The sequence below is a fragment of the Ammoniphilus sp. CFH 90114 genome (genome assembly GCF_004123195.1).
Lineage (GTDB): Bacteria > Bacillota > Bacilli > Aneurinibacillales > RAOX-1 > YIM-78166.
Map to the genome: position 1 here is coordinate 57,672 of NZ_SDLI01000001.1, position 461,373 is coordinate 519,044.

A 461,373-nucleotide genomic window follows, 5' to 3' on the forward strand; every position below is an offset into this window, starting at 1 on the left:
TTTATTAATAGGCACTTTGTATTACAATAAGGTAGTCAAAAATATTCGTATTTTAGAGGATAATGTAACTTGCTGTCGAAAGATTAAGAATACCATAGGATTGATGTCATAGATAGAGGTGGTTTTTTGGGAGATTATATAACTTTATTCCTAGGCGTTCTCATTCTAATTCCTATTTTATATGTTCTACCGGTGAGAATAAATAAAAAAATAAGGATGCAATTAGCTATAGCTTCTTTATTGCTTGCCGCCTTAGGAGTATTTATGCAGTCCTTGTTTATGTGGTGGCAGACAAGTTTAATTCTCTTATTGTTGGCTGGACTATTTGCGTATTTTATTGGGAAGAGAAATCGTGAAGGACAAGAAGAATTTATCCTTGCTAGCAATGAAGGGAGCGGGGGCGGTTTTTATGATGAACAAGGTGAAACCATTAGGGTAGATCAGGACCCGATGGGATTACAATTAGGTAGCGACTCTTCCGAGATGACTGCACAAAGCAAATTGGAGGAAACTTTGGAATTTGATGAGTTCCTCCCTGAGGAAAAACAAATTGATGTACCGGAAGTGACTCAGGTAGCAATGAAGGAAGAGGGAACCCAGACCAAGGATATCCCATCAAATCCATTCGTTGAAAACGAGGCTCAATACATTGAAGAACTCATGAATGAAAATTCTACTCGTTCGAGTCTACTGATCCTGGAAACTGAAGAAGAGCCTTTTGAACAGCCATTGAACACGAAAGAAAGGCTAGAGGCATTCGAAGTCTTGGAGGAGTGGAATAAGATAGATTTGGATGATGACGAAGGTGTAGAGGTAGAAGGAGAAAAGATCTCTGAAGTTCAAGGGGAAGAGGAGCTTGAGGATGGTGAATTAGAACTGGGAGTAGAAGCTGAAGTTTCTTTGGTATTATCGGAGGAGCACGATCCTATTGAAAGTATAGAAAATAATAAGGATACGGAAGAAGCTACTCCGGTCAAGGAGATACCTGGTGATCCTCGTCTTAGAAGCCAGATTCTGAACAGCATGCTGGAACAACTAACTAAGGCTGAAGAGATGATGGAAGAGGAAGCGTTTGAAGCTTTTGCTAAGGCTCATCTTGTTTCATCCCTTCCGGACTTAGATTATTATGTGTTTGCTTCCGTTCTGCGCAACTTTTACATCCAAACGAAGAACTACCGTAAATTGCATTTGTTACTGATTAGTTTACAAGAGCGTTATCAAGGGTATGAAGCGTTGAATCAAGAGATCGAGTACTTTTTAGAAGAGATAAATAACAAATATTGATAACTGAACTTTTATTGTTATTGTTTTTATTCACTAGTAAAATAGATGGAAACTAACAAATTTCCAGGGAAATGAACAGATATCGACAAAATTAATCGAGTTGGGTGTGGTGAATTTATAATGAAGAAGAGCAGTGAAATCGTATCTCTTCCAGTGATTAGTATTGTGGATGGGAATGAAGTGGGAACCGTTAAATCTTTAATTGTTAACCCTGGTCAGAAATCCATTGACTTCCTTACGCTTCAACATGAGGATTGGCAAATTAATGCTAAGGCTATTCCTTTTAAGAAGGTAATTGGAATTGGGGAATTTGCCGTTACGGTTGAAAGTGCTGGAGATATTATTGACCTTACACATATCCCGGTAACGAGCGAACTCGTTACTAAGCAGATTAAAATTATTGGGACAAAGGTCATGACTCGTAAAGGGCAATTGCTTGGAGAGGTTATAGAGTTTAATGTAGATGAGGAAACCGGCCAGATTGCAAGTGTAGTAGTCCATATGCAAGGCGAGGATAAGGCATTGCCTGCACAGTATGTCATCACATTAGGAAAAGAACTCATGGTTGTACATGAAGATGTCATGAGCAAATTATCTGATGCAATTGAGGGGGACAAAGAGGCTAATGATCTGTACTCGGAGAATTCCGAAAAAGAAGAACGACCTACGATTGACCCGCTAAAAATGAAGCAAATCGAAATTCTTGAAGGAAAAGAAGTAATCAAGGACATTTATGATGCCCAAGGTTCATTGCTCATTCCGGAGAATACGGTGTTGACGATAGACCAAATAGAGAAGGCTCAGCAATCAGGGCCGTCTGTACTTGTAGAATTATCTATGAATGTGCGATAAGGTGAGGATGTTATGCAACCTGTATCTGACAGAGCCATTCATCAATCCAAGCTGTTTGTGACTCTTGTGCTGGCGACTCTTTTTCTTTTTAGTTTTCAATCGATTGCTATGAAGGTGTACGATCATTTCTTAGGTGAACCCAAATTCGCTGCAGGTGCTGCTATTGGTCCGGTGCCTGTAGAAGGGTTAACCCGCGAAATGGCGGTTGAAAAGCTTGGTTTAGCCGTGGAAACTTGGAGAAGCCAGGACACGATTCGAGTGAGGCTGGAAAAGAAGGAGAAAGTCCTAAGTTCCACTGCTTTTAGCATTGATGTCCTTTCAAGTGTTCAGTCAGCCCAGCTGAATGGGGTTTCCCCTTTAATTGTGTCTTTAGAACAAGAAGATATTAATTTTATGCTAAGTAGTCTAGCAGATGCTTCTTTTATTCAAGAAGTAGACCGGAATGAACTTGATAACGTACTCTTAGGTTACGCTACGAAATTAGAAACACAAAATATTTTACTTGATCTCAAGGATTTTCATACAAGAAAGTCCGCTCCTGTCGTTGAGACTATTGCCGAACTTACAGTGCAAACGCAAAGGGAAGATTCCCAACTCATTCAATGGATTCCGAAACTGACTCAAATAACGATTCCAGCAGAAAGTACAGTTTCACTATTAACCATTTTGCAGGAACATCATATTGATCCGCTTCCTTCCGTTGCCCTTGATACCATTGCTAGCGCTATCTATCAAGCGATATTGCCTACTAATTTTGAGGTGCTGGAGCGAAACATCAGTAGGGAGCTGCCACCCTATATTAAACTAGGATACGAAGCGAAAGTGATACCAGGAAAGTATGATCTAGTATTTCATAACCCTAATCCTTCTGATTATAAGTTTGGATTAACCTATCGTTCTGGGGAGCTGCGCTTGGTTATTTCCGGATTGCCTCTTCCAAACGACTATACAATTTTGCTTGAAGAAGAACGATCGTTTCAACCAAAGACGGTCATACATTATAATAGCCAGCTTGGAGATACAGAGAAGAATGTAAAGGTTGAGGGTCAGGCTGGAAAATATGTGAAGGTTTACCGCAAACCAGCTTCCACGGATAAGATCTTAGTCGCTGAGGATTTTTACCCGCCTATTCACAGAGTAGAAGAGCGCAATGTATCGGAGCAGCTCTCAGTCCTCCAAGAGGATGGTTTAACCTCAATGGTGGAAAAAGAGAGATCTCTTGAACCGAGCATAGGGAACTCTGAAGAGCCAGACGAGGTAGAAGAGTATAACGATCATCACGTAATTAGATTAAACTCTTATGATAAGGAGTTTTAGCAATGAAGCAGACCCGTAAAAGGCTTGGCGATTTATTAATTGAAGCCGAACTCATAACGGAAGAACAACTTCAAAAAGCCTTGAAGGATAAGAGTCCCACGCAACGATTAGGTGATGCTTTACTACAGCAAGGATTAATTACCGAGCAACAGCTGATAGAGGTCTTAGAGTTTCAGCTTGGAATTCCTCATGTGACCCTTTTTCGATATCCTATCGATGCATCTCTTACACATTTAGTATCAAAGGATTTTGTTAAGAGAAATTTGTTAATGCCTCTTAAAAGAGAGGGCGATAAGTTGTTTGTAGCTATGGCCGATCCTATGGACTACTTTGCTATCGATGATTTAAGGTTAACTACTGGATTTCAGATTGAACCTGCCATTGCTGCTAAGGACGAGATCCTAAAGGCTATTAACAAATACTATCAAATGGATGCTACGATGGAAGAATTCATGGTAGATCTTCCTACAAAGATAGTAGGAGAAGAGCAACGTGTAACGGAAGAAGATTCTCCTATAGTCAAATTGGTCAACCAGATTCTGTTAAGTGCGGTGCAGCACAAAGCCAGTGACATTCATTTTGACCCACATGAAACGAAGCTCGTGATCCGGTTTCGAATGGATGGTGAACTACATACGGAGAGAACCTTGCCGAAGCATATGCAAAGTGTTCTTACTGCAAGAATTAAGATTATGGCTAATCTTAATATTACGGAACAACGGATACCGCAGGATGGTAGAATTAAAATTAACTTGGAATTTCATCCTATAGATCTTCGCGTCTCGACTCTCCCCACGGTTTATGGGGAGAAAATTGTTTTGCGAGTTCTTGACTTAGGAAGCTCTTTAAATGATCTTGATAAACTAGGGTTTAATAAGCTTCACCTGGAGCGTTACCAAGATTTAATCAAACGTCCGAATGGGATCATCCTCATAACAGGCCCTACAGGCTCGGGGAAGTCGGCAACGCTTTATGCCACTCTGAATCGGCTGAATACCGATAGCGTTAATATCATTACGATTGAGGATCCAGTGGAATACCAGTTGGAGGGAGTCAATCAGCTTCAAGTAAATGCAAATGTGGGTATGACCTTTGCTAAGGGGTTGCGGGCTATCCTTCGACAAGATCCAAACATTATTATGGTCGGGGAGATCAGGGATACAGAGACAGCTGAAATTGCTATTCGTGCTGCACTCACAGGGCATTTGGTTTTAAGCACCCTTCATACCAATGATGCGATTGGAACGATTACTCGTCTTGTCGATATGGGAATAGAGCCTTTTCTTGTAGCCTCTTCTGTTTCTGGTATTGTGTCTCAACGATTAATTCGTAAGGTTTGTCGAGATTGTCGGCAGGTTCGTCCTCCTTCAGAGCGTGAAAAAGACATCTTTGCCAAGCGAGGGTTGACGATAGATCGCATTGCCTATGGCAAAGGATGCGGAACATGTAACGATACCGGTTTTAAGGGACGTATTGCTATTCATGAGATCCTCATCTTAGATGATGAGGTTCGAAAGATGATTATGAATGAAAAGCCGATCACGACCATTCGAGATTATGCCATACGAAATGGGATGGTCTTTCTTTTGGATGACGGATTGCTGAAAGTCAAGCAAGGCCTTACCACAACCGAAGAGATTCTTCGTGTTGCAATCCAGGATTAGCAGGTGGTGTGATGAAGGAACAACTTGAGAAACTATTGCAGATGGTCATCCAGCATAAAGCTTCAGACTTGCATTTAACGGTCGGCATGCCACCCGTCCTTCGCCAGCATGGGATACTTAAAGCTTACGGAAAACACTCTTTAAGTCATGATGACACGGAGTCGATGGCTAAAGTAATGATTCCGGATGAACGCTGGGGATATTTTCTGGAAAAGGGTGAAATCGATTTATCCTACAATCTGTTGGATGGCAGCCGTTTTAGGGTCAATATATTTCGCCAGCGATCCGCAGTTAGCTTAGCTATTCGTGCGATTCCGTATTCCATTCCCACGCTAGAAGACTTATGTATGCCTGAAGTCTTGAAGGGGATCGCTGCGAAGCCGCAAGGGTTGGTCCTGGTGACAGGACCAACAGGAAGCGGAAAATCAACTACTCTTGCTTCTGTGTTAGATTTTATCAATCAGAATATGAGAAAGCACATTATTACCCTGGAAGATCCGATTGAATATCTACACCGTCATAAAAACTGCCTGATTGACCAAAGAGAAATTGGCACAGATACCCAGAGTTTTGCCAATGGACTTCGCGCAGCACTAAGACAGGATCCGGATGTCATTCTCGTAGGAGAGATGAGAGATCTTGAGACCATCTCTACTGCTATTACGGCAGCAGAAACAGGCCACTTGGTCTTGGCGACGCTTCATACAACAGATGCACCTTCTACTATTGACCGAATTATAGACGTGTTTCCCGCTGCCCAACAGCCACAAGTGCGCTTTCAGTTAGCTTCCGTGCTGGTATCAATCATATCTCAACGCCTTTTCCCTACTGTGGATCGGCAGGGACGTAGAGTAGCAACCGAAGTATTGATAAACAATTCAGCTGTCGCGAATTTAATTCGAAATGAAAAAATCCACCAGATTCCAAGCATTATGCAGACTAGTAGAGCTCTTGGAATGCATACGCTAGAAATGTCTATTGGGGAGCTATTACATCACCGGATTATATCAAGGGAAGCAGCTGAACCCTATCTTAAGGACGGGAGTCTATAGCTATGACTCAATTTGTCTATGAAGGACGAGACCGCACAGGGAAGCAAAGAAAAGGAAAAATTACCAGTAACAGCCGAAGAGAGGCCATGCTAAAATTAAGGGAGCAAGGGATTGCTGTTCTCAACATGAAGGAACAGGAAGTGAGTTTTCTTCAGCAGGATATTACCATAGGAAGCCCTGTTAAGTTTAAAGACTATGTCATCTTTCTTCGCCAGTACTCAACCCTCTTGCAATCCGGCGTTACCGTAGTGGATGCAACGAAAGTTCTAGCAGAGCAGTCAGAATCCAAAGCTTTAAGATCAGCTCTTCAAGGAATAGAAGAGGATCTGCGCTCGGGTAAACCTTTGTCTGAAGCTGCATCTAAGCATCCCAAAATTTTTCCTCCCATGTTTATTAACATGGTACAGGCTGGAGAGGTAGCGGGGAGTATTGACGAAACATTGGATCGCTTGGCTACATACTTCGAAAAACAACATCGAACGAAGCAAAAAGTGGTCTCGGCACTAACCTATCCCATTGTAGTAGGATTGATTGCTGGGGGAGTGGTCATGTTCCTTCTGACTTCTGTAGTACCAACCTTCGCCAACATGTTTTCTGGCTTCGGAGCAGAGCTTCCTGCTATTACCAAGCTCGTCTTACACCTAAGTGCTCGAATGAAGGAAATCTGGTGGATGGTTATTCTTGGTCTTATTCTTCTTTATGTGACGTTCATGATAATTAAAAGAATGGCTGGGATTAAGTTTTACGTTGATTACTTTTCTCTACGGCTGCCTTTGTTCGGCAAGCTGCTGCAGAAAGCCCTGATTGCCCGCATGGCTCGAACCTTAAGCAGTCTATTTGCAAGCTCAGTTCCTATCCTTCAAGCGATCACGATTGTGGAGAAGGTGTTGGACAATGAAGTCATGACGAAGGTACTAAGCTCTTCCCGCACATCATTGGAGACGGGTAGACCTTTAACAGAGCCGATGAAGCAGCATTGGGTATTTCCGCCATTAGTCACGCAGATGATTGCCATAGGCGAGCAGACGGGATCGTTAGATGTCATGCTGGGGAAAGTGGCAGATTTCTATGAAGCTGAAGTAGAAAGTGCAACAGATCAACTGAAGTCGTTGATTGAACCGCTTATGATCGTTTTACTGGCAGGAATCGTAGGGACTATCGTTTCGGCCATCTTGGTTCCCATGTTCCAGATCTTCAACGAGATTAAATTGTAGTTGACTTGAAGATTGGCAGGTTGAATTGTCACAAAACTTTAGAAAAACTTTACTTTTCTTCTAATGTAGAATATGTAATCATAGGTATTAAGTATTATAAAATAGTCCTTTGGGGGGAGAAACTAATGTTAAAAAAGTTTTTGCGTAATGAGAGGGGTCTAACTCTAATCGAGTTACTAGCGGTTGTAGTAATTCTGGGGATTATTGCTGCGATTGCGGTGCCGAGTATTGGAAGAATTATTGACAATACTAAGAAAGACGCACACATTGCAAATGCTCAACAAATGGTCTCTGCAGTAAAGTTATATATGGCTGCAAGCAATGACAAGGGGCCGGATATAACTTTAACCAAATTAAAAAGTCAGGGATATCTAACTGATATCAAAGATCCAAGTAATTCTGCAGGTTTATATGATGCCGATAGTACTAAGGTAAATGTAACTAAATCAGCCCAAGGAAATTATGATTATAAAGTAACTCTTATATCTAAAACTGGTACTGGTACTGAAGCTATTACTACTACTTATATAAATAACGTAAATATTTCCACTGTGCAACGCTCTGATGTATCACTACCAGGTGAGCCAGCAGCACCAGCAGCACCAGGTGGAAGTTAAACATGATGTAATAGTAATCAGTCTCTTTGCTCTCATTTTATGCGGGCAAAGAGATCTTTTTATAAAAGAAAAAAATTTTACTTAAACAAATTCCTAAAACATTAAGTAGAATGCGAGATTATAACTATCTATGACAAATCTGTGTCTTCGATAGCAATACTCTGTAAACCTCTCCTCTTGTTTTCTCCATATATAATACATTAAGCATTCAGGAACAGTGGGATTTACTGTGTCAAAGTCTAGAAGACACTGCTCTAATTATATAAAGGGATGGGTACATGATGTAATTACATTCGTTTCATTATTTGTGTTATATGTATTTTACCTAGTAGTTTAAGTGGTAATCGATATTTTTTCTTTTCTAAAATAAAGCAATTTTGTTGTGCTTTATTTTCATCCTTGCTTTTCCCTGATAGGAGTGTTCCACTATGCTACCAAAACTCAATCTTCAACTAGGTAACAAAAAAAGAATAAATCTAGTCATCAAAGATCACGTCATCCGATACCTAGACTCACGACACCCAGATCTTAAAGCCGTTCGTGCTTTTGGTGAGCATTACCTCCCAGACGGGTTAATTCGCGAGGGTAAGATAGTAGAAATGCCGGCATTAGTGGACAAGCTCCAAGGGTGTGTGGATGAATGGGGGATTAAGCGAAGAGATGTTCAATTCCTTGTACCTGATTCTTTCATTGTTGTAAGAAAGCTGCAAATTCCGTCGGATATCCAATCAGATGAAGTGAAGGGTTATTTTTTCATGGAGCTTGGCTCGAGTATCCATCTACCTTTTGATAATCCGATTTTTGATACGGTGATTCTTGGAGAGAAAAATGGTAAGAAGGACGTTCTTCTCTTTGCAACTCCTGAAAATATTGTGAAAGACTACTCAGATCTGTTAGAGCAGGTGAAGCTACATCCGGTTGTGGCAGACATTTCCCCTTTAGCTATATATCGTCTTTACTATCAATTGGGTTTGGTCCAACAAGAAGAACACGCATTATGTATCCAATTCGATGTCCAAACCGTTAACATCAGCATCTTTCACGATCACAAGATTTTGTTCATGAGGCATCTTCGCATGGATGTAGATTGGGCTGGCTGGAAGGTGGAGAAAGATGCTTTAGGCGTTGATAACCTGAAGTGGGCAGGTGATATCGATTATATCCATAATGAACTATTGGCGATGATTGCGGAGATCGAGCGTGTGATGAGTTTTTATCGCTTCTCTATGAATCAGGGAAAAAGTCAAATTACCAGGATTCTCTTAAATGGAGACCATCCTTTACTCGAATGGATAGAAGATCAGATACTAGCGCGCATGGATGTACCTACTAGTTCCTTAAAGGATGAGAAAATTACGACCTTAAAAGGTGAGCACATCCTGCCTCAACATCATCTGACTCTTGGGCTCTCCTTAAAAGAGGTGAAGTAATGCTTATCGATATTAATCTACTTCCTCAGAAAGAGAAGAAAAGCTTTTCCTATGTTCTTTCCCTATTAGTGGCTATCCTTATACTCTTGGCTGTGGGAGGTTGGGTCTACTTGCAGCATAGCCAATTGAAGCGGGAGTTGCAAGTGTCTCAACAACAACTGGAACTGGCGAGAAACTTAAGAGTGATTCAGGAGCAGAAGACGTCTCAGGAAGCGGTGCCCTCCTCATCTCTATTACTAGAGGAGAAGGTCAAGTGGTTGGGAGCTATACCGATTTCTACGGTAAATATCCTTAATCATCTCGTGCAGCTTCTTCCAGAGAGAGGATTTTTCTTGCAATATCAGTACTCAGCAGAGGGTGAACTATCCATCACTGTCCAATTTGATACATTACGTGAAGTATCAGGTTATGTTTCTGAGCTGCGCGCCTCTAAGAATTTAGAGAGTGTTGAGATCTCTAACATCGCGACTTCTCCTGTAACTTTACCGTCATACTTAGAAGGTGATCAAGAAGCAAGTAAACAATACATGCCTCGATATATAGCTCAGTTTAGGCTGAAGCTTAACCAAGAAGCTGACCTCACGGAGAAGGGGGAAGATGCTCCATGAGTTTTCGAGAGAGAATGAAACCTTTCTTAAGTATAGTAGGTATTCTTTTAGCTATTCTGTTGGTATTTAGTGGACTGAATATCTACCTGCTCAAACCATTGAAACAAGATGTTTTTAATGTGAAAAATGAATTGTCCAACGAAGAAAAGCTGATTGAAATCCTTTCTGCAAAACAGCAAAAGAGCCACACCCTGGATCAGAAGGATACAGTTGCTTTACAGAAGAAACTGCCTGTTCAACCTTTGGTTGATCAATTCCTGCTTGATCTGGAAAAAGCAGAAGTGTTCTCAGACAGTTTAATTATTAGCTACGGAATTAGTGAAGGTGAAGCGGAGTTTAAGGTTCCAACCTCACCGGAGCTTGAGAATCCCTTAGATCAACCTCAGACACAAGCTTCTCAGCCACAGGAAAACAAAGAATCCGCTTTATCGACGATTACGGGATCGACAGATGATTCCTTGCCGCAAGGCATAAAGAAATTGACTTTTACTCTTACGGTTAGTTCTCCTGACTACGAAAAAATGATCGAGTTTCTGGATAGGATTGAAAAGCAAAGCCGAATAACGGTAATCGACTCGTTAAGCTTCTCAGGGAAACCGGAAAGTCCTACTGTGATTCATGAGTCCAACCAGGAACTGCAGTATTCAGTTCAATTATCTACGTTTTATATCCCTGAATGGATGGAGCTTGCAAAGGACCTTCCTGAGGTTGATTACAAGGATCCACACGGAAAAATGAACCCATTGTATACAGAAGAGGTACCGGATGAATCGAATAGCACTGAGAAAGAATGAGCAAGGGGTTACACTGATTGAGCTTTTAGCAGTTATGGTGATTCTCGGTATTCTAGTTGCGATTGCAGTTCCAGTGATTAGTACAACGATTCAGGAGATGAGAACGAGAGCTTTTATCTCAAATGCGATCCAAATGCGAGAATCAGCGCTGATGGACTTGAAGGTGCGATTAATGGCTCTAAATGAAACGGGGGAGCACAAGGTTACTTATGAACAATTAATTGCAGATGGATATATCGCGGCCTTCCTCGATCCTGATACAGGTCAGTTGTTGCGTGAGGACGAGGTGTTAGAAAAGGACAGATCTTACGTTGTGTTTAAGCGAGAAGAAGGTGGGGATATTTCCGCCTATGTTTATCTTAAGGGATTTGAACGACAAATCGGAACCCCAACAGTTCCCATCGCTGTTAGTTCACTGACCAAAGATCATGTTTTGCCAATTTCTATGTCTACTAACAATTAAGCAGAGTTCTAAGCCCCACTGATATTTAGGTAAGTAACATTATTAATGACTTCTAATGTTGATCCACATATGGGATATTGCTTTTGAAATGTTTCGGACAACTGATGCCTTATTCTTGAATAACCGCTTCTTCTTAATGTCTATCGGACAATGGATCCCTTATTTGGGAGAAGTTGTCCTTTTCTAACTCATTTTTGGCTAAATAACGTACTCCATTTCCGTCAAGACCTCAAATACTAAGCTTTTTAAGGAAATAACGCACCCCACGTCCGTATCACCCCACAACCTCGCAACCTGTCACGACATTCCAATTTCCCCCAACCGCACAGACTCATCCTCACACCTTTATCTTCCTCATATACGCCCACGTAATCAACTGCGCCAAACTTACTGCCAATAACAAGCCGCTAAGCACCAGCGCATCTTCTCTCCATGTCACGAGAGCAATAAACAGCCCTAAGGATAAGAGCCTTCCTATATTAAGCCCGGTCTCGCGGATAATGATATATTCCACTTTCCATTGGGCGGTTTCTTTGCTTCTTCCAATGGAGTCAAATACGATGGATACAGCAGGGATGTAAAACAAAGGGCTAAACAAGCTGATTCCTATCCCCATGATTAGCAGGGTGGTATAGTTTACCTCATAAAATAGAGGGAGCACGGAAACGGACATTAATAAGGTTCCCCAGAACAAAGATGTACTCCGCCATTTAGGCTTAATAAACTTCCCTATTAAATAGAAGGAAAAGAAAGCTACCCCTGACGTGATAAAGGTATAGACGCCAACTTTCCATTCGTTGCTTGTAGCTATGAAGACGAGAATTCCAATGAGAAAGTTAAAGACGGATTCAGTGATTCCTTGTCCAATCATGGCATTTAGGATTCGTTTCCATGTTTTACTCTTCTTATATACTCTATAAGTGTTAGCTAAGGAAAATTCACCGCCAGATTTACGCCTCTTAAAGAAAAAGCTTAGAATAACTCCACATACGTAAATACCTAAAGACACAGCAAAAATCGTATAATAGCCCTTCATTCCGGTCATTTTGGCAATGAGATAGCCTGCTCCAAGAGGAGCGACCATACCAACGAAAGAGCCAAAAACACCTGCTAATCCGTTGAACTTATCCCGATTTACTTTGTTGGTAATCTCAAACAGTACAATATTAAAGGCAAACCAGAAGAAACCGTGCCCAATCCCTTGGACAAAACCAAGCGGAAAGATAAAGGATACGGCTTTTTTTCCAAGTAATAATACCCCGAGGTAAAAGGCAGAGGACACGGCAATCCCTGTCCGTAAACAAGACATTTTATTGTACACCTTAACCCACTTGCCAGACAGCATGAAGGTAATTTGCATTCCGATGAAGAAAGATATGTTATACCATCCAATCAAACTGTAATCGTTTTTTTCTTTCCATAGATACACATTCACAAAGGTGCCAGATAAGGCTTCTGCTAATAGAAAGAGGGTATAGACGAGGAGCAGCAATCTTCCTTGTGAGCCAATTTCACTATCGCCGAGCTTTTTTTCTTCTTCCGTCGCTTCCTTTATGTTCACTCCCCAGTGGTAGAACAACCCGTGCTTGGACTTACCGGTCATACTCATACTTTTCTCCCCTGTCCACCTTGTGTTTAAGTATGATGTCTATTGAGTGTAGGTTGTCCAGGCAAACGGAAAAATATGAGGGACTAAGGACAGGCGGCCCTCCTCTCTTCAAGCTGAAGTCAAGAGGGCCCTCCCGATTATTCCATTGCTTTCTTAGCGAACTCTGTATTTACAATATCATGGTAATCCACTCTTTGCTTGAGCTCACCTGCATTCTCCATAACCGCTTCAAGGTTATTGTATTCTTCTTCATCGAGAATCGGATCTGTGGCCCAAGAACCTTGAGATTTATAGCGTTCTAACACCTTAAGAAGAGTTTCGCGGTTCATCTCAGAGAAATGTGGGGAAATGGCATCAGCGATTTCTTCAATAGAGTGACTCGCTACCCATTGCTGTGCTTTATAAACGGCATTGGTGAATTTCTGAACGACTTCAGGGTTTTCGTCAATAAAGCTTTGTCTAGTGATATAGACCGTATAAGGGAGCTTCCCGCTATCTGCACCGAAGGAGGCAACAACATGGCCTTTTCCTTCTAATTCAAGTGTAGAGGCAATAGGTTCAAATAACTGAACGAAGTCCCCTGTTCCTGAAGCAAAAGCACTTCCGAGATTGGCGAAATCAATGTTTTGGATGATTTCTACATCCTTGAAGGGAGCGACGCCGTTCTGTACTTGCACAAACTCACTGACCATTTGTGGCATTCCGCCTTTACGCTGGCCGATGAGTGTCTTGCCTTTCAGCAAATCCCATGTGAAGTTATTGATGGGATCTCGGGAAACAAGGAAAGAGCCATCGGTTTGCGTCAGCTGAGCGAAGTTGATAGCGGGGTCGGTTGCTCCTTGATTCTTTACGTAAATCGTAGCTTCCGTCCCCATTAAGATGATTTCGGCATTGCCGCTTAACAGGGCTGTCATGGCTTTGTCTCCGCCATTGGCATTCGTTAATTCCACTTCAAGACCTTCCTCTTCAAAAAAACCTTGAGTAAGGGCAACGTATTGAGGTGTGTAAAAGATGGAGTGGGTGACTTCAAACAAGCGAATCTTTTGTGGCTGAGAAGAGCCACCACCGCATGCAGTGAGTGCAGCAAGAGAGAGAATAAGCGTTACAATCGCTAGATAGCGAAGCCAGTGTTTCATTTCTTTCTACCTCCTTGTTATATTGGGCTTCGGTCTATCTTATGAGGAAATTTGTAAAGTGTGAAAAAAATATTGGGCTTGGAATCTCTTAAGAGCTTGACTTTTAATGTTTTATCAACTAAGGTCACAAAGATATCACAAATTGTCAAACCATGTAGAGAGAATTCGTGTTATAATGGTCAGCGTAGAGTAAAAGGGACTTAAATTAGTCTTTCGTGATGAGCATTGTGATCTTTTTCACGTCTAGTTATCCTGATATAGGTTAAACTATAAAATATAATTTATAAAGAGATGGGGTGATTCAAGTGCACATCCTAGTAATCGGACTTAATTATAAGACGGCTCCTGTAGAGATTCGTGAACGCTTCGCATTCAAAGAAGATGAGAAAGATAGAGCGATCAGAATGCTACGGGGAACGAAGGATATTCAGGAATGCGTGATGGTAGGAACCTGTAACCGTACTGAGATTTATGCGGTTGTAGATCAGTTGCATACAGGACGTCACTATGTGAAGGGCTTCCTCTCTGAGTGGTTCGGAATTGCAAGGGAAGATTTCGCTGACTATTTATATATAAAAGAAGACGACGAAGCGGTTCGTCATCTATTCCGTGTGGTTTGCGGCTTGGATTCGATGGTGTTAGGAGAAACTCAAATCTTAGGGCAAGTTCGAACTGCTTTCCTGCAGAGTCAAGAGTGCAAAGCTACAGGTACGGTTTTTAATACTCTATTTAAACAGGCGGTTACGCTAGCGAAGCGCGCTCATTCAGAGACGGATATTGGGAAGAATGCAGTCTCTGTAAGTTATGCAGCGGTGGAGTTAGGCAAGAAGATCTTTGGCTATTTCGAAAAGAAGACGGTAGTTATACTTGGAGCAGGGAAGATGGGCGAATTGACCGGGAAGCATCTTCATGCCAATGGAGTTAATAAAGTAATTGTCGTTAACCGTACGATTGAGCGAGCTAAAGGCCTTGCAGATAAGTTTAACGGAGAGGCCTGTACGTTTAATGAGCTTTCATCCGCTCTTATTCAGGCAGATATTGTGATTAGCTCTACGGGAGCAGAAGGATACGTCGTAACTAAGCGTGATATCCAGGCTATTTCGCGCAAGCGAAATCACCGACCGCTCTTTATGATCGACATCGCAGTTCCAAGAGATTTAGATCCTGCGATTAATGATTTGGATGATGTGTATCTATATGATATCGATGATCTAGAAAGCATCGTCGAGGCTAATCGTCAAGAGCGAGCTCGTGAGGCTGAGAAGATTGGATATATGATTGGAGAAGAAATCGTAGCGTTTAAATCTTGGCTTAATACCCTTGGGACAGTTCCTGTAATTAGCGCACTTCGTGAGAAGTCTCTTAAGATTCAGGAAGAAGCTATGCGTCAAATTGAGAACAAACTGCCTGATCTGACAGAGAAGGAGCTTCGCATCATTCGAAAATATTCCAAGACCATTGTCAATCAGATGCTGCATGATCCTTTGGTAAGAATGAAAGAGATGGCTGCTCAATCTAAGGGCGATGAAGCCTTAGACTTATTTGTTAAGATTTTTGCTCTTGAAGAGGAATTAGAACAGCAGAGTCGAATCAAACAGTTAAGAGCAGAAAAAGAGACAGCAGATGTACGCTTACCGACTCTCCATGTCAGCGAGGCAGTAGTCCGCTCCTAAAGAAGGGAGTCATGATCCTTTGACAATCCAAAGCTGGATGTATGATGTAACCATTTATATCTATGCCCTCAGCGTTTTAATGTATTTTTCAGATTTCATTCAGAGCAACCGGAAGGTCAATCAGAGGGCCTTCTGGTTGCTTGCGATTGTATGGGTATTGCAATCCATCTTCTTTGTTTCACAGATGTTGACGAAGGACTACTTTCCAATCCTTACCCTTTTCGAGACTCTCTTTTTTTATTCCTGGATCATGGTAAGCCTTTCCTTAACGATCAATTATTTTTTCAAGATGGATTTTTTGGTATTCTTTACGAATATTATTGGATTTGCCGTAATGGCTGTAACCTTATTTGCCAACCCGGCGGCTACCCCTGCGCTGTCTAAACAGTTGATCTCTGAGCTCTTATTTATTCATATTAGTTTGGCTTTCTTTAGTTATGGAGCTTTTTCGGTTTCGTTTATCTTATCAATCATGTATCTCGTCCAGAATAAGATGCTAAAGCAGAAGAAATGGACACCCTTGTTTAGAAGGTTGCCAAGTCTGGGCCAATTAGATTTATATGCTTACCGATTAGCTATGGTCGGGGTTCCGACTCTTTTGTTAGCTGTCATACTTGGGGTAATCTGGGCACATGTAGTTGGACAACCGCTCTGGTTTGACCCGAAAGTGCTTATGTCCCTGCTTGTGATAGGGATATACAGCATATATTTGTATCGTAGAATTACATATGACTGGCAAGGCAGGAAACTGGCAATCCTCAATGTGGTAGCATTCTGCATGATTTTAATTAATTATTTTGTTTCTGGTTCCCTCTCTTCCTTTCATCAATGGTTGAGATAGTTCGAGTAGATGGAGGTCTTTAAATGAGAAAAATTATCGTTGGATCTAGACAAAGCGCTTTGGCACTTACCCAGACCAAATGGGTGATTCGACAATTAGAAGCCCTAGGTCTTCCTTTTGAATTTGAAATTAAGAAGATCGTGACCAAGGGAGATCAGATCGTAGACGTAACCCTTTCCAAAGTAGGTGGAAAAGGGTTGTTTGTTAAGGAGATTGAACAGGCGTTATTAGACGGCGATATTGATATGGCCGTACATAGTATGAAAGATATGCCTGCTCTATTACCAGAGGGGTTGACGATTGGAGCTGTTCCGGCGCGAGTCGATGTCCGCGATGTGCTTATCAGTAAAGACGGCAAAACATTGGATGAACTACCTCACGGAGCGACTGTTGGAACGAGTAGCTTGCGTAGAAGTGCTCAACTCTTAGCACACCGTGGGGATTTGAATATTAAATGGATACGCGGGAATATCGATACGAGAATTAGAAAGCTTAACGAAGAAGATTATGATGCCATTGTACTAGCTGCGGCTGGGTTGGAGAGAATGGAATGGAAAGGGAAAGTAACGCAGTTTCTACCCGTAGAGATTAGTCTGCCTGCTGTGGGTCAAGGAGCTTTAAGTATTGAGTGCCGAGAGTCAGATACAGAGTTACTCGAACTCCTTGCGAAGTTTAATCATCATGAGACTGAACAAGCTGTGAGAGCGGAACGAGCCTTCCTGAATACATTAGAAGGAGGCTGCCAGGTGCCTATTGGCGCCTACGCCCAAATAACAGAAGAAGGACAATGTGCTCTTACGGGACTTGTAGCCGATCCGGGTGGAAGAACGGTACTGAAGGACTCTATTAAAGGAGATAATCCGGAAGAAATCGGACGAGCCTTAGGGAAATACCTCATTGAAAAGGGAGCATCTGAGATCTTAGATAAGGTTCGTAAGGAAAATCATATATGATACACAGGGGTAAACCACTTCAAGGAAAAACGGTCCTGGTTACCCGATCAAGGGCACAGGCTAGTGAACTGTCTTTGAAGATTGAGCAGGTTGGAGGAAAGGTAATAGAACTTCCTGTCATTAAGTTTACTCCCCCGGAAGACCCTAGGCCCCTAGAACAGGCCATTAGGAATATGAATCAGTATGATTGGATCCTTCTTACTAGCACCAACGGAGTACAATTCTTCGGTGAAAAGTTAAAGGAATATCATTTACAATACAGCCATATTGAGGCGAAAATTGGCGTAGTGGGTCCCCGAACGGCTGAAGTGTTGAAGGAATGGGGACGCGATCCTGATGTGGTAGCAGAGGATTATAAAGCGGAAGGGCTTATTCTTGCTTTAGAAGAAATCCTTCAACCGGGCGACCATGTATTATTTCCGCGCGCCAATATCGCTCGGCCCCTTATTCCTCAAGAGCTTTCTCGAAGAGGGATAAACGTAACCGAAGTCGATGCTTACGAAACGGTCATGAGTGCGGAAGGGGCACAGGAAGTGATTCACCACTTGAAGGAAAAGCGGATTGACATCATTACCTTCACAAGTTCATCTACAGTCAGGAATTTTTGTGAGGTCCTCCGCCTAGAAGCCAGGGACCCATTGCTGGTAGGGGTGAAATTAGCCTGCATTGGTCCGATTACAGCTAGAACGGCTCAAGAATTAGGTTTAACGGTTGATATTATAGCGCAAGAGTATACCATAGATGGACTAGTTCAAGCACTAACCCACTTGGTTGAGTAGAGGAGGAGGAGTACCCATGTTGTTTGATCGTCACCGTCGTCTTCGCACGAGTGCAGCAATGCGCTCTATGATTCGGGAGACTCATTTGCAGGCCAGTGATTTCATTTATCCTCTTTTTATTGTAGAAGGGGAAGGCAAGAAGGTAGAGATTCCTTCTATGCCTGGAGTATATCATTTTAGTTTAGATTTATTGAAAGAAGAGATTGAGGAGATCGTTTCTCTTGGGATTCAATCGGTTATCCTTTTTGGTGTACCACAACATAAGGACGAAGTAGGAACGGAAGCTTATAATGAGTGCGGTATTGTGCAGCAAGCGATTCGTAAGGTAAAGGAATGGGCACCGGGATTAGTTGTTATTGCGGATACTTGCCTATGCCAATACACGGATCATGGGCATTGCGGTGTGATTCGAGATGGGGTAGTGGATAACGACCCAAGTTTAGAATTACTAGTCAAGACCGCGATCTCCCAAGCTAAGGCAGGAGCGGATATTATTGCCCCATCCAATATGATGGATGGTTTTGTAGCTGCGATACGTGCTGGTCTTGATGAGTCCGGCTTTGCTCACATTCCGATTATGTCATATGCGGTAAAATATTCCTCTTCTTTTTATGGACCATTCCGCGATGCTGCCCACTCTACACCGCAATTTGGGGATCGCAAAACCTATCAGATGGACCCTGCTAATATGCGGGAAGCTATAAGAGAGGCTGCCTCTGATGTACAAGAGGGTGCAGATTTCCTAATGGTTAAACCAGCGATGGCGTATATGGATATTATTCGTGTTGTTCGTGATCACTTTGATCTACCGGTTGTCGCTTATAATGTGAGTGGCGAATATTCCATGGTTAAGGCTGCAGCAGCTAATGGATGGATTGATGAGAAGGCTGTTACTTTAGAGTTATTAATAGGCTTTAAACGAGCAGGGGCAGATCTAATCCTAACCTATTCAGCCAAGGATGCCGTTCGTTGGCTTCGTGAGAACTAACATTATATTATGGAGGAGGGGACTCCCCCTTTCTAATCTGGAGGTGTTATCATGCAAAAGAAACATGATCGGTCTCAAACTCTATTTGAGGAAGCAAAAAAATACATACCAGGTGGTGTAAACAGCCCAGTTAGAGCTTTTCGTTCTGTGGGAATGTCGCCCCTATATATGGACTATGGAAAAGGGTCCAAGGTTTACGATGTAGATGGAAATGAGTACATAGATTATGTGGGTTCTTGGGGACCTCTGATTTTAGGCCATGCCCACCCTGAGGTAGTAGAAGCGATTAAGACCATTACAGAAAAGGGAACGAGTTTCGGAGCTCCTACCCAATTGGAAACCGAAATGGCTAAGCTCGTTTCGGAGATTGTTCCTTCGATTGAAGTCGTTAGAATGGTGAACTCTGGAACAGAAGCCACCATGAGTGCACTCCGCTTGGCTAGGGGATATACGAAGCGGAATAAAATTATGAAGTTTGAAGGCTGTTATCATGGACATGCAGATAGTCTATTAATAAAAGCGGGTTCTGGTGTTGCTACGCTTGCTTTACCTGATAGTCCGGGTGTGCCAAGTGAGGTGGCAGGGCATACCATTACCGTACCATACAATGACTTAGATAGTGTAAAGCTAGCTTTTGAGAAGCATGGAGAGGATCTGGCGGCCGTTATTGTAGAACCAGTTGCTGGAAATATGGGGGTTGTACCGCCGGTTCCAGGTTTCTTGGAAGGACTTCGCGAGATAACGGAGCAATACGGTACCCTCCTCATCTTTGATGAGGTGATGACGGGGTTCCGCGTGGATTACCATTGTGCTCAAGGAAAGTTTGGAATTAAGCCAGATCTTACGACACTTGGTAAGGTCATTGGAGGAGGGCTGCCTGTTGGTGCCTATGGCGGCCGAAGAGAAATCATGGAGCAAATTGCGCCAGCGGGTCCGATCTATCAAGCCGGTACTCTTTCAGGTAATCCATTAGCGATGACAGCCGGTTATACCACGTTGAAGGAGCTCGGTAAGCCAGGTGTGTTTGAGGAATTAGAACGCAAATCAGCTAGACTTGAGGCAGGGATTCGAGCGAATTGCGAGCAACTAGGTATTCCTCATTACATTACACGAGCAGGTTCAATGGTTTGCTTATTCTTTACGGATGAACAGGTTGTGAACTATGATGTGGCAAAGACAAGTGATTTAGAGCGATTTGCAAAATACTTCCGTAATATGGTGGAGGAAGGAGTCTCCATTCCACCTTCCCAATTTGAGGGTATGTTTGTTTCTGCCGCTCATTCGGATGATGATATTGAATTTACGATCGAGGCTAATCGCAAGTCTCTGGAAAGATTATAGTAGCTGCAGATAGTTTGAAAATCCTCTCGAAGGTTTGTTTAGAACCAACGAGGGGATTTTTTTATTTTCTACAAGATGGGAGAACTTTTTCTTCTAGTTCTATCTCTTGCAGAAGGACAATATATTTTAGGAGAGGGTGACATACGGGAAGGGGGAAATATGTGAACATGGAAAGGCATGGACTGGGTTCTTATCAAATTGATATTAAAGAAGTCGTTCAACTCTCACATGAGCAATTGCCAATAGAGGAAATTGAGGAATTGGAGATTGTTCCCCAAATTGTTATAGAAGAAAATGGGAATGAGATTGAAATTACAGGAGCATTAATTCTTTATGGGGACTATAAAGGAAATCAGGAAGCTGGAAAGTTAGACCCAGCGGATGAATTGCCGGAGTCCTATGAGGAATCTGTACAATTTGAACCCTTGTCTGCGGAAAGAGGGCCATTCTCTCCTCTAGCTAGACAAGATCGGTTTGAATATCGCATACCCGTCAAGATCTCTATGCCGCGTAATAAGGTGGATGATGTAGATGATGTATATGCCTACATTAACTCCTTTGATTATGATCTGAAAACTCCTTATCAGATTGAGGTCGCTGCTAGCTTAATGATTAGCGGCTTTTCGGAAAAGGAAGAATTGAACACACCTTTTGAATTCGTACATTCAGCAGGCGATCAATCCGGACAGGGGTTCGAATTTCCTGATTCCTTCGCAGATCGTCTCGAAGCCATTCAGCAGAATCTTCAATCCCTGGAAAATGATGATTATCAATTACCAACGTACTTTGAGGCGGGTCCAGATATGGTGCAGCAGACATCCGGACCTAGTGAAGAAGGGTCCCGAGCTGAGGCCGCGCCAGCCCCCCCACCACAGCCTGCACCACAACCGGCACCGCAGCCTACGCCAGCACCTGAAGCTGTTGCACCCGAGGTAGAGGTCGCACCGCCAGAAGTAGAGGCCGTAATGCCTGAGGTAGAAGCGGTTCCACCAGAAGTAGAGGCCGTTGTCCCTGATGTAGAGGAGGTTGTGCCAAAAGGGAAGAAAGAGGCTGCACCTGAAGTCATAGAACCGGCTCAGAAAGGAAAAGGAGATATCCTGCCAAGGGAAGAACAATCTACAGAGCAAGAATGGGATAATGTCGTTCCCATGCCTAATCTTGCCTCTATTGAACCTGAAATAGAGGAAAAAGAAGAAGATGTGAGGGTAGCCATTACGAATAAGGGAACAAAGAAAGATCAAGAACCGGTTTCTTCCCTGTCTTCTATCTTTGCTAAGATTCCGAGGCGAGAAGATAGAAAAGAAGAGGAGAAGGAAGTAAGACCTTCTGAAGAAGCGAAAGCTGCAGCGGATCAAGAAGGGGATAATGATGCTCTGTATCTAACCAATTTTATGGATAACCAGTCTGAACAGTTTACGAAGCTAAGAATATGCATCCTTCAAAAGAACGAGACAATAGAAGAGATTGCAGAGAGATACGATTTAACCGTTGACTCTATCTTACGTGCCAACTCAGCCTCACGAAACCAAGTGGCAGCTGGGCAATTGTTATACATTCCCGTAAAGGGGTGAATATACGTTGAAGGTCTCCTTGGAACAACTGAAAAGAATGCTTGCCACCTACAAACTGAAGGTACTTCGCGCCCAGCCGATCGATGATGGCTATGTGGTTGAGACGAATAAAGGTAAAAGGGTTGTTTCCGTGTGGCAGAATGCTGAACTTTTAAAATGGTCCAACGGATGGCGGGAACAGCTTTTCACCCAGGGGTATGGCGCAGTTGAGAGATTCTTGTCTAATGGAAACAACAAAAAATATATTCGTTTTCAAGGAAAGTATTTCGTCTTAACTGAAGCCCTAGATGGGCGTGTGCCTGATCCTTTAGAGGAACAAGACTGCCTGAAAACAGGTGAGATTTTTGCTGATTATCACCGAGCGATCGACCGAATTGACCACGGGGCATCGCAAGCTAAATCATCAGCTTTTGATGAAAATTTCTTTAGTGATGGGAGCACGACGATCAAGCAGGTCATGCAGAGGATAGAACAAAAGCATGAACCGTCGCTAGTCGATGAGGTGATCTATTCGAATCTTCCTTTACTGTATAAACGATTTCGTAGGGCATCCCAGCTTTGGGATGGAGTAAAGGAAGCTGTCGCGTATTTCCCCTTGTCACTTGAGAAATTTAAGCTTGATCAAATTATTCATACTGAGAATGGATGGCAAATCCGTGGCGGATATAATCAGGGATTAGCTCCTATTCATGAAGATACGGTGTGTTTAATTAGACATTTATATCAGCGAAGTGACTGGAATCTATCGATGGTTACAAGTTTTTTAGACGGTTATGAACGCAAGAGAGAACTATCGGATAATGAGCTTGTTTATATCTTGGTTCAATTGGCGTTGCCATCGGGTGTTTGGGAGCAATTTAATCATTATCTGACTACCAATGAATTAAATGAAGAGCAGATCCATCAACTAGCTGAAGCCATTCGTATACAAAGGTATTGGGATGAACTTGCACTGCAAGTGGGTCGATACATTGATCAACGACGAAAGGCAACTGCGTAATGAACAAAGAGGATTCTAATGTGAGGGAGATACCGACCTCGCGTAAAGAATCCTCTTTTTTTTCTTTTTCCTAAAACCAATCAAACTCAACGCCGACATACAGAAGGACAATTAAGATTAACAAGATGACATCAAAGGTTGTAGGTAAAAGAAGTGTCCGAACTAATTGGAAGATCCCTAGAGGCAAAGCGAGCTGCCCGATTCCTGCTCGGATCTTCAGATAAGTGGGATTGTATCTTAACCTATTCATGCTATCCATCCTTTCTAGCTCTGCTGTAATTATGTTATGTAGACGATAGTCTATGTGTTCGACAAGACCTCACTTCACAAATCGTTTTCATTGTCATCACAATTTCTCCACATTTCATGAATTGACTGCTCCTTATTTTGTAATAAGATAAGAGTAGATAAAGTTTGTGAAAAAATGCACATTCTAACATTAACACATTATCTATAGTGTTTATGCTTGGAGGGATGAACGAAAAAGAAGGGTTGCAGGGGACGAAAGGTTCAATTAGGGAAAGGTTTAATAGAAATAGGGGAGGTATTAGGATGTTTAGTAACACAGAACATAGTGCAGCTAAAAACTTTTGGTATACAGCGATCTTCTGGCTGCTGATCTCTATGCTGGCTGGTTTAGTCGTGGCCATTAAGCAAATGTCGCCTGACTTTCTAGGGGGTACCAGCTGGTTGACTTATGGTCGGGTTCGTCCTATTCATACAAACGGAGTATTACTAGCTTGGTTGTCGATGGTGAATGTAGGTTGTATGTTCTATATTGTACCGAAGCTTCTTCGCACGAAGCTGTGGAGTGAGAGACTAGGGAATATTACTTGTGTCTTGTGGAATATCGGTATTGTTGCTGCTGTTTTAGCCTTGGCGGCCGGTCACAGTTCAGGAGTGGAATACGCTGAACTTCCACTATGGTTGGATCTTACTGTAGCTTTTGTTGTTATCTTAGTGATGATTAACGTTTATATGACGATTAAAAACCGAAAAGAAAAGCAATTATTCGTTAGTATTTGGTATTTCGTAGGATCTCTCATTTGGCTTCCAGGTGTGTGGATTGTAGGTAATGTTCCTGCTCCATTGGTAGGAGGAGCCATCCAAGCCAATATGAACTGGTTCTATGGACATAACGTATTAGGATTATGGTTTACGACAGTTGGGATCGGTACGATGTATTATTTGTTGCCTAAACTAACTGGTAGACCCTTATATAGTCATAAACTCTCTTTAATTGGGTTTTGGACGATTGGAACTTTTTATGTTTGGAATGGACCACACCACTTAGTAAATAGTCCAATTCCTCTTTGGTTGATGAAAGCAGGGATCATCCCTTCCATTCTATTAATTATTCCAGTTTGGACCGTATTAGCGAATGTATTAGGGACGATGAAGGGACAATGGCACCAAGTACAGGATAATGTAAACTTGAAGTTTTTAATTACAGCCATGATCTTCTATCTAATGGCATGTCTGCAAGGGCCATTCCAGGCGTTGATGTCGGTTAGTGCGGTTGTCAAGTACACTCACTGGGTACCTGGGCATGCTCATATGGCACCATTTGGAGCCTTCTCCTTTATTGGTTTTATCATGATCTATTTTGCAATTCCTCGTATCACAGGTCGAGAAATTTACAGTAAGTCTCTGATGAGCTGGCATTATTATTTGTCGGTTTCCGGTTTCCTCATCTTTGCTTTTAGTATGTGGATTGCTGGAGTAATGCAAGGATTTGCTTGGATGGAAGCTACTCCGTTTATTGAGACTGTAAGAATGTCTGCACCGTTTGTTGCTGTTCGTGCTGTGGGCGGTACTTTGATGATTGTGGCTCAATTCTTCTTTGCTTATAACATTTACATGACGACAAAGGCAGGTAAAGCCTTTAAGACCGATAAATCTGAAGATGTAACCGTAACAGCCTAAAGCAAGCAAAAAGGAGGAAATTGCTGTGGATATGGAAAAAAGCGCCTTAGGGATATTTTTAGCTGCGGTTGTCTTGTTTATGATGGGAACCTTCGCAACGATCATACTTCCCTTCTATGATGACCAAATGATGGCAACATCGAAAAATGCTGAAGCAAGAGCTTATGCTGAAGGTTCACCGGAAGCAAGCGGTCGAGAAATTTATATACGTGAAGGATGTATGACTTGTCATACTCAAGTGGTGCGTCCAGTAAAAGCAGACTTGGCTATGAACATTGGTCCAGTTACCATCCCAGGTGATTATCAGAATGATAAACCACATCTATGGGGATCCAATCGTGTAGGACCGGATTTAATGTGGGTGGGAGCTCGCACAAGCGCAGAGTGGAATTTAGCTCACTTGAAGGATCCTCAAGAAATCGTGCCTGGCTCTATTATGCCGAAGTATGATTACCTAAGCGATCAAGAGTTGAACGACCTAGTTGCCTACTTAATGAGTTTGAAGCCTGCCCAATAAACAAAAGGGTGACCTAAAAAGGAGGAACAAAATGAGCTTAAGTTCAATGCTGTTAATTACGGTTATGGCGACCTTCTCACTATCTGCCATTCTCATGTACTTCGGGGCGAAGAGGATGGGGCAGTTCGAAGATATTGAAGGGATCAAGTATAGAATGCTGGATGACGAATAATAAGGGGAGATACGGGCATGGCTAAAAACCATCATAAAGATGAACACGTAGACGTCGTTAACGGGATGAAGCAAGGGCACGGAAAAATCCCTAAGGTACTCATATTTGTTTATACAGCCCTTGGGGTATGGGCAGTAGTTTATGCGCTATTGGCTGGTCCGCTAGATGAACGGGATACCATGGCGTCTGCTACGGGGGTAAGTGCAGAAGCAGGTAAGGCGCTAGCTGGACAGTGCTTGGCTTGTCACGGCGCGGATCTAACCGGCGGTATCGGTCCTGCATTAGTAGGGGTTATCGATACATTAGGTGAAGATGAGTTTATCCGAGTTATGAAAGAAGGGCGAGGTTCCATGCCAGCTCTTGGGGCTGCTTGGACAGAGGACCAGATGGGATCTATGATTGAATACTTGAAAACGACAAAATAGAAAGAAGGGGACATTAGGAGTCCCCTTTCCCATTTCCTCCTTAGTATTTACACAGGTATCGAAGGCTGTGGGTTTTCGGGATCTGTTTGAAGTACTAAATCAATAGAATGGTGGCGAGTTCATGCTTAGCAAGGTACAGATCATTTATCATATTGTATGGGCCATCGTAGTGATTTGGATTATTTCCATTACTATTTACACGATCAATAGAAAAGATTTGTAGTAGGCGTCTGTCTAGTTTCCTCTATATAAATCTTTATAATCATATCAAACATGCATAGGGGTGAATCCTTTGAATCGGATTTTTTTAATTGCCTGGAAAAACTTAAAGAGAAAAGTATCGAGAACTTTACTCTTAGCGGGAAGTGCAGGTTTAACGGCCTTTATCTTATTTGCTAGTTATTTTTTTGTTCATTCTATGGAACGAAGTATTGAAGCTAGTTCGAGCCGATTAGGAGCGGATTTATTGGTTGTTCCTAAGGGTTACGGCAGCCAAGCGGGAGATCTCATTATCTCAGGAACAGCTACGCCCTTTTATATGGACCAAGAGGTGTTGGGGAAAATTCGGTCCATACCGGAAGTAGAACTTGCCGCAGCCCAAGTGTACCTTCAGACGGTTTCAACGGTTTGTTGTCGAACGGAAGGCGACTTTCCTATTGTCGCGTTTGACCCTGCTAGTGATTTTACGCTGAAGCACTGGATGGCAGACAAAAAGGAATTAGGTCCATATGATATCTTAATTGGCTCTGCTGCAGGTGGAGATAACTTTTTATTTCACTACGATAATGAATATGTAGAAGAGTGGGTTACTCTATTTGGAAAAGATTTTTCAGTCAAAGGGGTCATGTTTCCTACAGGAATGGGTACGGACAACACCATTTTTATGCATATGGAGGCTGCGCGTGAGCTTAATGGAAAGGAAGGATCAGGTTTAGAGTATCCTAAAGATCAGATCTCTATCGTACTTGTGAAGGTGCGTCCCGGGATGGAAAGTCTCGTAAAGAGAGAGATGGAAAAGCTTCAATTAGATGTAGATATTGTGCAAGGAAAAGGGCTGCAAGATATGGTGAATACACAAATCTTCCCTGTGAAATTACTAAGCTATTTGATGATTGTGTTAGTACTAGTTATGAGTTCTTTGCAGGTAGCGACCATGTTTACGGCCTTAATCAGTGAAAGACGAAAGGAAATCGGAATGCTTCGAGCAATGGGAGCAACCCGAGGTGCAACCTATCGATTACTCCTTCTTGAAGCAGGCATGGCCTCTCTTATTGGGGCGAGTATAGGTTCCATCATGTCAGCAGCAGGGCTGTATGATAACCGGATATTAATCATGCAGGTTTTGCAGCTTCCATTGCTGTTCCCAGATTGGGTTTCCGGGTTGATGATTGGTTTAATTACGACGGCCGTGACCGTAGGGATTTCAGTATTAGCCGCTTTTTTCCCTATTCGAAGCACGATAAAAATGGAACCCTATGAAGCGATACGGGAAGGGGAGTAGGACATATGATCCGATTTCATGAGGTCAAAAAAAGCTATCGTCTAGGACGAGATCGATGGGTTCACGCCTTAGAAGACATGAGTATGGAGATTCATAAGGGAGAATTCATATCCATCGTGGGACCGTCTGGAAGCGGGAAATCGACATTCCTAGCCTTAGCAGGCATGATTGACCGTCCTACTGAAGGACAGGTATGGTTTGATCAAATGGAGGTTACTAGCTTGTCTGATGCGAAAAGAGCTTCCATTCGTTCCGGGAAATGTGGTTTTGTTTTTCAATTTCCTAGCTTAATTCCTACCCTGACGTCGTTGGAAAATGTGATGCTTCCAAAAACAATAGCTGGTCGCTACGAGACAACGGATGAGAACAGCGCTTTTTCGTTGCTAGAGAAAGTAGGGCTTACGGACAAAGCGCAACATCTTCCCTACCAATTGAGTGGAGGGGAACAGCGCAGGGTGGCCATGGCTAGAGCCTTAATGAATGAACCCGAGGTGGTCTTGGCTGATGAGCCGACTGGAGCTTTAGATCAAGAAAACGCCCTTATCATACTAGACGTATTCAAGCGCTTGAATGAAGAGGGCAAAACGATCCTTATGGTGACTCATGACCTAGAGCTAGCAGAGCACGGGCATCGCCTCCTTCGATTTGAGAAGGGGAAATTGGTTTAAATCATCTCACTCTTGTCTAAGATGATAGTAATTTGGTAAAATAGGTTCAGTTTTATAAATGAGATTACGTTGATTGGGAAGATTAGGCAGTGAAGCCATCAAGAGAGAGGAATCCTTAGGCTGGGAGATTCCTTTGGATTTGTAGCTGCTGAAGGTAGCCCAGGAGTTTTCCTTCTGAAAGTGGGTTTGCGATTAGGAAGGAACGGAGCCCAACCGTTAGCAGGGTTGAGGGAGCTTTAAGGTCGTCTTTAGAAACAGCCTGAAGCTAACAAAGGTGGTACCGCGAACTTCTTTCGTCCTTTGGATGGGAGAAGTTTTTTTGTTTTTCTTTTTTCTATACAGTTGTTCAGGAGGGATTGCTAGATGTCGGAGAATCAAACGAAGGAAATGCCAACGAAATATGACCCGAAGGAAACGGAGGGGAAATGGTACACGTACTGGCTTGAAGGAGAATATTTTAAAGCGGAGCGCAATGGGGATAAAACACCCTATACCATTGTGATCCCGCCGCCTAATGTTACCGGGAACTTACATATTGGTCACGCCTTAAACAATACCCTTCAAGATATACTCATTCGTACGAAGCGCATGCAGGGATTTGACGCCCTTTGGTTGCCTGGAATGGACCATGCGGGAATCGCTACGCAAGCTCGTGTAGAGGCCATGTTGAAGGAAGAAGGAACTTCTCGTTATGATCTTGGTCGGGAGAAGTTTGTAGAGAAGGTTTGGGAATGGAAAGAGAAGTATGCAGGCGTTATTCGCCAGCAGTGGTCGAAGATGGGACTTTCTCTCGATTATTCCCGTGAGCGTTTTACCTTGGATGCCGGCTTGTCCAATGCGGTTCGTGAGGTGTTCGTTCGGTTATATGAGAAGGGCTTGATCTATCGTGGAGCTTATATTATTAACTGGGACCCACAAACGAGAACGGCCTTATCAGATATTGAGGTAGAATACAAGGAAGTGAAGGGAGCGCTCTATCATCTTCGTTATCCGTTGAAGGATGGTACAGGATCTATTGAAGTCGCAACGACGCGTCCCGAAACGATGCTTGGCGATACAGCGGTAGCTGTTCATCCAGAGGACGAGCGTTATAAGGACTTGATTGGTAAGATCGTTATCTTGCCGATTGTTGGCCGTGAAATTCAAATCGTTGCAGACGAATATGTAGATAAGGAGTTTGGAAGTGGAGCAGTGAAAATTACCCCTGCCCATGATCCTAATGACTTTGAGTTAGGAAATCGCCACGGATTAGAACAAATATTAGTTATGGACGAAACCGGTAAGATGAATGATAATGCCGGTCCCTATGCTGGATTAGATCGATTTGCTTGCCGCAAGAAGATTGTGGCAGATCTTCAGGAGCAAGGGGTTTGCTTTAAGATTGAAGAACACATTCATCAAGTGGGACACAGTGAACGAAGCGGAGCTGTAGTTGAGCCTTATTTATCTACACAATGGTTTGTAAAGATGGGACCACTCGCGGAGGAAGCAATCAAGCGTCAGAAACAAGAGGATGCCGTTGCCTTCGTTCCAGATCGTTTTGAAAAGATTTACTTACACTGGATCGAGAATATTCGCGATTGGTGTATCTCTCGTCAGCTTTGGTGGGGACATCGCATACCCGCTTGGTATTGTGAGGATTGTGGAGAGATGACCGTATCTCGTACCGATATCCATACATGTCCAAAGTGTGAAAGCGAGAAGCTTACTCAAGACAATGATGTATTAGATACCTGGTTCAGCTCGGCGCTCTGGCCGTTCTCTACCCTCGGCTGGCCTGATCAAACAGAGGATATGAAGCACTTCTACCCAACGAACGTATTAGTAACAGGATATGACATTATCTTTTTCTGGGTAGCACGTATGATGTTTACCGCTCATGAATTTACGGATCAGAATCCGTTTAAGAACGTACTGATTACCGGATTAGTTCGGGATGCTGAGGGACGCAAGATGTCTAAGTCTCTAGGAAACGGCGTTGATCCGATGGAGGTTATTGAGCAGTATGGAGCGGATGCGATGCGTTTCATGTTGGCGACGGGGAATACACCTGGTAATGACCAACGCTTCCGTTGGGAACGTGTAGAAGCTGCTCGCAACTTCGCTAATAAGATTTGGAACGCTTCTCGCTTTGCTTTAATGAATTTAGAAGGTATTACAGTGCAAGACATCGATTTATCCGGCCCATTAGGTACGACAGACAAGTGGATTCTGACTCGCTTAAATGAAACCATTGAGGGAGTGACTAGGCTTCTAGAGCAATTTGAATTTGGAGAAGCGGGTCGTACGCTTTATAACTTTATCTGGGACGATTTATGCGACTGGTATATTGAGATGGCTAAACCTCATTTATACGGGGAAGATGCAGCAGCGAAAAGAACGACGCAATCTGTGCTTTCTCATGTGTTAGAGAATACTCTTCGTTTGTTGCACCCGTTCATGCCGTTTATCACAGAGGAGATCTGGCAGCATCTTCCGCATGTTGGAAAGAGTATTACGGTTGCGGAGTGGCCGAAGGTGAATGAGTCGCTTCATTTCCCAGACTCGGTTAAACAAATGGGCTTGTTGATGGATGTCATTCGCAATGTAAGAAATATACGTGCAGAAATGAATGTTCCATTAAGCAAGAAAATCGAATTAATGATCAAGCCTACCAATGAAGAAGCTGGGTCCTTGTTAGTGCAAGGGGAAGAATATATCCGCCGTTTCTGCAATCCTGAAAAGCTAGAAATTTCTTTAAGCCTGACTACACCGGATAAGGTGGTTTCCGCAGTCGTCACAGGTGCAGAAATCTATCTTCCATTAGCTGGTTTAATTGACTTAGATAAGGAAATTGCCCGTCTAGAGAAGGAAGCAGACAATCTGCAGAAAGAAGTAGAAAGAGTAGAAAAGAAACTGAGTAATCAAGGTTTCCTAGCGAAAGCTCCAGAGCAGGTTGTAGAAGAAGAGCGAGCTAAGGGTCGCGACTATCAAGAAAAACTAGAAACGGTGAAGGCTCGTATTGTTGAATTAAAGAGCTAAAGACAAGGACAAGGTGACAGAGAGAAAAGAGTGACTCTCTGTCATCGCTTTTAAATTAGGCACATATAATGAATAGGACTGGGTTTGGAAGTGAGGGAAAGATGATGGGGCAATTTGAAGAGGCGGTTGCCTGGGTCAAAGGTCTGCAAAAGTTCGGAATAAAACCGGGTCTAGAAAGAATGAAGTGGGCAATGGATAAATTGGATCATCCAGAGCAACGCTTGAAATTTGTGCATATTGCCGGAACCAATGGAAAAGGTTCAACGGTACAATATATTTCCCATGTTCTTCAGGAAGCAGGTTACCGTATTGGAACGTTCACGTCACCCGCGATGGGGGATATCAATACACATGTTCGTTCTAATGGGGAGCCCATGGGCATGGACGATTTCGTCATGTTAGTGGATCGATTAAAACCTTTGGTTGACGAAGCATCAAAGAGTGAATGGGGCACCTTGACTGAATTTGAGGTGTTAACCCTATTAGCTATATTATATTTTGCTGCGATGGACTATCCTGATTTCGTCATATGGGAAACTGGACTTGGAGGGCGCTTAGATTCAACGAACGTAGTCACTCCTTTAGTCTCGGTTATAACGAATATAGGGCATGATCATATTCATATTCTGGGCGATAGCCTTGAACAAATTGCCGCGGAGAAAGCGGGAATCATTAAGCATGGGTTCCCCGTTGTGACTACGGAAACGAGTGCAATTCCTTTGCATGTCATTGCCGAAACAGCAAAGGATCGACGATCTCGTTTATATCAATTTGAAAAAGACTTTTTCCTAACTCGCAAGCTTGAACTATCGGAAGGGGAAAAGGAAGTATTCGACTTCCATGGTCCTTTTCGTTCTTATGAAGGATTAACGATCTCCATTCTAGGTGAGCATCAGGTCAAAAATGCGGGCCTTTCTGTCATGGTTCTGGAGATTCTGCGACAATACTATGCGGTATATTTCGAGGAGCAAGACCTTGCTAAAGGTCTTGAAGCTGCGAAGTGGCCCGGAAGATTTGAAATTGTGCATAAAAACCCATATCTCATTCTAGATGGAGCACATAATATAGAGGGAATGAAGGCCCTTCTTGTCACATTAAGGGAGCGATTTCCTAACCAGATGTTTAAGGTGTTTTATGCAGCCCTTCATGATAAAGATATAATAGGAATGATCCGTGAACTCGCGCCCATTTGCAAAGAAGTGACTTTAACAGATATTGATCACCCTAGAGCTGCGACCTCGGCGAATTTAGAAATGTGGTTCCGGGATGCTAATCCAGAGCTTGTCGTAAGACGGATTCCCTCTTTCGAAGAAGCTTTTGATTCATGGTATCGTCTGGATGACACAAGCGAAATCCTGCTTGCAACAGGGTCATTATATTTTATTTCTGATATTCGTAACGCACTGGGCAAAGCGCAAGCTTCCCCCTCCGATCTATAACGAAAAGGCTGGTGAAGAAGATGTCAACAAAAACCGAGCACGTTCATTTCATTGGTATAGGCGGTTATGGAATGAGCGCTATTGCCAGAGTACTAGTTGATATGGGATATAAGGTCAGTGGCTCTGACATGGCAAGGAAAGAATTAACAGATAAACTAGTCTCTCGTGGCGCACAAGTTTTCATTGGACATGAGGCAAAAAATGTAAGTGGAGCACATGTTGTGGTTTATTCTACAGACATCCCGAAGGATAATGTAGAACTTATTGAAGCGGAAACACAAAAGATTCCACTCATTCATCGATCAGAAATGTTGGCTCGAATCCTGAATGAACGTTCCGGGATCGCGGTATCTGGAGCTCATGGCAAGACCACAACCTCCTCTATGATCTCTCTCGTCATGGAAAAAGCGGGGGTTGATCCTACCTATATTATCGGTGGAGAGATTGTCGACATCGGCAGCAATGCTAGAGCGGGGAAGGGGCCCTACGTCGTAGCCGAAGCAGATGAAAGCGACGGTTCGTTTCTTCAATACCACCCTGAGATTGCCGTTGTAACCAACATCGAACCTGACCACTTGGAGAATTATGAGGGTGATTTTGAAAATCTAAAGAAGGCTTACCGTAAATTCTTAGCGAATGTAAAAGAAGAAGGTACGGCTATCGTCTGCCTTGATGATGAATATATTCGTGAGATGCTGCCTGAAGTGTCGTGCCATTATATTACTTACGGATTGGAAAGTCAGGCAGACTATACGGCTACAGATATTATTTATGGCGACCGTACGGTTTCTTTTTCTGTAAACAAAAGGGAAGAGCTTTTAGGTCAGGTGAAACTATCGGTTCCAGGTCGACATAATGTATTAAATGCCCTAGCCACCATTATTGTATGCTTGCAAGCGGGAATTGCCTTCCCGACGATAGCGGAAGCGATCAAGGCTTTCCGTGGAGCGAAGCGTCGTTTCCAAGTGATTGGCGAGGCCAAGGACGTTCTCGTTGTGGATGATTATGCTCACCATCCAACGGAAATTGAAGCGACCATTCAAGCAGCTAAATCTACGAACCGTCGCATTCTGGCTGTATTCCAACCGCAGCGCTATACAAGAACCTTCTTTTTATTGGATGCCTTCAGTCGAGCGTTCGCCGAGGCAGATCAAGTCGTCATTGCTGATATCTATTCCCCAGCGAATGATACGAAGATGGAAGTGACCGCGCAAACGTTAGTTGATTTGATTAAGCAGAACTCGAATGAGCACGTTGTCTATATGCCAACCAAAGATGATGTCTTTGAATATCTCATGCAGGCAGTGAAGCCTGGAGATCTTGTGATTACCATGGGAGCGGGCGATATCTGGAAGGTAGCCGACCGATTGGCGGAGACGTTGGAGAGGGAGTAGGATACTACCGACTATCGATAAAAGAGTCTTCATGTAGGGTTTCCGTATATGAGGGCTCTTTTTCTTATACTCATTATCAGGTATAATGAACCTGAATTGAATACCTATATGTGAGGCTAAGTATCTATGGAAGTAACCTTATCTTTATTTATCATTTCTTTCTTTCTTATTCTCTCTTCCTTTCTTAATGTTGTAGCTATTAGAATACCAAAAGGGGAATCTATTTCCTTTCCGCCTTCACATTGTGTGAAATGTAGTCACAGGCTCAGACCGCTCGATCTTATTCCTATTGCAAGCTATGTTTTGTTGAAGGGTAAGTGTCGTTATTGTAAATCCCCTATTTCCATCATTTATCCTTTAGGTGAGATTTTAACTACATCGCTTTTGCTTTTTACTTATTTTCAAACGGGTCTAAGTAAGGAGTTATACGTCGCCTTACCTTTAGTTGCTTTGTTATGTACGATAACCATTAGTGATTTACTCTACCAAATCATTCCTAATAAAGTGAATCTCTTTTTCTTCCTCTACTTTAGTCTCCTACACTTCTACTATGCGCCTCTTCCCTATACAGACTACCTGCTAGGAATTCTTGCAGGGGGAGGGCTCCTTCTCTTGATTGCCTTAGTTAGCCGTGGCGGGATGGGGGGAGGAGATATTAAATTAATGGCTGTTGTAGGGATGGCGATTGGTTGGAAATTAACGTTGCTATCCTTCTTTATTGCTTCCCTTATTGGAGGAATAGTAGGATTTATTTTATTAGTTACAAAGAAAGTAAAACGTAAAGATCCTATTCCCTTCGGTCCATTCCTGGCATTGGGTACATTAATTGCTTATTTCTGGGGTGTTGAACTCATACAGGCTTACCTTTTCTTTATTCTAGGTTATTAGCACTTACTTTTTCTCCCTACTAGTTCTATTAATCTCTCATCGCCATATACATATAGTATATAAGCTATCCGAAGGAGAGATACGGGATGGAAAAGAACCGGGGAAGAATTACGATTAAGTTAAACCAGCCTAAGGAAGGACAAGCATCAAGAGAAGTGATGGATCCTATACTTCCGCTAAAGGAGGAACGAGAACCTCTGGAGCTTCATGAATCTCAAGAATCTAAACCACAACCTGCCTCGGAAACAGAAAGAGAAGAGGAGGCTTCGAAGGAACTCGAACCCATGCTATCCAGCTCAAGAGAATGGGGTGCCACCGAGGATTCATCCGATAATAAAGAGAAGAAGCCGTTTGGTTCTGATTGGTATCTGCCTGATGATATAGGGTCGAGCATTTCAACGAACAGAAGGAGTTATAAATCTCGCACAAGGAATTCCAGAGAGCATCAAACCAAGAATGTATTAGGAGTAGCCGCTTCTGTTATTGGTGCCGTTGTGCTTGGGCTCATTTTTGGTTTCGTTGTACTCGGATTTTTTAAGTCAGGACTTCTTGATAGCCCAACCGCTCCATCAGGGGCGATGCCGAAGATGCAAGAGGCACCCGTTATTCCAACTCCAGTTCCGACAGAAGAGGTTGATGATTCTGTTGCTGAGGGAGGTAGTGGAGAGGCCGAGGCTAGCACAACCGTATCTATTACATTGCCATCCAATACCTATTATGTTGTTCAAGGGGGAGTGTTCCAGGATCAAGGAAGTGCAGGCCCGATCCTCGATAATATCAAAGCAAAGGGCTGGCCGAGCAGTTTCATGGGAGAAAAGCCACTCTATCTTCTCCTAGGACTCGCAGCGGAGCGCGATGATGCCTTAGCTTTAGCAGCTCCATACAAGGAAATGGATGTGTATATAAAGGAGTGGGTTGAAGAGACGCAAACCGTTTCGGTGCCACTCAAAAAGAATGCAACAACGACTCAAGAAGAATGGGATCAATGGTTCGAGCGCGAGCAAGCGATGGTTCAAGCGCTTGGACAGGCTATTGCTGAAGGGATGACTTCCGGGAAGCTGGAAAGTGAGAGTATGAAGCAGGTCACGGATGCTCATCGGAATGTTCTAGCCGGAGGACGTGAATTGATTAGCAAGCTCCCCCAAGAAAATCAATCAATTGGGAATCGCATGCTAAACGACATCTCAAAAGGTGTATCGGCAATGGAGCGATATCAAAAGCAGCCCACAGAAGGATATCTATGGCAAGCAGAACAAGCCCTCTTAGATGCGTTTTCCAGCAAGCAAGCCTTTTTCTCTTCATTTAAATAAATAAGAAAAGGATTCTTTCAGGTGTAAGACCTGCCAAGGATCCTTTTTTTGTTAGACTACGAACATCAGGTTGGGACAACTATTTTTTTCCTCTTTTCAGCTTGAAGAACACCTTGTTCATCCTAGGGGGTTCTGCTAAACTGATGGTGACATTTGGACAGAGGAGAAGGAAATGAAAGATACCATTGCGTTTATCATTGTTCTGATGGCAGGGCTTATTTTTGGCAGTATCCTGGGCAAGATATTGGGACAATATATTCCTTTCTTGGGAATAGCCGAGGAAATTACTTGGCATCCGAAAGGGGATTTTGTCATCATTAGGTACGATTTTCTCGTTCAGGTTAAACTAAATCTAAGTGCAATTTTAGGTTTGATCGCCAGTTATTGGTTATATAAGAAAATCAAATAGACAAAAAGACGGGAGGGACAATTCGTGGAACAGGCAAATAAACCAGCGATCATTCTGGCATCATCATCTCCTCGCCGCCAAGAGATGCTGCGGAACTTAGGGCTGGAATTTACTATTCATCCAAGCGGTGCAGATGAATCTGTAGAAGACGGACTTAAACCGGCGAAGATTGTCGAATTGTTAGCAGAGCGGAAAGCGGCAGATGTAGCTTCTCTTTACGAATCTGGAATTGTCATAGGTTCGGATACTATTGTCGTGTTAGGAGACAAGGTGTTGGGAAAGCCTAACAATGAAGAGGATGCATTTTCCATGTTATCAGCACTTCAGGGGACGACTCATTCAGTATATAGTGGTTTGGCCCTTATTGATGCGAACAATGGGAATCGCAGGGTTGGGCATGTAGAAACGAAAGTAAGGATGAGACCGGTCTCCAAGGACGAGATTCTTCGTTATATTGCTACTAAGGAACCCATGGACAAGGCCGGCGCCTATGCTATTCAGGGTCTTGGATCTATTTTTGTCGAAGGTATCGTTGGGGACTATTTCTCTGTTGTTGGTCTTCCTGTACAGATGATGGCGAGTTACCTAGAGGAATTTGGCTTTTCCATACTTACTCCATAGAGACATACATATAATGAGAAACCTGTAATACATTGAAGGTGAGGGGAATGTTTCATGGGGGAAAAGTGGCTGTCAGGATTTCCGTTGGTCGAGCTTCCGAGGGAAAGGATGATGAGCAAAGGAATTGATGCCTTGTCCAATGCTGAACTCATTGCAATCTTGTTGAGAACAGGAACAGCAGGGGAATCCGTAATCAACCTAGCTCAGCGTGTATTAAGCCACGTTGGGGGCTTGCGTCAGTTTTTAGATACCTCTTTGGAAGAGCTCGTTGAAGTGAAAGGAATTGGAACGGCTAAAGCTGTCCAGTTACTGGCGGGTATCGAGTTAGGCAGGAGGGTAGCGAAGACCACGCCAGAAGAACGCTGGACTATTCGCTCACCGGAAGATGTGGCCAAGCTTATGATGGAGGAACTACGCTATTTAACTCAGGAACATTTTGTTTGCCTCTTTTTAAATACGAAGAATCAGGTTATTGCTCAGACGACTGTTTTTATCGGAAGTTTAAATTCATCGATTGTACACCCTCGTGAAGTTTTCAAGGAAGCTGTACGTAAGAGTAGTGCTTCCCTTATTTGTCTACATAATCATCCGAGTGGCGATCCTACTCCAAGCAGAGAAGATATTGAGGTTACTAAGCGTCTGATGGCAGCAGGTGAAATTATGGGCATTGATGTATTAGATCATGTTATCATTGGGGATGGTCGATATATTAGCTTGAAGGAGAAAGGCCTCATTTGAATTGTTTAAGCAAAAGATCTATAATAAAATGTCAGTATTCAAACAGGACTTACATAATTGTAATTTAATGTAACCCCTAATAGATGCAGGAGATATGGAAGGAGATAAGTAGCATGTTTGGTGGTTTTTCTCGGGATATGGGTATCGATCTTGGTACGGCCAATACGCTCGTTTATGTAAAAGGGAAAGGTATTATGGCGCGGGAACCCTCGGTGGTCGCTATCCGTACAGATACGGGAACGATTGAAGCGGTTGGAAACGCAGCAAAAAGTATGATTGGGCGTACCCCGGGTAACATCGTAGCTGTTCGGCCGATGAAGGATGGGGTTATTGCCGACTTTGAAACAACAGCAACCATGCTTCGTTATTTCATCCGACAAGCGCAGAAGAGTCGAGGAATTCTTTCCCGTCGGCCTAATGTTATGGTTTGTGTTCCTTCAGGTATAACGGCAGTTGAGAAGCGAGCAGTAGAGGATGCAACGAAGCAGGCTGGGGCTAGGGAAGCTTATACCATTGAAGAGCCGTTTGCTGCTGCAATTGGAGCTGATCTCCCAGTTTGGGAACCAACCGGGAGTATGGTAGTGGATATTGGTGGTGGAACTACGGAAGTCGCGATCATCTCTTTGGGGGGGATTGTAACAAGTCGCTCTATCCGTGTAGCTGGGGATGAAATGGACGAGGCCATCATTCAGTATATTAAGAAAAAGTACAACTTGATGATTGGGGAAAGAACTTCAGAAACGTTAAAAATGGAGATTGGATCCGCTATACCATCGGATGCTAATGAAAAGATGGACATACGTGGAAGAGATTTAATTACGGGATTACCGAAGACCATTGAAGTTTCTTCCCATGAGATCACGGATGCTCTACAAGAAACCGTAACGAGTATTATCGAAGCAGTAAAGGTCACTTTGGAAAAGAGTCCACCTGAATTAGCGGCTGATATTATGGATCGTGGAATTGTGCTTACGGGAGGCGGGGCACTTCTACGCAATCTTGACAAGTTGTTGAGTGATGAAACGGGAATGCCAGTCTTGGTAGCTGAGAATGCACTGGACTGTGTGGCCATCGGGACGGGTCGAGCATTAGAAAACCTTCATCTCTTCAAATCAAAGTCTGGCATTACCGCCCGATCCAAAAGGGGAAGATAGAAAAGCAGGTGTTAATACGTGTCTAACTTTTTTGTGAAGCGAAGACTACTGTTGTTATTGATTAGCCTAATTGTACTTGTAACGACAATGGGAATTACCTTAAAGGACAGACCGGTTCCGACCTGGCCAGAACGATTTGTCCGAGATTCCCTTGCGTTTGTTCAATCCATTGTCTATAAGCCCGCTTTTGCTGTAGCGGGCTTTTTTGAGAGTATTAAAGATGTTTATGTTGTTTATGAGGAAAACAAAGCTTTAAAACAAAACCTTAAGCAATTTGCCCAAATTACGGCAGATCTCAATGAGTTGAAGCTAGAGAACGAACAATTAAGAAAAATGTTGGAGGCTGAACAATCCAAATTATCAGATTATAAATTGAGGATAGCTGAAGTTGTGGCTCGAAGCCCAGATCGTTGGAATCATACTTTAATTATTGATAAGGGAACGAAGGACGGTATAAGTCCAAACATGGCTGTTATTACACCTGAAGGCTATATTGGAAGAATTCAAAGCGTCTCTCATTTCTCATCCCAAGTGGAATTGGTGACAGATATTGAGCGTGGAAATCATATTGGTGCCATTATACAAGGGGATGAGCGAATTTATGGTGTCGTGGAAGGTTATGACCCTAAGAATAATCTGTTGATTATGAGGAAGATCCCCATGCAATCTGTGATTGAGCCTAAACAGATGGTGATTACGTCGGGGCTTGGCGGAACAATACCGAAAGGGCTAGTCTTAGGGGAAATTGTATCCGTTCGTACAGATGAACAATTTCTTACTAAGGATGCTTATATTAGGCCCAGTGCAAACCTGAATCAATTAGAGAAAGTATTTGTTGTCGAACGCTCACTCATCGCACCGACTGAAATTCCTGTGCCGGCCTTGCCGGGGCTACCGGGTTCAAGCGCTCCTTCCACTCCAACCACCGATACGAATGGTTCTGAGGAAGGGAACCAAGGATGAGGTGGGGGATATTATTTGCGGGTCTACTTGGCTTATTTGTTTTAGAGGGAACGGTCTTTCAGGTGTTTCATTTGCAAGCTTATGGGCGAGAAGTGGCAGTTCTCCCCCGGTTTCTTCTCGTTGTACTAATCTTTGTTTCTCTGTATCTGGGAAGACGAAGGGCCTTTTTATTTGGTCTTTTATTCGGCTTGTTCTTTGATATTCAATATTGTGATGTTATTGGCGTTTACGCCTTTACAATGGCATTGATTCCTTATTTGTCTGCCCTGGCTTATCAGTATTTTCAGTTGAATGTTCTCTTGATCATGATTACGGTCTTACTTGGCGTGTTTATGCATGAAAGCGCGGTGTTCCTCTTGTTTGAGTTATTTGGACTTACGGGTTACCCGTACCATTGGCTTGACTATGTGCCCACGGCTTTATTGAATGCAGGCTTCGCCATCCTTGCTTATCGTCCACTGAACCATTGGTTAGAAAAGATGGTCGATAGCAGACAGGATGAAGTCGATCTTTAAGTAAGCTAAAAGAACAGGGGGAAGCAGGAAAAATGGCCTCGACCAGCGAATGCTATATGGTGGGGGGAATAAGAGCATGACACTGACAAAGAATATCGTAACCATAAAAGGAACAAAAGACGGATTAGTTTTTTTATTGGACGATACTTGTTCCTTGCAGGAACTATTCGCTCAATTAAAAGAAAAAGTGGAAAGCAACCATCAGCAAACCCTAGCTGGTCCCCCAATTGAAATCACAATCAAGCTTGGCAACCGGTATCTAACGGAAGAACAGACCCAGGAGTTGCGGGAAATCATTAAGGAGAAGAGCAACTTAAGGATTAGAAGCATCGACTCCTTATTAGTAACAAGGGAACAAGCACTCAAGGATAAACTCTCTTCCATGACCCGAGTGGAAACTCGAACAATACGCTCCGGTCAGGAGTTAAGACATACAGGTGACTTATTGCTGTTAGGAGACATTAATCCGGGCGGTGGAGTCTATTGTACAGGTAGCATATTCGTGATGGGTGCACTACGAGGCTTGGCTCATGCAGGTTGCAATGGTGATGAAACTGCGATTATCGCAGCATCGTTGCTGCGCCCTACACAACTAAGGATTGCCGATGTCATTAGCCGACCGCCAGATGAATGGATGGACGGGAGCAATGAAATGGAGTTTGCTTATCTCGAGGACGGTCAGATGTCCATTGATAAGTTAAACCAACTGCATAAAGTGAGATTGGATTATTGGAGTAATAGATAGAGCATCTTCAGGGGGGATTTGTATGGGAGAAGCGATTGTAGTCACATCGGGGAAGGGCGGCGTAGGGAAAACCACTACATCTGCTAATATCGGTACGGCCCTAGCAACCAACGGAAAAAAGGTGTGCTTGGTCGATGCGGATATCGGTCTTCGCAACCTTGATGTTATGATGGGATTAGAGAATCGAATCATTTACGATCTAGTTGATGTGCTAGATGGACAATGCAGATTACAGCAAGCCTTGATTAAAGATAAGAGATTCGATCATCTCTTTTTGTTGCCGGCTAAACAGACCAAGGACAAGTCAGCCGTTACACCAGAACAGATGGAGAACCTCATTAAAGAGCTGAAGATGGACTTCGATTATGTCATCATTGACTGTCCTGCTGGGATTGAACAAGGCTTTAAGAATGCAGTGGCTGGAGCTGACAAGGCCGTTGTGGTGACGATACCCGAGCCGACAGCTGTTCGTGATGCTGACCGAGTGATTGGCTTGCTTGAGAAAGAAAAGACAGGTTCTCCAAAGCTGATTATTAATCGTATTCGATATGGCATGATGAAGCAGGGAGATATGCTGGACGTTGATGATGTGATTCAACAGCTGGGAATTGAGATTCTAGGTATTGTTCCGGATGATGAGCGTGTGATTAAGGCCTCTAAAGAGGGGGAACCGATTGTCATGAATCATGAAGCGAAAGCAGGTTTAGCTTACCGGAATATTGCTCGCCGTATTCTTGGAGAACAAGTTCCACTCCTTAGTTTAGAGGAAGAACAAGGCGGTTTCATGAAAAAAGTTAGGAAATTATTTGGTATGAGGTAGCAGGAACTTACATATAGTTCCTGCTTTTATTTGGTCTATGCCTGAGGTTATAATAACCTAATGGAGGGCAAGAGGAATGGAATTTGAAGCAAAATACTTTAAGACAATCGATTGGGTCATTATCCTAATCCTTATTGGTTTTGGTATCTTTAGTTACTTGGGGATCTCAGGCGCTTCCCCTCATTTGAGTTTAGAAGGCAAGCAAGTGGTTTGGTATATGATTGGGTTTGTCTTTATGTCCGCCATTCTTTTGTTTGATTACAACATGATTGGCAACTTAAGCTATATTTTTTATTTTATTGGTCTCGTTTTGCTCGTAGGTGTGTTGTTCACGCCGCCAATTAACAATGCTACGAGTTGGTATAACCTAGGGCTGTTTTCTTTTCAACCAGCGGAGCTAATGAAGATTATCACGATCATGACTCTTGCTAAGTATTTAGCCAAACGAGCAGAACAAGAAGATCCCTTTAGTAAGGTCTATGAGTTGATTCCCATCTTTGCTATTATAGGCGTTCCCATGCTACTGATTCTTATTCAGCCAGATCTCGGGAATGCAGTCGTTTTTTCTGGTATTTTAATTAGCATGATGATCGTTGGAGGAGTAAAGGGAAGACACTTTTTCCTTTTTGGCGCCCTTGCAGGAAGCTTTTTTGGTTTCTTGACCTACCTTTATCAATTTAAGCAAGAGATTTTCTTTAAGTTGATAAAACCATATCAATGGAATCGGATCGTCTACTGGCTTAATCCGGAGTTAGATCCCGTTGGGCAAGGGTTTCAGCTTAAGCAATCTCTCATTGCTATAGGGTCTGGACAGCTTCTAGGAAAAGGTATTAATGCGGGAACTCAAGCTAAGTTTGGCTGGGTACCCGTAGGAGAGAGTGATTTTATCTTTACGGTTATCGCTGAAGAGCTAGGGTTCATAGGTGGAAGTCTGCTGATTTTCCTGTTCTTTTTACTGATTTACCGAATGGTACGTATTGCACTGGACGCTAAGGACCCTTTTGGATCCTACCTGGTATCAGGGGTAATTGGGATGTTTGTATTTCAAATTTTTGAAAACATAGGGATGACGATTCAATTAATGCCGATCACGGGGATTACACTACCCTTCATTAGTTACGGAGGAAGCTCCTTAGTGACCAACTTTATGATTATTGGTTTAGTGTTAAATGTAGGAATGCGTAGGAAGAAGCTGATGTTCGACTAATCCTGAAAGCGTCTTTGAGGGGTGCCCTTCGAGGACGCCTCTTTTTCGTGTTCTATCTTGTCTCTCTTTTTCATAAAGTGATTAAAGGACAAGTACTCGGAAGGGTGGTTTGGTTACATGAGTCTAGATTCCATTAAGCGGAGAAGAGAAGAAAGATTGCGGGAGCTAAGAGAACAAATGAGGAGGGGGAGTGAGGGGGGATTTCTAGACGAAGCTATAGAAGTGGAGTCCCCTAAACGATACTCTTCTTCAAGTTATATGGCTACTCGCAGAGAGTACTCCTGGGATCAAGAAGACGACTGGGGGACGAAAGAAGAGCCTGTAGAACCCATCAGCTCAAGGTTCATGATGAAGGCCATCCTGTCATTATTCCTCTTAAGCTTTACTTTTCTTATATATAAAATCGACTCTCCTTTTACAACACCTGCTAAAGGTTTTGTTGATCAAGTGATGACAAGGGAATACAATTTCCAAGGAACAATGGCTCTGTTGGAGAAATATGTGGGGACTCCGTCGATCTTACCCACTATAGATACACCCATGCAAGGAAGTCCACAGCCGGTGTGGAACCAAGTCAGGGCACCAAAGAAGTATGTCGTACCCGTTAGTGGCAAGGTCGCTGCTCCTTTCTATTTGGATGGTAAAGGCATTCAGATTGAAGCGCCAGGTGGAAGTGAGATTAAAGCTGTAGATCAAGGTTGGGTGATCTTTGTTGGAACAAAAGAAGGATTAGGACAAACCGTTATTGTTCGGCATGAGAACCAGCTTCTATCTTCGTACAGCAGTGTAGATGAGATCCAAGTCAAAGAGCAGGACTGGGTACAGCCCGGTCAAGTGATAGGAAAGACGAAAGAGGGGCAAACTGTCTATTTCTCCATGCAGATGAACGAACAGTTTATGGACCCCGTGAGTGTGATTACATTTGACTAGTTGGACAGTTGGCGGGATTCGAATAGCCATCCATCCTTTATTCTGGCTCGTTGCCATAGCCGCTGCTTTAACTGGGCAATTCTTTGAATTAATTACCCTCTTCACTTTGGTTATGATGCATGAATTAGGTCATGTTTTCGCAGCCTTAGCGGTGGGCTGGAGAGTACAGAGCATGGAACTGCTTCCTTTTGGTGGAGTAGCGAAAGTGGATGAATGGGGAACAACCAGAGTCAGGGATGAAGTGCTTGTGGCGCTAGCGGGGCCTTTTGTCAATTTGGTCATGATTCCTGTAGGCTATGTTTTCTATCTTTATGGAATCTGGGGAGAAGAGTGGACTGAGTTTTTTGTCTTTGGGAATGTCTGGATCGCGGGGTTTAATCTGCTGCCCATATGGCCGTTGGACGGGGGGAAGATTTTACAGGCACTTTTAAGTAAGGTATTCCCTTTCTATAAAACGATGTATGTTAGTATTATATGGTCCAGTTTTGCGGCTTGCTGCCTCATCGTTGCTTCCTTCTTTTTACCGTTTCAATGGAATCTAGTCTTGATTAGTTTCTATTTAATATTAGAGAATCGCTTAGCCTACAAACAAGCCCAGTACCAATTTATTCGTTTCCTTCTCAAGAAGGAACAGGAAAATAGGAAGTTACCAAGTCATTCGAAAATGGATACGTACTGTTTGAAGGCAAATGAAAGAATCGGTGAAGTGGTAAAAAGGATTAAAAAAGGCTCCTACCACTGCTTCCAAGTACTGGATACTAGGCAGAATATCGTCGCTTCTATTTCAGAAGATGCCATTATTCGCGCCTTTTTTGAAAAAAAACCAGGCCGAACCATTTCTGAATTGATCTCAATTGGCTAAAATAGAATTAAATACCATTTGTTTTTTTTGAAGAGGAGATCATAAGTTGAAACAGATTATCGTGAATTGTGCCTATTGGGAAACGAGAGTGGCGGTTATGGAAAATCGCAAGCTTATCGAATTGTTTGTCGAGAGACCGGAGGAACAAAGAATTGTAGGTCATATTTATAAGGGGAAAGTAGCCAATGTATTGCCTGGCATGCAGGCTGCTTTTATTGATATCGGATTAGAAAAAAACGCATTCATTTATGTAGACGACTGCTTGCCTTCGGAATGGAAGGACAAGGATGATCGTCCGAAGCCAAGTATTCGAGAAGTGCTGACACAAGGGCAAGAGATTTTAGTGCAAGTAGTGAAAGAACCTCTAGGTACAAAAGGAGCTAGAGTGACAACACAGCTTAGTTTTCCTGGGCGATACTTGGTGTTTATGCCATCAGATCCTTATATCGGCCTTTCTCGGAAAATCTCTCAAGATGGAGAACGGGAAAGGCTTCGTCTCCTGTTAAAGGAGCAATGCAAGGAACAAGAAGGCGTAATTGTAAGAACCGTTGCAGAAGGAGCCAGCGAAGAAGAGCTTATAGCTGATCTTGAGTTTCTGCGTGGGCTATGGCGAAAGACCATAGCTTCGGCAAAAGAGAGTAAGCCTATGCGGGTCGTACATAAGGATCTTGATTTAGTTTCACGCATCACAAGGGATGTCTTTTCGGAAGATGTGGACGAGCTTATTATTGACAGTCAACCTGAGTACCATAAGCTGCTTGAGGACTTGGGGTATTTTATACCAACACTTAAACCAAAGCTTAAACTGTATACAGATAGGACAGGCATCTTTGATTCATTTGAAGTAGAAGCAGAAATTGAGAAAGCTCTAAAAAGAAAGGTTTGGTTAAAAAGTGGCGGATATATAATTATCGATCAAACCGAGGCCTTTACCTCTATTGATGTCAATACAGGTAAATTTACAGGAACCCATCAATTAGAGGAAACCGTATATAAGACCAATTTGGAAGCGACGAAGGAAATCGCTAGACAGTTGAGACTTAGAGATATTGGAGGCATCATCCTTATCGATTTCATCGATATGCGTAAATCCGAACATCGTGATCATGTATGGCATGCTCTCCAAGAACATCTGAAGCGTGACCGGACAAAATCTCACTTGCTTGGGTTTACTCAACTTGGTCTACTTGAGATGACGCGCAAGAAAGTGCGGCAAAACTTGTCTGATGTTATGACAAGACCCTGTCCGTATTGTGAAGGGAAAGGAAAGATCCTCTCTCTAGATACGGTGAGCTCTCGCATCGAAAGAGAAATAAAAGAGTATGCTAGATCCACTCACGTAGAGTCCATACTCATAGAAGTGCATCCCTGTCTAGCCGATAAGTTTGAAGGCGAACGAGGGGAAGAACGAGATCGGATCCAAAGAGAAACAGGGCTAGAAATTCATGTGCACCGAAATGAGAACATGCATGAGCAACATCATCACTTGTTTGTGGGTAGTCAGCAAGAAGTAAGGAGAAAAGTTGCGATGCTTGATGGAAAGGATTTACCTTGACACTGATTCTTGAATTATGTTAATCTGTTTTTTGTTGATATCATGTTTGACACTAGTCATCATGCTGCAACCGCTCAGAACAGGTTTTTTATAAGCCGTTTGGCACCTGGGATGGCGAGTCTTAATAATTATAGGGAGGTGCAGCAAATGTACGCAATTATCGAAACTGGTGGTAAGCAATATAAAGTTGAGCAAGGAGCTGAGCTTTATATCGAGAAGCTTCCTCAAACTGAAGGTGAAACTGTAACTTTTGATCGCGTATTGTTGGTTAGCAAGGATGGAAGTGTTGTTGCTGGAAGTCCAACAGTAGCTGGTGCAACTGTAACTGGTAAAGTTGACAGACACGGACGCGGACAGAAGATTATCGTCTTCAAATACAAAGCGAAGAAAAACTACCACAAGAAGCAAGGTCATCGTCAGCCATACACTAAAGTTGTAATCGAAAGCATCAACGCTTAAGTTTATGATTAAAGTGCATGTCAAACGACGAACATCAGGGGACATTGAGCTGATTACCATTGATGGACATGCCGGTTATGCAGATCCCGGACAAGATATTGTTTGTGCTGCAGTATCAGGGATATCCTTTGGTGCAATTAATGCTGTTGATATGCTCCTTGGGGTGAAGCTTCCTGTCGAGCAAGGAGAGAATGGGTTTCTCCGCTGTACTTTGCCGGTTCAACAACCTGGGGTACAAGAGAAAGTACAATTACTCCTCGACGGCATGGTAGCCTCGCTTCAGTCGGTTGCCATAGAGTACGGAAAGTTTGTTAAAGTATATGATCAATTACCAACCAGGAGGTGGATGTAATGTTAAAGATGAATCTTCAATTTTTCGCTTCTAAGAAAGGGGTAGGTTCTACTAAGAACGGTCGCGACAGTATCGCGAAGCGCCTTGGTGTGAAACGTGGAGACGGTCAATTCGTTAAGGCTGGTAACATTCTTGTTCGTCAGCGTGGAACGAAGATCTACCCTGGACTAAACGTTGGAATCGGCGGAGATGATACTTTGTTTGCTTTGTCTGACGGAGTAGTTCGTTTCAAGCGTTTAGGACGTGACCGCAAGCAAGTGGTTATTGAGCCAGTAGCTCAAGAAGCATAATAACCCTTTATAGAAAAACCCGACACCTAGTCGGGTTTTTCTATTGTACTATGAAGCGGCTCATTGGCGTCAGCCAAGTTTTCTAGTATACTTAAATCATTACGAGTTGGAAGCATGTGGTAGTTAACTACATTGTTTCATACGTTTGATTTGGGATGGGGGTGTTTTGAGTTGGCTCAAGAGTATAAAGGGAGAAGTGGAGAAGCAGATCTTCGAGATGTGGAGTCCGAAATTTTGCAAGTGCAACAGCGGTTCTTAGATAGTCTTCGCTTACAGAGACATGATTGGCTAAATCATTTTCAAGTCATTCTAGGATATATGAAGTTGCAACGATATGACGTATGTGAGGAATACATAAAAAAAGTAACAGACCAAACCAACAACGAAAGCCGCATTGCAGCGCTTGAGCACCAGGCACTAGTTGCTTATTTACTTACCTATAATGCAATATATAAAGAAATGAAGCTCGAAGTATTGGTGCCAGAGCTCATTAATTTAGGCCAGCTTGGGCAAGATGAGAATAAGAGATTTTTTGATCTAGTCAAGGGAATTATTGATACCTATCGAGAGCACTCTATAACCAACAATGGTCTTCCCAATACATTAGTTATTGAGCTTCAGGAGTTAGAAGAATCCATATTTCTTGCAGTGGAATATGAGGGTAACTTAAGAGAACAAGAATGTATCGAGGCTCTCCGTTCCCTTGCTAGTCGTTTAGGGGATGGCGAGGGCTTCTTTGTGGAAGGCTTACATAATGATCAAGAATCCATCATGGAATTTTACTTTCCTGTAAACCAAGAGGTGAAGGAATAGCATGTTTGTAGATGCAGCGAAGATATATGTGAAGGGCGGAGACGGCGGTAATGGCATGGTCGCTTTCCGTCGAGAGAAGTATGTAGATATGGGTGGTCCTGCTGGTGGTGACGGAGGAAGAGGGGCCAATGTGGTCTTCGTCGTAGATGAAGGGTTAAGAACATTGGTTGACTTCAAGTATCAGCGTCACTTTAAGGCACCTAAAGGAGAAAACGGGCGAACTAAGGCTCAGCACGGAGCTGGGGCGGAGGATATGATTGTCAAGGTTCCGCCCGGAACCTCGGTGTATGACGATGATACGGGAGAGCTGATCGTAGATCTTGTCTATCATGGGCAGTCCACCGTGATTGCAAAAGGAGGACGTGGAGGAAAAGGGAATATGCGTTTTGCCACCCCTGTGAATCCAGCTCCTTCCATCGCAGAGAACGGAGAACCAGGCCAAGAGCGTTATGTTCGTTTAGAGCTGAAGGTTCTAGCGGATGTGGGGCTAGTGGGTTATCCAAGCGTAGGAAAATCAACCCTCATCTCCATGGTGTCAGCGGCTAAACCGAAGATCGCCGAGTATCATTTTACAACCTTAACACCGAACTTGGGGGTTGTAGATGCAGGAGAAGGAAGAAGCTTTGTCATGGCCGATTTACCGGGCTTAATTCAGGGCGCTCATTCTGGGGTTGGTCTTGGGCACCAATTCCTGCGACATGTAGAAAGAACTCGAGTCATTTTACATGTAGTGGATATGGCAGGAATTGAAGGACGGGATCCGTATGAGGATTATCTTCAGATTAATGAAGAGCTGAAGCTCTATAATCAAAAGCTTGAATTACGACCACAAATCATAGCTGCGAATAAAATGGACTTGCCGGAAGCGGAAGAGAATTTGAAGCTATTCCGCGAGAAGGTCGGTGATGAGGTTAAGATTTATCCGATCTCTGCTGCCACGAAGCAAGGAATTAAAGAACTGATCTACGCGATAGCGGACTTGCTAGACACAATTCCGGTTACTCCGATCGTAGAAGAACTCGAAGAAACGGCCGAAGAACGTGTGGTCTATAAAGCAGAGAAGGACCCTGAAAAGTTCTTCGTGCGAAGAGAAAATGAAATCTATGTAGTTGAAGGCGAATATATTGAACGACTCATGAAGATGACGAACCTCAATTCTCATGATTCGATTCAACGTTTCGCTCGTACGATGCGTCTCATGGGTGTGGATAAGGCTTTGCGTGATAAGGGAGCTGAAAACGGAGACACGGTAAAAATTGGGGATTTTGAGTTTGAATTTGTGGAATAATACGGTTATGAGGTCTTGCTGTTCACAGCAAGACTTTTATTTTTTTCTTGTCAAAGGATGGTTGTTCCTCTATAATGTCCACTATACGAAAACAAATGTTTTTTATCGGAGGACGAGAATGACAAAGCGCGAGGAGAAGTATTATTTAGTCCGTGAAGAGATCCTTCCTGAAGCCATTCTTAAGACGGTAGAAGCCAAGCAATTACTAGAGTCAGGAGTTGCGGAAACGGTGCATGAGGCCGTGGAGAAGGTTGGACTAAGCCGAAGTGCTTACTATAAATATAAGGACGGTATTTTTCCTTTTAATGCCATGATGCGGGAAATGATCATTACGATCTCTCTACAGCTAGAGCACCGCTCCGGTGTGTTGTCTCGCGTATTATCTTTTGTTGCGGGAAAGGGAGGAAACGTGCTAACCATTAATCAAACGATCCCTTTGCAAGGGATTGCCAATCTAGCGATGTCGATTGATACATCAGTATTGAATCTTTCCACAACTGACTTCGTTGAAGAACTCCAGCAATTAGATGGAGTAAGGAAGGCGACCATAGTAGGACGAGGGTAAAAGATAAAAAATTTAGGAGGTACCTCAATGAAAAATCAAGTAGTTAAAGTGGGGCTAATGGGACTTGGAACGGTAGGAACTGGGGTCGTAAGAATTCTTGAAGGACATAAATTCGACCTTCTAAAACAAACCGGAGTTGAAATTCAAGTTGGAAAAATCCTAGTCAAAAACCCTGCGAAAGAACGCAGTATTTCAATTCATGCGGACCAAATGACAGTTGATCCCTATGAGGTTCTTCGTAACCCAGACATTGATATTGTGATTGAAGTGATGGGGGGCATTCACCCAACTAAGGATTATATCTTAGAAGCATTGGAGCATGGCAAGCATGTTGTAACAGCGAATAAGGATCTTATGGCACTCCATGGAGCGGAAATTCTTGATAAGGCTGCGGAGAAGGGCTGTGATGTTTTTTATGAAGCGAGCGTGGCAGGAGGGATTCCAATCTTGCGTGCGTTGGTTGAAGGTTTCTCATCTGATCGAATATTAAAGATGATGGGTATCGTCAATGGTACAACTAACTATATTCTGACGAAGATGAGTCAAGATGGGGCGGCCTATGAAGACGTGTTAAAAGAAGCCCAAGAATTAGGCTATGCTGAAACCGATCCAACTTCAGATGTTGAAGGACTAGATGCCGCTAGGAAGATGGCTATTTTAAGTACGTTAGGCTTCAGAACAGAATATAGCTTAGAGGATGTCGATGTAAGAGGAATTTCAAATGTGACAGCAGAAGACATCGCCTATGGTAAAAAGCTTGGTTATCAGATTAAACTCTTAGGAATTGCGAAGCGAGATGAGGAATGCATTGAAGTCAGTGTTCAGCCGACCATGATTCATCAGTCCCATCCTTTAGCCTCTGTTAATGGAGTGTTTAATGCTGTATACGTATATGGGGAAGCGGTGGGAGAAACCATGTTTTATGGACCTGGTGCTGGAGAACTCCCAACAGCAACAGCTGTCACCTCGGACTTAGTTACGGTGGTAAAGAATATGAAGCTTGGTGTGAATGGCCGTGGTATGGTTGCGCCTTATAAAGAAAAGATCTTAAAGACGCCGGAGCAAATTGAATCGAAGTTTTTCATTCGTCTAATCGTATCGGATAAACGAGGAGTGTTATCGGAAATTACCACCTTGTTAGCCAACCATGATATCAGTATCGAACAAGTCATTCAGCAGCCTCGCCCAGGGAAGGCAGAAGCTGAAATTATTATGATTACTCACTTAGCATCTAAGAAGAATATGGACCTTTTACTAGAAGGCTTCCGTACGGTAGAATCTGTATTAGAAGTAAAAAGCTATTATCGCGTAGAGGGAAGGGAAGAGAACTAATGCCAGGAATTATAGAGAAATATGCAAAATACCTGCCAGTTACAGATAAGACTCCAAGATTAACGTTACATGAAGGCGAAACGCCGTTAATCTATGCTCCTAAATTGTCTGAAGAATTAGGGGTAGAAATTCACTTTAAATTTGAAGGTGTAAATCCTACAGGCTCTTTTAAAGATCGTGGAATGGTAATGGCAGTGGCCAAAGCTGTGGAAGAAGGAAGTACAACGATCATGTGTGCTTCTACGGGAAATACTTCTGCTGCGGCGGCGGCTTACGCTGCACGCGCGAACCTGAAGTGTATCGTGCTTATACCGAATAACAATATCGCCCTAGGAAAGCTGGCCCAAGCCGCTGCCTATGGAGCTCAAATTATTGCGATTGAAGGAAACTTTGATCAGGCATTACAGATTGTAAGAGATATTACCGAAACACAGCCTATTACCCTTGTAAACTCTGTAAATCCATATCGCTTGGAGGGACAGAAGACAGCCGCATTCGAGATATGTGATGTACTCGGCAAGGCTCCTGATATTCTCGCTATTCCTGTTGGAAATGCTGGAAATATCTCTGCTTATTGGAAAGGGTTTAATGAGTATGCAAAAGAAGGTGTCATTGACCAGCTTCCACGCATGTTTGGCTTCCAGGCAGAAGGGGCTGCTTCCTTAGTCAAGGGAATGGCCATTGAAAACCCTGAGACGGTGGCTACAGCCATTCGTATTGGTAACCCAGCCAGTCGTGACTTAGCCGTGAAGGCTTTAAGTGAATCGGACGGTCATGTAGATTCCGTAACAGATGATGAAATTCTAGCTGCTTATCGCAAATTGGCTCAAACAGAAGGAATCTTCGCAGAACCAGCATCTTGTGCGTCCCTTGCAGGAATTATCAAGATGAAGCAAATCGGTAAATTAGAGAAAGGGAAACAGGTGGTTTGCGTTTTAACTGGGAATGGTTTGAAGGATCCTAACATTGCGCTGAAAACAGTAGGTGTAGAACCTAAGGTGGTAGAAAGTTCCATTGAGTCCGTAATGGAAGTGATACAGGCATGAGATGGAAAGTGCAAGTAAAGGTACCTGCAAGTACGGCAAATCTAGGTCCAGGGTTTGATACCATTGGGATGGCCTTCCAACTCTACACCACCATTAGGATGAGTGTAGTAGATGAGCCACAAGTCATTCTGCATGGAGTGGAGCTAGAAGGCCTCCCGACGGATACGTCAAATCTAGTTTATAAAATGGCCGAATTAATATTTCAAAAAGCTCAAATGGAAATGCCGCCTCTGAAAATTGAGATGAAGAGCGACATTCCATTGACTCGAGGATTAGGAAGCAGTGCGGCAGCTATCATAGGAGGATTGGTTGCGGCTAATTATTTAGCTGGTAACCCTTTTACAGAAGAGGACATCTTCCTTATCGCAACGGAATTGGAAGGCCACCCCGATAATGTAGGGGCCTCCTTGTTTGGAGGAATTGTCATCGCGGTCATGGAAGAAGGAAGAGTTCCTTATATTAAAGTGGACCCACAACCTGATCTGAGAGCGTTGGCCGTGATTCCCGATTTTATGCTGTCAACAGAGAAAGCACGAGGGGTTCTTCCAGACACATACAGCCGCAAGGATGCCGTTCATAGTTTAAGTCACGCTAGTCTGCTAGCTGCAGCTCTCGCCACTGGCAAGTATGAGATGCTTGTTTATGCTATGAAAGACCGTCTGCATCAACCATATCGCATGGGTCTGGTGCCTGGGATGAACACCATGCTTGAACAAGCGGAGAACTATGGAGCACTAGGTACTGCATTAAGCGGCGCGGGACCTACTGTGATCTCTTTGGTACAAGGAGAGACAGCAGAACTTGAAAATTTCTTTCGAGATACCTTATCTCAGCACGGAATAACCTCAAGAACATTGAGTTTGATACCTGATGCTGCTGGAGTACAAATTTCTGAAGATATTGACACTCCCTTTTAAAGCAGGTAGATTTATTCTTAAAACAATCGAGGTGCTTTAAAAAGATGGAGAGAAAGATTGCTTTTTTAGGCCCATACGGCACATTTACAGAAGAAGCCGCACGCTTCTTTTTTGAAGGACAGGATGTATCCTTTGTTCCATTCGCGACGATACCTGATGTATTGGATGCACTTGATCAAGGAAAAACCCAGTTTGCCGTCGTTCCTATCGAGAACTCTATCGAGGGGACGGTCAATCTTACCATGGACTGGTTGATTCATCATATGGATGTCCCCATCCGTGGAGAATTAGCTTATCCGATTTCCCAGCATTTAATGGCAGCACCCGGTACGGAGCTTAAAAATGTAAAAAAGGTATTTTCGCACCCTCAGGCTGTAGCTCAATCTCGGTTATTTTTACGTAAGCATCTTCCTGATGTGGAAGTTGAATATATGAAGAGTACTGCAGACGCCGTGAAATGGGTGGCAGAACATCCGAGTGAACCCTGGGCGGCTATCGGAAATAGACTTTCAAAGGAAATTTATCCTGTCGTGTTTCTGCATGAATCAATACAAGACCACGACAATAACTATACTCGGTTCTTGGTCGTGAGCTCCTCTGCTGTTCAGTTTAAAGAAAGTGAAAAGGAGAAGACCACGATTTTGGTCACCCTGCCATCAGACTTTCCTGGTGCCCTATATCAGGTGTTAGCTGCTTTTGCATGGCGGAAAATTAATTTATCAAGAATTGAATCTCGTCCGACGAAGACTGGTCTAGGAAATTATCATTTTATTATTGATATTGAGCAGAAAATGGACGAAATCTTGCTTCCTGGTGCGTTTGCAGAGCTTGAAGCTTTAGGTTGTCAAATCCGAAAGATGGGGTCTTATCCATGCTTTATGAAGCAAATAAAGGTTAATTCATAAAGTTGTTGACTTTCTTATGAGGTAATTCTACAATTATCATAAATTCAGAAAATTAAAGGTTATTCTCGTTGGTGCGGGGAAGCCTCTAATTTGAGAATTCCTCTTCAAGAGGGTTTTCTTCTGACTATTTATACATGCTTTTCATTTGTTGCAAAATTTTTTGACCCAAATGTGGAGGTGCTCGATTTGGAGCGTTGGATCTATTTAAATGGCGAATATGTAAGAAAAGAGGATGCTGTGATCTCTGTGTTTGATCATGGTTTCTTATACGGAGATGGAATATTTGAAGGGATTCGTGTATATAACGGAAATATCTTCAAGTGCGAAGAGCACATTGATCGTTTGTACGAGTCTGCTAAGTCCATTATGCTAGAGATCGGAATGACCAAAGAAGAAATGACAGAGGCTATGGCCGAAACCATCCGCAGAAATGGAATGAAGGATGCGTATATTCGCCTGGTTGTTTCTCGTGGATATGGCGACTTGGGACTAGACCCTCGTAAATGTCCAAAACCAAGCATTATTATTATTGTGGAGAAGCTAGCCTTATTCCCTAAGGAACACTATGAGACTGGAATTCGTATTATTACCGTTGCGACCCGTCGTAACGTTCCTGATGCGCTAAATCCTAAGATTAAGTCCTTAAACTATTTAAATAACGTTCTAGTGAAGATCGAAGCCAACCAAGCAGGTGTAAGTGAAGCCCTTATGCTTAATGCTCAGGGTTACGTATGTGAAGGTTCAGGCGATAACATTTTTATCATTCGAAAGAATGTAATCTATACGCCACCTAGCTATCTTGGTGCATTAGAAGGTATTACACGTAATGCCATTATTGACCTAGCACTTGAAGCTGGCTATACCGTAAAAGAAGAACCGTTTACTAGACATGATGTCTACATTGCTGACGAAGTCTTCTTAACCGGAACAGCTGCTGAAGTTATTGCTGTTTATGAAGTTGACGGGCGTACGATTGGGGATGGACGTCCAGGTCCAGTAACTAATACCTTATTAGAGAAATTCCGCCGTGTAGTTGAAGTGGACGGTTATCAGGTTTTTAACGAAGAAGCTACACAAAAAGCATAGGATACACATGATGAGAAGAGACCATTTGGGTCTCTTTTTCTTTTTTTCTGGATTTTTATGAGCAATCTGCCTATCTTACGCATATGATGTATTGACTTTTGGAAAGAGGAGGGTCTTAGCGTTGAAAATTCACATCGTTAAAAGAGGAGAAACATTAGAGAAAATCGCTAAGAAATATAACGTCAGTACAGACCAGTTGAAAGAGGCCAATGGCCACATTAAGGATGTAGAAAAAATTGTCGCAGGTAACAAGGTGAAAATTCCTACAGCTAGTGTTCCGCTTAAATCCAAGGAGGCACTTCCAGTTTCTGACCGGATGGAGCTTCAACCGCCAACACCGCCAGTACTTAGTGAGCAAGTTCAGCCGATGCCTGATATGACACCTATGCCTCAGGCACCTGTTATGCCTGCTTATGATCTGCCGCCACAGCAACCACTACCATCCCCAGAGATGGCGCCAACTCCGTATCCAACAGCTATGCCTTATGCCATGCAACCGAGTATGATGCCCATGCCAAATATGATGCCACAGCCAACTATGCCTATGATGCATTCTCCTTGTCCTCCATGTCATGAGAATGCTATGGTTTCACCATACGGAGTAAGTCCTATGATGGCTCCTACTATGCCGTATGGCCATGGAATGCCATATGCAGAACCGAATGCACCCATCGCACCTTATCATCAACCCAATGCGCCGTTAAGTCCAGTGGCAGAAGGGGCGAAAGGTTTACCTGTAGGTGAATCTAGCTCGTTATCTTCAGCTATGGCACCTTGGGCGCAACCGAATATGATGCCGCAGGCTGTATCGCCATATGCCGCACCGAATATGATGCCGCAGGCTGTATTGCCATACGCGCAACCAAATATGATGCCGCAGGCTGTATCGCCATATGCCACACCGAATATGATGCCAGAGGCTGTATCGCCATATGCGACACCGAATATGATGCCGCAGGCTGTATCGCCATATGCGACACCGAATATGATGCCGCAGGCAGTATTGCCATATGCGACACCGAATATGATGCCAGAGGCTGTATCGCCATATGCGACACCGAATATGATGCCGCAGGCAGTATCGCCATATGCTGCACCAAATATGATGCCAGAAGCTGTATCGCCATATGCCGCACCGAATATGATGCCAGAAGCCGTATCGCCATATGCCGCACCAAATATGATGCCAGAAGCTGTGTCTCCTTTTGGGCAGCCACACATGATGCCTCCAACCTATCCGCCGCACATGCAAATGCCTAATATGTATATGCAAGCTCCTGCAGCCCCAGGGATGAGAGGACCATGGGAAGAGGAAGATCAAAATAATCTGCCTAAAGAAGACTAATAAATCATAGGGGCTACCACGAAGGTGGCCCCTTCTTTTCTTTTTATACTTGTGAGCGTATCCTACCAGTACCTAAGGAGCTGGGAATATGGAGTTTGAATGGATTCAATTAGTACAGCAGGAGTGGAGCTGTCAGGTAAGGTCTGTTAAGGGAAAGAGGAAAGCTTATTTACTAGAGACAAACAGGGGGCCAATGTTCGTAAAAAGCTATTCTTCCGTTCAAAAAGCAGAGTGGGTCGTTTCATTGTCCGAGCAATTAATAAGAAAAGGCTTTTCACAAACGCTCGAATACATCTATACTTCAGGTGGATTTCCTTATCTTCCGTATAAAGGAAGGTATTATGTAGCCATTAAACCGATAAAGGGTAGGGATGCACGATACAGCAACCAAAGTGATGTACTAGAAACCGTTCGCTGCCTTGGAGAATTTCATCGTCACGCTAGAAACATCAAGGGTGGCCCCATGGTTCGGAGCACATCTGCGCCTCTCATTGATAAATGGGAGGATCGATACAACCGGTTTGAAAAGATTATTGCTCGCTTGAAAAAAGGACAATATATGGGTGGTTTAGAAAAAAAGATCATCCGATTTTCCCCTTTTATTCTGAGTGAAGCGAAGACCGTTATAGACATTGCCCGCCGCTCCCCTATAGACAAGGAATACCAATTAGCTCTACAAGAACAACGCGTATCTCATCGAGACTTGGCAAGCCATAACTTCATCCTTGGTCAACAGGCTTACTTGATTGACTATGACACCGCTATGTATGATACCCAACTGGTAGATGTAATTCAGATGGTTAATCGAACTTTAGATGAACAGGCATGGGATTTTGATCTGTTTGCAGGGATGATGGATGAGTACCAGAAGGCCGCTCCTATGACTGAGGCTCAAGCTGCTTTAACCTATCTCCTTGTTCGCTATCCTGACAACTTCATGAGGGAAGTTCTTGGGCTCTATGAGGGAAAACTACACCCTGTTCCCAAAAAGATTGAGAGCTATTTAACGATGATTATTCGAAATTGGCAAGAGAGAGCTAGGTTCTTCCAAGGCTTTCGCCATTTTTTCTATGAGGAAGCTTATAGAGATTCAACGATTGTGGTATGATGAGAAAAATATGGGATAGTGGAGGGAAATCATGAGAACGATCGCAGAAAAAATCGAACTAACGGTTCAATGGCTGCGGGAACAAGTAGGAAACGCAAAGGTATCTGGTTTGGTTGTAGGTGTGAGTGGAGGAATTGATAGTGCTGTCGTAGCCGGACTAATCAAGAGAGCCTTTCCTAATCAATCCCTTGGAGTTATCATGCCATGCTCTTCCAATCCTCGGGACCGGGAGGATGCTCTACGGGTAGTTCATGCCTTTGGACTTGAACATATTGAGATCGAATTAACGGAACCTCACGGAATCCTTCTTCATGCTGTGAACGAAGAACTCAAAGCAAGGAACGCCTTCCGAGAAGAAGCCAGCAAGTTAAATGACGGAAACCTTCGAGCTAGGCTAAGAATGAGCACGTTGTATGCTATCGCAGGTCATTACCGTTATTTAGTTGTGGGAACAGACAATGCTGCCGAGGTGTATACGGGATACTTCACGAAGTATGGGGATGGAGGAGTAGACCTGTTACCTATTACCCATCTGAAGAAATCGGAAGTGTATGAATGGGCAAAGGTTTTAGGCGTACCCCAAGAGGTACTAGATCGTCCACCGAGTGCTGGTCTCTGGGAGAATCAGACGGATGAAGAAGAGATGGGGACAACCTACGATATGATTGATGCCCACTTAGACGGTCGCGAAATTCCAGATAAGGACAAGGAAATTATCGAACGGCTCCATCGTATCTCAGAACATAAAAGAAACATGCCACCAACACCACCGAAATTTTGAACGTATAATTTATAGGAAATAAGGTATAGCCCCTTCTTTTGTTGGAAAGGATGGAATAGTAAGAAAAAGCTTTGAAACTAAAGCTGCTTTCCAGTAAAACAAAAGAAGGGGTCTTTATGTGGAATAAAAGGACAAACAGGTCCCAATGGTTCTTTTATGGATTTTTTTGTGCCGCTCTTCTTGCTTTCATCACCGGAGGAGTATGGGTATCAATTAACACGATAGAGCAACAGAAACGTGTATTAAATACAGAGCCGAGCCAAGATATTGAAGCCGTACAGGCTCTTGCGCGACAAGAGGTTGAATTAGTGTTAAAGAAGACTTACCTCTGTGGAACAGAAACGGAAGAAAAGCTTACGAAGTTTGTACCATCCGTCGATCAAGTTCTTTCCGACTATCAAGACTGGGAGCTCGTCTCCAACCAAGGAAATCAATTTGTGTTTAAGAAATTAGTTCAAGACATTGGTCCATCTTGTCAGGAGAATGGTTATTTTGGTCTATCAGAAGAAGGGATCCTAACCTTGTTTGAGGGTCCTCCGCAGGAACAAAAAGTAATTCAAACGTTCTTTCATATTGATACGGAAAAACTAGAATCAAGTCTACCTAGCGATTTGGTTCTCCTAAAGGAAGGTATTCGGATTCATGACCTAGCAGAATACAATAGTATCCTATCCACCTATGGAGAGTACTCAGATCGGTCGAATTATTCTCGTTTAACTGAAATGGAAGAGGAATAAAAAGAGTGTCTATTTTAGGCACTCTTTTTATGTTGAGGAAAGGGTAGAAGTTTTTCTTATATTCCACGAGCGAGGAATATAGTACAATAAAGGGATGAACTTTATGGCTCGGGGGGTAGACGAACATGAGAATTATCGGCATAGATCCCGGCATCGCTATTGTGGGATATGGAATTATTGAGAAACAGGGCAACCGTTTGATTCCGATTCAGTATGGCTGTATCAAAACAGAAGCCCATACAAGAGATGCGCTTCGCCTCAAGCAGATTTATGATGCCATGACGATTTTATTAAAAAAATATCAGCCAGAGGTGCTTGCGGTAGAGAAGCTTTTCTTTAATCGAAACGTGACGACAGCTTTCTCGGTTGGGCAAGCTAGAGGAGTAATTGTTCTTGCGGGAGAAGAGGCAGGGATTCCTCTATATGAATATACTCCCTTGCAAGTGAAGCAATCTGTAGTAGGCTACGGGCAAGCAGAGAAAAAGCAAATCCAAGAGATGGTGAGAATTCTGCTCTCTCTTCAGACAGCGCCAAAACCAGACGATGTAGCAGATGCGTTGGGAGTAGCTATTACACATGCTCATTCCTCACATATCCATAATTTGATTAATGGTGGGAAATAATGATAGATTACATTGAAGGACGCATTGAATATATTGAATCAGATTCCGTTACCATTGGGACAAATCAAGGAGTAGGCTATCGACTTTTTTGTCCTAATCCCTATGAACACAAGGTAAAGCAAGAAAAGCGGATATTCACTCATCATTATGTACGAGAAGATGCGGCACATTTATACGGATTTTCAACACGAGAACAGCGTGACTTATTTCGAAAGCTCCTAGATGTATCAGGAATTGGTCCGAAGGGGGCTTTAGCCATTATCGCTTCCGCTGCACCAGCACAAATCGCGTCTGCTGTCCAGCGAGAGGATGTGAACTTCTTAACGAAGTTCCCTGGCATCGGTAAAAAAACAGCAGGCAGAATGGTACTTGATTTGAAAGATAAGCTTAAGGAGTTTGCGGCGAATGCGAGTTTTGAGGAACTTGCTGGTGGGATGACAGAAGTAGACTTGTTCTCTGCTGGAGTTGAACTTGGGGCAGAAGCGCATGAAGAAGCCGCTGAAGCCTTGAAGGCTCTTGGATATAGTGAGTCTGAAGTACAGAAAGTCATGTCTAAGTTGAAGAAGGAGATCATGACGACAGAAGAATTGATTAAAAAAGCACTTCAGCTATTTATCTCGAAATAGAAGGGGGAGAGGCTTAAATGGAAGACCGTATCATATCTTCACAGATGAAGGAAGAAGATATGGGGATGGACTATAGCCTTCGGCCGCGCTATCTTGATGAATATATCGGACAGTCGCAGGTAAAAGAAAACCTGAAGATTTACATAGAGGCTGCGAAGCTGCGTAAGGAACCACTTGATCATGTGCTTCTTTATGGTCCTCCCGGTTTAGGTAAGACAACCCTCTCAACCATTATTGCAAATGAGTTGGGGGTTAATCTTAGAACTACATCAGGCCCTGCTATTGAGCGTCCTGGAGACCTTGCCGCGATCCTGACGAACTTGCAGCATGGGGATGTCCTGTTTATCGATGAGATTCATCGGCTCAATCGAAGTGTAGAAGAGGTGCTCTATCCTGCTATGGAGGATTTCGCCTTAGACATTATTATTGGAAAGGGACCAAGTGCACGCTCCGTAAGACTCGATCTCCCTCCATTTACCCTGATCGGCGCAACAACAAGGGCAGGTTTATTGTCAGCTCCTCTTCGAGATCGTTTCGGTGTAGTAAGTCGTTTGGAATTTTATAATGTAGCTGAACTAACGTATATTGTTAGGCGGGCAGCGGAAATCCTGAATGCAGGGATTGAGAAAAGTGCTGCTGAAGAAATTGCTCTTCGTTCTCGTGGAACCCCTCGAATTGCCAATAGACTCTTAAAAAGGGTAAGGGATTTTGCTCAAGTAAAGGGAGATGGACAAATCACCCAGGAGTTGGCCAGTGAAGCGTTAACTAGAATCCAGGTTGATCGATTGGGATTAGATCATGTTGACCACAAGCTTATTCTTGGCATTATCGATAAATTCAGGGGAGGACCGGTGGGAGTAGATACGATAGCTGCTACGATCGGTGAAGAATCCCATACGATTGAAGATGTTTATGAACCTTATTTACTCCAGATTGGTTTTTTGCAGCGTACCCCGCGTGGGCGAATTGTTACCCCATTAGCCTATCAGCACTTTAACCGGGAGGTGCCAAAGTAGAACTTATGAATCCAATCGCAAAACTGCTCGTCATGGCCGGTGTGATTCTAATTATTGTCGGCTTGGTATGGCAAGTAGGAGGACGGTTCTTAAACCTAGGCCGATTGCCAGGAGATATCGTGGTAGAGAAAGAAAACTTTCGATTTTACTTTCCTTTAATGACAAGTATTATCGTTAGTGTGGTTTTATCTCTTTTGTTTTATCTGTTTCGATTCTTTAAATCCTAATCTCTCTAGGAGAAAAGGTATGTCTGCAGCCAGATTTTGTAACACTATTTAAAAAAGTGGATTTGAGGATGATAGAAAAGTGGACGTTAATGAATTTGATTTTGAATTGCCGGAAGAGCTTATTGCCCAGAGCCCTCTTAAGGAGCGCAGTGCTTCGAGACTACTTGTTTTAAACAAGGAAACAGGTGAAGTCAAGCATCAGAGCTTTAAAGACCTTATCGATTATCTGTCGCCGGGGGATGTGATCGTTCTTAATGATACCCGAGTGATTCCTGCTCGATTATTCGGGGCCAAAGCGGACACGGGGGCAAAAATCGAGGTATTGCTTCTTAAACAGTTGGATGGAGATCGATGGGAAACCTTAGTAAAGCCTGGTAAGAAAATGAAACCTGGATCCGTCGTCACGTTTGGCGATGGACGGCTTACGGGAATATGTGAAGAAAGCACCGAAGTGGGGGGGCGAATTATTCGTTTCCAATATACTGGTATCTTCAACGAGATTCTAGATGAACTTGGACAGATGCCACTTCCTCCTTATATTAAGGAGCAATTAGAGGACTCCGAAAGATATCAAACCGTCTTCGCGAAAAATCCGGGTTCAGCAGCTGCACCTACGGCAGGTCTTCATTTTACAGAAGAATATCTTCAACAGATACGTGATAAAGGTATACATATTGCTTATATCACTCTCCACGTCGGGTTAGGTACCTTTAGACCTGTACAAGTTGAGAATGTGTTAGAACATAAAATGCATACGGAGTACTTCGAAATTTCTCAGGAAAACGCCGACCGTATCAATGCCGCGAAAGCTAGCGGAAATCGCGTCGTAGCAGTAGGGACCACGGCTACTAGAACATTGGAAACCGTAGGAGGAAAAAACGAAGGGAAAGTGGTAGCAGACTCGGGATGGACAGATATTTTTATTTATCCTGGTTATCATTTTACCGTTGTAGATGGATTGTTGACCAACTTTCATCTTCCTAAATCTACTCTAGTTATGCTGGTTAGCTCTCTAGCAGGGAAGGAACCCATTCTAAATGCTTATCGAGAAGCTGTAGAGCAAAGGTATCGTTTTTTTAGTTTCGGCGATGCGATGTTAATTATTTAAAATTCCACTAAACAACTTGTTTTCCTATGAAAAGGTTTAGTGTATAATGTTTGAGAGTGGAGGAGTTTTACTTTGGCGGTAAAATATGAGTTATTGAAAGTATGTAAACAAACAGGTGCTCGTAGAGGACGCTTACATACCCCTCATGGAACTATTGAGACCCCCATCTTCATGCCAGTGGGAACACTTGCAACTGTGAAGGCGATGAGTCCAGAAGAACTTAAGGACATGAATGCTCAGATTATCCTGAGCAATACATATCATCTGTTTTTGCGTCCAGGTCACGATATCGTAAAGAAAGCAGGCGGCTTGCACCAATTTATGAATTGGGACAGGCCGATTTTAACGGATAGCGGTGGCTTTCAGGTGTTTAGCCTTAGCAACCTGCGCAAGATTGAAGAAGAAGGTGTTCATTTCCGTTCTCACCTAAGCGGAGCTAAGCTGTTTATAGGACCAGAAGTCGCTATGGAGATTCAGAATGCACTGGGAGCGGATATCATTATGGCTTTTGATGAATGCGCACCCTATCCTGCAGATCATGCCTATGTGAAGAGCTCGCTAGAACGCACGACACGCTGGTTGGAGCGCTGTATCAAGGCTCATGAGCGCCCGCAGGATCAAGCTTTATTTGGAATCGTTCAAGGTGGAATGTACCGTGATTTACGGGAGCAGAGCGCGCGCGAGATCGTGCCTTTCGACCTGCCCGGCTATGCCATTGGGGGACTCAGTGTAGGAGAACCGAAAGCACTTATGGATGAAGTACTGGAATATACGGTTCCTCTTCTTCCGGAGAATAAGCCTCGTTATTTAATGGGGGTAGGTTCACCTGACGCTTTAATTGATGGAGCGATTAGGGGAATTGACATGTTCGATTGTGTTCTTCCTACAAGAATTGCCCGTAATGGGACATGCATGACAAGCCAAGGTCGACTCGTCATCCGAAATGCAAAATTTAAAGAAGACTTCACACCATTAGATCCGAATTGTGATTGCTATACATGCCGCAATTATACGAGGGCTTATATTCGCCACCTATTTAATGCAGATGAGATCTTTGGTCTTCGCCTCACATCTTACCATAATCTTCACTTCCTTCTGAGCTTGATGGAGAAGGTAAGAGAAGCCATTATGGAAGATCGTCTTATGGATTTCCGTAATGAATTCTTCGCCCAATACGGGCTTAATGAAGAAAGATCATTTTAATATCAGGAGGGATACACATGCAATGGATTGAACTAGCAGATGCAGGTGCTGCGGGAGGAGGCTTTTTGGGTTCCATATTGCCTTTGGTGCTCATGTTTGCCATTTTTTACTTCTTATTAATTCGTCCCCAACAGAAGAAGCAGAAGCAGCGCAACGCGATGCTTAATGCCTTGAAAAAGGGAGATAAGGTTGTTACGATTGGCGGAGTTCATGGAACCATATCTGAAATGAGAGAAGATACCATTATTGTTAAGATTGCTGAGAATACCAGAGTAACAATGGAAAAAGGTGCAGTCAACCAAGTTGTTTCAAGTGATGCAGAATAACGAAGAAAAAAAGTCTTACTACTACGCGTAGCAAGACTTTTTTTTTACTTGTTGGCTAAATTCACCCCAAAGATACCCCCGACTGCTCCTACTAAGAATGCGATGGCTAGGTACAATAATGCGCTAAGGTGAGGAGTCATATCAAAGGCTAAAAATCCAATTAACACGAGTAAGACAAAATAAACCATTCCTGTAAGTCCTCCAAAATACCAACCTTTGTGTCCCCCTTGTTTACCCGCGATTAAACCACCAATGAGCAAACTAATCCCATTAACCGTGTAAGTGAAATAGGAGAGACTGAATTCACTTAAACTGCTGAAGTGAAGCAAGAGAGATGTGATTAACGATCCAACCAAAACCAAGCCCAGTGTGGTTAAAGTACCAGTAAGAATGGGGGATGAAGACGCTGCAATTGTTTTCATAACCATTACCTCCCGCTGTATCCTTAGTCTTGTACAATGTATGAAGACAGGCGGTAGAATATGACAAGTTATGGAAGTGCCGGAATAAGGTGGTGTACATAGGTTAGCTTGTACAAGTTCAGACTAGGAAGTAACTTCAGAGGTAATTAATAAGGGGGATTCCAATGGACCTGGCAATCCTACTGATACGTACCATCGTGCTTTATTTTTTTCTTATGTTGGCTATCCAATTACTGTTTCGGAGGAAGAAGACCTCTCTTGCGGATTTATTGGTTGCGTTTATGGTGGCCCAGTTTATTGTACTGGCTGTGGATAAACCCGGAAAACCGTTGCTTGCTCTCCTGCTACCCACCTTATTCTTACTTGTACTGCATATGTTGTTCAAGCCCATGTTTACGCGTTACCATAGAAACGAGGATAAGAATCGGATTTCTTCTATTCCATTTAAGCCCCAGACTGCTGATGTGGAAATGGGGGTATTAGATGAAGTCCCAGTATCAAAGCCCATGGGTCCGTTACCACTACCCCTTATCTTAGATGGAAAGGTTCTTGATCATAATTTAGAACAGTTAGGTAAAACCCGATTCTGGTTAAAAAATGAAGTGCAGAGATATGGCGTCCAACGGTTTAAAGAAGTAGCTTATTGCAGTATGGATCGTTATGGTCATATGTTTTTGGATAAAAAGAGAACTTAAATTTAGCGTAAAGGAAATAAAGGAGAAATGAACTTTCCTAAAAAAGGAATGCGTTGTATATCCTGTTTTCCTAGAACCTTCAAGAAGAGTAGGAATATCAAGTAAATGAAAATTGCACCAAGGGAAGCTGAGAAAAGAGCTGCAGATTGAGGCATCCAAACTTGTAGCTTCTCAAAGGATAGGATTCCAAACCAGCCCATTCCAATCATGGAGAGGGCTACTTTTATGAAGTCTCTAAGTTGAATAGAAAGTCCTGTGAGTTTTACTACACTAAAAAAGTGCAGGAGTGTGACAATAACAATCCCAATGCTAATCGCTATCGTAATGCCGTTGGTACCAATATTGGGGTTGGTAGCCAAAATGTAAATGGCAAACGTCTTAAGTATCGCTCCGTATATCGAATTCTTCATGGCTACTTGAGCATAATCCAATCCTTGCAAAGTGGCGGCTAAAGGCCCTTGAAAATAAAGAAAGAGGCAAAATGGGACCATGAGCTTCATGATACTTCCTACTTCTGCAGACCCATAGATCACTTCAGATAGCGGCTCGGCAAAAATATAAAGAATGACAGTGAAGGGGGCCCCAATAACAAGAGCAAGGCGCAGGGACTGATGGATTCGTCGATGGACCATCGCCCAATTTTTTTGAGCATGAGCTTCAGCCACAGCAGGAACAAGGGATACCGCAAGAGAATAAGTAAAGAAAGTAGGGAAGGTAAGCAGAGGAATGGCCATTCCTTGCAGTTGCCCATAGTAGGTGGTTGCTGCAGCGGTTGCCAGACCCGCAATGGCAAGGCTTTGTGCTACAATGATCGGTTCGATCCAGAAGGTTAAGGAACCGATTAACCGTCCAGAAGTCACCGGTAGAGCAATCCGAAGAAGTCCCTTCCAGGTTTCTGCATGACGTTTAATTGCTTGGTTGAGCCTAGAACCGGCCCAGATCTGTCTCATCTTAGTCCCCCTGAAGTGCATGACGAGGGCGATCATTCCTGCAAACTCGCCAATAACGACTCCTACCATAGCCGCAGCGGCCGCATACTCCACACCCATCGGTAGGAAGTAGGACGCAAGTAGGAGAACGGTAAATATTCTTATTACTTGCTCAATAATTTGAGAACTTGCCGTAGGAGTCATGTTTTGTTTTCCTTGGAAGTATCCTCGAATAACAGAGGAGATAGCGACTATTGGTACAATGGGGGCAATCCCAATGAGGGAGTAATAGGCCCTAGTATCAGTTAATAAGTATCGAGAAATCATAGGTGCCCCGAGAATCATGGCTGTTGTAAAGATAACGCTAAGAATCGTTACGAGAAATAGAGAAATCTTAAGAATAGCCTTAACCTTTTTGTGATCATTCTGAGCGGTGGCTTCGGCGACCAATTTAGAGATAGCAATAGGTAAACCGAACTGGGTTAAGGTAATGACAAGATATAAAGTGGGTACAGCCATTTGATATAATCCCATACCCTCTGCTCCGATGATCCGTGACAGGAAGATGCGATTAATGAATCCAAGTAATTTAGTCAATAATCCGGCTGCAACAAGTATGAGAGTCCCTTGTAAAAAGGTTTGCTTTTTCGTGGGCATTACCCTGATTTCCTTTCTGTGGCTTAAATAGCACCAATTTTTTCTGCTTACATAAAATAGATATGCATGTACAAATAGGACATGACTTGAATGTTGAATAAATATATAACTTGTTCTTCTTGTCATAAAAAAAGATCCTTTTAGGGAGAGGTCACGAAAAATGGAGAATTCGTTAACATTAGAAGACTTAAAAAAACAAATGTCGCAAGTATGCAGGAGTAAGGCTGAAGAATTTCAAATGTTAGGTTATGAAAACGTGACACCAGAAGAGATATGGGAGTGCGTATCGAGTGCGTATAAGAAAGAAATTCCTCTCATCCATCGCATTGTTAACGATATCTTGTCCCTGAAAGTGACAAAATTTATGAATTGGATGACGATGAAAGTTTACCGGGGAGAATTTGAGTAAAGGAGGAGCAGCCCTAGGGTTGCTCTTCTTTTTTCTGCCTAATTTGAGATTTAATGACCTGAATTGACATGCATTTGAAGCGATGCGTATAATAGCACTATTGGAGAGAAATAGCTTCAGACAGGACAAGCCTGTGTATTACGCTAACACAGGCAACAAGTTAAAGGAGGAAAACAACGCTCATGATAAAATGGAGCCGGATTATAGCCTTTCTTCTAGTAGTAGGGTTGACCTTCGGCATCATCGGTGCAACCGCAACAGGAGTAGTCAAAGGGGTTACCCTCGGACTTGATCTTCGTGGAGGGTTTGAGATTCTGTATGAGGTAAAGCCGATACAGGAAGGACAAGAATTAAACAAGGATACATTGACGGATACAGTATCCGCTATTATGAAAAGAATTAATATTATTGGAGTATCGGAACCCGAAGTTTCTATTGAAGGGAATGACCGAATCCGTGTTAAGCTTGCAGGAGTGACGAACCAGGAGGACGCTCGTAGACTTCTAGGGACCCCTGCCAAACTTTCTTTTGTAAGTATGACTGGGGAAGAATTAATGACAGGTAATGATCTGGCGGAAGGCGGTGCCTCTGTTCAGTATGATGAAGTGAAACGCCCTTATATTGCCCTTAAATTAAAAGATGCAGAGCAATTTAGACAAATTACAGAAGAACACTTAGGTAAGCCAATCAGTATTGTGTTGGATGAAGATGTTCTTACTAGCCCTGTCGTTCAAAGTGTTATTTCTGGAGGAGTAGCTTCTATCACTGGAAACTATACGGTACAGGAAGCCACTGAACTTTCAGCTATTTTAAACGCTGGAGCCCTTCCTGTTGAGATGAAGGAGCTATATTCCAATAGCGTTGGAGCCAAACTGGGTCAAGAATCTCTGGAAAAAGGAATTTATGCCAGCGGAATTGGTGTGGCGTTAATTTTTGCCTTTATGTTTTTCTACTATCGTTGGCCAGGCGTTATCGCTATTATAACTCTAATCGCATATATGTATCTGTTGCTTCTCGTACAGAACCTATTGAATGCAACATTAACTTTACCAGGTATTGCTGCTTTTATTTTGACAGTAGGTATGGCAGTAGATGCCAATATTATTACCTATGAACGTATTAAAGAAGAACTTCGATCAGGCAAGACGCTTCTTTCTGCCGTTCGTGCGGGTCAGAGACGTTCTCTGTCTACGATCTTAGATGCCAATATTACGACTATGATAGCAGGGGCAGTCATGTTCTATTTCGGGACAAGCGCTGTTCAAGGATTTGCTGTTACTCTTATGATCGGTATCGTTCTTACGATAATTACAGCAGTGTTCGGAACTCGCTTATTGTTGGCCATCTGGGTACGCTCCAATGCCTTACGTAAGCCTTGGTATTATGGGGTTAAGGAGAGTGAAATCGGTGAGCTATAACATAAAGACCTTCGACTATGTGAATAAAAGAAAGACCTTTTTCAGACTTTCCATATTTATAGTAGTCATAGGGATCATCTCTTTATTAGTTCAAGGACTTAATCTTGGAGTAGACTTTAAGAGTGGAACCCGAATGGACATCATGATTGCCAAGCCTTTCACCGAACAGGAAGTTCGTGAAGAGCTAAAAGCACTCGGGCTAGAGCCAGGTAGTGTAGAAACAGCCGGCGATAATCGCGAAAGAGCTGCTGTGCAGTTTGGTGAGCCATTAAGCAAAGAACAGATAGCCAGCGTGAAGGATGCCTTTACAGCAAAATATGGGGAGCAAGTAGATATTCAGGAGAGTACAGTAGATCCTATCGTTAGCCGTGAGTTAGCGAAGAATGCCATGTATGCGGTGGCTATTGCATCAATTGGGATTATTATTTATGTCACGATCCGATTTGAATATCGTTTTGCGATTGCCGGTATAATTGCGTTACTTCATGACGCTTTTGCGGTCATTACTTTCTTCTCCATTTTCCGTTTAGAGGTTGATTTACCCTTTATTGCAGCGATTCTAACCATTGTTGGTTACTCCATTAATGATACAATCGTTACTTTTGATCGTATACGTGAGAACCTACGATTGTATAAAGTTAAAAAGATGGAAGACTTGGAAAAGGTGGTTAATGTCTCTATCCAAGAAACCATCGTACGTTCGATTAATACGGTAATCACTGTGGTATTTGCCGCGGCTGCTTTATTTATCTTTGGTGGTCCTGCTATCCAAAACTTCGCCTTAGCACTTCTAGTGGGGCTACTTTTTGGTATGTATTCCTCCATCTTTATTGCCAGCCAGATCTGGTTAGAGTGGAAAGGTAGAGATTTAGCGAAAAATCGCTTCTCTTCAGCAAATAATGAAGCCTCTTAGAGCGTAAAATAAAATAACAGCTGAAAACCGCGGGGCTTCCCCGCGGTTTTCATATGAGGAGCAAGAGGTGAATTTATGAAGGAAGAAAGATTTAAGAAGGCAGAGTTTGCTGCTTGGATCGGGATCGTCGGCAATATTGTACTGGCGATTGTAAAAGGTTTTATCGGTTATATTGCGAATAGTAAAGCGTTAATAGCTGATGCGGTACACTCAGCTTCCGATGTGGTAGGTTCCTTAGCAGTCTTGATTGGCTTGAGGGCTGCGAGAAAACCGCCGGATGAAGATCACCCCTATGGACACGGTAAAGCCGAGTCCATTGCAGCCATTGTTGTCAGCATTATTATGTTTGTGGTTGGCTTGGAAGTGGCTTCAGCCTCTTTTGAAACGATGAGGGAGCCCCTTGCTGCACCTGGAGTGATAGCGATCTATGCTGCTATTATTTCCATGGTAGTGAAGGAAGCGATGTTTCGATACAAGTACAAACTAGGGAAAAGATTAAACAGCCAAGCGCTTATTGCCAATGCTTGGGACCATCGATCAGATGTTTATTCTTCTTTAGCTGCACTGGTTGGTATTGGAGGAGCGGTATTAGGCGGAAAACTTGGTATTCCCCTTTTACTCTACCTAGATCCATTAGCTGGGATTGTCGTGTCTGTTCTTGTGCTCAAGATGGCTTACAATATTCTAAAGGAATCCGTCCACAATACTTTGGATCATGTTATACATGAAGAAGATGCCAAAGAACTAGTGGACGCGGTGGAGAAAGTCGATGGTGTAATTAGTGTAGACCAACTGTTTGCTCGTGAGCACGGACACTATGTTATTGTTGATGTAAAGGTTGGTGTAAACCCGAATATCTCTGTAGAAAAGGGTCACGCCATTGGTAAAGAAGTTAAGCATACGTTAATGAACCAATTTGAGCATGTTCAGGATGTTATGGTTCACATTAATCCTTACAGTGGTGAATTTGGTAATGACAATCAACCGGAGGTATTTCATTAACAAAAAAGTGTAAGTAGGATTGTCCACACCTTGCAGGTTCAGTATAATGTTCTTTTGGAGGGGTGGAGTCTATATGCTGCCATCGCGAACTCAGTGGGTTACACCAGAAATTGACGAACAAGCGGTTGCCACGCTACAACGTGAAATTGGAATATCGTCCGTATTGGCCAGGTTATTAGTCCATAGACAGCTACATAATCCAGAACAAGCTAGAACATTTCTGCATCCATCGCTTGATCATCTTCACAGCCCCAACGTTATTCCTGGGATAGAGATGAACGTAGCGAGGATACAAAAAAGGATGGAAGAGAAAAAACCTATCGTTGTTGAGTGTGCTCTTTATTTAGACTCAGTTATAGCAGCAAGCTTATTAATAAATTTAATTATCGCTGCAGGCGGGCCTAAAGAACTTGTGCAAGTCTATGCTGCTAAGCAAGAGAGAATTCCTGCAACTGAAGAATTTGTCGTTACTGTAGGGATATTTGAGGAAACGGTCCATAAGGAAAAGATTATTATACATCCGGATATTCTAAAAGGAGAATCCCCTTTTCCTCGACTGTCTTGTTCAGGCATAGCTTATAAATTTGCTCAAGCCCTTCTAGGAGAATCCTCTCAACAGTTTCTTGACCTCGCCGCATTAGGGACACTTGCTGCTCAGTCATCTTTAATTGGGGAGAACCGGATTATGGTTAAATTCGGATTAGATTCTCTGAAGAGGAGTAAGAATATAGGGATTAAGGCATTAGTTAAAGCAATCCGCTTAAACAAACAAGTAGCTCCGCAACTTATGGCTGTTACAATACTGAATAATATATCGGCCCAAATGGAGTTGGTACACTTATTAACGGCTGATCCAGGAGATGATCTGGCATCTATTGTCGAAGCTTTATTTCAAAACAGTAAAGAGAGTGTTCAACATGTGCAAGAAGAGACCGACAGTTTGGCTACACGTGTAGACATTGATGCCGAGAGCCGAGTATCTGATTGGAATTTGGCTACGATTGAAGGACTTGAGTTATTGGCACCATTTGGAAGTGGGAATCTCCCTCCAATGTTTATTATCCGTCAAGCGGAACTAAGGGATATTCGTCAAGTGGGGTTAGGCCAACAGGATTTGAAGTGTACGTTAATTCAAGAAGATGTGGGGATAGAAGCTGTGGGAAGTGACGGTCTAGGTCAGATCGTTCCCCAAGTCTCGAAGAACGCGGTCGCTGATATTGTAGGTGAACCGGCTATCCATGAATGGAACGGCGTAAGAAGACCTCAATTTTTAATACGAGATTTAGCCATTCATCATAGTCAAATTTTCGATTACCGAGGGACTAACCATAAGTTAGATAAGATCAAGAAGTTTGCCGAACCAAACTCCGTCTTTTTATGTTTCCGTAAGGAGAGTCTTGCTGAGCTTAGTGCTCTTGTCGAGGGAAAGAAGAATTATCAGGTTTGTCTGGTACCAGATGAGCAACACTTATATCTCCACGAGTTTATTCCAACTCTTTTTTGGTATGATATGCCTCATTCAATGGATGAACTAAGGAAAGTCTTGAGGGAGTTGCCACAGTATGGAAGGCTTTATTGCCTATTTGGATCAGACCATCGTAACCAACTGGCTAGTATTCCATCTCGAGACCAATTCAAATGGCTGTATGGTTTGCTTAGAACTAGGCAGTCACTAAGAGTGGAATCGATCCCAGCAGTTGCCAAAGCTAGAGGAGTAAGTGAAAATGCCATTGATTTCATGATTCAAGTGTTCCTAGAATTAGGTTTTTTAAAGTACGAAAGATCGCTGATTGAAGTGGTACCAACACCTGAAAAGAAAGATCTAGCGGAATCCCATTCGTATAAGATGAAGCAGCACGAATTAGTAATGGAAACAGAAATCCTTTATTCCAATTTCGAAGTTTTATGTCAAATCATTAATCAGGATAAAATAATACATAACCATACTTAGGAGGAAGCATTGATATGGATTTTAAAGATTATATTCGAGTTATCCCCGATTTCCCGAAAGAAGGAATCCGCTTCAAGGACATCACCACTTTACTGAAAGATGGTGTGGCTTATAAGAAAGCGATCGATGAAATTGCACAATACGCAAAGGACCTCAAGGTTGATATTATTGCCGGTCCAGAGGCTCGTGGATTTGTCGTAGGTGCTCCTCTGGCATACGCTCTAGATGCAGGTTTTGCCCCTGTAAGAAAATCTGGAAAGCTTCCAGGAGAAGTAATCTCGGCGGACTATGATCTTGAGTATGGCAAGGATCAATTAGCTATGCATAAAGATGCGATTCAACCCGGACAACGCGTGTTAATTGCAGATGACTTATTGGCGACGGGTGGAACCATTTCAACGACTGTAAATTTAGTCAGACAACTTGGCGGGGAAATTGTTGGTGCAGCCTTCCTCATTGAGTTAACCTACTTGAATGGAAAAGATAAAATTAAGGATATCGATGTATTCTCTCTTGTAAAATATTAAAATAAAAAGGACAAAGCAATAATCTCCTCTTGAACGATGTCGTTATCGAAAACGGCAGACTCTGGGGCGAATATTGCTTTTTTCAATCAACAAACCTTTACATTTGTATAAATTTCAAAGATAATGGAGAGAAAAATATCCGAACGACTGCGGTGTATCTTAAAATGACGAACACAAGATACACCAAACAGATGAAAGGTGAAAAGAATGAGCGTCGATACTGCCATTGAACATGCCGCTGACAATGCCATAGCCAAGGCTCGTATGTATTTGCCTGACCATGATGTCAAGATGCTGATTCGTGCATGCGAGTTTGCTCGAAGTGCTCATGATGGACAAATTCGAAAATCAGGAGCACCCTATATTATCCATCCTATAGCGGTGGCTGAGATCTTGCTCACGATGCAGATGGACGCTGTCACCGTAGCTGCTGGTTTTTTGCATGATGTTGTTGAAGATACTCCCGTTAGCCTTGACGAGATAAAGAAAGAATTTGGTGAAGACACGGCTAATTTAGTCGATGGTGTTACTAAATTAGGCCGCATTAAGTATAAATCAAAAGAAGAGCAACAGGCGGAGAATCATCGGAAGATGTTTCTGGCTATGGCTCAGGATGTCCGGGTTATTTTAATCAAGCTTGCTGACAGGCTTCACAATATGCGGACATTAAAGCACCTTCCAGAAGAGAAGCAGCGAAGAATCGCTAACGAGACATTAGAAATATTCGCTCCTTTAGCTCACCGATTGGGAATCGCTTCTATCAAGTGGGAGCTGGAGGACGTTGCGCTTCGCTACATTAATCCGCAGCAGTATTACCGTATTGTTAATTTAATGCAGAAAAAACGAACCGAGCGTGAAAAGTATATTGAACAAGTCATTGATGAGATACGCGGGAAACTTAGAGAGTTGCAAATCTCAGCAGATATTTCAGGGAGACCGAAGCACCTGTATAGTATCTACAACAAGATGATAAGACAGAATAAGGAGTTTAATGAAATTTATGATCTTCTTGCCGTTCGTGTCATTGTAGAAGATATCCGCGACTGCTATGCATCACTAGGGATTATTCATACGCTCTGGAAGCCAATGCCAGGAAGGTTTAAGGATTATATCGCCATGCCTAAGGCGAATATGTATCAATCCTTGCATACGACGGTTATTGGACCCAATGGAGAACCGCTTGAGGTCCAGATACGTACTGGTGAGATGCACCGGACAGCTGAATACGGTATCGCAGCTCACTGGGCTTACAAGGAAGGAAAGACACCTACAGAGGATGAGAATCTGGAGAATAAGCTCACCTGGTTCCGCGAAATTCTGGAATGGCAGGATAATGCTAAAGATGCTCAGGAATTTATGGAATCACTTAAGATGGACCTTTTCTCCGATGTCGTTTTTGTATTTACGCCTAAGGGAGATGTTATGGAGCTTCCGAATGGCTCAGTTCCTCTTGATTTTGCCTATCGTATCCACAGCGAGGTTGGAAATCGATGTATTGGAGCAAAGGTAAATAATAAGATTGTTCCATTAGATCATTCTTTGAAGACAGGAGACATTGTAGAAGTATTAACTTCAAAGCATAGTTATGGCCCTAGCCGTGATTGGCTCAAGATAGCGAAGTCCTCCCAAGCCCGTAATAAGATTAAAGCCTGGTTTAAGAAAGAGAAGCGCGAAGAGAATGTCCTCAAAGGAAAAGAAGCTGTTGAGTCAGAGTTGAAGAAACAAGGGTTTGAGCTCAAGGAAGCCCTTACCTCGGAGAACATTGCTGAGGCGACGAACAAGTTCAACTTCAACAATGAAGAGGATATGTATGCAGCCATCGGATATGGGGGATTGACTCCTGCTCAATTGGTTACAAGACTAACGGAAAAGATTAGAAAAGTACGAGAGGAAAAGTCTATCCCTGAATTTAAACAAGACTTTGCTAAGCGTAAGACTCCTGATCAGGGGATCTCCGTTAAAGGGATTGACAATCTCCTTGTACGCTTCTCTAGATGTTGTACTCCAATTCCAGGCGATGAGATTGTTGGTTTCATCACACGAGGAAGAGGAATCTCAGTACACAGAACAAGCTGCCCTAACATCAAGAATGAAGAGGAAAAGGACCGTGTAATTCATATTGATTGGGAAGGCGATCGCATACAGGAATATAATGTCGATATAGAAGTGACAGGACATGATCGCAGCGGACTACTGAACGAAGTACTGAATGCCGTTGCCGACAGCAAAACAAACATTATCGCGGTTACAGGAAAAGCTGATAAGAATAAAGTAGCAAAGATCAGCATGACTATTGCGATTAATAATGTCAGTCATTTACAGAGGGTGGTAGAGCGTCTGAAAAGAATCAAAGACGTCTATACCGTAAGAAGAGTGTTAAACACGTAAAAGGGGTACCGAAATGAGAGTAGTGGTACAGCGATCCAAACAAGCACAAGTTACCGTAGAAGATCGCGTAACAGGCAGCATTGATAAAGGTCTTGTTTTATTGGTAGGAATTACTCATGAGGATACGGAAGATGATGTTCGTTTTGTAGCGGAGAAGGTCGCGAACCTACGGATATTCGAGGATGAGCAAGGCAAGATGAATCATTCTCTTCTTGATGTCAACGGCAAGCTTCTTTCCATTTCTCAGTTTACCCTTTATGGTGATTGCAGAAAGGGCCGAAGACCCAACTTTATGGCAGCTGCCCGTCCCGATTATGCGGAGAAACTGTATGATCTTTTTAACGACAAGCTAAGACAGATGGGTATTCAAGTAGAAACGGGAATATTCGGTGCTATGATGCAAGTGAGTCTGACTAATGATGGGCCCGTAACCCTGATAGTAGAAAGTTAAATGTATAGGGCTATAGCCAAGAGCGAATCCAAGTGCTCTTTGGCTTTAGCCCTATTTTATTGGCCAGTCGGTTATTTTTTATCACTAAAGTACTTCAAGATCCCCTGGAAAACGCCCTCAGCAGCTTGATCATGAAAGTCCTTCGTATTAATAATGACTTCCTCTTGGTAGTTTGTTAGAAATCCAAGCTCACATAAGACGGCGAGTTGTGGGTTCTCCCTCAACACAAAATAATTTCCATAACGGGCCTTGAGGTCAGCTAATCCTGTTCGTTTCACCACTTCTTTTTGAATCGTGTTGGCAAGATCTCGGTCTTCTCCATTGCTGTAAAAGTAGGTGATGACACCATTAATTCGGTAGTTTTCGCTCGTGTTATGATGGACGCTAATAAACGCATCTACTTGCCTCTGAATAGACATGTCCACCCTTTCCTGAAGAGACACTCTGCGATCCTCATCTCGTGACATAATGACGGTAGCCCCTGCTGCTCGAAGCTTACTGCTTAAGAGCTGACTAACCTTAAGATTTACTAGCTTCTCCAATGTTCCTAAATGGGGGCCTATGGCACCACTGTCATTGCCTCCGTGTCCTGGATCGATGAGGATGGTTTTCCCCTTAAGGACAGACTCAATCCCTTTACGTTCAACACCCGCGATGCCATGTGCTGACACAATCCATCCAGCTACATAGCCGACTTCATTACTAGTGATCTGGACTCGGTACCAATCTCCTTCGACCCCAAGTACTTGGTAGGTTTCCCCTACGTCCGCTACCTTTACGACTCCGGAAGAGGTAGAAGGACCAGAACGAAGATTCGTGCCAGGATTTAAGATTTTAATAGTTGGTTCTTCTGATGGATGCTGTGGCTTAGGTTGATTCTGAGGCAAAGAAGATTCGACTTTTACTAACCAATTCGCTACCCATCCCTCTAATTGATCTTTCTTGACACGAAGCCAGTCTCCTTTTTGCTCTAATATCACCAAGGTATCTCCTGCACGTACTTGTCCAGCTACAGAGTAGCTTGTATCAGGGCCGCTTCGAACATTGAGAATGGAGCCATTAACTGTGGCTTTCGAAGAGGGAGGAGAACTTAAGGTTGGCCCCGCTGATGGACTGGAGGAAGAGGCAGAATTGTTATCCTTCATCAGCCAACCAGCCGTCCATCCCTCGGCCCCGTTTTTTAGCCTTATTTTAATCCAGTCCCCTTGGCTTTCTAATCTAACATAACTTTCAGTATTCGTAATCTGTTCAATGACTTGGAAGGATGTACTAGGCCCAGAGCGTACATTAAGCACTTCAAGCATTGGAGTTACATAAGTGGACGATGTGGTTCCAGACTGTTTAACCTCCACATGCCAGGAAGCAATCCATCCTTTTAGATTATCATCTAGGAGGATCTGAATCCAATTGTCTTTGGTTTGAAGCACGGGAAAGGTTTGATTTTCCTTAACTTGAGCGATCACGTTGTGCTTCAAACTCGCTCCATCCCTGACATTAAGACTGCTTACCGTGATGGTCACGGTACCAGATGGTTCGGTATTGGATTGAACGGTCAAAGCTGGTATACAAAAAATCAAAATCACAAGTAAAGCTATAAGTTGAATGCGGATTCGGTCCATCGCGACAATGTGATAATCCTTTCTTGGCTGGTTGTTTTTCGCATGACTTTTATTTTCGCTTTTAAACAGGGGATATCCTCTTTCGAATGAGAAAAATTCATCATTAGTGGTAACAATAGTAATAAAGATATAGCTGAAGGAGGCGCATTATGAGACAAGGACTAAAGGAATTACAGTTGATTCAAACCACTCTAACAGGCGGTAGTGCTGATTTGAAGGATACGAGTGAGCAAAATGATATGTGGGAAAAGGTACAATCAGGATTGATGAACTTCGGAGAGGGGCGGGATCTTGCCAGAAGAATAGGCAGATGATACAGTAGACGGGAAGTTAAGTGGTCTAAAGGAGATAAGAATGAAGATTCGAGTTGTAGGTCTAGAAGAATCTTGGGAATTGTCCATTACCCATATCATAGAGCTGTTTTATGAGGAAGTGCATGTTGTATTTAAGGAAGAGGAATCTGAATGTGATGTTGTTATCGAACTGATATTAGAAGACTCCAATCAGATTCGAGCCGAGGCTACACTACAAGATAGGTTGAGCGGGCAAACCATTGAGAAGTGCTATCATGTTGACAAGGATGAGCATCTTTCTCCATCTGAATGGCGTAAGAAGGCCAAGCGTGCCATTAGCCATGCTCTCCTTTCTGCACTAGAGGAGTATACAGGCATCGTACAACCTTGGGGAATTCTAACTGGTATTCGACCAACGAAGCTGATGCATCAAAAGTTGCAAAAAGGTCAATCTGTTGAGCGAATACATAGTGAACTACAGGAAGAATACCGAGTACATCCTCAAAAAACTCAGCTCATGGAGCAAATTGTTGAACGTCAGTTAATGGCTGTACCAGATCTTCATCAGTTAAAGAGAGAAGTAAGCATCTATATTGGTATTCCTTTCTGCCCGACGAAATGTGCATACTGTACATTCCCAGCTTATGCCATTGGTGGTAGACAAGGATCCGTTGAGTCCTTTTTGGGCGGGCTCCATTACGAGATGAGACAAATTGGAGCTTGGTTAAAGGAGCATGATGTACCCATTACGACGATTTACTTCGGAGGCGGTACCCCAACAAGCATTACGGCGGAAGAGATGGACATGCTTTATGAGGAGATGTATGAATCTTTTCCGTCCATGGAACGTGTAAGAGAGGTTACCGTTGAGGCGGGGCGGCCTGATACCATTACACCTGAGAAGCTTGATGTATTGAAAAAGTGGGGAATCGATCGAATTAGTATTAATCCACAATCGTATATTCAAGAAACATTAAAGGCGATTGGTCGTCATCATACAGTAGAAGAAACAATAGAGAAATTTAAGCTTGCCCGTGAGATGGGAATGAATAATATTAATATGGACCTCATTATTGGTCTGCCGGGGGAAGGCCTCCATGAATTTGAATTTACACTCAGTGAAACACAGAAGTTAAACCCTGAATCCTTAACTGTTCACACCCTCTCCTTTAAACGGGCTTCAGAAATGACCCAAAATCGCGAAAAGTATAAAGTAGCCACTCGCGAGGAGATCACACAAATGATGCAGAGAGCAACGGATTGGACTAAGAAGTTCGGTTATGTCCCATACTATCTGTATCGTCAAAAGAATATTTTGGGTAATCTTGAGAACATTGGCTACGCACACCCGGGAAAAGAAAGTATATATAATATCATGATCATGGAAGAGGTCCAATCGATCATTGGGTTAGGCTGTGGGGCCTCTAGCAAGTGGGTGCATCCGGAAACAGGTAAAATCTCTCGTTTTGCCAACCCAAAGGAACCTAAGGCCTATAATGAAGGGTTTGAGAAGTATACAGAAGCAAAAATTGAAGCACTGAATCAATTATTCTTGACATGAATACTTCTTCTCAGTAATATATTAAACAGTTGAATATATGATCCCTTGAAGGGAAGAGTAACCAGGCTAGTGTTATAGTTCAGAGAGGAAGTGACTCGGCTGCAATCACTTCTCTATATCGGTATGGTGAAGGACGTCCCAGAGGACCACAAGCGAACGGTCTACTTAGTAGCTTGTCGGCGTGAGCAACGTTATGCATAGAGTGAGAATGAATAGGTTCTCAAATAGGGTGGTACCACGGGTGATTAACAAACTCTCGTCCCTGACACAAGTCGGGGGTGGGAGTTTTTTTGTTTTATCTAGGTTTATAAGATTTGGTTGCGAGGAGGAAAAGATCATGGCGATTCACATTCCAAGGGGTACCGCTGATGTGCTCCCTGGTGAAGTGGAGTTATGGCAATTTATTGAGCAGAAAGCAAGAGACATCTGCAAGCGATACAACTATAGAGAGGTTAGGACCCCTATTTTCGAACATACAGAGTTGTTCCACCGCGGAGTTGGAGAAACAACGGATATTGTGGAGAAGGAGATGTACACCTTTACCGATAAGGGAGGAAGAAGCATCACCTTGCGTCCTGAGGGAACAGCGGCTGTTGTTCGCTCTTATGTAGAGAACAAATTGTATGGAGACCCTAATCAACCAAGTAAGCTGTACTATATTGGTCAGATGTTTCGCTACGAGCGCCCGCAAGCAGGGAGAATGCGACAGTTCACACAGTTTGGTATTGAAGCGATTGGTTCCCATGACCCTTCTATTGATGCCGAAACGATTGCATTAGCGATGAGACTCTATGAAGAACTAGGGTTGAAAGGACTAAAGCTGGAATTAAATAGTGTTGGCTGCACGACCTGCCGCCCTGTACATAGGGAACACCTTGTGGCTCACTTGGCCGAGAGACGCGAGGAATTATGTTCAGACTGTCAGTCTCGAATGGAGCGCAATCCGCTCAGAATTCTTGATTGTAAGAATGAAAAGTGTAAGGAGCTTACGAAGCAAGCCCCTAATATCACAGAGCACTTGTGCGATGATTGCTCTCCCCATTTTGAGCAAGTAAAACAGCACCTAGACCGCCTAGGAATAGAGTACACCGTTAATCCGAGGATGGTTCGTGGCTTGGACTATTATACACAAACAGCGTTTGAGATTATGGCTGAAGGGTTCGGAGCGATCACAACCATTTGTGGTGGGGGACGATATAACGGCTTGGTGGAACAGATCGGCGGCAATGACATGCCTGGAATCGGTTTTGCAATGAGTATTGAACGCGTACTCTTGACGCTAAAAGCTCAAAATATTGAACTTCCCATTCAAACCAACTTAGATTGCTTCCTTGTTGCATTAGGAGAACCTGCAGAAAAAGAGGCTGTGAGGCTATTAGATGAGCTGAGAAGTCATGGCTTTGCTGCAGATAAGGATTATCAAGGGCGCAAGATGAAAGCACAGTTAAAAGCTGCTGACCGATATCAAGCTCGTTTCGTATTAATTCTTGGAGAAGATGAATTGAACAAGCAAGTCATCGTGATTAAAAACATGCAGACGGGTGAACAGAATGAAGTCGCATGGAAAGACATGGTGTCCTTTCTTCGTACTTAACTCAAATATAAAAGGAGGAAACGAAAGTGGTAGAAACATTTCGCACGCATCATTGCGGACAAATAGGTAAGGAGCAAGTAGGACAAGTGGTTACAATCAGCGGTTGGGTTCAAAAAAGAAGGGACTTAGGCGGCGTTATCTTCATTGACTTACGTGACCGCAGCGGCTTAGTCCAGATTGTACTAAACCCAGAATTCAATGCCGAGGCTCATGAAAGAGGAGACCGTATTCGTAGTGAATACGTACTAACTGTTCGAGGTAAAGTCGTAGAGAGAAGTCCAGAAACGATTAATCCCAAAATGAAGACAGGTGAAATTGAGGTTTATGTTTCTGAAGTTGAAATTTTAAATGAAGCAAAAACCCCTCCATTCATGATCGAAGATCAAGTAGACGTGGATGAAAACCTTCGTTTGAAATACCGTTATCTTGATTTACGTAGACCTGTCATGCAGCAATCTCTTATGCTGCGCCATCGAGTAGCTAAGTCTTTCAGAGATTTCTTAGATAACGAAGGATTCTTAGAAATTGAAACACCGATGCTTACAAAGAGTACACCCGAAGGAGCTCGCGACTACTTAGTTCCAAGCCGTGTTCATCCAGGAGAATTCTTTGCTTTGCCACAATCACCTCAATTATTTAAGCAGTTGCTGATGGTTTCAGGTTACGAAAAGTATTTCCAAATTGTTCGATGCTTCCGTGATGAGGACTTAAGAGCGGATCGTCAGCCTGAATTCACTCAAGTGGATATTGAGACCTCCTTCTTGTCTATGGAGCAATTGTTGAACATGATGGAACAATTGATGGCGGAAGTTTGTGAAAAAGCAATCGGACTTAAAGTAGAGACGCCTTTCCAACGCTTGACTTATCAAGAAGCAATGGGACGCTATGGTTCAGACAAGCCTGACTTGCGTTTTGGAATGGAATTAGTAGATATATCAGATTTGGTAGCTGAATGCGGATTTAAAGTGTTCAGTGGAGCGATTGAGCGCGGTGGTCAAGTTAAAGGAATCAATGTGAAGGGCTGCGGTCATTTCTCTCGTAAAGACATCGATGATCTAGCTAAGTTTGCTGGACAGTACAAAGCAAAGGGTCTTGCTTGGATCGCCTTCAAGGATGGCGAAATCAAAGGTCCGATTGCAAAATTCTTTAATGAAGAGGAAATTGCCCAGTTTAAAGCACGCTTTGAAGTAGAAGAGGGAGACTTGCTGTTGTTTGTTGCGGATTCTCCTAAAGTAGTGGCAGATTCCCTTGGGGCTCTTCGTTCGAAATTTGGTAAAGACCTAGGATTAATTGATGCTAGTGTGTTTAAGTTCGCGTGGGTAGTTGACTTCCCGTTGGTAGAATACGATGAGGATGCTAAGCGCTATGTAGCTCTGCACCATCCGTTTACGATGCCGCGTGTAGAGGACCTTCATCTGTTTGATTCTGATCCATCTGGGATCCGGGCGCAAGCTTATGACCTTGTGCTTAACGGATTTGAAATTGGTGGAGGAAGTATGCGTATTTATAAGCGTGAGATTCAGGAGAAGATGTTCCAAGCTCTTGGATTCAGTAAGGAAGAAGCCTATGAGAAGTTTGGATTCCTCTTGGATGCGTTTGAATACGGGACTCCACCTCATGGAGGGGTAGCCTTCGGTCTAGATCGATTAGTAATGCTTCTTGCTGGACGTACCAATTTAAGAGAAGTCATTGCGTTCCCGAAGACCGCAAGTGCAAGTGATCCTATGACAGATGCTCCTGGTACGGTTGAATTAAAACAGTTGAATGAATTGCATATCCAATTGAAATTGCCGGAAGAAGTAAAAATATAGGCTTGTAAGGGTATTGCAATCGTTTTCAATTTGAGTTAAAATAAGGTCAACAGAGTCCTAGGATGTACGTAAGACCCATACGTTTTGAGCCCAACAGATATTGATACGGGATTCCGGAGTTTCCTTGGGGAATGGAGCCGGGCACGCGTGCTCGGATGTGAAGCAAGGAATAGGATGCACCCTTCTTAGATTGGGAATAGTTTTGAGCAGGTTCAAAACTTAGGTTAGTTACGGCATGGATGGGACTCTATCCATTAACAAGAATAGAGGATTTCTCAGTGATGAGAAGTCCTCTTTTTGTTTTGTCTAAGGAAGAGTAGGGTAAAACTGAGGTTTAAGGTTGGCCATGTTTCTAGTTTCTATTTGTGTAAGATTGTGCTATATTTACATTTTGAACGATTGAATTGTTAAGTTCACCTATTTGTCAACTGGACTTACTTTCTTATCCGGACAATAAATGTCGACCCACAGGAAGTTTTTTCATAATAAGTGGAAACCATATACTAAAACTTGTTTAATTTTTGAAAGGGGTAAACGGATATATGCTTCATCAGTTCTCAAGGACAGAGTTAGCCATCGGAAAGGAAGGATTAGAGGCGTTAAAAGGAAGTACCGTAGCCGTACTAGGAATTGGAGGAGTGGGTTCCTTTACCGTGGAGGCGTTAGCTCGTACAGGGGTTGGGCGTTTAATTTTACTCGATAAAGATGTTGTGGATATTACGAATGTTAACCGTCAGATTCATGCTCTACTTGATACGGTTGGTCAAGAGAAGACCGAGCTTATGAAGGAGAGAGTCGCTAGAATTAATCCGGAATGTGATGTGCGTGTATTAAATATGTTCTATAATGCTGAAACGTATGATAGCTTCTTCTCAGAAGTTGAAAAGTACGATTACGTGGTAGACGCGATGGATACAGTGTCAAGTAAAATTCATCTCGTCAAGGAATGTCGGATGAGAGAAGTTCCTATCATCTGCAGCATGGGTGCTGCCAATAAGACTGACCCCACTCGTTTTAAGGTAGCGGATTTATTCCAGACTTCTTACGATCCCATTGCCAAGGTTATGCGCCGTGAGCTAAGAAAGGATGGAATAAAGAAGGGCGTGAAAGTGGTTTATTCTACGGAGATTCCTGTTAAACAGAGAGAAGAAGTTCTTGAGGAAGTTGTTCAGAACCCTAATTCTCCAATAAGAAAGGCCAAGCAGCCACCATCTAGCAATGCGTTCGTTCCGTCTGTTGCAGGTTTAATCATGGCTAGTGTCGTTATCAATGACTTATTGGCTAAAGCCCAAGTGAAAATTCAACGCGTCAGTGAATAAAGTTCTCTAGCTTTACAGTTAAGAGAAACTTTCATATAATGACAGGAAAAAATGCAATATCTGTGAAGAGGGAGAATATGGATCTTTTTTCGTTTGGTTTTGAAGAGGCAGGCACTCAGAGCAACCAAGATCATCGTCAACCGTTAGCAGCCAGAATGAGGCCAAGGAATCTTAATGAATTTATTGGGCAGGAACACATCCTCGGTGTAGGAAAGTTATTGCGCCGTGCGATCGAAGCAGATCAGATCTCCTCCCTTATTTTTTATGGTCCTCCAGGAACAGGGAAAACAACCTTAGCTAAAGTGATCTCAGGGGTAACGTTGGCGGCCTTTACCGAACTTAATGCGGTAACAGCAGGTGTCGCTGATATTCGTAAAGTGGTTGAAGAGGCAAAAGAGAGGTCCCATGTTTACCGAAAAAGAACGACCCTATTTGTGGATGAGATTCACCGGTTTAACAAGGCTCAACAAGATGCCCTCCTACCGTATGTGGAGGAAGGAACGATCATTCTGATTGGAGCAACAACCGAGAATCCCTTTTTTGAAGTGAATTCCGCTCTTTTGTCTCGTTCTCAAGTCTTCCAGTTGTACCCACTCGAGCCTCTACATATGGAGAGAATTCTCCATCGTGCATTAACCGATATCACCGTTGGTTATGGGGAGCTGAATATACAGTTAACGGAAGAGGCGAAAGAGCATTTCATTCAATACGCTGAAGGAGATGCTCGGAGGCTATTAAATGCACTAGAGCTGGCTGTTATAACGACCGTACCCAATGAGCAAAACATCATCGTCATTGATTTAGAAGCTGCTGTTGATTCTATCCAACGCCGTGCAGTACGTTATGACAAGTCAGGAGATCGTCACTATGATACCATTTCAGCGTTTATTAAGTCTATACGAGGCTCAGATCCGGACGCGGCCCTTTACTGGCTTGCTCAGATGCTAGATGCAGGGGAGGAGCCCTTGTTTATTGCGAGACGGGTGGTTATTGCTGCATCAGAGGATGTTGGGAATGCGAATCCAGAGGCTCTACAGATCGCTGTTTCCGCGTTTCAAGCCGTTCAGTTCTTAGGGATGCCAGAAGCAAGAATACCTCTAGCTCAAGCCGTTACGTATTGCGCCATTTCACCTAAGAGTAATGCAGCTTATAACGGAATTAATCGAGCATTGGAGTGGGTAAGAACGAAAGGTCATGGCCAAGTTCCTAACCATCTTAAGGATGCATCGTATAAAGGAGCTTCGAAGTTAGGGCATGGTGAAGGTTATTTGTATCCGCACTCTTATCCAGGAAGCTATGTTGAACAGCGATATCTTCCAGACGATATTGATGAGAGATTCTATGTACCAACCGAGAATGGAGAGGAAAAGCGCTTAAATGATTATCTTAAATCCAAGCGTGGAGAAAAGAAGCAGTAGTTCTAGTTTTAGGATGGGTACTCGGGGGTCCCGTGTTCATTGGTACTCTCATCTTTTGTCTGACCATCGGCCCCATCTGTCAATATTTTATCGAACTATGGAAGAGAATATTAGACAAGGCGATAGGGAGAGATGTAGAAAATGAAAATTTCAACCAAAGGTCGTTACGGTTTAACGATCATGATGGAACTAGCTACGCGGTTCGGTGAGGGTCCTATTTCATTGAAAAGTATAGCTCAGAGACACGACTTATCGGAGCATTATCTTGAGCAGTTGGTCGCTCCTTTACGAAACGCTGAACTTGTAAAGAGTGTTCGTGGGGCGTATGGCGGCTATATCTTAACGAAGAAGCCAGAGGAAATAACAGCTGGAGATATTATCCGGGTATTGGAAGGACCCATTAGTCCTGTTGAGTTTGAAGAGGAAGAAGACCCAGCTAAGAGAAACCTTTGGCTTAAGATCCGTGATGCCATATCTGAGGTCCTAGATTCGACTACACTAGAGGATCTTATTAAGTATCAGGATGATGGGCATAAGAGTTCGTATATGTTTTATATTTAGGGGTTGAACAAGATGGAATACATTTACCTGGATCACGCGGCTTCTACCCCTGTGCATCCAGATGTCGTAGAGGCCATGCTGCCATACTTTAGCCAAGCATATGGAAATCCTTCAAGCATTCATCAGTTCGGCAGAATGGTGAAAACCGCATTAGACCGTGCAAGATCTACTATTGCCGCAAGCCTTCATGCTGAACCTGGACAACTTGTCTTTACAAGCGGGGGAACAGAAGCGGATAATATGGCTTTGTTCGGAGTAGCGATGGCTAATCGGGAAAAGGGAAACCATATTATCACTTCGAGCATTGAGCATCATGCCGTGCTTCATACATGTGAACAGCTGGAGAAGCTCGGTTTTGAGATTACTTATCTTCCGGTGGATGAACAAGGTCAAATTCGAATACAAGATCTCCAGCGTGCGATGAAGGAAACAACGATTTTAGTGAGTATCATGTACGGGAATAATGAAGTTGGCTCCCTTCAGCCTATTCACGAGATTGGACAGATTACTCGGGAGGCAGGCGTTTACTTTCATACGGATGCGGTTCAAGCTTTTGGAATTATTCCATTAGATATGCGAGTTCTTCCGGTGGACTTGCTATCTATTTCTGCTCATAAGATTAATGGGCCGAAGGGGATCGGGGCACTCTATTTGGCTCCCAACGTGAAGATTTCTCCTCAGATCTTCGGAGGTGCTCAGGAGAAGAAGAGACGAGCTGGTACAGAAAATGTACCTGCTATAGTAGGGTTCGCGAAGGCAGCAGAAATAGCTGTTGATGCGATGGACGTAAGGCGGGAGAAATATCTGGCATTGCGGGAGTCCATGATTTCTGTTTGGACTCGTGAGGGAGTTCCGTTTGAAGTGAATGGTCATCCAACAGAATTCCTTCCTCATATATTGAATGTGAGCTTCCCAGGAGTCGATACGGAAGTCATGCTGATGAATTTAGATATGGCTGGGGTATCCTGCTCAAGTGGATCCGCTTGTGCTTCTGGATCATTGGAGGTCTCCCATGTATTAAAGGCGATGGCTCTTCAAGATCACTGTCTAGGGTCCGCTATTCGTTTTAGTTTTGGTTTGGACAATACGCAAGAGCAATGTCGACTTGCAGCAGAAAAAGTGTGTGAGATTATTAAGCGATTAACGAACAGATAAGGGTAGTGATGGATATCATGACGAAGGCTAACCATGAGACACGCGTGGTCATAGGGATGTCCGGTGGAGTTGATTCTTCCGTAGCGGCGCTGGAACTAAAACGGCAAGGATATGATGTGATCGGCATCTTCATGAAGAATTGGGACGATACCGATGAATTCGGTCACTGTACAGCTGAAGAAGATTATGAAGACGTTCGACGCGTATGTGATCAGATCGGTATTCCATACTACACCGTCAATTTTGAAAAAGAATATTGGGACAAGGTGTTCACCTACTTCTTAGATGAGTATAAAAAGGGGCGCACACCGAATCCAGATGTAATGTGCAACAAAGAAATTAAGTTTAAAGCTTTCCTTCATCGTGCCCTTCAGCTTGGAGCAGATTACTTGGCAACAGGTCATTATGCTCAGGTAAAGTTTCAAGATGGAGAGTATAAATTATTAAGGGGAGCAGATTCGAACAAGGATCAGACCTACTTCCTGAATACACTCGGACAAGAGCAGCTTTCTAAAGCGATGTTCCCGATCGGACATCTTCCAAAATCAAGGGTTAGGGAGTTGGCTCAAGAAGCAGGCTTGGCAACAGCGAATAAGAAGGATAGTACAGGAATCTGCTTCATTGGAGAGCGTAACTTCAAGGAATTCCTTAGTTCTTTTCTTCCTGCACAGCCTGGAGAGATTCGAACGATGGAGGGCGTTGTGAAGGGGCGCCATGACGGTCTAATGTATTATACTTTGGGTCAGCGTCAAGGACTTGGCATCGGAGGAGCTGGAACAGGTGAGCCTTGGTTTGTTGTATCAAAGGACCTGGAAAATAATATCCTGTATGTTGGCCAAGGTTCCAACCATCCCGCGCTGTATTCCGCGAGTTTACTCGCAACCGATCTACATTGGGTAAGCGATACGGCTCCAGAGACGACACTAACTTGTACGGCTAAATTTCGCTACCGTCAACCGGACCAGGGAGTGACGGTTCACTTGCTCGCTGACAACTGTTGCCATGTTGTGTTTGATCAGCCACAGAAGGCCATCACTCCTGGACAGGCTGTCGTCTTTTATCAAGGAGAAGAATGTCTGGGCGGGGGAATTATTGATAAAGCACTAAAAGGGACGGAGAGACCATGAGTAATCAAACGGCAGAAGAGTTTAATCAGCTAGGGTTAGAAGAACTTACTAAGGGTGAATTAAATCAGGCAATCGTTCACTTTCAAAAAGCTATAGAGCTTGCCCCGAACTTGCCTGATCCCTATGCTAATATTGGCAACATCCTGGCCAGTACCGGTAAAAATGAAGAAGCACTTCCTTGGTTTCAAAAAGCAATCGAGTTGGAACCGCTAGGAGAGTTGTTCCAGTATGGGTTAGGGAATGTATTCTTCAATTTAGGGGACTTCGAGAAAGCGATCGAATATTATCAGAAAGCACAAGGACTAGGTATGGATCACCATGATCTTCATTTTATGCTGGGCATGGCTGCCTTTCATACGGAGCAGTTAGAAGAGGCTGTTGAACGTTTTGACCAATGCTTGGTTCTCGATCCTGAAGACATAGACGCTCTCTTCACTAAAGGATTGGCCTTTGCTCGAATGGGAAATATTGAAGAGGCGAAGACGATTTTTGAACAAGTCATCACAATTCAACCAGAGCACGCTGATGCGTTTTTTAATTTAGGTGTAGCTATGGCATATTTAAATGATCTAGAGGGCTCTAAGGCTTATCTCCAGAAAGCCATTGACTTGAACCCTGAGCATCTTCTAGCCAAGAATGCTTTACAACAATTGCAGAATTTGTAGAACATAGACCCTCCCTCCCTTTCACACACTAAGAAAGCGGAAGGAGGGTCTTGTCCGTGTACAAAGCGAATGATGTGATTGGCTTGCCAGTCCTTGATCTGCAGGCCGGTCAGGAGCTGGGGGTTGTCCGCGACGTTTTGTTCGACGAGGATTGGACATTCCAAGGCCTATTAATAGAAATTAAAGCAATGTTTCGCAGAGGTCGCTTTATCCCCACCGATTCCATTCATGCCATTGGGGACGATTATGTAACGATTTCACATGTTGGAGCCATGCTTCCGCTAGAAGGAACAGAACAATTCAATGGAGTGAAAGCAGGACCCATTCGAATGATTGGAAAGCCTGTGATTACTTCCAATGGTCATCGTTTAGGTGAAGTCGAAGATGTTTATTTTCAAACAGAGATCGGATCAATCATCGGTTATGAGTTATCTGATGGACTGCTGACTGATTTGTTGGAAGGGCGTAAAGCCATTAAACACTTAGAACGAACGAGAGTAGGAGAAGATGCTGTTGTTCTTCCGGTAACAGGCTTGACCGATCAAGAAGGCATCCATTTAACCGAAAGGGAGGAAACAACAAATGAGAAATAATCAATTAATGTCCTGGTTAGTTGGTGCAGGAGCCGTTGTTTTAGCCGTTGCAGGGTGGGTCATTCCAAGAAGAAGAAAAACACCTGCGCAGAGAATGATGAACTGGAGCAGAGGTTCAATGGAATGGCTGGGCAGCATGGCAGTTCCAGCTTCAAGGATGCTTATGAGACGAATGAAGGGTATGGTAAGATAAGGGGATTAGGTGTTAGGGAGATCCGTTAAGGCGGACTCCCTTTTTCCTTTAGCTTAGGCGCATAGGATAAGCAGGCAAACCGAACAATATGAAAAAGGAGGCTTTGCGGCTAGTATGGAACAAAGATTAAGACTCCTCATGTTTGCAGGTGTTTTTGCCTTGTTATCCGGAACGGCAGTGTTACTCGTTCATTTATGGCCTCACGTGGCGTGGGTTTGGTTACTGGTAAAAGCAGTGATTACGCCTTTCATTATCTCTTTGATCATTGCCTACTTATTGAATCCTATCGTTAACCTATTACATGAGCGTAACGTCCCCAGAGGCATGGCGGTTATTATTATCTATTTTACGTTTATCCTCATGCTTGTCGTGTTTCTGATGAACCTGATTCCTGCCTTTATTCAACAATCGCGTGAATTGACGGAGCATATACCTGAACTCATTCAAACTTATCAGCTTTGGCTTACTGAATTTCATAGCCATAAATATCAGTTGCCGGAAGGTGTTCGCATAGGGATTGAACAATCCCTTCAAAATTCAGAGAAAAGAACCGCTGATTTTTTTGCAGGAATACTAGATGGGGCTGGCGGACTAATTCAAAAGACCATTCACTTATTTGTCATTCCGTTCCTCGTGTTCTATATGCTTAAGGATATGTTAATGTTGCAAAGAGGGATTCTTCTTTTAGTTCCAAGGGCTCGGAGAAAGGTATTTTCTAAGTTGTTTCATGAAATTGACGTAGCTTTGGGGAATTATATCTCAGGTCAGCTTATTATCTGCTCTATTGTTGGTTTGCTTGCTTATATTGGTTATTGGCTAATTAAGATGCCGTATGCTTTGATACTGGCCCTCATTATTACCATCACCAATATTATTCCGTACATAGGTCCAATCATAGGGGCAGCCCCTTCGATTCTTGTGGCTTTGACGATCTCCTGGGAGATGACGGTGTTAGTTGTCATTGTGAATCTGGCCGTCCAGATCCTAGAAGGAAACCTCATTTCGCCACTCATTATGGGCAAGCGATTGCACCTACACCCTTTGCTTATTATCTTTGCCTTGTTGTTAGGGGGAGAGGTAGGAGGGCTAATCGGATTGATTTTTGCTGTGCCTATTGTAGCTATTCTACGTGTCATCATCCACCACGTCATTATACATTTAGTCAAACATTGACATTAATATTTTGAAAAATTATAATGGCAAAAGAATATATTGATTGATGAAGGATCAAGTAAACCATGATATTTCTTCTTGCAGAGAGGATGCCCCTTGGGTGTAAGGGCGTCTAGAAGATGCTGGTTGAAAGCTAGTCCGGAGAGCAGGTAAAACTTGCCGTTAGCTTGCGTTAAGGCTCTGAAGGAGGCTTGTGGTCCCATATGGGCAACAAGCAACCAGGGTGGTACCGCGTGAGAACAACTCTCGTCCCTGATTTGGGATGGGAGTTTTTTTGTTTTAAATAAATTATATATACTTCTGACTTGGAGGTTTGTAGTAATGAAGAAACTTAGCTCAAGTGAAATCAGACAGCTGTACCTAGATTTTTTTGCTTCTAAAGGTCATCGAATTGAACCTAGTGCTCCGCTAGTGCCACACGACGATCCATCCTTACTTTGGATTAACTGTGGAATGGCTCCTTTGAAGAAGTACTTTGATGGAACAGTTATACCTGAGAATCCCAAGATTGCAAACTCCCAAAAATCCCTTCGAACAAACGATATCGAAAACGTTGGGAAAACTGCAAGGCATCACACTTTCTTCGAGATGTTGGGCAACTTCTCCATAGGTGACTATTTCAAAGAGCAGTCCATTCTGTGGGCTTGGGAATTCTTAACAGGTCCAGAATGGATGGCTTTTGACCCGGAGAAATTATCTGTTACAATCCATCCAGAAGATGATGAAGCGTTTGAGATGTGGAGTAAACAAGTAGGGGTTCCTGAAGAGCGTATTGTTCGTCTAGAAGGAAACTTCTGGGATATCGGAGAAGGACCTTGCGGTCCTAACAGTGAGATCTTCTATGATCGCGGAGAGAAGTTTGGGAATGACCCGAATGATCCAGAGCTCTTTCCTGGTGGAGAGAATGAACGCTACTTAGAGATTTGGAACTTGGTATTCTCCCAATACAATCATAATGCAGATGGATCTTATACTCCATTACCTAAGAAGAATATTGATACGGGTATGGGACTCGAAAGGATGGCATCTGTTGTTCAAGATGTAGACAATAATTTTGAGACGGACATACTCTTCCCTATTATAGACGCTACAAGCGAGATAAGTGGAGTGAAGTACAAGGCGTCCACAGAAACGGATGTAGCCTTAAAAGTAATTGCGGATCATGCTAGAACAATGGCCTTTGCGATTGGGGATGGAGCCCTGCCTTCCAACGAGGGGCGTGGATATGTTATTCGCCGTTTGCTTCGTCGTGCTGTTCGATACGGGAAGGTTCTAGGAGTAGAGCGTCCTTTCCTTTACCAATTAGTAGCTGTAGTCGGTAATGTAATGGGTGACTACTATCCAGAAGTTGTGGAGAAGCGAGAGTTTATCGAAAAGGTCGTTCGTGGCGAAGAAGAAAGATTCCATGAAACATTGAATGATGGATTGGCTATACTTGCCCAGATGATTGAACAAGCGAAGGCACAAGGACGTCTTGCTTTAACTGGAGAAGAAGCTTTCAGGCTCTATGATACGTATGGGTTCCCTATTGATTTAACAGAGGACTTTGCGACGGAGAATGGATTCTCGATAGACCGTGAGGGCTTTGAACAAGCCATGGATGAGCAACGCGCCCGTGCTCGTGCTGCTCGTCAAGAAGTGGATAGTATGAAGGTTCAAGGAGGAATCCTTGGGGATATAACGGTTAAGAGCGAATTTGTTGGTTATAATGAATTGGTAACAAGTGCTAAAGTTGTAGCTTTGGTCACTGAAAATCAATCTGTAGATTTTGTAACAGAAGGTTCCTCTTGTCAAGTTATACTAGATCGAACTCCATTCTACGCAGAGAGTGGCGGACAAATTGCGGACAAGGGACTTATCGTATGCGGCCCTACTCAGTTAACCGTGGAATATGTAGTGAAGGGGCCAAACGGGCAAAATGTACACCAAGTGATGGTACAACAAGGTACCTTGAAAATAGGGGATACTGTGGAGGCCATTGTGGATCGCTCCTCACGTGTAAGCATTATTAAGAACCATACGGCTACTCACCTGCTTCACCGTGCGCTTAAAGATGTATTAGGGGAGCATGTTAATCAAGCGGGCTCATTGGTAGCTGTAGACCGTCTGCGATTTGACTTCACCCATATCAGCTCCATTAGTCAATCCGAATTAGAAACGATCGAAGGGATTGTAAACCAAAAGATTTGGGAACAAATGGAAGTTTGCACGATGAACAAGGGTATTCAAGAAGCTAAAGCCATGGGCGCAATGGCCTTGTTCGGAGAGAAGTATGGAGACGAAGTACGCGTTGTACAAGTAGGGGATTACAGTCTAGAGCTGTGCGGTGGATGTCATGTAACGAATACAGCAGAAATTGGACTTTTCAAGATTATTAGTGAAGGTGGAATTGGGGCGGGTACTCGACGGATTGAAGCCGTAACAGGTCGTACCGCTTATGAGTACTTAAACGAACAATATCATACTTTACGACGCATGGCGGGAGATCTAAAAGCTACATTAACTGATGTTCCTAAGAGAGTAGAGGGATTGAAGCAGAACATCCGTGAACTGGAGAGAGAGAATGAATCCTTAAAGGCGAAGTTAAGCCATGTAGAAGCCTCATCCCTTACTGACAGGGTAAAAGAAGTGAATGGTGTCCAAGTACTTGCAGCTCAAGTAGATGGAATGGATATGGAAAACCTACGCAACATGGTTGATGATCTAAAGAATAAGTTAGGCAGTGCTATTGTGGTGGTTGGATCCATTCAAGGAGATAAGGTAAACTTAACGGCAGGGATAACAAAGGACTTGCTCGATAAGGGATTCCATGCTGGTAAGTTGATTAAGGAAGTGGCTACTCGTTGTGGCGGCGGCGGCGGTGGCCGTCCGGATATGGCGCAGGCTGGAGGAAAGAACCCAGCGCAGCTTGGAGATGCTCTTAATTTCGTATACTCTTGGGTAGAACAACAATAAATTCTTAAATTTCTGTAAAATAAAGAAGGAAATGCCTCATTGTTAGCGAAACATGTAGAAAGAACTTCTCAAAGGTAAAGAGGTGTTGAAAGATGAGTTCATTGGACAGAACCATGAAGTTCAATCTAAAGCTGGATGACACAGATGTTCAGGTGAAAGATGCTTTTCTCACCGTATACAGTGCTTTGGAGGAGAAGGGCTACAATCCGATTAATCAGATTGTTGGTTACCTCCTCTCTGGTGACCCGGCCTATATTCCAAGACATAACAATGCCAGAAGCATTATTCGCAAATTGGAAAGAGATGAATTGATTGAGGAATTGGTAAGGTCGTATCTATCTCAACACCGAACATAAGATGAAGTCAGGTGAAACGAATGAGAATAATGGGATTAGACCTTGGAGATAAGACTATAGGGGTGGCCATTAGCGATGAGATGGGCTGGACGGCCCAGGGTATTGAGACGATTAAGCGGAGCAATCTAGACGCTGATCTTCGCCGCCTCTCTGAATTAGTCTTAGAGTATACGGTACAGGAAGTCGTAGTTGGTCTTCCGAAAAACATGAACGGAACCATTGGACCGCGTGGAGAAATGTGCCAGAAGTTTTCTAAGGTAGTAGAAGATCGTCTTAAGTTGCCTGTAAGGATGTGGGATGAACGATTGACGACCATGGCCGCAGAAAAGATGTTGGTGGCTGCTGATGTCAGCCGCAAAAAGAGGAAACAGGTCATTGATAAGATGGCTGCAGTTATGATCCTTCAGGGATACCTTGATTTTAGAAAATAGTGTTGTTCAAGGGGGCTTAAAAATTGGAAGAATTAGAAGTAGGCGAAATCGTCACCTTGTCTGATGATGAGACAGGGGAAGAGAAGGATTTTCAGATTATGTATATTTTTGACATTGAAGATCGAACCTACTTATGCCTTGTTCCTGAAGAACAGGAGAATGAGGCAGAGGTAGAAGTGCATTTCCTTCGCTACGATGAAACGGACGGAATGCTTTATCCGATCGAGACAGAAGAAGAGCAGGAAAATGTGATTGCTACCTTCGAAACCTTAGAAGCGGAATTTAACGAATAATAAAAAGTAGAAGGCTATGTCGCTTATGGCATAGCTTTTTCCTTTCCCAAGGATGCTTACCCAAAAACATTGGAAATGGAGTATAATGTAGGATGTTGTCGTTTTATTGACGACCATGCTTACTGGGTATCCTAAGAGGGGGAGGAACATTCATGAGTAAAATACTAAAGGCTTTTATGCTTTTTCTTATAGTGGCAGCAGCTGGCTTCGCTGGCGCTTACTACTATTATCAAGATACATTAAAACCGCCGGAAGCGGGTGCACCGGTTTTGGTGGAGATTCCACAAGGCAGTTCAACACAAAGGATTGCAAGCATCCTCGAAGGCAATAAGCTTATTAGAAATGCGAAATCTTTTGTGTTTTATGTTAGACAAAGTGGAAAAGGGAACCAGTTAAAGGCTGGGAAATATGAATTCACTCCAGGGGAATCGGTTGACGACATTTTAAATAGAATGGTACAAGGCGATGTATACGTCAGCACGTTTCAATTCACAATCCCCGAGGGTTGGTCTGTAGATCAAATTGCAACCTTCTTATCTGAAAAAGGCAGGGTGGATAAAGGAAAATTTCTCCAAGAAGTCAACGAGGGAGAGTTTACTTACGACTTTCTTAGTGGTATACCAGACGACAAGAGGATGGCATATCGACTTGAGGGTTACTTATTTCCGAAGACATACGAAATTAAAGAAGGAGCAACAGAACATGAGATTATTGATCGCATGTTAGCCCAATTCCAGACAGAATGGGACAGCTCCTGGAATGAAGAGCTTGAGAAACGAGGACTGAGCTTGCATGAGGCAGTAACTCTTGCCTCGATTGTGGAGCGAGAGGTTCTTGTGGATAGCGAACGTTCTAAAGTAGCAGGTGTATACTTCAACCGATTAGCCCAGGACATCATGCTGCAGGCTGATGCTACGGTTCAATATGCATTAGGGAAGCAGAAAGATATCGTAACCTATAAGGACCTTCAATTAGATCATCCTTATAACACGTATAAGGTAAAAGGATTGCCGCCTGGACCTATTGCCGTCCCTGGTCGGTTATCTTTAGCATCCGTGATAGAGCCTGAAACCCACTCCTATCTTTTTTATGTTACGAAAAAGGATGGATCAGGGGAACATTACTTTTCAGAGACCTATCAGCAACATTTAAAAAACATTGCACTTAGCAAAAGAGCACAAAAATAGCAAACAAAGAACGACTGTGTTAATATAAATCAAGTCATAAGTCCAAGTAAGACATAGGAGAGAAAGTTATGATTACGGACGATCGTATTAATGAATATATAGAGGCCTTAATACCTGAACGGGACGAGCTGTTAACGGACTTGGAACGCGAGGCAAAGGAAGAGCGTATTCCCATTATTCAGCTTCCAAGTATTCAATTCATTAGAACCGCTTTGTTAGCCTACCAGCCTAAAAAGATCCTGGAGATTGGTACAGCTATTGGATATTCGACGATTTGGCTTTCAAGGGCAGCCCCGCTTGCAAGGATTACGACTTTAGAAATTGACAAGGAGCGCATAACGCGTGCGATCCAGAATTTTGATAAGGCAGGCGTGCGTAATAAGGTTGAGATTATTGAAGGGGATGCAGGTGATGGCCTACCTGAGCATTATAGATTTGACTGTCTGTTTCTTGATGCCGCAAAGGGTCAATATAAGCATTATTTAGATTTATATCTCCCAACACTTGAGCCAGGTGGAATTGTGATTTGCGACAATGTATTGTTCAGAGGCCTTGTAGCGGAGGAGACGATTGACAACAAGCGTCTTGCCCCCATGGTTCAGAAAATACGTGAGTTTAATGCTTATATCATGCAACATCCGGAGTTGGATACGTCTTTAATTCCGATTGGAGATGGATTAACGTTTTCTGTAAAGAAAGGTGAATAAAAAAATGAAGAAACCTGAGCTTCTCATTACAGCGGGGAACTTAAATGAAGTTAAACAGTATCTCGATGCCGGGGCTGATGCTGTAACAATTGGAATCGAAGAGTATGGTTTGCGTCTTCCGGGATCTTTAACATCAGAAGAGATGAAGGAAGCTGTTGCTTATGCTCACGCAAGGAATCGGAAGGTTTACGCAGCAGTGAATGCCCTCCTGCATAACGACAAGCTAGAAGGATTAGCCAAGTATTTAGAAGAGCTTCGGGCTTTAGGTGTAGACGCGATAGAGTATGCGGACCCAGCCGTTCTCATGACGGCGAGGAAGGTCACCCCTGATATGCCTTTGCACTGGAACGCAGAGATCATTGCAACCAGTATAAATACGATTAGCTATTGGGCATCGAAAGGGATTAAGAGGGCTGTAATATCCCGTGAGCTAAATATGGAGGAGATCTTGCAGATTAAGGAAGAATCTGAGGTCGAAATCGAAACTCAGGTGCATGGTATGTCATGCATTTTCCATTCCAAGCGTCCACTAGTCAGTTCTTATTTTCAACATTTAGGTAAGGATGCCGTGATTGAGGGGAAGGGGAGAGAGAGAGGTCTCTACCTTCGTGAAGAAAAACGAGAAGATATTTTCTACCCAATCTATGAAGATCAGAGCGGAACGCATATCATGAGTGCTGAGGATATCTGTATTTTAGAAAATCTTGACGAAATCATGGACCAAGGGTTGGATTCCTTGAGGATTGAGGCGTTGCTTAAGTCTGCTGATTACAATGTGATTGTAATTAAGGCTTATCGTGAAGCTATTGACTTATACAGTGAGGATCCTGATGCCTTTTTTGAGCGACTGGATGATTGGAAAGAACAAATCGAAGCTGTCCAAGACGCCAAGAGACCCCTTAGTACAGGCTTTTACTTTAAAGAGTTGGTATTCTAAAGCGAGGTGAAATAAGATGCAAAATATAATGGAAAAAGCTCCTTCAAAACGAGGGCCTATATTGAAGAAACCAGAAGTTCTCGCACCTGCAGGAAGCTTAGAGAAGCTAAAAATTGCTGTTCACTATGGCGCAGACGCCATTTATATTGGAGGTCAGCAGTTTAGTCTTAGAGCAAATGCGGATAATTATACCTATGAAGAAATGAAAGAAGGCGCCGAATTTGCCCATGCCCATGGAGCAAAGATTTATGTAGCAGCCAACATCATCGCTCATAATGAAGATATGGACGGCTTAGAGGAATTTTTCGCTAAGTTATATGAAGTTGGAATAGATGCGGTCATCGTAGCGGACCCTGCTTTAATTGAAGCTTGCAAAAAAGGAGCGCCTAATCTAGAAATCCACCTAAGTACACAGGCTTCTACTACGAATTGGCAATCCGTTCAGTTTTGGAAAGATGAAGGAATTGCCCGGGTTGTTCTTGCCCGTGAGGTTTCTTTTGAAGAAATTAGAGAGATTAAAAAGCATGTAGATGTGGAGATTGAACAGTTCATCCATGGAGCCATGTGTCCCGCTTATTCAGGGCGATGTGTCCTGTCAAACCATATGACGGCTCGCGACTCTAATCGTGGAGGATGTTGCCATTCCTGTCGATGGAGCTATGATATGTTTGAGAATCCAGAGGAGGCGGATCATGACCAGGCAATCTCTGGTGAGGAAGATCATCCGTTTAGCTTCAGTTCGAAGGATTTAAGTATGATTGAACATATACCAGAGATTGTTGAATCTGGTATCGATTCGTTAAAGATTGAGGGCCGTATGAAAAGTGTTCATTACGTGGCAACTGTAGTTAATGCTTACCGTCAGGCCATTGATGCCTATTGTGCGGATCCAGATAATTATGTGTTAAATCCTCAATGGGTAGAGGACATTTACAAGGCGGCTCACCGATCTACAACAACAGGGTTCTTTTACGATACACCTGGAGTTGAAGATCATCTTTATGGCGAAGCAGAATCACTTGCTGAATATGACTTTGCTGGACTTGTCCTTGATTACGACGCGGATAACGGAATTGCAACGATCCAACAGAGAACTCATTTTAAATTAGGTCAGCAAGTGGAATTCTTCGGCCCCGGCGGACGTTTCTTCCGTCAGACGGTTAAAGAGATGTGGGATGAAGATGGAAAAGAAATTGAGAAAGCTCCCCATCCGCTTATGACTGTAAAAGTAAGAGTTGACCAAGCCGTAAGTGCTTGGGATATCATGAGAAAACAAAAGTAATAATCGAATGAAACACCCCCTATTCAGGCAAGAATGGTGATGAATGGGGGTGTTTTTTGTATTGAAGAAGGATGCAAATGGAAGCAAGAGAAGAATATTTTTCGTTTTATCCTTACTCGTGATCACCTGGTTTGCCTTGCTTGGGCGGTTGATCTGGATTCAGGTCATTGGCGTTCACCAATTCTCCAAGCACCAAGTAAACCTGGTAGCAGAAGCCGTATCCCAGCGCAAGCAGGGCGTTACGTTACATACTGGGCGAGGTGATATCCAAGACCGAGAGGGTCGATCCTTGACCGGAAGCGAGGTTTCTGGACTGGCGATCTTTCCTTTAGCTAGAGGTCGTTTAGATGAGCAGAAGGTAACAGAGCTGGCATCCATCCTCCGTATGCGCGAAGAAAACCTTTATAACTGGATTTCTGAGGTAAAGTCTCCAACTTTTGCACGTAATAGCCAAGGAAAGATTATATCTTTATCTGAAGAACAGTCGCTGGCCATTGACCAGCTTGCCCTCCCAGGAGTCATTTCTCTTCCAGTTACAGAACGGTATCAAGCAGATGCGGTAGCTACCCAACTGATTGGCTATATCAGTCAGAATCCTGACTTGGTGCAAAGAGAGTATGCTGAGGAACTAAAGAAGGGTGAGATTACGAGAAATACCCTAATTGGCGCTTCTGGGCTTGAAAGGAGTTTTGAGAGACTCTTGCAAGGTGTGGGTCCGACGACAGTCTCCTATTTTGTAGATGGAAAGGGAAATCCCCTTAACGGACTAAAAGCACGTTTAGTTGAGCAGGAGAACCAGTTTTATCCTCTCTCTTTAAGAACAACGATTGATAAATCTCTTCAGCAGAAAGTGGAACGCTGGATGAAGGAAGAGGGAATGAATTTAGGCTCCGTTGTCGTGTTAGATGCTAAATCTAGAGAAGTTCTTGCGATGGCGAGCTTGCCAGAATTTCATCCAAGTCGAATCGATATGGAACGTGGGAACTGGGTTAATCGCGCTATAAAACAGACCGTTCCTGGATCAGTGTTTAAAACGGTTGTCGCGGCTGCAGTATTAGAGGAGGAAGTGGTAGACCCAGACGAAACCTTCGTATGTGATGGGCATTACGGAAAATATGGATTTTCTTGCTGGCTAGAGGAAGGGCATGGAGAAGTAACTTTTGCTGAAGCCTTCGCTCATTCTTGTAATATAACGTTTGCAAGAGCAGCTCTGCGATTGCAGCCGGGAGACTTGGAAAAGTACGCTGAAAAATTAGGGTTAACCGGGCAAGTAGGCTGGCAGCAAGCCCCTTTTTTTAAGATGGACAGCTTTCGTCAATTTGATGGCGAAGATCGCGGACAAATCTTTTCTTCTTATACTTCAAGAAACGACGAAGGTGTATTGATCCAGACAGCCATTGGTCAACGAGATGTGCAGATGACTCCATTACAAGCTGCTAACATGGTAGCTACAATTCTTGATGGAGGGAAGAAGGAAGAAGTCCGCGTAGTAAAGGAAATTCGATATAAGACTGGATCACTCTTTCATTCCTTTGACTCGCATGAAATAGAAGGAGAAAGCATAGACCGCTATACTGCCTATCAACTACGCCAGATGATGGAATCCGTTGTCGATGAGGGCACGGGGAAAAGCCTCCAAGACGCAACATGGAATTTAGCAGGGAAGACAGGGACAGCTCAGACGAACAACGGAAAAAACAATCAGTGGTTTGTTGGATATGGTCCTGCAGAAGCTCCTCAATATGTAATTGTAGTCGTCGCCGAACAAGAGCCTAATTCAGGAAGAAATAAGGTCATGCCTATTGTTAAAAAGGTGATGAATGATTTAGCTATGCCGTGATGGTTATTGTAGGCGCTCATGGGTATCTTGGATTACACCTATAGTGGAAATTAATGAAGATAACCGGATTTTCTCCGGTTATTTTTTAGTTTCTTCAATTTTTAGCTTCTTTTTCTCTGCTTACGGGCTGAGTAGATGGTTGGTTTGGATAGGCGTAGGGGAAGGCCAGAACGGGATAGCGATATAAGCATTCAACGTAAATCCTCCTCTTATACCCTTTGTAACCATCTCACTCCAACAGATTATGTCCTGTTACGGCGAAATGTAACCGGAAGATCTGCTCTTTTCTTTGTTCTAGTAAGCAAGGTATAAGCTCGCCCATACAGGTAGACTACACCTAGGCAAAGAAATAAACCGACTATACCAGATAATGCGGTTCCTATCCATTCGTTCTCAACATAGGGAACTTGATAGTCCGGAAATAATTCAAATAGGGGCTTCGCCTCGTTTGCGATAAAACCTAGATCATGGGCTACTCGTTCTAGTCCGTCTGGTAAAGAAGAGGCGATAGGAGCAAGGAATAAAGTGATAGCGACAGTAAAGATAAGGAAATAAGGGGTTTTTTTATTCATCTTTCCACCACTTCTGCCCCTGGTGCAAAGAACGTTTCTTGATTCGACTGTCGCTCCATTACATATCGTAAAACCACGACAGTAATAATCCCCTCAGCGACCCCGATGATGGAGTGCCAAGTCAGCATAGCTTTCAACGCTAGACCGAGCGGAACTATTCCTGAGAAGAACAATTCTATGGCTACTAATGCCGCAGATGCTGTCACAGATAACCAGGCAGCAATAAAAATGGAGATGGGACGTAAGGATTTCCAACGTTCAAAGAGCTTAAAGATGCCGTAACCAATCCAAGGGGCAACTAATGCTATATTAAACAGGTTAGCCCCCAAAGCAGCAATTCCCCCATCCTGGAAGAAAAGGGCTTGAATGATGATAACAGAGGTCATGGCAAGCATGGCCATCCAAGGACCAAGTAGAATAGCAGCTAAAGTTCCCCCCGGCGAGATGACCAGAAGTTACGCCGCCCACAGGGAAGTTTATCATCTGAGCAGCAAAGATAAAGGCGGTTGTCACTCCAATTAGGGGAATTTGAGATTGCTCTTCGTCAAACTTCGTTTTCTTCATAGCGACATAGATACCCGCAGCAGAAATAACAGCCAGAGAGCTACATACGGGTGCGCTCAAAAATCCATCGGGGATATGCATGGCGGTACACCTCACTTCCTTTATTTAAAATTCACACTGTACAATCTAATATGGATTTTACTGAGCAGGGGCCAGTCCTATTCCAAATTTCTAGGATTTTCGCCTGGTTCTTTAAGTTGGGCGTGTGGAACATAGGCAACCAGGGCTCGAGATGAATAGGATAATCGTGTACTTAACCGAAAGGAGAATGAAGGGTCTTGGATATTCAACAAGCTCAGTCCATCTGTAAGAAACATATAAATCGTTATGTTGAGATTCGTATGAAAGACGGGAAAACATACGATGGAATCGTGGAAAGTGTGGATAATGAAAATGTCTACTTGGCCGTACCTAAAGGCGGCGGATCGAGAAGTTCTAACGCTGAACGTCAATTTGGATTTGCATATCCCGGCTTTGGCTACCCCGGTTTCTATGGTTATCCAGGCTATGGCTTTGGCTACCCAGGGTACGGTTTTGGTTACGGAAGATTTGCAAGATTAGCACTCCCCTTAGCCCTCCTCGCTGGTTTAACCCTTCTTCCATACTATTAAGACCCAGTTGATTTTCCTTATAAAGAAAAATCCGTGGTACAGGCACGGACAAATAGGCTTTCACATAAGCTTATAACAGTCCTCAAAATCCATCTGGAGGTGACAGCCTGTGCCAGGTTTGTTTACTGCCATCTCTTTGCTCATAAAAGAGATGGTCCTTTTTATCTCCTATATTAAAAATAACGCTTTCCCTCAACCCCTTTCTGAAGCGGATGAATTAAAATATCTGAAGATGATGGAAAAGGGGAGCGAGCATGCACGGAACATGCTAATTGAACATAATCTTCGATTAGTTGCCCATATCGTGAAGAAATTCGAAAATACGGGAGAAGACAGTGAAGATTTAATTTCAATTGGTACTATTGGGCTGATTAAAGCAATTGAAAGCTACCAGACGAATAAAGGGACGAAGCTTGCAACGTATGCTGCCCGTTGTATAGAGAACGAGATTTTGATGCATTTGAGATCTCTTAAGAAAACGAGAAAAGATGTTTCCTTACATGATCCTATAGGTACCGATAAAGAGGGAAATGAAATCTCGCTTATTGATGTGCTAGGAACGGATATGAATGAAGTAGTGGATAAGGTGCAATTGCAGATCGAGAAGAGCAAGATCTACAAGCATATCCATGTCCTTGATGATCGAGAAAAAGAGGTTATTATCGGGCGCTTCGGTTTAGAAACCCAAGAAGAAAAGACGCAGCGGGAGATAGCAAAGGAATTAGGAATATCAAGGTCTTACGTATCTCGTATTGAGAAGAGAGCCTTGATGAAGCTGTTTAATGAATTTTATCGGAAGCAGTCCACGACCAAAACGAGATGAGATAACCCTGTTGAAAATCTTCAGTGAAAAAGATCACACCATCATTCCTGCAATTAAAGTAAAATAACGTTATCAAATGCAGAGAGGTGAGAACATGCCAACTTGTGAATACTGTAACCGTAATATTAAGGATGGAAGGCAAGTGGAACACTGGATCTGTGAGGATTGCAAAGTTTCGGAACCTGAAGCAGAATAACATATTGACGCCTATAGGGCCCCAAGAGCTCAACCTCCTTGGGGTCTTTTTGTATGAATTGACCTGATCAACTGGGCTTTGTTAAAATGAAAGTTAAGCAATCGGAAGGGGTTATGGGAATGAATGTGGACCAGGCATTGGAAATCCTTAAAAAAGAAGGGTATAAATATACAGGTAAACGAGAAGAAATGATCCGCATCTTTGCGAATCAAAAGAGATATATGTCAGCTAAAGAGCTGTTAGATCTTATGAAGGATGAGTATCCTAATCTAAGCTTTGATACGATCTATCGCAACTTATCTCTTTTCTCAGATCTTAATATTTTAGAAGAAACCGAATTGAGCGGAGAGCGTAAATATAGATTTCAGTGCAGTGACGATCATCATCACCATCATCTTATCTGCTTAGGATGCGGGAAAACAAAACACCTCAGAGCTTGTCCGTTGGATGGGATGCTCGGAGCTCCCGAAGACTTTACCATTACTGGCCATAAGTTCGAAATCTACGGATATTGCAGCAGTTGTGAGGCACAATAGAACTACCTATCATCTGTCCAGGCTTCGCCTGGATTTTTTCTGCAAATGAATTATATACCATTTAATTGTTTAAAAGGTTATAATGAAATTTAGTATTTCTTCATGATAGAAAAGGGATAAATACATTTCCATGAAGATGATGTTCTTGGAAGGAGAAGGAGCATGTCGGAGCAGCATATATTGGAGGCTTCTAGAAAATTATTTGCCATGTATGGATATGATTACGTATCGGTCAGAAAAATTGCTTCAGAAGCAGATGTTAATATTGGATCAATCTCCTATTATTTCCATAATAAAATTGGAATCCTACAGAAAATTGTAGAAGATTTTTACTTGGGACTAGGAGAGATGATTCACCCTATTTTAGATGGACCGATTACAGACAGAAGTGGCGCTATCAAGGCTCTGACCGGGAGAGCCTTGGAATATATGTACAATCATTTTGATTCCTCTAGAGTGGTGTTGAGGGAGATTACCTTAGAAACGGAACGGTTTGAAGAAGTCATAAAGCCTAATTATATGGCTCTTAACAATAAGCTCATCACCTTTTTTGAACGAGTTGGAACGGAGGAACCTCGCAGAGCCCTTATTAAGTTTATGGCTTTGACTCGCTATCCATTCTCTAACGCCAATAGTGTGGAGCTTTATTATCAGCGGCCGTTTGGTCCTGACTTGTTTGATGAATACATTGAAACCGTCCTGTCATCTTTATCAAGCGAACTGTCGGCTTAAAGCCAACAGTTTTTTTGTCCTAAGTATGTGAACTTTAAACGGTTTTCTCAATCTTTGCTGCGGTTGTTTGAATATGGTATAGTAAACTCCGAAAAAATAAGAAAATAAGAACTTGATGGCGAGGTGTCTGCCATGTTACTGAAGAAGCTGCTTCCTGATTTACATGTCTACTCCATATACGATATAGATCTTCAAGCGTTAAAGAAGCGTGGGATTAAAGGGATTGTCACGGATCTTGACAATACACTTATTGAGTGGGATCGACCGAATGCAACTCCGAAGTTGATGGAATGGTTAAACCATTTGAAGGAGGAGGGCTTTCAGGTCATTGTTGTATCCAACAATAATCGCATTCGAGTATCCGCTTTTGCGGATCCTCTGGGAATTCCGTATATTCATGCTGCAAAAAAACCAACTCGAACTCCATTTCAGGATGCCATGAGAAGGTTAGATCTTTCGCCTGAAGAGATTGTCGTGATTGGCGATCAGATGTTTACCGATGTATTGGGAGGTAATCGGTTAGGACTGTATACCATCTTAGTGGTACCAGTCGCCCAAACGGATGGCTTTTTTACCCGATTTAACCGACAATTGGAACGAATTGCTCTTTCTTGGATGAGGAAAAAAGGGCTGATAACTTGGGAGGATTAACAAAATGGAATCGATTGTTGATACAAGACATTGTGCTGGCTGCGGAGTAGTCATCCAAGTGGATGATCCTAAGAGACCGGGATATGTTCCAACAGGCGCATTAGCGAAAGAAAAAATTATATGTCAGCGCTGTTTTCGAATCAAGCACTATAATGAAGTAGCTCAAGTCTCGATGGATGATGATGACTTTGTGCGCATCTTAAACCAAATCGGGAATACCAAGGCACTCGTCGTTAAAGTGGTTGATATTTTTGATTTTAATGGAAGCTGGCTAAAAGGGCTTCATCGGTTTGTGGGAAAAAACCCGATACTATTAGTAGGGAATAAACTTGACTTATTGCCTAAAGCAATTAATGCAAATCGTCTGGTCAATTGGATGAAATATGAGGCTAAACAATTAGGGTTAAAACCTGTGGATGTGGTCCTTTGCAGTGCCCAAAAAGGAACGGGGATCGACCGATTAGTGGAAGCGATGTCTACATACCGAAAACGTCAAGATGTGTTCGTTGTAGGAGCTACCAATGTGGGAAAGTCTAGCTTAATCAACCGTCTTCTTAAGGAGTATGGTGGGGGTGAAGATGAACTGACCACCTCAAGGTTCCCTGGTACTACTCTTGATATGATTGAAATTCCCATCGATGATCAAACCTCCTTATTTGATACTCCGGGAATAATCAATCGTGATCAGATTGTACATATGGTAGATCCAGAGGACTTAAAGCTGATCTCACCTGATAAGGCGATAAATCCTAAGGTGTATCAATTAAACGATAAGCAAACTTTGTTTTTCGGAGGAATGGCGCGTATCGACTTTGTACGGGGAGAAAAGCAATCATTCGTTGTCTATGCCTCCAATAGAATCTCGATTCATCGTACCAAATTAGAAAAGGCTGATGAGCTCTACCAGACGCATTTAGGGACTGACATTCTTTCACCTCCAACAGGTGAAAAAGCCAAAAACTTGCCTCCCTTGCGGAGGGTATCCTTTAAGATTCCTCCAGGGGAAAAGAAAGATATCGTGATCTCTGGACTCGGTTGGATCACTCCTGGACAAACAGGTGCCTGGGTTGATGTGCACGTACCTGTTGGGGTCTCTGTTGTGTTGCGAAATTCTCTCATATAGGATCAAGGGGAGAGGGGGATAACCATGAATAATCAAACCGTTATGACAGGGCTGTTTGGTAATCCAGTTAGCCAATCTATGTCACCGGATATGCATAATGCAGCCTTTAAATACTTAGAGCTTAATTATGCTTATGCTGCTTTTGCTATTTCCAAGGAGAACTTGCCCGAAGCTGTTAGAGGAATAAGGGCGTTAGGGTTTAGAGGAATCAATGTCACCATTCCGCATAAGGTTGAGGTAATGAAATACTTGGATGAAATTGACGATGAGGCAAGGGAAATCGGCGCTGTAAATACCATTGTGAATCAAGACGGAAGGTTGATTGGGTATAATACAGATGGACAAGGTTTTGTGTTGTCCTTACTTGAGGAAACCGGTGTTCAATTGAAAGGGAAACGCGTTCTTATGATTGGGGCTGGTGGTGCTGCCCGAGCTGTTGCTGTCTCTTTGGCTAGGCATGGGGTCCAGCAAATCGTCGTAGCTAATCGCAGTCAAGAAAAGGCCGAAGAGCTGGCTGCTCATCTGAAAAAACATACCGATGCTTCAGCCATCCAGTTGAATGATTTAAATGCCCAACAATTTGCTGAAACAGATCTGTTAATTAACACGACTTCTATCGGAATGTATCCAGAAGTGGATGTCCTACCAATTCCTGGAGAGTATCTCCATAAAGGTTTGTTAGTAAGTGATCTGATCTATAATCCTTTAGAAACCAAGCTGCTTAAGGAAGCCAAAATGATAGGTGCAAAGACTCATAATGGAATGGGAATGTTCATCCAACAGGGGGCATTGGCTTTTGCGTTATGGACCCAATGCGATGCTCCAATAGATGTGATGAAAGAAACCGTCCTGAAAAAGCTTAAGAGCAAGTAAAAGAATATAAGGTAAAAGGAGTGAAAGGGATGCTAACCGGAAAGCAGAAGCGTTTTTTGCGTGCAGAAGCTCACCACTTAACCCCAATTTTTCAAGTGGGAAAAGGTGGAGTAAATGAGAACTTAATTAAACAAATTGAAGAAGCCTTAGAGGTGCGTGAATTAATTAAGGTATCTATTTTAGATACTTGCGGTGAAGATAAGAACGAAGTGGCCGAAAGGTTATCTGAGGGAGCAAATGCTGAACTTGTGCAATTGATTGGCCGAACTGTCGTATTGTACAAAGAATCTCGTGAACATAAATCGATCGTGCTTCCCACTTAAGAGCTTATGAAGATTGGAATCATGGGGGGAACGTTTGACCCTATTCATGTCGTCCATATGATGGTGGCAGATCAAGTTTGTCAACAGCTTAAACTTGACCAGGTTTGGTTTATGCCGGCTCATATTCCTCCTCATAAGGAAGGAAGTACCGTCTCAGATTCACTCCATCGAGTAAAGATGGTCGAATTGGCTATAGAGAAAATTCCTTATTTTGAGCTGAGCTCATTTGAATTGGAACGTCCAGGTCCCTCTTACACGATAGATACGGTACTTCTCCTTAGGAAGGAGTTTCCAGAGTGTGAGTTCTTCTTTATTATTGGAGGAGATATGATCGATTACTTGCCGAACTGGCATCGAATTGATGAATTGGTGCATCTTGTTCAGTTTGTAGGAGTTCATCGCCCTGGGTACCTGCCTAATAATGAGTTCTCTGAACACCACGTTATCATCGTCAGTATGCCGCAGATGGAGTTATCATCAACGTATATCCGCAATCATAGACGAATCGGAGGCTCGATTCGCTTTATGGTGACAGAAGAGGTTGAAAGATATATTGAGGAGAATCGGTTGTATGAATCCTGAATTATTACTTGAACAAGTAAAGACCCAGATGACAGAGCATCGGTTTAATCATACGATAGGGGTTGCCGATACGGCAGTCCTGCTTGCTCAACGGTATGGAGCGGATAAGGAACAAGCCTACTTGGCAGGGATTTTACATGATTATTGCAAATACTGGGACAAAGAAAGAATGAAGGAAATCATGGTTGAGCAGAATGACACGATTCCTGCTGATCTTCTAGAGTTCGATAAAGAATTGTGGCATGCACCAGTAGGGGCGTATGTTGTGCAAAGAGACCTTAAAATCCAGGATCCTATGGTCTTAGATGCCATACGATACCATACTTCAGGCCGCCCTGGGATGAGTTTGTTAGAAAAGATATTATGGCTAGCGGATTATATCGAGCCGGGAAGGCATTTTCCAGGAGTAGACGAAGTACGGGAGTTGGCTGTTCAGGATTTGAATAAAGCCATAGCGAAGGCTATGGGGAATACGATTATCTTTTTGGTTAAACAGCGTAAACGTATCTACCCCTTAACACTTGAAACATATAATGATATTGTCTATCAACTGAACCAGGAAGGAAAGGAGTCGTGAGACATGACGGTACTTGAAATTGCGAAGAAATCTGCCGAGATTGTAGAAGATAAAAAGGCAGGTAATGTACTGATCTTAGATATTCAAGGACTTTCTGTAATTGCGGATTATTTTGTTATCTGTCACGGGAATTCTTCCACCCAAGTCCAAGCTCTTACTTCTGAATTGAAAAAGAGAATGAATGAGCTAGGTATCGAAATTAAAGGAGTGGAGGGGTACGATGATGCCAGATGGGTCCTCGTGGACTTAGGGGATGTAGTCGTCCACATTTTCCATAAAGATGAGCGTGAATATTATAATATAGAACGAATTTGGGGAGATGCAGGTATTGTCGGTGTTCACTAGCTATCAACATTTAGCTCAAGTCTATGATCAATTAATGACAGAAGTTCCGTATGAGTTATGGATTCAGTACGCGGAAAAGATGTGGAAGGAAACATCGCCGAAGAAGATCATCGATTTAGCTTGTGGTACAGGCTCAATTTCTATTCCCTTTGCTGAATTGGGATATGAGGTTACCGGGGTAGACTTATCTGAAGAAATGCTGGCTGTGACCTATAATAAAGCGAAGGAAAAAGGCGTACCGATTCAACTGCTCCACCAGGATATGAGTGAACTAGAGATTCCTATGACAGTGGATGCTGTAGTATGCTTTTGTGATTCCCTAAACTATCTGACGGAGCCGGGTGCTGTTCTAGAAACCTTCCAGAGAGTGCATCATGCCCTTAAGCCGGGCGGTCTATTTTTGTTCGATGTTCATTCTCTCTATAAAATTAATCATGTGTTTGGTGATCATACCTTCACGCTAACGGAAGAGGATATTGCTTACATATGGCAGTGCTATTTAGAAGAGGGATCTTTGGTTACACATGAGTTAACGATTTTTGTGCGAGAGGGCCCATTGTATAAGCGGTTTGAGGAAGTCCATGTTCAAAAGGGATATAGTCATGAGGAAATTGTAAAGTGTCTTAAGACAGCTGGATTTGACTTGCTAAGTTGTACAGCTGACTTTACAGATGAAGCACCGGAAGAACAAAGTGAAAGAATCTTTTATGCTGCAGTAAAAACAAAATAAGAGGGCTGACCTTAAGGTCCAGCCTCTTTTAGTTTTTTAAGGCATATAGAATGGAATCAGATATTACTTGGGCCATCTGCATGACAGTATGAAGACGTGTGTTTTGCAGGACGATAGAATCGAGGAAACCACTGGCATTAACAATTCCCTTGATGTGAAAATCACCGACAGAAGGCAGGACCTTCTTTACACCAAGCCCAGGTCGCAAGGGTCCATCAACCACTTGAACATCACCCACATGCTGGGATAAACCGAGACAAGCATCAACAGCAATAACGAGCGGATTAGGTTGCAGGGCAAGCTTATGAACGGCCTCCTTTAGATTAAGGGCATGTACGGGTTTTTCAAGGGTTCCCCATACTTCAGGATAGATGAGATTTTGTTTTTCTAATAGCATGCCAACTAAAGGTCCAAGGCAATCTCCGGTGCAACGGTCTGTGCCGATACAAAGGATAATCAAATTCTCATATTCCGGACTTTTTTCAAGTCGCTCTTTAATCTTTGATCCTAATAAGGGAACTGCTCGTTGATTCTTATGGGAGAGCTGATATAGCAGGGACATTCGGCAATCACCTGCTATATCCTATTCAAATTAAAATTCTTAAGCGTCCGGGGAGAAGCGGATTTTTCTTTTTGTTAGTCAGCTTCGAATTCTCCGTATACAGCTCCATCCTCATACCCCTTTAAGGTGTTATGATAGGTGATAAGGTTATTTGCTTTTAGAAAAGCATCAAACTCTTGGTCAGAAATCGTAGCATGCATACCTTCCGATTGGGGAGAAAAAGAAGATTTGCCACCCCGAATATCATCAAAGAACATGGATAGCATAGCGTCATTTTTTAACTGTAAACGTATCAAGTCCAGTTCAACTCCTTTTTGATATTAGTATTCCAAAAAAGAGGGAATTAAAAAAGGCTAATCCCAGAAAGTCTTCTTTGACTCTCTGGGATTAGCCTTTATTTGTTTTCGTGATAGAACATATGGGCGACTTCCTCTAGGTCTGTGTGGTACTTGCGATGAGTATTTATAAATACTTGATTAAATACATCCCCTATATTCTCTAAGGCCTGTAAGCCGGCTCCTGTAACCCCTCCAGGAACAACCACTCTTTGTTGGAGGGTCTCTAAATCAAAGGGTCCTTTAGAAATTAAGTCAGCTAATCCCACAATCATGTGACTTGCTAAGAATGTTGCCTGCTCACGGCTGATTCCAGTTTCCTCTACTGCAGCGGAAATAAAGCGCTGTAGCAGATAACTCATAAAGGCAGGGCCACAACTCACAATATCAGAAGAAACTCGTGTGTTGGATTCATCAATCTCCAGGGGAGTACTAATCTTAGAGAAGAGTTCCCGAAGTAATTGTCGTTCTTCCTCACTGCAGCGGCTTCCAAACATCATGAGTGAAGCTCCTGCTTGAACGGAATTGGTGATGCTAGGGATAATTTTCGCTACACTGCAGGGTAACTGCTTTTCTAGGTCCGCGAGCAGAATAGGACTCGTAATGGATATAATCAAGTGATTAGGTTTGACATATGGACCCACTTCATCGAATACCTTTTTAAATTCCAGAGGCTTAACGCATAAGAAAATGACTTCAGCTTCCCTTACAACCTGGATGTTATTGCTAGCTACGCAGAGCCCAGGGTAATTCTCTGCAATTCTTAGAGCTTTTTCCCTTGTGCGATTGCTGCAGATGACTTGATCAGGATGAAGAGCGCCTGTTGACATAAACGATTCAAGCAGGATACTTCCCATACTCCCTGTTCCGATAAAGCCGACACGCATGATAAATTCCTCCCGTATGTCAATATATACCCTATATCTATGACGAACAGGGTTATTCCATACGTTAATTTGCAGAGAGCTTTATGTATAGAGTATTGAATCGTAGGAAGACCTTGCGTTATACTAGTTTTGGCTAACTAGATCTAGGACCATTTGCTTCGTGACCCTTTTACGAGTTGGGAGATGATGCTTAAGAGCAAATTGATTAATTTCCTCTGTTACCTTATTAATAGCCTCTACTGAGTATTCTTCCCCGTTTTTTGCCTTTTCGAGAACCTTGCTGATTTCTTGTTCTCTCTTTCTATCTAAGTTCTTATAAGATTCTACAAGGCTTACGGTTTGATTAACCTTCTTCGAAATTTCATGATGGACACTCATGAATGTCTACCCCCATTCCTCTTTATGCTATTCGATTATAATGAAACCCACCCCATAATACAAGCTAATCCACTTGATTTTACTAGTAAGGAGTCTGATATGTTAAGTTGGACCACCCGTGAAAAGAAGCTTGCTGCTCTAGCTGCCATAGCCGTATTATTACTAGTTAGTTTACTATTTTACGTCTGGCGTATAGGACAAGATGATGAACCTGTTCCTTTTTCTCCCTATTCTGTAGAAGATGAGTCGAAGCAGGCAGGGCAGGAAGAATTAGAACCCATCCCTGATGAAACGATGATCTGGGTGGATGTGAAGGGAGCCGTTGTCCATCCTGGAGTTTATGAACTAACAGAGGATGCGCGAGTTTATTTAGCTATCGAACGAAGCGGGGGATTCAAGCCAGACGCAGAGACCCGTGGCGTAAATCTGGCAAAGCGACTTCAAGATGGAGAACTCGTGTATGTGCCCATGAAGGGAGAACATCCTCCAGTAGAAATAACAGAAGAAAGGATGAGTGGGGCTAAACCCAAAATAAATATTAATGCAGCCACGGTTGAGGAATTAACCACCCTGCCAGGTATCGGAGGCGTAAAGGCTGCGGCGATTGTAGATTACCGGGACAAGCATGGAAAGTTTCAAAAAGAAAGTGATCTTACAAAGGTGACCGGAATTGGAGAAAAGTCATTGGAAAGGGTAAAAGATCTTATTAGCGTAAGGTGATGATGATGAATTCTGATTAGTTGAAAAACATAGTTGACAGATCGGATTTCAAAACGTATGATCAACTTAATTACAGAGATTTTGTCCGAGGAGGAATGGGAGATGACACAAGAGCGTAAATTGGGATTTGAGACAATTGCTTTACATGGGGGACAGAAGCCTGATCCTGCCACGAATTCTAGGGCTGTTCCTATCTATCAAACTTCTTCCTATGTTTTTAACGATACGGATCATGCCGCCAATTTATTCGCGTTGAAGGAATTCGGCAATATCTATACTCGCATTATGAACCCAACACAAGATGTATTCGAACAACGTATCGCCCAGTTAGAAGGTGGAGTGGGTGCATTAGCCACATCTTCAGGACAGGCTGCTATCACGTACTCTATTCTTAACATTGCTCAGGCGGGTGATGAGATTATAGCTTCTAGCAGCTTATACGGTGGTACATATGCTTTATTTGCTCATACTCTTCCTAAGCTAGGGATTAAGGTTCAATTTGCTGACATCGATCAGCCGGAAGATTTTATTGCTAAATTCAATGACAAGACGAAGGCCGTCTTTATTGAAACGATTGGAAACCCACGTATTAATGTTGCTGATATTGAGAAGGTAGCTGCTATTGCACATGATCATGGTGTTCCATTAATTGTGGATAATACGTTTGCATCACCTTACTTGTGCCGACCTATTGAACATGGAGCGGATATTGTAGTTCACTCCGCAACTAAATTTATCGGCGGACATGGTACGTCTATAGGCGGTGTTATTATAGACGCTGGAAAATTTGATTGGACGAATGGCAAGTTTCCACTGCTCACTGAACCGGATGCTAGTTATCATGGGTTAGTCTATACTCAAGCTCTTGGACCTTTAGCTTACATTATTAAGGCAAGAGTAACCCTATTGCGCGATATCGGAGCAGCTGTGGCGCCATTCAATTCTTTCCTCTTCCTTCAAGGTCTAGAGACCCTTCATTTACGTATGGAGAGACATGTAGAGAACGCGAAGAGGGTAGCGGAATTCCTAGAACAACACGAATTGGTTTCATGGGTCAACTATCCAGGACTAGAAACCAACCCGTATTATGCCTTAGCGAAGAAGTATCTGCCAAAAGGAGCAGGTTCGATCTTTACCTTTGGTCTTAAGGGTGGTTTAGAAGAAGGGAAGAAGTTTATCAACAGCTTGCAGCTCTTCTCCCACTTAGCTAACGTAGGAGACGCGAAGTCATTGGTTATTCATCCAGCCAGTACAACACATCAGCAGTTAGACGAAGAGAGCCAGCGTAGAGCTGGGGTTACTCCAGATATGGTTCGCTTGTCTATCGGCTTAGAAACCGTAGATGATCTTTTATTCGACTTAGACCAGGCTCTAAAGCTAAGTCAAAAGTAAGAACATAGGAACAGACTCAGGCCGTGTGCTTGGGTCTTTCTTTTTTCTCGTTAACATGTCAAGCCATGGTGACCTATTTCTCTAGGTGCCAGCATATTTTAGAGTAGGGGGATTTTTAGGTGCTTAAAAGAGGTAAGGGAGGAGATGACTACGAGAAGAATATCTATTGGGCGAAATAGGTGGTTATTCAGACAGCGAATTTAAAACTTGATTTTACAATTCCTAAGGAGGACGACCTGTTGAGAGTGGTAGTACTCGGTGTCGGTGGCGTGGGGCAAGTCTGTGCGGCAGAATTATCAAAGAAACCAAACGTAAAGACACTCATTCTTGGTGATATATCTGTGGATTGCGCTGAGAGGTTTGCAAAGAAACTAAGGTCAGTGACAGGAACAACAATTAAGGTTCATCGGGTAGATGCGAGTAAGATCGAAAGTGTAATGGAGGTAACCAGAGAAGCCGATGTCCTTATTCATGCCGGATTGCCTGATTACAATATTCAAGTTATGAAGGCTTGTCTTGAAACCCGAACCCATTATATCGATATGGCCTCAAATGGCCCCAAGTGGTTGTTGGAGCAGTTGGATTGGGATCCGTTATTTAAAAAGAAAGGCATATTGGGAATCATGGGTATTGGGTGTGATCCTGGATTTTCCAATATTGCCGCAAGGTATGCCGTAGATCAATTAGATACTGTCGAATCCATAATGATACGAGATGGAGATAATTCTGTTGTAGATTATGATGGATTCTGTGCTTACTTCAGTCCGCAAACCGCAATCAAAGAGTGCTTAGCAAAACCTAACTATTGGACCGCAGAGCTTGGGGAACAATTTTTTCCTGATCCGTTTTTTAATAAAGAAGAATTTGAATTTCCAGAACCGATCGGTTGGTTGGATTGCTACAATGTAGAACATGAAGAAGTAACGACATTAGGTGAGACAATAGGAAAATGGAAGGGATGCAAGTATGTTGATTTTAAGTATGCCCTTCACCCTGACTTTGTGAATACTCTCAAGGTTCTGGCTTATCTTGGATTAGACAGTGACGAAGTTATTGAAGTGAACGGAGCGGAAGTGATTCCTCGCGATGTGGTGGTTACGACGATGCCAAAGCCCACAGATTTGGCAGGAAAGATTCATGGATACTCCTGTGTCGGAGCACTGGTTAGAGGAACAAAAGGAGATCGGAGTAAAGAACTTTACGTTTATACCATGGCCAATCATGATGAAGTATTTAAAAAGACCGGATTCCAGGCTACGGTTTGGCAGACAGGGGTCCCTCCTGTGGCAGCCGTAGAGCTTATCGCAAATGAATCGTTAAAGGGGCGATTTGGGTGTATTCCACCTGAACTCATTGATCCACTACCTTTCTTAAATATTGTAAAATCCATGGGAATGGACTGGCAGATTATCGAGAAAACGGGCCCGATTGTCCGTAAAAGCTCGGCTTGAACAGAGGAAATTTCTCAAATTACATTGTGATTTGATTATAATAGATAAGGACAAAAAGGGTGTACCAACAGCTGATGATAGCTTTGGTACACCCTTTTTAAAATTTAACCTACATGATAGGATTCGAGTCGTTTGCGGCGCGTTTCAATATAAGGACTGACATACGGGCCAAACGAATACTTGTCTTCCATATAGATTTGATGCCAGAGCATAAATACAAGCACCGTCCAGATCTTTCGACCATAATCGGCCTTTCCTTCCTTATGCTCATCAAGCATATAGAGGACAAAAGCTTTATTAATAAACTCATCAACATTAGAGTCATAGATTAGTTCTTTAGCCCAATCATAGAAATCATGACGCAACCAGTGTCTTGTCGGTACAGGGAAGCCTAGCTTCTTCCGCGTCTTGATTTGTGGAGGGAGGATGTCCTTCATGGCTTCACGAAGAACATGTTTCGTTGTCCCATTGGCAATCTTATATTGAGTAGGGATGGTTGCCGCAAATTCAAATACCTTCGGATCTACAAAAGGAACACGCAACTCAAGTGAATTGGCCATCGTCATTTTGTCGGCCTTCATCAAGATGTTGCCTCTAAGCCAAGTATGAATATCAAGATATTGCATCTTCGTTACGTCATCGTAAGACTTTGCATTCTTATAGATAGCGGCTGTAATTTCTTGAGCTGAAATATACATCGGATCTGTGGACAAGCTACTCATCGTTACTTTTTCTTTAAGTTCTTCTGAAAAGATCAAAGCATTCCCGAAGAAGCGTTCTTCAACGGACTTAGAGCCACGCATGATGAAACTCTTTCCTTTTGTCCCTTCTGGAAGAAACTCGGCAGCGTGGCGAAGGGTTGATTTCAAGAAACCAGGCATTCTAGAAAAATGACGTAGGGAATGAGGCTCTCGGTAGATATTATACCCACCAAAAAATTCATCTGCGCCTTCACCTGAGAGAACGACGGTGACGTGCTTACTCGCTAGTTCAGCTACAAAGTATAAAGCGATGGCCGAAGGGTCCGCTACGGGTTCATCTTGGTGCCAGATGAGGCGAGGCAGTTCCTCTAAGTAGCGATCAGCACTAATCTTAACTTCATGGTGATTCGTTTTTAAGAATCCGGCTGTTTCCCTGGCGATATCTAATTCGCTATACCCTGGGATGTCAAAACCAACGGTGAAGGTTTTGACTTCTTCGTGCTGTCTGAGCAAGGCCACAATACTGCTTGAGTCAATTCCACTGGATAAGAAGGCTCCGCGTGGGACATCACTGACTCGATGCTTAGCTACCGAATCTTTAAGAATTTCTCTGGTTCCTTCAACAAAGTAAGAGAAAGGCTTCTCTTCCGGACGGAATTCTACTGTCCAATAAGGTTCTATTTTCATCTCGCCATCTTTAATAAGGACGAAATGCCCAGGTGGAAGTTTATGAATCCCGTCAAACATCGTTTCAGGGTCTGGAACATACTGAAAGGTTAAATAGTGATAGAACGAAGTAGGGTTTACTTTTTTCTCTACTCCAGCTACTTGTAATAGACTCTTGATCTCTGAGCCGAATGCGTACGAGTCGTTGGTTTCGGTCCAATAGAATGGCTTAATGCCAAAGTGGTCGCGAGCACCGAAAAGAATATTCTTCTTTCTGTCCCAAATCACAAATCCGAACATGCCTCTTAGATGCTTAGGACAATCAAAACCTACTTCTTCGTAGAGATGGACAATCGTTTCTGTATCTGATTCGGTCTTGAAGTGATGGCCCTTATCTTTCAGCCATTTCTGCAGTTCTTGGTAGTTATAAATTTCACCATTAAAAGCGATCCATATATCTCCATCTTCATTGCAGAGAGGCTGTTTGCCTCCCTCGAGGTCAATAATGCTTAACCGACGAAAGCCAAGGCCAACATGGTTATCAATATGGAAACCTTGGTCGTCTGGACCTCTATGTATGATAAGGTCGGTCATGGACTGAAGATGTTGCGGAGATAAGGGATGATTCTTTTTATTATAAAGAGCGACAAATCCGCACATAACAAAGCTCCTTCTGATCGAGATAGTTCAGAGTAAACTTTAACATGCTTTTACACCATAATCAACGTTTGCCCATGTGGCAAGGAAAATAGAGAATAGACGCAAGTCTGTGATACAATGGCGTTAGCGTGTTTTTAGGGATGTATAAACATAGAATTACAATTGGGAGGAGTATTCCGTTGCGGAAATCTTGGGATGAGTATTTTATGGATATTGCTGATGTGGTGGCCACGCGTTCTACATGCAATAAACTAGCTGTCGGTTGTGTCATTGTATTAGATAAGATGATTGTGTCAACGGGCTATAATGGCTCCATCCATGGACATGAACATTGTAAAGATGTAGGATGCCTTATTAACGATGAAGGAAGATGCATTCGTACGATCCACGCTGAACAGAATGCCATTATCCATGCTAAACGAGATGAGATCATGGGGGCAACCGCCTATGTGACCCATGAGCCTTGTGAGACTTGCTCGAAGCTTTTGAACCAAGCAGGGATTAAACGAATCGTTTTTCGTCATCGATATAAAAATGACAGAAACAAGGTGTTTCTTGAAGGTGTTGAAGTTGTCCAAATTGGCTCTAGTTAAGTAGCTTTCTACACTGAAAAAAAGTATAATAGTTAGGATAATAAAAAATAATGGAGGAACATAACATTGACGGATTCGTTGATTGGAACCATTATGGAAGGTGCAGCTTTACTAATCCGATTGTATTATTTTGCGCTAATCGGGCGCATCTTGCTATCTTGGCTGCCACAATTGCAAGAGAACCGATTTGCCGAATTCTTATATAATATTACGGAACCTTACTTGGCAGTATTTCGCAGGTTTATTCCTCCATTAGGAATGATCGATCTTTCTCCGATTGTAGCCTTCTTTGTTTACAGCTGGATCTCAGACTTCCTGCTTAGAGGTTTACATACTGTCTTAGTGTTCTTGATTGGTTAGCTATATACCATCTATTTTTAACTTGAGAGCCCCACTTTTGCTGTGGGGCTTTTTTCTTTTCTACCTCTAAGGATAAGATGGAGGAAAAAGAGCTTGGAGGGCAACGTCTTTGTATTCTAGACCTATGTATGTAGCATCCTTACTCCTATTAATGGGAATGGTTATGTCTCACTACCTATTGCATGAACAGTATATTTCTCTTACCATATTGTCTGTATTGATTTTAATTTTTGGCCACATGTTTAAATGGGCTCTCTCACGTTCGTACTCCATTCTTTTATTCCTTCTAGTCCTTACAGGAGTGAGTTATTATTACTGGTATGATGCTACGAACCAGACCCTTCTTAAGGAATCGGAATCCGATGAGTTAATTAGAGGAAGAATTGTTTCACAGGTACAGGTAGATGGAGACTTGGCCAAATTTCGCTTGAAAGTGATGGAGGTGCAGGCACTTCTCGTGGATGAAGCGGTGGAGTGCAGGATCTACCTTAAATCGAAAGAAGAGCAAGAGCAGGCGACTAAATTAATCTTTGGCACTTACGTGGAATTCAAAGGACAATTGAAAGCACCCGAGGGTAGTCGGAACCCTGGCTCTTTTGACTATCGGCAGTATCTCTACTATAAGAGAATTCATTGGCTTGTTATTTCCACTTCTCTGGCTGATTTAAAGGCATATCGATCCGCTAATATAAGACCAGATGTTGTGATGAATCGGGTAAGAGACTATCTCGAACGCTCGCTCGAGCGTACCTTCCCAGCAGGCTCATCAGAGATTATGAAGGCCCTGTTGCTTGGAATTAAAGTGGACCTTCCGCAAGACGTAACGGATATCTATGGAAAGCTTGGATTAATTCATGTACTAGCCATTTCAGGGCTTCATATGAGTATTATTGCAGGAGGCATCTTCATCTTAGGAATCCTTCGTTTCATTGGGTTTACAAGAGAAACATCTATTATTTTAACCGTCCTAACGATCCCTATTTATATTGTTTTAGCTGGAGCCGCTCCCTCCATCGTACGTTCTGGAATTATGGCTGTGATTAGTCTGGTTGGCGTCTACCTTCACAGAGGGAGGGATGGTTTGAATTTATGGGGAACAGCGCTATTCCTTATGTTAATATATAACCCATACTATCTATGGGATATTGGTTTTCAGTTATCCTTTCTAGTGACTTGGGGTCTTATTTTATTTGTTCCTTATATGCGCAGCTTCTTTCATTTCCTTCCGGATTCGTTGTCCTCTCTACTAGCTGTAGCGGTAACCGCGCAATGGGTCTCATTTCCCCTTATTGTCTATTATTTTCACCATTATCATCTCCTCTCCCTATTAGCCAATATCCTTTTTGTTCCTTTGTATTCTATCGTTTTTATACCTATGGGTTTTGCTTTGTTTATTCTAGGATTCGTTCATCCTGGGCTTGTACAGCTGTGGGCAGAGGGGTTAGCTTATGGATTTCAGTGGATGAATCGGATGATTGAATGGATAGCAGGTTGGCATGGATTCCAGCGTCATGTGGCGCCTCCTGAAGTTTGGTGGATGGTAATATATTACATTGTTCTTTGCGGTAGTCTATGGATAATGAAAGGAAGAAGGTTATTATGGCTTTTCTTGTTAATGAGTGTGATATTATCCTTAAGCTTTATCCCCTGGCAAGGAGAACAAGTAAAGATTACTTTCGTGGATGTAGGCCAAGGCGATGCCATCGTTATCCAATTGCCTAACAAAAGAGTATATCTCATTGATGGCGGTGGAGTATTAACTTATGATAAAGGAGAATCTTGGCGAAAAAGGAAGAGTTACTTCGATCCCGGGAAGGACATTGTCGTCCCCTTTCTTAAATCCCAGGGGATTAATGAAGTACATACTCTAGTCATTACGCATGGGGATATAGATCATATTGGGGGTCTTTATACTGTTGTTGAGGACATCCCGATCAGACGAGTATTAATCAACGGGACACAACCAAAATCTAAACAAGAAACAGAGCTGTATCAGTTACTGAATCAGAAACAGATCCCGATTTACCAAGGTAGAGCAGGTGACTGGTGGAAAGATGCTGAAGAAATTGAATGGAAAATTCTCCATCCGTCAGCGGTGGAGAACGAATCGGATAACAATTCTTCCCTGGTTCTTTTGCTTAACGCCTATGGATATAAGATCCTGTTTACAGGCGACTTAGAGAGGGAAGGGGAAAATCGATTAATTGAAAGCGGAGACCTAGATAAAATCCATCTGCTGAAGGTGGCACATCATGGAAGTAAAAGCTCAACAACAGAAGCATGGTTAGACCGGTTACAACCTGATTACTCTATTATTTCTGCTGGTAGGCTGAACCGCTATGGGCACCCCCATGAGGAAGTGCTTACTAGGTTACATCAGGTGAACAGCCGTATATTTAGAACAGATAAACAAGGGGCCGTTATGGTTGAATTAAGACCAACAGAGATGAAAGTTTGGACTTACCTGCAACCTTCACAATGACTAAACCGTCAGAAAGTATGACAGAGGGGGGAACTTAAGTGACTGAAGCAGATCTGGTCAGAGCTGCACAAGCGGGCGATCGCGACGCCCTCATTCAACTGTTAAGAATGATAGAAAAATCTGTTTATAAAACAGCTTACTATATATTGAAAAATGAGCAGGAGGCTATGGATGCAGCACAAGAGGCGCTCATTAAGGTGTATAACAAGATTGATACGTACCAGGAGAAAGCGAAATTCTCTACATGGGTACAGAGGATTGTTACGAATATTTGTATAGATCTTTGTCGAAAAAGGAAAGAAACGACGTCCATTGATGAGCATCCACTCCCTCTTCAGGATAAGGCAAATGTAGAAGAAGAAGTTCAGCTAACGTATATGGCTAAGGATATTAGGGAAGCAATTAATCTTTTACCTGAACAGCATAGAACCGTCATCGTGATGCGCTACATCCAGGATTTTTCCTATACGGAGATTGCCGAAGCACTAGAGCTTCCCTTAAACACGGTTAAATCACACTTGTTCAGAGCGAGACAGCAACTGCAAAAGCAACTCCTGGAATATCAGAAAGGTGGTGTTCGGGTATGAGGTGTGAAGAGGTGACCGAATATATGCAGCGGAGTCTAGATAATGATCTGACACCTACTGAAACAGCCGAGATGGAAGAGCACCTTCATTCATGTGAGGAATGCTCTGTTATGTACCAAACTTTAAAGCAATTACACGAGGAACTAGAGAATCTTCCAGATGTAGAACCGCCTATGAGCATTGTCGACTCCATCCTTCCTCAGTTGAGCTTGGCAGGACAGTCACAATTAGTAAATATGCCAACTTCCCTTCCTAAAGTGAAGAAAAATTGGGCTCGGAAGCCGTGGTCCTTCGTGGCTGGCGGGGTGGCAGCGGCCATCTTGTTGGCTTTACTTGCACCACAATTCTTTGGAGAATCGGAAATGAAAATGACGGAGATGTCAGATGGTCCAGCGGAAATGCAACCAACGCAATCTCTGGCGGTGCCGTTAGAAGAAAGCAAAGAAGAACTTTCAACAATGGATGCAGCAAAGGTTGAGGTTCCTTCCGTTGCAAATGACGTAGAAACCTTAACCCAAAAACAGGTGGAAACACCCATGGCTATGGAACCTACAGAACCCGCAGAACCTCAAGGGCAGGATCAAGTTATGTCCCAGCAGGTAGCTAACTCTACGGCTGTGCAGCCTCCTAAAGAGGAACCAACGAGGAACAATGAACCACAGCCAAAACCAGAAGAACCTGTTGCTCCAGCCGAGAGTGAAGTCGCTATGGCACCACCGGTTAATCCACCAGAAGAAGTACATTCGCTTGCAGCCAAAGAACCTGTGGTAGAAGAAAATTTAATGATGTCTATGACTAGTGAACCAGTTCAACCGGATTCTTTCGGTTCACCGGATGGTATGTGGAATGCTCGGGTAGATGGGCAACGAATCGTCATTCTTGATCAAGACGGAGTAGAAGTGTTCCGAAGTCATGAGTGGACGGGAGCTGCTTATGTTTCTGTAGAATGGGTCGATGCTGCGAAGGTTATGTATACCCTTTATCCAGTAAATGCGGGCACGGAAGAGGCAGCGGCTAAGCCCTTGGAAAAATGGTTAATAAACGTAAAACAAGGACAGGAACAAAAACAATAATGCTCGCGTATAGTATAGCAGGTGTTTAAATCCTGCTTTCCGTCTGGTGCCCAACCTTAAATAGATTGGCGCCGGCGTTTACATATACGCGCTTGAAGACAAAAGGGTATCCACAGCTTAAAGGATACCCTTTTTGCGATATACATTTATGAATCTGATATAATAAGGTTGATGCTTGGCGGTGAGGTGGAGTAAATGGAATATCGAAGTATTTTTAAGGAAATACAGCAAGGAATAATAAAGCCTATTTATCTGTTATATGGAACAGAAGCATTTTTAATTGAAGAATGCATCAACTTTATAAAAACTAAAGCGATTGATGAGCAATTTTTAGATTTTAATTTTAGCGTTTTTGACCTGAATGAAATACCGATCCAGCAAGCCGTTATGGATGCAGAGACCCTTCCGTTTATGGGGGATAAGCGAGTGGTGGTGGCTAAGAATGCCCACTTTCTAACCGGGGCGAAAGCAAGTGGGGGGGTCGATCACTCCGTTGATTCTCTTCAGGCTTACCTAGACAATCCTACAGATACCAGCATTTTGATTTTGACTGTCTTCCAAGATAAATTAGATGAACGGAAAAAAGTAGTGAAAGGGTTAAAGTCTGTTGGGGCAGTAGTGCCATTTATGCCATTGAAGGACCAAGAACTATGGGGATGGATTAAAAGGCAAGCGCAAAAGAGAGGTGTCCAAATGGACGATCACTCAGCTCAGACCCTTGATCGAATTGTAGGTAACGATCTCAGGCGTCTACAGCAAGAAATGGACAAGATGGCTTCCTACGTAGGTCAAGGTGGCTTAATAACAGAGGAAGTTGTCTATTCCTTGGGTTCTAGAACATTAGAGCAGGATATCTTTGGTTTAATTGATAAAGCGTCTCGCTTAGATATTGATCAGGCTATGCGTATTTATTATGATCTTTTGAAGAATAAAGAGGAACCGCTAACCATTCTCAGTTTGTTAGCTCGTCAGTTTAGACTTATTCTTCAAGTGAAGATTTTATCTGCCAGAGGGTATTCTGGACAACAGATGGCCTCTATATTAGGTGTCCACCCATATCCCATAAAGCTTGCAGCGGAGAAAGCACAGCGGTTTAAAGAGAAGGCATTGAGACGAATTATTGCTTATTTAGCAGAAGAGGATTATCGAATTAAGACGGGACAGATTGACAAATCTCTTTCCATGGAATTATTTTTTATGAGACTAAGAGATATGCTCGAGTCCTAAATACGAGAAAAGAGGAGTGTTCTTGCTACAAGGCAAGGACACTCCTCTTTAATTCGAAGCTTGTAAGTCTCTTAAGGGATTAAGCAGTTACGCCGTTCACTTTTTGAGCCAAGCGAGACTTTCTGCGGGAAGCCTCATTTTTATGAATAAGACCTTTAGTTACAGCCTTGTCTAGCTTCTTAGCAGCAAGCTTGTAAGCTTCTTGAGCTGCAGCTACATCGTTTGTAGCTACCGCAGCTTCAACACCCTTAAGGGCTGTGCGAAGAGCGGATTTCTGTGAAACACGCTGAAGACGTCTTTTTTCATTCGTCTTTGTACGCTTAATTTGGGACTTAATATTTGGCATCAGATTCACCTCCTTGGTGCATCCATAAGTAACATTCGCTGAAGTTAGCAACAGAAGATATTCTATCATGTCGAAAATAGAAATGCAATAACGGAGTTGTATAAAAGTAAAGCTGTTATAGCATTATAAATATAGAATTTTTGTGAAAAAATGGAATGCAAGGAGTTGGTGACTCATGTCCATGAATGAAGAGCATCATGATCTTGATTTAAGCCGCTTTTCCGTACGGACAGATCTTGCTTTAGAAGCCCATCAGATCGCTGCGGAAAAGACGGGCGTCCCCCACATACAAGGCGTTGAGATGGGCACGCATGAAGAAGACGGAATCCGAATTACTAGAGTTCAAGTGAGAAACGAACACGGTGCCAAAGCCATTGGAAAGATGCCAGGAAACTATCTAACGCTTGAAGCTCCTGGATTACGCAGGAAGGATACGGAACTGCAAAATTTAGTGGCAACTCAATTTGCTCATGCCTTCAGTCAATTTCTCTCTGATTTAGGAATCAGCAAGGAGGCTAAAGCTTTAGTGGTTGGACTAGGGAATTGGAATGTTACCCCCGATGCTCTTGGCCCCATTGTTGTAGAAAATTTGTTAGTGACCCGACATCTGTTTGAATTAATGCCTGAGCATGTAGAAGAGGGCTACCGTGCGGTAAGTGCTCTATCGCCTGGGGTGTTAGGGATAACAGGGATTGAAACCAGTGAGATTGTCTATGGTGTTGTAGAGAGGACCAAACCCGACTTTGTCATCGCTGTAGATGCCTTGGCTTCTCGTTCCATTGAACGTGTAAACAGCACGATTCAAATTTCGGATACAGGAATTAATCCTGGCTCAGGAGTTGGGAATAAGCGTAAGCCGCTTAACAAAGAGACTCTAGGTATTCCAGTTGTTGCGATCGGGGTACCGACCGTTGTAGATGCCGTTTCCATTGCTAGTGACACTATTGACTATGTCTTGTCTCACATGGGGCGGCAGATGAGAGAGGCTGCCAATCCAACACCGGCTAGTCGACTTACTCCGTCGGGCTTCGCGTTACCCGGAACGCCTAAGCCATTGGATAAGGATGAACAACCCTCAGAAGAAGGGAAAAAGGTGATTATGGGGTTAGTTGGTTCTCTCCCGGAGATGGAGAAAAGAGAGCTCATTCGTGAAGTCCTTCAACCGCTTGGTCATAATCTTATCGTTACACCCAAAGAAGTGGATGAGTTTGTTGAAGATATTGCCAATATCATTGCCAACGGGCTTAATGCAGCGTTGCACGACATCATTGATATGGATAACGTTTCAGCTTATACGCATTAATGTGAAGGGATAAGGGAGCGATGATCAGATGAAGTGGAGAATCCAGTTTATACTGCTTGTGATGGTGATGTCTTGTTTGGTTATAGGAGGGATCCACTTGGCGGAAAAAGGGATTCAGCGAGTGGAAGGCACGGAGGATGGTCCTGTCCAATCGTTCAATATTGCCAGAGTGGATCAGGGCAAAATGGAGATGACCGTCCTTGGCAGACAATATTCCATAACGAATCAGCAAGACCTTCCACATGAGGAAATGACTCAGGATTCCTCTGTATCGTCGCCTCCTAGTCAACAACAACATATGGAAAATTGGGCCAGCACCATCGGGAATCGCGTAGGCAGATGGATGACGACTTCTACGCAAAAACTAATGAATTGGCTTTTAGGCTAGTGTGGAAATCAATGATTTAGCATTGCTTCCGTCTACCTCCCCTGATATAATCAAACTTAGTGCATTTTTTCGCCTCAGGGAGGTATTTTCATAATGGACAGACGTGAAAGACAAAAGAAGATTCGTAACTTTTCTATAATCGCTCATATTGATCATGGGAAATCTACATTAGCTGACCGTTTACTCGAATTTACGGGAACGCTAAGCGACCGGGAAAAAGAAGACCAGTTCCTTGATTCGATGGACTTAGAGAGGGAACGTGGAATTACAATCAAGTTAAATGCTGTTCGCTTAAAGTATAAAGCAAAAGACGGCGAGGAATATATTCTTCACCTCATTGATACGCCGGGTCATGTTGATTTTACCTATGAAGTATCACGAAGCTTAGCGGCGTGTGAAGGGGCTTTGCTTGTCGTCGATGCAGCGCAGGGAATTGAAGCCCAGACATTAGCGAATGTCTACTTAGCATTAGACAATAACCTTGAGATTCTTCCGGTGATTAACAAGATCGACTTGCCAAGTGCTGAACCAGAACGTGTTAAGAATGAAGTGGAAGAAGTCATCGGTTTAGATGCTAGTGATGCCGTTTTAGCATCAGCGAAGGCTGGAATTGGGATTGAAGATATCCTTGAACAAGTTGTACAGAAGGTGCCTGCTCCACAGGGAGATCCAGACGCTTCTGTACAGGCCTTGATTTTTGACTCTTATTATGATGCGTACCGTGGAGTTATTGCGAATATACGCGTAGTGAATGGTACTATCCGCAAGGGTATGAAAATCAAGATGATGGCAACAAACAAGGTTTTTGAAGTAACGGAAGTAGGAACTTCTGCCCCTTTCCCCATTGCCGTTGAGGAATTAACGGTTGGCGATGTAGGGTTTGTGGCCGCAAGTATTAAATCGGTTGGCGATACCCGAGTAGGGGATACGATTACGAGTGCAGATAACCCTGCGAAGGAACCATTGCCAGGATACCGTAAGATTAATCCTATGGTGTTCTGTGGTCTATATCCTGTCGACACGGCAGAATATAATGACTTGCGAGAAGCGTTAGAGAAACTGCAATTGAATGATGCCTCTTTACAGTTTGAGCCTGAGACTTCACAAGCTCTTGGCTTCGGCTTCCGATGTGGTTTCCTTGGTCTTCTGCACATGGAAATTATTCAGGAGCGGATTGAAAGAGAGTTCAATATCACATTAATTACGACCGCACCAAGCGTTATCTATAAAGTCACCAAGACGGATGGAGAGCATTTTGATATCGATAATCCGTCCAAGATGCCTGATGCTCAAGTAATCGACTTCGTAGAAGAGCCTTTTGTGAAGGCCTCCATCATGGTTCCTAAGGATTTCGTTGGGGCAATTATGGAATTATGCCAAGGCAAGCGCGGAGAATTCATGGATATGCAGTATATCGATGAGAACCGCGTGCAAATCATTTATGAGATGCCTCTAGCTGAGATTGTTTATGATTTCTTTGATCAGCTGAAGTCAAGCACGAAAGGATATGCGTCTTTCGATTATGAGGTCATAGGCTATCGACAATCGAAGCTGGTGAAGATGGATATCATGCTGAACGCTGAGGTGGTCGATGCTCTGTCGATTATCGTCCACAAAGATTCAGCTTATGCCCGTGGCAAGCTTCTCTGTGAAAAGCTAAAAGAACTTATTCCAAGACAGATGTTTGAAGTACCTATCCAGGCTGCTATCGGTAAGAAAATTGTTGCCCGAGAAACGATTAAAGCGATGCGTAAGAACGTTCTAGCGAAATGTTATGGTGGTGACATTTCTCGTAAGCGTAAGTTGCTTGAGAAGCAGAAGGAAGGGAAAAAGCGTATGAAGCAAGTCGGAAACGTGGAAGTCCCTCAGGAAGCGTTTATGGCTGTTCTGCAAATGGATAAGAAATAATGCAATAGGCTTTGGCGTTAGCCAAGGCCTTTTATCTATTATGTAAGAAGGAGGGGTAAAATGCCCCAATCAGTATATATTCATATTCCGTTCTGCACAAACAAGTGTTATTATTGTGATTTTAATTCTTATGTGACAGAGAATCAGCAACTAATCTGGGACTATTTGTACGCATTAGAGCGGGAGATGGAGGCAACGATTCGTATCAACCCTCCTGACCAGATTAAGACTATTTTTGTTGGTGGCGGAACTCCCACATTCTTATCTTACGAGCAGATGCAGTACTTCTTAACAAGTGTTCAAAAGAAAATCCCAAACCAAGCTCCTGATATAGAATTTACAATGGAAGCGAATCCGGGAACGACTGATTTGGATAAACTATCCATTATGAGGCAGGGCGGTGTTAACCGCCTTAGTTACGGTGTGCAAGCCTTTGATGATGAGTTGCTGAAGAGGATTGGCCGGATCCACGATTCAGCACAGGTCATGACGAGCATTGAGAATGCAAAGTTGGCGGGATTTAATAATATATCGATTGATCTCATTTTCGGACTTCCGGGTCAAACCCCAGAACTCTTTCAGCGTACCTTAGATCAAGCTTTTTCCTTAGATCTACAGCACTTTTCTGCTTACAGTTTGAAGGTAGAGGAGAATACTCGCTTTCACGTTTTATATGAGCGCAATCAGCTCATCCTTCCTTCAGAAGAAGAAGAGGTGTTGATGTATGAACTCGTTCGAAAGGAAATGGCACGTCATAGCTATCTGCAGTACGAAATAAGCAACTTCTCGAAGCCGGGATTCGAGAGTCGTCACAATCAAACGTATTGGAAAAATGAGGAGTATTACGGAATGGGTGCGGGGGCACATGGCTATGTAAAGGGGAGAAGGCATGTCAATGCAGGCCCTGTTCAGCAATATATCCAGCTTGTACAGGAAAAAGAGCTTCCTCGGGTAGAAGAGTTTGCTGTGGCTCCGCAAGAGGCAATGGAAGAGTATATGATTATGGGGTTGCGCTTAATGGCGGGGGTATCAGAAAGTGAGTTTCAAGCGCGGTATGGAACTTCACTAGATTCTGTATTTGGAGAAGAGGTTAAGGAACTAATAAATATTGGTTTATTGGAGAAAACAGAAGGGCGAATATGTTTAACGGAAAAGGGAATTCCCTTAGGAAATGAAGTGTTTATGCGTTTCTTGACCTAGTTGACAAGGGTCTCTTTAATTTGGTATTTTTATCTGAGAAGCTTTTAGCACTCGATGCACTTGAGTGCTAACAATAAGGGAGGGATCAGATTGTTATCCACTAGACAAATCCAAATCCTTCATGCCATCGTAGATAATTATATTCGTCATGCTGAACCTGTCGGGTCCAGGACGATTTCGAAGCGAGAGGATGTAGGCTATAGCTCTGCTACCATTCGTAACGAAATGGCCGATCTAGAGGAGCTGGGTTTTTTAGAGCAGCCCCACACTTCAGCAGGCCGGATCCCTTCGCAGAAAGGATACCGTTTCTACGTCGATCATCTGGTTCAACCTTCCCAGCTTACGCAAGGCGATGTTTTTAACATTCGGCAATTGTTTGCTGAGAAATATTATGCTTTTGAGCAGATTACACAACAGACGGCAGCGATTCTCTCAGGTTTGACTAATTATACATCGATTGTTTTAGGTCATGAGGTAGTCGATGCCCGGTTGAAACATATACAGATTATCCCTTTGAACTCCGATACAGCGGTTGCGATTATTGTAACCAATTCAGGTAAAGTTCAAAATAAAACCATCAATGTTCCGGACGGTGTTCCTATCGGGGAAATTGAAAAGCTCGTCAACTTCCTGAATAGTAAGCTTGTAGGTATTCCACTGCATGACTTGCGAATGCAGATTCAAAGAGAGCTGTCTACCGAACTGCAAAAGTTAATGGATAATTATCAGACTGCCATTAAAATTCTGGAAGACACCTTTATGAATGAGGAGTTAGAGGAGAAGGTTGTACTTAAGGGTACGACCAACATCATGATGCAGCCCGAGTTCCGAGACGTAGAAAAGGTGAAGGAAATCCTGGATTTCCTAGAGCAAAATGAACAACTTCTCAAGCACTTTAGTCCATCAACACCAGGAATCCAAGTGAGAATCGGCACCGAGAACCGAGAGGACGCCATAAGTAATTGTAGTATCATTAGTGCTACCTATCATGTGGATGGGCAGCCCGTCGGTACAATAGGGATATTAGGACCAACAAGGATGGAGTATGGAAAAGTAATTAGTATTGTAGATTTCCTTGCGAAGGACCTCTCGCTAGCGCTCGAAAGATTTTATAAGGGCAAGAAGACATAAGGAGTAGAAGTCAATGAACCGTTCTCTAGAGAGTGGGCAGAAAACGGGAGATGAACGGCTGACGACGTTAATGAATAATGTTAATGCGATTCGCGCTGTTTCATCCGCTGTTGAAGGGACGCTCGGACCGAAGGGCTTAGATACGATGCTGGTGGATGAGCAAGGTGAGGTCATTGTTACCAATGATGGTGTGACCATTCTAGAGCTGATGGAAGTCAAGCATCCTGCTGCACGAATGTTGATTAAGATTGCCACGGCTCAACAAGAAAAAGTGGGGGATGGCACAACGACAGCTACGATTCTAGCTAGCGCCCTGGTTCAGGAAGGGGCAACTCAAGTACATCGAGGGGTTCCGGTGTCACAAGTGATCACTGGGATCAGGAAGGCCGTGCGCTACGCTCTAGCTCGCTTGACCGATCTTTCTAAGCCTATCTCAGAGCTGGGTGATCCTCATCTAGCAAGAGTAGCCTACGTTGCTTCGAGAGAAAATCAGGATATTTCTGACCTTGTGATGGAAGCCTGTCACTTGGTTGGGTATGAACAACTGATTTGCGAAGACTGGAGGCTTTCTGATTTGGTGTTTCCCTGTATAGGGGAAGAGAATGAAGTGTTTGAGGGGGTTCTCTTAAGACGAACGCCTGTCTCTAAACAAATGCCTACTTCTCTATCCGCTCCTGAGATTCTCGTATTGGAGGACGCCTTGGCCCCGGAAGAAATTGATGAGGAAGCATTAGGGACAGAGACAGGTTTTCAGCGTTACCTTGATAATAAAGAAGCGTTTAAATATAATCTTGAAAAGATAGCGGATTTGGGAGTATCTCTTATTGTCTGTCAGCGTTCATGTGATCCTTATGCAGAAGAGTTTTGTATTGATCGCGGTATTACCGTATTGCACAGAGTTGCAAAAGAGGAAATAAGTCGATTAGCAGACCACACAGGCGCTAAACCCATGAAGAGAATGGGTCTTAGTAAGTCTTCAACGGAATTAGCCGAGTTGCTGGGAAAAGCCGACGAATTTAGAGTAGACGACCGTTCAGGCAGAGTCCGAATTGAACGAGGCCGCGGGAAGGCAACCGCAACCATGGTTGTTGGGGCAGCTACGGCAGAGGTCGTAGGAGAACGTGGGCGAATTGCTAGGGATGCGGCGGCCTCTGTTCAAGCAGCCGTGAAGGGCGGAGTGGTAGCTGGGGGTGGATGTGCCGAGATTGCCCTGTACCGTGAGATTGAGAGTTGGCGTACAACTCATATCGAGGGACTTGAAGGTTATGGGGTGGATGCCGTTCTTGCAGCCCTTCAGAAACCGATGTCTCAAATGATGGTAAACGCCGGTTTTAATCCGCTAGAGAAGCTAGAAGAAGTTCGCGCCTCTCAACGGTCTTTCGGATCCTCCTCCATAGGTTTAGATTACACTACGGGTAAGGTGCAAGATTTATTGGAGTCTGGAATCATTGACCCTGCTTTAGTTAAGCATTATGCCTTGAAGGCTGCCGGTGAGGTAGCGGAAAGCATTCTTAGAATACACACGGTGATTCGCATGAAATCCCATGCTGATGAACCTGAATAGGAGTTGAAATCATGGAAGAAAAAAATCAGGCTGAGCAGGAGTTTTTGGAGTCGGAAGTTAAGGGAGAAGTACAAGAGGAGACGGTTGATTCTGCTGAATTGGAACAGAATGATCCGTTAGCGGCTCTAAAGCAAGAGGCGGAAGAAAACTACAATCGCTATCTTCGGGTTCAAGCCGACTTCGATAACTTCCGCAAGAGAACTCGTAAAGAAAAGGAAGAGCTGCAGAAATACGCTTCACTTCCTTTGATTGAAGGTCTTCTGCCCGCTCTTGATAATCTTGAGAGAGCACTTGCTGCAGGACAAAATACGGGGGAACATTCCGATTCCTTGATCAAAGGTGTAGAAATGGTGTTTCGTCAGATTCAGTCCGTGTTAGAGCAAGAAGGTTTGAAGCAGATCGAAGCCCAAGGGAACCCTTTTGATCCCCAGTTTCACCAGGCTGTCATGCAAGAGGAAAGTGCTGAGTATGAAGCAGGTATAGTCATTCAGGAACTACAGAAGGGTTATGTACTAAAAGATCGTGTGATTCGTCCTTCCATGGTGAAGGTTAGTTCTTAATACATTTCTTTAACTTGAATTCAATCCACATAACTACTTTTGTTTTAAAATTAGGAGGGAGTTAAACCATGAGTAAAGTAATCGGTATTGACCTAGGAACCACAAACTCTTGTGTAGCTGTAATGGAGGGCGGAGAACCTGTTGTTATCCCAAATGCAGAAGGAAACCGTACCACGCCATCCGTAGTATCCTTTAAGAGCGGAGAGCGTATTGTAGGAGAAACAGCGAAGCGCCAAGCGATTACGAATCCGAATACGATTATGTCCATTAAAAGATATATGGGGACGAACCACAAAGTAGAAGCAGAAGGAAAAGATTATACTCCACAAGAAATCTCGGCTATTATCCTTCAAAAGCTTAGAGCTGATGCGGAAGCTTATCTTGGCGAAAAAGTTGAAAAAGCGGTTATCACGGTTCCTGCTTACTTCAACGATAGTCAGCGACAAGCTACAAAAGACGCTGGGAAAATTGCGGGTCTAGAAGTATTGCGTATTGTTAACGAACCAACGGCTGCTGCTCTTGCCTATGGATTAGAAAAGTCTGATGACCAAACGATCCTTGTATATGACCTCGGTGGTGGTACGTTTGACGTATCCATTCTTGAGTTGTCTGAAGGCTTTTTTGAAGTAAAAGCAACTTCTGGTGACAATAAGCTAGGTGGAGATGACTTTGACGAAGTCATTATTAATTTCTTAGTAGCTGAGTTTAAGAAGGAAAACGGTATTGACCTATCTCAAGACAAGATGGCTGTACAACGTCTGAAGGATGCAGCAGAAAAAGCAAAGAAGGATCTTTCCGGCGTTTTGACAACCACGATTTCTCTTCCGTTCATTACAGCTGATGCCACTGGACCTAAGCACTTAGAAGTGACTCTATCTCGTGCTAAGTTTGAAGAGTTATCTGCTAGCCTTGTGGAAAGAACGATGGGACCTACTCGCCAAGCTCTTCAAGATGCTGGCTTGCAACCAAGCCAAATTGATAAGGTGCTCTTGGTTGGGGGATCTACTCGTATCCCAGCAGTACAGGAAGCCATTCGCAAGTATACAGGAAAAGAACCGCATAAGGGTGTAAATCCAGACGAGGTTGTAGCCTTGGGTGCAGCCGTTCAAGCAGGCGTATTGACTGGTGATGTCAAAGATGTAGTTCTACTAGACGTCACTCCGTTATCTTTAGGGATCGAGACACTTGGTGGAGTGATGACGAAGTTGATCGATCGTAATACCACCATTCCTACAAGCAAGTCCCAAGTCTTCTCTACTGCTGCAGACAGCCAAACCTCTGTAGAAATTCACGTTCTTCAAGGGGAGCGTTCAATGGCAGCAGACAATAAGACGCTTGGACGTTTCCAACTAACTGATATTCCTCCAGCACCTCGTGGCATCCCACAAATCGAAGTATCCTTTGATCTCGATGCCAATGGTATTGTGAATGTAAAGGCGAAAGACCTTGGAACTGGAAAAGAACAAAAGATTACCATTACATCTTCTTCTGGATTAAGTGACGAAGAAATCGACCGCATGGTAAAAGAGGCAGAAGCCAATGCGGATGCCGATAAACAGCGTAAAGAAGAAGTAGAGGTTCGCAACGAAGCTGACCAACTTGTCTTCAGCACAGAGAAAACACTCAAAGAGCTTGAGGATAAAGTGGATTCAGCAGAAGTAGCTAAAGCAAACGATGCCAAAGAAAAGGTGAAAACAGCTCTTCAAGGTACAGACATTGAAGCGATTAAGGCGGCGAAAGAAGAGCTTTCAGAGATCGTTCAACAGTTGTCCGTAAAGTTATATGAGCAAGCTGCTCAGGCACAAGCTGCGGGTGCGCAAACAGAAGCAGACCCTGGCACTGCTAACAATAAGGAAAATGTAGTAGACGCTGATTATACAGTTGTAGAAGAAGATAAAAAGTAAGGGTTGCAATGAGTCAAAGTCAAGGCTATACTTGGCTTTGACTTTTTCCCTTATCAGAGTGTATTGCGTAACCAGAAGATACGCACGATTTAATAGATGTGCTGTAAGGCAAACCCAAGCGGGAATGAGGAGTGAACGATGAGTAAACGTGATTATTACGAAGTCCTCGGCTTAAGCAAGGGAGCTTCCGAAGACGAGATAAAAAAGGCCTATCGCAAGTTGGCACGTCAGTATCACCCTGACGTAAATAAGGCGCCCGACGCAGAAGAAAAGTTTAAAGAAGTGAAAGAGGCTTATGACATCCTAAGTGATTCTCAAAAGAGAGCGATGTATGACCAGTACGGACATGCGGGTACGGACCCTAATGCTGGCTTTGGCGGCGCTCAGGATTTTGGTGGCGGTTTTGGAGATATTTTTGACATGTTTTTTGGCGGCGGTGGCGGCAGGAGGAACCCGAATGCGCCAAGGCAAGGGGCCGATCTTCAATATACGTTATCCATGCAATTTAAAGAAGCGGTTTTTGGGAAAGAATTGGATATAGAGATTCCTAAAGATATGGAATGCGATACGTGTCATGGTTCGGGTGCAGAGCCTGGAAGTAAAGTGGAGACCTGTACCACTTGCCGAGGAACCGGTCAGCAAGAGCAGGTGGCCAATACCCCATTTGGACGTGTAGTTAACCGGAGAACGTGTACAGCTTGTGGTGGAAGAGGCAAGATGATACAAGTTAAGTGTTCAGATTGTCGTGGAGCAGGTACGGTCAAGAAGCGCAGAAAAATACACTTAAACATTCCTGCAGGTGTCGACGAAGGGGCACAACTTCGTGTACCAGGAGAAGGCGAACCTGGTCTAAACGGAGGACCTCCTGGAGATTTGTACGTCGTCATCCGTGTAAAACAGCATGAATTTTTTGAGCGAGATGGATATGATATCTACTGTAAGGTGCCGATTACCTTTACGCAGGCTGCTTTAGGGGACGAAATTGAAGTGCCGACCCTTGACGGGAAAGTGAAATTGAAGGTTCCTGCTGGAACTCAAACGGATACGTATTTCCGTTTACGTGGAAAGGGAGTTCCACATTTGCGACGTAATGCACAAGGGGATCAGCATGTCCGAGTCGTTGTCGTCACACCTACGAACTTAACGGAAAAACAAAAGGATCTTCTTCGTGAGTTTGGAGAAATTAGCGGAGTGAAGCCATCGGAAGAGGAAGCTTCTTTTTTTGATAAGATGAAACGCGCTTTTCGCGGGGAGTAGCATTGGGTCTCAAGGGATAACAGGAGGGAGCAAAAAATGAGCAATATGAAATGGTCGGAAATCAGTATTCATACAACGCAAGAGGCTGTAGAAGCCGTGTCTAACATCCTTCACGAGGCAGGAGCAAGCGGGGTCGTCATCGAAGATCCAGAAATGTTGCATAGGGAATGGGATGTATCTTATGGTGAAATTTATCAGCTCTCTCCGAATGATTATCCTGAAGAAGGAGTTATTGTCAAAGCATATCTCCCAATCAATGGACACATCGCGGAAACCGTCGAGGAAATTAAGCAGAGAGTACAAAGCCTAGAGGCTTATGATATTCCGATTGGGCGAGCGGAAATAACTTTAGCTGAAGTCCATGAAGAAGAATGGGCTATAGCATGGAAAAAGTATTACAAGCCAGTAAGAATTTCTGAACGAATTACCATAACCCCTACTTGGGAAGATTATACTCCGGCATCGGAGGAAGAACTGATTATTGAGTTGGATCCGGGAATGGCCTTTGGAACAGGTACGCATCCGACAACTGTCTTATGTATCAGAGCTCTAGAGAAATATCTTCAATCAGGGGATGAAGTCATTGATGTCGGATGTGGTTCAGGTATTCTAAGTATTGCCGCAGCCAAACTTGGGGCAAAATCCGTTTTAGCTATGGATTTGGATGAAGTTGCAGTAAAATCCACCTTTCTCAACTCGGAATTAAATCAAGTTGAGGGCAAAATAAACATCAAGCAAAATAATCTTCTTGAAGGCATCTCCACTCCAGTGGACTTGATTGTATCCAATATTTTAGCTGAGATTATTGTGCGCTTTGTGGATGATGCCTACTCCCTGCTCCCATTAGAAGGGATGTTTATCACTTCGGGAATTATAGGTCAGAAGGAACAAGAGGTAAGGGAAGCATTGATTCAAGCGGGCTTTGATGTTATTGAAGTTCAAGAGCTTGAGGATTGGGTTTCCATTGTTGCGAAAAAAAAGTAGATTGAGGGATTAAGCCATGCAGAGGTATTTCGTCGACCAGAAAAATGTAGCCCCAGATAGACAAGAAATCATCATTGTGGGTGATGATGTTGCCCATATTACAAAAGTAATGAGGTCGACTGTCGGAACTAGGTTCATTTGTTGCGATGAACAAGGCTCCTGCTATGTCTGTAAGGTCGAGGGCATGGAGAAAGACAAAGTAATCTGCCGTATGGAAGAACAACTCCTAGAGAGCAGAGAACTTCCTATCAAGATTACGATCGCACAGGGATTGCCCAAAGGAGATAAAATGGAGATGGTGATCCAGAAAGGGACGGAATTAGGAGCCCATGTTTTCGTTCCCTTCACCTCTTCACGAACTGTGGTTCAATTAGATGCTAAGAAAGAACAGAAAAGAGTAGAGCGCTGGTCTAAAATTGCTAAGGAAGCCGCTGAGCAATCCCATCGGCAATTTGTTCCAAGCATACAGCCGCTTCATTCCTGGAAACAGTTGCTGAACCTAGCGAAGGAGTATGACGTTGCCCTTTTGGCCTATGAGAATGAACAAGCAGGGACGCTTCACGAAGCTTTTGGCAGGCTTCAAGCTGGATCGAGAGTTCTACTGGCCATCGGACCAGAAGGTGGCTTCTCCGAGTTAGAGGTAAGGGAAGCTATGGAATATGGTTTTCTGTCGGTATCACTCGGAAAGAGAATATTACGTACAGAAACCGCTGCTCTTTATGGGCTTTCCTGTATCTCGTATTACTATGAACAGTTGGGAGGTAGGTAAATTCATGCCTACTGTTGCCTTTCAAACACTTGGCTGTAAGGTGAATCATTATGAAACAGAAGCCATTTGGCAAATTTTTAAGCAAGGTGGATATGACCAGGTTCCTTATGAAGAGGACTCTGATGTCTATGTCATTAATACTTGTACGGTTACGAATACAGGAGATAAGAAAAGCCGGCAGGTGATTCGTCGTGCAGTTCGGCGAAATCCGGAAGCTATTGTCGTGGTAACGGGATGTTATGCCCAAACCTCTCCTGCTGAAGTGGCTAATATCCCTGGTGTCGACATTGTCCTCGGGACGCAGGGGAGAGAGCAGCTCTTAAGCTTGATTGAGGAATATCGAAGTCACCGAGAGCCAATTAATGCGGTTAAAAATATCATGAAAACTCGCCAATTTGAAGAATTGGAGGTTCCTGATTTTACAGACCGCACTCGGGCGTCTCTTAAAATACAAGAAGGTTGTAACAACTTTTGTACCTTTTGCATCATTCCTTGGGCACGAGGGCTCATGCGAAGCCGTGATCCGGAAAATGTTCTTGAACAAGCCCGGAAACTTGTGGCTGGAGGATATAAAGAAATCGTCCTTACAGGCATTCATACCGGCGGGTATGGGGAAGACCTGGAACACTACAACCTGGCTAAGCTTCTTCGTGATCTGGATCAGGTTGAGGGACTTCAACGAATCCGCATAAGCTCCATTGAAGCAAGTCAAATTACGGACGAAGTTATAGATGTGCTAAGGTCCTCCGATAAGATGTGTCGACATCTTCATATTCCTTTGCAGGCTGGGGATGACCAAGTCTTAAAGCGCATGCGCCGAAAATATACGGTAGAAGAGTACCGGAAAAAGATCGAGCAAATCCGTGAAGCTATGCCGGGAGTAGCGATTACGACGGATGTAATCGTAGGGTTTCCAGGTGAGACGAGAGAGTTGTTCGAGAACGGATATCAATTTATTCAGGACATTCAATTTGCAGAGATGCACGTCTTTCCTTACTCCAAGAGGACGGGAACCCCTGCTGCGAAGTTTGAGCATCAGATCCCTGAGGAAATAAAAAATGAGCGTGTACAAAGACTTATACAGCTGTCTAACCATTTCTCTTTAGAATATTCCAAGCAATTTATTGGTGATGTATTGGATATTATTCCCGAAAGTGCTTATTCAGATGATTCCGGAGAGCAAAATTTATTTTATGGCTACTCTGATAACTACCTGAAGGTTATATTTAAAGGTACCCCAGATTTAATTGGGAAGATGGTAAGGATTCGATTAGATGAACCTGGTGTTGAGTTCTGTAAAGGAACTTTTCTGCGTGAGCTAGACCTTGCCGCGTTAACATCATAATGAAGTAAATGAGGATATCTGGTGAATGAAGCCAGATATCCTTTTTTGATCTTCTAGAAGAAACTTTTTTTCTTTAGGAATAAAGGTTAAAATAAAAGAAATCTTGTAGGATGAACCATCTAACAGATCGGTTTAGAAAAGGGTGATGGATGTTGAAGGAGATATCTGCCGGCGGGGTCGTGTTTCGCAGACGAGGTGAGCAATTAGATTTACTCATTATAGAAGACAGGTATATGAAGATTTCTCTTCCTAAGGGAAAGCAAGAACCTGGGGAGACTATGGAACAAACTGCATTAAGGGAAGTAAAGGAAGAAACAGGAATAGATGGTCGGGTAGTGGAGCCTCTAGAAGTGATCTATTATCAGTATTATCATCCACAGATCGGTCCGATTAATAAAGAAGTTCACTACTATTTGGTTGAAGCGTTGGGTGGTGAATTAACCCCACAAATCGAGGAGATCAACAAGGTTACGTGGATGGAACCAGATAGGGCTTGGGCTGTCCAGATGTCCTCAGGTTATGAAAACAATCATTCCGTTATGGACAAGGCGTTCACCTTATTAAATCTAAAAAAGGGGAATTTATCATGAAACCATTGAATGAGTATATAGATCACACGTTGCTAAAACCTGAAGTAACAAGAGAGCAAATTATCCAGCTCTGCCAAGAAGCGAAGGAGCATAAGTTTGCAGCGGTTTGTGTGAACCCTGTATGGGTGGGTCTGTGCGGGGAACAATTAGCTGGTACAAAAGTTCAAGTGGCAACAGTTGTTGGTTTTCCATTAGGGGCTAATACTTCGGAAGTAAAGGCTTATGAAACAAAGCAAGCAGTAGAACAAGGGGCGACTGAGATCGATATGGTTTTGAATGTAGGTGCCCTTAAATCTCAGGATCTTGAATGGGTGAAGAATGACGTTGCGGCTGTTGTAGATGCGGCAAAGGGTAAAGCGATTGTTAAAGTTATCCTAGAGACCGGCTTACTTACAGAAGAAGAGATTGCTCAAGCCTCGCGTCTATCTGTAGAAGCGGGTGCTCACTTTGTGAAGACGTCGACAGGGTTTGGGCCAGGTGGCGCTACAGTTCCTCATATTAAGCTGATGCGGAGTATTGTGGGGCCTGAAATTGGAGTAAAGGCATCTGGGGGTGTTAGGGATTATGAGACGGCGAAGGCGATGATTGAAGCGGGAGCCACTCGTATTGGTGCTAGTGCCGGGATTGCTATTGTTACAGGGGAAAAAGGGTCAACTGAGGGTTATTAAATACCTATCTAGCAGGCTTAAAAAGGCTTTTGCGCAGTGGAGTCACGTGGCAAAAGCCTTTCTTTTTATGCTTACTTCTTCTCGGGAATAAGGTACTCAATAAATTTTGCAAATAATGAAGCAAATGGTAATACAACAAAGGAACAAACGACATTAAAAATGGTCTGAGCATGGGCAACTTGAGCAGGAGGGTGGGCTGTCAGGGTGGTGCTGATGAGAGCAAGAAACCCAATTAGTGGGATAAATGCAATCACTCCAGCCACATTTAAAATAATATGACTCCATGCTACTCGGATTGAAGCCGTATTCCCGCCTATGGAGGCAATGAGTGCCGTCATACAGGTACCGATATTGCTGCCAAGCACAATGGCAATAGCCATGGTTAAAGGGATGAGATGATCTCCCATGAAGTTCATCGTAATAGCTGTTGTAGCCGAACTGCTCTGGATGGCAGCGGTTATAACAGTTCCAATAAGGATACCAATAACACTGCTTTCTGATCCCCACATGACCATATCGCGAAATATTCCCGTTTCTCGAATGGGGTGAACAATATCCTGCATCGCATCCATCCCTAAAAAAATGCATCCAAATCCTGCTAATGCAAGCCCTGTGCATCGAAGAATGTGATGAGGCAGAAACCAGAAAAAGGCACCTATTAAAAAAATGGGGACAGCATACTCATAGATGTCTAAGGCAATAATTTGGGTTGTAACCGTTGTACCGATATTACTACCCAAGATAATTCCAATGGTCTGTGAAAACGTTAGTAAACGGGCATTGGTGAGTCCGATGGTGATGACGGTTACGGCACTGCTGCTTTGAAGGAGCATTGTAATGATGGTTCCGGTAATAAAGCTATGTACAGGGGTCTTGGTAAAACGGGTTAGAACATCTTTTAATTTGTGGGCTGCAAGGTTATTAAGTCCGAGTTTCATAATCTGCATGCCAAACATAAAGAGGGAGATTCCAACAGCAAATGGGATGATAATCTCTTTCATGGTTCAGCTCCTATTTGGGATAATTCTATAGGGAAATAGTTCATGATAATTATAGGTATGTTGGGATGTAGACAGGCATGACAAGCTTTTCTTGTCTGATCAGGCAAATGAGGATGGAAAGGAACATTACTAATGGCTAAAGTTTATTTGGCAAGCAATAGAAAGAAACGTTTAGAGAAGGGGCATCCTTGGATTTTTCAGTCCGAGGTGGCAACCATTGAAGGGGATTTTAATCCGGGAGATGTCGTGGAGGTCTGCAATCAAAAAGGTCATTTCCTAGCTAAAGGATATATCAATCCACAGTCTCAGATCGTTGTCAGGGTTCTTACATATGACCCAAATGAAGAGATAGACTTATTGTTTTTTCAAGATCGGATCAAATCCGCCGTATCTTATCGACGTCGTTTCCTAGGAGATATTGAGTCCTATCGCGCGATTTATGGTGAGGCGGATTTCCTTCCTGGTTTAGTAGTAGATAAATTTAAAGATATCTTAGTTGTTCAGATTCTGTCTTTAGGAATGGAGCTTAGAAAAGATTGGATAAAACAAGCTCTTCTAGATGTTTTCAAGCCTAAGGGAATTTATCTTCGGAATGACGTGCCTGTCCGAGAGTTAGAAGGGCTCAATCAGGAAAAAGGGTTTTGGCACGGAGAGTTTGAAACGGATGTAGAAATAATTGAAAATGATTTAAAGTATATCATTGATGTGAAGGAAGGGCAGAAAACGGGCTTCTTCTTTGATCAAAGAGAGAATCGGGCAGCGATTGCTCCCCTGATGAAAGGATGGGGAGCACGAAGTGGAATTCATTTAACTCCAGTGGATCAAATCGAAGCTTATGATCCAGATAATCCAAAATTTACGCAATCCATTTCGCAACAAATGGACAACCATGGACAGCCGAAGTGGTTGCCTGTTAATAAAAACGGTAAGGTGGTGGAATACCCTTACTGGGATGGGGCAACAGTACTAGAATGTTTTGCCCATACAGGATCCTTTACTCTTAATGCTTGTAAACATGGAGCTAAGAAGGTGACATGTTTAGATATTTCGGATCATGCTATTCAGACAGCAAGAAAGAATATAGAATTAAATGGCTTTGAGGATCGTGTGGAGTTTGTCGTTGCCAATGCATTTGATTATTTACGGGAGCAAGTCTCTGAAGGTCGAACATGGGATGTTGTGATCTTAGATCCTCCTGCTTTTGCTAAATCTCGTGGAGCTGTTAAATCGGCCTGCAGAGGATATAAAGATATTAATTTACATGGATTAAAGCTCGTCAATGATGGGGGGTTCTTAGTCACAGCATCTTGCTCCTATCACATGTCTCCAGAGTTATTTCGTGAGACCATTGAAGAGGCTGCCTTTGATGCTAAGAAATTTCTTCGGCTTGTTCATTGGTCAGGTGCAGGAAAGGATCATCCAGAAATTTTGGGAGTTAATGAGGGTCATTACTTAAAATTTGCTATCTTTGAAGTTCACTCCAAATAAAGGACGTGTAGACTTTGTATAAGAGCCTCTTCTGGATTCTCGTATTGGTTCTAGCCATGCGGGAAGGATAATAAGGGAGGTGACAACGATGAGTCGAGCGATCACCACAGCGGTCTCGAGTATCATGTTAGCACAGGGTCTTAAGATTCCATTTGAGTACCTTCAAACGGGCAAGTGGAACGTGAAGACGGCCGTAACTCCAGGGGGAATGCCAAGCTCCCATTCTGCAGGAGTCTCGTCGCTGGCTACTTATATTGGGCTAAAAAAAGGTTTTACATCCATTGACTTTTCAATAGCAACACTTTTAGGATTGATTGTGATGTATGATGCCGCTGGCGTGAGGTATCACGCTGGACAAACTGCCATTGCTGTTAATGGATTAAAAGAGTCCGTTGAGAAGCTATCTGAAAGCCATCCCGAAATAGCTCCTTATCACAACAGGGAAAAAGAATTAAAGGAAAGATTAGGTCATTTACCCTCGGAAGTGGCAGCAGGTGCCTTATTTGGTATAGCGATGGGTGCGCTTAGCTTTTTGTTTTCAAAAAGGTAGAATCTTACATGACAAAAAAAGCGCTATTCTGACAACGGCTTATGACACCTTTCTATAGCAGTCCTGTGTTAAGTTTAAGATAGGACAAGCTGGTAGAGAGGTGAAAAGTGATCATGCCTGAACAAGAAACTGCAAAGATTAGCGAAGTGAAGATTGGAAACTATAAGAAAACGTTAATTGATGTTCATCAATGGCAGATTGCTGCAAGATCAAAAAAATCACCTGCGATTCGATTCTTGAGTTGGCTGTTTGGTAATTAGGAAACTTTAAAAATAAAGAAAGGACTTCCGAGGAAGTCCTTTCTTTATTTTTACTTTTAGGTTGTTACCTTTGAACAGCTCGTTCACGGAAGAGTAGGGACAGACAATAGATCCCTGCTAAACCTACAAGAGTGTACACGGTACGGCTAATCCAGCTAGACTCCCCACCAAATAGGGCAGCAACAAGATCCCATTGAAATAAACCAACGAGGAGCCAATTGAGCGCTCCGACAATTACTAATATAAGAGCTAAACGGTCCATTATATCCCTCCATTCATATTTTACGTTTTTAGGTTACCCTACGTATCCCAGGTTTATCCGCAATAACATAGTATAGAAATAAATGGAAGAGGGGGGGAACAGATGCGAATAGGAGTTGATATAGATAACGTTATTCTTAATATAAGTCCTCTTCTTGAGAAGAGGGTACAAGAACAGTTTGGACCAGAATGGAACTTTTGGAACATATACCGAAAATACCGATTAGCGGATTCCATGTGTTTATCTTTTTGGGATGAAGTGAGATTTTGGAAAAAATATGGCTTAGAAATTGCTGTTGATTCTAGTCCCCTTCCGTTTTGCAGGAAATCGTTGAAATGGCTGAAACAGCAAGGGATAAAAATCTATTTAATAACGGCTCGACCTAACATCATGAAGCCGGCAACAATTGCATGGCTAAGGAAACATCGAATTCCCTATGACGATATCTTTTTTGGATCAACCAATAAAGGAAAGTTATGTAAAGAATTAGGTGTTCATGTTATGGTGGAAGATTCAGATAAGAATATTAAGAACCTAGTGAAACATGGGATTTTAACTGTGGCTATGCCTTACCCTTACAATGCAAATCTTAGACATAGGAATTTAGTTCATCTTGGTGACTGGAGATATATCGCTCAGTTCATTTGGCAGTTAAAACAAATTAGGGCAGCTTCAGCATTTGCCCTGGCTTAATAGCATCTTTAACCATCTGATTTATTCTTTTTATTTCGTTAATCTTCGCGACAGGATTTTCATTTGGAAAGTGGGTAACTGCAATTTTCCACAAGGTATCACCATCTTTTACTGTATATAGTCGCATGAATGAAGGGCTATCTGTTTTGGTGGCGGTGGTTTGCCCTGCTCCATTCCCCAATTGAGCAGGGAGATGCTGGACTCTCTTTTTAACAATCCAATGGAAGCAACTAAATATAAGAAAGAGAATAAGTAATAGCTTCAGTAAAGTAAGTAAGTGTTCCCACTCTGGTCCTTGATCTTCTTTATGAACGCTCTTGCCTTTTAGTTTTTTTAAAATAACAGCCATAGTACATCCCTCCTCTAATAAATTCTATGCAGAGAGGAGGGAGAACTTGTCCATAACATAAAGGGGAATTGCCGCTTATGGTAAATCAGAAAGAGATCAGGTATAGTACATATAGTTAACTACATATTAGTAACCAATTGCCTATAGAATTGGTATCATAACATGAGAATAATGATTTATCTAGGGAGGCTTCCTGATGGAACAAAAGATGAAAATTGGTATCATATATGGTGGTAAATCCAGTGAACATGAGGTATCGCTTAGTACGGCGAAAGCGATTATGAATGCTATAGATCGAGCTCAATTCAACATTATTCCATATTATATTCAGCTTAATGGGACCTGGGTTAAGGGACAAGAACCCGAGGGTGAGATTGAGTCTGTGGAACAATTGCGATTAAGTGGAACTCCAGAGCAACAGCCTAACGTCCTTCGTCTAAAGGAAGAGATTGATATCGCCTTCCCTGTCATTCATGGTCCTTACGGAGAAGACGGAACGCTTCAGGGGCTATTGGAGATGGCCGACGTGCCTTACGTGGGGACGGGTGTTCTTGGATCTTCCCTTGGGATGGATAAAGTAGCCATGAAAAATGTATTTGGAGAAATCGGGATTCCTCAGTGTAAGTATTTATCCTTTCTTCGTGCCCAACTAGAACAGGGGATGTTTGAAGTGGTTTCTCAAATTGAAGAGTCCCTTGGTTATCCTTGCTTTGTTAAGCCAGCTAACATGGGTTCAAGTGTCGGGATATCAAAAGCTAAGAACCGTGAATCGTTATTAGAAGCCCTTCAATTGGCAGCACGCTTCGACCGCAAGATTATTGTGGAGGAGTTCGTTTCAGGGAGAGAGTTGGAGATCGGAGTACTAGGAAATGACGAGTTAAAAACATCTGTCATAGGAGAAATTGTTTCTGTGAATGAGTTCTATGACTATGAAGCCAAATATAAAAATACAGGAACCAAGCTTCATATTCCTGCTCATATCCCTGATTATGTGAAGACTCAAATCGAGGAAATGGGAAAGAAGGCGTTTCATGGAGTCGATGCAACAGGTTTGAGTAGAATCGACTTTTTCTGGGATGAGAAAAATGACAAAGTACTTATCAATGAGATCAATACTATGCCCGGTTTTACACCTTTTAGTATGTACCCAATGCTCTTTCAAGCGGCAGGGATATCTTATGGCGAGTTGATTCATACCTTGGTTCAACTAGGCTTCGAACGATATGATGACCGCCATGGGAATGCGGTAGCAGCGGAAAAGCTAAATTAGAAATCAATCCCCTTATTTAATTAATGTGATGCTCCCATAAATAAAGGGTGATCCCAAGACGCGGTGTAATTGACCTGCCTATAGGGACACCCTTCATTTTATTTAAAAGCCATCAAGTCCTGAATGACTTCCTCTAACATCATACCTCTAGATGCTTTAAATAGTAACGCATGTTGTCGGTCCATAAAGGTCATTAAGAATGGAGCTACTTCATCCTTGTTGCTAAAGTGTCTGGTTGGCACTTGGGCACTCTCCCCTATATGGCGAGCCTGATCGCCAACCGTAACCACGTAATCAACTGACTCACGAAGACCTTTTATGAAACTTCCTACTTCCTTATGATAATCCGTGCTTCCTTCCCCTAACTCATACATGTCGCCTAGTACAAGCACTTTTTTATATTGAGGGAGGATCCCACTAAAGGTCTGAATAGAGCTCATCATGGAGGTAGGACTGGCATTATAAGCATCGTTGATAACAAGGGCGTTCTCTACTTCCTGTACAAGCTCAAATCGCATAGGAGAAATGGCTAGAGTGGATAAGGAATCCCGGATCTCCTCAAGTGAGTAGCCGTAACGATAGGCAATGAAAATAGCGGGTAAGGTATTAGCTACGTTATAAGTACCGAACATGGGAATCTCCATCTGTTGGCTTTTACCATCTACATGAACCGTATAGGAAGTTCCTCGATCTGTAGTAATGATTGAAGTAGCATAGATGTCTGACTCTTGTTCAATGCTGTAGAAGTAATTTTTACCTGGATTCAGATAGCTAATGTCCCTAACGTAAGAGTTATCGCCATTCAAGATGGCAAAACCGTGGGGAGAGGTATGCGGGAGAAGTTCCCCTTTTGCTTTCGCAATATTTTCCCTCGAACCTAGGTGCTCTATATGGGCGTCAGTAACATTCACAATAACACTTACTTCTGGCTTGCTGATAGAGGCTAAGTAATCAATCTCCCCTGCGTGATTCATCCCCATTTCTAATACGGCCATCTGGTGGTCAGGTTGAATTTGAAGAAGGGAGAGGGGAACGCCAAGATGATTGTTAAAATTTTTATAGGTTTTATAGATGTTTTTCTTGTAACTCAGGATATGGGCAATCATATCTTTTGTGGTGGTTTTTCCGTTGCTGCCCGTTACCGCGATGATGGGGAGGTTTAAACGCTGACGATAGAACTTTGCAATCTTTCCGAACGCTAATTGAGTATCCTCCACTAGAACATAAACTAACCCGCTATCCATATCCATGTAGGTTTCATCAGATATAAGTGCTGCGACTGCTCCCTTAGATTTAGCTTCGGCCAGGAATAGGTGTCCATCTCTATTTCCGCCTGTGAGGGCAATATACATGCCTCCAGGTCCGACCTGACGAGTATCAAAGTGAAAGGAGTGGACAGGCAACGAGGGTAATCCGATCCATTTGCCTTCTGCGGCCTGACCTATTTCTTGTAGAGTAAGCATAAAACTCCTCCTTCTTAATTGTCCGTTAGATAAGCATACTGATGTAATGCTATCACTAAGACAGGGATCACAGCAACTATTGGATAGGGATCCTTGACTTAAATCTCTAAAAAACGGTACATTGAAAGGAACGAAAATCATGAGGAGGCATCTGAAAAATGGACATGAACTGTTTGTTCTGTAAGATCTTAGACAAGCAAATTCCAGCAAAAATTGAATATGAAGACGATAACGTGATGGTGTTCCACGATATTAACCCTAAAGCACCTGTTCATCTATTGATTATCCCTAAGAAACATATTGCTACTATGATGGATGTTACGGAAGAAGATTTATCTATAATCTCATACATACATAAGATAGCCCAAGAGCAGTATCACAAGTTAGGGTTAAAGGGAATGCGCCTAATCAATAACTGTGGAGAAAAGGGCGGACAAGAAGTTTTCCACCTCCATTACCACCTTTTAGGATGGACAGAATAAGTTAAAATAAAATGTTCATGTTGACCAGGGTGGTACATCTATAATATAATATGCTTTGACAGTCTGAATAAGATTGTTTTTAATGGTTAATGCGGAGGGAGGGAAAAGCAATGTCTGAAGTTCGCGTACGTAAAAACGAATCTCTTGATGCCGCTCTTCGTCGTTTTAAACGTGAAACAGGTAAGGCGGGTATTCTAGCTGAAGTGAAGAAGCGCAGACACTACGAAAAGCCTAGCATTAAGCGTAAGAAGAAGTCTGAAGCTGCTCGTAAGCGCAAGTTCTAAATTTTTGAAATTTAAGTTTAAAGTAGGATAGGGTGACGAAATGAGTCTACTTGATAAACTTAACGATGAACTAAAGCAAGCCATGAAAGATAAGGATAAGCTCAAACTCTCCGTCATCCGCATGGTGAAGTCTTCAATTAAAAATGAAGAAATTAACCAACAAGGTAAAGAGCTTACCGAAGATCAGGTGCTTACTCTAGTGAATCGTGAGTTGAAGCAGAGACGCGATTCCCTCCAAGAATTTGAAAATGCAGGCCGAGAAGATCTGGCTGAGCAAACTCGCGCTGAAATCGAAGTACTACTTACTTATTTGCCGACTCAATTAACGGAAGAAGAGATCCGTCAAATTGTACAAGAGTCTGTAGAGCAAGTTGGAGCTACATCGAAGAAGGACCTTGGAAAGGTTATGGGAGCCATCATGCCTAAGGTTAAAGGCAAAGCTGATGGGAACCTCGTGAACAAAATTGTTCAGGAACTGCTTCCTTAGAACATACAAACACCTTATGCGTTGAGCATAAGGTGTTTTTGTGTTTTTCACTAAAATTTATAGATTTCTTACCCGTTGAAACTTTTTCCAGTTAAGTACCGTATTACTACTAAGTCCAGAGGAACAGGAAGCTTTGGTTCTCTCGCTTGCAATAAAATCATTTGGGTGAGAATCCTTGGTCTCATGGTAGGAGAAAATGAATACAGGAACACATATTATTAAAGGAAGGAGGGAGGTAACAGAAATGGTTTTGTTTAAGAATTTTAGACTGGTAATGTGTGCTTTGACACTTATCCTTGGTATACTTGGAGCATTTTCATCCCTAACAAGTTCTGAGTCTGGCAAGTTAGTCTATGTCATTCCTGTTAAGCAAGGCGTAGAACAAGGGCTTCATAAGTTTCTTGTGAGGGCCTTTGAGGAAGCGAAAACCAATGAGGCAGATGCTATTTTTTTAGAGATTGATACACCAGGTGGTGAAGTTCAAGCTGCAGGAGAAATTGGGAAGCTTATTCGTAATCAAGAAGTGCCAATCTACGCCTTTATAGTCGATGAAGCTTTTTCTGCAGGTACATACATAGCCTTGAATGCCGATAAGATTATTATGACCCCAGGAAGTGCTATGGGTTCTGCAGCTCCTATTGATTTGGCAGGAAATATGGCTGAAGAGAAATTTGTCTCAGCATGGACGAAGAAGATGAGAAGCGCTGCCGAAATGAATGGCAGGGATCCGTTGATCGCAGAAGCAATGGTTAATCCGGAACTTGAGATCGAGGGTGTGACAGAAGCGGGAAAGATCCTATCTCTAGCACCTGCCTTGGCTAAGGAAGTAGGATATGCTGATTACCTAGCGCAGAATCTAGAGGATGCCTTTGTACAGACCGAATTCGAGGGACCAGCCGTTATTCGTCTTGAACCTAATATGGGGGAAAGAGTCGCTAGATGGGTTACAAGCCCCTATATTATCCCTATTTTACTCACTGTCGGGTTAGCAGGAATCGTAATAGAGTTGTTGGTCCCAGGCTTCGGACTCCCAGGGATTCTCGGTCTATCAGCTTTCTCGCTATACTTCTTTGGTCACTATATAGCGGGATTTGCTGACTGGCTCCATATTGTCTTGTTTATTGTAGGAATTATTTTGTTGCTCATTGAAGTGGTTGTTCCGGGCTTTGGTATTTTTGGAGGGCTAGGAATTTTGTCCATTCTTGGGGGGATTGTAATGGCCGCTTATGACCCTATGTTTGGATCCTTCTCTCTCGGGATTGCTTTTATTGTGACCATTGTTATCTCGTTTATTGTCATTAAGTATTTCGGTCATCGTGGAGTTTGGAATAAGTTCATTTTGCGAGAGCAGCAAAAGAATGAGCAAGGCTATATAGCCCCGAAGGATTGGAAACAATTTTTAAACAAAGAAGGAGTCGCTGTAACCACCTTAAGACCGTCTGGAACAGCTGAGATTAATGGGGAAATAATCGATGTCGTTTCTGAAGGCGGCTTTATTGAAAAAGGAAAAACCATCAAGGTAATCCGGGTGGAAGGCACGCGTGTCGTCGTTCGTGAAAACAAAACAAATATGTCCTAAGGAGATGGTCAAATGGATGCTTCAATTTTATCCCTTTTTCTAACGATTGCGTTGGCTGTAATCGTATTATCAGTCTTTTTTACCTTTGTTCCGGTCATGCTCTGGATTTCTGCCTTGGCCTCGGGAGTACCGATCGGAATCATTACTTTAGTGGGAATGAGATTACGTCGAGTCATTCCTTCGCGTATTGTGAATCCCTTAATTAAGGCCAGAAAAGCGGGGTTGGATGTAACCTCTAACCAGCTGGAAAGTCACTTCTTGGCTGGAGGAAATGTTGATAGGGTGATAGATGCTCTTATTGCAGCCGAGAGAGCAAACATTGACCTTATGTTTGAGAGAGCAGCGGCCATTGATCTGGCCGGGCGTGACGTATTAGAAGCCGTTCAGATGAGTGTTAACCCGAAGGTCATTGAAACTCCATTCGTATCTGCTGTGGCAAGGGATGGGATTGAGCTAAAAGTTAAGGCAAGAGTTACGGTTCGTGCTAATATTGATCGTTTAGTCGGTGGTGCTGGAGAAGAGACAATTATCGCACGTGTTGGGGAAGGGATTGTTACTTCCGTCGGTTCGTCCAACAGCCATAAAGAAGTGTTAGAAAACCCTGACCGCATCTCCCGTACTGTCTTAGAGAAGGGTCTTGACGCTGGAACCGCTTTTGAGATCCTTTCCATTGATATTGCGGATGTTGATGTCGGTAGAAACATTGGAGCCAACCTGCAAATTGAACAGGCTGAGGCAGATAAGCAAATCTCTCAAGCGAAAGCGGAAGAGCGTAGAGCGATGGCTGTTGCGCATGAGCAAGAGATGAAGGCCAAAGTACAAGAGATGCAGGCCAAGGTAGTAGAGGCTGAAGCACAGGTTCCTCAAGCTATGGCCGAAGCACTTAAGCATGGAAAACTAGGTGTAATGGATTATCTTAATATGCAGAACATTGATGCGGATACGGAAATGAGACAATCCTTTGGTCAGCAAACAGGAAAAATCAATTCTAAAGATCCTGATTCGAAATAGGTGAAGTCATGATTGGCTGGCTGATTGATCTTATTTTTTCTAACCTTTGGCTCGTCTTTATCCTCTTTTGGGTCTTCCGATCTTTTTCTAGAGGTGTAAAACAGGGAATGGAGGATGAGCCTTCTAAAAGGCAGCCTGCCCCTGTGGATTTCCCTTGGGAGAACGAGCGGGGTCCCATCGTCGTAAAACGCTATCCGCCAGTAGAGCGCCCTATAGAGGTGCGAGAAGAGCGGCAGGCAACGGAAGAAAGGATAGAACCTCCTACTCCGCACAAGGAACGAGTCACAAGAACTGAGCCTAAGAGAGTTCAACAGCAGGAAATGCCGACTCAGTTACCTCCTGCCGTTCAAGGAATGCTCTGGAGTCAGATTTTTGGACCGCCTAGAGCCAAGGCTCCGCATTCTATTAGGAAAAGAATTTAAATTACTTTTATTTGAGGGTACTTAAGAAGCCGCTACTAAGCGACTTATTGAGTATCCTCTTTTTTGTCATGAAAGGAAAGGCAGAATGCGCTTCTTTTGCCCTCATAAATGCTGCATTGTGAGCATACATCTACAGTAGTAGAGTTTGCCTAATCATTTCCCAAATAGAAAAATACATAATTTATGATCCACTTGAGAAAGGGGGAACGGAGGCCGGATGAAAAATCTTTGGGGTAGACAACTTCGAAAATTTGCAGCAAGAATGCTCGACCTGCCTGCCGATGTAACCATGGAGATGCCAAGGATAACCATGATAGGGCAAATCCATATGTACATAGAGAATCATCGCGGAGTTCTTCTTTTTAATGATAAGGAGCTCCGCTTACTTTTAACAAAAGGGCAGTTGCTTGTAAAAGGGGAGAAATTGGTCATTCGTGCGATCCTTTCGGAAGAAGTCCTCATAGAGGGAAAGGTAGATGGAGTTCAATTTATTGAGTAGGGGGATAGGAGATGCAGCATCAATGGTTAAAATGGTTTAATGGATACTTAGTCATTATCCTCAATGGCAGAAGAATCGAACGGCTGATTAATTTAGCCGTCCAAAAAGGCATGCAGGTCTGGAACATAACCCGCTATGATGATCAGCGGGGTAAAATAGCGATACGCTTGGAAGATTTTTTTCGGTTAAAACCATTGCTAAAAGAGACGGGATGCCGCATGAGAATTATGAGTAGGCATGGGTTTCCTTTCTTTTTGACGAGAGTGAAAGACAGATATGCTTTCTTTGGTGGATTCGTTCTCTTTATTACTATGCTGTTTCTTCTATCTCGCATCATCTGGTCCGTTGAGGTCATCGGGAATGAAAAAATTTCAGATTATGAAGTGTTGCAGATTGCGCAAAAAGTGGGGATTGAAGAAGGAAAGTTTAGTTTCATGTTGGACGACCCTGACAAGATTCAGGTTAGACTCATGGAGCAGCTTCCTGAAGCATCCTGGGTCGGGTTTCAAGTTAAGGGAACAAAAGCCCAAATTCGAATCGTTGAAAAGGTCATACCTGACAGCAAGGAAGTCTTAACCCCTAGGCACTTAGTGGCTACGAAATCGGCAGTCATTCATAAGGTTTTTGCTGAACAGGGAAAGCCTCTTGTGCGTCCTGATGATTTTGTCCGAAAAGGAGATATTCTTGTTTCAGGTTTAATAGGTAAAGAGGATAGCCCAACCGCTGTTGCTGCGAAAGGCATAGTAGAGGGAGAGGTATGGTATGAAACAGAGGTCGTTATCCCGCTAAACCAAAAGCAGTCTGTTTATGTAGGTGATAAACACCGAAATATATATTTAGTTTGGGGAGAAAAACAATTGAAGATTTGGGGCTTTAAAGAACTACCTTTTACTGAGTATGAGGTAAAAGAAGAAAAACGAGTCCTCCGACTACGTGAAAAAACATATCCTTTTGGTTGGAAAGTGGAGGATCTCTTTTCTGTAGAAGTCCTGGAGAGTAAATTAAATGAGGCACAAGTACTTGAGATTGCGAAGAAAACAGCAAAGGACGATATTCTTACTAAGATGGGAAATGGTGGGTATATTAAAGAGGAAAAAGTTTTGCACCAGAAGCAAGAGAATGATAAAGTTTATATAAAGATGCACATAGTAGCAATAGAGGACATTGCGATAGAACAACCGATCACATTAGAAGGTGAAGGAGATTGAGATTTTGCCAGTAAAAGAAGAAACCATTAAAGTTCAGTTGAAAGATACAACAACAGCGATTGCTTTATTTGGACCGCAGGATGCCTTTCTCAAGAAAATCGAACAATCATTTCAAACCAAGATCACGGCAAGGAGTGATGAAGTAACGATTGTTGGTCAAGAACAGGAAGTTCAAGTGGTCCAACAGCTGATGCAGGTGTTAGCTCTTTTAATAGATAAAGGGATGCAGCTCTCGGAACGAGATGTTGCCTATGCCATTGATTTGGCCAAGCGTGGCTCGGTTGATGAGCTGCTTGAGCTCTTTGACGAACAGATTGCTCAATCAGCGAAAGGCAAGCCGATCAGAGTTAAGACATTAGGACAGCGACATTATATCGCCTCGATTAGGAAGCATGATATTGTATTTGGAATTGGACCGGCTGGTACAGGTAAGACCTATCTTGCGGTTGTGATGGCTGTCGTTGCTCTTAAGGGAGGATTAGTTAAGAAGATTGTATTAACTCGTCCTGCTGTTGAGGCGGGAGAGAATCTTGGTTTCCTGCCGGGAGATCTACAGGAAAAGGTCGACCCTTATCTCAGACCTCTGTATGATGCCCTTAATGATGTTTTAGGTATGGAAGCTGTTAATCGTTTAATGGAACGTGGGACTATTGAGGTTGCTCCACTGGCTTATATGCGCGGGCGGACTTTAGATGATTCTTTCGTTATTCTAGACGAAGCACAAAATACAACACCCGAGCAAATGAAAATGTTCTTAACCAGATTAGGCTTCGGTTCGAAGATGGTGATTACGGGAGATGTAACCCAAATTGATTTGCCTAGAGGGAAGAAGTCAGGGTTAAGAGAAGCCGAGCGAATACTCTCTAAAGTGCCTGGCATCTCCTTTGTTTATATGAGTGAAGCTGATGTGGTTCGTCACCCCCTTGTTCATAAGATCATTGTTGCCTATGCTGGGACTGAAGGAGACAACCAACCCTCAACATAACCTTTCCCTAAGATGCAGGGAAGAGGACAAAAGGAGCTGCTAAACATGAAAAAAGGGTTACTCCAGGGAACATGGCGTATCCCGGAGACATGGAGAACAAGCCTGATTGTCCGGATGATTCTTTTTTTCTTACTGGCTCTAGGGATTTATTTTTTACTGTTGGAGCACGTCATTCCTAAGACCTATGATTTGAAAGAGAATACCATCAGTAATGTCAAAATTACAGCCCCGATGGAAGTGGAAGACATAGAATCCACCCAAAAGCTGCGCGAAGAGGCCATAATATCGATAAAGCCGATATACGTCCTTGATGAAAGGATCCTTAAGAACCAACTTAAAGTTCTAGATCAAATTTTTCGCAGCGTAGCAGAGGTAAGATTACAGCAAGACAAGATCGAACAGTCCATCAAGAACAGGATGGAAGCAACCGAAGGCCAGAATATAGAACCAAGTCCTTCCCTGGAGTGGGAAGGCGAAGTGCCCACTCTAGAAGATTGGATTGCCCAATTAAAGGACAATATCCCCTATCAGTTATCGGATGAGACCTACCGTATTCTCTTAAGACAATCACCAGAATCCTTGGCTATTATTAAGACGATTTCACGCAATATCGTATCCTCGATCATGCTTGAAGGTGTAAGAATGGCTGGGGAATCCCAGATCCTCGAGAGAGTGGATCAACATCTGGCTACAACGGAATTAGAAAGCAGAGCCTTGCAAGCCGTTAGGGAATTGGTTCTAGCAAGCCTTGTGCCTAATGTTGTATTTGATGAGCAGGCTACAGAGCAAGCCAAGGATAAAGCAGTCAAAGCGGTTAAGCCTATTCTGATTCATAAAGGGGATATATTAGTTGGAGAAGGCGAATACATTACAGAGGAAATATACAGAAAGTTAGGCGTAGCGGGTCTGCTCACGCATAACCCTAATTATTTCCCTTATTTCGGTCTATTGCTTCTCGTTATCCTATGCATGATCTTCTTCTATTTATATATTAGAGAGAGTAAGCTAGATTTAAAAATGGACAATCAACATCTCACGATGTTTGTAACAATTGTCTTGCTTAATCTCATGACGATGAAGATTGTTAGCTTAGGACAAGCTTTAGAGTATACATTTATTGGATTTTTGGCTCCGGTTTCCTTCGGCAGTATGCTGATTACATTGTTTCTTGATCAACGGTTGGCCATGTTTGCAGGGGTCTTGTTCTCGGTTTGTGCAAGTATTATTTTTAACTTTGACAGTACGTATTTGTTTGACTATCGCTACGGTTTTGTTGCTCTAGCTGGATGTCTTGCGGCAGTGTATGCTCTAGGGAAGCCGACAATGAGAAGAAATATCCTTCTAGCAGGTACGGTTGTGATTATTACCAATATTGTATCAATTACATCTGTTTACATGTTGTTTTATTCCGTGAAGTGGTCCGATTTACTGCAGCTTTATGGATTTGCTGTCATTAGCGGGTTACTAGCATCCGTATTAACGATGGGACTGATTCCATTCTTTGAGTCTGCCTTTGGGATTTTGTCTACGATGAAGTTAATCGAACTTTCTAACCCCAACCATCCCTTGCTGCGTAAGCTGCTTATGGAAACTCCAGGTACTTATCATCATAGTATTATGGTGGCGAACCTTTCTGAGGCGGCTTCAGAAGCTATAGGAGCGAATGGACTTCTTGCTAGAGTAGGGGCTTATTATCATGATGTAGGGAAGATGAAGAGACCGCAATTTTTTATCGAGAACCAGATGGGAAGAGAGAACCCCCATGAGAAAATTGCTCCGAGCTTGAGTAGAACTATCATTATTGCTCATCCTTATGACGGAGTGAAGATGCTTCAGGAATACAAGTTGCCTAAGCTTATTCAAGACATTGCAGAACAGCATCATGGAACGACCTTACTAAAGTATTTTTATCATAAGGCTATGCAGGAATCTGAGAATTCTATTCTAGAATCGGAGTACCGTTATCCGGGTCCGAAAGCACAATTTAAGGAATCGGCGATTGTGGGTATTTGTGATAGTGTAGAAGCGGCTGTTCGCTCCTTATCCAAACCTACTCCTGAACGTGTTGAGACCCTAGTGCGAAAGATTGTAAAGGATCGATTAGATGATGGTCAATTTAATGAGTGTGATCTTACCTTTCAAGAGTTGGAGCTCATTACACGCAGTATCTGTGAAACCTTGCAAGGGATTTTCCACAATCGAATTGAATACCCTGATGAATCGGATGTGAAGCGCGCTTGAGACTTAATGTTGAATTCATAAATGAGCAGAATGAGCCCCTTGCTCAAGAGCTGCTGGATATGCTTGTAAGCCTGTTAGAGAAAGCAGCCGAGGTGGAAGCTATTCAAGATAAGGAGCTGGCTATTACATTCGTTGATAATGCTCAGATCCAGGAGTTGAATAAACAGTTTCGTGAAAAGGACAAGCCAACCGATGTACTCTCCTTTCCACTAGAAGAGGAAGATGCACTCGGAGATATCATTATTTCCATTCCAAAAGTTAGAGAGCAGGCTGAAGATTACAATCACTCCTTCGAACGAGAATTAGGATTTCTTACAGTACATGGTTTCCTGCATCTTAATGGCTATGATCACGAAACTGAGGAAGAAGAAAAGGAAATGTTTGAACGCCAGGAGCGCATCTTGAAAGAATTCGGATTAACCCGCTGAGGTAAGGTGAAGAGAGAGATGGGCGAAATGGGACGCTTGGTTCGTAGCTTCGGCTATGCCATAGAAGGTATTATTTATACAATTAAGACACAGCGAAACATGCAGATCCATGTAGGAGTCGCCATTATGGTGCTGTTAGCCAGCTGGCTGCTGAACATCTCATGGGACCATGTTTTGCTGGTCTTTTTTTCTATTTTTTTAGTCCTCATCTTAGAAATGGTAAATACAGCAGTGGAGGCAACAGTCGATCTAGTAACCCCAGAGTACCATCCTCTGGCGAAAGTGGCTAAAGACGTGGCAGCTGGGGCTGTGTTACTCGCGGCCATATTGTCTCTCATTGTCGGATGTTATGTATTTGGGGGTCCGCTGTTACAAGTATTACATATTTAAAGGTAAAGAAAATGGATAATAGATCAAAGAGGAGGAAAAAAATGACAAATGATCAATTATTAATGCAAAAAGCTCGGGAAGCGATGGATTTAGCCTATGTTCCTTATTCTAAGTTTCAAGTTGGGGCTGCCTTGTTATCGGAGGATGGAGAATTGTTCCTTGGAGGAAATATAGAGAATGCTGCCTACAGCCTATGCAATTGTGCAGAAAGAACGGCTTTATTTAAGGCGTTTTCAGAAGGGAAGAGAAAATATAAAAAGATGGCTGTTATAGCCGATACTCCAGGCCCTTGTTCTCCTTGTGGAGCATGTCGCCAGGTCTTAGCAGAATTATGCCCCCCTCATATGGAGGTTATTATGGGCAATCTAAAAGGAGATATTCTAATAAAAACTGTCGCTGAGCTTCTCCCCGGCGCATTTAGTCAGGAGGATTTACATGAATAAAACGGGTTTTAAGTCAGGCTTTGTAGCGATTATTGGAAGGCCAAATGTCGGTAAGTCAACATTGATGAATCAAGTGGTGGGACAAAAGATTGCGATTATGTCTGATAAACCACAGACAACGAGAAATAAAATACGAGCCGTTTATACGGGAGACAAAGGACAAATTATCTTTATGGATACCCCAGGAATTCATAAACCTAAGTCCAAGCTTGGTGAATATATGAATACTTCTGTAGAAGCAGCACTCAAGGAAGTTGATCTTATTCTTTTCCTTGTAGACGCGTCGGAGAAGTTAGGACCAGGCGATCGGTTTATTATCGAAAAACTAAATGAAGTAAAGACACCTGTCTTTCTTATCATTAATAAGATCGATAAGGTCCATCCTGAGACCCTTCTTCCCTTTATTGAAGAGTATCGAAGTCTTTATCCATTTAAAGAGATCATTCCGGTTTCTGCACTCCAGGGGAATAATGTAAACACGTTAATGGAGCAGATGATTGAATTGCTCCCGCAGGGCCCCCAATACTACCCAACGGATCAGGTGACAGATCATCCTGAGCGATTCATCATTGAGGAGCTGATTCGAGAGAAGGTGCTTCATTTAACGCGGGAAGAAGTCCCACATTCTGTTGCTGTCGCTATTGAGCATATGGAGCGTAAGGAAGACAGTAACGCAGTATACATTTATGCTGGAATCTATGCTGAAAAGGAATCGCAAAAAGGGATTCTAGTCGGTAAACAAGGTTCTATGCTTAAAGAGATCGGAAAACGTGCAAGGCATGATATTGAGAGGCTTCTAGGTACCAGAATTTATCTTGAGCTTCGGGTAAAGGTAAAGAAGGATTGGCGCAATCAGGACCGTCTGCTTCGAGACTTTGGCTTTCAAATGGAATAATGGCAAAATTTCCTAGGCATATGATTTGGGAATAGGGTCAATCTAATCTTATAGAGAAAACTAGGTAAACTTATCTTTTCCTAGATGTCTTGTGCCCTGTGATTAAGATTCTTATCAGGACCTGAATCTAAGTCAACTTCTCCCGAAAGGATGATACGGAGCATGCAAAATATTTCTTGGAACTTATTTAGTGCAACAGGAAACATTGATGCTTATCTTCTCTACAAAGATTATCAGCGCGTTCAATTTGATGGAGAGGATGAGACGGAATTATCCATAGCTTCGGAGGAATTAGAAGGGTAGAGGTTAGTTTTGACCCCGAAATGGGGGCATTACGTTGTTAGGGAAGACCGAGGGAATTATACTGCGAACCCATGATTATGGGGAAGGAAATAAAATTTTATCTGTTTTCACACAAGACATGGGCAAGGTGGGAATGATGGCACAAGGCGCGCGAAAAACCAAAAGCAGATTTGCTGCGGTTTCACAGCCATTCACCCATGCCCTTTTCTTATTTCACGTTGGTTCAGGTTTAGCTTCCTTGAACCAAGCTGACTTAATTCAATCTTTTCCCAAGATCAGAGGAGATTTATATCGGACGGCATATACAAGTTATATTCTTGAGTTAACGGACAAACTAACAGAGGAGCGCCAAAAGTATTCGGGCTTGTATAATCTGTTATTAGAATCCCTGAAGCAAATGGAAAGTGGAAAGGATAGCGAGATTATTGCAAGGATTTTTGAGAGCAAGATCCTTACCGTACATGGTTATAAACCTGTATTTGAGAACTGTGCTTCATGTCGTCAAGGGGAGTCTCCCTGGTTCTTCAGTATTACGGAGGGGGGACTGCTGTGCGATATGTGCAGAAGAAAAGATCCCTATTCGTTTCTTTTGATGGAAGGGATTCCACGGTTGCTTTCCTTATTTCAGAGGATCGATATGAGTCAGTTAGGGAAAATTAGCTTAAAAGCAGAAACGAGACAACAACTTAAAAAGGTCATGTATTTATTTATTGATGAATATCTCGGTATTCGTTTGAAGTCAAGGCAATTCTTAGAGCAACTTGATAAGATGGAGCAGGTACTGCCTAGAAAGGAGAACATAGATGGAGAAAACCCTTAGGTCCGACAGACAACAAGAATGGTTAGATGAACTGCTTCCAGATGAAGAGGACGTCTTTAAGGAGAAATCCCATCTTTATGAAGCTAGAGGAAGAGATGTTTGGGAAGTTGTGAAAGAAATTTTAAGAATGGCTAACGTGGTTAGAGTATCCATATGGCATAAAGAAAAGAACCTTGCTTCTATTCCCATCGTTTATGGTGGATTAATGACGGTAATTTTCCCCTATCTATCCGTTTTCTCTATGATATCCTTGCTTGCTCTGGACTGTAAAATTATTGTAGAAAAGAAATAAATAAAAAAATCTCCTCCTTATTCATTATGGCAGGAGATTTTTTTATTTTGCTTAGCGACTCATTTTGAAGTCAAGTATCAGAAAAGCTAAAATTCAACAAAAAATGCCTATTGTAAGCTAGCCAATTGTTCTTTATAGTAGAGATTATACAAGACATCTATGTGTAAAAAGCACCTATATAATTTCGTCATCTAAATGAAAAATTTATTTAATGGAAAACTCAATCAGATTTGCAGATGGTCAAGAAACGTTTTATCTCACCTTAGCCCATAATGTTTTCTATATTATGTAAGGAGAATAGGGATGAAAAAAGAAGTGAAAATTACACTTGCTTCCCATTGCAGTTCAGAATGTTTAGTTCGTTTTGTCCATGAAGCCAATCGATTCAAAAGCTATATTCTTCTTCATCAGGACGAGTTAGAGATCAACGCAAAAGGGTTATTAGGAATTTTGCACCTACTTAACACCTCTGAAGGTGAGGAATTGATCTTGAGTGCAGAGGGAATGGATGCTGAACAGGCAGTGGCCCATCTAAGTAAAATCTTAAGACAGCCACCTGAGTCCATGAAGGAAGGCGGCTAATTAGCCGCCTAAATTTTCTTATCTTCAATGTTGATGTGAGAGAATGAGGAAAAATCGAATAATCCTAAATCCGTAAGTTTAAGATGTGGTATGACAGGAAGAGCTAGGAAGGACAAAGTCAAGAAGGGATTAAAGGCTTGACTTGCCCCGATCGTTCGCAAGGCTTCGTTTATCAAATGGAGACGATCATAGACTTCTGTATAAGGCCGATCTGTCATTAGCCCTGCAATGGGGAGTGGGAGTGAAGCTATGACTTGGCCATCGCTAACAACAGCTAATCCTCCATGTACCTTTTCAAGATATCGTATAGCGGAAAGCATATCTTCATCATTGACACCTGCACATATCAGGTTATGTGAATCATGAGCGACAGTAGATGCGATGGCGCCTTTCTTCAAGCCTAATCCTTTCACAATGCCTAGACCAATGTTACCTGTTCGGTGGTGCCTCTCAAGTACAGCTAGTTTAAGAAGATCTTTTGTAGTAGAAGATTTAAATAGACCGTGATCTACATCCACTTCTTCAATAAGGTGGTTAGTGATTAAACTATTAGGGATAATTTCAATAACATGGCATTGGTTTGAAGTGAGAGGAATGGCTAAGCATTCATCCGTTATGGTATTCAACTTTACACTTCCGGGCAATTTCGTAGTTGCAGGTGGGTCAGGGAAAGCTGAAGAAACGATATGGTTCGTTTGATACACAAGTTGACCACGTTTATATACATGAGAAATGGATAGTGTTTCAAGGTCATCGAGTAGTACCATATCCGCCTGATATCCTGGTGCAATAGCGCCTAATTGAGACAAACCAAAGCATTCAGCGGCATGGAGGGTTGCCATTTGTATAGCGGTTATGGCAGGGATTCCTTGTTTTATAGCAAGGCGGACATTAAAGTCTATACTGCCTTCATACAGGATGTCATCTAAGTGTTTGTCATCAGTGACAAATAAGCATCTCCTAGCATTGGAGGCGGTTACTGCTGGCAACAACGCTTCGAGATCTCTAGCTACAGATCCTTGTCGTATCATAAGATACATCCCAGCGTCCAGCCGTGCCTTGGCCTCGGAGGCGGTGACACACTCATGGTCCGTCTTTATTCCAGCTGCCATATAAATATTTAACGAGTCACTTGGAATACCTGCAGCATGTCCGTCTATCTTTGCTTGATAACGGTTTGCATCAGCTAATTTATTGAGCATTTCTGGAGAGGTCGACGCAACAGACGGGAAATCCATGACTTCTGCTAAACCTAAGACTCTGGGATGATGATAAAGAGGAGCAAGGTCTTCGGCAGATAGAATTGCACCAGCATTCTCGAATGGAGTGGCAGGGACACAGGAAGGAAGCATATAGAATACATCCAATGGAATACCAACACTGGCATTAAGCATAAAATGAATACCATCTAGACCATGGACATTGGCGATCTCATGAGGATCAGCTATAACCGTCGTTACACCATGAGGAATAACCACTTTTGCAAATTCTTTTGGAGTAACCATAGCTGATTCGATATGAACATGTCCATCAATTAAACCTGGTATCAGATGACGACCTTGGGCATCGATCTCAGTTTTTCCTTCATAATTACCGATTCCAGCGATTACACCATTGGCTATAGCGACATCACCTGTCATCTCCTCGCCGGTAAAGACGTTGATAATGTTTGCGTTTTTAATGACTAGATCAGCTGGAATTTGGTGCCCGGCAACTAGGATTCTGTTTGTTAGTTCTTCTTTCCTTTTATCCAATGGTGATGTACTCCCCTTTCAAAATATAATTTTCACATCTTATGACCCCTATGGTAAAATAATACCTTATTGTTAGCTCTAGGATTCACTTTCTCTTGAGGTCTATATAGGTTATAAAAATAAATTTTGCTGAAACTAGGTGAAGAAAGTCTGTCATCAATATGTTTCATACTATATAATGAAAATAGATAATTAGTATGACATAATTGGTGCAAGGATGGTGAGCAACATCGAGCTGACAAAACGCCAGGAGCTAATTTTGGAAATTGTAAGAAATGAAGGACCTATTACAGGTGAGCAAATTGCCGAGAAATTAAGCTTGACGAGAGCTACCTTACGTCCTGATCTTGCCATCCTTACAATGGCAGGATATCTAGATGCAAGACCTAGGGTCGGATATTTTTACTCAGGTAAGAGTGCCCCTCAGTTGCTTGGTGATCTTGCACGGAAGAAGATCGTTAGAGACTATAAAGCCTTACCTGTTGTAATCAAGGAATCTATATCTGTATATGATGCAGTATGTACTTTATTCTTAGAGGATGTTGGGACATTATATGTAGTAAATGATAAAGGATATTTAGCAGGGTTGGTATCCCGTAAGGACTTATTGAGAGCCATGCTTGGTAAACAAAAGATAGAGGATATCCCCGTTAACATCATTATGACCCGTATGCCAAACATCATTACTTGTTTTCCGGAAGATAGCATCTTTGATGTAGCCAAGAAATTGATCAACTATCAGATTGATTCCATTCCTGTGGTTAAGGAAGAACGTGAAGGCGGTAAGCCTGTCTTAGAAGTCATTGGAAGAGTAACGAAAACAACAGTTACTAAGGCTTATGTAGAGCTTGCAAGCGATCAATCCATTTAAGTTGCGAGTGCGAAAGGAGGTATGACTTATTTTTGGTGACGACATAATTACAGACCCTACGGTATTTATTGTATCCGATTCTGTAGGGGAAACGGCTGAAGTGGTCGTTAAGGCTACAGCTAGTCAATTTGATGGTCATGCTATTGATATACGGAAATTTCCCTATGTAGAAGACGAGGGAACGATTAATGAGCTGGTTCTAGCAGCGAAGGAATTAAAAGCGATTATAGCCTTTACCCTTGTCATTCCAGAGCTAAGAACACACCTTAAAAACACGGCAAAAGAACAGGGTGTTACAGCCGTTGATATTATGAGCCCCATGATTGAAGCCATGGAAGGCGTTGTTCGAAAGAAGTCAAAAAATCAACCTGGACTAGTACGGCAGCTAGATGAAGAATATTTCAGGAAAGTGGAAGCCATCGAATTTGCTGTTAAGTACGATGATGGAAGGGATCCTAGAGGACTGTTGAGAGCAGATGTTGTACTGATTGGTGTGTCCCGTACATCCAAGACGCCTCTCTCCATGTACTTAGCTAATAAGAGATATAAAGTCGCTAACGTGCCCCTTGTCCCAGAAGTAGAGCCTCCTGAGGAATTATTTATGATTCCTGTAAAGAAATGTATAGGGCTGACCATAAGTCCAGATCAGTTAAACATGATTCGCAGGGAGCGGCTAAAAGCATTGGGTCTAGCTTCCCAAGCTAACTATGCAAGCTTGGAGAGAATTATGCAGGAATTGGAGTATGCCGAAAAAGTAATGAAGAGAATCGGTTGCCCGGTTATTAACGTTTCAAACAAAGCAGTGGAAGAAACATCGAATCTAATTTTGGAGATTATTAGAAAAAGAAGTCAGGGATGAACAAAAAAGTTCTCGAATGTCGAGAACTTTTTATTTTTTAGGCAGGAAAAAGTAAAAAAATATCGTATATATTATGTAAGAAAGTTAATAAATCTTATTATAACATATTTTTTTAACAGATAGGTAAGCCCTTCCGGAAAAAGATAAAAAATCATTTCGACAAATTTTGCAATTGGTTTTTCCAATTATGAAATTGAGGGAATACACCTGAGTAAAGTCGTGGGGAGAGTCGGTCGGGTTGATCATTTATGTTGATGCAGATGCTTGCCCCACCAAGTCCATCATTGCCGAGGAAGCAAGTGTTTTTAGGTTGAGGGCCATCTTTGTATGTTCGTTTGCCAATCATTTTCTACTACGGGATGAGTGGACGGAAACGGTTGTGGTAGATAAGAGCTATCAATCTGTTGATATGTTTATCACCAATCGTGTTAAACCGGGTGACTTGGTCATCACAGATGATTATGGTTTAGCGTGTATGGTTCTAGGTCGTAAGTGTTTAGCTATTAGCTCAAGAGGTAAAGAATATACTAATGACAATATAGACTACCTTCTTTCTACAAGACATCGCCAACAGAAGGAGCGTAGTGCAGGTAAGAGATCTAAAGGACCAAAACCATTTACTCCGCTCGAGAAAGAAGCTTTTCGCCAAACTCTAAAAAAATGTTTGCAACTCAAAGAAGGAGATTGTTGAATTTTGACGAATATTTTCTTTCAACATTCATTTTCATCGGATGAGGAAGAATAAGTTCTATAATTAAACTTTTCCAAGAAGGTATTAAAGCTTCCTCATAAAGGCGGTCTTGCTCCTTAAGCTACTTGGAAGAAGCTTTTTATAACTCAATAGATCTTCATTTTGGAGCATTCAATCTCTGGAGTCTTTAGTACAACTTGAAAGGATGAAAGGAAACTATACCTAAGTCCATTCTAGCTATTCAATCAGAATCAGAGAATGAGGGTAGGGGAAGATCAATGAGTCCGAGGATACCTGAAGAATTAATCGACCAAATACGGACTTCAATAAATATTGTTGATTTTATCGGACAATATGTACATCTAAGAAAGAGCGGTCGAAGCTATATGGGTTTATGCCCCTTCCACGGGGAGAAGACCCCTTCTTTTTCAGTCCTAGAAGACAAACAAATATTTCATTGCTTTGGCTGTGGGGCTGGAGGTAACGTATTCTCATTCGTTATGAAAATCGAGAATATATTATTTCCCGAGGCTATCCAGCTTCTAGCAGACAGGGCTGGAATTTCGCTGCCCCACGATCATGCTGATGATGCAGATGAAAGTGAGGAACAAAGAGAAAGACGTAAGATGTATGACGCCTATGAACTGGTTTCTAGGTTATACAATCATCTTTTGTTCCAGACACCCCATGGTAATCAAGCCAAGGAGTACTTTGAGAAGCGCAACATTGATCATGCTACAGCAGTCGAATTTCAATTAGGGTTTGCACCAGAAAGTTGGGACTTTGTTACCCAGTTCCTAGTAAAGCGCGGTTACGATTTAGCCCTTATGCAGAAGGCGGGATTATTATCTAGAAGAGAGTATGATAAGAAGCCGTTTGACTTGTTTCGTAATCGATTGATGTTTCCTATAGCTGATTCTCAAGGAAGGATTATCGCATTTGGGGGAAGAATGATAGGTGAAGGGCAGCCTAAGTATCTGAATAGCCCGGAACATCCTTTGTTCAATAAGAGTAACATTTTATTCAATCTACACCGAGCAAGAAATGAAATTCGGAAGAAGCGACAAGCCATTCTGTTTGAAGGATATATGGATGTTATAGCAGCATGGCAGGCAGGAATTAAGAACGGAGTTGCTTCTCTTGGAACATCCTTCACGGAGAGCCAAGCTAAAATAATCAAGCGCAATGCTGATCACGTACTCCTTTGTTATGACTCTGATCACGCTGGTATTGAAGCTGCAATGAAGGCTTCTGAAGTATTACTCCATGCAGAATGCCAAGTACGTATCGTAACATTAGAAGACGGCTTAGACCCAGATGATTATATAAAAAAGTATGGTGCAGAAGCATTTCAGCGACAAGTAATAAATGCAATATCCGTGACAGCATTCAAGATGCAAAACCTGCGCAGACATTATGACCTGTCCGATGAGGTTCAGCGACTACAGTATATTAACACTGTATTAGAGCAAATATCCTCGCTAACCAATGCTGTGGAACGTGATCATTATTTAAGGACTTTAGCCGAAGAATTTGATTACTCGCTTGATGCCCTAAAACAAGAACAGCGTAAGGTCTACTTTCAGCAAAAAAGGGCTGGAGGCAGGGATAAACTCGCAAAGAAATGGAATAATAGTATAAATAATGGAGTTCATTTGCCTGTAAAAAATTTGTTGCCAGCTCATTATAATGCTGAAAAAAAACTTATTGTGCTTATGCTTCATAATGAAACGTGGGCAGAAGAAATCTTAGCTAAGGTTGGCGGGAATTTTAATGTTGAGGAATTTGCCGCTCTTGCAGCCCATTTATACAACTATTATATGATGGGGAATGCTGCGGATCCAAGTAAATTCATTTCGGGACTCGAAGACGAGCGGCTCATCGAAGCAGCATCTAAACTAGCTGTTGAGGAAATTCCCGAGGAGCTAATGTCAAGGGAATTATCTGATTACATACAACAAGTACTCAATTACCCAATCTTATTGCAAATGGAAGAACTCAAGAACGAACAGAGAAGATTGGAGAGAGAAGGAGACAGTTTGAAGGCAGCTCAAATTGGCATCCAAATACTGCAGTTGCGCAAGTCTATCAAGCCGGTTTCCACATGAACCTAAGGAAGGAGGGAATGCCATGGCCAAAAAAACAGAAAACAAGCCAGGTGTTGTCACAGAAGTTGCTCAAGAAACAACGGAACAGAATCTTGAGCAAGTAAAAGATCAATTGGTCGAAATAGGAAAGAAGCGTGGGGTTCTCACCTATAAGGAAGTAATGGAGCGTCTATCCCCTTTTGAACAAGATTCCGATCAGATGGATGAGTTTTATGAATATCTATCTGACCAAGGGGTAGAAATGATAAACGAAGCCGAAGAGGAAGAGGATATCGTTCCCGAGGACGAGATGGATGACGAAGAGGAATTCGATCTGAATGATCTATCGGTTCCACCAGGGATCAAGATTAACGACCCTGTTCGTATGTACCTAAAAGAGATCGGTCGTGTGCCATTGCTTTCTGCAGATGAAGAAATTAATCTGGCACAACGCATTGAAAAAGGGGATGAGGAAGCGAAGCGTAGGTTAGCCGAAGCTAACTTGAGGCTAGTGGTTAGTATTGCTAAGCGCTATGTAGGGCGTGGTATGCTTTTCCTTGACCTAATTCAAGAAGGAAATATGGGACTCATAAAAGCTGTTGAAAAGTTTGATTACAAAAAAGGGTATAAGTTTAGTACTTATGCAACTTGGTGGATTCGCCAGGCAATTACGCGTGCTATCGCGGATCAGGCCAGAACCATTCGAATTCCAGTTCATATGGTTGAAACCATTAATAAGTTAATTCGTGTTTCAAGACAATTACTTCAAGAGTTAGGTCGAGAGCCAACTCCCGAGGAAATTGCAGAAAAGATGGATCTTACACCTGAGAAGGTTAGAGAAATTCTAAAGATTGCTCAAGAGCCGGTTTCACTCGAGACACCAATTGGTGAAGAGGATGACTCCCATTTAGGAGACTTTATTGAGGATCAGGAAGCTCTAGCGCCATCCGATGCAGCTGCTTACGAATTATTGAAGGAGCAGTTAGAAGATGTACTTGATACGTTAACGGACCGGGAAGAAAATGTACTACGTTTGCGTTTTGGCTTGGATGATGGAAGAACGCGCACACTCGAAGAGGTAGGGAAAGTATTCGGTGTTACACGCGAGAGAATTCGTCAGATCGAAGCGAAGGCTTTAAGAAAACTGCGCCATCCTAGTAGAAGCAAGCGACTAAAGGACTTTCTTGAATAAATAAGCTTTTTACTTGATAAAACCTGCATGAGGTTATCCCTTCGTGTAGGTTTTTCTTTTGTCTAACGTTGCAAAGTTTATAAAACTTTCCTGGAGGCTTGACATCCTTTATCTGTGCTAACTGATTGGCTTTCGTCACGATTTAAGTCTTCGAAGGAGTTTTTCTTATTTTAGCGGTTTTGTAGGGACAATGCAAATTTGACATTTGGAAAATAACTACCAATGTAATCGTTGTCAAAATAGGGCTTTGTTTTATATAATTGTGTTAGATCTAAAAAATTTAGAAAAGTACACCGTTTCTGAGTGATCGCTCAATCACGTATAAGAGAGGTGCTATATGCATTTTGATCTGACTCAAGAGCAATTAATGATAAGAAGGGTACTCCGAGATTTCTCTGAAGGAGAAGTAGCCCCAGGGGCAAGTGAAAGGGATAAAACAGGAAAATTTCCTAGTGATATTATGAAGAAGCTAGCAGAGCTTGAACTCATGGGACTTCCATTTCCAGAACAGTATGGAGGGGGTGGAGCCGATTCGATTAGTTTTGCCATTGCTGTAGAGGAGCTAAGTAGAGTATGTGGTTCGACGGGTATAACCTATTCTGCTCATATTTCACTAGGAGGTGCTCCCATTCATTTATTTGGTACAGAAGAGCAGAAGCAAAAGTACTTAGTCCCTCTCTGTCGCGGAGAGTATCTAGGTTCATTTGGCTTAACTGAGCCCAATGCTGGTTCTGACGCTGGCGGAACACAAACAACAGCCGTGTTAGAAGGAGAAGAGTGGATCATTAATGGATCGAAATGTTTTATTACGAACGCTAGCTATGCCAAAAATTTGGCCCTTACAGCTGTAACGGATAAATCGAAGGGAACAAATGGAATTACAGCGTTCATTGTTCCTACTCATGCTCCTGGATTTACTGTAATTAATAATTACGAAAAAATGGGTCTTCATTCTTCGAATACAACAGAATTAGTGATGGAAAATGTACGTATACCTAAGGAGAATCAACTTGGGAAGGCAGGCTATGGATTTAAGCAATTCTTAATTACTCTTGACGGTGGTCGTATTGGGATTGGAGCGATGGCTGTAGGGATTGCTCAAGGGGCTTTTGAACTAGCGTTGGAATATGCAAAAGTGAGGCGTCAATTCGGTCAGAGCTTATCTAAATTTCAAGCCATTCAGTTTAAGTTAGCGGATATGGCTATGCAGATCGAGCTTGCTAGAACGATGGTGTATAAGGCAGCTTGGCTTAAGGATCAAGGGAGAAAGTTTACGAAGGAAGCGGCTATGGCCAAGCTTTTTGCGTCAGAGATGTGCATGAAGGTCTGTGATCAAGCGATCCAGATTCATGGTGGTTACGGTTATATGAAGGAATTTCAGGTAGAGAGATTCTATCGAGATGCAAAACTGCTTGAAATTGGAGAAGGAACATCTGAAGTACAGCGGATGGTCATTTCCAGAGAGATTGGAGCACAGTAGGATTGATTTGATTAAAGGTGTAGAGGTTAGTACTCTACACCTTTTGTTTGTTTTGTCCATTTGAGGTAAAATAGGGAGAGTTGAAAATTAGGTACAGTGAAGGTGAAAAAAATGCTTACCGTTTCCAAACGTTTACATACCATTGCAAGCTATGTTCAACCAAATAGTAAGGTTGCTGACATCGGTTCTGATCATGCCATTCTTCCCGTGTACCTTGTTCAGACGGGTAAGGCCCAATCAGCTATTGCTGGAGAGGTCAATAAGGGCCCTTGGGAGTCAGCTAAGCGTCAAGTTGAAGCAGCCGGCTTAGCAGATCGAATCGCTGTCAGACTAGGGGACGGGCTCTCTGTTCTTAAGGACGGTGAGGTAAATACCGTTTGTATAGCAGGAATGGGTGGAACTTTAATTCGTCATATCCTAGAAGAAGGAATTAAAAATCTTTCCTCTGTTCAGCACCTTGTTTTACAACCTAATGTTGCGGAGTATCAGGTTCGAGAGTGGCTTTATAGAAATGGATGGCAATTAACAGGTGAAAGTATCCTAGAGGAAGATGGCGTCATTTATGAAATTATTTCCGCGATAAAAGGGGACCCTGACGCACCATACCAATCGAATCGCTGGTTAAGGGAAGAGTGGTTCGAATTAGGTCCAATTCTATGGGAAGAACGTTCTCCTATCCTTCTAGATAAGTGGGAAGCCGAAAAGAAAAAAAGCGAAAGAGTACTTCAAGGATTAGACAAGGCGCGTTCGGAAGAAGCTGAGTCAAAGAGGATTGAAATAGAAAAACGCTTAACGTGGATTGAGGAGGTGCTAGAATGTTTGCGAACGGACAAACCATAATTCAGATGTTTGAACAATTTGCTCCCAAACATTTAGCAATGGAAGGAGATAAGATTGGTCTACAAGTTGGTACGGCAAATAAAGAAGTGAAGAAAGTTCTAGTCACTCTAGATGTTTTAGAAGAGGTGGTAGACGAAGCGATTGAGAAGGGCGTGGATCTAATTATAGCCCATCATGCTGTTATCTTTCGTCCACTCAAAAATTTGCGTACCGATCTACCGGCAGGCCGTCTATATGAAAAGTTAATTAAGCATGACATTGCCGTTTATATCGCACATACCAACCTTGACGTTGCGGAAGGCGGAATTAATGATCTGATGGCTAATGCTCTTGGACTAACGCAGACAGAGCCATTAGATATCCTACATACGGAGCAATTGAAGAAGATTGTTGTGTTTGTGCCACAAACTCATCATGAGAAGGTTTTACAAGCAATGGCAGAGGCTGGGGCTGGATGGATTGGGAATTACAGTCACTGCACGTTTAATGTAGAAGGCACAGGCACATTCTTGCCGCGTGAAGGAGCAAATCCTCATATCGGTACACCAGGGAGCCTGGAAAGGGTCCAAGAGGTCAGGGTGGAAACCATTGTGCCTGCGCAGCTACAGAATCGGGTTGTAAAAGCTATGGTCAAGGCTCATCCTTATGAGGAGGTGGCCTTTGATATCTACCCTTTAGAACAGTCTGGTCAAAGCTTTGGACTGGGCCGAATGGGGAGGCTAGAGAAATCAGTTACGTTACAGGAATTGGCTCAAACCGTTAAACAGGCGTTTGGAGTGACTGGGGTCCGAGTGGTTGGTGACTTGACAAGGGAGATCAAAAAGGTTGCTGTGCTAGGTGGTGACGGTAACAGTTATGTATCGAAGGCAGCCTTTAAAGGGGCTGATGTATTAGTTACAGGCGATATCTATTATCATACCGCTCATGATGCATTAGCATCTGGTCTTTGCCTCATTGATCCAGGGCATAATGTAGAAAAGATTATGAAGGAAGCGGTTCGTGAATTGCTAGTTAAGAAGTTGGTAGGTGGGAATTTCGATACCGAGGTTATCTCCTCCCAAATTAATACAGATCCTTTCAGGTTTTTGTAATCAAAGCGAGGTGAAGTCATTGTGGATAAGAATGAAGCCTCATCATTTCTTTTACGCGAGTTGCAGAAGAGTTTGGACTCCGATTTATGGTCGGTTCGAGTTCAAGAGGATCATTTACTAGTGGAACAAAAGAAAGCTGGAGGCTCTGGGTTTAATCTCTCTCTTAATAACATCTTAAGAAAAATGGAATCAGGTAAAGAGCAAGTTCACTTAGAGGAAGTCCTTCGAAAAGTATTGGAGATGACGAGTGCTAGCCTACAGGATAAACTCATAAAAGGAAACGAGAAGAATGTCTTTCCTGTTTTACGCAGTGCGGCACATCCACAAGAAAAACAAGGGATATCTTTACTTAACCAGGAACATACAGCTGAATCTAGAATCTTCTATTGCTTAGACTTAGGCAAGACATACGTATTAATTGATCGACAGATGCTTCAAGAAAGCGGATATGAAGAACAAGACATTTATCGAATAGCTCTCGCAAATTTGAAGAGCTTGGATACCACTTTTAAAAAAGATGAAGTAGGTGGAAATCATTTTTACTTCTTCTCACCGCAGGATGGGTATGCTGCTAGCCGAATACTAAATGATGAACTCATGGCTTTCATGAAGCGTAAGGTGACAGGGGAAATGGGGGTTGCCATCCCACACCAAGATGTACTCATTGTGGCAGACATTCGGAATGATACAGGGTTTAAAGTACTTGCAAGGATAAACATGGATTTTTGTGTGAAGGGCGAAATTCCGATATCCCCGTTGCCTTTTCTTTACACAGAAGAACAAACACTTGAGCCTATTATGGTCATGGCCAATCCTGGAGCTGCACCTAACGTGATCAGGAAAAAAGGGGAGTAAGAATGGATTTTACTGGTCGGATCAAGATAATGGGCATTCAGGTTTATTATGAATACCATCGATCCAATACATCTTCACCTCGATACACCTTCTTGCTCATTCATGGATTTCTGGCTAATACGTTCAGTTTTCGAAAGCTAGTGCCAAATCTTATGGAGCAAGATGATGTATATGCCATTGATTTAATTGGTTTTGGGAAAAGTGAAAAGGCTTGTCCTTTCCGATATTCCTATGAAAACTATGGAGCGATGATAACTCAATTCATTACTGAGCTAGGGTTGAAAAATGTCATACTAGTAGGTCACTCCATGGGAGGACAGATCGTGCTGCAAACCGCCTTGAGAAATTCTGACATGATAACAGCACTAGTTCTAGTTTCTTCATCAGGGTATTTGCAAAAGGCTCATTGGTTGGCTATTGTTGCTTCTCACTTACCATTCGCAAGTTTGGGCGTTACATGGTGGATGAAGCGATATAGAGTAAAGGATATTTTAAAGAAAACCTTCTATAATGATAAGCTGATTGACGATCAAATGATTAGAGCCTATTCAGACCCAATTCTAGAAAAAGGATTCTGCGACACTCTGCTTGGACTGTTACGTCACAGAGAAGGAGACATGAGCCCTGAAGATCTGCGAAGAGTTCATCACGACTGTCTTCTTATCTGGGGTGAAGAAGATGAAATTGTTCCTTTGAGAAAAGGAGTGCGATTAAGGCAGGATCTGGCTAACTCCACCTTAATCAGTCTTCCAGAGGCGGGTCACCAAGTTATAGAGGAAAAGCCAACTGAAGTTACAACTTCTATCCAATCTTGGATAGAAAAACATAGTCATAGATGGAATAAAGTATAGAAAAGGAGAATGAATCATGTCTATAATGTTTTCAACTTACCCGTCTTGAACAACCTGTCGCAAAGCCAAGTCTTGGCTTGATGAACATGGAGTAGCTTATGAAGAACGCAGATATATGAAGGATACCTTTACTGTTGAAGAATTACAGGAACTAACTACAAAAGTCCCTTTAGGCGATATCCTTAATAAAAAAGGCATTGTCTACAAAGAAAGAAGAGCAGAGTTAGAAGGTCTAAGTGATCAGCAGCTCATGGAGGAAATGGCGAAGGATCCGAAGCTTATTCGTCGGCCGATTATAGTGAAAGACGGAGAAGTGATCGTTGGTTATGATGAGGCAAGGTATCAAAAGGTTTTAGGTTAATTGGGGTAGGCAGATGAGTTTTCGGATTAGCGGAGAATTTTCACTTATTTTCGTAAATCTAGGTTTTAGAGTAGAAATAACGGAACGATTTCCGCTTATACAGCTCAAACATTAGAAAATCCGGGTTTTTTGAAAGATTAACGGAAAAAAGTCCGACTATTTTAGACGTTTTTGCCCTTTTTATAGAAATAGCGGAATTAATTCCGGTTATAACAGTCTTCCCACAAAAGAGCCTTTTCCAAGGCTCTTTTGTTTTTGGAAAAACTTTGATATGATAATTTTTTTTGATGAAAACGCTAAATTGAAGACTAATCACGGGATGAATTGAATATCATATTATATAGTATCATCCATCTTCTTATAAGGAGGTCATTGATAAGATGCCTGATTTTTGTGTGTTTTGTGGTGCTGAGTTAGCTCTGATGGAAAGAAACAGGAGCGAGTGTTGGGAATGTCAGGACAAAATGTCGGTGACCTACTCTGATGATATTTTAGGTGATTTGGACGTCGAAGTTGATGGATGAGGCATTTTAGTTCTGCATTGGACTAAGAATGAGGAAGAGGTTCTCACTTTATAGAGAACCTCTTCTTCAGTTAACTTTGTAAAAATTGGAGTGTATCCTGAAGGGCTTTGTCTAATTGCGGTGTACTTCCTTGAAACGGGTGGACCGCCCCAAAAGTGTGGTTTCCCCCCTCAATGACGACAAGTCCCTGATTGGAGGCCTTCTGAATCAACCTAGCTCCTTCTACAAGTCTGGGGATGTCTTGATCTCCTTGTATGATGAGGAGAGGGATATTCAGTTCAGATACTCGCTTTATAATATTAAACTTTTGATTATTGTGTGCGATATCCTCAAGAACAATGGATCGGATAGGCATATCTTGTTTCGTTCTAGCGTTTGGAATATAACCTATCCCTTTTTCATTAATTTCTTTTTTAAACCCGTCATCAAACAAGTCCACATTGGCAATGCCATTCCATGTAATCACTTTCGTAATCTCTGGATGGTCCGCAGCAAAGATAATACTATTGCCACCACCCCGACTATGTCCGATTAACGTTATCGAGTCAGCGCTGTATTGTTCTTCTAAAGGTAATTCTCGTTTCTTGATCTGCTGTAACAGGTAATGCAAGTCTGCTTGTTCTCTAGAATAGGTATTCATTGAAAACTTATCTAGCTCATCAAAATCTGTCTCATTGACACCATTGCAGGTAAAATTAAAACGAATCACATAATGACCCTCTGCTGCTAGTTGGTCGGCAATGTAAGGGAAAAAGCCCCAATCCTTAAATCCCTTAAATCCGTGGCATAGGACGACAATAGGCTTTACTCTATCGTCGACAAGAGTATGTACATCACCTCTTAGGGTTAAATCTTCACTAAGTGAAAAGCTAAAAGGTCTAACGGATACATTTTTCATCGTTAACATCCCCCCTTGCTACATTATATCATGGATGCGCAGTTTAATTGACCAAGGAGAAGGTGTTTAAGCAAATGGAGAAAAGGGGAGTTCAGTAGTCTGATACTTGCATTGGAAAAAACCAAGTGGTATACTAATAATCGTCACAATATTATTATTCCTCAGTAGCTCAATGGTGGAGCAACCGGCTGTTAACCGGTAGGCTGGCGGTTCGAGTCCGTCCTGAGGAGCCATATATGAACGCGGGGTGGAGCAGCACGGTAGCTCGTCGGGCTCATAACCCGAAGGTCGCAGGTTCAAATCCTGTCCCCGCAACCAAATGGTCTACAACACCGAATAAGCTTCGGAGTTAGACAATTTATCAGGGTGCTCGGAGAGGGCAACCAATTCTCCTATTATTCAAACAGAGTCAACTTGATCATCGGGACGTGGCGCAGACTGGTAGCGCGCACCCTTGGGGTGGGTGAGGTCGCAGGTTNNNGAGTCAATGATATCAAGGGATCACGGCACTTATCCACAAACTTGATAAGGTTGTGGTTAAAGCTAGACATCTTTTTGATAAGTAAAACCACTTCCTCAGTAGTTAATTAAAACTAACTGGAGGAGTGGTTTTTTGTGTTGTTAAAGTTTGCAGCAAAGGAATTTTTGGAAGATAGGGAGTTTAAAAACTTGTCTAAGTATACACTAAACCGATATCGGAGGATACTTAATGAGTTTCAAGAATATTGCTTTGATATGGAAGTCCTGAACGTTGAAGATGTAGTTCCTAACATAATTAAAGGTTACTTACTTTACTGCCAGAAAGAAAGAGGAAATAATCCAACAACTAAGAATACCAAATTACGCTGTCTAAAGACTTTTTTTAATTTTGTAGAAGAAAGTGAAATTATTTCAGCCAAGAGAAACCCAGTAGTCAAAGTAAGCTATGCCAGAGAGGAAGTAAAGATAGAAGTCTTTACTGATTATCAAATAAAACAGATGCTTGCCTATTTTAGGAGTTTAAAGCAAAGGGATAAGTCATTTTTCGCTTACAGAGGATATCAATTACTAATTTACTTGTTAGGAACTGGCAGTAGATTGGGAGAAACTGTTAATTTAAGGTGGAAAGATATTGATCTAATTAATGGAACAGCAACAGTATGGGGAAAGAAAAGAGAGCAATCTAGTATACCTCTGACAGACAAATTAGTAAAAGACTTAATGGAATATAAGTATTTCTGTCAAAAACATTTCAAAAATGATTCTGAATACGTTTTTGTTAGCCAAACCAATGAACAACTTACACCTAATGCAATCAAATGTTTGTTTAAGAGACTAAGTAAAATTATGAATTTTTCAGATGTTCGTCTAAGTTGCCATACATTTCGTCACACTTTTGCTCACAGGTCATTAATGGCAGGAATGGATATTTTCACCTTGCAAAAAATGTTAAGACATTCAAATATAGAAATGACGCAAAAGTACTTATCTATCTGGGGGACGGCATTGAAAGAACAGAATGAAAAGTTTAATCCTTTGAATTCAATTGACTTTTAGGATACTCTAAACTGATATACAGATAAGAAGGTTTTTGTTTTTTAATTCCTATACCACCCAATCAAAATAGGCTAATTATTCTATTTACTTATTGAATAATCAGCCTATTTTTTTGCGATATCTGTTATTGAATATCGTTTAGTTTTTTCTTTTGGGTCTTTAACCATTGATTGTATTGATTTTCACAAACACTTCTTCTATAAGTTTCATTAGGTTTGGGGCAGTACTTTTGGTTTTTATGATTTCTAGTAAATAGTGTGAAACAATTTAAGCAAGCCTGTATTTCTTTACTCATAATCTGTCTCGATAAATTCCATAGAATACCGTCAATTAGAGTAGCAAAAGCTATCGCAGGTGAAAACATACCATTGTTCAACTGAATTTTGGAATATGAACCTGTTAGGTACGAATTAATTAAAACCAACAGGTACTGTCTAAGATTTTCTTCTGGGTCTTTTTTGTTTAGTGAAAATATTAATGATGATTCTTCCTTCTTGGTAAATATAGAGGGATCACCATGTTCTTGAATATAGCGATATGTAGAGATATCAAAATCTGTAATTGAACTCAGATGTCCAAAATCTACAATGAACTTGTAATCAGCTAAGTGGTTATTTTCAGATCTGATTAGCTTTTCGATTGCCTCTCTCGCTTTTTTTGTTCGTTTTAAATGTACTTGGTTTATCCTCTTTCTATTACTTTCACTTAATATGACTAAGATTTCGCTGATTTTTTTCATATTTATTAAACAAAGCTTAAACATTAATAAATCTTCTTCGATAAAAACTCTCTCTCTTTTAGATTCTAGAATTGCCCCACTAGTACCCACTGTTTTATCCAAAAAACTTAGTCCAAGCAATCCATACTTATTACAGAACCTTAGAATATCCTGATCTTCTGTACCGCTTGTACCGCTAATATTACATAGTTCAAGGAATAGATCGTTAAAATCAAAGGGGTTAAAAAATTCTATAGGTCCTTGTTCTCTTGATAATGGGGTTGGTTTTATCAGCTTTATATGTGAACCAAACTGATCCTTAGTCTCCTCAATATAATATTCTTGATATCTCCCAAACCTAGTGATACAAATTGTTGTTTGAGCTCCCGATACTATTGAATTATTTAAAATGTTATATTTATCCAATTTAACCATCCTTTTCAAAAAAAATATACGCATAAGTACAACTTAAATGTTGTAGAAAATGTTCTTCTGTTTTTTATATCATATAAACATAGCAATTAGCTATAGCAAAACTGAAAGGAGAAAAAACATGAACAGTTTACAGCATTACCGTATGCGAAAAGGCCTTACCACTACACAACTAGGATTAATGATCGGTATGCATCCTGCGAACATTTCATTAGTAGAACATGGTCACCGAAAAGCGTGGCCAAATTTACGGCAGAAGCTACTAGAAGTACTGGATACCACTGAAGATGAGTTATTTAATGAAGCAGGTTTTGTAAAACAACTATAAAAGGAGAGAAATCTAATGAAAAATCGAAGAAAAGAACTACAGTACGATACTTATAATGGCGCGGATCTCCACTACCTAATAGCCTGCCATGTTGGAGATTTTAAAGAAGATGAAGATCCAAGATTAATTCCTGATTATCGAGTCGGTGAATATAGAGGGAGAAGTGTTTTTGAAATTAATGGCGTTTTATATCAACCAACAGATGATTGTTGGAGTTTTAATAATGAAATTCACTATTACCTTAGAGAACTAACTCCGAAGGGATATAGTGTATTCACGAATCAATTGTTAGAAAAAAAGGATATAGATTTCTAGATTTAGAGGCACTAGAAGGGACAATTACTATGGAAAAAGGGGATTACCAATGCTAGACATGAAAACCAACAAAAATGGAGTTTCGATTTTAGAAGTAGAGGTTGTTAACGAAGGTACTTGTGAAGTGGTTTTTGAAATTGAAGGTTATGATCGACTGTTTTTAGGCGTGTTAGGTAGATTTATGAAGGAGTGGACACTGAAGTATATTAGTCCACTCTATAAGGACAACGAACCTATGGTTGATGATGTAGGAAACCTTAATTATTGGGCTTATTACATAAATCAAAAAAGCATTTTGAATGAGATTTCCAAACAAATACTTAGTTCGTATACAGTACAACACAAACTGCTAGTTAAAGATGAAGATGTTAATATCTTTTAAACTCCAATCATCTTTATGGTGGAGTTTAAAAGACAATAGTAAATTTAAAATTGGAGGAACAAGGTATGAAATACAAAAGCAAAATTGAGGTAAATACTTGTAACAATTGTAAGAGAATTTTCTCGGCTAATGAAAGAAAGCAGGGAATATATTTTGGAAGCCAAGATAAGAGAGTTCAATCTATATGTTCTTCTTGCTGTTTAAAATTGCTAGAAACCAATTTTTTGAACTAAAGAATCTAAACAAAGGAGACAAGAATAGATGAAAATTCATCAAATTACTGAAGCACATGTTAAAGAATATGATCACCATTATGGTACTTTACAAGTTGAATTTTATATTAAAGACTTGAGAAGAAGTTTTCGAGCGAATTTCCGCGTAGAAAATAGAGAATGGAATTGCTTTTACATTCAACCCTTAGCAATAGCTGGAGAACCAATGATTAATTCATATGGAGACCCATCAGGGGTTATTGAATATATTAATAAGATTCGGGCGCGGATAAGTAAGCAGCTACTAGATCAATATGTGGAAATACGAGAAGATTTGGATTTTTATAAGTAAACAAGAAGATCAAACTAAAGGAGAGATAGAAAATGAAAATTTCAACACAACTTAATTTAGATATTGAAGAAATAAGGGTCATTAATAACCAGTGGTGCGAACTAACTTTTAGTATCTACGGTTATGATCGAAAGTACGTTTCTGTTTTAAAAAGGTTTATAGATGTATGGAGAATAGATTATATTTCTCCCATTATGAAAGAGAATGAACCAATGGTAGATCAATATGGTTGTTTTGAATATTACGCGTTCTTTCCAATGGTAGATCAAATCATAGAAAAACTTAGTCATTCTATTGCAAATTCATATCTAGTTAGTCGGGCTTTTGATTATAAATTTAAGCCTAAAGAAATCAAATTAAGTGATTGGAGGAAGTTATATAATGTACATTCATGAAATAACTGATGTGTCCATAAAAGATTACGATCCTAATCTTGAAGTAGCTTCAGTTCAGTTTTATATCAAAGATTTAAGAAGAGGTTTTATAGCGAATTTCCGTTTAAAGGAGAAACATTGGGAATACATAGCGATTCAGCCCCTTGCGTTATCAGGAGAACGACTCATTAATCAGTTTGGAGATCCACCAGAAATTGTAGAATATATCAACTCAGTTTCCGAGTTGATTATTAAACAAATATGGAATAAATTCCCTGAGATTAAAAAGAATCTAGGTAATCTAAGCAATGATTTTATGTATATTCACTATGAATTCTAAGTTAGGTTAATAAAAATAAAAAATGAGGAGAAACGAACATGATTAAAATGAAGAAAATCGAATTTATCTTCAAAAACACAATGGAAATTAAAAAAAATGAGATTGAAATGTACCTCATTGGTTTTATGGAAATCGATATGATAACTGGGGAATCAAGAGAAGTAATTGAAGAAGTAACAGAAATTATTAGGTGTTCTAGGTGTGAGGAAGAACCATCTGTTGAACAGGAAACATCAGATAAAGAATGTTCTCATTTATGTTCTACGTATTACTTTAATGAAGAGAATAACCATCTTTGTTGGTTTTGCTATAATCAGCTAATTAACAGATATCTAGAAGAAGTAATGTATTCTTAAAGAAGGGAGAGTGAGGTTAATGTCACAAACAGATCAAGTGAGTTATATTGCTATTGGAGAAAATAAAAAAGACTCCAGTCCAAATGGAGTCGAACAAAATATCGATACTTCTACTATAGATAAAAATACAGAAAAAATCAAGTTAAGTGAATTTGGACAAGCTGCATTAGCTTATCTAAATAAAGGATTTTCGGTTATTCCACTGAGGCAGAAAGATAAAAATTCACTAGTCTCATGGCGAGAATTTCAAAAAAGACTACCCACTGAGGACGAGGTTATTGATTGGTGGACAAAGTGGCCAGATGCCAATATAGGTATCGTTACAGGGGAAATATCAGGGATTGTGATATTGGATATCGATGGTGATGAAGCATTCGATGTTCTCCAACAGAAGTATGGGATCTCGAAAGATGAGTTACTTAAAAACCCTCATGTGAAAACAGGAAAAGGATACCACATTTACTTTAATCACCCTAAAGATGGTAAATTGTATAAGAATTTTGCGCGGCAGAAGGAAAAGCTAGATTTTAGAGGGGACGGTGGCTACGGAGTAGCCCCACCGTCTATCCATCCTGACGGACCAACCTACGATTGGGTGTTGAGCCCTTTTGAAGTTAATTTACAAGAACTGCTTGAAGGGTTGAAAAATTTCTGTGATGGAGTGAAAGAAGATGATCTTAATGATTCTTCTAAGAAACTTCGTTTAAATGATGATGAAGGTGTAAAGTATCCTGACTCAGATTTTGAAAAAATTATGGAGAAATGTGCTTTTGTCTTGGAATGTGTTAAAAATGCAAGAACACTTTCCGAACCAGAGTGGCATAGTGCGTTGAGTATTGCACTTTTTTGTAAAAACGGAGAAGAGAAGGCTCACGAAATTAGCGAGCCCTATGATGATTACTCCTTTGATGAAACCCAAATGAAAATCGAGAAACTCATGGAGTTCGGTCCCAAAACTTGTGCAAAAATCCAAGAAGAACATGGGAATGAATGTTGTAAGGATTGTCCTGTTAACGGTCTAATTACGAGTCCTATTGTTTTGGGTTATCCACCATTAAAGCGTGATATACCATCAATTGTTATTGAAACTTGCCCAGATCCTTCTGAAAGAGAAGAATTGTTTGAACAGGTTAAAGATCTTTTAATTCCATTTAAATACTGGGTTACTATTGATGGAATCAAAGAGTTAAGAGGAGAAGATGAACCTGCTGTACTTGTGACCAATCAACCGATCGTCATCACAACAATTTTTGAAGATATTCATGATCATACAGAAAAAGTAAAGCTATTGTTTTATCGCTTGGGAAAATGGAAAGAAATCACAATGAATCGGGATGAGATGTTAAATAACAAAAAGCTTGAAAAATACGGTAAGCAAGGGTTAGATGTTAATTCCAATAATTCAAAACACCTTGTGAAGTATCTTGCTCAATTTGAGTCCCTCAATATATCAAGATTAAAGGTTAAGAATACCTACTCGTTACTTGGTTGGAACGGTAATAAATTTATTACCCAAAATGGAGTGCTTACGGAAGATGGATTTGAAAAAGATTCAAATGTGATGTTTCATCCTAACTTTGGTGAGCCAAGTATTGAGCTTAACGTACAAGAAAACGAGGAGTTTTATAAGGTAGCTAAATATGTATTACCTAGATTGTTTCAAATTAATGATATAAAAGTAGTACTACTAATTATAGGATGGTTTTTTGCAGCAAGCATAGCGCCAAAAATCCGAGAAAAAACCAATAAACAATTCCCTATTCTTAATGTATGGGGTAAACGTGGAGCAGGTAAGTCGACATTGGTAGAATTATTGGTTAGGATGGTAGGGCTAAAGGATGAACTCCTTGCTATTTCTTCTAATTTTACACTAACCAAAGCTATGAGTGAATCGAATGCTGTACCCGCAGTTTTTGATGAATATAAACCATCTGAATTTAGTGATTCTAAATTAAATACACTGAATCAAAAATTAAAATTAGCTTATAGGGGAGACCCAGATAGCCGCGGTCAACAGGATTTAAGTGTGAAGAAGTTTCACCTTACAGCACCAATTGTCATTATTGGAGAAGATCACTTTAATGACCAAGCTCTCCGTGAACGATCCGTTGTAGTTACATTAAATCGTAGATGGCTAGATGAAAATGGGGATAAAGCTCATAAGGCTCTGTTTGAAGTACTAGAACACCCAGAATTTAGACTTGAAGATTTTGCTTATGGTTTCTACAAATATATTATCGGATACGCAAAAGATAGGAAATTTCTAAGTGATGACTTGGAACTGGCTAAAGAAATTATCGAACAACCAGCTTTTGATAATGTTCCGTATCGTAATAAGAATAATACGAAGGTACTTGTTGTTGGAATCCAGATGTTAAGAAGATTAATTAAAACCCTAGAGATAGAAGTCGATATATCCATGGAGGATGTTTTATATTCTGTTTTGTATGGATTAGATCATATATTAGTTGAAAATAAGACTTCACTCGATTTATCTATGGAGCATATGGTCAATAATCTTTCAGATTTTATACGGAAATTTACAGTGGATCAAAATCCTCAACAGGCCATAGCTTTTGATGGAGAAAAGTTATATGTGAGTTATGCTAAATTTACCCAATATATTGAGGATGCCTCTAAATCAAATTTAGATTTACCAAATAAGAAGCAATTAAAGCAAGAATTAAAAGAAAACGAGGAGTCTAAGGGATATATTTTGGAATCAAAAAAGCAAAAGTCAATTAGTGGAAAGAACTGGGGAAAAATGATTTGGATTGACTGGGGTAAGTTGAAAACAGTCATTGATGTAGAAGATATAGATATAGAATCTGTAACTATATCCTAACCTGTGTGGTTAGGATATTTTTTATAACCAAAATTAGAAAGCAGAAGATAAAATGGTTAGAAATCAACCTAACTATCTTAAAAGTGGTTAGGTTACTTCCACTTACTGTACCTAACTTGTGTATAAGTTTAGTGCTTAACTCTAACCATTCTAACCAGTTTGTAACATAGACATAGATTTATTACTTATATATCCCATTATCTAAAGATATGCTTTAACGCATTGAAAAAAATAGCTGTTTAAAAGGGGTAGTATTCCATTTTGATTAGAATGGTTAGTTTGATTATTGAAGTAGATTTAACCCTAGGGATTAAAGGATTCTTCGAATAATCATTACTCTAAAAAACAGTTAGTTAATAACCACTTTACAACAGAAAGAAAACAAACTAGGGTTAAAAGGAGGTAATTAAAACTAGGAAAAGAATTGATATGATAGGGGTATTGATAAGGGGGTTAATCTTTTGTGAGCTCTTTATTAAAGGTGTTTTATGCTAACCAATCACAAGTATGGATTTCACTAAGTAAGGTGGAGCTATTTGATGTTCTTGAGGAAATTCTGACTAGTTTAAGTAACTACTATTTTACTGAAGCTAAAATAGAAGTAGCAATGGAATTATTCATATACCCAAAAATTGTAGATATCCAACTTAATAAAGAAAAAAGGCATTTATTAATAAAAAATACAAATTTTATGGTTAACTACTATCTTAATGATAACGATTTAGATATAAAAATAATCTTTAATGAGAGTACCAAAAAAATTGGTTTTAGCATTATAAAGGATGATTCCAATAATACTGAATATTATAGACCCTTTTACGAAGTAACTTTGTGGTTTTACCCTATCGATTCTTTTCTGGACGAAATAGAGGCGTATTTTCAAATTAATACATAGAGTAAGTATAGTTGTCCTTTTTGGTATGATTAAACTAGAGATAACTAATTTATAAACATGGAGGAATCAAAATGGACAAGATTAAAGTAATAAATCCAACATTAGAGGGGACATACACAAACTCTGATGGACACAAGGTACAAGTGTTTGATTTTGAATGTGAGAGAACTGAAAGACTGTATTCCCTTGAGTTCAATTTAGATACACACAACATAGATGTTTACAGTTGGGATAGAGAGAAAGATGAACGTCAAGATATTATAATAACAACAGAAGAGAAAGAAAGGTTAAAAACCGAGGTTTACGAAGTATTTGAGTTTTAGGGTCAGAACAACACAACCACATCATATGGTTTTCCCTAAAGGGTTCTCCATGTTATGTGGTTGTGTTTTTTTCCCATTTCTCCACAACCAGAATACTTGTTCTGGTTGTGGTTCTATAAACATAAATTCTCTACTAAATGTAGTTCCGTAGTTCCAAGGAACAAATCCAATACTATAGTTCCATGGTTCCGCAAAATCATGGTAAAAAGGGGGATATAAATGGCAATACGAGTAGAGGGGAGAGGAATGAAGATTACGAAGGAGACCAAGAAAACTAAAAAAGTGCGTGTTGGCGGTCCATACTTAGACTCCGAAACTTACAGCAAAATAAAAAGGCTCTCCCGCTGTCTGGACACTGGAATACCAACTATTCTAGAGGAGATGGCCGTTTTACTTCTAAACAACCCATCTTGGCTTACTTATATTCAGGATAAGTATGGGATTGGCTCAGATGACATCTTCAGGATTGTTCCGATACTTGAAGAGGGGAAATTAAAGTATTAGTACAGATAATGGAAAACATGATTATTTATCTCTCTAATTCCTTTATAATAATTATATAAATTGATGGGGGTTCACTAATATGATCTGTGAATGTGGTGGAATACTGTTTGTGATTCGGGTGGAAGAACCACCTAATACCTTAAGTAAACAAGAAAAACTGGTTTATAACCGCTTATGTGATGTTCAATGTCAAAAGTGCGATAAGGTATATTTCTCGCAGCCTTATGATTTTGGACAAAGATTAAATATAGTTAAAGATTTGTCCAAAAAGGAGAATTAAATTATACAGAGGTTAATTAGATCTACTCCAATAATTACAGTATCTTAAATTGATGTCTACATTGATGTTTTGAGGTAGCTCCTATTAAGTTTTAAAATAGTAATATAGACTACTTAATAGGAGTGATTTAGTGGTGAATACCGATAATAAAAGAAATTATATTAGGACTCTAACCTTACTGTTTGCTGTCCACCGATTAATTGAATTGCTTTTCTGGGGCACAGAAAATTTTGCAACTTCATTTCTGCGTAGATTTATAATAGAGTCTGCCTGTATTACTGGGGTACTAAAAGATCATATGGAACACCTCAACTTAGATGAATGCATACAACTTATATTAAACTTTGGTGATTTAGAGAAGTATCTAAAGAAAAAGGAAATAGAAGAGATAATTAGTTATTTAGAGAACTTAAAAAAGTCTGATTTAAGTATTGAAGAAAAGATTGATTTAGCTAATATATTAGATAACCTTCTTACTACGCTTTATGAAATTGAAATTAATAAATTAAGAATGGAAAATAAACAAGTATAAATCCTCTTATTTTTAAGGGGATTTTTTTTGAAGGAAACAGACACGTAAATACGGAATTAATTGGTAGATAATAATCGCTGAGTTGTAAGGAGAGTAATTTATGAGATCTGTACGTAAATTGAGGAGTAAAACTAAGATATATGACTGGAAAGCCGAGCAGAAGAAACTAAAAAAAGAAAAGTTTAAAGAAGAGTGCTTATTAGCTAAAGAAAGATTTCAAATCATTCTACAAAACAATGTTTGCCCATGGGATGAAGTTACAACTAAGACACTAGAAGAATACTTTCAAGGACAACGAAATTACAGCTTAAGTGAAATTGGAAAAACTTATGGTCAAATTAAACGCATTATTGTAAAGGAAATAAAAAGACTGGCTAACGATACTTATAAGAAGCATTGGGACTATAAACAATCAGGTTATGAGCCAATTGAAGTTTCGGGTATAGGTGTCCTGAAATTAACAGCAAGGTCAGAAAATGCGTTGCTAAGGTATGGCGTTAAGACGATTGGAGATCTCGTTAAAATTGATCGTGACAGACTACTAAGATACAGAAATCTTGGGGCTAAAAGTGCGGATGAAATAGAAGAAAAACTATTGGGATTTAACCTTAAGCTAAGTAGTAATAAAGAGTGAAAAATGACAAACCAATTAATGGAAAATGGAACAAATCAAAGTGTTTATTCGTTAGTGACTATTAATTGACTTAATTGCGAGGGGAATTTATCAGATGAAAATGAGGAATGAACTGCTGTACAAATGCTTTAAACAGGGATCACGAAGTATTTGGAATCAATTTGGTGATTTTACTGAAAAAGGATTTTCTGTTGGAGAAGAGACTATAACTGAAACTACATTGTTAGATTTAGTTAAAAAAATGCCCAATCTAATGCTGTCTAGAAAATTTGAAGCTGCAATAAAGCCTTTTAATAAAGCAGAAGAGAGAGATAATGGGGCGGATTGGGAATGGTATATTATTGATGGAGAAGAGTGGATTAAATTTTTGGTTCAAGCTAAAAAATTAAAAACTGAACTGCAGAAAAAAAAGATCAAAATGTATTATGAACTAAAAAGAGAATATAAGGATGGAACTACACAATGTCAGAATTTAATCTACCATGCTTGGACTAATGGCTTTATTCCTATATACTGCTTTTATAATTTTTTTGATGTTAGTGAAAATGAAAAATTTCTCCCAGAAAGTGGGGATGTTGCATTTCCTGCAGATTATGAGTTACTTGGATGGACTTACTGTTATGCTGATATGGTTTACAAATATGAAAAGAATAAAACTTTTGAAGAAATGCAATCCTTTACAACAACCGTAGCATCTATTTTTTGTTCAGATAAGTCAATTTATGAGATCTTAGAAGACTATAATGATGATGATGATGATGATGATGGTGGCGGAATCTCTGTTAAAGTTCCAACCGATAACTATGGTGGTGGAAGTTTCTTACATAAGCCAGAGATAAAACCACAAAAGTTGGGTACCTTACCTGACTATGTAAAGCAGATGCTTTCTGATACAAAAGTAAATGTAGGGGATTATGGGCAAATTCAAGATCCGAATGCTAGTCCCCAGTCGTCGCAGTTAGTAGCAGTAACTATTCGGGTACCAGTAAATAATGAAAATGAAGAACATGAAAATCAAATTCAGTCAAGTTCTAAAAGTAGTAGTTCTTTTACTTCGAATAATAAGAAAGAAAAAAGGTTAGTAAATTCAAATCAAGAACAAAGAGGAGCTTTTGTTTAGCTTCAAACTATTTCGATGACTAGTAATGATAATATGGAATACAGAAAGATACCGTCCGAATCAGTAGAGGTATCTTTTTGTATAGGAAGAAGCATAGTTAAGCCCAACCTTCGTTTTATAATTGAGATTCCTTGAACTATCTGTATAAATCACATAACACGTACAAACCTCTTCTTCATTCCTTTTGATTGGTTTACATTTCATCAAACTTATCTATCAGATAATCTATTAATAAAATACATCTTAGTGAGTTTAATTCAGTTCCATAGTTGGTATCTGCACCATGAAGAATAGCATGTCTACTTAAAGGTGAATCAAGAACTTGACCATGATGAAAACTACTTAGAACAAAATTAAAGAAAAATAATTGAATGGTATCATCAAAGCTAAAGCTACTTTTTTTACTAAGTAATGATTGAGCATAATCCTTTAGTTTATCCTGTTTTAGCCAACCTGTATGTTTAAATTGTTCAACAATAATTCCTTCAATTTGCGGAAGTAGGGTTGGGATAGATGTATAATATTTCTCAGTATTATGTGCTTCTATTGCTTCCATTAGAATTGGTATTCTTGAACTTAACCATTCAATATTGGACCAACGAACTAAAATCCCCTCTACTTTGGATTTATTAAACTCAGTGACGAGATAATCCTCAACTAGACCTCTTGTTTTTTCTAACCCATGTTCTTCATAAAAACGAACTATATATCTCGCTTGTGGAATTTCAATTTCGTCATGCGGTGGATATCCAATCTCAACCATAATTAATTTAAATTTTTTGATGTCTGATTCAGTTTCTTCTATGGCGTCAGCGATATCTTTTAAGTTTAGTGCGTGCATTTGCACATTCATAGCTTCTGCGAACTTTATCATGGGTTGAGTGGCTTGTCTTAGTTGTTCCTGAATTACTGCCATGTTTTCCGTAGCTTCTTTAAATACTTCATTAAAACGACTTAAATCAGGTAATTGTAAGTGCACCTCTATTCCCCCATTGCATCCCATTATAATATTTTTAAATTTAGTGAATCCATGTTTATCAAGAAGGATTCTACAGCTAACCTTTTACTCCTCCGTAAAGATACTATTGTAAATCGTATGATAGGATGTGTATCCTACATAAAACTCAACCGATTCCTCAAGAGCACCTAGATCATACAAATTCTTATATCCGCTAGTAGTTGTATTTGTAGATAGATTTCTTAAGCAATGTTTTATAGCCCCGTAATGCCCATGATATTTATTTGCTAATCGGACAAAACAACTGGCAATGAACCCCATCAGAATACTTGAACCATCTTTTCTCTTTAGCCATATCTTTATAAAATTGAATAATAAGTTCTTGGTTTCATAAAGTGTCTCCTTACAAGATAATTAATTACCTTGATTTTACAATATTTATTTACATAAATCTTTAAAGAACTTAGTTATTTTAATTTTTGGTTTGAACCAATGGAATCCTAAGAGTAATACTAAAAGGAAAGAGAGGCGTGAGATCAAAGTTGAAAGAAGCGGTAGAATTGTTCTCTAATATGTAACTAGTAGCTTTGTCAAAAGCTTGAATTGGGTCACACTTAGTAATTATTAATTCATTTTACTAAGTTGTCACATCCCATTGATAGAATAGGGGAAACAGAAGAAGCTAAGATTGGTCTTATTTTGTTAAAATATGCCTTTGTTTTAAAAGTTTATTTCATAGTAAATACCCATATATTGGTTGTATAAGTGAAGGCTAGTAGATATAATTTATTTAACAAATTTAATAGGATGGGGTGTTCATTGTGGCAAAGGGTTCGATAAATAAAGAGGAATTATTACTTCAAAGTTTTGATATATTAAAAAATAATTTAGAGGGTAATAGTGATAAAATACAAGAAATTATTGCAAAAATAGCAAAAAGTAATACATCATTATCAATTGATATGTGGCGATATGTTCTCGTAAATGGAGAAGCTATTATAAAAAGAAATGGATATAGTTTTACTGCTGGGATGTTGTATAGCTTAAAACGTACGATTGGTAATGAAGAAGTAATAACAGTTTTAAATGAAAATGAAGAAATACTAGAATGTGTTTTCGGCAAATCTAATAGTATTAGTTCGAGTTACATTTGGGATGCCTTAAAGTTTGGATATATTGAACTTGCGGAAAAAATGTATTCCTTAGTTAAAAAAAATCGCTATAAAGATGATTCTCTAGCAGAAATTGTTGAGGAAATATGTGATTCTTTTGCTTCAGAATTTGATTACATTCATGATGTAGATGATGACGACAATGACAATTACGATGATTCTATTGAGGATAGAGAACGTGCAAATCAAGTTGCAAGTGTGCTATTAAAATGGGTAGGTAATATAAGAGATAAAGAAGCAAAAGCTCGGATCACAGTTTCATTGATTGACTATGTTTAATTATATAACTTAATTAAGCAACCTCATGTTTTTTTGCATGAGGTTTTTTTAAGAGAGGTGGGAGAAATTCTATGGAGCAAGTTATTAAAAAAATTAGCAATCGTTTTTTAGAAGAAGCTAAGTCGTCACCTCAATTATTAGCGGATATGGCAGCAATGGAAAAATACATGGCTGAAAGTTACGGGGAACGTATTTTTATAGAGTTATTACAAAATGCAGATGATGCAAAATCAAATCGTATTACTTTCTATAGTAAAAATGGTCATATATTCTTTGCAAATGATGGAAAACCATTTAATGAACAAGATATTGAAAGCATTTGTCGTTCAGGGGCAAGCTCTAAAAAGCGAGGAGAATCAATTGGGTATCGAGGTATTGGGTTTAAAAGCACTACATTTCTAACTAACACTATTATAATTCACTCCAATAATGTTGGATTCACCTTCTCAAAGGAATTGTGTGCTAAGAAATTACAGATTTCGGATAGCAATAAAGTACCAACTGTTCGTATTCCTTTACATGTAGAAGATATTGAATACGAAATAGCTGAGGAAGTACAAAAACTCTATAAGGAAGGTTATAGAACCATTTTTATTTTTATGGATGCTCGATTAAGTGTATTGGAGGAGGAATTAGCTGCCGTAAATGATGGGTACTTCTTATTTCTTAACAATATTCAAATAATCCAAATTAACATTTCGACGATTTATAGAAATTTCAAGGTATTAAGAGACCATCAACGAGTTTGCATTCAAGAAGATGGATATGAAAAGAAAGAATGGTACATTGTTGCTGATAGACAAAACAAATCTGTGCAGCTTGGTTTTAAGATAGGTGAACAAGGTCAGGTTATTGCTTGTGATAGGGAAGAAGGGGTATTTCATTGTTATTTGCCAACCTCGGAATTTACTGGTTTTCCTTTTAAAATCAATTGTGACTTTTCAACAGACCCAAGTCGAAAACATTTAACTTGGGATGAAAAGACTAAAAGGGGTTTAAAAAATGCTGCAGAACAGTTATTTAATACCACAGTTGTAATCTTGCAAGAAGGTCACGAATCATTGCTACATATTTTTTCATTACTTGAAAAACGTCAATCTTTCTCGAAGTTTTCTAACTATATGTACGATAATTTTGTTCATCTAATAAAAAATGAAAAATGGATTCCCTTATACAACGGTGAAAAAATTAGTGCCATTGAATACAAACGAAAACCACGGTTTTTAGAACCATCTGAATTTAGATGGATGCGGGAGCATTCTTCACTGAAACACCTTACACCAATTGCAAGTCTACAACAAAATAGTTCATTAGATAACTTCTTGGAGTCATTTGCGAATGGAATGTATGAAATTCCAGATTGGATAACCATCTTATCAGAGAGAGAGTTTGTAGTTAAATTAGATCAGACTTTATTGGGTAAACTCTATGGTCAATTAATGAAGTCGGTTCGTTCTAAAATGGTGCTTAATAAAGAGGTATTTCAACTGGAAACATGCTATATAAAAAATGATCAAAGTGAACTGATGCTATGGGGAAGTAAAGGAATAGAATATGCAAAATCGTTCATTTCGGAGTTCCTAAATTCACTAACAGATAATGATATAAAATGGATTAATAATACCTATAATACCAGCTTTACAAAGGAGCTATCCTTTGATAATAATCGTTTGAATACATCTAGTAACGCGGATTCTAATATTTTTGCAAGTTCGTTAACCTCCATTTTTTCATCGAAAAAAAAGGCAATCTCAATCTCAAAATGGCGTGCAGCAGAATATCAATGTATAGAATTTGAGCAAATGCAAGGAAATCAGGCTAAAGATGTTAGTAAACAGAACTTAGGCTATGACGTGCATAGTGAAACTAAAACAGGTGAGAAACGCTATATTGAGGTAAAATCTATTTCTAATCGAAATGCCGAAGTTTCGTTGACGAATAATGAATATACGGCAGCACATCAATATGGTGATGCCTACTACTTGTGTATTATCTATCAACAAGATGACCAACTATTATTAGAATATATACAGAATCCCTTAAAGCACTTAAAGTTAGAGAAGCGTGTTAAACAATGGGAATGGATTTGTGACGATTATATCGGTGAAAAATTTGTATTAGATTTCAACAACTAGATCTATAGTATATTTGAGTAGTCATTGAAGTATGGGGACTCTATTGTTAAATATGGCATATGGCAAAAGGGCTGTAATCAAATTATAGCCCTTTTGCCATATTTTAATATCATACTCAACTATTATTTCTATAGAAAAATATACTGCCAAAAACGCATTGTTTCTATTAGCTAATACCCATCTTGGATTATATAGCGTTTATGATTCAGTTCCATAACAACTTTGATTTTACGTGTGTATAGGGTTAACGAAATATGAATTTCACTCGTCGATCATTGCCCAAAATTTATACGATGCTTGAATGGGGGGTTGTTAAAGCTGGAGATATTATTATGGCCAAAGATCGTGGAGATGAAGGATCACTTTTGAAATACGGTAATCTCTTAGTTAATGGTAAAGAGCTGTCAATGCAAATGTAGCTTAAAGAGGTTTACGGGTGGTCAAGTGTTCAGACTTATATGTTTGCAGTCCATAAAGAAAGTGGTAAGACGCTCTCTCAAATCCTTGAGGAGTATATGAATAAGTTAGCTGCTGAAGCTGTAGAAGAACGGGAAAATCAAGAAGTAGATTGACAGTGGCATTAAGCTAATGTCTAATATATGCGGATATTACTGAAGGGTGTGAGGGTTGTGAATCTAGTTGATTTCGTTCCACAAGAACAAGAAGTTAAAGTTGCAATAGACTTAGTACAAAGGTTAGAAGTGCTTTCAACAAAACAATTGACTACCGACATCTTGGAATCTTTGCTATTTTCGACTCACTACATCACACAGCATAAAGATTTTTTTCATAAGGCAAGAAACAGACATGTTACCCTAATTTTTACAGACAAAGCTCAACTTAGCTTTAATCTTGGAGATGACTATATGGGATTAAACGCTAATCTAATTTTATATAAATTGTCATCGCTCGAAGGTAAAAACCAGACTGAACAGACGATAATATTAACAGAAGAGATGGTTCATCACTTTTGGGACTCAGCAGATGAAGTATATGTAAAAAGTATTGTATGTGAAATGATTCCTAATGTTATTTTAAACCCAGAATTGCCCGGATACATCATTGTGGGCTAGTCTTTATACAACGAATAGGAGAACTTAATTAGGCTCTCACACACAAGAAAATTTTGTTTAATTGACAATTCGTATTTTAAACAAGCCCAAGCGTATTATAGAGAGCGGAAAGTCACGAGATTACCGCAAAAATAGCTGCAGCCTCGTTTAGCTATGGTTAAACTAACTGGATTACATTAATCAGGAAGGCTACTTAGTCAATCTTCTTTTTTTGTTGAACTAAAGGGAGTATACTTTATAACATAAAAATTTGAAAAAGAACTAAAAGAATAAACCCATCAATTGCACGAATAATTAAGATGAATTTAAAACGCAATCATTTTTAACAAATAAAAAAATATGGGTGATAATTAATGGCTGAATTTGGTCAAGAGAACGTAAAGAAGTTTTTAGAGAGTTATCGACTTGAAGTAAATAAAATTGAGGAAGGAGAAGAAAAAACACCTGATTTCGAAGTCTCTTTTCAAGGGGAAAGGGTCTTTTTTTGTGAGGAGAAAACTCTTGAGTATGATGATTTTGAGGGTTGCAAAAATGATTCAACGTATAACGCTATCTCAAATCATATTCACAAAGCAACTAAGCAGTTCAACAGCGTTAATCCTAATCATGATATTCCTAACGTTCTTGCTTTTACAAATCTCGATACCTTGAAAGACATTCATGATTTATTTATTACTATTACTGGGAAAGCGTTGTTGGAACAGGGAGGTTTATTAAAGATCAGAAATGTTGGAAGAATCGAGGCAGATTTAGATTTTATTGACCTTTTTCTTTGGTTCGATAAAGATAAGTTTATAAATTTTATGCTTGGGAAAAATAGCAAATATGAAAAAGATTTACTCAATATTTTTGGAATTAAGTAATAAATGACATTCACTAAGCTATCTGTTCAAAAAAATGGTTATATTTGAGACGATCTACTAACGGGATTCTATAGTTCAAGATAATCGCTTATGCAGAATTATTAAATTTATTTGTGAAACTATGTACCAGAACCTAATATGTTCTGGTTTTTACTTATAGAGATAAAAGTGAATCTCCTTTTGCAGTTCTAGACTACATGTGTATTGCCTAAGACACTTTTCTAAGTTTAACAAGACCATGTTAGGATCCATAAGAGAATGATTTCTACCCATTAAATACTGTGTATTACCTTGGAGAATGGTTCTCCTAGTAATTAGTCGCGCATTAATGAAGCCTCCAAATCTTTTATAATATATAATCGCTTGATCCTTACTTACTCCAAATACATGACCTGTACTAGAATCCGTAATAATAAAACCGATAATATACCATTCTGGCGAGACGATTGTTCTAAGGATGATTAACCTAGGTCTAGATAATTTCATTTTTTCACTCTCCTTTAACTTAATTGTAAAGGAAGTTGTAGATGTGAATCTCCGTAATTTCTTTTCATGATTACTATGAAAAGGTGGTAACTGAAGGTGAAAAAGCTTCAGTTGGGATTAGCTGTGAATTAAATAAAAATCTAATTAAAATTGCTGAAGATAAGGGTCAAGATTATTACTTCATTGATCGGGAAATTGAGATTTAATGAGGAAAGTTTTAAATTTAGGACTGGTGGAATCCTACGAAGAATTTGAGGAAGTTGAATTCTACTACACAACTCTCGTTTATAAGGGTTTCAATAGCTATTCTGGGTCTTTGTATATTCAAGATAAGGAGAAATTTGTAAATACACTAACAGTAATGATTCGAGAGGAAGAAGATCAAGATATGGATTAATAAATAGAATCTATCAGCAACATAACTAAATCCTATTTTTGGAAATTAGGTGTACTCCAGTATACACTAATACTAGACACAAAAATAGGAGTGGAGATAATGGAGGAATATAAAAATTACCAGTTAGAAAGATATGTTCTAACCTTGTTAAAGATGATGTTAGTAGAAAAAATTACGGAAGAGTTAGTTGGAGTGTCTACTTTCCTTATCCAAGAAAGAAGAGATTTCATTAAGGACTCAGCGTTAATGCTAGGTTTGACAAATGATGATAAAGTATTTGAGAGTTCCAAAAAAGACCTTGGAACTCTTATATCCCTATTAAAAAGAGAGGATTCATTCCATGAGAGGGAACTGTTGGTATTGCAACATTGTTTTTTTAATTGGAAGAGAAGGGATCTCACGACGGATGAAAAGTTATATCTGTCAAGAATTCTCGACTATACTTCTAACAGTATAACCTTATTAGAACTAGATAATTTAGAGGAAGATATGGAACTAATCGACGATGATCTATACGATGATGATTCCGATGAATTACCATTTTAAAATATTTAACCAAAAAACGCAGCCAAGTTGGCTGCGTTTTTATATTCTATTTTATATTCTATTTTATATTCTATTTTATATTCTAATATATACATAAGAATGGGTCAGAACAAATCACTTTACATAATAAATATGGCAAAAATACCTCGCATCAAGGGGATTTTGAGGTTGATTTACGGGATGATAGAATTATTTATAGGAACAATTTGGATCCCAACATATCGAGATAGATTCATTATGAGTTCTTTTTTAGTAGCTACAGCTCTGTTTTATATCTTAAAAGGACAGTCTTCTATACGAAACAAGGTGATTTTGAACCATTATGGACCAAAAACACCTCGCATCACAGTGATTTAGTAGTAGTTTTACTTTAAGTACAAGGTTAATTCATAACCGTTTCAGGTTATTTTATTATCGATTTTATTTCTTTACAGGAGTCCTGAACGACCCTTCCTGTGACCGTTCTGGGTCTAAAATGCCTTATTATCATCAAAAAATAGAGGGGCCCCCACCCCTAAATCGTTCAGGAAGGGTGTTTAGGAGGGGTGTATATTTGAAAGGAGAATTTTATGAAAGAAAAAAATGATGAACTAAAAGAAATAACACAATGGATAAAGAAGCCAAGTGTTATTCTGATGTATCTAATTTTGAAATCCATTAAGGAAAGAGATGGTGCCGTAGGTGATACTGTATGTATGGATGTGACGAAGACGAAAGGGCCAACTGAGCCAAGTAAAACTGATTATAAGTGGTCTTATGTGAAGAGGATTTTAACAGAAATTGAAAGTCTAGGATATATAGAAAGTATTAAACAACCCAAGAAAAAGGGTAGATCTTATTATTATTATCTTTCACGACAAGGAGAGAAAGAGTTTGAAAATGTTGAGAAGACCGCGTTAAAGTTAATTGAAGCTAATAAGGAAAAGCGAAAAATTGAGCAAAACGGTAATCAAGCAAACCAATTAATTGAAAGCAAGCCTAGTCCACTAAAAGAAAGTCCATTTATGAAAAGAACAAAGGAAGGTGGAGTAAATTCGAATATGCAAGTCAGGATAATCGATGCTAGGAAGAATTAAATTCTACTTTTATATTGGAGGAGATAAAACTTGGCTCAAAACAATGAATTCTTCCAGACGAAGATGCTTCACGGAAGCATGGGAATATTTAAAATGATTGACCAAATCTGTAAAGAGATTATAAAACAGATCAAGGAAAAGACAGCAAAGCCTTTACCCAAAGATGACATTGGGGGCGAGTGGATTTATGAAGGCAACATTAATGGGTTCAACATTATGATTTTACATTCAGCAATTAGTATTCAAAAGCCGAATTCTTATACGGCCTTTTTAGGTGGTCAAAATGTAAGGTGCTCATTATCTATAATTGTTGATGTAATTTTGGACTTTATTTCTAATTTAGAGGATATCCTCACAACTTTGGAAAATTTCTTTGAGATAGAATTTGATCTGTCACTTGAAAATTTGTCTATTAAACGGTAGATACATTGTAATAAAGAGATTTTAATAAATAGATGAGTAAATAGACAAATTTGCTATTTTTGAACTAGGTTAAAGAGTAATTTAGCTCATTCTAAAAAACGTCTAAAAAACGAACGTTTATTGGATAAAAGGAAAATTTACTATTTGGAGGGTAACATGATATTCGGTTACGCACGTGTGTCAACGCATTTACAAAGCTTGGATTCGCAAATTGATGCTCTTAAAAAATTTGGTTGTATGAAGATCTATGAAGAAAAGCTTTCTGGAAAAAGGAAAGATCGACCAGAGCTAAAAGAGTTATTAAAAGTGTTGAGGAAAGGTGATACGGTCGTAGTATATAAATTAGATCGAATAAGTCGATCTACAAAGCACTTAATTGAATTAATTGATTTTTTTCAAGAAAAGGAAGTTAACTTTGTTTCACTTCAGGAAAATATTGATACAACTTCTAGTATGGGTAAGTTTATATTTAGGATTTTTGCTGCGGTAGCAGAAATGGAACGCGACATTATAGTTGAAAGAACAAAAGAAGGGTTAAATGCGGCAAGAGCAAGGGGAAGAGTAGGGGGTAGGCCAAAAGTATCTGAAGAAGATATTAAAACTGCAATAACCTTGTATAGGAGTAACAATTTTACTGTTCAGGAGATCGTCAAAAAAACAAATGTTGCTAGAAGTACTTTATATAAGTATTTAATGGTTTATAAATAGAATAATATTTACGCAAAATCTTGCCATATTAAAAAGATAAAGGCTACTTGAATAAGTAGATAATTGTCTTTGCCCTCTTTAATGGGTGATGGCCAGCTATCTGTACATATCCAAAACTGAACATAGATACCATAGTTTGTAGTCAACAGAATTTACAAGAACGTTCCTTAGATTTGTAAAAAATCTAAAATGATAATCTGTATACTATCAATACTCTTGTCCGTTCAGTTAGCCTCTATCTCGTGTAATATGCTAAATATTCTAAACAATATTTAATATCAAAGTAGGTTTAATTATCTGAGCGTAAAAATTTGTGTTAGACATAGTTATTTTAGTTTTTCAAGGAATTTTTTCATTGTTTCTTCAATCTTAACAATTTTATCATAACACTTATTAGCCTCTTCTAAAGTAATGTTGTCTTTATGTGCAGCTTTGTTTCTATATTGATTGGTTATGTCATCGACATCTTTTATCAATGATTTTAAGTAAGATTCAATAGCTTTTGTGTCTTCAAATAAAACAGGATTGAAAAGAACATCCTTGCAATATTTAAGAGCAAGTGGGTGAATATCTCCTTTATGCCTTTCTTCTTCTAAAATGAATCCTATACTTCCTAGACTGTAGTGTCGATCTGATTTCTCAGTAAATCTAACTTTATCTTTATCTTTATCTTTATCTTTTTTTACATTCACTAAACCAATAGGCCAATTCTTCTTATCAATTTTATCGCTATTGAGTTGATCTTTAAAATTTCTGAAGAGACTAAAGAATAATACTCTTTCTAGTGCCTTTGTTAAGGGTATACAAACAGGCGAGTAATCAATTTCGCCGTCATATCCAAAAGAATTTTTGTACAGTACTCTTGATGTGATTAGATATTTTTTTGTATCTAAATCTAATTTTCCCCATGCTGTACCAAATTTAATGGATAATTTGCGCTCTTCATTACTAGAATCCGCAGCTCTAAATTTCAAGAACTCTTTTTCAATAAGTTTCATAATACGATCCGAATGGTCGTTATAAATCGATTCTAACTCCAATTCATTTTTGTTTCCATTATTAATCAAATCATCTAGTTTATAACTGAAATCTGATTTTAAATTTTTAATATCACTTTGTATATCTATCATAGATTTTAATACTTCATTAATTCTATTATTAGTTTCTTTCATGGTTTCATTTGTATCTAGAACGGTAGAGTAAGTATTCGAAGTTATTTTTAATATTTTATCTAATTTACCATTTTCATCTACGGTCTTTAAGAGTAATTCTAGAATCGTATCTAATTTAGATTCTGACTTACTACTTTCATCTACTCTTTGTTTTAGTATTTCTATTTTGGACTGGATCCTTTTAATATCTAAATTCGGATCATAGTATAATAATGCTTGGTGAAAAACAGTCTCAAGATTCTTAAACTCTTTACTGTTTAATTCTAAAAGAATCTCTTCTACTAACTTATTAACCTCAGTTAGAGGATTTTGTGAATTAATGTATCCCCAAATACTCTCTCGGAAACCAAAATGTTTATATAGCGCACTTTCTTCTTCAATGTGTCTTAACCTTATTTTAATTACTTCAGAAAATTGATTAATATATGGTAAATACCCTTTAATTTCTCTAACAAGGTTATCATGTCTACTCAAGCTAGCTTCTGTTATAAGTGTTTTTTTGATATTTAAAATTGTCTTTATTGTATTAAATAAAAATTTAGGAGTATATATTGTCCAATAGCATTTATCAACTATCTCAGAAAGTAGTGAATGTTGAATTAAAGAATTTTGTTTGATGTAATCAATTAAGTAATTTAAATGTCTACTCATCTTTGCTTCTAATATGGGAAGCAGTTCATTACTTTTGTTTGTATATGCAGTTGAATGACTAATGCTGTCTAACATTTTTTCTTGATCGTCAGTTTGGGTTGCTATATCTAACAGAACCTCCCATTTTTGTGGGAAATCATGTCTCATACAAATTTCGTAAGCTTCATTGTAGTAACCAAACTTTATTAATTGATTAATAATAGATTTTATTGGGAAACCAATATCAACTTTTTGGTCTAAGATTATTATCTCAGCTTCAAGTAATGTTCTTTTAATATCAATCTCATTATTATTACTTAATAATTTTGGTAATAATTCAGAGCAATACAAATCTATGTATCCATTAATATTTTCATTATCTTTGAGTTGGGGAAAAATACTTAAGTGAAAGAGTTCGTATGCATACTTTGGATATAAACTAATCCAGATTTCAAACCATTCTTTATCTCTTGTTTCTAAGGGGTAGAGTAGCTCGTAGTGTATAAGTGTCAAAATGTCTCTAATAGGAATTTCTGCATATTTGTTACGATGTTTTGCTTCTAATTCAGCCCATACTGAATTTACTAGTCCAAAATTATCTTGGTCTTTTAAAAAATAAGGTTCTAAATAATCCTTAACATATAAAATCGCTTCTACATAATTCCCCTCAGACCATTCTTTGGTAATAGTACGATTAAAGCTACTTGTGATAGGGACACGTACTGTTGAGAGTCTCATTACTAAATCTATAACCTTAGGATGTATTTTCTCCTTGTTATCAAGCATAGGCTCACCTCTTATTTTTGATTAACAATATTTTCTATAAATTTCTTGATATTTCCTCCTATTATTTTGTTAAATAATTTTAAATTTTTATTATGTATGTAATAGGTGAAAGTATTTAAATTTTAGTTAAAATTTGAAACCTAAGAATAATATTTTTGTTATTTTGAAGGTACCCATTGGAAAGTTATCGAATAATTACACTATATAATAAATGGTAATAATGGATGGTGTTATTGTTGGATAATAATTATGACATAGTTGAACCATTGGCATCTTCAATTGTTCAATCTCTAAGATCAATTGGTTATAGCTTAGAAACTGCTATAGCAGACATAGTAGACAATAGTATTGCCGCAAATGCTAATCAAATTAATATTAACTTCATTTGGAACAAGGAAATCAGCTATATATCAATTCAAGACAATGGAATGGGAATGGGTGAAGAGGAATTAAAGGTAGCTATGAGAATAGGTTCAATGAGTCCACTAAGTACTAGAAATAGTAAGGACCTAGGGAGATTTGGAATGGGACTTAAAACAGCTGCTTTCTCACAATGCAAAAGACTAAGTGTCATGACAAAAAAAAAAGATGAAGAACTACACACTAGGTGTTGGGATCTAGATCTTATAGAGAAAACTGGTAAGTGGTCCTTATTAAAGGAATTTAAAGAAATTAGTGATCTTCAAATTATTGAGCAAGGTACTATAGTTTTATTAGAGAAATTGGATAGGTTAATTAGCGAATCTTACTCTTCAGTAGCTTATAATAGCTATTTAAAAAAAGTCGCGTCTGTTGAACAGCATTTAAGTATGGTTTTCCATCGATTTCTAGAAGGTCCAAATGCAATTCAGATCTATATAAATAACATGCTTCTAAAGCCTTGGGATCCTTTTTTAGTCAATGAAATGGCTACTCAAGAGTTAGCAATAGAGCAGCATTATGATAATGATTACATAATAAAAATTCAACCATATATCCTACCACATCATTCAAAGATATCAAAGGACACATATTCATACGCAGATGGTCCAAGAGGTTGGCATGATCAACAAGGATTTTACATATATCGCAACAGAAGGATGCTGGTTTCTGGAAGTTGGCTTAGTATTTTTCGAAAAGAAGAGCCTTACAAGTTGGCTAGAATTATGATTGATATAACAAGTGATATGGATTTTAGTTGGCAAATTGATATAAAGAAATCAACAGCCCGTCCGCCTAAATACATTTTAGATGAGCTCAAGAGAATCGGGAAGATTGCGAGAGATGCATCTTATAAAGTTTATTACCATAGAGGGGTAAGGCTAATTCAAAATAATGCAACACAAAATAATGACCATGTATGGGAGCAGATACATAAGCATGGAAAGGTATTTTACAAGTTAAACAGGGCACACCCTATTTTATTAAAATTAAATGATGAAGTAGATGACTATAAGCTATTAAATGCTTACCTCTCTTTTATTGAGGAATATTCTCCATTTAATTTAGTTTCCTATACTCCTAGTTTAAAAATAGAAGACACTAACCAAGAGAAAAAGAATTATAACAAAGTAGAAATTACAGAAGATATATTAAGTAGTTTAAAAGATATAATTTATGCACTAAAGTCATCAGGGTATACAGGAGATCAAATATTATACAGATTATGTAATAGTGAACCATTTAACAAGTACTTTGAGCAAATTAAGGCTTTATTAGAGGAGGAGTAATAGGATGTATATAAATGACGAAATAAGAGCAATGTCTTTATTACTGTTCGATAGTTTAATAAATGAAATCAACGATACGGAGGAGACTATAAAAAGGGTTGTTGGGAAAGTCTCCATTTTATTCGAAGGTATAGATAAAGATCTGTTATCTAATGAATTAAGAGAATCATTGAGTACGACTATTACTTTACATTCAATGATAAAAAAAGAAGATAAAGAGCATAAACCTTGGTTACATAATAAGAAGGGTACAATTAAATGGAAACATTGGAGAAGATACGAAAGACATTTAAGAGAAAAGAAGAAGTGGCCAGTTAATGTAATAAAAAGTTTAGATGAGACTACTGATAGGATTCTAGAATTACTTGAGGACCCTGAAGAAAAAAATAGGACATACGACCGAAGAGGGTTAGTAGTAGGTTATGTACAGTCAGGTAAAACAGCAAATTTTACAGGATTGATTAACAAAGCGTTTGATGCTGGGTTTAAATTAGTTATAGTCCTTGCAGGAATGCATAACGATTTAAGAAGTCAAACTCAAATGAGGTTAGATGAAGAGGTTTTAGGTTTTGAAACAAGTAAAAGCCAATTAAGACAACCAAACGATTCAACTGGAAAGCTGATAGGTGTAGCTACTCTTACAGGAGAATCTTTTATTGACATTGCTAATCTAACAACAAGAGATCATAATGGAGATTTTAGTAGGACAATAGCGTGTGGAATAAATGTACAACCTAGAGTGCAGCCACTACTTTTAGTAGTTAAGAAGAATGTTAGTGTTCTAAAGAACATTCTCCAATATTTTAGAACGGACAGTCCTTTGTCTCGTCTAGCAACTTTGGACTCTCCATATAAAACAGTTCCTAATATCCCTACCTTAATAATAGATGACGAAGCAGACCAAGCATCAATAAACACCTCAGAGATATATGATGATGAAGGAAAATTATTAGATGAATATGACCCTACTAAAATAAATGGGTTAATTAGACAAATTTATAGAACCTTTGAACAGAAAGCATATATTGGCTATACTGCTACACCATTTGCAAACATCTTTATTCATAACGAAACAAGCACAAGTGATCATGGAGAAGACTTATTTCCCAAAGATTTTATCTTAAACCTACCAAAACCATCCAATTATGTAGGACCAGCTGAGTTTTTCGGGTTAGATTTAGATGACGATAGCTCATTACCTTTATTAAGGGAGATAGAATATGTAGATACTTTTGCACCATTAGGTCATAAAATTACTCATGTACCTAAATATCTGCCTAATTCCTTAAAAGAAGCAATTTATTCCTTTATACTAACAGTTACTATCAGATCATTACGTGGTTATGAAAAAAAACATAATTCGATGCTTATTCATGTTACTAGGTTTAAACCTGTGCAAGAAATTGTATATGAATTAGTCTCAGATGAATTATATAGCATAAAAAATAGATTAAGATTAGGTGAGTCAGAAAGTAGTGACTCCATAATTTCAGAGATTAAGTATCTCTTTTTAAATGATTTCTTGAGTACAACTACTAAAATGGAAATTAATTGCCCAGAAATGAAGTGGGAATTAATAAATGAAAAATTACTACAAACTGTCGAAAGCATTCAAGTTAAGAAGATAAATGGTAACAGTAAGGACACTTTAGATTATAAAGAACATGAGGAAACTGGCCTAAATGTTATTGCTGTAGGTGGAGATAAACTTTCAAGAGGTATAACGTTAGAAGGTTTGTCAATTAGTTATTATCTAAGAGCAAGTAAAATGTACGATACATTGATGCAAATGGGTCGTTGGTTTGGCTATAGAGATGGCTATTTAGACCTTTGTAGGATCTATACTACATCTGATTTGATTACATGGTTTAGACACATTGCTATAGCAACAGAAGAATTAAGAAGCGAGATCGAGTATATGGCTTCAGTAGGTTCAACACCTCAAATGTTTGGACTTAAGGTACAAAAACATCCCTCTATGCTTGTTACCAATCAACTTAAGATGAGAGCTACTGAAGTCAAAACACTTTCATATAGTGGGACAGTAAGTGAAACAACTGTGTTTGAATTAAACGATGATACATTTATTCATAATTTCTCTGTAACAGATAAATTTATAAAGCAATTAGCTACTCCTAACAAAGATTATATATTTAACAAAAGGGCGAAGGTCTCTACTCTAGAACACTTATTCTGGGATAATGTAGCGGGAGAAATGGTTTTTAATTTTATTCATGAATTCAAAACAGCTTCATCGTCTCCAAGGGCCAACAGTAAATATATAAGTGAATATATTAATGAGCAAATGAAGAATGGAGAATTAGTTAGGTGGACAGTTGTACTTATTAACGAAGGAGAGAAGGAGTTATTACTTGGTGGACATTGGATAGGTAATGGAATTGAAAGAGCTGGCATCAAAGAATATACAAAGCAAGGATCAGTATCAGTTAAACGATTACTTTCTAAGAACCATGAGTTTTTTGATTTTACAGGGGAACAAATTGAATATATTAAAGTGCATAATCTAAAAGATATAGAGGCAAGGAAACAACTTAGAAATCCTGAAGAAGGATTGTTAATTCTATACCCAATTGATTATACCAAAAATGAAAATTTAGTAGGCGTTGCTCAGACTCCAATTGGTTTTGGGGTAGTTTTCCCTGAGACAAATCATCCTCAAACATCTGTAAATTATGTAGTAAACAATGTGTTTATGGAGATGGATTCATGATTAATATTAGAGAAATTATTGATCGTCTAGAGTTAGATCCAAAACTTGAAAATAATACAGATGATAATTCTAACTATCTAGTAGCAAAGATGGTATCTAGTAGTGCAGTTATACCATTAATCATTGCTATATCTAATGATGAAAAGAAGGGTCATCTACTTATTCACTTAGGTAAAGAACTAAAGTTAGAACAGCTAAAGAGATTACCAACATGGAATGGAATTGATATTCATCAGGAAAAAATTGATGTTTATAATTTTAAAAATGAATATTTCCTAATTATTAAGCAAGTCCATAATTCTGAGAAGAAGATTTTTTACACTTTTGTTTCGAATTTGTGTGAAGAGTTACTAAATCTTAAGTCATCATCATTAATGTTAAGTACTTTGGAAGAGATACTTGAAAGATGGAAGTATTTCTTTAGTGTCCATAGTAGCCATATCTTATCTACTGAGTCCCAACAGGGGTTATATGGAGAGCTCTGGTTCTTGAGAGAACTGCTTAAAACTGTTGGTTCAAGGTCTGTAAGGTTTTGGAGAGGCAGTGAGAAGGAAGTACACGATTTTCAAAACAATAAACTAGCTGTCGAAGTAAAAACCTTATCAAGTAAAAAACATTATAAGGTAAAGATTAATAATGAAAGACAGTTGGATGATTTTGGATTTGAAAGTTTAAATTTAGTGTGCTTGTACCTCAACACAATTCATAATAGCGGAGAAGGCTTAAATCAAATTATATATGATATAAAAAGTTTATTAGTTTCGTCTCCAAATTTGTTACAAGAATTTGAGAGTAAGTTATTCTTCGCTGGTTTTATAGAATCACAATCAAGCGAGTACTTAACAGGTTATATTTTACGTAAAGTTGAGGCATTTGAAGTAACTAATGGGTTTCCACGTATATTAGGTGAATCTCTACCGAATGGTGTTGGTAACATAACTTATACAGTTGAATTATCAACTTGTGGTGAATTTCAAAGACCCTTTCATGACATATTTAACTTAGATTGGAGCTAGTAGTATACATGAGTGATCTGGTTTCTTTTTCTAAAAGCTTTTTAGAAGATATAATAGAGGAGTCAAAAACAAGTACGTTCCAATTAGAAGATATTTTTGTAGATCGTTTTTGTGGGTATTTAGTCGATGCTGAAGAATGTTTCGACTACCAATTATGTAATTACAAGAAAAAGGGTAGAGGGATTAAAATTAATGCATATTCTTATGTAGATGATTTTGATACGGTAACACTTTTTGTGTCTGATTTTGATAACTTAAAATCAGTAAGAAAATTAGGAAAAAAGACTTTATTTAAGAGGTTTAATTCAGGGTTAAACTTTTATAAATCTTCTCTAAAAGGATTAAAGGGTCAGATTGAGGAATCAGATGATGCATTTTCACTTGCAGACCTTTTGGAATCAAATGCAAATTCCATCCGAAAACTTAAGATTGTTGTTATTACAAATAGTATAGCTGTAAACGATGTCCCTGAAGATATTAAATTAGGTAATACTTTAGTAACTCATCACATATGGGATATTGAAAGATTATACCAATTTATATATGAAAATAAGGGTACTGAAGAGCTTAAAATAAATTTTACCGATGAATTTATCGAGGAACTAAATTTGATTAAGACGCCCGATTGCAATGAGATTTATGACAGTTATGTTGGAGTAATCTCTGGAAAACTGTTAGCGGAGATTTATGATAAGTGGGGGCAAAGATTAATAGAAAGAAATGTGCGATCATTTTTACAGGCAAAGGCTCAAATTAACAAAGGAATTAGAGATACAATAACAAAAGAAGCGCATATGTTTATGGCTTATAACAATGGGATATCAACGATTGCTGAATCAGCAGTTCTTAATAAACCTAATAATAATGTGGAAATGTACCAAGTAAAGGAGCTCATAGGTTGGCAAATAGTAAATGGAGGGCAAACTACAGCATCTTTGTATAATGCATATAAAAATGATGTTTCTTTAGATAGAGTATTTGTCCAGCTTAAACTAACAGTAATAAAAGAGAAAAGTCATATAGATAATATTATCTCTTCTATATCGAGATATGCTAATAGTCAAAATAAAATTACGATGTCTGATTTTAGCGCCAATGATATTTTCCATGTAACATTGGAGAATCTCTCAAGAACCATTTGGGTTCCGAGTGTAGGCTTAAAAGGAAAGGCTGAGTCAAAGTGGTTTTACGAAAGAGCAAGAGGACAATATTTAGTTGAATATAACAGACAAATATCTAAAGCAAAGAAGGATTTATTCCTTAAACAAAATCCCAAAAGCCAGCTTATTTCTAAAACCATAGCAGCAAAGTACGAGATGTCTTGGAACCAATATCCTCATACAGTAAGTAAAGGAGCAGAGACAAATTTTGTTGAGTTTATGGAGCTAATTAAAGAAAACAAGGTCAAACCCGATGCGGACTATTTTAAAACTCTAATTGCAAAAGGGATTCTCTTTAATACCTGTGACAAAATAGTAAAGGGTAAGAACTTTGGTGGATATAAAGCAAACGTTGTAGCGTATACCGTCGCCATATTTTCATTTATCCATAATAAGGAGATTGACTTTATAAGTATCTGGAATAATCAAGGGATAGAAGACACTCTAATAGAAGCGTTATCAACTTTGTGTGAATATACATGGGAGCATATTACTAATCCGCCTGTCGCAGGAACTAATATAACTCAATGGTGTAAGAAAGAAGAATGTTGGACTTTGTTTAAAGGAAAAATGAAGAATTTTAAACCCTTAGAAAGAGAAAAAGCAACGTGTTAGAACACGTTGCTTTTTTAGCTAATTCGCATTACTTACTAAATCAAGCTGTCTTGATAAAATAATATCACTTACTCTTTCTTGAACGTCAATCCCTAAAGAATACAGCAAACACTCTGCAACAGATCTAGCAAGTAGCGGTGGAACTGCATTTCCAACTTGCTGATATTGAGCATCCTTTTTTCCTTTAAATACGTATTGATCTGGAAAAGATTGTAGTCTTGCTGCCTCTCTAACACTAATAGCTCTATCATGAATGGGATGAATCCACATAGATTTTCTTACATTTACTACAGTTCCTGAGGGTTCATCATATTTAAGTCTTTTGTATATTGTATTTTGTGTTCGTTTAGTGTCGGAGTAGGTTGTCTTAAGATCATCACCTAGATCATGAAAGTTTTGTCCCTGAGAAAGGGCTTTAAATCTCAACTTAGCAATTTCTCTAGTGTCTGTAGTTACATGGTTATAAAGCTGAACTTTATTTCCGTTCAAATATTTTCCTAGAGTACTTAGATTATTTAAAGTGTGAGATTTAATTTTTGGCTCTGAGTCAATATTAGTTTCTGGTTCGATATATGAAATATCCTGAATGGCATCTTTTATTGTAAAGTATTCTGAATAGTGTCTAAGGACTGGATCTGGTAACTTTACAGGATACTTTTTTACGCAATCGTTACGTACTCCTAAAATAAATAGACGTTTTCTTTGTTGAGGTACCCCGAACTCTGCAGCATTTAAAATATCTGAGTCTATTTCGTAATCTAATGATTCAAATTTACGTAAAAGATATTCATAAACATTGTAAGTTTTTACAGATATACAAACTTCTCTTCTATTGTTAATAAAATATCGGTCTACTTCAACATTGTAATTAATGACTTCTAATGTTTTTTGAAATAATTTTTGGGTTTCAATTAAAATTTCTAAATTATTAATAAGAGACTCAAATGAAAACTCATTATTGTTTAGAATAGACTCAATAATAATTTTAGTTTCAAGCCATAAACCTCTATGTTCATCACTAATATAAGAGTGATATTGTATCTCCCATTCGGAGGTAGACGTTAGTTTTTGAAAGAAACTCTTATTGTTTTTGCTTTGAAAATACTTAACTACATCTTGTAGGCTCTTTTCAGTTTGCTTTAAAACAGCTTTGAGCTTTGCGAAGAGATTATTTGGTATTAAATATTGAGAAAGATCTTCATTTCTTGAAATCATATATAGGGCTAAATCTGTAAATGCTGTATACTTTCCAATACTAATATCCTCATCAATAATTGTAACACCTAAATCATTTAGTTCAGATGCATCATTTATTGAATAAAAGAATTTGTGAGAGGATGATCTCATAGATTTTACATTTTCCATAATAAAAGCATCAGGTCTGATGGTTTCCACTGCTCTGACGAACTCTTTTACTAGTTCATTGTTTCCACTAATTAACTCGTTTTTTTGTCGATTTGCATTTGAGAACCCTTGACAAGGACTCCCTCCTACTATTACTGAGACATCGCTAAATTTCTCTATGAGATTATTGGTATTGTCGGTATATTTCAGCTTCCTAATATCACGTTGATAAACTTCTACGTTTCTGTGGTTCTCTTTATATGTGCTAGCAGCATGTTTATCTAATTCTACAGCCATAACTACTTCAAAGCAGTTTGTTTGATGTAAACCTAGACTTAATCCCCCAGCACCTGCGAATAGGTCTAGTACTTTTAGTTTTTTCACGTGTAATTCACCTCAGGGAGAATAATATCTAATCTAATATTATAACTATAAATTGCAAAAAAGTTAAGCTGATTCTTCTAAGTAAATCTTCTTTTTTGTATAGAAAGATTGTACTGGATTTGTCAGTAAAGACCAAGGGGTAGATCAAAATACGTCAATAAGTTACTGTTACTTGTAAAAACTGATGTTATTAGTGATCACTTTAACGGTAATTAGACAACAACCTTTTGGTTAAAAAATACTGTTAATGAACTAATTTGTTGGCATTATGTAGATAAAGAAACCTTATTAATCAAGTAATATGACATGAAAGTTAATAAATAAAGTTCCAGTTTGGAAGTATTGCTACAACCACTTGACTCTGATCTGAGACCACTTTATAATAAGAGAACAATTAATTACTGAGGTTGTGGTTGGGGCAAAAATATAAGGCTTGATATCAAAGATTTCAAGGCTTATAGCATTCGGGTGACGGCATGACCTGATAGCGCACCCTTGGGGTGGGTGAGGTCGCAGGTTCAAATCCTGTCGTTCCGACCATACATAACAAATCCAGTCGTATCAAGGGTTCATGGACGCTGGACTATCCGTTGGACTATACGAAAACCACATATCAGAGGTGCGAGGCTGGAATTACAGAGGCCCGTATCGATCAGGACGTTTTCTCATTCGATTAATTTCGAAAGAGGAGGCGTCTTTTTTATTTTTTATGAGCGATAAACGAATAGGAAAACGAGTGAAGTTTGATCGAACGGAGAAGACAGGAAGCAATCTGGACGAGCTGTTCCAGTATTTCTATGAGGCGAAGATTTCTGAGGGAGTCTCGGAGCGCACCCTTGAAACATACAGAGAGAATTATCGGTTCTTTGTCGACTATCTCGAAATGAGATTTATTCCCCCTGAGGTCTCGAAAATTACTCCTGAGGTTCTCCGTGATTATATGACTTGGATGCTGACGAAGAAGATTCGCTTCGACGGTCATGAACATAAATCAGAAGCGGAGAAGACAGTCGGTCTTTCTCCAGTGACAGTGAATACACGGACAAAGATTCTGCGAACTATGTTTCGTTTCTTACTGAAGGAAGGTCTCATTCAAAAGAATCCGTGGGAAACCGTGGCGAAAGTCGAAGAACATCACACAGAAATCAAAGTCATGACAGCGACTCAACTGAAGTTATTACTCGGAGCACCTAACCAGCGGAGTTATGCTGGCTTCAGAGATTATGTGCTCATGACTTGTCTCATAGATGGTTTTTTCAGAATAAATGAGGCTCTGTCGTTACGAGTGGAAGACATCGACTTTGATCTTGAACTCGCAGAAGTTCGAGCGGAAGTCGCAAAGACCAGACGTTCTCGATTCGTTCCACTCTCACGTAAAACATTGAAACTCATCAAGGAATTAATTCAAGAGTGCAAGGAATTCAATTCCGAGTACATTTTCAACACGAATTATGGCGAGAAGCTGGACGCAAATCACTTTCGTCATCGACTGAAGGAGTATGCGGAGCAAGTCGGGTTGAATATTCGAGTTCATCCTCATTTATTCCGTCATACGTCAGCAACTATCTTTCTGGAGCAAGGTGGAGAGATTCGTCATCTTGCGAAAATCCTCGGACATGCTGACTTGAGAATGGTCATGAAGTACACGCACTTGTCAAATACTTCAATAAAATCGCAACACGAACAATTCTCACCTATGAATCAAGTCTTCAATAATTTGAACAGATCACGAAAGATACTGAGATAAGAAATAAAGAGGGAGGAAAAACGAAATGATTCTCAAGATTTACAGATCTGTGGCTCAACGCTATAAAGCGTTCGATAGTAAAAAGGAAATGGACGAGCATGTTCGTGCTCACGTCTTCGCTTCGGGTAGAAAGTTACACCGCAATGCACGAGCAGTCCTCGATACGATTGCTCGTCATTCAGTTGCGGTATATGGAGTCTCGTGGCTCAACGAAGAGACCATCGCAGAAGTTGTCAAAGTGAGCGAACGAACCGTCAAAAGAGCGATTGATCGACTTGAGTCCCTCGGTGTAGGGAGACGAGAGGTCGTAGAGTTTCAAGGGATGACATTACGTTATTTCGTAATTAATAAATATGACCTCGACTTGACCGAGGAATGTCGTGAGGATGACAGCAAAGTGTCCAAGGTTGAAATAGAGGAGACTCCAGTAGTACCAACGCTTGAGACCGACTCCGACGACGACGAACCTCAAAGAAACTCTAAAACTCAAGAAACTCAAGATCAAAAGATTAGTAAAGACGTAAAGAACGTAAGCGACGACACTCTCGATGCTTCGTATACTCCCTCGAATGTTCCAGAACAATTCGTCTCTGTCGTAAAGACGTTCTTCAACGACGCAAAGAAGATATACCGTATCTGGGGAGTGGTAAATTCCGCAACGAAGAAGCTGGACGTCATTCAGGCTCCTATCGAAACAGTGATTCAAGCGTTCAAGGAGTCAGTCTTTGCATTCAAAGCTGGGAGGGTTCGCAAGACACTGGAATGCTTTCTATACGGTACACTATTGAACAAGATTACACTGACAAGACGTCAGTCTTACGAACAGAAGCAGTATATCTCGCCATTGTTTGAGGAGAACGACCAGATTTATACTTTACGTTATCAGCTTAATTTTATCGACGATTTTTACGGTGTGAGTGTCTGATATCTACTTCTATTTCGTTACCAACCGAAAAGATTTATAATTGTTGTTATATAAAGGATCATTGTAAGGAGTTTGGAAATATGCTTAAAAAGGCAAGGGCTGGGATTAGAACTGCATTAGAACATGAGTATGGGGTATTGTGGGCAATTCTTGTACTAATCCTTTCGATACTGTTGATTGGACTCACCATTACGTTGTTTGACGATGAATTGGCTGATTGGTTATTATCGTTCATCTCCGATAGTTTAGATGGAGTCAAAAAAGAGTGGATAGGTTTTTGGGGTTCGCTTCTTGGAGCCATTATTCAAGGTCTTATAACCGCTTCAGGTATCTTCGTTACTCTACAGCTATTTCGTAAGGACAGACAGCATAAAGAAGAAGATGAAAAGAAACGACAAAAGGAAAGCGATAGTAAACACTTCATCGAGAACTTTGGAACAAAACTTGTTGCTTATGACAATATGCTTTTTGTGTTGTCTAAGTACGAAGAATTAAATGAATTCTACGAAGAGGGAGGCTTCGATAAGCTATTCAAATCAAGTCAGGAAATAAATGACGGAGAAATATTTGCAAGAATGAGCCTAGTAAAACGAGCAATCGCTGAATATGAGAGGACACTCCAGAAGGGTTTATTTTATTATGCGGAAGATAGTACATACCAAGATATTGACGGAAAGCTACGAAGGAACTTCGGTCATTTGCAGTCAGTTCTCGAATCTAAGAGAAAGGAACATATGGAGAGATTTACTGAATTAACTGGAATTGACGTGTCAGAGAAATTACTTTGGGATAAGGGAAGGACGTTCCTTGGGTTTGCTACTTTTTCAGGTCGAGCGACTGTTTCCGCTACTGGGGAGGTAATTAGAAAAATTAATGACAATAATGAAAATGAGTGACAGGAAACCTACCTTGCCTCCTTGGTCGGCTTCGGTGCTCGCTGACGCTCGCCTCCCTCTTCCTTTCACCCTCTCTATTTTGTAGAAGATAACGGTTTGGGTTGAAAGTTGGGGCAGGAGCCTCGGCAGAGGTGAACTGCTGGCGAGCCTTGCGAGCCATATCCTTTGACCTTTCCTCTCTATGTCGTAGGAGAAGAGAAGCGATATCAAAGACTAAGAAATAATTTGAGGGGTTGAAATACGGGAACCCTTGAGACTGTAAGGTCGGGCAGCGATTTAGACCGTCCGCAAAATGCACAGTATTATAGCTGTTTTGTCCGCAAAATGCACAGTGTTTTTATGGGGAATGTACAAAGAAAAACCAGCTCATTTGGTGGCTCACATGCAATGTTTATTTAACTATTGATTCCCGTTAATTCAATAACATAATCCTTAATAAAAATAAGACCGCTATGATCAATCATAGGGTCTCACATTTATTTTGAAATAAAGGTGATTAGGTGTTTTTAACGAATGAAATGTACTTTTGCTGGATTCCGAACAATCATTGCAACGATGGAAAAGCATCCGTTAGGTATCTGTAAAACGACGAATCAAAATTCCGAAGCCTATTCCGATACCCGCTCCCAAAACTAAACAAAGGATCGGTAGCCAAATTGGACCTAAGAAATAAGGAGAATAGATGACTCCAATGGTTCCAAAGTAAGCGGAGATAACAAAGGGAAAAAATGAATAAGAATTACCTCCGCCAGCATCCTTATAACCATCATAGATAGCAAAAAGATAAAGACAAGGGTAAAACATCAGCCATCCATAATCAACCACTTCAATTGATTTTTTAATATCACCATGAAAGCTGAATATAATGGCTTGATTCAACCTTGCATTTACATTAATTAAGAACTCTAAAACAATAAAGACAAATCCCTTAAAATACTTTTGATTTAAAAATTGCGCAAATCCGGGTAGAGCAATACCCCATACAATTTTCTCGATTCCCTCCGGTCTCGCCATACCATCACTTCTTACCGCTTGCTAAGGAAACACGATCATCTGCTGTTGGTGGCTGTTCCATCCAACCGTTGTCAATCAAGATGTTTGCTCCATCTTCTCCGTATTGCTCCATTTCAGATGTCAGACGTGTATATTGTGTAGCTAAATCTCGTCTCATACTAACCGCAATGGCTGCCCCGTAAAAAGCCACAGCTGCCTGCGTATAAAATCCTGTATGAAACATCATTAATTTATCTGAAAACGGTGACACCTTAGAATTTGTAACCTGATCATCCCAAGAAGGAGGAGAAGGAAGATTATCTTCATGAAGCAAGGAACTAAAGATTTCAAGATGCTTTGAAGAAAGTTGAGTTCCTCTCATGAAGTATTCACGTACATCCTGTGCTTGTGCCACTTGACTAAATCCAAGAACCATCGCTTTTCCCAGAACCGTTTTATTCATATTAAAAGTAATGTTACTTATCTCAATTCCATTTAACGGTCTGCGATTCCCGAACCACCCCGTTAAAAAGCTTTGTTTTTTCACATATTGCGCCATTTCAGGCGGGTGAAGATGCGGAGGTCTAGTATAGAGTCCTTTGGACAGGAGTAAATCAAGAGATCGATTAAACAATTCCATGGATTCTACATTACAATCAGAATAATATTTCCGAACATCAGAACGAACAGAAGTAGTAAAGGCAATAGCGTACCCTGTCAACCCATGTGCCGCCATAATGTGTATGTATTTCAAGAAAAAATTGTCTGAAAATAATCGCGGGGCTTCTAAGTTTACGTCCTCATCTGTGAAACCATGTGGGATAGGATATTTTTCTTCATTGAAAAATTCTTTTATCCTTTGAAGATGACGATTGGATAGAGTTAATGAGAATTCTAAAATTGAACGAATGTCATCATCTTCAACTTTCTTTAACATATATTTAAGCATGCAAACTGACATGCTATCACCCATGTATTGAGTCCAAAAATTTGCTAGTTCGGTTGAAACTAATTTTGGATTGTGTTGGGTTTCCATTTTATCCTCCTAAATACTAATGTTTGTTTTAGTTTACCTCATTAGATGGGGAATTATTGAGAATTAAAACCCAATAATAATTCTCTTCATTGATCACACTTATTCCGCTAACCTCCCGTTACTTCAATAAATAAATTAATAAAAAAAGGACGCTCAATATCGAAGACAAGCGCCCATAGTTCCGAACTATTTCTTTCTCTTGACGAGGAAGTCTGCTCTCAGGGAGGCGTCTGGATATCCGTCCTTTCGGAAGAACACGAATGGATTCAGCTTGTAGTGCTTTTCTTTACCGCAACGAACCTCTGCGAGAACGAACATTTGATCGAACTGAAGTTTCTTGATTTTGCGATATGTCGTCCTGTCATCGCTCCCAACGATTTCGGAGAGTTCAAGCTGACTGAGGGGTTCGATCTTCTCGACGTTTCGCTCGAATGGATTCGAACAGAGGATATTAGTTTCATAATGAACATAGGGAAGAAGCAAATACACGAATCCGAGGTCTTTAGCATTAACTTTTCCATACAGTTCCTTGACTTTTGATGTGAATGACTTGACGACTCTCTCGTTTTGTGTCGCTCCTTTAAAGTGATAGCGACTGTTGATCGAGAATATCCCGTCTTCATTCTGGAGGACGACGTTTGCTTCAGTTACCTTCTTGAAGAACTCTGCGAAAGCTGATTTCCCAAGTCCAAGCGTCTCTTGAATGTCCTTCTTTGCCATAGGCGTCTTATCTTGACCTTTGACGAGGACGTTCTCATAGTTAACGAAGCATTGTAGGTACAGCAAATATCCGCATGTCTTTTCGTCAAGCATTGATACGACCTCCTTCATGTTTTCCATATCGCTGAATGTGAACTCGTGCTGACGTCCTTCTTGTTGACGCTGTAGCTTTCGCTTGAACGCTTCATCCTGTTTCTTTGAGCGAACGATCTGTAAGTCTGGGTAAAAATCGCCTTTCACCTCTCCAGTATCAAGGTCGATCATCTTCCATTGTCTCGACATTGTTGAACCTCCTCCTAATTAATGTGATTTTTTCTATCAAACAGTGACCAAATAAAAAGAACCCCAGCGATGAATCACTGAGGTTCGAGGTATTGTATTATCGAGCGATTGACTGACTAATATTACGGAGGAACGAATCGACCTACTCGGTTCTTTGGCGAGAGAATTCAACGTCGAGTTTTCGTTCTGCGGTAGTTGTCATGACTAGCATGACAAATAATGAAAAAAGATAAATGCTCACGACATTCACTCCTTTCTTTTGGTATAGGTCTTGGTCGACCACGTTGTATTCGCTTTTGCCTCTCTCGACTCGCACTCGGGAGAGGCTTTTTTTCGTAGTATTATGAGACGTTATGACGGAATGATGGTGCGAATTCTCCCCAATACTTTCGCTCTGCATCGATTCTTGCTTGCTTTGCTGATTCGATGTCAGTAAATAAGCCTAAGTGAATGCTCTTACCATCGACCGTTATTCGTGCACACCATTTCCCTGTTTTTCTGTTAAAACCTACACCCAGAATTCCAGTCTTAGAGGTACTCTTTGAGCGGTTCCTCACGTTCTCTCCTTGAGTGCAAGTTCTTAAATTGTCTATGGTATTGTCCAGAGTATCGCCTGACTGGTGGTCAATTACACGACCTTTTGGATAATCCATGATATGACGGTGAAGAGTTACGTTCTTGAGTTTCCCATCGCCTCCTCTAACAAAACCTTGAACATAAATTTTCTTTCCTTTTTGCTTCATAAGTGTCCAATACCCTGTGCATTCCTCGGCTTTTTCTAAATGCTCCTCGCTGATTTCGGTCAACCATAACTGATCTTTGTATTCCATGAGAATGATGACCTTTCCGTCCTTTACGATATAGTCGTTTTTCATGATACTGACCTCCTTGAGTTGTGTTCTTTTCAGACATAAGAAAAAGGCAAATGGACATATATCCAATCGCCTTGAGCGGTCAACCATCGTTATTCAGCTTTCTTGATCGTTTTCATCATTCGTTCGTAGACTTCGTCGAAGAACTTTAAGTCCTCTTCGCTTAGGTTATAGGCACGAGTGACCTTCTGTGAAACGTTTTTGCTCACTCGCTTATATCCGCTTTCGATATTGTTCAGAAGTCCCTCACTAATACCGACTTTTTCAGCGAATTGCTTTTGGGTGAGTCCTTCGGTTTGGCGTAAGAATCTTATTGCGAACTTTGTAATCATGTGTATGCCCCCTTCTAGGTTTATGCGAGGCATGTTTTCCATACCTCCTCACCTTTTAGCGGTTCAGAATGGAATACATACAAAGAAACATGACAAAAACCCGAAGAATTTTTCGAGCGAGGATTTCCCATCTTTCAATCGCTTTTGCGACTTCACTGTCACGGAGAAGCATTCCGATTCGAAGGACTGCTCGACGTTGGAAGATCGACAGGTGAGCAAATACGTTTCGGAAAGACTCTTGTTGAATCTTATCTTTATATTCCTTTAATTCTTGACCTCGGTTCATCCCATCAGATTCTAGTTCCTCTCTATGCCTCATGATAATCGAGCGAATAGCTTTGAAACTAACTTCATAATAATCTGCGACCATTTGAGTCGTGACGTGTACCCCATCTGGGAGAAGAGTCAAGGCTTTCACTTTCTCCAGAACTTCGACCTTTCGAGCAAGTTCGTTCAAAGTTCCATCGTGAACCCTCAACTGTAGACGAAAAGAAAGCGTGAATCGCTCCCCAGAATAGTAGAATGTCCATCAAGTTTCGCCTCCTTGAGTAAACATAAGACCAAAGGCCCGAAATACTTCAAAAAACTCTCCCCAAAGTTCTTTTTGTTGGGGACATTTTGTCCCTATCAAAACATATCAGTCAAGTCGGTCTCTGAATATTTTTACACTAAATTGTTTGTATTTATTAACTGTTGAATGACTAGAAGACAGAAAGATATGAGACTGAGCAACTCATATCTCGTCCATTCTTCGTGAAGTAGGGTATGCGTCGAAAAACGAAAACAATGAAGGCAAGTCGTTCCTCCAGTCGGCTTGCTCTTTTTTGTTTGACATATGAGTTCAAAAATTAAACAAGAGAGGTGGTACGTGTGAAACTGACTGGAAACGAGATTTCAACTTTGAGGAACGTCGCTGGACTTTCACAGACGGAACTTGCACGTCAAGTCAATGTGACAACGACACATATCAGTTATATCGAAAATGGCACTCGTAACATGTCGGAACAACTCCAGAAACGGATTTTCGAGTGTTTCTCGCAGTTCTTCACGGAAGATCAGCTTCAAGAGATCGTAAGGATGAGTAGATCAATAAAGCGAAAGGAGGCAAAAACCGATGAAAAGTGAAAAGTTTTTAACTCGTCAAAAGAGACCATTCAGCAGCGAGCAGTTAATCGCTATTGATCTTTTGAGCAACCCGAAAAACTCTGGGATGACTCTCGAAGAAATCGCACAAAAGTGCAATGTTTCTCGTAGAACTTTATACGAATGGAGGGTCTCAGATGATTACTTTATTGAAGAGGTGAAGCGTCAAGCGACGATCAAGGCAGGAATGCACACTGCTGAGATTTACGATATCTTACTGCAAGAAATTCGAAAGAAGCCAACCGCTAAGATGATCGAGGTCTTCCTCCGCAGTCAAAATTTATTGAATCATGATACTGCTGTTGGGGTTCAAGTCAACGTGAATGACCGCTCGCAAGAGGCAATCGAGGCAGAAATCGAAAGAATTACTCTTGAATTGGAGGAAGCTGACCGCAATTATGAGCGAGCACAACGTCGTCAGGATAAAAAGACTGTGATAGACGTCGATCTTGGAGACGAGGACGACGAGTAATAATCAAGACTAAAATCAAAACGAAAAGGAGCGATGATTTATTATGAAAATTTTTCAAACTGTGAAAGAAACCAAAGAAAAATACGATCAAAGACACGAGGAGTTATTAATCCAGAAAGGACAACTCAAGAAACAATTAGAGGAACTTCGTAGGGAATATGAGGATCGTATCGCAGAGGACGAACTTGGTGGAAAAGTATTCACTTCGAAGCCACAAATGAAAGAGAAACTGAGAAATCTGGAGGATAAACTCGAAGAGGTTGAACATCGTATCAATGTAAATCGCAAGGGACTTCATCAAGCACTTGCTGATTTAGTTCCAGCTATTCGTGACTGGAGAAGCAAGAAGAAAGCAAACCTCCAGAAGAAGCATGAACAGGCTCTTGAGGATACTATCGACGCTCTTGCGACGTATTGTCTAAAACTTCAAGAAGTCCACTCGATCAAAAAGGAGTTTGACGCTCTGAACACTGACGTACAGGCTCTCCAGAATGAAGTAGGAACAGAGATCGGAAACGACAAAACTGTTTTAAGAACCCCCGAACTATGGATTTACTCTCTACCGTTCGCAACTTCGAAGGGTCATCTTCCCTCTCGAAGAACAGGGGCAACGATCTACGCTCTTACTGATACAGAGATTTCAGACATCTTAAACAGTGGGAAACTTCCTGTTAGGGTTCAAGAATATATCGACAGGAAGAAAGGAGCGAAGAACTAATGCAAGATTCGTTAAAACTCATCCAACAGGGATATGAGGCGAATAAAGAGTATCAAAAGACAATCAATTGAAATTCCGCAAGTTTCGAAGCATATCAAGAACGATTAAAACAGAGGATTGAACACGGAGAGGCAAGCAGTCTTGAACTTCTCTCCTATGGATTTTCTCAAGTTGAGAAGAAAGAAGAGGACGGCAAGAAGGAGGGCGAATAATGGAGCGAGTTATCGTCAATGGCAAGCGATACGTCGACGTCCTACGCTTGATCGAAAGTACGGAGGAGCAGGAGGATAGTCTCCTTCCTCCAGAGTTTTTCGGTGCAAACGGCGAGTTACTAATTGATTTAAAAGACATCGAGAACAGACGAAAAGAACTCGGAATGGAGCCTTCTCCTCTTGTTATGGCTTTGAGTGAAGCTGACCAGCGTCGAAAACAGAGACTTGAAGAAGAAGAGAAAATTATAAGAGATGCAGTCGAGTTGTTGATTGACGGAGACCTCACATCATTGACTTCTGTTGCGTATCTTCTCAATGTTTCTTATAGCAAGATGAAGCGACTTTTAATGAAAGACTCTTTTAAAGACGCATTATTGAAACGCTATAAAGAAAAACACCCAGAGGAGGTTCAGTGTGATGGCTCAAGTTCATGTAGGAGCATTCGTCGCTGATGGTCATTTTAAACATACGGAAGTGTATTATGAGGTAACTGGACAAACAACCAAGAATCACAAGAAAAAGGTCCTCGATGTTCGAGTCATTGCGAAAGGTCTTCGAGGTCAATCGGTTGAAATCGTCTGGGAAGACTCTGACGATGAAAAGACCTTCACGAGGTTTCAAACGGTTCATTTAACCGAAGGAATTAATGATTGTTTTGTAGTTATAGACAAGGACTTCTTCAGATACCGCATAGTTATTGACGGTGATCTTCCTGTTGATAGAGTGGACGTATGGATTCGATAGTAGAAGGGGTATCAGCCACGAAGGAGTTGAAAGATGAAAGTTCAAGAGACGAGGTCGAAGGTAATTCCTTTGCTCTTCGTCTCTTTTTATTTTTTATGAGAAAGGAGCATGATCAGTAATGTTAGTTTGTGGGGATTCCTTTGTAGTAGACAATTTTCAAGAGATTGTAGAGAGAATAAAAACACAGTATACTGCTGACGACTTGAGACGGGCAAGGGAGGGTGTTCGAGCAGTTTATCAAGAGAAAGTCGAACAACTAAAAAGTGTTATCTCAAAGGATGATAGGGTAAACGATTGTATCAAGTTAGAACTATTAATGGAAATCTCGTTACTGGAAACTATCTTTAAGTTAGGGAAAGAGGAGTCTTCAGAAGTCTTCTTCCTACAAACGAAGGATCAATAAGCGAAAAGAGGCAGGCTGTAAGGGGGGATTTATATGATTGTAAGGGGTCTGATTAGGCTATCTCGATCTGTCGCTCGAAGAATGGATACCAACGGAGGTTCTGGGATAAAGACTGTTGGTGCTCCAAAGATTGGTATGACAGCAACATTCAACACAAGAGGACTCGATAGTCTTGAAGGTGCTCTCGGTTCTATCGTTGAAAGTGCAATGCATGACATCGCAGATGACCTCACTCGAGTTTCTTCAGAGACTGCACCTCACGATAAAGGTGTTCTTGAGAAGTCTTTCTCAAAAGATGTTGTTTCTCAAGGTTCAAAAGTAACAGCGACGGTGACGTATTCTGTATCAGAAAACTCATCTGGAGGTTCGTACAACTACGCTCTGAAAATGCACGAGGACGACTATAATCTAGGAGCAGGTTCTCAAGCAAAGCCTGGAGGAAAGGGTATGAGTGGTAAAACGTATCCAGTCGGTAAGAAATTTCTTACTCGACCTCTTTACGGTGAAGCTGGAGCGTATAAGGAGCATATCGAGAAAACACTTGATAAGGCAATTAAAGACCGTGAGATTAAGTAAAAAGCGAAGTGTGGTTGATCTTGGTATTACGGAGGAACTGGCTGCTGTCCTTGAGGCTATGAGAGACTTGCACTTACAAAAGCGAATGAAAGACGGTTAACAAAGTATATTGAATATAGAGAAATAAGGGCGAGGTCTCGGAAGAGGTCTCGCTTCTTTTATTGTCTTCGAAAGACATGAAAAGTCACACCGATGTCGTGATGGTTACATAAATAGACGAGAGTAGACGAGTAAAGATCAAAACAAAATTTATTAAAAAGGAGCGATTGACTATGATGGAAAGGCAAATAATTGAAGAACAAATAATGCTAAGAGAAGTGTTTGAAAGACAGATGATGAAAGAACAAAAGATACTCAGACAAATGATGGAGAAGGAGACGATAGACCTTATGCAGGACGAGGACTTTCGACATCAATTCTATTTCTCTGGAGAAGAGATAAGAAAATATCGTGAACAGGCAGGGTTATCAAAAAGACAACTTGCGGACATTGTCGGAGTCTCACAGTCACATATCCACAATATAGAGGCTGAGCGAGATAGACAGTCTAGAGCGTTGAATTCGAGATTGCTCGATGTATTTTTCCCTATGGAGAAAGAGTACGAATATGAGTACAGTTACACTCGTGTCGTGAAGCACCCGAATGTAAAGTATCTGCGATTTATTAGTGCTAATCGAGAATTATTTGGGACTAGGGAAGAAATACTCGCACTTGCTCACAACATTATAAAACATCTTGCGTAGGAGAGCCTTCTCAGGTTCTCTTTTTCTCGTTTAGAAACAGTCTGAATCGTCAAAACTGTTTCTAAAACGTTAAGGACGGTGAACTCCATGAATTGTTGGAAGTGTGGTAAGCAGATAAAAGAAAAAACCGCTGATAAGCGGTATGGACAGTGTATCAAATGTACGAAAATCGATCTTGCCTTTGTCCAAGGGATGAAAAACACGCTTAAACAATAATGACCTTTTTGTTGTCGATGATGATACTCGCTCAGAACTCTCCTCTCTTCGTAATAGTGGAAACTCGAAGCTACATCACTCGATGACTCGTTCAGTGAATCATACGAAGAGGGAGAAGGTTTTATGATTGTCTTGTTCGTCTTTCGTTATTATGGGGTCTGAGGGAATACTAGGAGATATATAATCCACACTTAATTATGTGCCAGTTCAACGACTCAGCAGGAGATGTAATTTTGAAATACTCATCTACATTGGCAGAATTAAAAGAAGGCTCATCTTCATCGATATCTAAGTCAACTTCGTTGTATTTTACTAAGAGTTGATGTGTGACTGCTTTCTCAATCGTTAACATGACACTTTCTTTATCAAGTTCTTTTTCTGCAATTGCTTCAATAAATCGCCGCCCTTCTAAAGTTGCAGTTCTACTTTTCTTTCCTTTGTTATTTTTTGTAATGTATCCGTAGATGAAATTAAAATTGGTTATATCGTCATCGAAAAAGTTTGAGAGAGCGTGAATACATATGAGGTCTTTATGACTTAAGTTTGACTGGTTATTTACCATAGTTTGAAGCATAGTACCCATAATTAAACACGCTTTACTAGAACGTGCTAACATGATTTTTGAAAAAGTGTCAGCAATGAATTCAGCTTTCGCTTCATCATCAATGTAATTAATCAACTTTTCAATCTGATCTTCAGTTGGAATTTCTTCTGGTTTGAATCCTCTTAAGAATGATTCAAACCTTTTTTGCATTATTAGGGAAGTAGTATTCTTGACGAACCCTACAACCTTTACCGTGTCTCCTAGTAGTTGCACATAGTCGTTTTCTAAGATATCTTTCTTCACATCTAGGTAATTCGATATATGCTGATTCGCTTTTTCCCAGACATCTTTTGACCGCTGTATTAACTCTCCTTTGTCCATGTCTTCTCCTTCTCCTATTGTTTTAAAGTCTATTTTTAGTATTCTCGAAGATGATTAAAATTCCTGTATTGTGGAATTCAAGATATGAGTATTCTGAAGATTAAAATGAGGGAGTTCGTGTAATTACGTCTCTTTTGTTCCATCTGGTGCAACAGTGGGGGAATCGAGGAATATCGTTCAACTTCACACATTTACTTACTATATGTTAGTTAAATGCAGATGTATCAAGGTGTCACGCTTTTCGAGGTTTATCGGTGAATTCGTTTAGAACTCCGTTAATCACACCCCAGACGTTCCCATCCCGAAACTTTCGAACTGGCAATACCCAGCGACAAGACCTCAGAGCAAGTCCTCGGAAGTCGTCCCTTCGTTAAACCTCGACAACAGCGAATGAGTGACGTCCTTCGATACTCCTCGAAACATTTCGTCGTATTTCCTTGAGAATATACGACGAGTTTGATACAGTAATTACAGGGAAACATTGATATTTCGCTTGATTAACTCAAGAAAATCTCGTCATATATCCTCTGAAGGGAGTGTATATCAGTATGAAATTCGAGAAGTTTATCGAGAAGCTACAACATGAAGGAAAGTCAGAACTGACATTAAGACAGTATCGTTCAAGCTGGAATCGTTTCGTCAAATGGTTCGATGGTGAAGACGCTGAACAAGCGACTCAACTCGATATTGCTCGTTTCAAGAGAACCATGCTGGAGAACCTCAGTCCTTCCACCGTGAAGCAGACGCTCCTCCATGTCCGAGCGTTCTTCTCGTACCTAACAGAGCAGGGAGACGCTCCAGACAATCCAGTTGAGAACGTCGACGCTGTTACTGTAGCAAGGACTACTCCTAAATGGCTGAACAAGAATGAACAGAATGCTGTTATAAGAGCAATTCGCAGATATGGCGACATTAAGGAACTAACGATCTTTACACTGTTATTACATACAGGACTCAGGGTTCAAGAACTCTGTGACGTGAAGCTGACAGATATCACCCTGACAGATAGGAAAGGAAATCTAGTCGTCAGGAAAGGTAAGCACAACAGGAGAAGAGAGGTTCCTTTGAATGTAGATTCTCGAAGAGTTCTCGAACAATATCTATCTAGTCGTAACAGTGAGAGCGAATATCTCTTCGACTCCCAGCGTTCTCCTCAGATGACAACCAGAGCAGTACAGCATATCATTGAGAAATATCGCAAGCTGACAGGTATTGAAAATCTGACTGCTCATGCACTTCGTCATTCGTTCTGTCATGAACTCGTAAGTAAAAAAATTCCTCTCGATGTTGTCGCTCGTCTCGCTGGACACATGAAAGCCAACGGAACACCTAACATAGAAATGACTCTCGTGTATACTCAGCCTTCTCATGAGGACTTAGAGCGAGCAGTCGAAGAACTAAGTTGGACGTGAGGCTAGAAGTCTTCACGTCCTTTTTTGTTTGGTTGTCGATGGAGAATTGTACAAATTTGACCCCTACCCCAAGGGGGAGCCACCCCTCGAACTGGACGGGAAAGGGATAAAAACAAATATACAATTTTTTGTAAACTCAAAGGTCAAGAGAAGGACAGCTTCACTCAAGAAAGGCAACGAAAGACATCGAAATTCCTCGTTCTTAAACCGAAGGGAACCCAGCCCCTCTAAGAGACCTCTATCAAAGATTTTTTCTTCATTAAATTACGAAATCTTGTTATAAATTTACGCAAAATTTTTGAGACTTTCGTAGGTCGCAGGGAGGCGGTTCTCGGACTTGCAATTCGTCGAGGCTATGATATAATCGTCTTAATCGAATGAGAGTTGAAATGTTCTGAAGGTTGTACCGAGTGCTGATATTATAGCGTTTGGACTCCGATATGGACTTCGTAAAACCAACGGAAACAACGGAAAATCCTCCAAGCACCCTTGGGGTGGGTGAGGTCGCAGGTTCAAATCCTGTCGTTCCGACCATTACTTTAGTACATAGATAAACACTCAATTGAAATTGAATTGAGTGTTTTTTTGTTAGGCTCCTGTAGAATTCGAAGGTTGCTCCCTTAATACATATTCATATGCAACTGTCTAATCAATAAAAGTACAATAAAAAAGTAGGGGCTAAAATAAAAGATTTCAGTATAATTCTCTTCCTCGCCTTGTATATATCAAGAAGTAGACCCTTTAAAGGGGGGGAATAGAATGGCCGGTAAGGAAATGTTTTGTTACTCATGTGAGGTATCACGCCCATTTCAGATTGATGGACCAAGATATGACTGGACGGAAAAAGGGATGATCGAAATATTAGATTATCATTGTTCTGTATGTAAAAAGCACTATAGAACCACACGATCTGTTAAAGTAATAGGCTAACATCAAACTTGACTTTGGAGTAAATAAAAGATAAAATGTTCCTTGTCACATTAATTATGGCGGTCGTGGCGAAGTGGTTAACGCATCGGATTGTGGCTCCGACACACGTGGGTTCGATTCCCATCGATCGCCCCATTCATTTGGGAGTATAGCCAAGTGGTAAGGCACAGGTCTGCAAAACCTTTATTCCCCGGTTCAAATCCGGGTACTCCCTCCAGTGAGGTCCTTGTTCATATATTTTTGCGGTCGTGGTGGAATTGGCAGACACGCTATCTTGAGGGGGTAGTGGTCGTATGATCGTGCGAGTTCGAGTCTCGCCGACCGCACCATTTATACATAGTTGTTAAGGCTTCTTTCCTTAAGATGATACACACTTCTTAAGGAAAGAAGCCTTTTTATCTTTTTGGGACCCCTACGATTGAGGGGAAAGAATCGATTTACCTGAACTTAAGCAAAACCCTTTGCTTTTAACTCGCGATATTCTTTTTCACTATCTTTGGCCACTTGGAGCTTTTTTTGGAAATCAGCCTGGTATTCAGCATAAATTACCCCGCGCGCACGGAAAAGAGCCGATTCTAGCGCTTGTGTCGTCTTTTCTTTAAATGGTCTGATGATAATCCCTCCTTTTATGGTCTTCTTTATTTTCCAATATTTTTCCAAAACAATCAAATAGCAGGAAATAGACTTACAGGTGAATAGAGGGGAGGAGGCGCTCTGATAGCTAATCATCTTCGTTAGATAGAAAGATCCTCAGAAACCCGGTATTATGCTCTCTATTTAGGTCTTTTAACTCCGTATAAATTGAAAAACAAAGAACATGATATGCTTGAGGTGATTTCATGGATTATCTTACCGTAGTGTTTAAAACCTTCGTAGTCTTTGTGGCTGTAATCATTGGTTTTCGCATCATGGGCAACCAGGCCGTAGGTAGGCTCACGGCATTCGATTTGGTTGTGGTTATTGCTCTAGGAGCATTAATGGGGGCACCTCTTGCAGATGATTCATTAAATATCTACATGGCGGTTACAGCAGTGGCTTCTTTGGTGTTCCTTCAGAGGTTTACAGCGTTTCTTACCGTCAAAAGTAAGTGGTTTGCTAAGGTGGCGATCGGGGAACCTATTAAGTTGATAGAACAAGGGAAAATTTATGAGAAAGGACTTTATCATTCCAGACTAACGTACGACAACCTCATGGAGGAGTTGAGGTTAAAGGGAGTCACGAAGCTAGCAGATGTTGAATTGGCTTATCTTGAGCCGGAAGGGCAAGTGAGTGTGATCCCAATAAAAGAAAAGCAGCCTTTGACTCGTTCGGACCTCGACGAAATCAGAAAGGGAGAAAAATAGCATGATGTCTTTAGGAAACTTAAATCATTTCCTAAAGACAACATGCTTATATAAACTTGCGATGGACTTTTTCACCATCATAGGAGAAAAGAACGTTTCTCTCTTCTAATTTTGTTTCAATATGGACCGATCTACCCCATAAGTGGTAAACGTAAGGAAGGGTCTTTTCAAGATAGCGTATATCTAGTTCTACCCCCTCGTAATGATGACGTAAATACAGCTCCCGATCAGCATGGACAACGGTAATGTAAGGGAATCCTCCATTCATGCGGCTATCTACTAGAGTATCTCTTACTTTTTCCCACTCGGTGCCATTAACGACATACTCGTTACCCATCTTGCCAAACGTGTACATATCCATCTCTTTAACAAGATCATGGGTTAAGTAATTTCGAATAAAACTCACATCAGATTCCAGTTCTCTAACTTCAAACATGTGGTCACGGCCGAAGCGCTTTTCAATATCCTCAAACATTTTCAGTCCTAGATAGTAAGGATTCAACTGAGTGGTAGAGGGTTGGATGACGGATGCGTTTAACTTTGCAAATTCGATCGTCTCTACATCCGATAAATCCATTTCTCTTAGAATTCGCGTATGCCAGAAGGAAGCCCAACCTTCATTCATGATCTTGGTTTCAATCTGTGGCCAGAAATATTGCATCTCATCCCTTACAATAGTGAGAATATCTCGCTGCCAATCCTCAAGCTGTTGGTTGTGATTCATAATAAACAGCAAGAGATCCTTTTCCGGATCCATAACCTGGCTACTTGAATTCTCAGCCTTCTGTGCTCGGTGGTCTCTTAGCATATCCTTAATGGACTTGTACCCAGTGGAAGAACCACCTGCTGCAACTGAACTACTTGCAGTAAAATGTTCGTCCCCTACTGCAGGTTCTAAATCCCACAAGTCCTCATAAGGAAGTAATGTTCTTGATTTTGTATTTTTATCTTTAGTTGGAGCTTTTTTTATCCTGTCTGCATAAGGGTCAATGTGTTCCGAGATCGCCATAGCAGCATCTAAGAAAGCTTCCACCTTGGAACGTCCATATTTCTTTTCATACTGTCTGATTCGGTCAGCACTTGCGGCCATGCTATCCACCATATTGCGATTAGTGTGAGCAAAATGAGCATTATTCTTAAAGAAATCACAATGAGCTAAGACATGAGCCACGATGAGCTTATTTTGAATAAGCGTATTAGAATCTAGTAGAAAAGCGTAGCACGGATTTGAGTTGATCACTAGTTCATAGATTTTGCTCATCCCCAGATCGTACTGAAGTTTCATCTTATGAAATGATTTTCCAAAACTCCAGTGATTGTAGCGCGTAGGCATGCCATAGGCACCAAAAGTATAAATGATTTCTGGTGGGCAAATTTCATAGCGCATAGGAAAAAAGTCTAATCCAAATCCCTTTGCAATTTCCGTAATTTCCTCAATGGCTTGAGTTAATTTCTCCATATTAACTAATCAGCTCCTCTTCCACGGATTCAGAGAAAAAGGTGGTAAGTGCTTTTAATATATCCTTTCTCTCATAAATCACAGACGTCCGGAGTTTAGGGTGGTTAATGCTTTTAAACACATCCCCTAAGGTAGACATACGATGGTGTTGATTGATTTCTCCATAAGCAAAGAAGTTTGTCACTTCCATCATCTTTTGTATAATCTGGGTACACTCATCATTATCTGACGGCAGATTATCTCCGTCGGAAAAGTGAATGGGGTAAATGTTGTATCGACTTGGTGAGTACTTTGTTCGAATTAACTCCATTGCTAATTTATATGCAGAGGAACAGACCGTTCCGCCCATTTCGCCTTTGGTAAAGAAATGTTCTTCGGATACAATTTTAGCGTGGGTATGGTGAGCAATGAATACAATTTCCACGTTCTTGTAGTTTTGTCGGAGAAACCTAGAAATCCAGAAGAAGGTCGTTCTTGCGATATCCTTCTCAAATCTCCCCATGCTTCCGCTTGTATCCATCATACACAATACAACAGCTTGTGAATGAGGGATCTTTACTTCATTCCAAGTTTTAAAACGTAGGTCATCTTCAAGAATCTTTCCAAGACCTTGGCCTCCTTCTTGGATATTTCGCTTAATGGCTTGCAGAATGGTGCGCTTTTTGTCTAGATTACCCATAATCCCTTTTTTGCGTATATCGTTAAACTCGATGCTGTCTACGACAACTTCTGCATGCTCTTTTTTGTCCAGATGTGGGAGTTTGAGTCGGGAGAATAATTGGCCTTCTACTTCTTCTAGAGTAACTTCTGTCTCGAAGTAATCCACTCCGGGTTGATCCCCTGCACCTGCTCCTTGTCCTGGGCCTTGCTGTTTAGGTTCACCGTCTTTGGCAACGACATCGCCTTTTTTCGTATTCCCTTCACCCGTACCAACATGATTCTGCCTGCGGTAGTTATAGCGGAAGCGAAATTCATCAAGAGAGCGGATGGGAATTTTGACAATGTTTTTTCCATTGGAGGTAAGGACGCCTTCTTCTGCAACGAGATCTGCCAGATTGTTCTTTAAGGCTTCTTTTACCTTTTCGCGATGGCGGGTTTGGTCTTCATGTCCCTTGCGGTGAAGTGACCAATCTTCTTGCGAAACAATAAATAAAGAATCATTCATGCCTTTTCCACCAACTTTCCTAGCAAAAATAGCTGTGTTCAAGCGAAGAGCTTGAACACAGTTTGTCTATATTGTTCTATCGATTCAGCAGACTTCCCGTATACTTAAGCAACTCATTAGAGCAATGTGGGCAATAACTATGCTCATCCATTAATCTAGCCGTCACTTCATTGACCTTCTTTAATTGCTGTTCATCAGGAGTCTTCGTTGACGTAGTAATCTTTACAACATCTTTGAGATCCGCAAAAAGCTTTTTCTCAATCGCTTCTCTTAAACGGTCATGTGAATCATATTCAAATCTCTTTCCTTTTCTCGCATAACTAGAGAGGCGGATGAGAATTTCTTCACGGAAGGCTTTCTTCGCGTTCTCAGAGATCCCGATTTGTTCTTCAATAGAACGCATTAATTGTTCATCCGGATCGACCTCCTCATCTGTGATCGGATCCGTTAATCTTTTTCCATGGCAGAATGCTTCTACGTTGTCGAGATAATTGTTTAGCAATGTTTTTGCTGATTCTTCAAAAGAGTAAACAAAAGCCTTTTGTACTTCCTTCTTAGCAATTTCATCATACTCTCTTCGCGCAATTCCGATAAGATTCATGAAGTGCTCTTTTTCATCTAAAGTAATACTAGGGTGTGTATCTAAGCCATCCTTTAGAGCACGAAGGACATTAAGTGGATTGATGCAAGTCATCTCATTCTTGATTAGAGCGCTGGAAATACGATTAATGACATAGCGAGGATCAATCCCGGACATTCCTTCTTCAGCAAACTCATTTTTAAGCTCTTTAAGGTCGGATGCACCAAAGTTTTCCATTTCTTCTCCGTCGTAGAGGCGCATCTTGGTAACTAGGTCTAGCCCTTGATTCTTTGATTCTTTTAACCTTGTCAAAACACTGAACATGGCAGCGGCTCTGAGGGCATGGGGAGCGATATGGACACTCTTCAAGTCACTTTGATTGACTAGCTTTTCGTAGATTCGCACTTCTTCTGATACCTTTAGGTTATAAGGAATTGGCATGACGATGATCCGTGAGTGCAAAGCTTCGTTTTTCTTATTATTAATGAAAGACTTATATTCGGTTTCATTCGTATGGGCGACAACAAGCTCATCAGCTGAGATGAGGGCAAATCTTCCCGCTTTAAAATTACCCTCTTGAGTGAGGGATAAAAGATTCCAAAGGAATTTCTCATCACACTTTAGCATCTCCTGGAATTCCATGAGTCCACGGTTTGCCTTATTTAATTCACCATCGAAGCGATAAGCACGCGGGTCTGATTCAGATCCATACTCCGCGATGGTAGAAAAATCAATGCTTCCGGTTAACTCAGAGATATCCTGAGATTTTGGATCGGATGGACTGAAAGTACCAATCCCTACGCGATCATCTTCGGAAAATATAATCCTTTTAATAGGGACGTTTCGGATTTCGCCTCTCCATTCCTCACGAAGCCTAAAACGGCACATAGGACAGAGGTTACCTTCAATTTTAATTCCGTATTCCTCTTCAAAGTGTGGACGAAGTCTCTCAGGAATAAGATGAAGGGGGTCTTCGTGCATAGGACAACCCTCAATGGCGTAAACGGCTCCGGCATCTGTCCGGGAGAAATTCTCCATACCGCGTTTTAGTAAGTGAACAATAGTGGATTTCCCACCACTCACTGGTCCCATCAATAGTAAAACTCTTTTTCTTACATCCAATCTACGAGCGGAGGAATGGAAGTAATCCTCTACTAATCTCTCGATAGCATCATCGAGACCAAACATGGTGTCACTAAAAAACTTGTATTTCTTTGCTCCTGATTGCTCTTCTACACCGGCATTCATAATCATGTTATAGATACGAGAATGGGCCGTTTGGGCAATGGACGGATTTACTTTGACCATGTCTAAATACTCTTCAAAGCTACCCCTCCACTGTAAGTTGCTTTCCTCATTATGAAAGTCGTCTAGAAGATTTAAGATCCCCATGGTGTTGCTCCTTCCTTCTTATAAATTAATGTGGTTTTCTCCTGTCTCATCATGAAGTACTTGAAATTAGTATCATTGTTGACCAAAATATCGAGTTATAATCGTGAATTTTCTCAACTTTTCCACATGAAGGATATTTCCTGTAAAGAAAAATACAAAGATTGTAAAGAGTGGGGATTGTTATTATAATAGAGTTACGTTAGTGAAGCGCTTTCATTTTATTATCGTGATGAGAAAGAAAAGCTGTCAGCAGGAAGGAGAGGTCATTAGGTGAAAAAAGGAAAACAATTGGATAACATATCAGAGGTGCTTAGCAAAGTACAAGATGGCTCAACATTGATTGTTGGTGGATTTGGCTTGTGTGGAATTCCTGAGAAGGCCATTCTTGCCTTAAGAGATTTGGGAGTCAAAGACTTGACGGTTGTGAGTAACAATTGTGGAGTGGATGACTGGGGATTAGGTTTGTTGCTAGCAAACAAGCAAATTAAGAAGATGATGGCTTCTTATGTTGGAGAAAATAAAATTTTTGAGCAGCAATTTCTCAGTGGAGAGTTAGAAGTGGAATTAATCCCACAAGGTACCTTAGCCGAACGGATGCGTGCAGGAGGAGCTGGAATTCCTGCTTTTTATACAGCAACAGGTGTTGGAACCTTGGTGGCTGAAGGGAAAGAACATAAAGAGTTTGATGGTCGAACCTACATAATGGAAAGAGGAATTGTTGGAGACTTTGCCCTTGTGAAGGCTTGGAAGGCCGACCCGTTAGGGAATCTTGTTTTCCGTAAGACATCGCGTAATTTCAACCCACTAGCTGCTATGGCTGGGAAGATAACCATTGCAGAAGTAGAGGAAATGGTGGAAGTTGGAGAACTAGATCCAGACGAAATTCATACGCCTGGAATCTATGTACAACATGTTTTCTTGGGAACAAATTATGAAAAACGGATCGAACGACGTACGGTAGCCCAAGCGTAAGGAAAGGAGAATTTTTTATGAAGGATGGACGTAAGCTCATCGTCACTAGAGCGGCTAAAGAGATAAAGGACGGTATGAATGTAAATCTTGGGATAGGTTTACCTACTTTGCTTGCTAACGAAATACCGTCTGATTATAACGTATTACTCCAATCAGAGAATGGGCTCTTAGGAATTGGCCCTTATCCGTCAGAGGATCAAGTGGACCCCGATCTCATTAACGCAGGTAAGGAAACGGTTACAGCGGTAGTTGGGGCATCTTACTTTGATAGTGCAGAATCCTTTGCCATGATCCGTGGAGGTCATATTGACTTGGCGATCCTTGGAGGAATGGAGGTATCCGAGACAGGAGATCTAGCGAACTGGATGATTCCGGGGAAGATGATTAAGGGAATGGGCGGAGCTATGGATCTCGTGCATGGAGCTAAGCGAGTCGTTGTGATCATGGAGCATGTGAACAAACATGGTGAATCGAAGATCAAGAAGGAATGCAGCCTGCCGCTAACTGGAAAGGGAGTCGTTCACCGGTTGATCACTGAGCTAGCTATTTTTGATTTTACCGATAAAGGTATGGTACTGATTGAAACTCAACCGGGTGTTACTGTGGAAGAAGTAAAGCAAAAAACAGAAGCACAGTTTTCGGTTAGTGAAGGGCTTTAATTAATTGTTTTTTAAAGAAAAAAAAGAACCGGAACTCATGGAGTTCCGGTTCTTCTGCGTCTACATTTGTATAAACTTTGTAGACAGAACAAGGAAAACTTATAGCCTTATGCTCTTTTAAGTTTTCTTGTATGTAAGAATTAATGCTGGAATAGGCTTGCAATCGTAAAGATAACTGCAACGAGTAAGAAGAATCCAAACGATACGCCGAAACCTATGACGTTATCCACGATATCATCTTGCTTTAAATCTCTTTTGTGTTCCATGGCTCTTCACCTCCATCTTCACCCTTCATCTTACCACATAACTTTAGTATGTGGTAAATGAATTTGTGACATGCTTATGACTAAAAAGTTTAAGGAATGGAGATCAGCTGTTTCACGATCTCTTCAATCTCTTCTTTAGAATGTAGGCCTGTAGCTACTTTCACCACGTTTTGGTGGCGATCTAGAAAGAAGGTGTTTGGGATGGCCATGACTTGATAGGACTTCACGACAGAGCCATCCGAATCGAGAAGAACGGGGAAAGTAAAGTCATAGTGTTCAGCAAAGGCTTTAGCATTTGCTAGTTTGTCGTTCACCGCCACATTAACTGCCCAGATCTCAATATCCTCTTGATATTGTTCGTAAAGACTAGTTAGTATAGGAGCTTCAAGGCGGCAGGGACCGCACCAAGAAGCCCAAAAATTGATGATGACCGGTTTTTGTAATTTGTCTAATGTATAAGTCTTGCCATCTAGTCCTTTAAGCTCAAAAAGGGGAGCAGAAAACCCGGCTTCTGGACGGCGCTCCTTGTTTTCCGACTGCCCAACGCTGCTATGATTTAGGTTTCCATACAAAGCTAAGCTGGCAAAGAGAATAATGATCGCTACTATTACGATGTTGCGTTTCACGTGATCTCACCTTTCCCTGGTTTTCCCTAGAATCCAGTAAACCCTCCATAAATGGAGATAAGCCAGATGGTAATATCAGTCATCTTATCCGTATAGAGAAGGATACCGAGCAGAATCATGATCGCACCGCCTACCTTCATCATTTTAGCCGAATGTCGGAGGATCCACTTCGTTCGTCCTATAAAGAAAGACATAAGGATGAAAGGTAAAGCAAAACCGAGAGTATATGCAATAATGAGCGGTAAGCCTTGTGAAGGGTTACTCGCGCTTACAGCTAATACAGCAGTGAGGATCGGGCCTACACAAGGAGTCCAGCCTGCAGCAAAAGACACCCCTACAAGAGTCGAGCCCAAATATCCTGCTGGTTTACTGGCAAATTCTAGTCTTTTTTCCCTCATGAATAGGGTCGGTTTAAACCATCCTAGCATAAAAAGACCCATAACAAAAATTAAGATTCCTCCCAATTGACGTATGAGCTCCTGGTATTCCCTGAAGATAGACCCAAGTAATGTAGCAGTCAATCCTAAGGAAATAAAGATGATGGAAAAGCCCAATACAAAGAAAAGGGTATGGACCATAGCCTTTCTAAGAACTACCGACCGGTCCTCCTTCAACTCAGAAACAGAAATACCGGTTATATAGGATAGATAGGATGGGTATAAAGGCAAGCAACATGGCGAAATAAACGATAAGAATCCCGCACCGAGAGCTAACCAGATCGTGGGGTCAGCCGCTGTACTCATAGATTCACTCCCTTAATATTAGAGTCCAGTTCCTTATAAATTCTATCATGAAATAATATCAGGGGAAAGGTAGATAAGGTGAACAAACAAAAGAAGGTGAATTATAAACAAAAAAAACATCCCCTTATTGGCATATTTGGGGATGGAGGTGAAAATTGTTCCACGAGTAGCAATATTATTCTACTTCATTCTACATAGTTTCGAGCCTTTTCGGGATACATCGTAATTATTCCATCTACACGACATTGAAAGGCAAGAGAGATGTCATCAGGAAGATTGGCGCCATAAGGACAAACTTGTAGTCCGTGAAGCCAACACTGGTGCACATATTCAGTAGTGATGATGTTTATAGGGGGATGAATGTACTCAGCACCGAGTTCCCGAGCCATCTTCCAAGGTTCTTCTAAGCGTCCAAAGTAAAGAAACCCTGTAGTTATTTGTCGATGGAGCTGTTTCGCACGTTCAATACTTTGTGGATTAAATGAAGATAGAATAACTCTGTCAAGTAGATCGTACTTGAGGACAAGTTGGATAATGGCTTCCTCCAAGTTTTCGGAGCGTATCAACAAGTTTTTCATCTCTATATTTAGAAGGATGGGGGAGGTTCTCGCTCTTAATAATACTTCATCGAGGGTTGGTATTCTTAAGTGAGAATAACGGGGGTGAAACCAGGCGCCCGCACTTAATTCCTTTAATTCTTTTAACGTAGAATGTTTCACAAGCCCTGTTCCATTGGTTGTTCGGTTCAAGCTCTCATCATGAATAACAACGGGATGTCCATCCTTAGAGAGTTGTACATCTAATTCTAAGCCATGAGCTCCCCTACGAATGGCCTCCTTGAAGGCGGGCATCGTATTCTCAGGATAGATATGGGATGCACCCCTATGGGCAAAGATCTTAGGACTTAAGTTCATAGCTTCTCCCACCTGTGAGAAATAGGTTCCTATTGCATCTTATGCGATCCTTTCTATGCTATGCCACTCGGAAGGACTTCTGTTAGATGTTTAGTCAAGCATATTTTGAGTAATTATCGCCATTCTAAGAGTTAGAAAATCAAAAGCAAAAATAGGAGGTATATAGGATGAAGCCACACTTAATGAGAAAATCTGAGTTTATCGGTAGTAAAGGAATTGTCGCCCAAAGTGACGTAGGGGCATTTGTTGTAAGAGAGGGAAATGAATATCAGCTAGGAGTAGAGATTGACGTGGATACGGTCGTCTTCCTAGATAAAACGGAAGATAACGACAGAGTGCAAATGATGCTTGATAACGCTGTTTATGAGATAGAAGATATTCGGGAACGCTTTGTGGATTGCTTTCCTGAGGAAGGTCAGCAATAGGCAAGGGCTTCATAGGAAAGCGTCCAATGGCATGTTTTATAAGGTTTTCTTATTTATTTTATAAGTAAAATTTTACAATGAAATGTGTTAAATTGCTTTGTTATTTATAGGACAAGTTGGTATACTAGTTATGACTTTAATTATCAAAGGAGGGAATAAACATGCCAAAAGGTGCAACTGAAACCAAGACGCTTAAGGTTGGCGACAAGGCGCCAGACTTTACAGCTAAAGCACATGGCGGTCGTACAATTAACTTGAGCGACTACCAAGGCAAGCAAAACGTATTTATCGCTTTTTATCCCCTAGATTGGACTCCTGTCTGAGGCGCGCAGATGCCTTCTTACGAGGACGATTTGTCTAAGTTTGAAGAGCTAGATACCCAGGTTCTGGGTATTAGTGTTGACTCTATTCCTAGCCATGAAGCATGGCAAAAGTCTATCGGCGGAATTACTTATCCGTTGGTATCTGACTTCTATCCACACGGAGAGATCTCCGAGAAGTTTGGCGTACTTCGTACAAAAGCGGATGAGCCAGCTTTTGGTGCTTCTGAACGTGCACTATTTATCATTGATAAAGAAGGTATTGTTCGTTTCATCGATGTTCATCCAATTGGAGAACAACCTGATAACGAAGAATTATTTGAGATACTAAGAAAGCTATAATCAGAGGTCAGGAGCTGAAGCTTATGGAAATGTCAAGGAAAGCTATTCCATACACGCCCAACCAAAAAAGCTTAAGTGAAATGACCCTGATGATTGTCTCCACTTCAGGCGTACATCTGAAGGATCAGGAACCTTTCAGTACGGACACGGCTCAAGGGGATTCTACATATCGAGTTATTCCAGGAGAAGTTCAACCCGCTGATCTGACTGTGACTCATGCTGCCCCAAAGGAGCATTACAATACAGATGCCCCGAAGGAAGATATTAACTGTGTCTTTCCTATTGATCGACTAAGAGAATTAGCGGACAATGGAGTGATTCAGGGAGTAGCAGAGAAGCATATTACCATGATGGGATATGCCATGAGGCTAAAGCAGATCAACGACGTGACCATTCCTGCTGTGGCCAAGGAAGTCGTTCGCTCTAAGGCGGACGCGGTCCTTCTAACCGCTGGCTGACCTCTTTGCCATCGCACTGTAGTTACAGTGCAGCGTGCTATTGAAGCTCAGGGCATTCCAACGGTGCTTGTTACTCTGGATGTAGAGCAATCTGGATTAATGAGACCTCCAAGAGCCATCCATCCAAATGGATTTGAGTTTGGACACTCCCTAGGGAAACCTCATGATAAGGAAACCCAGATGAAAGTGATTCAAGCTGCCTTGGAACAACTTGTTACCAAACAAGAACCTGGTCAAATTCATATGATGGATTTTCCAGGTTACTAAATAAAAGAACTGGCACATTGGTATTATATACTAATGGTAGCCAGTTCTTTTTTTGTTTGACTCTATAAATTGGAGGGGTAAAACCTAATTAAACAGACGTTACTACTGGTTGACAGACATTGGTATGAAGGGTAGAGTTACTATTGTAGAGATGACTTAATGATAACTCGGTTTGTAGGCTAAGGAGGGTACCTTTTTGAGCAGCTTAGGGATGGACAAAAAGGAATTTATGTCTCAAGAAATACGGGAGCTCGTCCTGAAAAAGGAAAAAATCGTGACTATGCAACCAGATTGGACACTGGAACGTGCCTTGGTGAAGCTTACCCGCTCTGGGTATACATCGGTTCCAGTTATTAATGCTGCGAACCAAGTTGAGGGGCTTATCAGCAAGACTTTAATTCTCGACTTTATGAGCGAAAATCAAAATATCAACTATAATGACTTACCGAACTACTTTGTTCATCAAGCAATGAATCGCAATTATATGGGGATATGGGAAAACACTCCTCTCTCATTTGCTTTAGAGCTTATGATAGACAGGGCTTATGTTCCTATTATTGATAAGACCAATGCCTTTGTTGGAATTCTTACTCGTCAAGCGGTCCTGCAAAAAATTCTAAATTATTTCAGTGAATGATCAGACACGTTAACGTGTCTTTTTTTTGTGAAAAAAAGTGTGTATATATTTTCCAAATCTGCGAATGATATCGGTAGGAGGTGTAAGTTACATATGATGAACTTTTATCAAGGCACTAATCCGCAAGCTGTACGTCAAGACATTCGCCAAGATTTATACGGCACACAAAACACTAATATGGGAGGCTCTCAAAACATGATGATGCAACCTGGCTATTCTAATACCAACGTGCAACAAGTAAGACAAGACATTGCACAAGAAGGTGGATTCCGTAATCAATTAGGTTACAGCGGCTTACAGAATCAAGTTGGTGGCTACGCAAGCGGAGCCCAAGCGATGTTTCAACAAGGATTCACGAATACCAATCCACAGCAAGTAAGACAAGACATCGCTCGCGAAGGCGGTTTTGTTCCTAGCAATATGAACCAAATGCAAGTTGGTAACTATGCGGGCGGAGCCCAAGCGATGTTCCAACCAGGATTCACGAATACCAATCCACAGCAAGTAAGACAAGACATCGCTCGCGAAGGCGGTTTTGTTCCTAGCAATATGAACCAAATGCAAGTTGGTAACTATGCGGGCGGAGCCCAAGCGATGTTCCAACCAGGATTCACGAATACCAATCCACAGCAAGTAAGACAAGACATCGCTCGCGAAGGCGGTTTTGTTCCTAGCAATATGAACCAAATGCAAGTTGGTAACTATGCGGGCGGAACCCAAGCCATGTTCCAACCAGGGTTCACAAATACTAATCCACAGCAAGTAAGACAGGACATCGCTCGTGAAGGCGGATATGTTGCAAGCAATATGAATCAAAACCAAATGCAAATGGGAAGCTACGCGGGGGGAGCGCAAGCGATGTTCCAGCCTAGATTTACGAATACAAACCCACAACAAGTAAGACAAGATATTGCTCGTGAAGGCGGATATGTTGCAAGCAATATGAATCAAAATCAAATGCAAATGGGAAGCTACGCGGGTGGAGCGCAAGCGATGTTCCAGCCTGGATTTACGAATACAAACCCACAACAAGTAAGACAAGATATTGCTCGTGAAGGCGGACTTGGCGGAGGCAATATGAGTCAAGTGGGAGGTTATGCAGGAGGAGCGCAAGCGATGTTCCAGCCTGGATTCTCCAATACCAATCCAGGGCAAGTAAGACAAGATATTGCTCGTGAAAGCGGATTTGCTGCTGGAAATATGCAAATGGGAAGCATGGCAGGTGGTGGTCAANGATTTGCTGCTGGAAATATGCAAATGGGAAGCATGGCAGGTGGTGGTCAATCTATGTTCCAACCTGGTTTTGCCGGAACCAACCCACAGCAAGTAAGACAAGATATTGCTCAAGAAACAAATCAGTTTGGATCTGCAGGCCAATATCTCATTTAGTTTAAAAAAGAGGGTGCCCCTAAGGCCGGTAATACCGACTAGGGGGCACCCTCTTTAAAATTATCACGCTTTATAGGAGAATTAATTAACAACGCCTGCGCAATCAGCCAACTTCCAAGATTGACCTCTGAGACAGCGTCTATTATTTTGCAGGAACTTTCTTAAATAAACTTGTGGGTTCTTCTGTTTTTCCAGTTCCTTTTTTATTCTTTGCTCCAGGTTTAATGAAGAAGAAAGTGAGAAGAAAGGTCAAGGCAGCTAGTCCCGCAACCGAAAAAAACAAGGTTTGATGGGAGATCCCCATTAGCCAGCTAAAAACGGGGGGGCCAACAGCCACTCCAAGAAATCGCAAGCTATTATACAAAGAGGTAATCATTCCTCTTTCCGATTTAGCTACTGAACCGGTGATAAGTGTATTTAGACAGGGCAGCAATAAGCCTGTACCAATACTGCCGAGTGTTAAGAGTCCAATCATGACATAGATTTGTTTAAAAAAGCCAACAGCAATCATACTTGCTGTCAAGATACTTAACCCTGTAAGCATAATTTTTCGCATAAGGGGTTTGTTTTGCTTAATTCTTCCGCCAGTAATATAGGCAGTCGTCACCATTCCCATCAGTGGAATAGCTAAGATAGCCCCTTTGATTACGCCATCTAACTTATATTCCGTTTCAAGAATATCTGACAGATAGAACAATACGCCAAAGAGTATGAACAGACCAATGGAACCAACAAAAAATGCGGTTACAAGCCATCCTCCTTGCTCTTTAAAGACCTGTTTGAGGCTTGCTAGATATTGCTTAAGAGGCTTTGGCTTGGCTGGGTTTTTCTCCTTGATTAGAAACCAAACAGCTAGTGCCGTTAGAAAACAAAGGGCAGGAAAGGCAAAAAACACAGCGTACCAGATGAGAAGTGCCAGTAAGGAACCTAAGATAGGAGACAAAACCTTACCTAGGCCGTTAGTGGCTTCAATTAAACCCAGGGCTTTTGATTCTTTTGAACCTGAATAAAGGTCTCCTATTAAAGCCATAGCAATGGGGGCAGTTCCGGCGGCACCTATTCCCTGTATAATTCTTGCAATTAAAATAATGTTATAGGCATTATCCATTAGCCAAGCCGCGAGTCCAGCAATAATTCCCCCGATACCATATAAGATCAAGGCTGGAACGATGATGACTTTTCGTCCAAAGCGATCTGAAAGGTAGCCCACGAAGGGGATAATGAGACCGGCTGCAAAGGAAAAAGCAGTAATCATTAAGCTGACTTGAAATTGAGATAAATTCAATTCTCTTTCCATGGTCGGAAGAACAGGTACGATCATGGAGTTTCCAAGAACCATGACTAGAGGAATGGCTGCAAGAGTGGTTAGCTCTAACGGGGATCCCGATTTCGGCATATCATCAACTCCAGGAAAAGGTTTTTCACTCCTCTTATTGTGGCTTAAAGTGACAGAAAATCCTCAGAGAAAGAAGTGGAATTCAAGGAAAGAGAAACCTTTTCTAGTTTCCCGCGTAAAAAAAGTAAAGGGGTGTATTCTAAAATGAAATCATGGATAAGTTTTGCTTCACTGATTTTATGCACTATTACGATTCTAGGCTGTCAAAGTCAAGAATCTGTTCATAATCAGACAGTCGAGAAGAATGTATCAACAGAAGCAGCGGAGAAGCCATTGGAGACGGAGGCGGAGAAAACCAAAACATTATTTCTGGACAAACTCCGCCCTGAAATGTCAGAAGCGGAAGTTCGCAGTCTATTTGGAGGGGATTTTTCTTTAGTGGAAAACGCAATGGAAGGAAATGAAACGTGGCGGTATGACCTAGGGAAAAAATCAACTTATCAATTCGACGATCAAGGGATAGACAAGGTTGACCTGGAGGGTTTGAAAGCAGGAGAAGTTGAGGCCCTTTTATTTGTAGATTGGACAGAAGATGGAGTAGTCAACTCCGCAGCCTTATATATCAATGATCCTCTTGAAGTTGGGACTTTTTATGAGTATCATATCGATCCAGACGGTACTGTGGAAGAGGTAGTAAAAACCCTTGATTGATTGTTTGCAAATAAAAAGCAATTCGACCAATAATTTTCTCGACATATTATTCCAAATTTCTTTCCTATTTTCATAACATGTGATATGTTATATATATACTAACAAGGTTTTGTTAGGTGAGAGTTTATTGTCTTTAGCGCCCACATTGTGAGCGCTTTTTTTTTGTGTGTATTGTGTGTATTAAACCGAAACGGCGGCTTTTACTTTAGAAAGTGGAGTAGGTTGGGTTGAACTAATCACTTCAATAAGTACGGGACCAGGAGTTTGCATACTCTCCGTAATCACCTTATCGAGTTGATTTGGATCGTCCACTCGGATACCAGGTATACCAAATGCTACAGCAACTTGGGAAAATAAAGGATTCACAAGATCTGCTCCGAATGGGTCTAGTCCCATATATTTCATTTTGTTTTTTTCCATTGCTAGAGAACTATTATTTAAAACAACCATCTTGACTGGAAGGCGGTAAGCCACAGTCGTAGCGAGTTCAGACAAGTTCATCGCAAATCCACCGTCTCCCACAACAGCTACGACTTGCTTTTCCGGATACAATAATTGAGCAGCATTGGCCGCTGGTAAGCCAAATCCTAGTGTGCGCCAAGTTCCTGAAAATAGCAATTCTTGCCCATCTGTCTGAAAGGAACGGTTAAACCAAACCGTATGATCACCTGTATCCAATGTAATAATGGCGTCTGAATTCACAGCTTTACTTAAGGCAGACATGATTCTAGCAGGAGCAATAGGAGTGCTAGCGTCATTTTGTTCTTGACTCATTTGTGAGAGCCACTCTGCTCTTGCAGAGTGGATTTGATTCAGCCATAAAGCATTTGGCGTCCGTGTAATTTGATTTTCAAGTGGGCCAAGGATTTCCTGGGCATCTCCGATTAGGGCAGTATATAAATTTTTATCAAAGTGAATGTGATCCGGCTCTAGTTCAATTTGGACAAAAGGAATTGAGGTCGACATAAAGGTTTTCGGATACCACATGGCTCCGATCATAAGTAGACCGTCACATTCGTTTAGAAGAGTTGCGGCTTGCTCGCTCCCCCCTTCCCCAATTCCTCCTAACATAAACTCATAGCTCTCAGGAATGATCCCCTTTGCTCCTAATGTACTGACAACACCAGCCCCAAGCCTTTCAGCTAAACGACGAATTTCTTGTCTACAGCCCTGTGCTCCACGGCCAATATAGATCATGGGTTTGTTGCATTGGTTTAAAAATTGTGCAGCTTTTGACAAGTTACTTAGATCACTTGGGCTCTGTCGGTATAAGAAGGGGTTTTCCGGTATTAAATCTTGAGTATGAGTTTTTGAAAACAAATCCTTTGGAACGGAAAGATGGGTTACCGCTTTTTGTTTGATAGCTGTCCTTACAGCACGATCTAAAAGCTGAATAATGGAATCAGGTGAGGAAACCATTCCAGAATACGCAGCTAAGGGTTCGATAAACCTTTGTTGGTCTACATATTGCTTGGCTTCCGTTCCTATTTTTGGGGTAGGTACTTGTCCTGTAATGGCTAAGACAGGTACCTTATCACTGTAAGCATCACCCAAGCCGTTTAATAAATTCGCCATCCCTGGACCGCTGGTGGCAACACAGACCCCCAATTTCCCTGTTAGCTTGGCATAGGAGGAAGCCATAAATCCAGCGGCTGACTCATGACGTGTAGAAATAAATTTAATCTTACTTTGCTGTGCTAAGCTGTGAAGGAGATCTAGAATAGCGTCTCCAGAAACACCAAAGATGTATTCCACACCAAACTCATGTAACTGATCTATAATGGTTTGAGCAACTGTAGTTGGGCTTTGCATAGTAGCCTCCTTTAAATATGCTTGCATTTGCATAAAAAGCATTTCTTCAATCCTAGTGTGAACAAAAAAATAAAGTTCCCTCTTGGGAACTCTTACATGAAGAAAGGATAAGGTAAAAAATAGGCATAAAAAAAAGACCACCGATCTAATGTCGGTGGTTAAGTAGATAGGAGTGGAGAGAAACCATAACTGCTAGTTAAGGTGTTAAAGTTATTATATACCACAGAGAAAGCGGTTTCAACACTTAAATTAGCAATTTAAAAAAAATTTTGCAAAGATAGGAAAGACAACCACTCTGGTATAATCAGAATAAGAAGATAAAGGATTTTAGAGAAGGGAAATTTTACTGTGTATTATGTTTATATGTTACGCTGTAAAGATTCGAGTTTGTATACCGGGATAACTAATGATATAGAGAAAAGAGTAAAGAAACACAATTCGGGCAAGGCCTCTCGTTATACAAGGGCAAGATTACCAGTAAAAATGGTATATCTTGAACAATGTGAAAATAAGTCAGCTGCATTAAGAAGGGAAATAGAAATTAAAAGATATACCAAATCTGAAAAGGAAAGATTATTGGGGGTAGCAGGCTTAAAAGAGGATCCAAATATCGGATCCTCCTAAAATCGTTAAGCTTCATTTAGTGAGGTTGAATGGTGTATATCCCTCGTTCTGTGCGGATCTGAAAGCTGTCCCCTTTGTTCTGAGTAATCCATGTCCCAAAGAGGGGAATCTCATAAACATCCTGAGGCAGCGGCCCTGAGGTTTCATTAATTACCTGCCCTTGCCCGTGAAAAAGAAGTGATTGGGGAGATACATAGCCATCTGGGTCTGGACGTTCGAGCTTTCCTAAAGTAATGTCTTCTAAAGTAAGGGAAACTTGGTCTAAGTCTCCGTCCTCTTCCTTGCTGATGAGAATTGACCGATGCTCTTGCTGCTTCATCCATTGGGTTACCAGGTCGATGATTTGATGTTCCATCAGCATCCTCCTTAAATAGAATTCCTACTAAACGTACTGTACCCAACAGATCGAATAAATATATAAGTAAAAAAATCCCTAACCGGCATCGGTAAGGGATTATTCTCTAAAGTCAATATGTTGAATCTCGCTATATGGAATAACCTCGAAATGGTATTCTCCACCATGGACAAGCAATACAACCTGGTTTGCCGAGGTGTTATATAGATCACCCGTTACGCTTTTATCCTTCAGATGTATGGTAAGTGTCGGGTGATTTTTTACCAGGGGGTCTAAAAAAGATTTATAGGCTAACATGCTCATGCAGCTCCTCGGGAAATGATAATGCACTTATTCTATAACGAATAAATATTAATGTAAATAGTTTTTTATTCACACTCTTCTTTTTCAACTTGTTTGTAATACTGCCCCTTTTCTACATAACTTTGCCTGATGCGTTTCAATTCTGCAAAGTCTTTTTCCTCTAATTCCCGAATGACCTTAGCAGGGGATCCTAAGGCCAGACAGCGTGGAGGAATTTTCTTCCCAGGAGGAACTAGGGTTCCTGCACCAATGATGGCTTCTTCCCCAATTTCTGCTCCATCCAAAATGATGGCACCCATGCCTATCATTGCCCCCTTGCGGATCGTACAGCTATGAAGAATGGCATTATGGCCAACCGTAACCTCATCTTCGAGGATGAGAGGATTACCTGGACTTTGGTGCAAGGTGGAATTATCCTGTATACTTGTACGTTCTCCAATTACAGTAGGGGCAATATCGCCTCGGATAACCGTGTTATACCAGATGCTGCTTTCCTTCCCAATTTTAACATCACCACTAACTAGACTACCCTTTGCAAGAAAGACGCTATTATGAATGATTGGATGTTTACCCATATATGGAAGAATTGTCATCGTCATGTCTCCTTTGAAAAATAAGTTTGAGAATACGTAAATTCTAGCATAAAAAATCAAAACCTTCTTCCGCTTTATACGTCTAATAATATGGGTTGTTCGACAAAACTTGGCATAACTAGCCAAAATAACAGAAAGAGAGGAGAAGCATTCAATGAGAAGATTTCGCCTTGGGATTGGCATGCTATTAATCCTACTGCTGATCCCTTGGACATCTGCAATGGTTCATGCAGAGACTAACACCATTCAGCTAATGCTAGAAGGTCAAACGTTGAAACCAGATGTCCCACCGAAGCTTGTTCAAGGTCGAACAATGGTACCGATTCGTATCGTTGCTGAAGAACTTGGAGCTGAGGTAGGATGGGATAATCAACAGAGAAAAGTTAGTATTAAGAGTAACGCTGTCGATCTAACGATGCACATTGGACAGAAAAAGGCGATCGTTAACGGCAAGGAGGTTGCCATGGACGTTCCGCCGATGTTAGATAAGGGACGAACCTTAGTTCCTTTACGCTTTGTCGGAGAATCGCTGGGAACCACTATAGGCTGGGAGCAAGATACTCGAACCGTGATTGTTAATCAAACGTATCCTGTTGAGGCCAATGGGAAGAGTTTGAGCGGACAAAGAGTTTTTAAGATAGGCAATGAATATTACTTTCCTCTAAAGGAAATCAGTCCCTTCCTTGGAGCTGTTTTTCAGTCTGCAGAGATGGATCAAGTGGATCGGTTAATATACGGAGACCTGAATTTAAATATTGAAGAACGGGGTAGAACTCAATTACATCTTCGAAGGCTTGATTCTGGATGGGTGGTACCCCAATCCGTAATTGAAAATCTATTCCAGGCCAAAGTAGTACAAGCGGATCGTTTGTTTAGGATCGAGAAGTTAAGCCGATTGCAGTCTGTTCAAGAGGTAAATGGAAAGATAGTTATTAAGTCTACTGCCCCTATGCCTTTACAACATTTTTTAATGGAAGCGCCACATCGACTAGTCATTGACTTACCTAATACGATTATTAGTGAAGAGCTAAAGGAAACGGCCTTTTTTAATGGAGGTACGGGTATTATTCGGAAGGCAAGCACGGTTTCCGTTTCAGGCATTACTAGTGAACCGATGCCCCTTGAGGAACCTCTAAGCTCTGAGGAACTGTCAACGGATACGCCTGTTGAGACACAGCCACTAGAAACTTCCACAGAAAAAATGGTAGATATAGAATTGCCTGAAATGACACCTAGTTTAGAATCTCAATCTCCACGACTCTCCCATCTAGAACAAGAGGAGTTAATCAAGGAAATAAGGTTTAGTCAATTTTCACTAGAACCTCAGACGGTGCGTATTGTTGTGGAATTGTCCAGAAGAGTAAAATATGATCTTAACCCAGGAGCCGAGGGCTGGGAGGTAGCATTACATTCCTTGCCTAAAAAAGAAGGTTTTCTCATTATGCTTGACCCTGGTCATGGAGGTAAAGACCCGGGAGCTAAAGGCGTAAGCAGCAACAGGGAAAAGGATCTAACTTTAACGATCTCTACACTTTTGAAGGAAGAACTAAGGCAATATAAAGGGTTGCAGGTGATCGAGACACGTTCTGATGATTCTTATCCGACTTTGCAGGATCGTGTGTTAATGGCTAATGAGATACAAGCAGATTTATTTCTTTCTATCCATGCTAATGCGTTTAAGCCAGAAACCAGAGGAACTGAAACCTATTATCATACAGCGCAAAGTGAACAATTCGCGAAGATTGTACATAAGCATTTACTCGAAGCTACAAGGTTCCCAGACCGGGGAGCAAAGAAGGCAGGGTACTATGTGATAAAGAATACGACAATGCCTAGTGCTTTAATCGAAATTGGCTTCCTTACTCATGCTGAAGAGAATAGACAAATGCTTGAACCAGCATTCCAAAAAAGGGTAGCTCAAGCTTTAGGAAAAGCGATTCATGAGTATTATACTTCCTATCAATAAGAGGTGAGGACAATGAAACTAAAAATATATGGACTTTTCCTGATGTTTGTCCTTCTCACCATTATGACTGGATGCAGTGAGGATTCAGGTCCTCCAGAGCCTCAAGCAAATGAGGGCGAAGCAGTACAACAAACAGAGAGTCCAACGAATGAACCAAAAGAGGAAGAAAAGAAACTTAACTTTAAGATCTACTTTACGGATGCAAATGTATTGGAACTTAAGGAACAAGAACTAGAAGTAACATGGAGTGAGTCCTCCTCAAAATATTCTTTAGCCTTTCAATTGTTAGCGTCAGAAGTACCCCAGCCGGATGTATCGCCGTGGGAAGGATGGCAGTTATTGAATGATCAGTTCGATAACGGGATCCTTACAGTAGATGTAATGAGTTCAAACAATCCAGTTGGAAGCAGTATGGAACGCATGATGATTCTGTCCTTACTTCAAACGATGTTTCAATTTGAAGAAGTGACTCAAGTCCAACTATTGCTAAATGGACAAAAGGTAGAAACGCTAAGCGGACACATAGACATAGAGAAGCCTTTTTCAAGAGAGGATGTAGCAGACCTATAGGGTTTGCTATTTTTTTTGAGTTATAATAAACTTTATTTATTCGTCAAACAAGCAAAACTAATGAAACAGCATTGTAAAATGAATGGACTTCTAGGAGGAAGCAGAATGTTTAATCAAGTCTTTAGAGGAATTAGTTTATCCTTAATATTAATACTTTTATTAACAGCCTGCGGTGGTGGACCACAGCAAGCGATTCCTGACCAGCCAGCAGAGGCCGGAGATACTGGGAAGACACCATCCTTAACGATTGGGGTTATACCTTCTTTGAATCAAGGGAAGATGCAAGAAGCTATTAAGAAACTTGGGAGTCATCTTGAACAGGAAGTTGGAATCGCTGTTAAGATCGATGTTTATCCTGACTATAATGGTGTTGTTGAAGCGATGAACTTTGGACAAGTGAATATGGCCTACTACGGTCCTCTAACTTATGTAATAGCCCATCATGAAAGTGGTGCTGAAGCTATTATGACTCAATTGGTTAAGGGAGAACCTTATTATTATTCTTATATCATTGCTCATAAGGATTCTCCTTACAATAGCCTTGATGAGATGCTCAACGATAAGGAGCAAGTCACTTTTGCCTTTGGAGATCCAAACTCTACTTCTGGATCCCTTATTCCTGGGCTTGAATTAAAGGATAGAGGGGTATATCGCAATAACAATGACCATGACTTCAAGAATGTGATCTTCACAGGCGGACACGATGCTACAGCATTAGCAGTGGAAAACAAGCAGGTAGATGCAGGGGCTATTGATAGTGCCATTTTTGACACCTTAAAAGAAGGTGGAAAAATTAATGGGGACCTTTATAAAGTGATTTGGCAGTCTGAAAAGCTGTTTCAATATCCTTGGGCAGTAAAAGATGTTGATCAAGAGACAGTTAGTAAAATTCAAGAAGCCTTTTTGAAAGTTACCGATCAGGATATATTAGACGCCTTTGCTGCAACGGGTTTCACCAAAGCTCAAAACTCGGACTATGAAGCTATTCGTCGTGCTGCAGAACAAGATGGTCGACTTAAATAGGAGGAAGTTAATTGAATAAATTACCCAAATGGTCGCTGACAATTTTGTCAGCGATTGTCATTATCTGGAGCGCGCAGGGCGCACAATTCGATATAAGAAAATTTCTGGATCTCGGAAATAGCCTCGTCTTTCTCCAGACGAAATGGCTCCCACCTGATTGGAGTATTCTCCCGTTAGCCATCAAGTCTGCAGTCGTTACATTACAAATTGCCATTCTTGGTACGTTTCTGGCTATGGTAGTTGCCATTCCACTTAGTTTTTTGGCTGCATACAATACGTCCCCGTCAAAAGGGCTTTATAATGGGACTCGTTGGCTGCTCAATTTTTTTCGTTCTGTCCCAGAAATTGTGTTAGGATTACTTCTTGTTCCGTCCTTGGGACTAGGTCCTTTTCCAGCTGTCGTGGCTATAGCCATTCATAACATTGGTGTGTTGGGTAAATTGATTTCGGAATTGATAGAGGCAGCAGACCCGGGACCGCAGGAAGCGGTTGCTTCTGTTGGAGTCCCTAGAATTTTGGTCATCTTATACGGGATCCTTCCGCAAATTGTGCCTAATATCCTTTCTCATTACTTTTACCGATTAGAAGTCGGGGTACGAGCTTCTCTGATTCTAGGCTTTATCGGCGGAGGTGGGATTGGAAATATGTTATTTATTGATTTTAAAATTTTTAATTATCAATTCGTGGCAACAGAAGTTATTGTAATCATGGGGCTTGTTTTACTGGTTGATTACTTGGGGACTTTCGTAAGAAAAAGGGTGATTTGATGCTAGTGGAAATTGAAAACTTAAAAGTGCAATATCACAGGGCAACAAGTCCTGCACTTGAGAGTATTTCGTTTGGTGTGGGAGAGGGTGAGTTTGTTGTTGTTTTAGGATTGAGTGGGGCTGGTAAGTCGACTCTTATCCGATGTATAAACCAACTTGTTAAACCTACTAGTGGAACTATACGTTGGGAAGGAAAAGAGATTACGGGTTACAAAGGAAGAGCTCTTACCCTTTACAGGCGCTCGATAGGAATGATATTTCAATCTTTTAATTTATTAGGTAGACTATCGGCTGTAACGAATGTTTTAGTGGGAAGACTCGGCTACATAAGCAGATGGAGAGCTCTGACTTATTTATTTCCATCAATCGATCTTAAAATAGCGGAAGATGCATTAGACCGAGTTGGTTTAGCAGGAGTGAAGCATCAACGGGCAGATCAATTAAGCGGTGGCCAAAGGCAGCGCGTCGCCATCGCCAGAGCATTGGTGCAGAGGCCTAAGCTTATCCTTGGGGATGAGCCTGTTGCAAGTCTTGACCCGCTAACTTCAAGAAGCATCATGGATCTGTTAAAATCAATTAATAAGGAGGAAAATATTACCATGATAATTAATCTGCATGATGTGGAATTGGCCAAGCAGTATGCCACACGAGTCATTGGGATTTCCCATGGGCGTATTGTCTTCGATGATATACCTGAACGTCTTGATGGGCCTTCCTTGGAGAAAATTTATACATGAAAAATGATATAGGGGGTTGATAATATGAATCTTAACCACTTAAAAGCTTTAGTTAAAGTGGTTCAAACGGGAAGCTATAAAGAAGCGGCCAAGCATTTAAACGTCTCCCAGCCAGCCATTACACAGAGGATTCAAGCGCTTGAAGATTATATGAAGACGAAGCTCTTAACGAAAGAATCAGAGGGTGTCCAACTTACAAGCCACGGTCGAACGATCTATGAATCCTCTTTGCAGATCTTAATGATCTGGGACAGGATAGAGGAAGAGGTCTGGGGAACAAAAGTGAAGGGCAGACTTACTCTTGGCGCAAGTACCATTCCTTCGGAATACCTTCTTCCCCCATTACTTAAGACTTATAGAAATGTCTATCCGGATGTAAAGCTTCATCTTCGTATTTCAGGTACGAGCGAGGTGATTAAATGGTTAAGAGATCGTACCGTAGACGTAGCGATAACGGGTATACCGATGACAACGGAAGGTGTTATGTCGTTTCCCATTGCTGAGGATAATATGTGTTTGATTATCCCTATTGATTATGATTGGCCTACGACTGTTGAGAAGCTAACGATGCTTACCGAATCAGATTGGATCATGCGTGAACCTGAATCAGATACGCGTAGAACATTAGAAGCCTATTTAACCAGTTCGGGTATTGAAGTGGCGAAGCTGTCTATTTCTGGTCAAGTAGAAAGTACGGAAGCTGTTATTGCAGCTGTGGAAGCAGGTCTAGGGATTTCAGCTGTATCCTCGCTAGCAGCTGCAAAAGCAGTGAAACTAGGTGGAGTAAAAGTGGTTGATATACCAGAGTTTAAACTTCATAGAAGATTTTATTGTTCTTACTTGTATGACCAGAAAAATCAATCCGTTATTTCTACATTTATTCAGTTTCTTCATAATCATAGCGCCATTCAATGAGGAGGCGCTATGATTAATGGCTTTTTTCTACATATGTTCCTGCAATTAGATCATGGATGGCACGTCGGTCTTCTCTTAGAAGGATCATAAATGCACTGATAATTACGGTAATACCAAAGGTTATTAAGCTTAAAATCATTTTGCCGAATACTTCTCTAAGGAGCATAGTTCCTAATGACAAAGGAAGAAAATCCGTTCTAGCAATGCGTATATAAAGCAATCTCTTCCCAAACGTATACCCACCCCAAACTAGAGGCAGCAAGGTCGCATAAAGTAAGTTTACAACAGTCTCTGTTGCATTTGCTGTACCTTGGTCCATTCCAACTGTGATGCCATAGCAGAATAATCCAATTAAGATTCCATCGACGAGCCCAGCTGCAAGCCGACGCCAAAATCCTCCGCGCTTTTCTGACATAATACCCACCTACAATCTCGTTTACCTTATGTATATTCCATGGAGGCTTTTCCAGAGAACAAAAAAGGACCAACTGTAAGGTAACAGTCAGTCCTTTTTTGAATAATTAGCCAAGGTGTCTCTTATAAAGCCATAAAACACCTGACTTGAGAATACGTGGGACACGTCCGTGCAGCGGGGTGTCTCCGATAACAGCGAAGCCTTCTTTTTTTCCTAGGGAGCCGAAGACAGCTTTCAATTTCAGCGGAGGAAGGTGGATGGCTTGTCCCTTCCACTTCGCAAGCAAAATATCTCTTAATCGGTCAGCCATCATCTCTGCTAGGTAAGCACTAGGTGCAAAATTAGCAGAGGCGCAGTCCCCAATGATGTAGACATCTGGTTGCTCTGGAAGAGAGTAATCATCGCCAACAATAAACCGAGCCTGATGATCTCGCTCTCCAACGATACAATCCGTTATGGGAGCAGGTTTAATCCCAGCCGTCCATACAACCGCATCATATTCGAGGGTTCCTTCCTGATGAATGGCATACTGTGGGTAGAGTTCATTCAATTGAATATAATTAATTAAATTAACGTCATGCTCACGGAACCATTGGGTTACATAGTCCTGAGTCTTTTGTGGAAAAGGACTCAGGAGTCCTTTTCCACGATTCACGATGGAAATATTAAGATCCGGTCTCGACTGTCTAAGTTCTGCTGCTAATTCCACACCACTAAGGCCACCGCCAATTACCATCACTCGTTCATAGGGATCTAATGTGGTCAATCGTTGAGAAGCAATTTGGGACTTCTTAATGGTTTGAATGCTAAATGCATTCTCTTCGGCACCTAGGACATTCTGATAATCATCCACACATCCTACAGCAATGACTAACTCGTCATATTCAATAGGATCGTGTTCCCGTACTTCAACCCTTTTCCCCTCAAAATCAATACTCGTTGCCTCACCATATATCTTGGTTAGGCGTGGGTCTTCGGGAAAAGGATGTGTTAATTCCGCTAGGGATTCCGTCCCTGCGGCAAGGGCATAATACTCTACTTTAAATGTATGATACGGAAGCCGGTCAATTAATATGATCTCATGATCATCCCGTATCTTGGGCAGTAAGCCTTGAATTAGCCTCATACCGCCATATCCGCCACCTAAAATGACTAGTTTTTTTCCCATTATCAATAACACCTCATATGTGTTGCGATAGAATCCTTATCTATTTTAAGATAAAAAAGAGAGAATGTAAAAATATTTGACGATATTTCAACGTTTTTGTAAGCGTATACACAAAAAGTAATTAAATTCGGAAATTTCCCTTACACAAATAGTATGTCCAAAAGGGAAATAAATTGTAATTCTCGAAAGCGTGTTGCTGTTTTTCCACCTTCTGATAAAATAGTATTAGACGCTTATCCAGCATTGGAAAAAGACGAAGGAGCGGACTCCATGGTTGATCTTATAGAATTGATTGAAGAATTTGAGGTGTTAATTGCCTCAAGTGAAACGAACCACCATAAAATGTTAACCTTTCTAAAAGGGGTTAACCGCAGGCTTCCCAAAAATGTAATACCACCTATGATTGAATTTATTACAATCCTCAAGGAAGAAAATCCTAGCTTGTTTTATGAGTTGAAGGACCATATTCCTAAAGGGATGCCACTATACGACATCTTAAGGATTGATATTTCTTATGAACTGGCTAAAGAACGTTTAACGAAGAGGAAGGAAAGAGTGAGAAGATAACAGGAAGGAATCCCTACAGGGGGTCCTTCCTGTTTTTGTTACCAAAAGTTATTTAGCTTTAATTTCATTGACGAATGCCAATAATACACTTATGAGTAAAAGAAAAAAAGAGAGTAAAAATCAGGGTTTATCAGTGAAGGGAGTTGTTCCCATCTTGCGGATATATAATAAATTGGGCGTTTTATTGTTTTGTCTGCTTAGTTTAACAACGCAAGCTCTTGCCTCATCGATTAGTATTCAAGATATTACAGGGATTAATGAAGAGTTGGGGCAAACGATTGAACTGCGCTACCTTGACCAACAATTTTCTATTCCGATATCACAGTTGACCTTACCAGAAGTCTCTATTCCAATTGTAAACACTAGTTCTGTCATGAAAATTGCAGATCGTCTTGATGCTCAGATTGGTGTGAAGGAGCAAAGTGCCTATATTGATCACAATGGGAGGATAGTTGAACACTTAACAGGTGTTGCCATAGACCGTAATAAACTAATCTTCACATTTCAACAATTACTTTATTCGCCTGAGGAAACATCAGCCATGCTGCCTATTACGTTTATTCCACCGAGAGTAACAACGCAGCAATTAAAACTGGCAATGGAGAGGCAAATTTCAAGTTTTGCAACCTATTACAACAGCAGAAACTTTAATCGTTCGCAAAATATTCAACTCGCTTCATCTGCCATCCATCATTATGTCCTTCTTCCTGGTGAGACATTTTCTTTCAATAAGGTTGTAGGTAAACGTACCGTTGAAAAAGGATATAAACGCGCCCCCGTAATTGTGAGAGGGGAGTTGTCGGAGGGAATAGGGGGAGGCATCTGTCAAGTTTCCTCAACCCTCTTTAATGCAGTTGATAAGGCTGGCCTCACGATCTTACGGAGATATTCGCATAGCAAACAAGTCGGGTATGTACCTGCTGGAAGAGATGCAACGGTTAGCTGGTATGGTCCTGATTTTTCATTTCGTAATGATTATGACCATCCTGTCATGATAAAGTGTTATGCTAGGCACGGTAAGAATCTAGTCACGATCTATTCCAGTAAAAGTCTTGAAGCGGAATTGCGGACTGTTCCCGAGGCACCCCAAAAACTACCGATAGAATCACGCAGTTAAAAGCTCATGATGGGAGGGATTCCATGCTGTCCTATATTGTAAGGTCTATACCCAATTTATTCTCTTTGGGTAACCTCTTATGCGGTGTGTTTTCGATCACCTTTTCCATGAATGGATATCATCGGACAGCAAGCTTGCTTATTTTTTTAGCTGCCTTTCTTGATGTTTTTGATGGAAGAATTGCCCGTAAACTAAAAGTGAATAATCAAATTGGAGTTGAACTTGATTCATTAGCTGACATTGTAAGTTTTGGAGTAGCACCCGCTTTACTCTTCCATACCCTAGCTAGTCCGAGCTGGGTTAATCCTATTGCGTTTGTTCTTTACCCTACAATGGGGGCTTTACGTTTGGCCCGTTTCAATGCGAATCCTACAGTAGGCTACTACATGGGAATACCCATTACGTTAGCGGGTCTAATCATGAGCTTAATGGGGGTATTCTTGTATACTAACCCCTATATAGCCATTCTTTTGGCTATCCTTATGGTCAGTCCTATACGGGTGAAGAAATTGTAAGAGAAAAGATAGACGTGGGGAACTGTATTGGTCATAATAGTAAATAAACTTTATTCTAGAGGAGGAACAGAGATATGGGGATTTGTATGAAGGATCACCCTTCTGAGGATGTTCTAGAAAAAATAGAGGCTGTTAAGGAACAATTAGAAGCCTCTGTTCTGGAAGGACTGCTTTTTGGATTAGAAAATCAGAAATGGGACCAGGCTCAGCTAAATGAACTATTCCATGCACTAAAGAAGCTAGAAAAACGAATCACTAATGAGGAAAGAACGGCTACTTTAGATCAAATTGTTTCCTTTTTGGATTAAGATTAAATAAACATAAAGACAAGCGTACCAGCCATTCGTTGGTAGCTTGTCTTTTTTTTATAACTTTGACAATGCTACTGGTTTTTAATGAATAATCTGCTTATGTTGTCACATACTGTATATACATGAGGCACAAAGCCTTTTTACTAATGAAAGGAAGGTAAAACAACATGGGAAGCATTTCCGTCCTCTCCCTGAAAAAAAAGATGGATGGTAAAGGAGAATATTTCGAAGTTATGATTGATCTTGATGGTCAATTTACGCGCTGTTTCCTACGATCGGGACTAGGAAGGTATGACTTGCTAAGGCAGTTGTATACAGTGACTACTATAGAAGATTTATATCAAATTGATGACAAAGCTATATTATATATTGCTTGAAAAAAGGAGGAGTCCCCTCCTTTTTCTTTTGTTTTAGCTTTAGGGGCAATAATATTCATAAACCCTCTCCCTAGGACATACATGATAGAAAAGGCAAACCTAGGGAGGAGCGAAAGATGGAAGAGTTTTGGAAGTCATTAATATTAGGAATCATTCAAGGTTTTACAGAGTTTCTTCCGATAAGTAGTACAGGCCACTTAGTGTTAGGGAGAAAATATTTGGGCATGGCGGAAGCCGGGCTGCTTTTGGATACACTGCTCCATTTTGGTACACTTGTTGCCGTTATGGCAGTCTTTTGGGATGATATCGTGCACTTGATTAGGAAACCGTTTAGTCGCTTAGGGTTTTTACTTCTCGTTGGTACCATACCAACAGCAATCATTGGTTTAACTTTTGAAGATTACTTCGAGGAAATATCTAAGACAGGCTCTACGATTGGTGTAGAATTTCTGGCTACTGGGATCATCCTATGGTGGGCTGATCGAATAAAGAATAAAGGGTACAAGCCGTTTGAAAAGATTACTTATAAAGATGCACTTTTTATTGGGACGTTACAAGGGGCTGCCATCCTTCCAGCGATATCGAGATCGGGATTAACGATTGCCGGCTCCTTGTTCCGTGGGATTGAAAAAGAAGCGGCTGCTCGGTTTTCTTTTTTGCTATCCTTACCAGCGATCTTCGGAGCATGTATATTACAAGGGAAAAAGTTAGTAGAGCATCAATCAGAAACCATTAGCCTGCTGCCGCTTTTGGTTGGAACCTTCGCTGCAGCCATTTCCGGCTATATTGCTGTAAGATGGATGTTAAAGATCTTAGGTAAAGGTTCACTTAAAATTTTCGCTGTATATGTTTGGGTTTTAGGAGCTATTGTTGTCATTTTGCAGTTCACAGGGAATTGGTGAGAGTAGAATCATGTCGAATTGTCAAGTTTCGTCATATATTGTTGAAATATTTTTATAGGATTTATTTGATCCTTGTAGAATTCAATAAAGGCTAAAGTATATTGTCCCACCAGCGTTGCTTTGGAGATGAACACCGTCATCCAGAAGTCCAGAGGCAGGACAAAAGGAGGATATCATGGGTATTGGGATGAATTTTGTATGCAAGTGCTGTGAATATGATACAGGGATTCTCATGCTCCATCAAGGAAGTCAAGACTCGCTTCAAGAGGTAGTTAAGAAATATATATATACCTATTCTCATGAGATTGATTTGCTCATGCATCCAAACCGTATAAATGAGTATAAGAGAATTCTTGAGAAGGTTAATGTGGAAAATACAGAGACAGCCTATCATTATGATGCATGTGTCTGCTACGCATGCAGAAAAACTTTTGAATTATTAGATGTCCTGGAGAGGAAGGAAGAAGAGGTCTATGCATGGGATAAAGGGGTTTCGAGATCCAATGAGAACCCTATTAAGCAGATGTTCAAGCTCTCAGAGGACAATTGGTCGAGTCTTCTTGGAGATGATCCACATTGTGTTTTCTGCAATCAAATGGTTGTTAAGATTACGGAAGAATTAATAGAGAGAGGCTTGTCTTGTCCAAAATGTAATAACGGCAAATTAGTTGCTGGTGAAGAATTTGAATTATGGGAATAGAGTGAAGAGAAAGCAGTTTTCGTAAGGAAACTGTTTTTTTTTTTTTGGTTTCTTTTTTAAACAGGGTTTGTTAAAATGTTCCTGTATTATCTTTAATATGAAAAGGAGAGATGCGATCTGAATAAGAAGCGAAATGCGTTTTCTCATGAATTTGTTCAACTGGCGGAACAATTTTTAGAGAAGGGGATGGCTGCTGAACCCATACTAGTCAAAGATAGAGGAGAGGCAACTAGACTGATACTATTTGATGAGGAGAAAATCCTTCCATACACGACCCATCGCTTCGTTAACCAATTGTTTCAATTGTTTTTCCTGGATTTAGTGTCTATTCAGCAATACGTTCAAGAAAGAATTAGCAAGAAGCAGTTGTTGCCAATACCGATATCCCCTCAGCAAGTCATCTTCCCATTGAGAAAACAGAGCCATGATGAACTTCGAACAAGGGGATTTTTGTGGGTGATGCATCGCCAAATCGACCAAGTCTCTTCTTTTAGAGCAAAAATGAATCATAGCGAAATTGTTCTCCTTAACGGTCAGAGAATTTTGGTTCCTTATACAGCCCGCTTTGTTCAACAACAAATACGTGATTCCTATTACATTGAATTCTGCTTTCAACATACCCCACTTCAGTTCCCTCAATCTCTTCGCCCCTCTTTATCCGGACAAGCTATAGCAGCTGCCCCAACTGAGCTTCAAGTCGAACTTCTCCGGATAGCTGAATCAATTCGGAAATATGCTTCCCGCTGAAATGGGGATGTCTAGGAAGAGCAGGCATTTTTTGCTTTTTGAATTTATATGTGATTAAATCAGTTTAACATTGGACTTCTCCTTCATATTTTACGCTAAATGGAGAAGATTAAGAGTGTCGGCATTAAAAGGAGTGAACCTATGAAGAGCAAACGTAGTCCGTTACGTGTTTTCGCCCTAGGAGGTCTGGGTGAAATCGGGAAAAATATGTACGTAGTTGAATATATGGATGACATTGTTGTCATTGACTCAGGACTTAAATTTCCTGAAGAAGAGATGTTAGGAATTGACCTTGTAATCCCAGATGTCTCCTATCTAACAGATAACAGGGACAGAGTTCGCGGAATTGTGTTAACCCACGGACATGAAGATCATATCGGTGCTTTGCCCTTTGTTCTAAAAGAGTTAGATGTCCCTCTATATGGGACAAAGTTAACATTGGGCCTAGCAAAAGTTAAATTGCAGGAGCATGGTCTCATTAATCGCGTGAAAATTAATGAGATTAGCGACGCCAGTGTCCTTCAACTTGGACAGTTAAGTGTATCTTTCTTCCGTGTCAATCACAGTATTCCTGATGCTGTAGGAATTGCTATCGATACACCAGAGGGCATCATTGTTCATACAGGGGATTTTAAGTTTGACTATACACCTGTAGGAGATAAGGCCGACCTATCCAAGATGGCTGCATTAGGTGAAAAGGGAGTATTATGTCTCTTATCCGATAGTACGAATAGTGAACGTCCCGGACATACCCTCTCTGAGAGAACGGTTGGAGAGACGATTAAGGAAGTTTTTCATAAATCAGATGGCCGAATCATATTTGCTACTTTTGCTTCTAACGTTTATCGTCTTCAGCAGGTGATTGAAGCGGCCGATCTTTATGGCCGTAAAATTGCTGTAATCGGAAGAAGTATGGAGAATGTGTTTAGAATTGGAGCCGAACTAGGTTACCTCAACATTCCCAAGGGGATGTTGATTGATGTTAATGAAATTGACCGATTCTCAGCCGATAAAGTAGTTATCGTTTGTACGGGAAGTCAAGGGGAACCGATGGCCGCTCTAACTAGGATCGCCACGGGTTCGCATCGTATGGTAAAGATCTATCCTGGAGATACAGTCATCATAGCTGCTCAACCTATCCCAGGTAACGCACGCTTCGTTGGCCGGACAATTGACCTTCTAATGAGAGCCGGGGCGGAAGTAGTGTTTGGTTCTGTATCAGGGTTCCATGTTTCCGGTCACGGAAGTCAAGAAGAGCTCAAGCTCATGCTTAACCTCATCCGCCCAAAATACTTTATTCCTATTCATGGGGAGTATCGTATGCTTATGATGCATAAGAAATTAGCTGAAGAGACAGGGATACCAAGTAGTAATATCTTTATCTTGGACAATGGTGATCCAGTTGAGTTTTTAGATGGGATTGCCTCTAAGGCAGCTAAACTTCCTTCAGGTATGGTACTAATTGACGGTAAGGGTGTAGGTGATATTGGCAACATTGTGCTGCGCGATCGAAGGAAGCTTTCTGAGGATGGATTGATTGTTGTTGTAGTAACAATCAATAAGGAACAGTGGAAGATTGTAAGTGGTCCCGACCTAGTCACAAGAGGTTTTGTTTATGTTCGTGAGTCAGAGGAGATGTTAAACGAAGCCACTCGATTAGTTCAGCAGTCTTTACAGAGGCTGACAGAGAGGAATGTTAAGGAGTGGTCTCAATTAAAGTCTAAGGTAATTGATGTATTAGAGCCATTCTTCTATGAGAAGACGCAGCGTAAACCGATGATTCTTCCTGTCATTATGGAAGTGTAACGTTCAAGACAGCAAAAAGGCAATAGCTCGTGCTATTGCCTTTATTTATTTTATCCATATAATATTTTATTCTAAAATCCTTATTGCCCAAGTACACGCTCAACAGCCTCAGAAACTCGGTCTGCTTGAAATGGTTTAACAATAAAATCCTTGGCGCCTGATTTGATAGCGTCAAGAACCATGCCTTGCTGTCCCATGGCGGAACACATGATGATTTTGGCTTGAGGGGCAAATGAGATAATTTCCTTTACAGCTTGAATTCCGTTCATATCCGGCATTGTGATGTCCATCGTCACAAAGTCAGGGGTCAATAGCTTATATTTTTGGACAGCTTCTTCTCCAGTAGCAGCCTCACCTACAACGGAGTGTCCATTCTCTTCTAATATTTTCTTTAACATCGTGCGCATGAACAAGGCATCATCAACGATAAGTGCTTTTGCCATAGTAGTTCCCCCTTTAATTGACCGAAAAAAATAAATGTATATTACATAAAATATGAATTTAGAATTAGATAAAACAAGGTTGTTCATTCTCTCTACTATCATATCAGTACTTTAAGTAAGAATGAAGCAAAATTTATTAGTTGACTTCCCATTTTGGCCGCCTTAAAATCAAACTCATAAATCTTTTTACCTCATAGTATATAAGATAGAGACACAAGAAACTTTAGGGAGAGAATAATGATGCAATCTGTCCAGATGGGCTCCATCTTGCAGAAGAGAAGTACAGGACTAACTGAACAGCAATGGATCACGCTTCTCGAGGAATTAGAGAAGAATAACTTATATCTTGTCATAGAATCTGATAATCCGTGCGTGACGAAGAGTCCTATAGGAGGATTCATTCCTGTAGCCTCGAAGACGGATCGGTTCTCTCTTTGTTCTAGAGAGGATCTGAAAGAAAAGGGACTTCCTGAAGGACACTATATTTTTAATCTGAAGGAAAGCCCGGATAAACTTGTATTCAACCATGACAAGTCGTAGAAGGGCACGCTCGATAAAGGTGTCACATATCCAAAAACTCCCAACGCCTTTAAGAAGGCGTGGGAGTTTTTTTGTTCAGTGCTTTTCGTTTTTATCTTACCTTATGATATTCATCAGGCTTATAACCGTGTGCTTCTAAGGACTTCACAATCCATTCAGGCTTCATAGTCTCGGGATCAAGCGTAATGGTAATCATGTCTGCCATAGGGTCAATACGAAAATCAGCCACGCCTACAATTCCATCAAGAATTTCCTCTATGATCTCACGAGTTTCTGTTGTAGTCATTCCGAGATTAACAAATTGATAAGTAACTTCGTCCGCAGAGCTTTCCACGTTGCCTACAAGTAATTGAGGAAGAAAGGTTCCTACCGCCATAGCGAAAAGAAGTCCAATGACAAAGAGATATTTTCTGTTCAACTTGCAACACCTCCAAAGATGAGTTGGTCTTATTGTTTGCTAAATATAGGAAAAACATGCAATTCCAGCTGTTTATTGCTAAAATAAAGAAAAAAAGGGGTAAGCCTTCAGAAAAGAGGAGAGAAACATGATGTTTGGTGTGAAGTATTACCTAGAATCCTGTGTAACGATTGTACATTGGCAAACACGCTTAACACGAATTTTCTTAGACTCGATGCCTATGCCCTCCCGCTCTAGTAAAAAGAAAATCGCTCTTATTGCATGTGTAAAGCAGAAGAGAGAAGGTAAGCATACCGCCTCGGAGCTTTATACTTCAGCTTGGTTCGTGAAAGTAAAGGAATACATAGAGTGCTCTGATTTTGATGAGTGGTACATTCTCTCGGCGAAGCATCATCTAGTTTCACCTGGAGATGAGATTGATGCTTATACGGAACACCTTAATCAATTTAAACCTAAGCAAATCAAGGAATGGGCTGAAATCACAGCTCAACAGGTTAAAGAACGACGTCTCGAACAAGAACAATTATTCATATTTGGGAGTGAGAAATATAGATCTATTATCCCTTATTTGCCTGACTCTCAAATAGAAGAACCGCTTAAAGGTATGGGAATCTCTCAACAAATGGGCTGGATGCATCAACAGTCCATGGAGAAGGAACCCTTTTCAGATAAAAATCATGTATAATGGAAAAGGTAAATAGCAGGAGACAAGCAGCAAATATCTAAATAGATGGGTTGAGGTGAACATCAGTGTTTGGTTTAGGAAAAAAGAAGGGTTTTGATCTACTACTTTTAAAGCCCGATAGCGCAGAGAAGGACTCTGGAAGAAGGTTTATTCAAATTTTATTTCCATCTATAGCTGCAAACGATTTTGTGCAACTTATGCTTCGTTTGCAAAAATCGAACCTGAACACGAAAGAGATCCTTGGAGACATCGGCGGTTTTACGATCCTCTCCCATGTTGAGGGGCTTGAGAAAATCACAGTTATGGATGAAGTCCAGCCTGAGGCTGAACCGATCCCCTTTCAAGATTTCTCCAACCAACTTTTAAACCGTTTTAATAGTATGTTAAACGAAGAAGAGCATATGGAAGAGGCAGAAGATGAGGATATGCTTGAAGCAGACGGACAAGATGACCTTGTCTATTTTATTGGAGAGTTTACCTTAATGAAAGATGGAAGCTTTTAGAGCCCTTTAACAGGCTCTTTTTTTTCTTTATAGTAGGAAATTTGTCGAGAGTGTCGAAAAGGTAAAGGTAGAGTTTTCTGTGCAACAGGAGGATAATTCATGATTAAGAGTTTTTTAAAGAAAGTATTTTCATCATCTTCTGAGACCCCGGCGGAAGTACAAGCGAGTCCATCCGAGAATCATATACAGACAGAGCCCATTCACCCACCTCACGAGTCTGTTGCAGACAGTCTTATGGAGATCCGTTTCGAAGAGGTTATTTTAAAAAAAGAATGGATGGAAAAGCATCTTACCAAAGAGTGGAATAGCTTGATAAACCGAATTTATGAGGAAGCGATGCAAGATCCTAAGAGTGAGCCTAAGCGCATACGTCTGCGATTAGAAGAGGATCTGTTGGAGCAGATGGATACCATCACAGCGAGAAGGATCGGGAAATATATTCATCTATGTGAACAAGAGGTTATTGAGTTTACATTCTTCTTAGATAAACAACATAAGCCAACCATGGAAATATATAAGACGTATGTTCTCCCTCAGCGGGTCAATGAATTAAATGGATTTCTACAGGAAAGATGTTTAATGATATACGAAACATCTGAGGCCATGTCTAAAGACTACCGGGAGGAAATTGAAAGTTATTTTGCGTCATTAGATATACCTATGGGAGAAGACTTCTTTGCCCAGTTTGATCAATGGCGCCAAGAAGTGCTTAAGAAACATGAAGAGGAAGAACGTCGACATACCGAAAACAGTCAAGAGGCTCGTCAAGCATCTGTAATGATTAAGATTTCGAAAGAAGAAGTGGAAAACGAGAATATCCATCAGTTAGATCATTATTTGGCAAAGGCACTACAAACTCCTGAATCAGCAAGGGCTTATCAAGGGACTCTTTTATTCTCTTTCTATGGCTATGCCAAGAATGGAGAACTTTTAGACCTTATGAACCGCAAGGATGTGAAGGAGTGGGCCTCCTTACTTGTAGAGAAGCATCCTTATATCTTTTATTTTCTTAATAATGAGGAATATCCAATGACTCGCTTTCTTACTTCATTAGTTGTTACAACAGAAGTAGAAGACGATTCTGTATATTACAATGAAGAAGAGTTAGAAGACTTCCGGGCTTATGTTGGAGATGCATTGTCCAAATTGGCAACATGGCTCGATGAGGAAGAGGATCCGGTTCACCATACTTTTGATTGTCATTTTAGGTAACCTTAGGCACATTTGTCTCAACACAAGCATATAGTATTTATAATCTATCTATAATTTATCCTGTATAAGGATGGAGTCTAAGGAGAGCGATTATATGTCTAGCGAGTTGTTAGTTGGGAATGTTATGGAAGGTCAGGTTACTGCCATAAAGGAATACGGTGCTTTTGTTTCGCTTTCCGGAGGACGTTCGGGGCTCGTACATATTTCGCAAATTGCAAGCGAGTATGTAAAGCAAGTAGAGGATTATCTGGTAGTAGGGGATAAAGTAACGGTAAAAATCATTGATATCTCCGATGCGGGGAAAATCTCTCTCTCGATCAAACAGGTAGCTCCACTTGGAAGAAGAGATGGTACGATACCTGAACCACGCAATGAAAGAAAACCTCTATCAAAACCAGCAACTCCTGCTCTTGGACGACCAGAACGCAAACCACGCAATCATGATGCAGGGAAGGAAAAGATGAATTCTCTAGAAGAGAAGTTGAAAAAATGGATGAAATCAAGTGAGGAAAGAATGCAAGATCTTGGGTCCAAGCAGAAAAGGAAGTAATAATAAAAGCGGATATCCCACAAGGATACCGCTTTTTTTGCTCTCTTCGTATTGATTACGACTTTGTTATATAATAAGGATAATAATAAAAAGCATCCAAGATTTAGGGGGTAAAAATTGAATGCTTAAGATACTAGTTACGAATGATGATGGCATACACGCTCTGGGAATTAAAACTTTGGTGGAAAGTATTTGCGATTGGGCAACTATTTATATTTCAGCCCCTAGTGAAGAACGAAGTGCAGTTGGTCATGGGATAACGGTTCGCCAACCTTTAATGGCAGAGGAATTTGACTTTTATGGTATGAAACAAGTAAAAGCATGGAGTGTGAACGGCAATCCGGCTGATTGTGTGAAGCTTGCATTGCACGTGCTACTAGATGAAAAACCAGATCTCGTTCTCTCAGGGATTAATGCCGGTCTTAATCTTGGCAAGGATATCTACTATTCAGGAACCGTAAGTGCAGCTCGTGAAGGAGTGATCCATGGTATCCCGTCTATAGCCCTATCCTATGATAATCACTTCCATCCCCAGGATTTCGGTGAGGTAACTGAAATCTTGAAACCGTGGCTTCGAAAAGTGAAACCGATGAAGATTCCATCAGATGTATTTTTGAATGTCAATGTTCCACATGTGAAGACATATGAATTAAAGGGGATCATCCCTGTTCCACTAGACCTTCATCACTACTCAGATCAAATTGACCGCAAACCATCGGAAAAAGGGGATGAATTCTGGATTCAACGGAACTATGATAGAAAACTTATGGAGCAAAGTGACCGAGATATGCTATCTAAGGGATATGTAACCGTTACACCTGTCCATATTGACGCAACAGATACTCTGTTCATGCAGGAGCTTAGGAATTGGAGTTGGGGAGAACGTGATGAATAAGTACGTCCCATTATCAGAAAAAACTATAGGAAACTTGCTTGAGACGGATGAATTTCGAGATCTATACGATACGGTGTGGGAACTAGGAGATCGATACTTTGTAAGACAAGATCTTTCAGGCAGAGTGGACTTTGTTATTGTGTTTCAAGATATTGAAGATTTTTCGAGGTCTTCTAGCTCCCAAGTTATGCTTGATTACAAGACCTATAAGGATCACTTTTATATTGTGATTTGGACGTTGACAGATCCGGAGAACCCGTTGGGTTTCCCTATAGGCTTCAATAGAAACAACCCAATGGAAATAGAGAAATTGCATGATCTATTATCTCAAGAGCAAATTTGGATTCATTATCTAGCTACGGAAGACGAAGATCTTATTCATATCTACTCTGAGGCTTATCTTTTTCCGAGTAATGAGCGAGGAGCTTGGTTGGATAAGATAAAGGAGCCATTATCCGGCGAGCAATTAGAGGATATTGATTCTTCAATATTAACCAAGGGGGCCTACCAGCTAACAGAAGCCCAGCTCTTGCAAGACGGGATCGGTTATTTACTTGATTATTCAAGCCTTGTCACGAAGCACACTGAGGCGGGAGCAGAGGAAAGACTCATGTCATCTCTCCTCCAGGCCCTTACTCTTGTAAAGAATCACCCAAATCCAGCTGTTAGAGAATCTAGCTTCTTATTGTGGATTCGGGAAAAAAGAGAGTTCACTCAGAAAGGATCAGAAGCGCGATTGGTAACTGTGTTTATGAGTCCTTCGCTGCAAGAATTACTCGATCTCGTAAATGATCAACAAGCAGAAGAAAACCCACTTAGCTCCGTTCTATTAAGTATGCCAGAGTTTCTCATGACAGTGGAGGCACAACCAATCCAGGAAGGAGCGTATCCATTAGTTGAATATGCTGGGGGTGACATCATCCAACTAGAACTTAATGAACAGGTACAAGAAAGATTATCTGAGCTCTATGTATGGGGGGATGATAATCCCTATGCGAATAAGTAGCTTTTTTTGTAAAAAAGGAGGGAGAACACGTGGGAAAGCCGAAACAAATCACGCCCAAAGATTTGGTTGCAGCAACCAAGCAACAGCTAATAAAAAAGGGACAAGGAAAGATCACCCTGAAAAATGTAGCTGAGGTTGCCGGTGTGACCCAAGGCGTTGTCTACTATCATTTTAAGACGAAGGATCAACTATTAATTGGTTTATTCGAAGAGTTTGAAGAACAGGAGCTGCAAGAACTGATCAAGTTTAAAAATGAGCGGAAAGAAAAGGCATCTAGTGAGGTGCTGAAGGCGTACTTGTCAGAAGAAATGTATAAAGCTCAGGTTTCATCAGAACAGCAGCAGCTTCTCTTAGAATTAGCGGCACTCGCCCTCCATCAAAAAGAGATGAAGAATCTCTTTGGACAAGCAATACATAAAAAAGCTGGGGAATTATCGGAACTAGCTGGTGGAAGTCAAGCTTTAGGACGATTAATTATGGCTATTTCTACAGGATTAGCCTTTCAAGCTTTATTCGATCCTTCCTTTAATAAAAAGGAAGCGTACGAATTAGCAAAAGAATGGATTACTAGGCAGGGATAAGAATAAATCCTTAAGGCTGGCTAAAAATATGTGTGTTGGATCCTTAAGCCTTAAGGAGGAAGTTTATGACTTTTATATGCCCATTATGCAATGGTATTGAGATCGAGTTATATGCACTTAACTGTCCAACATGCAATAATAAGATGGTGGATAGCGGAAGGGTTATGGATTATTTTGATGATTACAGTGCCTATTTAGAAATTGAGGGTATGAAAAAATTTGACGGCATAGAAGACGATGCAAAAAACCATCAATGCCCACATCTTTTCGTTTGTCCGTCTTGTGGTCATGATAAGAACCAAATGATAAGTGAAGTTTATATTTCTTAAGGCCTCTCGATCAACATTCGAGGGGTTGTTTTTTTAGCATGCGTCATTACAAAGCAGGGGTTTCATTTGATTCCATTTTACTTTAAATAATTGCTTGTTTTTTGCACCATAGCCCATCATCCAAAAACCATAATCCTCATATAGGAAGGTAGAGAAATGCATCTTCTGCCAAAACTGCATATTTTCCGGTGCGCTTTCTAGGAGAATAGAATAGTGGTGGTCTTTAGCATAAAGCTTTAACAGATTAACGATCTCTTCTCCAATGCCGTGGGCCCGATAGAGATGTGGGATTCGTATTAATCCAAGATAAATGGCTTCATGAAGGTTATCTACATTAAAGTCCAGCATCACATTATCCTCAGCCATACCCGCGTCCCTCATGGTCTCGTTCCAACGAAAGAGATGTCTATCGCCATGTTCTATCTCATAGGTGTAATAAATGTTGTGCTTCAAAAAGATGTCCCTTATTTGTGTAATGAGTTCATGTATCATCATTGTCACCCCGTGAGGATCATTCTACTTGCATTGTATAGCATTTTTCATGGTTTGAACTTCGTAAGTTGTGTCGATATCTCTACAAAATACAATTTCCCTTTGTTAAACCTTTAACCTGCTGTATCATAGAATAACTTATAAATATGATTGAGGGGGCCATATGGACCAGAGTTATGAACTTTACGCGGTTTACCGCTTGATTCAACGCTATGATTATGATGGAGCTACGGAAATTCTTGAAAATATCCTGCACCTGCAAAATACATCTTTTTATACCCTTGTCCTAAGTTGTCAACGAGCTGTTAATTTCAATTTTTTAGAGGCAAAAAAGCTAACTGATTTGATTCCACAGTCAGTCTCGTCCGCTTATCCAAGTATACATACATACATTCAGGAATTACCTTTGCTTATCAAAGGAGATCCTCATCCCATATTCAATGAATTAATGGATCAACTCGTGATCCAGTTAGAAAGGGAGGCATATACCGATTTTCTCGGACGTATCTTCCAACTGCGTGAGCTGCTCTATAAATACGCTGTTATTGAATTTAAGTTAAGACAAGAGTACTCGTTGAGAGATAGAATTTATCAAAAGAAAGCCTTTGAACATCAATTCAAGATTTATCGTGGATTGCTTAATGGAATTAAAGAGATTTTGATCCAGGGAGGTGGAAGATGGAAAAAAATCGTAGATGTCTTATCAGGGAAGAAGATGGGAGACTTGATGGATATTCGACATCGGACCATCGTCGCTCACGGGATCGAAACCGCTACATTAAATGATATTGAGCGAATTTATGGATCAACAGAGGAAATCCTAGAAGACTTAGCGAGAGTATTTCAATGGTTAAACATTCCGATGAGGAACCACAAATATAAGGCGATTAACCTTGATTTAGAAAAGATGTTTACTTCTTTAGCAAAAGACACATAGAAATTGAAGGGATCGCCAACTCTAATCTGTAGGGAGGCGATCAGATGACGAACCGTGAAGAAAAAAAGGAAATGCCAGACTTTAATGAACTAACGGATCGGATTATTCAAGAGACACCCAAGGGCCCGTTCATTGGGGTAAAGACGAATCTTGATCCTGAGGACCCGGAGAAGTTTAATCCGTATCGTCCTGGAGAAGAAGCGCGTTCATGATAGTTTCTCCGTCCTAGGAGATTCTAATAAAGGAAAGGAGGAATGTGCCAATGAGTGGATGGGACTTTCCGAAGTCTTCTCGTGAGGGTAGTTATCCTGAATCTTTAGGGACTTCACTAAATCCTTTGCTTGAACAAATAAATAAGAATGGTCAGTCCATTACAAGCCTTGATGACAGTTGGGAGCAAGGTCTTGATTATGGAGAGTAGACAATGAGATTTCTTTTTTTTCCACGAAGTGGTATAATGATCCAAACACACTTCGTGGTTTTTTTTCTGTCCATTTACCGTTTAACAATATGGACAGGTGAAACAGACAGGAGGACTTATCCTATGAGTCAATGGTTAGCAGGCAAGAATTATATCATTATGGGCGTAGCCAATAAAAGAAGTATTGCTTGGGGTATTGCTCAATCCCTACATCAAGCGGGAGCCAACCTTATCTTCACTTATCAGGGTGAGCGCTTGAAGAAGAATGTCGAAGAATTGGTGGACACGCTTAATCCCGAGAGGAAGATTCTTATATCCTGTGATGTCACGAATGATCAGGATATTGAACAAGCCTTCAATCAGATTAAGGAAGAAGTCGGTGTTGTACACGGCTTGGCCCATTGTATCGCTTTTGCGAAAACAGAAGAACTAGAAGGTGATTTTGTCGATACTTCTAGAGAGGGCTATGCGCTTGCGCAAGATATTAGCGCCTTTTCTCTAGTGGCAGTTTCTAGAGCTGTTAAAGGACTTATGACAGAAGGCGGAAGCATTATCACCCTGACCTACCTTGGTGGTGAGCGTGTTATTCAGAATTACAATGTGATGGGAGTAGCTAAGGCGGCACTTGATGCGTCTGTAAAATACCTAGCAGCTGATTTAGGTAAGCATAACATTCGAGTGAATGCTATTTCTGCTGGACCTATTAGAACATTGGCCGCTAAGGGGATCGGCAATTTTAATCAAATTCTAAACATCATCGAAGAGAAATCACCTATGCGTCGAACTGTTGATCAGTCCGAAGTGGGAGATACGGCTTTATTCTTAATGAGTCATTTATCACGAGGCATTACTGGGGAAGTTATTCACGTTGATGCTGGTTATCATATATTAGGATACTAATGGAGTAGATAAGAAGGCAAACCCTGAGGGGTTGTCCATTCGTCACAAGTAAACTTGTATGAGTAAAGCTTCCTCGAAGTGTTCGAAGAAGCTTTTTTCTTTAGGTGATTGTTTATTTCTGGACTTGCAGGTAATCTGCAATCTCAGCTATTTTGCTTTGTACAGCACTAAGGATAGATTCAGGAATCTTCAGTGATGGTTTAAGTTTGTGAGTACGACCATCCTTCTTCAACAGGGGTTTGCCTATCCGTACCATAAAAGGACTAGATGAAGAAGACGATTCCAGGCGAGTTGGAATGATTAGGGTATACATACTTTGTGTGGCCGAGTCCTGAATGTTTAGTTGGTAGGTGACGGCATCGACCTTACCGCACCGCTTGAAGCCCTGTTGGGTCAGAGTAGAGTCAACCAGAGTAAACGTTTGCACGACACCATTCAAGGATTTATCCTTCAATTGCACAAGTGTTCCTCCCTTTTTCATATCGATTGGAACCCAAGAGGAAGGGTAACCTTCCACAGATAGTGAAATCATATGAGCTATAGGGAAGAAAAAGAATAAGTTTTTAAAATATCTTGGAAGTGGAGTGAGAAAATGGTCGATCTTCATTCGCATACTACAGCATCCGACGGTACCTATGAGCCCCATCAGAGTATACGCAGAGCTAAAGAAAAAGGACTAAGAGCATTGGCTATTACTGATCATGATACGGTTGCTGGAATTAAGGAGGCATTAGAGGCTTCAGAAAGATATGGGGTTGAAGTCGTTCCTGGAATAGAAATTAGCACGGTGGACCAGGGGCAAGACATTCATGTCTTAGGCTATTATATTAATTATCAAGATCCCTTGTTTCTTTCACGACTTGAATCGTTACGGAATGTAAGAGATAAACGAAACGAGATGATTATTGAGAATCTGCAACATCTTGGAATCGATATCACTTTAGAAGAAGTGAGCAGTAGAAGAAAAATGGATGAGGGGAACATTGGGCGTCCTCATATTGCTGAAGTGTTGATGGGAAAAGGTATTGTATCCTCTATGGAAGAAGCCTTTCGAGAATATCTTGGGAAGACGGGAAAGGCTTATGCTAATCCTCCGCGGATCACTCCTGAAGATGCGGTGGATTGGATTAAGGAAGCAGGGGGAGTCCCTGTCTTAGCTCATCCTGGCTTGTATGGAGATGATAACTTAGTCCATCGGCTAATCGGCTACGGTATAGAAGGTATTGAAGCCTATCATACTGATCATAGTCCTGAACAAGAAAGTCGATATAGTTTGTGGGCTAAGCAACATGGTCTTATTGAGACTGCGGGGTCTGACTTTCATGGCGAACGGAATGGAGTGATCTTCCACGGAGATTTAGGGACAAGAAGAACCAGCTACGAGACCGTAGAAAAACTGAAAAGTAAGGCAGAAAAAAGAGCTGAAGGTTAATCCTCCAGCTTTTTTTCCATAGAAATATGTTCGATATTTGCTTCGAGAAAGACTTCTCCCACTGGAGTATATCCTAAACGTTGATAAAATGGTGCTGCATGCAGTTGAGCATTTATTAATAGGGTGTGAAAATTCTCTTTTCTAGCTTGGTCCTCTAAAGCGTTCATCAGTAGGGCACCAATGCCTTGGCCCCTCGCCTCTTTTAGAACAGCTACTCTCTCTACTTTTCCCACATGCAGGCTGGAATAAGGCCTAAGTCTGGCTGCTCCTTGAGGCAGATTCTTGAAGTATGCCACAAAATGAAGGGTTTGCTTGACTTCATCTAGAGCATCATACTCTAATTCTGCTGGAACGTTCTGTTCTTCAACGAAAACCAGACTTCTCACAGCACGGCAATGTTCCTTTTCTTCAGCAGTACTAACTTTTTTTACGGTTACTTTTTCCCTAAGAGAAAGGTTTGATGAGTGGTCCATGTTTTATCACCTAGTTGATATAGTAAGGATATTCGGTCAATTTGGCTATGCAAATTCAAGTTAATCATTTTTAAGCGGCCATACACATCGTGAAACTCGTCTTCGTTCATATCCTGACCGATGGTAAGGTGAGGTAGGAAAACATATTTCTCGTCCCGCCCTAAAGCTCCTTCACTTAAAAGTTGATGCAAGGAAGTTAAGGGAGTGGGGTCTTGTACACCAAAATAAATAACTGGGTTTGTTGGATAGAAAGTCTTGATCTTATGGAATGTAAGCTCAAAAGGCTCCGTTTCTCTAGCAACATTCTCTATATGCGTAACAATTTCAGGAATTTCTTGCTCTGTTGCCTCAAAAGGCCACTTTAACTTCATATGAGGTTGAATGAGGGCATAATGAGAGTCATATCTTTTCCGGTAAGAATTAGCACGTTCTTGAACTTCATGGCCAGGAAAAATGGCAATGGTGTACTTCATCTTCATCACTCCTCTGAATAGTTATTCTTATTTTAACATGTCTTGTTATCGTTTTCCTATTTCGAATGTGTAATTTTTCATTCTATACAACCGGAAGTAAGGGATGGTGCTATACATTCCTGTTGTATCATAGAATGATTTATGAACCATAAAATATGAGAATCTCAGATCATTTCACTTTTTATGATATCCTATAATTACAGAACTCAGGAATAGTTCAGGATAATCGCGAAAAAAGAGGGGAGATTTCTTATGAGGAGACAGGTCCACAGTAAGGAAGTAAAGGCAGCAGCACTGAAAAGACTAGACGATCGTGGAGTCACGATTGAAGATATTGCCGAGGTTGTCTACCTCATGCAAGCTCCATATCATGTAGGCCTTAAAATTGAAAGCTGTATAGAAAGTGTATACGCTGTACTGGAGAAGAGAGAAATTCAACATGCGGTCTTAGTGGGGACAGAGTTGGACATATTGGCCGAAAAAGGCTTATTAACTGAACCATTGCAATCGATTGTTGAAGGAGACGAGGGATTATTTGGCTGTGATGAAACGCTTGCCTTAGGTTCTGTTTTTGGATACGGAAGTATTGCTGTAACCACCTTTGGTCATTTAGATAAACAGAAAGTGGGTATCATTAAAAAATTGGATACCAAGCGTGGGCAAGGGATTCATACCTTCTTGGATGATTTAGTAGCCAGTATAGCAGCCTCAGCGTCAAGCCGCATGGCCCACCGGTTGCGAGATGAAGAAGAAACGGAAAGAGACAAGAAGTTAAGCGAAAAGGATAACGATGATAACCAACAGGTGGGATAAAGTTATAAGATTGTTATTTCCTGGGATTACTAATTAAAGAGAATAACTCAATATCTTCCTTAGAGTTTTCCACATCTTTAGCTTGAAAGCAACAGTTCGAAATGCATTGGTTTAATGGCTTTGTCTGATAATGGACGCACCTCTTGCAAAAGGGCTCAACATAATGAACCACGGGATTGGAATAAAACCGTTTTTCGAAGGATAATAGCTGCTTTACGAGTGTCTTAATTAATTGGCTCAACATCTTTCTGGAATCAGAAGGATCAATGACCATAAAGCATACTTTGATATGATCGTTCTTAATCGCGATTTTGGAGTTCAGGTGGAGAAGAGGATCGCTAATTTGCACGCCATCTAATAAAAATTGTAAACCAAGGAGGCTAACAGGTCTAATTCTAAAGGTTTCAGATATCTGATGTTGAATAACTCCGTGAAATTCATGCTCTAACCTGAAGTGTTCTTGAAACGTCTTTTGGGGAAAAGCTCTTTTATACCATACTTTGAACATAACAATCATCCTTTTTATTGAACAATTTATACTTAGTGTTCTCTGATAATCAGAAATCATAAAGGAGTTTTCCTAGAATGAATTGGATCTATTGGTCAAGAATGTTTGAATCAAAGTTTCAGGCCGGCTGCTTTGCCAAACGCATGAATGAAGACTGGTGGGTATATGGATATAGGAGCCCAAGAGAAGTGGAAGTTTTCCGATATAAAAACGGGAAATATGGAATAAGGTACGTGTGGTAGAGAGACCCTCATGGCGTTACTTGACTGTGATTGACTCCATTCTTAAATAAAATTGGGGATCAAACAAAACTATTAGGCGATTAATGCGTATAATTATGTAAGAAAAGAAATACGGAGGTTCACAATGAAACGCAAGGCGATAGCTCTCCTGTCCACCTTTTTTCTCTTAGGTTCAACACCTGCCCTTGGCGCTCCAATTGAGGATTCCTTCTTTAAACGTTTTGTGAAAGTTGAATCATTCCTTGAAAGAGGACTGAGTAACGCGGCGCCTGGTGAAGGTGATATTGTTGCAGTTCTTGGGACTAAGCCAAACGTCAACATGATTGTTTCGGAACAAGTAAAAGAAAGTGCAACGAATCGAATCTCCCTTACTCCTTTTACATCGGTTAAGAAGGATTCGAAGATGATTCCTCATCTGTATTATATGATTGATGATGCACCGGCAACGAGAACCCTGTATTCTCAAGTCACTGTCATTGACCCAAGAAGCAGGGAAATTCTAGCCATAGACTTAGATGCTGTAAACACTCAATCGAGAGGTACAGCGTTTGTCGGTATTGCTACGCTAGATGAGATCACATTTGACCGTGTTGGGGAGTATAAAATCCAATTCTCCATGAAAGTAAAGAATACCGATCGGTACGTGAGAGTAGGACAAACTATTATTAAAGTAAACCCTAACTGATGAGCTAGAGGAACCAGCGACAATGCTAGTTCCTCTTTTTCTTTAAACCCTTATGAGATTTTCTAATAAATTCTTCCATAATGGTACATGGTAAAGGTACCCATGGAGAACAAGAAGACTTCGTTGTTTAAGGATTTTGTGGTAAGGTATTGATATTCATACTTTTTCAAACAGCATAAGGGGTTATAAGAAAATGAACAAGAAGATTTACTATTCCATATGTTTAGCTTTGCTTCTTCTTATAGTTGTCCTTTCATTGGAGAAATTTAATGCTAAAGAACAACTTGAACAGACACGTTTTGAGGCAGTTAAAGAAGCTCAAGCTCTAGACGAATCCGAAGAGACTTTAGTTAAGGACCCAACGCAAGAAACGGTCTTAGTTGAAGGCATTAAGATTGATGGAAAGTCCTACGTACCTCTTCAACAAGTGGCTGACAAACTCAACGGAGAACACGAAGTTGATTGGTTAGAGGGAACAGCCGAACTGCGAATGGGGAATACTCAATATTCATGGGTAAAGGATGCGCCTATTTTTGAAAAAGATGGGACTTTCCTACCGAATGAGGATAAAACTGTATTTCAGGAAGAGCAAGTATGGATACCTGCTCAATCATTGGCACATCTGGGAGGTTCCGTTGAGCTTGAGGGAAACCAAGTAAAAATAAGTAGAGAGAACTTAGTTGAAGAGGTATCCCTAACGATGGGTTCTGAAGCCACTATGTCATTGGCAGATATGTCAGCTGAACAGGTAGTGGAATATCTTTCCTTTTTACAGATTCCCATTGATGGGGCACACATTAGCAAAAAATCCTCCCATTTGCCTGGGGCTTTGCGAAGCTACAGAAATGGTATCCACGAAGGAATCGACTGGTACGCAGGGACAACAGGAATTGAAATTACGGAGAATACCCCTGTAAAGTCTATGGCAGACGGCATTGTAGTACGTGCAGATCATGATTATATCGAGTATACCCTAGAAGAGCGGGAAAAGGATTTATTGGTTTCTGCCAAGTCCACTCATACACCGACGTATATTCTCGATAAACTTCGAGGTCGGTCTATCTGGGTCCAACATGATAAAGGAGTCTTGGTACGTTATGCTCATTTGTCTAATATAGAACCAGGGTTAAAGATAGGACAAGCAGTCTCGGCTGGGGATGTAATTGGGTATGTGGGAAACTCAGGGACGAGCTACGGAGTGGAAGGTTCATTGGGTGGACTTCATCTTCATTCTGATATTCTTGTGTATGGAGACTTATTTTGGGAGTACTTATCGGAGGAGCAGGTGATAAGCGTCTTGGAACAACTATTCCAGCCTTAGGCACATCACAAACAAAAAAAGAGTAGCCTTGCTTAAACTTCATGCAAGGTTACTCTTTTTCATTAGTTCATTAGTTTCGCTTACTTACGTGGATAATAGTACATCACTCGTTTATTAAATAGGTGGAGTTCGCCTTGAAATTCCTTAGCTAGGTATTTACAAAATTCATTTGCTTTTCCTTTGTCCCCATGTGTACTGCCTTCAGGCAAGACGACTTGGATAAAGTGTTGGGATGTCGTTCCTTCTTCTGTCTCAAGCTCCTGGGCACCCACCCCGAACATAATGTACTTATATAGCTTGGGGTCATTCCCTTTAAGATAGAACCATTTTCCTTTAGCTTCCGGCTTCTCGATCAGCGTGTAGGGAAAAGCTGCATCAGCATAACCCCAAGCGAGTTGTTCACCGGTCTTTTTTGTCATGTTTATGTAATATGTAATTTTACTTTTGACGTCATCTAAAGAAACTTGCTGAACGCGTGAATCTTTAACTAACTTAATATAGGCACTGCTACCCATTCTTTATTCACTCCTCAAGTTCGCTACTTCTTTTTCGATATTCACATCTTAGCATTCCGATAGAAGTTTGACAACTCATCGTAGACCCTTAGATTAACCTTTGCTCTTTAGTAGATAAATGAATTCCATAGAAAGCTGCATAAAAAAAGGTTGACTAAATTTTTAGAAAAATATACAATAAACATAATACTTTATATACAACACAAAGAGATTGCTTGGCAATGAATAATAGATTGAAATCAAAGTATGCAAGGTGAGGAGAATAAGATGAAGGATATGCAGGATCGCATTCAACAACTTCATGAAGCTCTTAATATGCTTCGAGCTATCTCGGTTGTCAATAAGGACGATTGGGAGGCGGCGGCGAAGCGGCTCAATTTAGATTCCGCGGTGCAACTTAATATCTTATGGATTGTTTATTGCTATGAGGGAGTAAGGGTAACGCAAATTGCAGATTGGACATTCTGGCATCCATCTTCTGTGGTTATCCACGTCAAGAAGATGATGGAGAAGGATCTAATCACCATTGAGAAAAGCGATAAAGATGGGCGAGTTGTCAATGTGTATCTCACAGATTTAGGCAAGAAAATTGTAGAGGACAGTAGAGTGCAAGCCCTGGAGAACTTTCACTTTACTAAGGCTCTAGAGAGCTTTAGAGAGAGGTACGGGCCCAATGTTATGAATCTATTCTTTGAATGCCTTTCTTTCCTTGCACAGGAACTTCATGGTGAAGAGAAGATTAAGTGGATTAAGGAAAGTGAGGAAAAGGTAAGAGAGATCTCATAGTAAGAACGCAAGTCCTGTTGCTCTCTAGGCAACAGGACTTGCGTTCTTTTCGTTTAGATATTTATTTCTGTGCAACTGGGAAGATATTAAGCTTCTTCTCTATAATATGGCCATCCTGACTTTTTATTTTAATTAGTATACTGAAATTTTGGCTTAAGCTTGTTTTGTCAACGCGGAACATCATGGTTTCTTCATGGGTAGCGGTTTTATCCACTGTGATATACTCAGGTAAATTCGTTTCCCATAAGGAAGGAACTCCCTCGTATTCTACTTCGTATTGAACCTCTTTGTTACTATTATTCTGTATCTCTAAGCCATAGGCATAGGTCACAAACTCTCCAGCGGGAATGCCTTGTATTTTTTTATTAATAGAAGCAGAAAAACCACTAGTAGTAAAAATAGATAAGCCTAGTAAGCCTACAAGAGCAATGACAATGATAAGTAGGACCAATCCAGTCCCTTTAAACATACTTTTAAATCCCCTTGCACTTGAATCCTTATCAGAAAGGATCATCTGAAACATGCCATATGGGCAGGCGTTACGGCAGAATTTGCTTCGAAGCCTATAGATCATGATAAAGAAGAACATAATGAGGAGGGCATAAGCTCCTACTGCCCAACTAGTCCAATGGAATGTAATAATATCCTTAAACAGGGTAAGGGGGTCGAAAAAATAAGCTATCATACAAAACGCAATGACTGGAGCAAAGAGAATAGAAAGAAAAATGTTTAGAAATTGGCGAAATCCAGGGTTGTGTTTTAACTTAGCAGAACTGGTTAATTTGGTTATATAAACCGAGAAAGTATTGTGAGGACACATCCAGCCACAAAACTGCCGTCCAAACCATTTAGAAATACCCACAAAGAAAAATACCAATAGGAGTACAGATAGCAGTAGGATATATCCTTCGCTAAAAGAAAAGCTTTTGCGGAATACATAGAAACGGAGTTGCATTAGGTCCATACGAAATAGATCAAGAATTGGAACGATGAAAAACAATACAAAAATCCCGACTTGGGTTAACGGTCTAGCCACTCCCACTTTCATTTTACTCACCTCAACCTGAGTTCTATATCTATCTAAGGTCATTCTCTCATACCCTAGTAGGTAAATAAAGTGAATACTTTGTGAAGAAATACACATATTTAACTATTCCGAGTTGTTTAATATAGTTGAGTAGAAATGAAAAAAGTGTGAATCCCTCGTGGAATTCACACTATATGAATACAAATTATTTTATAGGATTATGTCTCTTAATAACCCTAATCGTCTCAATGCTTTCATCCTCTGGTCCCTGAACAGGAAGGCCAACAGCTAGGTTTTCCTGGATATAATCAATGTTTTCCTGTGTAATGATTTCACCAGGGAGGAAAATAGGGATACCTGGAGGATAAATCATAATAAATTCCGCAATGATTCTTCCTTGCGCTTCCTTAAGAGGAATGATTTCGGTCTCCGAATAAAAGGCATCCCTCGGACTAAGGGCTAGAGCAGGAATCTTCGGTAGTGTCACGGTAACAGTATCCATTTTATTTTTTAGGTAGAATTCATCAGAGAGATGTTTCATGGACTGAATAAGGATCTCTATCGTTTCATCCGTATCCCCTGGTGTGATAATACAAAGTATGTTATACAAATCACTAAGCTCTACTTCAATTCGGTAATGTTCTCTCAGCCATTTTTCTACTTCATATCCCGTGATACCTAAATCCTTTACGTGGATGATGAGTTTTGTCGGGTCCATCGCATAGGTTGCAGGTCCCCCGAGTATTTCTCTGCCAACACAGTAAATACCAGGTATGAGATTGAGTTCCCTACGGGCAATCTCAGCCATCTGAATCGCTTCCTGGGCCATTTCTCTGCCGTACATAGCAAGCTGTTTTCGTGCGGTATCCAAAGAGGCTAAAAGGATATAGCTAGTAGAAGTGGTTGTGAGCATGCTAATGACCGATTTAACACGGTTAGCCGACACCAGTCCTTCTTTTACGTTTAAAATAGAGGTCTGAGTTAGAGACCCACCAAGTTTGTGCACGCTTGTGGCCGCCATGTCAGCTCCTGCTTGCATAGCAGATAAGGGGAGATCCTCATGGAAATGAATGTGAACACCATGAGCCTCATCAACTAAAACAGGGATCTCGCAGGCGTGTGCTAATTCCACAATTTCTGCTAGGTTGGCAGAAACACCAAAATAGGTAGGATTAATAACCAATACCCCTTTAGCATCAGGATGGTGCTCTAATGCTTTTCGTACGGAGTCTGTCGTAATTCCATGGGAGATGCCCAATTTCTCATCCATTACGGGGTGGACAAACACAGGAATAGCCCCAGAGAAGATAATGGCAGACATAACGGATTTATGTACATTCCGTGGGACAATGATTTTATCGCCAGGTGAACAAACGGCCATAATCATCGTCATAATAGCGCCGCTGGTTCCTTGCACTGAGAAAAAAGTATAGTCAGCATTGAACGCCTCAGCAGCTAACTGTTCCGCTTCAAGGATCATACCCTTTGGATGGTGCAAATCATCCAGAGGACCGATATTAATTAAATCGATGGATAAAGCATTACTTCCAATAAACTCCCTAAATTCAGGATTCATTCCTTGTCCCTTTTTATGTCCCGGGATATGGAATTGAATGGGATCCCGTTTAACATGTTCCATTAAGCCGGAAAAAAGCGGGGTTTTATTTTGATCCATCGTTATCCCCCCATTCATAATAAAAATTGCAACAAAGTTGAGTATATCAAAGTAGTATCGATTTCAACAATATTTTTCTTTTTAGGTTTTCCAATAGATCAAAAAAAAACCACCATTGCTTGGTGGTCGTTAATCTTTCTGTAAAGAAAGTTGATACAGGGGCGTTAAGGTTTGGAAGGTGTGTCTGGCTATGCCGATAAATTCTTCTGGATGATTTAGAATGGGATCATTCATTGGAATATGTCGACCTACCAGAAACTCCGCTTTCTTAACATCTCTAAATCGAGTTAAGGTTTCTTGGAGCTGTTCTTCGTTAAAACCCTCCATAGACATGGAAGCTTTCTGCGTATGATCTAAGGAAAGGACAAAATCATCCGGAATGAGTTCTTTAAGTTTATGTATATTTTCTAAAAAGCCTGCCGCAATTTCCTGTTTGTTCGGCACCTCGTAGATATAGGCTAACCAAAGGAAAACATGATCATCAAAAAGACCAATCTGGAAATGAGGATGTTTCTTATATCCTCGCTTATCATGGCAGATAGCTAACCATGTATCTTTAGGAGGATTCACTGTTCTTCGTGCATGTTTGGCAATATGTAGGAACATTTCGTTTCCGGCTAAGGCGGCTAGATCATCACACATAAGTGTGCCAAGATCCCTAAACTTAGGTTGAATCTGTTCGCGAATAGCTTCCATCCTCTCATCAAGCCCTTGGATGGAAAAGACTGCGAAATCTTGAGGTGAAAACCCGGTAAAAGCCATTCGTAAATTACCTCCGCATAGATGGATTTATCATAAATATATCATATCCGTCATACATATATAAGACACGACAAGAGGAAAGCACTTACATAGAAGGAACATGTTGTAAGGCGTAAATTTCACTTGATTTTATTGTTTATTCATAATATTATTGTAATAAATATACTGAAAATTTAGTAAAAAAACGGAGGGCCGCTTATGAAAACGTATGAGGTTATGGAATATAGCAATATTACCTTGCGATTTGAGAAGTCTCAAATTGAGTGTCTTATTGAAGCCTTGGTCGAAGCGGGACTTCCTATTGCATGGAAGGAAACAAAAAGATATTTTACCCTCTCAATTCAGACGTCCTGGACCACCCAAAGGTTAACATTTGAAAAACACGGTAAATCATACAAGTTAAAAAGTAAGAACTACAATATACGAGACCAAAGATTTGCCCAGATTCTTCAACAATTTATCCATGATGTTAAGGGACATGCGGTATTGAAACTTCTCTCAAATGATCAACTTGTGGTACAGAATATTCGTTATGGTGAGCCCGTGCGAATTGTTGAAATTAAAGGACCAAATAAGAAGATTCTGTTTGAAAAGGAGTGTATCGTAACCATGGAGCAAGTACATGTTGCTATTCTTCGTAAGGATGCAGAAGAAAGAATTCCGGTCTTGAAACTCGAGATTGATTATGAACTAGCGAGACTCTTTGAAGCCATTCAAAATGGTGATGTGGAACGTATTGGTGAAAGCAAGGAAGTGTTAGAGAAGCTTAGACAGGAAATGTTAATGCTGGAAGTATAAAGGTGAGATGGAGGGGGCCCCCAAGGGTCCCTTTTTTGTGGTCTCCTTGTCAATCCATTAGCAGATCAAGTATGATAGGTGAGGACCTTCCGGCAAGCACCGTGAATTAGCAACCATACATAGTACAGACTATAGGAACAAAGAGGCAGGGAGGGGGGAAGGACCAGTTGAACGTTTTGAGCGAGACAGAACTCATGGCGCTGATGATTGGTTTTGGGTTACTCAGTATTGTGGTCATACTTCTTTTTATTTGGATCATCTTTATTTGGCTGCGACTTCGGAAAATGAAGAAGCAATTCAATCAATTACTTAGGGGTTCCGATAACGATAATTTAGATGAGGTATTGGTGAAACTGTTCAACCGAATGGAAGACCTAGAGCAGAGTAACCAGAGTCAGCGTGAAGCGTTGGGACTAATGAAACAAGCCATAGATAGAAAGAAAGGGAATGTAGGGGTGGTAAGATTCAATGCTTTTGTAAACGAGGGCAGTGATCTCAGCTTTTCTATAGCTGTGGTAGATGAGGGAGAAGATGGGTTTGTCCTCACAAGTATTTATGGCAGGCAAGAGTCTAGAATATATGCGAAGCCCCTCGCGAATGGAAAATCTGTTTACCACCTTACAGATGAAGAACTAGAAGCAATTGAAAAAGCTAAAATGACATAGTCCTTAATTTAAGGACTTTTTTCTTTTTGAACTGAATAACATGCTTAAAAAGATACTACACAAAAATAGGCTTGCCCAAAGTATAATTACCATTGAAATAATATTCTGAATATGTTAATCTAAAAAACAAAGTGAGTTGAATCGGTATGTTTATATTTGACATCGATGGCACATTGTTGAATAGTAGGGAAGAAGTGTTGCCTAATACTGCTCTTTCCCTGCGTAAGCTGCGAGCCGAGGGACATCCGATTGCACTCTGTACGGGAAGAACCTGGGCTTGCACGAAACCCGTCATGAAGAAGGTAGCACCTTGGGTTGATTATGTGATTTGTGGGAATGGCTCACATATCCGGACTAAGCAAGGCGACGTTCTTTATGATAATAATTTACCCCCTTATTTTATCCGACGATTTATCGAACTGGTTTCCGGTCTTGCAGATTTCCTGATTGCAACGAACCATATGGTGATCAGCACCTCCTACAATACTCCTTATAATGATGTAGAGCACTGTATGCACTTATTTGACCACAGACAGTTCCATGAGAGGATTCATGCTAAGAATCTACTTGCTTTTAACCTAGACCACTTATGCAGTCGAAGAAGAGATACTATTAGGAGAGAATTAGACAGTATTGATCCCCTTATCAAGCTAAGTCCTCATCCTGATATGTGGGAAGTGCTTTCTGGGTTAGATAACAAGGCAACAGCACTCTGCCGGCTTAGTCAAACTACAGGAATACCTCTATCTGAATTCACTGCTTTCGGAGATAATTATAATGATGTGGATATGTTTCAGGTTGTTGGCAAGGCAGTAGCGATGGGGAATTCGCCAGACGAAGTGAAAGCTCATGCGCATTATATTACGAGGTCAAATAATGAAGATGGCATTTACCATTATCTTAAGGATTATTTGCGGTAAGAGGAAATGGATAAATATACAATCATACTTTCAGGGCTATATGTGATAGAATACAACTAGGCTTAAGTATTTCGATCACAAACCCTCTGGAACATGTTGCGTGTTTCAGGTATATTCTGACTAGCTCTCAAGGCGGAGCTAGTTTTTTTAATGGAGTCGCACTCAAACTTCTATTCAAAGAGCTTGTCCTCGGGCCCGAGAAAGGTTAAAGTAGTATCTAGTGAGGTGAAACGAATTGGAATGGATTAGAACCATGATGGATACATATCCCTATTACATCATCCTTATACTTGCAGCCTTCGTGTATGAACTCGGTTTTGCACGGAAGCTTCCCTTACTTAAGAAGATTTTTATTTACATCTTATTGGCTATCGGGTGTGTGCCACTTACGATTCTTAAAGCTCTTGGGCTGCCCATGATTGAGGCTATGCTTGTAGCTGCCGGCCTGTTGATTTTCGTCCGATTTAGGAGACCTACGGATTCAAGAGAAAATGAAGGGATGAGGTGAAAATTTGACTCTTTATGACTCGATGATGAATTGGCTCCAGTTATGGTTGGTTGTAGAACAACGACCTCAGGATGAAGCAGCTAGAGTATCAATGGAACATGTAGCTGAGGTGCTAAATCAAAATTTTCAAGTGTCCATAGTGGAAGTAGCAAAGGAAGCTAATCATTACGCAATTAAGTATACGAAGGACGGGTCAGACCATACAGAGCGGTATAATCAGCAATCGGCTGAGGCCCTTTTATCTTTTATTAATGAAAATCCTGAACGTTACGATTTTAAATAAGAATTCTATTCGCATTTCTTGGGAAAAGATATTATAATGGAAACATTGATCGAATCAAAGACCCAAAATAGAGACGTAAGAGTTGGTAAAAAGGAGTGAAGGGTAATGGGTAAAACATCTAGAGCGTTGGTTGGCTTGCTAGCGGGCGGACTTGTTCTTAGCTTAGGGTTGGCCTTCTCTGGCCTTGGTGTTCAAAAGGAAGGCGAACAAACCGAGCAGGCGGCAGCCCCTACAGCAGAAGAGATTAAGGCGACGGTTGAAGCTGGCTGTACTTCTTGTCACGGTGCTGACCTGAAAGGTTCCGCAGGTCCTAGCTTATATAATTTAGATCAAAAATATGATCTAGATGAGATTGCTACTATTCTCCGTAGTGGTAAAGGTGGAATGCCAGGTGGATTGGTTCCTGGGATTGAAGATTCAGTTGCTGAGTATCTTTTAACACTTAAATAACATCACTTAAGGCTGTCCTCTTTAATTGGACAGCCTTTTTACTTATCACTCGTTTTTGAGAAGTTATCCCAGCTTCTTGACTTCATTCATGATTTCTTCAGGACTAAAGCCTTGAATTGCCTTGCCGTTAATTACCGTTACAGGAACACCGAGAAATCCGTATCCTTTTACGTCTTCCCAATAAGAAGGATGAGTCGAGCAGTTGCGGACTTCAAAGTCTACTTGGTAATCACGCAGAAACATCTTTAATACATGGCATTCGGGACAATGGCTTGTAGCGTATACGATCGCTTTCATCTAGGTCTCCTTATCTAGCTTTATTATATATATGCTAGTATACCAAGATAAATCCAAAATGAGAAATAAACAAATTTCATTACCTAGCCTTTATTGCAATTGATGATTGGAAGGGTTTGGGTATAGAATAATAAAGAAGGTTGAAATATGACGAACAGGAGGTTATCCTATTGGCGGAAACCGTTGCTCGCTCCCTCAATGAACAATTATGGCCATTGCTTAAAAAGGAAAGATTCGTTCTGCTCAACACTGTTGATAAGGATATCGGTTCCCCTAATGCTAGTGCGATCTCTTGGGTTTATGCGCCTAATCCGTCGACCATTTTGTTGGCTGTTGATAATCGTTCACGCATCATCGAAAACATCAATAGTAATCAAAATGTTACCCTTACCGTTATTGGAGCAGGGTCTGTATATTCCATAATTGGAACAGCTTCTATTCTTCAGGAGAAGATGGAAGGCGTACCCCTTAAGTTAGCAAGTATTGAAGTTCAAATTAAGGAGGTACGGGATGTCATGTTTTATGGATCACGTATTTCTGTGGAACCTCAGTATGAGAAAACTTATGATAAACAAGCTGCGGAAAAGCTTGATAATCAAGTCATGAAGGCCTTGAAGGGCACATAAGCGTACCAAACAGAAACAGAAAAAAAGACCCATGATTCGGGTCTTTTTTCTGTTTGGTTGTTAAATGTAACATTTACCTCTGGTTACCAGTTCTATTCGTATCTTGGTTTTGTCTAGTTTCGACTGTATCCCTTGGTAGTTGAGGCATAAACCTGCCTACAATGTCCGCTAGTTCCTCAGCGAATCCTGCAATCGGCCGACCTCTTTGAATATCTTGATTCATCTCTCTAATCCTTTGAACGATGTCTGGATCTGCTACCACAATAGCAGCAGCTCCTTCTGGATCTTTTCTCAGGGCTTCTGCTACCGTATATTTAATTGTCCCTACACGTGGCCTGTCCAACTTTGCTCTTACGTCAATCCCTACAATAGCTGTATTTCCAAAAACGATTACGGTTGCATCGTTTACATTGGGAACGCCTGTTGCAAGCTTGGCTAGTCGTTCAGCTGTAGCTCTAGGATCTTTATTTGTTTCTCGTTGCTCTGCCGTTTGAGGAACACGTTCGGTTTGTTGAATCCGGGCATCGCCTTGACGAGTAGGTTCTCCCTGGCTCTGGCCCATATTCCCCAGCTGGCATCCGGATAATACCAAGGTAAACACTGTTAAGGTGATTAACCTTCTTTTCATGCAGGATTCATCCTCTCTATCTAGATTTAATGTATAGTCTCTCGCTTATCGCGTTGAATCATGCATCAAATGCCATCTTTTCTAGAAAATAACTCGTCTATATTTTTTTTTGTATCATAAACTAAAACAAACTCCTAATTTCAGACCATTATTTCCCTAACTTGCATAAAATAGCATTAAACACAAATCGCTGTGTTCAGTGAGAAGAATTATAGGAGGCGAGATATTGAGCAAAATCTACGTCTTGGATACGAATGTATTACTTCAAGACCCAAATGCGATCTATTCTTTTGAAGATAATGAAATCGTAATTCCAGCAGTAGTTTTAGAAGAGATTGATTCAAAAAAAAGATATATGGATGAAATAGGAAGGAATGCAAGATTCTTCTCAAGATTAATGGATAGCTGTCGAACCAAAGGAAAACTTCACCTGGGTGTTCCACTTGAAACAGGAGGAACGCTTCGAATTGAATTAAATCATAAATCATTTGCTCGTATGCAGGAGCATTTTGGTGAGGTAACGAACGATAATCGCATTCTAGCGGTTGCATTAAATATTCAGGCTGAGCAGCAGGCAATGGGGAATGGTCGTCCAGTTATTATTGTAAGTAAAGACGCATTAGTTCGAGTTAAAGCGGATGCACTAGGCATCGTTGCAGAAGATTTTTTATCAGATCGTGTAGTTCATGAGTATACCAATCTTTACACCGGTCACCTTAAAATGGAAGTATCAAGTGAGTACATTCAAGAATTTTATTCGAATGGCAAAATAGAGTCAGCGAAGCTGACAACTCGATACTCTTTTTGCCCTCATCAGTTTGTGATCATGCGTGATGAGCTTGGTGGATCACAATCTGCTATTGGAAAGATCAGCCCGGATACAAAGTGGCTGGAGATCTTACGAAGAGATGAAGATCAGGTATGGGGAATCAAGGCGCGTAATGCTCAACAGCGGATGGCCATGGAGCTGTTAATGAATAATAATATCCCTCTTGTTACCTTAACCGGAAAAGCGGGTACAGGTAAAACGTTGATATCTCTTGCCGCTGGTCTTCATTTAATTGAAGATGAACGGATCTACAAAAAGTTATTAGTTGCAAGACCTATCGTTCCGTTAGGAAAGGATATTGGTTTTCTGCCAGGGGAGAAGGAGGAGAAGCTTCGACCCTGGATGCAACCTATATTTGACAACTTAGAATATCTGTTCAATACGAAAAAATCAGGTGACCTGGATAAGATCTTAGCAGGTATGGGTAGCATTCAGGTCGAAGCCTTAACTTATATAAGAGGAAGAAGTATTCCGGAACAATTTATTATCATTGATGAAGCACAAAATTTAACCAAGCATGAAGTCAAGACGATTCTTACTCGGGTAGGAGAAGGTAGTAAGATCGTTCTCATGGGCGACCCAGAACAAATAGACCATCCATATTTAGATGAGTCTAATAATGGATTAACTTATGTAGTTGAAAGTTTTAAGGATCAGAAAATGGCTGGCCATGTAAGGCTAGAGAAAGGTGAGCGATCCTCCTTAGCTCAGCTTGCAGCAGATATTTTATAAGTATGTTGCGAAAACCCGTAATGATACGGGTTTTTTTTTCTCAAAAAGACCTAATTAGTGTAGAATAAGGAAGATGTGAATACTGACTCAAGGAGGAAGTCCGAATGCAGATCAATATGTATCCATTAGGACCGCTGCAGACCAATTCTTATGCCATCTGTAATGTTGAAACGAATGAAGCAATCGTGATCGATGCGGGAGCAGATCCTAATCCTATATTAGAAAAAGTTTCAAATTATAAAGTTAAAGCCATACTCTTAACTCACGCTCACTTTGATCACATTGCCGGCTTAAATTCCATAAGAGAAGCAACAGATGCACCCGTGTATATCCATCAATCGGAGCAGTCGTGGTTGCAGGATCCCGATTTGAATGGATCTTCACGTTGGCCAACAGTTACGGATAAGACGATATGTGAGAAAGCAGAGTTTGAATTAGAGGATGGACAAGTATTGAATCTCGCCGGATTTGAGATTAGGGTGCTGTACACACCTGGGCATTCTCCTGGGGGAATATCCTTTCTAATAGACAAGCACTTGTTTTGTGGGGATGCTCTGTTTGCCCAGTCGATTGGCCGTACAGATCTTCCAGGGGGTAATTACGAACAGCTAATGCAGAGCATACAAGACAAGCTGATGGTGCTTCCTGATGATATCGTCTGTTACCCAGGACATGGTCCGAAGACAACAATTGAAGCGGAGAAGCAATATAACCCATTTATTACAGGTCGGGTTAGATAGCTGAACTTAGGAGTCAAGCACATCGGCGCGGTGTGCTCTTTCCTTTTTAAGTGCAAAAATAAAACACAACCTTCGGGGTAGAAGGTTGTGTTTTGGGGGAGGTTTAAAATTCCGAAATATAAATAGGGTGGGGGAGAATCCCCAAAGGTTCCATCACATTTGTGATGTGGGATGGTTCATATATATAATATAAAAATATTAATAACATGTCAATAGTGTTAATTGAAGAATTAGCTCTATTCACCTTGGAGGTTGGTATCTTGAGTTTGATTAATCTGATAAAGAAAAAGATGGATCAGAGCCCTAGAAGATCTATTTCTTATTATGAATATATGGAGATGGCCCTTTATTCACCCTCCTTGGGCTATTACGCCAAGGAAAAAATTAAAGTAGGAAAAGAAGGAGACTTTTATACGAACTCTTCGGTTGGTGATGTATATGGTCAGACCCTCGCTCATATCATTGCAGATATGCTTTCTCGTCTCCCAGAAAGTGAGCCCAAATATCTAGTAGAGTTTGGAGGGGGAGATGGACGTTTAATGGCTCAGATCTTAAGTGAATGGTTAGAGACGATGCCAACGTTCATGAGAGAAGTTCAGCCCATCATGATTGAGAAAAGTGAGTTTCATCGGGGGCTTCAAGAAAAACAACTACGTGACTTTCCGGTACTCTGGGTAAAAGGATGGGACGAACTTATTATTCAGAAAGGGTCAATCAATGGGGTAATATTTAGTAACGAGTTGTTAGATGCTTTTCCTATTTACATTGCAGAGTGGAGCCGAGGAAAATGGCATGAAGTAAGGGTGGGGTGGAACGAACAACGCGGAGAACTCGAAGAACAAATAGATGAAATAACGGATCAAGCTTTCCTTGATTATTGTCATCAGGAAGAAGTACATATTCCGAAAAGGGACGGATATCGTCTAGAGATGAATCGGGATGCAGGTCGCTGGCTAAAAGAGATTGCAGAGGGGCTGAAGACTGGTTATCTGATCACAGTCGATTATGGTTTTTTGCGCCCAGAACTTTATATACCGCAACGGAATAAAGGGACTGTGATGTGCTACCATCAGCATACCGCAACAGAAGATGTATTAAGTCTTCCAGGGGAAAAGGATATTACGACACATGTCAATTTTTCTTATCTTATGGAAGAGGGAGAGAAAAACGGATTGAAGAATTTAGGTTTCTTTACACAAAGCCAATTCTTGATTAATGGTGGAATATTGTCTCGACTACAGTCACATCAGGAGAGTGACCCGTTCCATGGAGCAGTCAGTAAACGCAATCGAGCGATTAAGCAACTGATTATGCCGGGGGGAATGGGTGATACGTTTAAAGTGCTTGTACAATCAAAAGGTAAGGTGGAGCGAGAGGTACTTGGTGTTGTGCAAAAGGGATGGGTGTAGCTAAAACATCTCTAAGAGAAAAAAGGAAGCTTGTCAATAGGACAAGCTTCCTTTTATGTAGTGCTGCATCAGTGAGTGGTGCGTAACCTACACGAAAAGCGCAGCCATAGCATGATGTTCTCCGCCAAGCGGCATCATAAAGAAGGCATAATAAAAGAATCCGATAAAAGAAAAAACCATATAAGCTGCAAATAGCAGCATGTACGATCTTTCGGAAAGGTTAAGATAGCTTAGGGCCACGAACATGGCAGTCTGCGCAAAGAAAATCAGTGCCATGGTTGTTAGTCCAGCCCACATCGCCATGAGCGCAAACATTAGGGTCCAAAAACCTAAAACGCGGTACATGCGGTCCATTTGATTTCCCTCCTTCTTTTGTATGAATCCAAGATAATACCAGTACCATTATAATGGAGAAAACAAGGGATGTAAATGTAAAAGGTTTTGTCTGAATTATGAACAATCCCTTGTTTTTTCCTTAACTAGGCAGTTTTAAGACGGTGTAATCACACGTACGGCATCCGCCCATAATGGAATTCTCTTCTATTAAGGTAATATCTCCAAAGAAGGTTTCAAAAATTCCTCGCAAAAAGGTTTGATGCATCTGACAAATACTTTCGGGCATCTTCTTGGCTGCTTCTTTAAAAGTGCAGTTGAAGATACGGAACTTGATTGTATGTTCATCCAATAATTCAATTTCTGGATTTAAGCCTTGTGCATAGATCAATCGGCGAATATAGTCTAGTTTGACTTCTGCATCCGCATTAGATTGGATTCTCTCCATTTCTATCGCACGTTTGGCAGCTTCTTGACCGAAGCGGCGCCCCATCTCCCGAAGTGCTTTTTGCCCAGGCTCTCCTAGCGAAACAAGCGTATCAATAGCAATCTCTGCTAATAACTGGTAGTCTCGAGGAGGAAATTGAAGGTTCACTACTTGCTCTGATACGGAGTATAGTCGGCTTGGCCTTCCACCCTTACCTGTTTTTTCGGAGCAAGAGGCAAGTAAATTTACATCTTCTAATTTTGTTAAATGAAGTCTGGCGACATTCGGATGAATGTCAAAATGGTCAGCAATCTCTTGAACAGTCACCTGACGGTGGCTGGCTACTACATATTGATAAATTGCAAAACGAGTGGGATCGGCCAAGACACTCGTAAGCTTCAGCGTTTCGTTTTCCACGGGCGAGCCCCCTTAAAATAGTTGTGATATACAATCAGTAGCGTTAATTGTCAGTTTAGGCTTCTCCTATCATAACATAATCCTTATATAAGAGTAGCTGTTAACTATTACTTGTCATTACTTTGTCAATGTTTCTCACGATAAATACGTTGTTTAACGAACAGAGGTTTTAAGTATCGATTTCAGCCTCAATAAACACTATTGACATAGTAATAAATTAAGTAATATACTTTTATATAGAAAGTACTTTCGGACAATTTAGCTGGGATAAAGAGGTGATTGAGATGAATGGAACCGTAAAGTTTTATACATACCCTAGCTGTACATCCTGTCGTAAGGCAAAGTCATTCCTCAAGAAGAACGGGATTGTTTATGAAGAGAGACATCTCTTTCGAGAGCCTCCTACTAAAGAAGAACTTCTAGAGATTATCAAGATGACTCATAATGGGCTCGACGATATCTTATCAACAAGAAGCAGGAAGTTTAAGGAGTTAGATGTAGAGATTGATGATATGACGGTATCTCAACTTCTAGAGATGCTTCATGATGAACCTCGTCTTCTACGTAGACCGATCCTTGTTGACGGCGAGAAGTTAATTATTGGTTATAATCGTAATGCTATGGAAGAATTATTGCTCGCATAAATCATAAAAGGAAAAGGCCTGTTCTATCATTTAGAACAGGCCTTTACATATATATTACGCTAATAATTTTACAAGGCTATTAAACTCAAAGCGTTCAAACATACGCCTGATTTTTTCATGGTTGAACGTACACGGACTAGACTCCCATACACAATCTAACGGTACTAGTGTATCAATAGCTGCTAATTTTCGGGATAGATAGATTTGTTCCTTGTTTTCTATCAGTCTTTGTTGGAGCTTGCCGGAGATTTCATGAATAGAGTCGAACACTCCATCAATAGAGCCATAAGCTTGAAGTAGTTTTTCTGCGGTTTTAGGTCCAACATTCGGACACCCTGGGATATTGTCTGATGGATCCCCCATTAATCCTTTCAATTCAATAATTTGGCTTGGGTGTTCAAGTCCTTTCTTCTTTTGAAAATCCTGTAATGAAATTAGATCGTAATTGCCAAATCCTTTTTTCATCATAATGACGGAAATATGATCATCTAATAACTGTAAGGTATCGCCATCTCCAGTCAGGATATAAACATGCGTATCCTTGCACGCATATTTTTTGGAGAATGTGCCCATAACGTCATCTGCCTCATATCCTGAAAGACCAACAAAAGGAATATCAAAACTTTCTGCGACCTCTTGTACGAGATTGAATTGGGGAAGAAGCTCTAGAGGCGGCTCTCCTCTGTTTGCTTTGTAAGCGGGATAGAGTTCATTGCGAAAAGTCGCTTTCCCCATATCGGTTGCGCATATAATGTGTGTAGGTTCAAACTTTTCTACAGCATCCAATAAGTATTTAATATATTGATAAATGGCATTCGTATACAGTCCGCTTGTTGTTTGCATCACGGAACCGAAACCATAGGTGGCATAAAATCCACGAAACAAGAGGGCCATACTGTCAACAATCAACAATCGATTTTGTTCGCTATTCATAATCCCTTTCTCCTTTTGCCTTATTCTTTGAAAACTGCGTCTATCCATTTTACTATGCCGGATGCTTTTAATAAAGTAAAGGGTAGAAACAGCTAACATAGGAAATGGCAGGTAGACAAGGATACTAGACCATGCTTCCTTTTAAATCAGGCAATCAATAGGTTTAAACCCTCTTTTTATTGGACATACTGGATTACTAGAAAAATCATTCTATGAACTCTATTACCTGCATAGAATAAATTACGACCAATCCAAACGGAGGGATTTAAATGACAGCAGCTAGACAAGATGCTTGGACGCCTGATGATGATTTGTTGCTGGCGGAGGTGACCTTGAGGCATATTCGCGAAGGGGGCACTCAATTAGGAGCATTTGAGGAAGTGGGAGAAAAGCTAGGGCGTACAGCAGCCGCATGTGGTTTTCGCTGGAATAGTTTTGTCAGAAAAAAGTATGAAGCAGCTATTCAAATTGCTAAGGCACAACGTAAACAAAGGAAGCAATCTCAAAGGTTAAAAACACCAACCGTACCGGTAGCTACTGGACTTGAAGAAAGCGCTATGTCTTCGTCCACTGCTACTCCAACCATCTCTAGTACACCTTCAACTCCTGTTTATGCCAGTTTAGAAGACGAACTATCTTACGATTCAGTGATTCGATTCCTGAAGAATCAGAAGGATTTAAGTAAGAGAGTTAAGCAATTGGAGAAGGAGATGGAGGAAAAGGATGCTGAGCTTCTTCGACTTCGTGAAGAAAATCATAAAATGAACAAACAATTGAACCATGTACAAACCGATTATCAGGTAGTAAATGAAGATTATCGTACACTTATTCAGATTATGGATCGAGCACGGAAAATGGCTTTACTTACAGAAAATGAGGATCTTGACTTAAAACCTAGATTTAAAATGGATGCGAATGGTAATTTAGAGCGTGTAGATAGTTAGAAAGGGAATGCGATGAGTCATTCCCTTTCTTTCTTTTTTATTAGCTGAATATTTTTAAAAAAGATAAAAGTTCAACAAGGAATTAATGTAGACCTGTAGAAGTATATTTATTATAAACTCTCCCTAGAGTCAGAGGTGGCTGAATGATCAGGCTGATCATGGATGTCTTTTTGAATGCGAAGCAGATGAGCGGGTGCTCACCCGAGCGAAGCTTGTGACCCAAAGCTATTTTGAAATAGAGAAAATGATAAATAACGAAAAGCAAAGGGGCGCGTTAGATATGATTGAAGTAACAGCAAGTATGGCAGGAACAATTATTGATATTTTAGTATCTATTGGAGATGAGATTTCAGTTGGGCAAGAAGTTATTATCCTGGAGTCAATGAAGATGGAAGTACCTGTTTCGGCTGAACAAAAGGGGACGGTGACTGAAGTTAAGGCGAATGTAGGCGATTTTGTTAATGAAGGTGAAGTTATTCTTGTCCTTAGTTAAACAAAATATAATTTCTTTTGAAGTCAGGATAAAGGGAGAAGTGTGATGGTGGAACAAGTTCGAGTTATTGAGGTTGGGCCACGGGACGGACTACAAAATGAAAAGAAATTTATTCAAACAAAAGATAAGATTCAATTGATATCCCTTCTTGCCAGGTCGGGTCTTTCTCACATTGAGGCTACCTCCTTCGTCCATCCGAAATGGATTCCCCAACTCTCGGATGCTGCCGAGGTTGCACGACAACTTCCTTTTATTGAAGGGGTTCATTATAGTGCTCTGGTTCCGAACAGAAAAGGATTGATTGGAGCAAGAGACGCAGGGTTAAAGGAAATCGCTGTATTTATGTCTGCGAGTGAAAGTCACAATATAAAAAATATTAATAAAACCATTCAGGACACCTTACCGGTGATACAGCAAGTAGTGATGGAAGCTGCAACATTAGGTATGAGAATACGAGGCTATGTATCGACTGTCTTTGGTTGTCCATATGAGGGTCAAGTTGCAGTTGAGTCCGTACTACAGGTTACGAAGGAACTTCTAGATATGGGGGTTTATGAGGTATCTCTTGGTGATACCATTGGCGTAGCAACACCGAAGCAAGTGAAAGAGATATTAAGTGTAATCCTGCAGAGTTTTCCTAAGGAAAAGCTGGCTATGCACTTTCATGATACCCGAGGTACAGGATTGGCTAATGTTTATGCTTCTCTAGAGGCTGGGCTTCGTAATTTTGACAGTTCTATAGGAGGTCTTGGGGGTTGCCCTTATGCTCTAGGGGCAACAGGCAATATTTCTACGGAAGACCTGGTATATATGATGGAGAGGATGGGAGTCCATACCGGTATTAATCTAGAGAAGCTTGTAGAAGCAGGTGCTTTTATTCAGAAGCGTCTAGGGAAACCTCTACCTTCTAAGGTATTAGCAGCAACGATTGCAATGAATCGTGGGGATTAGTGGGATTCTACTCATTTGTTAGGGGAGGGGAAAAGAGTGAGTGAAATAGAGAAATCTAAAACCTTAGGCCATATTTTAGAAGAACGAATCTCCCAAGTAGAGCAAGGTGGTGATCCTAAATATCACGAAAAACTGAAAGAACAAGGGAAACTTTTTGTACGTGATCGATTGAAACGATTTTTTGATGAAGGTGAATTTCATCTCGAAGACGGAATAATGGCCAATTTTCTTACAGGTGATCTTCCGGCCGATGGGGTAATTACTGCCATAGGAAAGGTGAATGGACAAACCGTTTGTGTAATGGCTAACGACTCTACAGTAAAGGCAGGTTCTTGGGGGTCAAGGACAGTAGAAAAGATAATCAGGATTCAAGAAACCGCTGAGAAGCTTCAAGTTCCTATGGTGTATTTAGTAGATTCCGCAGGAGCAAGAATTACGGACCAGATTGAGATGTTTCCGGGAAGGCGGGGTGCCGGGAGAATCTTCTACAATCAAGTCAAATTTTCAGGGATGGTGCCTCAAGTTTGTATATTGTTCGGGCCTTCTGCGGCAGGAGGAGCCTATATTCCTGCTTTCTGTGACATCGTCATCATGGTAGAAAAGAATGCAAGTATGTACTTAGGCTCACCACGTATGGCGGAGATGGTTATCGGGGAAAAAGTCACGCTTGAAGAAATGGGCGGTGCCCGGATGCACTGTACAGTCAGCGGATGCGGGGATGTACTGGTTCAAAATGAAGAAGAGGCGATTGCTTCAGCACGAAAGTATCTCTCTTATTTTCCTCCCAACTTCTCAAAGAAGCCCCCTATAAGGGAAGCTAGGCAGGTAAAAGCAGGAACAAGAAATCCCGAGGCCATCGTGCCTCTTAATCAGAATGCACCCTTTGATATGTACGAATTCATCCATTCTATTATCGATGAAGACTCCTTCTATGAGATGAAGAAGCTCTTTGCCGCAGAGATAATAACCTGTCTTGGACGTATTAACGGCAAAGTAGTAGGGATTGTCGCTAATCAACCACGTGTAAAAGGGGGGGTATTGTTTGTAGACTCGGCAGATAAATCCGCTAGATTTATTCAACTTTGCGATGCTTTCTCTATTCCTTTGTTATTCCTTGCTGATGTTCCAGGCTTTATGATTGGAACAAAAGTCGAGCGGGCAGGTATTATCCGGCATGGAGCAAAGATGATTTCGGCTATGGCCGGGGCCACCGTTCCCAAAATTTCTGTGATTGTTCGTAAGGCCTATGGTGCAGGTTTGTATGCTATGGCTGGACCAGCTTTTGAACCTGATTGTTGCTTAGCGCTTCCTACAGCCCAAATTGCCGTAATGGGGCCAGAGGCAGCTGTAAATGCTGTCTATAACAATAAAATTAATGCTATAGAGGATCCTAAGGAGCGTCAGGAATTTATTCGGATGAAACGTAAGGAATATCAAGAGGATATTGATGTTTACAGACTGGCCTCCGAGCTTATTATTGACGGAATTGTGAGTGGTTCCAAACTTCGAGAAGAATTAAGTAATCGCTTTCTAGCTTACGAAAGTAAAAATATGTCCTTTTCTCATCGAAAGCACCCTGTTTATCCAGTATAATGAGAGGAGGGGCTGCCCCTAGGTAAAACTTACATAGGGGCAGCTCTTTTATTGTCTTCCAAAAGCTTAAAATAAGCTATGAAATAAACATATTAGGGACAAGCAGGAGGAAAACATGAGAATTGGCATTCTTGGTGGAGGGGCAATGGGCTTGCACATAGCGGCTCAGCTTAGCCTGGTTGGAAAAGATCCGGTGGTCATTTGCCGCCAGAAACTTCAAGCTGAGAGTATACGTTCGAACGGGCTTACCTATACCAAGTTGGATGGCTCGGATGAATGTCTAAAAGTTGAAACTATTGATATAGAAGAGTCCATCGCACTTGATTGGGTCATTTTGGCAGTGAAGCAACCGCAGGTTGAATCAGCTATTCACTATTTACATAAGAAGGTCACTCAGCCATTTTCCCTGCTTTGTTTTCAGAACGGAATGGGACATGTGGAAATTCTAACGGAACGGCTTCCTGACCTCTCTACCTTCTATGCAGTAACTACGGAGGGAGCCTGCAAGGTTGGGCCATCGGCTGTACGTCATACTGGGAAGGGTGTCACTTGGGTGGGACAGAGGGATCCGTCCACTTCGAGTAGTGATTCCCTTGAGAAATGCTTAAGTTTATTTAGAGGGACATCAATGGAGATGATTCCTGAGGACAAGATTATGGAGCGGATGTGGAAGAAGCTCGTTATTAATGCCTGCATTAATCCATTGACGGCGCTGCTTGGCATCAAGAATGGCCAGTTGATAGAGTCAAAAGAAGGTATTAAAGCGATGACTTTGCTCTTTGAGGAAGCTAGAACCGTAGCAGAGCTAGAGGGAGTGGAAATTGATTCGGAGTTTATGCAGGAAATTGTCAAAGTATGTAGAAATACTTATGAAAATAAATCATCTATGCTTCAAGATATCGAAGCAGGACGGCGGACCGAGATCAAGTATATTAACGGTGCCATCGAGAGAATGGCTAAGAAACATGGAAAAGAAGCTCCGCACCATGCTCTCATGGTCCGTATAATTCAAGTGTTGGAGGCAAGGAAATAAGGAGGGGGCGGTTATGGAAGTTCTTGCTAACCTATTTGCGGGAATTATTACTATACCAGTATTCATCCCATTTGCTGCTTTTATTGCGGTATATTTTCTTTTTCTACTATGGAAGAAAAGCAGTAAAAAAGAGTCTCTGAATTGGGCGGCTAATGTCACTACTTTTTTTCTAATCGTAGCTGTGTTATTAATGCACGGTCTTATTAAGAGTGAAGAGGCTATATCTGCGATGTGGTGGATTATTGCATTTTTCCTATGTACCGGAGGGTTGATTGGCTGGTTGCAATACAAAGTGAAAGGGAAGTTTGACCCACCTAAGATGCTTCGTGCGGTTTGGAGACTAGCCTTTGTTATTTTTTCTGTAGCATACTTCATTTTATTTTTCTCAAGCATCAATTACTTCTTAAATTTAACCTAAATTAAACTTATGCATGTAAGCGTCGAACTTAATGTTCCCAGAATGTTCACAATAATGAGCAGGGAAGACCCTACTAGGTGTGGAAATTAAGCAAGAGTAGAAAAAAATTCGATGTGCATGATAGTTTAGGGGAGTGGGGAGCAATGAAGCTACCGATTGAGAGGATTGGGGGAAAAATAAGAAGTCTTCGGAAGAAGCAGGCTCAAACTCTTGAGGATCTATCTCAGAGTACAGGCTTGTCTAAAGGCTTACTTAGCCAAGTGGAGAGAGGAATATCACAACCTTCTTTAGAAACGCTCTGGAAGATCACGAAGGCATTAGATACTTCCATCGTTCACTTTTTTGAAGACGTGGCCCATACGCAAGTACACTTGGTCCGCAAGGAAGACAGAAGTCAGATTCTGTTTCCGGGAACAACAGGTACCTGCTATGTATTAGGGCATACAGATAATAGTCGGTTAAGGATGCTTGAGATCGTCTTGAAGCCGGGTGAAAAGATGAAGGATCAGTTTTTAAACCGGGAAGGGGAACAGTGTTTAGTCGTTACTCGTGGGGAACTTACCCTTTCAGTTGGGGAGGAAGAGTATGACTTGCATGAAGGCGACAGCTTATTTTTTGACAGTACTTTGGCTCACACAGCCAGTAATGATGGGAATGACACAGTTACTTATATTTGGTCTGTCACCCCTTCGAAGTTTTCTTAAATCATAACAGAAAAGTCTTGCTCCTATTAGTTTAGAGCAAGGCTTTTTTATGTTCTTAAATAATGTGTTGGGTGGCTTAGCTGTTGCACAAAAATATGATAAAATGAAATTTGTATCATTTGGAAATACTCATGGGTAGAGGAGGGGATCCCCTTGCTATTGGAGGAAACAAAGGCCTCGATAGGAAATCGTCTAGTTCAAGATTATCTTTCAAGTTTCGATCTTGTTCAAGACTTTTTTGTGCATGCACCTTACCAGGATGCAGCGTGGAAGGAGAGAAGGGAATGGTTGTTCGAACACCCTCTATCTCATCGGGAACAATTAGTAGAAGGTTTACGGAATTATAATCAGTCATTGCAAAATCATGAAGCGGCGATGTTAAATATAGAAAAGTTAAAAGAAGTTGAGACGTATGTAGTCATCGGCGGTCAACAGCCGGGCGTTTTAACTGGCCCTCTATATGTCATTTATAAGGCTGTAACCTTAATTAAATTAGCGCAGAAACATCAAGCGGAAACAGGGAAGCCGGTCATTCCTGTTTTTTGGATTGCAAGTGAAGATCACGATTATGAGGAAGTCAACCATGTTTATGTTCAAGCTTGGGAGAGAGCCATAGAGAAGCTTCAACTTGACTATCGTCCTAAAGCAAAGACCTCCATCTCCCAACTGCCTGTTGGAAGTGATTCGCTTCAGAATATGACGAGTGAATATTTTTCTAGATTGCCAGACAGTGTTTACCACAAGCAACTAAAAAGCCAACTACTGCATGTCGCAGGTTCAGCTTCCTCACTGAATGAATTTTTTGCAAAGATCATGGCGTGGTTGTTTGGGGAGTATGGCCTCGTGTTAGTTGATTCAGCAGATGCTTGGGTTAGGAAACTTGAAAAACCGATATTCGCCTCGTTCATTGAAAAAGACATGAGCAAAGAGCTGATGAGTGTTCAAGAGAACCTATTAAAGCAAGGATATCACTCTCAATTAGATATTCAGAAGGAAAATGCTCACTTTTTTATTTATGAGAGTGGTCAACGTCAATTATTGATAAGAAAAGGACAGGAGTTTCAAGCCAAAGGGGGAGGGAGACTTTATCGTTCAGAAGAACTGTTAAAGCGACTCGAAGATGATCCTTGCTCCTTCAGCGCAAATGTAGTTAGTCGCCCTATTATGCAGGAATGGCTATTTCCTGTTTTAGCTTTTGTAGGGGGACCAGGAGAGATCTCCTATTGGGCTCAGTTGAAGCCTGTTTTTGAACACATGAACATGCAGATGCCAATTGTGTTTCCACGCATGTCTTTTACGCTCATAGAAAGGGATATTAGTAAATACATGGAGTCTTTTCAGTTGAACCTTGAAGACGTCTATGAGCGATGGGAAGAACTTCGTAGAAACTGGATTATGGAGCAGACGGCTACCGACTTAAGTGCGAGGTTTCAGGAACTGAAAACAAGTCTGCAAAGTGCTTATCTTCCTTTTTTAGATCAAATTACCCAAGTAGAACCAGGGGTAAAAAAGTTAGGAGAAGCAAACTGGACGAAAATACTTTCACACCTTGATTTCCTCGAAAGAAAGACAGAAGAAGCTATTGAAATTCGTCATCACGCAGGTCTAAAGCATTGGGATGATATTCAGGCTTCACTGTATCCGATGGAAAAACCGCAGGAAAGAGTTTATAATATCTTTGGTTATCTTAACAAATATGGGTATAGTTTCATTAAAGACCTGATCAGTCAGCCCCTAGAGCTTCAACCTAAGCATATGATCGTATACATATAGCCCAACAATTCAGGAGGAACGTAGATGAATGCAAACAAAGTAAGTATTGTAAAAGACATGTCACTTGCCCCTAATGGTCACTTGAAGATCGACTGGGTTAAAGAGCATATGCCTGTCCTTAATCGAATCCGCGATAAATTTGAACAAGAAAAGCCTTTTGCAGGCTTAAAAGTAGCGATCTCCCTTCACTTAGAAGCCAAAACCGCCTACCTAGCGAAGGTGGTGCAGGCGGGTGGAGCTGAGGTTACCATCACGGGAAGTAACCCATTATCTACTCAGGATGATGTTTGTGCTGCATTAGTGGAGGATGGTATTCAGGTGTTTGCGAAGTACAATCCATCTCCCGAAGAATATAAGTCCCATCTCATTAAGACCTTAGAAACGAAGCCGGATTTAATCATTGATGATGGCGGTGATCTAGTTACCATTCTCCACAGCGAAAGACAGGACTTAGCCGGACAAGTGCGAGGTGGAGCAGAAGAGACAACCACGGGTATTCTACGCTTGAAGTCGCTAGAGAAATCGGGGGAACTGAAATTCCCAATGGTGGCTGTTAACGATGCATTTTGTAAATATCTATTTGACAATCGATATGGTACGGGTCAATCCGTTTGGGACGGAATTAACCGGACTACCAACCTTGTCGTTGCTGGGAAGACAGTTGTGGTTATCGGCTATGGCTGGTGTGGACGAGGAGTCGCCTTGCGTGCTAAGGGATTGGGAGCTAAAGTGGTGGTGACTGAGATTGATGCCATCAAGGCCGTCGAGGCTTATATGGATGGATTTGATGTGATGCCTATGGCAGAAGCAGCTAAGGTAGGTGATTACTTTGTTACGGTAACAGGTAACAAGGACGTGATTCGAGGGGAACATATCGAAGTGATGAAAGACGGAGCGATTCTCTCTAATGCAGGCCATTTTGATGTAGAAATAAACAAGCCTGAGTTAGAGTCTTTATCTGTTTCTAAGCGGGTAGTTCGCAAGGATATCGAAGAATATCAATTAAAAGATGGAAGAAAAATTTATCTATTAGCAGAAGGCCGTTTAGTTAATTTAGCTGCTGGTGATGGTCACCCAGCAGAAATTATGGATATGACATTTGCATTGCAAGCTGTGTCCCTAGCTTATGTTAATGAGAACTATGAGTCGTTAGGGAAACATGTGGTAAATGTTCCATACGAGCTAGATGAGAATGTAGCCCGCTATAAGTTAGAAGCACTAGGGATTAGTATCGACCAATTAACTGAGGAACAGAAGGCATACTTGGATAATTGGGCTGAAGGAGAATAGGAAGAAAAAAAATCCTGCATGGAAGCAGGATTTTTTTTTTCGTCTCGCGAATAGTAAACTAAAGTGGTGCAAAGTGGTGCAAAGTGGGGGATTTGTGGGTAGAAGTGGGGTGAATAGACATGTTCATGGGGGAATACCAGCATAACATCGATGAAAAAGGAAGAATAACCATTCCTGCGAAGTTTCGTGAGGAGCTGGGTGAAAATTTTGTTATGACCCGTGGATTAGATAAGTGTCTATTCGTTTACGCTATGGATGAATGGAAGCAGCTAGAAGCTAAGCTTAAGTCGCTGCCATTTACCCGTTCAGATGCCCGGGCGTTCACGCGCTTTTTCTTCTCAGGTGCTACCGAATGTGAATTAGACAAGCAGGGAAGGGTAAACATACCAGGATCTTTACGGCAACATGCCCATTTGGACAAGGATTGTATAATCCTAGGTGTGTCCAATAGAGTTGAAATATGGAGTCGTGAACTGTGGGAAACCTATTTTGAGGAGTCTGCAGAATCCTTCAATGAACTGGCTGAAAAAATTGTAGACTTTGACTTATAAATGAGGTGATGAGATGTTTCACCACGTCACGGTGATGAAAGAGGAAGCAGTAAAAGGGCTCGAAGTAAAGCCCGATGGAGTGTATGTGGACTGTACTCTAGGCGGGGCAGGACACAGTGGAAAAATAGCAGCACAGCTATCGGATCAGGGGCGATTGATAGCAATTGATCAAGATGATTGGGCTCTTGAGAATGCGAAGAGTCGGCTTGAGCCACACAAAGATAAGGTCATCTTAGTAAAAAGCAATTTTCGAAATATCCGTAGAGTTGTAGAAGAAGCAGGATACCCTCAAGTGGATGGAATCCTTTTTGACCTAGGAGTATCTTCTCCACAGCTTGACGAAGGAGAACGTGGCTTTAGCTATCATGCGGATGCTCCACTAGATATGAGGATGGATACAAGTCAAGAATTAACGGCCAAGGACATTGTGAATTCTTGGGAAGAAAAAGAACTGGCTCACATCTTTTACCACTATGGGGAAGAAAAGTTCTCAAGACAGATCGCGCGAGAAATTGTTAAAGCAAGACAGGTGAATCCGATTGAGACAACAGGCGAGTTAGTCGAATTAATAAAAAAGGGGATACCAGCACCTGCGCGAAGAACAGGGGGGCATCCTGCTAAGCGGACGTTCCAAGCCATCAGAATTGCTGTGAATGATGAATTGAATGCGTTTAAAGAAGCGCTTCATGAGTCTATTCGTATTTTAAAACCTGGTGGAAGGGTTAGTGTGATTACCTTTCACTCCCTTGAGGATCGTATCTGTAAACAGGTTTTTCAAGAATATAGCGGCGGGTGTACGTGTCCACCAGATTTTCCGCAGTGTGTTTGTGGTAATCAGCCTGTTATCCGGATAGAAAATAGGAAGCCGATTCTTCCTGGAGAGCAAGAGTTAGCCGAAAATAACCGAGCTCGTTCGGCTAAGCTACGCGTCGCCAAAAAGTTATAACGAAAAAATAGAGCAAGAGGGGGATAAACTTGAGCAGGAACCATTATGGTAATTTAGCTGTCCAGTTAAATCAGGAAAGAAAGCAACAGAGGGTGAGTGAACCGAAGCAGACAAGCAAAGTATCGGTTAGGTACAGCATTCCCTTAGAAGAGAAGCTGCTTTATTTGCTTAGTGTGATAGTAATTGTTTGCATTTCTGGTTTCATCCTGTCAAGATATGCGCTCATCTCCCAATACAATTATGAAATTGAAAATACGAAACAAGCTATGATTCAGATGCAAGAACAGAACTCTAGCTTGAAGCTTAAGGTCGACGAACTGAGTAAACGAGAAAGAATACTGGATATTGCACAAAGAGAATTAGGGATGACGATGAAGGACAGCACGGTGCGGGTTTTATCCCACTAACGAGTAAACTGCGGAGGGGAGAACCATGACAGAAAAAAGGATTAAGCTTCGCACAGGGTTTTTGGGAGTATTTTTTACTCTCTTATTTTTTTTGTTAATTTTTCGCTTGTTTTACATACAAACTGTCAATGCAGATCTTTGGGTTCAAAGTGCTCAGGCTCAATGGGAAAGAAACGACATTCTTCACCCGAAGCGAGGAACGGTATTCGACCGGAATGGGGAAGTGCTCGCTTATACTTCCAAAGCTTACACGGTTATTGCCAAGTTAAAGCCCTGGGACAAATCGGATGAAAATTATATACAAAACTCTCTGGAAGCGGGGCAAAGACTGGCTCCATTACTAGGGATGTCTACGGAGAGACTGGTTAAGTTAATCGAAGATGGAAGAGAAGCCGGGCGTGCTCAAGTAGAACTGCGTCCCGGGGGATGGAAGATTGATGAGGACAAAGCCAAGCGCATCCTGGAGCAAAACATACCTGGCGTCATTCTTTATCCGGAGACCAAGAGGTATTATCCGAATGATGCTTTTGCCTCGCATGTTATCGGTTATACAGATCTAGATGGCAAGGCCATCATGGGAATCGAGAAATTATTCAATGAAGAACTAGAAGGTAAGGAAGGTTCATATACAGTATTGAAGGACCGTAAGGGTTTTAAGCTGCCAGATGGGATTGAAAGCTTTAAGCCGGCTCAGAACGGGAGCAATATTTATTTAACGATTGATTACCAGATCCAAAATTATGTGGAAGACGCCTTAAATAAAATTACGCAGCAGTATAAGACAAAGGGGATATCGGTTATTGTTGCGGATCCTAAGACAGGCGAAATTCTAGCTATGGCAAATCGGCCACAATTTAACCCAAATCAATATAAAGACATTACAAATTGGACGAACTTTGCCATCAGCAATACATTTGAGCCTGGTTCAACTTTTAAAATTGTTACCTTGGCTGCTGCTATTGAAGAGAAAATGTACCGCAATGATGAGCAGTATCTTTCCGGGACCTATCGGAAAATACCCGGTCCTCCAATCCGTGATCATAATGCCGGTAAGGGTTGGGGAACGATTAGCTTTCTTAGGGGAGTGCAGGAGTCTAGTAACGTTTTGTTTGCCATTCTTGGGTATGAGCGACTCGGAAAGGATAAGTTTTATGATTATCTAGAAAAGTTCGGGTTCGGTCAACAAACGGGGATAGGATTACCGGGGGAAGCTGCAGCTCCTCTTAAGGACAAAAGTCGTTTATATCCTCGTGACGTTGCCTCGATGACTTTTGGACAAGGGGTTGTTGTAACATCGATTCAACAGGTTGCAGCCGTCTCGGCAATTGCGAACGGAGGCGAACTGTTGAGGCCTTATATCATTAAGGAAATCCGCGACTCTCAAAACGGACAGGTATTGTTAAAGCATGAGAGAGAAGTGGTTAGACGGGTTATTTCGGAAAATACGGCGCAACAGGTCCGAGACATTCTTGAGACCGTTGTAACAGACGGTACAGGTCGCTATTATTACATTGATGGATACCATGTAGCCGGAAAAACAGGGACAGCTCAGGTGGTTCAAGATGGAAGCTATAAAGTGAATAAGTACATCTATTCCTTTATAGGATTTGCTCCTAAGGATGACCCGGAATTTTTAGTCTATGTCGTTGTCGATCAGCCAGAGATTCCTGATGCTAATTTTGGAGGACGCGATGTTGCAGCTCCAATATTCAAACATGTTATGCAGAATAGCTTGCAGTATAAGAAGGTGACACCAAATATAAGTGGTGAAAAACCTATCACTGTAAGTAAAGCCAAAGAACTAAGTGTTCCACAGTTAATGGGGAAAACTCCTGCTGAAGCTCAGGCCGTGTTAATCGATGCTAGTCTAAAGGGAAAGGTTTTAGGATCAGGCACGAAGGTAACAAGGCAATATCCTGAGGCTCAGCATGCGATTATGCCGGAGAGTACAGTCTATCTCATCACAGATCAGTTAGATGAAATCCAGATGCCTGACTTTACCGGAATGACGCTTCGGGAAGTGATGGAGTTCTGTAACATTCTTGGATTGAAAGTAGAACCAACAGGAAGAGGATTTGTCATGACTCAGAGTATCCCTCCTGGTTCAGTTACTGCACCAGGCGAGCAATTAAAAATTCAACTGAAGCCGAATTCCAGCCCAGAGGAGGAAGTTGTTCCTGAAATAGAGGAAGCTGAAGCTGAAGAAACTACCGAAGAAAACGAGCCACAGCAGGAGGAGAATTCTAATTCTCCCTCGTTTATGAACTAAATGGAGAGATGGGACGTGTCAAGCGTTCTATCTCTCTTCTTTTTTGAATAGGGTTTAGGGAGACAAGTTATGGACAAAGCCATTAATCAGGAAACGGAGGTTAGAGGGTGAGAGTTTCCAATGTTACGGTACGCAGACGAATTTTTATCGCCCTGCTAATAGGAGTCTTTTTGTACAGCCTTTTGGTTGCGCGGCTAGGTTATGTTCAAGTGATTAAAGGTCCGTGGCTTACGAAGAATGCGGAGGAGTTATGGACAAGAAACATCCCTTTTGAAGCCAAGCGTGGGATGATCTATGACCGTAATGGCGAGGTGTTGGCTTACAATATTAGCGTTCCGTCTGTCATGGCTATCCCTATCCAGGTTAAAGACAAACCAGGTACGGCGAAGGAGTTGGCTAGAGTCTTAAAGGGAAATGAACAGGAAATTTATCGTCAAATTACGAAACGCTCTTCTATTGTAAGGGTTCCAGGGGGAAGGAAGATCTCTGAAGAAACAGCGAAAGAACTTCGTCAGCTAGGCTTACCAGGCGTTCATATTGCTGAGGACAGCAAGCGCTACTATCCACTAGGGGCATTTGCTTCTCATATCCTTGGATTTACTGGAATTGATAATCAAGGGTTGGCAGGAATCGAAAAAGTTTATGACGACATGTTAAGCGGTGAACGAGGAGCGATAAAATATGATGCCACGGCTAAAGGGGAAAAAATGCCCGGAGACACCCAGAAGTTTACTCCCCCGAAGGACGGGCTTAACTTATATTTAACCATCGATGCAAACATCCAAGCCATCATCGAACGTGAATTGGATCAAGCTTTTGCCTTCTATGATCCGGATGATGCATTGGTAATTGCAATGGATCCTAAGACAGGAGAAATTCTTGGAATGGCCAGCAGACCCAACTATCATCCAGAGTTATTCCGGGAGTATCCATCAGAAACGTATAATCGCAATCTCCCCATATGGAAAACATATGAGCCCGGCTCTACTTTCAAAATTATTACGTTGGCTGCAGCATTGGAAGAAGGAAAGGTTGATTTGGACAAGGAAAGGTTCAATGACCCGGGAAGTGTTAATGTAGCAGGAGCTCGCTTGCGATGCTGGAAGCCAGGAGGTCACGGTGATCAAACCTTCCTACAGGTGGTTGAAAACTCCTGTAATCCGGGCTTTGTAGCATTGGGACAAAGATTAGGAAAAGAAATGCTCTTTGACTACATTGGTAAATTTGGTTTTGGTAAGAAGACTGGAATTGACCTCATTGGGGAAGAGAATGGGGTAATGTTCAAAATGAGCCGTGTAGGTCCAGTGGAGCTCGCTACTACGGCGTTTGGACAGGGGGTTTCTGTGACGCCAATTCAACAGGTTGCTGCTGTTTCAGCGGCTATTAATGGTGGGAAATTAATAAAGCCTCACTTAGCAAAAGAGTGGCATCATCCGATCACCGGAGATACAGTGGCAAAGATTGAACCAGAAGTGGTTGCCCAAGTCATTTCCCCAGAGACTTCCAGTAAGGTCCGATATGCTCTAGAATCTGTAGTGGCTAACGGAACGGGAAGAAATGCTTATATCGATGGATATCGTGTAGGTGGAAAGACAGGGACAGCTCAGAAAGTTGAGAATGGGGTCTACTCTAAGAGCAAGCATATTGTATCCTTCATTGGAATTGCACCTGCAGATGATCCTCAAATCGTAGTTTATACGGCGGTGGATAATCCTAAAGGAGTGAGGCAGTTTGGAGGGACGATTGCGGCTCCAATCGTAAGAAATATTTTGGATTCTGCCTTGCGTTCCATGGAAGTGCCCAAAAGAAAAGAGCAGATGCCAAAAGAGTACATGTATCCCGATAAGAAGCTCATTTCGGTTCCTAACTTAATTGGCATGGAGAAAGATCGCCTGCAATCTCAATATTATGCTATTCCTCTAGAAGTGGAAGGAAATGGTGATGTAGTCACCTATCAGTCTCCAGCACCGGGCACTAATATTGAGGAAGGAAAAACCATCCGCATTTACCTAGGCAGATAAACCATGTTGTACTCACTTGGCTGCTGTCTGCACCTAAAGTTTTGACAACGGCCAAGTATTCCTATAGTGACAAAAAGCAGAAAGATGATTAAAATGATAGACGTTGATTTGTGACTTTGGGGGGGCTAACTTTCATGAACTTAAGAGAACTTCTCTCCCCTTTGCTTGTGTATGATGCAGCAGGGGAATTAAATATGGAAATTACGGGAATATCTACAGACTCACGCAAGGTAAAACCAGGAAATTTATTTGTAGCTCTTCGGGGCAATACAGTTGATGGCCATGATTATATTGAGCAAGCACATGCAAATGGTGCGATTGCTTTTTTAGTCGAAGAGGATCAGGACGTTCCAGATGTAACAATAAAGGTATCTGACACGACGCGAGCTTTAGCGATTCTCGCCGATCAATTTTACAATCATCCTACAAGTAAACTTCAATTAATCGGTGTGACAGGTACGAATGGGAAAACGACGGTTACACACCTAGTTGAGCAAATTCTTAATAATGCTGGCTGTGCTACCGGTATCATTGGTACGATTCAAATGCGTATGGGGGATTACACAGAAGAGGTTAAGAATACCACACCTGATGCTTTAGAGTTGCAAAGAATGTTTGCTATTATGGTTGAAAGAGGAGCGACACATGCTTGTATCGAAGTCTCTTCCCATGCTCTTGAGATGGGCAGAGTCTGGGGTTGCAACTTTACCTCAGGGATTTTTACAAACCTGACACAAGATCATCTCGATTATCATCAAACGATGGATAACTATAGGCATGCGAAATCCCTTCTTTTTTCTCAGTTAGGGAATATTTATAATGATAAACGGAAATTTGCAATACTGAACATGGATGATCCTAGTGCGGCTAGATACAGAAAGATGACAGCTGCCCAGGTGATTACCTATGCTATTGATCAAGAAGCGGATGTCAGGGCGCTTGATATCTCTATTGGAGCAGGCGGTACTTCCTTCACTTTACGGACGTTCAAGGGTGAGGTCACCATTGAAATGAAGATGATGGGGAAATTTAGCGTTTATAATGTATTAGCTGCAACAGCGGCTTGTCTGGTCGAGGGGATCACACTTTCACAGATTAAGGAAAGTATCGAACAGATGACAGGTGTTCCTGGTCGGTTTGAACCAGTTGATGAGGGACAGGGCTTCGCCGTGATTGTTGATTACGCGCATACGCCTGATAGTTTAGAGAATGTGCTAACTACAGCAAGAGAGTTCACTAAAGGTAAGTTATATTGTTTAGTAGGATGCGGCGGCGATCGAGACAGGACAAAGCGTCCAATTATGGGGCGAATTGCTGCTGAACAGTCGGATTATGTCATCTTTACTTCAGATAACCCTCGTTCTGAAGATCCTAAGGCTATCCTAGATGACATGCTCCAGGGAGTTACGGAGAAGAGCACTGCGGTATATGAATGCATTATTGACCGGAAGCAAGCAATTGAGAAAGCTATTGCATTAGCTACAAGTGGGGATTGTATTATCATTGCGGGGAAAGGTCATGAAACCTATCAGATTATTAAAGGACAGGTGCTGGACTTTGATGATCGAGAAGTTGCATCATTTGCGATTCGCAATAGAATAAAGTAACATAGAAAAGATCGTAACGAGGTGGAAGGAGGCTGGGGGATGCCGATTCGCGTTTTATTATTTGCCATAGCAGCAGCTTTTCTCATTGCCGTACTATTAGGCCCCCTGTTCATCCCTTTCTTAAGAAGACTTAAGTTTGGGCAGAGCATTAGAGAGGAAGGGCCAAAATCGCATCAGAAAAAAGCAGGCACTCCCACTATGGGAGGAATTATTATTATCTTGGCCTTATCTTTTACTGTTTTTAAATTTGCCAACTCTTCCATGCAGCTGTTTTTGTTAATGTTTCTAACTCTTGGGTACGGATTAATTGGCTTTTTGGACGATTTTATTAAGATCTCATTTAAGAGAAACCTAGGACTCACTGCGAAACAGAAGCTGTTTGGTCAATTAGCTATTGCCGTGATCCTTTACTATGTATTAATGCAATATAATTTTGATACCAGAGTCTATGTTCCAGGTACATCATGGGGTGTAGAGTTGGGGTGGATGTATCTGCCATTCCTCATCTTTATAACCTTAGGTGCCTCGAATGGTGTAAATTTGACCGATGGATTGGACGGTTTACTAGCAGGAACGAGTGCCATTGCTTTTAGTGCTTATGCCATTATCGCTTGGATGTCAAGCCAGATGAATGTAGCGATCTTTTGTGCGGCGCTTGTTGGAGCTGTACTTGGATTCCTTGTCTATAATGCGCACCCGGCCAAGGTGTTCATGGGGGATACGGGTTCTCTTGCCTTAGGTGGAGCTCTGGCTGCTGTTGCCATCCTAACAAAGACTGAGTTGTTGCTGGCGATTATTGGAGGAGTGTTTGTTTTAGAGACTCTTTCCGTTATGATTCAGGTCATCTCGTTTAAAACGAGAGGGAAAAGAATATTCAGAATGAGTCCGTTGCACCATCACTTTGAGCTCGGGGGATGGTCGGAGTGGAGGGTCGTGGTTACGTTTTGGATACTAGGCCTACTCTTCGCTGGCTTAGCAGTCTATATAGAGGTGTTGAATTAATGACTAAACATTATGATAAAGAATGGTTGCAAGGGAAGAACATCATCGTACTAGGTCTTGCGAAAAGCGGCTTGGCTGTATCTAAGCTCTTAGTTGCGGCTGGAGCTCATGTAATTGTTAATGATCAAAAGCCAGAAGAAGAGCTAGTGGGAGTAGAGGAGCTTAAAAAGCTAGGGATTCCGATTATCGCAGGATATCACCCAGATGACTTAATTCATACTGGTGTGGACCTAATTGTTAAGAATCCTGGTATTCCTTATACGAGTGCTCCTGTTCAATCTGCTATAGCGCTCGATATTCCGGTCATTACAGAGATCGAATTAGCCCATGATTGGAGTCGTGCTCCCATTGTTGGTATCACGGGCTCAAACGGAAAAACAACAACGACAACGCTTGTGGGATTAATCCTTGAAGCAGCAGGCAAGGACCCTATCGTAGCAGGTAATATTGGTACTGTACTATGTGAGCAAGCAGGAACAGCTCGGCCAGAGCAAATTATGGTGGCCGAGCTTAGTAGTTTTCAACTAAAGGGAACGATTCATTTCCGCCCAGCGATCGGCTGTTTACTCAATATCACTCCAGCTCATTTGGACTATCACCAGACTTGGGACGATTACATAAAATCTAAAGGAAGGCTCTTCGTCAATATGAAAGAGCAAGACATTGCTGTATTCAATGCGGATAACTCAGGATGCCTAGAAGTGGCTGATAAGGTTCAATGTCAGAAGTATTGGTTCAGTAGATTAATGGAGGTAGATCAAGGTTGTTTCGTTAAGAATGATGCGATCTACTATCGTGGAGAGGATGGGCTTGAAGAAGAGATTATACAGATCGGACAGATTGGGATTCCAGGTGCACATAATCTAGAGAATGCCTTGGCCTCTACGGTCATTTGTAAGTCGCTTGGGGTGAAGGCTGATACCATTCGAGAGGTTTTGACCCATTTTAAAGGCGTGGAGCATCGCCTTGAATTTGTTGCGGAGATAGATGGCGTAAAATATTATAATAATTCGAAAGCAACGAATTCAGAAGCAACATTGAAGGCGCTCGAATCCTTCCGCTCACCAATAGTCCTTATTGCAGGGGGACTAGATCGTGGTTTCGACTTTGTTGAGCTGATCCCTTCTGTGAAAAAGGGAGTGAAGGGGATTGTTGCTTATGGTCAAACCAAAGAAAAGTTCATAAGTATAGGAGAGCGCGCAGGATTGAAGTTGCTCACTGCCGTCGATAATGTTAATGAAGCCGTAATTCAGGCAAGCCGAATGGCGGACTCCGGTGATATAGTTTTGCTATCCCCTGCATGTGCCAGCTGGGACATGTACCAATCATTTGAAGAGAGGGGAAGCATTTTTAAGGAGTCTGTGCATAAGCTTAGAACAAGCCTGCATTAACAGAAGGCAAGCCTCAAGGGCTTCTCCGGGGATTTGTTGCCTTTCCTCATTGCTTGCCTCAATGTACGGCTAATAAGACGATGTAGAGGTGGCGGCTGTGGCAAAGGCAAGATCAACTCCTGATTTTATTATTATTATTTCAACACTCATTCTCTTGTGTATCGGCGTAGTCATGGTTTACAGTTCCAGTGCAGTGGTAGCTATAGGTAAAGGAGATCCGTTCTTCTTTACGAAAAGGCAGCTCATCTTTGCTATACTGGGTATTGTAGCCATGTTTTTTATGATGAACATGGATTACTGGGTTTGGAAGAAGTGGGCAAAAGTTGGTCTTTATCTTTGTTTTGCTCTATTAGTCCTAGTTTTAATTATCGGCAATACCGTAAATGGAGCAAAAAGCTGGCTAGGAATTGGAGCGTTTGGGATTCAGCCAGCAGAATTTACGAAATTGGGAATGGTTGTGTTCCTGGCAAAGTGGCTCTCGGAAAACCAAAAGGACATTGTTTCCTTTCGCAAGGGACTTATACCTGCTCTTGGCATACCTGGGCTTGCGTTTGCCCTCATCATGCTACAACCTGATCTTGGTACGGGAACAGTTCTGATGGGGACAGCGGTGTTGATGATATTTGTTGCAGGGTGCAGAATCCAGCATCTAATGGGGCTAGCATTCTTAGGGGTAGCTGGGTTTGTAGGACTAATCTTAGCTGCACCTTACCGAATTAAGCGAATTACGGCTTTTATTGATCCTTGGCAAGACCCTTTAGGAGCCGGTTATCAGCTGATTCAATCGCTTTATGCGATAGGACCAGGGGGCATTATGGGGCTTGGGCTTGGGATGAGCCGACAAAAATTCTACTATCTTCCCGAACCATATAACGATTTCATTTTTTCTATCTTAGCAGAAGAATTAGGTTTTATAGGTGGTGCTCTTGTATTGATGTTGTTTTTGCTCATCTTATGGAGAGGGATGAGAGTGGCCATCACGGCACCTGACCAGTTTGGAAGCTTACTTGCGGTAGGTATAGTGGGAATGATCGCGATTCAAGTTATTATTAACGTTGGAGTAGTAACAGGTATGTTCCCGGTTACGGGGATAACACTTCCTTTTCTGAGCTATGGGGGTTCTTCTTTAACCTTAATCCTAACCGGTATGGGGGTTTTGTTGAATATATCCCGCTTTGCCAGGTAAGAGAATAAATTCAATGACAAGTCATTGGATGGATTTAAGTGGTGATAAAATAAATGAAAATTATCGTAACAGGTGGGGGAACAGGCGGACATATTTACCCTGCCTTAGCCTTAGCAAAGAAAGTGATGGAACAACATCCAGATGGTGAAGTTCTGTATATTGGGAGCGACAAGGGCTTAGAGGCGGATATTGTGCCTAGAGCCGGGTTTAAATTTGAAGCGATTGAAATTAGTGGCTTCAAGAGAAGCTTATCGTTGGAAAATATGAAAACGATCATCCGTTTTCTTAAGGGAGTCTCTGCTTCCAAAAAGCTCATTCGGGATTTTGGAGCGGATGCCGTCATTGGTACAGGTGGTTATGTTTGTGGCCCGGTTGTCTATGCTGCAGCGAAGCTAGGAGTCCCTACGATGATTCATGAACAAAATGTAATTCCAGGACTAACCAATAAATTTCTTTCCCGATATGCCGATCGAATTGCCGTATCCTTTTCTTCTTCTGCACAGTATTTTTCTACTGATAAGGTGGTGCTAACAGGTAATCCAAGAGCCTCAGAGGTAGCAAAGGCCGACCCTCAACAAGGAAGAGCCTCACTTGACCTACGAACTAATCGTAAGATGGTATTAGTGGTGGGGGGGAGCAGAGGAGCCAGAGCAATTAACGAAGCCTTCCTAGAGGCGGTTCCTGTATTAGCCAATCAAAAGGACTTACACTTCGTTTACGTTACAGGGGAAGTTCACTATGAGAACGTTGTAGCTAAGCTGAAAAAAGGTGGAGAGATTCCTTCTAATGTCAGCATATATCCCTTCATCTATAACATGCCTGAAGTTTTGGCCGCAACAGACCTTATCATTAATCGAGCAGGAGCCTCGTTTTTAGCTGAGATTACTTCGTTAGGAATTCCCTCCATTCTCGTACCCTCACCGTACGTAACCAATAATCATCAGGAGAAAAACGCTAGATGGCTAGAGGATAATGGAGCAGCTACCGTATTGTTGGAAAAGGATTTAACGGCGAATACTCTTGTAGAATCCATTGAACAGATCATCCAAGACCCTATAAAATGGAGAGCAATGGGAGAAGCAGCCAAAAGTCTTGGAGAACCACTTTCTGTAGAGAAGCTTTATGGTGAGCTCAAAGAGCTTATTGGTCATTAGGCGAATGTCACAAAAGGTGAAGACCCAGCATAAAGTATACTATTAACGTGATACAGGAAAAACTTAGTTTTTCTGCATCCTGTCGAAGGTGAATAATGGTGGTTCAACGCTTGGCAGGATGATCAAAGATACCATGGCATCTAAAGGAGGGGGCAGTAGGGTAATGAAAGAAATACTAGAGGAATTAAGATCACAAGACGTAGGAATGGTATTAGAACAAGAGCCCCTTGCCAACCATACCACATGGAAAATCGGTGGCCCAGCAGACTTGTTTATACAGCCAAAAGATAAATTTGGTCTGGCAAATGCAATGAGAGTCGTAAAAAAATACAACCTGCCCTGGCGTGTGATTGGAAAAGGCTCCAATATGTTGGTACGGGATAAGGGAATCCGCGGAGTAGTTTTTAAATTGGCTGATGGATTGGATCATCTTCGATTTGAAGATGATGTGGTGCATGTCGGAGCGGGATATTCATTTATTCGGCTATCTGTTATGGCAGGAAAAGAGGGACTCACGGGATTGGAGTTTGCCGGCGGAATACCCGGTTCTGTAGGTGGAGCCGTTTACATGAATGCAGGTGCCCATGGATCTGAAGTATCACGAATATTCAAATCAGCCGAGGTCTTACTTGAAACCGGTGAATTGGTTGAATATTTGCATGATGACATGAAATTTAGTTATCGTCATTCTATCCTTCAGGAAACAGGAGGACTGGTTGTATCTACCGTATTTAAGCTGGAGCATGGAAATCGAAAGAAAATCGCAGATTCTATGGCTAGTTATAAAGATAGACGAAGAGCAACCCAACCTTTGCAGTTGCCTTGTGCTGGGAGTGTGTTCCGTAATCCACTGCCAGATCATGCAGGAAGGCTCATTGAGGCAGCTGGTCTGAAAGGATATCGAATTGGTGATGCACAAGTCTCGGAGAAGCATGCCAATTTCATAGTGAATCGGGGAAAGGCGACTGCAGAGGATGTCCTCATGCTGATAGAACATATAAAAAAGGAAATCGCTGAAAGGTATAAGGTTCAGTTAGTTCCAGAAGTTGAGGTGGTGGGTGAAGGATAATCCGGAGGTGAAACCATGGAGAAATTTGCTGTCCAAGGTGGAAGGCCACTATCCGGCTGCCTTCGCATCCAAGGATCTAAGAATGCGGCCCTTCCGATCTTAGCAGCTACGGTGCTGGCGGGTGGTCAGTACTCCATTCAGGATGTTCCTCACCTTACCGACATATCAGTCATGCTTGAGATTCTGACGACTCTCGGGGCAAAATCCAATCATGAACAATCTGTATTAACATTAGATACATCCTCGCTTTTTTCCTCACATATTCCTGTAGACTTAATGGGACAGATGAGATCATCTATCTTCCTCATGGGTCCGATGCTGGCCCGATTTGGCGAAGTAACGATTTATCCGCCAGGTGGCTGTGCCATCGGAGAGCGGAAAATTGATCTTCACATTCAAGGATTGAAAGCACTCGGAGCAAACTTTACGTATTTTGAGGACCATATTCATTGCAGTGCTAAGGAATTGATTGGAGCAGATATTGGGCTTAGTTTTCCAAGTGTCGGGGCAACAGAAAATATTATGATGGCTGCCACATTGGCTAAAGGGAAGACCATCATTCGAAATGCAGCAAAAGAACCAGAAATCATAGATCTACAAAATTTCTTAAACAGAATGGGTGCGAAAGTTTGTGGAGCTGGTACTGCTGTTATTGAGATTGAAGGTGTGGAGCGTTTAGAGGCGGTAAGCTACAAGGTCATACCTGATCGAATTGTAGCAGGGACCATGTTGTTAGCAGCTTGTATGACCGGTGGTCGATTGACGTTGGAGAACATCGTCAATGAACATCTTACGGGTCTTATTGATATCGTTAAGCAATGTGGTGTTGAAATCGAATATGCCCATGATATAATAATAGTATCTAATAACGTGCCCATTCAGCCAGTATCCGTTGTGACTGGACCTTACCCAGAGTTCCCAACGGATATGCAAGCACAACTAATGGCATTTCTTGCTTTATCTAAGGGAACTAGCGTTATTCGTGAAACGGTATTTGACGGAAGGTTCAAGCATGTTGAAGCTTTGAAGAAGATGGGTGCACAGATAAATATTATGGGGAAGGAAGCCCATATTCAGGGAGGCACAGCTTTTAAGGGCGCCGAAGTTAACGCAACAGATTTGCGAGGAGGCGCGGCTTTAGTATTGGCTGGATTGGCAGCAAGCGGAACAACATTTGTCAATCAGGTTCATCATATTGACAGGGGCTATGAGAGAATTGAACGCCAGTTGCAGTCGATTGGGGCTTCTATCAAACGAATACAGACGTAAGTATATTTAAGCGGCATAGTTGATATGCCGCTTTTCAATCGTAGTTGGAAGTTAAAAAACTAGGATAAAATACAAACAATGTAGTCCTTCCATGGAAGAGAGGAGACAAGCTATGGGGAATATGGAGAGAGTTCCCGCGCTAACTAAAGAACACAAAACCAAAAAAAGAGGAAGGAGCATCATCAAGACCTTAGGTTGGTTTTTTTTATTTGGTCTATGCGTTCTTATTTTTTTACGTTCTCCTCTTAGTAAGATTGATATCATTACAATTCGAGGAAACGAAATGATACAGGAATCGGAAATTAGTGAGAAATCAGGCATTAAGAAAGGAGATTCTTATTTTTCTATCGATGCTGAGGAGATTAAACTGGTTTTAGAGACAATTCCCGAAATTAGAGAAGCAGAAGTAACTCGTGAGTTCCCAGGGCATGTATTCATTGATATTAAAGAACACCGTCATGTGGCCTTTATGATGGAGCACAATAATAAGATCGTTCCAGTTCTGGAAAATGGAATAAGGTTGGAAAATAGACTATGGAATGATAGAGTTATAGATAAGCCTATTTTGCGTGAGTGGGAGGACGATGCCCTCCTACCTAAGCTGTGTGAAGAGTTGATGAAGCTTGAGCCTCTAGTGCTGCACGCTATATCTGAGATAGAGCCTGCTAGACTTGAGGATCCGCAAAGATTAGTACTTTATATGAAAGATGGTTATGAAGTTCACACATCGGTGAGACACTTTGCTAAGAATATGTCATGGTATCCATCTTTTGTAGCCAATCTTAAGCAAGAAGGAAAAGAGAAAGGGATGATCATGCTGCTCGATGGAAAATGGTTTATTCCCTATGACAACCTAGAGGATAAGGGAGTGGGGAAACCAGAATGAGAATTCGCAGAATACATGTTTATCTGACTTTGGTCTTGCTTGCTTTTGGCTTCATCATTTCTTATTCGGTCCAATTCACAAAGAGTATCTCAACGAGTAATCCCTCTATTACCGATTCCCAATGGGAGAAAAAGCAACAACTTCAAGAAAAGATACTAGAGGAACAAATTCAAGTTCAGAAACTCGAAGAGCAATTACAGAAAATAAAGCAGAGAGTTTCGGAATTCGAGAAAAAGATGGGGGAGCAAGAGGATCAAGCCAGAGAAGTATTAGAAGAGTTGGATGAGCTTCGGATGTGGGCGGGGCTGCTACCTGTGACGGGTAAAGGTCTAATGGTTACATTAAACGATAGCAAGACGCTTCCTGAATCAGGAAATATGAACGATTATATTGTCCATGAAGAACAGATTCGCCAAGTAGTTAATGAGCTATTTTCATCAGGGGCTGAAGCTATCAGTATAAATGGGCAAAGGCTCACTACCATTTCCGCTATTCGTTGTGTAGGGCCAACTGTACTTGTTAATGAAGTGAAGACTGTACCTCCGTTTGAAATATCAGTTATTGGGGAGTCGGAGATTCTCTTAAGTGCCTTGGAAATGCCAGGGGGAGTAATCCAGAGTCTTAAAGAGTTCTCGAATATAGAGGTAAAGCTAGAGAAGAAGGATAAAGTTGACCTTCCTGCCTATACCGGAGATAGTCAGAAAATGTTTCGCCCGGACAACTTAAGTATGAAAGAGGATTCATAGAATGAAGCCTACAAGAGAATTTCCTTTTATTATTATTTTCATTAGTATTATTATCGGGTTTATGCTTTCGGTTCAATACAAATCGTATAACACGAGTGCTACCCCTGAAGCAAAGGACATTTCGCAGCTGCGGCAGGACTTACAAAAGGAAATGGAACGGCACCAACGCATTCTAACCGAAATCTCAAAGTATGATCAATTATTGTATGAATACGAGAACCCACTAAATCAAGCGGATTCCTTGAAAGTTATGAAAGAGGAATTGAGCAGAATAAAAGTGTTTGCAGGATTGTCTTCTCTTGAAGGAAGAGGCCTATCCATAAAGATTGAAGAGCTCCCGAGTTTCTCGAGCGATCAAGAAATCAGCAGCTTAACTCAGATATTTGATGATGATATTCGCTATATTGTCAATGAGTTGTTCGGAGCAGGTGCACAAGCCATATCGATCAATGGAAACCGAATGACACCTACCACGTCTATAAGAAATGTCGGCAATGACATTCAAGTAGATACAAAGGTGATTAAGCTTCCCTATGATATTAGAGTTATTGGAGATCCAGAAGTTCTCGAGTCTGCTTTGAAGCTAAAGGGATTTGAAGAGTATTTCAATATAATCAATAAGAAAATTACAATGAAAAAGCTAGACAAATTACTTATTCCTGCCTATGATGGAAAAGGTATGATCCGTTATATGAAACCACTGAAGGAAGGGTCATAATACTATGTGGTTGCCAATTATTGGTCTCATTGCTGGAATTATTTTAGGTCTTTCATCAGAGATTACTGTGCCTGTAGAATACAGGAATTATCTCTCTATTGCGGTACTAGCAGCATTAGATACTGTATTTGGAGGTATACGCTCCTATTTAGAGAATATTTTTGATATTAAAGTGTTTATGTCAGGATTCTTTTTTAATACCCTCTTAGCTGCAGGCCTTGCTTTCTTAGGTGTATATATGGGAGTTGATTTATATCTAGCAGCTATCTTCGCCTTTGGGGTAAGACTTTTTAACAATATCGCTGTTATCCGACGTATCATGATTGGGCGCTGGTTTAAGGACAAGTCCTATAATGAGTAAATAACAGCGCAAATAAGCGGATATCCGACTGAATCTCTAGAATCCGATGTCTGAATACGTCCAATCTTTGGTGTTGTTGTAAATTATTGTTATACAGTTTTTGCGAAAAAATAGCATAAAAAAAAAGGGAATCTACAAGGAATGTTGAATTTATCTAAATAGGTTAAAAAATAACATTAGCCTATCGTCTTTTAATAAGTGAGGAAGAGGTAGTATACCTTCTTCTTAAGAACAGACATAAGTGTTATAGATTTGGAAGATGGAGTTCATGCAGGGGAGGTGCCAAGGGATTGAACAACAACGACCTACTAGTAAGCTTAGACATCGGTACATCCAAAGTGAGAGTCATAATTGGGGAAGTCCATAATGGATCCATTAATATTATAGGGGTGGGTTCGTCCGAATCCCAAGGAATAAAAAAAGGAGCCATCGTTGACATAGACCAGACGGTTCTTGCTATAAGAGAGGCTTTAGATCAAGCGGAGCGCATGGTCGATGTAAGTATCCGGGATGTATACGTTGGAATTTCAGGCAACCATATTGAGTTGGTCATCAGCCAAGGAGTGGTTGCAGTTTCCAGTGAAAACAAGGAAATAGGTGATGAGGATATTCGTAGGGTTACGGATGCTGCAAAAGTCATTGCCATCCCACCGGAAAAAGAAATTATCGATGTCGTTCCAATAGAATACACGATTGATGGTCTATCTGGAGTAAGTGACCCTCATGGTATGATTGGCGTACGCCTTGAGATGGAAGGGACAATTATTACTGGATCTAAGACCATCATTCATAACTTGTACCGTTGTATTGAGAAGGCGGGACTTCATATCGCAGGGTTTTACCTACAATCTTTAGCTGCAAGTGATATTGCCTTATCGAAGGATGAGAAGAATTTAGGCGTGGTACTGGTAGATATGGGAGCTGGATCGACGACAATTGCTATCTTTGAACAAGGCACATTGGCCGGTGTCAGTACGATACCTATCGGGGGAGACTACATAACAAGTGATATTGCCTATGCCCTCCGTACCTCCACTGAAGAGGCTAAGCGTCTTCAACTTAAATATGGATGTGCCATGATTGATCAAGCCTCTCCTAACGAAAAGTTCAAGGTGAAGAGGATAGGCAGCAATACGGATATCGAATGTACTCAATCCGACTTAGCCCATGTTATAGAACCACGGGTAGCAGAAATTGTAGGATTAGTTCAAGAAGAAGTCGTTAAGCTTGGTTATTTTGGAGATATTCCTGCTGGTTTTGTTCTCACTGGTGGCGTAGCTGGTATGCCAGGGGTGGTGGAGTTGGCTAGAGAAGATCTACAAGTGCCGGTAAGGGTTGCTATGCCTGATTATATTGGTGTAAGAGATCCTTCTTATACCATAGGCGTTGGACTCATCAAGTATGCTTCGAAGCATGCAGGCCCTCGCCAGCCTATGATGGTTGAGAAGGAAAAGGTTCCTGCTCAAATGAAGCCAGTTAAGAAAGTTAGCCAGCCAAAGGAAAAGGATAATCGCGTTATTGACAAAGTTAAGAATTGGTTTAGTGAGTTTATCTAGTGATAACGAAGAAGCTTCAAAGACATGTGAGGGGGACTACCAAGAATGTTGGAATTTGATTTGGATATCGACTCACTTGCTCAGATTAAGGTCATAGGAGTTGGTGGCGGCGGAAGTAATGCAGTCAACCGAATGATCGAGATGGGTGTGCAAGGTGTAGAGTTTATTGCGGTAAATACGGATGCTCAAGCTCTTCAATTGTCAAGAGCAGAACAAAAGTTAAAGATTGGTGAAAAGCTAACAAGAGGGCTTGGTGCTGGTGCTAATCCGGATGTAGGGAGAAAAGCAGCAGAAGAAAGTAGAGAACTCATTGAGAATGCGCTCCGTGGATCAGATCTTGTATTTGTAACTGCAGGAATGGGCGGTGGAACAGGTACAGGTGCGGCCCCGGTGATTGCTGATATTGCAAGACAGATGGGAGCACTTACTGTAGGTGTGGTAACTAAGCCATTCTCTTTTGAAGGTAGAAAAAGATCCATGCAAGCCATGGCAGGGGTTAATGCCTTAAAGGAAAAGGTAGATACACTAATTGTTATTCCTAATGATCGACTACTTGAAATTGTAGACAAAAATACACCAATGCTCGAAGCCTTCCGTGAAGCTGATAATGTACTTCGTCAAGGGGTTCAAGGGATCTCAGATCTTATCGCTGTTCCTGGATTAATTAACTTAGACTTTGCAGATGTGAAGACGATCATGACAGAGCGTGGATCTGCATTAATGGGAATTGGTATCGGAACGGGTGAGAACCGTGCAACTGAAGCAGCAAAACAAGCGATTAACAGTCCGTTACTTGAAACTTCTATCGATGGAGCTCGTGGTGTACTCTTGAATATTACAGGAGGACATAACTTAAGTCTCTATGAAGTAAATGAAGCGGCTGATATTGTTGCCTCTGCTTCTGATCAAGAGGTAAACATGATTTTTGGAGCGGTTATCAATGAGAATCTTAAGGATGAGATCATCGTTACGGTAATTGCTACGGGTTTTGAAGAGGCGTCACAGAAACCAAGCAATTTGGACAAGCGTCCACAGGCGACTATCAACAATGCAAGAACTCAAGTAGCAAGTGCTAAAGAAGAAGAAAGATCAGAAGTGCGTCCTTTCCAGAATTTTAATAGTAATAGTTTAGACGTACCTACGTTCCTGCGTAACCGTCGGAACCGAAATAATAAGTAAACAACCAAGTGAGAACTCCGTAGCTAGATTACGGAGTTCTTTTTTTGTTTTCCCTGTTATCAAGTGAAATTCAGATTTATTCTCGTTAAATTCGACGAAAAAAGTGCGTGTGGGTCGGCAAGTTTAGACAGACTTTGAATAGGCTTTATTATATACTGAGAGCACGAAGAGATGACTGTAAGCATTTGGTAACTTCTCAATTCTACGGAAGTTGGTTGTCTGCTAGGAAGGTTAGGATAGAGGAGAGGGGGCTTTGAAATGAAGTGACCGTTTATTTAGATCTTATCTTCTTAACTAATTTCCTGATTGATACGATACTTTTATGGTCAACGGCATTTGTTTTGAAGCTAAAGCCCCGTTGGTACCGTTTGGGACTGGGTGCAGCTATCGGAGCAACTTATACATTAGTTATTTTTTTTCCTTATATTAATGGACTTTTTACTTTTTTCACAAAATTACTTTTCTCTGCTTTAATGGTGTTTTGTACGTTTGGCTATCATCGTATCGGAGCCTTTCTTCAGAGAATCCTTTGTTTCTATATGGTCGCATTTGTTCTTGGTGGTGGGCTATTGGGGCTTCATTTCTTTCTACAGACGGAGAGTGAAATTCTTTCTGGAATTGTCTTTACTCAAACAGGGGGCTTGGGCACCTCCATAACATGGGGGTTTATCCTAATAGCTTTCCCATGTCTTTGGTGGCTTTCCGGAAGAGCATTAAGGCAACTGAAGGAAAATAATCGCAAAGCCACCTTTTATGTAGAATTAGAAGTTTTCATTAACGAACAAGCTATCGCGTGCAGAGGATTAATTGATACAGGAAATCAATTGTATGAACCGATTACCAGATGGCCGGTTACAATTATGGATTTAAATTTGTTCAAAGAAGTTCTTCCTGAGAAGCTATATGCAACGGTGAAAGATAAAAAGGATTTAAGTTCTCATGATATCTTTCCTGACGTTGAGGACGACTGGCTGCAGAAGGTACGCATTATTCCTTATCGTAGCGTGTCTAGGGGAATGGATCTCCTGCTAGCGCTGCGACCAGATAAAGTAAGGCTTATTCAAGATGGTGAAATATATGAAACCAAGAGAGTGTTAATAGGGTTAAATCCCGTTCCTTTATCCTCGGACGGGTCTTACCAAGCCATCGTTCATCCGCAATTCATAGATGGTGGTACGAGGATATCAGACAAGGAGGGAGATTTTTCTAAACAAGCTATGTAGAAGGAATAAAATGTAAGGAGGCCTTTATGATTACTCGGGTTAGATTAATGATGCAACTTATGTGGTTTCGACTTTTACTATTATTAGGTGTAAAAGCCGAAGAAGTTTATTATATCGGTGGAAGCGAAGCACTGCCCCCTCCGCTGAGTAGAGAGGAAGAAGAATATCTTCTCGGCAAGCTGCCTAAGGGTGATGCAGCGGTTAAAGCCATGCTTATTGAACGAAACTTACGTCTCGTTGTCTACATTGCTAGAAAGTTCGAAAATACTGGGATTAACATAGAAGACCTTGTGAGTATTGGTACGATAGGTTTAATTAAAGCGGTTAACACCTTTGATCCAGAAAAGAAAATTAAATTAGCCACCTATGCTTCACGTTGTATTGAAAATGAAATCTTGATGTTTCTACGACGCAATAGCAAGCTTAAGTCTGAAGTATCCTTCGATGAACCCCTCAATATTGATTGGGATGGAAATGAATTATTACTTTCTGACGTATTGGGAACGGAAAACGATACCATTTATCGTGATCTAGAAGATCAAGTAGATCGTAAACTTTTGTATAAAGCATTAGATAAATTGTCAGAACGAGAGCGCACAATAATGGAACTGCGCTTTGGGCTTAATGGTCAGGAAGAAAAGACACAAAAGGATGTTGCGGATATGTTGGGAATATCACAGTCTTACATATCTCGACTTGAAAAACGAATTATAAAGCGTTTGAGAAAGGAATTTAATAAGATGGTTTAACAGGAAGCTTGAGCTTCCTGTTTGTCTTTTTTAACAGTTAGAAAAGTGAGTGACTAGGACCTCTTGTTTATGTTATGCATAAATTTTCCCTCTCAGGAGATAATTAACTGTAACGCTGCTCCTAGGAGGGAGAAAGGTGACACGAAACAAAGTCGAGATTTGTGGCGTAGATACTTCTAAATTACCTGTATTAACGAATAAGGAGATGCGGGAACTTTTTGTTGAGCTACAAAGTGGGAATTACCAAGCCAGGGAAAAACTGGTTAATGGAAATCTACGTTTGGTGTTAAGTGTAATACAGCGTTTTAACAACAGAGGTGAGTATGTTGACGATTTGTTCCAAGTTGGATGTATAGGGCTAATGAAAGCCATTGATAACTTTGACCTTGGACAAAACGTGAAGTTCTCCACCTATGCTGTTCCTATGATTATCGGAGAAATTCGTCGTTATCTTCGTGATAACAATCCCATTCGTGTATCTCGTTCTCTTAGGGATATCGCCTACAAGGCACTGCAGATTCGGGATTCATTAACCAACAGGAATTCTCGTGAACCCACCATTTATGAAATTTCGGAGGCACTCAATGTCCCGAAAGAAGATGTCGTGTTCGCATTGGATGCGATTCAGGATCCAGTGTCTTTATTTGAACCGATCTATCAGGATGGCGGAGACCCCATTTATGTTATGGATCAGATCAGCGATGAGAGGAATAAAGACATCCAATGGGTTGAAGAAATTGCTTTGCGAGAAGCTATGCACCGGTTAAATGACCGTGAGAAACTCATCTTATCTATGCGGTTCTTTGAAGGAAAAACGCAGATGGAAGTTGCAGAGGAAATTGGAATTTCCCAAGCTCAAGTATCACGATTAGAGAAGGCAGCCATTTCTCAAATGCAAAAACACGTACAATAGAATATTTTTTTCATAAAGCATCCAGGGAATCTGGATGCTTTATATTTTTTGTCACATGTTTACCCATCATCGACATATATATGTTAGTAAGATTGGAAGAGCCTTGTTAAGGGTGGGCTAACATATGATGAAAATTTCTGAGTTCCAAACCAAAGATGTGGTCAATGTTTTAGATGGAAGAAGACTGGGTCAGGTTACGGATTTGGAAATTAATTTGAAACTTGGCCAAATTGATGCAATTGTCGTACCCGGTCATGGAAAATTCCTTGGGTTCTTCGGTGGGGGAAGCGATTTAGTTATCCCTTGGAGAAATATAATCAAAATAGGTAAAGACGTTGTGCTTGTCCGTTTAGAAGAAACCCATTATAAGGAACAGAAGCAATTGGAGGAAGAAGGCTATAAGCCTTACTAGGTGAAGGGTCTCTTTTATAGGATTCATACTTTTTAGCGTGCTCTAGAGGGGGAACCTCAAGTTTTTTGGGCACGCCTTTTTGTTTGGAAGAAGATCAGTATAAGATCCTTCAACGCCTTGACAAATCCGGAACATTGAGGTAATGAAGAAGAATATGGTAAGATAAAGTAATACTTTATCATGGGGGGTTTTATCTTTGGAGCCATTTGTTTTGGAACAGGAGACTTCCCTACTTCGAATCATGGATTGGGAAAAGCAATTTCCAGGTCTTGTAGCAGGTTTTACAACCCGTAAGGGTGGGGTGAGCTCCTTTCCATTCGAGTCGATGAACTGCGGACTTCATGTTGGGGATGAGTGTCAGTCTGTTGTTGAAAATAGAAAACAATTATGTAGTACGTTACAGTTCCCTTTCGAGGGTTGGACTTGTGCCGATCAGGTTCATGGTAACCAAATTGCGGTCGTTACGAAATCGGAGTCTGGGCGAGGAAGAATGTCCATGGAAGATGCGATTCCTGGAACAGACGGAATCGTAACTTTGGAGGAAGACGTCTTACTAACCTCTTTTTATGCTGACTGTGTTCCTTTACTTGTCATTGATCCTGTTCAGAAGGTGGCTGGAATTGCCCATGCAGGTTGGAAAGGAACAGCGGCAATTATTTCCCAGAAAATTGTCGAAACGATATCGAATCAATTAGGAGCAAAAAAGGAAAATTTGCGAGTCGCTATCGGACCTTCTATTGGAGGTTGCTGCTATGAGGTAGACGACAGAGTTATTAATCGTCTTGTAGAAAACCTATCCCCAGGCACTAAGGGAGATTGGTTAAAGGATAAAGGAAATGGAAAATACGATGTTGATTTAAAACTAGTTAATTATTATCTGTTCATCCAAGCAGGGATCCCTCCTGAACAAATTCAAGTCAGTTCATGGTGTACTAGATGTCGGAATGATTTGTTCTTTTCCTATCGTGCAGATGGTGGCAAGACGGGAAGAATGGCGGCTTTTCTTGGATGGCGAAAGTGAGGAGTAAACATTGCAGGATATCCAGATTGCTTACCATAACGTAAAAAGCAGAATTGAAGAAGCATGTTCACGTGTGAATCGAAATCCAAGGGATGTAAGTATTATAGCGGTGACTAAATATGTAAGCATGGAGACCACTCAAGCAGCCCTTAATCAGGGAATCTCTCACATTGGGGAAAGTCGTGTTCAAGACGCTGTCCCCAAGTGGGAATTGCTTGGTGAACAAGCCACTTGGCATTTCATTGGCCATTTGCAGACGAATAAAGTTAAAGATGTCGTAGGTCGATTTTCGTATATTCACTCTCTTGATCGCCTCTCTCTTGCAGAAGAGATTGAAAAGCGAAGCAGGCAAAAAGGATTAGTAACTAATTGCTTAGTTCAAGTCAATATATCAGGAGAAGAGACAAAATTCGGTCTAAAGCCGAATCAAGTGTTGGAATTTGTCAAAGAAACAAGTAAGATGAAATATATAAACTTATGTGGATTAATGACGATGGCTCCCTATGAATTGGTACCAGAACAGACCCGCTCGGTTTTTAGGCAGTTGAGAGAACTTCGAACAGAATTAAATGGGTTGCAACTGCCTCGTGTCCAACTAGAACATTTATCTATGGGAATGTCGAATGATTTTGAAGTTGCTATAGAAGAGGGAGCCACCTTTATTCGTTTAGGTTCAGTCCTGGTAGGAAATGAAAAAAACTAGGAGGAGATGAAGCCGTGGGAGTGTTGAACAAGATCATGGGTTATTTAGGTCTCTCAGGGGAGGAGACCTACGAGGATTATCCAGACCGAGCGCAACAAAAGCAAGATATAGAACCGGAAGAGCCGGTATCTATGAACAAAAAAGGACGGAACAATGTTGTAAGTCTTCAACACGCTAAAGAGCAAGTGAAGATGGTGCTAGTGGAACCTAGATCCTATGAAGAAGTTCAGGACATAGCAGATCATTTGCGCTCTAGAAGGCCGGTCATCATTAACCTACAGAGAGTGAATCCAGAGCAAGGGAAACGTATTATCGATTTCTTAAGCGGTACGGTTTATGCGTTGAATGGCGACATCCAAAAGGTAGGTTTGAATATTTTTATGTGTGCACCTGATAATGTAGATATTCACGGAACCATTTCTGAATTGTTAATGAATGAGGATACATATCCCAGATAAGTAGAACCATATACTGATAGAGAAGTATATTTATAGGGGTGAAGCCGTTGGTAGAAACGTTGGAAACGGTCATACGCTTTGCGTTGCAAATCTACACATTTATGATTTTCGGATACATTCTTATGTCCTGGATACCACAATTGAGAGATTCAGCTTTAGGAGATTTTCTGAGCAGGGTCGTAGAGCCTTACTTGCGTCCATTTAAACAGATTATTCCACCTATCGGAATGTTGGATATTTCCCCCATCGTAGCACTTTTTACTTTGTATTTCGCAGAAGAGGGAATGATTTACCTTCTATATCTATTATTAACGTAAGGACTTAACAAAAATGAGTTTGTATGAGCATTTTAGGCCAGAAGAAAGACCCTTCATCGAACGAGCAATAGATTGGCTAGAACAAGTAGACCAGCAACACCATCACCGTCGTACGGATTTTTTGGATCCCAGGCAGATATATATTCTACGGAACTTGTCTAGCCGATTTCAGAATCTAACGTTATCTTCTTTTGGTGGTTATGCTTCTGCGGAGAGGTGCCGAGTCTTGATTCATCAGGACTACTGGTTGCCAGAGGAAGAAGATTACTCCCTAGTGGCTTTTGAAGTAACAAGTCCATCCCCAGGTTTTGGTCAATTGAAACATAAGGACTTCTTGGGTTCATTGACAGGGATTGGATTGAAACGGGACAAGTATGGAGATATTCTTGTTCATTCTGACTCCGCCCAGCTTATTGTAGCTGCAGAGATTGCTGATTATGTTCGATTGCAATTAAACCAAGTCCATCGGTTATCCGTATCCTTAGAACAGATAAGGCTGGGTGAGATTACTCCACTCATTGAAGAATGGAAGGCGACTCATCTCACTGTTTCATCTACGCGAGCGGATGTAGTAGCTGGTGACGTGTTTCGCCTCTCCCGATCTAAGATCCTTCCTCCGATCCGTGCAGGTCATCTGAAGGTGAATTGGATGGTAGTAGATAGCCCTTCCTTCCAGATTAGAGAAGGTGACATCGTATCTTTAAGAGGTTATGGAAGGTTTAAGGTGTTGAAAGAAGAAGGAATGACACGAAAAGGAAATATACGATTAGAAATTGGTCTGCTTTTGAATTGAAACTTTTGCGGAGGTGTACGAGGTGGCATTGACTCCATTAGATATTCATAATAAGGAATTTAGTAAAGCCTTTCGTGGGTATGATGAAGATGAAGTAAACGAGTTTCTGGATCAAATTATTAAAGATATGGAGATCTTAATTAAAGAAAAGCGCGAATTAGAAGAAAAAGTAGGTGCCATTACGGAGCGCTTAAATCATTTCACGAATATAGAAGAAACCTTGAGTAAGTCCATTCTCGTTGCTCAAGAAACGGCTGAAGAAGTAAAAAATAATGCTCGGAAAGAATCGCAACTGATTATCAAGGAAGCTGAGAAAAATGCGGATCGAATTATTAATGAAGCATTATCAAAATCTCGAAAAGTAGTAATGGAGATAGAGGAATTAAAGAAAAAAGCGGCCGTTTACCGTATCCGATTCCGCAGCTTGTTAGAAGCACAGTTAGAGATGCTAGATAGCGGGGACTGGGAAAGGTTCGAGAAAATAGAAGAAGAACTTATTTCGGAAAAAGAGTAAGACTTGAACTGGAGTAGGATTAGAGTTATAATTGTCTAAATCTTTTTCTCCTGTTAACCAAAAGCAGGAGCCTTCTTCATGGAATGAAGAAGGCTTTTGCTCGTCTATGACTTATGTTTAGTAATGTTTGTCTAATTCCTTATTTTTTCTACAATAATGTAGATATCAACTTTTTGTAGGAGTGAAGCCGGTATGGATTATAGTAAGACACTGAATTTACCCAAGACAGATTTTCCCATGCGTGGAAATCTGCCTACTCGTGAGCCTGAGATGCAGGCTTGGTGGGATGAAATAGATATTTATAGTAAAGTGCAGGAACGGACAGCCGGCAGACCTAAGTTTATCCTTCATGATGGGCCTCCATATGCCAACGGAGATATTCATATTGGACATGCTTTAAATAAAGTGATAAAGGATATGATTGTCCGATACAAGTCCATGAACGGATTTGATGCACCTTATGTTCCAGGTTGGGATACGCACGGCTTGCCTATTGAGCATGCCATCATTAAGAATGAAAAAATTGACCGTCATAAGGTAGGGACAGCAGAATTCAGAGAGCGTTGTGCGGAGTATGCTTACTCCTATATTGACAGGCAGCGTGGACAGTTTATGCGCTTGGGTGTTAGAGGAGACTGGCAGAATCCATATATTACATTAAAGCCAGAATACGAAGCAAGACAGATTCGTGTCTTTGGTGAAATGGCCAAAAAAGGCTATATCTATAAAGGGTTAAAAGCTGTATACTGGTCCCCTTCATCTGAAACGGCTTTAGCTGAAGCTGAAATTGAGTACCAAGATAAGCGTTCCGCTTCCATTTATGTTAAATTCCCGGTAGTGGATGGAAAAGGAAAGCTAGAAGAGAATATGAAGGTGGTCATCTGGACGACCACACCATGGACGATTCCTGCGAATCTTGCTATTGCCATTAACCCAGAACTGGAATATGCGGTTGTCGAAGCAGCAGGTGAACAATTGGTACTGGCTTCTGGTTTAGTTGAAGCGGTAGCGAAAACGGTAGGATGGGAAGAGTATACGGTAGTAAAAACCTTTAAGGGTGAAGAGTTGGAGGGTGTTGTTTGTCATCATCCATTCTATGACCGTACTTCTCCATTATTGCTTGGAGACCATGTTACCTTGGATGCAGGGACCGGTTGTGTACACACAGCACCTGGACATGGTGAAGAAGACTTTAATTTAGGACAGAAGTATGGGCTGGCTGTTCTCTGCCCAGTTGATGATAAAGGTAACTTTACGAAGGAAGCTCCAGGATTCGAAGGCTTGTTCTATGATGATGCGAATAAGGTCATTACAGAAAAGCTGAAAGAAGTAGGAGCCCTACTTCACTTGAATTTTATTACTCACCAATATCCACATGACTGGCGTAGTAAGCAACCCGTCATTTACCGAGCAACAGAACAGTGGTTTGCCTCTATTGATGGCTTCCGTGAACAATTGTTAAACTCCATCAAAGAGGTAAAATGGATTCCTGCTTGGGGAGAACAGCGTCTCCATAACATGGTAGCAGATCGTAACGATTGGTGTATTTCCCGTCAGAGAGTATGGGGAGTTCCCATTCCCATGTTCTATTGCCGAGATTGTAATACAGAGATCATTAATGATCAAACCATTGACCATGTGGCTAACCTATTCCGTCAAGAAGGATCACAAGCATGGTTTACAAAAGATATTTCTGAGCTTGTTCCAGCCGATCTTAAGTGTCCTGAATGTGGAACGAAGGAGTTCCGTAAGGAAACAGATATCATGGATGTATGGTTTGATTCTGGTTCAAGTCATGAAGCTGTGTTAAATGAAAGAGATGATTTGGCTTGGCCAGCTGACTTGTACTTAGAAGGATCCGACCAGTACCGTGGTTGGTTCAACTCTTCTTTATCAACATCCGTTGCTGTTCACGGACGTGCCCCATACAAAGGAGTCCTAAGTCACGGCTTTGTTCTTGATGGGGAAGGCAGAAAGATGTCTAAATCCCTTGGTAATGTTGTGATTCCTGCTGAAGTGATGAATAAGCTTGGAGCAGATATTCTTCGTTTATGGGTTGCTTCTGTTGACTATACAGCTGATGTAAGAATCTCTGATAAAATTATGACTCAGATTGCTGAGTCATACCGTAAAATTAGGAACACATTCCGTTTTCTATTAGGAAACCTAGAAGGCTTTGATCCTACAACGGACAGAGTTGAATTTAAAAACTTCCCGGAACTTGATCAATATGTTTGGATTAAGATGCAACAAGTGATTGAACAAGCATTGAAGTCCTATGATCAGTATCAGTTCCATTCGGTGCTCCATGCCGTACACAATTTCTGCACCATTGACTTGAGTCAGTTCTATCTCGATGTCTCTAAAGATCGTCTTTACACAGAAGGTCCTAAGTCGGAAGAGAGACGAGCGGCTCAGACCTTGATGTATGATTTGTTAGTTTCATTGGTGAAACTTACGGCTCCTATTCTTCCTCATACGGCAGATGAAGTCTGGAAGTATATTCCGGGAATGGAGACGTTAAGCGCACAGCTTACTGATATGCCTAAGCCTCAAGCCGAAGTTATGAATGCTGAGCTCGTAGCGAAGTGGGATCAGTTCCTTGAGCTCCGTGACGATGTTCTTAAGGCATTAGAAGAAGCTCGTAAGGAAAAGGTAATTGGTCACTCACTAGGAGCGTCTGTTCATCTCTACCCAGATTCAGAAACTGCTGCTCTACTAGCGAAGTTTGATCGTTTGGATGAATTATTTATCGTTTCTGAAGTGAATGCCCATGAGGATCAAGTACCAGAAACGGCAGTGAAGTTTGAAAAGCTAGCTGTATTGGTCAAACAAGCTGAAGGGGAAAAGTGTGAGCGCTGCTGGATCGTAACTCCTGAAGTGGGACAAGTTGAGGAGCATCCAACGATCTGCCCTCGCTGTGCAAGTGTAATAAAAGAGCATTATTAAGAGGCAAAACGAAAAGGTGATAAATGATCGCGAAGGCGATTCATTTATCACCTTTTTTTATCGACAAAAGTAGAGGAGAAGAGGATACATATTCTGACAGACTTTTCCATTTTCTCTTATTATAATAGATAAGAATCTTAGCACACACGAAATGAAGAGCAGAAGGGAGGGACTTGATGCAATGGATGTCGATATTCAAGAGTTAAGAAAGAAAAAATTTACGATCGAACAGATTGCAGATCACTTAGGGATGACTGTAGGTCAGATCAAGTACAGATTGTACAAAAAGAATCCTTTCCCTCAAGCCGTGGATAAACAGCCTAATCCATCTGTCTCGAGAAAAAAGCCTGCATTGCCAAACTACTACGGAGAGCAAGAAATCGTTTTGATGGTTCAAGGCCCAACCGTTCTCTTTACATATTGGGAAGTTACTTGGCCACTTATGTCCTTGGTCAGCGATTTCTTAGGTGCAGCTTACGAGCATGTAACCAAAGTGATAAGAATATATGATGTGACGGATATATGGTTTGATGGAACCAATCATCATGGGTATCAGGAAGCCATGTTTGAAGACGGTACGGACAACTGGTTTTTCCATAACATGACCCCTAATCGAACCTATATAACGGAAATGGGAATTCTAAGAGACAACCATTATATTCCCCTCATGCGCTCCAAGCCTAAGGCTACTCCGAATAATCAAGAAGCTGGGGAATTTAGTCGATTGGTTGAAGTGACCCCGTCTGTTTCAAGTGAAAGAACCAAACCACGATGGTTTGAAAATTTTTCTACCTATTCAATTTATTAAAATGCAAGGGGTTGAATTCCTTGGTTGATGGAAAAGAGCAAGGGTATCTGGCGCTCGTCCTCCATGCCCATTTACCTTACGTTAGACATATAGAAGAAGAATGCCTAGAAGAACGCTGGCTATTTGAAGCCATCACAGAAACTTATGTACCTTTGCTGCAGACGTTTGAGGATTTAGTTGAAGAAGGGGTGGACTTTCGTATTACGCTCTCTTTTTCACCGACTCTATTAACGATGCTTGCGGACACTCTTTTATTATCTCGATATGAGAGATATTTAACGAAATTAATAGATTTGTCAAAGCTTGAAGTGGCTAGAACTCGACGAGATGATCAGATTAACTCTTTGTCAGTCCGGTATTTAAAAACGTTTATAGGTATCCAAGAATACATGAGGCGTCATGGTTACGAGCTCATTCCACGTTTTAAGGAACTAGCGGAGAAAGGGGTTCTTGAGCTCATTTCGACATCTGCTACACATGGATTTATGCCGGCTATGGAAACAGAGGAAGCAATCTATAGCCAATGGGAAGTAGGGCTGTCTACATTTGAACGCTACTTTGGGTTCCGTCCGAAAGGCGTTTGGTTGCCTGAGTGTGGCTATACTGCGGGTGTAGACCGTGTACTTCGTCAGTTGGGAGTACACTATTTCTTCTGTGATACGCATTCCTTAAAGCATGCGACTCCAAAGCCAAACAGAGGTATCTACGCTCCACTAATGACCGGATATGGTGTGCATGCTTTTGCCAGAGATCCTGAATCCTCATCTCAAGTCTGGAGTTCATATGATGGATATCCAGGAGATTATGATTATCGAGAATACTATCGGGACATTGGGTTTGATTTGCCCTTATCTTATATCAAGCCCTATATCCATTCTGAGGGCATCCGAGTAAACACAGGCATCAAATATTACCGGATAACGGGGCAGGGAGATCATAAGGAACCTTATGTACCCGAATGGGCAATGAATAAGGCTGCCGACCATGCAGGGAATTTCTTGTTTAACCGTGAGCATCAGGTTCGTCACCATCGGGCTAACATGGATAGAAAACCTATCATTGTATCTCCTTACGATGCAGAGCTGTTTGGTCATTGGTGGTATGAAGGTCCACATTTTATCCGCCATCTATGTAAGAAGATTTACTATGACCAACAAGAGGTGAAAATGATTACCCCTTCCGAATATCTGAACCTTTATCCTCACAGTGATACGGGGCATTTGCAGGAATCAAGCTGGGGGAGGAACGGCTATGGAGAGGTGTGGATTAATCCAGATAATGCCTGGATATACCGCCATTTGCACAAAGTGGAAAAAAGAATGGTGGAGTTAGTCGATCAAATGGATTCTCCTACCGCGCTTCAAGAGAGAGCGTTAAATCTAGCTGCCAAACAACTATTATTGGCACAGAGTAGTGACTGGGCATTTATCATAGATAATAAAACCATGGTGGAGTATGCCTTAAGAAGACTTCAGGAGCACCTAGGAACATTCCATCAGCTTTATCTTGGCTTGAAATCTGGACTTCTAGATGAAGACTGGACCCGGGAGCTCGAGCAAAGCTATCCCATTTTTGAGCATATGACGTATCGCGTCTATTCTCCAACCTATCAGCATAGATTAGCAGTAGCATCAGCCTTGCAAGAAGAGGCTTCTCCAACAAGAAGAAGGGTCCTTATGTTGTCTTGGGAGTATCCTCCTAAAATTGTTGGAGGACTATCTCGTGCTGTCTATGATCTTTCAAGATCCCTTGCTAATCAAGGTGAAGAAATTCACGTTCTGACTAGTCACGTAGATGGCTGTCCTTCCTTTGAGTGTATAGAAGGTGTTTATGTTCATCGTCTCCCTTGCCTTCGAGAGAATGATAGAGTGGATTTTATAGATTGGGTTCTTCAATTAAATATAGAAATGGTTTGTTATGTAGAGAAATGTGTAAATAACGGGATTCGTTTTGACTGTATTCATGCACATGACTGGCTGGTTTCCTCAGCTGCCCGTGAATTAAAAAGAACATATCAGCTACCTTTAGTGACTACTATACATGCTACGGAGTTTGGTAGAAATCAAGGTATTTATTCGGATCTCCAACATAAAATTCATGATCAGGAATGTAAATTGACCAATGTTGCGGATAAGGTCATTGTCTGCAGTCAATATATGGCCAAGGAAGTCATCCAATTATTTGACCTACCCGAAGAAAAAGTTTTCGTTATCCCTAATGGAGTAGATCAACAGAAAGTGAAGTATAATCCAGAATCCTCTTTTCAACGTACTGATTATGCTCTTGCTGATGAGAAGATGATTTTTTTCGTGGGTCGACTCGTTAGAGAAAAGGGAGCTCAATACCTAATTGAAGTCGCATCGGAAGTCCTTTCTGTTTGTCCTGAAGCGAAGTTTGTCATATCTGGAAAGGGGCCGATGAAGATTCAGCTAGAACAGATGGCTAAGGATCGAGGAGTTGCCCATAAATTTTTATTTACTGGATTTATTTCGGATGAGCAAAGAAATGGTCTTCTTCATCATGCCTATCTTGCCGTTTTCCCTAGTATTTATGAGCCATTTGGTATTGTGGCTCTTGAGGCGATGGCATCAGGTACCCCTGTCCTTGTCTCAGATACCGGAGGGTTGTCAGAGATTGTCCTTCATGGGGTAAATGGGTTGAAGATCTACCCGGGTCATCCAAATTCACTGAAGGATCAATTAATCTATGCCCTTACCCATGAGCAGGAGATTCAAGGGATGGCTCAGTCTGCCTTAAATATGATAAACGAAGCCTATCAATGGAAGGACTTGAGCAGGATGACAAAAGAGATTTACGACTCATTACCAATGGCCTTAGATTATGTCCTAGTGAAAAGGGAGGAATAGAAGCATGAAAGCGGTCATTATGGCAGGTGGAAAGGGCACTCGTCTTCGTCCTTTAACGTCAAATATGCCAAAACCTATGGTTCCTTTACTTGGGCGGCCATGCATGGAATATATTATAGAGTTGTTAAAGCGTTATGGTATAACGGAAATTGCAGTGACGTTACAATACCTTCCAGAATCTATCAAAAGTTATTTTGGTGATGGGTCCGATTTTGGAGTCCATATTGTCTATTTCGAAGAAAGTCGCCCATTAGGAACAGCTGGAAGTGTGAAAAATTGTGAGGAGTTTTTAAATGACCGCTTTCTTGTAATTAGTGGTGATGCTTTAACCGATTTTGATTTGCAGCGAGCGCTTGACTTCCACGCTGCTAAACAGGCGACAGCTACTCTTGTTCTCACCCAGGTAGATAACCCATTGGAATACGGCGTCGTCATGACAAATGAAGAAGGAAATGTGACACGTTTCCTAGAAAAGCCAACTTGGAGCGAAGTATTTAGTGATACGGTAAATACAGGGATTTATATTATAGAACCAGAAGTATTAGAGCTTTTTGAGAAAGATATTGAATTTGATTTTAGTAAAGACCTATTTCCAATGTTGCTGTCTCAAGGGAAAAAACTAATGGGGTATGTAGCTGAAGGATATTGGTCTGATATTGGCAATCTTGAGATTTACCGTACAGCACAATTCGATCTATTAGACGGTATCGTTGAAGCAAAAATTAAAGCCAAGGAGTATGCGCCAGGTATTTATGCAGAAGGAGATGTTTATATTGCCCATTCAACACAAGTAACTGCCCCTGCTTTTATTGGGAGAGGAACTTTAATTGAAGGTGGCGCAACAATTGAGGGCTACACAATCACTGGCAGAAATAACATCATAAAGGAAGGGGCGCTGCTAAGCAAAGCAATTCTATGGGACCATAATTTCGTAAGTAGCAAAGCAGAGGTTGTGGGCGCTACCATTTGTCATCGGACATTGCTCGGTGAGGGTTCACAAATAGCTGAAGGCGTTGTGATGGGGGATGACTGTCGGATCGGTTCTAAAGCCCATATTAAAGCAGGGGTGAAGATATGGCCGAATAAGGATGTGGAAAGCAATTCTACGGTTCACTCTTCTCTTATTTGGGGGGTTAAGCTGTCCAAAGCTTTATTTAGCTCATATGGTATTAAAGGGATTTCCAATATTGATATTACTCCGGATTTTGCTGCCCGATTGGCTGCAGCGATGGCTAGCGTATTTAAACCCGGTGCTACCGTGAGTTTAAGCAGTTGTACCCACTCATTTTCCCGATTACTTAAGATGTCTATGATGGCGGGCCTGAATGCTGCGGGACTTCATACGGTTGATTTTGGTCCTACCATTTCAGCTGCGGCTAGGTATGGTGTGAAAGCTTATTCCACGGATTGGGGAGTGCATATTCGAACGGGAACAGAGCAGAACGGGGAGACCGTGATCGAAGTACTGGACCATCAAGGATTACCTATATGCAAAAATACAGAAAGAAAAATTGAAAATTCCTATTGGCAGGAAGACTTCTCTAGGGCCACCGTAGACAAAGTGGGAATGCACCGTCTTCACCCTGTTCTCGCTGATGATTATATAGGGGCCTTGAAACGAGGAATACCAGTAGAGCAAGTGATGTCTAGCAAATTTCAATTGGTTCTTGACTATGATTCTACCGTATTAGGACAATCAGCGATGTCTCTGTTGTCTAGTATGGGGTGCCGTGTCATACAAATGAACTCAGATGACCGATCTCACTTAGGGGAATTAATCGAGACCGTGAAAAAGAATAAGGCTGATCTAGGTGTCCGAATGGACCGCGATGCTAGGAAGTATACATTCGTCACGGATGAAGGAAAAGCCATCAGTGATGATATGATGATTGCTTTACACCTATTGATTCACAGCGATCAGGAAATAAAGGGGACGGTACGATTAGGTATTCCGGTTAGTGCACCTCGAGAAATAGAACGATTAGCTACCCAACTCAACACGGAAGTGTTGCGTACAAAGGAAAGTGCCAGGGAAATGATGCAGGCAGTCCGAAGCATTCCCTTCCAGCCTTTATTTGATGCACTCTATAGTATGGTCAAAGTCATTGGTTATTTAGCTGAGAAGAGACTGCTGTTATCCGATCTCATGCAGGGGTTGCCTTCTTTCCATATGGCTCGTCAAGCTGTATTCTGCGACTGGAAGAACAAGGGCAAGGTGATGCGCATGATGATGGAAGAGACGAAGGGAAAACAAGTTGAATTATTAGATGGAATTAAAGTTTATGACTCAGACGGTTGGGTCCTCATTATGCCGGACATGGATCAGCCTCATTTTCGTGTCATTACTCAGGGGGCTTCAAAGGAAATTGCTTCTACGCTTGCTAAGACTTATGCCGAGCGGATACAAAAATATCAAACCATATAGGATGTGATGCATTTATGCCCCGACCCCTGGTAATTGGAAACGGGAAGATGCTCATTAACTTCGACTCTTCCTTAAATATGCGGGACTTGTACTATCCCTATGTCGGCCAATTAAATCAAATCGGTGGTTATTTCTCGAGAATTGGTGTATGGACCCCCGGCCATTTTAGCTGGTGTCAAGAAGAGGGCTGGGAGATCCAATTGAGTTATTTGCCTGAGACGTTAGTCACTCATGTTGTTGCAGAGAATAAACGCATGGGAGTTCGTTTAACGATCGAAGACGCTGTTCACCAGCGAGAGACGATTTATCTTAAGAAAGTTAAAGTGATGAACTTGAGCAATCAAGCTCGAGAGATTCGCTTGTTCTTTAACCATGATTATAGTATTAATGAAACCGAGGTAGGGGATACGGCTCTGTTCGATCCCATACTTAGAACGGTTTATCATTATAAGAGAAATGTTTATATCATGATCAATGGAAAAACCAAAGACCAAGGGATATATGAATACAGTACGGGGGTTAAACGGTTTAATCACGCCGAGGGGACCTGGCGAGACGCGGAAGATGGTCAACTATCAGGCAATCCCATTGCCCAAGGCTCGGTAGATAGTACGGTTAGCTTTCAACTCTACGTTTCCGGGAATCAAGAGGAGTCATTATGGTATTGGATTTCTATTGGCAAGACGTTGAGTGAGACTAAAAAGCTGAACCAGTACGTGTTGGATAGCCATCCGGATTCTTTAATGGAGAGAGTGAAAGTTTATTGGCAACGCTGGGTGAACAAAAGTAATCGTTCGTTTGGCAATCTTCCCGAGGAAGTCGTCCAAATGTATAAAAAGAGCTTGCTTGTTGTTCGAACCCAGACGGATCAGCATGGTGCTATTGTTGCTGCCAATGACTCCGATATCTTGCAATATAACCGCGATCACTACAGTTATATGTGGCCGCGAGATGGGGCGCTGGTGGCCTATGCGATGACCAAGGCAGGGTATGAAGGCATGGTTAGTCCTTTCTTTGAATTTTGCTCTAGAGCTTTAACCGATGAGGGCTACCTGCAACATAAATATAATCCAGATGGCTCGGTCGGTTCGAGTTGGCACCCGTATGTCAATAACGGGAAGTTTCAATTGCCGATTCAAGAAGACGAAACCGCATTAGTACTATTTGCTCTCTGGGAGCACTATAGTCAGCATAAACAGATTGAGTTCTCTCAATCTCTTTATGCCGAATTGATTCGTCCCGCAGCAAAATTTTTAACTCAATATGTGGATGAGCGAGTCAACTTGCCGAAGGCCAGCTACGACTTGTGGGAGGAACGGAGAGGGATTTTTACCTTTACAGCTTGCAGTGTGTATGGTGGTCTAATGGCTGCCGCCAAATTTGCATCGCTATTTGGAGACGACCGCAGGTGTAATCGTTATAAGGAAACGGCTGAACGTATCCGTGAGGGTATTGAGAACTATTTGTATGATAAGCAGATTGGTCGCTTTATCCGTGGTATCTACTTAGACGCCGATGGATCAATTACGAAAGATTTAACTCTCGAAAGCAGTTTGTATGCCTTGTTTGCCTTTCAGGTATTCGACCCTACAGACGAACGGGTCGTAAGGACAATGGAAGCAGTTGAAAAGGGATTAACGGTTCATTCGAAGGTAGGGGGAATATGTCGCTACCAGAATGACTACTACTTCCAAAAATCTCAAGATATAGCCAATATTCCAGGCAACCCTTGGATTATATGCACCCTATGGATGGCTGAATGGAGAATTGCTAAAGCGGTAACCCTTGAAGACTTAGAACAGCCTCTAGAGACGTTTAGATGGGTCGTATCCAACGCATTAGAAAGCGGGGTGCTTCCGGAGCAATTGGATCCTTATACGGGGAATCCTCTCTCTGTCGCCCCATTAACCTGGTCACACTCCACCTTTGTGCTAGCTGTTCTTAAATATTTAGATAAATATGAGGAACTGAAAAGAGATTAAGAAAAAGACTAAATACCCAACTATCCTGGTTTAGTTTTGTAATTGCTAGGTGGTGGGTTTTTTTTTGATATAGCCAGTTTTTGGGGTATCAACGAAATGGTTGAGACCCTTATTTGTTTTGTATAGGGGAATTGGCGGTTCATTTATTTCCTTCTGCCTTGTTCCCTGAGAGTGCCTATGCTAAAATTCTATTATTGTGCCCAGAAGAAAGCTATTGGGAGCTTGGAGGTTATTGACTTGCTTTACTATATTATTGCTTTGATCGTGTTTGCACTAGATCAGTTGACCAAGTGGATTGTGGTAAAAAATATGGAACTTGGGCAATCGATTCCCCTGCTCGAAGGAGTCTTCCATTTTACTTCCCATCGAAATCGTGGGGCTGCATTTGGGATCCTCCAAGATCAGCGGTGGTTCTTCATCGTAATCACGCTATTTGTCATGGGTGGAATCATATATTATTTACGTAGCTTAGGGAAAGATAAACCCATGTTTTCCTATGCACTTGCTCTTATTTTAGGTGGTGCAGTAGGGAATTTCCTAGATCGCTTGTTGTTTGGAGAAGTCGTAGACTTCTTGGATTTTACCTTGATTAATTTCCCTATATTTAACATTGCTGACTCAGCAATTGTAATTGGCGTAGGTCTCATGATATGGGATACGATTTTAGAAATGAAGAGAGAGAGAAGGGGTTAAGTATGTCCGCGTTCGAACTATATGACTGGGTTGTTGAACCTGGTGAAGAAGGCGAGCGAATTGATAAGTTCTTGGCGGAAGCTAGTGAGGATTGGACTCGATCCCAGATACAAAAGTGGATAAAGGATGGTTTAGTCCATGTGAACGGCGAACCGGTCAAGGGCAACTATCGTCTGAGCACTGAAGATGAAATTACACTCAAGGTCCCACCAGCAGTAGAATTAAATATTCAAGCTGAAGAGATGGACCTGGATGTGGTCTACGAGGACGCTGATGTCATCGTAGTAAACAAGCCTAGAGGCTTGGTTGTGCATCCTGCAGCCGGTCACTATTCAGGTACGCTAGTCAATGGACTTATGCATCATTGTAAAGACTTATCCGGTATTAATGGTGTTCTTCGCCCCGGTATTGTCCATCGGATTGATAAGGACACCTCTGGATTAATTATGGTTGCTAAGAATGACAAGGCGCATTTATCATTAGCGGAGCAGCTTAAGGATCATACGGTCAATCGGAAGTATATCGCTCTAGTGAATGGAGTGATTCCTCATGAGAAAGGAACGATAGATGCACCGATTGGAAGGGATCCGAAGAACCGTCAACAGATGGCGGTCGTGTTTGAAAATGCCAAGCATGCCGTCACCCATTTTGTCGTTATGGAGAGATTCAAACAGCATACGCAGGTGGAATTAAAGCTGGAAACAGGACGGACTCACCAGATTCGCGTACATATGAAATATATCGGTTACCCCCTCGTTGGGGATCCAAAGTATGGGCCAAAAAGTGTCGACCCTCGAATCGAAGGTCAAGCTCTTCATGCGGGAACATTAGGGTTTCAACATCCTAGGACTGGTGAGTATTTAGAATTTACGGTCCCTGTTCCAACTGACATGGTGGAATTAATGGAACAATTGCGTCAATTAGGATAAGAGTTGACAGAAGTCGAAGTTCATGGCATACTTTTCTTAAATTTTATAGCAAGAACCTTTAAAATCAGTCCTGTGAGGCTGACAAGGTTGTCGGATGCATTTGTAGACGGGTACTCGTCTACATAATAGAGGGTTGTTGTACGCAATTTTACCCTTTATTTCATGCTACACGTAGGCTTCCTGTCAGTGACAGGAAGCCTTTATTTGTTTCCTGACACTTAAAAGACCTAAGGATTAACACGTGCAGCCATTCCCTACCTTGTATAAGGATAAGAACAAATGTCCAGATAAGTATGAGTTCTGAACCATATTCTGGACAGTTCGTGACATACTAAGAGGAATAAAAGAGGAGGATATATGATATGGGAATCTTAATTAAAAATGGAAAAATACTAGATAACGGTGAGCTAGTCCAACGCGATATCTTAATCATAGACAACGTAATTTCGAAGATTGCAGAACAAATTGAAGACCAAGGCTACAAGGAAATCGATGTTAAAGGAAAATTGGTTTCCGCGGGGTTTATTGATATGCATGTCCATTTACGTGAACCGGGATTTGAAGCGAAAGAAACCATTGCTACAGGAACAGCAGCGGCTGCGCGAGGCGGATACACAGCAGTAGCTTGCATGCCGAATACGAAGCCTGTGACCGATCGGGTGGAAGTAGTGAAATATATTAAAGACAAGGCTGCTAAAGAAGGGGTTGTCCGAGTGCTCCCTATCGGCAGTATTACTCTTCGAGAGTTAGGCGATGAGCTGACAGACATGGCTGCGATGAAAGAGGCAGGAATTGTGGGAGTATCTGATGACGGTGTAGGCGTTCAGAGCAGCCGTATGATGAAAGAAGGAATGAAAAGAGCAGCTGAGCTGGGACTTCCAGTTATCGCGCATTGTGAAGATGATACCCTTGCTAAAGGTGGATCTGTCCATGAAGGTATTTTTGCAGAGAAGAACGGATTAAAAGGGATTCCGAACGAAGCTGAATCTATTCACGTAGCTCGAGACATTATGCTAGCAGAAGCAACAGGCGTTCACTATCATGTTTGCCATATTAGTGCAGAGCAATCTGTGAGACATGTACGCTATGCAAAGCAGTTAGGGTTGAAAGTAACTTCAGAGGTGTGCCCACACCACTTGTTGCTAACAGACGAAGATATCCCAAGTCTTGATTCTAACTACAAGATGAACCCGCCACTTCGTTCTAAGAAAGATCGTGAAGCCCTAATTCAAGGATTAAAAGACGGCACCATCGACATTATCGTTACGGATCATGCTCCACATACAGAAGAAGAAAAGAAAAAGGGAATGGCCTTAGCACCATTTGGAATCGTTGGATTAGAAACTGCTTTTCCTCTATTGTATACCCATCTTGTACTAGGCGGAGAGTTTACCTTAGAAGAAATCATTGAAAAGATGACGAGAAAACCGGCTGAGCTCTTCGGACTTCCTTGGGGCCGATTGGAAGAAGGAGCAGAAGCGGACTTAACCATCATTGATTTAGAAACCGAGCGAGAAGTGAATCCGCAAGAGTTTGCTAGTAAGGGGAAAAATACACCTTTCACAGGATGGAAGCTGAAAGGCTGGCCAGTCATGACGGTAGTAGCTGGATCTGTTGTATGGAAGCGCGATGAGGTATTGAAAACCGTATAAAAATCGTAAAAAGAGAGGGTGGAGCGAATGTTAGCTAGACTAATTTTAGAAGATGGTACAGTGTTTGCTGGAAAAGCGTTCGGATCAACAAAAGAATCCTACGGAGAAGTCGTTTTTAATACAGGAATTACAGGATACCAAGAAGTTCTTTCTGACCCTTCCTATTGTGGTCAGATCGTCACGATGACCTACCCATTGATTGGAAACTATGGGATTAATCGAGATGATTTCGAATCGGTAAGACCGTTCATTCATGGTTTTGTTGTAAGAGAGCATTCGCAAGATCCGAGTAACTTTAGAAGCCAGCAGACATTAAATTCCCTATTACAGGAATATGACATACCAGGGATTAGCGATATCGATACACGCAGATTAACCCGCAAAATTCGTCAATATGGAACGATGAGAGGGGTTATCACCACATCGGATGTAAAGGTAGAGGAATTCCTAGACCAGCTTCAGAAATCCGGCAACATGAATGATCAAGTTTCTCGAGTCTCCACAAAGAGTGTGTTTACAGTACCTGGCCGCGGCCCAAGAATTGTGGTTGTAGACTTTGGTTCGAAGAGTGGAATTCTACGTGAATTGACAAAGCGTAATTGTGATGTGATCGTTGTTCCTTATAATACAACGGCTCAAGAGATTAACCGACTTCGACCTGATGGAATCCTATTATCCAATGGACCGGGGGATCCAAAAGATGTGGGTGTCGCTGTAACCATGATTCAGGACATCTTAGGAAAATATCCTCTGTTCGGGATTTGTTTAGGACACCAACTGTTTGCCTTAGCGTGTGGAGCGGATACTGAAAAAATGAAGTTCGGACACCGCGGTGGAAATCAACCCGTAAAAGAATTAGCGACAGACCGTACATTTATTACTTCTCAGAACCATGGATTTGCTGTGAAAAAAGATTCTTTGGTTGACACAGATCTTGTGGTTTCGCATATTGCCATTAACGATGACACCATTGAAGGACTAGAGCACAAATCTCTACCAGCGTACTCTGTTCAGTATCACCCTGAAGCTGCACCAGGTCCATATGACTCAGGATATTTGTTCGATCGTTTCCTAGATATGGTAGAGCAGCATAAGAAGGAGGTAAACCCATATGCCATTACTCGCTAATATAAAGAAAGTTCTTGTGATTGGTTCCGGCCCTATTGTAATTGGACAAGCAGCCGAGTTTGATTATGCCGGCACACAAGCTTGTGAAGCTCTTAAAGAAGAAGGATTAGAGGTTGTCCTGATCAATAGTAATCCTGCAACCATTATGACCGATACGAATATGGCAGATAAGGTTTACATTGAGCCTCTTACTGTAGAGTTTGTTTCTCGTGTCATTCGTCAAGAGAAACCTGATGGATTATTGGCTACCCTTGGTGGACAGACCGGCTTGAACTTAGCGAAGGAATTGGCTGAGGCGGGTATCTTGGAAGAAGAGGGAGTTGTTCTTCTCGGTACTGACCTAGAGGCTATTACCAAAGCAGAGGACCGTGATTTATTCCGTGCTCTAATGTATGAAATAAACGAGCCTGTACCAGAAAGTGACATTATCACCACCGTTGAGGACGCTGTAGCTTTCGCTAATCGCATCGGCTATCCGATTATTGTCCGACCAGCTTATACGCTAGGTGGAACCGGAGGCGGTATCGTTCATGATGAGGAGAGCCTTCGTGAAACGGTAGCGAGTGGATTGAAGTACAGCCCAATCACTCAATGTCTAGTGGAGAAGAGTATTGCTGGCTTTAAAGAAATCGAGTATGAAGTCATGCGTGATAACAAAGGGAATTCCATTGTGGTTTGTAATATGGAAAATGTGGATCCTGTCGGTATTCACACGGGAGACAGTATCGTTGTGGCACCGAGCCAAACTTTATCTGACCGGGAATACCAAATGTTGCGTTCGGCTTCCCTTAAAATTATCAATGCATTAAACATTAAAGGCGGATGTAACGTTCAGTTAGCTTTAGATCCGTACAGCTTTAATTACTATATTATTGAAGTAAATCCGCGTGTAAGCCGTTCTAGTGCCTTGGCTTCTAAGGCTACTGGTTACCCGATTGCCAAGATGGCAGCAAAAATTGCGGTTGGATATACCTTGGATGAATTAGAAAACCCAGTTACGAAGCGTACCTCTGCTTGCTTTGAACCATCTCTTGACTACGTGGTAACGAAGATACCAAGATGGCCATTTGATAAGTTTATTTCAGCTAACCGTAAACTTGGAACCCAGATGAAGGCTACCGGTGAGGTTATGGCCATTGGACGAACCTTTGAGGAGTCTATCCTTAAAGCCGTTCGTTCTCTTGAAGTGGGTGCCTACCACTTAGAGTTAAAAGAGGCTAAGGATGTTTCTCAGGAAGAATTGGAGAGAAGACTCGCTGTAGCTGATGACGAGCGGATCTTCTTGCTGATGGAGGCCTTCCGCCGAGGAATGACAAGAGACCAAATTCATGAATTAACAAAGATTGACCACTTCTTCCTAGTCAAGTTTGAACGCATCGTTGCATTCGAATCCAAGCTTCAGAATGAATCTTTAGATTTCGAACTTCTTCGTGAAGCTAAGCGTCTTGGATTTGTAGACCGAAAAATTGCGGAATTAACAGGTTTAACAGAAGCTGACTTGCGTAAACAGCGTAAGGAACAAGGTCTTGTGCCTGTATATAAGATGGTGGATACTTGCGCGGCTGAGTTTGAAGCTGAAACTCCTTATTACTATTCTACTTATGAAGAAGAAGATGAGCGCGAAGAAACAGGGAAGAAGCGAGTCATCGTCCTTGGCTCTGGACCGATTCGTATCGGACAAGGAATTGAGTTCGACTATGCGACAGTACATGCGGTATGGGCGATTAAAGAAGCCGGGTATGAGGCCGTTATCGTCAACAACAACCCAGAAACAGTATCAACAGACTTTAATACCTCCGATCGCTTGTACTTCGAGCCATTATTTATTGAAGATGTATTAAATATTATTGATGCGGAGAAGCCAGAGGGCGTCATTGTCCAATTCGGTGGACAGACAGCGATCAACTTAGCAGAAGCTCTTGTTCAAAATGGGGTTCGAATTCTAGGTTCAGATCTAGAAAGTATTGATACCGCAGAAGACCGTGAAAAGTTTGAGAAATTGCTTCGTCAATTAAACATTGCCCAACCGTTAGGCAAAACAGTCACTAATGTGGATGCTGCAGTAGAAACAGCGAATCAGCTAGGATATCCTGTCCTCGTTCGTCCATCTTATGTCTTGGGCGGCCGCGCAATGGAGATTGTTTACAACGAAAAAGAGCTTTTAAGCTATATGGAGCAAGCTGTAAAGATCAATCCTCAGCACCCCGTGTTAATTGACCGTTATATGTTGGGAAGAGAAGTGGAAGTCGATGCGATCTGTGATGGAGTAGACGTACTTATCCCTGGAATCATGGAGCATATCGAACGTGCAGGGGTTCACTCCGGTGACTCGATTGCGGTATATCCTCCGCAAAGCATCAGTCCTGAATTGAAAGACCAAATTATTAAAATTACAACGGAAATTGCTTTGGGCTTAAAAGTAAAAGGTTTAGTGAATATCCAGTTCGTTATCCATGATAATCAAGTGTATGTTATTGAAGTAAACCCACGTGCCTCTAGAACCGTTCCATTCCTAAGCAAGGTAACGGGTATTCCGATGGCTAACTTAGCAACGAAGGTGATTATGGGACACACTATTGTGGGCGAAGGCTTTACTCCTGGATATCATCCTGAGGCAGAGCATATCTCGGTTAAGGTTCCTGTGTTTAGCTTTGCGAAGCTGCGTCGTGTAGACATTACACTTGGACCTGAGATGAAGTCAACGGGTGAAGTGATGGGACGTGACAAGAACTTGTCTAAGGCCATCTATAAGGGATTAGTCGCTTCCGGAATGAAGATTCCTGTACATGGAAGTGTACTTGTTACCGTAGCTGATAAAGACAAAGATGAAGCAATGGAACTGATTCGAGGCTTCTATGATCTTGGCTTTAAACTAATGGCTACGAGCGGAACGGCAGCTATGCTTGAAGAGGCAGGTTTCTCTGTTACAACCGTAAACAAAGTCACAGAAGGTACACCGAATCTCTTAGATCGTATTCGTAATGGGGAAGCAAGTATCGTCATCAATACCCTAACTAAAGGAAAAACACCTGAACGTGACGGTTTCCGTATTCGTCGCGAGGCTGTAGAAAATGGAGTGGTATGTCTGACTTCCCTTGATACCGCAAGAGCTCTTCTGCGTGTCATTGAGACCATTACATTTGGTACGGAATCTATGCCGTCCTTTATCCAGCCAAAACGGGAGGCAGTAATTCATGGATAAAGGATTTCTGAAAGTAATAAGTAATGAGCCAGTGGCGGACCGGGTTTTCCGGATCCGCCTTCAAGGCGACTTGGTGAAGTTAATGGATTCCCCTGGACAATTCCTTCATGTGAAGTGCGGCCCTGGGATCGATCCCCTTCTACGCCGACCTATAAGCATTTGCGATGTGAATCTAGAAACAGCCACCCTAGACATGATTTATCGTGCTGAGGGATCTGGAACCAAGATCTTAAGTGAATCCGTTCCTGGTGCAGAAATTGATATCCTAGGTCCTTTAGGAAATGGATTTCCTATTCAGCATCGTAAAGAAGGGGAGCATGCCTTGCTCATCGGTGGGGGTGTAGGGGTTCCGCCTTTATTGTATTTAGGTAAACGCTTGGTTGCTATGGGAGTGAAAGTGACAAGTGTGATCGGGTTTGGTACTGCTGAACAGGTGTTTCTAGAAGAAGAACTCGGGCAGTTAGGAGAAGTCTATGTAACGACGATAGATGGATCCAAGGGACATCAAGGTTTAGTCACGCACTTATTAAACGATCAGTATGGATTGGGGGATGACGCCTGGGATGTTCTTTATTCCTGTGGCCCGTTCCCGATGTTGAAGGCTCTACAAGATCGCTATAGCGGGACGGATAAAGAAGGATATCTTTCACTTGAACAGCGTATGGGCTGCGGAGTAGGTGCTTGTCTCGCGTGTGTATGCCCGTCTGCAGAGGGTTCAAAGAAATCCTATTATAAGATTTGCTCAGATGGTCCTGTGTTTGAGCTTAGGAAGGTGGTGTTATCATGACCACTTCCCGTCTAGAGGTTAATATAGCAGGAATTACGATGAAAAATCCGGTCATGCCGGCTTCAGGTTGTTTTGGGTTCGGTCGGGAGTACTCCAAGTTTTATGACCTAAATAAGCTTGGAGCCATTGCAGTAAAAGCGACGACCGTAGAAGAGCGCCAAGGCAATCCTACTCCTCGTGTGGCGGAGACGCCAGGGGGAATGCTTAACGCTATTGGCCTACAGAATCCAGGGGTTGAACAAGTCATAGCAGAAGAACTCGCATGGCTGGAACAATATAAAGAGCTTCCGGTAGTCGTTAACATTGCCGGGACAACAACGGAAGACTATGTTGAAGTAGCAGAGCGAATTTCTCAGGTAAGCAATGTGTCCGCGTTGGAGCTCAATATCTCTTGTCCTAATGTAAAATGCGGGGGAATAACGTTTGGAACGGATCCTGTCATTGCAGCTGAGTTGACGAAGGAAATCAAGAAGGTTAGCAAGGTTCCCGTGTTTGTCAAACTGTCTCCGAATGTAACGGACGTCGTATCTATTGCCAAGGCAGTAGAGGAAGCCGGTGCTGATGGATTAAGCATGATCAATACGTTACTTGGAATGCGCATTGACTTACGCACAAGAAAGCCGATCTTAGCCAACCAAGTTGGAGGCTTGTCTGGACCTGCTATTAAGCCGGTTGCCATCCGCATGATCTGGCAAGTAAGTCAGCAGGTTAAGATTCCGATTATCGGAATGGGCGGAATCGGATCGGCTGAGGATGTTATTGAGTACTTCCTTGCAGGAGCATCGGCTGTGGCTGTAGGGACCGCTAACTTCGTAGATCCTTATGCTTGTCCAACCATTATTGATGATCTAGAAGCTTGGTTAGATAAAATGGGAGTTCACTCCATAAATGAACTGATTGGAGCCGGTTGGAAATGATGACGGTGAAGGATCGAATCATAATAGCGCTAGACTACTCCAAGGCTGAAGAAGCATTAGCGTGTGCCAATAAACTGCAGGGAACAGCGAGCTATGTCAAGGTAGGGATGCAGCTCTACTATGGCGCTGGACCAACTGTTGTTGGCCGCTTAAAGGACATGGGTTTTAAAGTATTCGTCGATCTTAAGGTCCATGATATTCCGAATACAGCGAAGGGAGCGATGAAAAGTCTAGCGGCTCTTGGTGTAGACATGGTAAACGTCCACGCAGCTGGCGGTAAGGAAATGATGATGGCAGCACGTGAGGGATTAGAACAAGGGGCGGGCAAGGGTCGTCAACCGTTGTTAATCGGCGTAACGCAACTGACGAGCACAACACAAGAAACGATGAACCAACAGATCGGCATAACAGGTTCCATTGCGGATTGTGTAAAGCACTATGCCATACTAGCAAAGGAAGCAGGCCTCGATGGCGTGGTCGCTTCTCCACTTGAAGTTCCCTTGGTGAAAGAAAGCTGTGGGGATTCATTTATCACGGTCACCCCCGGCATTCGTCCAGCCGGAGCAGATGTAGGGGACCAAAAACGGATTACAACGCCTGAGATGGCCTTTGAATTAGGTTCAGATTATATTGTCATTGGCAGACCCGTGACTCAAGCAGCAGACCCTGCTGCTGCGATGTCGCAAATCATAGAGAATAGTGAGGGATAAGAATGGAACAGCGTGAAAAACAGATCGCAAAACAATTACTAGAGATTGGTGCTGTGCATCTTCGTCCGGATAACCCTTTTACATGGACTTCAGGACTTAGATCCCCTATCTACTGCGATAATCGCATGACCATGTCTTATCCAGAAGTACGTGCTTCTGTAGCTCGTGCCTTTGCAGAACTTGTTCGAGAGAAGTATCCCGAGGCAGAGGTCATTGCAGGTACAGCCACGGCGGGGATTCCTCACGCGGCATGGGTAGCGAATGAGCTTGAATTGCCGATGATCTATGTTCGTGACAAAGCGAAAGGCCACGGCCGCAACAACCAGATTGAGGGTGTACTGCGTGAGGGCCAGAAGGTAGTTGTAATCGAAGATTTAATTTCGACTGGTGGCAGCTCTATTAAGGCTGCAGATGCCGTAAAAGAGGCTGGTGGACAGGTGTTGTCTGTTTTAGCTATTTTCTCCTATCAGTTTGATAAAGCAGAAAAGGCCTTTAGCGATGCTGGTTATCCAATGGACACCATCAGTAATTATACTGCGTTACTAGAGCAGGCGAAGGAACAAGGAATTCTACAAGAGGAACAGGTCACCGAGTTAGCGGGGTGGAGACTAAATCCTGAAGCGTATACGGCAAAGTGGAATAGTTAGGAATAAATAGGATCAGCTCTCTATGGGTAAAGTATAGATGAACTCTACCTCTACCTAGGAGATGATAGAAGATGGAACAGAAAAAAGTGAAGACCGAAGGATCCATTCAAGACATGGTCAAGTATACAGCTCTAGACAAGCAGACAATTGAACAAGCAATAAACGTAGTGGAACAGGCAGCTAATATTGATGTTGAGGTTCCTGAAGAGAAATAGGAGAGCTAAAGGCTCTCCTATTTTTTTTGTTTATTAAAATATCAATTGACACAAACCAAAAGATGCTTATAATAAAACCTATAATTCCAAGTGGGTAACTCATAAATAAAGTTGGTTTAGGGGGGAGGGTTCACACATGCAAGTCGTATTAGAATGGGTCAACAAGATATTTGACAAGGAAAATTCCCAGAAGTTGCAAGTCTTACAGGATGTTAATCTTACGATTAATCCTGGTGAATTTCTCTCTTTAATTGGGCCGTCAGGTTGCGGGAAGTCAACCATCTTAAATATAATTGCCGGATTAGATTTTCCAACCTCAGGACAGGTAAAGGTAAACGGAATTCCTATCAAAGGACCTGGAATTGACCGCATTGTCGTGTTTCAAGAGTCCGGATTATTTCCCTGGATGAATGTGTTGGACAATGTGATGTACGGTTTATTGTTGAAGAAGATTCCACGTCGTGAGGCGGAAGAGAAGGCTGTGGAAGCGTTGCGTATGGTTCACTTGGCTCGGTTCGCTAAATCTTATCCGCATGAGCTGTCGGGCGGGATGAAACAACGCGCAGGGATTGCTCGTGCACTGGTTATGGATCCGGATATTCTGCTGATGGATGAGCCGTTTGCTGCACTGGATGAACAAACACGAATGGTACTCCATCATGAGTTGCAAGATATTTGGGAAAAAACAGGGAAGACTATCATTTTTATCACCCACAATATTAGAGAAGCGGTTATGCTATCTCAGCGCATTGTTCTAATGGGAACGAGACCCGGGAATTTGAAAAAGGAATTTAAAGTAGAGGCTGTTCATCCTCGTGATCCTTCAGACAGTGTATTGGTTCACCTAGAGAAGCGAATAATGGCCGGTTTAAAAGAAGAGATGGAGAAAGTCTTGAAGGAGGAAATGGGCGATGATTACAGTCTTAAGAAGGGTTCTGTTTCTAGGGATCCTCTTTACAATATGGGAAGTAATATCTAAGTCAGGCCTATTTCCCTCCTTTATGTGGCCGCCGTTGCTTATTTCGAGTCATGGAGAAGCAACGGTATTAGGAACATTGGTGAGTGGCATTATCAGTGGACAGATACTAAAAGCCACAGGACTAACACTAGCTCGTCTAGCCGTTGGGTTTAGTATTGCGATTACTCTAGGACTGATTATGGGCTACTTCATTGCTCGATATAAATGGGTAGATGATACGCTAGGGTTCCTCATTACGGCATTGCAGTCCATTCCAAGTATTGTGTGGCTGCCGTTAGCCATTATGTGGTTTAAGCTTGGAGAAGGATCCATTCTGTTTATTGTCACCATTGGAGCGACCTGGACGATGACCGTTACTTCAAGTACAGGGTTTAAGAATGTTCCCCCTCTCTATTTACGGGTGGCTAAGACGATGGGATCGAGCGGAATTCACCTGTTGAGAACGGTGATCTTGCCAGCCTCCATTCCACACTTGATCTCGGGGATGCGTGTAGCTTGGGCCTTCGCTTGGAGAGCCTTGATGGCAGGAGAATTGCTGGGGGGAAGCGGAGGCTTAGGACATCTATTAGAGATGGGGCGCGCCTTGCAGTCCATGGACTTGGTGCTTTCTGTCATGATCATCATAGGTGTAGTTGGAACGATTATGGACAACCAAGTATTCTTACGGATGGAACGCTCTGTCATGAGAAGATGGGGAGTTCAAGCCCGGTTATAAGAAAATTTATAAGTTTTATATGAGTAATATATAAGAGGGGTCGGTTGACATGAAGAAGAGATGGAAGAGTTTGATTAGTGGTTTAGCGATTACTGCCTTACTAGCTACAGGATGTGGAAATAACGTAGAAACAGGAAAAGCAGCGGAAACAGTACGCTTAGGATACTTCCCTAACTTAACTCATATGGCGGTGATTGTAGGACTAGAAAAGGGCTTTATTAAAGAGGCATTAGGTGAGGTTGCCCTCGAGACGAAGAACTTTCCAAACGGTGGCTTGTTCATGGAAGCTATGTCAACTGGACAAATTGATATCGGTACAGTAGGACCTGGACCCGCTATGAATAATTATCTGAAGAACCCTGCTCATCAGGTCTTGGCTGGAGCAGTAAACGGAGGAGCAGTACTCGCGGTACGCGGAGACGCTGAGATTACGAGCTTAAACGACTTGGACGGTAAGCGTATTGCCATTCCGGTAATTGGTTCGACACAGGATATTATGCTGCGTAAGGCACTGCAAGAAGTAGGACTTAAAGTAAAGTCCAGCGGTGGAACGGTAGACATGATTGCTCAAGCTCCTGCGGATACGGCGGCTCTTTTCCTACAGAAGGATGTAGATGGAGCGGCTACTCAAGAACCTTGGGGAGTGAATCTTGAGCAAAAAGCAGGGGCAAAAATTCTATTGAATTGGGATCAATTTGCATGGGGCAAAGAATCTACTAATACTGTATTGGTAGGAACGAAAGTCTTTACGGAGACAAACCCCGAGTTAACGAAAAAGATCTTGAAGGCTCACCTTCAATCCATTGAATTTATTCAGCAAAACCCTGAAGAAGCAACACAATTGCTCATTAAGCACATCAAAGATTTAACAGGTAAAGAGTTAAAGGAATCAGATATTAAAGCCGCTATGGAACGAAGTGTTGTCACTTCTGAAGTGAATGAGGAAGTCTTAAAAGAGATGGCTCAAATTAGTAAAGAAGCGGGTTATACGCAAAACGACAATATCGATGGTTTCATTAACTTAAGCTATTTAGAGGATGCAAAAAAATAAGGAATAGAAAAACCGGCAACTCTCGAGAGCTGCCGGTTTTTTATTTTATAAACTATTTTTTGCTTAATTCAATCAAACCTAGGATCTTCAATGCCTGAAATTCCTCCGGAGAAAGTCTAGAAAGGAGAGTTTGTTTAATCTCTTCCTTTTCTTCGGATGTTAGCCCTCCTTGTGCCTTAGAAGCAAGACTGGATAACTCATTCAACGTAAATTTAGTTAGAAGGAATTTCATTGCCTCCTCACGGGTAGAGAAGAGAAGACTAGGGCTAGCAGATGCTGGTTTTGAAATGGCTGGTTGCTCCTGACCTACTACAGGAGCCTCAGGAACAGAAGCAGGGGCTTGTTTCTTCATTTGTTCTAAAGCTTGCGTCCCGCCATGCTCCTCAATGGCTTGTTGGATGACCGGATCGTCTAGTAATTGTTTTACTTCGTTCGGTGTCAGCACTTCCTGTGTGACTTGATCCATCATTTTCTCCGAAACATAATTCATTCCTATTTTATATCCAGCAAAGCCAAGGATGGCGAGTGCCCCGATCGATATGATCCATTTTTTCATGAGCTTCCCCTTCTCTCCCATTTTTCTCTTTATATATAAACGCCTTAAACTAGAATTAGTTTCACCGCCAAGTTAATTCTTTTGACGAAGTGTTCGAACAAGCTCTTCATCTGATGATACATAAATTGTTTTCTGTTGCTCGTAAATGACGTAGCCTGGCTTCGAGCCGCTAGGTTTGCGTACGTGTTTTATAAGCGTATAGTCTACAGGAATTTGGTTAGACCCCCGAGCTTTACTGAAGTAGGCGGCTAGGGAAGCAGCTTCCTTTAAAGTATTCTCCGTAGGTTCCTTAGATCGGATGACGACATGGGAGCCAGGGATATCTTTTGTATGGAGCCAAGTTTCCATAGGGTGAGCGAGTCGGTTGGTCAGGTATTCGTTTTGCTTGTTATTTTTTCCAACTAGAATCTCTATCCCGTCAGTCGACAGGTATTTCTCGAGATGTGGCTTTTCCGGTTTCTTCTTTCCTTTCTTTCCTCGGAAGCGAAGATAGCCTTCTTCTACTAATTCTTCGCGAATCTCTGCTATGTCTTCTAGTGTTGCATACGAAAGCTGTTGAACCAGTCCGTCAAAGTATTCAAGCTCTTTTTCTGCTAATTCGATCTGCTCTTCGATAACATGAAGACTATTTCTCGCTTTATTATATTTTCGGTAATAGGATTGAGCATTTTCTGCAGGGGTCTTTAAAGGATCAAGTGGAATGTCTATCATGGAGCCTTCTTCATCATAGTAATTCACAACACGAGCCACATGCTCTCCTTTTTTTAACTCATGCATATAAGCTGTTATCAATTCTCCGTAAAGCTTCAATTGGTCAGCCTCTTGAGCTTCCTTTCTTGTTTCTTCTAGCTTTAGAATCTTCTTTTCATTCTTATCCCGCTCATTCGATACAAAGCGAATCAGATCATGAGCTTTTTGTCGGACGGCATCACGTTCCGCCCTGCGCTCAAAGAAAGTTTGCAGACAGCTGTGAATCGTTTCAAATTCTTTCTTTGCGCCATCTAAATGGGTAAGATCGGTTATGGAGAAATAGGCTTTATCTCCTTTGGTTACGATTTGCGGTGTGTATAGTCCATCACGTACATCAGTCATAAGGTTTTGGAAAGACTCCCACAACTTGTCACGGTCCCCTAGTGGAGAACGATGGACGATTTCTTTTGCGATGAGCGGACTCACGCCACTAAACCGGTCAACAATTTGCTTGTCTAGCTTTCCGGCATTGTAATCGAAGGATTGAATAAACTGCTCTTTATTGCAAAGAAGTGGATTCTTTTTCCCTTGTTCTGGTGGAGCAACATAAGGTCTGCCTGGAAGGACAACGCGGTGCGTACTCATGGCTGGGGTAACATGATGGATCCCATCTAAAATGAGATTGCGTTCTACATCCAATAAGATAATATTGCTATGTCTTCCCATGATTTCCACGATAATTCTGCGCGTCTTCCAATCTCCTAGTTCATCTCTGACCTTCATATCAAGATGGATGACCCGCTCCATCCCAACTTGAGAAATGCGGTCTATAATGGCCCCTTCGCAATGCTTTCGAAGAAGCATACAAAACATAGGAGGCTCTGTTGGATTAGAGAAAGTTTCATCACTTAGATGGACTCGTGGAAAGGTGAGACTAGCTGAAATGAGTAATCTTCTGTTCTCTCCTCCAGCTCGAATCTGAAGAATAATATCTGTTTCTGTTGGTTGGTAAATCTTTGAGATTCGGCCACCCTCAATTGTTTTCTTGCATTCATCTACCACTGATTTTGTAACTAAACCGTCAAATGCCATCGTTGTTCACTCCCCTCCGAACGAATTCTTCCGACAAGTATAAACCAAAAGAAGAGCGAGGTAAAATCAAATCATTTTTTAATGCTTGTCTGAATATGTTAGCTAAGGAAGATCAACAAAGGAAAGTACCAGATTAAGGTGTTAGATTTAAGGAGGAGAGGTGGAAAAGCAGTTGGATACGAACCAATGGTACAACCTTACGATACAGGAATGTATCGATCGAATGCAAACAGATCCGGTCAAAGGACTAAGCAGTAAGGAGGCTTCCATACGCTTAGAACAGGTAGGAGAAAATATACTGCAGGAGAAGCAAAAAGTTTCACCTTTCGTCATCTTACTCAATCAATTTAAGGACTTTATGGTCCTTGTATTGCTTGCGGCCACACTGATTTCCGGTTTGCTCGGGGAGTATACGGATGCAATTACGATTATAGCCATCGTTATTATTAATGGGATCTTAGGGTTTATTCAAGAATACCGAGCGGAGAAGTCGCTCGGTGCGCTGAAAGAATTGACGGCTCCGACGGCCCATGTCGTGCGGGACGGAGAACTCATGCAAATACAGGCTAAGCAGATTGTTCCCGGTGATCTGGTTTATTTTGAAGGGGGAGATCGGATACCTGCAGACTTGCGGATTCTGACAAGCCAAGGATTACAAATTGAGGAATCGGCCCTAACCGGTGAATCGGTGCCTGTTAGTAAAATAGATGGAGTGATCTCTCAGCAGGAAGTGCCTTTAGGTGATCAAAAGAATATGGCTTTTATGGGAACCCTGGTAACAAGAGGGACAGGTCAGGGAGTTGTTACCGGAACGGGAATGCATACAGAGATGGGAAAGATTGCCGATCTCATACAAACCACGGACTCTATGCAAACTCCACTGCAGCAACGATTGGAGCAGTTAGGTAAAATTCTAATTGTCATTGCCTTGGCTCTCACAGCTGTTGTTGTTATAGCTGGTATTATGCATAATCATAATCCTTATCAAATGTTTTTAGCAGGAGTAAGTTTAGCGGTGGCAGCAATCCCAGAAGGTTTGCCCGCGATCGTGACTATAGCTCTAGCTCTTGGCGTGCAGCGTATGATTAAAAGGAAAGCGATCGTGCGAAAACTTCCCTCTGTAGAGACCTTAGGTTGTGCAAGTGTAATTTGTTCCGATAAAACAGGAACACTCACGCAAAATAAAATGACGGTTCGCGAATTGTGGGTGGAAGGAAAACAAATAGAGGTATCCGGCACGGGTTATCAACCATTGGGGAATTTTATTCTGGAAGGAAAAGAAGTGTACCCTGATCGTCATGCGGCCTTAATGAAGCTTCTCGAAATTAATGTGCTCTGTAACAATGCACGCTTAGTAGAAGGTAAGGAAGGAAAGAAATCGATCCTTAGTAGGGAGAAAAAGGAATGGACCATTATTGGAGATCCGACGGAGGGCGCTTTAATGGTTGTTTCTGCAAAAGCTCGAATCGAGCCCAACAGCTTGCTGCAATGGGAGAGATTGAAGGAGTTTCCTTTTGATTCTGAGCGTAAGATGATGTCTGTCTTGCTTAGACACCGCAAAGGTGAGCAAATGGTAGGAGTAAAGGGCGCGCCAGATGTTCTTTTAGCTCGCTGTACGCACATTTTGTGGAATGGTAAGGTGTCGATACTAACTCCAACGATTCGCAAGGAGATCATGGAAAGCAACCAACATATGGCTGAACAGGCGCTGCGGGTGCTTGGTGTAGCATATCGGGACGTGGCTTCAGGTGAGAGAATCGTGGATGAAAATCAAGCGGAGAATAAGCTTGTATTCGTTGGCTTATGTGGCATGATAGATCCGCCCCGGGAAGAAGTAAAAGAAGCCATTCGAAAATGCCGAGTCGCGGGAATTAAGACCGTGATGATCACAGGAGATCATCAAACGACTGCCGAGGCGATAGCTAGACAGCTGGGCATCCTTCCAAGAGGCGGGTTGACAATAAATGGGCAGGATTTATATAATATGTCCGATGAAGAGTTCGATAAAAAAGTGGAACAAATCTATGTCTATGCACGAGTATCTCCAGAGCATAAGCTCAAGATCGTTCGAGCCTTGCAGGCCAAGGGACATGTCGTTGCCATGACGGGAGACGGTGTGAATGATGCACCTGCCATTAAGGCAGCAAACATAGGCATTGCGATGGGGATTACAGGGACAGACGTATCGAAAGAAGCGTCTTCGCTTGTCCTTGCAGATGATAACTTTGCTACGATTGAAGCCGCTATTGAAGAAGGTCGTACGATCTATGATAATATAAGGAAGTTTATACGATACCTGCTTGCTTCTAATGTAGGCGAGATCTTGGTTATGTTCTTCGCCATGATCGCTGGAATGCCTCTCCCGCTTGTACCGATTCAGATTCTATGGGTTAATTTGGTAACAGACGGATTACCAGCGATGGCTTTAGGTGTTGATCAGGCGGAAGGAAACACCATGAAGCGGCCCCCTCGTCCAAGTCGAGAGAGTATCTTTGCGAGAGGCTTGGGCTGGAAGATCCTTAGTCGTGGATTTCTTATTGGAATTTGTACATTAGGTGCATTCTGGATTACCCTACAAGCGAATCCAGACGACTTAACTAAGGCCCAAACGATGGCCTTCGCGACATTGGTTATGGCTCAGCTGATTCATGTGTTCGATTGTCGGAGTGAGAGGACTGTCTTTCACCGTAATCCTCTTCAGAATAAGTGGTTAGTGGTAGCCGTTATTGTTTCGGTATTGCTATTAATTGGAGTCATTTACTTAGAACCGCTTCAACCTATCTTCAAGACCGTCGCACTTGATATTCAAGAATGGTTTATCTTACTTATTTTTGCTGCGATTCCGACCGTTGCCGTTGGAGTTATGGGGTTATTGTGGGATGCACTAAAAGGAAGAAGGACAGCTTAAAAGCAACGGCTTTAATGCCGTTGCTTGTCTTTTCAACCTATAAATAAATATAGTATAGATAGATAGAAGAAACACTGAAGGCCGGTGATAACAATGATTATGAGTATGACAGGGTATGGACAAGCCTTCACACAAACAAATGATTTTCAAATAACGGTAGAGATGAAGACGGTGAATCATCGTTTTCTTGAATACGCTATACGGATGCCTAGAGAATTTTCTTCTTTAGAGGAGTTGATTAAGAAGAAGGCAGCCTCCTATTTGCGACGCGGGAAGGCAGATATCTTTATTAGTATTGAGCGGTCTGCACCAGTAGAGCAAAAGTTAGCCATTAACTGGCAGCTTGCAGAGGAGTATTACAATACCTATCAACTCTTGCGAGAACGTTTTTCCATTGAGGGCGAATCCTTAAGACCCATGGACCTTCTAGCCTTGCCAGACCTTGTGTCGAAGGACGAGCCTAAAGAGGATATTGAAAAATATGCACAAGTTATTCTGGATTGCGTGGAATTGGCTTGTCAGCAGTTGATACATATGAGAAAATCGGAAGGAAAGAACCTTGAAGAAGATCTTACCAACCGGGTTCGACTAGTTAGTGAAATCACGGAAGATATTCGATTGAGGGCGCCATTAGTTGTTGCACATTATCAGACCCGATTAACCAATCGAATAAAAGAATTCCTCTCTGGGAAGTTTGAGGGCGATGAAGGCAGAATTTTGACAGAAGTTGCCATTTTCTCCGAGAAAGCCAATATAGATGAAGAACTGACAAGACTAGCTAGTCATTGTCAACAATTTTTCGTGATCATGCAATCGCAAGAACCTGTCGGACGGAAATTGGATTTCCTCGTTCAGGAGATGAATCGAGAAGCGAATACCATTGGCTCTAAAGCCAACGATCTAGAAATTAGTAAAAGGGTAGTAGATTTAAAGGCAGAATTGGAAAAGATTAAAGAACAAGTACAGAATATAGAATAATGGGGAGGTGCAATGCATGGCTATCAAGCTAATTAATATAGGATTCGGAAATATCGTCTCTGCCAATAGAATTATCTCCATTGTAAGCCCCGAGTCTGCTCCAATTAAAAGAATCATCCAGGAAGCCAGGGATCGGGGGATGCTTATAGATGCGACTTATGGACGTCGGACGCGAGCCGTTATTATTACAGACAGCGATCATGTGATATTATCCGCAGTTCAGCCGGAAACGGTCGCTCAGCGTCTATCTACAAAAGAGGAGGACCCTGATGAATAGAATGGAATCGGATAATGAACTAGATAAGGGCTTGCTCGTTGTCTTATCCGGGCCCTCTGGTGTGGGAAAAGGAACGGTTTGTGCCGCTTTAAGACAAGTTATGCCTGAGCTCGTTTACTCCGTCTCTGCCACAACCCGAGCCATGCGTCAGGGAGAGCAAGAAGGGGTAAATTATTTCTTCAAAACTGGGGAAGAGTTTAAGCATATGATAGAACATGATCAATTGCTGGAATGGGCCGAATACGTAGGGAATTACTACGGCACCCCACGAGGTTTTGTAGAGCAAACATTAGACAAGGGGAAGGATGTTATCCTCGAGATTGAAGTTCAAGGTGCCTTGCAGGTTAAGGAAAAGTTTCCCCAAGGAATCTTTATCTTTTTAGCTCCACCAGATCTTGAGGAGCTGCGCAATCGCATTGTGGGCAGAGGAACGGAAACAGAAGAGACTATTAATTCCCGCATGAGCGTTGCAAAGGAAGAAATTGAATTAATGGATAAGTACAACTACGTAGTCGTCAATGATAAAGTAGAGCTGGCTTGCCAGCGCATTCAATCCATTGTTCTCGCCGAACACTTAAAAAAAGAACGACAAATTGCAAAATACCGCAAATGGTTGAAGGAGGTTTAACACGATGATTTACCCATCTATTGATAAATTAGTGGATAAAGTCGAGAGCAAATACACCCTGGTAAGCTTAGCTTCGAAGAGAGCCAGACAATTAAGAGAGAATGAAAAGGATATAAAAGTTGACAAGCCTCACTCTAAGAAATACGTGGGAATCGCTTTAGAGGAAATTGTAGAAACCAAATTAGCGTTTGAAAGACCAAAGACGGTAGATCGCTAGGCAAAATAACAACCCTTAGAGGTTGTTATTTTCCATTTTGACCAAAAGTGGTTTAACCACAAAGGAGGGGAAAGCCGTGCTGCAGGGAAAAACAATCGTATTAGGAGTTACAGGGGGAATAGCAGCCTACAAAGCAGCAGCCCTGTGTAGTGCGCTTGTACAAAGAGGAGCAGATGTGCGCGTTATACTAAGTTCATCGGCTCTACAGTTTATCCAGCCTCTTACGTTTCAGGCTTTATCAAGAAACCACGTCATGATTGATACCTTTGAGGAGAAGGATCCCACTGTTATCTCACACATCGATCTGGCGGATCAGGCTGATCTCATTGTAGTCGCCCCTGCAACAGCCAACTTCTTAGGAAAAGCGGCTCTAGGACTTGGGGATGACATGTTAAGCACCACATTGCTAGCTACTCGTGCACCTGTTATGGTCTGTCCGGCGATGAACGTACATATGTATCAGCATCCGGCGGTCCAACATAATATGGAATTATTAAGAGCACGAGGAGTACAGTTTGTCGAACCTGGCGAAGGGTTTCTTGCTTGTGGCTATGTTGGAAAAGGCCGCATGGCAGAGCCAGAAGAAATTGTTGATACGATCATCAAACACTTTACGCTAAAGCAAGACCTAGTGGGGAAGAAACTTGTCATCACCGCTGGAGCTACAAGAGAAGCTGTAGATCCTGTCCGGTTTTTTACCAACCGTTCTACGGGGAAGATGGGATATGCTCTAGCTGAAGCAGCGAGTAGGCGGGGGGCTAAAGTGATCTTAGTCAGCGGCAAATCTACTTCACTGCCGATTCCCCCAGGTGTAGAATGGATGCCGATCGAATCGGCAGACGATATGTATCAGGCGGTAGTCTCTCAAGCTCATGATGCGGATATGATCATTAAGGCGGCTGCCGTGGCTGACTATCGCCCAGCTGTTGTCCACGAGCATAAACTGAAGAAAAAAGAAGGAAATTTAGTCATTGAATTTGAAAGGACAACAGATATTTTGCGATATCTTGGAGAGCACAAGCTACCAACTCAAGTCCTAGTTGGATTCGCAGCTGAAACGGAGAATCTCGAAGAGAATGCGATGAGAAAAGTGATCTCTAAGAATTTGGACTTTATTGTGGCCAATAACGTAGCCTTAGAGGGTGCTGGGTTTGGGACAGATACAAATATCGTCAGCTTATATGATAAGAATGGATTAATTAAAACTCTCCCTCAGCTTGCCAAGCGTGAAGTGGCGGATTGCATCCTAGATGAAGCTATTCTAAGATCCGAGGAAAAAGTTCAGTGTATGCCCAAGTTATAGTTGATGTTCCTAATGTTGATGCAGACCGTACCTTTGATTACCAGGTACCTGCATTTATGTTTTCATGGATTGCAGTTGGGAGCAGGGTCTCTGTTCCTTTCGGTCATCGAATGCTTCAAGGCTATGTCGTAGGTCTATCAAAGCATACGGAAATTACACAGTTGAAAGAGATTCATGAAGTATTGGATGTGACACCTCCTTTAACAGAGGAACTGGTTAGTCTTGGCTATTGGATAAGCAGAAAATATATTTGCCGATTGTATAGCGCCTTGCAAGTGATGCTTCCAGCTGCTTTAAGGTCGAGCTATAAGAAGGAACTAAGCGTGACTCCAGATGGCAAGAACAAGCTTGCGTTTCTGCCTGACGAGCAACGAATTCTAGAGTGGATTCTAAAGCGAGAAAAAGTAGACTGGGACCAGTTGCTAAAGGAATTTCCGGGCCAACAACCCTTTCTCATTCATGCTATACGTCAGGGGTGGTTAAGCTGTGAGCAGGTTGTCCGTGATCGTGTCACCAGAAAGACCCTTCTCTACGTAAAGAAGGCCGCATCCGATGAAATCTTGTCAGAAACCATAGCTAGCCTACCTAAACAAGCTCAAAGGCAAAAGGAAGTCCTCACCTTCATGCTTGAGGTTTCTAGACCCATCCCATTAAAAACTCTTCTTTCCGAATTGGATCTTTCCTCTTCTTCTGTAAAAGCTCTAGTCGATAAGGGACTATTGGATATGGAAGAGGTGGAAGAGCGCCGAGACCCTTATGCAGGACGAAGCTTTAGTGAGCAGAGAAAAGTCCAATTTACGGAAACGCAGCTCGAGGTCATTGGAGAAATTCAGGAAGCTTTGATGCAGGAACAACACTTTGCTTTCCTTCTTCATGGGGTAACGGGAAGCGGCAAGACGGAGGTCTACTTAGAGAGTATTGCTAAGTGTCTTGAAATGGGGAAAGAAGCGATTGTGCTTGTCCCCGAAATTTCACTAACCCCGCAGATGGTCGATCGTTTCAAAGGGAGATTTGGCGAGAGAGTTGCCGTTCTTCACAGTCGGCTTTCCCAAGGCGAACGATACGATGAGTGGAAAAGAATTCGCGAAGGTGAAGTTCAAGTTGTCGTGGGAGCGAGATCAGCGATCTTTGCCCCTTTTACAAACTTGGGACTCATCATTATGGATGAGGAACATGAAGGCTCATATAAGCAGGAAGAGACACCAAGGTATCATGCTAGAGATGTTGCCTTACAGAGGGCAACATCGCACCAGGCGATTGCGTTGTTTGGAAGTGCTACACCTGCTATGGAAACCTTCTATATGGCCTCGAATGGTCAGGTTGGCCTACTATCCATGCCTAATCGAGTAGGTAGTCGCCCCCTCCCGGCTGTGGAAATTGTAGATATGCGAGAGGAACTTCGTGATGGCAATCGGACGATGTTTAGCCGTGCCTTATCGAATGCGATAACGGAACGCCTAGGGCGCGAGGAGCAGATGGTCCTATTCTTAAATCGAAGAGGGTTCTCTACTTTTGTAATGTGTCGTTCCTGTGGTCATTCTCTGCAATGCCCGCACTGTGATATCTCCTTGACGTATCATCGAACCAATCAGACAGCTAGATGTCATTATTGTGGTTATGCTGAGCGAGAGCCTGAACAATGTCCGGAATGTGGAAGCAGCCATATTCGTTACTTCGGCACAGGTACGCAAAAAGTGGAAGAAGAATTGAGCAAGCATTTTCCAGGAATTCGTGTGATTCGGATGGATGTGGACACCACCTCTCAAAAGGGATCCCATGAAAAGCTATTAACGATGTTTCGCCAGGGGCAAGGGGATGTTTTATTAGGTACACAAATGATTGCAAAAGGTTTGGATTTCCCCAAGGTAACCCTCGTAGGGGTTATCGCCGCGGATACAATTCTTGGAATGCCAGACTTTCGTGCAGCGGAGAGGACCTATCAGCTACTAACCCAAGTGGGAGGGAGAGCAGGAAGGCATCAGCTTCCTGGCGAAGTTGTGATTCAAACCTACACACCTGAACACTATAGTATTGAGTTAGCGAAGTCGCAGAAGTTCGAAAGCTTCTTCTCTATGGAGTTGAAGCATAGATTTGAAAAGGGATACCCGCCTTATTTTAAGCTAATTCTATTTACCTTTACATCTGCTAATGTTCCACTCGCTGTGAAGAGTGCAGACGAATGGGTAAAGAAACTTCGACACATACTTCCAACTAGTGTTTACTTACTAGGTCCTGTGGCTTCCCCTATTCCACGGATCAAAGATAGATATCGATTTCAATGCATGTTAAAATATAGGGATGAACCGGAAGTATTACCCTTTATCAAAGAGATGGCTGAATCCTTCGCAAGTAAACATAAACCGGAAGACATTCAACTTACTGTTGATGTTGATCCGCAGATGCTTATGTGAGGTATTAATAAGGAGGTCCATGAGACTATGGGAATTCGAATGATTGTTAAACATCCTGACCCCCTGTTGCGGGAAAAATGTGTAGAAGTAAAAAATTTTAATGCCAATCTTCACAAGCTATTGGATGATATGGCCCAAACGATGTATGACGCAGATGGGGTTGGTCTTGCAGCTCCACAGGTGGGGATTCTAAAACGCGTGATCGTTATGGACTGTGGGGATGGACTGATTGAAATGATCAATCCCGAAATTATTGAACGTGATGGGGAGCAGCTTGGACCAGAAGGGTGTTTAAGTATTCCTGGTGCTATGGGAGACGTTCTTCGTGCTATGCGCGTAAAAGCGAAAGGCTTCGATCGTCACGGTAACCCGATTGAGGTTGAAGGAGAAGAGCTCTTAGCCCGCTGCATTCAGCACGAAATCGATCATTTGAATGGTGTGCTATTCCTTGACTTAGCGGAGAATATGTACGAGAGGGATCCAAACGAACCCGATCGCGGATAAAAAGAGAAACTGGCGTGCTGCCAGTTTCTTTCGATTGTGCACCAAAATTTGAAAGGAGATCGCCCCATCATGAACATTATTTTTATGGGTACACCGGATTTTGCCGTACCTTGTCTCGAAAAACTAGTTCAGGCCGGATATCAAGTGATAGAAGTAGTCACTCAACCCGATCGACCAAAAGGCAGGAAGAAGGAATTAACTCCTCCTCCTGTTAAAGAGGCCGCGTTAAAGCTTAATATCCCAGTCTTTCAACCAGAAAAGCTGAAAGAAACAGAAGCAGTACAGCATATCGTTTCGCTTAAACCCGATCTCATTGTTACGGCCGCCTATGGTCAGATTCTACCAAAAGTAATTATTGACTTGCCCAAGTGGGGTTGTATTAATGTACATGCCTCCCTTTTACCTAAATACCGAGGGGGAGCACCGATACATAAGGCGATAGTGGATGGGGAGATAGAGTCAGGGGTAACCATCATGTATATGGTGGAGAAATTGGATGCAGGGGATATTCTAACCCAGGTTAAGGTACCTATTGAACAAGCTGATAATGTGGGTACTCTTCACGATAAGCTTTCTAGTGCAGGATCAGACTTGTTGCTTGATACGATTCCCTTATTGCAAGAAGGAAAGATTATCCCAAGAAAACAAGAAGAAGAACTGGTCACTTATGCTTGGAATATTCGTCGTGAAGATGAAAAAATTGATTGGAATAAACCTGCAAGGGAAATCTATAACCAAATTCGCGGATTAAATCCATGGCCTGTTGCTTATACCCAGCTTGAAGAACAAGTGTTTAAAATTTGGTGGGCAGAAGTGATAGATGAGCAGAGTGAAAACATATCCCCTGGTACCATCGTCAGTTGGGAAGCCGAAGGGATAGATGTTGCTTGTGGACGAGGAATTCTTCGATTAAAAGATGTTCAGCCATCTGGTAAGAGAAAGATGAGTGTATCTGATTATGTTCGAGGAATGGGAAAGCATTATCAACCAGAGATGAAATTCTGCTAACGAAGGAGTGCTGGAGATATGGCGCAAAAAACGATTGCATCAGCACGTTCCCTTGCGCTTCAGGTATTAACCGAAGTGCAAGAACAGAAGGCTTTTAGCAATTTACAATTGAATGCGGCGCTCAGAAGAGTAAGCCTCGATCGCCGCGATGCGGGGCTTGCAACAGAGCTAGTATACGGTACACTTTCTAGACTCAATACCCTGGATTGGATATTAGGCAAACTTATCAACAAACCCTTAGGCAAGTTAGAGACGTGGGTAATCAATCTTCTTCGTCTATCCTTGTATCAATTACATTATCTTGACAAGATCCCAGAGAGAGCCGTTGTCCATGAAGCCGTCGAACTAGCTAAACAGCAGGGGCACAAGGGGACTGTCGGACTTGTAAATGGAGTTCTGCGCAACTACGAGAGAAGGAAGCAAGATTGGGTCATCCCAGAACAATGGCCTAAATTTAAGAAAATTGCTTTAGAGCATTCACACCCGGAGTGGCTGGTTAAACGTTGGCTCAGCTATTATGGTGAAAAAGAAACCATTGGAATGTGTGAAGTGAATAATCAGCCACCTTCCATTAGTATCCGTGTTAACAGGCTAAAGGCTTCGAAGGAACAGGTGGCCGGGATGATTCAAGAAGAATTTGAAGGTGCGGAATGTATCTCTTCTAAATTTGGCATGGATGGCTTCCTCCTTCGGCAAGTAGGGAACATAGCTTACTCTCAGGCTTATCAACAGGGGCTGTGCACGATTCAAGATGAAAGTTCCATGTTAGTGGCTATCGCCGTAGCTCCTGAACCGGGTATGAGTATAATGGATACCTGTGCTGCTCCAGGTGGAAAAACCACTCATATGGCTGAGTTGATGAACAACTCAGGGCATATTCTTGCACTAGATATTCATGAGCATAAAATAAAACTTATAACAAGTCAGGCTGAACGCCTAGGTATAGACATCATTCAAACCAAACAAGCCGACGCTCGTGAACTGCCAGATAATCTTTATAATGGGTTGTTCGATAGGATCCTAGTGGATGCCCCGTGTTCCGGCTTTGGTGTTATTCGCAGGAAGCCTGATCTCAAATGGCAAAAACGCCCTCAAGATATAGAAGAAATCGCAAAGGTGCAGCTCTCAATCTTGAAGCAAGCAGCTAAATGGCTTAAACCAGGCGGTTACTTGGTTTATAGCACCTGTACAGTAGATCCAGAGGAAAACAGCAGACTAGTCCATCGATTTCTAGAAGAGGAACCATCTTTATCGCTTGATTCCAGTTTGGTAGATATAATGCCATCTGTATTACGTCCTTATTTCCACAAAACAGGAAGTTATGTCCAATTACTACCGCATCAATTTGGCAGTGATGGTTTTTTTATTTCCCGCATCAAGCGCCATTCTTAGTGTTTTCTAGGTTCGTATGTTAAAATGAGACGAAAGCAATTGATGAAATATGGCAAAGCTAGATAAAAAAGAAAGAAATGGTGATATTCAATTGAAACCATTAATTTATGATCTACGACTTGAAAAATTGCAGGCTTGGCTAGAAGCCAATGGTGAGAAAGCGTTCCGGGCTGGTCAGATATTTGATTGGCTTTATGTCAAGAGAGTGGACAGCTTTGAGGATATGAGTAATTTATCGAAGGCGTTGCGAGATAAGTTGCAGGCTTCGTTTCACTTAGCAGGTCTAAAAGAAATAACACGACAAGAGTCTGCAGATGGAACGATTAAGATATTGTTTTCATTGCACGACGGTCATGCTATTGAAACTGTGGTGATGAGACATAACTACGGAAATAGTATTTGTGTTACAACTCAGGTAGGATGTCGGATTGGTTGTACTTTTTGCGCCTCTACCCTAGGAGGACTAAAGAGAAATCTTACTTCCGGTGAAATCGTTTCACAAGTACTCATGGCTCAGAAGGTGCTCGATCAAGAAGAACAGAGGGCAAGTCATATCGTTGTAATGGGCATCGGGGAACCTTTTGAGAACTTTGAAGCGCTACTTGATTTTCTCTATGTAGTTAATCATGACAAGGGCTTGAATATCGGACAACGTCATATTACCGTGTCAACGAGTGGTATCGTTCCAAAGATATATGAATGGGCAGATGATATGAATCAGTTTAACTTAGCCATCTCCCTCCATGCCCCGAATACGGAGATCCGCTCTCGCCTCATGCCAGTTAATCGAAGATTTCCCTTGTCTGACTTGATGGATGCATGTAGGTATTATGTGAATAAGACGGGACGTAGGATTACTTTTGAATATGGTCTGTTTGGTGGAGTCAATGACCAAGTGGAACACGCCCAAGAGCTTGCTACCTTAATCAGCGGCATTAACTGTCACATCAATCTTATTCCTGTCAACTATGTACCGGAGCGGGATTATGTGCGGACTCCTCGTGATGATATTTTTGCTTTCCAACGGACGCTTCAGAAACGAGGCATTAATGCCACGATTCGTCGGGAACATGGAAGTGATATTGCAGCGGCTTGTGGTCAATTAAGAGCCCAACATGCAAAAAATCAAAAGGAATCAGCAGAAGTACCTAAAGTGGAACAGGCAGAGGAATTGACGAGGTGAAACCGAATGCAAGCAGCCTACAAAACACATATTGGCTGTGTTAGAGCCTTTAATGAGGATACTGGTGCGGTTGTCATAGTAGAAAATGGATACTTGGTCGCCATTGTCGCCGACGGAATGGGTGGACATCAAGCAGGGGATGTAGCTAGCCTTATGGCCGTAGACATCGTGAAGATGGAGCTTTCGGACTTGCCTAAGAATATGGGTCCGGAAGAAGCTATTGATCGCTTAGACCGCGCGATTCTTAAAGCGAATGACGCAATATACAGCTATTCCAAAAGCCACGATGACTGCCATGGTATGGGGACCACGGTAGCAGCTTGTCTAGTGAATAAGGAATGGCTTGTAGTCGGCCATATTGGGGATAGTCGAATTTATCGCATTTCTGGGGAACAGATTACTCAATTGACGGAAGATCATTCTTTGGTTAATGAACTTTTAAAAAACGGTCAAATCTCTAAAGAAGAGGCAGCCACCCATCCTCAAAAAAATATCTTGATCCGAGCTCTTGGAACGGATCATGATGTGGATGTAGAGCTCAAGGCATTGGAGTGGGAGCCGGGAGATCGTCTACTTCTTTGTTCCGATGGTTTGTCTAATAAGATATCCCCTCAAGGTATTCTGGATATCGTTAAGCGTGTCAACACACCAGAGGAAGCGGTCGAGGAACTGGTCGAGGAAGCCTTGCGTGCCGGTGGAGAAGACAACATCACGGCCATCGTCGTTGCTGATAAGGATAATCCTCCTTCTGAAGGAAGTGAGGTGTCTGGATGATCGGAAAGCGCCTTGGCGGTCGGTACGAAGTAGAACAGAGAATCGGCGGCGGGGGTATGGCTGTCGTTTACAAGGCTCATGATAATCTTCTTAATCGTACGGTGGCCCTCAAGATCTTGAGATCCCAGTTTGGACATGATGATGATTTTATTGGCAGGTTTCGTCGAGAAGCTCAAGCAGCGGCTAGTCTTTCCCATCCCAATGTGGTGAATGTTTATGATGTGGGGGAAGAAGACGACATCCAATACATTGTCATGGAGTATATTGAAGGGTTAACTCTGAAAGAACTCATTATCCAAAAAGGAAAACTAGATGTTGAACAAGCCGTACATATCGCTATTCAGATATGTGATGCGCTAGAGCATGCCCATCACAACCATATCATTCACCGAGATATTAAGCCTCACAATATTTTGATTGGTTCTAGGGGAAGGGTTAAAGTAACGGACTTTGGTATTGCTCGTGCTGTCACTTCTGCTACGATCACCCATACGGGCTCCGTCATTGGTTCTGTTCATTATTTTTCTCCAGAACAGGCGAGAGGTGGCATTAGTGGAGAGAAGTCAGACCTTTATTCCTTAGGTATTGTGCTGTATGAGATGGTGACAGGACAAGTGCCGTTTTCTGGTGATTCTCCGATAAGCGTTGCACTTAAGCACCTCCAAGAAAACATTATTCCACCGCGGGAGTTGAATCCTGATATCCCTCAGAGTCTGGAAAATGTAATGCTAAGAGCTTTAGTGAAGGATCCTCTTCATCGTTATCAATCGGCTAAGGAGATGCAGAGAGATCTACGCACTTGCCTAAATCCGGAACGATTGAATGAACCACCCTTAGTTATAGAACATGACGATGATGAATCTACGCGGGTTATTCCAGCGATTACGCCAGAAATGATGAAACAAATGGAAGGCAAGGAGCTGTTTGATGAAGACGATCACAGAAACAGTCATCGTCGTGAAGGGGAAAAGGAAAAGAAACCTCGTAAATGGGTGAAATCTATTGCCTGGATCAGCTTTTTATCTGCTTTCTTCATCGCTGCTCTATATGGGTTTAATTTTCTAATAGGTATCTTTTATGTACCTGAAGTTGTCACGCCCAGGGTAGAAGGGATGTATTTAGAAGAAGCGGTAAAAGTTCTGAAGCAAAAGGACCTTGGCTACGTTATTCAAGAACGATTTAACGATGAAGTACCAAGGGATATGGTGATTAGACAGACCCCTCCGCCTAGTATGAGGGTCAAACAAAAATCAGAGATCACGTTATTTGTAAGCAAGGGACAACAGCAAATTTCGATGCCAGATTTAGTAGGGTTACCTGAACGCCACATTGAACTGCAGCTTGAGAAATTTTCCAAAGTGAATATTGAGCGCAAGCCGAGTAATGAATATGCAACAGGGATCGTAATGGCACAGGAACCAGGAGCTGGAGAAATGGTAACTCCTTCTCAAACCAATGTACTCATATCTATAAGTTCCGGTAAAGAAACGGTCCTTATGCCTGAGTTAATTGGACTCACATTAGAACAGGCAGAATCGGTGCTGGTTAAGAATGGTTTAAAAAAAGGCAAGGTGAAACTCGAGCCTAGCTATGTGAAAAAAGGGATTGTATTTAGGCAGTACCCTTTTCAGCCAGGAAGTCAAGCGTCTCCCGGTGCCGAAATCGAACTTGCGGTGAGTAGTGGATTCCCAACGGATGCTAAGACGGTTTCTGAGCCTGTTCTGGTACTCTTGGGAGATCACCCTGCTGCTGATATATTAATCCTGGTGACGGATGCAAGAGGGAAGGATATTGAATTGGTAAGAAGAACGATTCGTCAATCTGATACGTTTGATGTAGAGGTTGTTCTGTCACCCTCCCAAGATGCTACGATCACTATTTATAAAGACGGGAGTCTACTGGAAAAACGGAATATCCAATATGCGGATGTTCCTTGATGCACAGGAGGAAGGGCATGCCTGAAGGTAGGATTATTAAGGCATTAAGCGGCTATTATTACGTTTTGGATGGACAATCGATTTGGCAGTGCAGGGCTCGCGGCTTATTTAAGAAAAAGGGAATTACACCGTTAGTTGGCGATTGGGTGGAATATGATCAGGAAAGCAACGAGGAAGGATATATTCAATCTGTTGGAGAACGTACCACCGAACTGGTTCGTCCTCCAATAGCCAATGTGGATCAGGCTGTTTTGGTTTTTTCCCTAGCTCAACCTGCTATGAGTCATTTGTTATTGGATAAGTTCTTAGTGCATACGGAATCAGCAGGAGTTAGGTCCATTATTTGTCTTTCTAAGGCTGATCTTGCGGAAGATGAAATTGATGAGATTGAACAGTTATACCAGAGGATTGGATATGAAGTATTGGTGACGAGTAAGTACTCTGATCAAGGAATAGCGAAGCTAAGAGAAATGCTTCAAGGACATATTACGGTATTGGCTGGACAATCTGGTGTAGGAAAATCTACTCTATTGAACGCCTTGTTCCCTGGTTCCAACCTGCAAACAGGGGAAGTAAGTGAGCGGTTAAGAAGAGGAAAGCATACGACTAGACATGTAGAGTTAATTCCTGTGGAAGGAGGCTTCGTAGCAGATACTCCAGGTTTTAGCCAACTAGATTTCTTTGAAATCGAACCAGTTGATTTGAGCTATTATTACCTTGAGATGAAGCCTTATATTCCAGATTGCAAATTTCGAGGATGTACCCATCTAAGCGAACCTAAATGTGCGGTTAGGGAGGCACTCGAACTTGGGATGATCGCACCATCTCGCTACGAAAGCTATAAGCAATTCATTCAAGAAATCAAAGATAAAAAGCGGAGGTATTGAAAAATGATGGAACGACCAATTAAGATTGCCCCTTCCATTTTATCCGCTGACTTTGCTAAATTAGGAGAGGAAATTCGGGAGGTAGAAGCAGGAGGAGCAGACTACATTCATGTGGATGTGATGGATGGTCACTTTGTTCCTAATATTACGATAGGACCGCTAGTGGTACAAGCCATACGCCCTGTTACCAATCTGCCTTTAGATGTACATTTAATGATTGAAAGTCCCGATCGCTATATTCCTGAGTTCGCAAAGCAAGGCGCAGATATCATTACGGTTCACCAGGAAGCATGTACACATCTTCACCGCACCATTCATTTGATAAAGGATTATGGAGTAAAAGCAGGTGTTGTGCTTAATCCAGCTACTCCAATTGTGACCATCGAGTCTATACTTGAGGATCTCGATATGGTACTTCTGATGACGGTTAATCCAGGTTTTGGCGGACAAAAGTTTATTTCAAGTGTCCTCTCAAAGATCAAACAACTTCGTCAACAACTGGATGAGCGGGGACTTTACCATGTAGAGATCGAGGTGGATGGCGGAATCCAGGCAGAAACCGCTCGTTTAGCTGTAGAGGCAGGAGCGAATGTGCTAGTAGCTGGAAATGCCATCTATGGGCAAAAGGATCGCCGAGCTGCAATCCAAGCCATAAGAGGTTAAAAAAAACCCGTATCCCTTGTTAATTAATAGGGAACGGGTCTTTTTTAGGCTTTAAGAGGTTCTTTTTGCCAGAAGCCTTCATAAATTTCTGTTTTCTCTTCCTCATCTAACATCCGGAATCCGTGGGTTTCGAAGAAATGGCGCAGGTCGTTTTCTATATTATTCGCATAGATTGGTTTTTGAAGCAAATAGGATTCATATTTCAAAAACTCTAAGCAGCGAGTAGCATCAGGTAGAGCTTTGGGCAAAACATTCAATTCCGAGAGATCAATGTGACGATGATAGACTTGATAGTGTAACTCAAAATGATCATTGACGACGGTTACTAAACCATCTTTATTCGATGTGTATTGGCCCTGAATGGTTTTAATGAATTGCTTTATACGGCTTTTTTGAAAATATTGAGGAAAAATGACCATGTTTGAACGATGAATGGGTGGGGGGGTAAAGATTCCCGCTTGTCCCATGTTGAACCCTCCTTTATCCTTTAGTGCCTCTACGTTTGGAGGCTTGTAAGATACAAGCTCTTACTGTTAAGTTATGTGAGCACGTACCAGAATAGAACCGATAAATAGAAGCTAGATTATCTGGAAGGGTTACCTAATATTTTAGGAACATTTCTTGGTGAGTAGTGAATATACTTTACTAAATGTTAATGTTCATCAATCCGTTTGGGAGTCCACCCGGGGGTCATAAGATTCTTGATGAGGAATGGCTGACGTACGGTGAGTGAATTTTATAGGAGGTAAGGAGGGGCAGTCATGAAGTTTTATACAATCAAGCTTCCAAGATTTATAGGGGGAATGGTAAAGGCCATGTTAGGAGCCTTTAAGAAAAAATAGGATAAAAAAAAGCACCTGGAGTTAGGTGCTTTTTTTTATGAGTTGTTGACTCATCTATGAAAGCTTGGGAAGGACCCCCAAGTTTTCTAGTCTATGAATTAAACACGGGTTACTTTACCGGACTTAAGAGCCTTTGCACTTACATAAACGCGCTTTGGTTTACCATCAACCAAGATACGCACTTTTTGAACGTTAACTCCCCAAGAACGCTTAGATGCGCGATTGGAGTGGCTTCTTTTATTTCCAGTACTTGCTTTCTTACCAGTTACAAAACATACGCGTGCCATTTTTTCCACCTCCCTGATACAACACTATCAGTTAAAGAAATACTAAAACATAATATCATATTACCCAGAGTTGCGCAATATAATCAGGGGAATTTGTATGATGTAAGCCTTTTAAATGTACTATAATTGTAGTAGAATGAGAAGCAATGACTCCCATGCAAAGGAGATTTAATCGATGACTGTAGAAATCAATACCTCATTAGGAAGAATTGACGTATCTAACGATGTAATTGCCACGATTGCTGGAGGAGCTGCTGTGGATTGTTTTGGATTAGTGGGGATGGCCTCCCGTAAGGCTTTGAAGGATGGTTTTACTGAACTCCTAGGTAAGGAAAATTTAAGCCGTGGAGTGAATGTATTGGAACAGGATGGACAAATAGAAATTGATCTATTTATTATCGTGAGTTATGGAGTGAAGATATCCGAAGTAGCTCATAACGTCCAAACTAAAGTGAAATATACGCTAAACCAAACCCTTGGCTTAGATGTATCTGGTGTTAATGTTTATGTTCAGGGCGTAAGAGTGTCCGAACCGTAAATCAGGAGGTACTGTACTTATAATGAACCACTTAACCGCACAAGATTTAACCCATATGTATTTAACTGGGGCTGCGAGCTTATCTCGTCATGCAGGCAGAGTCGATGCTCTTAATGTATTCCCAGTTCCCGATGGTGATACCGGAACGAATATGAACCTTACGATGACTTCAGGAGTTGCTGAACTAAAAAAGCATGCGACTAATCATGCAGGAAAAGCAGCCCAAAGTCTCTCGAAAGGACTTTTGATGGGAGCTAGAGGGAATTCGGGTGTTATCCTCTCTCAGCTGTTTCGCGGATTTGCTAAAGCGATAACGGACCAGGAGAAAGTGAATGCTGATTTTCTAGCCCAAGCTTTTTCTAAAGGGGTCACCATGGCTTATGATGCCGTAATGAAGCCAGTAGAAGGGACCATTCTAACGGTAGCCAAGGATGCAGCGGCTGGTGCTGTAAGAGCTGCTAAGAGAAGCAACGATTGTTTAGAGGTGCTTAAGGCAACCTTAGATGCAGCAGAGGAGTCTCTTGCTCGTACACCGGATCTGTTACCTGTGTTGAAAGAGGTTGGTGTTGTAGACTCAGGAGGTCAAGGACTGGTTTATATTTACCAAGGATTTTACCAAGCTCTCCAAGGAGAAATGGTTTTAGAGGAAGAGGAAAGTCCGCTTTCTACTTTCACTGCGCAGATGGATAGCCAACCTGCAAGAGAGTTCGCTGAGGAGAAGGCTCAAATCCATCTTAAAACAGAAGATATTCATTTTGGCTATTGCACCGAGTTTCTAGTGAAGCTAGACGGCAGGAACTCTTTTCACCAAGGTACATTTAGGGAATCGATTAGCCGATATGGAGATTCCTTGTTAGTTGTATCAGACGATGATCTGGTCAAGGTGCATATACATAGCGAACAACCGGGAGATGTCCTCTCATTCGGGCAGCGTTACGGTGAATTAACAGGTATTAAAATCGAGAACATGCGAGAACAGCACTCCCATATTCTCCAAGGTGAGGACAATGAAGCGGAGGCTACGCCAGATCGTTTTCCGGTCGCGTTGCCTAGACAGCCCTATGGTGTAGTGGCCGTTGCCATTGGAGAAGGCATATCTGATATTTTGAAGAGTTTAGGAGTGGATGAGGTCGTGCTAGGAGGTCAATCCATGAATCCTAGTACCGAAGATCTTGTTAATGCTGCAACTCGCATTCAAGCAGATCATATCTTCTTCCTTCCCAATAATAAGAATGTCATTATGGCAGCAGAGCAAGCCAGTCAACTGCTTGATATCCCATCTTCCGTTATCCCTAGTCGCTCGATCCCTCAGGGGATGGCTGCGATGCTGGCATTTAGAATGGATGGGTCCGTGGAAAATAACCGGGAAGAGATGATTGAAGCTCTAAGTCAGGTGAAAACAGGACAGGTCACTTATGCCGTAAGGGACACTAAGATTGAACAGCTAGAGATTAAAGAAGGGGACCATCTAGGGCTATCTAACGGTGAGATTGTAGCAACGGGTTCGTCAGCCATAAATGCCGCCCAACAATTGCTTTCTTATATGATAGAAGACTCCGATGAAATTGTTACCATTTTTTATGGAGAAGAGATAAATCAAGAACAAGTGAACGAGCTGTTAGGTTACTTGCAGGAATCCTATCCCGATCTGGAAATAGAAACTCACGCAGGGGGACAGCCACTATATTCCTTTATTTTTTCTATTGAATAGAAAGGTGGCAAATGAAATGGCACGAATTTGCATTGTAACTGACAGCACAGCAGATATCCCTAAAGCATTAGCAGAGGAACTATCCATTCGTATAGTCCCTCTCAAAGTTCACATCAGTGGAGAGACCTACCTGGATGGAGTAAACATTACGCCAACCGTTTTTTTTCATAAATTAAGGACAACAGAGCAGTTTCCAACTACATCGCAGCCTTCTCCCGGTGATTTCGAACAAGTGTATATGGAGCTTGCAGAGGAGTATGGACAGGATGTTCAGATTATTTCTATTCACTTGTCGAGTGCGTTAAGCGGAACGTACCAATCTGCCAACTTAGCAAAGAACATGGTTGAACCTCCCATGGATATTACGGTCGTTGATTCTAAAAAAGCAGCGTATCTGCTTGGAACCATTGTTGTTCAAGCAGCAAAGGCTGTAAAGAATGGCAAAACGAAAGAGGAATGTCTCGAACTTGTGAACCGCATGATTATAGGGCAGAGAGAGTTCTTCGTCTTAGACACGCTGACTTACTTGCAAAAAGGCGGTAGGATTGGAAAAGCTCAAGCGGTCATTGGTACCCTTCTTAACGTAAAGCCTATTCTTTCTTTAAACGAGGCCGGGGAGGTCTACCCTTTTGACAAGGTACGAGGGAAGAAGAAAGCGATGGCCACGATGATTGGGGAGCTAAAGGAATATGCAGGTAATCACGAAGTTATCGCCTCGATTCTCTATGCAATGAACCCTGAGGAAGCAGAGCAGCTTAAAACACAATTGGAAGAAGAATTTAATGTTTCAGAAATTGCATTATCTGAGATTGGTCCCGTTATAGGAGCGCATGTAGGTCCTAACGTTTTAGCCATCTCTATGTTTAAAGTATAGAATGGAGGGAAGGAATGGCAAACATCCTTCCCTTCTTGTTTTTTTTTTCATGAAGGTATAACCTGAAGAATAAATACTCTTGGATCGAAAGGAGAGGAGGAGACGAAATGAAGTATCGTTCGGTGTTTGATATCATTGGCCCCATTATGATTGGTCCATCTAGTTCTCATACAGCTGGAGCAGCACGTATTGGGTTAATGGCCCGTAAATTGTTTCATGATCGTCCTAAAACAGCTGACATTCTGTTTCTGGGATCTTTCGCCAAAACTTATAAGGGTCATGGTACGGATATTGCCCTAGTAGGCGGGATTTTAGGGTTTAACACGTTTGATAAAAGAATTGTTGACTCCTTTCAATGGGCGAAGGAATGGAATGTAGATATAAAGATTCAAGTTTCAGAAGAACTTCCAAACCATCCGAATACAACTAGAATCACGCTTTCCGATGATAAGACCTCTCTTATGGTGGAGGGAATATCCATTGGTGGAGGGAAAATGGAAATCACAGGGGTAGACGGATATTCTCTTAGGATTACGGGGGAGAGTCCTACCCTTTTGCTTTGGCATGAAGATCGTTATGGCTTAGTAGCAGCAGTGTCCCAGGTTTTAGCCAAATACCAAGTGAATATTGGTTACATGGAGATGGCTAGAAAATCGAAGGGATCGGAGTCCCTAATGGTCATTGAAACGGACCAGACCATTCCACAAGAGGTGTGCAGCGAAATAGAGGCGTTGGCACATATTAAAAAGGTAATTACACTAGAGCCTTTGGAATAATCAGCAGAGGAGGGAGTTCTAGCATGGCCTTTCGCACGATTGCGGAATTAGTAGAGCTTTCGGTTATGGAAAATAAACCAATCTCCGAAATTATGATTGAGACAGAAGTTGAAATGTCAGGTAAAACGCGGGAAGCAGTATTAGAAATGATGGCCAGAAACTTAGAGGTGATGGAAGAAGCAGTCGAACGGGGAATAAAGGATACGGAACGTTCTCGCAGTGGGCTCACGGGTGGAGATGCCGTATTGCTCCAGAATTACCTTAAACATCACAAGCCCTTGTCTGGGGAACTTCTGCTTGATGCTGTAAGTAAATCAGTGGCAACTAATGAGGTTAATGCAAAGATGGGAACCATATGTGCGACTCCTACTGCGGGAGCGTGCGGTATTGTGCCAGGTACGCTATTCGCCGTAAGTCAAAAGCTTGATGCATCAAGGGAGCAAATGATCCGCTATCTATTTACATCAGGGGCAGTCGGGTTTGTCATTGCCAATAATGCCTTTATTTCCGGTGCAGCAGGTGGGTGTCAAGCCGAGGTAGGCTCGGCAACAGCTATGGCAGCAGCTGCTATTGTAGAAATGGCCGGAGGAAGCGCAGAGCAATCTGCTCAGGCGGTGGCCATAGCCTTGAAGAACATGCTTGGGCTAGTTTGTGATCCAGTAGCTGGTTTAGTAGAAGTTCCTTGTGTAAAGCGCAATGCAATGGGAGCTGCGATAGCCATGACGGCCGCGGACATGGCTCTTGCCGGAATTAGAAGTGCGATTCCAACGGATGAGGTTATTGATGCTATGTATCGGATTGGCTGTGTAATGCCAAATACATTGAAGGAGACTGCACTAGGAGGATTGGCGGCGACACCTACAGGTCGAGAGCTTGAACGTCGAATCTTCGGTACGCCAGAAGAATAATATGAGTCGATTGTGGTCACAGGTAACAGAAGTTAAAGGTATTGGAGAAGAAAAGGCAAATGATCTTAAGGCTCTAGGAATTGCCACGGTTCATGATCTTTTATTTTATTTCCCATCTCGCTACGAGGATTATACTCTCAAAGATTTAAGTGAGGTGGCGGACGGGGAAAGAGTAACCATCCGAGGAACGGTTTATGGCGAGCCTTCCGTGCGTTTTTATGGTAGAAATAAGTCAAGGATGACGGTAAGACTGGTTGTTGATCAATTCGTGGTTACGGGAATCTGGTTTAACCAGCATTTCTTAAAGACAAAAATAACGCCAGGCAAGGAAATTCAAATCAGTGGAAAATGGGAGCGCAATCGACTTCAGGTAACCGTAGCGGAGACGAAGGTAACACCTCCATCCGTCAACGAAGCAACGGATGGGAAGCCGATAATTCAACCGGTATACCCTGTCTCCTCGACGGTTACTGTAAAACAGATGCGCAAGTACATCTCTCAGGCTTTGAAGCAGTTCTCTCAGGAAATAAAGGAGATCCTTCCTGCTTATCTACTCGGTCGATACGAGTTTATTCATCGGGCAGAGGCCATTACCTCTATACACTTTCCACCCTCTACGCAAGCAGGTAGAAAGGCAAGAGATCGGCTCGCCTTTGAGGAGCTGTTTTTCTACCAGCTCAAAATGCAAGCTTATCAACTCCTGCAGAAGCAAAATCAACAGGGACTCTCTCTCCGAATTCCTCTTGAGGAAGTAAGGCAGTTTGTTAGATCCCTTCCTTTTCGCTTAACCAATGCCCAGAAAAGAGTGATAAAAGAGATTCTCGACGATCTTTCGCATGAGCATGGGATGAATCGGTTACTTCAAGGAGATGTTGGTTCAGGGAAGACGATCGTTGCGGCTGTATCCTTGTTTGCTGCTGTTAAAGCTGGCTATCAGGGGGCGTTAATGGTCCCGACAGAAATTTTAGCTGAGCAGCACATGCAGTCCATTGTTCAGCTTTTGTCAGGGTATGGGATTCAAGTGGCTCTATTAACTGGAGGGTTACCTGTCAAAGCGCGTCGAGAAGTCATCGGCGGGTTGCAGATGGGAACGATAGATGTGGTGATAGGAACCCATGCGTTGATTCAAGAAGATGTCTTTTTTTCACGACTTGGTCTTGTGATTACAGATGAACAGCACAGGTTTGGCGTAGAGCAGCGTAAAATCTTGCGGGAAAAGGGGCTTTCGCCGAATGTCCTTTTCATGACGGCAACTCCGATTCCTCGCACGCTTGCGATCTCCGTATTTGGAGATATGGACGTATCCATTATCGATGAGCTCCCCGCCGGTCGAAAGCCCATTGAAACCTATTGGGTTAAGGAAGAAATGTTTGATAGAGTTTTAGGTTTTATTGAAAAAGAGTTAAAGGCTGGCCGTCAGGCGTATGTCATCTGCCCTTTAATCGAGGAATCGGATAAGCTTGATGTTCAAAACGCACTGGATGTCCATGCTCAGCTTACACATCATTTTGCAGGAGATTTCGCCGTTGGATTAATGCATGGACGATTAACTTCTAAGGAGAAGGATGAGGTGATGAGGGCCTTTAGTGAGAATCAGGTGCAGATTCTGGTTTCTACTACCGTTGTGGAGGTAGGGGTTAATGTTCCCAATGCTACGGTGATGGTCGTCATTGATGCGGAACGATTTGGGCTAGCTCAGCTGCATCAGCTACGTGGAAGAGTCGGTCGAGGGTCTGAACAATCCTTTTGCATCTTAATTGCTGATCCTAAAACAGAGGTGGGACGCGAACGGATGCGTATTATGAAAGAAACAAACGATGGTTTTGAGGTTGCACGAAGAGATCTGCAATTGAGAGGACCTGGTGATTTCTTCGGCACCAAACAAAGTGGACTTCCTGATTTTAAACTAGCGGACATCTCTCAGGATTTTGAACAATTGGAGCTTGCGCGTCAGGAGGCTGTTGCATTGCTCGGTCGAGAGGACTTTTGGAAGAACAAGGAATTCTATGATCTTCAGGTTTATTTAGAGAATGAGGGGATTATGGAGAGGGAGATATTGGATTAGGAGAAAAGACCCTGTTGCAGCTTAAAACAGGGTCTTTGTATTATTTACTCAAAGAATGAATTCCATGACCTGCCGCCGCTTCAGCTGCTTCCATCACCATTTCCGCTAACGTTGGATGGGCATGGATCGTAAGAATGAGGTCCTCGAGTGTAGCTCCCATCTCTATGGCTAAGGCCACCTCAGAGATGAGATTAGAGGCCTCGTAGCCCGTAATTTGGGCGCCAAGGATAATTCCGCTATCCTTTTCAGCCACGACTTTTACGATACCCTCTGATTTATTCGCACTTAAAGCACGGCCATTCGCTCCATAGGCGAACCGTCCAGTAGTAATACTAATCCCTTTGTCCTTTGCTTCCGATTCACTAAGTCCGACGCTGGCAATTTCGGGGTCTGAGAATACAATAGCTGGAATGACCTTGTAATCAATAGCACTTGGCAGGCCGGCAATCACTTCGGCCGCTACTTTCCCCTCGTAAGAAGCTTTATGAGCAAGAGCTGGTCCAGGGACAATATCCCCGATGGCATAAATATTAGGGATATTGGTTTTGCATTGATGGTCCACTTGTATGAGCCCACGTTCATCCATTTGTAAGCCAATGCCCTCGAGCCCAAACTCGTCTGTATTTGGCTTGCGTCCAACCGTCACTAATAGATACTCTGCCGTCACCGTTTTAACTTCGTCCCCGACTTGGAAGGTCACCGTTACTTCCGTATCTGTTTGTTCAGCTTTTTGGGCGAGTGCTTTGGTGTGGATCGTTACGTTCCTCTTTTTCAAGGCCTTATTGACTAATTGCGTAATCGGCTTCTCAAACCCCGGGAGGATATGATCAGCTCCTTCTAGGATGGTTACATCGGAACCCAATTTAGCGTAAGTCTGTCCTAGCTCTACACCGATATACCCTCCACCGATGACAATGATGCTCTTAGGGATTTCTTTTAGGCTAAGAGCCTCGGTTGAAGATAGAATCCGATTCCCGTAGGGGAAGGCCTTTAGTTCAATTGGACGAGATCCGGTTGCAATGATACAGTGATTAAATTTATATCGATTACTTTCATACCCGCTTAATACTCTAACTTGATCTTTTTCTACAAACAGCGCTTCACCAGAGACGATTTGTACTTTATTTCCTTTAAGCAGTCCTTCTACGCCTTTGGTTAATTTTTCAACTACGCTATCTTTCCAAGATTGTACTTTACTGTAATCCATTTTTACTTGCTCGGCTACTATCCCCATATCCGAAGACTCTTGCATCTCCTCATACCGATGGGCCGCAGAAATCAAGGCTTTTGACGGAATACAGCCTCTGTTAAGACATACCCCACCTACATTGTCCTTATCTACAATCACGACACTTTTTCCGAGCTGGGCTGCTCGAATCGCTGCAACATAGCCACCGGGGCCAGCACCGATCACAAGCACGTCAACTTCCGTTGTAAACTCTCCTACAACCACAGAATTACACCTCCATCAGCAACAGTTCAGGATCTTCTAGCACTTGCTTGAGATAATTCACGAACTGTTGGGCTGTGACTCCATCGATGAGTCGGTGATCAAAGCTGAGGGATAGAGCCATCACCGGAGCAGCCTGGACAAGTCCGCCTTTTACTACCGGTTTATCTGCAATTCGACCTACACCAAGGATCGCGACTTCCGGATAATTAATGACAGGAGTGAAGTATTGTCCACCTGCAGAACCAATATTGCTAATCGTGAAGGTGCCGTTCTTCATATCCTGTGGAGCTAACTTTCCGTCTCTTGCTTTGAGTGCCAACTCATTAATTCTCGAAGCAATCTCCCAGATGCTTCGACGATCGGTATCTGCAATAACGGGCACCATCAGTCCATTGTCCGTATCCGTTGCAATACCAACGTTATAAAACTTCTTATAAATGATTTCGCCCTTTTCGTCATCAATGGAAGCATTAAGGGCAGGGAACGCTTTTAATGCTCCGACGACAGCTTTAACGATGAAAGGTAGATAGGTCACTTTAATCTGTTTTTTCTCAGCTACCGGTTTGATCCGGTTGCGGAACGCAACTAATTTACTCACATCGACCTCATCAATAATCGTAACATGTGGGGCGGTTGTCTTAGAGCGAACCATGGCAGCGGCGATCACTTTTCGCACTCCCTTAAGCGGGACGATTTCTACCGCACCTTCGGCAGTAGCCTGCGTCATCGTAGCTGCTTCTTGGGTATTCGGAGGAGCAGCTGGAACCTCAGCCGCCTCAGGAACAACAGCATCCTTTGTATTTGCAACTTGAACTTGTCCGCCGGTAAAGCCAAGGATATCCTCTCTCGTTATGCGTCCATGGTTGCCTGTTCCACGGACGAGGGATAGGTCAACCCCTTTCTCGCGGGCGAGCTTTCTGATACTAGGTGTAGCGAGTATTAAGGTTTTATCCACTGGGGCTGGCTGTGTTACAGGGGCTGAAGCAGCAACAGGAACAGCCTCTTCGACCTTAGGTTGTTTTTGAGTTGTAACCGCAGGTTCTGGTGCATGCGCCGGAGTTTCCCCCTCATTGCCAGCTCCCTCTACTTCAAAGGTGACAAGAGTATCTCCTACAACGGAGACAGTTCCTTCTGCTACTTTAAGTTCTTTAACAGTACCATTAACAGGAGAAGGAATTTCAACCACAGCTTTATCGTTTTGTACTTCCAGAATGGTTTGATCTTCTTTAACCGTGTCCCCTGGCTTCACATGCCACTTAACGATTTCTCCCTCGTGAATTCCCTCACCGATATCGGGAAGTGTAAAAATAAAAACACCCATTTCATTTCACCTCGTTTCTTAGAAATTCAATACGTAATCCATACCCTCAATCACTCGCTTAGGATCCGGCAGCCAATCATCTTCCACGGTAGCAAAAGGGAAAACGGTATCTGGAGAAGCTATTCGAATGACTGGGGCCTCTAAGTGCAAAATGGCTCTTTCATTAATTTGGGCAATAATTTCTGATGCTGCTCCTGCTGTTTTTTGAGCCTCTTGTACAACGATGGCCCGATTGGTTTTTTGGACTGATTTTACAATCGTCTCGATGTCTATTGGACTAATGGTTCGAAGATCAATGACTTCCGCTTTAATTCCTCGAGATTTTTCGAGCTCCTCTGCCGCTTTTAGGGAGGTGTGCACCATCGCTCCATAGGTGATAACCGTAATGTCTTGTCCTTCTTTTACCACATTTGCCTTACCTAGAGGAATCGTGTAATCTCCTTCGGGTACCTCAGCGCGGAAGGAACGGTAGAGCTTCATATGTTCAAGATAGACAACAGGATCATTATCACGAATGGCCGAAATTAATAATCCCTTAGCATCGTAGGGGTTAGAAGGAATGACGACTTTGATTCCTGGCGTTTGCAACATGAGCCCCTCTAAGCTGTCAGCATGTAACTCCGGTGTCTTAACACCACCACCAAAGGGAGAGCGGAAAACGATAGGGCTATGGTATCTTCCACCAGATCGATATCTCATCCGAGCGGCTTGAGCAGCAACCGAATCAAATACCTCAAATACAAAACCGAAAAATTGAATCTCAGCAACCGGACGAAAACCTTGAAGACCCAGACCGATGGCAAGTCCGCCAATACCGGATTCAGCCAATGGAGTGTCAAATACTCGCTCTTCACCAAACTCCTTTTGCAGCCCCTCCGTTGCGCGAAATACACCACCATTCTTACCAACGTCTTCTCCGAAAACAAGGACAGAAGGGTCTCGTTGCAGTTCTACTCTCATAGCATCTGTAATTGCCTGGATCATCGTCATCTGCGCCATTTATTTACCCTCCCTTTTCATGAATTCGGCTTTCTGATCCTCGAGGTGAGGAGGGAGATGCTCGAACATGCTGTCGATCATATCAGTCACCTTCACTCTAGGTGTTTCATCTGTTTTCTTTATGGCTTCTGTAATGTCTTTTTTCGTTTGTTCAATGACTTCATTTTCTTCCTGCTCACTCCATAAATTTCTGCCCTCAAGGAATTTACGGAAACGAATAAGAGGATCTTTCTGCTCCCAATCAGTAAGTTCTTCGTGTGTGCGGTAACGAGTGGGATCGTCCCCAGCCATCGTATGAGGCCCGAAACGATAAGTGAGGGCTTCTATAAGTGTAGGTCCTTCACCGCGTTCAGCTCGCTGTTTTGCTTCTTGAACAGCCTGATATACAGCCAATACGTCCATTCCATCTACTTGAATTCCTGGGATGCCAGCTGCTACGGCTTTTTGTGCAAGCGTTCTAGCAGCAGTTTGCTTTTCTACAGGAACAGAAATTGCATAGCGGTTATTTTGGATGACAAAGATCGCAGGCAAGCGGTAAGCACCCGCATAATTAATTCCTTCATAGAAATCGCCTTGCGATGTACCTCCATCACCAATGTATGTAATAGCCACATGTTTTTGCTTATTTAATTTAAAGCCCATGGCAACCCCGGCACATTGGATAATTTGTGCACCAATAATAATTTGCGGCATGAGAACGTTCACGCCTTCAGGGATTTGTCCACCGTGCTGATGGCCCCTAGAGTATAGGAAGGCTTGGTACAAAGGCAGCCCATGCCATACAATTTGTGGAATGTCTCTATAACTAGGTAAAATAAAATCTTCTTTATCTAGAGCTGATTGACTACCAACCATAGATGCTTCTTGTCCAGCAACTGGAGCATAGAATCCTAATCGGCCTTGGCGATTTAAGCTAATGGCTCTTTGGTCCCATACCCGGGTATACACCATTTTTCGCATAAGTTCTTTTAATTTCTGATCAGATATGGCCGGCATGGTTTCAGAAGAGACGAGAGTTCCGTCTGGGTTTAACACCTGAAGTGGTCGGACGATTTCGTCTTTCATCAAGACTTCTGTATTCATTTGTTGTCACCTCTTTATATGAAGTAGAAAAACATTGAACTAATCATGTTTAGGTTTTCTTGTTTTGTTTCAATCATACAAAGAGAATCGAAAAAAATATTCAATAGATTTGGGTAAACCAGGCCAGATGCATAAAGAGGATACCGGTATATAACGTGGTGGTAAAGACGAGAAGAAGCCGAAGGGAAGTGGAAAAGTTCTTAATCAGGAATAAGCTGCAGGGCAAGCCCATCTTGATGAGGTAAAACAACGCTACTCCTTGTTCGAAATAAATATACTTCATAAGTGGGTTTAATTCTTCAATCCATTCGAAGGAGAGCCCTATATCAGTGAAAACGGTATCAGCAATACATAGCAACAAGAGTGGAATGAGTATACGACGAGAATGAAAATGAAACTTCAATGAGAGTTCTCCTTTCATATATCGAATGATTTATCTTATTTTAGTTCTAAATAAAGAACAAAGCAACTCCTGAATATAAGTGTTAATATGTCCAGAGGGAAAATAAAAAAAGCGCGAATGCAGACTTTAAAGTCACATTCACGCAATGGGAGAGGAGAAACCGGAGGAAGAGCTTATGGGGAAACGTAAGTCTTCTCCGCGGTTGTCAGTAACATTTAACATGTTACTATCCATATTATGGACATCAATACAGGTTCATATACATGTGTGATAAACTTTTTTTACTAGTACCTTGATGAGTAGAGCTAACATTTACCAGTTCTGCCGATTATGTTACACTTATCAAAGTATAGCGTTCTACAAACAATGGGAATACATGTTACATAAACAAGAGAACATCAGGAGGACAGCTGATGAGAGTGATCTCAGGTTCCAAGAAGGGCATGCCTTTACTTGCTGTTCCAGGTAAAGGAACACGACCAACCGTTGACAAAGTTAAGGAATCCATCTTTAGTATGATTGGACCTTATTTTAACGGTGGAATTGCTCTAGATCTTTATGCTGGAACAGGCGGATTAGGGATAGAAGCCCTCAGTAGAGGGATGGATAAAGTGATCTTCGTGGATATGGATAGAAAAGCGCTTGATGTGATTAAGACGAATCTAGAGCGAACCCACTTCACGGATCAAGCTGAGGTGTATAAAAACGAAGCCAGCCGAGCCTTAAAGGCCTTAATAAAGAGGGAAGAGCTAAAGTTAGATTTAGTTTTCTTAGATCCACCATACGCTTATCAAAAAATAGAAAGTGAAATTGCAATCCTACACGACCATGGGGTGCTTAGTCCGAATGCCTTTATCGTGGCTGAAACTGATGTAGAGTATCAATTATCAGACCAGATTGGACAAGTGGTTAAAAGAAAAGAAGTAGAATACGGTAATACACGGATTACCGTATTTCAGTTTAGAGAAGCAGGAAGGGAAGGAGACGAGGAATCATGAGGATTGCAGTTTGTCCAGGAAGTTTTGATCCTGTAACCAAAGGACACCTTGACATCATCCAACGTGGATCAAGAATCTTTGATAAAGTGATTGTTGCTGTTCTAATTAACCGCAACAAGAGTCCACTGTTTTCCATAGAAGAACGAGTACAGCTCTTGCGAGAGGTCACCAAACACATTCCCAATGTGGAGGTCGACTCATTTGAGGGTCTGTTAATTGATTATTTAAGGGAAAAAAAAGCCCATGCTATCATTAAAGGTTTGCGAGCCGTCTCCGACTTTGAATATGAAATGCAGATGGCCTCCATTAATCGATTATTAGAAGAAGAGATTGAGACGTTTTTCATGATGACAAACAATCAATACTCTTTCCTTAGCTCAAGTATCGTAAAAGAAGTAGCCAAGTATGAAGCGGACGTTAGTACCTTGGTGCCACCTATTGTAGAACTTGCTCTCCGTAGAAAGTATGAAGAACAAAAAGAAAAATAAAAAAGCACTAAAAATAACCGGAAAACCTCCGGTTATTTTTTAGCTCACCTTTTGCTTTAAGGACGAGTATATACCTTCTGAAGGATAAGGGGAATCAGAGCAAATAAGCCTAATACGAACGCCGTGATGATTGCGTACTGACTCATGTGTTGGATGGCTTCAAGTGCATAATCTAGTCCCCCTCCTGGTACATGTTTTGCAAAGGCCGGAAGGGACTGATACAGGTGAGAAGTAAAAGGTTGTAGCGGTGTCCAAATCAGGTAGCAAAGGACGCCAGAAGCTAAAGCGTGTAAAGCCTTCCAGATAAAGTAAGGCTGATATCTAAGATCGGTTGAGCTAATGATGCTAGCAACCTGTGCATGAACAGAGATTCCTCCCCAAGCAACAAGAGCAGCAGCAATCGCGATTTTGGTTTGCATATTGACCTCGGTTGTTAACTCACTAATATACTGCATGCTTTGGGTTACTTCGAAGAAGCCAACGATTAAAGATTGGGACATCTCAGTTGAAAGGTGGAACAACGCTAGCAGCAGGGCAGCTGGATACGCTAAAATCTCTGAGATTAGACCCAAAGTCACAAATTTGATAACGACAGAAAAAATAATAATAAATCCACCCATAATAATTAAGGTTTGAAAAGAACTGAGGACAGCATCTCCCATAAGTTTACCTAAGGGTCTGTTATCTTTTATTCTAGCGCGGTGCATGGCTTGGAGAGCTCGGAAAATCAAAGGTGAAGTATGCTCTCTGGCAGGCGGAGTAGACTCTCCTTTTCGATCATGATAACGTAACAGAATTCCGATGATAATAGCCCCAGCAAAATTAGCAATGGCAATAGAAATGCCAAGTGCGGCATCATGAAAAAAACCGACCGCAACCGCACCAAATATAAAGATAGGATCAGATGTGCTAGTGAAACAAAGAAGTCGTTCACCTTCTGAACGAGAAACAAGCTGTTGTTCGCGTAATCGGGCAGCTAACTTTGGTCCGACGGGATAGCCCGAGGAGAAGCCCATTGCAAGCACGAATCCCCCCGTTCCTGGAACATTAAATAACGGACGCATTAATGGTTCTAAGAGAATCCCCATGAAATGGACAACTCCAAAGCCGAGCATCAGTTCTGATAAAATCATAAAAGGTAATGTTGCCGGAAACACAACATCCCACCAAATTTGCAAGCCTCGCAGAGATGACTCAAAAGCAATTTGTGGATAGCGGACTATCGAGAATACGAGAATTAGTGTTGCTGAAGCGTAAAATAAGGTGAGAATGTAGCTTTTGTAGCGCATTTATTGGCCTCCATTAATGCATTGATAACACATCATCATTAAAATTTACGCATGCATAGGAGGGTTTAGACCAAGCTTTCCTGCGGGGAGAAGTGTATACTGTTGATCATTTCCAGTTAGCCTTCATATAATAGAGCATAGGAAATCCCCAATGACTGCGTGCACATCCAAGGAGGAGACGTCATGCATAAACCGAAGGTCGGATTGGCACTGGGATCTGGTGGTGCGAGAGGAATCGCTCATATCGGGGTCATTAAGGTATTGGAGGAAGAAGGAATTCCCATCGATTATATTTCAGGGAGTAGTATGGGAAGCCTAGTCGGTGCCTTCTATGCGGCAGGAATAAGCCCAGATATGATGAAAAAGCTAGCCATCAACTTGAAGAGAAAATATTGGATTGATCTAACGGTACCTAAGATGGGGTTTGTAGCCGGGGATAAGATTAAAGAGATGGTTCGCATCCTCACTCACGGAAAGAATATTGAGGAGCTCGAGATTCCCCTTGCTATTGTTGCCACAGATCTTGAAAAGGGCGAGCGAGTCGTATTTACTAAGGGACCTGTATTCCAGGCCGTACGAGCAAGCGTTTCGATTCCTGGAATATTTGTTCCTGAGATGGTAGATGGAAAAATGTTAGTGGACGGTGGCGTTATTGATCGTGTTCCTGTTACGGTGGTGAAGGACATGGGAGCTGATGTTGTCATAGGAGTAGACGTAGGAATGATTTCAAGCGTTGGGAAATTCACTTCTATTTTTGATATTATCGCCCAAACGATACAAGTTATGGAACGAGAAATCTTTAGATTCCGTATTTCAGAGGCTGATGTGATGGTGACTCCAGAAGTAGGTGCATACAGTGCGACATCTTTTAATGAAATTGAAGAATTAATACAAGCTGGGGAAAGAGCTGCTAGAGAAGCTATCACTGAAATAAAGCAAGTACTTCAACTTGGAGGAAAAAAATGAAAAATAAAACAATCTGGGGAACGGTTGCCGTTATCTTTTCTTTATTATTGGCAATCAATATTCAAGTTCCTTATTACATAACTACCCCGGGAGGAGCAATATCGCTTGAGGATATGGTTGTTGTAGAAGACGCTTATGAAGATGAAGTGGGCAGCTTCCGCCTTACTACCGTCCGTACAGGACAGACCAATGTAGCTGGTTATCTTTACGCCCTAATAGATCCTTATGCTGATCTAGTGCCGTCACATTTAGTTCATAGTCCCCACGAAAGCAATAGTCAATATATTAAAAGACAAATCGAAGTTATGAAGGCCTCGCAAGATACAGCTAAGATTGTTGCATTTCAGAAAGCAGGATTCGATGTTCAATTAAAAAATAGTGGTGCTATCGTTATGCAATTTATTCCTGGCTTCCCAGCTGAAGAGGTTCTGGAAGTTGGGGATACAATTATAGAGGTAAACGGTCAGAAAGTTGCAACGGCGGAGGAGTTGATTCAAGCTCTTAAGGGGAAAAAAGAAGATGAAGAAGTAAACCTTGTTTACCTTCGAGAGGGAGTCAAAAAAGAGGCAACATTAGGTTTAAAGCTCCTACCAGGTGCAGACCAGTCGGGCAATCGTAAGCCAGGTATAGGAATAGCCTCACCGATCACAAAGCGTCAATTCGTTATTCCCAAGGAAGTTACCATCAAGTCACAGGATATTGGAGGGCCTTCAGCAGGTCTAATGTTTACACTTGAGATGATTAACCAATTGACTCAGGGTGACTTGACGAAGGGATATGACATTGCCGGAACTGGAACAATAAATGATGATGGAACCATTGGCCGCATTGGCGGCGTTCACCATAAGGTTGTGGCAGCTCATAAAGAAAAAGTCGATATCTTCTTTGCGCCATTGGCTGAAGATGAGAATGGAATATCCAATTATCAGCAGGCGGTAAAGAGGGCTGAAGAAATCAAAACTACAATGAAGATTGTACCTGTGAAGACGATTGATGACGCCCTCCATCACCTTGAGTCACTCGAACCTAAGAAGAAAGGATAACTTACCAAATAACAGGTGGACGAGCAAACTCTGACACTTCTCCTGCTTGCCTACAAGGGTAGCCAAGATTATATACGGATGACGCTCGGATATCTAAGTCAAGCATGGGGATGGAATTTCCTCCGATTTTGCTTATGATAGGAATTGCACCCTTCTTTTTTACCAACTGGAGCAACTTCTGTCCTTTCTCAGAAAAACCGAGTACACGAATGTAAGGTACTCCTCTCTTGACCTGCAGAGAATTCATTTCCTGTTTGTGAAGGTTAATAAGGGTATAAAACAAAAGGCGTTGCAATCGATTCCAAGTATATCGTTTCGTTTTTAAGGCTTCCATAAGTTCTTGAAATTGATAAGCCTTTGAATACACTCGCTTGATTCGATGTTCAAGCCCTTCCTCCATCTCGTGAATGAGGGAGAGGTCCTGGGTTGATTTCACCGTCAGGCTATGAATCAAAAAAGGAAAGAATCGATCCCAGTTCATAGGGAATCGTTGCTCTATTTTTTCTCTTTCTAAGATACTGAAGGTCGATTCAGGGACATACGGTCGGATTTTTTCTAAGTTCTCTTCCGCTATCAGCTTCCTGAGGGCTGTTGCACTTGCGATTTGAGCATCCGTTATATAGGATTGGTGGTAACCTGCCTTTTGTCGTGTGATCGTTGCGGGACGGATAGGACTAGCTAGTCGCTTTAGTGCAAGTACATAATTCAGTCCTAGAATGTTATTTGGCTGGGCCAACCACTCTTCAGGGATTGCAACCAGAGAAGAGGCTGCTTTAGCGTATGCACTTGGATAGGACATTCCTTCATCGAGTGATGCCCGGATCTTGGAAGTGAAGGCATCGGGTTCATGTATCAATTGCTGGGCAAGATGTTCAATCCATTCTAGATTTCCGCTTTCACTACCAAAACAAACGTTTTGGACAATTCCCAAGGCATGAAGTGTAGAAACAGCTCCAAATGCAAACATTTCCGCATTTTGAGTACAGTAAGCTGCAGGGAGTTCAAGTACAAGGTCAATGCCAATAGAAAGAGCCATTTCCGTTCTTGCCCATTTGCTCACGATAGCAGGTTCCCCTCTTTGCAGAAAGTTACCACTCATGACAGCTACCGTGGCATCTGCGCCAGTAACTCGAAGGGATTGTTGATAGTGATATAAATGACCATTATGTAGCGGATTATATTCGACAATGAGTCCAACAACTTTCATGAATGCATCTCACTTTCGTACGTTTTGATTCCATTATAGTTGACAAGCTTTCTTGTTGACAAACGTTGGTTTAGAAATATATAATAGTTTCTGTTGTCTTAGGAGTGATTTTTATGATAATCCATGTGAACGAATTAGAGAAGGCAACGGGTCGGACCATAGCACTAGAAGGGTCCATAACAGTTGGTTTACCTCAACAACCCGGTGTTAGATTAGAGGATTTCAGCTTTGCAGGGAAGGCACGTAAAGAAGGGGAATTGGTCATAGTAGAAGGTGCTTTATCAGGAATCCTCAAGTCCAAGTGTGCGAAATGTCTAGCTCCAACCACCTATTCTTTTGAGGCGCCTTTTGAAGAAAGCTTTACAGAAGGTGAAGTCGATGAAGAGAGTGACATACACTCTTATCAGGGTGGGAGAATTGATTTAGCTCATTACTTTGATCAAGTCGTTATGCTGGAAATGCCACAGATCTTTACCTGTATTGAAGACTGCAAAGGATTATGTCCGACTTGTGGTAAGAATCGCAATGAGCATTCTTGTGAATGTGTCAATGAGCGGATCGATCCTCGTCTAGCTGATCTAGCCTTACTTTTTAACAAGGAAAACAACAAGTAGTGGTTATTTCTGATGTTCAACCCAATGGAACTAGAACTATCAGTGATAATATATTTCTTTCGTAGACCCCATGGTAGTACGAAGAATAACCTTGAATTAAACCATTAACACTCTGTAAAAAGAGTGCAAGAATATCCGAAGGGGGTGGAAGAAATGGCAGTACCTCAAAGAAGAACTTCCAAAACTCGCAAGAGAATGCGCCGTACTCACTTTAAGTTAGAAGTACCAGGTATGGTTAAGTGCCCAAATTGCGGAGAATATAAATTAGCTCATCGTGTTTGCAAAGCCTGCGGATCTTACAAGGGCGAAGAAGTTGTAAACAACTAATGAGTCTATAAGGCAAGGTGCATCAAGTTGCGCTTTGCCTTTTAATTTTAAATTCGACATTTTCAGCCTGTTGCAGGGGTTGATTTTTTTTATTATACTCTTAGTACCAGGTAATAAACTTTTCTAGTAAGATCTCATCATGGCGGTGAGGAACATACCACGTTTAAAGAAAAAAGAAAGATTAAGTCGATTATCGAAAGAATTGCAAGCCAATCCCTTTCTTACAGATGAAGAATTAGCTCAGTCTTTTTCGGTTAGCATCCAGACCATACGACTGGATCGACTCGAATTAGGAATTCCTGAATTACGGGAACGAATCAAACACGTGGCTGAACAGAAATTAGATCCTGTCAAATCGCTGCAGCTTCATGAGGTTATCGGTGAGTTAGTTGACTTGGAGCTGGATCATAGTGCCATATCTGTACTAGAGATACGAGAAGAACACGTCTTTTCCCGTACATTGGTTGCTAGAGGACATTATATTTTCGCTCAGGCCAATTCGTTGGCTGTCGCAGTCGTCAATGCAGATGTTGTGTTGACAGGTGCCGCTCGGATTCGTTTCATCCGTCCTATCAGACTAGGTGAAAAGCTAATAGCGAAGGCTACCGTTCGCTCTGTTGTCGGTGATCAAACAAAGGTTAGAGTCGAAACGAGAGTTGGAGGAGAATTGGTCTTTAGCGGAACATTCCGAGTGTTTAAGGCGACAGATTTGCAAAAACCATAGGAGGGAAAACGTTGAGAATCGCGGTTGATGCGATGGGGGGCGACCATGCTCCTCAAGCAATTGTGGAAGGGGCCCTTCAGGCAGCGAAAACATTACCGAATATACATATTCTTTTGGTTGGGGATGAAAGTAAAATTATTCCGCTTTTAGGTGGCAAGGCACTTGCTAATATAGAAATTATTCATGCATCTGAAGTCATTACCCCTGATGAGAAGGAACCCGCTAAGGCAATACGCAGAAAGAAAGACTCTTCTATGGCGGTTGCTTTAGATTTAGTTAAGGACAGACAAGCGGATGGAGTGATTTCTGCTGGCAATACCGGAGCTTTTATGTCGGGCGGTGTATTTAAAACGAAGCGAATAGAAGGGGTAGAGCGCCCTGCTTTAGCTCCTATTCTTCCAACACTAGAAGGAACAGGAACGTTGGTTTTAGATGTAGGAGCGAATATGGATGCGAAGCCTGAGCATCTTCTTCAGTACGCTATTATGGGGAATATTTACGCCCGTGATGTCATGGCTATTGCCAAACCTAGGATTGGTTTACTCAACGTGGGTACAGAAGAGCTAAAAGGAAATGAATTAACCAAAGAGGCCTTCGCTCTATTTGAGAAACAGTCCTTTCACTTTATTGGAAACATCGAAGCTCGAGACATCCCCTTTGGTGTTTGCGATGTGGTTATATGCGACGGATTCTCTGGGAATATTTTATTGAAGTCAATGGAAGGTATAGCGAATGCTGTTTTCCAAGTGATGAAGGATGAATTCTCCAGTTCTCTTATTTCTAAATTTGGCGCTGCCTTACTCAAACCGAGTTTGCGCGGAATAAAAAGGAAAATGGATTATACGGAATACGGAGGAGCTCCTTTATTAGGATTACAAGGAACCTGTATTAAAGCACATGGTTCCTCGAATGCTCACGCCGTAAAGAATGCTATTGTCCAGGCGGCCCGCTTTATAGAAAAAGATGTCATAGGTCATATAAACAAAGAAGTGAAGCCTGAAAGAGGGGAAAGGGATGCACAAACTTAACTCCGTCGGTATTTTGGGAACAGGGGCTTATGTGCCAGAGAAGGTTCTTACGAATCAGGATCTTGAAAAGATGGTAGACACAACGGATGAGTGGATCGTCACACGAACAGGAATTCGAGAGAGAAGAATTAGTGGGGCAGATGAAGCCTCCTCTGACTTGGCTTTTCATGCTTCACAAAGGGCATTAGAAAAGGCAGGGATAGCTCCTGAAGATCTTGATTTGATTGTGATAGCAACCGTTACACCAGATATGACCTTTCCTTCAACAGCCAATATTTTGCAAGACAAATTAGGAGCGAAGAAGGCTGCCGCTTTTGATTTAGCTGCGGCATGCTCTGGTTTTCTGTATGGAATTGCAACCGCCAGCCAATTCATCCAGAATGGTCTTTACCGTTATGCTCTAGTCATTGGTGTAGAGTGTCTGTCGAAAATCGTGGATTGGAAGGATCGCAATACTTGCGTGTTGTTTGGAGATGGCGCAGGTGCCGCCGTTCTAGGGCCAGTAGAAGAGGGTTATGGCTTTTTATCTTTTGATTTAGGATCTGACGGGAAAGGTGGCGAATTGCTGAAACTTCCCGCAGGAGGATCTAGACTGCCTGCAACAGTAGATACGATAGCGAGTGGTTTACATTATATTTCTATGTCTGGTGGAGATGTCTTTAAGTTTGCCGTACGGGCTATGGGCAACTCGGCTGAAGCAGCTCTTGAGAAAGCGGGAATGACAAAGAAGGATATAGACTTTATGGTGCCGCATCAGGCCAATATCCGAATTATTGATGCTGCTGTCAAGCGCTTAGGTTTACCAAAGGAGAAAGTCATCGTCAATATAGATCGCTATGGGAATATGTCCGCTGCTTCGATACCTGTAGCGCTGGATGAAGCTGTTAACAAGGGAAGTATCCGGTACGGGGATAATCTCGTTCTGGTAGGCTTTGGTGGAGGCTTAACCTGGGGGGCTACCGTCCTCAAGTGGAGTTTGAAGGAAAAGGAGTAGTGGCACAAAAATGGGTAAAATTGCTTTTATTTTCCCGGGACAGGGATCACAGTACGTAGGAATGGGGAAAGAAGCTCAAGAGAAGAGTACCGCAGCAGCTGAAATTTTTGCTGTTGCGGACAAAACTCTTGGTTTCCCTTTGAGTCATATGTGTTTTGAAGGTCCTGAAGAAGAGTTGCGATTAACGGTTAATACACAGCCTGCTATTCTTACCACGAGTATCGCCGTTCTAAAGTGGTTGAAGGAATCCATGGACATACAGCCTTCTTATGTAGCAGGACATAGCTTAGGAGAGTATTCTGCTCTTGTGGCGGCAGGCGCGATGAGCTTTGAGGATGCGGTCCAAGCGGTACGCTCAAGAGGGCAATATATGGAGGAGGCTGTACCTGCAGGTGTGGGAGCGATGTCCGCTGTCCTCGGGATGGATCGTGAAAAGCTGCATGCTATTTGTAAAGAGATTACAGAGGCAGGGGATCCGGTGCAATTAGCAAATTTGAATTGTCCAGGACAGATCGTGATTTCCGGTTCAGCTGAAGGGGTATTGCGAGCGGGAGCAGAAGCAAAGACACAAGGGGCAAAACGTGCAATCCCGCTTAATGTGAGTGGCCCATTTCACTCTAGTCTTCTCGCTCCAGCTTCGGAGAAGTTAAAACAAAGGCTATCTGATTTGACCGTATCCGATGCCCAAATACCAGTGGTAGCCAATGTCTCTGCGCAAGGGTTGACTAATGCAGATGATATCTTTTCCTCACTTGTAGAACAAGTATCTTCTCCTGTTTTATGGGAGGATTCGATACAGTATATGGCCAGTCTCGGAGTGGACACCTATATCGAGATTGGTCCGGGCACGGTATTAGCGGGTCTAGTGAAGAAGATCGATAAAACTGCTCGAGTATTCTCTATTCAAGATGAGGCTTCCTTGAATAAGTTTAAAAGCGAATGGGTATAGAGGTGATAGGGATGGTAGAAAACAAGGTAGCGGTGGTCACAGGAGCTTCGCGAGGTATTGGTCGTTCTATTGCATTGGCGTTAGCTGCATCCGGAGCCGATGTTGTTGTCAACTATGCAGGTAGCGAAGAAGCTGCTCAAGAGGTAGCAGCGGAGATTGAAAGGTTAGGCAGAAAAGCCCTAGTCATACAGGCAAACGTGGCAGACAGTGATCAAGTAGCACAAATGATTCAACAAACTATTGAAGTATTTGGACGAGTAGATATTCTTGTCAATAATGCTGGGATCACTCGAGATAATCTCCTCATGAGAATGAAAGATGATGAATGGGATGCTGTCATAGCAACCAACCTTAAAGGTGTCTACAATTGTATTAAAGGTGTCACACGTCAAATGATGAAGCAACGATCTGGAAGAATCATTAATATCTCTTCCGTGGTAGCTTCATTAGGCAATGCCGGACAAGCTAACTATGTTGCTGCTAAGGCTGGAGTGATCGGCCTTACGAAGTCGGTAGCTAGAGAACTGGCGAGTAGAGGCATTACCGTTAATGCTGTTGCACCAGGGTTTATTGAAACGGATATGACGGCAAAACTAAGTGACGAGATCCAGTCTGGTTTGTTAACACAGATTCCGTTGGCGCGTTTAGGTAAACCAGAAGACATCGCCAATATGGTTCGCTTCCTTGCGTCAGATCAAGCTTCCTATATTACGGGACAAACCTTCCATGTTGATGGTGGAATGTATATGGGCTAGTATTATTAACCTGATAAAAAGTTTTATTTTAAACAATCAAATTTTAAGGCTTGGACTAGTTTTCCAAGGGAAGTTTAAGTATAATACCTGAGAGGAGGTGAAGGTAATGGCAGACGATATCTTGGAAAGAGTGAAAAAGATCATTATTGATCGCCTTGGAGTGGATGAATCAGCTATCACGTTAACAGCTTCTTTTAAAGAAGATTTGGGAGCGGACTCTCTAGATGTTGTTGAATTGGTTATGGAGTTGGAAGACGAATTCGACATGGAAATCTCTGATGAGGATGCAGAAAAGATCTCCACAGTGGGCGATGTAGTGGAATACATAAAATCCCACAAATAATTTCTGAAAGTCCCGTTCATCATGACGGGACTTTCCTTTAAGTTTAAAGGTTTCATGAATTTCTAAGAATGGTACTTTGAGGTGAAAAAATGAAAAATCGAGTCGTCATTACCGGAATGGGTGTTATCTCCCCAATAGGAAAGTCTGTTGAAGAGTTTTGGAGTAACTTATTAGCTGGAAAATCTGGCGTTGATCATATTACTGCGTTTGACGTATCTGAATATCCCACGCGTATCGCTGCAGAAGTTAAGGATTTCAATGCGGAAAATTATATGGATAAGAAGGAAGTAAAAAGAACGGATCGATTTGTTCAATTTGCTATTGCTGCTGCCAAGTTAGCAATGGAAAATGCAGGTCTTAATATGGATGAAGTGAACCGTGACCGAGTTGGGGTCTATGTAGGATCGGGTATAGGCGGACTAGGAACTTTTGAGGATCAGCACCGTACTCTCATGGAGAAAGGACCGAAGCGAGTAAGTCCATTCTTTATCCCTATGATGATTGCCAATATGGGTTCTGGACAAGTATCTATTATCCTTGGAGCTAAAGGTCCTAACAGTGCTGCTGTAACAGCATGCGCAACGGGAACTAACTCGATTGGAGATGCATTTAAGATCATCCAACGTGGAGAAGCTGATGTCATGTTTGCCGGAGGTTCAGAAGCGACCATTCGTCCGACAGGACTCGCAGGATTCTGTTCAGCAAAAGCGATGTCTACTCGAAACGATGAACCCCAAAAGGCAAGTCGCCCTTTTGATCTAGATCGTGATGGATTCGTAATGGGAGAAGGTTCTGGCGTGCTTGTACTAGAATCGCTTGAACATGCTAAACAACGAGGAGCAAAGATTTTTGCAGAGATTGTTGGTTACGGTATGAGCGGAGATGCTCATCATCTGACCATGCCTGCTCCAGAAGGTGAAGGAGCGGCTCGCTGTATGAAGATGGCAATTCGTGATGCAGGAATTAATCCTGAGGAGATTGATTACATTAATGCACATGGAACTTCTACTGAGTATAATGATAAATTTGAGACCATGGCGATTAAAGCTACACTTGGAGACCATGCATACAAGGTAGCGGTAAGCTCGACTAAGTCGATGACAGGCCACTTGCTTGGAGCAGCGGGTGCTATAGAAGCTATCGCTTGCGTCAAGGCCATCGAAGATCAAACGATCCCTCCAACCATTAATTACGAGACTCCGGATCCAGACTGTGATCTTGATTACGTACCGAACGTACCAAGAAAAGCTAAGGTCAATGTCACCTTATCTAATTCTCTAGGATTTGGCGGTCATAATGCAACGATTATTATTAAAAAGTTTGAAGAGTAACTTTTAGGTGGATTAACGTGGACTTTCAACAACTACAAAATACAATCGGAATTCAGTTTAAGAATGAGCTGCTCCTAAGGCAAGCCTTTACTCATTCCTCTTATGTGAATGAACATCGGGGTAAGCCTTACCAAGACAATGAGCGCTTAGAGTTTTTGGGAGATGCTGTACTTGAGCTAACGGTATCCCAATTTTTATTTACTCATTTCCCTAAGATGTCGGAGGGTGAAATGACCAAGCTTCGGGCTGCTATTGTATGTGAACCTTCGCTTGTTCGTTTTGCTGAATCCTTGCAATTTGGCAAGATCGTTTTGCTTGGTAAAGGCGAAGAGATGACGGGGGGAAGGCAGAGACCCGCACTTTTAGCAGATGTGTTTGAAGCGTTTATCGGTGCTCTATATTTAGACCAGGGATTGTCAACTGTTACCACTTTCCTAGATCAATTTGTATTCCCTTCTGTGGACCGGGGAGAGTTTATGAGAGTAACGGATTACAAGAGCCAACTTCAAGAACATGTTCAGCATGATAATTTAGGTGAGATCTCTTATCGGATTGTGGAAGAGAAAGGTCCTGCCCATAACCGCGAATTTGTCTCAGAAGTACTGCTTAATGGAGTCCCAATGGGAGCAGGGAGAGGTCGATCGAAGAAAGAGGCCGAACAGCATGCTGCAGCAGTAGCTATTGAAAAACTTGGAATTAAGCGATGAGAAAGGGATAACGTAAGGATGATACATCGACGAATCGCTTTATTTGTTCCTCATCAAGGTTGCCCTAAGGATTGCACGTTTTGCAATCAGTCTCGAATTACTGGACAAAAACGAGAAGAACGGCTGACGCAAGATCAAGTTCGTCAGACAATTGAAGAGCATTTGACTACAATCCCTGTTGGTGCTTATGTGGAAATCGCTTATTTTGGAGGTAGTTTTACCGGATTGCCCAGGTCCTACCAGAAGATGTTGCTCGAAATAGCAAAGGAGTACATCGATGCTGGCAAGGTTCAAGGAATAAGGTTCTCGACTCGACCTGATTATATCGCTGACCATATTATGGAGTTTCTTCTACCCTATGGTGTAACCACCATTGAATTAGGAACACAATCTCTCAATGATACGGTGTTGGAGCTTTCGCAGAGAGGTCATACGTCTGCTCAGGTGGAGAAAGCAGTCAAAACGATTAGGAAGTATCCAGGGGTTCAAGTCGGTTTGCAGTTGTTGCCTGGCTTGCCCGGGGATACTGCAGAAATTGCACTCGAGACCACAAGACAAGCGATTTCTTTGCAACCAGATTTTGTCCGGATTTATCCAGCCTTGGTTATTGCCGGTACGGAATTGGAATGGCAGTATCGGACGAAGCAGTATACACCACTTCGTCTCGAAGAGGCAATAGACATGGTAGCAGATATGTGGATCTTATTTATGAAAGCAAACATTCCTGTTATCCGAATCGGATTGCATTCTTCGGAGGATTTACGTTCTGAAGGGACAATTATAGCAGGACCATTTCATCCATCCTTTCGTCAATTGGTAGAGGCGGAGCTTTTTCGTAGGCTGTTGAGTGAAGTGGCAAAAGCTCAGCAAGCTGATCTAAAGGAAGTACGCATTCATCCAGCAGATGAAACAGCTGTAAGAGGAAGTCAGGGACGTAATTGGAAGGGATTTCTTGAAGCATGCAAGCCTTCATCTCCACAGCTTGTCCTAGACCGCTCTCTGCCTCGCCATGAAATCGAGTGTATTTGGAAGCAAGAAGACATAAGTAAATATCAGTTATCCTCCTTAGAATCCAGTTGACCAATAGACTGGATTCTTTGTCTTCTTATGGTTATGGCTAAAGTATGATAAAATAGTCAGGTCCACACATAGAAAACATCATGAAGTTTACATACATTGGGGTAGGGGGAAGGGACATGTACTTAAAACGCCTAGAATTAATAGGCTTTAAATCCTTTGCCAACCGGACAGAGCTGGAGTTTGTACCAGGAGTAACGGCTGTCGTAGGACCAAATGGAAGCGGAAAAAGTAATATATCCGATTCGATTCGTTGGGTACTAGGAGAGCAGAGTGCAAAATCTCTTCGGGGAAGTAAAATGGAAGATATTATTTTTGCCGGGAGCGATGCCCGTAAACCAGTTAATTATTGTGAAGTATCCTTGACACTAGATAATTCCGATCATACTTTAAAGATTGATTATAGTGAAGTGACGATTAGTCGTAGGGTATATCGTTCGGGTGAAAGTGAGTATTACATCAATAAGCAATCCTGCCGTCTCAGAGATATTATTGAGTTATTTATGGATACGGGAGTAGGGAAGGAAGCTTACTCTATTATTGGACAAGGACGAATCGAGGAAATCTTAAGCACAAAATCAGAAGACCGCCGAGGAATCATTGAGGAAGCGGCAGGAATAGTTAAATATAAAGCACGCAAGAAGGAAGCAGAAAAGAAATTAGATGAAACAGAAGCTAATCTGGTGAGAATTACAGATATTATTTCAGAGATCTCTGACCAAATTGAACCATTACAAGAACAGGCGAATAAAGCCAAGCATTTTCTGTCGCTCAAAAAACAGCTTAAGGAGCAGGAAATAGGGCTTTATGTTCACCAAATTGAAAACGTTAATTTGCTCTGGAATGAAACAAAAAAACAAGTATTACAATTTAAAGAACAGCATGCCGTAAAGTCATCAGAATTAAGTGCACTCGATGCAGAACTATCTAGCTGGCGATGGAAAATGAGTGAACAGGATGAATTGCTTGAACAATGGCAAGTAAAGCTTCTTCATGTCAGTGAGGAAGTAGAAAAAACGGAAGGAAAAAGAGAAGTTCTCCGCGAACGGAAAAAGAATGTTAGAGAAAATCATAAATTAGCTGTAGAAAAACAAAGCCAACTCAAAGGCCGCATCGAAGAATTAAACAAACAAGCAGAGAAGGAAGATCAGCGGCTTAAAGAACTGCATACTGAATGGGAAAGTGTAGAGCAACAACTTAAAGCTCAAGAAGGGTTGTTAGGAGAGGTAACAAAGGGATTAGCGACAGATGTAGAACAGCTAAAAAGTGACTATATTGAACTTCTAAATCAGGTCGCTTCCAGCAAAAATGATCTACGACACTGTGAACAAGCGATTGAGCAGTCCCTAAGGAAGCGAGAGAAGTTAAAGGAGCAGCTAGAGATTTTGGATCGTATGCAATCTGAGGTTAACTCGAAGAAAGAAGAAGCACAGAAACAACTCCATCAGACAGCTACAGCTATCGATCAATGTCTAAGCGCCTACAAACAAGGGGTACAAAAGTATAAGGAAAAGCAAAACCTCAAAGAGGAGCAGTCAATTTCCCTTCGCAAACTTGAGCAAAAAATGGACTCCTTGTCTTCACGAAGAGACGTGCTGCAAGAAATGCAATCAGCCTTTACAGGCTTTATGCAGGGGGTCAAGGAAATTTTGAAAGCAAGAGAAAATGGATTTCCTGGTATCCAAGGAGCGATTGCTGAACTTCTTTCTGTCCCTTCACAATACGAGACGGCTTTAGAGGTTGCGTTAGGTGGGTCTTTGCAGCATGTCGTAGTGGATAATGAGGCTGCGGGGAGAAAAGCCATCCAGTGGTTAAAAGAGAAACGTCTGGGTCGAGCTACATTTCTTCCTCTTGATGTCATTCGCTCAAGACGTGTAAGTCGACAGGATGAAACCCAACTTCTTCAATTGAAAGGGATTGTGGGGGTAGCATCCGACCTCGTTCAATGTGAGGAGAAGTATCAACATATCAGTGAGAACTTGCTTGGTTCTGTCATCGTAACGGAAACTCTCGAGCAGGCCAACCAAGCGGCTAGAAAAACAGGATACAGATATCGCTTTGTGACGTTAGACGGAGATGTAGTTAACCCTGGAGGGGCGATGACTGGGGGTACTGTACAACAAAAAAGCACCAATCTCCTAGGACGCTCGCGACAATTAGAAGAACTAGAACAAGCCCTGCAAACTACGACAGAAGAGAAACAGACCCTAGTCCTTGCGTTAGCGAAACTTAATCAAGAATTAACTGACATGGGACAAGAGCAAGAACAGCAACGTTTACAGGGAGAACAATATCGCCTGCAAGAGCAGGAAGCTAAAGGCCGATTAAGCCAAATTGATATGGAAGCCCAAAACTATAGTGAGCGCAAGAAAGTCCTAGATAACGAATGGAAAGCGGTCACGGAAGAAGAGAGGTTCCACCAGGAACGAAAACTAACGCTTGAGGAGCAATTAAGGACTTGGGCTGAGGAAGAAGGGGCTCTAAAGCAGCGGATTAGTGATATTGAGACACATCGCTCTCATTTGCAACATAGTAAAGAAGAGTATTCCAATGTCATTACGAATCTGAAGGTCAGATCCGCGGAGTTACGGAAGCAGAAGGAAGCGGTGAGTACAATTATTCAAAGGCTCAAAGAAGAGTCACAAACTCATCGTGCAGAATGGAATAATGGTGAAGAATATATTAAGAACCTTCAAGATTTGATGGAAGGAAACTTAGATAGCGAAGAACAGTTAGATCGGGTGATTCAACAGTTTCGAACGGAAAAAGAAGAGGTCGGTCAACAACTCCTTGTCCTTAAGCAAGAACGAGCGGAGACGATGCAGCAGATCGAAATCCTAGAAATTGAGACTAAGGGAAGCAGGAAACAAATTAAAGAATTAGAGGATCGTCTACATAAAGAAGAGATGAAAGCCGGTCGTTATGATGTAGAGTTGGACAATGTCCTTGCCAAGCTGCAAGAAGAGTACGAATTAACATATGAACTCGCTAAAGAAAGGTATGAGCTGCCAGTTGATCCACTAGCAACAGGAGAACTAGTGAATTCTTTAAAAAAGCAAATTCAGGGACTAGGATCCGTAAATTTAGGTGCTATTGAAGAATATGAACGGCAATCCGAGCGACTTCAATTTTTAACGGGACAAAGTAGTGATCTGGACGAAGCGAAACAAACGCTCTATAAGGTTATCGGGGATATTGAAGATGAGATGTCGAGGAGATTCCTAGAAACCTTTGAACAAATTCGTGGAGAGTTTCAACAGGTATTTACTCATCTTTTTGTTGGGGGAAGAGCAGATTTGCAACTCTCCGATCCTACTCAAATCTTAACAACGGGGATTGATATCGTTGCACAACCCCCTGGGAAAAAGTTGCAAAACTTAGCCCTTCTATCCGGTGGGGAGAAGGCTTTAACGGCCATTGCCCTTTTATTTGCTATTTTACGTGTAAAACCTGTTCCGTTCTGTGTACTTGATGAAGTAGAAGCAGCACTTGATGATGCGAATGTATATCGTTTTGCTGAATATTTACGTCAATTTAGCGGGCAAACTCAGTTTATTTGTGTCACTCACCGTAAAGGAACGATGGAGGGTGCAGATGTCTTATATGGTGTAACCATGCAAGAGTTTGGCGTTTCGAAACTCGTTTCGGTAAAATTAGAGGACAAGTCATTTATCTCAGAAACAGCCTAAGTAATCAGTGCGTGAAGGATAAAGGGGGCAAACTAATCATGAATTTTTTTAAAAAGTTAAAAGATACGATATCTCAAAAGACTGAGGAAGTTACCGTTAAATTTAAAGACGGCTTAACCAAGACGAGGGATGCCGTCGTAGGGAAAGTCGAAGACCTCGTGCGCCGTTACAAGAAAATCGATGAAGAGTTCTTCGAAGAATTAGAAGAGATTCTGATCTCTGCAGATGTCGGTGTGAACACGGTAATGGAGCTAGTCGATGATCTCCGCAAGGAAGTCAAAAAACAACGAATAGAAGATGCAGGACAGCTAAAGCCTCTTATCTCCGAAAAACTAGTGGGTCTTTTTAAAGAGAATACCGCAGACTATGGACTCCATATTCAAGAAGGACGTCTGAATATCATTATGTTTGTAGGGGTTAATGGAGTAGGGAAGACAACCACAATAGGCAAGATGGCTCATATGTTCAAACAACAAGGAAAAAAAGTCATTCTCGCAGCAGGGGATACGTTCCGTGCAGGGGCCATTGAGCAATTAGAAGTGTGGGGACAGCGTGTTGGAGTAGAGGTAGTGAAGCATCAAGCAGGGGCAGATCCAGCTGCAGTTGTCTATGATGGGATTGCTGCTGCTCGTTCAAGAGGAGCTGATATCCTATTATGTGACACAGCGGGTAGATTGCAGAATAAAGTCAACCTGATGGAAGAGTTGAATAAGGTTTACCGAGTGATTGCCCGGGAGATACCTGATGCTCCGCATGAAACCCTGCTGGTTCTAGACGCGACAACAGGACAGAATGCAATGAATCAAGCAAAAGCATTTGGTGAAGCTACCAAAGTATCGGGAATTGTACTTACTAAACTTGATGGAACCGCAAAAGGTGGAATTGTCATTGCTATCAGTAATGAGTTGAAAACTCCTGTAAAGTATGTAGGATTAGGTGAGAAAATGGATGATTTGCAGCCATTCGACCCTGAACAGTTTGTACATGCTTTGTTCACTGGGTTTATGGATGAGTCATCCGTAGAAGAAGAAACAAACGCGTAAAGTTTTTTTCTTGACAATCGATGTGCAAATGAGTAATATAGATTCCTGTAAGAGATTTTTAACCAATCCTTCAGCTTTGGGGGAATACAATGCTCGAGAAAACGAATCGGGTAAACCTATTATTCGACTTCTATGGTCCAATACTTAAGGATCGACAGAGGCAGTTCCTCGAGATGTACTATAGGGAAGATCTTACCTTGAGTGAAATTGCTGAAGTTATGGAAGTAACACGTCAAGCGGTGTACGACCAGGTGAAGCGAACGGAAATCGTTCTAGAACAATATGAAGACAAGCTCCAATTGTTGTCCCGATACCAAGAAAGGCAATCGAGAATCAATCGACTTCTAGATCTTCTAGATTCTGATCCGCCTGAATGGGACTCGGAGAACATTCGGACTTTAGTTAAGGAACTGGCTGAGTTGGAATGGAGTGAGGAGGCATAACATGGCCTTTGAAAGTTTAGCCAATCGACTGCAGGCAACCTTTGACAGGTTGCGAGGCAGAGGAAAAGTGACAGAAGACGATGTCAACGAGATGATGCGGGAAGTCCGCCTTGCCTTGTTGGAAGCAGATGTTAATTTTAAAGTAGTCAAGGAATTTGTTGCCAAAGTGAAGGAACGCGCCATTGGACAAGAGGTTCTTAAATCTTTGAGTCCAGGGCAACAAGTAATTAAAGTGGTGAACGATGAACTGACAGAGCTTATGGGCGGAACGCAGAGCAAGATTGCACATGCCAATAAGCCCCCAACTGTCGTTATGATGGTTGGATTACAAGGTGCAGGGAAAACGACCACGACTGGTAAACTAGCCAAACATCTTCTCAAGCAAAACCGCAAGCCTCTCCTTGTTGCAGGAGATATCTATCGACCTGCCGCGATCAAGCAGCTACAGGTGCTTGGTGAACAGTTAAAGGTTCCGGTGTTTTCTCTTGGCGACCAAGTCAGTCCTGTCGAGATTGCAAAGCAAGCCATAGAGAAGGCTAAAGCGGATCACCATGATTATGTTCTCATTGATACAGCCGGTAGACTTCATATTGACGAGACGCTAATGGACGAGTTGAAGGACATAAGGAGTTCTGTTAATCCACATGAGATTTTACTTGTAGTCGATGCGATGACAGGTCAGGATGCAGTGAATGTAGCGGAAAGCTTTAACAGTCAGCTTGAACTTACAGGAGTCGTATTAACCAAGCTTGATGGGGATACAAGAGGCGGTGCCGCACTGTCGGTTAAGGCTGTCACAGGCAAGCCGATTAAGTTTGCGGGGATGGGCGAGAAGATGGATGCATTAGAGCCATTCCACCCGGACCGTATGGCTTCCAGAATTCTTGGAATGGGCGATGTTCTTTCCTTAATTGAGAAGGCACAAGAAGCTGTGGATCAGGAAAAAGCCAAGGAAATGGAGCGTAAACTTCGTAAGGCGGAATTTACGTTTGAAGATTTTCTTGAGCAGATGGCCCAGGTTCGCAAGATGGGGCCTCTGGAGGATTTGCTAGGCATGATTCCCGGAATGAATAAGATGAAGGGCATGCAAGATTTGAAGATCGATGATAAGGCAATTAACCGTGTTGAAGCCATCGTGAAATCAATGACGACAGAAGAAAAGCAAAATCCAGAGCTACTGAAGAATTCCAACCGCAAAAAGCGTATTGCTAAGGGAAGCGGGACAACTGTACAGGAAGTGAACCGATTCATTAAGCAATTTGAGGATATGCGGAAGATGATGAAGCAGTTTGGTAAGATGGCCGACCAAGCCAAGAAGAAAAAGGGAAAAGGGATGTTTAAATTTCCTTTTATGTCCTAGTACAACAACAAAACTAATTAAACAAAACCATTTAGGAGGCAAGATTAATTATGGCAGTAAAAATTCGTTTAAAGCGTATGGGTGCAAAGAAAACTCCTTTCTATCGTGTAGTAGTAGCAGATTCTCGTTCTCCTCGTGACGGACGTTTCATCGAAGAAATCGGATACTACAATCCAGTTGCTCAACCTGCTGTAGTAAACATCGATCAAGAGAAAGCTGTGAAGTGGATGTTAACAGGTGCTCAACCAACTGACACCGTTCGTAACTTGTTCAGTAAAGCAGGAATCTTAAAGCAAGTACACGAAGCTAAGTACCAGAAGTAAAGATTATTCTTGAGGGAGGGCTCTAAGTGAAGCCATTGATCGAAGTAATTGCCAAAGCATTAGTAGATCACCCTGGAGAAGTTCGCATCAAGGAAGTAGATAAAGATCGCTTAACCGTATTTGAGTTGTCCGTCCATGCGGAAGATATGGGCAAGGTCATTGGCAAACAAGGACGCGTAGCGAAGGCTTTGCGTACGGTAGTTAATGCGGCAGCCGTGAAGGAAAATAAGCGAATTACGATTGATATAGTATAACACTCAAGAAGCTGGGATGCCTGAACTTTAAGGATATTCCCAGCTTTTTATATATAAGGAGGTATCCTTATGAAGCTTAAGCGCCCCGTATTACTTAAGATGATTCTTACTCCTGATTTACGTAAGAATCTTCAGGAGGAGTATAATGGCTATATTCGGAAATTCGAAGTAGAGTTGGAGCAATTGCATTTTCAAAGTAAAAAATGGATCCTAGAAGCCCAAAAGAAAGGTCCAGAAGCTCAAAAGATTGTGCAAGAACGGTTAAAGAAAGAAGAAAAAGCACGTTTAGATAAAGTGAAGCAGTACAAGGAAATGCTTCATCAGCTCTCCCTTTTGCCAGATGAGTCGGAAATCCTCCATTCCCAACTGGACGGTGAGGTAGAGGTAAGCGTAGGGGATCATTGGGATAAACTAATCGGAAAGTGTGAAATTATTGTGCGTGATGGAATTGTGATTGAGATTCGAAACGGAGGAGAGAAATAATGTCGACTCGTTATTATGAGGTTGGAAAGATTGCAAATACCCATGGTATAAAAGGAGAACTGAAAATTCACTCGGTGACGGATTTTCCTGAAGAACGCTATAAAAAAGGAAGTCAGTTGTTATTATTTCACCCTAATCTATCAGAACCCTTAACCGTTACTGTAGAGGCAGCCCGACTACAAAAAAATACATATATTATAAAGCTTAAGGAATACGGAAATATCAATGACGTTGAGAAATATAAGGGTGGTTCTCTAAAGGTTGCAGAGGACCAGAGATTGGATTTAGAGGAAGACGAATTTTACTATGACGATATCATGGGGTGTGAAGTTTGGACAGATGAGGGGAATCAGTTAGGTTTAGTGAAAGAAATTATCACAACAGGAGCAAATGATGTATGGGTAGTAAAAACGAAAGAAGGAAAGGAAGTCTTATTGCCTTACATCGAAGACTGTATTCTCAATGTCGATATCGCCAATAAGAAAATAACCGCTCATATCATGGAAGGGTTGATGTAGGTGCGTATTGATATATTAACCTTGTTTCCTGAGATGTTTTCAGGGGTACTTGGCAGCAGTATTCTTGGAAAGGCAGCAGAAAAAGGACTTGTTCAATTTCGAGCCCTGAATTTTCGGGAATTCTCTGTTAATAAACATGGACAAGTCGATGATTACCCCTACGGTGGCGGAGCAGGTATGGTGCTTCGGCCTGAACCGCTGTTTCATGCTGTTGAATCATTAACGGAAACGATAGGGAAGAAGCCTAGAGTCATCCTCATGTGTCCCCAAGGAGAGCGCTATACCCAGAAGAAAGCCGAAGAGCTGGCAACGGAAGATCACTTGATCTTTCTGTGTGGACATTATGAAGGATATGATGAGCGGATACGTGAGCATCTGATTACCGATGAAATATCCATAGGTGACTTCATATTGACCGGTGGGGAGCTTCCAGCGATGACGATCATAGATAGTATTGTAAGACTAATGCCAGGTGCCCTTGGAAATGAAGTATCTGCTCATACCGATTCTTTTAGCACAGGAATGTTAGAACATCCGCACTATACCAGACCGGCAGAATTTAGGGGATGGAAGGTTCCTGATATCTTACTTTCAGGACATCATGCGAAGATCGAGGAATGGAGAAAAAAAGAGTCGCTCAAACGAACCTTGCAACGAAGACCTGAACTCCTTAAGGAAGTGTTGAAGGAAAGACCTGAATTGGTAAAATTATTGGATGAGGTAAAAAAAGAAGTACAAAAATAGGGAAAAGCTTTAGGTTGAAAAGCAAGTTTAACTGTGTTAGAATATTTTTTGTTGGGCTTTTGGCCCGTATTACGGTGGTCCGCTGTCGTTTGAGAAGACTTAAGTCCTTACCTCACGATATGAACGCTGGTTGGAAGGAGGAAATAATATGAAGCAAATTCTTCGCGAAATTACTCAAGAACACTTGAAGTCTGACATTCCTGCATTCCGTCCTGGAGACACTGTACGTGTACACGTAAAGGTTATCGAGGGACAGCGCGAGCGTATCCAGCTTTTTGAAGGCGTGGTTATCAAGCGTCGTGGAACAGGGGTAAGCGAAACTTTCACTGCTCGTAAGATCTCTTACGGAGTAGGTGTTGAGCGTACATTGCCGTTGCACTCCCCTAAGATCGATAAGATCGAAGTGGTTCGTTTTGGTAAGGTTCGTCGTGCGAAGCTTTACTACCTACGTGACCGTGTGGGTAAGGCAGCACGTATCAAAGATCGCCGCAGATAATGTTGAAAGGAGCTTGGGTTCAAGCTCCTTTTTTCAGCTTATACGGAAGTTTGTTAATGTTGATGTGAAATTTTACATATCATTTATTATATCGAGTTTTTAGGGAGGAGAAGGCATGGAACATCAAGACACCAACCAACAAGAACAAACGCTCAAGCAAGAGAAGCCCAAGAACGAAGTGTGGGAGTGGTTGAAGGCATTAGCCATTGCGGTTGTTCTAGCTTTTGTTATTCGTTCCTTCTTGTTTGCTCCTTTTGTGGTGGACGGAACTTCCATGATGCCGACCCTGCATGATCGGGAACGCTTAATTGTTACGAAGCTTATTTATTTCATTCAAGAACCATCCCGTGGGGACATCATCGTGTTCCATGCTACGAAGGAACGAGATTATATCAAACGAGTGATAGCCGTTGGCGGTGATAAGATTGAGATGAGGGAAGATCAGCTCTATCTTAATGATCAACCAGTAGATGAACCTTACCTTGATGAGTTTAAACAGCAAGCCCTGAATGAGGGTTATCCGCTAACAGGTGATTTTGGACCAATTGATGTTCCTGAGGGTGAAATCTTTGTAATGGGGGATAATAGAAGAAATAGTAAAGATAGCCGTGCTATAGGTACGGTTCCCCTAGATACCGTTGTAGGAAGAGCTGATGTGGTGTTCTGGCCTTTACCAGATTTTCGCTTCCCAAATAAAACAGACAAATAATAAGCAGGTGAGTAGTATATGACCATTCAGTGGTTTCCGGGGCATATGGCTAAAGCCCGAAGACAAGTAACGGAAAAACTGAAACTCATTGATGTGGTAATTGAGCTCTTAGACGCAAGATTACCCTTATCAAGTCGTAATCCGATGATCGATGAAATTGTGAAAGATAAACCGAGATTAGTTCTTTTAAATAAGACTGATCTGGCTGATCCAAAGATTACTGATCAGTGGATCGAATATTTTCGTTCCATAGGTCTGGCAGCATTAGGCATTGATGCTCTTTCAGGAAAAGGCGTACAAAAGATTCCTGATCAGTGCAGGAAGTTAGTAGAACCTGTAATGGAAAAGCGCCGTGCAAAAGGGATGAACGATCGTGCAGTACGGGTAATGATCTTAGGTATACCGAATGTAGGCAAGTCTTCCCTCATTAACCGTCTCGCTGGGAAGAAGGTAGCCCAGACAGGAGACAGACCCGCTGTAACCAAGTCTCAACAGTGGGTGAAGATGACGGATGGGCTAGATTTGTTGGATACGCCAGGGATCCTCTGGCCAAAATTCGAAGATCAGCTTGTTGGTTACAGACTCGCTGCAAGTGGAGCGATAAAGGATGAAATCTTGGATGTCGGTGAAGTATCTTTATTTGTCACGGAATATATGCGTATGTATTATCCTGACCAGTTGCTTGAACGATTCAAGATGAAGGATATCCCCGAAGATCGGATTGAGCTTCTAGAGGAGATTGGAAGAAAACGCGGGTGTATTATGGGAAGAGGCCAAGTCGATTATGACAAAGTAGCCCAGCTTATTCTCCGTGAACTACGCTCTGGAAAGATGGGGTTAATATCTCTAGAGAGGCCGGATGATCAATTCTCCATTGAAATCCTGCGGCCTGAGCTAGCAGAAACATGATACAATGAACGTACAGGATCTTCCTGTACGTTTTTTTAGTTTCACATGGTTAAGAAAGGAAAGAAGCATCATGGTTGATCTACATAGTAAAACGATAAAAGAAATTAAAGATATTTTAAATGAAGATGTTCATCCCGACTTACTACTTGCCCTTGCCGGTGACACCAGACAGGGAGTTAGACAGCTGGTGTCCCAATATCAGAAGAAGATGGAGCGTGAACGTCTTTTGTATGAGCAATGGGATCGAATGTCGAGTCAAGAGAAGGCATTGAGGGAAGCAGGTTATCAGTACATAGCCGGGGTAGACGAAGTAGGTAGAGGCCCGTTAGCCGGGCCAGTAATAGCTGCTGCCGTTATCCTCCCAGAAGAATTTAAGTTGCTAGGCTTAAATGACTCAAAAAAGATTCCTGCTGCATTAAGAGAAAGCTATTATGAAGTAATTATTAATCACGCTATTTCCTATGCTGTAGCATTCTCTTCACCTGAAGAAATCGATCAGATGAATATTTACCAGGCAACGATGAAGGTGATGAGAAGTTGTGTAACCCAACTTCCTATTCAACCTGATATCTGTTTAGTAGACGGATTAGAGGTAAAGGAGTTCCCTGCTCGTCAATTAGCATTAGTAGGTGGAGATGGTTTAAGTGTATCCATTGCTGCAGCTTCTATCATTGCTAAGGTAACTAGGGATCGTTTCATGAAGGAAGCCGCGGGAAAATATCCTCAATACGGGTTTGATTGCAACGCAGGATACGGGACCCCAGATCATTTAGCCGCGATCGCTCAGTATGGTCCTAGTCCTTTGCATCGGAAATCGTTCGGCGGAGTAAAGGAATGGGTCCTGTGATAAACGGCTCGCTCATACAAAATTTACTTCATTCTCCATCCCATAGGATGGGAGAATCGATAGAGCTTGCGCCGGGACAAATTTTAAAAGGACGAGTCTTAGAGAATTTACCTGGAGATCAGGCCCTCTTGCAATTGGGCAAGGTGAAGGTGATTTCTCAGTTAGAAGTTCCTTTAAACGCAGGAGAAAAGGGCTGGTTCCAAGTTCAATCTAATCAAGAAAGAGTTTTACTTAAAATGTTATCGAGGGAGCACACGTTAGGTTTATCACGGAGTTCACAGTCCATTGATTCATTTGCCTCCCTTGCGTCTTCGCTAGGCTTAGAAGATACAACGGAGAATAAACAACTATTGGAGCAAATTGTAAAAGAACAGATCCCCATGACGAAAGGGCAATTTCAACAGTTGAAGGATCTCATTCATGAACTGGGCAAAGACCACAAACTGTCAGAAGCGATAGTACTCGCATTGAAACGGCAGATCCCTCTAACTCGGGAAGTGATCCAAAGCTTATCTACCTTTTTAGGTCGCTCTGGAGCAACTAATCTGATGGAGGAACTTAAAAGGGATATTACAGAACTATTACAGAAAAGTTACGCTGATTCACAACCCTTGCTTGAAAAATTGTATATGAAGTTAGAACGTCTATTGCAAAATGGGGCAGATCGGATACAATCAGGCCAAGAGTTAGCCAAGTGGTATCAGGAACTCGGTGTTGAGTGGGAGAAGCAACTTGGCACGGAACGATTACAAGATGGGGTGTCGTTAAAGTCCCTTCTACTCCAGATGAGGGAGGGCTTCGGACTGGACTCTGCCGGTAAGCTCCTTCAATTTATTACAGGGCAGCAACTTTTTATTACTCCGACGGATACTGCTTTTCAGCAATTTATCTTTCACATCCCTTTTTTCACACAGGCGCTTTCCTTCGTGCAGTTGGAGGGAAAGAAAAAACAAACAGGCGAGCTAGACCCCGACAATTGTAGGCTTCTTTTTTACTTGCAGCTGCCTGAACTTGGCAACATACTGTTAGATGTAAAGATCATAAATCGTATTGTAGCTATCGAATTTCATGCGGAGGAGGCTAAGCTGACATCCTACTTGCAAGGATTCAAGCAAGAGCTCCAAGAATCACTACAGGAACATGGATACCATCTTTCATCCGTTAAACTCTTAGAGCCACAAGTTCATGTCCCCAATAGTAACCTCTTTCCTGAAAAATTAGCAGTCCCATACAAAGGGGTGGATATTCGAATATGAGCCATTCATCAAAACCAACTAAGAGAGCTGTTGCTGTCACCTACTCGAATGGACATTACGAGGCCCCATTGATCTCAGCAAAAGGAAAAGGTGGAGTAGCTGATTCCATTATAAAAAAAGCCCATGAGCATGGAATTCCTATTCAGGAAGACAAGGCATTAGTTGAGGTGCTTTCTAAGATTGAATTAAATCAGCAAATCCCACCTGAGCTATTCCAAGTTGTCGCCGAAGTTTTAGCGAGTGTGTATCGGATGGAGAAAAAAGCAAGAGGTGAATAATGAGTTCTGTTCAACGAGGTCGATATGGGGAGGATACAGCGGTACGGTTTCTACAAGATCGAGATTATCTTATTTTAGATAGGAATGTCCGTTTATTGCGGTATGAGGTTGATGTAGTGGCTCAAAAGGACAACACGATCATTTTTATTGAAATTAAAGCCCGTACGAATGAAGGTTTTGGAAAAGGGGTCGAGTATGTTACTGTCGCTAAGCAAAAGAAGTTGATTCGAACGGCATGTCTATATCTAAAACAACATAGTTTAGAACATTACCTGATTAGGTTTGATGTGATCTCCATAACCTTGGATTCAACAAATGGAACAGCAAAGAAAATCGAGCATTATATTAATGCATTTGAAGTAGGGTGATTTTAAAATAGGCTAAAAAATGGGGATTTGCCTTACTTCATCGGTGCGCATTGCCGCGTATAGTATATTGTACTCGACGCGAAAGACTCCTCCATTCACCTCGCTACCTAGTGGCGAGGTTTTTTTATGCGTTACGCTCCCTAAAAAAGAAAAGCCCAGCCTAAGGCTGAGCCAATCTTAGGTCTAATTTCCGTTGATGAATTTCGTCAAGTAACAGACCAATAAAGTCTTTATCTAAGTCGAGGTTTACGGATTTGTGATAGGCTTCGATGAGAGCATCGTCACTTAATAGTTTCATATAATCACCTCGGATTTAATAGTATTAGTAGTTTTACCACATTATAACATCGAAGGTAAAAGAGAACAATCGTTCGGTTATCCACACTATCCTGTGAATAATGTGGGGATGAACTGTGGAGAATGTCCGAAAACCGCCCTTTCATCAAGGGGATATTGTGATTAAAGTTATCCACAGGTGTGTATCGGCTAAAAAAAATTTTTTTCTACATTACGATATTGGGCGGCCTCAGCAATAACTTCTTCCGAAATGGTATCTTTTCCTTTCAGATCAGCAATGGTTCTAGCAATTTTTAAGAGACGATGATGTGCTCGGTGACTCATCTGAAATTGTTCATAAATAAGTCTTAACAAAGAAGCAGCAGCCCTAGGAAGCTGGCAATAAACCTTTATTTCTGCAGGTGTCATTTCTGCATTGCAACGGGTGTGAGATTGTTTGAATCGCTCATGTTGGATTTCCACCGCTCTGATAACGCGTTCTCTAATCGAAATTGAGCTTTCTTCACCTTTTTCTTGATCAATGAAGAATTCGACTGGGAGTCTAGAGACTTCTATTTTTATATCAAATCGGTCGATTAAAGGGCCAGAAAGTCTTTTTTGGTAGCGTTCAAGCTGTTGAGATTTGCATTTGCACTCATTTACTCCATCCGGATATCCATAGTATCCACACGGACATGGGTTTTGGCTGCATATAAGCATAAATCTCGCAGGGAAGGTCATATATAGGTGCTGACGGTGCAGTTCAATTTTGCGGTCTTCAAGAGGTTGGCGAAGAAGATCTAATACATAACGGGGAAATTCACATACTTCATCGAGAAATAATACACCATGATGCGCTAGTGTTAATTCTCCTGGTTTCATTTGATTACCTCCGCCGATCAATCCCGCAGGAGTAATCGAGTGATGAGGGGCTCTAAAGGGACGCTTGGGTTCTGCAAGAGTAAGATCTTTACCTGATGCGCTGTATATTTTGACGATCTCTAGCCATTCTTGAAAGGAAAGCGGAGAGAGGATGGAAGGTAGGCAAGATGCTAGCATCGTTTTTCCGGTACCAGGTGGGCCTGTTAGCAGAACATTATGAAATCCAGCAGCCGCGATCTCAAGGGCTCTCTTTGCATGGGCTTGACCTATGATGTCAGCGAAGTCAGGTGCATGAGAACAAGAAGACAGAGAGTGAGGTGGAGTGTACGGCTTCTTAGTAAAAAGAGAAGGGAAATCTCGAAGGTGCTCTAAGGGATAAACGGCTAAACCGGAGAGGGAGGCTTCCATGGCATTATCCTTCGGTACAACAAGCTGACGAAAGCCATGGGCCTTAGCAGCCATGGCCATTGGCAAGGCTCCACGTACAGATTTGACCTTTCCGTCGAGTGAGAGCTCTCCAATAATTACGGAATCTTGTAAATTAGGAAGTTGCCATTGGGTTGAAGCAGCTAAGATACTTACAGCGACAGGGAGGTCGTAGGAGGGACCAACTTTCTTTACGTGGGCAGGAGCAAGGTTTACGGTTATCCTCCCCAAGGGAAAGGAAAATCCACTGTTACGCATGGCTGCTCGAACACGTTCTCTTGATTCCTTGACAGCAGAATCAGGTAAACCGACAAGGGAGTACTGTGGCAACCCATTAGAGATGTCTGTTTCTACTTCAACCATGAAACCATCAATCCCTATGACCCCAGCACTATACGTTTTGTAGAAGATAATCTCACCACCAGTGCATTTTTTTCTGTTCAGTATAATCATTCGACAGTTTATGGGCAATTCCTCTTAAAAAAGTTCAATATTTTGTGACAAAAGGAGGATTTACTTGAATAAATGGAGAACGAAGTAACAGATATGGAGAAGTTGGAATCTCTTTTCAAATCAGCAACCCAGTATGGAACTTAACTATGGAGGAGATGTTCATGAACTTACACTCATGGAAGTTATTACTACCTTTGTTAATTCTGCTTTTTATTATGATGGGGTGCAGTCCACGATTGTCAACAACTGTTAACCCCGACATGCAAGAAAAGACGAAGGTTGCTGTTTCAACGCCAATGGGTGATTGGAGTGAAGACTGGGAAGCAATCATTAACAATTTAAAGCAGATTACCGTCATCACAAAGGAAGGCTGGGAAGTAGAGATCGATAAGTTGAGCTTTGCCAATTCCTTCCGCAAGAATCCATTTAAAGTGAAATCAACGGATCCCCTATCGAGCATGAATTATACGGTTCTAATCTGGTCAAAATCGGACGAGCCAAGCGTATTATCGGTTTCTAGCCGTGGAGTCGAATGGAATCATGATTTTTACAGTAATGAGGAAGCTATCCAGTTTGCGAATTACATACGAGAAGCAGTCGGTCAGAATTTTCTTAAACAGTTAGTGATGGACCGGATGATGTTATCCTCAAATGATCTCGAGCAAGTGAAGAGATTATCCGACGAAAAAATGGCGGCGTTCTCAGATATACTGAGATCATCTCAATTTATCTCTGGTAAACCAAGGCTTACTTATCCACTGTTCCCATACTATAGCTTAGAAATTGATGCAGGAGGTAAAGAGATCGTGCCCGTTGAAATTCTCTCTCCTACCTTAATCTCCGTAATACAGGGGGATGATAAGCTTTATTTTCAAACCGAAGACTCTTTGTTGTCCGCCTTAAAGGATGAAATTGGTATGGTAGACTACTCAGAGTCACACCCTAAATTTCTGTTTAAAGCTAAGGATGTTCGTGTGATAGAGCAATCCATCCCCTATAATGAACAACACTATGTTATGAATAAGGACAAGATCGATCGCTTTGAAGCTACATCTCTTCTACATGTACTTGTAAGAGAATTGTCTAAAGGGAAGAGGACAGATGGGGAACAAGATAAGGTACACAAACCACAGTTGACCTTGGAGTTTGTGATGGAAAAGGATGTTCGATCGGTTTTTATATACGATGATTTTTATATTTATCAGGGGAGAACTTTTTCAAAACCCGATATTCTCAAGCACCTTCGCAACTATATTTTTGAGGGACAGCGATTTATCATATTTTAAGACTGGTATAATAAGGATGTAGAAAATATAGATGCAAAAGAAGGATTTTGACAAAAATGGTCGAATATGATTTATTTGAGTGTGCAGAATAGGTAGATAGGGAGAATTTTTCCTGCTATATTTTTAGTTGAATAGAAATTATCTATTCTACATACAGGTACAGATACCGTGATAGGAGGATGGAGAATGAATATCCATGAGTATCAAGGCAAAGAGATACTAAGACAGTACGGCGTTGCTGTTCCCAGTGGAAAAGTAGCTTTTACTGCTGATGAAGCTGTTGAAGCCGCGAAGACGTTAAACCCAGGTGTGTATGTTGTTAAGGCCCAAATCCATGCAGGTGGAAGAGGTAAAGCTGGCGGAGTAAAAATTGCTAAGAGCCTTGATGAAGTACGTACATATGCGAGCGAATTAATTGGTAAAGTACTCGTTACGCATCAAACAGGTCCAGAAGGTAAAGAAGTGAAGCGCCTGCTTATCGAAGAAGGGTGCGACATTAAGAAGGAATACTACGTTGGTGTCGTTATTGACCGTGCAACGGGTCGTGTAACGATCATGGCTTCTGAAGAAGGCGGTACGGAGATTGAAGAAGTAGCAGAAAAAACTCCAGAAAAAATCTTCAAGGAAGTTGTAGATCCAGCTGTTGGATTGCAAGTATTCCAAGCTCGTAAACTTGCTTACAGCATTAATATTCCTAACGAGTTAGTAAACAAGGCTGTTAAGTTCATGATGAGCTTATACCAAGCTTTTGTAGATAAAGATTGTTCTATCGCAGAAATTAATCCACTTGTTGTAACAGGCGATGGCAATGTTATGGCTTTGGATGCAAAGTTAAACTTCGATTCGAATGCCTTATTCAGACATAAGGATATTGTGGCTCTTCGTGACCTAGATGAAGAAGATCCAAAGGAAATTGAAGCATCTAAGCATGACCTTAATTACATTGCGTTGGATGGAAACATCGGTTGTATGGTTAATGGTGCAGGTCTTGCTATGGCTACCATGGATATCATTAAGTTTGCTGGTGGAGAACCTGCTAACTTCCTAGATGTTGGGGGCGGCGCTACAACAGAAAGAGTTACTGAAGCGTTTAAGTTGATCTTGTCTGACCAGAATGTTAAGGGTATTTTCGTTAACATTTTTGGTGGAATTATGAAGTGTGACGTTATTGCTAATGGAGTAGTTGAAGCTGCTAAACAAGTTCAACTTGATAGACCACTTGTCGTTCGTCTAGAAGGAACTAACGTGGACTTAGGTAAGCAAATTCTTAATGAGTCTGGCTTGAACATCGTTGCTGCTGAATCTATGGCTGACGGCGCAGAAAAAATCGTTTCCTTGGTGAAATAAAGGGGTGTGAGAGAATGAGTATTCTTGTAAATAAAAACACAAAGGTTATTACACAAGGGATTACCGGTGCTACTGGTTTGTTCCATGCTAAGGGTTGCGCAGAATACGGTACACAAATGGTTGGAGGCGTTACCCCTGGTAAAGGTGGTACAGAAATTGAAGGCTTCCCCGTTTACAACACGGTTCAAGAAGCCGTAAATGCAACAGGTGCTAATGCATCCGTAATCTATGTTGCTCCAGCTTTTGCTGCAGATGCTATCATGGAAGCTGTAGATGCTGAACTTGACCTTGTAGTATGTATCACGGAAGGTATTCCTGTATTGGACATGGTTAAGGTTCAACGCTACATGGAAGGTAAGAAGACCCGCTTGATCGGACCTAACTGCCCAGGAATCATCACTCCAGGCGAGTGTAAGATCGGTATTATGCCAGGATATATCCATGTTCCTGGTAAGGTAGGGATTGTATCCCGCAGTGGTACCTTAACTTATGAGGCAGTACACCAGCTTACAACGAATGGTATTGGACAATCTACTGCAGTTGGAATCGGTGGAGACCCAGTAAACGGAACGGACTTTATCGATGTACTAAGATTGTTCAATGAAGATCCGGATACTGAAGCTGTTATCATGATCGGTGAGATCGGTGGAACAGCTGAAGAAGAAGCTGCTGAGTGGGTAAAGGCAAACATGACTAAGCCTGTTGTAGGTTTCATTGGAGGTCAAACTGCCCCTCCAGGTAAGCGTATGGGACATGCTGGAGCCATCATTTCTGGTGGTAAAGGTACAGCTGAAGAGAAAATTAAGACAATGGAAGCGTGTGGCATCCGTGTAGCTAAGACTCCAGCTGTTATGGGACAAACCTTAATCGAAGTGCTTGAAGAAAAAGGTTTGCTTGAAGTTTGTAAGACAGTGAAGTAATCAACCAGAGGGTGACTCAGAACCAAAGTGCCGAGCACTTATGAGTCACCCTCTTACATTATTCTTATTGTGAAAGGGATGAAGTATATGACCATAGGACTAAGGGATTGGCTTATCTCTATAAGTCAGTTAGAAAGTATTGGACGAAAATCATTAGCTGCAATTCTCCCCCACATCGAAGATATTGCCTCGCACTCCACCTCTTCCCATCTCTTTCCGCAAATTCCCGAACTAACATCCAAACGCCTGAAGAAAGTAAAACAATTGACGACTGAGGAAGTAATAGAAACAAAAAATAAATTAAGAGAACTCCGGGTTCAAACCCTTACCATTATCGATCCATCCTATCCTGCGCTGCTGCGAGAAATAGCCGATCCTCCCTTTGTCCTCTATGCTAGAGGAAATCTTCAATTATTAGATTTACCTGCAATGGCGGTTGTCGGTACTCGACTCCCCACTCCTTATGGAAAACAAGTAGCTTTTCGCTTTTCAGAAGAACTTGATAGAGCAGGATTTAGTGTACTCTCAGGATTGGCTAAAGGAATTGATGCCGAGGCGCATAGAGGTTCCCTAGCAGCTAATGGACACACCATTGCGGTATTAGGGAGTGGCATCAATGTGATTTATCCCCCTCAAAATGAAGAGTTATACAAGAGAATTCTTGAACGCGGTCTTATCTTATCTGAATATCCACCAGGATACCCTTCTCATCCTCTCCATTTTCCAGCGAGGAACCGTTTAATTAGTGGCTTATCCCAAGGGGTATTAGTTGTAGAAGCAGCTATAAAAAGTGGGTCAGTCATCACGGTTCGTTGTGCTTTAGACCAAGGGAAGGAGGTGCTTGCTGTGCCAGGCGCTATCGTCTCTGCGCAGAGTCAAGGGACAAACCGCTTAATACAAGAGGGAGCGAAGCTTGTTACTTCGATTTCAGATATCCTCGATGAATTTCCGCAATATCGGATAGTTGAGATGAGTAAGGAATTAACTGATAATCAATTACATATTTTGGATATCCTAGAGAATACAAAGAAAACGATTAATGAGCTAGTAGAAAGGAGCCATCTTTCTGTACAGCAGATCTTATCCGAATTACTATCGTTACAATTACAAGGGAAAGTTGAACAGCTTCCCGGAAGCTGCTTTGTAAAGAAGACATAAAAGAAGTTTGACAAAAGGTTATTGCTTAATTAATAATAGGGAAGATTAACCATTCAATATATTTCGGATTTATGTTCTAATATCAACAGTTAGCGATTAGTTGGGAAAGGGGGAGGACATCGATGGCAGATGCCTTAGTAATTGTAGAGTCTCCCGCAAAAGCAAAAACCATCGGGAAATATCTCGGAAAAAAATATATCGTCAAGGCTTCCATGGGGCATGTTAGAGATTTGCCGAAAAGTCAAATGGGAGTAGATGTTGAAGATGGGTTTAACCCAAAATATATTACGATTCGTGGTAAAGGGGACGTACTTAAGGAGTTGCGCGATGCAGCGAAGAAAGTAAAGAAGATTTACCTCGCAGCGGACCCTGATAGGGAAGGAGAAGCTATTGCATGGCATCTTTCTCATAGCCTCAATATGGATCAGAGTGAACCGTGCAGGGTTGTATTTAATGAAATTACGAAGCAAGCTGTGAAGGAAGCATTCAAACACCCAAGAAAAATTAATATGGACCTGGTGAATGCCCAGCAGGCGAGACGCATCCTGGATCGTTTAGTTGGATACAACATTAGTCCCTTATTATGGAAGAAAGTGAAGAAGGGACTAAGTGCAGGAAGAGTTCAATCGGTAGCAGTTAAGCTAATCATAGATAGAGAAAATGAAATCAAAAACTTTATTCCAGAAGAGTATTGGTCGGTTACAGCCTCTCTCAAGGCTGGTACAGGAGAAGTTTTTGAATCTAAATTTTATGGTTATCAGGGATCAAAGACGGAACTGAAATCAGAACAAGACATCAAGGATTTGTTGCAAAGAATTGGCGGGGCTCCGTTTATTGTAAAAGACATTAAGAAGAAAGAACGCAAACGCAATCCTGCTCCACCTTTTATTACAAGTTCGATGCAGCAAGAAGCTGCTCGTAAGCTTAACTTCCGTGCGGCTAAGACGATGATGATTGCGCAGCAATTATATGAAGGTATTGATTTAGGAAAAGAAGGTACAATCGGATTAATCACCTATATGAGAACCGATTCTACTCGGGTGAGTCAAACGGCCATCGAAGAGGCCAAGTCGTATATTACGGAATCTTTTGGAAAAGAATATGCCCTAGAAGAAGCTAGAACTCATGCTCAGAAAGGGAATGCTCAAGATGCACACGAAGCGGTCCGTCCGACATCTGTTCTTAGGACACCTGATTCTGTGAAGGAGTATTTAAGCAGGGATCAGTTGAGACTTTATCGCTTGATCTGGGAGCGTTTTTTAGCAAGTCAGATGGCTTCGGCCATCTTGGATACGATGACGGTGACGATTGAAGCGGGTGAAGCCACCTTCCGAGCTAATGGATCTAAGGTTAACTTTCTAGGCTTTATGAAGGTTTATGTAGAAGGAAACGATGATGGAACGGAAGAAAAGGATAATATTCTTCCTCCTCTCTCTGAAGGGGAGACGTTAGATCTGGCTCAGATGGATCCTAAACAACACTTCACTCAACCTCCGCCTCGTTATTCTGAGGCTCGGCTGGTACGAACATTGGAAGAATTGGGTATTGGACGTCCAAGCACTTACGCTCCTACTCTGGATACGATCCAAAAGAGAGGGTATGTAGCTTTAGAAGACAAGAGATTTATCCCAACAGAGCTAGGTGAAATTGTCATTGAATTGATGGGAGAGTTTTTCCCCGAGATCCTAAATCCAACCTTTACAGCGCAGATGGAAGAGAATCTGGATAATGTGGAGGAAGGAAACGCAGATTGGGTTAGAGTACTTGACGGATTCTATAAAGGGTTTGAAACCAGGCTTGAAGTTGCAGATAAGTATATGCAAGAAGTGGAAATTGAGGATGAAGTTTCTGACGAACTCTGTGAGAAATGTGGAAAACATATGGTTTACAAGCTTGGCCGTTTCGGAAAATTTCTAGCGTGTTCAGGCTTCCCAGACTGTCGGAATACGAAAGCTATCCTGAAAGAAACAGGTGTTGCTTGCCCTCAATGTGAAGGAATGATTGTTGAGAGAAAGAGTAAGAAAAAAAGAACCTTTTATGGCTGCAGCCATTATCCGGAATGTGAATTTGTATCCTGGGATAAGCCTATTGAACGCAAGTGTCCAAAATGCGCTTCCATGCTCGTGGAGAAAAAAGGGAAAAAGAAAGAAGCAAATGTGCAATGCACAGCATGTGATTATATGGAAGATGCACAATAAAATTTTATCTATAGATAAATAAATCTAGGAGATTGAATATGGAAAAAGTAACTGTTGTTGGTGCAGGGTTAGCAGGCAGTGAGGCCGCTTGGCAGATTGCTGAGCGTGGTGTCGAGGTCGAATTGATTGAGATGAGACCCGTCAAACAAACTCCCGCCCATCATACGGATAAATTTGCAGAATTGGTTTGCAGCAACTCTTTGCGTGCAAACACATTAACCAATGCTGTCGGAATCTTAAAAGAAGAGATGAGGAGACTTCAGTCCGTAATTATTAAATCGGCTGACTTCTGCTCTGTTCCAGCTGGTGGGGCCCTTGCCGTCGATCGGCATGAATTCGCAGAGGCTGTTACACAGGCGGTAAGGAATCATCCTAATGTAACCGTTCGCCACGAGGAAGTAGACAAGATTCCGGAAGGAATCTGTGTTATAGCAACGGGTCCCCTTACCTCTCCAGCATTGTCTGAGCAATTGAGAAAGCTTACAGGTGAAGAGTATCTTTATTTCTATGACGCGGCGGCTCCGATTATTGATAAAGAAACCATTGATATGGAAAAGGTGTTTCTAGCTTCAAGATACGATAAGGGAGAAGCGGCCTATCTCAATTGCCCTATGACGGAAGAGGAATTCGATCAGTTTTATGAAGCCTTAACTACGGCAGAGGTTGTCCCACTTAAAGAGTTCGAGAAGGAAATTTATTTCGAAGGGTGTATGCCTGCTGAAGAAATAGCCAGAAGAGGAAAGCAAACTCTATTGTTTGGCCCGATGAAACCCGTAGGATTAACGGATCCTCGTACAGGCAAACAGCCTTTTGCAGTCATCCAGCTTCGTCAAGATAATAGTGCGGGAACGCTTTATAATATGGTTGGCTTTCAAACTCACTTGAAGTGGGGAGATCAAAAGAGAGTATTCCGTATGATACCTGGTTTAGAAAATGCGGAAATTGTGCGTTATGGTGTCATGCATCGGAATACGTTTATTAATAGTCCAAAACTGTTAAAACCCACTTATCAATATCGGGAGAGAGATACACTCTTTTTCGCAGGCCAAATGACAGGCGTTGAAGGATATGTCGAGTCAGCAGCAGCAGGGTTGGTAGCAGGGATTAATGCGGCTCGATTAGCCAAGGGAGAAGCTCCAATTAGCCTTCCAGCTGAGACGGCAATAGGAAGTATGGCACACTATATTACTACGGCTAGTCCTGACCATTTTCAGCCAATGAACGCTAATTTTGGCTTGTTTCCACCTTTAGATAAAAGGATCAGGAACAAAAAAGAACGATATGAAAAGCTAGCGGAACGCGCACTGGAGACTATTCAGAATTTTACTGTCTGAGGAGACAATTTAAGTTGCCAATAATGTGCATAATGTGATAATATTTATTAAGCTTGAAGGGAGCTGTGTCAACAGCTCCCATTCTTCAGCTTGTGGGTTGTTATCTACAACATCCTACTTGAGAACCACCTTGACTAAAAACGAACCCAACACCAATCATCCCTGTATGAGGAGAAAGGGGCTAACAAGTTGGAAATGACATTTCATGCTACAACCATATTCGCTATCCATCATAACGGCAAGGGAGCTATGGCGGGAGACGGCCAAGTAACATTTGGGAACAGTGTCGTCATGAAGCAGAAAGCAAAGAAGGTACGGAGGCTGTACCGGGGACAAGTTATTGCAGGTTTTGCTGGTTCTGTTGCTGATGCGATTACCTTGTTCGAGAAGTTTGAAGCTAAGTTAGAAGAGTTCCATGGGAATCTTCAGCGGGCTGCAGTGGAGTTAGCGAAAGAATGGAGACAGGATAAGATACTGCGTAGACTTGAAGCGATGATGATTGTCATGAACAGAGAGCATTTGCTCCTGATATCCGGGAATGGGGAAATAATTGAACCAGATGATGGCATACTGGCGATTGGTTCCGGTGGAAACTATGCATTGTCTGCAGGGCGTGCTCTAGCACAATATGCTGGGACAACGATGACTGCTAAGGAGATTGCACAGGCGTCACTAACTGTTGCAGCGGAGATCTGTGTATTTACCAATAACAACATTGTATTGGAAGAACTCGAATAGCGGGGTGGGTAGGATGAAGAAAGCCGATAACTATACACCAAGACAAATTGTTGAGTCGCTTGATAAATATATCGTAGGCCAATCTGAAGCCAAGAAGTCCGTAGCGATCGCTCTGAGGAATCGATTTCGTCGGAGTTTGTTAGCGGAGGAGCTAAGGGATGAAGTAGCCCCTAAGAATATTCTCATGATTGGACCTACAGGTGTAGGAAAAACAGAGATTGCTAGACGATTAGCGAAATTGGTAGGTGCTCCGTTTATTAAAGTGGAAGCTACCAAATTTACCGAAGTCGGATACGTGGGCAGAGATGTAGAATCTATGGTCCGCGACCTGGTTGAGACATCGATCCGAATTGTAAAAGCAGAAAAAATGGAAGGGGTACAAGACCGGGCAGAAAGACAAGCGGAAGAAAGGCTTGTTCAGCACTTGGTTCCTACACCAAGAGATAATAAGAACTTCAAGAACCCCTTTGAGATGCTTTTTACTAATCAGATGCAAGCTCATCAATCAACGAACCAAGCTGAAGATCAAGATATAGCTCAAAAGAGAAGACAGATGGCCCATAAGTTAGCTATGGGTGAATTAGAAGATCATATGGTTGAGCTTGAAGTTGAGGATACTGCTCCTTCGATGTTTGATATGTTTAATGGAGCAGGAATGGATCAGATGGGGATGAATATGCAGGAGATGTTTGGCAATCTCATCCCTAAAAGGATGAAGAAGCGAAAGGTCACTGTTAGAGAAGCGAGAAAGATCCTGACGCAAGAGGAAGCACAGAAACTTATTGATATGGATGAGGTGCATCAAGAATCTATCCATAGAGCGGAGCAACATGGGATCATCTTTATCGATGAGATTGATAAGATTGCTGGTGGCCGAGCTAACGGTACTCCTGATGTGTCACGTGAAGGGGTTCAAAGAGACATCCTCCCTATTGTTGAAGGGTCAGCCGTCAATACCAAGTATGGCGTAGTGAGAACGGATTATATTCTGTTTATCGCAGCAGGTGCTTTCCATATTTCTAAGCCATCTGATCTAATTCCAGAGTTGCAAGGCCGTTTTCCGATCCGAGTGGAGCTTGGCAGCCTAAGCGCAGAAGATTTCATAAGAATTCTTACTGAACCGAAAAATGCACTTATTAAACAATATTCTGCACTTTTGGAAACGGAAGGAATAAAAATCGAATTTTCTGACGAAGCTATTAAAGAGTTGGCCCATATGGCCAAAGAAGTGAATGATAATACAGACAATATTGGAGCAAGACGATTGCACACTATTTTAGAAAAACTTCTTGAAGATCTTTCTTTTAATGCCCCGGATATCACCTTAGAGAAGATCGTTATTACTCCGGAGTACGTTCAAGAACGGTTAAAAGGGATAGTGAAAAACAAAGATCTCTCTCAATATATTCTGTAAATAACTAGGTAATGTTATAGGAGGAAAAGGAATGGATTTACTAACAAAGATTAGAAGAATTAATCGCTTATTGCAAAAAACAGCGGGACACCCAGTTAACTTTATGGAAATGGCAGAGGTGCTAAGCTCCGTCATTGAAGCAAACACCTTTATCCTAAGTCGTAAAGGTAAAATTCTAGGTTATGCGATCGCGCAAGAGATTCATAATGAGCGTATTGCTGCTATGTTGCAAGAAAGAAGATTTCCTGGTGACTATAGCCACCAACTCTTAAAGGTAGAAGAGACAACGGCTAACCTTGACATCGAGAGTCCGTATACAGCATTCCCTGTAGAGATGAAGGATGTATTTAGTGAGTCCCTGACTACTCTAGTACCGGTTATTGGTGGGGGAGATCGACTGGGAACGCTAGTTCTAGCTAGAGTATCTGAAAGTTTTACAGATGATGATCTTATTCTTGCAGAGGTTGGAGCTACGGTTGTTGGTATGGAGATTCTTCGTGAGCGTGCTGAAGAGATTGAACAAGAAGCGCGTAGTAAAGCGGTCGTTCAGATGGCTGTTGGATCCTTGTCGTATAGTGAGTTAGAAGCGGTTGAGCATATCTTTGAAGAGTTGGACGGTAAAGAAGGATTGCTTGTAGCTAGTAAGATTGCAGATCGTGTAGGAATTACTCGCTCCGTGATCGTGAACGCGCTTCGTAAGTTAGAAAGTGCAGGAGTTATTGAATCCCGTTCACTAGGAATGAAAGGGACATATATCAAGGTTCTTAATGACAAGCTTTTGCCTGAGTTGGCAAAATTAAAATCTTCATAAATTTACTTATTGTTTGTCTCACTGAAAAGCCCTATCTTAAGGATAGGGCTTTTCACTTTGGAAAATTACCTATCAATCGTACTAAACTACCATTTTTTCGACAAACTCCCAAGAGTTACTTTTGTTTTCCTTGACGAATAGGAAGGAATTATAAGAGATTCTGTTGAATAAATACATATTAAATGAAAGGTGTTAAGGGTAAGGGGGAACCGTTTTGCTTAATTCCAGTAAATTAGTCATGTTAGGCAGCGCATTGGACGCAGCAGCTATGCGGCAGAAGGTGATAGCCGACAATATTGCCAATGTAGACACACCCCATTATAAGAGTAAAGGGGTTTCTTTTGAGGAAGAGCTCAAGAAAGCTCTAAATTCCTCTAAGCCTACCTTTGAAGGTTATAGAACGAATCCCGCACACGTTCCTTTTGGCGGCAGCTCAACCACCTCTTCTATCATACCTAAGATCGTTATAAAACAAGGAATAATGCAGAACCATCTGAACAACGTCGATGTGGATGCAGAGATGACCAATATGGTTAAGAACCAAATATGGTACAATGCGTTGATTGATCAGACGAACAGCCACTTTAGCGGGTTGAAGAAGGCCATCTCAGGGGGTAAATAATAATGAAAATATTTTCGGGTATGAATATTAGTTCTTCGGCTTTAACAGCGAATCGGTTGCGTATGGATATTATTTCTTCTAATCTAGCCAATGCGAACACGACAAGAGGGAAGAATGTCAATGGAACTTGGGAACCTTTTCGAAGGAAGATGGTCCAGGTTGCCCCATTAAATTCAACTCCTTTTGATGCTGTTTTACAGGCAACGATGGGGAACAGCAGCAATAATTCAGTTTCTCAGGGGGTAAAAGTTACTAAGATTATAGAAGACCAGACCCCGTTTAAACGCGTTTATCAGCCTGAACATCCTGATGCGGATCAAGAAGGATTTGTTCTACTGCCTAATGTAGATCCAATGAAAGAGATGGTAGACTTAATGGCAACGACCAAGGCATACGAAGCTAACTTAACTGTCTTTAATGCCACAAAAACTTTGATGATGAAGACTCTTGAAATTGGAAGGTAGGGAGATGAGAAATGGCAATTAACCAAGTTGCTTCAAAAGTACAGCCAACAGTGATTGCTGCGCCTTCTAGTAAGACGTCTGGGGAAGCGTTGCAGACTTTTTCATCCTTCTTAAGTCAAGCTCTAGAAGAGGTTAATAAGCAAGGAGTTATGTCGAGCGAAGCTACCAAGCAGATTGCTGCTGGTAATGTGAATGAGCTGCATAAGGCATTAATATTAAAAGAGCAAGCTGGGGTTACCGTAGATTTAACGATACAGATAAGGAATAAAGCGGTAGAAGCCTATCAAGAAATAATGAGAATGAGTATCTAATAGTAAAATTAGTCCTCCGAGTGGAGGATTAATTTCTGATTGGTGAAAGTAATTTAAAAACAGATTTCAAGAAGGCCCTGGGGTGGAAACATGAATGAACAACTTCAAGTACTAAAGGGAAAGTTTGCGGAATTATATGGTTCCTATACGACGAAGCAAAAAGCGATCGCTGGTGCGACTTTTTTGTTTCTTGTTATATCCCTTTCACTGTGGGTTTACTTTGCTTCAAGGCCGGAATTCGTTCCGCTCTTCAGGAATTCATTAAGTGTGGAAGAAGTTGGACAGGTCAAGGCGGAGTTAGAATCTAAAGGTGTACAGTTTAAGCTCTCAGAAGATGGTCGAAACATTCTTGTGCCGCGTAAAGACGCTCCTGGATTAACCGTCGATCTTGCTGCAGCTGGTCTGCCAAAAGGCAGTAATATCAGTCTTGATATTTTTGAAAATATGGGGTTTGGCATTACGGAGCGCCAATTCGATGTAGCCGAAAGGGACGTGCTACAGAATCATTTAGCAAAGCTTATTAAAGGATTTAGCGGTGTAACCGACTCCAGGGTAATGATTACACTGCCGAAGGAACAGTTGTTTCTTAGCAACCAGGAGGGGACAGCGACAGCGTCGATCCTTCTTCAATTGGAACCTGGCATGAAACTAGACCAGAAAAAAATTAATACTTTGTATCACTTTGTATCTAAAACAGTACCTAATCTCCCTATTGAAAACATCGTAATCACTGATCAGTATAGCAACATGATGGAATATGTGAACGCAGAAGGCTCTGATATAGGAATGACAGCGTATGAACAACAAAGGTCGATAGAAAGACGCGTCCAGGAAGATATCCAAAGGGACTTGCTAAATATGCTTGGAACTATTATCGGCATGGACAAGGTATATGTTTATACCAAAGTACGACTAAATTTTGACAAAGTAAAAGAAGATCAAAGACTCTTCGAACCGGTGGACGAAGAAAACCAAGAGGGTATTGCCATCATGGTAGAGAAGATCCAGAAGACCTTCAGCGGAACCAATGCTGAGGTTGGGGGAGTTCCCGGTACAGGCGAGACGGACGTACCCCAATATCCGGGAGGCGCTCAAGGTCAAGGGAAAAGCGAAATGGAAGAAGTAGAGGAACGTGTAAATCGAGAGGTGAACCGGATTACTCGCGATATTGTGCGAAGTCCTTACTTCATAGAAGATTTAACGATTAATGTTGGAGTCGATTTACCTGCGGATTCACCGGATGCAGAGACGACAAAAGAGGCGATTGAAGAAATTTTAAAAAATGTGGTTCGCTCAGCAATCAGTAAAGAAGTAGACGACAATTACATCGCGGATCGCATTAAAGTTGTAGCCCAACCTTTCCAAGGTAAACCTGAGCCTGTGCAGATGGAGGATAATACACTGCTGTATTACGCGTTAGCGGCACTAGCAGGGGCGATCATGATCGGGGGAATTGTCTATTTTATCATGCGCCGCAAGAGGAAGAGAAAAGAGGAAGATACAGCTGTTCTTCAAGTGGACGAGGCTGGGGAGAAAGAGATCCCTGATTTAGAATATACAGAAACTGAAGAAGTAATGGCACGTAAACAGCTAGAGAAGCTTGCAAAGCAAAGGCCAGAGGAATTTGCTAATTTACTCAGAGTATGGCTTCAAGAGGATTAAGGGGTGACGCATTCATGGCAAACAGGGAGTTGAGTGGCAGGCAAAAGGCTGCCATTTTACTAATATCTATGGGGCCAGAGATATCAGCACAGGTCTTTAAGCATTTACGTGAGGATGAGATTGAAGATTTAACCTTAGAGATTGCGAATGTCCGGAGAGTGGACAATCTGGTGAAGGAAGAAGTTGTAGATGAGTTCCATCAGATCGCTATCGCTCAAGATTATATCTCCCAGGGAGGAATTGGCTACGCTAAGGATATTTTAGAGCGGGCACTGGGACAACAGAAAGCAATGGATATTATCAATCGCTTGACCTCCCATCTTCATGTTCGGCCATTTGATTTTGCCCGCAAAGCTGATCCTTCACAAATATTGAACTTTATTCAGAATGAGCATTCCCAAACAATAGCTCTCGTTCTATCTTTTTTGGAACCAGGTCAAGCCTCTGCGATTCTTTCGGCTTTGCCCCATGAAAGGCAGGCAGATGTAGCCAAGAGGATTGCTTTGATGGATAGCACCTCTCCTGAAGTTATTAGTGAAGTTGAACAAGTGCTTGAGCAGAAGTTGTCTCAAACCATTACTCAGGATTACTCTAAAGCAGGAGGAATTGAAGCAGCTGTTGCGATCCTAAATAATGTTGACCGCAGCACGGAGAGAACGATACTCGATACGCTTGAGATACAAGATCCAGAATTGGCGGAAGAAATCAAGAAACGTATGTTTGTGTTTGAAGATATAGTAACCATTGATGATAAGTCCATTCAGCGAATTATTCGCGATGTAGAGAATGCTGATTTGATGCTTGCATTGAAGGTGGCAAGTGAGGAAGTGAAGGATGCCATCTTTAGAAATATCTCGAAGAGGATGGTGCAGACCTTTAAGGAAGAAATGGAATTTATGGGTCCTGTACGCTTAAGGGATGTTGAGGAAGCACAGACCCGAATTGTTTCAACTATTAGACGCCTAGAAGAAGCAGGGGAAATCATTATCTCTCGTGGAGGAGGCGACGAAATCGTTGTCTAATATTATAAAAGCTCCCCAGTATGGTCAAGTGGGACCTGAGAGGCCGAAGTCCAATGTGATCCGAGTGAGTGAATATTTGGCAATTGAGGATGAAATTCTGATTACTAATGAGCAACCTTTCGCTTCTGGAGAAATCCAGCTACCAGATGGAATCGAGCAGGCTGAGGCTGAAGATGAATCTATCCAGGCTGCTCGCCAGGAGGCCGAGGAATTACTGGCTCAAGCGAGTAGGGAAGCGGAGGAGATCGTTCAGCAAGCCTTAACGGATGCTGAAATGATGAGACAACAAGTTGAAGAAGAGATGAATGAATGGTGGTCACAGCGTAGACAGGCGGATGAGGCTTTGCAGAAGGAAGCGATGGATGATGGATATCGTCAAGGGTTTGCGCAAGGTCATGCACAAGGATATGAGTCAGCATGGGAAGAACAGCAGATTATGGTTGAACAGGCGCGTCAGATATTAGAACAGTCCTACACGGCAAAGGAAAGATGGATTCAGGAGGCTGAACCGTTTATTATCACTATGTCTATGGCGATAGCTAGAAAGGTCATAAAAGCAGAGCTATCTCTCCATCCAGAAAAATCTCTTGCCATCGTACAAGAAGCTTTAAAAAAAGTACAGGAAGTTGACAAGGTAACGATCTGTATAGGGCCTGAAAGTTATTCTTTTCTAGAGGGGAAGTATCAAGAGCTTAAGAAAATGTTAAGTGGCCAAGCAGAACTTCTCATTCTTCCTGACTATTCGATCGAAGAAGGTGGATGTGTGATTCGGTCAGCATATGGATCTATTGATGCAAAGGTAGATTCTCAGCTCGAAGAAATATCTAAAGCCCTTATGGCACTAGCAAAAGGAAGGAATGTAGATGGCTGAACTTAATTTACAAACTTATCTGCAGTGCTTGTCTAATCTAGATCCGATACGTTTGAATGGAAAAGTGACACAAGTGATCGGTCTCACAGTAGAGTCTCAAGGACCTAATGTAAAATTAGGAGAGGTTTGTCATATCCTCCCTCAAGGTAAAGGGCAACCGGTAATGGCTGAGGCAGTTGGTTTTAAAGACAACAAAGTATTATTAATGCCGCTTGGGAGCCTTGAATCTATAGGGCCTGGTTGTGAAGTTGTAGCAACGGGAAAGCCCTTTTTCGTTCATGTGGGAAACGAACTATTAGGACAGGTTCTAGATGGATTGGGTCAGAGAATGGATGGTTTAGCTCATCCGTTCGGTTTAACGGATTATCCTGCTGAGAGTCAACCTCCTAACCCTTTACAGAGACCGAGAATAAGCAGACCTCTTAGTGTAGGTGTTAGGGCAATTGACGCTCTACTAACTGTAGGACAGGGGCAGAGAGTGGGGATATTTGCTGGGAGCGGAGTAGGGAAGAGTACTTTACTCGGGATGATTGCGCGTAATACTCAAGCCGATGTAAATGTGATTGGATTGATCGGCGAACGGGGTCGCGAAGTGGTTGAGTTTATTGAAAAAGACCTTGGTCCAGAAGGTCTTAAGAGGTCTGTGGTTGTTGTGGCTACATCGGATCAACCCGCACTCATCCGCATCAAAGGAGCCTTAGTAACAACAGCTATAGCAGAATATTTTAGAGACCAAGGTTTAAACGTAATGCTCATGATGGATTCGGTTACCCGCTATGCTATGGCTCAGAGGGAGCTTGGATTAGCTATTGGTGAGCCGCCAGCAACGAGAGGGTATCCGCCTTCTGTATTCGCGTTGCTGCCTAAGCTGCTTGAGCGAGCTGGTACTTCTAACCGAGGGAGTATAACGGCTTTCTATACCGTCTTAGTAGACGGAGATGATATGAATGAACCGATTGCTGATACCGTTCGAGGGATATTGGATGGACATATTGTTCTTAGTCGAAAGGTTGCCCAGAGCGGACATTATCCAGCCATCGATGTGATGGCTAGTGTGAGTCGAGTCATGAATGAGGTTGTGGATCCCGCTCATAAGAACGCTGCTTTGCAAATGAAGAAATTGTTGGCGATCTATCGTGATAACGAAGACTTAATCAATATTGGTGCTTATAAGATGGGAACAAATCGAGAAATTGATCAAGCCATCAAGTACAGCCCCATTATCCGAGGATTTACGGCGCAAGGAACACACGAACCTTCTACCTTTGAAGAGGCAGCACAAGCCTTGAAAGAAAACTTTGGGGACGGTTGGTGATCAGAGTGGTAGGCTATTCATTTCGCTTTCAAAAGCTGATGGATCTTAAGGAAAGAGAAAAAGAGGATTCTAAAACCAAGTACTCCGAAAGTTTAGGTTTTCTTAACCGAGAGATGCAAGAACTTGAGGGATTAACACAGAGCTTGCAGCAATGGGAAGAAAAACGGGTAGAACTCGAAAGGCAAGCGACACCGATTCAACGGCTTCTAGAGATACATTCCTATATACAGCACCTTGAGAACCTCATAGTCAAAAAACATGAAAAAGTCCATGAAGCGGAAAAGAAAACAGAGTGTCTTCATCTAGAGTTGAGTGAGAAGATGAGAGATTTTCAAGTTTGGGAGAAATGGAAGGAAAAAACGTATAAAGAATACCAAGATGAAATGATGCAAAGAGAACAAAAGGAAATGGATGAATTAGCGATACAGCGTTTTGTCAGACGGGGGGGAACGTGAAGTGGAGGAAACAGTAGAAGAACGAAAATATGGCAAGCTTGAGTGGTTTTTCTATATTATTTTTCTTCCTCTCCTTTTTACCGCTGTTTTGACAGGTCTCCTGCTAAATTTGCTAGGCTATGATATCTTAAATAAAGTCTTAACGGTGGGAAATAAGATTCCATATGTAGAGAAGTATTTGCCAGACCCAAGTACAGGTAACGAGGATGAGCAGGGTTCTGCTCAACCAGACTATCAATTGCAGGTAGCACAGCTAACGGAAGAGGTTGCCGCTTTAAACGAGGAGATTCAAAGAAAGCAGACTGAAATTGAAGATATAAAAAAAGAGTACGAGTCCAATGATGACCAGGTTAAGAAATTAAAGGATGAGATTGTAAATCTTCAAAAACAACTTGAGGATAAGCGAGTCTCAAATGAAGAAAGACAAGCTAAAATGAAGGAGCTGGCTAAGCTTTATACGACTATGTCGGCTAGTAAAGCGGCGCCTATAATGGAGAATCTATCTCTTGAAGAAGCGGTTTTAGTTCTAGGAACCATGAAGCCGAATGAACGTGCGGGGATCGTTGCAAAAATGAATCCTCAAAAGGCAGCGGAGCTGACTATCCTTCTAAAGGATATAGAGCTCTCCGAAAACGATGAGATCGCAGCTCTTCAACAACGGATTCAGGCTCTAACCAAAGCGCTATCAGAAGTGGAAAAAACGAGAAGAGACATCGAGGAAATAGTAAAGTCGTTTTCTGTAATGAATCCGGCTTCTGTTGCCGATATACTTATAAAGATGCAGGAGCAGGAAGAAGAAAAGGTGTTGGCTATTCTCGCGAAGATGACCAATCAACAGAGAGGGCAAATCATAGAGAACCTTAATGAGAAAAACCCTGAGCTGGCAGTGAGATTAACTTCCAAGGTAATCGAAGATTAAAGGGATATTTTAAGCGACAATATTTTTGTCTAAATAGGGAAGATTGTTGTATTTTGATAGATCTTGCTCTATATTTTAATTAAGCTTAAAGATCTAAGCGAGGGAGGTGAACACAAATGAAATTGATGTCTATGGCAGAACAACTCTTTCTTCAACCTACACCCAATCAAGGTCTATCCTTAACTCCTGGTGCAAAGACAGAAGAAAACGGATTGTTTGCTGGCTTGCTTGAACTCGAAGAAGCAAAGTTTGATAAACCCATTCAAGAGGAAGTAATGAAGAGGATGGATGAAATCTTAGCCAGCCTATCTGGTTTGATAGAGTTGATGAATCCGAGACAAGATCATCAAATCATGAAAGACTCTTCGATGACAGAGATTCGTGGTTGGGAGCAGGCACTTCAGAATATGAAGTATGCAATAGAACGCGATGGTGACTTAAGTGAAGCAACCCTTAATAAAGTTAATGAAGTGCTGAAAAGACTCTTGCAAGAAGTTCATACGGTAAAAAAAGCGAGCTATTCAATGGGTGAATTGGAATTTGGTACAAGAACGCATGAGATACCCAAGTTAATCCAACAGCTCTCGGTTGAATGGATGAAGATGACGGGTGGTTTACTTAGAAAAGGGGAAGATAAGGCGCCTTTACAAGATAAAGCGCTAATACCCTTGGTGACGCTAAGTAAGGAATTTGCAACGGAGATATCCCGAAAGAAGATAGTAGATATGGGCAAGAAACTCACTGACAGTGAAGATATGACCTTTAGTTCACAACTTAATAAACAATTAAATGAACCTGTTCAGACAGCTGTCTCTTTACCTTCAATACCTTCTGTTAAGGAATTTGGAGGTGACAACATTGACAAGGGTCGGCAAGTGCCAATTGAATGGCTTGCTAAACAGTTAGAGCCTGTATTTTCCCGGACTTTCAGCTTGAAGAATGGACAGCAGGTACATGAGATGATATTACAGCTGAAGCCAGAGTCATTAGGTAAACTAGATGTGAAGATTCAAGAACAGAATGGACAACTCACTGCACGTTTTGTGGTAGAATCTCTCACGGCAAAACAAGCCGTGGAAGAACAACTAGTTCAATTAAGACAGAATCTTCTTAGCCAGGGTATTTCGGTGCATAACATAGAAGTGGTTGAATCCTCCTCTACATCGTATATGCCTTTTCAACAACAGAAGCAACAACAGGATCAGCGACAGTTTTTTTTCAAGGGTAAGAAGGCTAAAGAGTACATAGACCTAGAAGAAGATATAGGTCCCTTACGAGTCCTCCCACAAACCAAAGGAGAATCCGGCATTAATTATACCGTATAAAGGAGAACTAAACGTAAGATGAAGGTGAATCGACCTTTTTTTCCTCCAATTATGCCGCCGGCTGGCCGTACAATCAAACCAAGCTCAAGTGCTGAACAAAAAACGTTTGCTCAAGTACTTCAGACCGCACAAAAGGATGCTCAGCCATTACAGTTTAGCCATCATGCACTCACAAGAATGCAGAGCAGAGGAATTCAATTATCACAAGATCAGCTTGAACGTCTAGAACAAGCTGTAGATAAGGCTTCCCAAAAAGGTGGCAAAGAAACATTAGTCATTATGCAGGACACAGCGTTTATTGTAAGTACGAAGAATAGAACAATAATTACCGCAATAGATGATCAATCACTAAAAGATCATGTGTTTACACAAATTGACAGCACCATCTTAATTTAGACAAAGCTGGACCTACGGGGGGCTTTGAGACTGCTGACCGACTGATGCAGTCATGACCATGAGGGGGAGAACACAATGATACGTTCACTATATTCGGGTGTTTCAGGGATGAGAGGTTTCCAAACGAAGATGGATGTTATAGGTAATAACATTGCCAATGTAAATACAGTAGGGTTTAAGAAGAGCAGGGTCACATTTCAGGATATGTTGAGCCAGACAGTGAATGCTGCAACTTCTGGGGAAGCAGAGGCTCGTGGAGGAAGAAATCCAAGACAGATAGGATTAGGTACACAGGTTGCTGCAATTAATGTTATCCATACTCCTGGGAGCCCCATTGCTACCAATGTTACGACAGACCTAATCATTAATGGAGATGGTTTCTTTGCCGTAAAACCTAATCCAGACCAAGAAGCAGTTTTATTAACTCGTGCCGGCGATTTTACTCGGGATGCAACGGGGAATTTAGTAACACCGCAAGGTTTTCTAGTGCTAAACTCTGATGGGGATCCTATTAACATTCCGCCAGATGAATATCAATCCTTCTCTATTGGAACAAATGGGGTTATCTCTGGTACCAATTTAGATGGCGAAATTACGGAGATTACAACGATCGGCGTGGTTATGGTTAATAACCCAGCAGGACTTAATAAAGTGGGTGGATCACTTTACGAAGTTACCTTAAATGCACACCCCGAAGAAATTGAAATTCTTGCATTGGATGACATTGAGGGAACAACAACCCAAATAATATCAGGGCAGCTAGAAATGTCTAACGTGGATCTGACGGAAGAATTTACGGATATGATTATCACACAAAGAGGATTTCAAGCAAACTCGCGAATTATTACTACATCCGACACAATGATGGAAGAAATCGTCAACTTGAAAAGGTAATAAGTAAAGGTTAGAAAGGGAGACTTACACTATCTCCCTTTCTTCTCCTATTTAAAATAAAGCTTTTCCACTATCCTTTTACTAGGAGCTATGGAACATGATTCAACTTACGAGATTAAATAATAGTACTTACTTTCTAAATCCCTTTTTGATAGAGACAGTAGAAGAAACTCCAGATACCATTATCAGCTTAACGAATGGAAAGAAGTTCATAGTTAAAGAAAAGGCAGTAGATGTTATTTTATCTATGAAGGAGTTTTATCGGGAAATCCATGTTCTTAAATTGATAGGCATCAGAGACACTGGGGGTCCCCATGTTTAAAAATAAGCTCTTTAATATTGCTTTAATCATTATGATTGCCATTACATTGTTGGGTGTTGCAGCCGTCGCAGTGTATAAACTATACATAAACCCGCCGAATGCAGGAGTTGAAGAGGTTGAGCCATTAAGCATCGATGAAATTCTAGAACTCAGCGTTGAAACAGAAGAAATGACAACCAACCTATACGGCGGTGGCTATGTCCGGCTTAAAATGAAGCTTCAAGCAGATAACAAGAAGTCTAAAGAAGAGCTAGAGAAGCGTTTATTTCAAGTAGATCATATTATACTAAAAACCCTTGCAGGGATGACTGAAGAGGAAATAAGAGGGCCAGAAGGCTTGAGAAAAGTTGAGGAACAAATTCGAAGTAGCATTAATGAGTTACTGCAAGAAGGACAAGTGACTGAGGTTACGACTACAAGAATGATCATTCAATAAGCTTTATCTGTTAGACAAAGGGGGTGAGCGTTCTGTCATCGGAAGTATTGTCCCAGAATGAGATTGATGCCTTGCTTACTGCGTTGTCATCTGGGGAAATGAATGCCGACGAAATGAAAAAGGACTTTACAGAGAAAAAAGTTAGACTCTACGATTTTAAAAGGGCTTTACGTTTCTCTAAAGACCAAATTCGAACGTTAACGCGCATTCATGACAACTATGCTAGGTTATTGACGACTTATTTTTCAGCACAGCTTAGGACGCTCGTCCGATTTACAGTAGCATCTGTTGACCAGCTTCCTTACGATGAATTTATCCGATCCATCCCCAAGATGACGATATTGAATGTTTTTGAAGCCGATCCCTTGGATGGACGGATGGTATTAGAAGTTAATCCGAATGTGGGTTATGCCATTTTGGACCGCTTGCTGGGAGGGCAGGGAAGCAGTCAGAATAAGTTTAGCGGCTTAACAGAAATTGAAACCATGGTTCTAGAGCGAGTATTTAGAAAATCCTTAAAGATCTATGCAGACGCTTGGAAGGATGCTCTAGCCATCGATCCTGTCTTGACCATAACGGAAACGAACCCACAATTTATGCAGATCGTTTCACCAAATGAGACTGTAGCTGTTATTTCCTTTAGTACGAAGATAGCTGATACAACTGGCGTAATTAATATTTGTCTTCCTCATGTCGTGTTAGAGCCCGTAATGGTTAAGTTATCTGCCCACTATTGGTTATCATCGCAAAAGAAATCAAGGGATACTAAAGAGATTACAGCTCTGCAAGAAAGGGTAAAAAAGGCACAAATTCCGATTATTGCTGAATTAGGGACAGCCCAGATTACAGTTGGCGAGTTTATTAACCTCGCGAGTGGAGATATCATTCAACTTAATACGAAGAAAGATAACGCAATGAATATTCGCATCGGCACGAAGTATAAATTTCAAGGGCGGCCTGGAACGCAAGGGGGAAAACTGGCTATACAGATTGACAAGGTGTTAGACGAAGGGATGGAAGATAATGAATAATCGAGATATGCTCTCCCAAGAAGAAATCGACGCCCTGCTTCGTCAGAACAATCTGGACGAACAATCACTTAACGACAATGAAAATTTAAATATTGATACGTATTTAACCCCTATGGAGCAAGATGCCTTAGGAGAAATTGGAAATATATGTTTTGGTAGTTCAGCTACGGCTCTGTCTACTTTGTTAGGAAAAAAAACAGATATTACAACACCGACAGTTAGTGTCGTAGAACAGGGAAAGCTGTCTTATGAGTTCCCTCACCCTCATGTAGCGGTGCATGTGGAGTATACAGAGGGGTTCAAGGGTATTAATTTATTGGTCATTCATTCGGATGATGCGAAGGTCATTGCCGATCTGATGATGGGCGGAGACGGAACTAATCGTGATATTGAGCTGACTGAACTTCATATTAGTGCTGTACAAGAAGCGATGAACCAAATGATGGGGTCTGCAGCTACTTCGATGTCTACCTTGTTTAATAAACGAGTGGATATTTCTCCACCTGGGATTGACTTGCTAGATTTTTCGAACGATGCAGAAAAAGGCTCATTCCCTGATGAGAAAGTATTTATTAAAATTTCATTTCGCTTAAAAATTGGTGATTTAATTGATTCAAATATTATGCAACTGCTTCCTGTCTCCTTTGCGAAAGAGATGGTAAGTTTACTCCTCGGTGGAGGCAGTGTTGAGGCGGAGGAATCGATACCTCAACAGTCAAATGTAGTTAGCCAGGTAGAGAAGACACCACCGAGTTCACAACAACCCATGGAGGGGGGACCAGTAACAGGGGATGCATACGGGAACCAGCCACCAGGCCATTCTCAGCCGATGTATCCGCCACCGCAGCACCCTTATCCTCCACCACCTATGTATCACCAACAGGTGCCGGGGTACCCATATCAGCAGCCGATGTATCCGCCTCCACAACAGCCTATGTATGCCATGCCGAACTACTTAAGTTCCCCTAGTGGAGGAGTGCAGCAACCACCCAATGTTCAGCATGCTCAATTTAGTCCGTTTCATATCCCTGGTACTACACCAGCGATGGATGATAGGAACCTTAACTTGCTGTTAGATATCCCGCTCCAGGTTACCGTGGAATTAGGGAGAACCAAAAAGCAAATTAAAGACATTTTAGAAATGTCTGCGGGATCTATAATTGAGTTGGATAAACTGGCAGGGGAACCGGTTGATATTTTTGTCAACAATAAGCTGATAGCTAAGGGTGAAGTAGTGGTAATTGAAGAAAACTTTGGTGTTCGTGTAACGGACATTATCAGTCAGTGGGATCGCGTTCAAAAATTACAATAATATTATAAAAACATGGGGGTCAAAGAGTTATGGCTAATAGTGTATTAATCGTAGATGATGCTGCTTTTATGAGAATGATGATTAAGGAAATCTTAACTAAAAATGGATATACCGTAGTGGGTGAAGCAAGTGATGGAGCACAGGCTGTGGAGAAATACAAGGAGCTGAAGCCTGATCTGGTCACAATGGACATTACGATGCCAGAGATGGATGGAATCACTGCTCTTAAAGAAATTAAAAAAGTAGATTCAAGTGCTAAGGTTATCATGTGCTCAGCAATGGGACAGCAAGCGATGGTTATTGACGCGATTCAGGCAGGGGCTAAGGATTTTGTTGTAAAGCCTTTTCAAGCTGATCGTGTAATAGAGGCCATCAAAAAAACTTTAGGCTAGAGGGAAGAGATGGTTTCATTTACAAGGCTCTATTTAATTATATTGTTTGTGACTAGCCTGGTTCTTTTCTCTGGATCGTATATACCAGACGTGGCAATGGCTGAAAACAAGGAGCCAACTGTTCATTCCAAGCTAGGAGAAGAAGTAAACCAAGAACAAATAGGGAATGTTGGGGCGGATTTTGAGGTTCTTCCCTATCTCCTTAAAGTAGTTTTTTTCCTTATTGTCATTGGTTTAATGATCTACTTTCTGATTCGCTTCCTCTCCAACCAGTCAAGGCAGTCTATTGGTGGGCTGCCTTTGCGCTTACTTGGAGGGATAGCTTTAGGACAAAACCGTTCTCTACAAGTAGTTCAACTTGGAGGGAAGGTATACGTTCTGGGAGTAGGTCAGGATGTTCGTTTATTAATGGAAATTGAGAATGAAGAAGAAGTAGCTGAGTGGCTGACGAAAGAAGCAGATGCACCGAGTTTGATGGACTTCATGAATAAATGGAAAAAGAAGAACACACACACACAAGATGCTTCATTCGAACAAGTATTTGAACAACAATTAAATCAGTTGAAAGAGAACCGATCAGTTGCAGAACGTACACTCTATTACTCAACCGATGGCAAAGAAGGTAAAAACCATGAAAGCTAATTCTCTATCGGTTCTGCTTTTCTTGTTGTTATTATTCTTTGGTACCACGGTTACGGTATCAGCAGAAGGTTCAGTCATTCCTGGATTTGATTTGAATATTGGAACAAGCGATAACCCAGCAGAAGTATCGACAACATTACAGATCATACTATTGGTTACTTTACTATCGATTGCACCAGCCTTACTTGTTCTAATGACCTCATTTACGAGAATTGTAATTGTCCTTTCCTTCGTAAGGACGTCATTGGCTACCCAACAGATGCCACCAAATCAAGTCTTAATTGGACTGGCTTTATTTCTAACCTTTTTCGTCATGGCGCCAACCTTTTCAGCTGTGAATGAAGCTGCCTTGCAGCCTTACCTAGCTGGAGAAATCAATCAACAGCAAGCTTTTGACCAAGCAGCTGTACCTATGAAAGAATTCATGGGGAAATATACGAGAGAAAAAGATTTAATGCTTTTCTTAGAGTACTTGCAACTAGAAAAGCCTAGTACAATTCAGGATATCCCTTTTACAGCTTTAGTTCCAGCCTTTGTAATTAGTGAACTGAAGACAGCATTCCAAATGGGATTTATGATATTTATTCCTTTTCTCGTCATCGATATGATTGTGGCAAGTATCTTAATGGCCATGGGGATGATGATGCTTCCCCCCGTCATGATTTCTTTACCCTTCAAGATATTATTGTTTATATTAGTGGATGGCTGGCATCTAATTGTAAAATCATTATTGGCCAGTTTTTAGATACCTGAAAATGGGGTGAATTGTAATGTCACCGGAAGGTGTAATTAACCTGGCGAAGAATTCGGTTTATTTGATCTTGCTTGTAACTGCTCCAGTCGTTGGAATTGGTCTGTTAGTAGGTTTATTGGTTGCTGTTTTCCAAGCTACTACGCAGATACAGGAACAAACCTTGGCCTTTGTTCCTAAAATTGTTGCTATATTAGTTGCACTTATTATCTTTGGTCCATGGATGTTAACTCAATTAATAGATTACACTTATCATATTTTCAATAATTTATATCGGTATATAGGTTGAAAAAATGAATCTTTTTTTCGCGTGGGATTTGTTTCCAAGTTTCTTGTTGATATTTGTTAGGCTTACTTCATACTTCGTAACAGTCCCAATTTTTTCGTCTAAAAATGTGCCTCAAACTGCAAAAATTGGATTAGCTTTTTTTCTTTCTTTAATAACGTTTACCAGTCTTGGAATAGAACCTGTTAGATTTGATGAAACCTATTTTCTGCTTATTCTAAAAGAGGTATTCATTGGACTTACGTTGGGGTTTATTGGGACTTTGATTCTTTACGCTATCCAGACAGCTGGCGGGTTCATTGATATGCAGATGGGACTAGCCATGGCAAGTGTAATTGATCCACAGACGGGAATTCACACCCCTTTAATGGGTCAGTTCAAGTATATTTTAGCCTTATTATTTTTGCTATCAACTAATGCTCATCATCTCTTGATTCAAGGGATAATAGAAAGTTATAAGATTGTCCCCTTAGATCAATTAGGATTAAATATTTCGGGCGGTAATATAACGTCGGTTATATCTCAGGCTTTCTATCATATGTTCCTTTCTGCTTTTATGATAGCAGCACCGATTGTTGTATCTCTGTTTCTAGTGGATGTAGCTCTCGGAATCGTGGCTAGAACCGTGCCGCAACTCAATATTTTTGTTATCGGGATACCGATTAAGCTCCTGACAGGGTTTTTAATACTTATTGTTGTTTTGCCGGGTTATTTTTTTACACTGAAAAATTTGTTTAAATCATTAGTTCAGTCGATGGAGGCTTTATTGAAAGCCATGGGGTGGAGTTAAATGGAGCAAACCAAACTGATCTTAACCATTAATCTGCAGTTTTTTGCAGGAGAAAAGACCGAAGAGGCCACCCCAAAAAAGAAGCAAGATGCTCGTGAAAAAGGACAGGTTGCAAAGAGTCAAGAGGTTGCATCCGCACTTATCATGCTAGCGTGTTTCTTGTTTCTGTTATTTATGGGTCAATCTATGGGAGCGAACCTGACTAAAATGATGAGAGGAACGTTTACGGAGTATCTCCACTGGGATGTAACGGTACATAACGTTCAAGTTGTCTTTAATCAGTTGTTGCTAGAAAGTGCACTGATCGTTGTACCTTTTTTGCTTATAGCCTTAGTCATGGGTGTGTTTTCAAATTATATACAAATTGGGTTTTTGTTCACAACAGAACCTTTAAAGATGAAGCTAGAAAAGTTAGATCCGATTCAGGGAGCCAAAAAAATTTTTTCTATGCGCTCCATCGTAGAGCTTCTAAAATCCATTTTAAAGATTATCCTTACATCCACTATTGCGATTCTAGTTTTAAGTAAAGCAGTAGATGAAATTATGGTTTTATCCCAAACATCTGTCGGACATGTCCTAACTTTAGTTTCCTCCTTAACGGTTCAAATTGGAACATTTATTGCCTTGCTGCTTCTTGTGTTGTCTGTTCTGGATTATATCTATCAAAAATACGAACATGAAAAAGGTCTACGCATGTCGAAGCAAGATGTAAAAGACGAATACAAGAAAACGGAAGGGGATCCATTGATTAAAGGAAAAATTAAGCAGCGTCAAAGAGAGATGGCAATGAGCCGAATGATGCAGGAAATTCCGAAGGCGGATGTGGTAATCACAAACCCTACCCACTTTGCTGTTGCTATTCAGTATAATCCTAGTGAAATGCAAGCGCCAAAAGTGATAGCCAAGGGGAAAGATCTTATTGCTCTAAGAATCAAAGAAATCGCGCAAAGAGAAAACATCATAACAATGGAAAACAAACCATTAGCTCGAGCTTTACATGCCCAAGTAGAGATTGGACAGGAAGTTCCTGAATCCTTATTTAAGGCTGTAGCGGAAGTATTGGCTTATGTATATCAGTTAAGAAAAAGAGCGTAGGAAGGGAGGGGATCATTCATGAGAATTAAAGATATATCGGTATTAGTGATGGTTATTCTTGTTGTTATGATGATGGTGATCCCACTCCCAACACTCCTTCTTGATTTTCTATTAATTATTAATATTTCACTTGCGTTAACTATTCTAATGGTGGCGATGAATACAAAGGAAGCCTTGGACTTCTCCATTTTTCCGACTCTATTGCTATTGACAACTTTGTTCCGTTTATCTCTTAACGTATCTACAACCCGATCGATCCTTCAGGATGCTGACGGGGGAAGGGTTGTCCAGGCTTTCGGAGAATTCGTGGTAGGAGGAAGTCCTGTCATTGGTTTTGTCATCTTTATTATCTTAGTCATCATTAACTTTGTCGTTATTACAAAAGGTTCGGAGAGGGTTGCTGAAGTAGCTGCACGCTTCACACTAGATGCGATGCCCGGGAAGCAAATGAGTATTGACGCCGATTTGAATGCTGGGATGATTACGGAGCACGAAGCAAGAGACAGGCGAAAGAAAATTGAACGTGAAGCGGATTTCTACGGGGCCATGGATGGAGCAAGTAAATTTGTAAAGGGCGACGCTATCGCAGGTATTATTATTCTTCTCATTAACGTTCTCGGTGGGTTTATCATTGGGATGGCTATACATGGTATGGGGTTTGCTGAATCTGCCAGTACCTTTACTTTACTCTCTGTAGGGGATGGACTGGTAAGCTCGATTCCTGCCCTCGTCATCTCAACAGCTACAGGTATTATGGTTACGAGAGCGGGGTCTGATGGAAACCTAGGTGACGATTTAAGTAAGCAACTACTGGCTTACCCTAAGTTGCTCTATGTGGTTGCAGGTACCGTTGCCATTCTTGGTATCTTCACCCCGATTGGTCCGATTAGTACACTCCCTGTCGCTGGCCTCTTGATCTTTGGAGCATTAAGATTACAAAAGAATCTTCAATTACAAGAAGAATTGGCTGCTCAAGCTCCAATTGAGGATCCTGAAGTGGAACAAGTGAAGAGCCCTGAGAGTGTATTAGGGCTCCTCCATGTTGATCCCATTGAATTTGAATTTGGATATGGTCTTATTCCCTTGGCGGACACGAATCAAGGAGGGGACCTACTGGATCGAGTGATCATGATTCGTAGACAATGCGCTTTAGAGTTAGGATTAGTCGTTCCCGTCATTCGAATTCGAGACAATATTCAGTTACGTCCCAACCAATATGTCATAAAAATTAAAGGGAATATGGTTGCGGGTGGAGAGATACTCCTAGATCACTATCTGGCCATGAGTCCGGGTATTGAAGATGACAGTGTAATTGGGATTGATACAATTGAACCTTCTTTTGGGTTACCTGCATTATGGATATCTGAAGAGATACGTGAAAGAGCAGAGCTCTCTGGTTATACGGTTGTGGACCCTCCCTCCGTGGTTGCTACACATCTTTCTGAGGTCATAAAAAAATACGCACATGAGTTGTTAAGCCGACAAGATACCAAATCTCTAATAGACAATCTAAAGGAAAACGCACCAGCACTAGTAGAAGAGGTCGTTCCATCTATCATGTCAATAGGAGATATCCAAAAAGTACTTCAAAAACTCTTAAAAGAAAAAATCTCAATAAGAAATCTTCATGTGATTATGGAAGCCTTGGCGGATTATGGTCAATATACGAAGGATCCGGATTTATTAACAGAGTATGTGCGACAAAGCCTCTCGAGGCAAATAACCTTGCAATACTCTGAACCAGGACAGGCTCTTCGTGTGATAACAGCCGGACCTGGATTAGAAAAAACCATATCCGAATGTGTTCAGCAAACAGAGCAAGGGAGCTACTTGGCTGTGGACCCTGATCTATCTCAGAGGATCTATCAAACCTTATCAGAGCAGGTTCAGCGCCTTATGAATATGGGACATCAACCGATCTTGTTGACCTCACCGGCTATCCGGATGTACACCAGACAATTGATTGAAAGGATGTTTCCGGATCTCCCTGTTCTCTCCTATAACGAAATTGAAGCAGACGTAGAAGTGCAAAGTCTAGGGGTGGTGAATCTGTAATGCGTGTTAAAAGGTATGTAGTGGACTCGATGCCGGATGCTCTCCAAAGAATTAAAGCGGACTTAGGTAAAGATGCCATTATCTTAAATACGAAAAACATCAAAACAGGTGGCTTCTTCGGTTTCTTTACAAGAAAACAGATTGAAGTCATAGCTGCCGTTGATGTGAATAAAGGACCTGTACCCTCGGCCCAACCCCAGTCTTCATCTCCTTCCGATATCATAGAGGAGAAAAGGCCGAAACTAACCCAAAAGGTATCGTTTCAGGTGGATGACGAGGTTAAAAAAGAAATCCCTACGTATGATCTTAAATCTATTGTAGCGAAAAAGAGTCCGATATTTACTTTAGAAAATCAGACAGTGGAGGCTGGAGGGGCAAGTTTACCGGCGGAAATGCCTGCAAGAACAAGGGAAAATATTGCAGTGGTTGACTCACTTCCTAAACCAAACTTCTCGTCTTTACGAAATAAACTTAGATTGCAGGATGTAGAGGATCAATGGATTGAAGAAGTTATCCAAAGAATGAGCGCTAGGTACAGCGGAGTGTTGTTGCAAAATGACCAATCTCAGATTCAGCATGCAAAACTAGTCATTGAGGAAATGCTTACAGAGAGACAAAGTAAACAAAGTCTAATAGCCAATGATACGAGGTTTGTTAAGTTCTTCGGGCCTACCGGGGTAGGAAAAACAACAACCATTGCGAAACTAGCAGCAGAAGGAGTGTTGAAAAACAAGAGAAAGGTCGGATTAATAACGACGGACACGTATCGTATTGGTGCAGTTGATCAACTGAGAACCTACTCTAATATTCTTAATGTGCCTTTAGAAGTTGTATTTCAGCCCGGGGAAATGTCAACAGCACTTGAAAACTTGAGTGCTTGTGATCTGATCTTGGTCGATACAGCAGGAAGAAACTATCGAAAGCCAGATTATGCGATGGAGCTAGCTCAATACTTTCCTAGCTTGTCGGGAGGAGAAAACTACATTGTACTAAGCTTAACGGCTAAAAACAGTGATATGGTGGAGATCCTGGAAAACTTCAAGTGTCTTCCTGTGGAAAAAGTTATCTTTACAAAATCGGATGAAACCCAAACTTATGGATCAATCTTGAACATGGTCATGCGCTATCATCTGTCTTTATCCTACCTGACTACAGGTCAGAATGTTCCAGATGATATTCGTGTAGCTGTTCCCAGTAAGGTGGCCAATTTGATTTTAGGAGAAGGATAGTCATGTATGATCAAGCACAAGGTTTGCGTGAAATAATTAAAAAGCAAACAGATCAGACGTTAAAACAAACAAGGATTATAACCGTAACTAGTGGAAAAGGCGGAGTGGGAAAGTCTAACTTCTCACTCAACTTTGCTCTTGGCTTAATCGCGGCTGGAAAGAAGGTCGTTGTCCTCGATGTGGATCTCGGCTTGGCCAATATTGAAGTACTTATGGGTGTGTCTCCGAAAAATTATTTACTTGATTTAATAGAACAAGATAAAACGGTATGGGACGTCCTTGAGAAAGGTCCCAATGGATTAGAGTTTATATCAGGCGGTACGGGGTTTAGTCATTTACTAGAATTGAATGAAGTCCAATTAAATCGTTTTTTTGAAAAGATGGCTGCCCTTAATGGTTATGCTGATTTTGTTATTATTGATACAGGAGCCGGTCTAACCAAACAATCCCTGAGTTTTATTATGGCAGCTGATGATGTCATTCTCGTAACTACACCGGAACCTACGTCAATTACGGATGCTTATGCGGTAGTTAAGCTAGTCCAAGCATCAGAACCTAATGTGCGCTTTAAGATGGTGGTCAACCGAGTAGGCAGTCCTCGAGAAGGTAAGATGGCTTTTGATAAACTGGCATTAGTATCAAAAAAATTTCTTAACCTAGAAATTGCTTCATTAGGTTATATGCATGATGATAGTCACGTTTCACGAGCAGTCAAACAGCAAACACCCTTTTTTCTCGCCTACCCGAGTGCGATTGCTTCCTTAGGAATAAAAGATTTGGTCCATAGTTATCTAGAAGGTAATAGTCAATCTATTTATGTTCCACGGGGGGTCAAAGGCTTCTTAAAGAGAATGATTAGTCATATGAGATGAAGTGGGGGTGAGTATAAATGAGAAAAATCAGAGTTTTGGTTGTTGACGATTCAGCCTTTATGCGGAAGGTGATATCTGACATTCTATCGCAGGATCCTTGGATAGAAGTTATAGACAAAGCAAGAAATGGACTAGAAGGAATAGAAAAAGTAAAAAAGCTGTCACCGGATGTAGTAACGATGGATGTGGAGATGCCGACAATGAACGGGTTAGAAGCATTAGAGCATTTAATGAAACATCATCCCCTACCCGTTATTATGCTGAGCAGCTTAACCCATGAAGGTGCGACGGAGACGATCAAAGCTTTGGAATTGGGGGCTGTTGACTTTATTCCTAAGCCTTCAGGTTCCATTTCATTGGATATCCATAAGGTGGAAGATCAAATCATTGCGAAGGTAAAAGCGGCAGCTGGAGCCAAGCTAAATAAGCACCCTATCTCTTCCTTCACACCTACTAGAGAGAAAGGAAATGAGAAAGTTAGGTCGGATCTGACACTTATCAAAAAGAGAGTAACACCGAATCCAGACTTACCCAATTTAATCCTTATAGGGACTTCAACGGGTGGCCCAAAAGCCCTGCAGATTGTTCTTACATCTTTACCTGCTCACATCCCTGCAGCTGTGCTTATTGTACAACATATGCCGCCGGGGTTTACCAAATCTCTATCTCAACGCCTTGATACTTTAAGTGCCCTTCATGTGACGGAGGCTGAGGACGGTATGGATCTTAAAGTAGGTTCTGTGTATATTGCGCCAGGAGATTATCATATGGAGCTTAAGCGAAGAAACACAGGCCAATTCTATATTGGGCTAAATCAGACTGAACCAAAGGCAGGGCATAGACCATCTGTAGATGCACTATTTGAGTCTGCCGCCCTTCTAGATCTTCCAAGTACATATGTTGTTGTAATGACAGGAATGGGGAGCGATGGGACAAGAGGGTTGAAAGCACTAAAGTCTGTATCTGGATGTAAGCAAATCATTGCCGAAGATGAGAGTACATGTGTGGTGTTTGGAATGCCAAAGTCAGCGATTGCATCGGGAAATGTAGATACCGTTCTTCCCTTGTCTAAGATAGGGCCTTACTTGGCTGAAGTGTTAATATAAAGTTTAGTATTTTTAGGACGAAAGTGGGGGCTAAATTCATGGATATGGAACAATATCTGGATATGTTCATTGAAGAATCAAAAGAACATTTGCAAGCCATTAATGAGAATCTATTGCGTTTAGAAGATGCGCCAGGGGATACTAGCATTGTGAATGATATCTTTCGCTCGGCTCATACCTTAAAAGGCATGTCTGCCACTATGGGATTTGAAGATATGGCCAATTTAACACATGAAATGGAGAATGTATTAGACCAGGTTCGAAATGGAAAGCTGACAGTCCAACTAGGGACGATGGACACGCTATTTCGATGCGTAGATATTTTAGAATCCATTTTGTATTCTATTGCCCAAGGGGGAGATGGGCGTCATGATGTGACGGCCGTTGTCGCAGATTTGCGTCGTATCTTATCTGGAGACACGATTCCAGGGAAAACACCTGATCAATCGGCTGATCCAGAGCTTACGAATATTGAGTTTGATGACTATGAATATACAGTAATGAAGCAATCTCTTGATTCTGGCTATAACGCATACCAAATTGAAACCATGGTAAGGGAAGACTGTGTTCTAAAAGCTGCTCGTGCGTACATGGTTTTTGATCAGCTAGAATCATGTGGAGAAATAATAAAAGCCGTTCCTAGTGTGGAGGAATTGGAAGAGGAAAAATTTGATAAGACTTTTCAAGTCGTTCTTCTGACGAAGAAACCTAAGGAAGAACTTGAGAAAATCGTCATGAGTGTTTCAGAGATCGAATCCGTTTTGATCCATTCGATCGAATCGATAAAACAACCCCTGCTTGAAGAAACCAAGCCAGTAAATGCTGAAGGGGATGATGAAATACAGGTAATTGAGCCTAAGGAACAACAACAATTGGAAAAAGCAACTGTACAAAAGAAAGTAGCTAGCGGGAAAACGATACGGGTAGATATTGAACGTCTTGACATTTTGATGAATCTTTTCAGTGAACTCGTTATTGATCGTGGGCGTCTAGAACAATTATCAAGAGACTCGAAAAACCCTGCGTTGATTGAAACGGTTGAACATATGAGCAGAATTTCTGGTGATTTACAAAATATTATTTTGAATATGCGCATGGTTCCTGTGGAACAAGTGTTTAACCGCTTCCCGAGAATGGTACGTGATTTAGCTAAAGACTTAAATAAAAAAGTCAATCTCTACATTGAGGGTGCTGAAACCGAATTGGATCGTACCGTTATTGATGAAATTGGTGACCCTCTAGTTCATCTTTTACGCAACTCCATTGATCATGGTTTGGAATCACCCGACGAACGTTTAAAAGTGGGTAAAGAGGAAACAGGGAAAGTTATCCTTAAAGCTTACCACAGTGGAAATCACGTATTTATTGAAGTGATGGATGATGGGAAAGGGATAGACAGACAGAAAATCTTGAAAAAAGCCAAAGAAAAAGGAATTATTCAAGAACATCAGGCTACAAGTATGTCAGACAAGCAGGTTTACGAACTTCTTTTCGCTTCAGGTCTAAGTACAGCAGAAAAAATTACGGACGTATCAGGAAGAGGGGTCGGTCTAGATGTTGTAAAGACTAAGATAGAATCTTTAGGGGGTGCAGTGAGTGTTGACTCTGTACCAGGGCAAGGCACTACATTCCTTATCCAATTACCGCTTACCCTATCTATTATCTCCGCTATGTTAGTAGAGGTAGAACGGGAGAAATTTGCTGTTCCGTTAAGTTCGATCATTGAAACGGCCGTCTTTAGAAAAGATCAAATAATGCGTGCACACCAACAAGATGTTATTGATTTTAGAGGTAGGGTTGTACCTTTGGTTTCACTAAAGAAGATTTTTCATATTCCAGATAGTTTGGATAACAAAAGGGATGAGATATCGGTAGTCATTGTGAGAAAGGGCGATAAGATGGCGGGACTAGTGGTAGATTCCTTCATCGGACAACAAGAAATCGTTCTTAAATCTCTAGGAAAATATCTCGTTAATGTATTTGCGATTTCTGGGGCAACGATTCTCGGAGATGGACAAGTGGCTCTCATTATTGATTGCAACACACTAATTAAGTAAAGGGGGACGCAAACATGCAATCTAGTCTTGGAGAAGTAGCAGAAGAAATGAAGGTCATCGTGTTTCGCCTACAGGACGAGGAATATGGAGTAGAAGTAGAACAGGTGAAATCGATAGAGCGCCTAGAGAAAATTACCCGTGTTCCGAGAACCCCATCATTCGTAAAAGGGGTTATTAACTTACGTGGGGTAGTAACACCCATCATTGACCTTAGGGAACGATTTGGATTGGGAGATTCTCAACATACCGATAGTACAAGAATTATCATCGTCACAATCGGTGGGCTCGAGGTAGGGCTAATTGTAGATTCTGCAACTGACGTCATTGATGTAGCTATTGATGCCGTAGAACCCCCGCCTTGTATCGTAGGTGGTGTAGAAGCCGTATACCTAAAGGGTGTGGCTAAATTAGAGAAAAGACTATTAATCTTACTTAACCTAAACAAAGTCCTAGATGCTTCCGAGATGCAACAACTTGAGAGGATCGAAGGTACAGTAGGATGAGTAAAGGTTTTAAAGACTTTGGGGAATTCCAATTTGACGTATTGAAGGAAATCGGAAATATTGGAGCGGGTAATGCGGCTACAGCTTTATCTAAACTTATTTCAAAAGAAATTGATATGAAGGTACCGCAGGTACAAATCGTTGGCTTTAATGATATTGCGGATTCTGTCGGGGGAGCGGAAAACGTAGTTGTTGCAGTCTTTTTACGAATAGAAGGCGATATCCCGGGGAACATGTTTTTTCTTATGAGTTTAAATTCGGCTCATAGCTTAATTAAAGAAACACTCGGTATGGAACCTGCAGGAGAAGAGTTAACGGAATTGGAAAAGTCAGCATTATGTGAGGTAGGAAATATATTAATTGGCTCATATCTCTCCTCTTTAGCTGACTTTACACAACTAAATCTTCAACCTTCCGTTCCTGCTTTAGCCATAGACATGGCTGGAGCGATACTAAGTTATGGTCTAATTGAACTTGGGCAGTCAGGGGATTATGCACTTGCCATTGATACGGTCTTTTTCGAAGGGAATGAAGAGGTTCAAGGACATTTCTTCTTGTTGCCAGATCCAGCCTATTTGGGAAAAATATTCTTAGCTTTAGGAGTGCCGCTAGAATGAATATTGTGAAAGTGGGAATGGCTGATCTTAATGTGGCAACTAATCCTGATCGAATTCGCACAACAGGATTAGGTTCTTGTGTGGGTGTAACGTTATTTGATCAAGTAACAAAAATTGGTGGTATGGCGCATGTGATGCTTCCAACCTCCACATTAGGGAAAGGCGAATTAAATATTGCGAAATATGCAGACACAGCAATCCCTAAACTCATTAGTGATTTAGAAAAGCGGGGAGCGAATCGAAGAAGGTTGGTTGCTAAACTGGCTGGTGGCGCACAAATGTTCTCATTTTCTTCTTCAAGTGATATTATGCGCATAGGACCACGTAATGTTGATGCATGCAAGGAAGCGCTAAAGAAAGAAGGTATTCGAATCTTATCTGAGGATACGGGAGGAAATTGGGGACGGACGATAGAAATGGACTGTGCGACTGGCAGCCTTCATATTCGTACCGTTAACCAGGGAGTGAAGGAGATCTAATGAATGGGTAAGTATGTCATCAATCTCATTGTAGCGGCTACTGTTTTTCTATTTACATTGTTAACCTCACTAGCCAACAATACCTTTTCAACCTCATTAGTTAGGGCTTCCTTTGGATTCGTTCTTTTTTTTATCATTATGTTTCCTATTAGTTGGTATTTTTTGAGAAAATCTTCTCAAGTAGCCGAGGTGAAAGAGGCTAAGGCGGGTCAGAGCATAAATGCAGCAACACCTGATGAGAATCTACTTCAAAAGATTTCAGAGGAAAGGCAAGTAAACAGCCAAGCATCAGAAAAATCAAATGAATTTGTACCCTTGGCGCCGCCAACTATAAAGAAGAAAGAACCTTCAGCATCATTGGATTCCGAAGAAATCGCTAATGCTGTTCGGATCCTTTCCAATCAATAGAAATGCATTAATACATGGGGGGAGGAAAGGCAAGGGTGGCACGCACCGGCGAAAAGAAGGCGTTAAACGTGGATTTATGGAGACGTTGGAGAGATGGGAATAACCCTGAAGCAGAGGAAGAGCTGATTAGGACTTATCTTCCCCTCGTTCATTATGTGGTTGGTCGACTTTCAATTGGACTGCCGGGTACGGTGGACAAGGGAGATTTGCAGAGTTTTGGACATCTTGGTTTAATGGATGCCATGAAAAAATTCGATTTTGAAAGAGGGCTTCAATTTGAAACTTACGCGATGTGGAGAATTCGAGGAGCCATCATGGACGGGTTAAGAGAGAGTGATTTAATCCCTCGTTCAGCACGCGATAAAGCGAAAAGGATTGAGGAAGCTTATCTTATTTTAGAACAACAGCATCTACGTTCCGTTTCGGATAGAGAGGTAAGTGATTATTTAGGTATTTCAGAAAAAGATTTAGGCCAGGCGTTCTCGGATGCCTCGTTCGCAAGCCTGCTCTCCCTAGATGAACCGGTTCATGATGAGGAAGAACAGAAAGCTTTTCGCCAATCCTTCATCGTAGATGAAAAAGCGAAGGACCCGCAAAAATCATTGGATGAAGCAGTTCAAAAACGAATATTGGCGGATGCTATTGATCGGTTGAGTGAGAAGGAACGTACTGTGGTCTCCCTGTTTTATTATGAGGATCTAACATTAACGGAGATTGCAGAGATTATGAGCCTTTCTCCATCACGTATTTCTCAGATTCATTCCAAGGCCCTTCTGCGGATACGGGCCCTACTAAATAAGAATTAATTATGGTAAATTAAAAAGTAAGAAACTTTTCTCGTGAGGGGGAGGTTCGTGGATGAGTTTAAAATCGGTTGAGTTGCAGGTAGCCATTCCCAAGGCAACAGATATAGCCAAGATCCAGCATCAGCTATACCATAAGCCACAACATGACCAACTAGACGAGCACACTCTTTTACAAAAGAAGCAATCAGAGAATGCACAACGTAGTAATGAAGTCGATAAGACGGATAAGGCAAGCATCAAGGATAAGCAAGAAGCGTTAAATCAACGGACTCCTAAGAAAAACAAAAAGAAGAAGAATAACGAAGAAGAACAACAACCAGCACATCCTTATAAAGGTAAAACTTTGGATATTTCATTATAATAAGAGACGGTGATGACCATGGATGGATGGATATACCTTGTACTTCTATTTGGTATATTCATTGGATTGGTCCTTTTTTTTACGAAAAATAAAAAGGAACCGGCAGAACAGCAAACATTACAAATGATGCAGTCCTTTGCTAACGAATTAGTAGCGGAGAACCAACGGATCACTCAAACGATGATGGAGATAAATAAACAAACTTCGGTTAAGATAGTAGAGATTCAAAAAACACTGCAACAGTTGGAATATCGTATCACACAGTTAGAAGAAAGAGCATGGAAGGAACAAAACGTTTCAAATAGTAGTTCGGAAGAAGATCAACAAGTTCGAGATATACTGCATTTAAGAAATCGTTACAAAGAAGTTTTTGATTTATACTATAAAGGACTTTCAATAGAGGAAATTTCAAAAAAATTAGGCTATGGCAAAGGAGAGCTGGAGCTCATCCTGCAGTTATCGGGAAAGCGTTAATTTTGTTGCAGGATTTGTTGCTTTCAGACGATACATATGATATAGTTAACAACAGTGTAAAAATACACACGTTCGCCAATTCGATTAAGGGTGCTATTCTAGATAATAGTCTTGATTGAAAATGAGGTGAACGGAGGATAATAAAACCATTGAAGGAGGTGCGTGAAGATGGCAGTTATTTCTATGAAACAATTGCTTGAAGCAGGTGTTCACTTTGGACATCAGACTCGTCGTTGGAACCCAAAAATGGCGAAGTACATCTTCACTGAAAGAAACGGAATTTACATTATCGATTTACAGAAGACTGTAAAGAAGGTCGAAGAAGCTTATAACTTCGTCCGTGACGTTGCAGCTAATGGAGGTAAGCTTCTTTTCGTTGGAACGAAGAAGCAAGCCCAAGATTCTGTAAAGGAAGAAGCAGAACGCAGTGGTATGTACTATATCAACCAACGTTGGTTGGGTGGTACTTTAACTAACTTCTCTACTATTCAGAAGCGTATCAATCGTCTTCATGAACTAGAGAAGTGGGAAACTGACGGTACTTTTGAAGTTCTTCCTAAGAAAGAAGTTATTCTTCTTCGCAAGGAAAAGGAACGCTTAGAGAAATTCCTAGGTGGTATCAGTCATATGCGCGAACTTCCGGATGCAATGTTTATCATTGATCCACGCAAGGAGCGCATCGCTGTTGCTGAAGCACGCAAGTTAGGTATCCCAATTGTTGCGATTGTTGATACTAACTGTGATCCAGATGAAATTGATTATGTGATTCCTGGAAACGACGATGCAATTCGTGCGGTTAAGTTATTAACTGCTAAAGTTGCTGACGCGATCATTGAAGGTAATCAAGGTGAACAAACAACTGCGTAAGGCGTAAGATTTAAGGGTGGCCTAAGGGTGTAGTAACCCTTACCGCCCTTTTTCTGTATGACAGAAAACTTAGAGCCTGAACGGTACGTAAGTTTTCTAGGGATTATTAACTATTTTAAATACATATGATGAAGGAGGATCTTTATGTCTATTAGTGCAGGCATGGTCAAAGAACTTCGTGAAAAAACCGGAGCTGGAATGATGGATTGCAAGAAGGCGCTTCAAGAATCCAATGGGGATATGGAGCGTGCAGCAGAAATTCTTCGTGAAAAGGGAATTGCAAAAGCAGCGAAGAAATCTGATCGTATTGCTGCGGAAGGATTAGCTTCCGTTGAAGTGAAAGGAAATTATGGAGTTGTGCTTGAGGTTAACTCCGAAACTGACTTCGTAGCAAAGAACGAAGAATTCCAAAACCTTACAAAGGAAATTGCAAGCCATTTAGTTGAACAACGTCCAGCTAACCTTGAGGCAGCTCTTGAGGCTCCATTCGGTAATGTGTCTTCCCTAAACGAATACTTAAATGAGAAGATCGCAAAAATTGGAGAAAGAATTTCCTTACGCCGATTCTCCGTTCTTGAAAAAGCTGAAAATGGTGCATTCGGTGCTTATCTACATATGGGTGGAAAGATTGGGGTGCTTGTTGTTCTTGATGGAACAACGGATGAAGCCCTTGCTAAAGATGTAGCGATGCATATTGCTGCAGCTAACCCTAAGTACGTATCCCGTGATCAAGTTTCCCAAGAAGAAGTGGAAAAAGAAAAAGAAATTCTTAAAGCTCAGGCTCTTAATGAAGGAAAACCAGCTAACATTGTAGAAAAAATGGTAGAGGGACGTTTAAGCAAATACTTCGAAGAGATCTGTGTAAATGACCAACCATTCGTTAAGGACCCAGACAAGAAAGTCGGTAAGCTTCTAAGTGAAAAAGGTGCTTCTGTTGTAACGTTTGTTCGCTATGAAGTTGGTGAAGGTTTAGAAAAGCGCCAAGAAAACTTCGCGGAAGAAGTTATGGCTCAAACAAAGAAGCAATAGTATTGGATATGGGGGACACGAGGTGTTCCCCATTTTTGAAGATAATGAATACGCCACATCACAAACGCAATGAATCTTTCATGGAACGATTGGAGGGTCATACATGCCTCTACCCGCATATAAGAGGGTTGTACTGAAATTAAGTGGAGAAGCTTTGGCTGGAGAGATGGGTTATGGAATTGAAGCCAAGGTCATTACATCCATAGCTGAGCAAATTAAAGAAATCGTTGAATTAGGAGTACAGGTAGCCATCGTGGTTGGTGGTGGAAATATTTGGCGAGGAATTGCAGGTAGCGCCAAAGGAATCGATCGCGCAACAGCGGATTACATGGGAATGCTAGCAACGGTTATGAACAGTATAGCTCTTCAAGATGGATTGGAGAAAGCAGGGGTGCCTACCCGTGTTCAGACTTCCATTGAAATGAGGCAAGTTGCCGAGCCTTATATCCGTAGGAGGGCTATTCGACATCTAGAAAAAAATCGTGTGGTGATTTTTGCCGCAGGTACAGGGAATCCATACTTCTCCACTGATACAACAGCTGCCCTTCGAGCGGCTGAAATTGAAGCGGAAGTTATCCTAATGGCGAAGAATAAAGTGGATGGTGTCTATAATGCTGACCCATCGACCACTCCTGATGCTGTAAAGTATGATCGTCTATCTTTCCTTGAAGTGCTGAATCAAGGATTAGGCGTTATGGATTCTACGGCATCATCCCTTTGTATGGATAATAATATCCCGCTGGTTGTCTTCGCAATTACCGAAGAAGGAAATATTAAGAAAGCAATTATGGGAGAAAAAATTGGTACAATCGTAAAGGGGTAATGAATCATGCCGCAAACCGTCATTCAAAATGCTGAAGAACGTATGTCTAAAGCTCTATCTGCCTTGAAAAAAGAGCTCTCTACTCTTCGTGCAGGAAGAGCTACTCCAGCTTTGCTAGATAAAGTTCAAGTTGATTACTACGGAACGCCAACCCCAGTGTCCCAGATGGCTAATGTATCCGTACCTGAAGCTCGTCTGATCACAATTCAACCTTGGGATAAAACTCAATTAGGCCCTATTGAGAAAGCCATCCTGAAGTCAGACCTTGGCTTAACACCAACGAATGATGGTAGTGTGATCCGCTTGATGATTCCTCCATTAACTGAGGAAAGAAGAGCGGAACTTGTCAAACTGGTGAAAAAAGAAGGCGAGGAAGCAAAGGTTGCGATTCGTAATGTTCGTCGTGATGCCAACGATGCTTTCAAGAAATTTCAAAAAGATGGAAGTATCTCTGAGGATGATTTGAAAAGATACCAAGATAACATCCAAAAGTCAACAGATAGCAATATTCAGCAAGTAGATAAAATTGTCCAAGAAAAAGAAAAAGAAATCATGGAAGTCTAACGTTTGTCATATTGCCCCCATCTTTTAAGTCATGGGGGCTTATGTATATTGCCTATTTTTGGGGGAAGACTTATGTTAAATAGGATTACCAAATGGATGCAAGGCAAGGATGGAGAACAGCTTACCCTTGATCTTGATAACATTCCTAAGCATATTGCGATCATAATGGACGGTAATGGCAGATGGGCGAAGAAACGAGGGTTGCCACGTGTTGCCGGACATCGAGCCGGGATGAAAACGGTCAAAGAAATTACGAGAGCAGCGGATGACATTGGGGTAAAAGCATTAACTCTTTATGCATTTTCTACGGAGAATTGGAAACGCCCTAAAGATGAAGTGGAATATCTAATGAGACTTCCTCAAGAATATCTGCTAACTGAACTGAAAGAATTGATCGAACAAAATGTTCAAGTTCGCATGCTTGGTAATAAAGATCAACTCCCTGATTATACGATTAAGGCTGTGCTTGAGGCACAGGAAAAAACCAAAAATAATACCGGACTTATCTTGAATTTTGCGCTAAATTATGGCAGTCGTGATGAAATGCTTCATGCGATTCGTTGTATTGCGGATGAAGTGAAGAAGGGAAATCTAGATGTAGAAGGTATTACAGAGAAGGCTATGGAACGACATCTTTTTACAGTAGGATTGCCTGATCCTGATTTACTCATTCGTACTAGTGGTGAGGTGCGCCTCAGTAATTTTATGCTGTGGCAGTTGGCCTACTCCGAACTATACTTTAGTGAAGTGTATTGGCCTGACTTTAATCGTGATGAATTTTATAAAGCTATATATGAATATCAGCACCGGAATCGTCGCTATGGCGGGGTATAGTTGGAGTGGATAA

General features: G+C 41.7%; 489 protein-coding genes, 5 tRNA genes, 1 other RNA gene, 2 pseudogenes and 3 other annotated features. Of the genes and pseudogenes, 420 read left to right on the forward strand and 77 right to left on the reverse strand.

The annotated features are described in order from the left end of the window. Window positions 1-126 precede the first annotated feature (126 nt). The 11 genes from EIZ39_RS00265 to EIZ39_RS00315 all read left to right on the forward strand — a co-directional run bounded on the left by EIZ39_RS00265 (window position 127) and on the right by EIZ39_RS00315 (window position 11,295). On the forward strand, window positions 127-1,284 hold the full coding sequence (locus tag EIZ39_RS00265; RefSeq protein ID WP_164984823.1) for a hypothetical protein: 1,158 nt from the start codon (window positions 127-129) through the stop codon (window positions 1,282-1,284). A gap of 120 nt (window positions 1,285-1,404) precedes the next feature. Continuing rightward, complete coding sequence (locus EIZ39_RS00270) at window positions 1,405-2,136, forward strand: PRC-barrel domain-containing protein (RefSeq protein ID WP_129196246.1); 732 nt, start codon at window positions 1,405-1,407, stop codon at window positions 2,134-2,136. Window positions 2,137-2,148: 12 nt separating this feature from the next. Continuing rightward, on the forward strand, window positions 2,149-3,453 hold the full coding sequence (locus EIZ39_RS00275) for a VanW family protein (protein WP_129196248.1): 1,305 nt from the start codon (window positions 2,149-2,151) through the stop codon (window positions 3,451-3,453). A 2-nt stretch (window positions 3,454-3,455) separates the two neighbouring features. After that, window positions 3,456-5,117, forward strand: a complete 1,662-nt coding sequence (locus tag EIZ39_RS00280) for a GspE/PulE family protein (RefSeq protein WP_129196250.1) — start codon at window positions 3,456-3,458, stop codon at window positions 5,115-5,117. 11 nt (window positions 5,118-5,128) lie between these two features. Then, complete coding sequence (locus EIZ39_RS00285; RefSeq protein ID WP_129196252.1) at window positions 5,129-6,169, forward strand: type IV pilus twitching motility protein PilT; 1,041 nt, start codon at window positions 5,129-5,131, stop codon at window positions 6,167-6,169. 2 nt (window positions 6,170-6,171) lie between these two features. Beyond that, complete coding sequence (locus EIZ39_RS00290) at window positions 6,172-7,383, forward strand: type II secretion system F family protein (RefSeq protein WP_129196254.1); 1,212 nt, start codon at window positions 6,172-6,174, stop codon at window positions 7,381-7,383. Between the two features lie 125 nt (window positions 7,384-7,508). Then, on the forward strand, window positions 7,509-8,000 hold the full coding sequence (locus EIZ39_RS00295; RefSeq protein ID WP_129196256.1) for a type II secretion system protein: 492 nt from the start codon (window positions 7,509-7,511) through the stop codon (window positions 7,998-8,000). Window positions 8,001-8,428: 428 nt separating this feature from the next. Then, entirely contained in the window at window positions 8,429-9,430 is a 1,002-nt protein-coding gene (gene pilM / locus EIZ39_RS00300; protein ID WP_129196258.1) for a type IV pilus biogenesis protein PilM, read from the forward strand. Then, window positions 9,430-10,038 (forward strand): hypothetical protein, encoded by a 609-nt coding sequence (locus tag EIZ39_RS00305; RefSeq protein ID WP_129196260.1) that lies wholly within the window; start codon window positions 9,430-9,432, stop codon window positions 10,036-10,038. The genes pilM and EIZ39_RS00305 overlap by 1 nt, the downstream gene beginning before the upstream one ends. After that, entirely contained in the window at window positions 10,035-10,832 is a 798-nt protein-coding gene (locus EIZ39_RS00310) for a hypothetical protein (protein ID WP_129196262.1), read from the forward strand. Before EIZ39_RS00305 ends, EIZ39_RS00310 begins: the two co-directional genes overlap by 4 nt. After that, window positions 10,804-11,295: a type II secretion system protein gene (locus tag EIZ39_RS00315; protein ID WP_129196264.1), complete on the forward strand. Its 492-nt coding sequence runs from the start codon at window positions 10,804-10,806 to the stop codon at window positions 11,293-11,295. The genes EIZ39_RS00310 and EIZ39_RS00315 overlap by 29 nt, the downstream gene beginning before the upstream one ends. 337 nt (window positions 11,296-11,632) lie before the next feature. Here the strand turns inward: EIZ39_RS00315 and EIZ39_RS00320 are convergent, their stop codons facing one another. Then, window positions 11,633-12,904, reverse strand: a complete 1,272-nt coding sequence (locus EIZ39_RS00320) for an MFS transporter (RefSeq protein WP_129196266.1) — start codon at window positions 12,902-12,904, stop codon at window positions 11,633-11,635. Window positions 12,905-13,041: 137 nt separating this feature from the next. Continuing rightward, window positions 13,042-14,040 (reverse strand): ABC transporter substrate-binding protein, encoded by a 999-nt coding sequence (locus tag EIZ39_RS00325; RefSeq protein ID WP_129196268.1) that lies wholly within the window; start codon window positions 14,038-14,040, stop codon window positions 13,042-13,044. Between the two features lie 305 nt (window positions 14,041-14,345). Between EIZ39_RS00325 and hemA the strand changes: the two genes are divergently transcribed. The 8 genes from hemA (at window position 14,346) to EIZ39_RS00365 (ending at window position 23,186) form a co-directional block, all read left to right on the forward strand. Next, window positions 14,346-15,713, forward strand: coding sequence for a glutamyl-tRNA reductase (hemA, locus tag EIZ39_RS00330; protein WP_129196270.1), 1,368 nt, complete (start codon window positions 14,346-14,348; stop codon window positions 15,711-15,713). Between the two features lie 37 nt (window positions 15,714-15,750). Then, complete coding sequence (locus tag EIZ39_RS00335) at window positions 15,751-16,554, forward strand: cytochrome C assembly family protein (protein WP_129197867.1); 804 nt, start codon at window positions 15,751-15,753, stop codon at window positions 16,552-16,554. A 23-nt stretch (window positions 16,555-16,577) separates the two neighbouring features. Further along, a complete protein-coding gene (gene hemC / locus EIZ39_RS00340; protein WP_129196272.1) occupies window positions 16,578-17,507 on the forward strand; it encodes a hydroxymethylbilane synthase in 930 nt (309 codons plus the stop codon). Beyond that, the gene (locus tag EIZ39_RS00345) at window positions 17,504-18,286 is read left to right on the forward strand and encodes a uroporphyrinogen-III synthase (protein ID WP_129196274.1); all 783 of its coding nucleotides are present in this window, start codon (window positions 17,504-17,506) and stop codon (window positions 18,284-18,286) included. Before hemC ends, EIZ39_RS00345 begins: the two co-directional genes overlap by 4 nt. A gap of 16 nt (window positions 18,287-18,302) precedes the next feature. After that, entirely contained in the window at window positions 18,303-19,274 is a 972-nt protein-coding gene (gene hemB / locus EIZ39_RS00350; RefSeq protein ID WP_129196276.1) for a porphobilinogen synthase, read from the forward strand. Between the two features lie 51 nt (window positions 19,275-19,325). Beyond that, the gene (gene hemL / locus EIZ39_RS00355; protein WP_129196278.1) at window positions 19,326-20,615 is read left to right on the forward strand and encodes a glutamate-1-semialdehyde 2,1-aminomutase; all 1,290 of its coding nucleotides are present in this window, start codon (window positions 19,326-19,328) and stop codon (window positions 20,613-20,615) included. Window positions 20,616-20,782: 167 nt separating this feature from the next. Continuing rightward, entirely contained in the window at window positions 20,783-22,186 is a 1,404-nt protein-coding gene (locus tag EIZ39_RS00360; protein ID WP_240675695.1) for a LysM peptidoglycan-binding domain-containing protein, read from the forward strand. A gap of 7 nt (window positions 22,187-22,193) precedes the next feature. Next, window positions 22,194-23,186 (forward strand): protein kinase family protein, encoded by a 993-nt coding sequence (locus EIZ39_RS00365; protein WP_129196282.1) that lies wholly within the window; start codon window positions 22,194-22,196, stop codon window positions 23,184-23,186. A 70-nt stretch (window positions 23,187-23,256) separates the two neighbouring features. Here the strand turns inward: EIZ39_RS00365 and EIZ39_RS00370 are convergent, their stop codons facing one another. After that, window positions 23,257-23,436 (reverse strand): hypothetical protein, encoded by a 180-nt coding sequence (locus EIZ39_RS00370; RefSeq protein WP_205668498.1) that lies wholly within the window; start codon window positions 23,434-23,436, stop codon window positions 23,257-23,259. A 302-nt stretch (window positions 23,437-23,738) separates the two neighbouring features. Here EIZ39_RS00370 and EIZ39_RS00375 point away from each other — a divergent pair, with 302 nt between their 5' ends. From EIZ39_RS00375 to yajC, 45 genes are all read left to right on the forward strand, one after another. Then, the gene (locus EIZ39_RS00375) at window positions 23,739-25,112 is read left to right on the forward strand and encodes a cbb3-type cytochrome c oxidase subunit I (RefSeq protein ID WP_164984824.1); all 1,374 of its coding nucleotides are present in this window, start codon (window positions 23,739-23,741) and stop codon (window positions 25,110-25,112) included. Window positions 25,113-25,143: 31 nt separating this feature from the next. Next, the gene (locus EIZ39_RS00380; RefSeq protein WP_240675696.1) at window positions 25,144-25,629 is read left to right on the forward strand and encodes a cbb3-type cytochrome c oxidase subunit II; all 486 of its coding nucleotides are present in this window, start codon (window positions 25,144-25,146) and stop codon (window positions 25,627-25,629) included. 31 nt (window positions 25,630-25,660) lie between these two features. Continuing rightward, a complete protein-coding gene (locus tag EIZ39_RS00385; protein WP_205668499.1) occupies window positions 25,661-25,801 on the forward strand; it encodes a cbb3-type cytochrome oxidase assembly protein in 141 nt (46 codons plus the stop codon). A gap of 17 nt (window positions 25,802-25,818) precedes the next feature. After that, window positions 25,819-26,226, forward strand: coding sequence for a c-type cytochrome (locus EIZ39_RS00390; RefSeq protein ID WP_129196290.1), 408 nt, complete (start codon window positions 25,819-25,821; stop codon window positions 26,224-26,226). Window positions 26,227-26,518: 292 nt separating this feature from the next. Beyond that, the gene (locus EIZ39_RS00395) at window positions 26,519-27,727 is read left to right on the forward strand and encodes an ABC transporter permease (RefSeq protein WP_129196292.1); all 1,209 of its coding nucleotides are present in this window, start codon (window positions 26,519-26,521) and stop codon (window positions 27,725-27,727) included. Window positions 27,728-27,732: 5 nt separating this feature from the next. Next, the gene (locus EIZ39_RS00400; RefSeq protein WP_129196294.1) at window positions 27,733-28,395 is read left to right on the forward strand and encodes an ABC transporter ATP-binding protein; all 663 of its coding nucleotides are present in this window, start codon (window positions 27,733-27,735) and stop codon (window positions 28,393-28,395) included. Window positions 28,396-28,455: 60 nt separating this feature from the next. After that, window positions 28,456-28,699: a binding site (T-box leader), on the forward strand. Window positions 28,700-28,758: 59 nt separating this feature from the next. Next, entirely contained in the window at window positions 28,759-31,416 is a 2,658-nt protein-coding gene (locus EIZ39_RS00405) for a valine--tRNA ligase (RefSeq protein WP_129196296.1), read from the forward strand. Window positions 31,417-31,484: 68 nt separating this feature from the next. Next, on the forward strand, window positions 31,485-32,855 hold the full coding sequence (locus EIZ39_RS00410; protein ID WP_129196298.1) for a bifunctional folylpolyglutamate synthase/dihydrofolate synthase: 1,371 nt from the start codon (window positions 31,485-31,487) through the stop codon (window positions 32,853-32,855). A 20-nt stretch (window positions 32,856-32,875) separates the two neighbouring features. Next, a complete protein-coding gene (murC, locus tag EIZ39_RS00415; RefSeq protein WP_129196300.1) occupies window positions 32,876-34,249 on the forward strand; it encodes a UDP-N-acetylmuramate--L-alanine ligase in 1,374 nt (457 codons plus the stop codon). A 126-nt stretch (window positions 34,250-34,375) separates the two neighbouring features. After that, complete coding sequence (locus tag EIZ39_RS00420; RefSeq protein ID WP_129196302.1) at window positions 34,376-35,137, forward strand: prepilin peptidase; 762 nt, start codon at window positions 34,376-34,378, stop codon at window positions 35,135-35,137. Between the two features lie 86 nt (window positions 35,138-35,223). Next, entirely contained in the window at window positions 35,224-36,447 is a 1,224-nt protein-coding gene (locus EIZ39_RS00425) for a hypothetical protein (protein ID WP_129196304.1), read from the forward strand. A gap of 172 nt (window positions 36,448-36,619) precedes the next feature. Then, on the forward strand, window positions 36,620-36,856 hold the full coding sequence (locus EIZ39_RS00430; protein WP_129196306.1) for a DUF4321 domain-containing protein: 237 nt from the start codon (window positions 36,620-36,622) through the stop codon (window positions 36,854-36,856). Between the two features lie 24 nt (window positions 36,857-36,880). Beyond that, window positions 36,881-37,477 carry a Maf family protein gene (locus EIZ39_RS00435; RefSeq protein ID WP_129196308.1) on the forward strand — a complete coding sequence of 199 codons (597 nt, stop codon included), beginning with the start codon at window positions 36,881-36,883 and terminating at the stop codon, window positions 37,475-37,477. A 54-nt stretch (window positions 37,478-37,531) separates the two neighbouring features. Continuing rightward, window positions 37,532-38,215, forward strand: coding sequence for a RadC family protein (radC, locus tag EIZ39_RS00440; RefSeq protein WP_129196310.1), 684 nt, complete (start codon window positions 37,532-37,534; stop codon window positions 38,213-38,215). Window positions 38,216-38,328: 113 nt separating this feature from the next. Then, entirely contained in the window at window positions 38,329-39,369 is a 1,041-nt protein-coding gene (locus tag EIZ39_RS00445; protein WP_129196312.1) for a rod shape-determining protein, read from the forward strand. A gap of 18 nt (window positions 39,370-39,387) precedes the next feature. Then, window positions 39,388-40,332, forward strand: a complete 945-nt coding sequence (mreC, locus tag EIZ39_RS00450) for a rod shape-determining protein MreC (RefSeq protein ID WP_129196314.1) — start codon at window positions 39,388-39,390, stop codon at window positions 40,330-40,332. Next, window positions 40,329-40,847, forward strand: coding sequence for a rod shape-determining protein MreD (gene mreD, locus EIZ39_RS00455; protein WP_129196316.1), 519 nt, complete (start codon window positions 40,329-40,331; stop codon window positions 40,845-40,847). Before mreC ends, mreD begins: the two co-directional genes overlap by 4 nt. A gap of 76 nt (window positions 40,848-40,923) precedes the next feature. Continuing rightward, the gene (gene minC / locus EIZ39_RS00460) at window positions 40,924-41,592 is read left to right on the forward strand and encodes a septum site-determining protein MinC (RefSeq protein ID WP_129196318.1); all 669 of its coding nucleotides are present in this window, start codon (window positions 40,924-40,926) and stop codon (window positions 41,590-41,592) included. A gap of 22 nt (window positions 41,593-41,614) precedes the next feature. Next, complete coding sequence (gene minD, locus EIZ39_RS00465; protein ID WP_129196320.1) at window positions 41,615-42,412, forward strand: septum site-determining protein MinD; 798 nt, start codon at window positions 41,615-41,617, stop codon at window positions 42,410-42,412. 76 nt (window positions 42,413-42,488) lie between these two features. Further along, window positions 42,489-43,619, forward strand: a complete 1,131-nt coding sequence (rodA, locus tag EIZ39_RS00470) for a rod shape-determining protein RodA (RefSeq protein WP_129196322.1) — start codon at window positions 42,489-42,491, stop codon at window positions 43,617-43,619. Window positions 43,620-43,736: 117 nt separating this feature from the next. Beyond that, window positions 43,737-44,549: a M23 family metallopeptidase gene (locus EIZ39_RS00475; RefSeq protein ID WP_129196324.1), complete on the forward strand. Its 813-nt coding sequence runs from the start codon at window positions 43,737-43,739 to the stop codon at window positions 44,547-44,549. Continuing rightward, window positions 44,542-45,411 carry a M50 family metallopeptidase gene (locus EIZ39_RS00480; RefSeq protein ID WP_129196326.1) on the forward strand — a complete coding sequence of 290 codons (870 nt, stop codon included), beginning with the start codon at window positions 44,542-44,544 and terminating at the stop codon, window positions 45,409-45,411. Before EIZ39_RS00475 ends, EIZ39_RS00480 begins: the two co-directional genes overlap by 8 nt. Window positions 45,412-45,457: 46 nt before the next feature. Beyond that, on the forward strand, window positions 45,458-46,966 hold the full coding sequence (locus EIZ39_RS00485) for an Rne/Rng family ribonuclease (RefSeq protein WP_129196328.1): 1,509 nt from the start codon (window positions 45,458-45,460) through the stop codon (window positions 46,964-46,966). A 58-nt stretch (window positions 46,967-47,024) separates the two neighbouring features. Beyond that, window positions 47,025-47,098 (forward strand) — a sequence feature (ribosomal protein L21 leader region). A 15-nt stretch (window positions 47,099-47,113) separates the two neighbouring features. Next, complete coding sequence (gene rplU / locus EIZ39_RS00490) at window positions 47,114-47,425, forward strand: 50S ribosomal protein L21 (RefSeq protein ID WP_129196330.1); 312 nt, start codon at window positions 47,114-47,116, stop codon at window positions 47,423-47,425. Window positions 47,426-47,429: 4 nt separating this feature from the next. Beyond that, the gene (locus tag EIZ39_RS00495; RefSeq protein WP_129196332.1) at window positions 47,430-47,777 is read left to right on the forward strand and encodes a ribosomal-processing cysteine protease Prp; all 348 of its coding nucleotides are present in this window, start codon (window positions 47,430-47,432) and stop codon (window positions 47,775-47,777) included. Further along, window positions 47,777-48,067, forward strand: coding sequence for a 50S ribosomal protein L27 (gene rpmA, locus EIZ39_RS00500; protein ID WP_129196334.1), 291 nt, complete (start codon window positions 47,777-47,779; stop codon window positions 48,065-48,067). The genes EIZ39_RS00495 and rpmA overlap by 1 nt, the downstream gene beginning before the upstream one ends. 171 nt (window positions 48,068-48,238) lie before the next feature. Next, window positions 48,239-48,880: a Spo0B domain-containing protein gene (locus EIZ39_RS00505; RefSeq protein ID WP_164984826.1), complete on the forward strand. Its 642-nt coding sequence runs from the start codon at window positions 48,239-48,241 to the stop codon at window positions 48,878-48,880. A gap of 1 nt (window position 48,881) precedes the next feature. Beyond that, on the forward strand, window positions 48,882-50,168 hold the full coding sequence (obgE, locus tag EIZ39_RS00510; RefSeq protein WP_129196338.1) for a GTPase ObgE: 1,287 nt from the start codon (window positions 48,882-48,884) through the stop codon (window positions 50,166-50,168). Window positions 50,169-50,286: 118 nt separating this feature from the next. Next, window positions 50,287-50,733 (forward strand): ACT domain-containing protein, encoded by a 447-nt coding sequence (locus tag EIZ39_RS00515; RefSeq protein WP_129196340.1) that lies wholly within the window; start codon window positions 50,287-50,289, stop codon window positions 50,731-50,733. A 27-nt stretch (window positions 50,734-50,760) separates the two neighbouring features. Further along, the gene (locus tag EIZ39_RS00520; protein ID WP_129196342.1) at window positions 50,761-52,065 is read left to right on the forward strand and encodes a homoserine dehydrogenase; all 1,305 of its coding nucleotides are present in this window, start codon (window positions 50,761-50,763) and stop codon (window positions 52,063-52,065) included. Next, complete coding sequence (thrC, locus tag EIZ39_RS00525) at window positions 52,065-53,111, forward strand: threonine synthase (protein ID WP_129196344.1); 1,047 nt, start codon at window positions 52,065-52,067, stop codon at window positions 53,109-53,111. The genes EIZ39_RS00520 and thrC overlap by 1 nt, the downstream gene beginning before the upstream one ends. Continuing rightward, complete coding sequence (gene thrB / locus EIZ39_RS00530) at window positions 53,108-54,028, forward strand: homoserine kinase (RefSeq protein ID WP_129196346.1); 921 nt, start codon at window positions 53,108-53,110, stop codon at window positions 54,026-54,028. The genes thrC and thrB overlap by 4 nt, the downstream gene beginning before the upstream one ends. 44 nt (window positions 54,029-54,072) lie before the next feature. Beyond that, window positions 54,073-54,933, forward strand: coding sequence for a prephenate dehydratase (pheA, locus tag EIZ39_RS00535; RefSeq protein ID WP_129196348.1), 861 nt, complete (start codon window positions 54,073-54,075; stop codon window positions 54,931-54,933). A gap of 186 nt (window positions 54,934-55,119) precedes the next feature. Further along, window positions 55,120-56,019: a branched-chain-amino-acid transaminase gene (gene ilvE / locus EIZ39_RS00540; RefSeq protein WP_129196350.1), complete on the forward strand. Its 900-nt coding sequence runs from the start codon at window positions 55,120-55,122 to the stop codon at window positions 56,017-56,019. A gap of 121 nt (window positions 56,020-56,140) precedes the next feature. After that, window positions 56,141-57,364, forward strand: a complete 1,224-nt coding sequence (locus tag EIZ39_RS00545; protein WP_164984827.1) for a LysM peptidoglycan-binding domain-containing protein — start codon at window positions 56,141-56,143, stop codon at window positions 57,362-57,364. Window positions 57,365-57,452: 88 nt separating this feature from the next. Further along, entirely contained in the window at window positions 57,453-58,472 is a 1,020-nt protein-coding gene (locus tag EIZ39_RS00550) for a phosphotransferase (RefSeq protein ID WP_129196354.1), read from the forward strand. Between the two features lie 40 nt (window positions 58,473-58,512). Next, on the forward strand, window positions 58,513-59,253 hold the full coding sequence (nadE, locus tag EIZ39_RS00555) for an NAD(+) synthase (protein ID WP_129197871.1): 741 nt from the start codon (window positions 58,513-58,515) through the stop codon (window positions 59,251-59,253). Between the two features lie 116 nt (window positions 59,254-59,369). Continuing rightward, window positions 59,370-59,990 (forward strand): BofC C-terminal domain-containing protein, encoded by a 621-nt coding sequence (locus EIZ39_RS00560; protein ID WP_129196356.1) that lies wholly within the window; start codon window positions 59,370-59,372, stop codon window positions 59,988-59,990. Between the two features lie 125 nt (window positions 59,991-60,115). Beyond that, window positions 60,116-60,613, forward strand: coding sequence for a crossover junction endodeoxyribonuclease RuvC (gene ruvC / locus EIZ39_RS00565; RefSeq protein WP_129196358.1), 498 nt, complete (start codon window positions 60,116-60,118; stop codon window positions 60,611-60,613). Then, window positions 60,613-61,239, forward strand: coding sequence for a Holliday junction branch migration protein RuvA (gene ruvA, locus EIZ39_RS00570; RefSeq protein WP_129196360.1), 627 nt, complete (start codon window positions 60,613-60,615; stop codon window positions 61,237-61,239). Before ruvC ends, ruvA begins: the two co-directional genes overlap by 1 nt. A gap of 17 nt (window positions 61,240-61,256) precedes the next feature. Further along, window positions 61,257-62,255, forward strand: a complete 999-nt coding sequence (gene ruvB / locus EIZ39_RS00575) for a Holliday junction branch migration DNA helicase RuvB (RefSeq protein ID WP_129196362.1) — start codon at window positions 61,257-61,259, stop codon at window positions 62,253-62,255. Between the two features lie 5 nt (window positions 62,256-62,260). Beyond that, a complete protein-coding gene (locus EIZ39_RS00580; RefSeq protein WP_129196364.1) occupies window positions 62,261-62,482 on the forward strand; it encodes a DUF2905 domain-containing protein in 222 nt (73 codons plus the stop codon). Window positions 62,483-62,561: 79 nt separating this feature from the next. Continuing rightward, entirely contained in the window at window positions 62,562-63,590 is a 1,029-nt protein-coding gene (gene queA, locus EIZ39_RS00585) for a tRNA preQ1(34) S-adenosylmethionine ribosyltransferase-isomerase QueA (RefSeq protein ID WP_129196366.1), read from the forward strand. A 72-nt stretch (window positions 63,591-63,662) separates the two neighbouring features. After that, window positions 63,663-64,793, forward strand: coding sequence for a tRNA guanosine(34) transglycosylase Tgt (gene tgt / locus EIZ39_RS00590; protein ID WP_129196368.1), 1,131 nt, complete (start codon window positions 63,663-63,665; stop codon window positions 64,791-64,793). Window positions 64,794-64,810: 17 nt separating this feature from the next. Beyond that, window positions 64,811-65,119: a preprotein translocase subunit YajC gene (gene yajC, locus EIZ39_RS00595; protein WP_129196370.1), complete on the forward strand. Its 309-nt coding sequence runs from the start codon at window positions 64,811-64,813 to the stop codon at window positions 65,117-65,119. A 44-nt stretch (window positions 65,120-65,163) separates the two neighbouring features. Here yajC and EIZ39_RS00600 read toward each other — a convergent pair whose 3' ends face one another. After that, window positions 65,164-65,541, reverse strand: coding sequence for a TIGR04086 family membrane protein (locus EIZ39_RS00600; protein ID WP_368666300.1), 378 nt, complete (start codon window positions 65,539-65,541; stop codon window positions 65,164-65,166). A gap of 164 nt (window positions 65,542-65,705) precedes the next feature. Between EIZ39_RS00600 and EIZ39_RS00605 the strand changes: the two genes are divergently transcribed. Continuing rightward, the gene (locus EIZ39_RS00605; protein WP_129196372.1) at window positions 65,706-66,236 is read left to right on the forward strand and encodes a YetF domain-containing protein; all 531 of its coding nucleotides are present in this window, start codon (window positions 65,706-65,708) and stop codon (window positions 66,234-66,236) included. A gap of 2 nt (window positions 66,237-66,238) precedes the next feature. On the opposite strand, the gene spoVB is transcribed toward EIZ39_RS00605, so the two are convergent. Continuing rightward, on the reverse strand, window positions 66,239-67,822 hold the full coding sequence (spoVB, locus tag EIZ39_RS00610; RefSeq protein WP_129196374.1) for a stage V sporulation protein B: 1,584 nt from the start codon (window positions 67,820-67,822) through the stop codon (window positions 66,239-66,241). Between the two features lie 160 nt (window positions 67,823-67,982). Here spoVB and EIZ39_RS00615 point away from each other — a divergent pair, with 160 nt between their 5' ends. The 7 genes and pseudogenes from EIZ39_RS00615 to dtd all read left to right on the forward strand — a co-directional run bounded on the left by EIZ39_RS00615 (window position 67,983) and on the right by dtd (window position 76,881). Then, window positions 67,983-68,231, forward strand: a complete 249-nt coding sequence (locus EIZ39_RS00615; RefSeq protein ID WP_129196376.1) for a post-transcriptional regulator — start codon at window positions 67,983-67,985, stop codon at window positions 68,229-68,231. Between the two features lie 182 nt (window positions 68,232-68,413). After that, a pseudogene (secD, locus tag EIZ39_RS27190) lies at window positions 68,414-70,562 on the forward strand (protein translocase subunit SecD). Window positions 70,563-70,637: 75 nt separating this feature from the next. Then, window positions 70,638-71,564 (forward strand): cation diffusion facilitator family transporter, encoded by a 927-nt coding sequence (locus EIZ39_RS00630; RefSeq protein WP_129196383.1) that lies wholly within the window; start codon window positions 70,638-70,640, stop codon window positions 71,562-71,564. Between the two features lie 73 nt (window positions 71,565-71,637). After that, window positions 71,638-73,515, forward strand: coding sequence for a single-stranded-DNA-specific exonuclease C-terminal domain-containing protein (locus EIZ39_RS00635; RefSeq protein WP_164984828.1), 1,878 nt, complete (start codon window positions 71,638-71,640; stop codon window positions 73,513-73,515). A gap of 14 nt (window positions 73,516-73,529) precedes the next feature. Further along, window positions 73,530-74,042, forward strand: coding sequence for an adenine phosphoribosyltransferase (locus tag EIZ39_RS00640; RefSeq protein ID WP_129196387.1), 513 nt, complete (start codon window positions 73,530-73,532; stop codon window positions 74,040-74,042). 207 nt (window positions 74,043-74,249) lie between these two features. Next, window positions 74,250-76,430 (forward strand): RelA/SpoT family protein, encoded by a 2,181-nt coding sequence (locus EIZ39_RS00645; RefSeq protein WP_129196389.1) that lies wholly within the window; start codon window positions 74,250-74,252, stop codon window positions 76,428-76,430. Window positions 76,431-76,443: 13 nt separating this feature from the next. Next, window positions 76,444-76,881, forward strand: a complete 438-nt coding sequence (dtd, locus tag EIZ39_RS00650) for a D-aminoacyl-tRNA deacylase (protein ID WP_129196391.1) — start codon at window positions 76,444-76,446, stop codon at window positions 76,879-76,881. 71 nt (window positions 76,882-76,952) lie between these two features. On the opposite strand, the gene EIZ39_RS00655 is transcribed toward dtd, so the two are convergent. Further along, the gene (locus EIZ39_RS00655; RefSeq protein WP_129196393.1) at window positions 76,953-78,500 is read right to left on the reverse strand and encodes an N-acetylmuramoyl-L-alanine amidase family protein; all 1,548 of its coding nucleotides are present in this window, start codon (window positions 78,498-78,500) and stop codon (window positions 76,953-76,955) included. A 149-nt stretch (window positions 78,501-78,649) separates the two neighbouring features. On the opposite strand from EIZ39_RS00655, the gene EIZ39_RS26310 reads away from it, so the two are divergent. From EIZ39_RS26310 to EIZ39_RS00770, 23 genes are all read left to right on the forward strand, one after another. After that, the gene (locus EIZ39_RS26310; protein WP_164984829.1) at window positions 78,650-78,814 is read left to right on the forward strand and encodes a hypothetical protein; all 165 of its coding nucleotides are present in this window, start codon (window positions 78,650-78,652) and stop codon (window positions 78,812-78,814) included. A 40-nt stretch (window positions 78,815-78,854) separates the two neighbouring features. Next, on the forward strand, window positions 78,855-80,354 hold the full coding sequence (locus tag EIZ39_RS00660) for a coproporphyrinogen III oxidase (RefSeq protein WP_129196395.1): 1,500 nt from the start codon (window positions 78,855-78,857) through the stop codon (window positions 80,352-80,354). A gap of 36 nt (window positions 80,355-80,390) precedes the next feature. Beyond that, window positions 80,391-80,621: a binding site (T-box leader), on the forward strand. 70 nt (window positions 80,622-80,691) lie between these two features. After that, entirely contained in the window at window positions 80,692-81,948 is a 1,257-nt protein-coding gene (hisS, locus tag EIZ39_RS00665) for a histidine--tRNA ligase (RefSeq protein ID WP_129196397.1), read from the forward strand. 26 nt (window positions 81,949-81,974) lie between these two features. After that, window positions 81,975-83,759: an aspartate--tRNA ligase gene (gene aspS / locus EIZ39_RS00670; RefSeq protein ID WP_129196399.1), complete on the forward strand. Its 1,785-nt coding sequence runs from the start codon at window positions 81,975-81,977 to the stop codon at window positions 83,757-83,759. A 51-nt stretch (window positions 83,760-83,810) separates the two neighbouring features. After that, window positions 83,811-84,009: non-coding RNA, 6S RNA (gene ssrS, locus EIZ39_RS00675), on the forward strand. A gap of 292 nt (window positions 84,010-84,301) precedes the next feature. Continuing rightward, on the forward strand, window positions 84,302-85,078 hold the full coding sequence (locus tag EIZ39_RS00680; RefSeq protein WP_129196401.1) for a tRNA threonylcarbamoyladenosine dehydratase: 777 nt from the start codon (window positions 84,302-84,304) through the stop codon (window positions 85,076-85,078). A 77-nt stretch (window positions 85,079-85,155) separates the two neighbouring features. After that, entirely contained in the window at window positions 85,156-86,496 is a 1,341-nt protein-coding gene (locus EIZ39_RS00685; RefSeq protein WP_129196403.1) for a replication-associated recombination protein A, read from the forward strand. A gap of 141 nt (window positions 86,497-86,637) precedes the next feature. Beyond that, window positions 86,638-87,057: a cysteine metabolism transcriptional regulator CymR gene (gene cymR, locus EIZ39_RS00695; RefSeq protein ID WP_129196405.1), complete on the forward strand. Its 420-nt coding sequence runs from the start codon at window positions 86,638-86,640 to the stop codon at window positions 87,055-87,057. 12 nt (window positions 87,058-87,069) lie between these two features. Continuing rightward, on the forward strand, window positions 87,070-88,212 hold the full coding sequence (locus EIZ39_RS00700; RefSeq protein WP_129196407.1) for a cysteine desulfurase family protein: 1,143 nt from the start codon (window positions 87,070-87,072) through the stop codon (window positions 88,210-88,212). Between the two features lie 8 nt (window positions 88,213-88,220). Continuing rightward, window positions 88,221-89,339 (forward strand): tRNA 2-thiouridine(34) synthase MnmA, encoded by a 1,119-nt coding sequence (gene mnmA / locus EIZ39_RS00705; RefSeq protein ID WP_255433851.1) that lies wholly within the window; start codon window positions 88,221-88,223, stop codon window positions 89,337-89,339. Further along, window positions 89,336-90,004 (forward strand): tetratricopeptide repeat protein, encoded by a 669-nt coding sequence (locus EIZ39_RS00710; RefSeq protein ID WP_129196409.1) that lies wholly within the window; start codon window positions 89,336-89,338, stop codon window positions 90,002-90,004. The genes mnmA and EIZ39_RS00710 overlap by 4 nt, the downstream gene beginning before the upstream one ends. A gap of 56 nt (window positions 90,005-90,060) precedes the next feature. After that, window positions 90,061-90,597: a PRC-barrel domain-containing protein gene (locus tag EIZ39_RS00715; protein WP_164984830.1), complete on the forward strand. Its 537-nt coding sequence runs from the start codon at window positions 90,061-90,063 to the stop codon at window positions 90,595-90,597. Next, on the forward strand, window positions 90,587-90,790 hold the full coding sequence (locus EIZ39_RS00720) for an LPXTG cell wall anchor domain-containing protein (protein WP_129196413.1): 204 nt from the start codon (window positions 90,587-90,589) through the stop codon (window positions 90,788-90,790). Before EIZ39_RS00715 ends, EIZ39_RS00720 begins: the two co-directional genes overlap by 11 nt. A 114-nt stretch (window positions 90,791-90,904) precedes the next feature. Further along, entirely contained in the window at window positions 90,905-91,963 is a 1,059-nt protein-coding gene (locus EIZ39_RS00725; protein ID WP_129196416.1) for an AI-2E family transporter, read from the forward strand. A 321-nt stretch (window positions 91,964-92,284) separates the two neighbouring features. After that, window positions 92,285-94,918: an alanine--tRNA ligase gene (gene alaS / locus EIZ39_RS00730; protein ID WP_129196418.1), complete on the forward strand. Its 2,634-nt coding sequence runs from the start codon at window positions 92,285-92,287 to the stop codon at window positions 94,916-94,918. Between the two features lie 92 nt (window positions 94,919-95,010). Next, window positions 95,011-95,274 (forward strand): IreB family regulatory phosphoprotein, encoded by a 264-nt coding sequence (locus tag EIZ39_RS00735; protein ID WP_129196420.1) that lies wholly within the window; start codon window positions 95,011-95,013, stop codon window positions 95,272-95,274. A gap of 20 nt (window positions 95,275-95,294) precedes the next feature. Then, on the forward strand, window positions 95,295-95,705 hold the full coding sequence (gene ruvX / locus EIZ39_RS00740; RefSeq protein ID WP_129196422.1) for a Holliday junction resolvase RuvX: 411 nt from the start codon (window positions 95,295-95,297) through the stop codon (window positions 95,703-95,705). A 23-nt stretch (window positions 95,706-95,728) separates the two neighbouring features. After that, window positions 95,729-95,998, forward strand: a complete 270-nt coding sequence (locus EIZ39_RS00745) for a DUF1292 domain-containing protein (protein ID WP_240675658.1) — start codon at window positions 95,729-95,731, stop codon at window positions 95,996-95,998. Window positions 95,999-96,150: 152 nt separating this feature from the next. After that, the gene (gene mltG, locus EIZ39_RS00750; protein WP_129196424.1) at window positions 96,151-97,185 is read left to right on the forward strand and encodes an endolytic transglycosylase MltG; all 1,035 of its coding nucleotides are present in this window, start codon (window positions 96,151-96,153) and stop codon (window positions 97,183-97,185) included. 68 nt (window positions 97,186-97,253) lie between these two features. Continuing rightward, on the forward strand, window positions 97,254-97,892 hold the full coding sequence (locus EIZ39_RS00755; RefSeq protein ID WP_129196426.1) for an O-methyltransferase: 639 nt from the start codon (window positions 97,254-97,256) through the stop codon (window positions 97,890-97,892). Window positions 97,893-97,896: 4 nt separating this feature from the next. Continuing rightward, entirely contained in the window at window positions 97,897-98,829 is a 933-nt protein-coding gene (locus EIZ39_RS00760; protein WP_129196428.1) for a peptidase U32 family protein, read from the forward strand. Window positions 98,830-98,845: 16 nt separating this feature from the next. Beyond that, window positions 98,846-100,111, forward strand: coding sequence for a peptidase U32 family protein (locus EIZ39_RS00765; RefSeq protein WP_129196430.1), 1,266 nt, complete (start codon window positions 98,846-98,848; stop codon window positions 100,109-100,111). Between the two features lie 61 nt (window positions 100,112-100,172). Next, window positions 100,173-101,951, forward strand: a complete 1,779-nt coding sequence (locus EIZ39_RS00770) for a peptidoglycan D,D-transpeptidase FtsI family protein (protein WP_240675659.1) — start codon at window positions 100,173-100,175, stop codon at window positions 101,949-101,951. 242 nt (window positions 101,952-102,193) lie between these two features. Here the strand turns inward: EIZ39_RS00770 and EIZ39_RS00775 are convergent, their stop codons facing one another. The 3 genes from EIZ39_RS00775 to EIZ39_RS00785 are packed head-to-tail and all read right to left on the reverse strand — an operon-like array spanning window position 102,194 to window position 103,168. Then, on the reverse strand, window positions 102,194-102,523 hold the full coding sequence (locus tag EIZ39_RS00775; protein ID WP_129196433.1) for a PDGLE domain-containing protein: 330 nt from the start codon (window positions 102,521-102,523) through the stop codon (window positions 102,194-102,196). Next, complete coding sequence (locus EIZ39_RS00780; protein ID WP_240675660.1) at window positions 102,520-102,909, reverse strand: energy-coupling factor ABC transporter permease; 390 nt, start codon at window positions 102,907-102,909, stop codon at window positions 102,520-102,522. The genes EIZ39_RS00775 and EIZ39_RS00780 overlap by 4 nt, the downstream gene beginning before the upstream one ends. After that, complete coding sequence (locus EIZ39_RS00785) at window positions 102,842-103,168, reverse strand: energy-coupling factor ABC transporter permease (RefSeq protein ID WP_129196437.1); 327 nt, start codon at window positions 103,166-103,168, stop codon at window positions 102,842-102,844. The genes EIZ39_RS00780 and EIZ39_RS00785 overlap by 68 nt, the downstream gene beginning before the upstream one ends. Window positions 103,169-103,365: 197 nt before the next feature. Between EIZ39_RS00785 and EIZ39_RS00790 the strand changes: the two genes are divergently transcribed. From EIZ39_RS00790 to EIZ39_RS00845, 12 genes are all read left to right on the forward strand, one after another. Continuing rightward, the gene (locus EIZ39_RS00790) at window positions 103,366-103,698 is read left to right on the forward strand and encodes an LSm family protein (RefSeq protein WP_129196439.1); all 333 of its coding nucleotides are present in this window, start codon (window positions 103,366-103,368) and stop codon (window positions 103,696-103,698) included. A gap of 109 nt (window positions 103,699-103,807) precedes the next feature. Beyond that, window positions 103,808-104,521: an RNA polymerase sporulation sigma factor SigK gene (gene sigK / locus EIZ39_RS00795; RefSeq protein WP_129196441.1), complete on the forward strand. Its 714-nt coding sequence runs from the start codon at window positions 103,808-103,810 to the stop codon at window positions 104,519-104,521. 315 nt (window positions 104,522-104,836) lie between these two features. Then, on the forward strand, window positions 104,837-105,253 hold the full coding sequence (locus EIZ39_RS00800) for a Fur family transcriptional regulator (RefSeq protein WP_129197878.1): 417 nt from the start codon (window positions 104,837-104,839) through the stop codon (window positions 105,251-105,253). Window positions 105,254-105,415: 162 nt separating this feature from the next. Further along, window positions 105,416-105,985 (forward strand): TetR family transcriptional regulator, encoded by a 570-nt coding sequence (locus EIZ39_RS00805; protein WP_129196443.1) that lies wholly within the window; start codon window positions 105,416-105,418, stop codon window positions 105,983-105,985. 138 nt (window positions 105,986-106,123) lie between these two features. Continuing rightward, window positions 106,124-106,636: a YqeG family HAD IIIA-type phosphatase gene (locus EIZ39_RS00810; RefSeq protein ID WP_129197880.1), complete on the forward strand. Its 513-nt coding sequence runs from the start codon at window positions 106,124-106,126 to the stop codon at window positions 106,634-106,636. Window positions 106,637-106,640: 4 nt separating this feature from the next. Further along, window positions 106,641-107,759 (forward strand): ribosome biogenesis GTPase YqeH, encoded by a 1,119-nt coding sequence (yqeH, locus tag EIZ39_RS00815; protein ID WP_129196445.1) that lies wholly within the window; start codon window positions 106,641-106,643, stop codon window positions 107,757-107,759. A 24-nt stretch (window positions 107,760-107,783) separates the two neighbouring features. Further along, complete coding sequence (gene aroE / locus EIZ39_RS00820) at window positions 107,784-108,632, forward strand: shikimate dehydrogenase (RefSeq protein WP_129196447.1); 849 nt, start codon at window positions 107,784-107,786, stop codon at window positions 108,630-108,632. A gap of 29 nt (window positions 108,633-108,661) precedes the next feature. Continuing rightward, window positions 108,662-108,955: a ribosome assembly RNA-binding protein YhbY gene (gene yhbY, locus EIZ39_RS00825; RefSeq protein ID WP_129196449.1), complete on the forward strand. Its 294-nt coding sequence runs from the start codon at window positions 108,662-108,664 to the stop codon at window positions 108,953-108,955. 21 nt (window positions 108,956-108,976) lie between these two features. Further along, window positions 108,977-109,537 carry a nicotinate-nucleotide adenylyltransferase gene (locus EIZ39_RS00830; protein ID WP_240675661.1) on the forward strand — a complete coding sequence of 187 codons (561 nt, stop codon included), beginning with the start codon at window positions 108,977-108,979 and terminating at the stop codon, window positions 109,535-109,537. Beyond that, window positions 109,527-110,114, forward strand: a complete 588-nt coding sequence (gene yqeK / locus EIZ39_RS00835) for a bis(5'-nucleosyl)-tetraphosphatase (symmetrical) YqeK (RefSeq protein ID WP_129196453.1) — start codon at window positions 109,527-109,529, stop codon at window positions 110,112-110,114. The genes EIZ39_RS00830 and yqeK overlap by 11 nt, the downstream gene beginning before the upstream one ends. A 3-nt stretch (window positions 110,115-110,117) precedes the next feature. Then, on the forward strand, window positions 110,118-110,459 hold the full coding sequence (rsfS, locus tag EIZ39_RS00840) for a ribosome silencing factor (RefSeq protein WP_129196455.1): 342 nt from the start codon (window positions 110,118-110,120) through the stop codon (window positions 110,457-110,459). Beyond that, window positions 110,449-111,189 (forward strand): class I SAM-dependent DNA methyltransferase, encoded by a 741-nt coding sequence (locus EIZ39_RS00845; protein ID WP_368666303.1) that lies wholly within the window; start codon window positions 110,449-110,451, stop codon window positions 111,187-111,189. Before rsfS ends, EIZ39_RS00845 begins: the two co-directional genes overlap by 11 nt. Before the next feature lie 28 nt (window positions 111,190-111,217). Here the strand turns inward: EIZ39_RS00845 and yyaC are convergent, their stop codons facing one another. The 4 genes from yyaC to EIZ39_RS00865 all read right to left on the reverse strand — a co-directional run bounded on the left by yyaC (window position 111,218) and on the right by EIZ39_RS00865 (window position 113,351). Next, window positions 111,218-111,751 (reverse strand): spore protease YyaC, encoded by a 534-nt coding sequence (yyaC, locus tag EIZ39_RS00850; protein WP_129196459.1) that lies wholly within the window; start codon window positions 111,749-111,751, stop codon window positions 111,218-111,220. Between the two features lie 74 nt (window positions 111,752-111,825). Further along, window positions 111,826-112,047, reverse strand: coding sequence for a hypothetical protein (locus EIZ39_RS00855; RefSeq protein WP_129196461.1), 222 nt, complete (start codon window positions 112,045-112,047; stop codon window positions 111,826-111,828). A 98-nt stretch (window positions 112,048-112,145) separates the two neighbouring features. Then, window positions 112,146-112,973: a late competence protein ComER gene (gene comER / locus EIZ39_RS00860; protein ID WP_129196463.1), complete on the reverse strand. Its 828-nt coding sequence runs from the start codon at window positions 112,971-112,973 to the stop codon at window positions 112,146-112,148. 123 nt (window positions 112,974-113,096) lie between these two features. Beyond that, window positions 113,097-113,351 (reverse strand): DUF2533 family protein, encoded by a 255-nt coding sequence (locus tag EIZ39_RS00865; RefSeq protein WP_129196465.1) that lies wholly within the window; start codon window positions 113,349-113,351, stop codon window positions 113,097-113,099. A 99-nt stretch (window positions 113,352-113,450) separates the two neighbouring features. Between EIZ39_RS00865 and EIZ39_RS00870 the strand changes: the two genes are divergently transcribed. The 3 genes from EIZ39_RS00870 (at window position 113,451) to EIZ39_RS00880 (ending at window position 116,914) form a co-directional block, all read left to right on the forward strand. Beyond that, window positions 113,451-114,071 carry a helix-hairpin-helix domain-containing protein gene (locus tag EIZ39_RS00870; RefSeq protein ID WP_164984831.1) on the forward strand — a complete coding sequence of 207 codons (621 nt, stop codon included), beginning with the start codon at window positions 113,451-113,453 and terminating at the stop codon, window positions 114,069-114,071. Between the two features lie 102 nt (window positions 114,072-114,173). Beyond that, window positions 114,174-115,463: a homocysteine synthase gene (locus EIZ39_RS00875; protein ID WP_129196469.1), complete on the forward strand. Its 1,290-nt coding sequence runs from the start codon at window positions 114,174-114,176 to the stop codon at window positions 115,461-115,463. A 245-nt stretch (window positions 115,464-115,708) separates the two neighbouring features. Further along, entirely contained in the window at window positions 115,709-116,914 is a 1,206-nt protein-coding gene (locus tag EIZ39_RS00880) for a saccharopine dehydrogenase family protein (protein WP_240675697.1), read from the forward strand. Between the two features lie 104 nt (window positions 116,915-117,018). On the opposite strand, the gene asnB is transcribed toward EIZ39_RS00880, so the two are convergent. After that, window positions 117,019-118,941 carry an asparagine synthase (glutamine-hydrolyzing) gene (gene asnB, locus EIZ39_RS00885; protein WP_129196473.1) on the reverse strand — a complete coding sequence of 641 codons (1,923 nt, stop codon included), beginning with the start codon at window positions 118,939-118,941 and terminating at the stop codon, window positions 117,019-117,021. Between the two features lie 179 nt (window positions 118,942-119,120). Here asnB and EIZ39_RS00890 point away from each other — a divergent pair, with 179 nt between their 5' ends. The 6 genes from EIZ39_RS00890 to holA all read left to right on the forward strand — a co-directional run bounded on the left by EIZ39_RS00890 (window position 119,121) and on the right by holA (window position 125,263). Beyond that, complete coding sequence (locus tag EIZ39_RS00890; protein WP_483296001.1) at window positions 119,121-119,534, forward strand: deoxycytidylate deaminase; 414 nt, start codon at window positions 119,121-119,123, stop codon at window positions 119,532-119,534. Between the two features lie 66 nt (window positions 119,535-119,600). Continuing rightward, the gene (locus tag EIZ39_RS00895) at window positions 119,601-119,894 is read left to right on the forward strand and encodes a YggT family protein (RefSeq protein WP_483296002.1); all 294 of its coding nucleotides are present in this window, start codon (window positions 119,601-119,603) and stop codon (window positions 119,892-119,894) included. Between the two features lie 109 nt (window positions 119,895-120,003). Then, a complete protein-coding gene (locus EIZ39_RS00900) occupies window positions 120,004-122,376 on the forward strand; it encodes a DNA internalization-related competence protein ComEC/Rec2 (protein WP_129196477.1) in 2,373 nt (790 codons plus the stop codon). A gap of 38 nt (window positions 122,377-122,414) precedes the next feature. Further along, window positions 122,415-122,963, forward strand: coding sequence for an RNA polymerase sigma factor (locus EIZ39_RS00905; protein ID WP_129196479.1), 549 nt, complete (start codon window positions 122,415-122,417; stop codon window positions 122,961-122,963). Further along, window positions 122,960-124,036 (forward strand): zf-HC2 domain-containing protein, encoded by a 1,077-nt coding sequence (locus EIZ39_RS00910; RefSeq protein WP_129196481.1) that lies wholly within the window; start codon window positions 122,960-122,962, stop codon window positions 124,034-124,036. Before EIZ39_RS00905 ends, EIZ39_RS00910 begins: the two co-directional genes overlap by 4 nt. 195 nt (window positions 124,037-124,231) lie before the next feature. Further along, window positions 124,232-125,263: a DNA polymerase III subunit delta gene (gene holA, locus EIZ39_RS00915; protein WP_129196483.1), complete on the forward strand. Its 1,032-nt coding sequence runs from the start codon at window positions 124,232-124,234 to the stop codon at window positions 125,261-125,263. A 79-nt stretch (window positions 125,264-125,342) separates the two neighbouring features. Here holA and rpsT read toward each other — a convergent pair whose 3' ends face one another. Beyond that, entirely contained in the window at window positions 125,343-125,609 is a 267-nt protein-coding gene (gene rpsT, locus EIZ39_RS00920) for a 30S ribosomal protein S20 (protein ID WP_129196484.1), read from the reverse strand. Window positions 125,610-125,790: 181 nt separating this feature from the next. On the opposite strand from rpsT, the gene gpr reads away from it, so the two are divergent. From gpr to deoC, 14 genes are all read left to right on the forward strand, one after another. After that, window positions 125,791-126,912, forward strand: coding sequence for a GPR endopeptidase (gene gpr / locus EIZ39_RS00925; RefSeq protein WP_129197884.1), 1,122 nt, complete (start codon window positions 125,791-125,793; stop codon window positions 126,910-126,912). Between the two features lie 28 nt (window positions 126,913-126,940). Continuing rightward, window positions 126,941-127,300 carry a DUF3679 domain-containing protein gene (locus EIZ39_RS00930; protein WP_129196486.1) on the forward strand — a complete coding sequence of 120 codons (360 nt, stop codon included), beginning with the start codon at window positions 126,941-126,943 and terminating at the stop codon, window positions 127,298-127,300. A 93-nt stretch (window positions 127,301-127,393) separates the two neighbouring features. Beyond that, window positions 127,394-129,208: a translation elongation factor 4 gene (gene lepA, locus EIZ39_RS00935; protein ID WP_129196488.1), complete on the forward strand. Its 1,815-nt coding sequence runs from the start codon at window positions 127,394-127,396 to the stop codon at window positions 129,206-129,208. A 60-nt stretch (window positions 129,209-129,268) separates the two neighbouring features. Further along, a complete protein-coding gene (gene hemW, locus EIZ39_RS00940; RefSeq protein WP_129196490.1) occupies window positions 129,269-130,408 on the forward strand; it encodes a radical SAM family heme chaperone HemW in 1,140 nt (379 codons plus the stop codon). 90 nt (window positions 130,409-130,498) lie between these two features. Beyond that, complete coding sequence (gene hrcA / locus EIZ39_RS00945) at window positions 130,499-131,539, forward strand: heat-inducible transcriptional repressor HrcA (protein ID WP_129196492.1); 1,041 nt, start codon at window positions 130,499-130,501, stop codon at window positions 131,537-131,539. 13 nt (window positions 131,540-131,552) lie between these two features. Further along, window positions 131,553-133,103, forward strand: a complete 1,551-nt coding sequence (locus tag EIZ39_RS00950) for a TCP-1/cpn60 chaperonin family protein (protein ID WP_129196495.1) — start codon at window positions 131,553-131,555, stop codon at window positions 133,101-133,103. Between the two features lie 11 nt (window positions 133,104-133,114). Further along, entirely contained in the window at window positions 133,115-133,663 is a 549-nt protein-coding gene (grpE, locus tag EIZ39_RS00955; protein WP_129196497.1) for a nucleotide exchange factor GrpE, read from the forward strand. Window positions 133,664-133,731: 68 nt separating this feature from the next. After that, window positions 133,732-135,567 (forward strand): molecular chaperone DnaK, encoded by a 1,836-nt coding sequence (gene dnaK / locus EIZ39_RS00960; protein ID WP_129196499.1) that lies wholly within the window; start codon window positions 133,732-133,734, stop codon window positions 135,565-135,567. Window positions 135,568-135,705: 138 nt separating this feature from the next. Beyond that, on the forward strand, window positions 135,706-136,824 hold the full coding sequence (gene dnaJ, locus EIZ39_RS00965; protein ID WP_129196501.1) for a molecular chaperone DnaJ: 1,119 nt from the start codon (window positions 135,706-135,708) through the stop codon (window positions 136,822-136,824). A 45-nt stretch (window positions 136,825-136,869) separates the two neighbouring features. Further along, window positions 136,870-137,808, forward strand: a complete 939-nt coding sequence (prmA, locus tag EIZ39_RS00970) for a 50S ribosomal protein L11 methyltransferase (protein ID WP_129197886.1) — start codon at window positions 136,870-136,872, stop codon at window positions 137,806-137,808. Between the two features lie 16 nt (window positions 137,809-137,824). Then, window positions 137,825-138,577, forward strand: coding sequence for a 16S rRNA (uracil(1498)-N(3))-methyltransferase (locus tag EIZ39_RS00975; protein WP_129196503.1), 753 nt, complete (start codon window positions 137,825-137,827; stop codon window positions 138,575-138,577). A gap of 4 nt (window positions 138,578-138,581) precedes the next feature. After that, window positions 138,582-139,922 carry a tRNA (N(6)-L-threonylcarbamoyladenosine(37)-C(2))-methylthiotransferase MtaB gene (gene mtaB, locus EIZ39_RS00980; protein ID WP_129196505.1) on the forward strand — a complete coding sequence of 447 codons (1,341 nt, stop codon included), beginning with the start codon at window positions 138,582-138,584 and terminating at the stop codon, window positions 139,920-139,922. Window positions 139,923-140,071: 149 nt separating this feature from the next. Further along, window positions 140,072-140,512 carry an NUDIX hydrolase gene (locus EIZ39_RS00985; RefSeq protein WP_129196507.1) on the forward strand — a complete coding sequence of 147 codons (441 nt, stop codon included), beginning with the start codon at window positions 140,072-140,074 and terminating at the stop codon, window positions 140,510-140,512. Continuing rightward, a complete protein-coding gene (gene deoC / locus EIZ39_RS00990; RefSeq protein WP_129196509.1) occupies window positions 140,509-141,180 on the forward strand; it encodes a deoxyribose-phosphate aldolase in 672 nt (223 codons plus the stop codon). The genes EIZ39_RS00985 and deoC overlap by 4 nt, the downstream gene beginning before the upstream one ends. Before the next feature lie 71 nt (window positions 141,181-141,251). Here deoC and EIZ39_RS00995 read toward each other — a convergent pair whose 3' ends face one another. Beyond that, window positions 141,252-142,181 (reverse strand): Na/Pi cotransporter family protein, encoded by a 930-nt coding sequence (locus EIZ39_RS00995; protein ID WP_129196511.1) that lies wholly within the window; start codon window positions 142,179-142,181, stop codon window positions 141,252-141,254. Window positions 142,182-142,313: 132 nt separating this feature from the next. Here EIZ39_RS00995 and EIZ39_RS01000 point away from each other — a divergent pair, with 132 nt between their 5' ends. From EIZ39_RS01000 to EIZ39_RS26315, 3 genes are all read left to right on the forward strand, one after another. Further along, the gene (locus tag EIZ39_RS01000) at window positions 142,314-143,669 is read left to right on the forward strand and encodes a class I SAM-dependent rRNA methyltransferase (RefSeq protein ID WP_129196513.1); all 1,356 of its coding nucleotides are present in this window, start codon (window positions 142,314-142,316) and stop codon (window positions 143,667-143,669) included. A gap of 88 nt (window positions 143,670-143,757) precedes the next feature. Further along, window positions 143,758-144,219, forward strand: a complete 462-nt coding sequence (locus EIZ39_RS01005) for a divergent PAP2 family protein (RefSeq protein WP_129196515.1) — start codon at window positions 143,758-143,760, stop codon at window positions 144,217-144,219. 113 nt (window positions 144,220-144,332) lie between these two features. Next, window positions 144,333-144,479: a hypothetical protein gene (locus tag EIZ39_RS26315; protein WP_164984832.1), complete on the forward strand. Its 147-nt coding sequence runs from the start codon at window positions 144,333-144,335 to the stop codon at window positions 144,477-144,479. Window positions 144,480-144,543: 64 nt separating this feature from the next. Here EIZ39_RS26315 and EIZ39_RS01010 read toward each other — a convergent pair whose 3' ends face one another. Then, window positions 144,544-144,741, reverse strand: a complete 198-nt coding sequence (locus EIZ39_RS01010) for a DUF378 domain-containing protein (protein WP_129196517.1) — start codon at window positions 144,739-144,741, stop codon at window positions 144,544-144,546. A 102-nt stretch (window positions 144,742-144,843) separates the two neighbouring features. On the opposite strand from EIZ39_RS01010, the gene EIZ39_RS01015 reads away from it, so the two are divergent. Further along, entirely contained in the window at window positions 144,844-145,434 is a 591-nt protein-coding gene (locus EIZ39_RS01015) for a 5' nucleotidase, NT5C type (protein WP_129196519.1), read from the forward strand. Here the strand turns inward: EIZ39_RS01015 and EIZ39_RS01020 are convergent. After that, entirely contained in the window at window positions 145,403-145,783 is a 381-nt protein-coding gene (locus EIZ39_RS01020; RefSeq protein ID WP_129196521.1) for a LysM peptidoglycan-binding domain-containing protein, read from the reverse strand. The two genes, EIZ39_RS01015 and EIZ39_RS01020, sit on opposite strands and share 32 nt — an antisense overlap. 196 nt (window positions 145,784-145,979) lie before the next feature. On the opposite strand from EIZ39_RS01020, the gene EIZ39_RS01025 reads away from it, so the two are divergent. Next, entirely contained in the window at window positions 145,980-147,053 is a 1,074-nt protein-coding gene (locus EIZ39_RS01025) for a D-alanine--D-alanine ligase (protein ID WP_129196522.1), read from the forward strand. A 98-nt stretch (window positions 147,054-147,151) separates the two neighbouring features. Here the strand turns inward: EIZ39_RS01025 and EIZ39_RS01030 are convergent, their stop codons facing one another. Beyond that, window positions 147,152-148,516, reverse strand: coding sequence for a UDP-N-acetylmuramoyl-tripeptide--D-alanyl-D-alanine ligase (locus tag EIZ39_RS01030; RefSeq protein ID WP_164984833.1), 1,365 nt, complete (start codon window positions 148,514-148,516; stop codon window positions 147,152-147,154). A 164-nt stretch (window positions 148,517-148,680) separates the two neighbouring features. Between EIZ39_RS01030 and EIZ39_RS01035 the strand changes: the two genes are divergently transcribed. The 18 genes from EIZ39_RS01035 to EIZ39_RS01120 all read left to right on the forward strand — a co-directional run bounded on the left by EIZ39_RS01035 (window position 148,681) and on the right by EIZ39_RS01120 (window position 161,867). Next, entirely contained in the window at window positions 148,681-148,998 is a 318-nt protein-coding gene (locus EIZ39_RS01035) for a histidine triad nucleotide-binding protein (RefSeq protein WP_483296011.1), read from the forward strand. A 110-nt stretch (window positions 148,999-149,108) separates the two neighbouring features. Continuing rightward, a complete protein-coding gene (gene rpsU / locus EIZ39_RS01040) occupies window positions 149,109-149,282 on the forward strand; it encodes a 30S ribosomal protein S21 (RefSeq protein ID WP_129196526.1) in 174 nt (57 codons plus the stop codon). Between the two features lie 40 nt (window positions 149,283-149,322). Then, window positions 149,323-149,769 (forward strand): GatB/YqeY domain-containing protein, encoded by a 447-nt coding sequence (locus EIZ39_RS01045; protein ID WP_129196527.1) that lies wholly within the window; start codon window positions 149,323-149,325, stop codon window positions 149,767-149,769. Window positions 149,770-150,013: 244 nt separating this feature from the next. Beyond that, window positions 150,014-151,348 carry an NfeD family protein gene (locus EIZ39_RS01050; RefSeq protein ID WP_129196528.1) on the forward strand — a complete coding sequence of 445 codons (1,335 nt, stop codon included), beginning with the start codon at window positions 150,014-150,016 and terminating at the stop codon, window positions 151,346-151,348. A gap of 12 nt (window positions 151,349-151,360) precedes the next feature. Continuing rightward, window positions 151,361-152,359 (forward strand): flotillin-like protein FloA, encoded by a 999-nt coding sequence (floA, locus tag EIZ39_RS01055; protein ID WP_129196529.1) that lies wholly within the window; start codon window positions 151,361-151,363, stop codon window positions 152,357-152,359. 8 nt (window positions 152,360-152,367) lie between these two features. Further along, the gene (locus EIZ39_RS01060; RefSeq protein WP_129196530.1) at window positions 152,368-152,781 is read left to right on the forward strand and encodes a hypothetical protein; all 414 of its coding nucleotides are present in this window, start codon (window positions 152,368-152,370) and stop codon (window positions 152,779-152,781) included. Window positions 152,782-152,998: 217 nt separating this feature from the next. Continuing rightward, entirely contained in the window at window positions 152,999-153,280 is a 282-nt protein-coding gene (yqfC, locus tag EIZ39_RS01065) for a sporulation protein YqfC (protein WP_129196531.1), read from the forward strand. An 11-nt stretch (window positions 153,281-153,291) separates the two neighbouring features. After that, window positions 153,292-154,488 carry a sporulation protein YqfD gene (yqfD, locus tag EIZ39_RS01070; protein WP_129196532.1) on the forward strand — a complete coding sequence of 399 codons (1,197 nt, stop codon included), beginning with the start codon at window positions 153,292-153,294 and terminating at the stop codon, window positions 154,486-154,488. 4 nt (window positions 154,489-154,492) lie between these two features. After that, window positions 154,493-155,473, forward strand: a complete 981-nt coding sequence (locus tag EIZ39_RS01075; protein ID WP_129196533.1) for a PhoH family protein — start codon at window positions 154,493-154,495, stop codon at window positions 155,471-155,473. A gap of 45 nt (window positions 155,474-155,518) precedes the next feature. Continuing rightward, on the forward strand, window positions 155,519-157,714 hold the full coding sequence (locus EIZ39_RS01080; protein WP_164984834.1) for an HD family phosphohydrolase: 2,196 nt from the start codon (window positions 155,519-155,521) through the stop codon (window positions 157,712-157,714). Beyond that, window positions 157,711-158,142 (forward strand): rRNA maturation RNase YbeY, encoded by a 432-nt coding sequence (gene ybeY, locus EIZ39_RS01085; protein WP_129196535.1) that lies wholly within the window; start codon window positions 157,711-157,713, stop codon window positions 158,140-158,142. Before EIZ39_RS01080 ends, ybeY begins: the two co-directional genes overlap by 4 nt. Before the next feature lie 18 nt (window positions 158,143-158,160). Next, window positions 158,161-158,532 (forward strand): diacylglycerol kinase, encoded by a 372-nt coding sequence (locus EIZ39_RS01090; RefSeq protein WP_129196536.1) that lies wholly within the window; start codon window positions 158,161-158,163, stop codon window positions 158,530-158,532. Between the two features lie 11 nt (window positions 158,533-158,543). After that, complete coding sequence (gene cdd / locus EIZ39_RS01095) at window positions 158,544-158,975, forward strand: cytidine deaminase (protein WP_129196537.1); 432 nt, start codon at window positions 158,544-158,546, stop codon at window positions 158,973-158,975. Further along, a complete protein-coding gene (era, locus tag EIZ39_RS01100) occupies window positions 158,968-159,870 on the forward strand; it encodes a GTPase Era (protein WP_129196538.1) in 903 nt (300 codons plus the stop codon). The genes cdd and era overlap by 8 nt, the downstream gene beginning before the upstream one ends. 162 nt (window positions 159,871-160,032) lie before the next feature. Further along, a complete protein-coding gene (locus EIZ39_RS01105; RefSeq protein WP_129196539.1) occupies window positions 160,033-160,173 on the forward strand; it encodes a YqzL family protein in 141 nt (46 codons plus the stop codon). Window positions 160,174-160,207: 34 nt separating this feature from the next. After that, window positions 160,208-160,993 (forward strand): DNA repair protein RecO, encoded by a 786-nt coding sequence (gene recO, locus EIZ39_RS01110; protein WP_164984836.1) that lies wholly within the window; start codon window positions 160,208-160,210, stop codon window positions 160,991-160,993. Then, window positions 160,977-161,285, forward strand: a complete 309-nt coding sequence (locus tag EIZ39_RS01115) for a DUF4342 domain-containing protein (protein ID WP_129196541.1) — start codon at window positions 160,977-160,979, stop codon at window positions 161,283-161,285. Before recO ends, EIZ39_RS01115 begins: the two co-directional genes overlap by 17 nt. Before the next feature lie 303 nt (window positions 161,286-161,588). Beyond that, complete coding sequence (locus EIZ39_RS01120) at window positions 161,589-161,867, forward strand: HPr family phosphocarrier protein (protein WP_129196542.1); 279 nt, start codon at window positions 161,589-161,591, stop codon at window positions 161,865-161,867. 8 nt (window positions 161,868-161,875) lie between these two features. Here the strand turns inward: EIZ39_RS01120 and ade are convergent, their stop codons facing one another. Continuing rightward, the gene (gene ade, locus EIZ39_RS01125; RefSeq protein WP_129196543.1) at window positions 161,876-163,621 is read right to left on the reverse strand and encodes an adenine deaminase; all 1,746 of its coding nucleotides are present in this window, start codon (window positions 163,619-163,621) and stop codon (window positions 161,876-161,878) included. A 217-nt stretch (window positions 163,622-163,838) separates the two neighbouring features. Here ade and ccpN point away from each other — a divergent pair, with 217 nt between their 5' ends. The 11 genes and pseudogenes from ccpN to EIZ39_RS01180 all read left to right on the forward strand — a co-directional run. After that, the gene (ccpN, locus tag EIZ39_RS01130; RefSeq protein ID WP_129196544.1) at window positions 163,839-164,492 is read left to right on the forward strand and encodes a transcriptional regulator CcpN; all 654 of its coding nucleotides are present in this window, start codon (window positions 163,839-163,841) and stop codon (window positions 164,490-164,492) included. Between the two features lie 43 nt (window positions 164,493-164,535). Continuing rightward, window positions 164,536-165,351, forward strand: coding sequence for a pyruvate, water dikinase regulatory protein (locus EIZ39_RS01135; protein ID WP_205668505.1), 816 nt, complete (start codon window positions 164,536-164,538; stop codon window positions 165,349-165,351). Window positions 165,352-165,589: 238 nt separating this feature from the next. Beyond that, the gene (locus EIZ39_RS01140) at window positions 165,590-166,042 is read left to right on the forward strand and encodes a YaiI/YqxD family protein (RefSeq protein ID WP_129196546.1); all 453 of its coding nucleotides are present in this window, start codon (window positions 165,590-165,592) and stop codon (window positions 166,040-166,042) included. A 278-nt stretch (window positions 166,043-166,320) separates the two neighbouring features. Then, entirely contained in the window at window positions 166,321-168,150 is a 1,830-nt protein-coding gene (gene dnaG, locus EIZ39_RS01145) for a DNA primase (RefSeq protein ID WP_129196547.1), read from the forward strand. 22 nt (window positions 168,151-168,172) lie between these two features. Beyond that, on the forward strand, window positions 168,173-169,321 hold the full coding sequence (rpoD, locus tag EIZ39_RS01150) for an RNA polymerase sigma factor RpoD (protein WP_129196549.1): 1,149 nt from the start codon (window positions 168,173-168,175) through the stop codon (window positions 169,319-169,321). A 337-nt stretch (window positions 169,322-169,658) separates the two neighbouring features. Further along, complete coding sequence (locus EIZ39_RS01155; protein ID WP_129196551.1) at window positions 169,659-170,801, forward strand: acyl-CoA dehydrogenase; 1,143 nt, start codon at window positions 169,659-169,661, stop codon at window positions 170,799-170,801. Between the two features lie 111 nt (window positions 170,802-170,912). Continuing rightward, window positions 170,913-171,641 (forward strand): tRNA (adenine(22)-N(1))-methyltransferase, encoded by a 729-nt coding sequence (locus tag EIZ39_RS01160; protein WP_129197888.1) that lies wholly within the window; start codon window positions 170,913-170,915, stop codon window positions 171,639-171,641. After that, entirely contained in the window at window positions 171,617-172,732 is a 1,116-nt protein-coding gene (locus EIZ39_RS01165) for a Nif3-like dinuclear metal center hexameric protein (protein WP_129196553.1), read from the forward strand. The genes EIZ39_RS01160 and EIZ39_RS01165 overlap by 25 nt, the downstream gene beginning before the upstream one ends. A gap of 21 nt (window positions 172,733-172,753) precedes the next feature. Next, window positions 172,754-173,587, forward strand: coding sequence for a DUF1444 family protein (locus EIZ39_RS01170; RefSeq protein WP_164984837.1), 834 nt, complete (start codon window positions 172,754-172,756; stop codon window positions 173,585-173,587). A gap of 2 nt (window positions 173,588-173,589) precedes the next feature. Then, complete coding sequence (locus EIZ39_RS01175) at window positions 173,590-174,438, forward strand: alpha/beta fold hydrolase (protein ID WP_129196557.1); 849 nt, start codon at window positions 173,590-173,592, stop codon at window positions 174,436-174,438. A 61-nt stretch (window positions 174,439-174,499) separates the two neighbouring features. Further along, window positions 174,500-174,799 (forward strand): annotated as a pseudogene (locus EIZ39_RS01180) (arsenate reductase family protein); the annotation flags it as partial. 594 nt (window positions 174,800-175,393) lie between these two features. On the opposite strand, the gene EIZ39_RS01185 reads toward EIZ39_RS01180, so the two are convergent. Further along, on the reverse strand, window positions 175,394-176,221 hold the full coding sequence (locus EIZ39_RS01185; RefSeq protein ID WP_129196561.1) for an alpha/beta hydrolase family protein: 828 nt from the start codon (window positions 176,219-176,221) through the stop codon (window positions 175,394-175,396). A 158-nt stretch (window positions 176,222-176,379) separates the two neighbouring features. Between EIZ39_RS01185 and EIZ39_RS01190 the strand changes: the two genes are divergently transcribed. From EIZ39_RS01190 to EIZ39_RS01200, 3 genes are all read left to right on the forward strand, one after another. After that, window positions 176,380-176,454, forward strand: a tRNA-Asn gene (locus EIZ39_RS01190). An 8-nt stretch (window positions 176,455-176,462) separates the two neighbouring features. Next, window positions 176,463-176,539: transfer RNA gene (locus EIZ39_RS01195), tRNA-Met, on the forward strand. 297 nt (window positions 176,540-176,836) lie between these two features. Beyond that, the gene (locus EIZ39_RS01200) at window positions 176,837-177,757 is read left to right on the forward strand and encodes a tyrosine-type recombinase/integrase (RefSeq protein ID WP_129196563.1); all 921 of its coding nucleotides are present in this window, start codon (window positions 176,837-176,839) and stop codon (window positions 177,755-177,757) included. A gap of 124 nt (window positions 177,758-177,881) precedes the next feature. Here EIZ39_RS01200 and EIZ39_RS01205 read toward each other — a convergent pair whose 3' ends face one another. Then, window positions 177,882-178,901 (reverse strand): hypothetical protein, encoded by a 1,020-nt coding sequence (locus EIZ39_RS01205; protein ID WP_129196565.1) that lies wholly within the window; start codon window positions 178,899-178,901, stop codon window positions 177,882-177,884. Window positions 178,902-179,028: 127 nt separating this feature from the next. Between EIZ39_RS01205 and EIZ39_RS01210 the strand changes: the two genes are divergently transcribed. The 14 genes from EIZ39_RS01210 (at window position 179,029) to EIZ39_RS01280 (ending at window position 188,699) form a co-directional block, all read left to right on the forward strand. Then, on the forward strand, window positions 179,029-179,235 hold the full coding sequence (locus EIZ39_RS01210) for a helix-turn-helix domain-containing protein (protein WP_129196567.1): 207 nt from the start codon (window positions 179,029-179,031) through the stop codon (window positions 179,233-179,235). Between the two features lie 15 nt (window positions 179,236-179,250). Further along, window positions 179,251-179,550 (forward strand): hypothetical protein, encoded by a 300-nt coding sequence (locus EIZ39_RS01215; RefSeq protein WP_129196569.1) that lies wholly within the window; start codon window positions 179,251-179,253, stop codon window positions 179,548-179,550. Window positions 179,551-179,599: 49 nt separating this feature from the next. After that, window positions 179,600-179,932, forward strand: a complete 333-nt coding sequence (locus EIZ39_RS01220; protein WP_129196571.1) for a hypothetical protein — start codon at window positions 179,600-179,602, stop codon at window positions 179,930-179,932. Window positions 179,933-180,193: 261 nt separating this feature from the next. Then, window positions 180,194-180,496: a hypothetical protein gene (locus EIZ39_RS01225; RefSeq protein ID WP_129196573.1), complete on the forward strand. Its 303-nt coding sequence runs from the start codon at window positions 180,194-180,196 to the stop codon at window positions 180,494-180,496. Between the two features lie 32 nt (window positions 180,497-180,528). Next, window positions 180,529-180,891, forward strand: coding sequence for a hypothetical protein (locus EIZ39_RS01230; protein WP_129196575.1), 363 nt, complete (start codon window positions 180,529-180,531; stop codon window positions 180,889-180,891). After that, the gene (locus EIZ39_RS01235) at window positions 180,878-181,210 is read left to right on the forward strand and encodes a hypothetical protein (RefSeq protein ID WP_129196577.1); all 333 of its coding nucleotides are present in this window, start codon (window positions 180,878-180,880) and stop codon (window positions 181,208-181,210) included. The genes EIZ39_RS01230 and EIZ39_RS01235 overlap by 14 nt, the downstream gene beginning before the upstream one ends. 38 nt (window positions 181,211-181,248) lie before the next feature. After that, window positions 181,249-181,566 (forward strand): hypothetical protein, encoded by a 318-nt coding sequence (locus tag EIZ39_RS01240; protein ID WP_129196579.1) that lies wholly within the window; start codon window positions 181,249-181,251, stop codon window positions 181,564-181,566. Window positions 181,567-181,585: 19 nt separating this feature from the next. Next, window positions 181,586-184,411, forward strand: a complete 2,826-nt coding sequence (locus EIZ39_RS01245) for a bifunctional DNA primase/polymerase (protein ID WP_129196581.1) — start codon at window positions 181,586-181,588, stop codon at window positions 184,409-184,411. A gap of 463 nt (window positions 184,412-184,874) precedes the next feature. Beyond that, window positions 184,875-185,306: a hypothetical protein gene (locus tag EIZ39_RS01250; protein ID WP_129196583.1), complete on the forward strand. Its 432-nt coding sequence runs from the start codon at window positions 184,875-184,877 to the stop codon at window positions 185,304-185,306. A gap of 71 nt (window positions 185,307-185,377) precedes the next feature. Continuing rightward, complete coding sequence (locus EIZ39_RS01255) at window positions 185,378-185,629, forward strand: hypothetical protein (protein ID WP_129196585.1); 252 nt, start codon at window positions 185,378-185,380, stop codon at window positions 185,627-185,629. Between the two features lie 219 nt (window positions 185,630-185,848). After that, a complete protein-coding gene (locus EIZ39_RS01260; RefSeq protein WP_129196587.1) occupies window positions 185,849-186,133 on the forward strand; it encodes a hypothetical protein in 285 nt (94 codons plus the stop codon). Window positions 186,134-186,546: 413 nt separating this feature from the next. Continuing rightward, window positions 186,547-186,945, forward strand: coding sequence for a hypothetical protein (locus tag EIZ39_RS01270; RefSeq protein WP_129196590.1), 399 nt, complete (start codon window positions 186,547-186,549; stop codon window positions 186,943-186,945). A 100-nt stretch (window positions 186,946-187,045) separates the two neighbouring features. Continuing rightward, the gene (locus tag EIZ39_RS01275) at window positions 187,046-187,579 is read left to right on the forward strand and encodes a DNA-directed RNA polymerase subunit alpha C-terminal domain-containing protein (protein WP_129196592.1); all 534 of its coding nucleotides are present in this window, start codon (window positions 187,046-187,048) and stop codon (window positions 187,577-187,579) included. Between the two features lie 94 nt (window positions 187,580-187,673). Beyond that, complete coding sequence (locus EIZ39_RS01280) at window positions 187,674-188,699, forward strand: DUF6615 family protein (RefSeq protein WP_129196594.1); 1,026 nt, start codon at window positions 187,674-187,676, stop codon at window positions 188,697-188,699. Window positions 188,700-188,892: 193 nt separating this feature from the next. On the opposite strand, the gene EIZ39_RS01285 is transcribed toward EIZ39_RS01280, so the two are convergent. Then, the gene (locus EIZ39_RS01285; RefSeq protein WP_129196596.1) at window positions 188,893-189,678 is read right to left on the reverse strand and encodes a hypothetical protein; all 786 of its coding nucleotides are present in this window, start codon (window positions 189,676-189,678) and stop codon (window positions 188,893-188,895) included. An 800-nt stretch (window positions 189,679-190,478) separates the two neighbouring features. Between EIZ39_RS01285 and EIZ39_RS01290 the strand changes: the two genes are divergently transcribed. From EIZ39_RS01290 to EIZ39_RS01310, 4 genes are all read left to right on the forward strand, one after another. Then, window positions 190,479-191,108, forward strand: a complete 630-nt coding sequence (locus EIZ39_RS01290) for a hypothetical protein (protein ID WP_129196598.1) — start codon at window positions 190,479-190,481, stop codon at window positions 191,106-191,108. A 71-nt stretch (window positions 191,109-191,179) separates the two neighbouring features. Then, complete coding sequence (locus tag EIZ39_RS01295; protein WP_129196600.1) at window positions 191,180-193,243, forward strand: sacsin N-terminal ATP-binding-like domain-containing protein; 2,064 nt, start codon at window positions 191,180-191,182, stop codon at window positions 193,241-193,243. Between the two features lie 629 nt (window positions 193,244-193,872). After that, a complete protein-coding gene (locus tag EIZ39_RS01305) occupies window positions 193,873-194,316 on the forward strand; it encodes a hypothetical protein (protein ID WP_129196602.1) in 444 nt (147 codons plus the stop codon). Window positions 194,317-194,669: 353 nt separating this feature from the next. Further along, window positions 194,670-195,179: a hypothetical protein gene (locus tag EIZ39_RS01310; protein WP_129196604.1), complete on the forward strand. Its 510-nt coding sequence runs from the start codon at window positions 194,670-194,672 to the stop codon at window positions 195,177-195,179. A 150-nt stretch (window positions 195,180-195,329) separates the two neighbouring features. Here the strand turns inward: EIZ39_RS01310 and EIZ39_RS01315 are convergent, their stop codons facing one another. Beyond that, window positions 195,330-195,665 (reverse strand): hypothetical protein, encoded by a 336-nt coding sequence (locus EIZ39_RS01315; protein ID WP_129196606.1) that lies wholly within the window; start codon window positions 195,663-195,665, stop codon window positions 195,330-195,332. Window positions 195,666-195,870: 205 nt separating this feature from the next. Here EIZ39_RS01315 and EIZ39_RS01320 point away from each other — a divergent pair, with 205 nt between their 5' ends. The 5 genes from EIZ39_RS01320 (at window position 195,871) to EIZ39_RS01340 (ending at window position 198,815) form a co-directional block, all read left to right on the forward strand. Next, window positions 195,871-196,062, forward strand: a complete 192-nt coding sequence (locus tag EIZ39_RS01320; RefSeq protein WP_129196607.1) for a hypothetical protein — start codon at window positions 195,871-195,873, stop codon at window positions 196,060-196,062. A gap of 99 nt (window positions 196,063-196,161) precedes the next feature. After that, window positions 196,162-196,608, forward strand: coding sequence for a hypothetical protein (locus EIZ39_RS01325; protein WP_129196609.1), 447 nt, complete (start codon window positions 196,162-196,164; stop codon window positions 196,606-196,608). A gap of 569 nt (window positions 196,609-197,177) precedes the next feature. Then, window positions 197,178-197,684, forward strand: a complete 507-nt coding sequence (locus EIZ39_RS01330) for a hypothetical protein (RefSeq protein ID WP_129196611.1) — start codon at window positions 197,178-197,180, stop codon at window positions 197,682-197,684. A 30-nt stretch (window positions 197,685-197,714) separates the two neighbouring features. Beyond that, complete coding sequence (locus EIZ39_RS01335) at window positions 197,715-198,107, forward strand: hypothetical protein (RefSeq protein ID WP_129196613.1); 393 nt, start codon at window positions 197,715-197,717, stop codon at window positions 198,105-198,107. 156 nt (window positions 198,108-198,263) lie between these two features. Then, window positions 198,264-198,815 (forward strand): recombinase family protein, encoded by a 552-nt coding sequence (locus EIZ39_RS01340; RefSeq protein WP_129196615.1) that lies wholly within the window; start codon window positions 198,264-198,266, stop codon window positions 198,813-198,815. A gap of 326 nt (window positions 198,816-199,141) precedes the next feature. Here EIZ39_RS01340 and EIZ39_RS01345 read toward each other — a convergent pair whose 3' ends face one another. Then, window positions 199,142-201,403, reverse strand: coding sequence for a hypothetical protein (locus tag EIZ39_RS01345; protein ID WP_129196617.1), 2,262 nt, complete (start codon window positions 201,401-201,403; stop codon window positions 199,142-199,144). Between the two features lie 236 nt (window positions 201,404-201,639). On the opposite strand from EIZ39_RS01345, the gene EIZ39_RS01350 reads away from it, so the two are divergent. From EIZ39_RS01350 to EIZ39_RS01365, 4 genes are read left to right on the forward strand one after another with little or no spacing between them, the layout of a single operon-like run. Further along, window positions 201,640-203,112 (forward strand): ATP-binding protein, encoded by a 1,473-nt coding sequence (locus EIZ39_RS01350; protein ID WP_164984838.1) that lies wholly within the window; start codon window positions 201,640-201,642, stop codon window positions 203,110-203,112. A gap of 4 nt (window positions 203,113-203,116) precedes the next feature. Further along, window positions 203,117-205,843 carry a Z1 domain-containing protein gene (locus EIZ39_RS01355; RefSeq protein WP_129196621.1) on the forward strand — a complete coding sequence of 909 codons (2,727 nt, stop codon included), beginning with the start codon at window positions 203,117-203,119 and terminating at the stop codon, window positions 205,841-205,843. Further along, a complete protein-coding gene (locus EIZ39_RS01360; protein ID WP_129196623.1) occupies window positions 205,840-206,859 on the forward strand; it encodes a PD-(D/E)XK motif protein in 1,020 nt (339 codons plus the stop codon). The genes EIZ39_RS01355 and EIZ39_RS01360 overlap by 4 nt, the downstream gene beginning before the upstream one ends. An 8-nt stretch (window positions 206,860-206,867) precedes the next feature. Beyond that, window positions 206,868-208,634, forward strand: coding sequence for an AIPR family protein (locus tag EIZ39_RS01365; protein ID WP_129196625.1), 1,767 nt, complete (start codon window positions 206,868-206,870; stop codon window positions 208,632-208,634). Between the two features lie 18 nt (window positions 208,635-208,652). Here EIZ39_RS01365 and EIZ39_RS01370 read toward each other — a convergent pair whose 3' ends face one another. Next, window positions 208,653-210,362, reverse strand: a complete 1,710-nt coding sequence (locus EIZ39_RS01370) for a DNA cytosine methyltransferase (protein ID WP_129196627.1) — start codon at window positions 210,360-210,362, stop codon at window positions 208,653-208,655. A 571-nt stretch (window positions 210,363-210,933) separates the two neighbouring features. On the opposite strand from EIZ39_RS01370, the gene EIZ39_RS01380 reads away from it, so the two are divergent. The 3 genes from EIZ39_RS01380 to EIZ39_RS01390 all read left to right on the forward strand — a co-directional run bounded on the left by EIZ39_RS01380 (window position 210,934) and on the right by EIZ39_RS01390 (window position 213,930). Continuing rightward, window positions 210,934-212,109, forward strand: a complete 1,176-nt coding sequence (locus EIZ39_RS01380; protein ID WP_240675664.1) for a tyrosine-type recombinase/integrase — start codon at window positions 210,934-210,936, stop codon at window positions 212,107-212,109. A gap of 25 nt (window positions 212,110-212,134) precedes the next feature. Then, window positions 212,135-213,034: a helix-turn-helix domain-containing protein gene (locus EIZ39_RS01385; RefSeq protein WP_129196631.1), complete on the forward strand. Its 900-nt coding sequence runs from the start codon at window positions 212,135-212,137 to the stop codon at window positions 213,032-213,034. A gap of 80 nt (window positions 213,035-213,114) precedes the next feature. Next, complete coding sequence (locus EIZ39_RS01390) at window positions 213,115-213,930, forward strand: hypothetical protein (RefSeq protein WP_129196633.1); 816 nt, start codon at window positions 213,115-213,117, stop codon at window positions 213,928-213,930. A 570-nt stretch (window positions 213,931-214,500) separates the two neighbouring features. Here the strand turns inward: EIZ39_RS01390 and EIZ39_RS01395 are convergent. The 6 genes from EIZ39_RS01395 to EIZ39_RS01420 all read right to left on the reverse strand — a co-directional run bounded on the left by EIZ39_RS01395 (window position 214,501) and on the right by EIZ39_RS01420 (window position 218,622). After that, complete coding sequence (locus EIZ39_RS01395) at window positions 214,501-214,944, reverse strand: hypothetical protein (protein ID WP_129196635.1); 444 nt, start codon at window positions 214,942-214,944, stop codon at window positions 214,501-214,503. Window positions 214,945-214,948: 4 nt separating this feature from the next. Then, complete coding sequence (locus EIZ39_RS01400; protein WP_129196637.1) at window positions 214,949-215,959, reverse strand: DUF3231 family protein; 1,011 nt, start codon at window positions 215,957-215,959, stop codon at window positions 214,949-214,951. 186 nt (window positions 215,960-216,145) lie between these two features. Beyond that, complete coding sequence (locus EIZ39_RS01405; protein ID WP_129196639.1) at window positions 216,146-216,961, reverse strand: hypothetical protein; 816 nt, start codon at window positions 216,959-216,961, stop codon at window positions 216,146-216,148. Between the two features lie 341 nt (window positions 216,962-217,302). Beyond that, the gene (locus EIZ39_RS01410) at window positions 217,303-217,836 is read right to left on the reverse strand and encodes an HNH endonuclease (RefSeq protein WP_164984839.1); all 534 of its coding nucleotides are present in this window, start codon (window positions 217,834-217,836) and stop codon (window positions 217,303-217,305) included. Between the two features lie 89 nt (window positions 217,837-217,925). After that, complete coding sequence (locus EIZ39_RS01415; RefSeq protein ID WP_164984840.1) at window positions 217,926-218,165, reverse strand: helix-turn-helix domain-containing protein; 240 nt, start codon at window positions 218,163-218,165, stop codon at window positions 217,926-217,928. A 55-nt stretch (window positions 218,166-218,220) separates the two neighbouring features. After that, window positions 218,221-218,622: a hypothetical protein gene (locus EIZ39_RS01420; RefSeq protein WP_164984841.1), complete on the reverse strand. Its 402-nt coding sequence runs from the start codon at window positions 218,620-218,622 to the stop codon at window positions 218,221-218,223. A gap of 413 nt (window positions 218,623-219,035) precedes the next feature. Between EIZ39_RS01420 and EIZ39_RS01425 the strand changes: the two genes are divergently transcribed. The 9 genes from EIZ39_RS01425 (at window position 219,036) to EIZ39_RS01460 (ending at window position 223,176) form a co-directional block, all read left to right on the forward strand. After that, on the forward strand, window positions 219,036-219,290 hold the full coding sequence (locus EIZ39_RS01425; RefSeq protein WP_164984842.1) for a helix-turn-helix transcriptional regulator: 255 nt from the start codon (window positions 219,036-219,038) through the stop codon (window positions 219,288-219,290). After that, window positions 219,280-219,780, forward strand: coding sequence for a phBC6A51 family helix-turn-helix protein (locus EIZ39_RS01430; protein WP_129196649.1), 501 nt, complete (start codon window positions 219,280-219,282; stop codon window positions 219,778-219,780). Before EIZ39_RS01425 ends, EIZ39_RS01430 begins: the two co-directional genes overlap by 11 nt. A 43-nt stretch (window positions 219,781-219,823) precedes the next feature. Then, window positions 219,824-220,498 carry a hypothetical protein gene (locus EIZ39_RS01435; protein WP_129196651.1) on the forward strand — a complete coding sequence of 225 codons (675 nt, stop codon included), beginning with the start codon at window positions 219,824-219,826 and terminating at the stop codon, window positions 220,496-220,498. A 211-nt stretch (window positions 220,499-220,709) separates the two neighbouring features. Continuing rightward, window positions 220,710-221,162, forward strand: coding sequence for a hypothetical protein (locus tag EIZ39_RS01440; RefSeq protein ID WP_129196653.1), 453 nt, complete (start codon window positions 220,710-220,712; stop codon window positions 221,160-221,162). After that, on the forward strand, window positions 221,128-221,454 hold the full coding sequence (locus EIZ39_RS01445; protein WP_129196655.1) for a hypothetical protein: 327 nt from the start codon (window positions 221,128-221,130) through the stop codon (window positions 221,452-221,454). Before EIZ39_RS01440 ends, EIZ39_RS01445 begins: the two co-directional genes overlap by 35 nt. Next, window positions 221,442-221,573: a hypothetical protein gene (locus EIZ39_RS27475; protein WP_255433852.1), complete on the forward strand. Its 132-nt coding sequence runs from the start codon at window positions 221,442-221,444 to the stop codon at window positions 221,571-221,573. The genes EIZ39_RS01445 and EIZ39_RS27475 overlap by 13 nt, the downstream gene beginning before the upstream one ends. Beyond that, a complete protein-coding gene (locus tag EIZ39_RS01450; protein ID WP_129196657.1) occupies window positions 221,573-221,857 on the forward strand; it encodes a hypothetical protein in 285 nt (94 codons plus the stop codon). The genes EIZ39_RS27475 and EIZ39_RS01450 overlap by 1 nt, the downstream gene beginning before the upstream one ends. 33 nt (window positions 221,858-221,890) lie before the next feature. After that, the gene (locus EIZ39_RS01455) at window positions 221,891-222,433 is read left to right on the forward strand and encodes a hypothetical protein (RefSeq protein ID WP_129196659.1); all 543 of its coding nucleotides are present in this window, start codon (window positions 221,891-221,893) and stop codon (window positions 222,431-222,433) included. Window positions 222,434-222,705: 272 nt separating this feature from the next. After that, a complete protein-coding gene (locus tag EIZ39_RS01460; RefSeq protein ID WP_205668500.1) occupies window positions 222,706-223,176 on the forward strand; it encodes a helix-turn-helix domain-containing protein in 471 nt (156 codons plus the stop codon). Window positions 223,177-223,561: 385 nt separating this feature from the next. Here the strand turns inward: EIZ39_RS01460 and EIZ39_RS01465 are convergent, their stop codons facing one another. After that, window positions 223,562-224,317: a hypothetical protein gene (locus tag EIZ39_RS01465; protein WP_129196661.1), complete on the reverse strand. Its 756-nt coding sequence runs from the start codon at window positions 224,315-224,317 to the stop codon at window positions 223,562-223,564. Window positions 224,318-224,865: 548 nt separating this feature from the next. Here EIZ39_RS01465 and EIZ39_RS01470 point away from each other — a divergent pair. From EIZ39_RS01470 to EIZ39_RS01485, 4 genes are all read left to right on the forward strand, one after another. Then, on the forward strand, window positions 224,866-225,729 hold the full coding sequence (locus tag EIZ39_RS01470; RefSeq protein WP_129196663.1) for a tyrosine-type recombinase/integrase: 864 nt from the start codon (window positions 224,866-224,868) through the stop codon (window positions 225,727-225,729). A 989-nt stretch (window positions 225,730-226,718) separates the two neighbouring features. Next, window positions 226,719-226,794: transfer RNA gene (locus tag EIZ39_RS01475), tRNA-His, on the forward strand. Between the two features lie 7 nt (window positions 226,795-226,801). Then, window positions 226,802-226,876: transfer RNA gene (locus EIZ39_RS01480), tRNA-Cys, on the forward strand. 25 nt (window positions 226,877-226,901) lie between these two features. After that, a tRNA-Leu gene (locus EIZ39_RS01485) sits at window positions 226,902-226,988 on the forward strand. A gap of 118 nt (window positions 226,989-227,106) precedes the next feature. Here the strand turns inward: EIZ39_RS01485 and EIZ39_RS01490 are convergent. Next, window positions 227,107-227,319 (reverse strand): YuzK family famiily protein, encoded by a 213-nt coding sequence (locus EIZ39_RS01490; protein WP_129196665.1) that lies wholly within the window; start codon window positions 227,317-227,319, stop codon window positions 227,107-227,109. 179 nt (window positions 227,320-227,498) lie between these two features. Here EIZ39_RS01490 and EIZ39_RS01495 point away from each other — a divergent pair, with 179 nt between their 5' ends. Next, window positions 227,499-228,002, forward strand: coding sequence for a DUF421 domain-containing protein (locus tag EIZ39_RS01495; protein ID WP_129196667.1), 504 nt, complete (start codon window positions 227,499-227,501; stop codon window positions 228,000-228,002). Window positions 228,003-228,048: 46 nt separating this feature from the next. On the opposite strand, the gene EIZ39_RS01500 is transcribed toward EIZ39_RS01495, so the two are convergent. From EIZ39_RS01500 to EIZ39_RS01510, 3 genes are all read right to left on the reverse strand, one after another. Continuing rightward, window positions 228,049-229,461, reverse strand: a complete 1,413-nt coding sequence (locus tag EIZ39_RS01500; RefSeq protein WP_129196669.1) for a SpoVR family protein — start codon at window positions 229,459-229,461, stop codon at window positions 228,049-228,051. 1 nt (window position 229,462) lies between these two features. After that, window positions 229,463-230,626, reverse strand: coding sequence for a sporulation protein YhbH (gene yhbH / locus EIZ39_RS01505; RefSeq protein ID WP_129196671.1), 1,164 nt, complete (start codon window positions 230,624-230,626; stop codon window positions 229,463-229,465). A gap of 76 nt (window positions 230,627-230,702) precedes the next feature. Next, a complete protein-coding gene (locus tag EIZ39_RS01510) occupies window positions 230,703-232,598 on the reverse strand; it encodes a PrkA family serine protein kinase (protein ID WP_129196673.1) in 1,896 nt (631 codons plus the stop codon). A gap of 288 nt (window positions 232,599-232,886) precedes the next feature. On the opposite strand from EIZ39_RS01510, the gene EIZ39_RS01515 reads away from it, so the two are divergent. Then, window positions 232,887-233,570: a CoA transferase subunit A gene (locus EIZ39_RS01515; RefSeq protein ID WP_240675699.1), complete on the forward strand. Its 684-nt coding sequence runs from the start codon at window positions 232,887-232,889 to the stop codon at window positions 233,568-233,570. A gap of 17 nt (window positions 233,571-233,587) precedes the next feature. Further along, window positions 233,588-234,229, forward strand: coding sequence for a CoA transferase subunit B (locus EIZ39_RS01520; RefSeq protein ID WP_129196677.1), 642 nt, complete (start codon window positions 233,588-233,590; stop codon window positions 234,227-234,229). A 140-nt stretch (window positions 234,230-234,369) separates the two neighbouring features. Here EIZ39_RS01520 and EIZ39_RS01525 read toward each other — a convergent pair whose 3' ends face one another. The 4 genes from EIZ39_RS01525 to EIZ39_RS01540 form a co-directional block, all read right to left on the reverse strand. Continuing rightward, window positions 234,370-234,495 carry a YqzM family protein gene (locus tag EIZ39_RS01525; RefSeq protein WP_129196679.1) on the reverse strand — a complete coding sequence of 42 codons (126 nt, stop codon included), beginning with the start codon at window positions 234,493-234,495 and terminating at the stop codon, window positions 234,370-234,372. A gap of 89 nt (window positions 234,496-234,584) precedes the next feature. Continuing rightward, a complete protein-coding gene (locus EIZ39_RS01530) occupies window positions 234,585-235,121 on the reverse strand; it encodes a TlpA family protein disulfide reductase (RefSeq protein ID WP_129196681.1) in 537 nt (178 codons plus the stop codon). Between the two features lie 26 nt (window positions 235,122-235,147). Beyond that, window positions 235,148-235,864 (reverse strand): cytochrome c biogenesis CcdA family protein, encoded by a 717-nt coding sequence (locus EIZ39_RS01535; protein WP_129196683.1) that lies wholly within the window; start codon window positions 235,862-235,864, stop codon window positions 235,148-235,150. A 185-nt stretch (window positions 235,865-236,049) separates the two neighbouring features. Beyond that, on the reverse strand, window positions 236,050-236,778 hold the full coding sequence (locus EIZ39_RS01540; RefSeq protein ID WP_129196685.1) for a glycerophosphodiester phosphodiesterase: 729 nt from the start codon (window positions 236,776-236,778) through the stop codon (window positions 236,050-236,052). Window positions 236,779-236,945: 167 nt separating this feature from the next. On the opposite strand from EIZ39_RS01540, the gene EIZ39_RS01545 reads away from it, so the two are divergent. From EIZ39_RS01545 to EIZ39_RS01570, 5 genes are all read left to right on the forward strand, one after another. Further along, the gene (locus EIZ39_RS01545; protein WP_129196686.1) at window positions 236,946-237,203 is read left to right on the forward strand and encodes a hypothetical protein; all 258 of its coding nucleotides are present in this window, start codon (window positions 236,946-236,948) and stop codon (window positions 237,201-237,203) included. 161 nt (window positions 237,204-237,364) lie between these two features. Beyond that, complete coding sequence (locus EIZ39_RS01555) at window positions 237,365-237,865, forward strand: peroxiredoxin (protein WP_240675665.1); 501 nt, start codon at window positions 237,365-237,367, stop codon at window positions 237,863-237,865. A gap of 23 nt (window positions 237,866-237,888) precedes the next feature. Further along, window positions 237,889-238,323 (forward strand): glycine/sarcosine/betaine reductase selenoprotein B family protein, encoded by a 435-nt coding sequence (locus EIZ39_RS01560; RefSeq protein WP_129196692.1) that lies wholly within the window; start codon window positions 237,889-237,891, stop codon window positions 238,321-238,323. 27 nt (window positions 238,324-238,350) lie between these two features. Further along, on the forward strand, window positions 238,351-238,590 hold the full coding sequence (locus EIZ39_RS01565; protein WP_240675666.1) for a stage III sporulation protein AB: 240 nt from the start codon (window positions 238,351-238,353) through the stop codon (window positions 238,588-238,590). Window positions 238,591-238,786: 196 nt separating this feature from the next. Next, on the forward strand, window positions 238,787-239,227 hold the full coding sequence (locus EIZ39_RS01570; RefSeq protein ID WP_129196693.1) for a CBS domain-containing protein: 441 nt from the start codon (window positions 238,787-238,789) through the stop codon (window positions 239,225-239,227). 1,531 nt (window positions 239,228-240,758) lie between these two features. Here EIZ39_RS01570 and EIZ39_RS01580 read toward each other — a convergent pair. Next, window positions 240,759-242,012 (reverse strand): MFS transporter, encoded by a 1,254-nt coding sequence (locus EIZ39_RS01580; RefSeq protein ID WP_129196698.1) that lies wholly within the window; start codon window positions 242,010-242,012, stop codon window positions 240,759-240,761. Between the two features lie 144 nt (window positions 242,013-242,156). Between EIZ39_RS01580 and EIZ39_RS01585 the strand changes: the two genes are divergently transcribed. Next, window positions 242,157-242,663, forward strand: a complete 507-nt coding sequence (locus EIZ39_RS01585; RefSeq protein WP_129196700.1) for a hypothetical protein — start codon at window positions 242,157-242,159, stop codon at window positions 242,661-242,663. A gap of 180 nt (window positions 242,664-242,843) precedes the next feature. Here the strand turns inward: EIZ39_RS01585 and EIZ39_RS01590 are convergent, their stop codons facing one another. Further along, the gene (locus EIZ39_RS01590; protein ID WP_164984843.1) at window positions 242,844-244,475 is read right to left on the reverse strand and encodes a thiamine pyrophosphate-binding protein; all 1,632 of its coding nucleotides are present in this window, start codon (window positions 244,473-244,475) and stop codon (window positions 242,844-242,846) included. A gap of 363 nt (window positions 244,476-244,838) precedes the next feature. On the opposite strand from EIZ39_RS01590, the gene EIZ39_RS01595 reads away from it, so the two are divergent. Beyond that, window positions 244,839-245,099 carry a GIY-YIG nuclease family protein gene (locus EIZ39_RS01595; protein ID WP_205668506.1) on the forward strand — a complete coding sequence of 87 codons (261 nt, stop codon included), beginning with the start codon at window positions 244,839-244,841 and terminating at the stop codon, window positions 245,097-245,099. 16 nt (window positions 245,100-245,115) lie between these two features. On the opposite strand, the gene ymzB is transcribed toward EIZ39_RS01595, so the two are convergent. The 3 genes from ymzB to EIZ39_RS01610 form a co-directional block, all read right to left on the reverse strand. Beyond that, window positions 245,116-245,454 (reverse strand): protein YmzB, encoded by a 339-nt coding sequence (ymzB, locus tag EIZ39_RS01600; protein WP_129196706.1) that lies wholly within the window; start codon window positions 245,452-245,454, stop codon window positions 245,116-245,118. Window positions 245,455-245,553: 99 nt separating this feature from the next. Continuing rightward, complete coding sequence (locus EIZ39_RS01605) at window positions 245,554-245,751, reverse strand: hypothetical protein (RefSeq protein ID WP_129196708.1); 198 nt, start codon at window positions 245,749-245,751, stop codon at window positions 245,554-245,556. 71 nt (window positions 245,752-245,822) lie between these two features. Beyond that, window positions 245,823-246,350, reverse strand: a complete 528-nt coding sequence (locus EIZ39_RS01610; RefSeq protein WP_129196710.1) for a gamma carbonic anhydrase — start codon at window positions 246,348-246,350, stop codon at window positions 245,823-245,825. Window positions 246,351-246,504: 154 nt separating this feature from the next. Here EIZ39_RS01610 and EIZ39_RS01615 point away from each other — a divergent pair, with 154 nt between their 5' ends. The 6 genes from EIZ39_RS01615 (at window position 246,505) to EIZ39_RS01640 (ending at window position 252,328) form a co-directional block, all read left to right on the forward strand. Further along, complete coding sequence (locus tag EIZ39_RS01615; protein ID WP_129196712.1) at window positions 246,505-248,316, forward strand: N-acetylmuramoyl-L-alanine amidase; 1,812 nt, start codon at window positions 246,505-246,507, stop codon at window positions 248,314-248,316. Window positions 248,317-248,328: 12 nt separating this feature from the next. Continuing rightward, window positions 248,329-248,886: a GerMN domain-containing protein gene (locus EIZ39_RS01620; protein WP_129196714.1), complete on the forward strand. Its 558-nt coding sequence runs from the start codon at window positions 248,329-248,331 to the stop codon at window positions 248,884-248,886. Window positions 248,887-248,991: 105 nt separating this feature from the next. Further along, window positions 248,992-249,909 carry a phosphate/phosphite/phosphonate ABC transporter substrate-binding protein gene (phnD, locus tag EIZ39_RS01625; RefSeq protein WP_129196716.1) on the forward strand — a complete coding sequence of 306 codons (918 nt, stop codon included), beginning with the start codon at window positions 248,992-248,994 and terminating at the stop codon, window positions 249,907-249,909. An 11-nt stretch (window positions 249,910-249,920) separates the two neighbouring features. Next, on the forward strand, window positions 249,921-250,676 hold the full coding sequence (gene phnE, locus EIZ39_RS01630; RefSeq protein WP_240675667.1) for a phosphonate ABC transporter, permease protein PhnE: 756 nt from the start codon (window positions 249,921-249,923) through the stop codon (window positions 250,674-250,676). Further along, window positions 250,676-251,413, forward strand: coding sequence for a phosphonate ABC transporter ATP-binding protein (phnC, locus tag EIZ39_RS01635; protein ID WP_129196718.1), 738 nt, complete (start codon window positions 250,676-250,678; stop codon window positions 251,411-251,413). Before phnE ends, phnC begins: the two co-directional genes overlap by 1 nt. 24 nt (window positions 251,414-251,437) lie before the next feature. After that, the gene (locus EIZ39_RS01640) at window positions 251,438-252,328 is read left to right on the forward strand and encodes a selenium metabolism-associated LysR family transcriptional regulator (protein ID WP_129196720.1); all 891 of its coding nucleotides are present in this window, start codon (window positions 251,438-251,440) and stop codon (window positions 252,326-252,328) included. A gap of 13 nt (window positions 252,329-252,341) precedes the next feature. Here the strand turns inward: EIZ39_RS01640 and EIZ39_RS01645 are convergent, their stop codons facing one another. Next, window positions 252,342-252,743: an RDD family protein gene (locus tag EIZ39_RS01645; RefSeq protein WP_129196722.1), complete on the reverse strand. Its 402-nt coding sequence runs from the start codon at window positions 252,741-252,743 to the stop codon at window positions 252,342-252,344. Between the two features lie 106 nt (window positions 252,744-252,849). Beyond that, on the reverse strand, window positions 252,850-253,911 hold the full coding sequence (locus EIZ39_RS01650) for an NAD(P)/FAD-dependent oxidoreductase (protein ID WP_129196724.1): 1,062 nt from the start codon (window positions 253,909-253,911) through the stop codon (window positions 252,850-252,852). Window positions 253,912-254,181: 270 nt separating this feature from the next. Here EIZ39_RS01650 and EIZ39_RS01655 point away from each other — a divergent pair, with 270 nt between their 5' ends. The 8 genes from EIZ39_RS01655 to rnjA all read left to right on the forward strand — a co-directional run bounded on the left by EIZ39_RS01655 (window position 254,182) and on the right by rnjA (window position 260,953). Further along, window positions 254,182-254,478, forward strand: coding sequence for a hypothetical protein (locus tag EIZ39_RS01655; RefSeq protein WP_129196726.1), 297 nt, complete (start codon window positions 254,182-254,184; stop codon window positions 254,476-254,478). A 154-nt stretch (window positions 254,479-254,632) separates the two neighbouring features. Then, complete coding sequence (locus EIZ39_RS01660) at window positions 254,633-255,595, forward strand: VanW family protein (protein ID WP_240675668.1); 963 nt, start codon at window positions 254,633-254,635, stop codon at window positions 255,593-255,595. Window positions 255,596-255,618: 23 nt separating this feature from the next. After that, entirely contained in the window at window positions 255,619-256,110 is a 492-nt protein-coding gene (pssA, locus tag EIZ39_RS01665; RefSeq protein WP_129196728.1) for a CDP-diacylglycerol--serine O-phosphatidyltransferase, read from the forward strand. A gap of 74 nt (window positions 256,111-256,184) precedes the next feature. Next, the gene (locus EIZ39_RS01670; protein ID WP_129196730.1) at window positions 256,185-256,418 is read left to right on the forward strand and encodes a group-specific protein; all 234 of its coding nucleotides are present in this window, start codon (window positions 256,185-256,187) and stop codon (window positions 256,416-256,418) included. Between the two features lie 496 nt (window positions 256,419-256,914). Beyond that, entirely contained in the window at window positions 256,915-257,700 is a 786-nt protein-coding gene (locus EIZ39_RS01680) for an undecaprenyl-diphosphate phosphatase (RefSeq protein WP_129196734.1), read from the forward strand. A 175-nt stretch (window positions 257,701-257,875) separates the two neighbouring features. Continuing rightward, a complete protein-coding gene (locus EIZ39_RS01685) occupies window positions 257,876-258,400 on the forward strand; it encodes a hypothetical protein (protein WP_129196736.1) in 525 nt (174 codons plus the stop codon). 186 nt (window positions 258,401-258,586) lie between these two features. Continuing rightward, window positions 258,587-259,147, forward strand: coding sequence for a competence protein ComK (locus EIZ39_RS01690; protein ID WP_129196738.1), 561 nt, complete (start codon window positions 258,587-258,589; stop codon window positions 259,145-259,147). A 141-nt stretch (window positions 259,148-259,288) separates the two neighbouring features. After that, window positions 259,289-260,953 (forward strand): ribonuclease J1, encoded by a 1,665-nt coding sequence (gene rnjA / locus EIZ39_RS01695; protein WP_129196740.1) that lies wholly within the window; start codon window positions 259,289-259,291, stop codon window positions 260,951-260,953. A gap of 80 nt (window positions 260,954-261,033) precedes the next feature. On the opposite strand, the gene EIZ39_RS01700 is transcribed toward rnjA, so the two are convergent. Continuing rightward, window positions 261,034-261,396 carry a response regulator gene (locus tag EIZ39_RS01700; RefSeq protein ID WP_129196742.1) on the reverse strand — a complete coding sequence of 121 codons (363 nt, stop codon included), beginning with the start codon at window positions 261,394-261,396 and terminating at the stop codon, window positions 261,034-261,036. Window positions 261,397-261,633: 237 nt separating this feature from the next. Here EIZ39_RS01700 and EIZ39_RS01705 point away from each other — a divergent pair, with 237 nt between their 5' ends. Further along, complete coding sequence (locus EIZ39_RS01705; protein ID WP_129196744.1) at window positions 261,634-261,936, forward strand: hypothetical protein; 303 nt, start codon at window positions 261,634-261,636, stop codon at window positions 261,934-261,936. 91 nt (window positions 261,937-262,027) lie between these two features. Here EIZ39_RS01705 and EIZ39_RS01710 read toward each other — a convergent pair whose 3' ends face one another. Beyond that, complete coding sequence (locus tag EIZ39_RS01710) at window positions 262,028-262,354, reverse strand: hypothetical protein (RefSeq protein ID WP_129196746.1); 327 nt, start codon at window positions 262,352-262,354, stop codon at window positions 262,028-262,030. A 127-nt stretch (window positions 262,355-262,481) separates the two neighbouring features. Here EIZ39_RS01710 and EIZ39_RS01715 point away from each other — a divergent pair, with 127 nt between their 5' ends. The 8 genes from EIZ39_RS01715 (at window position 262,482) to EIZ39_RS01750 (ending at window position 268,115) form a co-directional block, all read left to right on the forward strand. Then, a complete protein-coding gene (locus EIZ39_RS01715; RefSeq protein WP_129196748.1) occupies window positions 262,482-263,039 on the forward strand; it encodes a DUF6884 domain-containing protein in 558 nt (185 codons plus the stop codon). A gap of 65 nt (window positions 263,040-263,104) precedes the next feature. Then, on the forward strand, window positions 263,105-263,542 hold the full coding sequence (locus EIZ39_RS01720; protein WP_129196750.1) for a hypothetical protein: 438 nt from the start codon (window positions 263,105-263,107) through the stop codon (window positions 263,540-263,542). A gap of 99 nt (window positions 263,543-263,641) precedes the next feature. Then, window positions 263,642-264,754, forward strand: a complete 1,113-nt coding sequence (locus EIZ39_RS01725; RefSeq protein ID WP_129196752.1) for a hypothetical protein — start codon at window positions 263,642-263,644, stop codon at window positions 264,752-264,754. Between the two features lie 94 nt (window positions 264,755-264,848). After that, entirely contained in the window at window positions 264,849-265,304 is a 456-nt protein-coding gene (locus tag EIZ39_RS01730) for a S1 RNA-binding domain-containing protein (RefSeq protein WP_129196754.1), read from the forward strand. Window positions 265,305-265,425: 121 nt separating this feature from the next. Then, window positions 265,426-266,199 (forward strand): 5'/3'-nucleotidase SurE, encoded by a 774-nt coding sequence (surE, locus tag EIZ39_RS01735; protein WP_129196756.1) that lies wholly within the window; start codon window positions 265,426-265,428, stop codon window positions 266,197-266,199. Next, window positions 266,192-267,205, forward strand: coding sequence for a hypothetical protein (locus EIZ39_RS01740; RefSeq protein WP_129196758.1), 1,014 nt, complete (start codon window positions 266,192-266,194; stop codon window positions 267,203-267,205). Before surE ends, EIZ39_RS01740 begins: the two co-directional genes overlap by 8 nt. A 29-nt stretch (window positions 267,206-267,234) precedes the next feature. Next, window positions 267,235-267,786: a TetR/AcrR family transcriptional regulator gene (locus tag EIZ39_RS01745; RefSeq protein WP_129196760.1), complete on the forward strand. Its 552-nt coding sequence runs from the start codon at window positions 267,235-267,237 to the stop codon at window positions 267,784-267,786. Window positions 267,787-267,851: 65 nt separating this feature from the next. Next, complete coding sequence (locus EIZ39_RS01750) at window positions 267,852-268,115, forward strand: hypothetical protein (RefSeq protein WP_129196762.1); 264 nt, start codon at window positions 267,852-267,854, stop codon at window positions 268,113-268,115. A gap of 33 nt (window positions 268,116-268,148) precedes the next feature. Here the strand turns inward: EIZ39_RS01750 and EIZ39_RS01755 are convergent, their stop codons facing one another. Next, the gene (locus EIZ39_RS01755; protein ID WP_129196764.1) at window positions 268,149-268,568 is read right to left on the reverse strand and encodes a hypothetical protein; all 420 of its coding nucleotides are present in this window, start codon (window positions 268,566-268,568) and stop codon (window positions 268,149-268,151) included. Between the two features lie 202 nt (window positions 268,569-268,770). Here EIZ39_RS01755 and EIZ39_RS01760 point away from each other — a divergent pair, with 202 nt between their 5' ends. From EIZ39_RS01760 to fabI, 4 genes are all read left to right on the forward strand, one after another. After that, the gene (locus EIZ39_RS01760; RefSeq protein WP_129196766.1) at window positions 268,771-269,544 is read left to right on the forward strand and encodes a hypothetical protein; all 774 of its coding nucleotides are present in this window, start codon (window positions 268,771-268,773) and stop codon (window positions 269,542-269,544) included. A gap of 44 nt (window positions 269,545-269,588) precedes the next feature. Beyond that, on the forward strand, window positions 269,589-269,756 hold the full coding sequence (locus EIZ39_RS26320; protein ID WP_164984844.1) for a hypothetical protein: 168 nt from the start codon (window positions 269,589-269,591) through the stop codon (window positions 269,754-269,756). A gap of 50 nt (window positions 269,757-269,806) precedes the next feature. Further along, entirely contained in the window at window positions 269,807-269,965 is a 159-nt protein-coding gene (locus EIZ39_RS26325; RefSeq protein WP_164984845.1) for a hypothetical protein, read from the forward strand. Window positions 269,966-270,088: 123 nt separating this feature from the next. Further along, on the forward strand, window positions 270,089-270,865 hold the full coding sequence (gene fabI, locus EIZ39_RS01765; protein WP_129196768.1) for an enoyl-ACP reductase FabI: 777 nt from the start codon (window positions 270,089-270,091) through the stop codon (window positions 270,863-270,865). A gap of 112 nt (window positions 270,866-270,977) precedes the next feature. Here the strand turns inward: fabI and EIZ39_RS01770 are convergent, their stop codons facing one another. Next, complete coding sequence (locus EIZ39_RS01770; RefSeq protein ID WP_129196770.1) at window positions 270,978-271,325, reverse strand: hypothetical protein; 348 nt, start codon at window positions 271,323-271,325, stop codon at window positions 270,978-270,980. Window positions 271,326-271,457: 132 nt separating this feature from the next. On the opposite strand from EIZ39_RS01770, the gene EIZ39_RS01775 reads away from it, so the two are divergent. Further along, window positions 271,458-272,297 carry a PHP domain-containing protein gene (locus EIZ39_RS01775; RefSeq protein WP_129196772.1) on the forward strand — a complete coding sequence of 280 codons (840 nt, stop codon included), beginning with the start codon at window positions 271,458-271,460 and terminating at the stop codon, window positions 272,295-272,297. On the opposite strand, the gene EIZ39_RS01780 is transcribed toward EIZ39_RS01775, so the two are convergent. Beyond that, window positions 272,294-272,770, reverse strand: coding sequence for a GNAT family N-acetyltransferase (locus tag EIZ39_RS01780; protein ID WP_129196774.1), 477 nt, complete (start codon window positions 272,768-272,770; stop codon window positions 272,294-272,296). The two genes, EIZ39_RS01775 and EIZ39_RS01780, sit on opposite strands and share 4 nt — an antisense overlap. Further along, the gene (locus tag EIZ39_RS01785) at window positions 272,731-273,243 is read right to left on the reverse strand and encodes a 2'-5' RNA ligase family protein (RefSeq protein WP_129196776.1); all 513 of its coding nucleotides are present in this window, start codon (window positions 273,241-273,243) and stop codon (window positions 272,731-272,733) included. The genes EIZ39_RS01780 and EIZ39_RS01785 overlap by 40 nt, the downstream gene beginning before the upstream one ends. 252 nt (window positions 273,244-273,495) lie before the next feature. Between EIZ39_RS01785 and EIZ39_RS01790 the strand changes: the two genes are divergently transcribed. Further along, a complete protein-coding gene (locus EIZ39_RS01790) occupies window positions 273,496-274,056 on the forward strand; it encodes a phosphatidylglycerophosphatase A family protein (protein ID WP_129196778.1) in 561 nt (186 codons plus the stop codon). 13 nt (window positions 274,057-274,069) lie between these two features. On the opposite strand, the gene EIZ39_RS01795 is transcribed toward EIZ39_RS01790, so the two are convergent. Beyond that, window positions 274,070-274,564 carry a hypothetical protein gene (locus EIZ39_RS01795; RefSeq protein ID WP_129196780.1) on the reverse strand — a complete coding sequence of 165 codons (495 nt, stop codon included), beginning with the start codon at window positions 274,562-274,564 and terminating at the stop codon, window positions 274,070-274,072. Between the two features lie 77 nt (window positions 274,565-274,641). Here EIZ39_RS01795 and EIZ39_RS26330 point away from each other — a divergent pair, with 77 nt between their 5' ends. The 3 genes from EIZ39_RS26330 to EIZ39_RS01805 all read left to right on the forward strand — a co-directional run bounded on the left by EIZ39_RS26330 (window position 274,642) and on the right by EIZ39_RS01805 (window position 276,812). Continuing rightward, window positions 274,642-274,806 (forward strand): hypothetical protein, encoded by a 165-nt coding sequence (locus tag EIZ39_RS26330; RefSeq protein ID WP_164984846.1) that lies wholly within the window; start codon window positions 274,642-274,644, stop codon window positions 274,804-274,806. A 124-nt stretch (window positions 274,807-274,930) separates the two neighbouring features. After that, the gene (locus tag EIZ39_RS01800) at window positions 274,931-275,491 is read left to right on the forward strand and encodes a hypothetical protein (RefSeq protein ID WP_129196782.1); all 561 of its coding nucleotides are present in this window, start codon (window positions 274,931-274,933) and stop codon (window positions 275,489-275,491) included. 193 nt (window positions 275,492-275,684) lie between these two features. Further along, complete coding sequence (locus EIZ39_RS01805) at window positions 275,685-276,812, forward strand: M23 family metallopeptidase (protein ID WP_129196784.1); 1,128 nt, start codon at window positions 275,685-275,687, stop codon at window positions 276,810-276,812. 80 nt (window positions 276,813-276,892) lie between these two features. Here the strand turns inward: EIZ39_RS01805 and EIZ39_RS01810 are convergent, their stop codons facing one another. Then, on the reverse strand, window positions 276,893-277,327 hold the full coding sequence (locus tag EIZ39_RS01810) for a DUF1885 family protein (protein ID WP_129196786.1): 435 nt from the start codon (window positions 277,325-277,327) through the stop codon (window positions 276,893-276,895). A gap of 267 nt (window positions 277,328-277,594) precedes the next feature. Here EIZ39_RS01810 and EIZ39_RS01815 point away from each other — a divergent pair, with 267 nt between their 5' ends. Further along, window positions 277,595-278,113, forward strand: coding sequence for a MarR family winged helix-turn-helix transcriptional regulator (locus EIZ39_RS01815; RefSeq protein WP_483296003.1), 519 nt, complete (start codon window positions 277,595-277,597; stop codon window positions 278,111-278,113). Window positions 278,114-278,174: 61 nt separating this feature from the next. Here EIZ39_RS01815 and EIZ39_RS01820 read toward each other — a convergent pair whose 3' ends face one another. From EIZ39_RS01820 to EIZ39_RS01830, 3 genes are all read right to left on the reverse strand, one after another. Beyond that, complete coding sequence (locus EIZ39_RS01820; RefSeq protein ID WP_164984847.1) at window positions 278,175-279,161, reverse strand: 4Fe-4S binding protein; 987 nt, start codon at window positions 279,159-279,161, stop codon at window positions 278,175-278,177. A 184-nt stretch (window positions 279,162-279,345) separates the two neighbouring features. After that, window positions 279,346-280,815 (reverse strand): aminotransferase class I/II-fold pyridoxal phosphate-dependent enzyme, encoded by a 1,470-nt coding sequence (locus tag EIZ39_RS01825; RefSeq protein WP_129196790.1) that lies wholly within the window; start codon window positions 280,813-280,815, stop codon window positions 279,346-279,348. 129 nt (window positions 280,816-280,944) lie between these two features. Next, window positions 280,945-281,577, reverse strand: coding sequence for a DUF1054 domain-containing protein (locus EIZ39_RS01830; protein ID WP_129196792.1), 633 nt, complete (start codon window positions 281,575-281,577; stop codon window positions 280,945-280,947). A gap of 198 nt (window positions 281,578-281,775) precedes the next feature. Between EIZ39_RS01830 and EIZ39_RS01835 the strand changes: the two genes are divergently transcribed. The 6 genes from EIZ39_RS01835 to EIZ39_RS01860 all read left to right on the forward strand — a co-directional run bounded on the left by EIZ39_RS01835 (window position 281,776) and on the right by EIZ39_RS01860 (window position 285,201). After that, window positions 281,776-282,375, forward strand: a complete 600-nt coding sequence (locus EIZ39_RS01835; RefSeq protein ID WP_129196794.1) for a hypothetical protein — start codon at window positions 281,776-281,778, stop codon at window positions 282,373-282,375. A gap of 167 nt (window positions 282,376-282,542) precedes the next feature. Next, a complete protein-coding gene (locus EIZ39_RS01840; protein WP_129196796.1) occupies window positions 282,543-283,040 on the forward strand; it encodes a DUF4446 family protein in 498 nt (165 codons plus the stop codon). A 146-nt stretch (window positions 283,041-283,186) separates the two neighbouring features. Next, on the forward strand, window positions 283,187-283,960 hold the full coding sequence (locus tag EIZ39_RS01845) for an HAD family hydrolase (protein WP_129196798.1): 774 nt from the start codon (window positions 283,187-283,189) through the stop codon (window positions 283,958-283,960). A gap of 235 nt (window positions 283,961-284,195) precedes the next feature. Continuing rightward, window positions 284,196-284,468: a YlaH-like family protein gene (locus EIZ39_RS01850; protein ID WP_129196800.1), complete on the forward strand. Its 273-nt coding sequence runs from the start codon at window positions 284,196-284,198 to the stop codon at window positions 284,466-284,468. Window positions 284,469-284,472: 4 nt separating this feature from the next. Further along, window positions 284,473-284,751, forward strand: coding sequence for a hypothetical protein (locus EIZ39_RS01855; RefSeq protein WP_164984848.1), 279 nt, complete (start codon window positions 284,473-284,475; stop codon window positions 284,749-284,751). Between the two features lie 105 nt (window positions 284,752-284,856). Beyond that, window positions 284,857-285,201 carry a c-type cytochrome gene (locus tag EIZ39_RS01860; protein ID WP_129196804.1) on the forward strand — a complete coding sequence of 115 codons (345 nt, stop codon included), beginning with the start codon at window positions 284,857-284,859 and terminating at the stop codon, window positions 285,199-285,201. 63 nt (window positions 285,202-285,264) lie between these two features. On the opposite strand, the gene EIZ39_RS01865 is transcribed toward EIZ39_RS01860, so the two are convergent. Then, complete coding sequence (locus tag EIZ39_RS01865; RefSeq protein ID WP_129196806.1) at window positions 285,265-285,498, reverse strand: glutaredoxin family protein; 234 nt, start codon at window positions 285,496-285,498, stop codon at window positions 285,265-285,267. Between the two features lie 170 nt (window positions 285,499-285,668). On the opposite strand from EIZ39_RS01865, the gene EIZ39_RS01870 reads away from it, so the two are divergent. After that, a complete protein-coding gene (locus EIZ39_RS01870) occupies window positions 285,669-286,124 on the forward strand; it encodes a pyridoxamine 5'-phosphate oxidase family protein (protein ID WP_129196808.1) in 456 nt (151 codons plus the stop codon). Between the two features lie 73 nt (window positions 286,125-286,197). On the opposite strand, the gene EIZ39_RS01875 is transcribed toward EIZ39_RS01870, so the two are convergent. Further along, window positions 286,198-286,752, reverse strand: a complete 555-nt coding sequence (locus EIZ39_RS01875) for a YhcN/YlaJ family sporulation lipoprotein (protein WP_129196810.1) — start codon at window positions 286,750-286,752, stop codon at window positions 286,198-286,200. Between the two features lie 226 nt (window positions 286,753-286,978). Between EIZ39_RS01875 and EIZ39_RS01880 the strand changes: the two genes are divergently transcribed. From EIZ39_RS01880 to EIZ39_RS01890, 3 genes are all read left to right on the forward strand, one after another. Next, window positions 286,979-288,313, forward strand: a complete 1,335-nt coding sequence (locus tag EIZ39_RS01880; protein ID WP_129196812.1) for a PhoH family protein — start codon at window positions 286,979-286,981, stop codon at window positions 288,311-288,313. A 104-nt stretch (window positions 288,314-288,417) separates the two neighbouring features. After that, complete coding sequence (locus EIZ39_RS01885) at window positions 288,418-289,053, forward strand: MBL fold metallo-hydrolase (RefSeq protein WP_129196814.1); 636 nt, start codon at window positions 288,418-288,420, stop codon at window positions 289,051-289,053. A 260-nt stretch (window positions 289,054-289,313) separates the two neighbouring features. Further along, window positions 289,314-290,462, forward strand: a complete 1,149-nt coding sequence (locus EIZ39_RS01890) for a class I SAM-dependent methyltransferase (RefSeq protein WP_164984849.1) — start codon at window positions 289,314-289,316, stop codon at window positions 290,460-290,462. A gap of 87 nt (window positions 290,463-290,549) precedes the next feature. Here the strand turns inward: EIZ39_RS01890 and EIZ39_RS01895 are convergent, their stop codons facing one another. Both EIZ39_RS01895 and EIZ39_RS01900 read right to left on the reverse strand, forming a co-directional pair. Beyond that, on the reverse strand, window positions 290,550-290,816 hold the full coding sequence (locus tag EIZ39_RS01895) for a DUF2626 family protein (RefSeq protein ID WP_129196818.1): 267 nt from the start codon (window positions 290,814-290,816) through the stop codon (window positions 290,550-290,552). Window positions 290,817-290,937: 121 nt separating this feature from the next. Next, window positions 290,938-291,639: a helix-turn-helix transcriptional regulator gene (locus EIZ39_RS01900; RefSeq protein WP_129196820.1), complete on the reverse strand. Its 702-nt coding sequence runs from the start codon at window positions 291,637-291,639 to the stop codon at window positions 290,938-290,940. Window positions 291,640-291,923: 284 nt separating this feature from the next. Here EIZ39_RS01900 and EIZ39_RS01905 point away from each other — a divergent pair, with 284 nt between their 5' ends. Next, the gene (locus EIZ39_RS01905; RefSeq protein WP_129196822.1) at window positions 291,924-292,283 is read left to right on the forward strand and encodes a Spx/MgsR family RNA polymerase-binding regulatory protein; all 360 of its coding nucleotides are present in this window, start codon (window positions 291,924-291,926) and stop codon (window positions 292,281-292,283) included. A gap of 54 nt (window positions 292,284-292,337) precedes the next feature. On the opposite strand, the gene EIZ39_RS01910 is transcribed toward EIZ39_RS01905, so the two are convergent. After that, on the reverse strand, window positions 292,338-293,216 hold the full coding sequence (locus EIZ39_RS01910; protein ID WP_164984850.1) for a 5'-3' exonuclease: 879 nt from the start codon (window positions 293,214-293,216) through the stop codon (window positions 292,338-292,340). A gap of 269 nt (window positions 293,217-293,485) precedes the next feature. Here EIZ39_RS01910 and EIZ39_RS01915 point away from each other — a divergent pair, with 269 nt between their 5' ends. The 55 genes from EIZ39_RS01915 (at window position 293,486) to EIZ39_RS02180 (ending at window position 354,492) form a co-directional block, all read left to right on the forward strand. Then, complete coding sequence (locus EIZ39_RS01915; RefSeq protein WP_129196826.1) at window positions 293,486-294,160, forward strand: RsfA family transcriptional regulator; 675 nt, start codon at window positions 293,486-293,488, stop codon at window positions 294,158-294,160. A gap of 280 nt (window positions 294,161-294,440) precedes the next feature. Next, window positions 294,441-294,653 (forward strand): biotin/lipoyl-containing protein, encoded by a 213-nt coding sequence (locus tag EIZ39_RS01920; RefSeq protein ID WP_129197900.1) that lies wholly within the window; start codon window positions 294,441-294,443, stop codon window positions 294,651-294,653. A 45-nt stretch (window positions 294,654-294,698) separates the two neighbouring features. Continuing rightward, window positions 294,699-295,604: a hydroxymethylglutaryl-CoA lyase gene (locus EIZ39_RS01925; protein ID WP_129196828.1), complete on the forward strand. Its 906-nt coding sequence runs from the start codon at window positions 294,699-294,701 to the stop codon at window positions 295,602-295,604. 45 nt (window positions 295,605-295,649) lie between these two features. Continuing rightward, window positions 295,650-297,197, forward strand: a complete 1,548-nt coding sequence (locus EIZ39_RS01930) for an acyl-CoA carboxylase subunit beta (protein WP_129197902.1) — start codon at window positions 295,650-295,652, stop codon at window positions 297,195-297,197. A 115-nt stretch (window positions 297,198-297,312) separates the two neighbouring features. Beyond that, window positions 297,313-298,230 carry a ketopantoate reductase family protein gene (locus EIZ39_RS01935; protein WP_129196830.1) on the forward strand — a complete coding sequence of 306 codons (918 nt, stop codon included), beginning with the start codon at window positions 297,313-297,315 and terminating at the stop codon, window positions 298,228-298,230. A gap of 13 nt (window positions 298,231-298,243) precedes the next feature. Next, on the forward strand, window positions 298,244-298,648 hold the full coding sequence (locus EIZ39_RS01940; protein WP_129196832.1) for a DUF3397 family protein: 405 nt from the start codon (window positions 298,244-298,246) through the stop codon (window positions 298,646-298,648). Window positions 298,649-298,791: 143 nt separating this feature from the next. Continuing rightward, window positions 298,792-299,352 (forward strand): helix-turn-helix domain-containing protein, encoded by a 561-nt coding sequence (locus EIZ39_RS01945; RefSeq protein ID WP_129196834.1) that lies wholly within the window; start codon window positions 298,792-298,794, stop codon window positions 299,350-299,352. A 153-nt stretch (window positions 299,353-299,505) separates the two neighbouring features. Then, window positions 299,506-301,125: a bacillithiol biosynthesis cysteine-adding enzyme BshC gene (bshC, locus tag EIZ39_RS01950; RefSeq protein ID WP_164984851.1), complete on the forward strand. Its 1,620-nt coding sequence runs from the start codon at window positions 299,506-299,508 to the stop codon at window positions 301,123-301,125. A 24-nt stretch (window positions 301,126-301,149) separates the two neighbouring features. Continuing rightward, entirely contained in the window at window positions 301,150-302,415 is a 1,266-nt protein-coding gene (locus EIZ39_RS01955; RefSeq protein ID WP_129196838.1) for an adenosylhomocysteinase, read from the forward strand. Between the two features lie 119 nt (window positions 302,416-302,534). Then, window positions 302,535-302,966, forward strand: a complete 432-nt coding sequence (mraZ, locus tag EIZ39_RS01960; RefSeq protein WP_129196840.1) for a division/cell wall cluster transcriptional repressor MraZ — start codon at window positions 302,535-302,537, stop codon at window positions 302,964-302,966. Window positions 302,967-302,979: 13 nt separating this feature from the next. Continuing rightward, window positions 302,980-303,912 (forward strand): 16S rRNA (cytosine(1402)-N(4))-methyltransferase RsmH, encoded by a 933-nt coding sequence (gene rsmH, locus EIZ39_RS01965; RefSeq protein ID WP_129196842.1) that lies wholly within the window; start codon window positions 302,980-302,982, stop codon window positions 303,910-303,912. Between the two features lie 29 nt (window positions 303,913-303,941). Further along, complete coding sequence (gene ftsL / locus EIZ39_RS01970; RefSeq protein WP_164984852.1) at window positions 303,942-304,319, forward strand: cell division protein FtsL; 378 nt, start codon at window positions 303,942-303,944, stop codon at window positions 304,317-304,319. A 25-nt stretch (window positions 304,320-304,344) separates the two neighbouring features. After that, the gene (locus tag EIZ39_RS01975) at window positions 304,345-306,588 is read left to right on the forward strand and encodes a PASTA domain-containing penicillin-binding protein (RefSeq protein ID WP_129196848.1); all 2,244 of its coding nucleotides are present in this window, start codon (window positions 304,345-304,347) and stop codon (window positions 306,586-306,588) included. Between the two features lie 107 nt (window positions 306,589-306,695). Beyond that, window positions 306,696-308,609, forward strand: a complete 1,914-nt coding sequence (locus EIZ39_RS01980; protein WP_129196850.1) for a stage V sporulation protein D — start codon at window positions 306,696-306,698, stop codon at window positions 308,607-308,609. A 134-nt stretch (window positions 308,610-308,743) separates the two neighbouring features. Next, complete coding sequence (locus tag EIZ39_RS01985; RefSeq protein ID WP_129196852.1) at window positions 308,744-310,216, forward strand: UDP-N-acetylmuramoyl-L-alanyl-D-glutamate--2,6-diaminopimelate ligase; 1,473 nt, start codon at window positions 308,744-308,746, stop codon at window positions 310,214-310,216. A 39-nt stretch (window positions 310,217-310,255) separates the two neighbouring features. After that, window positions 310,256-311,218 (forward strand): phospho-N-acetylmuramoyl-pentapeptide-transferase, encoded by a 963-nt coding sequence (mraY, locus tag EIZ39_RS01990; protein ID WP_129196854.1) that lies wholly within the window; start codon window positions 310,256-310,258, stop codon window positions 311,216-311,218. Next, complete coding sequence (gene murD / locus EIZ39_RS01995) at window positions 311,218-312,609, forward strand: UDP-N-acetylmuramoyl-L-alanine--D-glutamate ligase (protein WP_129196856.1); 1,392 nt, start codon at window positions 311,218-311,220, stop codon at window positions 312,607-312,609. Before mraY ends, murD begins: the two co-directional genes overlap by 1 nt. Before the next feature lie 97 nt (window positions 312,610-312,706). Beyond that, complete coding sequence (gene spoVE / locus EIZ39_RS02000) at window positions 312,707-313,795, forward strand: stage V sporulation protein E (protein WP_129196858.1); 1,089 nt, start codon at window positions 312,707-312,709, stop codon at window positions 313,793-313,795. Window positions 313,796-313,848: 53 nt separating this feature from the next. Next, a complete protein-coding gene (murG, locus tag EIZ39_RS02005; RefSeq protein ID WP_129196860.1) occupies window positions 313,849-314,949 on the forward strand; it encodes an undecaprenyldiphospho-muramoylpentapeptide beta-N-acetylglucosaminyltransferase in 1,101 nt (366 codons plus the stop codon). A 163-nt stretch (window positions 314,950-315,112) separates the two neighbouring features. Further along, on the forward strand, window positions 315,113-316,018 hold the full coding sequence (gene murB, locus EIZ39_RS02010) for a UDP-N-acetylmuramate dehydrogenase (RefSeq protein WP_129196862.1): 906 nt from the start codon (window positions 315,113-315,115) through the stop codon (window positions 316,016-316,018). Window positions 316,019-316,033: 15 nt separating this feature from the next. Further along, window positions 316,034-317,287, forward strand: a complete 1,254-nt coding sequence (gene murA / locus EIZ39_RS02015) for a UDP-N-acetylglucosamine 1-carboxyvinyltransferase (protein ID WP_129196864.1) — start codon at window positions 316,034-316,036, stop codon at window positions 317,285-317,287. A 112-nt stretch (window positions 317,288-317,399) separates the two neighbouring features. Next, complete coding sequence (locus tag EIZ39_RS02020; protein WP_164984853.1) at window positions 317,400-318,173, forward strand: cell division protein FtsQ/DivIB; 774 nt, start codon at window positions 317,400-317,402, stop codon at window positions 318,171-318,173. Then, window positions 318,170-318,919 (forward strand): DUF881 domain-containing protein, encoded by a 750-nt coding sequence (locus EIZ39_RS02025; RefSeq protein WP_129196868.1) that lies wholly within the window; start codon window positions 318,170-318,172, stop codon window positions 318,917-318,919. The genes EIZ39_RS02020 and EIZ39_RS02025 overlap by 4 nt, the downstream gene beginning before the upstream one ends. A gap of 1 nt (window position 318,920) precedes the next feature. Beyond that, window positions 318,921-319,637, forward strand: coding sequence for a DUF881 domain-containing protein (locus EIZ39_RS02030; RefSeq protein WP_129196870.1), 717 nt, complete (start codon window positions 318,921-318,923; stop codon window positions 319,635-319,637). A 4-nt stretch (window positions 319,638-319,641) separates the two neighbouring features. Next, on the forward strand, window positions 319,642-319,998 hold the full coding sequence (locus tag EIZ39_RS02035; RefSeq protein ID WP_129196872.1) for a small basic family protein: 357 nt from the start codon (window positions 319,642-319,644) through the stop codon (window positions 319,996-319,998). 290 nt (window positions 319,999-320,288) lie between these two features. Beyond that, complete coding sequence (ftsA, locus tag EIZ39_RS02040; RefSeq protein WP_129196875.1) at window positions 320,289-321,554, forward strand: cell division protein FtsA; 1,266 nt, start codon at window positions 320,289-320,291, stop codon at window positions 321,552-321,554. A 45-nt stretch (window positions 321,555-321,599) separates the two neighbouring features. Then, window positions 321,600-322,733: a cell division protein FtsZ gene (ftsZ, locus tag EIZ39_RS02045; protein WP_129196877.1), complete on the forward strand. Its 1,134-nt coding sequence runs from the start codon at window positions 321,600-321,602 to the stop codon at window positions 322,731-322,733. Window positions 322,734-322,996: 263 nt separating this feature from the next. After that, window positions 322,997-323,956 (forward strand): sigma-E processing peptidase SpoIIGA, encoded by a 960-nt coding sequence (gene spoIIGA, locus EIZ39_RS02050; RefSeq protein WP_129196879.1) that lies wholly within the window; start codon window positions 322,997-322,999, stop codon window positions 323,954-323,956. A 26-nt stretch (window positions 323,957-323,982) separates the two neighbouring features. Then, a complete protein-coding gene (sigE, locus tag EIZ39_RS02055; protein WP_129196881.1) occupies window positions 323,983-324,705 on the forward strand; it encodes an RNA polymerase sporulation sigma factor SigE in 723 nt (240 codons plus the stop codon). A gap of 136 nt (window positions 324,706-324,841) precedes the next feature. Then, a complete protein-coding gene (gene sigG / locus EIZ39_RS02060) occupies window positions 324,842-325,618 on the forward strand; it encodes an RNA polymerase sporulation sigma factor SigG (protein ID WP_129196883.1) in 777 nt (258 codons plus the stop codon). Window positions 325,619-325,742: 124 nt separating this feature from the next. Then, on the forward strand, window positions 325,743-326,030 hold the full coding sequence (locus EIZ39_RS02065; RefSeq protein WP_129196885.1) for a YlmC/YmxH family sporulation protein: 288 nt from the start codon (window positions 325,743-325,745) through the stop codon (window positions 326,028-326,030). A 196-nt stretch (window positions 326,031-326,226) separates the two neighbouring features. Then, window positions 326,227-327,051: a peptidoglycan editing factor PgeF gene (pgeF, locus tag EIZ39_RS02070; protein WP_240675669.1), complete on the forward strand. Its 825-nt coding sequence runs from the start codon at window positions 326,227-326,229 to the stop codon at window positions 327,049-327,051. Between the two features lie 10 nt (window positions 327,052-327,061). Then, a complete protein-coding gene (locus EIZ39_RS02075; RefSeq protein ID WP_240675670.1) occupies window positions 327,062-327,754 on the forward strand; it encodes a YggS family pyridoxal phosphate-dependent enzyme in 693 nt (230 codons plus the stop codon). Between the two features lie 14 nt (window positions 327,755-327,768). Continuing rightward, window positions 327,769-328,212 carry a cell division protein SepF gene (locus EIZ39_RS02080; RefSeq protein WP_129196887.1) on the forward strand — a complete coding sequence of 148 codons (444 nt, stop codon included), beginning with the start codon at window positions 327,769-327,771 and terminating at the stop codon, window positions 328,210-328,212. A gap of 47 nt (window positions 328,213-328,259) precedes the next feature. Next, on the forward strand, window positions 328,260-328,529 hold the full coding sequence (locus tag EIZ39_RS02085) for a YggT family protein (protein WP_129196889.1): 270 nt from the start codon (window positions 328,260-328,262) through the stop codon (window positions 328,527-328,529). A gap of 13 nt (window positions 328,530-328,542) precedes the next feature. Next, entirely contained in the window at window positions 328,543-329,322 is a 780-nt protein-coding gene (locus EIZ39_RS02090) for a YlmH family RNA-binding protein (RefSeq protein ID WP_129196891.1), read from the forward strand. 22 nt (window positions 329,323-329,344) lie between these two features. Further along, window positions 329,345-329,836, forward strand: a complete 492-nt coding sequence (locus EIZ39_RS02095; protein ID WP_129196893.1) for a DivIVA domain-containing protein — start codon at window positions 329,345-329,347, stop codon at window positions 329,834-329,836. Window positions 329,837-330,028: 192 nt separating this feature from the next. After that, entirely contained in the window at window positions 330,029-332,785 is a 2,757-nt protein-coding gene (ileS, locus tag EIZ39_RS02100; protein ID WP_129196895.1) for an isoleucine--tRNA ligase, read from the forward strand. A 181-nt stretch (window positions 332,786-332,966) separates the two neighbouring features. Next, a complete protein-coding gene (locus EIZ39_RS02105; protein ID WP_164984854.1) occupies window positions 332,967-333,593 on the forward strand; it encodes a DUF4912 domain-containing protein in 627 nt (208 codons plus the stop codon). A gap of 20 nt (window positions 333,594-333,613) precedes the next feature. Further along, window positions 333,614-336,460, forward strand: coding sequence for a 1,4-alpha-glucan branching protein domain-containing protein (locus EIZ39_RS02110; protein ID WP_129196900.1), 2,847 nt, complete (start codon window positions 333,614-333,616; stop codon window positions 336,458-336,460). A gap of 4 nt (window positions 336,461-336,464) precedes the next feature. Further along, entirely contained in the window at window positions 336,465-338,885 is a 2,421-nt protein-coding gene (locus tag EIZ39_RS02115; protein ID WP_129196903.1) for a sugar phosphate nucleotidyltransferase, read from the forward strand. A 14-nt stretch (window positions 338,886-338,899) separates the two neighbouring features. Then, window positions 338,900-340,867, forward strand: a complete 1,968-nt coding sequence (locus tag EIZ39_RS02120) for a glycoside hydrolase family 15 protein (RefSeq protein ID WP_129196905.1) — start codon at window positions 338,900-338,902, stop codon at window positions 340,865-340,867. Between the two features lie 237 nt (window positions 340,868-341,104). Beyond that, window positions 341,105-341,560 carry a signal peptidase II gene (gene lspA / locus EIZ39_RS02125; protein WP_129196908.1) on the forward strand — a complete coding sequence of 152 codons (456 nt, stop codon included), beginning with the start codon at window positions 341,105-341,107 and terminating at the stop codon, window positions 341,558-341,560. A gap of 2 nt (window positions 341,561-341,562) precedes the next feature. After that, window positions 341,563-342,489 (forward strand): RluA family pseudouridine synthase, encoded by a 927-nt coding sequence (locus tag EIZ39_RS02130; RefSeq protein WP_129196911.1) that lies wholly within the window; start codon window positions 341,563-341,565, stop codon window positions 342,487-342,489. Window positions 342,490-342,851: 362 nt separating this feature from the next. Then, window positions 342,852-344,141 carry a dihydroorotase gene (locus EIZ39_RS02135; RefSeq protein ID WP_129196914.1) on the forward strand — a complete coding sequence of 430 codons (1,290 nt, stop codon included), beginning with the start codon at window positions 342,852-342,854 and terminating at the stop codon, window positions 344,139-344,141. 27 nt (window positions 344,142-344,168) lie between these two features. Continuing rightward, window positions 344,169-345,269, forward strand: coding sequence for a carbamoyl phosphate synthase small subunit (locus EIZ39_RS02140; protein WP_129196917.1), 1,101 nt, complete (start codon window positions 344,169-344,171; stop codon window positions 345,267-345,269). Continuing rightward, window positions 345,253-348,471 carry a carbamoyl-phosphate synthase large subunit gene (gene carB / locus EIZ39_RS02145; protein ID WP_129196920.1) on the forward strand — a complete coding sequence of 1,073 codons (3,219 nt, stop codon included), beginning with the start codon at window positions 345,253-345,255 and terminating at the stop codon, window positions 348,469-348,471. The genes EIZ39_RS02140 and carB overlap by 17 nt, the downstream gene beginning before the upstream one ends. Next, window positions 348,464-349,258, forward strand: a complete 795-nt coding sequence (locus EIZ39_RS02150) for a dihydroorotate dehydrogenase electron transfer subunit (protein WP_129196923.1) — start codon at window positions 348,464-348,466, stop codon at window positions 349,256-349,258. The genes carB and EIZ39_RS02150 overlap by 8 nt, the downstream gene beginning before the upstream one ends. After that, the gene (locus EIZ39_RS02155; RefSeq protein ID WP_129196925.1) at window positions 349,255-350,175 is read left to right on the forward strand and encodes a dihydroorotate dehydrogenase; all 921 of its coding nucleotides are present in this window, start codon (window positions 349,255-349,257) and stop codon (window positions 350,173-350,175) included. Before EIZ39_RS02150 ends, EIZ39_RS02155 begins: the two co-directional genes overlap by 4 nt. Further along, entirely contained in the window at window positions 350,172-350,885 is a 714-nt protein-coding gene (gene pyrF / locus EIZ39_RS02160) for an orotidine-5'-phosphate decarboxylase (protein WP_483296004.1), read from the forward strand. Before EIZ39_RS02155 ends, pyrF begins: the two co-directional genes overlap by 4 nt. Window positions 350,886-350,887: 2 nt before the next feature. Beyond that, window positions 350,888-351,532 carry an orotate phosphoribosyltransferase gene (gene pyrE, locus EIZ39_RS02165; protein ID WP_129196928.1) on the forward strand — a complete coding sequence of 215 codons (645 nt, stop codon included), beginning with the start codon at window positions 350,888-350,890 and terminating at the stop codon, window positions 351,530-351,532. A gap of 71 nt (window positions 351,533-351,603) precedes the next feature. Next, window positions 351,604-351,747 carry a hypothetical protein gene (locus EIZ39_RS26335; protein WP_164984855.1) on the forward strand — a complete coding sequence of 48 codons (144 nt, stop codon included), beginning with the start codon at window positions 351,604-351,606 and terminating at the stop codon, window positions 351,745-351,747. 136 nt (window positions 351,748-351,883) lie between these two features. Then, window positions 351,884-352,726, forward strand: coding sequence for an ABC transporter ATP-binding protein (locus EIZ39_RS02170; RefSeq protein WP_129196930.1), 843 nt, complete (start codon window positions 351,884-351,886; stop codon window positions 352,724-352,726). Beyond that, window positions 352,659-353,441: an ABC transporter permease gene (locus EIZ39_RS02175; protein ID WP_129196933.1), complete on the forward strand. Its 783-nt coding sequence runs from the start codon at window positions 352,659-352,661 to the stop codon at window positions 353,439-353,441. The genes EIZ39_RS02170 and EIZ39_RS02175 overlap by 68 nt, the downstream gene beginning before the upstream one ends. 49 nt (window positions 353,442-353,490) lie before the next feature. Further along, window positions 353,491-354,492 carry an aliphatic sulfonate ABC transporter substrate-binding protein gene (locus EIZ39_RS02180; RefSeq protein ID WP_129196936.1) on the forward strand — a complete coding sequence of 334 codons (1,002 nt, stop codon included), beginning with the start codon at window positions 353,491-353,493 and terminating at the stop codon, window positions 354,490-354,492. 52 nt (window positions 354,493-354,544) lie between these two features. On the opposite strand, the gene EIZ39_RS02185 is transcribed toward EIZ39_RS02180, so the two are convergent. Beyond that, window positions 354,545-355,048 carry a hypothetical protein gene (locus EIZ39_RS02185; protein WP_129196939.1) on the reverse strand — a complete coding sequence of 168 codons (504 nt, stop codon included), beginning with the start codon at window positions 355,046-355,048 and terminating at the stop codon, window positions 354,545-354,547. 72 nt (window positions 355,049-355,120) lie between these two features. After that, window positions 355,121-356,830 carry an Rqc2 family fibronectin-binding protein gene (locus tag EIZ39_RS02190; RefSeq protein ID WP_129196942.1) on the reverse strand — a complete coding sequence of 570 codons (1,710 nt, stop codon included), beginning with the start codon at window positions 356,828-356,830 and terminating at the stop codon, window positions 355,121-355,123. Window positions 356,831-357,002: 172 nt separating this feature from the next. Here EIZ39_RS02190 and EIZ39_RS02195 point away from each other — a divergent pair, with 172 nt between their 5' ends. The 15 genes from EIZ39_RS02195 (at window position 357,003) to rpe (ending at window position 373,900) form a co-directional block, all read left to right on the forward strand. Further along, a complete protein-coding gene (locus EIZ39_RS02195; RefSeq protein ID WP_129197910.1) occupies window positions 357,003-359,738 on the forward strand; it encodes a calcium-translocating P-type ATPase, SERCA-type in 2,736 nt (911 codons plus the stop codon). 93 nt (window positions 359,739-359,831) lie between these two features. Continuing rightward, window positions 359,832-360,716: a YicC/YloC family endoribonuclease gene (locus EIZ39_RS02200; protein WP_129196947.1), complete on the forward strand. Its 885-nt coding sequence runs from the start codon at window positions 359,832-359,834 to the stop codon at window positions 360,714-360,716. Between the two features lie 16 nt (window positions 360,717-360,732). Continuing rightward, window positions 360,733-360,993, forward strand: a complete 261-nt coding sequence (gene remA / locus EIZ39_RS02205) for an extracellular matrix/biofilm regulator RemA (protein WP_129196950.1) — start codon at window positions 360,733-360,735, stop codon at window positions 360,991-360,993. Continuing rightward, window positions 360,986-361,621, forward strand: a complete 636-nt coding sequence (gmk, locus tag EIZ39_RS02210; protein ID WP_129196953.1) for a guanylate kinase — start codon at window positions 360,986-360,988, stop codon at window positions 361,619-361,621. The genes remA and gmk overlap by 8 nt, the downstream gene beginning before the upstream one ends. A gap of 4 nt (window positions 361,622-361,625) precedes the next feature. Continuing rightward, complete coding sequence (rpoZ, locus tag EIZ39_RS02215; protein WP_129196956.1) at window positions 361,626-361,838, forward strand: DNA-directed RNA polymerase subunit omega; 213 nt, start codon at window positions 361,626-361,628, stop codon at window positions 361,836-361,838. A gap of 76 nt (window positions 361,839-361,914) precedes the next feature. Then, window positions 361,915-363,141, forward strand: a complete 1,227-nt coding sequence (gene coaBC / locus EIZ39_RS02220; RefSeq protein WP_129196959.1) for a bifunctional phosphopantothenoylcysteine decarboxylase/phosphopantothenate--cysteine ligase CoaBC — start codon at window positions 361,915-361,917, stop codon at window positions 363,139-363,141. Then, window positions 363,123-365,552, forward strand: a complete 2,430-nt coding sequence (priA, locus tag EIZ39_RS02225) for a primosomal protein N' (protein WP_129196961.1) — start codon at window positions 363,123-363,125, stop codon at window positions 365,550-365,552. Before coaBC ends, priA begins: the two co-directional genes overlap by 19 nt. A 27-nt stretch (window positions 365,553-365,579) precedes the next feature. Continuing rightward, window positions 365,580-366,056, forward strand: coding sequence for a peptide deformylase (gene def, locus EIZ39_RS02230; protein WP_129196963.1), 477 nt, complete (start codon window positions 365,580-365,582; stop codon window positions 366,054-366,056). Window positions 366,057-366,125: 69 nt separating this feature from the next. Next, the gene (gene fmt, locus EIZ39_RS02235) at window positions 366,126-367,064 is read left to right on the forward strand and encodes a methionyl-tRNA formyltransferase (RefSeq protein ID WP_129196966.1); all 939 of its coding nucleotides are present in this window, start codon (window positions 366,126-366,128) and stop codon (window positions 367,062-367,064) included. Between the two features lie 18 nt (window positions 367,065-367,082). Beyond that, on the forward strand, window positions 367,083-368,456 hold the full coding sequence (rsmB, locus tag EIZ39_RS02240; protein ID WP_129196969.1) for a 16S rRNA (cytosine(967)-C(5))-methyltransferase RsmB: 1,374 nt from the start codon (window positions 367,083-367,085) through the stop codon (window positions 368,454-368,456). Window positions 368,457-368,505: 49 nt separating this feature from the next. Further along, window positions 368,506-369,639 (forward strand): dual-specificity RNA methyltransferase RlmN, encoded by a 1,134-nt coding sequence (rlmN, locus tag EIZ39_RS02245; RefSeq protein WP_129196970.1) that lies wholly within the window; start codon window positions 368,506-368,508, stop codon window positions 369,637-369,639. Between the two features lie 6 nt (window positions 369,640-369,645). Then, window positions 369,646-370,413, forward strand: coding sequence for a Stp1/IreP family PP2C-type Ser/Thr phosphatase (locus tag EIZ39_RS02250; RefSeq protein WP_129196973.1), 768 nt, complete (start codon window positions 369,646-369,648; stop codon window positions 370,411-370,413). Beyond that, window positions 370,410-372,350 carry a Stk1 family PASTA domain-containing Ser/Thr kinase gene (gene pknB / locus EIZ39_RS02255; protein WP_129196976.1) on the forward strand — a complete coding sequence of 647 codons (1,941 nt, stop codon included), beginning with the start codon at window positions 370,410-370,412 and terminating at the stop codon, window positions 372,348-372,350. Before EIZ39_RS02250 ends, pknB begins: the two co-directional genes overlap by 4 nt. A 17-nt stretch (window positions 372,351-372,367) precedes the next feature. Beyond that, window positions 372,368-373,237 carry a ribosome small subunit-dependent GTPase A gene (gene rsgA, locus EIZ39_RS02260; protein ID WP_129196979.1) on the forward strand — a complete coding sequence of 290 codons (870 nt, stop codon included), beginning with the start codon at window positions 372,368-372,370 and terminating at the stop codon, window positions 373,235-373,237. Between the two features lie 6 nt (window positions 373,238-373,243). After that, the gene (rpe, locus tag EIZ39_RS02265; RefSeq protein ID WP_129197912.1) at window positions 373,244-373,900 is read left to right on the forward strand and encodes a ribulose-phosphate 3-epimerase; all 657 of its coding nucleotides are present in this window, start codon (window positions 373,244-373,246) and stop codon (window positions 373,898-373,900) included. Window positions 373,901-373,944: 44 nt separating this feature from the next. Here the strand turns inward: rpe and EIZ39_RS02270 are convergent, their stop codons facing one another. Further along, the gene (locus EIZ39_RS02270; protein ID WP_129196982.1) at window positions 373,945-374,367 is read right to left on the reverse strand and encodes a hypothetical protein; all 423 of its coding nucleotides are present in this window, start codon (window positions 374,365-374,367) and stop codon (window positions 373,945-373,947) included. A gap of 294 nt (window positions 374,368-374,661) precedes the next feature. On the opposite strand from EIZ39_RS02270, the gene spoVM reads away from it, so the two are divergent. Beyond that, window positions 374,662-374,742 (forward strand): stage V sporulation protein SpoVM, encoded by an 81-nt coding sequence (gene spoVM, locus EIZ39_RS02275; protein ID WP_129197914.1) that lies wholly within the window; start codon window positions 374,662-374,664, stop codon window positions 374,740-374,742. 98 nt (window positions 374,743-374,840) lie between these two features. Here the strand turns inward: spoVM and rpmB are convergent, their stop codons facing one another. Then, complete coding sequence (rpmB, locus tag EIZ39_RS02280; protein ID WP_129196985.1) at window positions 374,841-375,029, reverse strand: 50S ribosomal protein L28; 189 nt, start codon at window positions 375,027-375,029, stop codon at window positions 374,841-374,843. Window positions 375,030-375,204: 175 nt separating this feature from the next. Between rpmB and EIZ39_RS02285 the strand changes: the two genes are divergently transcribed. The 6 genes from EIZ39_RS02285 (at window position 375,205) to recG (ending at window position 381,901) form a co-directional block, all read left to right on the forward strand. Next, window positions 375,205-375,567, forward strand: a complete 363-nt coding sequence (locus EIZ39_RS02285) for an Asp23/Gls24 family envelope stress response protein (RefSeq protein WP_129196988.1) — start codon at window positions 375,205-375,207, stop codon at window positions 375,565-375,567. A 22-nt stretch (window positions 375,568-375,589) separates the two neighbouring features. Continuing rightward, window positions 375,590-377,278, forward strand: a complete 1,689-nt coding sequence (locus EIZ39_RS02290) for a DAK2 domain-containing protein (protein ID WP_129196991.1) — start codon at window positions 375,590-375,592, stop codon at window positions 377,276-377,278. Window positions 377,279-377,294: 16 nt separating this feature from the next. Further along, the gene (locus EIZ39_RS02295; protein WP_129196994.1) at window positions 377,295-378,152 is read left to right on the forward strand and encodes a DegV family protein; all 858 of its coding nucleotides are present in this window, start codon (window positions 377,295-377,297) and stop codon (window positions 378,150-378,152) included. A 107-nt stretch (window positions 378,153-378,259) separates the two neighbouring features. Next, window positions 378,260-378,928 carry an L-serine ammonia-lyase, iron-sulfur-dependent subunit beta gene (sdaAB, locus tag EIZ39_RS02300; RefSeq protein WP_129196997.1) on the forward strand — a complete coding sequence of 223 codons (669 nt, stop codon included), beginning with the start codon at window positions 378,260-378,262 and terminating at the stop codon, window positions 378,926-378,928. Window positions 378,929-378,951: 23 nt separating this feature from the next. Further along, complete coding sequence (gene sdaAA, locus EIZ39_RS02305) at window positions 378,952-379,836, forward strand: L-serine ammonia-lyase, iron-sulfur-dependent, subunit alpha (protein ID WP_129197000.1); 885 nt, start codon at window positions 378,952-378,954, stop codon at window positions 379,834-379,836. 1 nt (window position 379,837) lies between these two features. Then, window positions 379,838-381,901, forward strand: a complete 2,064-nt coding sequence (recG, locus tag EIZ39_RS02310) for an ATP-dependent DNA helicase RecG (RefSeq protein ID WP_129197002.1) — start codon at window positions 379,838-379,840, stop codon at window positions 381,899-381,901. Window positions 381,902-381,941: 40 nt separating this feature from the next. Here recG and lpdA read toward each other — a convergent pair whose 3' ends face one another. From lpdA to EIZ39_RS02335, 5 genes are all read right to left on the reverse strand, one after another. After that, entirely contained in the window at window positions 381,942-383,354 is a 1,413-nt protein-coding gene (lpdA, locus tag EIZ39_RS02315) for a dihydrolipoyl dehydrogenase (protein WP_129197005.1), read from the reverse strand. Window positions 383,355-383,358: 4 nt separating this feature from the next. Continuing rightward, on the reverse strand, window positions 383,359-384,675 hold the full coding sequence (locus EIZ39_RS02320; RefSeq protein WP_129197007.1) for a dihydrolipoamide acetyltransferase family protein: 1,317 nt from the start codon (window positions 384,673-384,675) through the stop codon (window positions 383,359-383,361). 18 nt (window positions 384,676-384,693) lie between these two features. After that, the gene (locus EIZ39_RS02325; protein WP_129197010.1) at window positions 384,694-385,674 is read right to left on the reverse strand and encodes an alpha-ketoacid dehydrogenase subunit beta; all 981 of its coding nucleotides are present in this window, start codon (window positions 385,672-385,674) and stop codon (window positions 384,694-384,696) included. Beyond that, window positions 385,675-386,757 carry a pyruvate dehydrogenase (acetyl-transferring) E1 component subunit alpha gene (pdhA, locus tag EIZ39_RS02330; protein WP_129197013.1) on the reverse strand — a complete coding sequence of 361 codons (1,083 nt, stop codon included), beginning with the start codon at window positions 386,755-386,757 and terminating at the stop codon, window positions 385,675-385,677. It lies immediately after the preceding gene. A 100-nt stretch (window positions 386,758-386,857) separates the two neighbouring features. After that, window positions 386,858-387,160, reverse strand: coding sequence for a DUF5658 family protein (locus EIZ39_RS02335; RefSeq protein ID WP_129197016.1), 303 nt, complete (start codon window positions 387,158-387,160; stop codon window positions 386,858-386,860). Between the two features lie 413 nt (window positions 387,161-387,573). On the opposite strand from EIZ39_RS02335, the gene rsmD reads away from it, so the two are divergent. Both rsmD and coaD read left to right on the forward strand, forming a co-directional pair. Beyond that, the gene (gene rsmD / locus EIZ39_RS02340) at window positions 387,574-388,158 is read left to right on the forward strand and encodes a 16S rRNA (guanine(966)-N(2))-methyltransferase RsmD (RefSeq protein WP_129197018.1); all 585 of its coding nucleotides are present in this window, start codon (window positions 387,574-387,576) and stop codon (window positions 388,156-388,158) included. Beyond that, entirely contained in the window at window positions 388,152-388,646 is a 495-nt protein-coding gene (gene coaD, locus EIZ39_RS02345; protein WP_205668507.1) for a pantetheine-phosphate adenylyltransferase, read from the forward strand. Before rsmD ends, coaD begins: the two co-directional genes overlap by 7 nt. A gap of 56 nt (window positions 388,647-388,702) precedes the next feature. Here the strand turns inward: coaD and ylbJ are convergent, their stop codons facing one another. Then, window positions 388,703-389,935 carry a sporulation integral membrane protein YlbJ gene (gene ylbJ, locus EIZ39_RS02350; RefSeq protein WP_129197023.1) on the reverse strand — a complete coding sequence of 411 codons (1,233 nt, stop codon included), beginning with the start codon at window positions 389,933-389,935 and terminating at the stop codon, window positions 388,703-388,705. A 183-nt stretch (window positions 389,936-390,118) separates the two neighbouring features. Between ylbJ and EIZ39_RS02355 the strand changes: the two genes are divergently transcribed. Together EIZ39_RS02355 and EIZ39_RS02360 are read left to right on the forward strand one after the other, a co-directional pair. Continuing rightward, complete coding sequence (locus tag EIZ39_RS02355) at window positions 390,119-390,901, forward strand: patatin-like phospholipase family protein (RefSeq protein WP_129197025.1); 783 nt, start codon at window positions 390,119-390,121, stop codon at window positions 390,899-390,901. Further along, a complete protein-coding gene (locus tag EIZ39_RS02360; RefSeq protein WP_129197028.1) occupies window positions 390,898-391,944 on the forward strand; it encodes a SepM family pheromone-processing serine protease in 1,047 nt (348 codons plus the stop codon). The genes EIZ39_RS02355 and EIZ39_RS02360 overlap by 4 nt, the downstream gene beginning before the upstream one ends. A 1-nt stretch (window position 391,945) precedes the next feature. Here the strand turns inward: EIZ39_RS02360 and EIZ39_RS02365 are convergent, their stop codons facing one another. Beyond that, window positions 391,946-393,151 carry a nucleotidyltransferase gene (locus EIZ39_RS02365; protein WP_129197031.1) on the reverse strand — a complete coding sequence of 402 codons (1,206 nt, stop codon included), beginning with the start codon at window positions 393,149-393,151 and terminating at the stop codon, window positions 391,946-391,948. 113 nt (window positions 393,152-393,264) lie between these two features. Between EIZ39_RS02365 and EIZ39_RS02370 the strand changes: the two genes are divergently transcribed. The 27 genes from EIZ39_RS02370 to EIZ39_RS02500 all read left to right on the forward strand — a co-directional run bounded on the left by EIZ39_RS02370 (window position 393,265) and on the right by EIZ39_RS02500 (window position 415,720). Further along, on the forward strand, window positions 393,265-393,765 hold the full coding sequence (locus EIZ39_RS02370) for a YceD family protein (RefSeq protein WP_129197034.1): 501 nt from the start codon (window positions 393,265-393,267) through the stop codon (window positions 393,763-393,765). 153 nt (window positions 393,766-393,918) lie between these two features. Then, window positions 393,919-394,092, forward strand: coding sequence for a 50S ribosomal protein L32 (gene rpmF, locus EIZ39_RS02375; RefSeq protein ID WP_129197036.1), 174 nt, complete (start codon window positions 393,919-393,921; stop codon window positions 394,090-394,092). 139 nt (window positions 394,093-394,231) lie between these two features. Beyond that, a complete protein-coding gene (fapR, locus tag EIZ39_RS02380) occupies window positions 394,232-394,816 on the forward strand; it encodes a transcription factor FapR (RefSeq protein ID WP_483296005.1) in 585 nt (194 codons plus the stop codon). A gap of 11 nt (window positions 394,817-394,827) precedes the next feature. Continuing rightward, complete coding sequence (plsX, locus tag EIZ39_RS02385) at window positions 394,828-395,844, forward strand: phosphate acyltransferase PlsX (protein WP_129197038.1); 1,017 nt, start codon at window positions 394,828-394,830, stop codon at window positions 395,842-395,844. Further along, entirely contained in the window at window positions 395,831-396,838 is a 1,008-nt protein-coding gene (locus tag EIZ39_RS02390) for a beta-ketoacyl-ACP synthase III (RefSeq protein ID WP_129197040.1), read from the forward strand. The genes plsX and EIZ39_RS02390 overlap by 14 nt, the downstream gene beginning before the upstream one ends. A gap of 10 nt (window positions 396,839-396,848) precedes the next feature. Then, entirely contained in the window at window positions 396,849-397,787 is a 939-nt protein-coding gene (gene fabD, locus EIZ39_RS02395) for an ACP S-malonyltransferase (protein WP_129197042.1), read from the forward strand. 11 nt (window positions 397,788-397,798) lie between these two features. Further along, entirely contained in the window at window positions 397,799-398,542 is a 744-nt protein-coding gene (gene fabG / locus EIZ39_RS02400; protein WP_129197044.1) for a 3-oxoacyl-[acyl-carrier-protein] reductase, read from the forward strand. A gap of 106 nt (window positions 398,543-398,648) precedes the next feature. Beyond that, window positions 398,649-398,885 (forward strand): acyl carrier protein, encoded by a 237-nt coding sequence (gene acpP, locus EIZ39_RS02405; protein WP_129197046.1) that lies wholly within the window; start codon window positions 398,649-398,651, stop codon window positions 398,883-398,885. An 89-nt stretch (window positions 398,886-398,974) separates the two neighbouring features. Beyond that, complete coding sequence (fabF, locus tag EIZ39_RS02410) at window positions 398,975-400,216, forward strand: beta-ketoacyl-ACP synthase II (protein WP_129197048.1); 1,242 nt, start codon at window positions 398,975-398,977, stop codon at window positions 400,214-400,216. A 17-nt stretch (window positions 400,217-400,233) separates the two neighbouring features. Next, a complete protein-coding gene (gene rnc / locus EIZ39_RS02415; RefSeq protein WP_129197050.1) occupies window positions 400,234-400,923 on the forward strand; it encodes a ribonuclease III in 690 nt (229 codons plus the stop codon). Window positions 400,924-400,941: 18 nt separating this feature from the next. Continuing rightward, entirely contained in the window at window positions 400,942-402,003 is a 1,062-nt protein-coding gene (locus EIZ39_RS02420; protein ID WP_129197052.1) for an elongator complex protein 3, read from the forward strand. A gap of 116 nt (window positions 402,004-402,119) precedes the next feature. Beyond that, a complete protein-coding gene (gene smc / locus EIZ39_RS02425; RefSeq protein WP_129197054.1) occupies window positions 402,120-405,689 on the forward strand; it encodes a chromosome segregation protein SMC in 3,570 nt (1,189 codons plus the stop codon). Between the two features lie 38 nt (window positions 405,690-405,727). Continuing rightward, window positions 405,728-406,732, forward strand: a complete 1,005-nt coding sequence (gene ftsY / locus EIZ39_RS02430; RefSeq protein ID WP_129197056.1) for a signal recognition particle-docking protein FtsY — start codon at window positions 405,728-405,730, stop codon at window positions 406,730-406,732. Between the two features lie 89 nt (window positions 406,733-406,821). After that, on the forward strand, window positions 406,822-407,175 hold the full coding sequence (locus EIZ39_RS02435; protein ID WP_129197059.1) for a putative DNA-binding protein: 354 nt from the start codon (window positions 406,822-406,824) through the stop codon (window positions 407,173-407,175). 1 nt (window position 407,176) lies between these two features. After that, the gene (gene ffh, locus EIZ39_RS02440; protein WP_129197061.1) at window positions 407,177-408,535 is read left to right on the forward strand and encodes a signal recognition particle protein; all 1,359 of its coding nucleotides are present in this window, start codon (window positions 407,177-407,179) and stop codon (window positions 408,533-408,535) included. A 50-nt stretch (window positions 408,536-408,585) separates the two neighbouring features. Beyond that, window positions 408,586-408,858, forward strand: a complete 273-nt coding sequence (gene rpsP, locus EIZ39_RS02445) for a 30S ribosomal protein S16 (RefSeq protein ID WP_129197063.1) — start codon at window positions 408,586-408,588, stop codon at window positions 408,856-408,858. A gap of 26 nt (window positions 408,859-408,884) precedes the next feature. Continuing rightward, on the forward strand, window positions 408,885-409,112 hold the full coding sequence (locus tag EIZ39_RS02450; protein ID WP_129197065.1) for a KH domain-containing protein: 228 nt from the start codon (window positions 408,885-408,887) through the stop codon (window positions 409,110-409,112). A gap of 69 nt (window positions 409,113-409,181) precedes the next feature. Beyond that, window positions 409,182-409,595, forward strand: a complete 414-nt coding sequence (locus EIZ39_RS02455; protein WP_129197067.1) for a YlqD family protein — start codon at window positions 409,182-409,184, stop codon at window positions 409,593-409,595. Further along, window positions 409,595-410,113, forward strand: coding sequence for a ribosome maturation factor RimM (gene rimM, locus EIZ39_RS02460; protein ID WP_129197069.1), 519 nt, complete (start codon window positions 409,595-409,597; stop codon window positions 410,111-410,113). The genes EIZ39_RS02455 and rimM overlap by 1 nt, the downstream gene beginning before the upstream one ends. Beyond that, entirely contained in the window at window positions 410,114-410,857 is a 744-nt protein-coding gene (gene trmD, locus EIZ39_RS02465) for a tRNA (guanosine(37)-N1)-methyltransferase TrmD (protein ID WP_129197071.1), read from the forward strand. Between the two features lie 148 nt (window positions 410,858-411,005). Further along, on the forward strand, window positions 411,006-411,353 hold the full coding sequence (rplS, locus tag EIZ39_RS02470; RefSeq protein ID WP_129197073.1) for a 50S ribosomal protein L19: 348 nt from the start codon (window positions 411,006-411,008) through the stop codon (window positions 411,351-411,353). Window positions 411,354-411,468: 115 nt separating this feature from the next. After that, on the forward strand, window positions 411,469-412,062 hold the full coding sequence (gene lepB / locus EIZ39_RS02475; protein WP_129197075.1) for a signal peptidase I: 594 nt from the start codon (window positions 411,469-411,471) through the stop codon (window positions 412,060-412,062). A gap of 18 nt (window positions 412,063-412,080) precedes the next feature. Beyond that, window positions 412,081-412,971, forward strand: coding sequence for a ribosome biogenesis GTPase YlqF (gene ylqF / locus EIZ39_RS02480; RefSeq protein ID WP_129197077.1), 891 nt, complete (start codon window positions 412,081-412,083; stop codon window positions 412,969-412,971). 70 nt (window positions 412,972-413,041) lie between these two features. Continuing rightward, window positions 413,042-413,818, forward strand: coding sequence for a ribonuclease HII (locus EIZ39_RS02485; protein ID WP_129197079.1), 777 nt, complete (start codon window positions 413,042-413,044; stop codon window positions 413,816-413,818). Further along, window positions 413,806-415,074 carry a hypothetical protein gene (locus tag EIZ39_RS02490; protein ID WP_129197081.1) on the forward strand — a complete coding sequence of 423 codons (1,269 nt, stop codon included), beginning with the start codon at window positions 413,806-413,808 and terminating at the stop codon, window positions 415,072-415,074. Before EIZ39_RS02485 ends, EIZ39_RS02490 begins: the two co-directional genes overlap by 13 nt. Further along, window positions 415,071-415,352, forward strand: a complete 282-nt coding sequence (locus tag EIZ39_RS02495; RefSeq protein ID WP_129197083.1) for an EscU/YscU/HrcU family type III secretion system export apparatus switch protein — start codon at window positions 415,071-415,073, stop codon at window positions 415,350-415,352. The genes EIZ39_RS02490 and EIZ39_RS02495 overlap by 4 nt, the downstream gene beginning before the upstream one ends. After that, a complete protein-coding gene (locus EIZ39_RS02500; protein ID WP_129197084.1) occupies window positions 415,352-415,720 on the forward strand; it encodes a YraN family protein in 369 nt (122 codons plus the stop codon). The genes EIZ39_RS02495 and EIZ39_RS02500 overlap by 1 nt, the downstream gene beginning before the upstream one ends. A gap of 160 nt (window positions 415,721-415,880) precedes the next feature. On the opposite strand, the gene sda is transcribed toward EIZ39_RS02500, so the two are convergent. Both sda and EIZ39_RS02510 read right to left on the reverse strand, forming a co-directional pair. After that, window positions 415,881-416,018 (reverse strand): sporulation histidine kinase inhibitor Sda, encoded by a 138-nt coding sequence (sda, locus tag EIZ39_RS02505; protein WP_129197086.1) that lies wholly within the window; start codon window positions 416,016-416,018, stop codon window positions 415,881-415,883. 188 nt (window positions 416,019-416,206) lie between these two features. Beyond that, complete coding sequence (locus EIZ39_RS02510) at window positions 416,207-417,757, reverse strand: YifB family Mg chelatase-like AAA ATPase (RefSeq protein WP_129197088.1); 1,551 nt, start codon at window positions 417,755-417,757, stop codon at window positions 416,207-416,209. Between the two features lie 161 nt (window positions 417,758-417,918). Here EIZ39_RS02510 and EIZ39_RS02515 point away from each other — a divergent pair, with 161 nt between their 5' ends. The 48 genes from EIZ39_RS02515 (at window position 417,919) to EIZ39_RS02750 (ending at window position 461,360) form a co-directional block, all read left to right on the forward strand. After that, a complete protein-coding gene (locus EIZ39_RS02515; RefSeq protein ID WP_129197090.1) occupies window positions 417,919-419,043 on the forward strand; it encodes a hypothetical protein in 1,125 nt (374 codons plus the stop codon). 186 nt (window positions 419,044-419,229) lie between these two features. After that, the gene (gene sucC, locus EIZ39_RS02520) at window positions 419,230-420,390 is read left to right on the forward strand and encodes an ADP-forming succinate--CoA ligase subunit beta (RefSeq protein ID WP_129197092.1); all 1,161 of its coding nucleotides are present in this window, start codon (window positions 419,230-419,232) and stop codon (window positions 420,388-420,390) included. Between the two features lie 14 nt (window positions 420,391-420,404). Continuing rightward, window positions 420,405-421,310: a succinate--CoA ligase subunit alpha gene (gene sucD, locus EIZ39_RS02525; RefSeq protein WP_129197094.1), complete on the forward strand. Its 906-nt coding sequence runs from the start codon at window positions 420,405-420,407 to the stop codon at window positions 421,308-421,310. An 87-nt stretch (window positions 421,311-421,397) separates the two neighbouring features. Further along, window positions 421,398-422,468 carry a DNA-processing protein DprA gene (dprA, locus tag EIZ39_RS02530; RefSeq protein ID WP_164984856.1) on the forward strand — a complete coding sequence of 357 codons (1,071 nt, stop codon included), beginning with the start codon at window positions 421,398-421,400 and terminating at the stop codon, window positions 422,466-422,468. 122 nt (window positions 422,469-422,590) lie between these two features. Next, complete coding sequence (topA, locus tag EIZ39_RS02535; protein WP_129197098.1) at window positions 422,591-424,666, forward strand: type I DNA topoisomerase; 2,076 nt, start codon at window positions 422,591-422,593, stop codon at window positions 424,664-424,666. Between the two features lie 38 nt (window positions 424,667-424,704). Next, on the forward strand, window positions 424,705-426,000 hold the full coding sequence (gene trmFO / locus EIZ39_RS02540; protein ID WP_129197100.1) for an FADH(2)-oxidizing methylenetetrahydrofolate--tRNA-(uracil(54)-C(5))-methyltransferase TrmFO: 1,296 nt from the start codon (window positions 424,705-424,707) through the stop codon (window positions 425,998-426,000). A 195-nt stretch (window positions 426,001-426,195) separates the two neighbouring features. After that, window positions 426,196-426,738 carry an ATP-dependent protease subunit HslV gene (gene hslV / locus EIZ39_RS02545; protein ID WP_205668509.1) on the forward strand — a complete coding sequence of 181 codons (543 nt, stop codon included), beginning with the start codon at window positions 426,196-426,198 and terminating at the stop codon, window positions 426,736-426,738. Between the two features lie 13 nt (window positions 426,739-426,751). Beyond that, complete coding sequence (hslU, locus tag EIZ39_RS02550) at window positions 426,752-428,152, forward strand: ATP-dependent protease ATPase subunit HslU (RefSeq protein ID WP_129197104.1); 1,401 nt, start codon at window positions 426,752-426,754, stop codon at window positions 428,150-428,152. A gap of 31 nt (window positions 428,153-428,183) precedes the next feature. Continuing rightward, the gene (gene codY / locus EIZ39_RS02555; RefSeq protein WP_129197106.1) at window positions 428,184-428,963 is read left to right on the forward strand and encodes a GTP-sensing pleiotropic transcriptional regulator CodY; all 780 of its coding nucleotides are present in this window, start codon (window positions 428,184-428,186) and stop codon (window positions 428,961-428,963) included. Between the two features lie 214 nt (window positions 428,964-429,177). Next, entirely contained in the window at window positions 429,178-429,585 is a 408-nt protein-coding gene (gene flgB, locus EIZ39_RS02560) for a flagellar basal body rod protein FlgB (RefSeq protein ID WP_240675672.1), read from the forward strand. A gap of 2 nt (window positions 429,586-429,587) precedes the next feature. Next, entirely contained in the window at window positions 429,588-430,049 is a 462-nt protein-coding gene (gene flgC / locus EIZ39_RS02565; protein ID WP_129197108.1) for a flagellar basal body rod protein FlgC, read from the forward strand. Window positions 430,050-430,060: 11 nt separating this feature from the next. Beyond that, window positions 430,061-430,360 (forward strand): flagellar hook-basal body complex protein FliE, encoded by a 300-nt coding sequence (gene fliE / locus EIZ39_RS02570; protein ID WP_129197110.1) that lies wholly within the window; start codon window positions 430,061-430,063, stop codon window positions 430,358-430,360. Between the two features lie 90 nt (window positions 430,361-430,450). Then, window positions 430,451-432,022, forward strand: coding sequence for a flagellar basal-body MS-ring/collar protein FliF (fliF, locus tag EIZ39_RS02575; protein ID WP_129197112.1), 1,572 nt, complete (start codon window positions 430,451-430,453; stop codon window positions 432,020-432,022). Window positions 432,023-432,036: 14 nt separating this feature from the next. Further along, window positions 432,037-433,044, forward strand: coding sequence for a flagellar motor switch protein FliG (gene fliG, locus EIZ39_RS02580; protein WP_129197114.1), 1,008 nt, complete (start codon window positions 432,037-432,039; stop codon window positions 433,042-433,044). After that, complete coding sequence (locus EIZ39_RS02585) at window positions 433,037-433,915, forward strand: FliH/SctL family protein (protein ID WP_129197116.1); 879 nt, start codon at window positions 433,037-433,039, stop codon at window positions 433,913-433,915. The genes fliG and EIZ39_RS02585 overlap by 8 nt, the downstream gene beginning before the upstream one ends. Next, the gene (fliI, locus tag EIZ39_RS02590; protein ID WP_129197118.1) at window positions 433,908-435,230 is read left to right on the forward strand and encodes a flagellar protein export ATPase FliI; all 1,323 of its coding nucleotides are present in this window, start codon (window positions 433,908-433,910) and stop codon (window positions 435,228-435,230) included. Before EIZ39_RS02585 ends, fliI begins: the two co-directional genes overlap by 8 nt. After that, window positions 435,227-435,685, forward strand: coding sequence for a flagellar export protein FliJ (gene fliJ, locus EIZ39_RS02595; RefSeq protein ID WP_129197120.1), 459 nt, complete (start codon window positions 435,227-435,229; stop codon window positions 435,683-435,685). Before fliI ends, fliJ begins: the two co-directional genes overlap by 4 nt. A 1-nt stretch (window position 435,686) precedes the next feature. Further along, window positions 435,687-436,604: a MotE family protein gene (locus EIZ39_RS02600; protein ID WP_129197122.1), complete on the forward strand. Its 918-nt coding sequence runs from the start codon at window positions 435,687-435,689 to the stop codon at window positions 436,602-436,604. 116 nt (window positions 436,605-436,720) lie between these two features. Continuing rightward, window positions 436,721-437,929 carry a flagellar hook-length control protein FliK gene (locus EIZ39_RS02605; protein ID WP_129197124.1) on the forward strand — a complete coding sequence of 403 codons (1,209 nt, stop codon included), beginning with the start codon at window positions 436,721-436,723 and terminating at the stop codon, window positions 437,927-437,929. Between the two features lie 18 nt (window positions 437,930-437,947). Continuing rightward, complete coding sequence (locus EIZ39_RS02610) at window positions 437,948-438,325, forward strand: TIGR02530 family flagellar biosynthesis protein (RefSeq protein WP_129197126.1); 378 nt, start codon at window positions 437,948-437,950, stop codon at window positions 438,323-438,325. A gap of 75 nt (window positions 438,326-438,400) precedes the next feature. Continuing rightward, entirely contained in the window at window positions 438,401-439,219 is an 819-nt protein-coding gene (locus EIZ39_RS02615; protein ID WP_129197128.1) for a flagellar hook-basal body complex protein, read from the forward strand. Between the two features lie 97 nt (window positions 439,220-439,316). Then, complete coding sequence (locus EIZ39_RS02620) at window positions 439,317-439,541, forward strand: flagellar FlbD family protein (RefSeq protein ID WP_129197130.1); 225 nt, start codon at window positions 439,317-439,319, stop codon at window positions 439,539-439,541. Further along, window positions 439,534-439,977 (forward strand): flagellar basal body-associated protein FliL, encoded by a 444-nt coding sequence (gene fliL / locus EIZ39_RS02625; RefSeq protein WP_129197132.1) that lies wholly within the window; start codon window positions 439,534-439,536, stop codon window positions 439,975-439,977. The genes EIZ39_RS02620 and fliL overlap by 8 nt, the downstream gene beginning before the upstream one ends. A gap of 23 nt (window positions 439,978-440,000) precedes the next feature. Continuing rightward, window positions 440,001-441,008 (forward strand): flagellar motor switch protein FliM, encoded by a 1,008-nt coding sequence (fliM, locus tag EIZ39_RS02630; RefSeq protein ID WP_240675673.1) that lies wholly within the window; start codon window positions 440,001-440,003, stop codon window positions 441,006-441,008. Next, window positions 441,001-442,320 (forward strand): flagellar motor switch phosphatase FliY, encoded by a 1,320-nt coding sequence (fliY, locus tag EIZ39_RS02635; RefSeq protein ID WP_129197134.1) that lies wholly within the window; start codon window positions 441,001-441,003, stop codon window positions 442,318-442,320. The genes fliM and fliY overlap by 8 nt, the downstream gene beginning before the upstream one ends. Window positions 442,321-442,349: 29 nt before the next feature. Further along, a complete protein-coding gene (locus EIZ39_RS02640; protein ID WP_129197136.1) occupies window positions 442,350-442,712 on the forward strand; it encodes a response regulator in 363 nt (120 codons plus the stop codon). A 9-nt stretch (window positions 442,713-442,721) separates the two neighbouring features. After that, entirely contained in the window at window positions 442,722-443,354 is a 633-nt protein-coding gene (locus EIZ39_RS02645; RefSeq protein WP_129197138.1) for a flagellar biosynthetic protein FliO, read from the forward strand. Next, the gene (fliP, locus tag EIZ39_RS02650) at window positions 443,344-444,099 is read left to right on the forward strand and encodes a flagellar type III secretion system pore protein FliP (protein ID WP_129197140.1); all 756 of its coding nucleotides are present in this window, start codon (window positions 443,344-443,346) and stop codon (window positions 444,097-444,099) included. Before EIZ39_RS02645 ends, fliP begins: the two co-directional genes overlap by 11 nt. A 25-nt stretch (window positions 444,100-444,124) precedes the next feature. Further along, a complete protein-coding gene (gene fliQ, locus EIZ39_RS02655) occupies window positions 444,125-444,394 on the forward strand; it encodes a flagellar biosynthesis protein FliQ (RefSeq protein ID WP_129197142.1) in 270 nt (89 codons plus the stop codon). 4 nt (window positions 444,395-444,398) lie between these two features. After that, window positions 444,399-445,181 carry a flagellar biosynthetic protein FliR gene (gene fliR / locus EIZ39_RS02660; protein WP_129197144.1) on the forward strand — a complete coding sequence of 261 codons (783 nt, stop codon included), beginning with the start codon at window positions 444,399-444,401 and terminating at the stop codon, window positions 445,179-445,181. Beyond that, window positions 445,182-446,276: a flagellar biosynthesis protein FlhB gene (gene flhB / locus EIZ39_RS02665; protein WP_129197145.1), complete on the forward strand. Its 1,095-nt coding sequence runs from the start codon at window positions 445,182-445,184 to the stop codon at window positions 446,274-446,276. An 18-nt stretch (window positions 446,277-446,294) separates the two neighbouring features. Further along, complete coding sequence (flhA, locus tag EIZ39_RS02670) at window positions 446,295-448,331, forward strand: flagellar biosynthesis protein FlhA (protein WP_129197147.1); 2,037 nt, start codon at window positions 446,295-446,297, stop codon at window positions 448,329-448,331. Beyond that, window positions 448,331-449,560, forward strand: coding sequence for a flagellar biosynthesis GTPase FlhF (gene flhF / locus EIZ39_RS02675; protein WP_129197149.1), 1,230 nt, complete (start codon window positions 448,331-448,333; stop codon window positions 449,558-449,560). The genes flhA and flhF overlap by 1 nt, the downstream gene beginning before the upstream one ends. Before the next feature lie 2 nt (window positions 449,561-449,562). Then, the gene (locus EIZ39_RS02680) at window positions 449,563-450,432 is read left to right on the forward strand and encodes a MinD/ParA family protein (protein ID WP_129197151.1); all 870 of its coding nucleotides are present in this window, start codon (window positions 449,563-449,565) and stop codon (window positions 450,430-450,432) included. A 17-nt stretch (window positions 450,433-450,449) separates the two neighbouring features. After that, window positions 450,450-451,538, forward strand: a complete 1,089-nt coding sequence (locus tag EIZ39_RS02685; RefSeq protein WP_129197153.1) for a protein-glutamate methylesterase/protein-glutamine glutaminase — start codon at window positions 450,450-450,452, stop codon at window positions 451,536-451,538. A gap of 38 nt (window positions 451,539-451,576) precedes the next feature. After that, entirely contained in the window at window positions 451,577-453,595 is a 2,019-nt protein-coding gene (locus EIZ39_RS02690) for a chemotaxis protein CheA (RefSeq protein ID WP_129197156.1), read from the forward strand. Window positions 453,596-453,609: 14 nt separating this feature from the next. Next, window positions 453,610-454,098 (forward strand): chemotaxis protein CheW, encoded by a 489-nt coding sequence (locus EIZ39_RS02695; protein WP_129197158.1) that lies wholly within the window; start codon window positions 453,610-453,612, stop codon window positions 454,096-454,098. Then, the gene (locus EIZ39_RS02700) at window positions 454,095-454,715 is read left to right on the forward strand and encodes a chemotaxis protein CheC (protein ID WP_129197160.1); all 621 of its coding nucleotides are present in this window, start codon (window positions 454,095-454,097) and stop codon (window positions 454,713-454,715) included. Before EIZ39_RS02695 ends, EIZ39_RS02700 begins: the two co-directional genes overlap by 4 nt. Continuing rightward, complete coding sequence (locus EIZ39_RS02705) at window positions 454,712-455,194, forward strand: chemotaxis protein CheD (RefSeq protein WP_129197162.1); 483 nt, start codon at window positions 454,712-454,714, stop codon at window positions 455,192-455,194. The genes EIZ39_RS02700 and EIZ39_RS02705 overlap by 4 nt, the downstream gene beginning before the upstream one ends. Before the next feature lie 3 nt (window positions 455,195-455,197). After that, complete coding sequence (locus EIZ39_RS02710) at window positions 455,198-455,602, forward strand: hypothetical protein (RefSeq protein ID WP_129197164.1); 405 nt, start codon at window positions 455,198-455,200, stop codon at window positions 455,600-455,602. A 35-nt stretch (window positions 455,603-455,637) separates the two neighbouring features. After that, window positions 455,638-456,408: a FliA/WhiG family RNA polymerase sigma factor gene (locus EIZ39_RS02715; RefSeq protein ID WP_240675674.1), complete on the forward strand. Its 771-nt coding sequence runs from the start codon at window positions 455,638-455,640 to the stop codon at window positions 456,406-456,408. 52 nt (window positions 456,409-456,460) lie between these two features. Next, entirely contained in the window at window positions 456,461-456,769 is a 309-nt protein-coding gene (locus EIZ39_RS02720) for a hypothetical protein (protein ID WP_129197168.1), read from the forward strand. A gap of 18 nt (window positions 456,770-456,787) precedes the next feature. Next, the gene (locus EIZ39_RS02725; RefSeq protein ID WP_129197170.1) at window positions 456,788-457,243 is read left to right on the forward strand and encodes a DUF6115 domain-containing protein; all 456 of its coding nucleotides are present in this window, start codon (window positions 456,788-456,790) and stop codon (window positions 457,241-457,243) included. Window positions 457,244-457,411: 168 nt separating this feature from the next. Further along, on the forward strand, window positions 457,412-458,110 hold the full coding sequence (gene rpsB / locus EIZ39_RS02730) for a 30S ribosomal protein S2 (RefSeq protein ID WP_129197172.1): 699 nt from the start codon (window positions 457,412-457,414) through the stop codon (window positions 458,108-458,110). A gap of 144 nt (window positions 458,111-458,254) precedes the next feature. Then, on the forward strand, window positions 458,255-459,139 hold the full coding sequence (gene tsf / locus EIZ39_RS02735; RefSeq protein WP_129197174.1) for a translation elongation factor Ts: 885 nt from the start codon (window positions 458,255-458,257) through the stop codon (window positions 459,137-459,139). Between the two features lie 103 nt (window positions 459,140-459,242). Next, on the forward strand, window positions 459,243-459,962 hold the full coding sequence (gene pyrH, locus EIZ39_RS02740) for a UMP kinase (RefSeq protein WP_129197176.1): 720 nt from the start codon (window positions 459,243-459,245) through the stop codon (window positions 459,960-459,962). A gap of 6 nt (window positions 459,963-459,968) precedes the next feature. Continuing rightward, window positions 459,969-460,526 carry a ribosome recycling factor gene (gene frr, locus EIZ39_RS02745; RefSeq protein WP_129197178.1) on the forward strand — a complete coding sequence of 186 codons (558 nt, stop codon included), beginning with the start codon at window positions 459,969-459,971 and terminating at the stop codon, window positions 460,524-460,526. 72 nt (window positions 460,527-460,598) lie between these two features. Further along, on the forward strand, window positions 460,599-461,360 hold the full coding sequence (locus tag EIZ39_RS02750) for an undecaprenyl pyrophosphate synthase (protein WP_129197180.1): 762 nt from the start codon (window positions 460,599-460,601) through the stop codon (window positions 461,358-461,360). Window positions 461,361-461,373 lie beyond the last annotated feature (13 nt).

Coding starts and splice junctions, on each gene's coding strand:
- EIZ39_RS00270 (WP_129196246.1), top strand. CDS start 1,405: ATGAAGAAGAGCAGTGAAATCGTATCTCTTCCAGTGATTAGTATTGTG.
- EIZ39_RS00275 (WP_129196248.1), top strand. CDS start 2,149: ATGCAACCTGTATCTGACAGAGCCATTCATCAATCCAAGCTGTTTGTG.
- EIZ39_RS00280 (WP_129196250.1), top strand. CDS start 3,456: ATGAAGCAGACCCGTAAAAGGCTTGGCGATTTATTAATTGAAGCCGAA.
- EIZ39_RS00285 (WP_129196252.1), top strand. CDS start 5,129: ATGAAGGAACAACTTGAGAAACTATTGCAGATGGTCATCCAGCATAAA.
- EIZ39_RS00290 (WP_129196254.1), top strand. CDS start 6,172: ATGACTCAATTTGTCTATGAAGGACGAGACCGCACAGGGAAGCAAAGA.
- EIZ39_RS00295 (WP_129196256.1), top strand. CDS start 7,509: ATGTTAAAAAAGTTTTTGCGTAATGAGAGGGGTCTAACTCTAATCGAG.
- pilM (WP_129196258.1), top strand. CDS start 8,429: ATGCTACCAAAACTCAATCTTCAACTAGGTAACAAAAAAAGAATAAAT.
- EIZ39_RS00305 (WP_129196260.1), top strand. CDS start 9,430: ATGCTTATCGATATTAATCTACTTCCTCAGAAAGAGAAGAAAAGCTTT.
- EIZ39_RS00310 (WP_129196262.1), top strand. CDS start 10,035: ATGAGTTTTCGAGAGAGAATGAAACCTTTCTTAAGTATAGTAGGTATT.
- EIZ39_RS00315 (WP_129196264.1), top strand. CDS start 10,804: ATGAATCGAATAGCACTGAGAAAGAATGAGCAAGGGGTTACACTGATT.
- EIZ39_RS00320 (WP_129196266.1), bottom strand. CDS start 12,904: ATGAGTATGACCGGTAAGTCCAAGCACGGGTTGTTCTACCACTGGGGA.
- EIZ39_RS00325 (WP_129196268.1), bottom strand. CDS start 14,040: ATGAAACACTGGCTTCGCTATCTAGCGATTGTAACGCTTATTCTCTCT.
- EIZ39_RS00335 (WP_129197867.1), top strand. CDS start 15,751: ATGTATGATGTAACCATTTATATCTATGCCCTCAGCGTTTTAATGTAT.
- hemC (WP_129196272.1), top strand. CDS start 16,578: ATGAGAAAAATTATCGTTGGATCTAGACAAAGCGCTTTGGCACTTACC.
- EIZ39_RS00345 (WP_129196274.1), top strand. CDS start 17,504: ATGATACACAGGGGTAAACCACTTCAAGGAAAAACGGTCCTGGTTACC.
- hemB (WP_129196276.1), top strand. CDS start 18,303: ATGTTGTTTGATCGTCACCGTCGTCTTCGCACGAGTGCAGCAATGCGC.
- hemL (WP_129196278.1), top strand. CDS start 19,326: ATGCAAAAGAAACATGATCGGTCTCAAACTCTATTTGAGGAAGCAAAA.
- EIZ39_RS00360 (WP_240675695.1), top strand. CDS start 20,783: ATGGAAAGGCATGGACTGGGTTCTTATCAAATTGATATTAAAGAAGTC.
- EIZ39_RS00370 (WP_205668498.1), bottom strand. CDS start 23,436: ATGAATAGGTTAAGATACAATCCCACTTATCTGAAGATCCGAGCAGGA.
- EIZ39_RS00375 (WP_164984824.1), top strand. CDS start 23,739: ATGTTTAGTAACACAGAACATAGTGCAGCTAAAAACTTTTGGTATACA.
- EIZ39_RS00380 (WP_240675696.1), top strand. CDS start 25,144: ATGGAAAAAAGCGCCTTAGGGATATTTTTAGCTGCGGTTGTCTTGTTT.
- EIZ39_RS00385 (WP_205668499.1), top strand. CDS start 25,661: ATGAGCTTAAGTTCAATGCTGTTAATTACGGTTATGGCGACCTTCTCA.
- EIZ39_RS00390 (WP_129196290.1), top strand. CDS start 25,819: ATGGCTAAAAACCATCATAAAGATGAACACGTAGACGTCGTTAACGGG.
- EIZ39_RS00400 (WP_129196294.1), top strand. CDS start 27,733: ATGATCCGATTTCATGAGGTCAAAAAAAGCTATCGTCTAGGACGAGAT.
- EIZ39_RS00405 (WP_129196296.1), top strand. CDS start 28,759: ATGTCGGAGAATCAAACGAAGGAAATGCCAACGAAATATGACCCGAAG.
- EIZ39_RS00410 (WP_129196298.1), top strand. CDS start 31,485: ATGAATAGGACTGGGTTTGGAAGTGAGGGAAAGATGATGGGGCAATTT.
- murC (WP_129196300.1), top strand. CDS start 32,876: ATGTCAACAAAAACCGAGCACGTTCATTTCATTGGTATAGGCGGTTAT.
- EIZ39_RS00420 (WP_129196302.1), top strand. CDS start 34,376: ATGGAAGTAACCTTATCTTTATTTATCATTTCTTTCTTTCTTATTCTC.
- EIZ39_RS00425 (WP_129196304.1), top strand. CDS start 35,224: ATGGAAAAGAACCGGGGAAGAATTACGATTAAGTTAAACCAGCCTAAG.
- EIZ39_RS00430 (WP_129196306.1), top strand. CDS start 36,620: ATGAAAGATACCATTGCGTTTATCATTGTTCTGATGGCAGGGCTTATT.
- radC (WP_129196310.1), top strand. CDS start 37,532: ATGGGGGAAAAGTGGCTGTCAGGATTTCCGTTGGTCGAGCTTCCGAGG.
- EIZ39_RS00445 (WP_129196312.1), top strand. CDS start 38,329: ATGTTTGGTGGTTTTTCTCGGGATATGGGTATCGATCTTGGTACGGCC.
- mreD (WP_129196316.1), top strand. CDS start 40,329: ATGAGGTGGGGGATATTATTTGCGGGTCTACTTGGCTTATTTGTTTTA.
- minC (WP_129196318.1), top strand. CDS start 40,924: ATGACACTGACAAAGAATATCGTAACCATAAAAGGAACAAAAGACGGA.
- minD (WP_129196320.1), top strand. CDS start 41,615: ATGGGAGAAGCGATTGTAGTCACATCGGGGAAGGGCGGCGTAGGGAAA.
- rodA (WP_129196322.1), top strand. CDS start 42,489: ATGGAATTTGAAGCAAAATACTTTAAGACAATCGATTGGGTCATTATC.
- EIZ39_RS00475 (WP_129196324.1), top strand. CDS start 43,737: ATGAGTCTAGATTCCATTAAGCGGAGAAGAGAAGAAAGATTGCGGGAG.
- rplU (WP_129196330.1), top strand. CDS start 47,114: ATGTACGCAATTATCGAAACTGGTGGTAAGCAATATAAAGTTGAGCAA.
- EIZ39_RS00495 (WP_129196332.1), top strand. CDS start 47,430: ATGATTAAAGTGCATGTCAAACGACGAACATCAGGGGACATTGAGCTG.
- rpmA (WP_129196334.1), top strand. CDS start 47,777: ATGTTAAAGATGAATCTTCAATTTTTCGCTTCTAAGAAAGGGGTAGGT.
- obgE (WP_129196338.1), top strand. CDS start 48,882: ATGTTTGTAGATGCAGCGAAGATATATGTGAAGGGCGGAGACGGCGGT.
- EIZ39_RS00515 (WP_129196340.1), top strand. CDS start 50,287: ATGACAAAGCGCGAGGAGAAGTATTATTTAGTCCGTGAAGAGATCCTT.
- EIZ39_RS00520 (WP_129196342.1), top strand. CDS start 50,761: ATGAAAAATCAAGTAGTTAAAGTGGGGCTAATGGGACTTGGAACGGTA.
- thrC (WP_129196344.1), top strand. CDS start 52,065: ATGCCAGGAATTATAGAGAAATATGCAAAATACCTGCCAGTTACAGAT.
- thrB (WP_129196346.1), top strand. CDS start 53,108: ATGAGATGGAAAGTGCAAGTAAAGGTACCTGCAAGTACGGCAAATCTA.
- pheA (WP_129196348.1), top strand. CDS start 54,073: ATGGAGAGAAAGATTGCTTTTTTAGGCCCATACGGCACATTTACAGAA.
- EIZ39_RS00550 (WP_129196354.1), top strand. CDS start 57,453: ATGGAGTTTGAATGGATTCAATTAGTACAGCAGGAGTGGAGCTGTCAG.
- EIZ39_RS00560 (WP_129196356.1), top strand. CDS start 59,370: ATGTGGAATAAAAGGACAAACAGGTCCCAATGGTTCTTTTATGGATTT.
- ruvC (WP_129196358.1), top strand. CDS start 60,116: ATGAGAATTATCGGCATAGATCCCGGCATCGCTATTGTGGGATATGGA.
- ruvA (WP_129196360.1), top strand. CDS start 60,613: ATGATAGATTACATTGAAGGACGCATTGAATATATTGAATCAGATTCC.
- ruvB (WP_129196362.1), top strand. CDS start 61,257: ATGGAAGACCGTATCATATCTTCACAGATGAAGGAAGAAGATATGGGG.
- EIZ39_RS00580 (WP_129196364.1), top strand. CDS start 62,261: ATGAATCCAATCGCAAAACTGCTCGTCATGGCCGGTGTGATTCTAATT.
- yajC (WP_129196370.1), top strand. CDS start 64,811: ATGCAATGGATTGAACTAGCAGATGCAGGTGCTGCGGGAGGAGGCTTT.
- EIZ39_RS00600 (WP_368666300.1), bottom strand. CDS start 65,541: ATGAAAACAATTGCAGCGTCTTCATCCCCCATTCTTACTGGTACTTTA.
- EIZ39_RS00605 (WP_129196372.1), top strand. CDS start 65,706: ATGGACCTGGCAATCCTACTGATACGTACCATCGTGCTTTATTTTTTT.
- spoVB (WP_129196374.1), bottom strand. CDS start 67,822: ATGCCCACGAAAAAGCAAACCTTTTTACAAGGGACTCTCATACTTGTT.
- EIZ39_RS00615 (WP_129196376.1), top strand. CDS start 67,983: ATGGAGAATTCGTTAACATTAGAAGACTTAAAAAAACAAATGTCGCAA.
- EIZ39_RS00630 (WP_129196383.1), top strand. CDS start 70,638: ATGAAGGAAGAAAGATTTAAGAAGGCAGAGTTTGCTGCTTGGATCGGG.
- EIZ39_RS00635 (WP_164984828.1), top strand. CDS start 71,638: ATGCTGCCATCGCGAACTCAGTGGGTTACACCAGAAATTGACGAACAA.
- EIZ39_RS00640 (WP_129196387.1), top strand. CDS start 73,530: ATGGATTTTAAAGATTATATTCGAGTTATCCCCGATTTCCCGAAAGAA.
- EIZ39_RS00645 (WP_129196389.1), top strand. CDS start 74,250: ATGAGCGTCGATACTGCCATTGAACATGCCGCTGACAATGCCATAGCC.
- dtd (WP_129196391.1), top strand. CDS start 76,444: ATGAGAGTAGTGGTACAGCGATCCAAACAAGCACAAGTTACCGTAGAA.
- EIZ39_RS00655 (WP_129196393.1), bottom strand. CDS start 78,500: ATGGACCGAATCCGCATTCAACTTATAGCTTTACTTGTGATTTTGATT.
- EIZ39_RS26310 (WP_164984829.1), top strand. CDS start 78,650: ATGAGACAAGGACTAAAGGAATTACAGTTGATTCAAACCACTCTAACA.
- EIZ39_RS00660 (WP_129196395.1), top strand. CDS start 78,855: ATGAAGATTCGAGTTGTAGGTCTAGAAGAATCTTGGGAATTGTCCATT.
- hisS (WP_129196397.1), top strand. CDS start 80,692: ATGGCGATTCACATTCCAAGGGGTACCGCTGATGTGCTCCCTGGTGAA.
- EIZ39_RS00680 (WP_129196401.1), top strand. CDS start 84,302: ATGCTTCATCAGTTCTCAAGGACAGAGTTAGCCATCGGAAAGGAAGGA.
- EIZ39_RS00685 (WP_129196403.1), top strand. CDS start 85,156: ATGGATCTTTTTTCGTTTGGTTTTGAAGAGGCAGGCACTCAGAGCAAC.
- cymR (WP_129196405.1), top strand. CDS start 86,638: ATGAAAATTTCAACCAAAGGTCGTTACGGTTTAACGATCATGATGGAA.
- EIZ39_RS00700 (WP_129196407.1), top strand. CDS start 87,070: ATGGAATACATTTACCTGGATCACGCGGCTTCTACCCCTGTGCATCCA.
- mnmA (WP_255433851.1), top strand. CDS start 88,221: ATGGATATCATGACGAAGGCTAACCATGAGACACGCGTGGTCATAGGG.
- EIZ39_RS00710 (WP_129196409.1), top strand. CDS start 89,336: ATGAGTAATCAAACGGCAGAAGAGTTTAATCAGCTAGGGTTAGAAGAA.
- EIZ39_RS00720 (WP_129196413.1), top strand. CDS start 90,587: ATGAGAAATAATCAATTAATGTCCTGGTTAGTTGGTGCAGGAGCCGTT.
- EIZ39_RS00725 (WP_129196416.1), top strand. CDS start 90,905: ATGGAACAAAGATTAAGACTCCTCATGTTTGCAGGTGTTTTTGCCTTG.
- alaS (WP_129196418.1), top strand. CDS start 92,285: ATGAAGAAACTTAGCTCAAGTGAAATCAGACAGCTGTACCTAGATTTT.
- EIZ39_RS00735 (WP_129196420.1), top strand. CDS start 95,011: ATGAGTTCATTGGACAGAACCATGAAGTTCAATCTAAAGCTGGATGAC.
- ruvX (WP_129196422.1), top strand. CDS start 95,295: ATGAGAATAATGGGATTAGACCTTGGAGATAAGACTATAGGGGTGGCC.
- mltG (WP_129196424.1), top strand. CDS start 96,151: ATGAGTAAAATACTAAAGGCTTTTATGCTTTTTCTTATAGTGGCAGCA.
- EIZ39_RS00755 (WP_129196426.1), top strand. CDS start 97,254: ATGATTACGGACGATCGTATTAATGAATATATAGAGGCCTTAATACCT.
- EIZ39_RS00760 (WP_129196428.1), top strand. CDS start 97,897: ATGAAGAAACCTGAGCTTCTCATTACAGCGGGGAACTTAAATGAAGTT.
- EIZ39_RS00765 (WP_129196430.1), top strand. CDS start 98,846: ATGCAAAATATAATGGAAAAAGCTCCTTCAAAACGAGGGCCTATATTG.
- EIZ39_RS00775 (WP_129196433.1), bottom strand. CDS start 102,523: ATGAATAAAAAAACCCCTTATTTCCTTATCTTTACTGTCGCTATCACT.
- EIZ39_RS00780 (WP_240675660.1), bottom strand. CDS start 102,909: ATGACCTCTGTTATCATCATTCAAGCCCTTTTCTTCCAGGATGGGGGA.
- EIZ39_RS00785 (WP_129196437.1), bottom strand. CDS start 103,168: ATGCATATCCCCGATGGATTTTTGAGCGCACCCGTATGTAGCTCTCTG.
- EIZ39_RS00800 (WP_129197878.1), top strand. CDS start 104,837: ATGAATGTGGACCAGGCATTGGAAATCCTTAAAAAAGAAGGGTATAAA.
- EIZ39_RS00805 (WP_129196443.1), top strand. CDS start 105,416: ATGTCGGAGCAGCATATATTGGAGGCTTCTAGAAAATTATTTGCCATG.
- yqeH (WP_129196445.1), top strand. CDS start 106,641: ATGGAATCGATTGTTGATACAAGACATTGTGCTGGCTGCGGAGTAGTC.
- aroE (WP_129196447.1), top strand. CDS start 107,784: ATGAATAATCAAACCGTTATGACAGGGCTGTTTGGTAATCCAGTTAGC.
- yhbY (WP_129196449.1), top strand. CDS start 108,662: ATGCTAACCGGAAAGCAGAAGCGTTTTTTGCGTGCAGAAGCTCACCAC.
- EIZ39_RS00830 (WP_240675661.1), top strand. CDS start 108,977: ATGGGGGGAACGTTTGACCCTATTCATGTCGTCCATATGATGGTGGCA.
- yqeK (WP_129196453.1), top strand. CDS start 109,527: ATGAATCCTGAATTATTACTTGAACAAGTAAAGACCCAGATGACAGAG.
- rsfS (WP_129196455.1), top strand. CDS start 110,118: ATGACGGTACTTGAAATTGCGAAGAAATCTGCCGAGATTGTAGAAGAT.
- yyaC (WP_129196459.1), bottom strand. CDS start 111,751: ATGTCCCTGCTATATCAGCTCTCCCATAAGAATCAACGAGCAGTTCCC.
- comER (WP_129196463.1), bottom strand. CDS start 112,973: ATGCGTGTCGGCTTTATCGGAACAGGGAGTATGGGAAGTATCCTGCTT.
- EIZ39_RS00865 (WP_129196465.1), bottom strand. CDS start 113,351: ATGAGTGTCCATCATGAAATTTCGAAGAAGGTTAATCAAACCGTAAGC.
- EIZ39_RS00870 (WP_164984831.1), top strand. CDS start 113,451: ATGTTAAGTTGGACCACCCGTGAAAAGAAGCTTGCTGCTCTAGCTGCC.
- EIZ39_RS00875 (WP_129196469.1), top strand. CDS start 114,174: ATGACACAAGAGCGTAAATTGGGATTTGAGACAATTGCTTTACATGGG.
- asnB (WP_129196473.1), bottom strand. CDS start 118,941: ATGTGCGGATTTGTCGCTCTTTATAATAAAAAGAATCATCCCTTATCT.
- EIZ39_RS00910 (WP_129196481.1), top strand. CDS start 122,960: ATGAGGTGTGAAGAGGTGACCGAATATATGCAGCGGAGTCTAGATAAT.
- holA (WP_129196483.1), top strand. CDS start 124,232: ATGGAATATCGAAGTATTTTTAAGGAAATACAGCAAGGAATAATAAAG.
- rpsT (WP_129196484.1), bottom strand. CDS start 125,609: ATGCCAAATATTAAGTCCCAAATTAAGCGTACAAAGACGAATGAAAAA.
- gpr (WP_129197884.1), top strand. CDS start 125,791: ATGAATGAAGAGCATCATGATCTTGATTTAAGCCGCTTTTCCGTACGG.
- EIZ39_RS00930 (WP_129196486.1), top strand. CDS start 126,941: ATGAAGTGGAGAATCCAGTTTATACTGCTTGTGATGGTGATGTCTTGT.
- lepA (WP_129196488.1), top strand. CDS start 127,394: ATGGACAGACGTGAAAGACAAAAGAAGATTCGTAACTTTTCTATAATC.
- hemW (WP_129196490.1), top strand. CDS start 129,269: ATGCCCCAATCAGTATATATTCATATTCCGTTCTGCACAAACAAGTGT.
- EIZ39_RS00950 (WP_129196495.1), top strand. CDS start 131,553: ATGAACCGTTCTCTAGAGAGTGGGCAGAAAACGGGAGATGAACGGCTG.
- grpE (WP_129196497.1), top strand. CDS start 133,115: ATGGAAGAAAAAAATCAGGCTGAGCAGGAGTTTTTGGAGTCGGAAGTT.
- dnaK (WP_129196499.1), top strand. CDS start 133,732: ATGAGTAAAGTAATCGGTATTGACCTAGGAACCACAAACTCTTGTGTA.
- dnaJ (WP_129196501.1), top strand. CDS start 135,706: ATGAGTAAACGTGATTATTACGAAGTCCTCGGCTTAAGCAAGGGAGCT.
- prmA (WP_129197886.1), top strand. CDS start 136,870: ATGAAATGGTCGGAAATCAGTATTCATACAACGCAAGAGGCTGTAGAA.
- EIZ39_RS00975 (WP_129196503.1), top strand. CDS start 137,825: ATGCAGAGGTATTTCGTCGACCAGAAAAATGTAGCCCCAGATAGACAA.
- mtaB (WP_129196505.1), top strand. CDS start 138,582: ATGCCTACTGTTGCCTTTCAAACACTTGGCTGTAAGGTGAATCATTAT.
- EIZ39_RS00985 (WP_129196507.1), top strand. CDS start 140,072: ATGTTGAAGGAGATATCTGCCGGCGGGGTCGTGTTTCGCAGACGAGGT.
- deoC (WP_129196509.1), top strand. CDS start 140,509: ATGAAACCATTGAATGAGTATATAGATCACACGTTGCTAAAACCTGAA.
- EIZ39_RS00995 (WP_129196511.1), bottom strand. CDS start 142,181: ATGAAAGAGATTATCATCCCATTTGCTGTTGGAATCTCCCTCTTTATG.
- EIZ39_RS01000 (WP_129196513.1), top strand. CDS start 142,314: ATGGCTAAAGTTTATTTGGCAAGCAATAGAAAGAAACGTTTAGAGAAG.
- EIZ39_RS01005 (WP_129196515.1), top strand. CDS start 143,758: ATGAGTCGAGCGATCACCACAGCGGTCTCGAGTATCATGTTAGCACAG.
- EIZ39_RS26315 (WP_164984832.1), top strand. CDS start 144,333: ATGCCTGAACAAGAAACTGCAAAGATTAGCGAAGTGAAGATTGGAAAC.
- EIZ39_RS01010 (WP_129196517.1), bottom strand. CDS start 144,741: ATGGACCGTTTAGCTCTTATATTAGTAATTGTCGGAGCGCTCAATTGG.
- EIZ39_RS01015 (WP_129196519.1), top strand. CDS start 144,844: ATGCGAATAGGAGTTGATATAGATAACGTTATTCTTAATATAAGTCCT.
- EIZ39_RS01020 (WP_129196521.1), bottom strand. CDS start 145,783: ATGGCTGTTATTTTAAAAAAACTAAAAGGCAAGAGCGTTCATAAAGAA.
- EIZ39_RS01025 (WP_129196522.1), top strand. CDS start 145,980: ATGGAACAAAAGATGAAAATTGGTATCATATATGGTGGTAAATCCAGT.
- EIZ39_RS01030 (WP_164984833.1), bottom strand. CDS start 148,516: ATGCTTACTCTACAAGAAATAGGTCAGGCCGCAGAAGGCAAATGGATC.
- EIZ39_RS01035 (WP_483296011.1), top strand. CDS start 148,681: ATGAACTGTTTGTTCTGTAAGATCTTAGACAAGCAAATTCCAGCAAAA.
- rpsU (WP_129196526.1), top strand. CDS start 149,109: ATGTCTGAAGTTCGCGTACGTAAAAACGAATCTCTTGATGCCGCTCTT.
- EIZ39_RS01045 (WP_129196527.1), top strand. CDS start 149,323: ATGAGTCTACTTGATAAACTTAACGATGAACTAAAGCAAGCCATGAAA.
- EIZ39_RS01050 (WP_129196528.1), top strand. CDS start 150,014: ATGGTTTTGTTTAAGAATTTTAGACTGGTAATGTGTGCTTTGACACTT.
- floA (WP_129196529.1), top strand. CDS start 151,361: ATGGATGCTTCAATTTTATCCCTTTTTCTAACGATTGCGTTGGCTGTA.
- EIZ39_RS01060 (WP_129196530.1), top strand. CDS start 152,368: ATGATTGGCTGGCTGATTGATCTTATTTTTTCTAACCTTTGGCTCGTC.
- yqfC (WP_129196531.1), top strand. CDS start 152,999: ATGAAAAATCTTTGGGGTAGACAACTTCGAAAATTTGCAGCAAGAATG.
- yqfD (WP_129196532.1), top strand. CDS start 153,292: ATGCAGCATCAATGGTTAAAATGGTTTAATGGATACTTAGTCATTATC.
- EIZ39_RS01080 (WP_164984834.1), top strand. CDS start 155,519: ATGAAAAAAGGGTTACTCCAGGGAACATGGCGTATCCCGGAGACATGG.
- EIZ39_RS01090 (WP_129196536.1), top strand. CDS start 158,161: ATGGGCGAAATGGGACGCTTGGTTCGTAGCTTCGGCTATGCCATAGAA.
- cdd (WP_129196537.1), top strand. CDS start 158,544: ATGGATAATAGATCAAAGAGGAGGAAAAAAATGACAAATGATCAATTA.
- era (WP_129196538.1), top strand. CDS start 158,968: ATGAATAAAACGGGTTTTAAGTCAGGCTTTGTAGCGATTATTGGAAGG.
- EIZ39_RS01105 (WP_129196539.1), top strand. CDS start 160,033: ATGCAAAATATTTCTTGGAACTTATTTAGTGCAACAGGAAACATTGAT.
- EIZ39_RS01115 (WP_129196541.1), top strand. CDS start 160,977: ATGGAGAAAACCCTTAGGTCCGACAGACAACAAGAATGGTTAGATGAA.
- EIZ39_RS01120 (WP_129196542.1), top strand. CDS start 161,589: ATGAAAAAAGAAGTGAAAATTACACTTGCTTCCCATTGCAGTTCAGAA.
- ccpN (WP_129196544.1), top strand. CDS start 163,839: ATGGTGAGCAACATCGAGCTGACAAAACGCCAGGAGCTAATTTTGGAA.
- dnaG (WP_129196547.1), top strand. CDS start 166,321: ATGAGTCCGAGGATACCTGAAGAATTAATCGACCAAATACGGACTTCA.
- rpoD (WP_129196549.1), top strand. CDS start 168,173: ATGGCCAAAAAAACAGAAAACAAGCCAGGTGTTGTCACAGAAGTTGCT.
- EIZ39_RS01155 (WP_129196551.1), top strand. CDS start 169,659: ATGCATTTTGATCTGACTCAAGAGCAATTAATGATAAGAAGGGTACTC.
- EIZ39_RS01160 (WP_129197888.1), top strand. CDS start 170,913: ATGCTTACCGTTTCCAAACGTTTACATACCATTGCAAGCTATGTTCAA.
- EIZ39_RS01165 (WP_129196553.1), top strand. CDS start 171,617: ATGTTTGCGAACGGACAAACCATAATTCAGATGTTTGAACAATTTGCT.
- EIZ39_RS01175 (WP_129196557.1), top strand. CDS start 173,590: ATGGATTTTACTGGTCGGATCAAGATAATGGGCATTCAGGTTTATTAT.
- EIZ39_RS01185 (WP_129196561.1), bottom strand. CDS start 176,221: ATGAAAAATGTATCCGTTAGACCTTTTAGCTTTTCACTTAGTGAAGAT.
- EIZ39_RS01210 (WP_129196567.1), top strand. CDS start 179,029: ATGAACAGTTTACAGCATTACCGTATGCGAAAAGGCCTTACCACTACA.
- EIZ39_RS01215 (WP_129196569.1), top strand. CDS start 179,251: ATGAAAAATCGAAGAAAAGAACTACAGTACGATACTTATAATGGCGCG.
- EIZ39_RS01220 (WP_129196571.1), top strand. CDS start 179,600: ATGCTAGACATGAAAACCAACAAAAATGGAGTTTCGATTTTAGAAGTA.
- EIZ39_RS01225 (WP_129196573.1), top strand. CDS start 180,194: ATGAAAATTCATCAAATTACTGAAGCACATGTTAAAGAATATGATCAC.
- EIZ39_RS01230 (WP_129196575.1), top strand. CDS start 180,529: ATGAAAATTTCAACACAACTTAATTTAGATATTGAAGAAATAAGGGTC.
- EIZ39_RS01235 (WP_129196577.1), top strand. CDS start 180,878: ATGTACATTCATGAAATAACTGATGTGTCCATAAAAGATTACGATCCT.
- EIZ39_RS01240 (WP_129196579.1), top strand. CDS start 181,249: ATGATTAAAATGAAGAAAATCGAATTTATCTTCAAAAACACAATGGAA.
- EIZ39_RS01245 (WP_129196581.1), top strand. CDS start 181,586: ATGTCACAAACAGATCAAGTGAGTTATATTGCTATTGGAGAAAATAAA.
- EIZ39_RS01255 (WP_129196585.1), top strand. CDS start 185,378: ATGGACAAGATTAAAGTAATAAATCCAACATTAGAGGGGACATACACA.
- EIZ39_RS01260 (WP_129196587.1), top strand. CDS start 185,849: ATGGCAATACGAGTAGAGGGGAGAGGAATGAAGATTACGAAGGAGACC.
- EIZ39_RS01275 (WP_129196592.1), top strand. CDS start 187,046: ATGAGATCTGTACGTAAATTGAGGAGTAAAACTAAGATATATGACTGG.
- EIZ39_RS01280 (WP_129196594.1), top strand. CDS start 187,674: ATGAAAATGAGGAATGAACTGCTGTACAAATGCTTTAAACAGGGATCA.
- EIZ39_RS01295 (WP_129196600.1), top strand. CDS start 191,180: ATGGAGCAAGTTATTAAAAAAATTAGCAATCGTTTTTTAGAAGAAGCT.
- EIZ39_RS01310 (WP_129196604.1), top strand. CDS start 194,670: ATGGCTGAATTTGGTCAAGAGAACGTAAAGAAGTTTTTAGAGAGTTAT.
- EIZ39_RS01315 (WP_129196606.1), bottom strand. CDS start 195,665: ATGAAATTATCTAGACCTAGGTTAATCATCCTTAGAACAATCGTCTCG.
- EIZ39_RS01320 (WP_129196607.1), top strand. CDS start 195,871: ATGAGGAAAGTTTTAAATTTAGGACTGGTGGAATCCTACGAAGAATTT.
- EIZ39_RS01325 (WP_129196609.1), top strand. CDS start 196,162: ATGGAGGAATATAAAAATTACCAGTTAGAAAGATATGTTCTAACCTTG.
- EIZ39_RS01330 (WP_129196611.1), top strand. CDS start 197,178: ATGAAAGAAAAAAATGATGAACTAAAAGAAATAACACAATGGATAAAG.
- EIZ39_RS01340 (WP_129196615.1), top strand. CDS start 198,264: ATGATATTCGGTTACGCACGTGTGTCAACGCATTTACAAAGCTTGGAT.
- EIZ39_RS01345 (WP_129196617.1), bottom strand. CDS start 201,403: ATGCTTGATAACAAGGAGAAAATACATCCTAAGGTTATAGATTTAGTA.
- EIZ39_RS01355 (WP_129196621.1), top strand. CDS start 203,117: ATGTATATAAATGACGAAATAAGAGCAATGTCTTTATTACTGTTCGAT.
- EIZ39_RS01360 (WP_129196623.1), top strand. CDS start 205,840: ATGATTAATATTAGAGAAATTATTGATCGTCTAGAGTTAGATCCAAAA.
- EIZ39_RS01365 (WP_129196625.1), top strand. CDS start 206,868: ATGAGTGATCTGGTTTCTTTTTCTAAAAGCTTTTTAGAAGATATAATA.
- EIZ39_RS01380 (WP_240675664.1), top strand. CDS start 210,934: ATGGACGCTGGACTATCCGTTGGACTATACGAAAACCACATATCAGAG.
- EIZ39_RS01385 (WP_129196631.1), top strand. CDS start 212,135: ATGATTCTCAAGATTTACAGATCTGTGGCTCAACGCTATAAAGCGTTC.
- EIZ39_RS01390 (WP_129196633.1), top strand. CDS start 213,115: ATGCTTAAAAAGGCAAGGGCTGGGATTAGAACTGCATTAGAACATGAG.
- EIZ39_RS01395 (WP_129196635.1), bottom strand. CDS start 214,944: ATGGCGAGACCGGAGGGAATCGAGAAAATTGTATGGGGTATTGCTCTA.
- EIZ39_RS01400 (WP_129196637.1), bottom strand. CDS start 215,959: ATGGAAACCCAACACAATCCAAAATTAGTTTCAACCGAACTAGCAAAT.
- EIZ39_RS01405 (WP_129196639.1), bottom strand. CDS start 216,961: ATGTCGAGACAATGGAAGATGATCGACCTTGATACTGGAGAGGTGAAA.
- EIZ39_RS01410 (WP_164984839.1), bottom strand. CDS start 217,836: ATGAAAAACGACTATATCGTAAAGGACGGAAAGGTCATCATTCTCATG.
- EIZ39_RS01415 (WP_164984840.1), bottom strand. CDS start 218,165: ATGATTACAAAGTTCGCAATAAGATTCTTACGCCAAACCGAAGGACTC.
- EIZ39_RS01430 (WP_129196649.1), top strand. CDS start 219,280: ATGAAAAGTGAAAAGTTTTTAACTCGTCAAAAGAGACCATTCAGCAGC.
- EIZ39_RS01435 (WP_129196651.1), top strand. CDS start 219,824: ATGAAAATTTTTCAAACTGTGAAAGAAACCAAAGAAAAATACGATCAA.
- EIZ39_RS01440 (WP_129196653.1), top strand. CDS start 220,710: ATGGAGCGAGTTATCGTCAATGGCAAGCGATACGTCGACGTCCTACGC.
- EIZ39_RS01445 (WP_129196655.1), top strand. CDS start 221,128: ATGGCTCAAGTTCATGTAGGAGCATTCGTCGCTGATGGTCATTTTAAA.
- EIZ39_RS27475 (WP_255433852.1), top strand. CDS start 221,442: ATGGATTCGATAGTAGAAGGGGTATCAGCCACGAAGGAGTTGAAAGAT.
- EIZ39_RS01450 (WP_129196657.1), top strand. CDS start 221,573: ATGTTAGTTTGTGGGGATTCCTTTGTAGTAGACAATTTTCAAGAGATT.
- EIZ39_RS01455 (WP_129196659.1), top strand. CDS start 221,891: ATGATTGTAAGGGGTCTGATTAGGCTATCTCGATCTGTCGCTCGAAGA.
- EIZ39_RS01460 (WP_205668500.1), top strand. CDS start 222,706: ATGATGGAAAGGCAAATAATTGAAGAACAAATAATGCTAAGAGAAGTG.
- EIZ39_RS01465 (WP_129196661.1), bottom strand. CDS start 224,317: ATGGACAAAGGAGAGTTAATACAGCGGTCAAAAGATGTCTGGGAAAAA.
- EIZ39_RS01470 (WP_129196663.1), top strand. CDS start 224,866: ATGAAATTCGAGAAGTTTATCGAGAAGCTACAACATGAAGGAAAGTCA.
- EIZ39_RS01495 (WP_129196667.1), top strand. CDS start 227,499: ATGGATTATCTTACCGTAGTGTTTAAAACCTTCGTAGTCTTTGTGGCT.
- EIZ39_RS01500 (WP_129196669.1), bottom strand. CDS start 229,461: ATGGAGAAATTAACTCAAGCCATTGAGGAAATTACGGAAATTGCAAAG.
- yhbH (WP_129196671.1), bottom strand. CDS start 230,626: ATGAATGATTCTTTATTTATTGTTTCGCAAGAAGATTGGTCACTTCAC.
- EIZ39_RS01510 (WP_129196673.1), bottom strand. CDS start 232,598: ATGGGGATCTTAAATCTTCTAGACGACTTTCATAATGAGGAAAGCAAC.
- EIZ39_RS01520 (WP_129196677.1), top strand. CDS start 233,588: ATGAAGGATGGACGTAAGCTCATCGTCACTAGAGCGGCTAAAGAGATA.
- EIZ39_RS01525 (WP_129196679.1), bottom strand. CDS start 234,495: ATGGAACACAAAAGAGATTTAAAGCAAGATGATATCGTGGATAACGTC.
- EIZ39_RS01535 (WP_129196683.1), bottom strand. CDS start 235,864: ATGAGTACAGCGGCTGACCCCACGATCTGGTTAGCTCTCGGTGCGGGA.
- EIZ39_RS01540 (WP_129196685.1), bottom strand. CDS start 236,778: ATGAACTTAAGTCCTAAGATCTTTGCCCATAGGGGTGCATCCCATATC.
- EIZ39_RS01545 (WP_129196686.1), top strand. CDS start 236,946: ATGAAGCCACACTTAATGAGAAAATCTGAGTTTATCGGTAGTAAAGGA.
- EIZ39_RS01560 (WP_129196692.1), top strand. CDS start 237,889: ATGGAAATGTCAAGGAAAGCTATTCCATACACGCCCAACCAAAAAAGC.
- EIZ39_RS01580 (WP_129196698.1), bottom strand. CDS start 242,012: ATGCCGAAATCGGGATCCCCGTTAGAGCTAACCACTCTTGCAGCCATT.
- EIZ39_RS01585 (WP_129196700.1), top strand. CDS start 242,157: ATGAAATCATGGATAAGTTTTGCTTCACTGATTTTATGCACTATTACG.
- EIZ39_RS01590 (WP_164984843.1), bottom strand. CDS start 244,475: ATGCAAAGCCCAACTACAGTTGCTCAAACCATTATAGATCAGTTACAT.
- EIZ39_RS01595 (WP_205668506.1), top strand. CDS start 244,839: ATGTTACGCTGTAAAGATTCGAGTTTGTATACCGGGATAACTAATGAT.
- ymzB (WP_129196706.1), bottom strand. CDS start 245,454: ATGGAACATCAAATCATCGACCTGGTAACCCAATGGATGAAGCAGCAA.
- EIZ39_RS01605 (WP_129196708.1), bottom strand. CDS start 245,751: ATGTTAGCCTATAAATCTTTTTTAGACCCCCTGGTAAAAAATCACCCG.
- EIZ39_RS01610 (WP_129196710.1), bottom strand. CDS start 246,350: ATGACAATTCTTCCATATATGGGTAAACATCCAATCATTCATAATAGC.
- EIZ39_RS01615 (WP_129196712.1), top strand. CDS start 246,505: ATGAGAAGATTTCGCCTTGGGATTGGCATGCTATTAATCCTACTGCTG.
- EIZ39_RS01620 (WP_129196714.1), top strand. CDS start 248,329: ATGAAACTAAAAATATATGGACTTTTCCTGATGTTTGTCCTTCTCACC.
- phnD (WP_129196716.1), top strand. CDS start 248,992: ATGTTTAATCAAGTCTTTAGAGGAATTAGTTTATCCTTAATATTAATA.
- phnC (WP_129196718.1), top strand. CDS start 250,676: ATGCTAGTGGAAATTGAAAACTTAAAAGTGCAATATCACAGGGCAACA.
- EIZ39_RS01640 (WP_129196720.1), top strand. CDS start 251,438: ATGAATCTTAACCACTTAAAAGCTTTAGTTAAAGTGGTTCAAACGGGA.
- EIZ39_RS01645 (WP_129196722.1), bottom strand. CDS start 252,743: ATGTCAGAAAAGCGCGGAGGATTTTGGCGTCGGCTTGCAGCTGGGCTC.
- EIZ39_RS01650 (WP_129196724.1), bottom strand. CDS start 253,911: ATGGGAAAAAAACTAGTCATTTTAGGTGGCGGATATGGCGGTATGAGG.
- EIZ39_RS01655 (WP_129196726.1), top strand. CDS start 254,182: ATGGTTGATCTTATAGAATTGATTGAAGAATTTGAGGTGTTAATTGCC.
- pssA (WP_129196728.1), top strand. CDS start 255,619: ATGCTGTCCTATATTGTAAGGTCTATACCCAATTTATTCTCTTTGGGT.
- EIZ39_RS01670 (WP_129196730.1), top strand. CDS start 256,185: ATGGGGATTTGTATGAAGGATCACCCTTCTGAGGATGTTCTAGAAAAA.
- EIZ39_RS01680 (WP_129196734.1), top strand. CDS start 256,915: ATGGAAGAGTTTTGGAAGTCATTAATATTAGGAATCATTCAAGGTTTT.
- EIZ39_RS01685 (WP_129196736.1), top strand. CDS start 257,876: ATGGGTATTGGGATGAATTTTGTATGCAAGTGCTGTGAATATGATACA.
- EIZ39_RS01690 (WP_129196738.1), top strand. CDS start 258,587: ATGGCTGCTGAACCCATACTAGTCAAAGATAGAGGAGAGGCAACTAGA.
- rnjA (WP_129196740.1), top strand. CDS start 259,289: ATGAAGAGCAAACGTAGTCCGTTACGTGTTTTCGCCCTAGGAGGTCTG.
- EIZ39_RS01700 (WP_129196742.1), bottom strand. CDS start 261,396: ATGGCAAAAGCACTTATCGTTGATGATGCCTTGTTCATGCGCACGATG.
- EIZ39_RS01705 (WP_129196744.1), top strand. CDS start 261,634: ATGATGCAATCTGTCCAGATGGGCTCCATCTTGCAGAAGAGAAGTACA.
- EIZ39_RS01715 (WP_129196748.1), top strand. CDS start 262,482: ATGATGTTTGGTGTGAAGTATTACCTAGAATCCTGTGTAACGATTGTA.
- EIZ39_RS01725 (WP_129196752.1), top strand. CDS start 263,642: ATGATTAAGAGTTTTTTAAAGAAAGTATTTTCATCATCTTCTGAGACC.
- EIZ39_RS01730 (WP_129196754.1), top strand. CDS start 264,849: ATGTCTAGCGAGTTGTTAGTTGGGAATGTTATGGAAGGTCAGGTTACT.
- surE (WP_129196756.1), top strand. CDS start 265,426: ATGCTTAAGATACTAGTTACGAATGATGATGGCATACACGCTCTGGGA.
- EIZ39_RS01740 (WP_129196758.1), top strand. CDS start 266,192: ATGAATAAGTACGTCCCATTATCAGAAAAAACTATAGGAAACTTGCTT.
- EIZ39_RS01750 (WP_129196762.1), top strand. CDS start 267,852: ATGACTTTTATATGCCCATTATGCAATGGTATTGAGATCGAGTTATAT.
- EIZ39_RS01760 (WP_129196766.1), top strand. CDS start 268,771: ATGGACCAGAGTTATGAACTTTACGCGGTTTACCGCTTGATTCAACGC.
- EIZ39_RS26320 (WP_164984844.1), top strand. CDS start 269,589: ATGACGAACCGTGAAGAAAAAAAGGAAATGCCAGACTTTAATGAACTA.
- EIZ39_RS26325 (WP_164984845.1), top strand. CDS start 269,807: ATGAGTGGATGGGACTTTCCGAAGTCTTCTCGTGAGGGTAGTTATCCT.
- fabI (WP_129196768.1), top strand. CDS start 270,089: ATGAGTCAATGGTTAGCAGGCAAGAATTATATCATTATGGGCGTAGCC.
- EIZ39_RS01775 (WP_129196772.1), top strand. CDS start 271,458: ATGGTCGATCTTCATTCGCATACTACAGCATCCGACGGTACCTATGAG.
- EIZ39_RS01780 (WP_129196774.1), bottom strand. CDS start 272,770: ATGGACCACTCATCAAACCTTTCTCTTAGGGAAAAAGTAACCGTAAAA.
- EIZ39_RS01785 (WP_129196776.1), bottom strand. CDS start 273,243: ATGAAGTACACCATTGCCATTTTTCCTGGCCATGAAGTTCAAGAACGT.
- EIZ39_RS01790 (WP_129196778.1), top strand. CDS start 273,496: ATGAGGAGACAGGTCCACAGTAAGGAAGTAAAGGCAGCAGCACTGAAA.
- EIZ39_RS01795 (WP_129196780.1), bottom strand. CDS start 274,564: ATGTTCAAAGTATGGTATAAAAGAGCTTTTCCCCAAAAGACGTTTCAA.
- EIZ39_RS26330 (WP_164984846.1), top strand. CDS start 274,642: ATGAATTGGATCTATTGGTCAAGAATGTTTGAATCAAAGTTTCAGGCC.
- EIZ39_RS01800 (WP_129196782.1), top strand. CDS start 274,931: ATGAAACGCAAGGCGATAGCTCTCCTGTCCACCTTTTTTCTCTTAGGT.
- EIZ39_RS01805 (WP_129196784.1), top strand. CDS start 275,685: ATGAACAAGAAGATTTACTATTCCATATGTTTAGCTTTGCTTCTTCTT.
- EIZ39_RS01810 (WP_129196786.1), bottom strand. CDS start 277,327: ATGGGTAGCAGTGCCTATATTAAGTTAGTTAAAGATTCACGCGTTCAG.
- EIZ39_RS01815 (WP_483296003.1), top strand. CDS start 277,595: ATGAAGGATATGCAGGATCGCATTCAACAACTTCATGAAGCTCTTAAT.
- EIZ39_RS01820 (WP_164984847.1), bottom strand. CDS start 279,161: ATGAAAGTGGGAGTGGCTAGACCGTTAACCCAAGTCGGGATTTTTGTA.
- EIZ39_RS01825 (WP_129196790.1), bottom strand. CDS start 280,815: ATGGATCAAAATAAAACCCCGCTTTTTTCCGGCTTAATGGAACATGTT.
- EIZ39_RS01830 (WP_129196792.1), bottom strand. CDS start 281,577: ATGGCTTTTACCGGGTTTTCACCTCAAGATTTCGCAGTCTTTTCCATC.
- EIZ39_RS01835 (WP_129196794.1), top strand. CDS start 281,776: ATGAAAACGTATGAGGTTATGGAATATAGCAATATTACCTTGCGATTT.
- EIZ39_RS01845 (WP_129196798.1), top strand. CDS start 283,187: ATGTTTATATTTGACATCGATGGCACATTGTTGAATAGTAGGGAAGAA.
- EIZ39_RS01860 (WP_129196804.1), top strand. CDS start 284,857: ATGGGTAAAACATCTAGAGCGTTGGTTGGCTTGCTAGCGGGCGGACTT.
- EIZ39_RS01865 (WP_129196806.1), bottom strand. CDS start 285,498: ATGAAAGCGATCGTATACGCTACAAGCCATTGTCCCGAATGCCATGTA.
- EIZ39_RS01875 (WP_129196810.1), bottom strand. CDS start 286,752: ATGAAAAGAAGGTTAATCACCTTAACAGTGTTTACCTTGGTATTATCC.
- EIZ39_RS01885 (WP_129196814.1), top strand. CDS start 288,418: ATGCAGATCAATATGTATCCATTAGGACCGCTGCAGACCAATTCTTAT.
- EIZ39_RS01895 (WP_129196818.1), bottom strand. CDS start 290,816: ATGGACCGCATGTACCGCGTTTTAGGTTTTTGGACCCTAATGTTTGCG.
- EIZ39_RS01905 (WP_129196822.1), top strand. CDS start 291,924: ATGAATGGAACCGTAAAGTTTTATACATACCCTAGCTGTACATCCTGT.
- EIZ39_RS01910 (WP_164984850.1), bottom strand. CDS start 293,216: ATGAATAGCGAACAAAATCGATTGTTGATTGTTGACAGTATGGCCCTC.
- EIZ39_RS01915 (WP_129196826.1), top strand. CDS start 293,486: ATGACAGCAGCTAGACAAGATGCTTGGACGCCTGATGATGATTTGTTG.
- EIZ39_RS01920 (WP_129197900.1), top strand. CDS start 294,441: ATGATTGAAGTAACAGCAAGTATGGCAGGAACAATTATTGATATTTTA.
- EIZ39_RS01925 (WP_129196828.1), top strand. CDS start 294,699: ATGGTGGAACAAGTTCGAGTTATTGAGGTTGGGCCACGGGACGGACTA.
- EIZ39_RS01935 (WP_129196830.1), top strand. CDS start 297,313: ATGAGAATTGGCATTCTTGGTGGAGGGGCAATGGGCTTGCACATAGCG.
- EIZ39_RS01940 (WP_129196832.1), top strand. CDS start 298,244: ATGGAAGTTCTTGCTAACCTATTTGCGGGAATTATTACTATACCAGTA.
- EIZ39_RS01945 (WP_129196834.1), top strand. CDS start 298,792: ATGAAGCTACCGATTGAGAGGATTGGGGGAAAAATAAGAAGTCTTCGG.
- EIZ39_RS01955 (WP_129196838.1), top strand. CDS start 301,150: ATGAATGCAAACAAAGTAAGTATTGTAAAAGACATGTCACTTGCCCCT.
- mraZ (WP_129196840.1), top strand. CDS start 302,535: ATGTTCATGGGGGAATACCAGCATAACATCGATGAAAAAGGAAGAATA.
- rsmH (WP_129196842.1), top strand. CDS start 302,980: ATGTTTCACCACGTCACGGTGATGAAAGAGGAAGCAGTAAAAGGGCTC.
- EIZ39_RS01975 (WP_129196848.1), top strand. CDS start 304,345: ATGACAGAAAAAAGGATTAAGCTTCGCACAGGGTTTTTGGGAGTATTT.
- EIZ39_RS01985 (WP_129196852.1), top strand. CDS start 308,744: ATGAACTTAAGAGAACTTCTCTCCCCTTTGCTTGTGTATGATGCAGCA.
- mraY (WP_129196854.1), top strand. CDS start 310,256: ATGCCGATTCGCGTTTTATTATTTGCCATAGCAGCAGCTTTTCTCATT.
- murD (WP_129196856.1), top strand. CDS start 311,218: ATGACTAAACATTATGATAAAGAATGGTTGCAAGGGAAGAACATCATC.
- murG (WP_129196860.1), top strand. CDS start 313,849: ATGAAAATTATCGTAACAGGTGGGGGAACAGGCGGACATATTTACCCT.
- murB (WP_129196862.1), top strand. CDS start 315,113: ATGAAAGAAATACTAGAGGAATTAAGATCACAAGACGTAGGAATGGTA.
- murA (WP_129196864.1), top strand. CDS start 316,034: ATGGAGAAATTTGCTGTCCAAGGTGGAAGGCCACTATCCGGCTGCCTT.
- EIZ39_RS02020 (WP_164984853.1), top strand. CDS start 317,400: ATGGGGAATATGGAGAGAGTTCCCGCGCTAACTAAAGAACACAAAACC.
- EIZ39_RS02025 (WP_129196868.1), top strand. CDS start 318,170: ATGAGAATTCGCAGAATACATGTTTATCTGACTTTGGTCTTGCTTGCT.
- EIZ39_RS02030 (WP_129196870.1), top strand. CDS start 318,921: ATGAAGCCTACAAGAGAATTTCCTTTTATTATTATTTTCATTAGTATT.
- EIZ39_RS02035 (WP_129196872.1), top strand. CDS start 319,642: ATGTGGTTGCCAATTATTGGTCTCATTGCTGGAATTATTTTAGGTCTT.
- ftsZ (WP_129196877.1), top strand. CDS start 321,600: ATGTTGGAATTTGATTTGGATATCGACTCACTTGCTCAGATTAAGGTC.
- sigE (WP_129196881.1), top strand. CDS start 323,983: ATGATTACTCGGGTTAGATTAATGATGCAACTTATGTGGTTTCGACTT.
- EIZ39_RS02065 (WP_129196885.1), top strand. CDS start 325,743: ATGATGAAAATTTCTGAGTTCCAAACCAAAGATGTGGTCAATGTTTTA.
- EIZ39_RS02090 (WP_129196891.1), top strand. CDS start 328,543: ATGAGTTTGTATGAGCATTTTAGGCCAGAAGAAAGACCCTTCATCGAA.
- ileS (WP_129196895.1), top strand. CDS start 330,029: ATGGATTATAGTAAGACACTGAATTTACCCAAGACAGATTTTCCCATG.
- EIZ39_RS02105 (WP_164984854.1), top strand. CDS start 332,967: ATGGATGTCGATATTCAAGAGTTAAGAAAGAAAAAATTTACGATCGAA.
- EIZ39_RS02115 (WP_129196903.1), top strand. CDS start 336,465: ATGAAAGCGGTCATTATGGCAGGTGGAAAGGGCACTCGTCTTCGTCCT.
- EIZ39_RS02120 (WP_129196905.1), top strand. CDS start 338,900: ATGCCCCGACCCCTGGTAATTGGAAACGGGAAGATGCTCATTAACTTC.
- EIZ39_RS02130 (WP_129196911.1), top strand. CDS start 341,563: ATGTCCGCGTTCGAACTATATGACTGGGTTGTTGAACCTGGTGAAGAA.
- EIZ39_RS02135 (WP_129196914.1), top strand. CDS start 342,852: ATGGGAATCTTAATTAAAAATGGAAAAATACTAGATAACGGTGAGCTA.
- EIZ39_RS02140 (WP_129196917.1), top strand. CDS start 344,169: ATGTTAGCTAGACTAATTTTAGAAGATGGTACAGTGTTTGCTGGAAAA.
- carB (WP_129196920.1), top strand. CDS start 345,253: ATGCCATTACTCGCTAATATAAAGAAAGTTCTTGTGATTGGTTCCGGC.
- EIZ39_RS02150 (WP_129196923.1), top strand. CDS start 348,464: ATGGATAAAGGATTTCTGAAAGTAATAAGTAATGAGCCAGTGGCGGAC.
- EIZ39_RS02155 (WP_129196925.1), top strand. CDS start 349,255: ATGACCACTTCCCGTCTAGAGGTTAATATAGCAGGAATTACGATGAAA.
- pyrF (WP_483296004.1), top strand. CDS start 350,172: ATGATGACGGTGAAGGATCGAATCATAATAGCGCTAGACTACTCCAAG.
- pyrE (WP_129196928.1), top strand. CDS start 350,888: ATGGAACAGCGTGAAAAACAGATCGCAAAACAATTACTAGAGATTGGT.
- EIZ39_RS26335 (WP_164984855.1), top strand. CDS start 351,604: ATGGAACAGAAAAAAGTGAAGACCGAAGGATCCATTCAAGACATGGTC.
- EIZ39_RS02170 (WP_129196930.1), top strand. CDS start 351,884: ATGCAAGTCGTATTAGAATGGGTCAACAAGATATTTGACAAGGAAAAT.
- EIZ39_RS02175 (WP_129196933.1), top strand. CDS start 352,659: ATGATTACAGTCTTAAGAAGGGTTCTGTTTCTAGGGATCCTCTTTACA.
- EIZ39_RS02180 (WP_129196936.1), top strand. CDS start 353,491: ATGAAGAAGAGATGGAAGAGTTTGATTAGTGGTTTAGCGATTACTGCC.
- EIZ39_RS02185 (WP_129196939.1), bottom strand. CDS start 355,048: ATGAAAAAATGGATCATATCGATCGGGGCACTCGCCATCCTTGGCTTT.
- EIZ39_RS02190 (WP_129196942.1), bottom strand. CDS start 356,830: ATGGCATTTGACGGTTTAGTTACAAAATCAGTGGTAGATGAATGCAAG.
- EIZ39_RS02200 (WP_129196947.1), top strand. CDS start 359,832: ATGATTATGAGTATGACAGGGTATGGACAAGCCTTCACACAAACAAAT.
- remA (WP_129196950.1), top strand. CDS start 360,733: ATGGCTATCAAGCTAATTAATATAGGATTCGGAAATATCGTCTCTGCC.
- gmk (WP_129196953.1), top strand. CDS start 360,986: ATGAATAGAATGGAATCGGATAATGAACTAGATAAGGGCTTGCTCGTT.
- rpoZ (WP_129196956.1), top strand. CDS start 361,626: ATGATTTACCCATCTATTGATAAATTAGTGGATAAAGTCGAGAGCAAA.
- def (WP_129196963.1), top strand. CDS start 365,580: ATGGGAATTCGAATGATTGTTAAACATCCTGACCCCCTGTTGCGGGAA.
- fmt (WP_129196966.1), top strand. CDS start 366,126: ATGAACATTATTTTTATGGGTACACCGGATTTTGCCGTACCTTGTCTC.
- rsmB (WP_129196969.1), top strand. CDS start 367,083: ATGGCGCAAAAAACGATTGCATCAGCACGTTCCCTTGCGCTTCAGGTA.
- rlmN (WP_129196970.1), top strand. CDS start 368,506: ATGGCAAAGCTAGATAAAAAAGAAAGAAATGGTGATATTCAATTGAAA.
- EIZ39_RS02250 (WP_129196973.1), top strand. CDS start 369,646: ATGCAAGCAGCCTACAAAACACATATTGGCTGTGTTAGAGCCTTTAAT.
- pknB (WP_129196976.1), top strand. CDS start 370,410: ATGATCGGAAAGCGCCTTGGCGGTCGGTACGAAGTAGAACAGAGAATC.
- rsgA (WP_129196979.1), top strand. CDS start 372,368: ATGCCTGAAGGTAGGATTATTAAGGCATTAAGCGGCTATTATTACGTT.
- rpe (WP_129197912.1), top strand. CDS start 373,244: ATGGAACGACCAATTAAGATTGCCCCTTCCATTTTATCCGCTGACTTT.
- EIZ39_RS02270 (WP_129196982.1), bottom strand. CDS start 374,367: ATGGGACAAGCGGGAATCTTTACCCCCCCACCCATTCATCGTTCAAAC.
- spoVM (WP_129197914.1), top strand. CDS start 374,662: ATGAAGTTTTATACAATCAAGCTTCCAAGATTTATAGGGGGAATGGTA.
- rpmB (WP_129196985.1), bottom strand. CDS start 375,029: ATGGCACGCGTATGTTTTGTAACTGGTAAGAAAGCAAGTACTGGAAAT.
- EIZ39_RS02285 (WP_129196988.1), top strand. CDS start 375,205: ATGACTGTAGAAATCAATACCTCATTAGGAAGAATTGACGTATCTAAC.
- EIZ39_RS02290 (WP_129196991.1), top strand. CDS start 375,590: ATGAACCACTTAACCGCACAAGATTTAACCCATATGTATTTAACTGGG.
- EIZ39_RS02295 (WP_129196994.1), top strand. CDS start 377,295: ATGGCACGAATTTGCATTGTAACTGACAGCACAGCAGATATCCCTAAA.
- sdaAB (WP_129196997.1), top strand. CDS start 378,260: ATGAAGTATCGTTCGGTGTTTGATATCATTGGCCCCATTATGATTGGT.
- sdaAA (WP_129197000.1), top strand. CDS start 378,952: ATGGCCTTTCGCACGATTGCGGAATTAGTAGAGCTTTCGGTTATGGAA.
- recG (WP_129197002.1), top strand. CDS start 379,838: ATGAGTCGATTGTGGTCACAGGTAACAGAAGTTAAAGGTATTGGAGAA.
- EIZ39_RS02320 (WP_129197007.1), bottom strand. CDS start 384,675: ATGGGTGTTTTTATTTTTACACTTCCCGATATCGGTGAGGGAATTCAC.
- EIZ39_RS02325 (WP_129197010.1), bottom strand. CDS start 385,674: ATGGCGCAGATGACGATGATCCAGGCAATTACAGATGCTATGAGAGTA.
- pdhA (WP_129197013.1), bottom strand. CDS start 386,757: ATGAATACAGAAGTCTTGATGAAAGACGAAATCGTCCGACCACTTCAG.
- rsmD (WP_129197018.1), top strand. CDS start 387,574: ATGAGAGTGATCTCAGGTTCCAAGAAGGGCATGCCTTTACTTGCTGTT.
- ylbJ (WP_129197023.1), bottom strand. CDS start 389,935: ATGCGCTACAAAAGCTACATTCTCACCTTATTTTACGCTTCAGCAACA.
- EIZ39_RS02355 (WP_129197025.1), top strand. CDS start 390,119: ATGCATAAACCGAAGGTCGGATTGGCACTGGGATCTGGTGGTGCGAGA.
- EIZ39_RS02360 (WP_129197028.1), top strand. CDS start 390,898: ATGAAAAATAAAACAATCTGGGGAACGGTTGCCGTTATCTTTTCTTTA.
- EIZ39_RS02365 (WP_129197031.1), bottom strand. CDS start 393,151: ATGAAAGTTGTTGGACTCATTGTCGAATATAATCCGCTACATAATGGT.
- EIZ39_RS02370 (WP_129197034.1), top strand. CDS start 393,265: ATGATAATCCATGTGAACGAATTAGAGAAGGCAACGGGTCGGACCATA.
- rpmF (WP_129197036.1), top strand. CDS start 393,919: ATGGCAGTACCTCAAAGAAGAACTTCCAAAACTCGCAAGAGAATGCGC.
- fapR (WP_483296005.1), top strand. CDS start 394,232: ATGGCGGTGAGGAACATACCACGTTTAAAGAAAAAAGAAAGATTAAGT.
- EIZ39_RS02390 (WP_129197040.1), top strand. CDS start 395,831: ATGCACAAACTTAACTCCGTCGGTATTTTGGGAACAGGGGCTTATGTG.
- fabD (WP_129197042.1), top strand. CDS start 396,849: ATGGGTAAAATTGCTTTTATTTTCCCGGGACAGGGATCACAGTACGTA.
- fabG (WP_129197044.1), top strand. CDS start 397,799: ATGGTAGAAAACAAGGTAGCGGTGGTCACAGGAGCTTCGCGAGGTATT.
- acpP (WP_129197046.1), top strand. CDS start 398,649: ATGGCAGACGATATCTTGGAAAGAGTGAAAAAGATCATTATTGATCGC.
- fabF (WP_129197048.1), top strand. CDS start 398,975: ATGAAAAATCGAGTCGTCATTACCGGAATGGGTGTTATCTCCCCAATA.
- EIZ39_RS02420 (WP_129197052.1), top strand. CDS start 400,942: ATGATACATCGACGAATCGCTTTATTTGTTCCTCATCAAGGTTGCCCT.
- smc (WP_129197054.1), top strand. CDS start 402,120: ATGTACTTAAAACGCCTAGAATTAATAGGCTTTAAATCCTTTGCCAAC.
- ftsY (WP_129197056.1), top strand. CDS start 405,728: ATGAATTTTTTTAAAAAGTTAAAAGATACGATATCTCAAAAGACTGAG.
- EIZ39_RS02435 (WP_129197059.1), top strand. CDS start 406,822: ATGCTCGAGAAAACGAATCGGGTAAACCTATTATTCGACTTCTATGGT.
- ffh (WP_129197061.1), top strand. CDS start 407,177: ATGGCCTTTGAAAGTTTAGCCAATCGACTGCAGGCAACCTTTGACAGG.
- rpsP (WP_129197063.1), top strand. CDS start 408,586: ATGGCAGTAAAAATTCGTTTAAAGCGTATGGGTGCAAAGAAAACTCCT.
- EIZ39_RS02455 (WP_129197067.1), top strand. CDS start 409,182: ATGAAGCTTAAGCGCCCCGTATTACTTAAGATGATTCTTACTCCTGAT.
- rimM (WP_129197069.1), top strand. CDS start 409,595: ATGTCGACTCGTTATTATGAGGTTGGAAAGATTGCAAATACCCATGGT.
- rplS (WP_129197073.1), top strand. CDS start 411,006: ATGAAGCAAATTCTTCGCGAAATTACTCAAGAACACTTGAAGTCTGAC.
- lepB (WP_129197075.1), top strand. CDS start 411,469: ATGGAACATCAAGACACCAACCAACAAGAACAAACGCTCAAGCAAGAG.
- ylqF (WP_129197077.1), top strand. CDS start 412,081: ATGACCATTCAGTGGTTTCCGGGGCATATGGCTAAAGCCCGAAGACAA.
- EIZ39_RS02485 (WP_129197079.1), top strand. CDS start 413,042: ATGGTTGATCTACATAGTAAAACGATAAAAGAAATTAAAGATATTTTA.
- EIZ39_RS02490 (WP_129197081.1), top strand. CDS start 413,806: ATGGGTCCTGTGATAAACGGCTCGCTCATACAAAATTTACTTCATTCT.
- EIZ39_RS02495 (WP_129197083.1), top strand. CDS start 415,071: ATGAGCCATTCATCAAAACCAACTAAGAGAGCTGTTGCTGTCACCTAC.
- EIZ39_RS02500 (WP_129197084.1), top strand. CDS start 415,352: ATGAGTTCTGTTCAACGAGGTCGATATGGGGAGGATACAGCGGTACGG.
- sda (WP_129197086.1), bottom strand. CDS start 416,018: ATGAAACTATTAAGTGACGATGCTCTCATCGAAGCCTATCACAAATCC.
- EIZ39_RS02510 (WP_129197088.1), bottom strand. CDS start 417,757: ATGATTATACTGAACAGAAAAAAATGCACTGGTGGTGAGATTATCTTC.
- EIZ39_RS02515 (WP_129197090.1), top strand. CDS start 417,919: ATGAACTTACACTCATGGAAGTTATTACTACCTTTGTTAATTCTGCTT.
- sucC (WP_129197092.1), top strand. CDS start 419,230: ATGAATATCCATGAGTATCAAGGCAAAGAGATACTAAGACAGTACGGC.
- sucD (WP_129197094.1), top strand. CDS start 420,405: ATGAGTATTCTTGTAAATAAAAACACAAAGGTTATTACACAAGGGATT.
- dprA (WP_164984856.1), top strand. CDS start 421,398: ATGACCATAGGACTAAGGGATTGGCTTATCTCTATAAGTCAGTTAGAA.
- topA (WP_129197098.1), top strand. CDS start 422,591: ATGGCAGATGCCTTAGTAATTGTAGAGTCTCCCGCAAAAGCAAAAACC.
- trmFO (WP_129197100.1), top strand. CDS start 424,705: ATGGAAAAAGTAACTGTTGTTGGTGCAGGGTTAGCAGGCAGTGAGGCC.
- hslV (WP_205668509.1), top strand. CDS start 426,196: ATGACATTTCATGCTACAACCATATTCGCTATCCATCATAACGGCAAG.
- hslU (WP_129197104.1), top strand. CDS start 426,752: ATGAAGAAAGCCGATAACTATACACCAAGACAAATTGTTGAGTCGCTT.
- codY (WP_129197106.1), top strand. CDS start 428,184: ATGGATTTACTAACAAAGATTAGAAGAATTAATCGCTTATTGCAAAAA.
- flgC (WP_129197108.1), top strand. CDS start 429,588: ATGAAAATATTTTCGGGTATGAATATTAGTTCTTCGGCTTTAACAGCG.
- fliE (WP_129197110.1), top strand. CDS start 430,061: ATGGCAATTAACCAAGTTGCTTCAAAAGTACAGCCAACAGTGATTGCT.
- fliF (WP_129197112.1), top strand. CDS start 430,451: ATGAATGAACAACTTCAAGTACTAAAGGGAAAGTTTGCGGAATTATAT.
- fliG (WP_129197114.1), top strand. CDS start 432,037: ATGGCAAACAGGGAGTTGAGTGGCAGGCAAAAGGCTGCCATTTTACTA.
- fliI (WP_129197118.1), top strand. CDS start 433,908: ATGGCTGAACTTAATTTACAAACTTATCTGCAGTGCTTGTCTAATCTA.
- EIZ39_RS02605 (WP_129197124.1), top strand. CDS start 436,721: ATGAAATTGATGTCTATGGCAGAACAACTCTTTCTTCAACCTACACCC.
- EIZ39_RS02610 (WP_129197126.1), top strand. CDS start 437,948: ATGAAGGTGAATCGACCTTTTTTTCCTCCAATTATGCCGCCGGCTGGC.
- EIZ39_RS02615 (WP_129197128.1), top strand. CDS start 438,401: ATGATACGTTCACTATATTCGGGTGTTTCAGGGATGAGAGGTTTCCAA.
- EIZ39_RS02620 (WP_129197130.1), top strand. CDS start 439,317: ATGATTCAACTTACGAGATTAAATAATAGTACTTACTTTCTAAATCCC.
- fliL (WP_129197132.1), top strand. CDS start 439,534: ATGTTTAAAAATAAGCTCTTTAATATTGCTTTAATCATTATGATTGCC.
- fliY (WP_129197134.1), top strand. CDS start 441,001: ATGAATAATCGAGATATGCTCTCCCAAGAAGAAATCGACGCCCTGCTT.
- EIZ39_RS02640 (WP_129197136.1), top strand. CDS start 442,350: ATGGCTAATAGTGTATTAATCGTAGATGATGCTGCTTTTATGAGAATG.
- EIZ39_RS02645 (WP_129197138.1), top strand. CDS start 442,722: ATGGTTTCATTTACAAGGCTCTATTTAATTATATTGTTTGTGACTAGC.
- fliP (WP_129197140.1), top strand. CDS start 443,344: ATGAAAGCTAATTCTCTATCGGTTCTGCTTTTCTTGTTGTTATTATTC.
- fliQ (WP_129197142.1), top strand. CDS start 444,125: ATGTCACCGGAAGGTGTAATTAACCTGGCGAAGAATTCGGTTTATTTG.
- fliR (WP_129197144.1), top strand. CDS start 444,399: ATGAATCTTTTTTTCGCGTGGGATTTGTTTCCAAGTTTCTTGTTGATA.
- flhB (WP_129197145.1), top strand. CDS start 445,182: ATGGAGCAAACCAAACTGATCTTAACCATTAATCTGCAGTTTTTTGCA.
- flhA (WP_129197147.1), top strand. CDS start 446,295: ATGAGAATTAAAGATATATCGGTATTAGTGATGGTTATTCTTGTTGTT.
- flhF (WP_129197149.1), top strand. CDS start 448,331: ATGCGTGTTAAAAGGTATGTAGTGGACTCGATGCCGGATGCTCTCCAA.
- EIZ39_RS02680 (WP_129197151.1), top strand. CDS start 449,563: ATGTATGATCAAGCACAAGGTTTGCGTGAAATAATTAAAAAGCAAACA.
- EIZ39_RS02685 (WP_129197153.1), top strand. CDS start 450,450: ATGAGAAAAATCAGAGTTTTGGTTGTTGACGATTCAGCCTTTATGCGG.
- EIZ39_RS02690 (WP_129197156.1), top strand. CDS start 451,577: ATGGATATGGAACAATATCTGGATATGTTCATTGAAGAATCAAAAGAA.
- EIZ39_RS02695 (WP_129197158.1), top strand. CDS start 453,610: ATGCAATCTAGTCTTGGAGAAGTAGCAGAAGAAATGAAGGTCATCGTG.
- EIZ39_RS02700 (WP_129197160.1), top strand. CDS start 454,095: ATGAGTAAAGGTTTTAAAGACTTTGGGGAATTCCAATTTGACGTATTG.
- EIZ39_RS02705 (WP_129197162.1), top strand. CDS start 454,712: ATGAATATTGTGAAAGTGGGAATGGCTGATCTTAATGTGGCAACTAAT.
- EIZ39_RS02710 (WP_129197164.1), top strand. CDS start 455,198: ATGGGTAAGTATGTCATCAATCTCATTGTAGCGGCTACTGTTTTTCTA.
- EIZ39_RS02720 (WP_129197168.1), top strand. CDS start 456,461: ATGAGTTTAAAATCGGTTGAGTTGCAGGTAGCCATTCCCAAGGCAACA.
- EIZ39_RS02725 (WP_129197170.1), top strand. CDS start 456,788: ATGGATGGATGGATATACCTTGTACTTCTATTTGGTATATTCATTGGA.
- rpsB (WP_129197172.1), top strand. CDS start 457,412: ATGGCAGTTATTTCTATGAAACAATTGCTTGAAGCAGGTGTTCACTTT.
- tsf (WP_129197174.1), top strand. CDS start 458,255: ATGTCTATTAGTGCAGGCATGGTCAAAGAACTTCGTGAAAAAACCGGA.
- pyrH (WP_129197176.1), top strand. CDS start 459,243: ATGCCTCTACCCGCATATAAGAGGGTTGTACTGAAATTAAGTGGAGAA.
- frr (WP_129197178.1), top strand. CDS start 459,969: ATGCCGCAAACCGTCATTCAAAATGCTGAAGAACGTATGTCTAAAGCT.
- EIZ39_RS02750 (WP_129197180.1), top strand. CDS start 460,599: ATGTTAAATAGGATTACCAAATGGATGCAAGGCAAGGATGGAGAACAG.